393 protein-coding genes, 2 tRNA genes and 11 pseudogenes (2 of these 406 running past the window's edge) are annotated in these 461,373 nt (G+C 44.0%); 185 read left to right on the plus strand and 221 right to left on the minus strand.

From position 1 onward, the window contains the following. The 3 genes from AC51G0_RS08665 to AC51G0_RS08675 form a co-directional block, all read right to left on the minus strand. Positions 1–872, minus strand: the beginning of a protein-coding gene (locus AC51G0_RS08665) for an efflux RND transporter permease subunit (RefSeq protein WP_496301647.1). The gene continues 2,194 nt to the left of window position 1, outside the view; only the first 872 of its 3,066 coding nucleotides appear in the window; its start codon is at positions 870–872; the stop codon falls past the left edge of the window. After that, on the minus strand, positions 869–1,984 hold the full coding sequence (locus AC51G0_RS08670) for an efflux RND transporter periplasmic adaptor subunit (protein ID WP_496301648.1): 1,116 nt from the start codon (positions 1,982–1,984) through the stop codon (positions 869–871). The genes AC51G0_RS08665 and AC51G0_RS08670 overlap by 4 nt, the downstream gene beginning before the upstream one ends. Positions 1,985–2,450: 466 nt before the next feature. Further along, positions 2,451–3,533 carry a ketoacyl-ACP synthase III gene (locus AC51G0_RS08675; protein ID WP_496301649.1) on the minus strand — a complete coding sequence of 361 codons (1,083 nt, stop codon included), beginning with the start codon at positions 3,531–3,533 and terminating at the stop codon, positions 2,451–2,453. A gap of 268 nt (positions 3,534–3,801) precedes the next feature. Between AC51G0_RS08675 and AC51G0_RS08680 the strand changes: the two genes are divergently transcribed. Continuing rightward, positions 3,802–4,791 carry a Gfo/Idh/MocA family protein gene (locus AC51G0_RS08680; protein WP_496301650.1) on the plus strand — a complete coding sequence of 330 codons (990 nt, stop codon included), beginning with the start codon at positions 3,802–3,804 and terminating at the stop codon, positions 4,789–4,791. Positions 4,792–5,045: 254 nt separating this feature from the next. Here AC51G0_RS08680 and AC51G0_RS08685 read toward each other — a convergent pair whose 3' ends face one another. Further along, positions 5,046–6,416 (minus strand): SLC13 family permease, encoded by a 1,371-nt coding sequence (locus AC51G0_RS08685; protein ID WP_496301651.1) that lies wholly within the window; start codon positions 6,414–6,416, stop codon positions 5,046–5,048. Between the two features lie 830 nt (positions 6,417–7,246). After that, on the minus strand, positions 7,247–7,921 hold the full coding sequence (locus tag AC51G0_RS08690; protein WP_496301652.1) for a SanA/YdcF family protein: 675 nt from the start codon (positions 7,919–7,921) through the stop codon (positions 7,247–7,249). A 361-nt stretch (positions 7,922–8,282) separates the two neighbouring features. Between AC51G0_RS08690 and AC51G0_RS08695 the strand changes: the two genes are divergently transcribed. Then, on the plus strand, positions 8,283–13,166 hold the full coding sequence (locus AC51G0_RS08695; RefSeq protein WP_496301653.1) for an RCC1 domain-containing protein: 4,884 nt from the start codon (positions 8,283–8,285) through the stop codon (positions 13,164–13,166). A gap of 107 nt (positions 13,167–13,273) precedes the next feature. Here the strand turns inward: AC51G0_RS08695 and AC51G0_RS08700 are convergent, their stop codons facing one another. The 3 genes from AC51G0_RS08700 to AC51G0_RS08710 form a co-directional block, all read right to left on the minus strand. After that, the gene (locus AC51G0_RS08700; RefSeq protein ID WP_496301654.1) at positions 13,274–14,074 is read right to left on the minus strand and encodes a DUF2145 domain-containing protein; all 801 of its coding nucleotides are present in this window, start codon (positions 14,072–14,074) and stop codon (positions 13,274–13,276) included. A 10-nt stretch (positions 14,075–14,084) separates the two neighbouring features. Next, positions 14,085–14,447: a hypothetical protein gene (locus AC51G0_RS08705; protein ID WP_496301655.1), complete on the minus strand. Its 363-nt coding sequence runs from the start codon at positions 14,445–14,447 to the stop codon at positions 14,085–14,087. Between the two features lie 448 nt (positions 14,448–14,895). Further along, positions 14,896–16,584: an NAD-dependent malic enzyme gene (locus AC51G0_RS08710; protein ID WP_496301656.1), complete on the minus strand. Its 1,689-nt coding sequence runs from the start codon at positions 16,582–16,584 to the stop codon at positions 14,896–14,898. Positions 16,585–17,172: 588 nt separating this feature from the next. Between AC51G0_RS08710 and AC51G0_RS08715 the strand changes: the two genes are divergently transcribed. The 5 genes from AC51G0_RS08715 (at position 17,173) to AC51G0_RS08735 (ending at position 24,781) form a co-directional block, all read left to right on the plus strand. Next, complete coding sequence (locus AC51G0_RS08715) at positions 17,173–18,147, plus strand: phosphate/phosphite/phosphonate ABC transporter substrate-binding protein (RefSeq protein WP_496301657.1); 975 nt, start codon at positions 17,173–17,175, stop codon at positions 18,145–18,147. A 9-nt stretch (positions 18,148–18,156) separates the two neighbouring features. Then, positions 18,157–20,331 carry a bifunctional diguanylate cyclase/phosphodiesterase gene (locus tag AC51G0_RS08720; RefSeq protein WP_496301658.1) on the plus strand — a complete coding sequence of 725 codons (2,175 nt, stop codon included), beginning with the start codon at positions 18,157–18,159 and terminating at the stop codon, positions 20,329–20,331. Positions 20,332–20,402: 71 nt separating this feature from the next. Continuing rightward, entirely contained in the window at positions 20,403–21,761 is a 1,359-nt protein-coding gene (locus tag AC51G0_RS08725; RefSeq protein ID WP_496301659.1) for an MBL fold metallo-hydrolase, read from the plus strand. A 12-nt stretch (positions 21,762–21,773) separates the two neighbouring features. Continuing rightward, on the plus strand, positions 21,774–22,232 hold the full coding sequence (locus AC51G0_RS08730; RefSeq protein ID WP_496301660.1) for an ATPase: 459 nt from the start codon (positions 21,774–21,776) through the stop codon (positions 22,230–22,232). Between the two features lie 170 nt (positions 22,233–22,402). Further along, positions 22,403–24,781: a helicase-related protein gene (locus AC51G0_RS08735; protein WP_496301661.1), complete on the plus strand. Its 2,379-nt coding sequence runs from the start codon at positions 22,403–22,405 to the stop codon at positions 24,779–24,781. Positions 24,782–24,850: 69 nt separating this feature from the next. Here the strand turns inward: AC51G0_RS08735 and AC51G0_RS08740 are convergent, their stop codons facing one another. From AC51G0_RS08740 to AC51G0_RS08750, 3 genes are all read right to left on the minus strand, one after another. Then, positions 24,851–25,282 (minus strand): hypothetical protein, encoded by a 432-nt coding sequence (locus tag AC51G0_RS08740; RefSeq protein ID WP_496301662.1) that lies wholly within the window; start codon positions 25,280–25,282, stop codon positions 24,851–24,853. 16 nt (positions 25,283–25,298) lie between these two features. Continuing rightward, positions 25,299–27,467, minus strand: a complete 2,169-nt coding sequence (locus AC51G0_RS08745) for an LruC domain-containing protein (protein ID WP_496301663.1) — start codon at positions 27,465–27,467, stop codon at positions 25,299–25,301. 324 nt (positions 27,468–27,791) lie between these two features. Next, positions 27,792–28,241: a tellurite resistance TerB family protein gene (locus AC51G0_RS08750; RefSeq protein ID WP_496301664.1), complete on the minus strand. Its 450-nt coding sequence runs from the start codon at positions 28,239–28,241 to the stop codon at positions 27,792–27,794. A gap of 364 nt (positions 28,242–28,605) precedes the next feature. Here AC51G0_RS08750 and hrpA point away from each other — a divergent pair, with 364 nt between their 5' ends. The 4 genes from hrpA (at position 28,606) to moeB (AC51G0_RS08770) (ending at position 35,454) form a co-directional block, all read left to right on the plus strand. Further along, positions 28,606–32,445, plus strand: coding sequence for an ATP-dependent RNA helicase HrpA (gene hrpA, locus AC51G0_RS08755; protein WP_496301908.1), 3,840 nt, complete (start codon positions 28,606–28,608; stop codon positions 32,443–32,445). Between the two features lie 226 nt (positions 32,446–32,671). Then, positions 32,672–33,577, plus strand: coding sequence for a PLP-dependent cysteine synthase family protein (locus AC51G0_RS08760; RefSeq protein ID WP_496301665.1), 906 nt, complete (start codon positions 32,672–32,674; stop codon positions 33,575–33,577). Continuing rightward, on the plus strand, positions 33,561–34,007 hold the full coding sequence (locus tag AC51G0_RS08765) for a M67 family metallopeptidase (RefSeq protein ID WP_496301666.1): 447 nt from the start codon (positions 33,561–33,563) through the stop codon (positions 34,005–34,007). The genes AC51G0_RS08760 and AC51G0_RS08765 overlap by 17 nt, the downstream gene beginning before the upstream one ends. 25 nt (positions 34,008–34,032) lie before the next feature. Further along, positions 34,033–35,454: a molybdopterin-synthase adenylyltransferase MoeB gene (gene moeB / locus AC51G0_RS08770; protein ID WP_496301667.1), complete on the plus strand. Its 1,422-nt coding sequence runs from the start codon at positions 34,033–34,035 to the stop codon at positions 35,452–35,454. Between the two features lie 63 nt (positions 35,455–35,517). Here moeB (AC51G0_RS08770) and AC51G0_RS08775 read toward each other — a convergent pair whose 3' ends face one another. Beyond that, positions 35,518–36,822, minus strand: coding sequence for an inosine/guanosine kinase (locus AC51G0_RS08775; RefSeq protein WP_496301668.1), 1,305 nt, complete (start codon positions 36,820–36,822; stop codon positions 35,518–35,520). 244 nt (positions 36,823–37,066) lie between these two features. Beyond that, positions 37,067–37,762 (minus strand): DUF2786 domain-containing protein, encoded by a 696-nt coding sequence (locus tag AC51G0_RS08780; RefSeq protein WP_496301669.1) that lies wholly within the window; start codon positions 37,760–37,762, stop codon positions 37,067–37,069. Between the two features lie 236 nt (positions 37,763–37,998). Here AC51G0_RS08780 and AC51G0_RS08785 point away from each other — a divergent pair, with 236 nt between their 5' ends. Then, positions 37,999–38,856, plus strand: a complete 858-nt coding sequence (locus tag AC51G0_RS08785; RefSeq protein ID WP_496301670.1) for a PA4780 family RIO1-like protein kinase — start codon at positions 37,999–38,001, stop codon at positions 38,854–38,856. A gap of 148 nt (positions 38,857–39,004) precedes the next feature. On the opposite strand, the gene AC51G0_RS08790 is transcribed toward AC51G0_RS08785, so the two are convergent. After that, positions 39,005–39,571 carry a hypothetical protein gene (locus AC51G0_RS08790; protein ID WP_496301671.1) on the minus strand — a complete coding sequence of 189 codons (567 nt, stop codon included), beginning with the start codon at positions 39,569–39,571 and terminating at the stop codon, positions 39,005–39,007. A 356-nt stretch (positions 39,572–39,927) separates the two neighbouring features. Between AC51G0_RS08790 and AC51G0_RS08795 the strand changes: the two genes are divergently transcribed. Continuing rightward, the gene (locus tag AC51G0_RS08795) at positions 39,928–40,914 is read left to right on the plus strand and encodes a hypothetical protein (protein ID WP_496301672.1); all 987 of its coding nucleotides are present in this window, start codon (positions 39,928–39,930) and stop codon (positions 40,912–40,914) included. 103 nt (positions 40,915–41,017) lie between these two features. Here the strand turns inward: AC51G0_RS08795 and AC51G0_RS08800 are convergent, their stop codons facing one another. Then, positions 41,018–41,461: a DUF411 domain-containing protein gene (locus AC51G0_RS08800; protein ID WP_496301673.1), complete on the minus strand. Its 444-nt coding sequence runs from the start codon at positions 41,459–41,461 to the stop codon at positions 41,018–41,020. Between the two features lie 100 nt (positions 41,462–41,561). Next, positions 41,562–41,951, minus strand: a complete 390-nt coding sequence (locus AC51G0_RS08805) for a hypothetical protein (RefSeq protein WP_496301674.1) — start codon at positions 41,949–41,951, stop codon at positions 41,562–41,564. Positions 41,952–42,239: 288 nt separating this feature from the next. Here AC51G0_RS08805 and AC51G0_RS08810 point away from each other — a divergent pair, with 288 nt between their 5' ends. The 11 genes from AC51G0_RS08810 to AC51G0_RS08860 all read left to right on the plus strand — a co-directional run bounded on the left by AC51G0_RS08810 (position 42,240) and on the right by AC51G0_RS08860 (position 51,543). After that, positions 42,240–42,596 carry a helix-turn-helix domain-containing protein gene (locus AC51G0_RS08810; protein WP_496301675.1) on the plus strand — a complete coding sequence of 119 codons (357 nt, stop codon included), beginning with the start codon at positions 42,240–42,242 and terminating at the stop codon, positions 42,594–42,596. 369 nt (positions 42,597–42,965) lie between these two features. Further along, on the plus strand, positions 42,966–43,628 hold the full coding sequence (locus tag AC51G0_RS08815) for a LuxR C-terminal-related transcriptional regulator (RefSeq protein WP_496301676.1): 663 nt from the start codon (positions 42,966–42,968) through the stop codon (positions 43,626–43,628). Continuing rightward, complete coding sequence (locus tag AC51G0_RS08820; RefSeq protein WP_496301677.1) at positions 43,625–44,077, plus strand: curli production assembly/transport protein CsgE; 453 nt, start codon at positions 43,625–43,627, stop codon at positions 44,075–44,077. The genes AC51G0_RS08815 and AC51G0_RS08820 overlap by 4 nt, the downstream gene beginning before the upstream one ends. A gap of 11 nt (positions 44,078–44,088) precedes the next feature. Next, a complete protein-coding gene (locus AC51G0_RS08825; protein WP_496301678.1) occupies positions 44,089–44,493 on the plus strand; it encodes a curli assembly protein CsgF in 405 nt (134 codons plus the stop codon). 11 nt (positions 44,494–44,504) lie between these two features. Next, positions 44,505–45,341, plus strand: a complete 837-nt coding sequence (locus tag AC51G0_RS08830; protein WP_496301680.1) for a CsgG/HfaB family protein — start codon at positions 44,505–44,507, stop codon at positions 45,339–45,341. A gap of 518 nt (positions 45,342–45,859) precedes the next feature. Further along, positions 45,860–46,423: a hypothetical protein gene (locus AC51G0_RS08835; protein WP_496301681.1), complete on the plus strand. Its 564-nt coding sequence runs from the start codon at positions 45,860–45,862 to the stop codon at positions 46,421–46,423. A 20-nt stretch (positions 46,424–46,443) separates the two neighbouring features. Continuing rightward, positions 46,444–47,157 (plus strand): hypothetical protein, encoded by a 714-nt coding sequence (locus tag AC51G0_RS08840; RefSeq protein ID WP_496301682.1) that lies wholly within the window; start codon positions 46,444–46,446, stop codon positions 47,155–47,157. Positions 47,158–47,805: 648 nt separating this feature from the next. Further along, the gene (locus AC51G0_RS08845) at positions 47,806–48,591 is read left to right on the plus strand and encodes a hypothetical protein (RefSeq protein WP_496301683.1); all 786 of its coding nucleotides are present in this window, start codon (positions 47,806–47,808) and stop codon (positions 48,589–48,591) included. Between the two features lie 734 nt (positions 48,592–49,325). Further along, a complete protein-coding gene (locus AC51G0_RS08850; RefSeq protein WP_496301684.1) occupies positions 49,326–49,964 on the plus strand; it encodes a hypothetical protein in 639 nt (212 codons plus the stop codon). A gap of 453 nt (positions 49,965–50,417) precedes the next feature. Then, positions 50,418–51,224 carry a hypothetical protein gene (locus AC51G0_RS08855; protein ID WP_496301685.1) on the plus strand — a complete coding sequence of 269 codons (807 nt, stop codon included), beginning with the start codon at positions 50,418–50,420 and terminating at the stop codon, positions 51,222–51,224. A 4-nt stretch (positions 51,225–51,228) separates the two neighbouring features. Beyond that, entirely contained in the window at positions 51,229–51,543 is a 315-nt protein-coding gene (locus AC51G0_RS08860; RefSeq protein ID WP_496301686.1) for a hypothetical protein, read from the plus strand. 31 nt (positions 51,544–51,574) lie between these two features. Here the strand turns inward: AC51G0_RS08860 and AC51G0_RS08865 are convergent, their stop codons facing one another. Next, on the minus strand, positions 51,575–52,288 hold the full coding sequence (locus AC51G0_RS08865) for a phosphatase PAP2 family protein (RefSeq protein WP_496301687.1): 714 nt from the start codon (positions 52,286–52,288) through the stop codon (positions 51,575–51,577). A 414-nt stretch (positions 52,289–52,702) separates the two neighbouring features. Between AC51G0_RS08865 and AC51G0_RS08870 the strand changes: the two genes are divergently transcribed. Beyond that, entirely contained in the window at positions 52,703–54,265 is a 1,563-nt protein-coding gene (locus AC51G0_RS08870; RefSeq protein WP_496301688.1) for a BCCT family transporter, read from the plus strand. A 108-nt stretch (positions 54,266–54,373) separates the two neighbouring features. Here AC51G0_RS08870 and rsgA read toward each other — a convergent pair whose 3' ends face one another. From rsgA to AC51G0_RS08895, 5 genes are all read right to left on the minus strand, one after another. Continuing rightward, on the minus strand, positions 54,374–55,414 hold the full coding sequence (rsgA, locus tag AC51G0_RS08875; RefSeq protein ID WP_496301689.1) for a ribosome small subunit-dependent GTPase A: 1,041 nt from the start codon (positions 55,412–55,414) through the stop codon (positions 54,374–54,376). Between the two features lie 345 nt (positions 55,415–55,759). Continuing rightward, positions 55,760–56,719 carry an N-acetyl-D-Glu racemase DgcA gene (gene dgcA, locus AC51G0_RS08880; protein ID WP_496301690.1) on the minus strand — a complete coding sequence of 320 codons (960 nt, stop codon included), beginning with the start codon at positions 56,717–56,719 and terminating at the stop codon, positions 55,760–55,762. Positions 56,720–56,733: 14 nt separating this feature from the next. Next, a complete protein-coding gene (gene dgcN, locus AC51G0_RS08885; RefSeq protein WP_496301691.1) occupies positions 56,734–57,738 on the minus strand; it encodes an N-acetyltransferase DgcN in 1,005 nt (334 codons plus the stop codon). Between the two features lie 331 nt (positions 57,739–58,069). Continuing rightward, the gene (locus tag AC51G0_RS08890) at positions 58,070–58,948 is read right to left on the minus strand and encodes a LysR family transcriptional regulator (protein ID WP_496301692.1); all 879 of its coding nucleotides are present in this window, start codon (positions 58,946–58,948) and stop codon (positions 58,070–58,072) included. 314 nt (positions 58,949–59,262) lie between these two features. Beyond that, entirely contained in the window at positions 59,263–59,814 is a 552-nt protein-coding gene (locus tag AC51G0_RS08895; protein ID WP_496301693.1) for a hypothetical protein, read from the minus strand. A 226-nt stretch (positions 59,815–60,040) separates the two neighbouring features. On the opposite strand from AC51G0_RS08895, the gene AC51G0_RS08900 reads away from it, so the two are divergent. Next, entirely contained in the window at positions 60,041–61,051 is a 1,011-nt protein-coding gene (locus AC51G0_RS08900) for an alpha/beta hydrolase (RefSeq protein WP_496301694.1), read from the plus strand. Between the two features lie 360 nt (positions 61,052–61,411). Here AC51G0_RS08900 and AC51G0_RS08905 read toward each other — a convergent pair whose 3' ends face one another. The 7 genes from AC51G0_RS08905 to AC51G0_RS08935 all read right to left on the minus strand — a co-directional run bounded on the left by AC51G0_RS08905 (position 61,412) and on the right by AC51G0_RS08935 (position 67,748). Further along, the gene (locus AC51G0_RS08905; RefSeq protein WP_496301695.1) at positions 61,412–62,131 is read right to left on the minus strand and encodes a DUF3581 domain-containing protein; all 720 of its coding nucleotides are present in this window, start codon (positions 62,129–62,131) and stop codon (positions 61,412–61,414) included. A 236-nt stretch (positions 62,132–62,367) separates the two neighbouring features. Next, complete coding sequence (locus AC51G0_RS08910) at positions 62,368–62,814, minus strand: NUDIX domain-containing protein (protein ID WP_496301696.1); 447 nt, start codon at positions 62,812–62,814, stop codon at positions 62,368–62,370. 353 nt (positions 62,815–63,167) lie between these two features. Continuing rightward, on the minus strand, positions 63,168–64,946 hold the full coding sequence (locus tag AC51G0_RS08915) for a bifunctional molybdopterin-guanine dinucleotide biosynthesis adaptor protein MobB/molybdopterin molybdotransferase MoeA (RefSeq protein WP_496301697.1): 1,779 nt from the start codon (positions 64,944–64,946) through the stop codon (positions 63,168–63,170). Further along, positions 64,943–65,527, minus strand: coding sequence for a molybdenum cofactor guanylyltransferase MobA (mobA, locus tag AC51G0_RS08920; protein ID WP_496301909.1), 585 nt, complete (start codon positions 65,525–65,527; stop codon positions 64,943–64,945). Before mobA ends, AC51G0_RS08915 begins: the two co-directional genes overlap by 4 nt. Next, positions 65,514–66,218 carry an ABC transporter ATP-binding protein gene (locus AC51G0_RS08925; RefSeq protein WP_496301698.1) on the minus strand — a complete coding sequence of 235 codons (705 nt, stop codon included), beginning with the start codon at positions 66,216–66,218 and terminating at the stop codon, positions 65,514–65,516. The genes mobA and AC51G0_RS08925 overlap by 14 nt, the downstream gene beginning before the upstream one ends. A gap of 15 nt (positions 66,219–66,233) precedes the next feature. After that, entirely contained in the window at positions 66,234–66,935 is a 702-nt protein-coding gene (locus tag AC51G0_RS08930; protein WP_496301699.1) for an ABC transporter permease, read from the minus strand. Next, entirely contained in the window at positions 66,936–67,748 is an 813-nt protein-coding gene (locus AC51G0_RS08935; protein ID WP_496301700.1) for an ABC transporter substrate-binding protein, read from the minus strand. A gap of 270 nt (positions 67,749–68,018) precedes the next feature. On the opposite strand from AC51G0_RS08935, the gene AC51G0_RS08940 reads away from it, so the two are divergent. From AC51G0_RS08940 to AC51G0_RS08950, 3 genes are all read left to right on the plus strand, one after another. Then, on the plus strand, positions 68,019–69,497 hold the full coding sequence (locus tag AC51G0_RS08940) for a sigma-54-dependent transcriptional regulator (protein ID WP_496301701.1): 1,479 nt from the start codon (positions 68,019–68,021) through the stop codon (positions 69,495–69,497). A 17-nt stretch (positions 69,498–69,514) separates the two neighbouring features. Beyond that, entirely contained in the window at positions 69,515–71,551 is a 2,037-nt protein-coding gene (locus AC51G0_RS08945; RefSeq protein WP_496301702.1) for a sensor histidine kinase, read from the plus strand. 455 nt (positions 71,552–72,006) lie between these two features. After that, on the plus strand, positions 72,007–72,393 hold the full coding sequence (locus AC51G0_RS08950; RefSeq protein WP_496301703.1) for a hypothetical protein: 387 nt from the start codon (positions 72,007–72,009) through the stop codon (positions 72,391–72,393). Here the strand turns inward: AC51G0_RS08950 and AC51G0_RS08955 are convergent. After that, positions 72,377–73,579 carry a transglycosylase SLT domain-containing protein gene (locus AC51G0_RS08955; RefSeq protein ID WP_496301704.1) on the minus strand — a complete coding sequence of 401 codons (1,203 nt, stop codon included), beginning with the start codon at positions 73,577–73,579 and terminating at the stop codon, positions 72,377–72,379. The two genes, AC51G0_RS08950 and AC51G0_RS08955, sit on opposite strands and share 17 nt — an antisense overlap. Before the next feature lie 267 nt (positions 73,580–73,846). Between AC51G0_RS08955 and AC51G0_RS08960 the strand changes: the two genes are divergently transcribed. The 5 genes from AC51G0_RS08960 to AC51G0_RS08980 all read left to right on the plus strand — a co-directional run bounded on the left by AC51G0_RS08960 (position 73,847) and on the right by AC51G0_RS08980 (position 77,248). Further along, complete coding sequence (locus AC51G0_RS08960) at positions 73,847–74,368, plus strand: lecithin retinol acyltransferase family protein (RefSeq protein WP_496301705.1); 522 nt, start codon at positions 73,847–73,849, stop codon at positions 74,366–74,368. Between the two features lie 108 nt (positions 74,369–74,476). After that, positions 74,477–74,755, plus strand: coding sequence for a polyhydroxyalkanoic acid system family protein (locus AC51G0_RS08965; RefSeq protein ID WP_496301706.1), 279 nt, complete (start codon positions 74,477–74,479; stop codon positions 74,753–74,755). Between the two features lie 210 nt (positions 74,756–74,965). Beyond that, positions 74,966–75,574, plus strand: coding sequence for a phasin-related domain-containing protein (locus tag AC51G0_RS08970; RefSeq protein ID WP_496301707.1), 609 nt, complete (start codon positions 74,966–74,968; stop codon positions 75,572–75,574). Between the two features lie 86 nt (positions 75,575–75,660). Beyond that, positions 75,661–76,020, plus strand: coding sequence for a phasin-related domain-containing protein (locus AC51G0_RS08975; protein WP_160655553.1), 360 nt, complete (start codon positions 75,661–75,663; stop codon positions 76,018–76,020). A 292-nt stretch (positions 76,021–76,312) separates the two neighbouring features. After that, a complete protein-coding gene (locus AC51G0_RS08980) occupies positions 76,313–77,248 on the plus strand; it encodes an alpha/beta hydrolase (RefSeq protein WP_496301709.1) in 936 nt (311 codons plus the stop codon). Positions 77,249–77,536: 288 nt separating this feature from the next. Here AC51G0_RS08980 and pbpG read toward each other — a convergent pair whose 3' ends face one another. Continuing rightward, entirely contained in the window at positions 77,537–78,433 is an 897-nt protein-coding gene (gene pbpG, locus AC51G0_RS08985; protein WP_496301710.1) for a D-alanyl-D-alanine endopeptidase, read from the minus strand. 576 nt (positions 78,434–79,009) lie between these two features. Between pbpG and AC51G0_RS08990 the strand changes: the two genes are divergently transcribed. The 3 genes from AC51G0_RS08990 (at position 79,010) to AC51G0_RS09000 (ending at position 81,664) form a co-directional block, all read left to right on the plus strand. Continuing rightward, the gene (locus AC51G0_RS08990) at positions 79,010–80,080 is read left to right on the plus strand and encodes a hypothetical protein (protein ID WP_496301711.1); all 1,071 of its coding nucleotides are present in this window, start codon (positions 79,010–79,012) and stop codon (positions 80,078–80,080) included. Between the two features lie 411 nt (positions 80,081–80,491). Further along, the gene (locus AC51G0_RS08995; protein WP_496301712.1) at positions 80,492–80,848 is read left to right on the plus strand and encodes an MmcQ/YjbR family DNA-binding protein; all 357 of its coding nucleotides are present in this window, start codon (positions 80,492–80,494) and stop codon (positions 80,846–80,848) included. A 438-nt stretch (positions 80,849–81,286) separates the two neighbouring features. Then, entirely contained in the window at positions 81,287–81,664 is a 378-nt protein-coding gene (locus AC51G0_RS09000) for a response regulator (RefSeq protein WP_496301713.1), read from the plus strand. A 131-nt stretch (positions 81,665–81,795) separates the two neighbouring features. Here AC51G0_RS09000 and AC51G0_RS09005 read toward each other — a convergent pair whose 3' ends face one another. From AC51G0_RS09005 to fdhD, 8 genes are all read right to left on the minus strand, one after another. Then, positions 81,796–82,755 carry a hypothetical protein gene (locus AC51G0_RS09005; protein WP_496301714.1) on the minus strand — a complete coding sequence of 320 codons (960 nt, stop codon included), beginning with the start codon at positions 82,753–82,755 and terminating at the stop codon, positions 81,796–81,798. 398 nt (positions 82,756–83,153) lie between these two features. After that, complete coding sequence (locus tag AC51G0_RS09010) at positions 83,154–83,786, minus strand: TetR/AcrR family transcriptional regulator (protein WP_496301715.1); 633 nt, start codon at positions 83,784–83,786, stop codon at positions 83,154–83,156. A 96-nt stretch (positions 83,787–83,882) separates the two neighbouring features. After that, positions 83,883–84,398, minus strand: coding sequence for a DUF2505 domain-containing protein (locus AC51G0_RS09015; RefSeq protein ID WP_496301716.1), 516 nt, complete (start codon positions 84,396–84,398; stop codon positions 83,883–83,885). 9 nt (positions 84,399–84,407) lie between these two features. After that, on the minus strand, positions 84,408–86,399 hold the full coding sequence (locus AC51G0_RS09020; protein WP_496301717.1) for an SDR family oxidoreductase: 1,992 nt from the start codon (positions 86,397–86,399) through the stop codon (positions 84,408–84,410). Between the two features lie 493 nt (positions 86,400–86,892). Next, positions 86,893–87,174: a hypothetical protein gene (locus tag AC51G0_RS09025; RefSeq protein ID WP_496301718.1), complete on the minus strand. Its 282-nt coding sequence runs from the start codon at positions 87,172–87,174 to the stop codon at positions 86,893–86,895. A gap of 99 nt (positions 87,175–87,273) precedes the next feature. Next, positions 87,274–87,789: an AAA family ATPase gene (locus AC51G0_RS09030; protein ID WP_496301719.1), complete on the minus strand. Its 516-nt coding sequence runs from the start codon at positions 87,787–87,789 to the stop codon at positions 87,274–87,276. Positions 87,790–88,269: 480 nt separating this feature from the next. Continuing rightward, complete coding sequence (locus AC51G0_RS09035; protein ID WP_496301720.1) at positions 88,270–89,184, minus strand: substrate-binding domain-containing protein; 915 nt, start codon at positions 89,182–89,184, stop codon at positions 88,270–88,272. Continuing rightward, complete coding sequence (fdhD, locus tag AC51G0_RS09040) at positions 89,185–90,105, minus strand: formate dehydrogenase accessory sulfurtransferase FdhD (RefSeq protein WP_496301721.1); 921 nt, start codon at positions 90,103–90,105, stop codon at positions 89,185–89,187. It abuts the gene before it with no gap. A 221-nt stretch (positions 90,106–90,326) separates the two neighbouring features. On the opposite strand from fdhD, the gene AC51G0_RS09045 reads away from it, so the two are divergent. The 9 genes from AC51G0_RS09045 to cobB all read left to right on the plus strand — a co-directional run bounded on the left by AC51G0_RS09045 (position 90,327) and on the right by cobB (position 100,197). After that, positions 90,327–90,803, plus strand: a complete 477-nt coding sequence (locus tag AC51G0_RS09045) for a DUF3305 domain-containing protein (RefSeq protein WP_496301722.1) — start codon at positions 90,327–90,329, stop codon at positions 90,801–90,803. Next, positions 90,793–91,515 (plus strand): DUF3306 domain-containing protein, encoded by a 723-nt coding sequence (locus AC51G0_RS09050; protein WP_496301723.1) that lies wholly within the window; start codon positions 90,793–90,795, stop codon positions 91,513–91,515. Before AC51G0_RS09045 ends, AC51G0_RS09050 begins: the two co-directional genes overlap by 11 nt. A 330-nt stretch (positions 91,516–91,845) precedes the next feature. Beyond that, on the plus strand, positions 91,846–93,516 hold the full coding sequence (locus tag AC51G0_RS09055) for a 4Fe-4S binding protein (RefSeq protein WP_496301724.1): 1,671 nt from the start codon (positions 91,846–91,848) through the stop codon (positions 93,514–93,516). 10 nt (positions 93,517–93,526) lie between these two features. Then, on the plus strand, positions 93,527–94,132 hold the full coding sequence (locus AC51G0_RS09060; RefSeq protein WP_496301725.1) for a TorD/DmsD family molecular chaperone: 606 nt from the start codon (positions 93,527–93,529) through the stop codon (positions 94,130–94,132). A gap of 103 nt (positions 94,133–94,235) precedes the next feature. Further along, positions 94,236–94,436, plus strand: coding sequence for a twin-arginine translocation signal domain-containing protein (locus AC51G0_RS09065; protein WP_496301726.1), 201 nt, complete (start codon positions 94,236–94,238; stop codon positions 94,434–94,436). Positions 94,437–94,449: 13 nt separating this feature from the next. Continuing rightward, positions 94,450–97,305, plus strand: coding sequence for a formate dehydrogenase subunit alpha (locus AC51G0_RS09070; RefSeq protein WP_496301727.1), 2,856 nt, complete (start codon positions 94,450–94,452; stop codon positions 97,303–97,305). Positions 97,306–97,317: 12 nt separating this feature from the next. Continuing rightward, a complete protein-coding gene (gene fdh3B, locus AC51G0_RS09075) occupies positions 97,318–97,935 on the plus strand; it encodes a formate dehydrogenase FDH3 subunit beta (RefSeq protein ID WP_496301728.1) in 618 nt (205 codons plus the stop codon). A gap of 178 nt (positions 97,936–98,113) precedes the next feature. Then, positions 98,114–99,190, plus strand: a complete 1,077-nt coding sequence (locus AC51G0_RS09080) for a formate dehydrogenase subunit gamma (RefSeq protein ID WP_496301729.1) — start codon at positions 98,114–98,116, stop codon at positions 99,188–99,190. Between the two features lie 293 nt (positions 99,191–99,483). Next, complete coding sequence (gene cobB, locus AC51G0_RS09085; protein ID WP_496301730.1) at positions 99,484–100,197, plus strand: Sir2 family NAD+-dependent deacetylase; 714 nt, start codon at positions 99,484–99,486, stop codon at positions 100,195–100,197. An 80-nt stretch (positions 100,198–100,277) separates the two neighbouring features. Here cobB and AC51G0_RS09090 read toward each other — a convergent pair whose 3' ends face one another. From AC51G0_RS09090 to potA, 4 genes are all read right to left on the minus strand, one after another. Then, a complete protein-coding gene (locus AC51G0_RS09090; protein ID WP_496301731.1) occupies positions 100,278–101,321 on the minus strand; it encodes an extracellular solute-binding protein in 1,044 nt (347 codons plus the stop codon). A 310-nt stretch (positions 101,322–101,631) separates the two neighbouring features. Beyond that, on the minus strand, positions 101,632–102,402 hold the full coding sequence (gene potC, locus AC51G0_RS09095) for a spermidine/putrescine ABC transporter permease PotC (RefSeq protein WP_496301732.1): 771 nt from the start codon (positions 102,400–102,402) through the stop codon (positions 101,632–101,634). Then, the gene (gene potB, locus AC51G0_RS09100; RefSeq protein ID WP_496301733.1) at positions 102,402–103,259 is read right to left on the minus strand and encodes a spermidine/putrescine ABC transporter permease PotB; all 858 of its coding nucleotides are present in this window, start codon (positions 103,257–103,259) and stop codon (positions 102,402–102,404) included. The genes potC and potB overlap by 1 nt, the downstream gene beginning before the upstream one ends. Beyond that, positions 103,243–104,361 carry a spermidine/putrescine ABC transporter ATP-binding protein PotA gene (potA, locus tag AC51G0_RS09105; protein ID WP_496301910.1) on the minus strand — a complete coding sequence of 373 codons (1,119 nt, stop codon included), beginning with the start codon at positions 104,359–104,361 and terminating at the stop codon, positions 103,243–103,245. The genes potB and potA overlap by 17 nt, the downstream gene beginning before the upstream one ends. 390 nt (positions 104,362–104,751) lie before the next feature. On the opposite strand from potA, the gene AC51G0_RS09110 reads away from it, so the two are divergent. The 3 genes from AC51G0_RS09110 to AC51G0_RS09120 are packed head-to-tail and all read left to right on the plus strand — an operon-like array spanning position 104,752 to position 107,006. Continuing rightward, a complete protein-coding gene (locus tag AC51G0_RS09110) occupies positions 104,752–105,549 on the plus strand; it encodes a DUF2189 domain-containing protein (RefSeq protein ID WP_496301734.1) in 798 nt (265 codons plus the stop codon). A 2-nt stretch (positions 105,550–105,551) separates the two neighbouring features. Continuing rightward, the gene (locus AC51G0_RS09115) at positions 105,552–106,340 is read left to right on the plus strand and encodes a glucosaminidase domain-containing protein (protein WP_496301911.1); all 789 of its coding nucleotides are present in this window, start codon (positions 105,552–105,554) and stop codon (positions 106,338–106,340) included. Between the two features lie 3 nt (positions 106,341–106,343). Further along, positions 106,344–107,006 (plus strand): DUF2987 domain-containing protein, encoded by a 663-nt coding sequence (locus AC51G0_RS09120; protein ID WP_496301735.1) that lies wholly within the window; start codon positions 106,344–106,346, stop codon positions 107,004–107,006. A 60-nt stretch (positions 107,007–107,066) separates the two neighbouring features. Here the strand turns inward: AC51G0_RS09120 and ptsG are convergent, their stop codons facing one another. Continuing rightward, the gene (gene ptsG / locus AC51G0_RS09125) at positions 107,067–108,509 is read right to left on the minus strand and encodes a glucose-specific PTS transporter subunit IIBC (protein WP_496301736.1); all 1,443 of its coding nucleotides are present in this window, start codon (positions 108,507–108,509) and stop codon (positions 107,067–107,069) included. Between the two features lie 216 nt (positions 108,510–108,725). Between ptsG and AC51G0_RS09130 the strand changes: the two genes are divergently transcribed. The 12 genes from AC51G0_RS09130 (at position 108,726) to AC51G0_RS09185 (ending at position 124,942) form a co-directional block, all read left to right on the plus strand. Continuing rightward, complete coding sequence (locus AC51G0_RS09130) at positions 108,726–109,430, plus strand: response regulator (protein ID WP_496301737.1); 705 nt, start codon at positions 108,726–108,728, stop codon at positions 109,428–109,430. A gap of 22 nt (positions 109,431–109,452) precedes the next feature. Next, positions 109,453–110,886, plus strand: a complete 1,434-nt coding sequence (locus AC51G0_RS09135; RefSeq protein WP_496301738.1) for an ATP-binding protein — start codon at positions 109,453–109,455, stop codon at positions 110,884–110,886. Then, the gene (locus AC51G0_RS09140; protein ID WP_496301739.1) at positions 110,883–112,127 is read left to right on the plus strand and encodes an ABC transporter substrate-binding protein; all 1,245 of its coding nucleotides are present in this window, start codon (positions 110,883–110,885) and stop codon (positions 112,125–112,127) included. Before AC51G0_RS09135 ends, AC51G0_RS09140 begins: the two co-directional genes overlap by 4 nt. Before the next feature lie 218 nt (positions 112,128–112,345). Further along, entirely contained in the window at positions 112,346–113,575 is a 1,230-nt protein-coding gene (gene pepT, locus AC51G0_RS09145; protein ID WP_496301740.1) for a peptidase T, read from the plus strand. Between the two features lie 191 nt (positions 113,576–113,766). Beyond that, a complete protein-coding gene (locus AC51G0_RS09150; protein WP_496301741.1) occupies positions 113,767–114,171 on the plus strand; it encodes an MbcA/ParS/Xre antitoxin family protein in 405 nt (134 codons plus the stop codon). Further along, positions 114,172–114,852 carry an RES family NAD+ phosphorylase gene (locus AC51G0_RS09155; protein WP_496301742.1) on the plus strand — a complete coding sequence of 227 codons (681 nt, stop codon included), beginning with the start codon at positions 114,172–114,174 and terminating at the stop codon, positions 114,850–114,852. Between the two features lie 141 nt (positions 114,853–114,993). Further along, a complete protein-coding gene (locus AC51G0_RS09160; RefSeq protein WP_496301743.1) occupies positions 114,994–116,721 on the plus strand; it encodes a sensor histidine kinase in 1,728 nt (575 codons plus the stop codon). Beyond that, positions 116,690–118,093: a sigma-54-dependent transcriptional regulator gene (locus AC51G0_RS09165; RefSeq protein WP_496301744.1), complete on the plus strand. Its 1,404-nt coding sequence runs from the start codon at positions 116,690–116,692 to the stop codon at positions 118,091–118,093. Before AC51G0_RS09160 ends, AC51G0_RS09165 begins: the two co-directional genes overlap by 32 nt. Next, positions 118,090–119,376: an ABC transporter substrate-binding protein gene (locus AC51G0_RS09170; protein ID WP_496301745.1), complete on the plus strand. Its 1,287-nt coding sequence runs from the start codon at positions 118,090–118,092 to the stop codon at positions 119,374–119,376. The genes AC51G0_RS09165 and AC51G0_RS09170 overlap by 4 nt, the downstream gene beginning before the upstream one ends. A gap of 298 nt (positions 119,377–119,674) precedes the next feature. Further along, positions 119,675–121,054 (plus strand): solute carrier family 23 protein, encoded by a 1,380-nt coding sequence (locus AC51G0_RS09175; protein WP_496301746.1) that lies wholly within the window; start codon positions 119,675–119,677, stop codon positions 121,052–121,054. Positions 121,055–121,125: 71 nt separating this feature from the next. Beyond that, a complete protein-coding gene (locus AC51G0_RS09180; RefSeq protein ID WP_496301747.1) occupies positions 121,126–122,748 on the plus strand; it encodes an acyl-CoA synthetase in 1,623 nt (540 codons plus the stop codon). Between the two features lie 460 nt (positions 122,749–123,208). Beyond that, positions 123,209–124,942 (plus strand): monovalent cation:proton antiporter-2 (CPA2) family protein, encoded by a 1,734-nt coding sequence (locus AC51G0_RS09185; protein WP_496301748.1) that lies wholly within the window; start codon positions 123,209–123,211, stop codon positions 124,940–124,942. On the opposite strand, the pseudogene AC51G0_RS09190 reads toward AC51G0_RS09185, so the two are convergent. Then, positions 124,940–125,564: pseudogene (locus AC51G0_RS09190) on the minus strand (winged helix-turn-helix domain-containing protein); the annotation flags it as partial. The gene AC51G0_RS09185 and the pseudogene AC51G0_RS09190 sit on opposite strands and share 3 nt — an antisense overlap. Before the next feature lie 325 nt (positions 125,565–125,889). On the opposite strand from AC51G0_RS09190, the pseudogene AC51G0_RS09195 reads away from it, so the two are divergent. The 4 genes and pseudogenes from AC51G0_RS09195 to AC51G0_RS09210 form a co-directional block, all read left to right on the plus strand. Continuing rightward, positions 125,890–126,000 (plus strand): annotated as a pseudogene (locus AC51G0_RS09195) (chemotaxis protein CheX); the annotation flags it as partial. A 156-nt stretch (positions 126,001–126,156) separates the two neighbouring features. Then, entirely contained in the window at positions 126,157–127,380 is a 1,224-nt protein-coding gene (locus AC51G0_RS09200; protein ID WP_496301749.1) for an HDOD domain-containing protein, read from the plus strand. Between the two features lie 317 nt (positions 127,381–127,697). Then, positions 127,698–129,587 (plus strand): methyl-accepting chemotaxis protein, encoded by a 1,890-nt coding sequence (locus tag AC51G0_RS09205; protein ID WP_496301750.1) that lies wholly within the window; start codon positions 127,698–127,700, stop codon positions 129,585–129,587. A gap of 582 nt (positions 129,588–130,169) precedes the next feature. After that, a complete protein-coding gene (locus tag AC51G0_RS09210) occupies positions 130,170–131,711 on the plus strand; it encodes a methyl-accepting chemotaxis protein (protein ID WP_496301751.1) in 1,542 nt (513 codons plus the stop codon). 203 nt (positions 131,712–131,914) lie between these two features. On the opposite strand, the pseudogene AC51G0_RS09215 reads toward AC51G0_RS09210, so the two are convergent. Together AC51G0_RS09215 and AC51G0_RS09220 are read right to left on the minus strand one after the other, a co-directional pair. Further along, positions 131,915–132,886 (minus strand): annotated as a pseudogene (locus tag AC51G0_RS09215) (IS3 family transposase); the annotation flags it as partial. Positions 132,887–133,052: 166 nt separating this feature from the next. After that, entirely contained in the window at positions 133,053–134,507 is a 1,455-nt protein-coding gene (locus AC51G0_RS09220) for an aminotransferase-like domain-containing protein (protein ID WP_496301752.1), read from the minus strand. 616 nt (positions 134,508–135,123) lie between these two features. Between AC51G0_RS09220 and AC51G0_RS09225 the strand changes: the two are divergent. The 4 genes and pseudogenes from AC51G0_RS09225 to AC51G0_RS09240 all read left to right on the plus strand — a co-directional run bounded on the left by AC51G0_RS09225 (position 135,124) and on the right by AC51G0_RS09240 (position 139,397). Continuing rightward, positions 135,124–135,714 (plus strand): annotated as a pseudogene (locus AC51G0_RS09225) (methyl-accepting chemotaxis protein). Between the two features lie 140 nt (positions 135,715–135,854). Beyond that, positions 135,855–136,739: a ribose ABC transporter substrate-binding protein RbsB gene (rbsB, locus tag AC51G0_RS09230; RefSeq protein WP_496301753.1), complete on the plus strand. Its 885-nt coding sequence runs from the start codon at positions 135,855–135,857 to the stop codon at positions 136,737–136,739. A 127-nt stretch (positions 136,740–136,866) separates the two neighbouring features. Next, complete coding sequence (locus AC51G0_RS09235) at positions 136,867–137,664, plus strand: EAL domain-containing protein (RefSeq protein WP_496301754.1); 798 nt, start codon at positions 136,867–136,869, stop codon at positions 137,662–137,664. 119 nt (positions 137,665–137,783) lie between these two features. Further along, positions 137,784–139,397 (plus strand): methyl-accepting chemotaxis protein, encoded by a 1,614-nt coding sequence (locus AC51G0_RS09240; RefSeq protein ID WP_496301755.1) that lies wholly within the window; start codon positions 137,784–137,786, stop codon positions 139,395–139,397. Positions 139,398–140,701: 1,304 nt separating this feature from the next. Here AC51G0_RS09240 and AC51G0_RS09245 read toward each other — a convergent pair. From AC51G0_RS09245 to AC51G0_RS09265, 5 genes are all read right to left on the minus strand, one after another. Continuing rightward, complete coding sequence (locus AC51G0_RS09245) at positions 140,702–140,830, minus strand: TIGR02808 family protein (protein ID WP_496301756.1); 129 nt, start codon at positions 140,828–140,830, stop codon at positions 140,702–140,704. A gap of 11 nt (positions 140,831–140,841) precedes the next feature. Further along, on the minus strand, positions 140,842–141,417 hold the full coding sequence (locus AC51G0_RS09250; RefSeq protein ID WP_496301757.1) for a NapC/NirT family cytochrome c: 576 nt from the start codon (positions 141,415–141,417) through the stop codon (positions 140,842–140,844). A gap of 19 nt (positions 141,418–141,436) precedes the next feature. Next, entirely contained in the window at positions 141,437–141,895 is a 459-nt protein-coding gene (locus AC51G0_RS09255; protein WP_496301758.1) for a nitrate reductase cytochrome c-type subunit, read from the minus strand. Between the two features lie 72 nt (positions 141,896–141,967). Next, positions 141,968–144,457: a periplasmic nitrate reductase subunit alpha gene (gene napA, locus AC51G0_RS09260; protein WP_496301759.1), complete on the minus strand. Its 2,490-nt coding sequence runs from the start codon at positions 144,455–144,457 to the stop codon at positions 141,968–141,970. Further along, a complete protein-coding gene (locus AC51G0_RS09265; RefSeq protein ID WP_496301760.1) occupies positions 144,454–144,768 on the minus strand; it encodes a chaperone NapD in 315 nt (104 codons plus the stop codon). The genes napA (AC51G0_RS09260) and AC51G0_RS09265 overlap by 4 nt, the downstream gene beginning before the upstream one ends. A 1,470-nt stretch (positions 144,769–146,238) precedes the next feature. On the opposite strand from AC51G0_RS09265, the gene AC51G0_RS09270 reads away from it, so the two are divergent. Continuing rightward, the gene (locus AC51G0_RS09270; RefSeq protein WP_496301761.1) at positions 146,239–146,790 is read left to right on the plus strand and encodes a DUF3319 domain-containing protein; all 552 of its coding nucleotides are present in this window, start codon (positions 146,239–146,241) and stop codon (positions 146,788–146,790) included. Positions 146,791–146,958: 168 nt separating this feature from the next. Here AC51G0_RS09270 and AC51G0_RS09275 read toward each other — a convergent pair whose 3' ends face one another. After that, positions 146,959–147,900, minus strand: a complete 942-nt coding sequence (locus AC51G0_RS09275; RefSeq protein WP_496301762.1) for a cupin domain-containing protein — start codon at positions 147,898–147,900, stop codon at positions 146,959–146,961. Positions 147,901–148,022: 122 nt separating this feature from the next. Here AC51G0_RS09275 and AC51G0_RS09280 point away from each other — a divergent pair, with 122 nt between their 5' ends. Both AC51G0_RS09280 and AC51G0_RS09285 read left to right on the plus strand, forming a co-directional pair. Beyond that, on the plus strand, positions 148,023–148,763 hold the full coding sequence (locus AC51G0_RS09280; protein WP_496301763.1) for a cysteine hydrolase family protein: 741 nt from the start codon (positions 148,023–148,025) through the stop codon (positions 148,761–148,763). 207 nt (positions 148,764–148,970) lie between these two features. Further along, the gene (locus AC51G0_RS09285) at positions 148,971–149,474 is read left to right on the plus strand and encodes a hypothetical protein (protein ID WP_496301764.1); all 504 of its coding nucleotides are present in this window, start codon (positions 148,971–148,973) and stop codon (positions 149,472–149,474) included. A 463-nt stretch (positions 149,475–149,937) separates the two neighbouring features. Here the strand turns inward: AC51G0_RS09285 and AC51G0_RS09290 are convergent, their stop codons facing one another. The 8 genes from AC51G0_RS09290 to AC51G0_RS09325 all read right to left on the minus strand — a co-directional run bounded on the left by AC51G0_RS09290 (position 149,938) and on the right by AC51G0_RS09325 (position 154,958). Further along, on the minus strand, positions 149,938–150,186 hold the full coding sequence (locus AC51G0_RS09290) for a glutathione binding-like protein (RefSeq protein ID WP_496301912.1): 249 nt from the start codon (positions 150,184–150,186) through the stop codon (positions 149,938–149,940). Then, on the minus strand, positions 150,114–150,491 hold the full coding sequence (locus AC51G0_RS09295; protein WP_496301765.1) for a glutathione S-transferase: 378 nt from the start codon (positions 150,489–150,491) through the stop codon (positions 150,114–150,116). Before AC51G0_RS09295 ends, AC51G0_RS09290 begins: the two co-directional genes overlap by 73 nt. Before the next feature lie 35 nt (positions 150,492–150,526). Then, positions 150,527–151,204 carry a glutathione S-transferase family protein gene (locus AC51G0_RS09300; RefSeq protein WP_496301766.1) on the minus strand — a complete coding sequence of 226 codons (678 nt, stop codon included), beginning with the start codon at positions 151,202–151,204 and terminating at the stop codon, positions 150,527–150,529. Between the two features lie 11 nt (positions 151,205–151,215). Then, positions 151,216–151,677: a thioredoxin family protein gene (locus AC51G0_RS09305; protein WP_496301767.1), complete on the minus strand. Its 462-nt coding sequence runs from the start codon at positions 151,675–151,677 to the stop codon at positions 151,216–151,218. 390 nt (positions 151,678–152,067) lie between these two features. Then, the gene (locus AC51G0_RS09310; protein ID WP_496301768.1) at positions 152,068–152,634 is read right to left on the minus strand and encodes a carboxymuconolactone decarboxylase family protein; all 567 of its coding nucleotides are present in this window, start codon (positions 152,632–152,634) and stop codon (positions 152,068–152,070) included. 842 nt (positions 152,635–153,476) lie between these two features. Then, a complete protein-coding gene (locus AC51G0_RS09315; protein WP_496301769.1) occupies positions 153,477–154,391 on the minus strand; it encodes a methyl-accepting chemotaxis protein in 915 nt (304 codons plus the stop codon). Continuing rightward, positions 154,391–154,642 (minus strand): nitrate/nitrite transporter NrtS, encoded by a 252-nt coding sequence (gene nrtS / locus AC51G0_RS09320; protein ID WP_496301770.1) that lies wholly within the window; start codon positions 154,640–154,642, stop codon positions 154,391–154,393. Before nrtS ends, AC51G0_RS09315 begins: the two co-directional genes overlap by 1 nt. Positions 154,643–154,679: 37 nt before the next feature. After that, positions 154,680–154,958, minus strand: coding sequence for a hypothetical protein (locus AC51G0_RS09325; protein WP_496301771.1), 279 nt, complete (start codon positions 154,956–154,958; stop codon positions 154,680–154,682). Positions 154,959–155,239: 281 nt separating this feature from the next. On the opposite strand from AC51G0_RS09325, the gene AC51G0_RS09330 reads away from it, so the two are divergent. From AC51G0_RS09330 to AC51G0_RS09350, 5 genes and pseudogenes are all read left to right on the plus strand, one after another. Then, positions 155,240–155,827, plus strand: coding sequence for a TetR/AcrR family transcriptional regulator (locus AC51G0_RS09330; RefSeq protein ID WP_496301772.1), 588 nt, complete (start codon positions 155,240–155,242; stop codon positions 155,825–155,827). Positions 155,828–156,022: 195 nt separating this feature from the next. Further along, positions 156,023–156,168, plus strand: a pseudogene (locus AC51G0_RS09335) (ISAs1 family transposase); the annotation flags it as partial. A gap of 970 nt (positions 156,169–157,138) precedes the next feature. Then, the gene (locus tag AC51G0_RS09340; RefSeq protein WP_496301773.1) at positions 157,139–157,336 is read left to right on the plus strand and encodes a hypothetical protein; all 198 of its coding nucleotides are present in this window, start codon (positions 157,139–157,141) and stop codon (positions 157,334–157,336) included. 100 nt (positions 157,337–157,436) lie between these two features. After that, positions 157,437–157,535, plus strand: a complete 99-nt coding sequence (locus tag AC51G0_RS09345; protein WP_496301913.1) for a hypothetical protein — start codon at positions 157,437–157,439, stop codon at positions 157,533–157,535. Between the two features lie 391 nt (positions 157,536–157,926). Then, positions 157,927–159,807, plus strand: coding sequence for a methyl-accepting chemotaxis protein (locus AC51G0_RS09350; protein ID WP_496301774.1), 1,881 nt, complete (start codon positions 157,927–157,929; stop codon positions 159,805–159,807). 259 nt (positions 159,808–160,066) lie between these two features. On the opposite strand, the gene AC51G0_RS09355 is transcribed toward AC51G0_RS09350, so the two are convergent. Next, positions 160,067–161,545, minus strand: a complete 1,479-nt coding sequence (locus AC51G0_RS09355; protein ID WP_496301775.1) for a carboxypeptidase M32 — start codon at positions 161,543–161,545, stop codon at positions 160,067–160,069. 527 nt (positions 161,546–162,072) lie between these two features. On the opposite strand from AC51G0_RS09355, the gene AC51G0_RS09360 reads away from it, so the two are divergent. After that, positions 162,073–163,242: a serine hydrolase gene (locus AC51G0_RS09360; RefSeq protein WP_496301776.1), complete on the plus strand. Its 1,170-nt coding sequence runs from the start codon at positions 162,073–162,075 to the stop codon at positions 163,240–163,242. Positions 163,243–163,299: 57 nt separating this feature from the next. Here the strand turns inward: AC51G0_RS09360 and ttcA are convergent, their stop codons facing one another. The 6 genes from ttcA to AC51G0_RS09390 all read right to left on the minus strand — a co-directional run bounded on the left by ttcA (position 163,300) and on the right by AC51G0_RS09390 (position 167,088). After that, the gene (gene ttcA, locus AC51G0_RS09365; protein ID WP_496301777.1) at positions 163,300–164,229 is read right to left on the minus strand and encodes a tRNA 2-thiocytidine(32) synthetase TtcA; all 930 of its coding nucleotides are present in this window, start codon (positions 164,227–164,229) and stop codon (positions 163,300–163,302) included. Between the two features lie 281 nt (positions 164,230–164,510). Next, complete coding sequence (locus AC51G0_RS09370; protein ID WP_496301778.1) at positions 164,511–164,729, minus strand: DUF6500 family protein; 219 nt, start codon at positions 164,727–164,729, stop codon at positions 164,511–164,513. Between the two features lie 115 nt (positions 164,730–164,844). After that, complete coding sequence (locus AC51G0_RS09375) at positions 164,845–165,183, minus strand: zinc ribbon domain-containing protein YjdM (RefSeq protein ID WP_496301779.1); 339 nt, start codon at positions 165,181–165,183, stop codon at positions 164,845–164,847. 327 nt (positions 165,184–165,510) lie between these two features. Beyond that, positions 165,511–165,774, minus strand: coding sequence for a hypothetical protein (locus AC51G0_RS09380; RefSeq protein ID WP_496301780.1), 264 nt, complete (start codon positions 165,772–165,774; stop codon positions 165,511–165,513). Positions 165,775–165,853: 79 nt separating this feature from the next. Beyond that, positions 165,854–166,333: a GNAT family N-acetyltransferase gene (locus tag AC51G0_RS09385; protein ID WP_496301781.1), complete on the minus strand. Its 480-nt coding sequence runs from the start codon at positions 166,331–166,333 to the stop codon at positions 165,854–165,856. Between the two features lie 227 nt (positions 166,334–166,560). Then, positions 166,561–167,088 (minus strand): GNAT family N-acetyltransferase, encoded by a 528-nt coding sequence (locus AC51G0_RS09390; protein ID WP_496301782.1) that lies wholly within the window; start codon positions 167,086–167,088, stop codon positions 166,561–166,563. A 269-nt stretch (positions 167,089–167,357) separates the two neighbouring features. On the opposite strand from AC51G0_RS09390, the gene AC51G0_RS09395 reads away from it, so the two are divergent. After that, the gene (locus AC51G0_RS09395; protein ID WP_496301783.1) at positions 167,358–167,723 is read left to right on the plus strand and encodes an MmcQ/YjbR family DNA-binding protein; all 366 of its coding nucleotides are present in this window, start codon (positions 167,358–167,360) and stop codon (positions 167,721–167,723) included. A 108-nt stretch (positions 167,724–167,831) separates the two neighbouring features. After that, positions 167,832–168,272, plus strand: coding sequence for a PaaI family thioesterase (locus AC51G0_RS09400; RefSeq protein ID WP_496301784.1), 441 nt, complete (start codon positions 167,832–167,834; stop codon positions 168,270–168,272). Positions 168,273–168,448: 176 nt separating this feature from the next. Here AC51G0_RS09400 and AC51G0_RS09405 read toward each other — a convergent pair whose 3' ends face one another. Continuing rightward, the gene (locus AC51G0_RS09405) at positions 168,449–168,880 is read right to left on the minus strand and encodes a bifunctional diaminohydroxyphosphoribosylaminopyrimidine deaminase/5-amino-6-(5-phosphoribosylamino)uracil reductase RibD (protein ID WP_496301785.1); all 432 of its coding nucleotides are present in this window, start codon (positions 168,878–168,880) and stop codon (positions 168,449–168,451) included. Between the two features lie 197 nt (positions 168,881–169,077). On the opposite strand from AC51G0_RS09405, the gene AC51G0_RS09410 reads away from it, so the two are divergent. Next, entirely contained in the window at positions 169,078–169,569 is a 492-nt protein-coding gene (locus tag AC51G0_RS09410; RefSeq protein WP_496301786.1) for a peptidylprolyl isomerase, read from the plus strand. 108 nt (positions 169,570–169,677) lie between these two features. On the opposite strand, the gene AC51G0_RS09415 is transcribed toward AC51G0_RS09410, so the two are convergent. Continuing rightward, complete coding sequence (locus AC51G0_RS09415) at positions 169,678–170,070, minus strand: YybH family protein (RefSeq protein WP_496301787.1); 393 nt, start codon at positions 170,068–170,070, stop codon at positions 169,678–169,680. Between the two features lie 702 nt (positions 170,071–170,772). Between AC51G0_RS09415 and AC51G0_RS09420 the strand changes: the two genes are divergently transcribed. After that, on the plus strand, positions 170,773–171,105 hold the full coding sequence (locus tag AC51G0_RS09420) for a hypothetical protein (RefSeq protein WP_496301788.1): 333 nt from the start codon (positions 170,773–170,775) through the stop codon (positions 171,103–171,105). After that, the gene (locus tag AC51G0_RS09425) at positions 171,105–171,452 is read left to right on the plus strand and encodes a CAP domain-containing protein (protein ID WP_496301789.1); all 348 of its coding nucleotides are present in this window, start codon (positions 171,105–171,107) and stop codon (positions 171,450–171,452) included. The genes AC51G0_RS09420 and AC51G0_RS09425 overlap by 1 nt, the downstream gene beginning before the upstream one ends. A 179-nt stretch (positions 171,453–171,631) precedes the next feature. Here AC51G0_RS09425 and AC51G0_RS09430 read toward each other — a convergent pair whose 3' ends face one another. Continuing rightward, positions 171,632–171,790, minus strand: a complete 159-nt coding sequence (locus AC51G0_RS09430) for a hypothetical protein (RefSeq protein WP_496301790.1) — start codon at positions 171,788–171,790, stop codon at positions 171,632–171,634. Between the two features lie 901 nt (positions 171,791–172,691). Here AC51G0_RS09430 and AC51G0_RS09435 point away from each other — a divergent pair. Continuing rightward, positions 172,692–174,521 carry a methyl-accepting chemotaxis protein gene (locus AC51G0_RS09435; RefSeq protein ID WP_496301791.1) on the plus strand — a complete coding sequence of 610 codons (1,830 nt, stop codon included), beginning with the start codon at positions 172,692–172,694 and terminating at the stop codon, positions 174,519–174,521. Positions 174,522–174,855: 334 nt separating this feature from the next. Here AC51G0_RS09435 and AC51G0_RS09440 read toward each other — a convergent pair whose 3' ends face one another. The 12 genes from AC51G0_RS09440 to ccoN form a co-directional block, all read right to left on the minus strand. Then, positions 174,856–175,785: a sensor domain-containing diguanylate cyclase gene (locus AC51G0_RS09440; RefSeq protein ID WP_496301792.1), complete on the minus strand. Its 930-nt coding sequence runs from the start codon at positions 175,783–175,785 to the stop codon at positions 174,856–174,858. Between the two features lie 200 nt (positions 175,786–175,985). Continuing rightward, positions 175,986–176,411, minus strand: coding sequence for a hypothetical protein (locus AC51G0_RS09445; RefSeq protein ID WP_496301793.1), 426 nt, complete (start codon positions 176,409–176,411; stop codon positions 175,986–175,988). A gap of 293 nt (positions 176,412–176,704) precedes the next feature. Further along, positions 176,705–177,646, minus strand: coding sequence for a universal stress protein UspE (uspE, locus tag AC51G0_RS09450; protein ID WP_496301794.1), 942 nt, complete (start codon positions 177,644–177,646; stop codon positions 176,705–176,707). A gap of 229 nt (positions 177,647–177,875) precedes the next feature. Next, positions 177,876–178,631 carry a fumarate/nitrate reduction transcriptional regulator Fnr gene (fnr, locus tag AC51G0_RS09455; protein ID WP_496301795.1) on the minus strand — a complete coding sequence of 252 codons (756 nt, stop codon included), beginning with the start codon at positions 178,629–178,631 and terminating at the stop codon, positions 177,876–177,878. A 74-nt stretch (positions 178,632–178,705) separates the two neighbouring features. Beyond that, complete coding sequence (locus AC51G0_RS09460; RefSeq protein ID WP_496301796.1) at positions 178,706–179,383, minus strand: sulfite exporter TauE/SafE family protein; 678 nt, start codon at positions 179,381–179,383, stop codon at positions 178,706–178,708. Next, complete coding sequence (ccoS, locus tag AC51G0_RS09465) at positions 179,380–179,577, minus strand: cbb3-type cytochrome oxidase assembly protein CcoS (RefSeq protein ID WP_496301797.1); 198 nt, start codon at positions 179,575–179,577, stop codon at positions 179,380–179,382. The genes AC51G0_RS09460 and ccoS overlap by 4 nt, the downstream gene beginning before the upstream one ends. After that, complete coding sequence (locus AC51G0_RS09470) at positions 179,570–181,963, minus strand: heavy metal translocating P-type ATPase (RefSeq protein WP_496301798.1); 2,394 nt, start codon at positions 181,961–181,963, stop codon at positions 179,570–179,572. Before AC51G0_RS09470 ends, ccoS begins: the two co-directional genes overlap by 8 nt. Continuing rightward, the gene (locus AC51G0_RS09475; RefSeq protein ID WP_496301799.1) at positions 181,960–182,451 is read right to left on the minus strand and encodes a FixH family protein; all 492 of its coding nucleotides are present in this window, start codon (positions 182,449–182,451) and stop codon (positions 181,960–181,962) included. The genes AC51G0_RS09470 and AC51G0_RS09475 overlap by 4 nt, the downstream gene beginning before the upstream one ends. Before the next feature lie 120 nt (positions 182,452–182,571). Continuing rightward, positions 182,572–183,552 carry a cytochrome-c oxidase, cbb3-type subunit III gene (gene ccoP, locus AC51G0_RS09480; RefSeq protein WP_496301800.1) on the minus strand — a complete coding sequence of 327 codons (981 nt, stop codon included), beginning with the start codon at positions 183,550–183,552 and terminating at the stop codon, positions 182,572–182,574. A gap of 5 nt (positions 183,553–183,557) precedes the next feature. Continuing rightward, complete coding sequence (locus AC51G0_RS09485) at positions 183,558–183,731, minus strand: cbb3-type cytochrome oxidase subunit 3 (RefSeq protein WP_496301801.1); 174 nt, start codon at positions 183,729–183,731, stop codon at positions 183,558–183,560. A 9-nt stretch (positions 183,732–183,740) separates the two neighbouring features. Beyond that, positions 183,741–184,352, minus strand: a complete 612-nt coding sequence (gene ccoO / locus AC51G0_RS09490) for a cytochrome-c oxidase, cbb3-type subunit II (protein ID WP_496301802.1) — start codon at positions 184,350–184,352, stop codon at positions 183,741–183,743. 12 nt (positions 184,353–184,364) lie between these two features. Continuing rightward, positions 184,365–185,792, minus strand: a complete 1,428-nt coding sequence (gene ccoN / locus AC51G0_RS09495; RefSeq protein WP_496301803.1) for a cytochrome-c oxidase, cbb3-type subunit I — start codon at positions 185,790–185,792, stop codon at positions 184,365–184,367. A 276-nt stretch (positions 185,793–186,068) separates the two neighbouring features. Between ccoN and AC51G0_RS09500 the strand changes: the two genes are divergently transcribed. After that, entirely contained in the window at positions 186,069–186,512 is a 444-nt protein-coding gene (locus AC51G0_RS09500; protein ID WP_496301804.1) for a hypothetical protein, read from the plus strand. 74 nt (positions 186,513–186,586) lie between these two features. On the opposite strand, the gene AC51G0_RS09505 is transcribed toward AC51G0_RS09500, so the two are convergent. Beyond that, positions 186,587–187,312 (minus strand): SDR family oxidoreductase, encoded by a 726-nt coding sequence (locus AC51G0_RS09505; RefSeq protein WP_496301805.1) that lies wholly within the window; start codon positions 187,310–187,312, stop codon positions 186,587–186,589. 158 nt (positions 187,313–187,470) lie between these two features. On the opposite strand from AC51G0_RS09505, the gene AC51G0_RS09510 reads away from it, so the two are divergent. From AC51G0_RS09510 to AC51G0_RS09530, 5 genes and pseudogenes are all read left to right on the plus strand, one after another. Further along, positions 187,471–188,649 carry an FIST signal transduction protein gene (locus tag AC51G0_RS09510; protein ID WP_496301914.1) on the plus strand — a complete coding sequence of 393 codons (1,179 nt, stop codon included), beginning with the start codon at positions 187,471–187,473 and terminating at the stop codon, positions 188,647–188,649. 3 nt (positions 188,650–188,652) lie between these two features. Beyond that, positions 188,653–190,743, plus strand: a complete 2,091-nt coding sequence (locus AC51G0_RS09515) for a response regulator (protein WP_496301806.1) — start codon at positions 188,653–188,655, stop codon at positions 190,741–190,743. Positions 190,744–191,194: 451 nt separating this feature from the next. Then, positions 191,195–192,542, plus strand: a pseudogene (locus AC51G0_RS09520) (ISNCY family transposase). A gap of 174 nt (positions 192,543–192,716) precedes the next feature. Beyond that, the gene (locus AC51G0_RS09525) at positions 192,717–193,376 is read left to right on the plus strand and encodes a hypothetical protein (RefSeq protein ID WP_496301807.1); all 660 of its coding nucleotides are present in this window, start codon (positions 192,717–192,719) and stop codon (positions 193,374–193,376) included. A 285-nt stretch (positions 193,377–193,661) separates the two neighbouring features. After that, positions 193,662–194,153, plus strand: a complete 492-nt coding sequence (locus AC51G0_RS09530; protein WP_496301808.1) for a hypothetical protein — start codon at positions 193,662–193,664, stop codon at positions 194,151–194,153. 79 nt (positions 194,154–194,232) lie between these two features. On the opposite strand, the gene AC51G0_RS09535 is transcribed toward AC51G0_RS09530, so the two are convergent. Beyond that, entirely contained in the window at positions 194,233–194,619 is a 387-nt protein-coding gene (locus AC51G0_RS09535; protein ID WP_496301809.1) for a DUF3653 domain-containing protein, read from the minus strand. Between the two features lie 133 nt (positions 194,620–194,752). Here AC51G0_RS09535 and AC51G0_RS09540 point away from each other — a divergent pair. The 3 genes and pseudogenes from AC51G0_RS09540 to AC51G0_RS09550 form a co-directional block, all read left to right on the plus strand. Continuing rightward, positions 194,753–194,964 (plus strand): annotated as a pseudogene (locus tag AC51G0_RS09540) (ISNCY family transposase); the annotation flags it as partial. A 304-nt stretch (positions 194,965–195,268) separates the two neighbouring features. After that, on the plus strand, positions 195,269–196,561 hold the full coding sequence (locus AC51G0_RS09545; protein WP_496301810.1) for an HD-GYP domain-containing protein: 1,293 nt from the start codon (positions 195,269–195,271) through the stop codon (positions 196,559–196,561). 232 nt (positions 196,562–196,793) lie between these two features. Beyond that, positions 196,794–197,063, plus strand: a complete 270-nt coding sequence (locus AC51G0_RS09550; protein ID WP_496301811.1) for a hypothetical protein — start codon at positions 196,794–196,796, stop codon at positions 197,061–197,063. 111 nt (positions 197,064–197,174) lie between these two features. On the opposite strand, the gene AC51G0_RS09555 is transcribed toward AC51G0_RS09550, so the two are convergent. After that, positions 197,175–197,375 (minus strand): YodC family protein, encoded by a 201-nt coding sequence (locus tag AC51G0_RS09555; protein ID WP_496301812.1) that lies wholly within the window; start codon positions 197,373–197,375, stop codon positions 197,175–197,177. Between the two features lie 373 nt (positions 197,376–197,748). Between AC51G0_RS09555 and AC51G0_RS09560 the strand changes: the two genes are divergently transcribed. The 5 genes from AC51G0_RS09560 (at position 197,749) to AC51G0_RS09580 (ending at position 201,348) form a co-directional block, all read left to right on the plus strand. Beyond that, positions 197,749–198,135: a response regulator gene (locus AC51G0_RS09560; RefSeq protein ID WP_496301813.1), complete on the plus strand. Its 387-nt coding sequence runs from the start codon at positions 197,749–197,751 to the stop codon at positions 198,133–198,135. A 233-nt stretch (positions 198,136–198,368) separates the two neighbouring features. Beyond that, positions 198,369–199,064 carry an outer membrane beta-barrel protein gene (locus tag AC51G0_RS09565; RefSeq protein ID WP_496301814.1) on the plus strand — a complete coding sequence of 232 codons (696 nt, stop codon included), beginning with the start codon at positions 198,369–198,371 and terminating at the stop codon, positions 199,062–199,064. A 283-nt stretch (positions 199,065–199,347) separates the two neighbouring features. Continuing rightward, positions 199,348–200,034 (plus strand): winged helix-turn-helix domain-containing protein, encoded by a 687-nt coding sequence (locus AC51G0_RS09570; RefSeq protein ID WP_496301815.1) that lies wholly within the window; start codon positions 199,348–199,350, stop codon positions 200,032–200,034. After that, positions 200,015–200,464, plus strand: coding sequence for a hypothetical protein (locus AC51G0_RS09575; protein WP_496301816.1), 450 nt, complete (start codon positions 200,015–200,017; stop codon positions 200,462–200,464). Before AC51G0_RS09570 ends, AC51G0_RS09575 begins: the two co-directional genes overlap by 20 nt. A 197-nt stretch (positions 200,465–200,661) precedes the next feature. Further along, entirely contained in the window at positions 200,662–201,348 is a 687-nt protein-coding gene (locus AC51G0_RS09580; RefSeq protein WP_496301817.1) for a peptidoglycan DD-metalloendopeptidase family protein, read from the plus strand. Between the two features lie 27 nt (positions 201,349–201,375). Here AC51G0_RS09580 and AC51G0_RS09585 read toward each other — a convergent pair whose 3' ends face one another. Next, complete coding sequence (locus AC51G0_RS09585; protein ID WP_496301818.1) at positions 201,376–202,089, minus strand: flagellar brake protein; 714 nt, start codon at positions 202,087–202,089, stop codon at positions 201,376–201,378. A 382-nt stretch (positions 202,090–202,471) separates the two neighbouring features. Here AC51G0_RS09585 and AC51G0_RS09590 point away from each other — a divergent pair, with 382 nt between their 5' ends. Then, on the plus strand, positions 202,472–202,678 hold the full coding sequence (locus tag AC51G0_RS09590; RefSeq protein WP_496301819.1) for a hypothetical protein: 207 nt from the start codon (positions 202,472–202,474) through the stop codon (positions 202,676–202,678). A gap of 61 nt (positions 202,679–202,739) precedes the next feature. Here the strand turns inward: AC51G0_RS09590 and AC51G0_RS09595 are convergent, their stop codons facing one another. The 4 genes from AC51G0_RS09595 to matP form a co-directional block, all read right to left on the minus strand. Further along, the gene (locus AC51G0_RS09595; protein ID WP_496301820.1) at positions 202,740–203,225 is read right to left on the minus strand and encodes a PaaI family thioesterase; all 486 of its coding nucleotides are present in this window, start codon (positions 203,223–203,225) and stop codon (positions 202,740–202,742) included. Positions 203,226–203,282: 57 nt separating this feature from the next. Continuing rightward, complete coding sequence (locus AC51G0_RS09600; RefSeq protein WP_496301821.1) at positions 203,283–203,696, minus strand: PPC domain-containing DNA-binding protein; 414 nt, start codon at positions 203,694–203,696, stop codon at positions 203,283–203,285. An 80-nt stretch (positions 203,697–203,776) separates the two neighbouring features. Beyond that, a complete protein-coding gene (locus AC51G0_RS09605) occupies positions 203,777–204,082 on the minus strand; it encodes a DUF3634 family protein (protein ID WP_496301822.1) in 306 nt (101 codons plus the stop codon). Positions 204,083–204,173: 91 nt separating this feature from the next. After that, positions 204,174–204,626 carry a macrodomain Ter protein MatP gene (gene matP, locus AC51G0_RS09610; RefSeq protein WP_496301823.1) on the minus strand — a complete coding sequence of 151 codons (453 nt, stop codon included), beginning with the start codon at positions 204,624–204,626 and terminating at the stop codon, positions 204,174–204,176. A gap of 318 nt (positions 204,627–204,944) precedes the next feature. Between matP and AC51G0_RS09615 the strand changes: the two genes are divergently transcribed. Beyond that, complete coding sequence (locus tag AC51G0_RS09615) at positions 204,945–206,660, plus strand: AAA family ATPase (protein ID WP_496301824.1); 1,716 nt, start codon at positions 204,945–204,947, stop codon at positions 206,658–206,660. A gap of 69 nt (positions 206,661–206,729) precedes the next feature. Next, the gene (gene fabA, locus AC51G0_RS09620; RefSeq protein ID WP_496301825.1) at positions 206,730–207,245 is read left to right on the plus strand and encodes a bifunctional 3-hydroxydecanoyl-ACP dehydratase/trans-2-decenoyl-ACP isomerase; all 516 of its coding nucleotides are present in this window, start codon (positions 206,730–206,732) and stop codon (positions 207,243–207,245) included. Here the strand turns inward: fabA and AC51G0_RS09625 are convergent. After that, positions 207,235–207,450, minus strand: a complete 216-nt coding sequence (locus AC51G0_RS09625) for a hypothetical protein (RefSeq protein ID WP_496298074.1) — start codon at positions 207,448–207,450, stop codon at positions 207,235–207,237. The genes fabA and AC51G0_RS09625 overlap by 11 nt on opposite strands. Positions 207,451–207,540: 90 nt before the next feature. Between AC51G0_RS09625 and AC51G0_RS09630 the strand changes: the two genes are divergently transcribed. Then, positions 207,541–208,329, plus strand: a complete 789-nt coding sequence (locus AC51G0_RS09630) for a hypothetical protein (RefSeq protein ID WP_496298075.1) — start codon at positions 207,541–207,543, stop codon at positions 208,327–208,329. A 233-nt stretch (positions 208,330–208,562) separates the two neighbouring features. Here the strand turns inward: AC51G0_RS09630 and rmf are convergent, their stop codons facing one another. From rmf to pepN, 10 genes are all read right to left on the minus strand, one after another. After that, a complete protein-coding gene (rmf, locus tag AC51G0_RS09635) occupies positions 208,563–208,736 on the minus strand; it encodes a ribosome modulation factor (RefSeq protein ID WP_496298076.1) in 174 nt (57 codons plus the stop codon). Positions 208,737–208,907: 171 nt separating this feature from the next. Then, complete coding sequence (locus tag AC51G0_RS09640; RefSeq protein ID WP_496298078.1) at positions 208,908–210,983, minus strand: DUF3466 family protein; 2,076 nt, start codon at positions 210,981–210,983, stop codon at positions 208,908–208,910. Next, positions 210,983–212,908 carry an ATP-binding cassette ATPase Uup gene (uup, locus tag AC51G0_RS09645; protein ID WP_496298079.1) on the minus strand — a complete coding sequence of 642 codons (1,926 nt, stop codon included), beginning with the start codon at positions 212,906–212,908 and terminating at the stop codon, positions 210,983–210,985. Before uup ends, AC51G0_RS09640 begins: the two co-directional genes overlap by 1 nt. Next, entirely contained in the window at positions 212,895–213,143 is a 249-nt protein-coding gene (locus AC51G0_RS09650) for a glutaredoxin family protein (protein WP_496298080.1), read from the minus strand. Before AC51G0_RS09650 ends, uup begins: the two co-directional genes overlap by 14 nt. After that, positions 213,144–215,282, minus strand: coding sequence for a bifunctional 23S rRNA (guanine(2069)-N(7))-methyltransferase RlmK/23S rRNA (guanine(2445)-N(2))-methyltransferase RlmL (gene rlmKL / locus AC51G0_RS09655; RefSeq protein WP_496298081.1), 2,139 nt, complete (start codon positions 215,280–215,282; stop codon positions 213,144–213,146). It lies immediately after the preceding gene. A gap of 1,150 nt (positions 215,283–216,432) precedes the next feature. Further along, the gene (locus AC51G0_RS09660) at positions 216,433–216,972 is read right to left on the minus strand and encodes a cell division protein ZapC (protein ID WP_496298082.1); all 540 of its coding nucleotides are present in this window, start codon (positions 216,970–216,972) and stop codon (positions 216,433–216,435) included. 247 nt (positions 216,973–217,219) lie between these two features. Next, positions 217,220–218,230, minus strand: a complete 1,011-nt coding sequence (gene pyrD, locus AC51G0_RS09665; protein WP_496298083.1) for a quinone-dependent dihydroorotate dehydrogenase — start codon at positions 218,228–218,230, stop codon at positions 217,220–217,222. A gap of 337 nt (positions 218,231–218,567) precedes the next feature. Then, positions 218,568–223,397: an NAD-glutamate dehydrogenase gene (locus tag AC51G0_RS09670; protein ID WP_496298085.1), complete on the minus strand. Its 4,830-nt coding sequence runs from the start codon at positions 223,395–223,397 to the stop codon at positions 218,568–218,570. 419 nt (positions 223,398–223,816) lie between these two features. Beyond that, positions 223,817–224,038: a DUF2835 domain-containing protein gene (locus AC51G0_RS09675; protein ID WP_496298086.1), complete on the minus strand. Its 222-nt coding sequence runs from the start codon at positions 224,036–224,038 to the stop codon at positions 223,817–223,819. Positions 224,039–224,140: 102 nt separating this feature from the next. Continuing rightward, complete coding sequence (gene pepN, locus AC51G0_RS09680) at positions 224,141–226,765, minus strand: aminopeptidase N (protein WP_496298087.1); 2,625 nt, start codon at positions 226,763–226,765, stop codon at positions 224,141–224,143. Between the two features lie 496 nt (positions 226,766–227,261). Between pepN and pncB the strand changes: the two genes are divergently transcribed. Then, positions 227,262–228,458, plus strand: a complete 1,197-nt coding sequence (gene pncB, locus AC51G0_RS09685; protein WP_496298089.1) for a nicotinate phosphoribosyltransferase — start codon at positions 227,262–227,264, stop codon at positions 228,456–228,458. A 127-nt stretch (positions 228,459–228,585) separates the two neighbouring features. Here the strand turns inward: pncB and AC51G0_RS09690 are convergent, their stop codons facing one another. The 4 genes from AC51G0_RS09690 to AC51G0_RS09705 all read right to left on the minus strand — a co-directional run bounded on the left by AC51G0_RS09690 (position 228,586) and on the right by AC51G0_RS09705 (position 232,765). Beyond that, positions 228,586–229,248, minus strand: a complete 663-nt coding sequence (locus AC51G0_RS09690; RefSeq protein ID WP_496298091.1) for a lipocalin family protein — start codon at positions 229,246–229,248, stop codon at positions 228,586–228,588. Between the two features lie 283 nt (positions 229,249–229,531). After that, positions 229,532–231,535 (minus strand): carboxy terminal-processing peptidase, encoded by a 2,004-nt coding sequence (gene prc / locus AC51G0_RS09695; RefSeq protein WP_496298092.1) that lies wholly within the window; start codon positions 231,533–231,535, stop codon positions 229,532–229,534. A gap of 17 nt (positions 231,536–231,552) precedes the next feature. Then, positions 231,553–232,197, minus strand: a complete 645-nt coding sequence (gene proQ, locus AC51G0_RS09700) for an RNA chaperone ProQ (RefSeq protein WP_496298094.1) — start codon at positions 232,195–232,197, stop codon at positions 231,553–231,555. Positions 232,198–232,306: 109 nt separating this feature from the next. Beyond that, complete coding sequence (locus tag AC51G0_RS09705) at positions 232,307–232,765, minus strand: GAF domain-containing protein (RefSeq protein WP_496298095.1); 459 nt, start codon at positions 232,763–232,765, stop codon at positions 232,307–232,309. 84 nt (positions 232,766–232,849) lie between these two features. Between AC51G0_RS09705 and AC51G0_RS09710 the strand changes: the two genes are divergently transcribed. The 5 genes from AC51G0_RS09710 to AC51G0_RS09730 all read left to right on the plus strand — a co-directional run bounded on the left by AC51G0_RS09710 (position 232,850) and on the right by AC51G0_RS09730 (position 241,288). Continuing rightward, positions 232,850–234,682 (plus strand): ABC transporter ATP-binding protein, encoded by a 1,833-nt coding sequence (locus tag AC51G0_RS09710; RefSeq protein WP_496298096.1) that lies wholly within the window; start codon positions 232,850–232,852, stop codon positions 234,680–234,682. 72 nt (positions 234,683–234,754) lie between these two features. Beyond that, entirely contained in the window at positions 234,755–235,951 is a 1,197-nt protein-coding gene (locus AC51G0_RS09715; RefSeq protein ID WP_496298097.1) for a PqiA/YebS family transporter subunit, read from the plus strand. Further along, the gene (locus tag AC51G0_RS09720) at positions 235,932–238,559 is read left to right on the plus strand and encodes an MlaD family protein (protein WP_496298098.1); all 2,628 of its coding nucleotides are present in this window, start codon (positions 235,932–235,934) and stop codon (positions 238,557–238,559) included. The genes AC51G0_RS09715 and AC51G0_RS09720 overlap by 20 nt, the downstream gene beginning before the upstream one ends. 176 nt (positions 238,560–238,735) lie before the next feature. Continuing rightward, the gene (gene rsmF, locus AC51G0_RS09725) at positions 238,736–240,166 is read left to right on the plus strand and encodes a 16S rRNA (cytosine(1407)-C(5))-methyltransferase RsmF (protein ID WP_496298100.1); all 1,431 of its coding nucleotides are present in this window, start codon (positions 238,736–238,738) and stop codon (positions 240,164–240,166) included. Between the two features lie 528 nt (positions 240,167–240,694). After that, positions 240,695–241,288: an FMN-dependent NADH-azoreductase gene (locus AC51G0_RS09730; RefSeq protein ID WP_496298102.1), complete on the plus strand. Its 594-nt coding sequence runs from the start codon at positions 240,695–240,697 to the stop codon at positions 241,286–241,288. Between the two features lie 115 nt (positions 241,289–241,403). On the opposite strand, the gene AC51G0_RS09735 is transcribed toward AC51G0_RS09730, so the two are convergent. The 28 genes from AC51G0_RS09735 to tagH form a co-directional block, all read right to left on the minus strand. Then, positions 241,404–242,663 (minus strand): MipA/OmpV family protein, encoded by a 1,260-nt coding sequence (locus AC51G0_RS09735; protein ID WP_496301915.1) that lies wholly within the window; start codon positions 242,661–242,663, stop codon positions 241,404–241,406. Between the two features lie 472 nt (positions 242,664–243,135). Then, positions 243,136–243,792 (minus strand): hypothetical protein, encoded by a 657-nt coding sequence (locus AC51G0_RS09740; RefSeq protein ID WP_496298104.1) that lies wholly within the window; start codon positions 243,790–243,792, stop codon positions 243,136–243,138. Positions 243,793–244,266: 474 nt separating this feature from the next. Beyond that, a complete protein-coding gene (locus AC51G0_RS09745; RefSeq protein ID WP_496298105.1) occupies positions 244,267–244,611 on the minus strand; it encodes a carboxymuconolactone decarboxylase family protein in 345 nt (114 codons plus the stop codon). 274 nt (positions 244,612–244,885) lie between these two features. Then, complete coding sequence (locus tag AC51G0_RS09750; protein ID WP_496298107.1) at positions 244,886–245,677, minus strand: PoNe immunity protein domain-containing protein; 792 nt, start codon at positions 245,675–245,677, stop codon at positions 244,886–244,888. After that, a complete protein-coding gene (locus tag AC51G0_RS09755) occupies positions 245,677–246,426 on the minus strand; it encodes a PoNe immunity protein domain-containing protein (RefSeq protein ID WP_496298108.1) in 750 nt (249 codons plus the stop codon). The genes AC51G0_RS09750 and AC51G0_RS09755 overlap by 1 nt, the downstream gene beginning before the upstream one ends. 12 nt (positions 246,427–246,438) lie before the next feature. After that, entirely contained in the window at positions 246,439–248,418 is a 1,980-nt protein-coding gene (locus AC51G0_RS09760; RefSeq protein WP_496298110.1) for an RHS repeat-associated core domain-containing protein, read from the minus strand. Between the two features lie 79 nt (positions 248,419–248,497). After that, positions 248,498–248,845, minus strand: coding sequence for a DUF7957 family protein (locus tag AC51G0_RS09765; protein WP_496298112.1), 348 nt, complete (start codon positions 248,843–248,845; stop codon positions 248,498–248,500). Next, entirely contained in the window at positions 248,842–253,209 is a 4,368-nt protein-coding gene (locus AC51G0_RS09770; RefSeq protein WP_496298114.1) for an RHS repeat-associated core domain-containing protein, read from the minus strand. The genes AC51G0_RS09765 and AC51G0_RS09770 overlap by 4 nt, the downstream gene beginning before the upstream one ends. A gap of 19 nt (positions 253,210–253,228) precedes the next feature. Next, positions 253,229–254,089, minus strand: a complete 861-nt coding sequence (locus AC51G0_RS09775; protein ID WP_496298115.1) for a hypothetical protein — start codon at positions 254,087–254,089, stop codon at positions 253,229–253,231. A 94-nt stretch (positions 254,090–254,183) separates the two neighbouring features. Continuing rightward, complete coding sequence (locus AC51G0_RS09780) at positions 254,184–254,471, minus strand: PAAR domain-containing protein (RefSeq protein ID WP_496298117.1); 288 nt, start codon at positions 254,469–254,471, stop codon at positions 254,184–254,186. A gap of 89 nt (positions 254,472–254,560) precedes the next feature. Beyond that, entirely contained in the window at positions 254,561–256,567 is a 2,007-nt protein-coding gene (gene tssI, locus AC51G0_RS09785; protein WP_496298118.1) for a type VI secretion system tip protein TssI/VgrG, read from the minus strand. A 74-nt stretch (positions 256,568–256,641) separates the two neighbouring features. Continuing rightward, positions 256,642–257,121 carry an Hcp family type VI secretion system effector gene (locus tag AC51G0_RS09790; RefSeq protein ID WP_496298120.1) on the minus strand — a complete coding sequence of 160 codons (480 nt, stop codon included), beginning with the start codon at positions 257,119–257,121 and terminating at the stop codon, positions 256,642–256,644. 254 nt (positions 257,122–257,375) lie between these two features. Continuing rightward, positions 257,376–259,994 carry a type VI secretion system ATPase TssH gene (gene tssH / locus AC51G0_RS09795; RefSeq protein WP_496298122.1) on the minus strand — a complete coding sequence of 873 codons (2,619 nt, stop codon included), beginning with the start codon at positions 259,992–259,994 and terminating at the stop codon, positions 257,376–257,378. 65 nt (positions 259,995–260,059) lie between these two features. Then, positions 260,060–261,046 (minus strand): type VI secretion system baseplate subunit TssG, encoded by a 987-nt coding sequence (gene tssG / locus AC51G0_RS09800; protein ID WP_496298123.1) that lies wholly within the window; start codon positions 261,044–261,046, stop codon positions 260,060–260,062. Further along, a complete protein-coding gene (gene tssF / locus AC51G0_RS09805; protein ID WP_496298124.1) occupies positions 261,043–262,872 on the minus strand; it encodes a type VI secretion system baseplate subunit TssF in 1,830 nt (609 codons plus the stop codon). Before tssF ends, tssG begins: the two co-directional genes overlap by 4 nt. A gap of 2 nt (positions 262,873–262,874) precedes the next feature. Beyond that, positions 262,875–263,348 carry a type VI secretion system baseplate subunit TssE gene (tssE, locus tag AC51G0_RS09810; protein ID WP_496298126.1) on the minus strand — a complete coding sequence of 158 codons (474 nt, stop codon included), beginning with the start codon at positions 263,346–263,348 and terminating at the stop codon, positions 262,875–262,877. 13 nt (positions 263,349–263,361) lie between these two features. Beyond that, entirely contained in the window at positions 263,362–264,162 is an 801-nt protein-coding gene (locus AC51G0_RS09815) for a type VI secretion system accessory protein TagJ (protein ID WP_496298128.1), read from the minus strand. A 7-nt stretch (positions 264,163–264,169) separates the two neighbouring features. Next, the gene (gene tssC / locus AC51G0_RS09820) at positions 264,170–265,708 is read right to left on the minus strand and encodes a type VI secretion system contractile sheath large subunit (protein ID WP_496298129.1); all 1,539 of its coding nucleotides are present in this window, start codon (positions 265,706–265,708) and stop codon (positions 264,170–264,172) included. A 59-nt stretch (positions 265,709–265,767) separates the two neighbouring features. Continuing rightward, entirely contained in the window at positions 265,768–267,261 is a 1,494-nt protein-coding gene (gene tssC / locus AC51G0_RS09825; RefSeq protein WP_496298130.1) for a type VI secretion system contractile sheath large subunit, read from the minus strand. Further along, positions 267,258–267,770 (minus strand): type VI secretion system contractile sheath small subunit, encoded by a 513-nt coding sequence (gene tssB, locus AC51G0_RS09830; protein WP_496298132.1) that lies wholly within the window; start codon positions 267,768–267,770, stop codon positions 267,258–267,260. The genes tssC (AC51G0_RS09825) and tssB overlap by 4 nt, the downstream gene beginning before the upstream one ends. 63 nt (positions 267,771–267,833) lie before the next feature. Next, entirely contained in the window at positions 267,834–268,928 is a 1,095-nt protein-coding gene (gene tssA / locus AC51G0_RS09835) for a type VI secretion system protein TssA (protein ID WP_496298133.1), read from the minus strand. Between the two features lie 58 nt (positions 268,929–268,986). Further along, positions 268,987–269,802, minus strand: a complete 816-nt coding sequence (locus AC51G0_RS09840; RefSeq protein ID WP_496301916.1) for a PP2C family protein-serine/threonine phosphatase — start codon at positions 269,800–269,802, stop codon at positions 268,987–268,989. Beyond that, a complete protein-coding gene (gene tagF, locus AC51G0_RS09845) occupies positions 269,796–270,488 on the minus strand; it encodes a type VI secretion system-associated protein TagF (protein WP_496298135.1) in 693 nt (230 codons plus the stop codon). Before tagF ends, AC51G0_RS09840 begins: the two co-directional genes overlap by 7 nt. Beyond that, the gene (gene tssM, locus AC51G0_RS09850) at positions 270,470–273,946 is read right to left on the minus strand and encodes a type VI secretion system membrane subunit TssM (protein ID WP_496298137.1); all 3,477 of its coding nucleotides are present in this window, start codon (positions 273,944–273,946) and stop codon (positions 270,470–270,472) included. The genes tagF and tssM overlap by 19 nt, the downstream gene beginning before the upstream one ends. A gap of 92 nt (positions 273,947–274,038) precedes the next feature. Further along, complete coding sequence (gene tssL / locus AC51G0_RS09855) at positions 274,039–275,349, minus strand: type VI secretion system protein TssL, long form (protein WP_496298138.1); 1,311 nt, start codon at positions 275,347–275,349, stop codon at positions 274,039–274,041. Between the two features lie 31 nt (positions 275,350–275,380). Beyond that, a complete protein-coding gene (tssK, locus tag AC51G0_RS09860) occupies positions 275,381–276,706 on the minus strand; it encodes a type VI secretion system baseplate subunit TssK (RefSeq protein ID WP_496298139.1) in 1,326 nt (441 codons plus the stop codon). Between the two features lie 31 nt (positions 276,707–276,737). Beyond that, positions 276,738–277,214 carry a type VI secretion system lipoprotein TssJ gene (tssJ, locus tag AC51G0_RS09865; protein WP_496298141.1) on the minus strand — a complete coding sequence of 159 codons (477 nt, stop codon included), beginning with the start codon at positions 277,212–277,214 and terminating at the stop codon, positions 276,738–276,740. Next, a complete protein-coding gene (gene tagH, locus AC51G0_RS09870; RefSeq protein ID WP_496298142.1) occupies positions 277,214–278,605 on the minus strand; it encodes a type VI secretion system-associated FHA domain protein TagH in 1,392 nt (463 codons plus the stop codon). The genes tssJ and tagH overlap by 1 nt, the downstream gene beginning before the upstream one ends. A 320-nt stretch (positions 278,606–278,925) precedes the next feature. Between tagH and AC51G0_RS09875 the strand changes: the two genes are divergently transcribed. The 7 genes from AC51G0_RS09875 (at position 278,926) to AC51G0_RS09905 (ending at position 286,464) form a co-directional block, all read left to right on the plus strand. Further along, positions 278,926–280,914 (plus strand): serine/threonine-protein kinase, encoded by a 1,989-nt coding sequence (locus AC51G0_RS09875; protein ID WP_496298143.1) that lies wholly within the window; start codon positions 278,926–278,928, stop codon positions 280,912–280,914. A 74-nt stretch (positions 280,915–280,988) separates the two neighbouring features. After that, positions 280,989–283,025, plus strand: coding sequence for a hypothetical protein (locus tag AC51G0_RS09880; protein WP_496298144.1), 2,037 nt, complete (start codon positions 280,989–280,991; stop codon positions 283,023–283,025). Next, the gene (locus AC51G0_RS09885) at positions 283,012–283,674 is read left to right on the plus strand and encodes a hypothetical protein (RefSeq protein ID WP_496298146.1); all 663 of its coding nucleotides are present in this window, start codon (positions 283,012–283,014) and stop codon (positions 283,672–283,674) included. The genes AC51G0_RS09880 and AC51G0_RS09885 overlap by 14 nt, the downstream gene beginning before the upstream one ends. A 99-nt stretch (positions 283,675–283,773) precedes the next feature. Then, positions 283,774–285,240: a hypothetical protein gene (locus tag AC51G0_RS09890; RefSeq protein ID WP_496298147.1), complete on the plus strand. Its 1,467-nt coding sequence runs from the start codon at positions 283,774–283,776 to the stop codon at positions 285,238–285,240. Continuing rightward, on the plus strand, positions 285,227–285,808 hold the full coding sequence (locus AC51G0_RS09895) for a hypothetical protein (protein ID WP_496298148.1): 582 nt from the start codon (positions 285,227–285,229) through the stop codon (positions 285,806–285,808). The genes AC51G0_RS09890 and AC51G0_RS09895 overlap by 14 nt, the downstream gene beginning before the upstream one ends. A gap of 224 nt (positions 285,809–286,032) precedes the next feature. Next, positions 286,033–286,284, plus strand: coding sequence for a hypothetical protein (locus AC51G0_RS09900; RefSeq protein ID WP_496298149.1), 252 nt, complete (start codon positions 286,033–286,035; stop codon positions 286,282–286,284). A gap of 51 nt (positions 286,285–286,335) precedes the next feature. Beyond that, the gene (locus tag AC51G0_RS09905) at positions 286,336–286,464 is read left to right on the plus strand and encodes a hypothetical protein (RefSeq protein ID WP_496298150.1); all 129 of its coding nucleotides are present in this window, start codon (positions 286,336–286,338) and stop codon (positions 286,462–286,464) included. A 91-nt stretch (positions 286,465–286,555) separates the two neighbouring features. Here the strand turns inward: AC51G0_RS09905 and AC51G0_RS09910 are convergent, their stop codons facing one another. Beyond that, positions 286,556–286,861 (minus strand): DUF496 family protein, encoded by a 306-nt coding sequence (locus tag AC51G0_RS09910; protein ID WP_128782529.1) that lies wholly within the window; start codon positions 286,859–286,861, stop codon positions 286,556–286,558. A 481-nt stretch (positions 286,862–287,342) separates the two neighbouring features. Here AC51G0_RS09910 and cspE (AC51G0_RS09915) point away from each other — a divergent pair, with 481 nt between their 5' ends. The 4 genes from cspE (AC51G0_RS09915) to AC51G0_RS09930 all read left to right on the plus strand — a co-directional run bounded on the left by cspE (AC51G0_RS09915) (position 287,343) and on the right by AC51G0_RS09930 (position 289,809). Beyond that, on the plus strand, positions 287,343–287,552 hold the full coding sequence (gene cspE / locus AC51G0_RS09915) for a transcription antiterminator/RNA stability regulator CspE (protein ID WP_036824165.1): 210 nt from the start codon (positions 287,343–287,345) through the stop codon (positions 287,550–287,552). Between the two features lie 412 nt (positions 287,553–287,964). After that, the gene (cspE, locus tag AC51G0_RS09920; protein ID WP_107347944.1) at positions 287,965–288,174 is read left to right on the plus strand and encodes a transcription antiterminator/RNA stability regulator CspE; all 210 of its coding nucleotides are present in this window, start codon (positions 287,965–287,967) and stop codon (positions 288,172–288,174) included. 329 nt (positions 288,175–288,503) lie between these two features. After that, positions 288,504–289,238, plus strand: coding sequence for a DNA/RNA non-specific endonuclease (locus AC51G0_RS09925; protein WP_496298151.1), 735 nt, complete (start codon positions 288,504–288,506; stop codon positions 289,236–289,238). Between the two features lie 376 nt (positions 289,239–289,614). Continuing rightward, a complete protein-coding gene (locus AC51G0_RS09930; protein WP_496298152.1) occupies positions 289,615–289,809 on the plus strand; it encodes a hypothetical protein in 195 nt (64 codons plus the stop codon). A 159-nt stretch (positions 289,810–289,968) separates the two neighbouring features. Here AC51G0_RS09930 and AC51G0_RS09935 read toward each other — a convergent pair whose 3' ends face one another. Further along, positions 289,969–290,202, minus strand: a complete 234-nt coding sequence (locus tag AC51G0_RS09935) for a hypothetical protein (protein ID WP_496298153.1) — start codon at positions 290,200–290,202, stop codon at positions 289,969–289,971. Between the two features lie 541 nt (positions 290,203–290,743). Continuing rightward, the gene (locus tag AC51G0_RS09940) at positions 290,744–291,070 is read right to left on the minus strand and encodes a hypothetical protein (RefSeq protein WP_496298155.1); all 327 of its coding nucleotides are present in this window, start codon (positions 291,068–291,070) and stop codon (positions 290,744–290,746) included. Positions 291,071–291,284: 214 nt separating this feature from the next. Between AC51G0_RS09940 and AC51G0_RS09945 the strand changes: the two genes are divergently transcribed. After that, complete coding sequence (locus tag AC51G0_RS09945) at positions 291,285–292,109, plus strand: CheR family methyltransferase (RefSeq protein ID WP_496298156.1); 825 nt, start codon at positions 291,285–291,287, stop codon at positions 292,107–292,109. 56 nt (positions 292,110–292,165) lie between these two features. Here the strand turns inward: AC51G0_RS09945 and AC51G0_RS09950 are convergent, their stop codons facing one another. Together AC51G0_RS09950 and AC51G0_RS09955 are read right to left on the minus strand one after the other, a co-directional pair. Further along, positions 292,166–292,828: a hypothetical protein gene (locus tag AC51G0_RS09950; protein WP_496298157.1), complete on the minus strand. Its 663-nt coding sequence runs from the start codon at positions 292,826–292,828 to the stop codon at positions 292,166–292,168. 822 nt (positions 292,829–293,650) lie between these two features. Beyond that, entirely contained in the window at positions 293,651–293,941 is a 291-nt protein-coding gene (locus AC51G0_RS09955) for a hypothetical protein (protein ID WP_496298159.1), read from the minus strand. A gap of 433 nt (positions 293,942–294,374) precedes the next feature. Here AC51G0_RS09955 and AC51G0_RS09960 point away from each other — a divergent pair, with 433 nt between their 5' ends. Continuing rightward, entirely contained in the window at positions 294,375–294,845 is a 471-nt protein-coding gene (locus tag AC51G0_RS09960; RefSeq protein WP_496298160.1) for an aminoacyl-tRNA deacylase, read from the plus strand. Between the two features lie 418 nt (positions 294,846–295,263). On the opposite strand, the gene AC51G0_RS09965 is transcribed toward AC51G0_RS09960, so the two are convergent. Together AC51G0_RS09965 and AC51G0_RS09970 are read right to left on the minus strand one after the other, a co-directional pair. Further along, positions 295,264–296,103 (minus strand): SWIM zinc finger family protein, encoded by an 840-nt coding sequence (locus AC51G0_RS09965; RefSeq protein ID WP_496298161.1) that lies wholly within the window; start codon positions 296,101–296,103, stop codon positions 295,264–295,266. A gap of 4 nt (positions 296,104–296,107) precedes the next feature. After that, positions 296,108–299,035: a DEAD/DEAH box helicase gene (locus AC51G0_RS09970; RefSeq protein WP_496298162.1), complete on the minus strand. Its 2,928-nt coding sequence runs from the start codon at positions 299,033–299,035 to the stop codon at positions 296,108–296,110. A gap of 48 nt (positions 299,036–299,083) precedes the next feature. On the opposite strand from AC51G0_RS09970, the gene AC51G0_RS09975 reads away from it, so the two are divergent. From AC51G0_RS09975 to AC51G0_RS09985, 3 genes are all read left to right on the plus strand, one after another. After that, positions 299,084–299,623 (plus strand): hypothetical protein, encoded by a 540-nt coding sequence (locus tag AC51G0_RS09975; RefSeq protein ID WP_496298163.1) that lies wholly within the window; start codon positions 299,084–299,086, stop codon positions 299,621–299,623. A 306-nt stretch (positions 299,624–299,929) separates the two neighbouring features. After that, on the plus strand, positions 299,930–300,109 hold the full coding sequence (locus AC51G0_RS09980; protein ID WP_496298164.1) for a hypothetical protein: 180 nt from the start codon (positions 299,930–299,932) through the stop codon (positions 300,107–300,109). A gap of 481 nt (positions 300,110–300,590) precedes the next feature. Next, positions 300,591–302,000 carry a DUF726 domain-containing protein gene (locus AC51G0_RS09985; protein WP_496298165.1) on the plus strand — a complete coding sequence of 470 codons (1,410 nt, stop codon included), beginning with the start codon at positions 300,591–300,593 and terminating at the stop codon, positions 301,998–302,000. A gap of 437 nt (positions 302,001–302,437) precedes the next feature. Here the strand turns inward: AC51G0_RS09985 and AC51G0_RS09990 are convergent, their stop codons facing one another. Beyond that, entirely contained in the window at positions 302,438–302,866 is a 429-nt protein-coding gene (locus AC51G0_RS09990) for a hypothetical protein (protein WP_496298167.1), read from the minus strand. On the opposite strand from AC51G0_RS09990, the pseudogene AC51G0_RS09995 reads away from it, so the two are divergent. After that, a pseudogene (locus AC51G0_RS09995) lies at positions 302,831–303,169 on the plus strand (transposase); the annotation flags it as partial. The gene AC51G0_RS09990 and the pseudogene AC51G0_RS09995 sit on opposite strands and share 36 nt — an antisense overlap. Positions 303,170–303,194: 25 nt before the next feature. On the opposite strand, the gene AC51G0_RS10000 reads toward AC51G0_RS09995, so the two are convergent. Further along, positions 303,195–303,698: an IS66 family transposase gene (locus AC51G0_RS10000; RefSeq protein WP_496301917.1), complete on the minus strand. Its 504-nt coding sequence runs from the start codon at positions 303,696–303,698 to the stop codon at positions 303,195–303,197. A 126-nt stretch (positions 303,699–303,824) separates the two neighbouring features. Here AC51G0_RS10000 and AC51G0_RS10005 point away from each other — a divergent pair, with 126 nt between their 5' ends. The 3 genes from AC51G0_RS10005 (at position 303,825) to AC51G0_RS10015 (ending at position 305,467) form a co-directional block, all read left to right on the plus strand. Beyond that, positions 303,825–304,790 (plus strand): transposase, encoded by a 966-nt coding sequence (locus AC51G0_RS10005; RefSeq protein WP_496298169.1) that lies wholly within the window; start codon positions 303,825–303,827, stop codon positions 304,788–304,790. Between the two features lie 255 nt (positions 304,791–305,045). Then, positions 305,046–305,366: a helix-turn-helix transcriptional regulator gene (locus AC51G0_RS10010; protein WP_496298170.1), complete on the plus strand. Its 321-nt coding sequence runs from the start codon at positions 305,046–305,048 to the stop codon at positions 305,364–305,366. Beyond that, positions 305,333–305,467 carry a hypothetical protein gene (locus AC51G0_RS10015; protein ID WP_496298171.1) on the plus strand — a complete coding sequence of 45 codons (135 nt, stop codon included), beginning with the start codon at positions 305,333–305,335 and terminating at the stop codon, positions 305,465–305,467. The genes AC51G0_RS10010 and AC51G0_RS10015 overlap by 34 nt, the downstream gene beginning before the upstream one ends. Positions 305,468–305,471: 4 nt before the next feature. On the opposite strand, the gene AC51G0_RS10020 is transcribed toward AC51G0_RS10015, so the two are convergent. The 9 genes from AC51G0_RS10020 to AC51G0_RS10060 form a co-directional block, all read right to left on the minus strand. Then, a complete protein-coding gene (locus AC51G0_RS10020; protein ID WP_496298172.1) occupies positions 305,472–306,170 on the minus strand; it encodes a hypothetical protein in 699 nt (232 codons plus the stop codon). Positions 306,171–306,334: 164 nt separating this feature from the next. Continuing rightward, positions 306,335–306,748 carry a hypothetical protein gene (locus AC51G0_RS10025; RefSeq protein WP_496298173.1) on the minus strand — a complete coding sequence of 138 codons (414 nt, stop codon included), beginning with the start codon at positions 306,746–306,748 and terminating at the stop codon, positions 306,335–306,337. A gap of 183 nt (positions 306,749–306,931) precedes the next feature. Further along, complete coding sequence (locus AC51G0_RS10030) at positions 306,932–307,576, minus strand: hypothetical protein (protein ID WP_496298174.1); 645 nt, start codon at positions 307,574–307,576, stop codon at positions 306,932–306,934. Between the two features lie 374 nt (positions 307,577–307,950). Beyond that, entirely contained in the window at positions 307,951–308,850 is a 900-nt protein-coding gene (locus AC51G0_RS10035) for a DUF5677 domain-containing protein (protein WP_496298176.1), read from the minus strand. 136 nt (positions 308,851–308,986) lie between these two features. Continuing rightward, positions 308,987–309,904, minus strand: coding sequence for a phage exclusion protein Lit family protein (locus tag AC51G0_RS10040; protein WP_496298178.1), 918 nt, complete (start codon positions 309,902–309,904; stop codon positions 308,987–308,989). A gap of 132 nt (positions 309,905–310,036) precedes the next feature. Next, positions 310,037–310,651 carry a hypothetical protein gene (locus tag AC51G0_RS10045; RefSeq protein WP_496298179.1) on the minus strand — a complete coding sequence of 205 codons (615 nt, stop codon included), beginning with the start codon at positions 310,649–310,651 and terminating at the stop codon, positions 310,037–310,039. A gap of 148 nt (positions 310,652–310,799) precedes the next feature. Continuing rightward, positions 310,800–311,927 carry a DUF3800 domain-containing protein gene (locus AC51G0_RS10050; RefSeq protein ID WP_496298180.1) on the minus strand — a complete coding sequence of 376 codons (1,128 nt, stop codon included), beginning with the start codon at positions 311,925–311,927 and terminating at the stop codon, positions 310,800–310,802. Between the two features lie 202 nt (positions 311,928–312,129). Further along, on the minus strand, positions 312,130–312,819 hold the full coding sequence (locus AC51G0_RS10055) for a tyrosine-type recombinase/integrase (protein ID WP_496301918.1): 690 nt from the start codon (positions 312,817–312,819) through the stop codon (positions 312,130–312,132). A 230-nt stretch (positions 312,820–313,049) separates the two neighbouring features. After that, positions 313,050–313,580: an Arm DNA-binding domain-containing protein gene (locus tag AC51G0_RS10060; protein ID WP_496298182.1), complete on the minus strand. Its 531-nt coding sequence runs from the start codon at positions 313,578–313,580 to the stop codon at positions 313,050–313,052. A 202-nt stretch (positions 313,581–313,782) separates the two neighbouring features. Between AC51G0_RS10060 and sbcB the strand changes: the two genes are divergently transcribed. From sbcB to AC51G0_RS10095, 7 genes are all read left to right on the plus strand, one after another. Then, positions 313,783–315,204, plus strand: a complete 1,422-nt coding sequence (gene sbcB, locus AC51G0_RS10065; RefSeq protein ID WP_496298183.1) for an exodeoxyribonuclease I — start codon at positions 313,783–313,785, stop codon at positions 315,202–315,204. Between the two features lie 380 nt (positions 315,205–315,584). Continuing rightward, complete coding sequence (locus AC51G0_RS10070; RefSeq protein ID WP_496298185.1) at positions 315,585–316,109, plus strand: winged helix-turn-helix domain-containing protein; 525 nt, start codon at positions 315,585–315,587, stop codon at positions 316,107–316,109. Positions 316,110–316,198: 89 nt separating this feature from the next. Further along, the gene (locus AC51G0_RS10075; RefSeq protein WP_496298186.1) at positions 316,199–316,537 is read left to right on the plus strand and encodes a CidA/LrgA family protein; all 339 of its coding nucleotides are present in this window, start codon (positions 316,199–316,201) and stop codon (positions 316,535–316,537) included. Positions 316,538–316,539: 2 nt separating this feature from the next. Next, a complete protein-coding gene (locus tag AC51G0_RS10080) occupies positions 316,540–317,217 on the plus strand; it encodes a CidB/LrgB family autolysis modulator (RefSeq protein WP_496301919.1) in 678 nt (225 codons plus the stop codon). Between the two features lie 207 nt (positions 317,218–317,424). Further along, positions 317,425–318,312: a cytidine deaminase gene (gene cdd, locus AC51G0_RS10085; protein WP_496298187.1), complete on the plus strand. Its 888-nt coding sequence runs from the start codon at positions 317,425–317,427 to the stop codon at positions 318,310–318,312. Positions 318,313–318,443: 131 nt separating this feature from the next. Then, positions 318,444–319,340: a DMT family transporter gene (locus tag AC51G0_RS10090; RefSeq protein WP_496298189.1), complete on the plus strand. Its 897-nt coding sequence runs from the start codon at positions 318,444–318,446 to the stop codon at positions 319,338–319,340. Positions 319,341–319,531: 191 nt separating this feature from the next. Then, positions 319,532–320,500 carry a TAXI family TRAP transporter solute-binding subunit gene (locus AC51G0_RS10095; protein WP_496298190.1) on the plus strand — a complete coding sequence of 323 codons (969 nt, stop codon included), beginning with the start codon at positions 319,532–319,534 and terminating at the stop codon, positions 320,498–320,500. Positions 320,501–320,553: 53 nt separating this feature from the next. On the opposite strand, the gene AC51G0_RS10100 is transcribed toward AC51G0_RS10095, so the two are convergent. Then, positions 320,554–320,958: a hypothetical protein gene (locus AC51G0_RS10100; protein ID WP_496298192.1), complete on the minus strand. Its 405-nt coding sequence runs from the start codon at positions 320,956–320,958 to the stop codon at positions 320,554–320,556. Between the two features lie 285 nt (positions 320,959–321,243). On the opposite strand from AC51G0_RS10100, the gene purT reads away from it, so the two are divergent. Then, on the plus strand, positions 321,244–322,419 hold the full coding sequence (gene purT / locus AC51G0_RS10105; RefSeq protein WP_496298193.1) for a formate-dependent phosphoribosylglycinamide formyltransferase: 1,176 nt from the start codon (positions 321,244–321,246) through the stop codon (positions 322,417–322,419). A gap of 81 nt (positions 322,420–322,500) precedes the next feature. Here purT and AC51G0_RS10110 read toward each other — a convergent pair whose 3' ends face one another. The 3 genes from AC51G0_RS10110 to AC51G0_RS10120 form a co-directional block, all read right to left on the minus strand. Next, entirely contained in the window at positions 322,501–323,142 is a 642-nt protein-coding gene (locus AC51G0_RS10110; RefSeq protein ID WP_496298194.1) for a thiopurine S-methyltransferase, read from the minus strand. Positions 323,143–323,538: 396 nt separating this feature from the next. Then, positions 323,539–323,832, minus strand: coding sequence for a hypothetical protein (locus tag AC51G0_RS10115; protein ID WP_036826689.1), 294 nt, complete (start codon positions 323,830–323,832; stop codon positions 323,539–323,541). A gap of 31 nt (positions 323,833–323,863) precedes the next feature. Continuing rightward, the gene (locus tag AC51G0_RS10120; protein WP_496298196.1) at positions 323,864–324,064 is read right to left on the minus strand and encodes a hypothetical protein; all 201 of its coding nucleotides are present in this window, start codon (positions 324,062–324,064) and stop codon (positions 323,864–323,866) included. A 1-nt stretch (position 324,065) separates the two neighbouring features. On the opposite strand from AC51G0_RS10120, the gene AC51G0_RS10125 reads away from it, so the two are divergent. After that, entirely contained in the window at positions 324,066–324,458 is a 393-nt protein-coding gene (locus AC51G0_RS10125; protein ID WP_496298198.1) for a nitrous oxide-stimulated promoter family protein, read from the plus strand. A 78-nt stretch (positions 324,459–324,536) separates the two neighbouring features. On the opposite strand, the gene AC51G0_RS10130 is transcribed toward AC51G0_RS10125, so the two are convergent. Beyond that, a complete protein-coding gene (locus AC51G0_RS10130) occupies positions 324,537–324,911 on the minus strand; it encodes a spore gernimation protein (RefSeq protein ID WP_496298200.1) in 375 nt (124 codons plus the stop codon). A gap of 265 nt (positions 324,912–325,176) precedes the next feature. Between AC51G0_RS10130 and AC51G0_RS10135 the strand changes: the two genes are divergently transcribed. Continuing rightward, the gene (locus tag AC51G0_RS10135) at positions 325,177–326,676 is read left to right on the plus strand and encodes a multiheme c-type cytochrome (protein ID WP_496298202.1); all 1,500 of its coding nucleotides are present in this window, start codon (positions 325,177–325,179) and stop codon (positions 326,674–326,676) included. Positions 326,677–326,743: 67 nt separating this feature from the next. Here AC51G0_RS10135 and AC51G0_RS10140 read toward each other — a convergent pair whose 3' ends face one another. After that, a complete protein-coding gene (locus tag AC51G0_RS10140) occupies positions 326,744–328,252 on the minus strand; it encodes a peptide MFS transporter (protein ID WP_496298204.1) in 1,509 nt (502 codons plus the stop codon). A gap of 254 nt (positions 328,253–328,506) precedes the next feature. Beyond that, positions 328,507–329,259 carry an MBL fold metallo-hydrolase gene (locus AC51G0_RS10145; protein ID WP_496298206.1) on the minus strand — a complete coding sequence of 251 codons (753 nt, stop codon included), beginning with the start codon at positions 329,257–329,259 and terminating at the stop codon, positions 328,507–328,509. 411 nt (positions 329,260–329,670) lie between these two features. Here AC51G0_RS10145 and AC51G0_RS10150 point away from each other — a divergent pair, with 411 nt between their 5' ends. Next, a complete protein-coding gene (locus AC51G0_RS10150; RefSeq protein WP_496298208.1) occupies positions 329,671–330,321 on the plus strand; it encodes a glutathione S-transferase in 651 nt (216 codons plus the stop codon). Here AC51G0_RS10150 and AC51G0_RS10155 read toward each other — a convergent pair. The 3 genes from AC51G0_RS10155 to AC51G0_RS10165 form a co-directional block, all read right to left on the minus strand. Next, positions 330,230–331,141 (minus strand): class I SAM-dependent methyltransferase, encoded by a 912-nt coding sequence (locus AC51G0_RS10155; protein WP_496298209.1) that lies wholly within the window; start codon positions 331,139–331,141, stop codon positions 330,230–330,232. The two genes, AC51G0_RS10150 and AC51G0_RS10155, sit on opposite strands and share 92 nt — an antisense overlap. A gap of 45 nt (positions 331,142–331,186) precedes the next feature. Beyond that, positions 331,187–332,227 (minus strand): tryptophan--tRNA ligase, encoded by a 1,041-nt coding sequence (gene trpS / locus AC51G0_RS10160; RefSeq protein ID WP_496298210.1) that lies wholly within the window; start codon positions 332,225–332,227, stop codon positions 331,187–331,189. A 235-nt stretch (positions 332,228–332,462) separates the two neighbouring features. Beyond that, positions 332,463–332,993 carry a GNAT family N-acetyltransferase gene (locus AC51G0_RS10165; RefSeq protein WP_496298211.1) on the minus strand — a complete coding sequence of 177 codons (531 nt, stop codon included), beginning with the start codon at positions 332,991–332,993 and terminating at the stop codon, positions 332,463–332,465. Positions 332,994–333,448: 455 nt separating this feature from the next. On the opposite strand from AC51G0_RS10165, the gene AC51G0_RS10170 reads away from it, so the two are divergent. Together AC51G0_RS10170 and AC51G0_RS10175 are read left to right on the plus strand one after the other, a co-directional pair. Then, positions 333,449–334,690, plus strand: coding sequence for a leucine-rich repeat-containing protein kinase family protein (locus tag AC51G0_RS10170; protein ID WP_496301920.1), 1,242 nt, complete (start codon positions 333,449–333,451; stop codon positions 334,688–334,690). Positions 334,691–335,299: 609 nt separating this feature from the next. After that, positions 335,300–336,739 (plus strand): annotated as a pseudogene (locus AC51G0_RS10175) (chitinase); the annotation flags it as partial. A gap of 172 nt (positions 336,740–336,911) precedes the next feature. On the opposite strand, the gene AC51G0_RS10180 reads toward AC51G0_RS10175, so the two are convergent. From AC51G0_RS10180 to AC51G0_RS10205, 6 genes are all read right to left on the minus strand, one after another. Continuing rightward, positions 336,912–337,994, minus strand: a complete 1,083-nt coding sequence (locus tag AC51G0_RS10180) for an acyltransferase family protein (RefSeq protein WP_496298213.1) — start codon at positions 337,992–337,994, stop codon at positions 336,912–336,914. Positions 337,995–338,423: 429 nt separating this feature from the next. Continuing rightward, positions 338,424–338,504, minus strand: a tRNA-OTHER gene (locus AC51G0_RS10185). A 66-nt stretch (positions 338,505–338,570) separates the two neighbouring features. Next, entirely contained in the window at positions 338,571–338,753 is a 183-nt protein-coding gene (locus AC51G0_RS10190; protein ID WP_496298214.1) for a hypothetical protein, read from the minus strand. A gap of 315 nt (positions 338,754–339,068) precedes the next feature. Next, positions 339,069–339,914, minus strand: a complete 846-nt coding sequence (locus AC51G0_RS10195; RefSeq protein ID WP_496298216.1) for an enoyl-CoA hydratase/isomerase family protein — start codon at positions 339,912–339,914, stop codon at positions 339,069–339,071. A gap of 366 nt (positions 339,915–340,280) precedes the next feature. Then, positions 340,281–341,159, minus strand: a complete 879-nt coding sequence (locus AC51G0_RS10200) for a glutathione S-transferase C-terminal domain-containing protein (protein ID WP_496298218.1) — start codon at positions 341,157–341,159, stop codon at positions 340,281–340,283. Positions 341,160–341,168: 9 nt separating this feature from the next. Next, positions 341,169–341,708, minus strand: a complete 540-nt coding sequence (locus tag AC51G0_RS10205; protein WP_496298220.1) for an NADPH-dependent FMN reductase — start codon at positions 341,706–341,708, stop codon at positions 341,169–341,171. A gap of 146 nt (positions 341,709–341,854) precedes the next feature. On the opposite strand from AC51G0_RS10205, the gene AC51G0_RS10210 reads away from it, so the two are divergent. The 3 genes from AC51G0_RS10210 (at position 341,855) to AC51G0_RS10220 (ending at position 345,314) form a co-directional block, all read left to right on the plus strand. Next, complete coding sequence (locus AC51G0_RS10210; RefSeq protein WP_496298221.1) at positions 341,855–342,754, plus strand: LysR family transcriptional regulator; 900 nt, start codon at positions 341,855–341,857, stop codon at positions 342,752–342,754. A gap of 479 nt (positions 342,755–343,233) precedes the next feature. Then, positions 343,234–343,707 (plus strand): cell division inhibitor SulA, encoded by a 474-nt coding sequence (locus AC51G0_RS10215; RefSeq protein ID WP_496298223.1) that lies wholly within the window; start codon positions 343,234–343,236, stop codon positions 343,705–343,707. Between the two features lie 200 nt (positions 343,708–343,907). Beyond that, positions 343,908–345,314, plus strand: coding sequence for a basic amino acid/polyamine antiporter (locus AC51G0_RS10220; protein WP_496298225.1), 1,407 nt, complete (start codon positions 343,908–343,910; stop codon positions 345,312–345,314). Positions 345,315–345,384: 70 nt separating this feature from the next. Here the strand turns inward: AC51G0_RS10220 and AC51G0_RS10225 are convergent, their stop codons facing one another. The 3 genes from AC51G0_RS10225 to AC51G0_RS10235 all read right to left on the minus strand — a co-directional run bounded on the left by AC51G0_RS10225 (position 345,385) and on the right by AC51G0_RS10235 (position 347,967). Further along, positions 345,385–345,789, minus strand: coding sequence for a hypothetical protein (locus AC51G0_RS10225; protein WP_496298227.1), 405 nt, complete (start codon positions 345,787–345,789; stop codon positions 345,385–345,387). A 418-nt stretch (positions 345,790–346,207) separates the two neighbouring features. After that, complete coding sequence (gene glgC, locus AC51G0_RS10230) at positions 346,208–347,428, minus strand: glucose-1-phosphate adenylyltransferase (RefSeq protein ID WP_496298229.1); 1,221 nt, start codon at positions 347,426–347,428, stop codon at positions 346,208–346,210. Positions 347,429–347,808: 380 nt separating this feature from the next. Then, positions 347,809–347,967 (minus strand): hypothetical protein, encoded by a 159-nt coding sequence (locus AC51G0_RS10235; protein ID WP_496298231.1) that lies wholly within the window; start codon positions 347,965–347,967, stop codon positions 347,809–347,811. A 193-nt stretch (positions 347,968–348,160) separates the two neighbouring features. Here AC51G0_RS10235 and AC51G0_RS10240 point away from each other — a divergent pair. From AC51G0_RS10240 to AC51G0_RS10250, 3 genes and pseudogenes are all read left to right on the plus strand, one after another. After that, positions 348,161–348,229, plus strand: a pseudogene (locus tag AC51G0_RS10240) (ABC transporter permease); the annotation flags it as partial. Beyond that, a pseudogene (locus tag AC51G0_RS10245) lies at positions 348,217–348,312 on the plus strand (phosphonate utilization transcriptional regulator PhnR); the annotation flags it as partial. The pseudogenes AC51G0_RS10240 and AC51G0_RS10245, both read left to right, overlap by 13 nt. 588 nt (positions 348,313–348,900) lie before the next feature. Next, positions 348,901–349,848: a TerC family protein gene (locus tag AC51G0_RS10250; protein ID WP_496298233.1), complete on the plus strand. Its 948-nt coding sequence runs from the start codon at positions 348,901–348,903 to the stop codon at positions 349,846–349,848. A 74-nt stretch (positions 349,849–349,922) separates the two neighbouring features. Here the strand turns inward: AC51G0_RS10250 and AC51G0_RS10255 are convergent, their stop codons facing one another. Continuing rightward, the gene (locus AC51G0_RS10255) at positions 349,923–351,590 is read right to left on the minus strand and encodes a L,D-transpeptidase family protein (protein WP_496298235.1); all 1,668 of its coding nucleotides are present in this window, start codon (positions 351,588–351,590) and stop codon (positions 349,923–349,925) included. Between the two features lie 528 nt (positions 351,591–352,118). On the opposite strand from AC51G0_RS10255, the gene AC51G0_RS10260 reads away from it, so the two are divergent. Beyond that, the gene (locus tag AC51G0_RS10260) at positions 352,119–353,654 is read left to right on the plus strand and encodes a YjjI family glycine radical enzyme (RefSeq protein ID WP_496298237.1); all 1,536 of its coding nucleotides are present in this window, start codon (positions 352,119–352,121) and stop codon (positions 353,652–353,654) included. Further along, the gene (locus AC51G0_RS10265) at positions 353,620–354,513 is read left to right on the plus strand and encodes a YjjW family glycine radical enzyme activase (RefSeq protein WP_496298238.1); all 894 of its coding nucleotides are present in this window, start codon (positions 353,620–353,622) and stop codon (positions 354,511–354,513) included. The genes AC51G0_RS10260 and AC51G0_RS10265 overlap by 35 nt, the downstream gene beginning before the upstream one ends. 79 nt (positions 354,514–354,592) lie before the next feature. Here AC51G0_RS10265 and AC51G0_RS10270 read toward each other — a convergent pair whose 3' ends face one another. After that, positions 354,593–355,528, minus strand: a complete 936-nt coding sequence (locus tag AC51G0_RS10270; RefSeq protein WP_496298240.1) for a LysR family transcriptional regulator — start codon at positions 355,526–355,528, stop codon at positions 354,593–354,595. Between the two features lie 93 nt (positions 355,529–355,621). Beyond that, on the minus strand, positions 355,622–356,275 hold the full coding sequence (gene folE, locus AC51G0_RS10275; RefSeq protein WP_496298242.1) for a GTP cyclohydrolase I FolE: 654 nt from the start codon (positions 356,273–356,275) through the stop codon (positions 355,622–355,624). Positions 356,276–356,478: 203 nt separating this feature from the next. On the opposite strand from folE, the gene moeA reads away from it, so the two are divergent. Together moeA and moeB (AC51G0_RS10285) are read left to right on the plus strand one after the other, a co-directional pair. Then, positions 356,479–357,711: a molybdopterin molybdotransferase MoeA gene (gene moeA / locus AC51G0_RS10280; protein WP_496298244.1), complete on the plus strand. Its 1,233-nt coding sequence runs from the start codon at positions 356,479–356,481 to the stop codon at positions 357,709–357,711. A 133-nt stretch (positions 357,712–357,844) separates the two neighbouring features. Next, a complete protein-coding gene (gene moeB, locus AC51G0_RS10285; protein ID WP_496298245.1) occupies positions 357,845–358,591 on the plus strand; it encodes a molybdopterin-synthase adenylyltransferase MoeB in 747 nt (248 codons plus the stop codon). Between the two features lie 80 nt (positions 358,592–358,671). Here moeB (AC51G0_RS10285) and AC51G0_RS10290 read toward each other — a convergent pair whose 3' ends face one another. Both AC51G0_RS10290 and AC51G0_RS10295 read right to left on the minus strand, forming a co-directional pair. Further along, positions 358,672–359,202, minus strand: a complete 531-nt coding sequence (locus AC51G0_RS10290; RefSeq protein WP_496298246.1) for an OmpA family protein — start codon at positions 359,200–359,202, stop codon at positions 358,672–358,674. A gap of 218 nt (positions 359,203–359,420) precedes the next feature. Further along, positions 359,421–360,260: a CvfB family protein gene (locus AC51G0_RS10295; protein WP_496298248.1), complete on the minus strand. Its 840-nt coding sequence runs from the start codon at positions 360,258–360,260 to the stop codon at positions 359,421–359,423. Positions 360,261–360,587: 327 nt separating this feature from the next. Here AC51G0_RS10295 and AC51G0_RS10300 point away from each other — a divergent pair, with 327 nt between their 5' ends. Together AC51G0_RS10300 and AC51G0_RS10305 are read left to right on the plus strand one after the other, a co-directional pair. After that, positions 360,588–361,931 (plus strand): hypothetical protein, encoded by a 1,344-nt coding sequence (locus AC51G0_RS10300; RefSeq protein WP_496298250.1) that lies wholly within the window; start codon positions 360,588–360,590, stop codon positions 361,929–361,931. A 170-nt stretch (positions 361,932–362,101) separates the two neighbouring features. Next, positions 362,102–363,586, plus strand: a complete 1,485-nt coding sequence (locus tag AC51G0_RS10305; protein ID WP_496298252.1) for a protein adenylyltransferase SelO — start codon at positions 362,102–362,104, stop codon at positions 363,584–363,586. Between the two features lie 52 nt (positions 363,587–363,638). Here AC51G0_RS10305 and AC51G0_RS10310 read toward each other — a convergent pair whose 3' ends face one another. Next, positions 363,639–364,529: a putative PEP-binding protein gene (locus AC51G0_RS10310; protein WP_496298254.1), complete on the minus strand. Its 891-nt coding sequence runs from the start codon at positions 364,527–364,529 to the stop codon at positions 363,639–363,641. Between the two features lie 506 nt (positions 364,530–365,035). Here AC51G0_RS10310 and AC51G0_RS10315 point away from each other — a divergent pair. The 3 genes from AC51G0_RS10315 to AC51G0_RS10325 all read left to right on the plus strand — a co-directional run bounded on the left by AC51G0_RS10315 (position 365,036) and on the right by AC51G0_RS10325 (position 368,162). Next, entirely contained in the window at positions 365,036–366,091 is a 1,056-nt protein-coding gene (locus tag AC51G0_RS10315; RefSeq protein ID WP_496298256.1) for a 3-deoxy-7-phosphoheptulonate synthase, read from the plus strand. Between the two features lie 117 nt (positions 366,092–366,208). Then, positions 366,209–366,691 carry a YajQ family cyclic di-GMP-binding protein gene (locus AC51G0_RS10320; RefSeq protein WP_496298258.1) on the plus strand — a complete coding sequence of 161 codons (483 nt, stop codon included), beginning with the start codon at positions 366,209–366,211 and terminating at the stop codon, positions 366,689–366,691. A gap of 235 nt (positions 366,692–366,926) precedes the next feature. Further along, a complete protein-coding gene (locus AC51G0_RS10325; protein ID WP_496298260.1) occupies positions 366,927–368,162 on the plus strand; it encodes an HDOD domain-containing protein in 1,236 nt (411 codons plus the stop codon). Positions 368,163–368,229: 67 nt separating this feature from the next. Here AC51G0_RS10325 and AC51G0_RS10330 read toward each other — a convergent pair whose 3' ends face one another. Next, a complete protein-coding gene (locus AC51G0_RS10330) occupies positions 368,230–370,587 on the minus strand; it encodes an alpha-amylase family glycosyl hydrolase (RefSeq protein ID WP_496298262.1) in 2,358 nt (785 codons plus the stop codon). Positions 370,588–371,748: 1,161 nt separating this feature from the next. Between AC51G0_RS10330 and AC51G0_RS10335 the strand changes: the two genes are divergently transcribed. After that, positions 371,749–373,041, plus strand: coding sequence for an HAAAP family serine/threonine permease (locus tag AC51G0_RS10335; RefSeq protein ID WP_496298264.1), 1,293 nt, complete (start codon positions 371,749–371,751; stop codon positions 373,039–373,041). Positions 373,042–373,071: 30 nt separating this feature from the next. Here the strand turns inward: AC51G0_RS10335 and AC51G0_RS10340 are convergent, their stop codons facing one another. Then, on the minus strand, positions 373,072–373,263 hold the full coding sequence (locus AC51G0_RS10340; RefSeq protein WP_496298266.1) for a hypothetical protein: 192 nt from the start codon (positions 373,261–373,263) through the stop codon (positions 373,072–373,074). A 90-nt stretch (positions 373,264–373,353) separates the two neighbouring features. Here AC51G0_RS10340 and AC51G0_RS10345 point away from each other — a divergent pair, with 90 nt between their 5' ends. Together AC51G0_RS10345 and AC51G0_RS10350 are read left to right on the plus strand one after the other, a co-directional pair. After that, complete coding sequence (locus AC51G0_RS10345) at positions 373,354–373,956, plus strand: DNA-J related domain-containing protein (RefSeq protein WP_496298268.1); 603 nt, start codon at positions 373,354–373,356, stop codon at positions 373,954–373,956. A 119-nt stretch (positions 373,957–374,075) separates the two neighbouring features. Continuing rightward, the gene (locus tag AC51G0_RS10350; RefSeq protein ID WP_496298269.1) at positions 374,076–374,915 is read left to right on the plus strand and encodes a pirin family protein; all 840 of its coding nucleotides are present in this window, start codon (positions 374,076–374,078) and stop codon (positions 374,913–374,915) included. A gap of 333 nt (positions 374,916–375,248) precedes the next feature. On the opposite strand, the gene AC51G0_RS10355 is transcribed toward AC51G0_RS10350, so the two are convergent. Both AC51G0_RS10355 and AC51G0_RS10360 read right to left on the minus strand, forming a co-directional pair. Beyond that, positions 375,249–376,829 carry a BCCT family transporter gene (locus AC51G0_RS10355; protein ID WP_496298271.1) on the minus strand — a complete coding sequence of 527 codons (1,581 nt, stop codon included), beginning with the start codon at positions 376,827–376,829 and terminating at the stop codon, positions 375,249–375,251. Positions 376,830–377,241: 412 nt separating this feature from the next. Beyond that, a complete protein-coding gene (locus AC51G0_RS10360; protein WP_496298273.1) occupies positions 377,242–377,451 on the minus strand; it encodes a hypothetical protein in 210 nt (69 codons plus the stop codon). Between the two features lie 474 nt (positions 377,452–377,925). On the opposite strand from AC51G0_RS10360, the gene rbsD reads away from it, so the two are divergent. The 5 genes from rbsD (at position 377,926) to rbsK (ending at position 382,923) form a co-directional block, all read left to right on the plus strand. Continuing rightward, positions 377,926–378,345 (plus strand): D-ribose pyranase, encoded by a 420-nt coding sequence (rbsD, locus tag AC51G0_RS10365; protein ID WP_496298275.1) that lies wholly within the window; start codon positions 377,926–377,928, stop codon positions 378,343–378,345. 42 nt (positions 378,346–378,387) lie between these two features. Continuing rightward, positions 378,388–379,902 carry a ribose ABC transporter ATP-binding protein RbsA gene (gene rbsA / locus AC51G0_RS10370; protein WP_496298277.1) on the plus strand — a complete coding sequence of 505 codons (1,515 nt, stop codon included), beginning with the start codon at positions 378,388–378,390 and terminating at the stop codon, positions 379,900–379,902. Further along, entirely contained in the window at positions 379,899–380,873 is a 975-nt protein-coding gene (rbsC, locus tag AC51G0_RS10375; RefSeq protein WP_496298280.1) for a ribose ABC transporter permease, read from the plus strand. Before rbsA ends, rbsC begins: the two co-directional genes overlap by 4 nt. 34 nt (positions 380,874–380,907) lie before the next feature. Further along, entirely contained in the window at positions 380,908–381,786 is an 879-nt protein-coding gene (rbsB, locus tag AC51G0_RS10380; protein WP_496298282.1) for a ribose ABC transporter substrate-binding protein RbsB, read from the plus strand. A 216-nt stretch (positions 381,787–382,002) separates the two neighbouring features. After that, complete coding sequence (rbsK, locus tag AC51G0_RS10385; protein ID WP_496298284.1) at positions 382,003–382,923, plus strand: ribokinase; 921 nt, start codon at positions 382,003–382,005, stop codon at positions 382,921–382,923. A gap of 41 nt (positions 382,924–382,964) precedes the next feature. Here rbsK and AC51G0_RS10390 read toward each other — a convergent pair whose 3' ends face one another. Continuing rightward, the gene (locus AC51G0_RS10390; RefSeq protein ID WP_496298285.1) at positions 382,965–383,888 is read right to left on the minus strand and encodes a LysR substrate-binding domain-containing protein; all 924 of its coding nucleotides are present in this window, start codon (positions 383,886–383,888) and stop codon (positions 382,965–382,967) included. 164 nt (positions 383,889–384,052) lie between these two features. Here AC51G0_RS10390 and iadA point away from each other — a divergent pair, with 164 nt between their 5' ends. Then, positions 384,053–385,237, plus strand: a complete 1,185-nt coding sequence (gene iadA / locus AC51G0_RS10395; protein WP_496298286.1) for a beta-aspartyl-peptidase — start codon at positions 384,053–384,055, stop codon at positions 385,235–385,237. Between the two features lie 7 nt (positions 385,238–385,244). Next, positions 385,245–386,711: a C4-dicarboxylate transporter DcuC gene (gene dcuC, locus AC51G0_RS10400; protein ID WP_496298287.1), complete on the plus strand. Its 1,467-nt coding sequence runs from the start codon at positions 385,245–385,247 to the stop codon at positions 386,709–386,711. Positions 386,712–386,832: 121 nt separating this feature from the next. On the opposite strand, the gene AC51G0_RS10405 is transcribed toward dcuC, so the two are convergent. The 8 genes from AC51G0_RS10405 to AC51G0_RS10440 all read right to left on the minus strand — a co-directional run bounded on the left by AC51G0_RS10405 (position 386,833) and on the right by AC51G0_RS10440 (position 395,073). Further along, entirely contained in the window at positions 386,833–387,543 is a 711-nt protein-coding gene (locus AC51G0_RS10405) for an HAD family hydrolase (protein WP_496298288.1), read from the minus strand. 262 nt (positions 387,544–387,805) lie between these two features. Beyond that, positions 387,806–388,732, minus strand: a complete 927-nt coding sequence (lpxL, locus tag AC51G0_RS10410) for an LpxL/LpxP family Kdo(2)-lipid IV(A) lauroyl/palmitoleoyl acyltransferase (RefSeq protein ID WP_496298290.1) — start codon at positions 388,730–388,732, stop codon at positions 387,806–387,808. Between the two features lie 473 nt (positions 388,733–389,205). Then, complete coding sequence (gene lpxL, locus AC51G0_RS10415) at positions 389,206–390,168, minus strand: LpxL/LpxP family Kdo(2)-lipid IV(A) lauroyl/palmitoleoyl acyltransferase (RefSeq protein ID WP_496298291.1); 963 nt, start codon at positions 390,166–390,168, stop codon at positions 389,206–389,208. A gap of 331 nt (positions 390,169–390,499) precedes the next feature. After that, the gene (locus tag AC51G0_RS10420; protein WP_496298292.1) at positions 390,500–391,081 is read right to left on the minus strand and encodes a NapC/NirT family cytochrome c; all 582 of its coding nucleotides are present in this window, start codon (positions 391,079–391,081) and stop codon (positions 390,500–390,502) included. A 14-nt stretch (positions 391,082–391,095) separates the two neighbouring features. Then, entirely contained in the window at positions 391,096–391,566 is a 471-nt protein-coding gene (locus AC51G0_RS10425) for a nitrate reductase cytochrome c-type subunit (RefSeq protein ID WP_496298293.1), read from the minus strand. Between the two features lie 11 nt (positions 391,567–391,577). Further along, on the minus strand, positions 391,578–394,070 hold the full coding sequence (napA, locus tag AC51G0_RS10430) for a nitrate reductase catalytic subunit NapA (RefSeq protein ID WP_496298295.1): 2,493 nt from the start codon (positions 394,068–394,070) through the stop codon (positions 391,578–391,580). A gap of 63 nt (positions 394,071–394,133) precedes the next feature. Beyond that, a complete protein-coding gene (locus AC51G0_RS10435) occupies positions 394,134–394,271 on the minus strand; it encodes a periplasmic nitrate reductase, NapE protein (RefSeq protein ID WP_496298296.1) in 138 nt (45 codons plus the stop codon). Positions 394,272–394,518: 247 nt separating this feature from the next. Further along, on the minus strand, positions 394,519–395,073 hold the full coding sequence (locus AC51G0_RS10440; RefSeq protein ID WP_496298298.1) for a hypothetical protein: 555 nt from the start codon (positions 395,071–395,073) through the stop codon (positions 394,519–394,521). A gap of 147 nt (positions 395,074–395,220) precedes the next feature. Here AC51G0_RS10440 and AC51G0_RS10445 point away from each other — a divergent pair, with 147 nt between their 5' ends. Then, positions 395,221–395,514 (plus strand): winged helix-turn-helix domain-containing protein, encoded by a 294-nt coding sequence (locus AC51G0_RS10445; protein WP_496298299.1) that lies wholly within the window; start codon positions 395,221–395,223, stop codon positions 395,512–395,514. Between the two features lie 147 nt (positions 395,515–395,661). Continuing rightward, complete coding sequence (locus tag AC51G0_RS10450; RefSeq protein WP_496298301.1) at positions 395,662–396,744, plus strand: site-2 protease family protein; 1,083 nt, start codon at positions 395,662–395,664, stop codon at positions 396,742–396,744. Between the two features lie 176 nt (positions 396,745–396,920). Here AC51G0_RS10450 and AC51G0_RS10455 read toward each other — a convergent pair whose 3' ends face one another. Next, complete coding sequence (locus AC51G0_RS10455; RefSeq protein ID WP_496298302.1) at positions 396,921–397,274, minus strand: YajD family HNH nuclease; 354 nt, start codon at positions 397,272–397,274, stop codon at positions 396,921–396,923. Between the two features lie 516 nt (positions 397,275–397,790). Here AC51G0_RS10455 and AC51G0_RS10460 point away from each other — a divergent pair. The 4 genes from AC51G0_RS10460 (at position 397,791) to AC51G0_RS10475 (ending at position 403,449) form a co-directional block, all read left to right on the plus strand. Then, positions 397,791–398,417, plus strand: coding sequence for a DUF2760 domain-containing protein (locus AC51G0_RS10460; RefSeq protein ID WP_496301921.1), 627 nt, complete (start codon positions 397,791–397,793; stop codon positions 398,415–398,417). After that, a complete protein-coding gene (locus AC51G0_RS10465; protein WP_496298304.1) occupies positions 398,417–400,252 on the plus strand; it encodes an Hsp70 family protein in 1,836 nt (611 codons plus the stop codon). The genes AC51G0_RS10460 and AC51G0_RS10465 overlap by 1 nt, the downstream gene beginning before the upstream one ends. A 55-nt stretch (positions 400,253–400,307) precedes the next feature. Further along, a complete protein-coding gene (locus AC51G0_RS10470) occupies positions 400,308–403,142 on the plus strand; it encodes an Hsp70 family protein (protein ID WP_496298305.1) in 2,835 nt (944 codons plus the stop codon). A 103-nt stretch (positions 403,143–403,245) separates the two neighbouring features. Beyond that, on the plus strand, positions 403,246–403,449 hold the full coding sequence (locus AC51G0_RS10475; RefSeq protein WP_496298307.1) for a helix-turn-helix domain-containing protein: 204 nt from the start codon (positions 403,246–403,248) through the stop codon (positions 403,447–403,449). A 77-nt stretch (positions 403,450–403,526) separates the two neighbouring features. Here the strand turns inward: AC51G0_RS10475 and AC51G0_RS10480 are convergent, their stop codons facing one another. From AC51G0_RS10480 to AC51G0_RS10490, 3 genes are read right to left on the minus strand one after another with little or no spacing between them, the layout of a single operon-like run. Continuing rightward, complete coding sequence (locus AC51G0_RS10480) at positions 403,527–405,563, minus strand: MtrB/PioB family decaheme-associated outer membrane protein (RefSeq protein ID WP_496298308.1); 2,037 nt, start codon at positions 405,561–405,563, stop codon at positions 403,527–403,529. Between the two features lie 15 nt (positions 405,564–405,578). Beyond that, positions 405,579–406,574, minus strand: a complete 996-nt coding sequence (locus AC51G0_RS10485; protein WP_496298309.1) for a DmsE family decaheme c-type cytochrome — start codon at positions 406,572–406,574, stop codon at positions 405,579–405,581. A 55-nt stretch (positions 406,575–406,629) separates the two neighbouring features. Continuing rightward, entirely contained in the window at positions 406,630–408,876 is a 2,247-nt protein-coding gene (locus AC51G0_RS10490; protein ID WP_496298310.1) for an OmcA/MtrC family decaheme c-type cytochrome, read from the minus strand. A gap of 467 nt (positions 408,877–409,343) precedes the next feature. Between AC51G0_RS10490 and AC51G0_RS10495 the strand changes: the two genes are divergently transcribed. Both AC51G0_RS10495 and AC51G0_RS10500 read left to right on the plus strand, forming a co-directional pair. Further along, positions 409,344–409,946 (plus strand): c-type cytochrome, encoded by a 603-nt coding sequence (locus AC51G0_RS10495; RefSeq protein WP_496298311.1) that lies wholly within the window; start codon positions 409,344–409,346, stop codon positions 409,944–409,946. A 14-nt stretch (positions 409,947–409,960) separates the two neighbouring features. Continuing rightward, the gene (locus tag AC51G0_RS10500; RefSeq protein ID WP_496298312.1) at positions 409,961–410,512 is read left to right on the plus strand and encodes a NapC/NirT family cytochrome c; all 552 of its coding nucleotides are present in this window, start codon (positions 409,961–409,963) and stop codon (positions 410,510–410,512) included. A gap of 46 nt (positions 410,513–410,558) precedes the next feature. On the opposite strand, the gene AC51G0_RS10505 is transcribed toward AC51G0_RS10500, so the two are convergent. From AC51G0_RS10505 to AC51G0_RS10515, 3 genes are all read right to left on the minus strand, one after another. Beyond that, positions 410,559–411,404 (minus strand): ABC transporter, encoded by an 846-nt coding sequence (locus tag AC51G0_RS10505; protein ID WP_496298313.1) that lies wholly within the window; start codon positions 411,402–411,404, stop codon positions 410,559–410,561. Further along, on the minus strand, positions 411,401–412,258 hold the full coding sequence (locus AC51G0_RS10510; protein ID WP_496298315.1) for an ABC transporter ATP-binding protein: 858 nt from the start codon (positions 412,256–412,258) through the stop codon (positions 411,401–411,403). The genes AC51G0_RS10505 and AC51G0_RS10510 overlap by 4 nt, the downstream gene beginning before the upstream one ends. Positions 412,259–412,713: 455 nt before the next feature. Then, on the minus strand, positions 412,714–413,016 hold the full coding sequence (locus AC51G0_RS10515) for a hypothetical protein (RefSeq protein ID WP_496298317.1): 303 nt from the start codon (positions 413,014–413,016) through the stop codon (positions 412,714–412,716). An 837-nt stretch (positions 413,017–413,853) separates the two neighbouring features. Between AC51G0_RS10515 and AC51G0_RS10520 the strand changes: the two genes are divergently transcribed. The 3 genes from AC51G0_RS10520 (at position 413,854) to AC51G0_RS10530 (ending at position 416,764) form a co-directional block, all read left to right on the plus strand. Beyond that, positions 413,854–413,930 (plus strand) — tRNA-Pro (locus AC51G0_RS10520). 483 nt (positions 413,931–414,413) lie between these two features. After that, positions 414,414–414,599 carry a hypothetical protein gene (locus tag AC51G0_RS10525; RefSeq protein WP_496298318.1) on the plus strand — a complete coding sequence of 62 codons (186 nt, stop codon included), beginning with the start codon at positions 414,414–414,416 and terminating at the stop codon, positions 414,597–414,599. A gap of 674 nt (positions 414,600–415,273) precedes the next feature. Then, positions 415,274–416,764: an alanine/glycine:cation symporter family protein gene (locus AC51G0_RS10530; RefSeq protein WP_496298320.1), complete on the plus strand. Its 1,491-nt coding sequence runs from the start codon at positions 415,274–415,276 to the stop codon at positions 416,762–416,764. 101 nt (positions 416,765–416,865) lie between these two features. On the opposite strand, the gene AC51G0_RS10535 is transcribed toward AC51G0_RS10530, so the two are convergent. Beyond that, the gene (locus AC51G0_RS10535) at positions 416,866–419,514 is read right to left on the minus strand and encodes a TIM-barrel domain-containing protein (protein ID WP_496298321.1); all 2,649 of its coding nucleotides are present in this window, start codon (positions 419,512–419,514) and stop codon (positions 416,866–416,868) included. A gap of 307 nt (positions 419,515–419,821) precedes the next feature. Continuing rightward, entirely contained in the window at positions 419,822–421,942 is a 2,121-nt protein-coding gene (locus tag AC51G0_RS10540; RefSeq protein ID WP_496298323.1) for a plasmid pRiA4b ORF-3 family protein, read from the minus strand. 401 nt (positions 421,943–422,343) lie between these two features. Here AC51G0_RS10540 and AC51G0_RS10545 point away from each other — a divergent pair, with 401 nt between their 5' ends. Beyond that, the gene (locus AC51G0_RS10545) at positions 422,344–424,329 is read left to right on the plus strand and encodes a bifunctional metallophosphatase/5'-nucleotidase (protein WP_496298324.1); all 1,986 of its coding nucleotides are present in this window, start codon (positions 422,344–422,346) and stop codon (positions 424,327–424,329) included. Positions 424,330–424,433: 104 nt separating this feature from the next. Here AC51G0_RS10545 and AC51G0_RS10550 read toward each other — a convergent pair whose 3' ends face one another. Then, on the minus strand, positions 424,434–424,715 hold the full coding sequence (locus AC51G0_RS10550) for a hypothetical protein (protein WP_496298326.1): 282 nt from the start codon (positions 424,713–424,715) through the stop codon (positions 424,434–424,436). A 113-nt stretch (positions 424,716–424,828) separates the two neighbouring features. Further along, complete coding sequence (locus AC51G0_RS10555) at positions 424,829–425,449, minus strand: hypothetical protein (protein WP_496298327.1); 621 nt, start codon at positions 425,447–425,449, stop codon at positions 424,829–424,831. A 317-nt stretch (positions 425,450–425,766) separates the two neighbouring features. Between AC51G0_RS10555 and AC51G0_RS10560 the strand changes: the two genes are divergently transcribed. Continuing rightward, positions 425,767–426,132 (plus strand): hypothetical protein, encoded by a 366-nt coding sequence (locus AC51G0_RS10560; protein WP_496298329.1) that lies wholly within the window; start codon positions 425,767–425,769, stop codon positions 426,130–426,132. Positions 426,133–426,231: 99 nt separating this feature from the next. Here AC51G0_RS10560 and AC51G0_RS10565 read toward each other — a convergent pair whose 3' ends face one another. After that, positions 426,232–427,545 (minus strand): ferredoxin reductase family protein, encoded by a 1,314-nt coding sequence (locus tag AC51G0_RS10565; RefSeq protein WP_496298331.1) that lies wholly within the window; start codon positions 427,543–427,545, stop codon positions 426,232–426,234. Positions 427,546–427,884: 339 nt separating this feature from the next. On the opposite strand from AC51G0_RS10565, the gene AC51G0_RS10570 reads away from it, so the two are divergent. The 3 genes from AC51G0_RS10570 to AC51G0_RS10580 all read left to right on the plus strand — a co-directional run bounded on the left by AC51G0_RS10570 (position 427,885) and on the right by AC51G0_RS10580 (position 429,670). Next, positions 427,885–428,280 carry a VF530 family DNA-binding protein gene (locus AC51G0_RS10570; RefSeq protein ID WP_496298333.1) on the plus strand — a complete coding sequence of 132 codons (396 nt, stop codon included), beginning with the start codon at positions 427,885–427,887 and terminating at the stop codon, positions 428,278–428,280. A gap of 326 nt (positions 428,281–428,606) precedes the next feature. After that, on the plus strand, positions 428,607–429,128 hold the full coding sequence (locus AC51G0_RS10575) for a Spy/CpxP family protein refolding chaperone (RefSeq protein ID WP_496298335.1): 522 nt from the start codon (positions 428,607–428,609) through the stop codon (positions 429,126–429,128). A 350-nt stretch (positions 429,129–429,478) separates the two neighbouring features. After that, a complete protein-coding gene (locus AC51G0_RS10580) occupies positions 429,479–429,670 on the plus strand; it encodes a hypothetical protein (protein WP_496298336.1) in 192 nt (63 codons plus the stop codon). A 212-nt stretch (positions 429,671–429,882) separates the two neighbouring features. Here the strand turns inward: AC51G0_RS10580 and AC51G0_RS10585 are convergent, their stop codons facing one another. The 12 genes from AC51G0_RS10585 to AC51G0_RS10640 all read right to left on the minus strand — a co-directional run bounded on the left by AC51G0_RS10585 (position 429,883) and on the right by AC51G0_RS10640 (position 449,916). Next, positions 429,883–430,632 (minus strand): hypothetical protein, encoded by a 750-nt coding sequence (locus AC51G0_RS10585; RefSeq protein WP_496298338.1) that lies wholly within the window; start codon positions 430,630–430,632, stop codon positions 429,883–429,885. Positions 430,633–430,634: 2 nt separating this feature from the next. Next, a complete protein-coding gene (locus AC51G0_RS10590) occupies positions 430,635–431,690 on the minus strand; it encodes an AAA family ATPase (RefSeq protein ID WP_496298340.1) in 1,056 nt (351 codons plus the stop codon). Then, a complete protein-coding gene (locus AC51G0_RS10595) occupies positions 431,680–432,813 on the minus strand; it encodes a GmrSD restriction endonuclease domain-containing protein (RefSeq protein ID WP_496298342.1) in 1,134 nt (377 codons plus the stop codon). The genes AC51G0_RS10590 and AC51G0_RS10595 overlap by 11 nt, the downstream gene beginning before the upstream one ends. Positions 432,814–433,058: 245 nt before the next feature. Then, entirely contained in the window at positions 433,059–433,409 is a 351-nt protein-coding gene (locus AC51G0_RS10600) for a hypothetical protein (protein WP_496298344.1), read from the minus strand. A gap of 196 nt (positions 433,410–433,605) precedes the next feature. Further along, a complete protein-coding gene (gene brxL / locus AC51G0_RS10605) occupies positions 433,606–435,696 on the minus strand; it encodes a protease Lon-related BREX system protein BrxL (RefSeq protein ID WP_496298346.1) in 2,091 nt (696 codons plus the stop codon). 36 nt (positions 435,697–435,732) lie between these two features. Beyond that, complete coding sequence (gene pglZ / locus AC51G0_RS10610) at positions 435,733–438,372, minus strand: BREX-1 system phosphatase PglZ type A (protein ID WP_496298347.1); 2,640 nt, start codon at positions 438,370–438,372, stop codon at positions 435,733–435,735. A gap of 170 nt (positions 438,373–438,542) precedes the next feature. After that, entirely contained in the window at positions 438,543–442,115 is a 3,573-nt protein-coding gene (gene pglX / locus AC51G0_RS10615) for a BREX-1 system adenine-specific DNA-methyltransferase PglX (protein WP_496298348.1), read from the minus strand. Positions 442,116–442,256: 141 nt separating this feature from the next. Beyond that, entirely contained in the window at positions 442,257–445,958 is a 3,702-nt protein-coding gene (gene brxC, locus AC51G0_RS10620) for a BREX system P-loop protein BrxC (protein ID WP_496298349.1), read from the minus strand. A gap of 64 nt (positions 445,959–446,022) precedes the next feature. Next, a complete protein-coding gene (locus tag AC51G0_RS10625; protein WP_496298350.1) occupies positions 446,023–446,592 on the minus strand; it encodes a DUF1788 domain-containing protein in 570 nt (189 codons plus the stop codon). A 45-nt stretch (positions 446,593–446,637) separates the two neighbouring features. Further along, complete coding sequence (locus tag AC51G0_RS10630; RefSeq protein WP_496298351.1) at positions 446,638–447,240, minus strand: DUF1819 family protein; 603 nt, start codon at positions 447,238–447,240, stop codon at positions 446,638–446,640. 282 nt (positions 447,241–447,522) lie between these two features. Then, the gene (locus AC51G0_RS10635) at positions 447,523–449,247 is read right to left on the minus strand and encodes a class I SAM-dependent methyltransferase (protein ID WP_496298353.1); all 1,725 of its coding nucleotides are present in this window, start codon (positions 449,245–449,247) and stop codon (positions 447,523–447,525) included. Positions 449,248–449,403: 156 nt separating this feature from the next. Further along, positions 449,404–449,916, minus strand: a complete 513-nt coding sequence (locus AC51G0_RS10640; protein WP_496298354.1) for a hypothetical protein — start codon at positions 449,914–449,916, stop codon at positions 449,404–449,406. 519 nt (positions 449,917–450,435) lie between these two features. Between AC51G0_RS10640 and AC51G0_RS10645 the strand changes: the two genes are divergently transcribed. After that, positions 450,436–451,350, plus strand: coding sequence for a WYL domain-containing protein (locus AC51G0_RS10645; RefSeq protein ID WP_496298355.1), 915 nt, complete (start codon positions 450,436–450,438; stop codon positions 451,348–451,350). Between the two features lie 63 nt (positions 451,351–451,413). Here the strand turns inward: AC51G0_RS10645 and AC51G0_RS10650 are convergent, their stop codons facing one another. The 5 genes from AC51G0_RS10650 to AC51G0_RS10670 all read right to left on the minus strand — a co-directional run bounded on the left by AC51G0_RS10650 (position 451,414) and on the right by AC51G0_RS10670 (position 455,392). Then, positions 451,414–451,743, minus strand: a complete 330-nt coding sequence (locus AC51G0_RS10650) for a hypothetical protein (protein WP_496298356.1) — start codon at positions 451,741–451,743, stop codon at positions 451,414–451,416. Positions 451,744–451,848: 105 nt separating this feature from the next. Further along, positions 451,849–452,343, minus strand: coding sequence for a hypothetical protein (locus AC51G0_RS10655; RefSeq protein WP_496298357.1), 495 nt, complete (start codon positions 452,341–452,343; stop codon positions 451,849–451,851). A gap of 70 nt (positions 452,344–452,413) precedes the next feature. Beyond that, a complete protein-coding gene (locus AC51G0_RS10660; protein ID WP_496298359.1) occupies positions 452,414–453,016 on the minus strand; it encodes a beta-phosphoglucomutase family hydrolase in 603 nt (200 codons plus the stop codon). Between the two features lie 420 nt (positions 453,017–453,436). Beyond that, positions 453,437–454,240 (minus strand): transporter substrate-binding domain-containing protein, encoded by an 804-nt coding sequence (locus AC51G0_RS10665; protein ID WP_496298360.1) that lies wholly within the window; start codon positions 454,238–454,240, stop codon positions 453,437–453,439. A gap of 522 nt (positions 454,241–454,762) precedes the next feature. Then, complete coding sequence (locus tag AC51G0_RS10670) at positions 454,763–455,392, minus strand: TetR/AcrR family transcriptional regulator (protein WP_496298361.1); 630 nt, start codon at positions 455,390–455,392, stop codon at positions 454,763–454,765. A gap of 109 nt (positions 455,393–455,501) precedes the next feature. Between AC51G0_RS10670 and AC51G0_RS10675 the strand changes: the two genes are divergently transcribed. Together AC51G0_RS10675 and AC51G0_RS10680 are read left to right on the plus strand one after the other, a co-directional pair. Then, positions 455,502–456,635 carry an efflux RND transporter periplasmic adaptor subunit gene (locus tag AC51G0_RS10675; RefSeq protein WP_496298362.1) on the plus strand — a complete coding sequence of 378 codons (1,134 nt, stop codon included), beginning with the start codon at positions 455,502–455,504 and terminating at the stop codon, positions 456,633–456,635. Between the two features lie 8 nt (positions 456,636–456,643). Next, positions 456,644–459,727 carry an efflux RND transporter permease subunit gene (locus AC51G0_RS10680; RefSeq protein WP_496301922.1) on the plus strand — a complete coding sequence of 1,028 codons (3,084 nt, stop codon included), beginning with the start codon at positions 456,644–456,646 and terminating at the stop codon, positions 459,725–459,727. A gap of 71 nt (positions 459,728–459,798) precedes the next feature. Here AC51G0_RS10680 and AC51G0_RS10685 read toward each other — a convergent pair whose 3' ends face one another. Together AC51G0_RS10685 and AC51G0_RS10690 are read right to left on the minus strand one after the other, a co-directional pair. Continuing rightward, the gene (locus AC51G0_RS10685; RefSeq protein ID WP_496298363.1) at positions 459,799–460,071 is read right to left on the minus strand and encodes a hypothetical protein; all 273 of its coding nucleotides are present in this window, start codon (positions 460,069–460,071) and stop codon (positions 459,799–459,801) included. A gap of 214 nt (positions 460,072–460,285) precedes the next feature. After that, a protein-coding gene (locus AC51G0_RS10690) for a molecular chaperone DnaJ (protein ID WP_496298364.1) crosses the window boundary here: on the minus strand, positions 460,286–461,373 show its 3' portion. It continues 37 nt past the right edge of the window; 1,088 of the gene's 1,125 nt are visible here — the last part of the coding sequence; the start codon falls outside the window, past its right edge; it ends in the stop codon at positions 460,286–460,288.

Raw genomic sequence — 461,373 nt, forward strand, 5'->3', positions numbered from 1 at the left:
CCCCCTTCAATCATGGCAATAGCCAGGGTCAAGCTTGGTGAACCGTTAGTGTGGACAAGAGATGTCGGTGGGTCGACATACCCACGGTAAATGCTGGCAATATTACCAAGGGGCAAGACTTCGTTACTGCCGGGAAGTGGAATATAGGTTTGTTTTAGCGCAGCAACAGATTCGAGATTACCGCTGGGCTCAATACTGACAAGCTCATCTCTGGTTTGCCACTCTCCGCCGGATAAAATGACATTTTTATTTGAGAGGAACTGCGCAAGATAACTGGGGGATAAACCGAGCTCTTTAAGATGGCTATTATTGTATTCAATGTAGATCCGCTCTTCTTGTGCGCCATAAATATCGACTTTGCTGACAAGTGGAAGGCGGAGAAATTCATCGCGAACCTGATCGGCCACCTGTTTGGTTTCGCTATAGCTAAAATCATCGGCGACGATAGAAACGATAATCCCAAATACATCGCCAAATTCATCATTAACAATGGATGCCTGAGCTGTTTCTGGGAGGTCATTTTGGACACTATCAACTTTACGTCTTAAGCTATCCCATACAGGACGTAGTTCTTTGTAGCTATCTTTTATATCAACGGTAATGATGGAAACGCCAGCTTTGGATAAACTATTTACCCCATCTAATTCAGGCATTTCCTGAATTGCTTTTTCCAGTCTATCGGTTACGAGCTCTTCAACGCGTTGTGGAGAAGCGCCGGGGAAATGGGTGATCACTTGGGCGGTGCGGATTGGGAACCCGGGATCTTGCGCCTGTGGTATGGATAAAAAAGCAAAAATACCCGATAGAAGCGCGGCGGCAATGATGACAAGTGTAAATTGCTTCTTGTTGAGTGCTAGAGCCGTAATATTCATTGCTGCCTACCTGATTGTTTTTGCAGTTTAACGGGGAGGCCGTTGTAGATTTGGGACAGTCCTGCCGTGATCACCAATTGTCCTTCTTCCAGCCCGTCGGTGATTTCGAGCGATCCCATTGCAAACCTATCTGTTTTTACAGTGACTTTTTTTACGACCCCTTTAAATTCATCACTGGGTTCATAGACCATGACAAATTTCTGGTGATTTTCCTCACCGACGGCAACCATAGGTACCCATAAGTGCTCTTCGGTGACGGTAAATTGCCGGGCAACCACAAGCTCAGCGGCCATTCCCGGGCGTATATCTGGGTGTTCGCCATTTATTCGGGCAGTCACAAAGTACACGCCATTTGTCGTAGAGCTCATACCAATTTCAGTGATCCTTGCCTTAAATGGCATGTCTTTTTTTGCGTTGAGCAAGACTTCAACGGATTGACCAATACTGACGCTATTAACAACGGCTTCTGAGACCATGGAAATAACTTCCATCTCGGCTCCACAGCTCAAGACTGCAACGGTTTGTCCAGAGGCGACATTTTCATTTTGGGTTGCTGTTGCCTCAGTGATCGTACACCCATCAGATGGTGCATGTAGCTCTGCATAGGAAAGCTGCTCTTGGCTAAGGGCGACACTACGCTGGGCCTGATTAACCTGAGCCTTGCCCGATTCGAATTCAGCCAGTGCAGTTTCGTAATCCATCTCAGAGATTACCTGCTTTTCATGCAACGCCTTTACCTTGAGGTATCTCGATTCTGCTTTTTCGGCAGTGACGGTCACCAATCTTAAAGCGGCCTGATCTTGCTCAAGCTTAAGTTGTAGATCATTGCTGTCGAGTCGAGCAATCAGTTCACCTTTTTGCAAGGGAATACCAACTGTTGCAGGAAATTCAGCAATGATCCCCGAAACACGAAAGCTAATATTTGAAGTTGATGCCGAGTTTATTGTGCCGGCAAATCGCCGTTGGATATCAGTTGGTGTTTTACTAGCAGGCACGGCGCGTACTGGCCGAACTTTTTCATCAATAATGGGAGCTTCCTGCTCTGAGCAACCCGTGAGGAATATAATTCCACCCAGACTAATTGGAATAAGCCAGCATGTTAGATTTTTCATAATATAACTCATTAAACTGTTAGTAAGAGGGGGCGGTTATTTTACAACCATAACATCTATCAAACTCTTAATATCAGCTTTACGTCAACAAATAACAATAAGTTAGGCTGTGTGATATCAATCGCAATAATCACTGTGTAACTGTCAAATATCATTTCATACGTTACTGATGGCGTTTTTTATTTTGTGTATTTCTCAAGGTAAGGAAGGATGAGTTATATTGATGTGACTTATTTATGAATGAAAAGCAATTCGAGAATCGGTCTTGTGCTGGGCTGAGAAAAGTGAATTTTAGGCTGTGATTACTTTTGTATTTTACTAATTAATCAAGGTTTGGGGTTTTCTCATTGTGAACTTGAAAGATTATTTGGAAATTTCAGCTTCATACCTCGAAGCTGAAATTTTATGCTGGTATTTATCAATTATTAATAAATACCAGTGTTCATTGCTTAATAAAATCGATTTGCTAGTTAGGCTTTTTATTCACGCAGTGTTCGACAGCATTGGCCAGTAACTCAGTTGCGGTCTGCGGGCAATCTGAAATATTGGCATTAGACTTGTCAAGCGGTGTTACTCGCTGCCCCCATTTGATCACACTGGCACCCCAAGTCAGGCCAGCACCAAAGGCAGCTGAAAGAATCGTATTACCTGGCTTAATGTATCCTTGTTCAACGGCTTCACATAGTGCGATAGGCACCGTGGCGGCTGAGGTATTGCCGTATTTGTTGATATTAATGAAGGCTTTCTCAATTGGAATACCAGCGTGATCACACAGGGCTTCAATAATACGCTTGTTGGCTTGATGGGGGATCACGATATCGATATCTTCACTGGTTAGCTCGGAGCGTTCAAGTACCAGTTTTGCAGCAGCGCCCATCCCCCGAACAGCACGGCGGAATATCTCTCGTCCAACAAAGTCAAAAGAAAAGTAGCCTGCATCCGGGCTGAACCTGTCCATCCCAGTACCAAAGTCAGGAATAGCCAGTACGTCACGTCCTTCGGGATCACAGCCCAGCTGCGCATCAATCAGGCCGCACTGTTGTTCTGTTCGGCTAAGCACTACCGCACCAGCACCGTCACCGAATAGGACAGCGGTATCCCGTTGGGTCCAGTCTAAATACCAAGATAAGCGTTCGGCACCAATGATAAGGGCATGCTTATAATTACCGGCCTGGATCATTCTTGTTGCGGTTTCAAGGCCGTAGAGGAAACCGGTACAAGCGGCATTCATGTCAAATGCAGCAGCTTTGCTGGCACCGAGATCTGATTGTACTTTTGACGCAATATTCGGGACAAGGGTATCCGGTGAACAGGTAGCAATGATAATTAAATCCAGCTCATTGGCGTCAAGGCCTGCGGCGGCCAGTGCCTGCGCGCCTGCGACCCTTGCTAATTCTGACGTATTTACATGGCTGATATGGCGTGACTCGATACCTGTACGGGTGCGAATCCATTCGTCAGAAGTATCAACAAATTTGCTTAATTCATCGTTGGTTAAGACCGCCGGAGGTAAGCATTTTCCCCAGCCGGTGATTTCTGCGTAGTGCATGGGTTATCTCTTCGTTATTTTAATGGTGGCGAAGCGACCAATGGTATGGATTGGCGTTTAACCTGACTGTAACAAAGTCATGCAGGCTTCGGTAGGAGATATCCTGAGTTTTTCGAGGTCTATCATTTACTTATCTTTAGCGCTAATGTCTGTTGGCTAGCTCGATTACAGACAATGACCTTTGACATTGCCAGGTTTTACTTTTGTTCAATCTGGTATGATGCAATAAATACATTCACTGAATAACAATAAGGTAGTGGTGACGATTATGATCCGTTTAGGTGTGATTGGTACGAATTGGATTACGGATAGTTTTATCGAAGCCGCGATAAAAACAGGAAAGTATCAGCTAACGGCCGTGTACTCCCGGCAATTAGAGAAGGCGCAAGAGTTTGCGGCAAAATACGGTGTTAGTTTGTGTTTCGATAACCTCGATGAAATGTCGGCCAGCAGTGAGTTAGACGCTGTTTACATTGCAAGCCCCAACTCGCTTCATGGGCCACAGGCCAAACAGTTTATTGAGCAGGGTAAACATGTGATCGGCGAGAAGCCTCTTGCTTCGAATTATGCAGAGGTTGATGCATTGGTCGCAGCAGCGAATGAAAAGGGGGTTGTATTGTTTGAAGCATTGAAAACAACCTATACACCTAACTTTCAGCGTATTCGAGAATCATTACCTAAATTAGGCAAGTTGCGAAAAATATATTTTTCATACTGCCAGTTATCCTCTCGTTACGGTAAATACCTTAACGGCGAAAACCCCAACACTTTTAATCCGGCCTTTTCAAATGGCTCTTTAATGGATATTGGCATTTATCCGTTGAGCGCGGCCATTGGGCTCTTCGGTGAGCCGAACAGCTTTACCGCACAGGGGGTGTTGCTTGATTCCGGGGTCGATGCCCATGGTACCTTGGTGCTTCATTATAATCAGTTTGACGTTGTTATCAGTTATTCAAAAGTTAGTGATGGCTTGATCCCAAGTGAGTTGCAGGGTGAGCAGGCCACCATGCTGGTGGATGGCATTTCCGAATGTAAATCAGTGACGTTGCATCGCTCCGGTGAACCTGCCGTTGACTTAACAGATGCGCAAGAAGAAAACGTCATGTACTACGAGGCTGCTGAATTTGCACGTTTAGTTGAACAAGGCCAGGTATCGCATTCAGGATTGGATAGAAGCCGTATTGTCAGTGCTATTATTACCCAGGCCCGCGATATTATCGGTGTCCGTTTTCCGGCAGATGAATCCTCTTTAGTCTAATACCAATCGGGATAAGTAAATGTTCAGATAGTGCGCAGGAAAAGTCGCCTAAGACAAGGAAGAATTTGCAGTAACTAGTGGCTCTAATTACAAAAATTCTAACGCAGTAATAGGTGGCTTTAACCAGCAATAATGATCAAATACTTATGCTGATTGGTATAAGTGAGATTTTAGGCGGAATAAAAAAAGGTGGCCATCATGGCCACCTAAGAGGGAACATATTGCTTGTTGTTAGAATAGTGTAGGGCGAATTATTACCAGAACATCCAGGCGAATGCAGAAAGCGCGGCGATACATGCAATATTCAGGTAGATACCGACTTTCATCATCTCTGATTGCTTGATATGGCCAGAGCCGAATACGATTGCATTTGGTGGTGTTGCGACAGGTAGCATGAAGGCACATGATGCCGCTACTGCGATTAGTGCCGACAAGATGACAGGTGAGACACCTAGCGCTTCAGCCACGGTTGCAAATACCGGGACTAGAAGGGCTGCACTTGCTGTGTTACTGGCGAACTCTGTCAAGAAAACAACGAATGCGGCAATCACAAGAATGGTGAAGAACAGGCCAGCTTGCTCAAGGAAACCACTTAGGCTGTGAGCAAGGAAAACGCTGGTACCGGTTGCTTTCAAGACATTACTTAGGCAGATACCACCCCCAAACAGTAGCAATACACCCCAGTCAGTGGATTTTTCAATATCTTTCCATTCAACTACTCGAGATACACCAAGCATAACGATGGCAGATAGGGCAACTAGCGTATCAAATTTGCTGAAGCCGCCAAGGAAGGCGTTGACAGGCTTGCTGAAAACCCATAACAGAACTGTTACTGCGAAGATTGCTAAAGTAATAAGCTTGCCGTTGCTCCATTGTACGGGTTCATGATCAAGCTCGAAGGTGTGCTTCAAGTTAGGTTTAAGCATGAAATACAACATTGCAACAGTAATCGGAAGCAAGATTATTGATACAGGCAAGCCAAAGGCCATCCACTCAGTAAAGCTCAAACCAACTTCAGCGGCTGCAATGGCATTCGGTGGGCTACCAACAATCGTAGCGATACCACCAATACTTGCACAGTAAGCAATACCTAGCAGAACGAAAACATAAGTGCCGCGCTCACTTTTCGCATTTACTTTATTTAGTACACCTAGCACTAACGGTAGCATCATGGCTGTTGTTGCTGTGTTGCTGATCCACATTGACAGGGCAGCGGTAACACCAAACAACATAAATACAGCTACTGACATTCGCCCCTTGGCAATCAGGAGGACCTTGTCAGCAATAGCTTTGTCGAGCTCTTGTTTATGCAGTGCTGCAGCAAGGGCGAAACCACCCAGGAACAAGAAAATAATAGGGTTGGCAAAATTGCTAAGTGCCTGTGGTGTTTTGAATATACCGAACGCAACGGCCATGATCGGAACGAGTATTGCCGTAATGCTGACGTGAACCGCTTCGGTAAGCCATAGTATGGCGACAAAGGCCAGAATGCTCAGACCGACAACAACATCTTTTTCAAAAGGTAGGGTATTTAATAAAAGGGTAAATAAGGCGATGTCTGCCAGTAGAATGATACTATTCCGGTCAAATAGCCACTTTTTCAGTGTCAGGGTTAAGGCCGTCATATGCTTTCCTTTCGCTGGTTTATAATAATCAATGCAACTCTATGCACAACTTGTTACCTGAGTTAAATGTTACAGGTTCTTTGGTGATTGTTAACTACTGGGGGGTTAATTGTTGTGCTTTTGGCGTGGCAATTATCTTTTTTGTGAGGTTATTATCTGCGAATGTGTAGAAATATACCCATTAGATAACTGGCTAGATAAACATGCTAAATCTAATTGTGAAAGAACAGTTTGATGGATGAATTTGCTGTAATGGAAATTGCATCTATGTAACATCATCATCTTGTAAATAAGTGAGTAACTTGGCGCTTGTGCTTGGATGAAAGTGTTGGCGTTATGTTGCAGCAGGGGGGCGGTATAGTTATGGTAAGGTTTTGGTGTGGTTGCTTTAATGCCAATTGCGCAATGACCCTAATTGCTCACCGCTTATATATTGGCCCAGTGTATTATATGTTTATTTCAAATATGCGTATTGGCTCACAGAAGCAGCAAGGCCGAGATAAAAATTTTAGCTGCAAATTTATGCCTTATGTATCATAAGTGAAAAGGGAATTAAAATTAATAAAACTAAATAATATTATAAGGCTAGGTCATTATGAGTTCAAAAGCGCAGGGGTTGCGTAAGCGTGTTCATAGCGAGGCGCAAGCGCACTTGAAAGGTGTGCGGACGAAATTTTTAAAATCTTTTATCGTTAAGGAAGAAAAACAAAAAGTAAGTTAGAAATTCATTACCCCCCTTTAATCTTCACCATCTTCTATGAATTTATGAAAGCCACGGGATAGCTCCTGTGGCTTAATAATATATACCTGTATAACAGCGAAGTTGGTGATTAGTTCAGCATTGGCCCTTCAAGAATGGGGGGTTGGGTTGCGATAGGCTCTTTAGGGCCGACAAATCGAGGCTGGATGTCTAACAGGTAGAGATCAATCATAGCCTTTATCCTTGCTAGGATCTCGCGCACTCGTATCTTTAACCCCGCCATACCTCCCGGATCAGGCACGGCGAGGCAAATCGCATCTATACTGTTGCTTTGGGCGATGAACAAAGCACGCTCACAGTGGAACTTCTGAGTAATAATGACGAAGTGATCGGCCTCAAACACGCTTTTAGCTCTAACAACTGAATCCAGGGTGCGAAAGCCTGCATAATCAAGAACAATGTCTTTGTCTGGTATTCCCGCTTTCAATAAATCACGTTTCATGGTCCAGGGTTCATTATATGAGCGGTGGGCATTGTCGCCACTCAGTAATAAAATATTAACCTTGCCAAGCTGATATAGCTTGAGCGCTGCTGACATTCGGTATTCATAGTAGGGGTTAAGGGTCTTTGCGATGTATTTGCTAGTACCTAACACTAAACCGATTGAACGAGAGGGGATGTCAGAGGGCTCGGTAAATATCCGATCTGCGGTCGTTGCAGAAATCCAACGATCAACAAGCAAACTCGTTCCGAGTAAAACAATACAGACAACTGCAGAGATACGAACAAATGAAAGCAGTTTCATATAAATCCAAGTGTAACCTTTAAATGCTATCGCTGATAATACCCTAATCTATTAATAATGTACTATATGCTACAACCCTTTGAATTGTCAGTTTATTGTTAGTATTACTACTTACTTTGGGACATACATGGAGCCATGCTGGCTATTTCAGTTTACCGAGATGACATAGTGCATCGTGTTGACTATGTCGTTGTCATGTTCTAGTCTAGTTTTTGTAACATTAAATCAACAGCTTTATTCGCGAATGTAAGCTAATGAATTGACTTGTATTTATCATAAATATCTACAGTCGAATTAACACTGCTTTTCAAGCTAACCACTTGAAGGTCATGTTCATTATTTCCATTTGTGAAGGCTGATTATGAATATAAAATCCTTGGTGCTTTATGTGTCACTGGCTTTAGGGGTATCTGCTTGTGATAGTGGTGACGACACGGCTGTTGGAACCGAACAAGGTTCAAGTCCGCAGTCATTAACGGTGACTGTCATTGATGGTTATCTTAAATACGCTACGGTTTGGCTAGATATTAATGGTAATTACCAGCTAGACAATGGTGAACCAAGTACGACTACTGGAGATGGAGGGTATGCTCAACTAGATGTTTCAGGAATTTCTAATCCTGAAAGTTACCCTATTGTTGTGCAGGCGATAGCAGGCGAAACCATTGATGAAGACAACCCCGGCGTAACAATTTCAAAATCATTCGTCTTGTCCACTCCCGCAGGCTTTGACGTTGTGAGCCCGCTCACGACTCTTGTTGAGATGAAGGTCAGAGCTAACAACGCCAGCGTTGAAGGTGCCCAAAACGATATTGCACTAGCGCTAGGTGTTGGCATCGAAATCCTAATGGAAGACTATGGCGATTCAAGCGTTAACACAGGTGGCACCTCGCAACAAATTGCTCAACAAACAGCAAAGTCACTTGTCTCTTCATCGACTATGCCCGAATTCGGTGAACAAATTGATGATGCCATTATCACAAGTACTCTTGCCGGTGGTGAGAAACTTGGTCAGACGCTTCAGCAACATCGCCAATTAAATCCAGACGACTTTAAATCTATTGTTGATACATCAGGCATTGTTTCGGCTGATGAAGACAGTGACGGTGTAGCAGCAACCGAAGATTGGAATGACAATAATCCCACAGAATGGCTAGATACCGATAATGATGGTAAAGGTAACAATGCTGATAGTGATGATGACGGTGATAGCGTCAATGACGCTGATGATGCTTTTCCTCTAGACAGTTCCGAAAGCTCAGATTTTGATAATGATGGAATAGGGGATGTTGCTGATTTAGATGATGATAATGACGGTGTAGCGGATAAATCGGATGCCTTCCCTTATGACCCAAACAAGACGCTTGATAGCGATGGCATTGGTGATAATGCAGGTTCTCCCCCTGATTTGACTGTTGACCTAACCATTCCCGCTACAGCAGCTCCCGGCGATACGTTATCGAGCATTTCCGTTATTGCCAATAATATAGGCACAGCGACGGCCCCCGGTAAATTGGCACCTGGTTCGGCTGCTACAGGGTTTGGCACGGATATTTATATCGCGACGTCAACGACACCACCGTCATCTCAGCCCGTTTATAGCGAAAGCTACTCGGAATACGTTCTCTTGCAAGGCGGGCGAGCCAATAACACAACAGACTTGGCCGCCGGTGCCAGCAAAGATTACAGCTCGCAATTGAGTGTCTCTACAATCCCTGCGGATACCCCGGCCGGAGAGTATTATATTTGTGCCTATATTGACGCAGGAACCTTGGTTACCGAAGCGAATGAAAACAACAATGTCACGTGTCAGGCAATAACTTTGAGCAGTTCGGAAAGTACAGGTGAAGTCCCTGATTTGACCGTTGGCCTAACCATTCCCGCTACAGCAGCTCCCGGCGATACGTTATCGAGCATTTCCGTTATTGCCAACAATATAGGTGCAGCGACGGCCCCAGGGAAACTGGCACCTGGCTCGGCTGCGACAGGATTTGGCACGGATATTTATATCGCGACGTCAACGACACCACCGTCATCTCAGCCCGTTTATAGCGAAAGCTACTCGGAATACGTTCTCTTGCAAGGCGGACGAGCCAATAACACAACAGACTTGGCCGCCGGTGCCAGCAAAGATTACAGCTCGCAATTGAGTGTATCGACAATCCCTGCCGATACCCCGGCCGGAGAGTATTACATTTGTGCCTATATTGACGCAGGAACCCTGGTTGCCGAAGCTGATGAAAACAACAATGTCACTTGCCAGGCAATAACTTTGAGCAGCTCGGAAAGTACAGGTGAAGTCCCTGATTTGACCGTTGGCCTAACCATTCCCGCTACAGCAGCTCCCGGCGATACGTTATCGAGCATTTCCGTTATTGCCAATAATATAGGCACAGCGACGGCCCCCGGTAAATTGGCACCTGGCTCGGCTGCGACAGGGTTTGGCACGGATATTTATATCGCGACGTCAACGACACCACCGTCATCTCAGCCTGTTTATAGCGAAAGCTACTCGGAATACGTTCTCTTGCAAGGCGGGCGAGCCAATAACACAACAGACTTGGCCGCCGGTGCCAGCAAAGATTACAGCTCGCAATTGAGTGTATCGACAATCCCTGCCGATACCCCGGCCGGAGAATATTACATTTGTGCCTATATTGACGCAGGAACCTTGGTTACCGAAGCGAATGAAAACAACAATGTCACGTGTCAGGCAATAACTTTGAGCAGCTCGGAAAGTACAGGTGAAGTCCCTGATTTGACCGTTGGCCTAACCATTCCCGCTACAGCAGCTCCCGGCGATACGTTATCGAGCATTTCCGTTATTGCCAATAATATAGGCACAGCGACGGCCCCCGGTAAATTGGCACCTGGCTCGGCTGCGACAGGGTTTGGCACGGATATTTATATCGCGACGTCAACGACACCACCGTCATCTCAGCCTGTTTATAGCGAAAGCTACTCGGAATACGTTCTCTTGCAAGGCGGGCGAGCCAATAACACAACAGACTTGGCCGCCGGTGCCAGCAAAGATTACAGCTCGCAATTGAGTGTATCGACAATCCCTGCCGATACCCCGGCCGGAGAATATTACATTTGTGCCTATATTGACGCAGGAACCTTGGTTACCGAAGCGAATGAAAACAACAATGTCACGTGTCAGGCAATAACTTTGAGCAGTTCGGAAAGTACAGGTGAAGTCCCTGATTTGACCGTTGGCCTAACCATTCCCGCTACAGCAGCTCCCGGCGATACGTTATCGAGCATTTCCGTTATTGCCAACAATATAGGTGCAGCGACGGCCCCAGGGAAACTGGCACCTGGCTCGGCTGCGACAGGATTTGGCACGGATATTTATATCGCGACGTCAACGACACCACCGTCATCTCAGCCTGTTTATAGCGAAAGCTACTCGGAATACGTTCTCTTGCAAGGCGGGCGAGCCAATAACACAACAGACTTGGCCGCCGGTGCCAGCAAAGATTACAGCTCGCAATTGAGTGTATCGACAATCCCTGCCGATACCCCGGCCGGAGAATATTACATTTGTGCCTATATTGACGCAGGAACCTTGGTTACCGAAGCGAATGAAAACAACAATGTCACGTGTCAGGCAATAACCCTGAATAGTCCGGAAGACAGTGATTTTGCTATTGTTGCCGCTTCACAATGTGCTGTGATCAGTCCAAGCTATGATGGCTTTAGCCAATCGGTGGTGATCTCGCTTACCCGTTCGGGAGGTCATAACGATACGGTGAATTTCTCACTTAATACCGCTGAGTCTGGTATATCAGGTAGCTTTGCTCCGTCGACGCTGTCTGGCTCATCAGATGCCACCACACTCTTGACGTTAACAGTGGATTCTTCTTTGGCAACGGGGGATTACTCAGTATCTGTTGAAGCCACTGATAGCACCAATACCTATAGCCAAAACTTGACGCTCACGGTGTTATCTTCAACTGCAGGCTCAGGTTTAAGCTTCTCGGTACATACCGCATCAGGTGGAGGAACAGACAACTTCGGCCATGCACTAGCAGTGAAATCAGACGGCAGTGTGTTGGCTTGGGGATCAAACCACTTTGGTGAGTTGGGCAATAATGACTTTTCAAATTCCAGTAATACGCCAGTCCAAGTTGTTGGCCCTGATGGTTCCAGTTACTTACAGGATATTGTATCGGTTGCAGCCGGAAGAACCCACTCGATAGCATTACGCGAGGATGGTACGGTATGGACATGGGGCTATGCCAGCCACGGACAGCTGGGCACCGATAATTATGGTTTAGTTTCTGGACTTGATCCCGATGAAAACCCCATTGGTTATACCCCTTTTGCTGTTCCCGTTTGTGGATTGGTAGATATTGTTTCCATTGCCGCTGGTGACTCTCACTCCTTAGCCTTGGACAATAACGGCCAAGCATTCGCCTTTGGTAGCAACACCTGGGGGATGTTGGGAGACGGTACCACAAACCATGCCACAACCCCCGTTGAAGTGAAAACCGATGCAAGTAACTCGTTCAGTAATATTGCTGTTATTGGCGCAGGCCATTTTCATTCGTTAGCTGTAGATACGTCGGGTAATGTTTTTGCCTGGGGGCGTAATGAATATGGCGCTCTAGGTGATGGTAACCAAGGCACTGACAGTTACTACCCTGTAGCAGTTATTGATACCAATGGTAACCAGCTTAGTGGCATTACTGATATTGACGGCGGTTACCAACACTCGGTGGCTTTGGGCAATTTTGGCGTAGTTTACGCTTGGGGAGATAATTATTGGGGGCAGCTGGCGGATAGCACCATGGATACAACGGCGCCCCATAGTGTACAGGTAAATGATGTTAGTTCCAGCGTATCGGCACTCAGCAGCCTGACCGTCATTGATGTTGATGCGGGGGCTGATAACACTCTGATATTGACAGATTCGGGTTCCGTATACGGCTTTGGGTGGGGGACATTAGGACAAAATGGTGACGGCTCCGCTACCGAGCGTGACTTCGTTCCCGTGGCTACTAACTTTGATTCTGCAACGGTGGATGTCAAAGCGGTTTCAGCCTTGGGCAGTTCTACTTTAGTTATCAGCGAAAATACCTCAGGTATGGATGCGACTGTCTATACCTATGGCGACGATCGTTATGGCCAGCTCGGCATAGGAGGTAGCACAACAAGTTGTACCTTGGGAATATCGACAGTGGCTTGCGGAACACAACCCGCAGAGGTAGCAGGGGCAACGGATATTCGCCTGCCATAAGCGCTATCTTTCAACAACGAACTCCTTAATTGATAAAGACTCTGTAATTGGTTGTACAGGGTCTTTTTCAGGAGTTGTAAAAAGCCCGCAAGTGCGGGCTTATCATTTTATATGTCAGATGTGATAGTCAATACTTCAGAAGCTGCATTGTAGTTGGTTAAAAAATCTCTAATAGTTGTGAATGTCGCTGTTTCAGGAGAACCTGGGTGATCGGATGTTGCTACATCTACGACAAACATTGAACCAAGCAAGAGCTTAACAGGGCTTACACGGACTGGCTGAGGTCTAAAGTAAGCTCTTTCATTTGCCTTAATCGTTTTTATATCATTTGTCTCATAGATTGCTGACGTAATAAGATCAAGCGTAAACTCTGTACAGTTTTGAAAGTCCAATGTAAATGGGTTTGCAATAAGTGAGTAATTTGAATTATGCAATTCTTTGTAAACTGGTGATGATATTAGGGTTAACAACCTTTTTTGTAATTCGGGTGTTGGTATGATGATGCCTGCCTCTAGCTCCTCAACGCCAGCAAAAAAATCGACTGGAAAATCTTGTACTAAATGACTTATATTGGGTGAATTTTCACTCTGATACAGATTATATATTGCATAGCCTGGAACGAGTCTGTTATCGGCCGTAGTTATTTGAGAATATACAGCAAGAGCAGTATGGGTGAAGCTGATCCCTTCCGGTAAATTACTACGCGAGTTACCGACCCTTGCAATAATTGCAACTCTGGCTCCTTTCTTGGCCAGAACCTTCTCAACCTTTTTTGAAAACTTCATGATCTCTTCAGGTATGAAATGTAACTCATCACCAGCTTGACTCATACCAGCAAGCACCGAGGAACTAGGTAAAATAAAGAGAATGATGGAAAATGAAAGGATAAAGGCTTTCACTATTTTCATCTTATTATTCCTATATTTTTTGATTATTTAGGCTTGGTACTAATGCTTCGCTTGGCGGGGGACCTACTGTAATAGACTCTTCTGTAATTTCTAACGGTGTTCCAATAGGGGCTGTCGCGGCTTCCATCAGCTCATTAGACACTTTGGTACTTACCGCACCAGCAGAGCCAACAATTGCAAACGGCATGGCAGAGGCGGCAGAAGTAACTTGACCTGAACCAGCAATGGCATGCCCTACACTTGCGCTCGCATGAGAGCCAGATTTGCCTGTTTCTCTTATCGCTTGGCCACTATGATTCTCACTGGCAAAAGAGTTGGCACTCCACATCATTGTGACTGCTGATGCGATGGCTAATATCTTTAATAGTTTCATGTTTATTTCCTTATAATTATACGAGTAATTTTTCTCTTTGCTAACATTCCATTTTTAAGATGTTAAAATAGCCGTTTGTCTCTTAGGTTAGAAATTTAAACGCAACTAGAAATGATGCGAAAAAATAAGTCTCCATTATTTTGATTTATTTAAATGCTATTGTTGTATGTTTTTTAAATTAAATTTATCTGGTTTTTTTATTCTCGATTAGCTGTATTGAACTCTATTTAATATATACGCATTTATTTGTAAAACAATAATCGAACACTGTTTCTTTGGCTCTTGTCACACTCTTCATGTATGAATGTAATATAACGTTTGGAAAAAACAGCCCGCTAGTAGTAGCCATGCTGAGGTATTAATAAAGAGGGAGCTAAGAAATGTTGGGTGAGGCTGGGGTAAATGGTTAATAAAAGCCCGCATGTGCGGGCTTAACATTAAGCATGGTTTAGAAAGAAGTACGCTTGTAGCGGCGGTATTCAGACTTCCAAAAGTTTGCGTCGATCTTCTCTTTGATACGCTCGTCAGTGTTCTTCGGTGCTTTATGTTGCTCAACGGCTTTCTTAGCCACAGCAAAAGCAATTTGGCGAGAAACAGAATGGATTTCTTCTAACGGTGGCAGTAGGGCACCTTGACCGTTAATAGCCAACGGTGAGCACTCTGCAAGTGCGCGGCTACTTTCCATTAACATTTCATCGGTAACACGATGCGCACCAACAGCAAGCACACCCAGGCCAATACCTGGGAAGATATAACTGTTGTTACACTGTGCAATTGGGTATGTCTTACCGTTATGTACCACTGGCTCAAACGGAGAACCGGTCGCCACAAGCGCGTTACCGTCGGTCCAGCGAATGATATCGGCTGGTGTTGCCTCGACACGGCTTGTTGGGTTAGACAGTGGGAAGATAATAGGGCGCTCGCAATGCTGGTGCATCTCACGAATTACATCTTCACTGAATAGCCCAGGGACACCTGATACACCGATCAGGATTGTTGGCTTGGCGTTACGCATTACATCAAGAAGTGAGATGTTATTGTCCTGGGTTTCCCACTTATTAATCTCATCGCGAGGCTGAACAAGCTTTTTCTGGAAGTTGATCAGGTTTGGCATGTCGTCAACCAATAGACCCCAGCGGTCGACCATGAACACTTGGCTGCGGGCTTGTTGATCAGAGATACCTTCCGATACCATTTGCGCGATAATTGCTTCAGCAATACCACAACCAGCAGAACCGGCACCTAAGAAGGTAACACGTTGCTCTGATAATTTGCTGCCTGCTGCTTTACAAGCTGCCAATAATGAACCAACAGTAACGGCAGCGGTACCCTGAATGTCATCATTGAAACAACAGACATTGTCTTTGTAGCGTTCCAGTAGTGGCATCGCATTCTTCTGCGCAAAATCTTCAAACTGAATAAGTGCTTCAGGCCAGCGCTGCTTAACTGCTTGGATAAACTCGTCAACAAAGTTGTCATACTCTTGGCCAGAGATACGAGGATGGCGCCAACCCATGTACATAGGATCTGATAAGCGCTGTGGGTTATTGGTACCCACATCGAGAACAACAGGAAGAGTATAAGCAGGGCTGATACCGCCACACGCGGTATACAGGGCAAGCTTACCGATTGGAATGCCCATACCACCGATACCCTGATCACCCAGGCCAAGAATACGCTCACCATCAGTCACAACGATCACTTTCACGTTATGGCGAGATGCGTTGTTCAGCACATCTTCCATGCGGTCGCGGTTCGGGTATGAGATAAACAGGCCACGGCCACGACGATAGATATTGGAGAAGTCTTCACATGCTGCGCCCACCGTCGGGGTGTAGATGATCGGCATCATTTCAGTAATATGGTTTTCAACCAAACGATAGAACAGCGTCTCGTTGGTATCTTGAATATTGCGCAGGTAGATGTGCTTATCCATATCTTTATCAAACTTTTGGTATTGTTGATAAGCACGTTCAGTTTGTTCTTCGATTGTTTCAATCGCTTCCGGAAGTAGACCTTCCAGGTTGAAGAACATACGTTCTTCGACAGAGAATGCACTACCTTTGTTTAGCAGAGGTGTTTCGAGTAACGCAGGGCCTGCGTAAGGAATATATAAGGGTCTTTTATCGTTTTTCATGCAATAGACTCTGTTTTTGGGATTTTGGTAGTTATCAATGAAAATTGTATACAACATTTTCATCTAGGGGCTAATCGTATGCCTATAAGCGAGTTATTTCAAAGGCTCAAAGGATTATTTTCGCGAAAGGGATCATGTTTCTCTATTTTTGGGGGGATTTCCCCCATCTCTTGTGCCTTATGGGTTAAAGGCAATATGCTGTATTGGTTAATAAGTTAGATGGTGATGCTGGTTATGTAATGAAATGTAGTATTTATTAATGTGATGTGCAGTGTTTGTATGATAATCCGACTGTCAATTTAGAAAGGCATCTTTGATATTTTTGTGGCCTATCTATGATAGAGGAGCATTGCATAGCTTTAATGCTCAATGCCAACTAAATAAACCATCTTAACTAATAAGATCACTCGAATGAGTGGTCTTTTTTGTATGGTGCGCCGGGCATGGCGTTATTGAGGAGGTAACTATTTGGGAAAATACCGCATGGCCCGACTCATTGCACAATGCTAAAAATGAGAACTAAGTAACATTTTTTTAACCATGGTCTATTATGAAATCTGTTTATGAGCAATTCCACGAAGGTAGTCGATGAAGGACGTTCAACTATTTCAAATCTTGTTCCTTAAGGTTCTTTGTTTGGTGTTATTGCTGGTTGGTACAGGATCAAATGCGGCGAGTATCAGCCAATCGGATCCGCGTATGTCTACTGTGATCACTCTTGGTGTCATTAGTACCAACCCAAAGAAACAGTACAAACTCATAAAGCCACTAGCCGATTATCTTGCAGCAAACTTGCAGTCATTTGGTATAGAGAAAAGCGATGTTATCGTAGCAAAAGATGCCGATCAGATGATGAAATTGCTAGAACAAGGGAAGGTTGATGTCCTTTCGGAAACCGTCTTTACCGCCAGTAAGCTAGCACAGGAAGCGAATGCAGAGCTTTTGTTGCTTAGGTGGAAAAAAGGAGTGGAAAAGTACTCAACAGTGTTTTTTGTCCGAAAAGACAGCGGTATCAAGTCATTGAGTGACTTACAAGGAAAAACTATCGCTTTTGAAGACAGAGACTCTACTAGTGCTTTCTACATACCAGCCTCAATTTTACTTCAGCAAGGATTTGAACTTCAGGAGCTAAAGTCACCAAGGGAAAAGCCTGAAGCAGGACGGATTGGGTATTTATTTTCAGATGAGATGACAGTAACCCATAATGAGGTAAATATCTCATCATGGGTCTGTAATGGTGTCATTATGGCTGGCGCTTTCAGTGATTTAAATTGGAACGATGATGAAGACATGCCACTACAGATGCGAGATGAGCTCAATATTATCTACCAGTCTAAACCATTCCCTAGAAGTATTGTTTTGATACGATCTGAAATAGACAGCGGGTTCAGAGAAGAGATACAGCGTCTGCTGCTTGTTGCCAACAAGCGTGAAGATGGAATAAATGCACTGCGCATGTATCAGAAAACGGCGAAATTTACCCATCTAAATGCTAAAGATCACGACGGAATAGCGTATGCCGAACAACTGAGAGAAATCGTTGAACGACATATACTTCCTTAGGGGGTTGTAATGAATTTGCTCACCCGCTTTTCGTTATGGAATACCTTACTTGTCGTTGGCGGAATATTGCTGATTTCAACGATACAGATTGCTATCGTACAAGATAATTCAAGAGAGGTGCTTGAAGATACGACGACGCTGGCATCTGAAACCTTGATGCAGCAACTGCATGAGCGGGCAGGCCAGTCCCTAGACTATTTCTCAGAGTCATTGGTTAATTCCTTGTATATGTATGATATGGAGTCAACATATAGGTTGTTGCACCCGGCATTAAGCTCTCAGCAAGTCGACTCCATTGTCGTTTTTGATGACAAAGGAAAAATATTTCATGAAGCTGAGAGGCTGATAGTAAATTATGGAGCGCTCTTTGACCGAGCTGATGTGTTAAGTACGGTCTTGCAGGGACAACAAGACTTTTCGAATGAAACAGAGCAGCACCTTGAGCTTGCAACGCCTATTTATTTTGGTGATAAATTGCTGGGTGGCATATATCTGCAGTTTTCCCTTACATCGATTCATGCCGATATCGCGGAGGCAAGACAACTAATATCTGAAGTTACGCAATTGAAGCTAATGCAAATTAAAGTGATTACGGCTATTTCAGTGATGATTGTGTGTTTGATGAGCTTAACTTTGTCGGGTTTTTTGACCCGAACGGTAACACGATCAATTTCTGATTTAGTTGAACATGTTAAGCGTATCTCAAAAGGGGATTTTTCTCGATTAAACAAAGTTAGCCTGAACGATGAAGTGGGGATGTTAGCAAACTCGTTTAATGATCTCAGTGTGAGATTACAACAGCGCACCAGCGAACTGGAGTTCTTAGCATATCATGATCCCTTGACGAAGCTGCCCAATCGAGAATATTTCCTCAAGCTGCTAAACAAGTTGGTCCAAGAGCGAGTAAAGTGCTCAGGTTCATTGTTTGTAATGTTTATTGATCTTGATGAGTTTAAAAACACCAACGATACATTTGGGCACCCTGTCGGTGATGCCCTGTTGTGTCACGTTTCTAAGCGAATACTAAAAAACTTACGACAATCAGACTTTAATTCAGATACAAGATCTTGCTGTGATAAGCATGCAATCCTTGCAAGGGTTGGTGGGGATGAGTTCCTGTTATGTCTGCCTCAGTTAACAGAAGACAATGAGGCGTCCAGTGTTGCAAAAAGACTCATTACACTGATCAAGCAGCCAATTAATATTGAAGGCAAAGAGTTATACATCAATGCCAGCATCGGAATCTCAAATCTCTCCCAATCAGCAGAAACGGGTGATGATTTGATTAAGAATGCTGATATTGCAATGTATGAAGCTAAGTCAAAAGGAAAAGGAACATTTTGTCATTTCAATGCTGAAATGAATGATCGCCTTAAGCAACGCCGCTTGATAGAAACAGAATTAAGAAAGGCGCAAGATACGTTTGAGCAGTTTGAAGTCTGGCTTCAACCTCAAATTGAGTTGAAAAGCGGTATGTTGGTAGGTGCCGAGGCGCTTCTTCGCTGGCGTCATCCCAAGCTTGGCTTGGTTCAACCGAAAGACTTTATTTATATTGCCGAATCAACAGGGCTTATTTTACCTATTGGTGATTGGATAATAGATACTATATGCCAGCAGCTGGTGGCCTGGGAGGCATTGCTACCCCCTAAATTCCATATCGCAATTAACATTTCTGCTAAACAGCTATATAGCCAGGATACCTGCAAAAAGATTGTAGAAACTCTGAGCAAGCATAGACTTTACCCGCAGAGACTGCATGTTGAGGTAACTGAAAGCTTGTTAATGAAAGATGAGAGAAGTGCGAAACAGTATCTCAACTATTTATCTGATGCTGGAATACAGATCTGGCTTGATGATTTTGGGACTGGTTATTCTTCGTTGAAATACCTGCGTCAATTTAACTTTGATGGCGTGAAAATTGACAGAGATTTTATTCGGGATATTGATACGGATGCCTATGATCAGGCCTTGTCTGGCGCCATCATTTCGATGGCAAATGACTTAGATATGTCTGTTGTTGCTGAAGGAATAGAGACGGTAACACAGGAAACTTTCCTCAAAAGTAAGTCATGTAGCCTTGGGCAGGGGTATTACTATTCCAAGCCATTGTCCCCGGATGCTTTCAAGAAAAAATACCTCACAGAGAGTGTTAAAGCTCACAGGCTAAAGCTAGTGAAGACATAGCGCTTTTTCTCTCAGCCACTCCACTATTATATATGAATGAATTCCCGGCATTCGACACAGAGAATAACGGCATGAAACTCGTCTATCTAGGTGGTTGTGAAACGGTAACAGGGTCTAAATTTCTGATTGAAACTAAAACAACGCGTGTGCTTGTCGATTGTGGGTTGTATCAGGGATATAAATGGCTGAGAAGACGAAATTGGCAGCCTTTGCTGTTAGTTGACGTCCAAAAACTAGATGCGATTTTACTCACCCACGCCCATATTGATCATTCTGGCTATATTCCCGTTTTATACAAACAGGGTTATCGCGGGCCAGTGATTACCCATAATGCGACGAAAGAACTGTGTTCAATCTTATTGGCAGATAGCGGTCACCTTCAGGAAGAAGATGCGCGATTTTACAGTAAACATAGGCTGAGTAGGCATGAATTTCCTGAACCTCTTTATGATCGCTTCACTGCAGAACAATCCATGGAGTTATTCGAATCAGTAGAGTACGAAGAGCGCTTTACTGTCGGTGATATAAACGTGTATCTGCAAAACGCCGGTCATATTCTTGGTGCTGCCAGTATCATTATTGAAGCAGAAGGCAAAACGGTCGGTTTTTCTGGTGATGTAGGGCGGCCTGACGATGTGATCATGAGGCCGCCCCAGCCCTTACCGGAGTTGGATCTACTGTTACTCGAGTCTACCTACGGTAATCGCCGTCATGATAAAACCGATCCCTTCCAGCAGCTGTGCAATGTTGTTAATGAAACCGCCAAAGCTGGTGGAACATTGTTGATCCCTTGTTTTGCTGTCGGGCGTGCGCAAACCCTGCAGTATATGCTGGCCTCGCTGGTTGAGGCTGGGCGTATACCAAGGTTGCCTATTTATTTGGATAGTCCAATGGCAATTGATGTTTCCGATATCTATCGCCGTTATTCTAATGAACACCGGTTAACGGATGCTCAGTGCTATTCTATGTGTAATGCCGTAATTTTTACACGGAGCGTTGAAGAGTCCAAAGCGTTAGCTGAAGTAAGGTTTCCCCATATTATTATTGCCGGCAGCGGTATGGTCACAGGAGGTAGGATATTGCATCACTTGAAACAGCGTTTGCCTGATCATCGAACCACTGTACTACTGACGGGTTATCAGGCTGGAGGGACTCGGGGTGCAAAAATGCTAGAAGGGGCGGATGTAGTAAGAATACACGGGGAGTGGGTAACTAACCGTGCTCAGATAAAGGTGATGCATGGGCTTTCGGGGCATGGGGATTTTATTGACCTGGAGCGATGGCTCGAACAGTCCACTCTGCGTAAACAGATGCCAATAAAGCTGGTTCATGGTGATCCTGATGCTTTGGAAGGCATGCGGGATCACTTACGATGTACGACGAGTTTTGATGTGGAAATAGCGGCTTACCAAAACATCCTGACACTATAGAAGGAAACGCGTATGCAAGTCGAAACGTTAAGAGATGTCCTACATTGGACTCGAGAGTTTCATCAGTGCCTGGCCAACTGCCTACAAAAGAGTCTTGAAAAAACGGATAGTGAACGGGTAACCATGCTACTTAAGTACCTAGGTGATCATGAAGCAAAATTGGTAGATGTTCTGGATGGTTTTGAGAAAATGACGAGTGAAAACATTCTAAATACATGGTGTTATGAGTATTTCGATAAGCACCCTATTATACGTCACCAGAAATTTGATAATGCATTTACCGAGTTAGAGCCCACAGCCATCATTACTGAAATTACTAATCTTCATCAGCAGGTTATTGAGCTTTATCGCTATTTACAAGATAGGGCAGAGCCAGAATCCTGTAAGGAAGTGCTATCCCAGCTAACAGATCTTGAACAGCATGAGGCAATGCGTATGGTACATAGCGCCAGTCGGTTAGAGGATTTGTAATTTTCAGGTGTTGTTATTGAGTAAGTGTTGCTAAGTGGGGGCTAAATGGCTTGGTCTTTGCTTGGAGAGTGAACGCGGTCTCTGTCGATCAGAACGAGACGGGATAAATGACAATCAGGTAGTTTGCTGACAAAATACCAAAGAATTGGATTTTACAGCAGAAACCGTACATGCCGCAGACGTTACCCATTGATTCTCTCAAAGAAACATTTCTTTCCCACCTTTCGAAACAACACCTGGTTGTTGAAGCCGAAACCGGTTCTGGTAAGTCGACTCGTTTGCCGCTATGGGCTGCAGAAAAGGGCAGAGTTCTGGTTATCGAACCAAGACGAGTGGCATGTACATCCTTGGCCGAATACGTTGCTGAGCAGACGGGTGAGCAGTTAGGGGGAAACGTTGGTTATGCCATTCGGTTTGATAATCGATTTAATGATCAAAGCCGTATTATCTTTGTTACTCCCGGTGTTGCTCTGCGTTGGCTGAGTGAAGATCAGTTAGCAACGTTTGATACTGTGATTATTGATGAGTTTCATGAAAGGCGTTGGGATACGGATCTATTGCTGGCACTGCTAATGAAACTGAACAAGCACCGGTTGGTGGCAACCTCTGCGACGATGGACGGCCAGCGATTATCAGACTACCTAGGAGCCCATCGACTACAAGCCAAGGGCAGAACCTATTCGGTTGAGCTAACCCATTTAGCCAGTGATAGTCGAAATATGCCGGATATCAGAGGCATTGAAAATAAAGTCTCTGAGGCGATAGTAACTACCTACCAACATCACCAAGACATATTGGTTTTTTTACCTGGAAGGAAAGAGATTTCACAGTGTGAAGCTCAGCTCAAACGAGCATTCAATGAGCAGGTTGCATTGGGGCTCATCGATGTCATACCGCTTCATGCATCCGTTACGGATGAAGAAAGGCACCGGGCTTTAACCGAAAGTGATAAGCAACGCATTATTCTGGCGACCAATGTTGCTGAAACGTCGCTGACCATTCCAGGGGTTACCCTGATTGTTGATACTGGCCTTGAACGTCGTACCCATCAACGTAATGGCCGAACCGTGTTAGGGCTTCATGCCATTTCCCGAGCCAGTGCCGAACAACGAAAAGGACGGGCAGGGCGAGTTAGCGAAGGCAGTTGTATACGTTTGTACGGCAAGGCTGCCCCTCTGGAGGTACTTACCCCGCCAGAATTGCACCGAGAAGAGCTGGTCGAGCCGATGCTGGCTGCGGCCTGTTGTGGCTATACTTTCGAAGAATTGGCATTTATCGATAGCTTACCGCAGCAGACTGTTGAGCAGGCCAAAGAAAAACTCAGGCAAATGCGAGCGATTGATGAGCTGGGTGTCGTTACCGATCATGGTCGGCGCTTGTATCCGTTGCCGATTGATACTTTGTTCGCCCACCTGATCACGGTCATGCCGGACAAGGCCTGCCAGGAGGCGATGGTTGACCTGTCCGCTGCGCTAAGCGTACCTCAACGGCTGTGGCAACTGTCAAACAGTGAAGAAAAGCGAGAACTGTTGGCGAAATGGCAACCTTTAGCGTGTGATGCTATGACTCTGGTTAAGCTGCTACGGGAGCCGACGCCGGATTTTCTCAACGTAGGCATGAGTGTATTAAAAGAGGCTCGTCAGCTTTCGGAGCAGATCCGTGAGGCACTGGAGCTGCCGCAACTTGAAGTGGCGACCTCAGTACGGCGCGACAGCTGGATGCTGGCGGTCATCAAGGCCGCTCCTGAGTTAGTTTTCGTGAGGCGGGAAAAACGCAGGCAGGCGTTGGGGAACGGGTTCAGCGAAGTCAGTATTGGCCGTGATAGTCGTTTTGCCGATGATGCTGAGGCCGCCATTGTCTTCGACCAGTTCTCGTTGCCTGGAAAAGGGGTGAAGCAGACTCTGTCTTTAGCAACCTGTATGTCCCCGTTGCCCCTTGAGCAGCTTAATTTACTGGAGTTTGGTGAAGATCGGCTGGGTAATAGCCAGATAAGTGAGGAACATTGCCAGGTCGAAGTGCAGCGCGTTTATGCGGGACGTGTGATCCATACTCGTTGGCAACAGCCAGAAGGGCAATCGGCAAGGCAGGCTTTGGTTGCTATGACGATGACCGGTTCGGTATTGGAAGGGCTTGCCGAGAAGGTGTCAGCCGATATCCATCAGTGGAACCTTTACTTGGCGCTAGGGCGTTACCAGCCAGCTATGTGTACACGCCCTGACACCTCGGTTGATGTGACTGACTGGGTCAGTGAGCAACTGGAAGAGCTGGGGGTGGAAACTGTTGACGATCTTGCATTGTTTAGCGTTGATGACTTTGTGTTTGATGGGATTCCCGATTGGGAGCGAGAAGAGTTTGATCTAGAGTTTCCTTATCAGGTTGTTCTGACCGATCTAACCATGCAGATCGAATACCATATCGCAAGGAAACTGGTTATTGCCGTACATGCCAGCGGGAAGCGCAAGACAGATCCAAAGCGTTGGGAGCTACCGCGCTGGCAAGGGTGGCGAATTCAATATCGTAAGGCCAGCCGAACAATAGACATCAAATAATCGGTGTGAAGTCAGTAAAACGACCTGGTAAGCAAATACCAGGTCGCTATGAGTGCTATCTATAGACTGCTAGTTGTTAATTATGATGCTTTCTTGCGGTAATTGAACAACCTGCCGGAACGGAAGCCGTGTGCCATCAAGGAACCATGCTTCTACCAATACACTGTTCAATCCAGAGGTTGCGGTAAATTTTCCTTTGAACTGGCCGTCTCTGATTTCCCCAGCAATAATGCGGCTGCTTGTATCGGCGACGACATCTCCATTTCTCGCCTGTGTGTGCCTACCATAAACATTCAGATACATAACCTCATTGGTGTTTAGCGCAATATCAAGCATAACTGGGTAGGAGCTTTTCAGGTTGAACCCATCAGGGATAATTAATTGATCGAAGGTAACGACACTTTTGCTGCTACCTCCGCCAGTACTAACACTTGCGTTGTCGCCATCACAGCCAGAAAGTGTAAATATGATGCTAAGTAATAACAGTATTGTTTTCATCATCCATTCCTTTTACCGTTTATTCGAATAGTTTATTGATGATGGCGTTAGCGCGCTGATGCCAGTTGCTGTTGCTTGCTCCACCTGTACTGGCAAAGTCAGCAAGATTAGGATAGGCCTGAAGTACATCGACTCTCTCAGCCGGGTGACTCCAGTTTGAATCAATGAGTAATCCCCACGGAGTGCCATTTTCACCATGGTAACTGTCACAGTCGGGACCGGGGCAATTGCTTGGGTTGTACACGGAGGTGTCACTTTGTGTTGAGAAGAACGTTTCTGAAGCGAGAGAAGTCAAACTGTCTCCCTTTAAATGGATCTCAAGATCGCGACCTGGAAATTCCATACTAAATGAGCCGCCATGGAAACGTCCATCCGGTGAGAAAAGGAAGGGGTTGAGCGGCATGTCAGGCCCGGTCGATATTGCCGTGTTAAATGGAACACTGGCAACAAAGCTAAACTGGTCGGCCGCATCTTTGCTGCACCCTTGCCACACACGGTAGAACTTACCGGCACTGCCCGAGCATTCAGGAGGAGTAAACTCATCTTTTAAGTCACGTGAGATGAGGATAACCGCAAAATCTTGCCCTTCCTCAATAACAGCCGTACTGTGAAGTGTTTTGTCGTTGACGACAATTTTAGACAGGTTAGCGTTGACCTGGGAACGAGGGATATTGTCTAACTGTACAGCAAACCCGTTAGGGTATGATGCACCATAGGCTTGTAGTTTGCCGTAGATATCATAACGAACAATATTGCCGTCCTGGTTAGAGACAGTATCGACGCGGTAGTACATGACGACATCATTGAAGTCATAATCACCTTTCTCCGGCCAGTTGTCTTCATAGGCAAGCGTTACCCATGTGCCTTCGCCGGGGTAGTAGTTGTGCGTTAATGTTTGTTCCTCGATAGTGATGGCGTAGTCTTCCACTTCGCCGTAGGTTACCCCGCCAAAATATGTCAGTCCGGTTTCTTGGCCAATTCTAAAGCGGGCCCAGGTGTTGCCAACCTGCGCAGTTTCAGGGACGCGTACTTTAAGAGTGTGGGAACCTGGAGTGAGGTACTCGTCAATAATTGCCTGCTCGTTGTCTTCATCAAATGTGCCATCACCATTCCAATCAAACCAGCCGCTTACGTAACTGACAGCCTCGCCACCAACCACGACATTAATTAATACATCGGAGCCCTGCTTGAAGTCGGTTCCAAATGAAACGCCGTCTTCATCGTCTGGAGAGCCGTTATTATCATCAGAGCTTGGCGCGAATACCGCGACACCTTCAGCATCAATTTCAGTACCAAAGAAAAAGTTAGGACCAATAAAATGTCGGGGGCCATTATTTTCCAGGGACGTTTTGTAGCTATCTGGCGCATCACCAAAGTCAGTATTGTTAGCCGTGACAGGAGCACTGGCACAGCGGGCACCATCGTTCTGGCCTGATGATGGCCCATCAGCAAAAAACTCAGCAGTAGCACTGAAGGCGTTTAAATCTCGTAAATCTAACCGGTAGATCGTACCGCCATGATTGTTGCTGATGTACATAAATCCTGACTTATCAAAATACTGCGCACCGAAAGTGGTGGTGCCTGAAACCCCTGTAGCTCCTCTACGAACAAAGCTGGCATTACCTGATGAGTCGAAAGAGAACTGGTATAAGTCATTGTTGGAATTTTCGACTGCAAATAATTCACCCGTTTCCGGATAAAAGGCAAAATCGGTGAGAGTGAGAGTTGCATCGGCTGCAGACATGATACGGGTTGCAACAAGGTTGTTATCGCCTTGACTCAGGTCGATTTTGAACATGCCCGAATTTTTCAAGTAAAGGTAATACGTATTATCGAAGACATCGCCTACAAAGAAGCTTTTACTCGCAGGAAGGCCTTCCTGAACAGTTAAGTCTTCAACACGGTAGGCCTGATTGATGCGGGTGATAGTGCCCGCACTCTTGTTCCAGCCGTAAATATAGCGGTCGGTTTCATTAAACCCTACGGCATTGATAACGCCCGCAGCGCCGGTATCAGTGCCGACCTCTCGGTATTGACCCGTTGCTAGATCAACGGCGTAGACGGTTGATGGATTTCCCTGAAAAAGAAAGGCTTCTGTTGGGCAGTCGTTAAATGGTGAGACAGCAAAAGCTGGAAATGGGGAGAAAAGTAACCCTAAAGCAATAAACGAGCGTTTTTGTTTTTTCATTAGGCAACCTTGTTCTTATGGATAATGCTGTAATGCACTAATCAAAAACAAGGCCATGTTTTTTGTTTATTTATCTAACTTGAATTTATGTGAATGAATTCAGTCGGATAGGTGGTGGTTATGATAAGGCTTCAGTATGTTGGCTTCGTAATACGGATTTGCAAATTGAGAATGAAAGCGAAAAGTGTGATTAGGCACCTCAATAATGTTAGCTATACAAGGTAAGCAGACATTGTGTGCCAGAATAGCCAATTGTTCGCTATTCTGGCCGTTCAAAGTTATGTCTGCTCGAGAGTAGGGAAATGTTAATAATGAGGGAGGTGGCTATTTACCTTGTGCAGAGAGTTTAGCTCGAATGAACTCCGAATGATCAACATAGATTAGTTCAGCGACTTGGCGAATAACGGCTTCCTCTAATGGGTCAAGCTGTTCATCTGCATAGGCAACATGCCACATTGCTTCGATTAGTTGGTAGCGTTGTTCAGGCATTAGAGCCCGTAGCTTGGTGGTGAACTCGTACAATGAAACAGATTGGCTACTGTGTTGCCTCGCCTTATCGAGCAGTGATTTTGCGCTGCTATCATCAATGTCCAGCAGGTTAACAAGCAGGTGGACTTTGGCGGATTCTTCACGGGGATCGACTTCATGATCAGCATTCGCTACTTCACAAAGTAATGAGGCCATGGCGAGATTTATTGCAGGCGTATCGACGGCTCCTCCATCAGTACCTTCATGCATAACCTGGCGAAATAATGTGCGTAATTGTGTGAACATGCAGTGCCTCATTGTAAAACAGCATTATTAAATATATCTGTGGCTAGCTAGTCGAAAAATCAAGGTGAGATTTATAGCTTTCATTAATGTGACAGCCATAGGCTTGAGTTGTTCCTCATAATTATCTGCTGTGTGGGGAAATTCGATCGGTTTCCGGATAAACTGTTGGCAGAGCTATTGCATGCTTGTACGGATGATAACTTATGGATAAGCCGCTGCAGCCAGTATGAAATGTGATAGAATCCTGCCAGTTTTATTGAAATCTCAAACTGAAATATCAGGAATTCCTTTGACTCAGTCGAATACCTCTCAGTCAGACGTTTTGAATAATGACAAAACGTTAAAAGCCGCGATTAAAGATTGCATGATCCGCGATCGTTTTCGTTTGCACAAGCGTGTGCAAGGTGCGGCAAGAATTAAAAACGAACAAGCTAAGCATGCTGTTTTCGATGAAATTGCATTAGACATCGCCAAGTCAATGCAAACCGTTGAGCTGCGCACTACCCAGCGCCCAACGATTACTTACCCGGAACAGCTTCCGGTCAGTCAGAAAAAAGACGATATCGCCGAGGCCATCAAGAATAACCAGGTTGTAATTGTCGCAGGTGAAACCGGCTCGGGTAAAACGACTCAGCTACCTAAGATCTGTATGGAACTGGGGCTGGGTACGAAAGGGATGATTGGCCATACTCAGCCGCGTCGTCTTGCTGCCCGCTCTGTCGCTAACCGAATAGCCGAAGAGCTTCAGTGTGAGCTCGGCTCGTATGTTGGTTATAAAGTCCGATTTAACGACAAAGTATCGGATCGCAGCCAGGTTAAGCTGATGACCGATGGTATTTTGCTGGCGGAAATTCAGAATGACCGTTATTTGAACCAGTACGATACCATTATCATCGATGAAGCCCACGAACGAAGCCTCAATATTGACTTCATTATGGGCTACTTGCGTGAGTTATTACCTAAACGCCCAGATCTGAAAGTGATCATTACCTCGGCGACTATTGATCCTGAGCGTTTTTCTAAGCATTTTAGAAATGCGCCAATTATTGAAGTGTCGGGACGTACCTATCCGGTTGAAGTTCGTTATCGTCCAGTCTCAGAAGAGGGTGATGATAACGATCGTGATCAGCTGCAGGCTATTTTCGATGCCGTTGACGAGCTGTGTGATGAAGGGCTAGGTGACATCCTTATCTTCATGAACGGTGAGCGTGAGATCCGTGATACAGCGGATGCTTTGCAAAAGCGCAATCTGCGTGATACTGAAGTGTTGCCATTGTATGCTCGCCTGTCGGCAGGTGAACAGAACCGGATCTTCCAGTCGCACAGTGGGCGTCGTATTGTATTGTCTACCAATGTAGCAGAAACATCTCTGACCGTGCCGGGGATCAAGTATGTGATCGATCCGGGTACTGCCCGTATCAGCCGCTACAGCTACCGAACCAAAGTACAGCGCCTGCCGATTGAAGCAGTATCACAAGCCAGTGCGAATCAGCGTAAGGGGCGTTGTGGCCGTGTTCAGGAAGGTATCTGTATTCGCCTTTACTCGGAAGAAGACTTCCTTTCACGTCCTGAGTTTACCGATCCAGAGATCCTGCGTACCAACCTAGCGTCGGTTATTCTGCAGATGACGGCGATTGGCCTGGGTGATATCCAAGCCTTCCCATTTGTAGAGGCGCCGGATAACCGCAATATCCAAGATGGTATCCGCCTGCTTGAAGAACTGGGTGCGATAAACCCGAAAGCCAAAGATCCCCGCAAGCGCTTGTCAGCTGTCGGTCGTCAGCTAGCCCGTTTGCCACTTGATCCGCGTTTGGCTCGTATGGTACTTGAAGCGCCAAAGCAGGGTGCACTGCGCGAAGTGATGATCATCGCTTGTGCGTTGTCGATTCAGGATCCGCGTGAGCGTCCGACGGAGAAGAAGCAGGCTTCAGATGAAAAACACCGTCGCTTCTACGACAAAGATTCTGACTTCATGACCTTCGTTAATCTATGGGACTACGTACAGGAGCAGCAAAAAGCGTTGTCCGGTAACCAGTTCCGCAGGCAGTGCAAGAAAGATTACCTGAACTACCTACGTATTCGCGAATGGCAAGATATCTACTACCAGGTCAGCCAGGTTGTCAGAGAACTTGATTTGCGCATCAACGATCAGGAAGCCAGCTATGAAGGTGTTCACATGGCATTGCTTTCTGGCATGCTCTCTCATATTGGTTTGAAAGATCAGGAAAAAAATGAATACCAGGGTGCACGTAACGCCCGGTTCAATATTTTCCCTGGTTCTGGTATTTTCAAGAAGCAGCCCAAATGGGTGATGGTTGCGGAACTGGTTGAAACCTCGAAGCTGTGGGGGCGTATTGCCGCCAAAATTCAGCCTGAGTGGGTTGAGCCACTGGCCGAACATCTGATGAAGCGCAGTTACAGTGAACCTCACTGGGAGAAGAAGCCAGCGGCAGTGTCTGCGTTTGAAAAAGTGACCCTGTATGGCATTCCAGTTGTTGCCAAACGAAAAGTGAATTACGGCACAATTGACGCACAGATCTCTCGTGAGATCTTTATCCGCTCAGCGCTTGTCGAAGGTGACTGGGAAACCAAGCATAAGTTCTATCATCAAAACCGTAAGTTATTGCGTGAGGTGGAAGAGCTTGAGCATAAATCACGTCGCCGTGACATTCTGATCGACGATGATGCACTGTTTGAATTTTATGATCAGCGCATCGAACACACCGTTGTTTCGGGGCGTCATTTTGATAGCTGGTGGAAAAAAGCGTGTCGCGAGAACAAAGATCTCCTGAACTTTGAACGCGAAATGCTATTTAGAGGTGATGCCAGCCATGTGACTGATTTGGATTATCCGAATTTCTGGCACCAGGACAGCCTTAAGCTTAAGCTAAGCTACCAGTTTGAACCGGGCGATGATAGTGACGGTGTAACTGTTCATGTGCCGCTACCCATTCTGAACCAGGTAGAGCCTGATGGCTTCGACTGGCAGATCCCAGGCCTGCGTCACGAGCTGATTGTGGCGTTGATCAAATCATTGCCAAAACCGGTACGCCGTAATTTTGTGCCGGCACCAAACTATGCCGATGCTTTCTTGGCGCGTGCCGAAGCGATGGCGATGCCATTGCTCGACTCGCTGGAAAAAGAGCTGAAGCGTATTTCCGGAGTAACCGTACTTCGTGAAGACTGGAATCTCGATCAAATCCCTGATCATTTGAAAATCACGTATCGTGTGGTTGATCACCGCAACCGCAAGCTGAAAGAAAGCAAAGATCTGTACAGCCTCAAAGACGGCCTCAAAGAAAAGGTACAGGAGACGCTGTCCCAGGTTGCTGACGATGATATAGAGCAGGAAGGTTTGAAAACCTGGAGCTTTGGCAAGCTGCCTGAGCGCTATCAGCAAAAGCGTGGTGGTTTTGAAGTAAAAGCCTATCCGGCGATTGTCGATAATAAAGACTCTGTTGGTATTAAGCTGTTTGAAACAGAAGAAGAGCAGCAGACGGCGATGCAGCAAGGCCAGCGCCGCTTGGTGCTATTGAATGTTCCGTCGCCAATTAAGTATCTGCATGCGAACTTACCCAATAAGTCTAAGCTAGGCCTATATTTCAACCCATATGGCCGGGTGATGGATCTGATTGATGACTGCATTGCCTGCGGCATTGACAAATTGATCGAAGAGAAGGGCGGCCTGGTGTGGGAGCCAGAAGCGTTTGAAGCACTGAAAGAGCATATTCGGGCTGAGTTGGGTGATACGGTCGTTGAGATTGCCAAACAAGTGGAAGCTATCCTGACGACTGCCTTTAGTATTAGTAAGCGCTTGAAAGGCCGCGTTGATTTAACAATGGCTTTCGCTTTATCAGATATTAAAGCGCAAATTGAAGGGTTGATTTTCAAAGGCTTCGCAACCGAGTGTGGCTGGAAACGTCTGCCAGATATTTTGCGTTACATGAAGGCGATTGAACGCCGGATGGAAAAACTGCCCATCGATCCGAATAAAGATCGGGTGCACATCCTGAAGATCGAGTCTGTGGTTTCAGACTACAAAGAACTGCTGAATAAGATCCCGAAAGGCCAACCGGTTCCGCAGAAAGTAAAAGATATCCGCTGGATGATCGAAGAGTTGCGTGTGAGTTACTTTGCTCAGCAGCTAGGTACGCCTTATCCGGTTTCAGATAAGCGGGTGAGAAACGCGATTAACGAATGTTAGTAGCCTGATAACAACCAATAAAAGCGGAGCCGAATAAGGCTCCGCTTTTTTTTTGATATGACCTTAATAGCTAGGGACACACCCTGGCCTTTGTATGGCTTGGTCATATCAAGGCAAAACCCTTGAGCACCGTGTTTTCCTTGGGTTCTGGCTTGGTATCAACTATCTTAAATGAGTACCAGTCTCATTTAATAATTGCATGTTTGGCCCATCAAGGAGTGAGGTCATGAACCTGTTGGATCTGATCGGCAACACCCCATTGATTGATCTGAGCTTTCTATATCCCAAACACCCAGACCTTCAACTGTTTGCCAAAGCGGAGTGGATGAACCCCGGCGGATCGCTAAAAGATCGTCCTGTCAAACAGATGCTGTGTCGGGCTGTTGAACAAGGTCGATTAATACCGGGCAAGATCATATTGGATTCAAGTAGCGGCAATGCAGGTATCTCATATGCGATGATCGGTGCCGCGATGGGATATGACGTTACCATTGTTATTCCGGGTAATGCCAGCCAAGAGCGGAAGCAACGCCTCATTGCCCATGGTGCGACACTGGTCGAAACTGACGCCCTGGAAGGTTACGACGAAGCACTACGCCATGTTCATGCAATGTATGAAGCATCACCGGAGAAGTATTTCTTTTGTGATCAGTACACCAATGAAGAAAATGTGAATGCACATTACTTTGGCACTGCTGCAGAACTTATTAAGCAGGTTCCTTCTCCCATCACCCATTTTGTTGCTGGTGTGGGAACTGGGGGATCGTTGACAGGTATAGCTCGCCGTTTAACCGAACATTATCCTGGCGTTAAAATTATCGCTGTCCGACCCGAGCGTTGGCCGGGGGTTGAAGGCTTGAAACCCTTGGGTGAGCCGGAAGATATCGTGCCAGACATTTTTGAAAGTGAGCATGTCGATCAATGGATTGATGTGTCAGCCGATGAAGCTAAACACGGCTGCATGACATTAGCTCACCATGGCTACTTTGTCGGTCAGTCTTCAGGAGCCTATCTTGCTGCTTGCAATAAAGTGATGTCAACATTGACTGAAGGGACGGTTACCACATTGCTTTGTGATCTTGGTGAACGGTATTTCAGTGCGGGGCTATGGGCGCATGACCATTCACGTTAACAATGAAATAATCACACAAATTGTAGATCAGGCTGAACAAAGCTACCCGCATGAGTGTTGTGGTTTTATTATTGGCTCAATGCTTAACAGCCTAGGCACAGAGCTTCAAACTAAGGCTAGCTACTACCTGCCATGTTTGAATGAAAAGGCAGAAAACCGAGAGCGGCGCTTCCTCATTGATCCTATTGCGTACCAGGATGCGGAAGACAAAGCTGACAGCGAAGGCTTATCGATAATCAGCATTGTGCATTCACACCCTGATCACCCAGATATCCCATCCGAGTTTGACCGCGTTCATGCTTGGCCAGGACTCAGTTATATCATTGTATCGGTTCAAAACTCTCAGGCATCTAGTTACCGCTCATGGTTGTTGACTGATGATCGCCAGCGTTTTGAGCAAGAAATGCTTTGTATAGAAAACAGCGTATAGAGGCTACGGATATGAAGGCATTGTTATGAAAACCTTGATTAAGATCCCATCACCTTTGCGACGGTTTACCCATCAGGCAAGCCAGGTTGAAGTTGAGGCTGAAACCGTCTTTGAAGCGATGACTCACCTCTGTGAACAACACCCAGATCTCAGGGTTCAGTTGTTCGATGAACAGGGCCAGCTTCGAAACTTTGTTAATATTTTTCTCGATCGGGTAGATATCAAGCAACAAAATGGCATGGAATCAGCACTAAGTGATGGCTGTGAACTTCGAATTGTCCCAGCAATTGCTGGAGGGGCTGGCCCATTGCCGTCGCTCTCACCACAAGAGATCAGCCGTTATAGCCGTCATATCATGCTGCCTGAGCTAGGAATGGAAGGGCAGCAAAAGTTAAAAGCCGCAAAAATTCTTATTGTCGGCGCTGGTGGCCTTGGCTCACCACTGTGTTTGTATCTTGTGGCAGCAGGCGTTGGCACTATTGGTTTAATCGATCATGACACCGTAGATGAAACCAACTTGCAGAGGCAAATATTGTTTACTCTCAGCGATGTCGGAAAACCTAAAGTTGTAAGTGCCAAAGAGCGCTTACTTGCTCTGAATACCGACCTGGATATCAGGTGTTACCAAGAGCTCCTATCCTCAGCCAATGCTTTGAACATTATCAAAGACTATGATCTAGTGATTGATGGTACCGATAATTTTCCGACCCGTTATCTGGTCAATGATGCATGTGTCTTGCTCAACAAACCCAATATTTATGGCAGTATTTTTCGTTTTGATGGTCAGGCTACAGTCTTTAACTATCAAGGTGGCCCTTGTTACCGCTGCTTATATCCTGAGCCGCCGCCACCAGGATTGGTTCCGTCTTGTGCTGAAGGGGGAGTGTTGGGGGTGCTGCCAGCACTTGTTGCCAGCATTCAGGCTACGGAAGCCATAAAAATGATCACAGGTGCCGGCACAACCCTTAGTGGAAGATTGTTGACCTATGATGCGTTGGAGCTAAGTTTTGAAGAGCTTAGCATTCAAAAAAATCCACAATGTTGCCTGTGTGGGAGCTCACCAACTATTACTCAATTAATTGATTATCAACAATTTTGTGGTATTTCTAGCGCGCCAACTGAGATGCCATTTCAAGAAATTACCGCGAGAGAGTTACAACAACAGCTCGTGAGTAATGCCCCACCGTTGCTGATAGATGTCCGGGAAGCTTATGAACGTGAAATTTGCACGATTGCAGGAAGCCGCCACATTCCAATGAATTCGATAGCTGAGCATTTCAACGAATTTAACCAGGATCAAGCACTGGTCTTTCATTGCAAGATGGGGGGACGTTCGGCGAAAGTATGCCAGCAGTTTATGGATAATGGCTTTACCCATGTAGTGAACTTGAAAGGCGGGATATTAGCCTGGATTGATGATGTTGACCCTACAATGATGAAGTATTAACGCTGCTATAAGCAAAAGAAAACGGAGCCAATTGGCTCCGTTAGCACTGTTATTATGGTGAGCTTAACGCTCCCAGTAGGCTTCTTCCAGGCAATCTTCTCGCTCTGGAAGTCCGCGGGATAGCCGCGGTGCATGCTGGGTCAGCACTTCATAACTCACACGGTTAGAGTACTGACAAATCTGCGAGAATGATGAATACGTCAAAAACTGACCAGTATGCTTGCCTGAGTTTGGTACATTCTCTTTGTGGTAACGGTTAGCAGACATATCATGCAAAAGCGCAGATAGCGCTGCATCACCGGCGCCATTGGTGTTTTTAATCTCAACCGGCCCGCCGAGGTAGGGGGCAATGTGAGAGTAAACACGAATTGGGTTTTCACAGGCAGATTTAACCATTGGGCGGCTAAACTCATACTGGTTAAAGTCAGCGATACGGCCTGGCAATAGTGGCAGTGTAGATTCACGTTTTAGTGATTCGTCAGTATAACCTGCCATGTATAATCCAACAGGGCCTGCCGTACAAAGAACCATATCGACCCACTCGAGTGCTTTGTCTGCAGCTAGGAGCGGATCTTTTTCACCTGTCAGAGCTTCTGCTTCTTCTTCGTTCATCGCAACACAGGTGACGTGGTCTTTAAGGAACTCGATCCACCAGTCCTGCAACCCTTCGATAACGTATTTAGTACCCAGAGTAAGAACGACTGGTACGTTATGTTTCTTGGCGTGCTCAATAGCCTTGAGCGCAGCTTCTTTCATCGGTGCGCCAGGCTTGCCGCGAACAAGGTAGGAAGACAGAACCAATGCAGAGGCATTTTCAAACGCACACTCTGGCACATTGTCAGGATTAAGCTGATTCATATCACCTTCATTGATCGCAAACGTACGTTCGCCATCTTCAGTGATCAGGGTATAGCAGCGACCGATAGGGCCATCAACAGGTTGCAGGTGGTCAAGATCCATGCGGCTTGATGTATTGCATAGGTAGCGGTAAGCGTAAGAACCGATCTTTAGATCCTTGCTCATCACACCCAGCAGAATCGATTTATCATCAGCCAATACAGAGTAGTTATGCAGTGTATTACCAATGGTATCGCCTGGGTACTCGTGGCTGATCAGGTTGCGTTCTTTTAGTTCTTGGTAAAGCAGTTCTGCCTTATCTTCGTCAAGAACTAAAGAGTGACCTTTACTTAGCGAGTGGCGTTGAAGAAAGTCATCATCAATACGCGCTTCAATATCAACAATGGTTTGACCAACACCAACTAAGTGGGTTCGAGATAGCGGATTTTCTTGCTGGATTTGAGCAACTAATGGATCGCGGGCATTAACTGGGAAGTAATGCTTTGATTTACGCTGACCAGGGAATTTCATGTGTGAAGGCTATCGGTTTTATGGGATTTTGTTTCATTCTATCACAGAAATGCGATTTACATCCCACTTCATTGCAAGATGATGACGAATTTTGTTCTTTTGCTTCTTTTTTGAGCGCCAGTAGGAAGCGGATAATCGTTAATGTGCATAAGTTATTGTTCTTATTTGGATTAATTATAGCCAGAAACAAATACAGCTGCGTTTTATTGCAGCTGTATTTGTTTGTTTTCGGTTGGAATTTCAATTATCCAAGCAGTTTAGGGTCGTGAGCCCTAGAGCCACCAACTGGGCGGTTTACCGAAATTGAACGGCCCTTTTTCATGCCTTTTTCGTAATCATCGGTGAGTGCCTTCATTGCTTCCTGAAGTTGTTTCTTGAATGTTTCCCGGTCGATATTCTCAAACTCTTTGTCAATATAATTGCTCATGCGCTTGTCATGATCATCATCGGTATTGAGCTCGGGTAATTTCTCCAGTGCACCTTCAATCCAACCTGCCAGGAAAGAGCCAACCCGGCGAGTGACTTCAGCTGAACTGGTGCCGGTTCCGGCAAAACTATTACGGAACTGGCCAGTCTGTTGGTTCATTTCACGGTAAACCACATCAAAGGCAAAAGCGGCAAAGATCGCACGTTCGGCAACACCGATAAACTCTGCTTGCTTTAGTCCCTTGTAATTGGTTAAAACACATTCGACACCAAAACGGCGGTTAATCCCTCGGATAATTTTGAGGATCTGCTGGCTTATATCAGTTGGCAGAAGCGTCGAAGACTTTGTTTTACCCATCTGAATGAATTCAATATCGTCTTGCTCAAGGCCGTATTTCAGCATCAGACGGTGTGCCATCTTGATCGCTTGTGCGGCTTCGTTGATGTTCGCAGAGTTACCCAGCTCTAGGCATTTAGCAATTTTCTTCAGCGCCTTTCGCTTCTGTTCAGACATTCAATCACACTCATTCATAAATGGGGCACGTATTTTAACGCTTTATACGAGTCAGTACAATTCTCCGGGCGGCAAAAATCGGTATTCAGGCTAGAATGGAATAAGCTAAGTCTTTATTAAACAGGGAGAATAATCTCGCTAGTAACTATTATAGAGTTTATCAATGGCGCACCTGAATCGCTTAACTTAGCCTGTCTAATATTCCATCTTGTACCCAAGTCATGTATAAAGGCGCTATGAAAATACCTAAACGAATCCAACCTCTGGTTGATGATGGATTGGTGGACGAAGTTCTACGCCAATTGATGAGCGGAAAAGAGGCATCAGTGTACGTTGTGCGCTGCGGTGAAGAGATCCGGTGTGCCAAAGTTTACAAAGAGGCAGACCAGCGCAGCTTTAAACAAGCGGTGCAATATCGCGAAGGCCGAAAAGTGCGCAATAGCCGCCGTGCCCGAGCAATGGAAAAAGGGTCTAAATTTGGCCGTGATGAACAAGAAAAAATTTGGCAAAGTGCCGAGGTTGATGCGCTGTATACCCTAGCTAATGCCGGGGTTCGTGTGCCGCAACCGTATGGTTGTTTTGATGGCGTCCTGCTGATGGAACTGGTGACAGACGATGAAGGCTTGGTTGCTCCGCGCCTTAATGATGTCAATCTAACGGCTGAGCAAGCTTTGAAAGACCATGCACTCATTATCAAATTTGTTACTCGAATGCTTTGCGCTGGTTTGGTTCATGGTGATTTATCTGAGTTCAATGTGCTGGTTGATCAAACGGGTCCCGTCATTATCGATTTGCCTCAAGCGGTAGATGCGGCAGCGAATAATAATGCGAAGTGGATGCTAGAGCGCGATGTGAACAACATGACGACATACTACGGTCAATATGCCCCAAGCCTGTTAGGCACTCAGTATGCAAAAGAGATGTGGGCACTGTATGAAGCCGGTGAACTCACACCTGACGCTGAACTTACCGGTCAATTTGCCGAGAGTACAGAAGCAGCAGACGTTGATGGCTTGATGGAAGAGATCAATGCGGTGATGGAAGCTGAGAAACTTCGCAAGGAACGTTTACTTGAAGCAGAAGCGCTAGGCTGATCATAGCGACACGAATCATGACGATCCCTCCCAAGCATCTTCAATCAATTAAGTCACAGTATCATCCTGTGACCTAATTGCATCGGTTATCAGCTATGCCTGAGTTCGCACCATGAACAGAATTGATTATGGTGCGAAGATTATAGAATTAGTTGAGCTTCAATTCCGTATCTAGGTCAGTTAAGACCATTTTTTGAATATTAAAACCCATAAACATCAGGATAAGGCACCAATTCAGAAAAGGGAGATTGCCTTTGTCTAAGTTGTCTTGAAACTGACCTGGTTTCCAATTGAAAATAGCGGCTAAGTCAGTGACGGATACTTTTGTAAATGTCTCTTCACCAATGATTCGGCGGAGTTGCACAGAGGTTGGCTTAACAAATTTATTGGCGGGTAGAAAAGCGTTAGGTTTGAATGCACGCATGACTTTACGAGCGTCAACAGAGAGAGGTAAGCCATTATTTTGAATATTTGGATGGCCAACTAGGGCGAGAAGAAAACACCAACATGGGTAGGGTATTGTTGATACTTCATCAGGTTCTTTTTTGTATCGAGCAGTCCAATCGCAAAGCTTTCCTTCTGATAAACCGGTTAATTTCACTAACGTTGCCGATTCGTAACCATATTCACGTAACAAGTTTAATACTTCAGCGACCTCTGAAACGAAGGGTTTTGTCCAATTGTTAGCAGTAGTTAAGGTATTTTCTCTAATCATAATTCAAGCTCTTTTATTTTGAGCCGATGATAGCTCATTTTTATGAGTGTCTAAAATTTCTTGTTTAAGCATCAATTTCACAAGTGAAGATGATTGAACTGACGACTAAACCCCTGTATTGACGTCGGATGATACTGGTTAGTTTCAAGATGTCTATTAACGATAGTAAATATGCAAAATGGTAGGTTGAACAATCACCATTTATTATGCCGAATGTGCGTATTGATACTGATTATCTCCTTATGAATGTCAAAACCATTCCCCACATCGACGCTTAATGTGTTGTAATTAGAAGTAATAGTTTTCTATAGCTCGTGAATACTGTGGGCAGTTTTTAATATTTAAGTTATTGAAAAATGAATGATAAAAATAGTGGCCAGTTATCTGGTTATCAATCAATTGATGTTCCTTTTGAGTATCGACATACATGCTGGTTTTGTGGTGAACCTTACTTTGAGTCTTACTCATTTATGGCATCACCAAATTATGATCAGCAACAGTTTCCAACCATGGTGCCTTGTTGCCAGGAGTGTTTCTCCTTCTGCGGGTCGATAAAAGTCAGTGGATTGGATTTACTGCGAGATAAAGTGAAAGAAAAGCTGCATCGCAAGTATGAAAAACACTTACAGATTGGCGCGAACTGGACACAAGAAGAGCTTGTGGAGTCGGAGTTTGAGGGTAAGGCATTGGAAGGCTTCCGAGAAAGTGCCTGGAAAATGTTCGAGATTGCCAGAGAGCGGGTTAATTATGCTGGTTGGCCGTTGACTATTGATGGGTTGCCTGTAGTGGGGATCACTAGCAGCTTCCAGGTTGAATTTAATGGCATTACGTACACCAGTTTGGCACAGGCTGTTGAGCTGCTGGCTAAGGCCTACAATATCCCTCAGCCTTATCTTGAGGATGTGGTGGAATTGGTCGGCCGTAATCGCTTAAGCTATGCAATAAGATTTGCCAAGACAACCTATGGGTATTCTGCGCAAGACAGGGAGGCGAGTATTGCTAGCCTGAAAGCGATGCTGGCAGAAGAGAGTGCGTTGTCTCAGCAAGAGGCGAAGACTGAGAAAGGTATTGATATTGCGCTCGCTGACATCAAAGAGTTGATCCTCTGTCGTACTATGATTTCGCCTTATGCAATCCAGTGGGCTTTAAAGCATGGGGTTTCGACCTTGAGCCATCTTGCTGATCATGAAGAGGCGTTTTTTGAGCATTTTATGAATGACTCAGAGCTAGTGGCTTTTACCTATTTTAATGGTCTACAAGTTTACTTAGAAAAGCGGGAATCTGATTGGGAGTGGGCAATGAATGAAGACCCTAACCGAGCATTGTTCGCTAGGCTAGATTAGTAAATACCGCTCAAAATATTCAGGTTGTTGTAGCGCAGTAGTAAAAACGGGCAGGTCAAGATGATTTGTCTGCCCGTAATAAATACATGGTTTATTTTATGTTTTACTGGTTATGGCGAGCCCATACCATGGTTTTACCATTTTTATCAAAGGCGAGTACTTCAAACGGATCTTTTTGATCGTCGTACTCCATGCCAGGCGAACCCATTGGCATGCCGGGAACAGCAAGACCAATCATTCGTGTCGGTTTTGATTCGATAAAACGTTGGATGTCTTCGGCCGGAACGTGCCCTTCAAATGTATAGCCTTGGATTTCTGCCGTATGGCATGATGCGTATTCAGGGCGAATACCCAAGTCAATTTTCTTCGGTGTCAGATCTTGTTCGTATACCACTTCCATTTCAAAGCCGTTGTCTTCCAAGTGTTTTACCCACTCTTTGCAACAACCGCAGTAAGGGGATTGGTAGTTAGTGCCCTTGATCGTTTCAGCCACGGTGAAAAAGCTTGTTGCCAGTAGAGAAAGCGCCATTATGTGATTAAGTTTCATAGTTAAATCCTGTTTATTAAAAGATAAGTAATTTAATTGCCTTGGATGTTGCTCTTAGGAGGAGCCAGACAAGCTGCATAAAATGCGGCAGGTAAGTGGCTTAGGCAAAAACAGGTGGACGCAAAATCACATCATAAAAGTACTGGCGTTTGCCTACAGGCTCGGTAAACACCTGAGTGGCAGATGGCACAGAAATTGGGGGGATATTAGACAGAATCGCAAACTGTACATTGTTGGCATGACAGTCGTTATCAATACAGCAGCTGGAGCTTGATGTATGGCTATCCATCGCATCAGAACCACACATATTCGAATGTTCTTGTGAAAATAGGGTTGTGTTATCACAGCATTTCATTGTTGCGGTAACACGGCAGTCGGTATCAGCAGGAGATGTTATCCAGTGGATCGTGCCTGCGTTCACAGTTGATGAAATCACTGTGAACAGCATTGCGAGCATGACAAATTTTGAAATTATTTGCTGCAGTCGCATGTACTACCTATAAAATCAACCCGAGAAAACGACTTCTTGATTATATCTGCGTTTATCTCCCAGCAACAAGGCTTGCCGGAAAAAAAATGTCTTCTGGTTAAGAAAACGTCGATATAGCTTAAGGTATTGATGGGTAGAGATTTTGTTATGTCAGTAAGTGTTATGCTGAGGATGGCAGTGACAGTAAGGGATGCAGATAGCTTAACCCTAACTTTGCTCTGACATTTGTCCTTATGATTTAGGCTTTAATCAGGGGATAAATATAAAATGACGCTAAGGTTGATGGGTATGCAGTATACAGAAAAAGACCGTCAAGTTTTACACGACACATGGATGAGTTACAAAGCGAAGATGCGGATCACCCAAATCGAGATGGCCAAAAGGCTTGGGCTGAGCCAGTTAGTATTTTCTGATATTTTACGGGGTCAAGTGCCGCTTGAGCACAGTTTTGTTAACCAGTTTTGCCACTATATCGGTGTTGATCCAGTCATGACACTTCCTTCTTTGAGAGAGCAGGTTGGAGGATCGTTGCCAAACTCTGTGACGTTAACCAACACTTATATCGTAGATGGAAACATCAAAAATGTTAGGTACAGTGGTAATCAAATCATCGTAGAGTATGAGCATAGTGTCCAAACGCACTAAAGGTAAAGGCTGTAGTATAGGCTTGTACTAAAATATCTAATAAAATAAAAGCCTTGCAGTAACTAATGCAAGGCTTACCATAATACTTCACCAACTATCCGCAATAGAAATAATATTAGTAGCGCCGAATACCAAAATTCTGTACATTTACTAATTATCTCTTCAAAGATGATATCTATTTGCATTCTGCAATAAAATAGATTCACAAGTGCACATATCTCAAATTTGAGACAAATAATTATTCCCTTTTAAATCATAATCTTGGTGCCAAGACTGTGAATAATAGCTTTTGTCGTCTTGATGTTTTAACACTATGTTCTAGATTTAAAAAGTCTTAGTAATAAGATATTTATAGTAAGGGAATATAAGATGTCTTGCGTTAAATATAATAATTTAATTTTCATCTGTGACTCCAGCTTACAATCCTCCTTATTTAGGGATTATCTAGAGAAATCGCTAGGGATCCCTATTCAATTAACAACAATAGAAGGTTTGTCTGGGTTGGATATCCCAGCGAAGAGCTCTGTGTTAGTTATCGTCGATAATACTCAAATTGATGATGACTCCTTAGATTTGTATATTAAATATCTCATTGAAAAATCTATTAATGCATGTGAAGTGCTGATTAACTCTCCGAATGATGTCGCAGTCAATGCGATAGCGAAATGGCCGAATATGGTAGGCGTCTTCTTTGCTGGAGATGACGTAAATGTTGTCGCCAAGGGGATGAAGAAAGTGATGGAAGGTGAGCTTTGGTTAAGTAGAAAGCTAACCAATGAGCTTATTGCTTCATATCGAAATAAAGATGCAATAGTCGCTAAATCTACAGCAAACTTGACAACACGAGAGAAAGAAATAATGCAGCTTTTAGTGTTGGGAGCGTCGAACATACAAATTGCAGAAACATTATTTGTTAGTGAAAATACAGTAAAAACACACTTGTACAACGTATTTAAAAAGATCAATGTAAAGAATAGAATGCAAGCTTTTATGTGGGCTAAAAGTAATCATTACAATGACTTGCCATTATGAAAATAGTTATCTTCACACTGCTTCCTGTGTTATTGCTTCACCCAATACCTACGGAGGCAGGTGAAGCCAAACCGCTTGAAAATGGGCCACCACTTGAAGCTAATGGCAATCTCGATGATTTGAGAGAAATCAGCGGTGTGGTTATTGACCGAACCATGACCCGACTTGGAGAGGATTTTTACTCACTCTTTTCTCAGAAGCTGAATGATGAATTCGAAGACTTAGATGAGAACTTGACTGTCAAGGAACGCGCGACAGCCTTATCAGGAAGTATTATTACTGTATTTCACCGCCAAACGATTATCTACCGTACAGCAGTGTCTCCAGGCAGACAACAGGTAGAGGCTAAAGTTGACGATGCAATAAAAGCGGTTAGCTCTTATGTCGTGAGATGGCGTATTGAGCGATATTTAAAAGATACCTTTGATGTTGATTATGACGAAATATAAGAGGACTAATCATGAAAGGGAACAAATTAGCCTTAGCCTGTTTAATAGTAATGTCCGCTAAGGTAATGGCATCAGAGCTGGTGTATACGCCGATTAATCCCAGCTTTGGTGGTAATCCATTAAATAGTGCCCATTTATTGGGTGTGGCCAATGCGATAAATGATCATAAAGCGCCGCAAGAAGACCCGTTAATTGAAGAGCAAACGGATCTTGAGCGGTTGGCTGCGAGTCTAGAGTCACGCCTAATTAGTCAATTATTATCAGATGTGGGAAATGGAAATACTGGGCAGCTAGCTACAGAGGATTTCCTACTCAACATTGTTGATGATAACGGTAATCTGCTCATTCAAATAACAGACAAAGAAACTGGTGAATCGTCAACGATTCAGGTGAGTGGCTTGGTACCAGATTTATAGGGAGAGGGTGGATGAAAGCTATAATTTGGGGGAGTTTGTTTCTTTTATTATCCGGATGTTCGATGTCTCTTGAGACACCGAACATAAGCAAGGAAGCAACATTAATGGCAAGAGGGGCAACATACCAAGACCTTGTATCGTTACCTTTACCCAAAGGGAAAGTTTATGTGTCTGTTTATGACTTCAGAGATCAGACTGGCCAATATAAACCACAACCGAACAGTAACTTTTCAACGGCAGTCCCACAAGGCGGGGCTGCATTGCTGACAACAGCACTACTGGATTCAAAATGGTTTATTCCACTCGAACGTGAAGGATTACAAAATCTTCTGACTGAAAGAAAAATAATTCGTGCGGCGCAGAAGAAGGATGAGATCCCGACAAACCATGGTGTTCACCTGCCATCACTGGCCTCTGCCAATATAATGGTTGAAGGTGGGATTGTGGCCTATGATAGCAATGTTCGAACTGGAGGTGCAGGTGCTCGTTATCTAGGCGTTGGTGCATCGGGGCAATATCGAGCAGATCAGGTTACCGTTAATGTTCGTGCTGTCGATGTACGAAGTGGACGCATATTGCTTAGTGTAACGACCAGTAAAACGATCTTGTCGAAAGAGATACAAACAGGTGTTTTTAAGTTTATTGACTATAAAGATTTACTCGAGGCCGAGTTAGGTTATACAACGAATGAGCCCGTCAATCTTGCTGTCATGTCTGCGATTGATGCAGCTGTTGTCCATGTCATTGTTGATGGTATCCAAGCTGGTTTGTGGCAACCGCTACGAGAAGCAGACCTACAGCACCCTATCATCCAGGAGTATATGTTGCGCTCAAGACCAATCATATAGCTTGCCAACGTATGTTTTTCCATAGCCCTCGCATTGAGGGCTTTTTTGTAATTAGTGGCCTGTAAAACTTTAAGACGAAAATCTTACTACTCAACATGGTGCGTAATGAGGATAAGTCAATTCACTCAAGTATAAAAATTTATTTTGGTCAAGGGCGAAAAATAATATTTAAGACCGAGTACAAGATCTGATACGATAGTATCAGTAGCTTAATTTATATATGATTAACAGATGATAAGATTCTGTAACCATTTTCATAACTTCTTCTTATTTCTAAATATACGTTACTTCCTTGCACCTACAAATAAGAGTTTGATTTCCTTAAATTACCTCTATTTGACATCAACTTTTTTACTAGAAGTTTGTTAGCCGCATCATTTATTTTAATTAGGACAGAATGAGTATTTCTCAATAAAAGTATTAATTGTAAGAGTTGAGTTTCATGATTAGGTTGATGGAACAATGCCTAGGAAATCCGATACTGAAACTACAAATCAAATGCGTTGGCCCTGTTAAGAATGAAAAGTTATCGAAAAATAATTACTCCTTTGTACTTATCAGGTTTTGCTTGTTTTAGCTTGAATGTTTATTCTAGTGACCTTGCGCTAAATGAGTTGAGTAATCTTTCTGAATTACAAATTGGCCATGAAAATATGTCTAGTGTTGAGTTGGATGGTGCATATAATAGTAGAGTGACCATCAAACAAAAAAGGAGACACAATGGTCTAGGTAATGCGGCTAAGGTTAAGCAAAGTGGTAATCATAATCATGCTCTAATTGTTCAAGATGGTAATGAGAATAAGGCGTATGTTAACCAAGAAGGAGATCATAATTTTGCGGCTATCCTAGAAGGAGGTTATGGAAATTACGGCGTGATTCATCAATACGGAAATAATAATGAAGCTGCAATTTTACAACAAGGAAATAATAATCAAGGAGAGATAACGCAATACGGCGATGATAATAAAGCGTTAATCGTTCATAAAAGTAATGTCCAATATTTTAAATCCGATATTAGCCAAACTGGTGGTCAAACCCATGTGATCATCAATGGTATGAATAAAAGCATAAAAATTCAATAACACAATCTAAGGAAAGCATCATGAGAAATCTTGCTCTATTAATTTCAGCTGCTCTTGCGTCTACAGCCGCAGTAGCATCGCCTACAGATAATGACTCAATTGTTGTCATTGATAATTATAGTGATTATAACTATGTGAACATTTATCAGAGTTCTCCGTCAGACTATAATGGTAATGATTCCGCAGTATATATCAATTATGATTCTGACTATAACAGTGTTGAAGTAGATCAGTATGGGTATGACAATTCCTCTTATGTCTCAATCACGCATAATTCTGACTACAATGATGTTTCTGTTTACCAGGATGGCTACAATAATTACTCAAATGTTTATATCAGTTATGGTTCTGATTACAATGATGTTTCGGTAAGTCAGTATGGATACTATAATAGCTCATGGGTTGGAATTAGTTATGAGTCAGATTATAACATGGTAGACGTTTATCAAAATGGCTACTGGAATGACTCTGATGTTGATATTACAGGTAATTCTGATTATAACACTGTTTATGTAAGCCAGGATGGAAACTACAACTATTCTGATGTGGATATTTCTTACGGTGATTATAACATTGTTTCTGTTGATCAGTATGGTGATTATGCAAACTCTATTGTGTATATTGACTACTCTAACTTTAATAATGTCCATGTAAGCCAAGGCTCTTACGATAACTCGTACGTTGGTATTACTAATTACTCAAATCATAACGATGTTTATGTAACTCAATATTAATTCAAAAAAAACAGTAACATCACTACTTATCCATTCGCTGCATTCTGCTAGAGTGCAGCGAGCTTTTTTAGCCATAATTCACCAATAGCATCTCTAGTTTCTTCTCTTTCATCATTCTAGTTCCATACACTTACTAAACATTTTCCTAATTGAGTACAGTTGATTCTCAGACGCCTTGTAGTGTTTCTGTAAAGACGTCTTACATAAGAAATTACTTATTAAGAAAGGTAAACTATTTTATGAGAGATGTAGTGATTAACTCATTAACTTTCTTTAGATATAACATGTCTCGTTATTAACGAAAAGGCTACTTATAAGAATTGAGTTTCATGAATAGGTTGATGGAACAATATCAAGAATATACGATAATAATAGAGTTAATAAACAAGTTGTACCGACAAATAAGTAACAGTTAGGTGACAACAATATTATAATTTATGATGTATATAATAAATAAGCTAACATAAAGGTTGAATTATTATTCAAATAATAGTTAGAGAAATATGTTGAATACATGAAAATGTAATAATTTAAATAGTAATGTTTATGTCTTAACCTGAAATAAATCTTAAAGACGGTCAACCCCATATGGCCAACAATGGTAAGAACAATTTTCACTATTTAATAACACAATCTAAGGAAAGTATAATGAAAAATCTAGCTCTATTAATTTCAGCAGCTCTTACGTCTACAGCCGCTTTAGCCACTACTGATAATGACTCAACTGTTGAAATTGACAATTACAGTGATTATAACTATGTGTCAATTTATCAGAGTTCTCCTTCAGATTATAATGGTAATGATTCCGAAGTTTATATCAATTATGATTCTGATTATAACACTGTTGATGTAGATCAATATGGCTACGATAACTCATCTTATGTCTCAATCAGTAATTACTCTGACTACAATGATGTTTCTGTATACCAAGATGGCTACAACAATTATTCAAATGTTTATATTAGTAATTATTCTAACTATAATGATGTATATGTAGACCAGTATGGATACTATAATAGCTCATCGGTAGGCATCAATTATGGTTCTGATTATAATGATGTTTATGTAGGCCAGAGTGGATCCTATAATAGTTCATGGGTTGGTATTTATAATTATTCTGATTATAATAGTGTTTATGTAGATCAGTATGGCTACTATAATACCTCATCGGTTGATATTAACTATGGATCAGATTATAACAATGTAGGTGTCTATCAAGATGGTTATGGAAATTACTCTGATGTTAATATTACCAATTATTCCGATTATAACGATGTTTATGTAAACCAGTATGGTGATTATGCAAGTTCTACAGTGAATATCGACTACTCTAATTATAATGATGTCTATGTAAATCAGGGTAATTATGATAACTCGTATGTTGGTATTACTAATCACTCAAATTACAACCAAGTTTATGTCAACCAATACTAATTAAATAGAAGTAACGTACATTACTATTTTACTCGCCGTATTCCAACTGAATACGGCGATTTTTTTAGAAGTTTTCAATATCAATAATCTCATTCCATTATTGTGATTATGACCATGATTAACAACTTGCCTGAATTTTGTAATCCTCTTCTTTCGCGGTTCTTCAGAGGTTTTCGTTTTATTATGATAACCTAACTCACAAGAGTTATAATCCTTATTACATTTGTCTATTAGCGTTTGTTTTACTGATGTAAATAAACTATTTTACTAAGTGACTTACCCCTAACTTATGATTATTTATTAGGTTTATGTATTCTATTTTCGATGAAAGTATTAAATGTAACAGGTGAATTTAATGATTAGGTTGATGGAATAAAAATCAGAATATACGATAATTGATGAATGAATAAAATGCACTGGTTGTTGGGATTAAGTTGGATTAGCCTAACTACTTGTTTACAAATGTCCAGATTATCTCTATTGGACTTATTCATTTGGGTGAGCTTTAGCAAAGTGGGGTGATTTAGTTCTATCAAATTTGTGTCTTGCTTATAATTTTTGGATTGATAAAGTTGGTATGAATTAAATCACATTAAGCAGAATATAATGTATAAAACAAATGGTACTGTTAAATGTCTATAAACTTAAATATAAACAAGGAATGAGATCGAACTTATGTGATAAAAACCGTTTAAAAATAATCACCGTTCGATAATTACACTTAAGGGAAAACAATGAAAAATATTGCGCTATTAATTTCAGTTGCTCTCATGTCTACAACGGCATTAGCTACTACTGATAACGATTCAGATGTTAGTATTGACAATGGAAGTGATTACAACTCCGTCTCCGTTTATCAGGAGTCGCCTTCGGACTATAATGGGAATTCATCCAAAGTTTATATCGATTATGACTCTAACTATAATGATATTGATGTAGAGCAGTATGGGTATGGTAATTACTCAAGAGTGACAGTTGATAACTACTCTGATTATAACTATGCATCTGTGCATCAAGATGGATATTATAACTATTCAAATGTTAATATCAGTTACGATTCAGACCGAAACTATGTAAACGTATATCAAAGTGGGTATTATAATGAATCTGATGTTAATATCAAAGATGGTTCTGACTATAACTACGTTAATGTTAGTCAGTATGGAGATTATAACTATGCGGATGTAGATATAATAAATGGAGATTATAATTCAATAAATATTAATCAGTACGGTGATAATGCATACGCTAAAGTTGAAATCGATAATTATGATTGGTATAGCGTTAATTTGAATCAAGGATCATACGATAACTCGGTTATTATTATCAACAATTACTCAAATAACAATAATGTTTATGTGGCTCAGTATTAGTACAATAAAAGCAATATGTATGTAATGTTATTTTTCGCTGTATCATTGTTGATGCAGCGTTTTTGTTTTGAAATATTGACTTTTGTACTAGAGATTGATAGTTCAACTAATTAATTTGTATTACTGCTCCATGCCTTTTTCTAAAGAATAGTATTAATAATGAGACTTTTGTTTCATGATTTGGTTTATTGAATGATTCGTTAGGATTCTTATAATTCTAATTAGAGGTTAATATGATATTGTGTGGTGATGATGAATTTTGATGTAAATTAAGGTTTTGTGATTTAATAGTGATTAACAAGGAGAGTTTAATTGTAAGTATATGAAATTTAACTATTTGAAATGCAACGTTAGTTTCTTTACTAAAAGCCACCAGTTGCTATAAATGTATAACCGTAGTGCTGGTAGGAGTGAAATATTTACTATTCGATAGCATCGAACTAAGGAACTATCATGAAAAAGCTAGCTCTATTAATTTCAGTCGCGCTTATGTCTTCAACTGTTGCTGCAACTGGCTCAAATGATAATGAGTCAACGGTTAAGATCAATAAATACAGTGATTATAACCATATAACTGTATATCAAGAGTCTCCATCACATTATTACGGTAACAAGTCAAATGTATACATTATACGTGGATCTGACTATAACGATGTAGATGTCAACCAGTATGGTAAACGCAACCACTCAAATGCAATAATCAAATATAACTCGGATTACAATCATGTTGATGTCAATCAGTATGGGCACCGTAATCGTTCAGGGGTACGTATTAACCATGGCTCAGATTGGAACTATGTGACAGTCAATCAATATGGCACTAAAAATAAGTCAGGAGTTAGTGTTAATTATGACTCAGACTACAATTCAGTCTATGTCGATCAATCAGGGTATTCTAATCGGTCTTATGTTGGCCTTCATTATTCATCTGATTACAATGATGTAGCTGTCTACCAAAATGGTAACCGAAACTACTCCGATATATATATTAATGGTGGTGACTATAATTCGGTACATGTAGATCAGTATGGTAACTACAACGACTCTGATGTTGATATTTTGGGCGATAACTCAGATTGGAATTATGTATCAGTTTCTCAATACGGAGATTATAACGATTCTGATGTAACAATTGATGATTACTACAATGGCTCAACGAGTTATAACACTGTATATGTTAGCCAATCAAATTATGATAAGTCTCTTGTTGAAATCACTGGGGGCTCATCTTACAACAATGTTTACGTAACTCAGTACTAGTCAAATGAAAACGTTATCTATAATTACTCTATTATTAGCTGCATTCTCTGTTAATGCAGCCAATCCACCTCTTCTTGGGATTACCTGTGAGATAGGTGCTAACAATATTAAGTTGGTTATAAGAAATGAGACCAATGACTATGTCAGGCTCAAAGTTGTGTCAAACAACAATAATATTATGGTCACTGGAGGGGGGGGAAATAGCACAAGTTCTCTCACTTTGGGTGAATCACAATTCCCGGTGACGATCGAGAGTGAGCAATCCGATAAGCTTGTTGTCCAAAAGAACTGTGATATTGAAACAAAAAACGCTTCCTAAGAAGCGTTTTCTCTTGGTTAATAGACGAAGCCTAATTTTCATCTTTCCATTCAGGCACAAAACAGTAAAGCACTCCAGCGCAGGCAATAGACGCCAGTAAGTCGGTCGGCCAATGCATTCCTAGCCAAATACGGCTGATACCTACGCCTGAGGCCCAAAGGATCAAGAAGCTTGCAGGAACAAACATCCTTCTTCGCAGAAAGAAACCACCCCAAAAGACAACGCAAACAGCTGCAAAAATGGTATGGCCTGAAGGTAAAGAGTAGTTTGTTTCACCTTTCCAATGCGATGTACGCCAATTGCTGACACTCGCGCTGGCTTGTTCAACGGCTTCTTCCTTTTCCTTGCCACTTAGCTGATAGAACTCGCTAGCCGAATGAACAATCCCTAGGCTCTGTAGTTGATAGGTGTAAGGTCTTGGTACTTCCGTAACATGCTTTAATGCTGTTTTGGCAGCGAAACTCAGTATCAACAAGATGGCAAACTGTATACCGAGCCGAAAGATTGTTTGTTTTGGCAGCTTCAACAGTAGCGGGATCAATGATAGTAAACCAACGGAGATTAGAAAGCCTGGGCTACCAGCAGACTCGGTTAACAAAGTAAACAGTAAGCCAGTGATGTCAGCGACTTTGCCAGTGAGATCAGCTGTCGAGAAAAACATTAGTACGCCAGACATCAAGGTGGCGAAAAGGAGTAGGGCAATAAACCCTGGGATTTTTTTATTTATAAATGAGTTGGTTAGCATTTGTATCAGCATCAAAAAATATAGATTGGCAGTGTATCAAAGGTTACAGCATGCAAGGTGAAATAAATGTCATTTTAGTCTGGTGGTATTCAGCTAAGGTTTAGCCTAATTGATGTTTAAGCAACGATGAGCACATCGGCTAGTGTGAATCGCATTAATCCATATGGTATCGCGCTTGCTTAGTCATGGTGGTGCTTTTTTAAGCGCCAAACATTTTGAACTCTAATAAAAATCCAGTACGGTAACTTGTTAAGAACGACGAGTTTACGCATATTTTCTTCTAAAATATTCCTGCAAATTTTCTACTATTTGTGGCGCTTCACTGTTTTTTTAGCAAAGAAAAGACATTTTTTTCTGGAGATATAAGCCATAAGCTGATAATGTGCCGCCCCTCACAGTAACCGTGAGAATATTATGCACTGCAATACACATAAAGTTGGCGATAAACTAGTTCCAACTCTAACGATTGGCTTCATCAGTTTTTTCCTTCTTTCCTCTCTCATCGACCTGTCACTCGTTACCAGTGTGATTCAGTCAATGTTTTCTTCAGTGACTTCACAATTTGGGTACTTCTGGCAATGGTTGATGGTTATCAATTTTGCTGTGGCAGTGCTTATTGCTGTAACCCGCTACGGAAAAATCCGTATGGGTAAGCAAGCGAAACCAACCATTGGCACTTTCCGTTGGTTGGCGATGATCATGTGTACTTTACTCGCTGGCGGCGGTGTCTTTTGGTCTGCCGCTGAGCCAATTTATCATTTCATGACACCTCCACCTAGCTTCCCTCATGTAGCGGGATCCTCTGTTGAGGCTGTTACGCCGGCGTTGAGTCAGAGCTTTTTGCACTGGGGCTTTTTGGCTTGGGCTGCACTGGGCACATTAGCAACTATCGTTCTTATGTATGCACACCATCAAGGTGGCGTTAAATTGCGCCCAAGGGCGTTGTTGTATCCGCTGCTAGGTGACCGACTAGAAAACCATTGGTTTGGTTCTGTTATTGATGCCTGTTCAATCATTGCGGTTGCAGCAGGAACAATTGGGCCTATTGGTTTCTTAGCTTCACAGTTAGGGTATAGCCTTGAGTCTGTGATGGGTATCGAGAATTCGGTAACCAGCCAGTTGGGTATTTTGGCTGTGGTTGTTGCTGTTTACTCTGTTTCTGCGTTTACCGGGATGGATAAGGGCCTACAGTGGCTAAGCCGTTTGAATGTGGTAGGTGCTTTTGCTCTGCTACTGGTGATGCTGGTATTTGGGCCAACTCAATTTATCTTCGAACATTTTGGTTCTGCGTTTGCAATGTATTTGCAGCAGCTACCTGAAATGAGCTTGAATGCTGATGCTCCGGAGTGGAATTCATGGTGGACATGGTTTTTCTGGGGCTGGTTTATCGGCTTTGCTCCTATGATGGCTATTTTCATTGCGCGTATTTCTGAAGGCCGTAGTATTCGTGAACTGATCCTGACGGTTGCGATTGGTGCCCCTATCGTGACAAACTTTTGGTTTACGGTACTGGGCGGTACAGGTATTTTCTTTGAGCTCCAGTCGCCAGGAAGTATCTCCGGGCCGCTTAATTCGGCTGGCCTTCCGGCGGTGCTGCTCGCTTCGCTGTCTCAATTGCCATTTAGCGGTCTTTTGGTTCCGGCGTTCTTGGTATTAACGACGACGTTTGTTGTGACTACCGGTGACTCGATGGCTTATTCAATCTCTATGGTCGTGTCAGGAGATAACGAGCCGAAGAAATCGCAGCGCCTATTCTGGGCAATCGTGATGGGATGTGTGGCCGCAGTATTGCTTGTGGCTGGTGATGGTGGATTGAATGCCTTGCAGTCATTCATTGTGATCACTGCCGTTCCTGTATCCTTGCTGGTTGCAGTAACGTTGGTTACAGGCCCGATTGCGGTGATGCATATGAAGAAGGTGCACGAAAAGGAAAATGCCCAAGTGTGGCAGCCTGAATGTGCGAGTTCGACTATCTAAGTCGGCGCATGCTAAAGGTGAAAAAAAACACTCCTTCGGGAGTGTTTTTTTATGCCATTTTTCCATCTCTATAAGGCTTTAACCTGATATCAAATTCTTATATTGATGCTAGCCTTTCTTCCGCCTCCGGCTTTCTGTTTGAACAGAACGGTAGTACTTATTGAGAGCACGGTCATTGGCTCGCTTTTCGGCCAGTGTCGCACCATTCCGTGCCTGTTCTCTATTCAGCTTGTGGAAGTTTTGCAAGCGTCGTTCTTCCAGCTCACCGGATTCGACAGCTTCACGTACAGCACAGCCGGGCTCCTGACCGTGCTGACAGTCCGAAAATCGGCATTGCTGTGCGAGTTGGCCAATATCAGCAAAAGTAGCCTCCAGCCCTTGACCACAATCGACAAGCTGTAGCTCTCGCATTCCCGGCGTATCGAGGAGTAAGCCCCCGGTTGGCATTAGATGCAGAGATCGGGATGTTGTGGTGTGTCGTCCTTTACTGTCATCTTCACGGATTGTTCCGGTCTGCTGGATTTCAATGCCTTGTAACGCATTGATCAGGGTAGACTTGCCTGCACCAGATGAGCCTAGAAAAGCGACCGTTTTTCCTACCTGGCACCATGATCCAAGTACTGCTGTACTGGTACTATCAAGCCCATTGACTGCTTCGACAATCAGCATGGGATCAATGGCTGATACCAGCTGAACATAGTGCTGTGGTTTGTCACAGCAGTCTGCTTTTGTCAGAACAATGACAGGCTCGACGCCGGCCTCGTTCGCTAAGGTTAAGTAGCGCTCAATCCGGTTCAAGTTAAAGTCGTTGTTTAGCGAGCTGACAATAAATACCGTATCAATGTTTGCGGCAATCAACTGGGATTGGACTTTACTACCTGCGGCTTTTCGGCTGAATTCAGAGCTGCGTTCAAGTACGCGAACTAGCTGATTGTCTTTAGACAGAAGTATCCAGTCACCGACAGTCATTGTCGGCATATTGGCAGTAAGCATCAGATCATACTCGCCACGCTCTGTCATGAGCGTCAGTTGGCTGCGATGCTGTGCCATCACTCTGGCTGGATGGGTGGTTTCCCATTCATCAAGTGAGATTTGTTGTTGAAAAAAAGGTTTCCAGCCTAGTTGAGGCAAAGAAGTAGCGTTATTCATTATAGGTAGACCCCTGACGCATAATGCATCATTCTGAAATAAGATTTTCAGGGGCAATGTCGGCCCCGGTAAAAGACCGGGCAGGAGGGAGAGGGATTAAACTATTTGTCTCGCTGCGCCCGGTTAGTTTTTAATACAATCATTAAACGTTCCTCCGTTAGTTAATTAACTATTGAAATCTATCAGAGTTAATCGCTTGGTTCTACAACTTTGTGCCACAATAACCTTGTCATAAAGCTAGCTTCAATTGAAGAAATAAAAAGTGAAAGCATCGAAGAGAGGCTGTTATTGATTCAATGCTTTCACTAATTGGAGCGGAAAATAGTGTTTTAGGTGCATGGTTTTTTAGGCGCTGAGATGCATCAGTCCAGCTTGATAGAGAAGGCCATTTTCCCTGTCTTGCTTGAGCAGAACTGGGCCATCGAGATCGACGATTTCTGCATGGGTTGCAATAGGCAAAGCCGCTTCCATAGCCAGAGAGCTGCCTACCATACAGCCAGCCATGATTTTGAAACCCAAGTTACGCGCTTTGGCTTCCAGAGCGAGGGCTTCAGTTAGGCCGCCAGTTTTGTCTAGTTTGATATTAATCATTTCATAACAGCCAATCAGGCCATTAAGATCGTCACGGGTGTGGCAGCTTTCATCTGCACATAAGGTGATAGGGTGCTCGATACCTAACAGTTTTTTATCCTCGCCTTTGGGTACGGGTTGCTCAATCATACTTATTTTAAATTGTGCCAGCTGCTTGAACAGTCCCTCAAGTTCCAGCTCTCCCCATGCTTCATTGGCATCTAGGATTATGTCGACATTGGGTGTACTCTCGCGCACCGCTTGAACCCGGTCGATGATAAGCTCGTGGTTTAACTTTACCTTGAGTAGCTTAGCACCCAGAGCGCATAACTCCGTTGCTTGTTTGGCCATTGCCTCTGGGGTATCAATAGACACCGTCATTGCGGTAATGATTTGTGGTTTGATATCAAAGGTTTCAAAGGGAAACGTATCTTGATATTCAAGCCGCCACAGGGCGCAATCCACCGCATTTCTTGCTGCACCCGCTGGAAGATATTGATGCAGGTTGGCTCTGGATAAAACCTGCTCTGATAGCTGTTGATTAAGCGTTTCGATTTGTTCAATGACAGATTCGACGCTTTCGCCGTAACGTGGGTAGGGTGTACATTCAGCCTTCGCTGAGATCCCGTTTTGCTCAATAGTGATGGTGACAACATCCTGGTGAGTTCGGGTTCCGCGAGAAATCGTAAATGGGCGTGCCAGAGGAAACCGCTCGTGCTGTGCGTTAATTATCATTGTTTACCCTTTTTTTAGATGGCGTGCAGCCTGTCTACGATAGCTGAGACACCAAAACGAACAGGATCGGTAACTGGTAGGCTGTACTGCTGTTCCCATTGTTGGCACAAGGCGAGAGCATCAGTTTCATCTATGGCAGAGGTATTGAGGCAGATGCCGACGACAGTTGTATTCGGATTGGTAAGCCTGGCGGCCGCATGGTTGGCGTCGATAGTTGCTTTAATTGAAGGGGCAGCCATATGCGGTAAGTGGCGAATATGGGCCCGGCCGATCTCATGGCATAGCACTAGTGCATCAGGCTGGGAGCCATGCAACAACCCAAGGCTTACTCCGGCAAAAGAAGGATTGAGCAGGGAGCCTTGGCCTTCGATAACATCCCAGTCATGATCGCTAAATTCTGGGCTAATCGCTTCAGCGGCCCCAGAGATAAAATCAGCAACCACGGCATCAACCGAAATTCCCTTGCCCGAAACTAAAATACCTGTTTGCCCGGTTGCACAGAATTGGGTATTGAGCCCTTGTCGGTTCATTTCTTTTTCAAGCGCGAGTGAGGTATACATTTTTCCCACAGAACAGTCGGTTCCTACGGTGAGTAGGCGCTTTCCTTTTCGTGGCTTACCGTTACCGACGTTTAGTGGCTGATCATAATGGCGAACATCAAACAGCTGACAACCGTGAAGGTTTGCTGAATTGCTAAGTGCTGGAAAGTCAATAAGGCGCTGGTGCATGCCTGAGGCAATATTGAAGCCAAGTTCAATCGCTTCTTGCAGGGTTGCCAACCATGGCTGAGGAATGAACCCACCGGCATTGGCGGTACCAATGACCAATGTTTTGGCACCTCGTTCTTTAGCTTCACGCAAAGAAAGGTCAGGAATGCCTAGAGATACAGTATCTTCGTTTAGCCTTAGCTGGCCGGAACATAGCTGAGGTCGCCACTGTAAGATCCCTTTTGCCGTTTTTGCAGAAAGGGGATCGGTGACATCACCGAGGAACAGTAAATAAGGTTGTGGGATTTGCATAGTGCTTCCTTGTACAGGCTCAAATGATGAAGTTACTTTAAGGAGAGCGTGGCCTAATGCCGAATACTTATTTATTAGTAGGGTATAAATCAAGGTTATACCCTGCGTATACAAGAACTGGCCAGGCGCTTTGTAGCCGGTAATGATTCGTCTGGTTACTTGCGCTTGGAGCTACTTGGCTTCCTAGGGGGGCGAGGCTTGAGCAGTTTCCAGATGAGAAAGGCATAAGCAATCATAGAGACAATAGGGAAGAAGTAGTCAGCCATTACAGATTCCTCAGCAAGATTTGTATGATGGTTGTTGGCATTTTCAATTAATAGTATAGAGGGGGTTAGCGAGTAAGCATCGACACGAATTTCTCGCCAGTCAGTGAAAGCGGGCTATGGTCGGCATAGAGTAACGAGACGGTAAATTGCAGGGAGGGTTCGAGCTGCTTCTGGTGAAGTCGGTTCGAGAATTGTGAGGCTGTCCAAGGATCGACAACAGCGATACCGGCCCCATGCTCGGCTAATTGTGCAGCGGCACTGTAGGATCTGACTGTGATTTGATGATGGTAATCTGGCGCATGTTGCAAAATTGCCTGGCTGAGTATGCTACCAAGCGGATCGCGGGTATCAAGCCCGATAATGTCAGGTGACGTTGTCACTATATTCTGAAAGCTTAATACTGGAGTAGTATCCATATTAGGCAGGCTAGGATGTTCAGGTGAGTGTAGGAGAACCATTTCATCCGTGAAGAGTGGGCGACCAGAGATCGCAGGTGGCACTTCATCACCAAAACAGACAACTAAATCTAGCTGATTTTGTATAAGGGCGGTACACAATGCGGCTCGGTTATCCGTGCTCAGTTCAACTGAGAGGTTACTGTCTTTACACAATTCAGTGATAACTGGAGTTAGCAATGATGTTGCTAGAATAGGCGGTGCTCCAACTCTCAGGTGCTGGTTACCTTTTTTGATTTTATTGGTGAGAGAGTGGAAACTCCCGAGCTTCTGATAAATTTCCTCGGCTTCGGGAAGCAGTCTAATTGCTTCATCAGTCGCTACCAATCGTCCTTTTACACGCTGAAATAACGCAAATCCCAACTGATGCTCAGTGTGAGACAGTACCCGGGTGACATTGGGCTGAGAAACATGCAGCAGCCTGGCCGCACCTGAAACCGTTCCAGATTTCATGACGGCGTAAAACACTTCGATTTGCCTGAGGTTCAAAATAGCTCCCTGCTAATAAAATTACCCCCTAAAATATATCGGCTCTCTATGTAAGATGGAACCCAATATTGCGAGTGGGCTCCTGAAAGATTAACAATAATTAATTTAACCAAAAGATGGGCTTAAACAAGGGCTCGTTATTATAGCTTCATGATTTTCTCACGGGGATAATGCGTTTATATAGTATTTATGCCTATGCCGACGATAGAAGTTCTGTATGAAGGAATAAGTATTGATTAATTAACCTGCCATCGAGACAGGTTAATCTTTAAGCTCAATACTGTTTTTAGCTATGTCCTAACTTAGTTTAAGGGTTATTTTAAAGGCTTTTTGGAAATGGGAACCATAATATGGCGATAGGGAGTATCTTTCCACATGATATAAGGGCCGCCAGCGCTTGGATCATCACTTAATCCAGTAAGCAGCTCTTCCGGCACGATGATCATCAAGTGTGCGCCCATTTCGACATAATCATCGGCCTTTTTGGGATCTGAGTGGTAAGGGTCAGAGTTACTGACACCTGCACCGAGGTCACCCTGTAACATGTATGAGATGCCGATACGATCTGCCTTAAAGTCTTTCTTGTTGACCATTGCATCCAACATCTTCATCCATAGTGGGTCATTACACATTGGCATACCATCATCAGGGAACGTATTTGGCAAACAGATCCAGCCATTGGTACCCTTGACAACTACTTTGCCATTGATAACAACGGTAGCATTGTCACTGATTTCTGCAGGCGCTGCTGATTTTGCTCTTGCGATAAGTGCATCGACATCATCTTCTGCTGTTGCACTGTTCATTATTCCGCTAGAGCAGACTATTGCAGCAAAACATAACTTGGTGATTAATTGTTTAACCATTGTTATTTCTCCACTACTTCTGCGTTTGACACGGTTGTGTCTATGCAAAGCTTCTAGAAGGCCACATAAAGTATAGGAGGTGATGGGAAATTATAGCGAAAGAGGGATAGTCGAGCGGATGTATGAGACACTCGTTAGACAATGAAGTGCCTGTATGGCCAACTTTGATGATTGAAATTGATTGATCAAGTCATCGGGTCGCAAGAAAAGAACCATTGAGGGAATAATGATGAAGTTAAAACCTGCGCTGATAAGTATTGCGATGCTATTACCATTTTCAATATTAGGTGCACATTCATACGCAGCGCCGTCAGATCAAACTCCGGATACGTTCTTTTCTCTTTCTGAGATAAAAGAAGCAGGTAAACAAGAGTTGGCGCCAGTAACGTTTATCAAGGCGAGTGACGATACAAGCCTGGCTTACCGGGCATACCTTCCGCAGCAAGCTAAAGCGGTAGTGGTTTTCTATCATGGAGCTGGTGCTCATAGTGGCCTGTCGTACAACCACCTTGGTGTCGGATTACGTGATGAGTTTGATATTGCCGTCTACATGCCAGATCTTAGGGGGCATGGCAGCTCAGGAGGAGAGCGGGGAGATGCTCCAAGCGAAGAGCAAGTTTGGGCAGACATAAATACCGTGGTGAAGCAGGCTCGTCGCCATTATCCCCATTTGCCTATTTTTGTAGGCGGGCATTCCGGAGGTGCAGGCCTGGCACTGAACTACTCGAGCTGGGATCAAAGATCTGCTGTTGATGGTTATGTGTTTCTCGCGCCGTACTTTGGCTTTAGATCTGAAACCAACTATGACGATAATAAAAAGGACAGGTTTGAATTTTCTACCGTCAACAAATCAGACTTTATTCTGAATGCAATGAGTGGAGGGCTGTTCTTTGGGCACTCGAAAGCGATTACCTTCCATTTCCCCCAGAGTGTCTTAGAGCAGAATCCTGAAATTGTAACGTTCAATACTGTCAATATGTCTAATTCAGTAACACCGCACTCACCGGATACCCAATTGTCAGAATTACAGCAGTTTGGTCTGTGGATAGGAGAGCAGGATGAAGCTTTTGACCCGCAAAAGGTCATTAAATTTGCTGAGAAAAACAGCAGTGAAAGTGCTAGCAAAGAGATCGCAATGATCGATGGTGAGAATCATTTTTCGATTATATTGAGAGGTGCGCAGTCTATAGGGGCTTGGGTAACTCGACGTGTCGAGCAAAGCGGAAAAGATCATTAATACCAGTCGACTTATCCAGATTGGTATATACCCAAACTACCTCAAGATGCTCGTTTCAGCGAGAATGACTGGGTTGGTAGGCAAGGCGCTGATTTGAAGACATAGTGGTTTTACGTTAAAAAGCAGCAACACAGCATACCAGCCCAGTCAACTCGCCCTTCGGGAGTGATTCAGCAAGCCCATTTCAGTGTCAAATGACGTAAAAATGGGCCCACCATTCCTGCCGTCATTTTCCTTGAACTGGACATGCTGATATCACTCTGAATCCTGCATCTTGAAGTAGCTTGGGTATAATTGCCATGCCTAATAAAATGCCGACACAGAGGTCGGCATTTTCGGATTCTTGCTTTGTCAGCCAGGTTAAGCGGCTAATAGTGCAGTAAAGTCATCTTTACGTTGGTTAAAGCGGCTAACCAGATCATCAATATCGTTTTGGCAGTAAGGCTTGAGGCCGCTCATCACCATGCGTTTACGACCAGTGCCAACAACTTCGCCATTCTCTTTAAAGCAGAATTTCAGGGTGACGCTGCCGCGCTTGCCGTCTACATCAATCTCAGAGCCAGTTAGTTCAACGGTTGGCGCTGTAATGTCAAGGCGCTCAAAATCCAGCTCCATGCTTTCATAGATAACCAGAGGACGTGCCGGGTTAATCATAATCTGCTTGGATTCCATCAGTGGAACCATGATGTGAGGAAAGTTCATGCCTGAGAACTGAACATAGCTTTTGGTTACTTGCTCAATCAATTCCTGGTTGGTGGTGGTGTCACCATCACGGATGATATGTAGGTATTCTTTCCCGTTGCCGTCAATCATAGAAAGGTCGGTATCCGATTTCTGATCAACACTAATAGCTACGCCATCATTGATCATACCAGCAAATTCGAAACGCATTTTCTGGCTCAAGCCTGCTTTGGAGAGAATAACAGAAAACAGCAGGTCACCCGGAACACAGAAACGTTTGTTATCTTCATCATGAATAGGATTGAAGTCCCCAGCGATTTTTTTCGCAAAATGGCTGGCTTGTTCACGTGTGAATGAAAATTCACCGTTCTGTTCAGAGTAATACGATTCTAAAAACATGCTTAACTTATGAATACCTTAGTTAATCAAACTGTCAGCTATTCTACATGAGAAGTTCATAATAGATGGTCTAGCCAGTGAAAGCACAGTAGTGCTTGACTGTTCGATGGAAAAAATATAGGCCTAACTGTATGAATAACAATACACTTTAAGCTCTATTGGCTAATTAAGTGTTCATTATAGCCTGTATTTTTGGGTATTCATGCATTTTGCATATATTCATTAAGCTAATGGGGTTACAGCTTGTGGCCTTGATAGACCATGGAAAAGTTCTTGTTCTTAAATACAGAGACTAACTCAGTTGGAAAAAACAAAATGTTATCAAGCTCATTGAGTGGTACCCACTCGTAACCTATTTGATCCGGGTCGAGTTTACTTGCCTCACAGATAAAGTCAGGAGACTTGCCCTCGACAAAAATTTCCAGCTGGTGGAAGTGCTTGGGAAGATATGGGGTAGGATGGCGATCGGAAATCAGATCCCTGATGCATAACACATCACCCATTTGTGCCTGTATACCGACTTCTTCCATCAGCTCACGATGAAAGGCATCTTCCAGTGTTTCACCATGCTCTACACCACCGCCTGGAGTGATATACCAGAACCCTCTGTCATCTTGATGTTTGCACAGCAGAATGTGATCTTGGCGATAAAACACTGCACGAACGGATAAGCGAGGTCCCATAAGATGTCCTTTTTTGGTGTCTGATCATTGATTTGACAAATGTGTGATAAAAAATATGACATTTTTGATGAAACGGGAAGCATAATTATGTAAGATTCCTCCCGCAAAAAATAATAGCGAAGCAAAGTAATCGTTTGTTTTGACTAATAAAAAAGAATTATCTGGCTAGGGTTACTTTATCTGAGCGTTAAATATAAGTACAAAATATGTACGAATAATCATCTTCTAGACGTGTAGAAGCTCAGGAAAATAAAGTAGCACGGAAGCTGCAAAAAAAAGCACTCAGTAAACGGTGGGTTTCTACCGTTTTCTGAGTGCTAATTAATGCAGCGATTAAGTAAAGAGTTTCAGGATCAGATGCGGCCCTGAAGCGGAATCACTCTCACCGTCTCTCCAATTTCAACATTTGGCTGTTCAGGAACAATTTCAATCAGACAGTTGGCTTCGCTCATCGAGCGAAGGATCCCAGAACCTTGTTTCCCCGTAGATTTTACCGATAATCGGCCGTTGGCATCTAAGCTATAGGTACCTCGGCTGTATTCTGTGCGTCCTGGGCGAGAGCGCAGTTTTTCTGTTGCTACTGCGTTGAATACTAAAGGCTGCCAGTTATCCATTCCCTGAAGTTTGCGAATAGCGGGCTCAACGAACTGCAGGAAAGTCACCATGACAGCGACCGGGTTGCCAGGCAGACCGAAGAAAGGAGTCTGTTGGATTTGGCCAAAAGCCAGCGGGCGCCCCGGGCGCATGTTAATCCGCCAGAAGTTAATCTTGCCAAGCTTGTCTAACACGGTTTTGATGTAGTCGGCATCACCAACGGAAACACCACCGGAAGAAAGGATAAGATCGGCTTGCTGACTGGCTTGTTGCAGAGTCGCTTCCAGCGCTGCTTCACTGTCTTCAATAATTCCGAGATCAATGACTTCACAGCCGATTTGGGTCAGCATTGAGAGTAGGGTGTAACGGTTAGAGTCGTAGATACAATTTGGTTTTTGCGCTTCACCCGGGTGCTGCACTTCATCACCGGTTGAAAAAATCGCAACCTTCACTGCTTGGTTAATGGTAATTGTATCAACACCCAGCGAGGCAACCATACCCAGTTCTGGGGCTGTGATTTGTGTCCCTGCGGCAACTGCTGTTTGGCCAATGGCTAAGTCTTCACCGGCCTGGCGGACATTTTGTCCAGGCTTGATGCCAGCACTATTGGTATCAAAAGTGACGATGTCACCTTCTTGGCGTGCTTGCTCCCGCATGATAACGGTATCGGCATTGGCGGGCACCGGGGCTCCAGTCATGATGCGAACAGCCTGTCCAGGCTCAAGAGGTTGGTCATAACAATGGCCTGCTAGCACTTCCGCCACAACCTGGTAGCCGTCGCGGTTAAGGTCATCACCCCGGATAGCATAACCATCCATAGCCGAGTTGGTGTGCTGCGGCACATTTACAGGAGACAAAATGCCATCTGAGACAATTTGTCCCAATGCCTGTTTTAGCGGGACATTTACTTTATTGGCTGGTGGGACGATTTGTTCCAGTATGAGTGTACGGCCTTCATCAACTGACATCATCTCCGATGAGTTAATGTCGCTGCAGCTTAGGCTTTCTGGTTTGCCGCTAGTGTTCTCTTTTGCAAACTGGACAACAAAATCAGTAAGCTGATCAAGATTGTTGATATCAAGCTGAGGTAAGTCAGTATCAGCCTTAATGTTTGCTGCAACTGCGATGATATTCTTGTCTTCAGGGTGGAGCCACGGTTTGCCGATTTCTTCCCGGTGAAGTTCAATTTTTGGAAAATCGAGTTTTTTAAATCCTTCGACCAGGATCAAATCGAGCTGTGTCTGATCCAGTTGAGCAATGAGCTGGGGCAGGCTAGCCTCTTCCTCTGGTGTTTCAGTAACAAGTGCTCGGCGATAGCGAGATGAGATAAGCATTTGGCCAGCACCTGCTTTACGTAAGCGATAGCTGTCTTTGCCTTCTTTGTCTATATCGAAATTATGGTGGGCATGCTTGATCACGGCAACACGGATCCCTCGCTCGACCAGCTTGGGTAACATTGCTTCAAGCAGTGTCGTTTTACCGGTACCGCTCCAGGCTGCAAAGCCTAACAGGGGCAGGGAGGCATAAATTTGATTCATAGTTCCTGTCCAAATTGTTGTAGTTCTTCTGGGGTATTCAGATTAACGAAGGCATTGGGCTGATCACTAAAGTCAACGGTGATCATATTGCACTGTTTATAAAGCAGAATAATCTTGCGATCGCCGTTTTCAAGAAAGCGTTCAAGTTTAGGTAGAATACGTCTGTTGAGTAAAGTCACGACTGGCTGAATATGCTCGCCATCATGAGCAACGGCAATATCGGTATCTTCATGGCAAGCGGCGGCCATGCGAGAAACGAGATCCTTAGGCAGCTGCGGGCAGTCACAAGGCACAAAGCCAATCCACTCATCGTTTAAGTAGTGCAAGGCCGCGTGCATGCCGCCAAGCGGGCCGGGGTAGTCTTGGATATTATCGCCAAATACGGTGCCATAGGTTTGGTAGCGGGCTTGATTGCGGTTGGCATTGATTGTTATTGCCGATGTTTGTGGTTTGAGGGTATCAATGACATGTTCGATCATTGCCCGGCCAGCTAATTCCACCAGTCCTTTGTCGTTTCCCCCCATACGGCTGGCTTGTCCACCAGCCAGGATCACCCAGCTTGTATTTTCAGGCATAGGCATATTCATTCTTGTCCTCGTCGACGAGCTGTAGGTCTGCCCGTTCTACTAATTGTGTGTTGGTAATGGTCCACTGACGGCGACATAAGGCCGTCAGGGCATTTTTCTGATGGCTGGTGATCACCAGGCTGGTACCTCGGTCGAGCAAATCTTCAGCCAGCACAACCTGTCTTTCGATAGACTCTTGATCAAGGCTGGCACTGGATTCGTCCATGAGTAAAACGCCCGGCTTTAATACCCAGGCCCGTGCCATTGCCACCCGTTGGCGCTCGCCACCAGAAAGAACCGAGATATGTTCATCGGCTAAGGTTTCCAACCCTACCATACGCAGGGCATTGATGGCTTCTGTTCGTCGCACCTGGCGGTTACTAATGGTGAATTTCAGGCCATAACACACATTATCGAAAACAGTGCCATCAAACATATACGGAGTTTGGTGCATATAAATCACACCGCCGTGGGTTTGTCCGCGGAACAGCTTCGACAGCCAGGACTTTTGTTGCAAATTTACTTTGCCCGTCGTTGGTTTTTGCAGGCCGGACAGGACCTTGAGCAGGGTGGTTTTGCCTACACCGTTGTCGCCGCTAAGATAAATGGCTTCTTTGGGGCCAATGCTGAGCTGAGGAATATGAAAAAGCAGTCGATCCCTGAAACGGATCGAGAGGTCATGAGCCTGAATTGAGATCTGTGACATCACCAGTTCCTCAGCTTAATTGGTACGCAAGTGGGCTTTGCCACGCGCAATAGATAGAAAAAAGTTCAATCCAAGTGCCAGTAGCAGTAGCACCATACCTAAGGCTACACCTTGTGCAAATGCCCCTTTTGAACTCTCCAGAGCGATTGCGGTTGGAATATTACGGGTTGAGTTTAAAATGTTACCACCAACCATCATAGAGCAACCTACCTCAGTGATAATCCGGCTAAAGGCGGCAATAACAGCAGCCAACAGTGGAAAACGGCTTTCCCACATTAGGCTGGCAAAGGCTCTTGGTAAGCTAGCACCTAACGTCAGTGACGTTTCCCACGCCCGGCGATCACTGTTCTGAAATGCGGCATGCATCATTGATACAAGGATCGGAAAACAGACTAAGATCTGGCCGAGTATCATTGCCTGTTGGGTAAACAGCATTTTCCAATCGCCCAGCGGGCCGGAGCGAGAGAGTAGCATATATAGCAACAAACCGATCACGACGGTTGGAATTGACTGGAATGTATTAAACAGAGACAGGATCAGCCAACGCCCTGGAAATTTACCATAGGCGAGGGCAAAACCAATCAGCAGTGCTGGCAATAGCACAATGCTTATTGCCAGCAGAGAGACTGAAAATGAAACACCAACAATACCCCATAGGGCAGAGTCACCGCTCAGCAATAGCTGAACGGCTTGTTGTGTGGTTTGCCAAATATCCATTTATTGAGCGATAGCATCCGCGACAAATAGCTGCTCGCCATGTCGCTGGTAGTTATTGATCATTGTCTGCGCTTTTGGGTTTACCAGCCAGTCGCTGAATGATTTCGCACCCTGGTAGTTGATGTCAGGGTAGCGGCTAGGGTTAACCAGGATAACCTGGTATGGGTTGAATAGACGCTTATCGCCTTCTACTACGATTTTTAGCTCTAGGTTGTTTTGATACGCAAGCCAAGTACCGCGGTCTGTCATGGTATAGCCCTGAAGCTCAGAAGCCATATTCAATGTTGGGCCCATACCCTGACCAACAGCTTTATAGCCGCCGAAGTTTGGTTCAATCTTAGTTTGTGCCCATAGGTTAAGCTCTTTCTTATGGGTACCCGAGTCGTCGCCGCGAGAAACAAAAGTGGCATTGTCAGAAGCAATTTGTGTCAGCGCATCCGTAACGTCTTTTTTGCCCTCAATTTTAGCAGGATCGGATTCCGGGCCAACAACAACAAAATCATTGTACATGAGTTTGCGAGGTAGCACGCCGTAGCCTTTTTCGACAAAGTTGGCTTCGGCTTTAGGTGCATGGGTCATCACCAAGTCAACATCGCCATTTTGTCCCATGCGCAACGATTTACCAGTGCCTGCTGCTAGTACTTCTACGTTGTAGCCGGTGTCTTTCTTAAATTCAGGCAGTAGGTAATCAAGCAGGCCAGAGTGATAGGTGCTGGTAGTCGTTGCTAGGCGAATGGTCATATTTTCCGCGGCCTGAACCGCGCTTGCAGAGGCCAAGCTGAGAATAACAAGAGTCGTTTTCAATAATTTCATAGGTCTTCCTGACTTAATGTCAATTAAGTTAATACGCATGTTGCAGATGCCGATTGAGGCAAACAATTCTGCTGAGTCTAAAGCAAATCAGGTGCCAAGTTTTTACACTAGGTGAGATTATCGCGTATTGACGCTGCAAATGAATGATTTAAAACAATTTTTGTGATCACAAGTGCAATCGAATTCATTTTTTCCATAAACAGTTTTGACATTGATGTTCAGGGTGGGACAAAATGTCTCATCCGTTAACCATAGTTAAAATAAACATTTATGTCTGAATCCGCTGCTTCTTCCTGGTCAGCTGTATCGGTGCTCGTTGTTGATGACGAGCCGGGTATGCGCGCGATCCTCAAAAAAGCCCTGAGTAAGAAATTTGCCCAGGTTGATACCGCTGGCAGTATTGAGGAGGCGGAAGAACTTCGCAAGCGTTGCCACTTTGATCTGCTCATTGTTGATATTAACTTACCTGGCCGTTCAGGGATCGAATGGCATGAAGCTTTTGACCCATCAACCCGCCGTAGCGATGTGATTTTTATGACGGGCTATGCGGATTTGGATACTGCGATACAGGCACTGCGTGCCGGTGCGTCAGATTTCATCTTGAAGCCATTTAACCTTGACCAAATGATGCAATCGGTGAACCGCTGTATCGAGCGGCGTTTAGTCGAAAGGCAGAATTTTGCCCTGCAGCGTGATGTAGAGCGAACCTATCCCGTCGACATTATCGGTGATGCGCAGCGAACATTGATGATGAAAAAAATGATTGCTCAGGTGGCCCCCTCACTGGCAGCTGTGTTGGTAGAAGGTGAATCCGGTACAGGCAAAGAGCTGGTTGCGCGAGCGCTTCACCAGCTGAGTAAACGTAGCGGACCTTTTGTGCCTTTGAACTGTGGGGCGATCGCACCTGATCTCCTAGAAAGTGAACTGTTTGGCCATGTGTCAGGGGCATTTACCGGAGCCAAAAAAGGACGGGAAGGCCTGTTTCGTGTCGCCAATAACGGTACCTTGTTTTTAGATGAAATTGGGGAAATGCCGCTTTCGATGCAGTCATCGTTATTGCGCGCCCTTGAACAGAAAGCAATCCGCCCTGTCGGTGCCGAACGTGAAGTGCAGGTCGACGTACGCATTGTGGCTGCAACCAACCGCAACCTGAAGCTGGAAGTCGAAGAAGGGCGCTTTCGCCGGGATTTGTACTATCGGTTGAACGTTCTGACCATCGAACTGCCTGCACTGCGAGACAGACTCGAAGATATTCCCGCATTGTCTCACCACTTTACCCAGCAACTGGCAAAAGACTTAGGTGTTAAGCCTGTTAACTGGACCCATGAAGATATTCAGTCCATGCAGGCCTATGATTGGCCGGGTAATATCCGTGAACTTCGTAACATGATGGAGCGGTGCCTGCTGCTAGGTAAGCCTCCGGCAGAGTATTGGCGAGAGTTGACGGGTGATCTGCCAATACAAGTGGGGGCGACAACCCCCGCGGATGCGCTGGCTGGTGCCGAAACACCTAGTGTCGCAGAACCACTGCTTTCTGCCCCAGATGGGCCTTGTAGGTGCAGTGAGGCTCAAAGTGAGGATACATTCTGTTACCCAACAAACTGGACGCTGAAAGAAGTAGAAAAAGCCCACATCATGCAGGTTGTTGACTCCCATGAGGGTAATAAGTCAGCAGCATCCAGGCAGCTTGGTGTCGCACGAAAAACACTTGAAAGAAAGTACAAAGACTGGGCTGACGAAAACGCCTAACAAGGAATACGCATAAGATGAAAAAGTTTTTGGCGATGTGGATCCGGCGTTTTCGTACCATGGCGCGCTATCGCTTGCTGATCCTGACCTCAGTACCGATCATTATTACCCTGCTGGCACTGATTGCGCTGACCATGTACTGGACCGTGATGTATACCTGGCAGAGCGCATTAAAAAACGTTAGGGCAGATCTTGCTGTTGCCCACCATAGTATGGAGTTGCTGCAGAAAGAGCAGAGAATGCGCTTGATGGCGTTGACGGAGTCTTACGACTTTCAGTATTTGCTCAGGAACGATGAGGGTAAGCTCAGTGACTGGGTTCGGCAGCAGGCAAACCGCTATGATCTGGACTTTGTTGTTCTTCATCCTGCATCTGCGCTAGGTGAGTTTTCCAAGGTAAACCGCCGTTTGTTAATGCGTGGCGAGGAGCAGACGTTTTTCCAGCAGCTTAACGAACAGGAACTGGATAATTTGCACTTTAATCTGCCGGCCAGAGCCCAGATCCCATTGCTTAGCGAAGGCGAGATTGAGTCAAAAGGGTTGGTTAGCAGGAGCTTGATCCCTATTTTTAACCAACAGAACAACCTGCAGTGGATTGTTGATGGGGGGATGCTGCTCAATAACAGTACGTCATTGGTCGATAGGATCCGAGACTTGGTTTATGCCGCAGATACCCTGCCGGAAGGCAGTATTGGTACTGTTACCTTATTTATGGATGATATTCGTGTTAGTACCAATGTCCCGTTAGACAGCGAGCAGCTCAACGGGCGGGCGATTGGCACCCGGGTATCGGATGAAGTTAAGCAGGCTGTATTACGGAAAGGGCAAACATGGGTAGATAGGGCCTATGTATACGATGACTGGTACGTTTCAGCCTATGAACCTCTGTACGATCATGATGGCCATATTATCGGAATGCTCTATACCGGTTATCTTGAATGGCCGCTGATCCGAATTTACCTGACAAATATCATTGAATTAGGGCTAGGTATTATCGGTGTGTTACTGATTTCCGGTGTTTTTGTGTATCGTGGGGCACGTGATTTATTCCGCCCGATAGAAAAGATCCACCAGGTTGTTAAAGCCGTACAGATTGGCCTGGACCGTCGAATTGGCTCATTGGAGCTGACACCCGATCATGAACTAGAAATACTGGGCAGACAGTTTGATAGTATGCTGGATCAGCTTCATCAGCGAAATGAAGTGATTAAACTCGCTTCAGTTGAATTGGAAGATAAAGTCAGGGCGCGAACCCAAAGTTTACGTGAAAAAACCGAGGAGCTTGAACAGCACATTAAGTTGCTCAATCAGGCGCGTAGCAAGCTGGTTACCAGTGAAAAACTGGCGGCATTGGGTGAGCTAACGGCAGGTATTGCCCATGAAATCAATAACCCAACTGCCGTCATACTGGGAAATGTAGAGTTACTGCAGTTTGAGTTGGGAGAGGATACCGAGCGCGTTAGCGAGGAGTTGGGAGCGATTCATGAACAAATAGATCGGATCCGAAATATCACTCGAAGCCTACTGCAATACAGTCGACAAGGTGGCGTGCAGGACGAGGTGACCTGGCAGCATTTAAACCCTATCGTTGAAGAAAGTTTGACCTTGGTTCGTTCGGGAACAAAGAAACACGCTATCCAGATTGAGGTGTGTTTAGAAGCAAAATGCTGTGTCGAGGTTAACCGTCATCAGTTATTGCAGGTACTCGTGAATCTGCAGATGAATGGTGTCCATGCAATGGATGAGGCTGGCTTGTTAGAAGTAACAACCGAAGACTGGATAAATGAGCAAAGTGAACCTATTGGCGCTGTGGTGCATATTAAAGATCATGGCAGTGGGATCAGCAAAGAGAATCTGGAACGTATCTTCAACCCGTTTTTTACCACGCGACGTAGTGGAACTGGTTTGGGGCTTTCAGTCAGCCAAGGCATCATTAGTGAAATAGGTGGTGAGATCTGTGTTCAGTCATCTCCTGGGAAAGGGGCGACATTCTCTGTCTATTTGCCGGAAAAAGCGACAAGTAGTAATGAACTTGAACTCGCCCTAGACGAGTAATACCCACTGAGATAATTAATAAGATATACTCAGTAAGAAATAAGAAAGGCATGACTGAGTTATGCCTTTCTTATTTATATGAAAATGAAATGTAAGATGTGTCATCTGTACAGCACCCCTATGTATTAACACCATGCTGCGTTGCATGATATTACATCATGCATAACCCAACTATCATGAAAGCGGCTGCAATTAGAGCTGTACGACTAATAATCCCCATTTGGGTTGGAACAATCATCTCAGTATGCTGCATATAAATTCCTTTTTATGGCAAAATAACAACGATAATAACTATCTTGTAAAATCAAGTGTAGCTTATATTTCTCATTGTTGATAAAAGAAAAATATGACAGTAAACCGCTCTTTAGAACGGGTCAAAAACAAAATGCATATTTTAACCTGAACTTTTTTGTTACACCTATAATTGGATTAAAAGTAAAAAAGTGGTGTTGGGTATGAAAATCGCATTTCTGTCTGTTGGTGTACTTCTTCAAGGTATTGCCTTATATATTGCCTTTTATAGTGAGATCTTGGGGAGTATTTATCTGGCAACGTTGGTTTCAGTATTATCAATATGCTGCTTAATGGCAATACGAAGCCTGATTGCGCCTGTTTGCCTGTTTGCAGGGGTGTTGGTTGGTTTGTCGATTTCACATAATGAATTAGATTTGCAGATGTTGACGCAGATAGAGCAGCGGTTGCAGACTATGGTACAGGCAAAATATAAACCAACTCAACAGGCATGGAACTCTGGTAAACCGTTGGAATACTTTACTGCCGCAGAAGATGAAGCGGCAGAAGATGAACTAGCGATAAATGAACCGATTAGTGCTGTGGAATAAGTAATTGTTGGCCCGCAAAAATTGTTGAACCTGACATGTCATTGGCATTTTTTATCCGTGCAACGGTAGTGTTATTTAGCAGGGCAAGTTCACTGAGGGACTCTCCTGGCTGTATATGGTGAATAGCAAATTTACCTTTCACATAGTCATAGCTCTTCCTGTTGTTATAAAATGTCTCTTTAGTTGTACTGGGAATGAGTATTTTATTATCTCTACCAGGAGGTGTATAACCATTGGTATAGCCGGGGTTTAACGCATAGAGAGCCTGCCTCGTGAGTCCAGCATGGCTGGCGATGAGCTCTAATTTGACACTGTTGCTTATCACCACTTCGGTGAGTACCTGCTCTGGCTTGATAGAAGCAAGTTTTAAATCATGATCGTATCGATGTTTGACTAAGTCAGCCATGGCCAACAGCTTCGGTACGTACAATTGTGTTTCCCTAGGTAGCTTTAATGACCAGAAGTCTATAGGCTTTCCCTCTGACTTATTGGCTTTAATTGCCCTTCTTACTCGTCCCTCTCCGGTGTTATAAGCGGCGATTGCATGTAACCAGTTACCGCTGAATTTCTTGTTGAGGTATTCGAGCAAGTCTAGGGCTGCTACAGTAGAAGCTGTTATATCACGACGCCCGTCATAGCCTTTTAAGTACTCCAGGCCGAATGTTCTTCCTGTCGGTACTGTGATTTGCCATAGGCCAGATGCCCCCCGGTGTGAATAGGCAAATTGATCGAAAGAGCTTTCTACAAATGGTAGAAGCACAAGTTCGATTGGCATACCGCGTTGCTCAATTTGCTCATAAAAATAAAAGAGGAAAGGTTTAGCCCGTTTAGTAACGACATCTATATGGTGTGGGTTATTTAAATACCAGTGCTTGTAGTGTTCAACGCGCTTGTCTTCAGGAACCGGTATATTGAAGGATTGGCCTAGGATATCCCAGAGATCAGATAGATTGCTTTCAGGCGTGTGAGTGATCATTTCGCCAGTGTGGGCTTCCGGTAAACTGGCTGCGGTGTAACTGTCTTCGAGTGGCTTGAAGTTAATTACGCAGTAGTTATTAAATGAGTCAGGAATTTTATCGAAGCTAACTAATGGCTCTGGTTCGGGGGCAGGCGATTGTTCAATCTGCTGAAGCCCTTGGCAACCAGTAATAAAAATAGCTATAAGAAAAATAATATTGTACTTCATAATAATATCTTTCACGGCAATAACCCAATTACAGTAAGGTAAGAATGTAACTTTTTTGACGTAAAATTAAGCATAGCACCTTATATTTATAGCAGCATAAAAGTGATACATCCTAGTGATGTGATGATTTATCAATGTTATCTAATGATTGAGACACTAGCGGCTCTGATGTAGGCCGCTGACTTCTCGGGATTTGTATTAAACTAATCTTTGATGAGAAAAGTATTCCGCAATGAAATGGCGATAAGGGCGAATAGGAGGAGTAAGATGTTGGAATTCTATTACCCTAAGGGTACAGTTTTAAAAATTCGATGTAGTACTTACTGGCATTATGGTATTTCTGATGGTGAAGGAAAAGTGGTCCATAATTCGAAAAAAAGACGGCGTGTCCAGTTAGATACGCTGGATGAATTCTCAGAGGGTAGAGAGGTTGTGATCAGTACGATTACCAGCGCTGAGCCGGAGGGTGCTTACCGTTATGCCACTCAACAACTAGGCAGGCCCTATAATTTATTTTGCCAGAACTGTGAGCAGTTTGTTCGAGAGGCGCATGGCTTGCCTGCGGAATGTACCCAATTTCAGCAGTGCTTAGTTGCTTTCGCGGGGAGTTATATCGTGTTAAAAGCAGAAGCGCCAGCACTAAAGATGGCGGGAATAGGATTGTTGGTTGGGGCGTTGCTCTCACCATCGGAGCGTCGGCCTTATGGCCGGGCTGTCAGAGGAGCAAGGGTTGCGGTTGGTAGTACAATGTGGGTGACCCATTTACTTAAGAAGTTGGCCATTTTATGAATGGGGTTGATTACTAACTATTGGATCTTCACCACAGAAAAAAAAATCTCGCACGGGTATGTTAATAAGAAGTAATTGAGTAAATACACTAAATCGAGCGAGCTTTTTGTGACTATTTTTATTGAACGTAACCATGATTTTCCTTTAGATGATATCACTGTGCTATCGGAACAAATCGCCGGAGAGCTTGAGCAGGAATATGGACTTACGTGGGCCTGGCAAGAAAACAAACTTCTTATTAATCACGCTTCTGCAAGAGGTTTCCTACACTCGGAAGAGGGTAAGATAACCATAGAACTGAGGCTTGGCTTCGCTGCAAGCTTGTTCTCTTCCAGTATCGAAAGTCATATATCAGAACGCCTCGATCAGCTTCTATTGCCGAATTAATTAGCACAGCATGTGAAAAAGGGCCTCATCATGAGGCTTTTTTTGTATCTGTCGCCACTCAATTAGCCCATTTCCTAAAATTTTGATCTAGCCCACGATAAATAGTTGTTTTAGTAAGAACATTCTAAATGAAATTCTTATTCTGTAGTTAAGCAGTCAGGCAATACCCACTGGCTGACAAGTTGTCACAGAGATAAGGAGGGCACACTCATGGGCATCTTTAAACAGACTGCGGAAGAATCTAAAAAAGAGCAGATTCGTGACGCTATGGTCTACAACATCTGGTTAGCTGGTTTGGGCGCTTATGCAAAAAGTGCAGACGAAGTGAATCAACTCTCGGATAAAGGAAAGAGTTTATTCGATGAGCTGATTGAACGCGGTCGTGCTGTTGAATCTAAAACCAAAGAGCGCGTGCACACTGCCCGTAGCCACACTTCGGTTGCGATTGAAGAGCGTGTACACACAATGGTTCAGAAGTTTATCGGTATCGATAACGAGCGTCTGGACCGTGTAGATGACAAGATCGACCAATTAACATCAAGCATTGAAGCATTACTGGATCGCCAGCAAGAGGCGGCAAAGCCTGCAGTTAAAAAAGCAGTCGCTAAATCGGCTGATAAGCCTGCAACAACGCGTTCAAGAAAACCAAGCGTTGCGCGTCGCAAGCCTGTCAAGGCGGCAACACCAGTAGAGAAAAAAGAACTAGTGGCTGAGAAGAAACCTGCTTCTGAGCCGGTAAAGCCACAAACTGAAGTCGCTAAGCCTGCCGTTGATGCGGTGGAAGCTAAAAAGCCAGAAGCTGAAGCGAAAACGGTTTAAGGAACACGCACTGGTAGCAAATTGGCAACCTGTGCATGCATATACACTATTAACAATCCAGCGTGAATACGCAGGGGGATATGATTATGAGCGATAACACAGTAGTAAAAGCGGCAAAAAATGTCGTAGAAAGCGGTGAAGGCGTTGCACGCAACATCTGGCTAGCGGGTCTTGGCCTATACAGCCGCAGCCTAGAAGAAGCGCAGCAAATTAACGAAAAAACAAACCAGGTATTCGACGAATTAGTTGAGCGTGGTAAAGAAGTCGAAATTGAAGCTAAAGAATGCATTGGTAAAAATGCAGAAAAAGCCACTGATGAAGTTGAAGCCGGTATGAATGACCTGTTCTACCGCCTCAGTGGTGTAGACCGTGAAAAGCTTGAGCGTATGGATGAGAAAATCGACAAGCTAACTGTAGCGGTTGAGAAATTGGCAGAAGCAGAGTAACTGCCAATGCAGGGTTATGATCAATAAGCCAGCCAGACGATAATGTAACCCTGTTAGGCATAACTGCCTTTCCCAGTCTGTAGGTGGTTTGCCTTTTAGGTTGCGCGTGGGCCATGCACGCGCACCTTTTTTATTGTATGGCACAGCCAGATTTAAACAGCGATGTTTACTCTTTTGGACAGTAGTTAATGTAGTTGTTTGGGATATTGAGCGATGTTTTTCAGCCATATGTTGACCAATCGGGATATTTAATCCTAAGTTTGTTACTGAAATGTAATAAAAGGTGGCGTTTATGGATAGTTGGCGAAATAGGGCTTTCAACAAAGTTTTATTTCGAATCATGCGACAGCGACTTGCGAGTTGCAATTCAACAGAAGAAATGCGTGATTTGATCTTAAGTATTGATAATTATGGTGCATTCATCTCTGCCCCTAAGGGGATGGAGGTCATTCCCACCAAGTTTGCCCATATATCTTGCGATTGGGTCAATATGCCCCAAAGCAGCGGCAATAAAATCATTCTGTATTTTCATGGCGGCGGTTTTTGCTTCCATAGCCCCAAAATTCATAGTGCCTTTCTTGGTCGGCTTGCCAACGCAACAAAATCTCGTGGCTTGATGGTGAATTACAGCCTAGCCCCCGAGAACCCTTACCCAGCGGCCCCTGACGAGTGTTTTGCGGTTTATCGCGCTTTGCTGATCCAAGGGTACCAGCCACATCAAATTGTATTGGCAGGAGATTCTGCAGGCGGCAATTTAGCGATAACAACGCTGCTCCGGCTAAGAGATGCTAATCTTCCTATGCCTGCTGGGGCAATATTGATGTCACCGGTATCAGATATGGCTGTAACCGGAGAGTCTGCATTCAAAAAGTGTAAAGACGATCCATTTTTTGACCTAAGCACACTATTGCTAATGCGAAATAATTATATTGGCAATCATAATCCCTGTAATCCTGACATTTCGCCATATTATGCCAGTCATCATGACTTACCCCCAATTTTCATCACAGCGGGTACCGAAGAGCTGTTGATGGATGATTCGGTCCGTCTAGCTGAGAGAATCGGTGAATCGGGTGGGGATGTTACGATTAACGTGGTGAAGGGGGTACCTCATGTCTACCCGTTGTTTTACCAGCTGAGCGAAGCCAGAGAGGCCCTCAAATTAATGGCTGGATTTATCCACGATAAATACAAAGAAGCGAAGTTGGAACAAAAAAAAGCTAGCTAGAGGTTAGGTACGAGTGCGTTGATGCCTTCGTAGCTACCTCTACTGGAGTGATCCCAAAGTTCTCCGCTGTTGACTCAATCATATCGCCAGCCTGCTGGATACGCGTTCTTTGCCAGTATTTTGTAGGTTTCAGTCCTATATACAGAACAAAGCGTCGCAGGAACGCCTGTTCTGTAAGTCCCCCCCAGATAATCACAAAATGGAAATCGGTTTGAGGCGCATGATAGCAGGGCGTGAAAATTGTGCGGTTCATTGGTTCATTGGTTCATTGGTTCATTGGTTCACTGGTTACTTAGTCAGCTCTGCCAGTTTGGTTCGTTGATAATGTTGGGCCGTTTCAGATATTTTCCCGCTGTTGCCTGTTTGAATCCACTTTTTTATCCGACCCGCATCGCCTACAGGGGTTCGCTTGCCATAGGCATCAAGCATTACCATTAATAGTTTTTTGCCATCAATGTTAGCGACCATAGCAAGGCAGTAACCGGCAATATCCAGATAGCCGGTCTTGCTCATCTCTACCTTCCATCTATTGCCACGGGCTAGGGCATTGGTATTGGTATATCCAAGCTTGTACCTGGGTTTCTTGAAGTACGCAGTATGAACCGGTGTGGTACTGTATTTGCGAATTTCTGGATACTGGTAAGCGGCTTTGGCCATTTTGGTAATGTCTGCGGCAGTCGATACGTTTTTGGGGCTCAGTCCGGAGCTGTCAACGAAGTGTGTATTGTCCATGCCCAATGACTTCGCTTTCTCATTCATCGCTTTGACAAAGGCAATATAGCCGCCGGGATAATTATCAGCCAGAGCCGCAGAGGCCAGGTTTTCTGATGACATCAGGGCGATATGAATCGCTTCACCACGGCTTAATTGAGATTCCATCCGTATGCGGGAGTAACCGTTGTATATCCGTTCCTTATCGGTTTTGTCGAAGGTGATCTTCTCTTTGAGGGGCAACTTTGCATCAAGCACCACCATCGCCGTCATTAGCTTAGTGATCGATGCGATAGGCATAACAACATTCGAGTTTTTTTGAAACAGTGTTTTTCCTGATTGAAGGTCGGTGACAAAGGTGCTTACAGAAGCGGTCTCAATCTTTTTTGGGTCTAATTTAGCAGTACCGGTAGAGGCAGCAGCAAAGTTGCTGAGGCCCATTAAGGTCAAGACAAATAGAAAAACTCTGCCCACAATAGCTCCTTGGCGTGGATTACAAACATAGGTATTAATAACCGAAGGGTAATACTTCACTTTATTGAGTGATGGTGCAAGTCATGATTGTGTAAAACAAGCTTAGCCCACACAAATAGGGCCTTCAGTTTCTAGAGGTAGGCCAGATCTCATCACTGTGATCACAGCTCTGTTTGATTTACTCAAAGTAACTGTCATCCGAGCATCTGCAATTGGTGCCTTGATAACCGCCGTATCATCCTTACTACCATTGGGGTGAAGACAGATGTGATAGGTCGGGGAGATGGGGTAGGCTGCTGAACGGAATCAGCTCCTCCTGTTAACCTTCTTCATCATAAACCTCGTAAGATTTAATCATCTTCCAAATACTATTTTTATATCTATATATCAGTTAGATAGTTTGGTATTTTATCAGTGATAATTAAGGTGGTGTTAGTCACCTAAACTCTGGAGATTACTGTGATAGCCGATGCTATAACCTCGATAAGGTCTTATCTATATGAAAGGACTGTAAGCCCATTGCTAGGCAGTGTCGTTGTATCGTGGGTATTCTGGAACTACAAAGTTGTGTTCTTGATGTTATCTGAGATTAAGTATCCAGATAAGCTCAGGATGCTTAATGTCCTATATAGTTCTGATTGGGAGTTATGGGGTGTTGGTGTAGCAATGCCTTTGCTTACAGCGGTCTTCTATCTGTTTATCTTCCCTTGGCCTGCTCAGTGGGTATATCAGTTCACACTGAAAAGGCAGAAAGAGATGAACTCTATCAAGCAGCAAATTGAAGACCAGAAGTTGTTGACTCAAGAGCAATCAATGAAGATTCGTTCTGAGATTGATGCACTGGAAGATAAGTTAACAGCACAGCTAGAAAAGCATGACAGGGTTGTAAGTAGAAAAGATGAAGAGATAGAGATACTTCAGAAAGATCTTGAAGACTTACATGCTGGTGTAGAAGCTCAGAATAGAGATATGGATAGATTACAAAAGGAACTGGAAGAGACTACTAAGTACCAAGAAGATAAGTTCTTTGATGATTCTGAAGAGCCAAAGACTCCTGAAGAGCACATAAGCAAGCTGAGAGAGACCTTTGGAAATAAAGGGGGTGGGGTTGTTAAATCTAGTTCTGTGCAGCAAGCTCCTCCTAGTGCTCATGGGCAGGGTGATGTAGTTAACAAGCCTGAGAAGGTTTATCAACGTGTGGATTATAAGCACCTTGAAGGGCTTGAAGGGCTTGAAGGGCTTGAAGGGCTTGAAGATGATGAAGACCAAAAGAATACAGAGTTAAGTCAAACGAGGCAGGGCTTATCTAATGCTTACGAACTTAACAGCGGTGCAATGGAGGTTACATATCCAAAAAAAGAGGATCGCTATTCTCTTCCTGAGCCTGAATCTATTGATGCTGATGAATTCAGAATGGGTATTCTGAAGGTTATGTTTGAGCTTGGTGATAATGAAGTATTAAAAGAAACTGTCATCAGTGAATTTACACCTGAAAGACTAGCTAGTTTCTACTTTGACTCATTGGTAAAGGATGGGTTGATTAAGGTGTCGACTGCAATGAGTGCTAAGGCTAAGTACATATTGACTCATGAAGGTAAAGCAGCAGTCATAAAGACATTAGAAAAGCCTACAGAAATTCCTTTCTAAGAACTGAACTTCATTACGCTTTTACGCATTAGTATTAATCCTATCTGATTGAAATGGTGCTTTAGGGCACCATTTTCTCATCTACATCCCATGTATTAATTACGCAATATTTCATAGAGCGTAATGCTTTACGTATCTCTTCACTTTCAAATGTGTTTTCGGGGTGTTTGGCATATTGGCTTATGTCACTTGCCCCAAAAGGGGGAAGTCCATTTTATATAGTTCGTAAACCTTGGTTAAATGAACTAGCCCACACAAATAGGGCCTTCAGTTTCTAGAGGTAGGCCAGATCTCATCATGATATTGCTATGTATGGTGATGAAATCTGCAGACATCAATGCTGTCTAATGGCTTGGTTATTCGATATTTGCTAACGTATTGAGCGATAAGAAACAGACTGAGGGAACGATTGTGCAACAGCAGAAGCTAGAAGACTACCTGGCAGGACTTAAGGGCTCTGAAGGGAGTTATCCTTTTGGCCCTGAGGCATTAGTTTATAAGGTGATGGGTAAAATGTTCGCGCTGGTGGCGGTACACCAGGGGGTACCGCAAGTTACCTACAAATGCCTACCGGCAGATGGTGAGCTGCTGGTGAGCCAGTTTGAAGGCATTATTCCGGGTTACCACATGAACAAGCGCCATTGGATCACTGTGTCGCTAAGCAGCGATGTAAATGAAGCCATGCTGAGTGATTTAGCCGATAAATCCTACCAGTTGGTGGTTAGTAAGTTAAGAAAGGTTGATCGTGAGGCGTTGGCTAAGCGGTAGGGAACAACACAAGGATATGCTGAGGTTACTCCTTACTCTGAAGTAGATAATGAATTGCGACTACATCACCTGCCACGCCAGCAAGTGTGAGCTAACTCTGATTATTTTATAAATCTCACCAATGCGTGGGTGGCATTACCTCACGTAAAACATATATTTATTGTGTTTTCGCAGAGCATGTCTTCTACACTATAGAAAGAGCTGATAAACAATATGATAGCAATAATCGTCATGCTGGAATTATGACGTTTCAGGTGAAAAAGGATTCGAAAATGAAAAGGATTTCGTTAGTATTATTACCGCATCGATAGCCTTTTGAGCGCATACAGTGCTGTTTAAAAAGCAGGAGCCAAGTTCATGCTCCTGCGCTGGAAAAAGGGAATAGCAGAGTCATCAAATAAATATAGATGAAGTTGTAAGCTAATAAGGAGGGACTCGGTGAAAGTATTACTGATTGATGATGATATTGATTTTAGCGATGCGATTTATCAACACCTTTGTCGAAAAGGGTTTGAAGTTCATACCGCTTATGATGGGATACAAGGCTTACTAAAGTATAAGTCATTAAAGCCAGAACTCGTCATCACTGATATTGTTATGCCAGATCAAGATGGACTCGGTTTTCTAATCTCTATTCGAAACAGTACTAACACTTTCCCATGTAAAGTTATTGCTATTTCAGGTGGCGGCCGCATTGCAGGGAAAACGTATTTGGATATAGCAAAGTCATTTGGTGTGGATGCTACCTTAAACAAGCCTTTTTCATTTAAAGAGTTATACGATGTTTTAAGCCAACTGGATCTTGTTAGCCATTAAATAGGTTGAACAACATACCCATCAAGATTTGCTGTGATTTTTGAGGGAATGAATCGGATGGTTTACTCTGGTAAGAGCCTGTTTTCAACTAGCTCTTACCAGGAAGGCGATTTTAAGCTGGGTTAAGGCCTTTAAAAGTTGTATGTCAGGTTAACTGGCGTCGTGATATCTTGAATCGTTGACTCTTGTTGGCCATCAAATTTTGCCAGAACAGCATATTTCCCCTTCGACACTTTAACGCTGACCTCACTGCCTTTGCCAACGGGTAGTCCATCAAGGTAGAAACTCGCTGGTTTATTGCTAATTAACGTTATATTGAAGGACTCAACGCCGACTTCTTTGACAACTTGGGCATCGATATTCTCGTTGTACTGTACAAACAGGTTGAAGCTGGCTTCGTAATCGACATTGCCATCATAGTCCATGAGAGCTGAGTCTACTTTGAACTTGTTGGTTGTGCTGGTGATACTGATTTGGCCGAATCGTGTATCAACAGCATCGTTGATTAGCTTAGAGGTGGTTTGCTGGCTTTCAAAACAGGCGCGGATCGACTGGTAGGGTGAACACAGCAATTTGCCCGATACTGACATTGGGATCGGATTGGCAAACTCTTTTTTTAGCCTTGCAACCACACTATCTTTGATGCCGGTTAGTTTGTCGTTATAGATTTTTTTCGATTCTCTGAGTGAGCTATTTAGCAGTGCGATTTTGTCGTTGTGTTTTTTGATTAGTGAAGTACTTTGCGTAATCTGCTTATGGTTTTTCTTTATGGCCGTTGAGGTCTTTTTCATCGCCTCAAAGTAGAAATTGGTTTTTTCATCAGTGCCAGATAGCATCTCTTCACTGAGTTTTTGCTGGTAGTCTTGATATAGCTGTTTATCTCTAATAATCGCCGACTCTAACTCTTCAATACGAGATGATAGCGTAAAAATGCTGCTACTGACTTTGGTCATCTCTTTTAGTTCAGCGGTATTGCTATATTGAGCTTTTATTTGCTTTACCTGCTCTGTTTCACTTTCGGTAAGCAGAGAAGTGGCATGGCTGCTAAATGATGTGCAGATGGCCGCAAGAAGAATAGCGTTCTTGAACATAAGATGATTAACCTTTGATAAATGATGACTATCAAACTCAGACATGCCAAGTCATTGTTGTTTATTAGCGACATATCTACAAGAAGTGTGTCATTAAATAACGATTTGGGACAGATGTCATGCATTTTAGGTAAAAATCATACAAAACTTATATGTTAATTCCAATTTTATTTCAGAGTAATCACCGGGGCTAAACATGATGCATATGATTTTGATTTGTAAGGGAATTATGATGTCAATAGTGTGCCAATTAACTGGCGGTATGTGTCAAATAATAGTGAGGTGGGAGAGGGCTTTAACACTATAAAATTAACAATAACACCATAATGGAATATGGCGTTATTGCTATTTATTATAGTATCCCTGGCAATTGGGATAGTGCGTAGAAGCGAACAAGGCTAGCTAACAAGTTCGTCTAGCAGATCTTGATGAGTATAAAATGGCGAATCAGCAGTTTCAGTCAAATAGGGTTCGACCATTGAAATCAGGCGTAGTACACCAGCTCGGATCAACTCTGTTTCGCTGTATTTATCATCTAGCAATGTTTGATAGTTTAGCCAGTTTAAGCTAACCAATAATAAGTTGTCTGCCAGTAACGGCAGGCTATTCTCATCGCACTTGAGCTTGCCAAGGCTGATCAGGTGAGCCAACATATCACCGCTCAGGTGCCGCAGCTTTAAGATCAACGTCCGTATCTTACGTTTAATCTGCGGGCTTTGGCTGTTGAGGCTATCTAGGTTTCTAAACAGGAAGCGATAGTGAGTAAACAGCGCCATAATGGTGTGCATAAATGGCCAGTAGTCATCAAAGTCTTTTACCTGTTTCGGGTATTCATTGCTAATCGTAATGAGTGAGTTTTGAAGCTCAGCCACTAGCGTCGCAATAATTTCATCCTTGCCCCTGAAGTGATAATACAGGTTACCCGGGCTGATCCCCATTTCAGTAGCAATAATCAGCGTGCTCACCTGCGAAATACCATCACGGTTAAACAGGTCAAGGCTAACTAATAAAATCCTGTCGCGGGTTTTCATTGTATCTTCCTTGTCTTGCTGAGGTAGCTGTACAGCTTGGGTGAGTTGCTTACACCGTCAATACTGGACAGCTACGCTTATCTCAGTGGCTTGTTGTTAGTCCTGTGCAACAAGCTGTGGCAGTGTTTCGCACAGAAACTCATACTCACTTTGCATCTGCTGTTTAATATCATCACAGATGAAAGCGACCAATGTGCTGCCAATTAAGGGAACCGACGACTTAACGGTAACAGACACATTATTTTGAGTAACGATACCAGCACGATCCGAAGGCTCGCTGAACATCATCTGTCCTGAAATCGTCGCAGGAACACCGAGAATCTCAACATTCATATGACATAGCAGCTGATCGTTCTCTTGCCAGTGCCAGCTTTCTTTTTGCTTGATGGTATTAAAGCTGCCCAGAATACTCTTTAGAACACCGGGTACATTGGCTGGAACCTCACGCTGGGTTTCAACGATAAAGCCGTCATCCGTTTCTGTGATCTTGTTAACTCGCACATTTCTGGCGCCCAACTTTTGGTACTTTTCAATGATCAGTTCATCTTCACTGAAGTAACGCAGCAGGGTATCAAGATCTTCCTTGTAATCATGAATCGCAGTAATTTGCATAGTGTTTCCTTACATGTGAATTTCGCGGATGATGCTTGAAAGTGCCATGGCCTCGGGGCTCTTTTCTTTCGGCTCGCTTGAGTGCTCTTGGCCGCCACCATCTTCTGGTGACATGTTGTAGCCAGCATTCATAATTAGCTCGCCCAGCTTCGGATACGCACCATGGATCAGGGCTGCAAATAGGCCCATTTTGTTTGCAATACGCTTTGGTTTCTCAATAATGGCCTTGATGATCAGGTCAGCGGCTTCTTCTGAAGTTAATAGCGGAATACCACCTTCAGCTTTGCGGTAGTGATCGGCGATCATTGGTGTTTCGACCAAAGGCATATTGATAGTAGTAAAGTTGATTCCTTTGCTACAAAGCTCGGTTCCGGCGGTACGGGTAAATGAATCCAGTGCGGATTTCGATGCCGCGTAGGCAGAGAAACGAGGCTGGTTGGTCAGAACGGCAACAGAAGACACATTGATGATATGGCCAGACTGCTGCTCGACCATTTCCGGCAGAAGACCAAGGATCATCCTTAGCGAACCAAAATAGTTGATCTGCATGGTACGCTCATAATCGTGCAAACGATCCGTTGAGTTGATAACAGAGCGGCGAATAGAGCGGCCAGCGTTGTTGATAAGAATATCGACCTTACCGTGCTGGCGCTTGATTTCTTCCAACACTTCTTGGCTGGCTTCATCTTTGCTTAGATCGCACTGGTAGATAAACGCACGGCCACCGAGACGCTCTACTTCGTTGCGTGTTTGCTGTAGGCGCTCCAAGTCACGGGCAATAAGTACTAGCGTCGCATTGGTTTCTGCAAGTTTTAATGCTGTGGTATAGCCGATACCGGAAGAAGCACCTGTCACTGCGATGACTTTGTTGTTGACACACCCTTTTAGTGTTCTATCAACATGTAGTGACGGATCAAGGTTGCGTTCCCAGTAGTCCCAAATATTATTGGCGTAATCGGGGAGGCGAGGACAGCTGATGTTGCTGTCAGACAGCGCATTTAGCGTATTGGAGCAATCGAACTGCGTTGGGTAGTTAAACATTCCCACAGCATCTTTAGGAACTTGTATTTCTTGGCTTAGTGCATCGATGAAGTTGCGCAAGACAGGTAGGTGTCCCAGCTGCTGCCAGAAGTTGTTCGGCACCATACGGAACAAGCGCATATCAATACGCATTGCCATCTTAGGGGCATGGCCTGCTTCGGCAAACATATTGATGACTTCACCAGCACGGTATGGGTCTGGATCGACAAGGTGGAAGCACTGTCCTTCAACGTTGTCTTTGTGAGAGATATGGTCGATACAATCAGCAACGTAATCGACAGGTACCAAGTTCAGACGGCCGCCTTCAAGGCCCAATAGTGGCATCCACTCTGGTAGTGAACGACGAAGACGTTGAATAATCTTGAAGAAATAGTAAGGTCCATCAACACGATCGGCTTCGCCTGTAACAGAATCACCAATCACGATACCCGGGCGATAAGCGCGCCATGGAATAGTCGCTGATTCCCGAACCAGCTTTTCTGCATCATGCTTAGTGGCAAAGTAGGGATGATCAAGGCCAGTTGCTTCATCCAGCATATCTTCTCTGAACCAGCCACGGAATTGCCCCGCAACTGCAATCGAGCTTACGTAGTGGAAACAACCTGCATTAATACGCTCTGCCAGTCTCAGAGTGTTTTCTGTGCCACCAATATTGGCACGCATCATTGCGTCAGCATCGGCTTCTAGATCGTAGATCGCAGCGAGATGGTAGAAGTTGGTAACCTTACCCGTCAATGATTTAATGTTGTCAGCGGATAGCCCCAAGTTCGGTTCCGTGATCGAGCCACGGTAACTATGGAACTTATTTTTGGGTAGTTGATATTGTTCAATCAGAGACTGCAGTTTTTCTTCGCATGCTTCACTAAATGACAGTACGTAGATATCTCCAGGTCTCTTAGCCAGACGTCTTAAAAGTTGTGAACCGATAAATCCAGTTGCGCCGGTAATGAAAGAATTCATGACCACTCCTTACGCGAATTATTTATTTTGTAAACACAGAGTAATTTATACTGGTCGGATGACCAATCTCTAGTGTGCATCTGGTGGCACAAAACCTCAAAGTGAAACAGGCAGAAATTGGGGATAGATCAATATTCCGCAAAGGAATTTTTCAAATTAGAGCAATTGCTCACATATTAAGTGATGTGCCTTGCAAAATGTACGCTTTTTACGCATTTGTTATGCGAGTTGTTGCTACTGGGTATATTTGGTTTGCTTATGATTCTTGGTGGGTAACTGTCGCCGATTGAGTGAAATTCAAGTTGCATCAGTTCTATGGTGAGGAATGATGTTCTGATCAGAAAGGGACTGCATCAGTTGTTGTTGCAGCGCCCGGAAATAAATGTTCTTGGGAATGACTAGCTCGAAGGCGTCCCGCTACCGTAAACACTAAAACCAACCCATGCCAAAACCGCTCAACGTTGGCAGTCCCTCTTAAACGCTTTGTTAGCAATTATTTCAAAAGAGGTGATACACATTCTATAAAAGGCATTACCTTTTTTTGAAGTTCTGGGTTTTCAATAGTTGTTCCATCAGACAACCCTAAATTACCATTGAACTCTCTAGGACTTAATTTGGTGTTAATTTCACCTTCTATATTGAGTGTGAATTCATGTCCTTCGGGTAACAGACTAGCACAAGACTCAATTGTACTTGCTGGCTGTACCGCTAGGGACGTTGCAATACCTGAAGTAATCACTACCGCACTTAGCACTAAGACATAACTACCTTTCATCTCTATATTCCTTCATTTAACATGTGAAAATGATTGAGACTGATTGCATATGTAATGGTTCAATTTTTGTGCACCTCACACTGATTGCTTTATATGCGTCTATTTTACATGCTGATGAACAAAGTCGTTCAGTTCTGAAACCGTTCGAATTACATATACTGCTTTGCTGTTCGATTTTTCTCTTAACCTATGTATAAAGTCTTCGTTCCAAAATTTTGGGCATAGCCTTAATACTTTGTAGCTTTCCAAAGTACCTTTCAGTACTGAGCTGCCACCAGGCCAACCTTCAGGTCTTACGACGAGCCCTTTTAGAAGTCGCTTGGTCACAAACCAGTAACTAGTTAGGTATGGCAGATCAATGTAAACCAACGTATCAGCAGCTTCCAAACGCTGATTAAATGAAGCAATAGGACCAAACCCATCAATTATCCAACTATCAGCCAACAAGATGTTTTCATGTGCTTCATCGAATGTCTTGCGCTCTACTCGTTCACCGTTTTTCTTATACACTATCGAATCTAGTTGGTATAACTGTATCCCAGTCGCTGATGCGAGCGCTTTACTCATGGTGGATTTTCCGCTGCCCGGCTTCCCGAAAACTGCAATTTTCTTCATGTTAGCTCCTTCAAATGAAATTATTCCCATGAGGCAGAAACAGAAAACCCACCTCTTCTTGGGAGGGCGACAAATTAAAAGTACATCACTAGCGGTAGTAAAGATAATGTCGGCGGTTGAGTAAAATTCAAGTCGTTCAGTTCTATGGTGAGGAATGATGTTCTGATCAGTTTGCCTATGATGAAGTTGTGCCCATTACATATCCTTATCGCGAGGATGAAACCTTTATGTGCGAAGCTTCAATTTATATTAAAGCTGGTGGTATATAAAGAAAGGTTGCTTTTGATTGCATTTCCTATCAGTGGTCGCGCTGATTCTGGTATTGATGGCTTTTCTCCAAGGGGGTCATCAAGCGAAAATGGTATTTTGCATGCATTAGTGTTCTCAGAATCAAAAAGCGAGAAAGCATTTGCCTCCTCGCTGAACAATGACTCGCTATTTAATCTGTAGTTGCATCTAACCCGCTATATTTGCCTGCTATTAACTAGCACTCCAAACCTGCTTACCTGTTCGCTGGAAGTTATACCCTCCTAGCTGGTCGCCTTTAGCCTGTACTTCGGGATCAGAGAGGGACTGCATCAGTTGTTGTTGCAGCGCCCGGAAATAAATGTTCTTGGGAATGACTAGCTCGAAGGCTTCCCGGCAAAGCGGGATAAAGCCTAGACCAAACTCACCAGCGGTACTCTGGCTGGCACAGCCCACATCAGCTTGGCCACGTGCAATCGCTGAGGCAAGCTCGCGTTCGCTATTACAGACATCAGCCTTGGTTAACATCTCGATGTTGTAGGCATGGCCATGTAACCATTCCCCAAGGGCCCGCATACTACCGGCTCCTTCCTGGCGAAGCGCCCAACGCCAACGAGAAGCAAGCAGCTCTTGTGGGTTCAGTGATCGGGCATTAACACAATCAGCAATTTCATGGCTGACAACCAAACCTTGCTGTCGTTCAAAGGCATGGATGAGTACCCAGTTTTTATGTCCTGGGTATTGCTGTAATAATGCAGGGTGACGTAGCAGGGCTTCATCGGCATGGCCCCAGTGTATAGCGCACATATCCACATGCCCTTTACTGAGCATCGACAAACCCTGACGGGTGCCTGTTGAGGTATATCCCACAAGCGCAGTACTACCGAGTTGATTGGCCATATTGCCGACAACCATCTGAAGTAGGGGATCATCAGAGCCTGCGATCAGAAGGCGATCATTGAGTACACCATTATGGCAAGACTCCAATAACCACTTATCGAGCATTGGTTTGGGAAACAGCCATTTCCCGGTCACCTTGGTTGCAGGCAACAAGCCATCATTGGCTAGGGCGTAAACCTTCTTTTCATTGAGATCGAGATATTCCGCGACCAGTTTGGCATTCATAAACTCAGGAAAGCTGGTGGACATTTATACATTGCCTCCGGCTTGCTTTATATCCGCAGAACTTTGATCGTTTTCGCCTTTGTGCTCGGGCTTATGTTGATCATCTACCTGATGCTCTGCTTGCTCACCTTTTATATCTAGGATCAGGTTTTCCTGGCCGTTGTAGACCTGGAAGCGATGTCCTTTTGCACGGGCTATCATGGTAATACCGAGTTTTTGGGCCAGTTCGTAACCCATTTGCGTGGCGCCCGAGCGAGACAGGAGAACAGGGATCCCCATTTGCGCGACTTTAATGACCATCTCCGAAGTCAGGCGGCCAGTGGTATAGAAGATCTTGTCTTCACCTGTTTCACCTTTTAGCCACATTTCGCCAGCGAGGGTATCAACGGCGTTGTGCCTACCTACATCTTCCACAAATGACAAAATTTCCGTGTCTTTACATACGGCGCAACCATGAACCGCACCTGCAGCCTTGTAGGTTTCGTTGTGATGAGTGAGCGATTCCAGCAAGCCGTATAGTTTAGATTGAGGAACTGTCGGCTGAGGAAGCGTCACACCTTCCAGTTTTTTCATTACGTTGCCGAACATGGTGCCCTGACCACACCCCGAGGTAACCGTCTTCTTGCCAAGCTTCTTTTCAAGGCCGTCGGTATTTTCTTTGGTGATCACCGCGGCCGAGTTGGTTTCCCAGTCGATGATCAAAGATTCGATCGCCTCGATGTCTTCGATAAATCCCTGGTTCTTCAAATAGCCAAGCACGAGAGCAGAAGGGCGTTCACCAAGTGTCATCAGGGTAACGACTTCAATCCAGTTAAGGTAAACCGTCAAGGGGTGCTCGCAGGCGATTTCTTTTTCCATCATGTCGCCGTATTCATCCATTACCTGAACGGTCATGGTTTGATTAACGGAAGAGTTGGTTTTAATGATTTTTGGCAGTTGGCCCATCAAAGATTCCTGCTGATTTGAAAACGGTTTAATCATGGTTGAATTCTAGCAAACTTCATTCCAACTCTATGACTCAAGACGATTGAATTGGGATGTTCGGCAGTATATACGATCGATACTTGAAGGTGAGGACATACAAAATCCGCCATTCGTTTAAGTTGGTCTGATACTTGCTAAGTAAGCCCTATTAAAAGGTAACGAGCAATGATTAAGGAGCGAATGTGTCAGATTTACGTAAAGATGAATCCATATGGCCAATAGCATTTCGTCTGGTCTCTGAGGAAAAGCAAATTGGTCGCTGGTCGACCTTATCTTGGTCAATTGAAGATGTGTGTCTCTATGATCAAGACAAAAAAGATCAAGTCACACAATCTGACGGTGGGCACATTCTGCCATTAGAGCTTTATCGCGATGAGCGCAGTGAATACCGATTTAATCTAAGTTCCCAAGATCCGCACTTATTCATTGTGTGCGAAGAAGAGAATGAACAGCTTTCTCCTTTATTAATGACGGCGGCGCAAAACGTTGCGGGAAGCTATATGGATGGGGACTATCAAGTACTGCATATCCAAATTCCGCTTCAGGTTCAGGCTTGGATGGAAGCTTTCATTGGCCGTCATGGCGAATTAATCGAATTCAGGCGCAAGCGTTGTAAAAACAAGAGCAAAGACAAAAAAGGACGCTCCAGTGGCCACTAATTTTTTCCAACGTTGGTCAAGCCGAAAACTAGCGGCGAGGGAAGAACCTGCTGACACCGAAACGGAGGCGCTGCAGGCTTTCGATGAAAGCTCATGCCATGCGCAAAATTCTGATATTAAAGAACAAACATCAGAAGGTGATGTTGAGGCTCCTGCTTGCAACCTTGAGACAGAAACGGGCTCGGACTCTGTCGTTGGATCTGATGTTGCAGACGAGGAAACAACCCTCACATTGAAAGATGTTACCAATGTGACATTTGAGAGTGGGGTGACTTCGTTTATGAAAACAGGCGTAGAGAAGTCCGTTAAGAAAGCCGCACTGCGCAAGTTGTTCCATTCTGACGAGTTTAATTATGTCAGTGATATGGATGATCACACGGAAGATTTTTCCAATGTCCCTACCTTGGATTCCAGTGTGACCAAACAGCTTCGTAATTGGGTGAACCAAGCTTCTGAAAAGCTTGAGGACGTATCGGAAAAACTTGCTCACACCGCTTCTGAGGAGTCGGTCGAAATGGATTTGGCAGAAGCTGAGACATTGGCATCGCCAACCGAGCAAGCAGAGTTAACCGATCGGCAGGCATCTATCCCTACCTCTACAAACGATCTAGAAATGGAAGCTGTTCAGGAACCTGTCCAGGATCCTGTTCAGAAATCTGGACCAATAGGTCCGTCGTTTGTCGAGTTAGATCCGCCATCTGAAGCAAGCTAATTATTAGTTATCAATCATAAATAAAAGCTAGCTGTTTATAAAAATAAGGCAGTAGAAGCTAAGTTGGGACAAAAAGGGAAATATACCCTTAAAAATAATCGGGACATTTTGGCGCAATATGAATCTAGGTGTGGGACAAATTGTCTCGCAGTAGGTTGTCCAAACTGTCTCCTCCTGACTTTAGTTCCCTATAGGTCATTTTATTCCGTAAAAAGTTGGTTCGGTTATTGCTCTTATAAAGGGCGTGAAGGGTCTTGTTTTGAAAACTCTTTATAAAACAAGGCACTTTAATCGGCACTGACTGACGGTGACGAGTAGACAGGAATAAGAATGTTAAAAAGTACACTAGAAGCATTTTCTGATCCAAACGGGCTGGCTCGACAAGCTGCGATTGCAGGTACGGTTGAGCTGTCTAACCTGATCCCGCCAACGGTTTCTTATGAAAGCCGCGGCAATGTGTTGGTCATTGGTGCACAGGAAACGATTGCTCCGTTGGCATCACAATTTTCATCATTGAACTCTGTAACGCTCTTGGTCCCAGAACTGGCAACAGAAAAAGTGGATACGGCGTCGAAGAGCGAAAACGTGTACTTCAGTAATGAGGTTGCGGTTAAAGGCTACCTTGGTGCGTTTGAAGTGACATGTCGAGTAGAAGGGACAGTCACTGAAACTTCCGCGAATTTGGCAAAGGTTGCCATTGGTCGTGACTGTTTTGACCTGATTGTTGATATGACAGCAGAGGGGATTGCTAAAACGGAAATTATGGCTCCGGGCTATTATGCTGTTGGTGCTGGAAAAGCAAACTTGGCGAATGTGATTGAAGATCTTCCCGATATGCTGGGAACCTTTGATAAGCCAAAGTATTTTCGTTTGAACCCTGATATTTGTGCCCATTCATCTCGTGGTGTGAGCGGTTGTGATCGTTGTGTTGACGCTTGTCCGGCTGGCGCATTGTCCAGCAATGGTCATGCAATCGAAATCAATCCGTACCTTTGTCAGGGTGTTGGTACATGTGCAACAGCTTGCCCTACAGAAGCCATTAGCTATGCATTACCAGATCCTGGCAATACTCAGCATTTTGTTTATCGCTTATTAAACCGATACCAGCAAGAAGATGGAAAAACGCCAACCCTTCTTCTTTACGGAAACCGTGATGAACAATCTGTTGTGAATGCGCTAGCCAAACTTCCTTCAACGGTTATTCCTGTTGCACTGGAAGAATTGGCAACCGTGGGTATTGATACTTGGTTTAGTGCTTTGGCATATGGTGCACATCAAGTGCTTCTGGCAACCAATACTGCCTATATTCCTGCCACGATTGATCGTGTTCTATCTGATGAACTTGCGATTGCTCAGACTTTCTTAACAGAGCTTGGTTACGAGGCGGAGCGAATTGCGCTATTTGATCTAGCAAATTCTGAATCATTTACGGGATTCGATACGGCTTTACTTCCAGCTGCTGAGCCTATTGAAGGCACTAAGCGTGAAAAACTGTTTGCTGTTCTGGAGCTGCTTTATACCGCAGCAGAGAAAAAGCCTGAACGTTCAGATGTACCTACCAATGCACCTTATGGCTCGGTGGAATGCCAATCTGATGATTGCACGTTATGTATGGGATGTGTGGCTGTTTGTCCGACACGTGCTCTGCATGCGATTGGTGATCGTCCGGGATTGTTATTCATCGAAGAAGATTGTGTGCAATGCGGTATGTGTGAAAAGGCTTGTCCTGAAAAAGTGATCGCTCTAAAACCAGGTCTTAACTGGAATAAAGCAGCACGTCAGGAAGCTCGCGTTGTGTATGAAGAAGAAGCGGCATGTTGTACCAGCTGTGGAAAACCATTTGCACCTGCATCCATGGTGAAAATGCTGATTGAAAAGTTACAAAGCCACTCTCAATTCCAGGGAGAGGCAATTCGTCGATTGTCTATGTGTGAAGACTGTCGTGTACGCGATGTGTTTTCGAAGATTGAAGACGATCCTGAAAGTCAGCTAAGGGTGTAAGGAGTAAATTATGGAACAACCACTGGTGAATAAGCCGCAACACGAAGAGTCGTCACTTCGCATCGAGATCTATGCCATGCTAGCGCATTTGATGCGTAAAGCACCGGACGAGAATGTGCTTAACTGGCTTTCTAATCTTGATGTCGAAACGTCAACCTATCAAACCACAGAGATGGCTGCAGCCTGGCCACTACTTAAATTGGCTGCGCAGAAGGCAAACCTTATTGCTGTCGAGGAAGAATATCAGGATCTGTTTATCGGAATTGGTCGCGGTGAGATTGTGCCGTTTGGTTCCTGGTATTTGACCGGATCTTTGATGGAAATGCCTCTGGCTCATTTGCGGCGTGATTTAGCTCAGCTGGGTTTTCAGCGCGACGAGTCGGTGAAAGAGCCGGAAGACCATATTGCAGCATTGCTTGAAGTGATGGCCATGCTGGTGGAGGAGGGGGACGAACATCGTCAGAAAATCTTCTTTAACCGCCATATCGCAACCTGGTTTGAACAATTTTGTGCCGATGCTAAAGCCGCTGGCAGTGCAGTGTTTTACTGCGCGGTAGCTGAATTGGCATTGCAATTTTTGACCGTAGAAAAAACGCGTTTTATTGAAGCGAACTAATTTTTGTTTCAATTCGTTTTTGTTACGACGTAATTATATAAAAATCAAATAATCGATTCCTTCAGCTAGCTGAACAGGAACAACGATAAAGGAGCAAGCTTTCATGAGTGAGCAAAATAAACCCAATCAAAGCCGTCGCCAACTGTTGAAAAACATTGGTTTGACCGTGGCTGCTGGTGCTGTTGCTGCCGGTACAACAACGGCCGCCCAGGCAGCCGTTGAAAAGCCGGAAGAGAAGAATGAAAACAATACAACAGGCTATCGCGAAACTCAGCATGTTCGTGATTACTACGAAACCTTGTAAGACGGAGCACTAAATGAAACTGACTAAACGTTCCGACAAAGTGAGCAAGGACGAAAACCAGCTAGGTATTTCTCGTCGTTCCTTTATCCGTAATTCATCTCTGGCAGCTGCTGGTGGTGTTGCCGGTGCCAGCATGTTTGCACCGGGTATGATGAAAAAAGCAGAAGCAAAATCCGTTGATGCAAACGCACCGGTTGAAGTGAAGCGTACTATTTGTTCTCACTGCTCTGTTGGTTGTGGTATTTACGCCGAAGTACAAGATGGTGTCTGGACTGGCCAAGAACCCGCTTTTGACCACCCTTTCAATGCTGGTGGACACTGTGCTAAGGGTGCTGCGCTGCGTGAACACGGCCATGGTGAGCGTCGTGTTAAGTATCCAATGAAGCTGGTTAACGGCAAGTGGAAGAAACTGAGCTGGGAGCAGGCGCTGGATGAAGTCAGCCAGCAAGTGCTGAAGATCCGCGAAGAATCAGGCCCGGATTCGGTGTACTGGCTGGGCTCGGCAAAACATAACAACGAGCAGGCATACCTGTTCCGTAAAATGGTCTCAATGTGGGGCACCAACAACGTTGACCACCAGGCACGTATCTGTCACTCAACGACAGTGGCCGGTGTAGCCAACACCTGGGGCTACGGTGCGATGACCAACTCGCTGAACGACATGCATAACTGTAAGTCGATTCTGTTTATTGGTTCGAATGCCGCTGAAGCTCACCCGGTAGCGATGCAGCATATCCTGATCGCCAAAGAGCGCAATAGCTGCAAAATTGTCGTTGCCGATCCGCGTCGTACCCGTACTGCAGCCAAAGCGGATCACTATGTCTCGCTACGCCCGGGCTCGGATGTTGCGTTCATCTGGGGCATACTTTACCACGTGTTCAAAAACGGTTGGGAAGATAAAGAGTTTATCCGCCAGCGTGTTTGGGGCATGGATGACGTTCGTGCAGAAGTCGCGAAATGGACACCGGAAGAAGTTGAACGTGTCAGTGGCGTGCCTGAAGCCGAAGTTTACAAAACAGCGAAAATGCTGTCTGAAAACCGCCCGGGCTGTGTTGTTTGGTGTATGGGTGGTACCCAGCACACCACGGGTAACAACAATACCCGTGCTTACTGCATCCTTGAACTAGCACTCGGCAACATGGGTAAAGCCGGTGGTGGTGCCAACATTTTCCGTGGTCACGATAACGTACAGGGTGCCACTGACTTTGGCGTACTGTCTGATAACCTACCGGGCTACTATGGCCTGTCTGCAGGTGCCTGGAAGCACTGGTCACGGGTGTGGGATGTTGATTACGAATGGCTGAAAGGCCGTTTTGATCAGGCAGACTACCGCGGCAAGAAACCAATGAACAATGCGGGTATTCCGGTATCGCGTTGGATTGATGGTGTCCTCGAAGACAAAGAAAACATTGAGCAGAACGATAATATCCGCGCCATGTTCTATTGGGGACACGCGGTGAACTCGCAGACCCGTGGCCCTGAAATGCGTACAGCCATGGGCAAGCTGGACATGATGGTTATCGTTGACCCGTATCCGGGTGTGGCTGCGGTCATGAACGGTCGTACTGATAATGTTTACCTGCTTCCTGCAACTACGCAGTTTGAAACCACAGGCTCTGTGACGGCGACTAACCGTTCTATCCAGTGGCGTGACCAGGTTATCGAGCCGCTGTTCGAATCTAAGCCTGACCACGAGATCATGTACCTGCTGGCGAAGAAACTAGGCCTTGCTGATCAGCTGTTCAAGCACATCAAGGTTGAAAACAACCAGCCAGTGATTGAAGACATTACCCGTGAATTCAACAAGGGGATGTGGACGATTGGTTATACCGGCCAGAGCCCTGAGCGCCTGAAAGCGCACCAGAAAAACTGGCATACCTTCCATAAGACAAGCTTGGAAGCGGAAGGTGGCGTGGCTGACGGTGAAACGTACGGCCTGCCTTGGCCTTGCTGGGGCACTGCCGAAATGAAGCACCCTGGTACCCACATTCTTTATGATACGTCTAAGACGGTTGCCCAGGGCGGCGGTAACTTCCGTGCCCGCTTCGGTGTTGAGCGTAACGGTGAAAGCCTGTTGGCTGATGACAGTTATTCGCTTGGCTGTGAGCTGGAAGATGGTTACCCGGAATTTAGCGACAAGATGCTCAAGCAGCTTGGTTGGTGGGACGATCTCACTGCTGAAGAGAAAGCCGCAGCAGAAGGCAAAAACTGGAAAACTGACCTGTCTGGCGGTATCCAGCGAGTTGCCATCAAACATGGCTGTATTCCTTTCGGTAACGCCAAAGCACGTGCGGTAGTCTGGACCTTCCCGGATGCCGTGCCGCTACACCGTGAGCCACTGTATACCCCGCGCCGTGATCTGGTTGCTGATTATCCAACCTGGAATGACAGTGAAGCGATGTTCCGCCTGCCAACACTCTACAAGTCTATCCAGGACAAAGACGTGTCTGGCGAATATCCAATCATTCTTACCTCTGGCCGTCTGGTTGAGTACGAGGGCGGCGGTGATGAAACCCGTTCAAACCCTTGGCTGGCCGAGTTGCAGCAAGAGATGTTTGTTGAGGTGAACCCGAAAGATGCCAACGATCTTGGCTTCCGTGACGGTGACATGGTTTGGGTTGAAGGTGCCGAGAAGGGCCGCATCCATGTTAAGGCAATGGTGACTCGCCGCGTGAAACCGGGCTTGGTATTTATTCCGTTCCACTTCGGCGGTAAGTTCCAGGGCGAAGACTTACGCGGTAATTACCCAGAAGGTTCTGCACCGTTCGTCTCTGGCGAATCAGCAAACATTGCAACCACATACGGCTACGATCCTGTTACCCAGATGCAGGAAACAAAAGTAACCCTATGTAAGATCTCTAAAGCGTAAGGAGTCATTCTGATGGCACGTATGAAATTTCTTTGTGACTCTAAACGTTGTATCGAGTGCAACGGTTGTGTTACCGCCTGTAAAAACGAAAACGATGATGCGCTAGAGTGGGGCATCCAGCGTCGCCGCGTTGTTACTCTCAACGATGGTGAGCCAGGTGAAACCTCAATCTCTGTGGCTTGTATGCATTGTAGTGATGCGCCTTGTATGGCGGTTTGTCCGGCAGATTGTTTCGAGCAGACTGAAGACGGCATTGTGCGCCATAACAAAGATCTTTGTATCGGTTGTGGCTACTGCCTGTTTGCCTGCCCGTTTGGTGCGCCTCAGTTCCCTAAACAGGGTGCGTTTGCCGAGCGTGGCAAAATGGACAAGTGTACGTTCTGTGCAGGTGGCCCGGGTGTAGAGCCTGGTTCACATGAAGAAAAGCAGAAGTACGGTGCTAACCGTATTGCAGAAGGCAAGCTGCCAATGTGTGCATCACTTTGTTCTACCAAGGCACTGCTTGCGGGTGATGCGGCGAAAGTTTCTGACATCTATCGTGAGCGTGTTGTGGCTCGTGGTGCCAAAGAAGCTGGCTGGGCAAATGTAGACGACCTTGCCTATGATGCAGGCAAAGAGCGTAAAGCCTAATCACCATTATAAATCCAGTGTGTTAATACACTGAACGGTTTCAGCCTGTTTACAGGCTGAAACCATTGTTAAGCAATACCTGTCGACGCAAATACCTGGTCATTTTTCATGGTTTAAATCACCAGTTACTTATTCAGATTGGTATAAAAACTGTTTGTTAAAACAGTCGGGAGTTTTAATGACTAAGCGAATTCAACGCTGGTTTACATTACTGGTTACTGCATTCGCGCTGACATTTTCGCTGTCAGTGTTAGCCAGCAGTGAAACGAGCCAACACACTGATAATAAGCGCTTGGGTGAATCTGTGGTTCAGAAAGAAATCGTAGGTTTTGCAGGTGCTGACTATTGGCGCATGGTCAAGGATGGTCAGGAAGGGTATACCACATCACAGTCACCGGAGCATGGAGTGTTGATCTCCGTACCGGGGCAGACATGGTTTATTCTCAAAGAAAAGTGGATGTCACCATTGGGGGCGTTGGCTATTTTTGGCAGCCTGGCTTTGGTTGCTTTGGCTTATGTTACCGTTGGCCCGCTAAAATTGAGCAAGCCCAAAACGGGGCGTAAGATCAAACGCTGGAGCCGCATGGATCGAGCGCTGCACTGGAGCATGGCGTTTACGTTTCTGACACTGGCTTTTAGTGGGCTGACCTTAGTTTATGGCAAACACTTTATTAAGCCCGTTGTTCCTACCGAGCTTTGGGGTTGGGTTATCTACATTGCCAAGCAATACCACAACTATATTGGCCCTATTTTTGCGATTCTGCTGTTTACTGTTTTGGTTAAATGGTGGCGCAAGAGTATCTTCAATATGGTGGATGTTAAGTGGTTCATGAAGATGGGCGGCATGGTAGGCAAGCACAAAGGGACACACCCATCTGCTGGGTTTTCGAACGGTGGTGAGAAGGCTATCTTCTGGTTGCTGATCTTCTTCGGTATTTTTATTACCGTAAGTGGCTTTGTTCTGGATTTCCCAATCTTTGATCAAACTCGCCGTGATATGGAGCTGTCGAACCTGGTTCACATGTTCTCCGCTTTAATACTAATCTGTGGTTTTGTATTCCATATCTATATTGGCCTGTTTGGGATGGAAGCTGCACTGGATGGCATGATCACCGGGGAAGTTGACGAGACCTGGGCCAAAGAACACCATGACCTATGGTATGAAGAAGTAAAAGACTTACCTGAAAACCAGCCTGGCTATGATGAGAAAATCGAGACAGAGAAGATGGGTAAACCAACTCAGGATAATGTTTAGTCACGTGATCAAATAAGATTATCTCCATAGTTGGTGAGAGAACGAAAGCCGGTGAGGGTAACTTCATCGGCTTTTTTATTGATAAAATTTAAGAAGTTAGAGAGCTTTAAGCTTGAACGCTAAAGTATAAGTGAAGGGATTATTTATCTGAAGAGGTATAGACATCAAACCTAACGCACTATAACTTTATATCTTGAACTTACTAACATTAGACTAATGTCGTACACTTTTAACTTATAACCATATGAAAACAATGATATAACTAGCTTATACAAGCTGAAAAGGACGTATCTATGCTTTTCCCGTATCGTAACATCGTTATTCTGACCGGTGCTGGCATTTCAGCTGAATCGGGCATTCGTACCTTCCGTGATCAAGATGGATTGTGGGAAAATCATCATATTGAAGATGTGGCTACGCCTGAAGGGTATCATCGAAACCCATCTCTTGTTCAAGACTTCTATAACCAACGACGTCAGCAGTTGGAGAGTGGCACTGTTGCACCGAATGCGGCACATCTTGCTCTGGCAAAGCTGGAACGAGAGCTTAATGGAAAAGTAACAGTTGTTACGCAAAACATTGATAACCTGCATGAAGCCGCAGGGACTGCCAATATTATTCATATGCACGGGGAGTTGCTTAAGGCGCAGTGTAGCCAGACAGGGCAGAGTGTCGCTTGGAGTGGAAATATTTCTCTTGATGATCACTGTCACTGTTGTCAGATGCCAGCTCCAATGCGTCCTAATGTGGTGTGGTTTGGTGAAATGCCAATCGGTATGGACCGCATCCATGATGCTCTTATGGAAGCTGACTTATTTATCTCAATTGGTACGTCTGGCGCAGTATATCCAGCGGCAGGTTTTGTTCATGAAGCAGCAATGCATGGGGCACATACCGTTGAGCTAAACCTCGAACCAAGCGAAGTAGAAAGTGAATTTGCTGAAAAACGCTACGGTCCGGCATCAGTGCTTGTTCCAGAGTTTGTGAAAGAAATTTTGGGTTCGTAACAGAACTGAGCTTAGAGTGGGAACGTTAATCAAAAAAGCCTCGCTAACTAGCGAGGCTTTTGCTTTTGAGCCATTGGCAATTACTGACCAGCTTTTAGCTTCTGGTAGTATTCTTCGTAGAGAGTATTGGCCGTACCTACGCTGTTTTGCCATTCACCTGCATCCAACACTTCTTGTGGTGGGTAGATGTTTGTGTCATTAACAAATTCAGCAGGTAGCAGCTTCTTCGCTGTTCCTACTGGGGTTGGGTAACCAATTTCCTGGGCTACTTTAGCTGCATTTTCCGGCCGGAGCAGGAAGTCGATCATTTTGTGTGCCGCATCTACATTTTTCGCGCCAGCTGGAATAGACAGGCTATCCATCCAGAAGATAGCACCTTCTTTTGGCCATACGATTTCAATTGCAGCACCTTCCAGACGAGCCATATAGGCTGAACCGTTCCACAGCATACCCAAAGTGGTTTCTCCTGCCATGTATGGGTTAGCAGGGTAGTCTGAGTTAAATACCAGTACGTTTGGCATCAGCTTTTTCAGCTCTTCGTAAGCGGCTTTGATCTCTTCAGGATTTTGCGTATTGGCCGAGTAACCTAGTTTGCGTAGTGCAATGTGGAAGAATTCGCGGGCATCATCCATCATCATTAGCTGGCCTTCCCACTTAGGATCCCAGAAATCACTCCAAGAACTGATTTCTGATTTATCCATCATTTCTGTGTTCACACCGATGCCGGTCGCACCCCAGATGTATGGGATAGAGTAGTCATTTTCCGGATCAAATGGCTTTTGCAGGAAGTTCGGATCTAGCTCATCAAAGTTTGATAGCTTGGAGCGATCAATTTTCTTAAGCATACCCTCATCACGCATCTTAGAGACGTAATAAGTTGAAGGAACGACTAGGTCATAGCCTTCACCGTGGGTTTTTAGCTTGGCATACATGGTTTCGTTTGACTCATAAGTCGAATAAATAACCTTGATGCCAGTCTCTTTCGTGAACTGTTCCAATACTTCGCTAGGAATGTATTCAGACCAGTTGTAGAAATACAGCTCTTCATCTGCAGCAGTTGCAACATTTGAGAACATTGCCATTGCGCAAACACCACCGGCCACTAAAGAAGACCATTTTTTCATTTTATTGTGCTCCTAACTATCAGGATGTATTGAGAGTTATCTCTAGCGAATGAACTAAACAAATGGATATACCCCTATTGTTAACTAAAGGCATATAAAAAGTTCAGTACTTACCGCTTCTCCTACATGTAAAAAAGACATAAGCGTACTCCAAAGAGCTAACCTTCATCTTTTATATATGGTTCTAAACAGGGGAATTTAAAGGAGATTATAGCAGAAGGGATAACAAGTAAGGCAACCAAATATTGCTTGGTTGCCTTGAATGTGGAATTACTGACCAGCTTTAAGCCCTAGAAAATAATCTAGTTGCTTACTTTATCTTTTCCCTTGCTAGTAGTTGCGAGCAAATGACCAGGAACAGAGAAACGATGAGCATGATTGTAGCTAGAGCATTGACTTCTGGTGAGATACCAACTTTAACCATTGAGTAAATCTTCAGCGGCAGGATTTCATAAGCGGGGCCGGTTACAAATGAACTCACAATGACGTCATCCAGAGACAGGGTGAAGCTGAGTAGCCAACCGGCTGCGACTGCTGGTTTAGCTAATGGCAGAATGATTTGCTTCAGGATCACCCATTCGCTGGCACCCAAATCTCGTGCCGCTTCTAGCATCTTCACATCAAAGCCTTTCAAGCGGCTATAGACAGTCACGACCACGAAGGGTAAGCAGAACGTGATGTGAGATAGTAGCAGTGTTAGAAATCCCAGCTCTGCGCCAACCAAAATGAACAACGCCAGTAGTGAGATTGCCATAACAATATCCGGCGACATCATCACGACAAACAGCATGCCGTTGACAAAGCGCTTGCCGCGAAATTGATAGCGGAACAAGGCAACGGCTGTCAGGCTACCGATAATGGCAGCTGCAGTTGCAGAAAAAACCGCAATATTGAGTGAGTGCCATGCCGCTTGCATCAGGCTGTCATTATTGACCAGATGTTCATACCACTTAGTCGTAAAGCCGCCCCATTTCATACCAAACTTGCTGGCATTAAATGAGTTCACGATCAGAATAATAATCGGTGTATACAAGAAGGCATACACCACAGCCATCAGACTGAATTTAAAAGCGCGTCCCATTATTCCAGTTCCACTTTACGGTTAAGTAACTTACCTGCTCGGTAGTAGGCGTATAACATGATGGCCATCGCCATGGTCAGGGCAATGCTTGTTGCTGCGCCAAACGGCCAGTCACGGGCATTGAGTACCTGGCTTTTAATGACATTACCTATCAATAGGTTCTTCGCGCCACCCAGTAAGTCTGAGACGTAGAACATGCCCAGTGCAGGCAGTAATACCAGCAGGCAGCCTGCGATAATACCTGGCATTGTTAGCGGAATAATCACTTTTACAAAGGTCTGGAGCTTGTTGGCACCTAGATCACGGGCTGCTTCGATATAGGTATGGTCAAGCTTTTCGATTGCTGAGTAGAGTGGCAACACCATAAATGGCAGCAGGATATAAACCAGGCCGACCATCACCGCGTACTCGGTGTACATAATGCGTATCGGTTTGTCGATAATATCCAGGTAGAGTAGGGCATTGTTGAAAACCCCGCGGGTACCCAGCATGATCTTTAGGCCATAGGTTCGGATCAGGGAGTTAGTCCAAAATGGAACAATCACCAGAAACAACATGAATGGCCGCCATTTCTCTGGCATTTTGGCAATCGCGTAAGCAAATGGGTAACCAATCGCCAAGCAAAGCAATGTGGCCACCAGCGCCATATAGAACGAATGCAGCATGACTTTGGCGTACAGCGGATCGAATAACCGAATATAGTTATCAAGCGTCAACGTCATTTCGATCAGGTTTGCATCATCACGGGTCAGAAAACTGGTTCCGATGATCATCAAGTTTGGCATGAATACAAACAGTACCAGCCAGCTGACGATAACGGTGATGATGATATTCTGAAGATTAAGCGTCTTTTTCATCTGCGAGCACCACTTCCCAACTTTCTACCCAGGTAACAGCCACTTTTTGATCAAGCGAGTGGTCGACATCAGGATCATCTTCATTGAAGAACTCACTTACCATTACTGAGGTACCTGACTCCAGTTCAACCACCGAGTCCAGAGTCATACCTTTGTAGGTACGCTCTCGTACGTAACCGATGATGCCATTCGCGCTATCGTCATTGTTGATTTCTTCCAGGCGAATATCTTCAGGACGGAGCAGTACTTTGACTTGATCGCCACTGTTAACAGGTATTTTGCAATGGATCAGAGACGAGCGGCCTTCAACATTAGCCAGAATACGGCTTTCATCCAGACGTTCTTTAACCGTGGCATCAAAAACGTTGATCTCACCAATAAATCGCGCAACAAATAGGTTCTTAGGCTCTTCGTAGATCTCACGGGGTGAGCCGTCTTGCTCGATGTTACCGTCACGCATAACGATGATGCGATCAGACATTGACAGGGCTTCTTCCTGATCGTGAGTAACGAAAATAAAGGTGATACCCAGTTTGCGCTGTAGCTGCTTGAGCTCAATCTGCATCTGCTTACGCAATTTGTAATCCAGTGCTGATAGTGATTCATCTAGCAGTAATACTTTCGGCTTGTTGACAACAGCACGGGCAATCGCAACACGCTGTTGCTGACCACCGGAAAGCTGATGGGGTTTACGAGAAGCGAATGTTTCAAGCTGCACCATACACAGCGCTTCCATGACGCGAGGTTCAATTTCGCTCTCTGCAACTTTCTGCATGCGCAAACCAAACGCGACATTGTCGAACACGGTCATATGTGGGAAAAGCGCATAGCTTTGAAATACGGTATTGACGTGGCGGTGTTCGGCAGGGATCTTCGTGACGTCTTTATCGGCAATGACTACCTGACCTGCATCAGCGTTTTCAAAACCAGCAATGAGGCGCAATACGGTCGTTTTACCACAGCCCGACGGGCCAAGGATAGTTAGGAACTCACCGTTATTAACGTTTAGATCAAGACCAGTGATGATTTGCTTTCCATCAAAACTCTTGCTCAGCCCTTTCAGCTGAATCACTGGCGTTTTAGTTGTTTGTGCAGCGTTCAATTCTACGTCATCTCCACCTTGGGGGTTCACTTTGTCATCCCCAAAACTAAGGCTAATTTTAGGAGGCGCATAATAGACCTCTAACTTCGTAAATTAAAGCGTTTTTTCATGGTTTTTTTAGTACAAATTTGGCCTTATATTATTGCGTGCATAACAATTGAATTGATCATTGTTATGAGCGATGTTTTTTTCTATAAAAACAAGAGCAAACCTATTAGCACAGCCAATCGCCGTGGCTATAAGCATAGATTAAAAATTTCATGCAATTGCATAGGCTAGTAAGCCCTTTTCATAAGCGTTAAACATTTAATCTTTACTTCGATTTTTATATACAGGCCAGCTAGCGTACAATCACGGCACTATGATTACTGATTCGTTGATGAAAATAGAATGAACAACAAAACTTTCCATGTCGGTGGCTCGATTGATAAAGCCATGAAGGGTGACACTGAACTTCAGGCTTTTGCAGTACTTCAGGAAGCCTGGAAGGTAACGGCCAAAAATTTCATATCCTTTTTCCCGGCAATCATCGGCCTTTTTCTGGCTCAGGTTGCCCTTTTACTGCTTGGCTTGCAGGTGCAGCTCGGTGATGCGTCTCTTTTCTTTGATGCAATTATCACAGGTGGTGAAATTTCCGCAGATATTGTTCAGGCCGGGTATATGGCTAACTTCTGGTCAGATGTACTGAGTGCGCCCTTGTATGTGGGTGTTAGCCTAATGGCATTGAACCATGCTGTTGGCCTGCCGACAAAACCAAGCCATCTTGTAAAAGGTTTTCCATTCACTTTGGTTTCCGTCATCACTATGCTGTTGACTTCTTCGCTACAAGGCATTGGCAATGCCGTCTTCCCGCTGATTGGCTTGTTCTTGTCGATGGGCTTTAGCATGGCGATTATTCTAGTGTGTGAAAAGCGCATAACACCGCTTAAAGCCATACAGTATTCACTGGTTGCGACCGTGAGAAAATTGATGCCGATGACGGCCATCTATCTTGCTGTACTGATCTTGTTCTTCATATCGTTTGCAACTGCCGGTATTGGTTTAATTTGGACCATCCCGTTCTTCTTCAATGTAAAAGGCATTATCTATCGTAATTTGTTTGGTATTACGCTTCAGGTAACCACAATGAAGAAAGGCAGTGATGACAGCAATTCAACAAAGGATGATTCTAAGGTCTTTGACGCGTGATAATAAAAACAAGAAAACTGGCGCTATTGGCGCTGATCACTGGCCTAGCCGCTTGTGGTGAAACGCCGACTAAAAATGGTTTAACACAAGGCATCGACGACACAGAGATCAAGGCTTTATTTTCTTCAAAACCTGATTTCCGTGCATTTACGGATGTTAATCAGAAGAAAGCCGCTTTCTTTGATTTTCTACGGCCTGCTGTTGAACATGAAAACAAGCGCATTGACAGAGAACGCCAGTTTTTGCTGAGCATTCAATCAACACTAGAATCCGGCAAAACCATCGATAGCGAAGAGCGTGAGTATGCCATCAAGCTCGGCAGGATGTATCAAGTCTCCCTTGACGGTGACGCTGTCACAGATGCGTGGCTTGATAAAATGTTAAACCGTGTCGATGTCTTGCCTGAAGCCCTCGTTTTGAGCCAGGCGGCAAATGAATCGGGGTGGGGAACATCACGCTTTGCTGTTGAAGGTAATAACTATTTTGGTCAATGGTGTTATCGTGCAGGTTGTGGTTTAGTTCCGGCATCACGAACCGAAGGCGCGACCCATGAAGTGGCCGTTTTTGATTCAGCCTATTTGTCGGTACAAGCTTACTTCATGAACGTGAATCGAAATCGTGCTTATGCTGACTTACGTGATATTCGGGCAGCTCAACGCAGTGCCGGTGAGTTGATCGAAGGTACAAAGCTTGCTGAAGGACTGAGCCGTTATTCAGAACGTGGTCATGCGTATGTAGATGAAATACAATCCATGATCAAACATAACAATAAATATTGGCGCCAAGGATAAAGGATGAAGTTAACCCATTGGCTTTTAGCTGGCATGTTCGCCACAGCGTCTGTCTATGCTCAAGACGCTTCTGCTCAAAACATTGAAATGCGTTATAGCTCGCTCTACGGCAAGTTAAAACAAAATGTCAAAGAAGGCCATGATGATGTACGTATTGCCTTTTTCTTGTTAAATCAGGAAAACGGTGATGTTTGCACAGTACACAAAGGTTCGATGCGAAAAGAAGAGCATTATGAAGAACTGGTGATCCCTGAGAATAATGAGCTGGTTGTTCCTATCGATACCAATCTTCGTCAGGCGAATCCCGATGTGACGTTTGTCATTGATGATGGCATCACCTGTGATCTCTCTATGCAGGTTATTGCGAACAAAGATTATGGTCACAGCATCAATCAAGCTGAAATCGCCGCACTGGCTCCGCAGATGGACAACTTGCTGTCAGGTTTAGGCGGGATGTTCTCTAGTTGGTTTATGCCGGAAGTCGGTGGCGTTGTGGTTCACTTTGCAAGTGATGTTAACGAGCCGATTCGTCTGTCAGACGGCGATAGCATCACGGTTAAAGACAATAAGGCAGTCATTAAACTGGCTGAGCTCACCGAAGGTGAAGAGGTTCGACTTCCTCAGCGAGCAGTGAAGGTAACGCCGTGGATTCCAAAAGAAAGCTAATCATTAAGTAGAAAAAACCGGCCTAATTATTATTTAGGCCGATTTTTTTAGGGGGAATGGTTAGTTACTTCCAACTAATACCTGATTAATTTCAGTTTTAATGTTGTCAGACTGCGTACCAAAGATGGCTTGCAAGCTGTCACCAATGACCAATACCTCTCTTGCACCTAACTTTTTAATGCCATCAATATCAGCCTGCTTAATATCGTGTAATGTCACACGAAGGCGGGTAATACAGGCATCGACATTTTTTATATTTACTTTGCCACCAAGGCTATCGACCAGTTTCTCGGCAAGCTCAGTACCAATCTCTGCTATCTGGCTGATATCTTCTTCATCGGCTTCGCGTCCTGGTGTCATCAGGTTTAGCTTGGCAATTAAAATGCGGAATACAGTGTAGTACATCAGCGCCCATAGAGGACCAATGATGATAAATAGCCAAGCGTTTTGTGACAGTGGATAGTAGATTAAGAAATCGATAGCACCGTGAGCAAACGTGACGCTGTGGTGGATATCCAGTGCACTGACAAGCGCAAAACCAATTCCGGTAAAGATGCAGTGAATAACATAAAGGACTGGCGCAACGAATAGGAACGAGAATTCCATTGGTTCCGTAATACCTGTCAACCAGGAAGTTAACGCAGCAGAGGCCATGATACCGCCTACAAGTGCGCGTTTTTCAGGACGGGCAGAACGGTAAATCGCCAAGCCAATAGCAGGCAATGCCCACATGGAATACATGTAACCACCAGCAAGGTTACCAGCGGTTGGGTCACCTGCGAGATAACGTTGGATTTCACCTTTTATCACGGCGCCTGTCTCAGGATTAATGTATTCACCCACTTCGAAGAAGAAAGGGACATTCCAGATATGGTGGAGCCCAAATGGGATCAGCGAACGCTCGACGAAACCATAGATACCAAATGCTAGAGTCGGGCTTTGGTATGCCGCCCAATGGGAAAACGTGTTAATCATGTTACCGATTGGCGGCCAGATATAACTCATGATTACACCCAGTGCAATGGCACTGATCCCTGTAACAATAGGGACAAAACGTTTCCCAGCGAAGAAGCCTAAATACTCAGGTAAGCGAATATTATAGAAACGGTTATACATCACTGAGGCAATCGCACCAATAATGATCCCGCCAAATACGCCGGTATTAATGGTTGGGATGCCGATTACAGTGGCCGTTTCGATGCCATGAAGCTTTGCCATTACACCCATTGTCGCGGTCAAAATGGCAAAACCGACTGTTGCCGCCAGGCCTGCGACACCATCGTTATCACTTAAGCCAAGTGCCACACCAATCGCAAAGATGAGTGCGAGGTTGCTGAATACGGCATCGCCTGACATTGCCATAATGTCCGAAACGATAGTTGGCAACCATGAAAAATTAGCGGAGCCGATACCAAGCAATAAGCCTGCTATAGGCAATACCGCGACAGGCAGCATAAGCGACCGCCCGATTCGTTGTAGTAGACCAAAGGTGGAGCTGATCATAATAATAGTCCTTATTTATATGTACTAACTTTCAGGAACTACATTAATAAAATAAGGATGGCTTAAGGTAACTTATGGTTATGCGTTTGTAAGAGAATGCTTACAAACCAATTTAAAAATAAAGTTATTGTTGAGTTGGCTTACTGATAAAATACCCTGCGTCAAATATATTCGGCACGTATAAAACGTGAAATTTTAGCTTGTTGAGATAACGCTTTGGAAACGAAAACGATATTGGTTGTTGATGACAATGAAGAAATTCGTGATGCCCTGAGCGAATATTTGGGGCGTTCAGGCTTTAATGTACTTACGGCTGCTGATGGTGATGAAATGTGGCAGCATTTTAATAAGCAAGAACCTAATCTAACTGTGCTGGATATCATGTTGCCAGGTGATGATGGTTTGACTCTTTGCAGTAAAATACGCCTAAAGTCACATGTTCCTATTATTATGCTGACAGCCGTGTGTGATGAAGTTGATCGTGTAGCAGGACTTGAAATTGGCGCGGATGATTACATAACTAAAACGTTCAGTCCCAGAGAGCTCCTAGCTAGAATTAAGGCGTTGCTTCGCCGAAGCCAATTCAGTTCAAATGCACCGCTTAACCGTAAAATCGGTTTCCTGGATTGGACTTTTGATACGGTAAAACGACAGTTAGTACATACCAATGGTGAGGTTGTGCAGCTTTCCGGTGCTGACTTTTCTTTGCTGAGTTTATTACTGCAGCACCCGAACAAGTTATTTAGCCGGGATGAAATCGCGCAGTGTGTCTGGGGGCGTGATGTAGAGCCGATGGAAAGGGGCATAGATGTGCAAATGAGCCGGCTGCGCAAGCATCTACATGATGATGACCGCTCAATCATTATTACCGTCAGAAATAAGGGCTATATGCTTGCCGTTGATTCATTGCATGACGTGTAAGAGTTAAGCCGGGGATAGTTAAGTGAGATTAGGGTACTTTAAATCTATTACGTTTCGAGTTGGTATCACGCTATTGGTCACGATTGTTATTGCGGAATTGCTTGCGGGTGTAATTTGGTATCAAACGAATGCGGCTACAAAGGAAGAAAATGCAAAAAATACCATGCTGAATATCTCGAATGCAGCAGCCGATACATATAACTACTTTCAATCTCTTCCTATCAATTATCGGCACCTTATATTAAACCAACTAAGGGAAGCCGGTGGGACTCGATTTTTTATCTCTATAAATAATAAAAAAATTGATATTGATGACATTCCAGATCTTACTTTTACGCAGTGGCTTTCTGAATTTACCGCGAATGTTTTATTTGAAAGGCTATCATTAGCCAAAAATGTACACGTGACTATTACGCGAAGAGATGACATACGCGTATTTAATTCTGGAATAAAGTTAGCCGAATTGCCGGAAATATGGACGAAATATAGCCTGGTGCTTGGTGAGTTAGATTTACCTATCGTTGTCATGCAAATTGAAATGTCAGATCAAGAGTGGTTCTATATTGCATCAGTATTACCCGTACCATTTTCATCATTAACAAGCCAATTTATCGATAAACGTCAGATATTGTTCCTTGCAGTAACATCTATATTGCTCATGTTATGTACTGCATTGATCTTACAAAGAGAAATCAGGCCGATAAAGTCACTAGCAAAGGCGGCTACGTTGATGGGAGCGCAGTTTACAACCACTGAAATAAAAGAAGAGGGCAGTAAAGAAACCCGCAGTGCAGTCCATGCATTTAACAAGATGAATCGCAGGGTAAGAGCCTATATTCGGGATCGGGAAATGTTGTTTAGCTCGATCTCGCATGATCTCAAGACCCCCTTGGCCTGCTTAAAATTACGTACCGAAATGCTGGATGATGAAAAAACAAAGCTGCGGTTTGAGAAATTACTCAATGAAGTTGATCTAATGCTGAAAGGGGCTCTTCAGTGTATTCGAGATACTGATATACACGAGGAGCCAGAATGGATTGATATTCAGCAGTTGCTGAATAACTGCGCAGACTACTATAACCGTGATACTCATTGTGTCGAACTGATTGACCTACAGCATGTGAAGTACCTGGGCAAGCCGATTGCTATCAAACGGTGTATTTATAATGTGATAGACAATGCTGTGCTGTATGGCACTAAGGTCGATATCCATATCAAGGACTCATCTGATTACCTGAAATTAATTATCCGTGATTATGGACCAGGTATCGACAATAAGTTACTTGAGAAAGTGTTCGAACCTTATTACCGAGCCAACCGGGATGATGATAAAGGATCGGGCCTGGGGTTAACGATTTCGAGAAGTATTGCCAGATCCCATGGTGGTGATCTTAAGCTTAGGAACCATCAGGAACAGGGACTTGAAGTCCAGTTATTGTTTGCGAGAGATGTATGAGATTGATAATTTTAGCGTTACTTGTTGGGAGTGTATTCTCTGCGCAAGCAAGGCAAGAGGTCCACTTTCTTCATTGGTGGACTTCGCAAGGGGAAGCAAAGTCTGCAGGGGTTGTGAAGCACGCTTTACAAGAAGCGGGCTTTGACGTGATGAATGTACCTATTCAGGGAGGTGGAGGAAATACGGCCAAATCGATACTTCAAGCACGGGCTATCGCTGGTAACCCACCTGATATGGCCCAGTTAGAAGGGCCTGCAATTAAATCATGGGCAGCATTAGGCTTTTTACACTCACTTGATACTGTAGCCAGCAATAGTCAATGGGATAAAAACTTATTACCATTTATCCGTAACATCCACCAGTTCCAAGACGAATATGTCGCCGTGCCTATAACGATTCACCGCCTGAACTGGATATGGGTTAACCATGATGTCCTGAATAGGTTTCAACTCAAGGTCCCACAAACGTGGGATCAAATGATTGAGGTTTTTACCCAGCTGAAGCAACGCGGTGTCGCTCCTTTGGCATTGGGTAATGAACCTTGGCAAGTTGTTCAATTGTTTGAAAATATTGCGTTTGGTTTGGGTGGTCCTGATTATTATCGCAAAGCGTTTATTGAGCTTGAACCTGACGTGTTGGATAGCCCGTTGACCCTTGAGGCACTGGATAAATTTCGACAGATCAGCTCACTTGTGCTGCAGGATCTGACTAGCCAGCGCTGGGAAGAGGCGACACAGGATTTGCTATCAGGAAAGCGGGCATTTCAAATTACAGGTGATTGGGTTGCGGGCGAGCTGATGGCCATTGAAGGACAATTCCCTGATTTTATCTCTTGTTATCCAACGCCGTCGAACCAGCCTGGTTTCATCTACAATATGGATAGTTTTGCGCTATTTAAGAGCCCTCTGTTAAGTAGTGAGCGAGCAAACCAGATTGCCGAGGTTGTTTCCAGCCCTGAGTTTCTGCGCGAGTTTAACTTAGTTAAGGGAGCCATACCGGCACGTACGGATGTGTCGTTGGCTGGTTTTAATGCTTGCTCGCAGCAAGCCATGCGTGATTTTAATACCGCAGAGCAGTTAGGTACGCTAGTTCCGAGTATGATTGATTCCATGGCCGTCAGCCCTATCATCCAAAAGGCGGCTTCGAGCGAATTGTTCCGCTTCTTCAATGACCCTTCAATGAAAGCGGAAGATGTGATTTTGCATATGCAAAGTATGAGAGCTAGCGGCATTAGCTTGTAGCCATGGTGATTTCGGTACGTTGTGTTTGGCCGTTTAGCTATATGAGTCTCAATTATTGGAATAAATTTATACATTCCACTAAAAAACTGATTCATCGCAATTCATTTTGCTGCCGCCTCCATGATACTTGTCAGGAATTTTCTGGGGCGAGCCTTATTTGTATTTCGCCTTGTACAAGAATCAGCACTTCAGGCTGACCAAACAATAATGAGTGGGACATGGATAAATTAATTGAGAGATTTCTGCGTTATGTGAGCTTTGAGACTCAATCTAACTCATCAGCCGCCCACTGCCCAAGTACCGAAGGGCAGCGAGTACTAGCAGAACAGCTAAAAAATGAACTGATCGAACTCGACCTATGCGATGTCGAGCTGGATGAGAATGGCTACCTGATGGCTCGCCTACCATCAAATGTTGATCATGATGTGCCAGCCATTGGCTTTATCGCACATATGGATACAGCGCCAGATGCTTCGGGTAAAGATGTTAAGCCGCAGATTGTCGAAAACTATCAAGGTGGTGATATTGCTTTGGGTATTGGTGATGAAGTGTTATCGCCAATACAATATCCAGATCTGAAAAAGCTGCTTGGCCACAACATTATTACGACTGACGGTACAACACTGTTGGGCGCAGATAACAAAGCGGGCATCGCGGAAATTATTACTGCCATTGCTTACCTGAAAGCCAACCCTGAAATTAAGCATGGTGAGATCTGCATTGGATTCACACCGGATGAAGAGATCGGCCGTGGTGCGAACCTTTTCAATGTTGAGAAGTTTGGTGCAAAGTGGGCATATACCATTGATGGTGGTCCTGTCGGTGAGCTGGAATATGAAAACTTCAATGCTACTTCTGCTGATGTGATCTGTCATGGTGTGAATGTTCACCCAGGTACTGCGAAGAACAAAATGATCAATGCAATGAACATTGCGGCGAAGTTCCAGCTGATGATGCCTGCAGAAGAAACCCCTGAATGTACAGAAGGCTATGAAGGCTTCTATCATTTAGTGTCAATGGACCCAGCCGTTGCCAAAACAACCTTAGGTTACATCATCCGAGACTTTGACCGCGAAGGCTTAGAGCAACGTAAAGCCTTTATGCAGGAGAAAGTCGATGAGCTGAACAGCCAGCTAACCAAAGGCCGTATTGAGCTGGAGTTAACCGACAGCTATTTCAACATGCGCGAGATGGTTGAACCGTATCCGCATATCATTGAGTTGGCGAAAGAGGCGATGATTGCCTGTGATGTGAAGCCAGATATCAAACCTATTCGTGGTGGAACTGATGGAGCACGCTTATCGTTCATGGGGCTGCCATGTCCGAATATCTTTACGGGCGGCTACAACTTCCATGGTATTCATGAGTTTATTACCGTTGAAGGTATGGAGCAGGCTGTAAGCGTGATTGTGAAAGTGGCAGAGAAGACTGCAGAACGCTATAAGTAACCTGAACGACTTAGTTGTTAAATTTTAAAGCCAGTCCATATATGGACTGGCTTTTTTCTATCTACTCATCAGTATTAATACTATTTCTTACGATAAGTTATAGGCCTGCACGATGTTCTAGTGTGTCCATTTTTGATCTTTGGTGCTATATTTGTACATAAATCAACATAAGCACATTGTGAGAGGTGTATATGAACGCATCCCATGCAGCGCAAAAGCAAGAACAGCCTGATGCTGGTAACGTGGTATTGCCTGTCGTGTTTAATATTCTCGATAAGTGGTCGTGCACACAAGCGCAGCAAATGGCCATTCTCGGCCTAACCAGCCGTTCAACGTTAAACAAGTACCGTAGCCACCCTGAATCAGCCAAAGTCTCAAAGGATTTGCTGGAGCGGATGAGCTATATCCTGAATATTCATAAATGTCTGCGGATCATGTTTACGGCTGAAGACAGTGTTTATCAATGGGTACAGAAGCCGAATTCCCACCCGTTCTTTGCCGGACGCTCGGCAATGGATATTATGAATCAGGGAAAGGTGGTTGATTTGTATCAGGTTGCTTCTCGCCTTAATGCGTGGCGAGGTGGGAAATCATAAATGGACTACCCAATGAAGCAGTTTTGCGATCAGCATTGCTATCGCCTGATCCCATCAAAATATCCGCCAATCAACTTGTACGAAGATGTTGCTGAGCCTGGGCAGCTTGAAGCAATATTTGCGGTAGAAGCTATTACAAATCCGCGCCTTTCCGAAGAGGTTGGCAATTTTAGTCTGGTTCCGCCGGAAGAACGCTTGGTGGGGATCCCGCATTGTAGTTATGTCATGGCGGCTTTTACCCATGTCAGCCCCGATGGAGCCCGGTTCAATACCGCTGACTATGGTGCTTATTATGCTGCGCCGGATGTTAATACTGCGATAAAAGAAACGGTTCACCATATGGAACGGGTAATGGGTTATACCCAGGAACCAGCGCAAGATATTCAAATGCGCTGTATCGATGCATGGTTTAGTGCTGATCTGACCAATATAACCGAGCAGCAGTACCTCGACTCCGATATTTACCATCCGACAAACTATTCTCATTCACAATCAGTTGCTGATGAAATCAAGGCAGAGAAGGGTGATGGAATTGTGTATCAGTCAGTTCGCCATCAGGGATATGACTGCTACGCACTTTTTAAGCCGAACTTGGTAACGAAAGTTTGCCAGTCGAAACACTATACCTATAAGTGGAATGGCGTATCGGTTAATTCTATTCTGGAGATTAACTTGGTGTGAGCTATACCAGCAGAGATGACTAAGTGTTCAGTTAACTTCTCAAATTAGACCTATCGCTAATAACAATTCTCTATACAAATTGGTAACATGGGGTGAAGGAAGGGAGAGCCTAGCCCGTCAGCTTTGTATGAGGTCAGTGGTATGATACGCCAGCAAGCTAAAATAGGATTTTGGAAAAATAGCTTGGTCAGGCGTTATTTGGCCTTTTCGCTGCTGATAGCCATCCTGCCGTTAAGTATCACGGCTGTTTTATATGATTCGCTGACAGCCAACCTGCTTAAAGATATGGATGCGCAGCAGGATACGCAGCAACTCCGGCAGAGCCAAAGCAGCATGGAATACATGATGCGTCAGCATCGTAACGCACTGCGGGCAATCAGCGAGTTGCCCGGTATCAATCAATTGTTGCAACCTGTACCTGCGCTAACTCTGCCTCGTCAGATATTAAACCTCATCTATTTTGATATTGACCGACCAGAAATCTACGGTGCCATATTGTTTGACCGTGACTGGCAGTTAAAGCGTGCTTTCCCTGGCCAGAGCGCCAGTGGTTATCCCTATTGGGGTGAAGGCAATCTCAACTTGGCGGCATTACCCCGGTTCTCATACGGGGAGGCGTTGTTGCTTGGCCCTCAAAAACCGCTCACGGCACAATCAGGCTGGTACCTTATGGCCTTTCCCCTCAGTGCCGATTTGCCGGATGAACCATCACCGGGGTTTATTGCTTTTCAGATCCGGCTAGCCAGTTTCACACAGCACCTACCGCCGATCTTGTCCGAGGGGGGGGCTCAGTCATGCCTCCGAGTTGAGGCGTTGGGCTGTTTTGATTCATTGGGACGTTGGAGCGACAGTCTGCCAGAAGATGTTATATCGTTGCCACTGTGGGACGGTTGGACGCTGGCGATGAGCCCGCGAGTTTTACCTTCGCTGGGAACCAATCAGCAGCGCTTATTACTTGCCTTGATGGCGATGCTTTCGGTGATTGGTGTCTGTGTGTTCTTTTATCTGGTGGTGCTCCGGATCAGAGGACGAGTCGTGCCGTTGATCCATGCTGCGGATGCCATCTCCCATGGGCAATGGGACACGCGTATTACCCCAAAGGGCAATGATGAGATTGCCTTGCTGGCAACGGCTTTTAACCAGATGACCTCCCGACTGAATGCGCTGCTTATTGCGCAAAGTGACATGGAGCGTAAAGCCGTTTGGGGGGAGTTTGCTACCGGGATAGCCCACGAAATCCGCAATCCGCTGGCAACGATCAAGGTGTGTGTTCAAGCGCTACCGGAGCAGGATGATGAAAGCCGGGAGCTTCGCGGCTTGATGGTAACTGAAATTGACCGGATCAATCACCTGATCAGTAACTTACTGGATTATGCCTTACCGCCGCAGCCCAATGGTGAACCGGTGTTGCTGTCGGGGTTATTGCACCGGCTCCATGTCCTAGTTTCCCCGCTTGCCAAAGATAAAGGGGTGTTGCTGAGTACGGACGAATGCTGCCCCTATGCAGTGATGGCTGATGCAGGGCAGCTTCAGCAGATATTAATGAACTTGCTAATCAATGCGGTTGATGCCACTGCACCAGGAGGTGAGGTGCAGATGTCATTTATTGAGGATGCAAAAGGCTCTTGCGTCATGGTGAAAGATACCGGCGAAGGCATGACGGAAAAGCAGATAGCCATGGTGACAGAGCCGTTTTATACCACCAAGACAACAGGAACAGGCTTGGGGCTTGCTGTGTCCTTGTGCCTAGCGAAGCAAAATCATGCCGAGCTTGGTTTTGACAGCATGCCCGGACATGGAACAACGGTTACCCTGAGGTTTGAGAAGGACTGTATTTGTGAGCCAGAAACCAACACTGTTAATTATTGATGATGAAGTAAATTTAACGCGTTCACTGAAAATTGCGCTGAAAAGTCAGGATTATGATATCGCGCTAGCCCATGATGCGGCAGCTGGGCTAGCAGCCGCTCATGCCCTGCGCCCGTTTATGGTATTGCTGGATTTGCGGTTGCCTGATAGTGACGACCTCCAGCCGCTGAGCCGACTGTGTACTTTGTTGGCTGACAGCAAAATTGTGATGATGTCAGCACATGGCGATATCAGTACTGCGGTCGAGGCGGTGAAAATGGGTGCCTCTGATTTTGTGACCAAGCCCTTCGATGTTGACCAGCTCAGACAGAGTGTAGCCCGATGCTTGGCAGATGCGCAGGCAGGGAGTCAGTGTAGTGGGCTAATAGGGCAAAGTCCGGTGATGGAAAAGCTGGCGCGAGAGCTGACTTTGATCGCCAAAAGCCATACCAAGACCATTCTATTGCTGGGTGAATCGGGCACCGGTAAAACGGCGGCTGCCTCACAGCTTCACCGGCAGAGCCATCTTGGCGAGAAGCCGTTTATTGAGGTTAATTGTGCGGCATTGCCAGAAGCCTTGTTGGAAGCTGAATTGTTTGGTGCTGAGAAAGGGGCGTATACCGGCGCACATCGCAGTCGGGGCGGTTTGATTGAAGCGGCAGATGGCGGGACCTTGTTTCTTGATGAGGTGGGTGAACTGACGCTGCCGACTCAAGCTAAGTTGCTGTCTTTTTTGGAAAATCAGCGCTATCGCCCGGTTGGTTCCGCTGCCGAAAAACAGGCTGATGTGAGGATTGTTGCGGCGACCAACATGCATCTTCGTAATGCTATGGAAGTGGGACAATTTCGATCTGATCTCTTTTACCGACTCAATGTCATGCCGGTACATATCCCCTCATTGGCTGAGCGGCGGGAAGATATTCCCCTGTTAATGGCCTATTTCGCAAATTGTTTGCGTTTTGACGGTAAAGCATTGTCTTTTTCCGAGGCTGTTACCGAAGCCTTCTGTCAGTACCCGTGGCCGGGCAATATCCGTGAGCTGAAAAATTTCATTGAACGTTTGTCGGTGCTCTATCCCGGACTGCTGGTCACCACCGCAATGCTGCCACCTGACTGGCAGACCGTCACGGAGGCAGCGAGTAGCCTGCCAGAAACCAGCACTCAGCCACAAACCGCTGTCGTATCCAGCGAGCAACTGGCTCCTGAAATATTGGTACCCGATGCGATGACGATCGGCAACCCAGTCGTCAGCCATCTCGCTAATGAGGAAAAGAAAATGATCCTCCATGCACTGCGTGAGACCGGTGGACATAAAGGCAATGCCGCCAAGCTGTTGCAGATCTCCCGTCATGCCCTCAAGCGACGCCTGCAGAAGCTGGGGATCCAGCTATGAATCGGGCGTCGTGGTTACTGATCGGCTGGCTATGGAGTACAGTGGCTGCTGCTGAAGTGGTGCTTGGCGGCGACAAGGGGAGTGTAGATCTGGATATTGGCTGCTTGTATCCCCTTACCGGACCGTCAGCACTTTGGGGCAGGGATGCGGTTGTGGCGATTGAAATGGCACTCGACAAGATCAACGCTGATCCATCTGCGCCAAATATGCGAGTCACTGTAGCCGATACCATGGGGAAGCAATACCGCTCACGAGAAATTGCCCTGCAGTTCATCGAACGTGAACAGGTGGATGTGCTCTGTGGTGTGGTGAACTCCAACATCGCGCTGGAGACGTCCAAGCTCGCATTTGAAAGCCGGACGTTATTCCTCGGCGCGGGGCACAGCTCGCCCCGCTTAACCGAAGATGCGCTTCACCCGTGGTATTTCCATTTAAACAATGATGCAAGCCAATCGAGCGGGGCCGGAGCCAGGTACCTTCAGGACGTTAAAGATAAATGGAGATGGAAGACTCTTTCTTACATCGGCCCTGACTATGAATATGGGCATCAGATTTGGCGAAAAATGGTGTCAGCGCTTGATGCACTGGGTGTGGATTATCAGGTGAAAGATGAGTTCTACAGTTTGCATGGCGAAAAAGAATACAGCCGACATATTGACGCGTTGCTGGCTGATCCCCCGGATATTGTTGTCAGCGGCCACTGGACCCGTGACTTGGTCAGCTTCATTGAGCAGGCTCAGCTGGCAGGACTGTTTGCCCGCACCCGCTTCGTCAATTTTGATACTGGTGGGGGCTATTTTGTCCTGTCACGACTGGGTGACGCCGTTCCTGAAGGGTTGGTGCTTTCTGCGCGTTCACATGTTAACTGGCCTGCCACCGAGGCTAACCGGGATTATGTTGATGAGTTTTACCGACGGGCTGGGCGTTACCCGACCTTCATTGCACAAGATGCTTACGCTGTGATAGTTGCACTCGCAGCAGCGTGGAAACAGGCCCCGGAGAAAACTGTTGAAGGTGTTCGGTTGTCGCTCAGCGGGCTCTCGGTTTCTCTACCGGAAGATCCTGATGGCTTTCAGTCAGTCATCGATCCTCGTACCCATCGTATACTCCAGGTCCAGGCGATTGGAGAGACCGTTGCAGACGAGCGTTATGCTCCTGCCACCCGGACATTGGGCAAATGGAAATACTATTTCCCCAATGACTTACCCAATGCTATTGAAAGCGTTACTGAAACCAGTGTCATTGATAGTAGCGCTCAGGTGAGCGCTCAAAATGGCGGTTAGGAGCGGAAAGCGCTCATCCCGGGCGTCAGGCGCTCATTGTAGCTCGCCCTAAATGGCTGAGTCACCCTATTGTTTTTACTTGTTGGTAACAAATTTATTTTGATTTCCAGCTATCAAGGTTAAACGAGCTTATGGTTTATTTTGGTTTAATATCAGTGATTTAAACTTGATGCTTAAACGTGATGAATATGTATGGTTAAAGCTGATGAATATGATGCTGTTACATTTTATTCACATTGGCATCATCATTGCTCTTGTTGTGAGGTGAATAATAGAAGCCAATACAACAGGAGAGACTATGTCGGTGATTAAACGCTCACATGGAAAAGAACAACCTTACTGGCCGGCTGGGCCTTTTAAAATACGCCTCCCTTTCATCCATTATCGCTGGGAGCTCGCGGAAACTATCCAAGGCATGATCATGTTTGTCGTCAGTATGGCGATGATCCCGCTTCTGGAGAAATACCTTGGTCTGCCCTATGACGTTGCGCTTGCCTATGTAGTTGTGTGCGGAATTGGATTTATGCTACCCAACCTGCTGGGTGTCCCAATGGTTCCTGGCTGGATCACCCCAGCCATTCCGGTGGTATTGTTATTTTTGGGGAATTTCGAGCCGGGGCCAGAATCGATCCGTGCACTGATGGGGCTGCAACTGCTCGTCACTGCCATTTTCTTTATTCTCGGGATCACCCGATTGGGTAGCAAACTGGTCGACTTGTTCCCTGACTCAATCAAGGCCGGGATCTTGATTGGTGCCGGGATCGCAGCCATTACAGGCGAGATCAGTGAAGGAGGGCGGCTGGCCAATACTCCCGTCTCATTAATCATCGGGTTTATTGTTACGGCATACGTCCTGTTTTCGCTTAATTTCCGTGATTATGTCAACCAACACAAATGGGCGAAGGTAATTGCAGGCTATGGCATGGTCCCAGGCACACTGGTCGCAATGGCTGTCGGCTGGATCGTCAGCGAATATCCACTACCAGCGGTTGAGTTCGGTTTTTCCGCCCCGGCCTTTGGTGACATGGTCAATTATCTGCCATTTACGGTGGGGCTGCCATCACTAGAAATGCTTTGGTTAGCCGTACCAACGGCTTTAATTGCCTACGTGATAGCGTTCGGTGACATCATTGTCGGGAAAAGCCTGCTAGATCGTGTCGATCACCTGCGACCTGATGAGCATATCGAGGTTAATGTCGACAGGGTTCACCTGGTAACGGCACTCAGGAACCTGATCCATGCCTTTTTTGCCCCGTATCCGGGATTGGCCGGGCCACTGTTTACCGGTGCGATGGCGACCATTGCGGAGCGCTACCGACATGGTCGAAAGGCGATGGATAGCATATACAGCGGGGCCGGGATATTTTGGATTGTCGGGTTTATGGCCTTGTTTGCGTTGCCATTGATCACCTTGTTCAAGCCAGTATTACCGATCGCACTGTCTATTACCTTACTGATCACTGGATACCTTTGTATTTCGGTGGGTGTCGAGCAAGTGCGTAATGCAACCCAGATGGGCGTGGCCGGGACTATGGGAGTGGTATTGGCGGTATACGGCGCAGGTTTCGGGTTACTTGCCGGTATTGTTCTTTATCTTCTTATTGAATGGCGTAGCAAGCGTCACAGTGCCGATGACGCGATTGAAGAAGAAGAGCCTATTGAGATAGTTGAAAACTAATCTTTCACCACTTTTTATCAGTTTGAGTTCCGGCTCTTGGTTAGGGAGCCGGCTATCAGGGAAGAATACATATGTCTAAACACAATATTTATGAAATTGGCCTCGATAAAACGCCTGCAAATTTCGAAAGCCTTAGTCCGCTAAGTTTCTTAGAGCGTGCCGCCAGTGTGTATCCGGATTACACCGCTATTGTGCATGGTCCTATCGTACGGAGCTGGAAGGAGACCGAATCACGCTGCCGTCAGTTGGCTTCAGCCCTTAACAAGCAGGGGGTGCGCGAAGGTGATACTGTCTCAGTGGTGGCACCTAATATTCCGGAGGTGTTTGAAGCTCATTTTGGTGTGCCAATGTCGGGTGCCGTGCTAAATGCCATCAATACCCGGCTTGATGCCGATGCTATGGCGTTTATCTTTCAGCATGCGGAAAGCAAAGTGGTCATCGTTGACCGTGAGTTCACTGATGTCGTGAGCAAAGCACTGAAAATGATCGCCCATAAACCATTGGTGATAGCCATTGATGATCCGCTGTACCAGCAAGGATCACTGATCTGTCCACTGACCTATGAAGAATTTCTTTGTGGCGGTGATGAGAACTATCTGTATGGGCCGCCAGCTGATGAGTGGCAGGCCATTTCACTGAACTACACATCCGGAACAACCGGTAACCCTAAAGGTGTTGTCTACCATCACCGTGGCGCTCACTTGAACGCCGTAAGCAATATCCTCTCATGGGGGATGGGGCAGTTTCCAGTTTACCTGTGGACCTTACCCATGTTTCATTGCAATGGCTGGTGCTTTCCATGGACAGTTGCTGCCACGGTAGGGGTCAGTGTCAGTCTGCGCCATGTCAGGGCTGATGATATTTTTGCAGCCATCCATGAACACAAGGTAACCCATTTCTGCGGTGCACCGATTGTGCTCAATATGATGAATAACGCTGATGATGGCATGAAACAGGGAATAACCCACCAGGTTCATGCGATGACAGCGGGGTCGGCGCCGCCAGCCTCAGTGATTGAAGGCATGGAGGCAATGGGGATAGAGGTGACACATGTTTATGGCCTGACAGAAACCTATGGCCCCTGCGTGGTGTGTGATTGGCAAAGGGACTGGGACAACCTCAGTGGCCAGGAAAAAGCCCGTATGAAAGCCCGTCAGGGAGTGCGATCGCCCATGCAGGGCGAGTTGATGGTCGCTAATCCTGTGACGTTGCAACCGGTAGCAAAAAACGGTGCTGAAATGGGGGAGATTTTCTTACGGGGTAACATTGTAATGAAAGGCTACCTTAAAAATCCGACAACCACTAATGAGGCGTTGACTGAGGGGTGGTTCAGGACCGGGGATCTGGCAGTATGGCACTCGGATAATTACATCGAAATTAAAGATCGTTCCAAAGATATTATCATCTCGGGTGGCGAGAATATCTCCAGTATTGAGGTAGAAGATGTGCTTTACCGCCACCCGGATATTGAGGAAGTTGCGGTGATTGCCATGCCTGATGAAACGTGGGGAGAAGTGCCATGTGCCTTTGTCAAAACGCGTGAAGAGCGTGTACTGAGTCAGGAAGAAGTCATTGATTTTTGTCGCTCACAGATGGCGCATTTCAAGGCTCCAAAGAAAGTGATTTTTACACAGCTTCCCAAAACCTCGACAGGTAAAGTACAAAAATATGTGCTGAGAAATCAGGTACGTTAATTTATACCAATCAACATAAGTATTTGAACAAAAAATCACCTATTGCTGTGTTAGACTTCTTTAAAAAAAAGCGTAATTAGAACCATTAGTTACGGTAAATTCTTTCTTGTTTTAGGTGATTTTTCCTACCCAACTTTCTAAACACTTAGCTATCCCAATTGACATTAAAGCAGTGTTCAAGGTGCTGTTGGTTGGGGTTATCTGGTCATGAAAACTACAGTGGCAGAACCGTTGAAGCAAACAAAAATGGGGCTTTCAAGCACTGCACTCTCAGTGTTACGACAGCAATACCTTCACTAATTGATACGTGGGTAGGATAAGAAATGACATCAGGATGTATAATACATCTGTAGGATGTTTGTGGTGGAGCTTAAGGTGCGAGAAATCACACTCTAAGCTTGGATAGCTTTCACATCTTTTCAGGCATTAAATACTGTTAGTAATAGATGAGAGCTTGCCTGTGAATATAGAATATTTGACTGATATTATCATTCTGTTATCTGCGGCAGTCATTACTGTCCCTGTATTTAAATTCTTAGGTTTTGGTACTATTCCGGGGTTTTTGGTTGCGGGGGCAATCGTAGGGCCGTCAGGGCTAAGCTATATTCAGGATTACGATGTTATTGCCCAACTCGCTGAGTTTGGTGTGATCCTCCTCTTGTTTCTTATCGGGATAGAAATTAAACCATCTAGTCTTTGGAATATAAGGAGGTTGGTATTAGGGCTTGGTACTCTTCAGGTTCTAATAACAGGTGGTTTAATAACTGTAATAACACATGAAACCTTTAATTTTCCATGGGAAACTTCACTTTTGATAGGGTTGGCGTTAGCCCTTTCCTCAACGGCTTTTGTACTTCAACTGTTAACAGAAAGGAAGATGATCTCATCAGAATACGGAAGGCCCTCTGTCGCTGTATTACTGTTACAAGATCTGGCGGTTGTCCCTCTTTTGGCTTTTGTTTCATTTATGGCCGAACCGGAGCTAACAATATTAGAAGATATTTCTCTAGCATTGGCTGAGGCATTCATCATTCTTTTGTTCATTATTGCTATAGCCAGATATATTTTGACGCCATTGCTTAACATGCTTTCCCGGTTTGGTTCCCCCGAGATATTTACTGCATCTGCTTTACTTTTGGTATTGGGCTCGGCATATGCGATGGAGAGTATTGGGTTGTCAATGGCCATGGGAGCATTTATTGCTGGCCTCTTGATTGCTGACTCATCTTATCGCCATCAAATTATCGCAGAGATCCAGCCATTTCGAGGCTTGCTTCTAGGGCTGTTTTTTATGTCAATGGGTATGTCCTTAGATATAGAGCGCTTTTTAGAGCATCCTTTTGTTCTTTTCGGTGTGGTTATTGCGCTAATGACGCTCAAGTTTTTCATTCTCTGGCCTTTGTCATATTTATTCGGAATTAAGAAAAAACCATCGATTTCGGTAGCGTTACTATTAGCGCAAAGTGGTGAGTTTGCACTGGTGTTGTTTGCATTATCGAAAAGTATGGGAGTTTTGGAAGAGACTTTATTCCAACACCTTCTTATTATTGTCCTGCTGAGCATGCTCTTAACACCAGTGCTAGATAAATTAGCTTATCGGATATTTTTGGCCTCGCGTAAAAGTACTACAACAATGCAGCATGTTGATATTGGTCTAGGCGAGCAACATGTCAAGCCTGTCATTATTGCGGGGTTTGGAAGAATGGGTCATCGAGTCGGTTATATTATGGAGTTGATGAAAGTACCTTATCTAGCAATCGATAACGATGAGTCTCTCGTGGAACGTGAACGTTCAGAAGGCAGGCCTGTGTATTTCGGAGATGTTCAGAGCCTCCAAGTACTAAGAGCGGCCGGGGCGACTGATGCTCCCTTTGTGATCATTTCAATTAATGACCCGGGCGTGGCAGAGAAAGTTGTTTCTTCTCTTCATTCTGCCGTTCCAGACATTCCTATTTTTGCTCGGGGACATGACCTTGTAAAGTGCCGCGAACTTAGAGCGGTTGGTGCGCACTATACAGTTTCGGAGACTCTCGAGGCCAGCGCAGAACTTGCCCGTTCTGCATTACTTCATATGGGTGTTGAAGGTTCGGAAATAGCAATTGCGCTAGAACAGTTTCGGAAAGACTATTATACACAGCTTAATAACGGTGAAAATAAAAGGCAAACTAACACATATTCAACCAAAGGGAAATAAATTCAGCGCACCGATAATATTCAATCGACTGCGACTTCCTGTTGTTTTAAAAAGTTTATCTTGTCCTTTACGTATCCAACCATGGGTTATTTAAGTGGCTTGAGTTGAGTGAACAGTATCGATGAAAAAAATCGATTCATCCTAGCCACAAGCCGCTTTGAGAGACTTACAAGTCTCGATAAAGATCTGCTGTTTTGCTTCATCAAATTTATGTAGGACACCTTTCGGTATCTTGTAGCTATAGCCATTGTGATAAAGCTATTTGTTCATCACCGGGACACTATATTGAACGCCAAAATGTTCCATTACATAGGCTATGATTTGGTGAGTATGATGGTAGGTATGCTCATCCAGATGCTCAATAAGAGCCATCGTTTGAGTTACAGATAAGTATCCCGATGAACCACCATTTCTAGGTTTCAGCTTTTCAGATCGTTCATAGTCACTGAGATGATGATGAACGGTCGTTTCATGGATATGAAGAGCTTGTGTAATCATGGATGTACTCCAACCTTCAGATGTAGGAAGTCCGTTTTATACGGTCATGCACTCGACCATCACGAGTCTTATCATGCTGGCTTTCGAGTTCTTGTTTTTGCTTTTTGGTTAGAGTCATTTTCATAGTGTGTAGCATGGTTCTCATTATTGATCACGGGTATAATGCGGTTGCCATCTCTATTTCCTATTTCAAGTTATGCGTGTTTTGGTGAAAGCGCTTTCATGTTGTATGGTTTTCTGTAAAATACTCCTGTTTTTTTGAAGGTAGCCAACGATAACAATGGGTCAAGAGAGTAGTTGTCGTTAAAAAGAGTTTCTGAAGGAAAATGTAATCAACTAGATTCAGCAGAGCTTGGTTTGTGTTCTATTAACAAGTAGAACGATCAATGAGATATAAAACATGGTGAATAAGTTGAGAGGAAAGTTACCAATAATCGAGGTTAAAAACTATGCGTACGAAATTTGTGAACCCTTTCTTATCTTCCTTCCTGAATGTATTGAAGACAATGGCATCAATAGAGTTAAGGACTCAAAAACTGCGCATCAAAGCTGATGAAGTTACCAATATGGTAAAGCATTTATCGAAATCTGCTTCGATTAATAGTATCGGATAATTAGAGATAGAAGCATATGTACCCATATTGATCCAAGATAGATCATATGTATCACACACAGCTATCAGTTTTAACTTTATATAGAGTGAAGGTTTGTTCATTGTGAGTTCTATTTTCTCAGATAAACGTTATACAAATGAAGCAATGAAAACGGCGGCTAAGGTAAGTAAGCAAGTTGAATCTCGGCATGCAAAGTGGATGGTGAGCTTACGATACCTTGTTGATCAAAGCAGTGTTGACCATGTCTTCAGTCGTCAGACAGAATTCTGCGATACTATTATTCTTAATGAGAAGGAACGGGTGACAGGTAATCAACGCTTATTGCTTGATTGCGAGCGGAAGCGCGTGTTGGATAAACGCGTAGAAAGTCTCGTCAAGCAACAGCAGTATAAGCAAAATGTAGTTTTGATAACTGATACCGCCAGGCAAGTGATGGAAGAACGCTTTAAAAAAATGCCTATTGAACGCTTGTCAGGAATTCATGATGGCTTCGCTCACTTTGCGTCATTTGCCTATTCCCCTACCATGAGCTTCCAAAAACTAGGGTCTATGACGGTCATGCATCATTCTTTATCGAAAGAGATTCTAGATTTGGTAAATAATCAGAAGTTTTGTGAGCAAATGGGAAGAGGAAGAAGGAATATTTCTGATGCTAAAACTGCCCTTGGCTTTATTGGTATTGAAAATTGTCGAATGCTGTTTCCGGTACTGATGATGAAACCCTTGTTGAAGTGGGCGGATAGCAGCACAAAGTTAATAACGCCCAAAGCCTGGCAACATGCTGTTATGACGGCTAATGTGGCACGTATCCGTCTAAAGGCCTCTGGTTACAAAGAGCCGGATGAAGGTGTGTTTATGGGCGTATTGCGTAGTCTCGCGTTATTTGCTGTTTGCAATCATTTCTCAGATTGCTTTGATGAAGCTAAGGAGAGGGTTATGCAAGATTTTCGTCAACGTGAATTGCGGGACGAATATTTTTCTTGCGTAGATATTACTCCAAAAATGGGTTTTTTACCTGATATTATTCAAAATTGGGAAAAGACAATTACTCACAAAATTGTTGATTATATTGACTGGGGGCCCCGCAATCTTCATTTGAAGAATGCCTTGTTGGAAGATCTTGAAGATGTACCTGTGCTAGAACGAAGTGTACATGGTACGGCTTTGGGCCAGGCTAGAGCATTTTCCATTTATGACATGATGGAATCCACTCAAGGATTTGAGCCTGAGCATACACCTTTTTGGTTGGCGAATATGCAACTTGATGGGAAGATTATTGCTGATATTCGGAAACAAAATCCTGGTAAGTTTGTTTTCCATAACTAAGTCACATTCAATGTTGTTTAATTCCCCGGTAATGACTCAAGCTAGTAAGATGTATAAATTCGAAGAAGGAAGTATACACAACGAAACTTTAAGAGACGGTGGTTTTGTGAGGATCCTCCTAATATCATTAATGATATAATTGTTGATATTGACATCCTTTGTGTTAATGATATTTTCATTAGAAAGCGCTTTCTCGGTGGGTGAAACTTTTTGAGCATAGTTGTATATGTAACGGTTTGGTTAGGTATATGACATATTTTTACAATGCTAATTGAGGCACCAATCAAGCGGTACAGTTACCATGGATGGATATCTTTATGAGTGTAAAAGCAAAAGTTTTGATTTTATTTGGGGTGCTACTCTCAGCTGTGATATCTGTGATAACAGCGGTAGGGTACAGTAATTTTGAAGCAGCCTCTATTGACAACTACACTAGTGCTCTTGAACGACAGGCGCATCTGATGGCAAGCTCAATTGAGCAAAAAATGAAGCGCAATTTTGATGTTCTACACGTGGCTTCTGAGAATCTATCTATTGATAATGAAGGGAGCGTTGATGTTGGTGATGTTCTTAAAGTTCTTCAGTCAATATCCGCTAACATGGATGTCATTAATGCTTATACGGCAATTAAAACCGGTGAAACGTATTCTACTTCGACAAAAGGCTTAGTCCCGAACTTTAACGCTAAGAAAAAACGAAGAGAGTGGTTTGTCAGGGTGTTTAATGGTGAAGATAATGTAATCACAACTCCCTATACTAGTGCAGAGGGGGATGCTGTAATGGCCATTGCTGTACCTGTCAAAAGGGGAGGCAACATTGTCGCTGCTCTAGTAACAAATATAAAAGTAAATAAAATCACCTCCTTCATCAATGATCTGAGTAATAATAATCAGCTTTTTGTAAGTCGACAAGATGGCTATCTATTAGCTGCAAAGTACCCTGACTATATAGGCAAAAACCTTTTTGAAATGAGACCCAGCTATAAGCAGTTTAAGGATACAGAGGTCAGCCAGCATTCTTATGTTTTTAAGGGGCGTGACTATTTTGTACTATCATCACAACTCCCGACTTTAGGTTGGACTGTTTGGGCATGGGATTCATGGGAAAATATTGATGATGCGTCAAACTCAAATCTAATAGTGAGTGCGATTGTTGCGCTTGTGTTTATTTTGGTTTCACTGGTTATCATCTATGTGGTAACAATTCGAGTTATTTATGACCCTATTGGTGGGGAGCCTGGAGAAATCGAAAACATTGTTGCAAGTGTGGCTTCAGGTGATTTGGTTTCAGCTGGTGTATCTAAAGGAAACGAAACCGGGATTTATGCTGCAATAATACAGATGGCAGAAAGCTTGAGAGGTACAGTATTAAGTATTAATGAAATCAAGGTATTGCTTAGTCGTTCCTCATCACATATATCAAGCTCAGCTGTGGCTGTAAATCAGAGTTCCGAAGCTCAAATGAGACAATTAGAGCAGACATCTACTGCTATGAATGAAATGACTGTTACAGTCGAAGAAGTGGCAAGAAATGCACAACAAGCATCATCTTCGGCGATGGAGGCCCATGAGTTCTCAGAGAATGGTATCAAAGTTGTTCAAGATGTGAATGCAAGCATCATTGATTTGGCTAAAGGGATGGAATGTGTTCAGAATGTTGTTAACAAACTTGATACTGAAACCAAAAGTGTTGGACAAATTCTCGATGTCATTAAAGGTATTGCTGAACAAACAAACTTACTTGCATTGAATGCTGCAATTGAAGCGGCGCGAGCAGGAGAGCAAGGTAGAGGTTTCGCTGTGGTTGCGGATGAAGTGAGAAATCTAGCTAACCGAACTCAAGATAGTACGAATGAAATACAGGAATTGATATCTACCTTGCAGACGGAGGCACGTAATTCCGTTGAGCTGATGAACATAAATGTTAATGACACCCAAAACACACTTGAAAAGTCGGAGCAGGCAAATAGGGCACTGGAATCAATTCAAAAGTCAGTATCTATGATTCAAGATGTTAATAATCAAATTGCGACTGCTGCAGAGGAGCAGACACTAGTAGCGGGAGAGATAAATGCCAGCATCGCAGACATTAATATGCTAGCAAGAAGTACTTTTGATAGTTCGGAGAGTAATGCCTCATTAGCAAACGAGCTGACTAGCGCTGCTACTTCTCTCGATAAAGCTGTGTCTGAATTCAAAATAATGTGACTTTGATATTATTTTCTGTTAGATAAGAAATGATCGTACCAACAGTAAAACTGATTCATATATTAAATGAGGTGATACATATGAAATGGGAATGGCTGTTAAAAAAAGTGCAAAATACTGGTGGTGTCATGATTAAAGGTACTTTGCATATAATATTAGTGTCATAAGGTTTTAGAATGAAATAAACGCAATACCATCGTCGATCAATACTAACTTCCATCGTGGTAGTTTTCAATAAACCGCATTCTGAATACGGTTTTTATTCAACGGCTTTAGATGGGTAACAATCGACACAAAACATATAAAATTTGGAAGAAAGGATAGCAGTAAAACGTATAGCTGACATATCCATTTATGACGAAAAAAACATATAATTTTGTTGTATATGTGTTACGTTATAAGACGTGAAAGCGCTTTCCTCAAGGCTGAATTACTTGCTCATCAAACTTCAATGTAAAAACTCACATTTTCCTGTTTGATTGGTACCAAAAAATGTAAGCGGGAAGTTATTGAGTGATGTGGAGTTGCATTACATGTAACTCCACATTCTAAAGGACCTAAGTGTAGTTAGGAAGTACTGGGATGATTGACGAAAGAGTACGTTACTCCAATGAAGATAGTTTGATATCTACGACCACATCGAACAGCCACATCACGTATTGTAATGAGGATTTTAGTCGTGTTTCTGGATACGATGAGCAGGAACTACATAACAAGCCCCATAATGTAATCCGGCATAGTGATATGCCAAAAGTGGCGTTTGCTCAGATGTGGGATTATATCCAGTCTGGTCGTAGTTGGATGGGGTTGGTAAAAAACCGATGTAAGAATGAGGGGCATTATTGGGTCTCTGCATTTGTAACACCGATATGTGATACCGGAGGGAAAGTCTTTGAGTACCAGTCTGTCAGAACTCAGCCGGGCGATGAGCAGATAGAGAGAGCAAAGAAGCTCTATGGACGGTTGAAGGAAGGAAAAGCATCCATACGTCGTCGTCAATGGCTAGATTGGAGTTTAGGGGCTGGGATACTGCAAATGCTTCTAATCATCTCATGTCTCTTTGTGTCAGCGCCTTCGTTTTGGCTAGTGCTGGCTATAGCCTGCATCAGTGTTACTCAATGGGCTATGTTGTGGAGGTTAAGGTATCGTCATAGGAAGGTCAATTCACTGGCTAAAACGCATTATAGTAATCCGCTTATGGAGTTTCCCTATACTGGCCATTGTGATGATGTCTCTTCAATAGAGATAGCTATGTTAATGAAAAAAGCTGAGCTAAGAGCAGTAACAGCGAGGGCTTTTGATACCACTCGCCACCTATTGTTATCAGCAGAATATGAACTGGGAAATAGCCAATCTATTTATCAGCATCTTGCTGACCAAAATGTATCAAGTGATGCGATGGCTGTAGCTTCTGAAGAGATGTTGAGTGCTATTGACGATGTAGCTTCTCATGCTAAACAAAGTTTAGATTTTACAACCGAAGCACAGGAAACAGCACGTGTGGGAGTTGAAACTGTTCATGGAGCCGTTGAGACAGTTGAGGCATTGAGCCATCGGCTTGGTGAGTCTCGAACTGCGTTAGACAAGTTGTATACTGATGTTGACGCCATTGAGACTATCTTGGAAATGATTCAAGGAATAGCAGAGCAAACTAATCTACTTGCTTTAAATGCCGCCATTGAGGCAGCAAGGGCAGGAGAGGCGGGGCGTGGATTTGCGGTGGTGGCGGATGAGGTGAGAGCCTTATCAGAGAAAACCCGTCTATCTGTCGATGATATTCGTCAGAAGATCGAGGTTTTACAAGACACAGTTAAAGAAACTGGGGCACTAATGGAAGTAGGGCAGCGGGATTCTCAGTCTAGTGTATTGAAGTCACAACAAAGCCGGGAAGCGTTTGAGTCAATTGTTGCTAATCTTTCCTCAATCGGTGAGCAAAGTGAACATACCTCAGCAGCGATCGTGCAGCAAGCACAGGTTACTCAAGAAATGGTTAAGCACGTTCATCGAATGAAGGAAGCAACTGAGGGGACAAGGTTGCTGTCGGAATCCTCTGTCCAGAGAACAGGTCAGCTAGTTGAACGTCTTGAAAGTTTGGAACGGCTAATCGGCCAGTTTCGAAATTGAAGAACATCCTATTGAGGATACCTCTAGGCTGGGTAACATTTTTACCAGTCTAGAAAGCAAATTGTTACATTGAATCGGGGGTATTTTGATTGATACAAGCAACCATAGCTAACCAACCTTAACTTCCTGCTTGGTAGTTTTTCAATCAGCCGCATATCAAATGCGGTTTTTTTATTGTATTTGATCGTATCAAAGTACAAATTGATCGGCTCATATTGGATAGCTTCAACTTTCATTGAATGGAAGAAGCTTTCAACACAAGTGTTGTCCCAGCAGTTTTCTTTCCGACTCATACTTTGCTGTAACTTATAGGCTGTTATGAGTTTTCGGTAATCCTTTGAGCAATATTGGCTACCTCGGCCACTGTGAATAATGACATCCTCTGGGAACCCGCGACGGAATAAGGCCATCGACAGAGCATCACAGACCAGAGTCGCTGTCATCCGCTCTCCCATCGACCAGCCAACCACTTGTCGCGATGTAGGTGATATCACCCGCCCACTTCTGGTTGGGAGCGCTAGCAGTAAAGTCCTGAGCCAGCAAATTAGGGGCAACAGACATTTTATGGTTGCTGTCTGTTGTGCACTTAAATTTACGGGAAGCTTTTGCTACCAAGCTCTGCCGCTTCATACTATTGGCTATGGTCTTGACGTTATGATTATCGCCATTATCAGCCAGTTCGATCTGAATACGCCTAGAGCCATCACGACCTTTGCTCTTATCAAAAGCTTCTTTGACCTTAGCATCCAGCGAGTTACGCACTTCCATACGCTGGCAACTCTTATGACGATGCTTAACCCAGTAATAAAACCCACTTCGAGAGACTGCAAACACCTTAGCCATACAGAAAACGGTGAAATACAGCATGCTCGAGCATAAATTCGTAGCAATCTACTTTAGATTTTTCGCGAAGTAGGTGGCGGCCTTTTTTACAATTTCTAGCTCTTCGGCTTGCTCCGCGAGTTGCCGCTTCAGTTTGGCGACTTCAGCCGCTAACTCTTTTTCTCGCTGACTTGTACCAGTGTCATTATTGCAGCCTTACGCCAGCTATAGATTTGAGACTCATGCAGAGACAGTTGTCTTGCAGCGGCAGCAACACCAACTTTCTCGGCCAACTTCAGGGTTTCCGCTTTAAATTCTGGGGAATGGATGATACGTTTTTTCTTGTTTGTCATGGTTCACCTCGCTAGTGATTTTACTCACTTAACTCAGTGTCTAAAACTGCTGGTGCGGATCAGTCTTTATAATTAGAAAAGATGATTCATTGACTCTCGAGAGAAAGTGCTGATTTTTTGTTTATTAATAACGTATTTCTATTAAGATGCCGACTCTTAGTCAGCTTTAATTATTTCTAGTAATTAGCATATTTACTTTGTTAGATAGTATTTTTAAGGCATTTATGCTTTTATCGTCCCATGCGTATGAATAGTTTAAACGTAAACAATGTTTAAATTTGTTATCGCGTGAAAAAATTGTGCCCGGTGCGATACTTATATGGTGTTGATCGAATAGAGTTTTGAACAGTTCAGAAGTATCAATATGGATAGGGAACTCTAACCACAAAAAATATCCACCTGAAGGTAGTGTTAAGATTGTATCAATGTGAAAGTATTTGACTATTAATTCAACCGCTTGCTTTTGTCTTTTCTCTAAAACGCGTCTTAATCGACGTAAGTGTGCATCATAACTACCAAATTGAAGGTAAGTAGCAAGTGCTGCTTGGTTAGGTAATCCAGCTGAGATAGAAGACATAATCTGGTTTTGCATTAATATATTTATATAATCTCCAGCAATTACCCATCCTACCTTAAAACCTGGAGCTAATGATTTTGAAAATGAAGAGCAGTGTAAAACAATGCCATTAGTATCAAAGGCTTTGATCGGTAGCGGCTTGTTTTCAGTAAAATAAAGCTCAGAATATACATCATCCTCAATGATTGGAATGTTTCTCGCTGCAAGCAAATCATAGATTTTCCTCTTTTTTTCTGTGCTCATAGTATATCCTGTGGGGCTCTGGAAGTTACTCATGAATACAAAAGCTGATATGTTGTTATTTTCAATCGTTCTTTTCAATTCATCAGCATTTACTCCACATCCCTTCTCTGCTGGAATTTCGATTAGTTTTAAACCAAACTGCTCTAAAGTATGCAGGCTACCGTAGAAGGAAAGGGATTCGATTGCAACAATATCTCCGGGTTTAGTTACTGAAGTGATGCTTAAACGTAACGCATCCATTGCACCTGAAGTAATGATGATATCATCTGCTGATATATTGATACCGTTACGTATATAACGGTGAGCAATTAATCGCCGAAGATCGCTATTGCCCGGAGGAAGGTCACTGACCCTTTCTTCTGTTGATTGTGTTCTTGCCGATTGACCCATCATTGAACCAAGCTTTTTTATAGGAAACAGTTCAGGATCAGGGAATGCTGAGCCAAAGTGAGTGAAGCTTCGTTCCTTGCTAGCATTTAACAGTTCGAGTGCAATTAAATTTGGCTTAACTGTATTTATAGATTGTGAGATTTCCAAAGTAGAATCACTTTCAATATTTGATATTTGATTGAGGTGGGCAGAAACATAATAGCCAGCTCTAGGCTTTGCGTGCACCCAGCCTTCTGACTCGAGAAGCTCGTAAGCCTTTAAAACTGTCATGGGGCTTATACCTTGCGCCTTGCTCATCACTCGAATCGAGGATATACGGTCACCAGGTAACCAAGTTTTACTTTTAATATGTTGTTTGACAACATCAACAATTGTTTTGTAACTGTTGAGAGAACATTTTTTCCAAGTCAACTTTGCTAACCTTTTCTAAAATAATAAATGTATTTAAATTTTTCTTAAATATAAGTTAATAATTATCGGTTTGATTGAAACTGATTTTCATGAAAATAAGTTGTCACTTTATAAAGCAGGATATCTTTAGGCTATAATGTGTACGGGTTTAATTTAAGTTTTTCTACGCAAAATTTCATATGATACATATTTTTACATTCCATGTTTAAAACATCCAATTGCTAATAAAGAAACTAAAAGCAAAGTATCTTAAGACATCATACCAGCTATTAAAGTATTACCCTATAACAGATTTGGTGATAAGCACCTAGTACAGATTGGGCTATTTTATGGGTTTAACTAGTTTCATATCAATCGCGATGAGCTTTTGGCTGTTATATTGATAATAGTAATAATTGTTATACCGGTTTAAGACTGGATTGTGTTAAAAATATAAAGCTAAAGGTGGGAAAATATAGTTACATAGAGGTAATCCATAATTCTAATCAACAAATAATTAATTTACTAACTAGGTTGGCAATGAGAATCGTAAGAATTTTTATAGCAAGGCTAATTACAGTGATGGTTTTTTTTTCATTATTTTGAATTGGATCAGTTTGCAACTACGATGAATGAAATGGCTGTCATATCATCGAGAGTGGCTGATAATGCTAATAGCGACGCATTTGCTGTTGTTGAAGTTGATGCTGCTGTTGCTGAGGGCGTGCAGGTTGTATCGTCAACTTCTGATGCAATACAGCAGCTGTCCAGGCAAGTGGAGGAGGCCGTCACTGTAGTTATTGACGTCGAATCTTCCACAAAGAGTATTGAGAAAATCATGGGAGTAATCAATGACATTGCTGAGCAGACTATTTTGCTAGCATTAAATGCTGCTATAGAAGCCGCTTGAGCTGGAGACTCTGGACGAGGTTTTGCTGTCGTTGCAGATAAAGTAAGAACACTTGCGCAACGAACTCAAGGTTCAACAATGGAAATTTTCTTGGTTATAAAGCAACTACAGGAAGGCGTATTAGCTGCGATTCAAGCAATGGAAACAAGCAAGAAAACGGCGGAAGAAACTGTTGAACAAGGAAAACGGGCAGATTTAGCGCTGAAAGAACTAGATGCATCAATCAGAAAAATATCAGATTTGAATATGTTGATAGCTTCTGCCACCGAAGAACAGAACCTTGTATCCGAGGAAATAAGTAAAAACACCCCAAAATAAAAGATCTTACACTAGAGGTATCTCGATCAGCAGAGAAAGCAAATAAAATGATGGATGGCCAACTTAATCTGGTTAAACAGCAAAATGATTTGCTTGTACGATTCATTGTGTAGGCATCAATTAAAGGTAAGGAAACAAAAATGAAAAAAATATCAACACTTATTTCCGCCGCAATATTATCGGCTGCATTTACAATGAAAGTAAATGCTCAAGAAACACTGGCTCTTGTCATTTCGACGCTAAATAATCCATTTTTTGTCAGCATGAAGCAAGGTGCAGAGCGTCGTGCCCATGAATTAGGTTACCGTCTTATTGTCCTCGATTCTCAAAATGACCCATCGAAAGAGCTGGCAAATGTTGAAGATTTAGTAATTCGAGGTGTTGATGCATTGCTGATAAATCCTACAGACTCAGAAGCAGTATCTTCAGCAATAAGCATTGCAAATGTAGCGGGGGTACCTGTTTTGACTCTAGATCGAGGTGCAGAACATGGCAAGGTTGATAGTCACATTGCATCTGATAATGTTGCTGGAGGTAAACTCGCGGGAGACTATATTGCGGAGGTTGCGGGAACAGGAGCTAGCGTTGCTCAACTTGAAGGAATAGCCGGTACATCTGCAGCCCGTGACCGTGGTGAGGGTTTTTTACAGTCCGTTAAGTCGAATGGTATTAAGCTGATTTCAAGTCAACCGGCTGACTTTGACCGATCGAAAGGCTTAAATGTTATGGAAAATATTCTTGTTGCAAACCCTGGAGTTCAGGCCGTTTTTGCACAGAATGATGAAATGGCTTTAGGTGCACTGAGAGCTATCCAAGCATCGGGTAAGAAAGTATATCTTGTTGGTTTTGACGGGACAGAAGATGGAATTGAATCCGTCAATCGTGGAAAGCTTGATGCTACCATTGCTCAGCAACCGGATGTGATTGGTAAAGTCGGTGTTGAAACTGCTGCAAAAATTATGAAAGGAGAAACCGTAGCTGAATTTATTCCGGTTGTTCTAAGGTTAATCAAAAAGAACAGCTAGCGACTAAAATATACAGTTCCCTCCTTATCTTTGTCGATAAACAAAAGAGGAGGGTAAGTCAACTTTTATTTAATGAAAGTTGTATAGTCAAATACGATTATTCAAATAATAAAAACGGATACAAGACATGGGAAACTGTTGTAATAATGCTATTTGTGCCGATGCTATAACTATAAAAGAGGTGTTGGAAAACACGAAAGATATGTCGTCTATCTTTGCTGTATACCAGCCTATAATAGATTACAATGAAAAAACAATAGTTGGGTTCGAAGCTTTAGCTAGATTAAAACATAGACGGCTCGGTACAGTTTATCCATCAAAATTTATACCTATAGTTTCTCAAATGGGAAGGCTCAATATTTTAAGTTATCGGGTTATATCTGAAGCGATTCAGTTTATTGTTGAATATAACAACAAAAATAAGGCTGATGCGTTTGTTTCTCTTAACATTTCCCCTAAACAAATAAGTGATAAGGACTTCATAACAGATATTACAAGAATTGTACACGATGAACCTTTGATTAATAATAGAATAATAATAGAAATTACTGAGGAATTTGATAACTTTATGAATGTCTCTTTTGCTCAAAATATTAGAGAGCTCAGGCGGAGCGGTATAAAAATTGCCCTTGATGATTTTGGGAGTGGTTTTTTTTCGTTGGTTTCAATTGTTGAACTAACCTATGATTATTTAAAAATAGACAAAAAAACTGTAGCTCGAGTATCAAGGAATCAAGACCTAAAAAATATTCTCTTGTCGTTTATCGCTTATTGCAACAAAAACAGCATAAAAGTAATATCTGAAGGTATAGAGAAGAAAGAACAAATTGAAACTTTGACAAAATTAAATGTTAATGTTTTCCAAGGTTACTATTTCTCCCAACCAATAAGTTATGTAAAAGCACTAAATTACACGTGTTGTTAAACAACATCATCGAATCGATACTCCTGGATAGTTAATGGATTTATTTTGAGAGTAAAACTCAACAATGATAGTAATTGAATTGTTGTTACTCAAGAGAATGTTATAGGTATACTAATGTTATGAATATTAAAAATAGATTAGTAATGAACGTTGGTGTGGTTTTATTATCAATGATTATTTTGTCTGGTTATTTTCTTTCACGTATAGACCTTATAGGTAACCTGACAGTTAAAATGTACGAACACCCTCTAACTGTAACACGAGCTGCAACTTACGCAGATGCAGATATTGTTAGAATGCATCGAGGTATGAAAGATGTTGTGTTAGCAAAAAATGTAATAACTCGTGATGCTGCTATTGCTGATGTATCGAGGCTTGAAGAAAATGTCTTTAAGAATCTAGCAATAGTTGAAGAAAGGATTTTGGGTGTAGAGGGTGCGAAACTTATTGAGGAAACAATAGATGTTTTCAGGCAATGGAGGCCCATCAGAGAAGAAGTTATTAAGTTTGTTTCAAGTAATGAAATAATAAAAGCAGCTGAAATAACGAAAGGGAAGGGAGCTAAGCATGTTAAATTACTTAGTGTTCAGATAAAAAAACTTGAAGACTATGCAGCAGAAAAAGCATTAGGATTCTTGAATACATCAACCACTACCATTGAAGAGGTGAAATTTTTTACAGCTAGTATACTATTCCTTGTCTTTTTACTGATTGCGATCTCATCTTTTCTTATTATTAAGTCTATAACCAGGCCACTGAAACTTTTGCAGGAAACTATTAACGCTATTGAGGCTACTTCTAATTTGAAGATGAGAGTGAATATCAATACTAAAGATGAACTGGGTGATATATCTCAGAGTTTCAATAAAATGCAAAACAAATTTCAGTCTATTGTCCAACATATTTCTTTAGCAGTAAAAGAACAGTCTATTGCAACAGAGCAAGTGGCTAGTGCTTCTGAGCGTACACGTCAAGGTATAGCTCAGCAGTCACAAGAAATTGATCAGGTAGCTTCGGCAACAGATGAAATGTCAGCATCTGTTAAAGAGGTTGCATCCAATGCATTAAGAGCGGCAGAGGCGGCTCAGCATGCCGAAACTGAAGCTGGTAATAGTAATAATGAAGTTAAAGCTGCCATTGATTCACTTACGTCGCTATCTGAAGGTGTTGAGGAGCTTGAGTTACATATCAGTAAAGTACAAGCAGACAGTAAAGAGATAAGCTCGGTCTTGAGTATTATTGAAGAAATAGCAGATCAGACAAATCTATTGGCATTAAATGCAGCTATCGAGGCTGCCAGGGCTGGTACATATGGAAAGGGTTTTGCGGTGGTTGCTGATGAAGTACGTTTGTTAGCACAGCGTACACAAAAATCTACAGCAGAAATAAACAAAACTATTTACATTTTGCAAGCTGGAACTCAAAAAGCTGTAGAAGCAATTGGGAACAATACACAGCTTGCTCAAACGGGTGTCAAGCAGGCAGATAAAGCAATTAAGTCCCTAGGTGCTATAACAGAATCTATTACAACTATCTCAAGAATGAATGAACAAATTGCAAGTGCCACAGAGCAACAAAAGTTGGTTGCAGTAGAAATTAGTGAGAATATTGTATCGATAAGTGACATCTCAAATAACAATATTAATTATGCAGTCCAGTCTGCACAAGCAAGTAATAAAGTTAAAGACGAGCTAAAAGATATGAAACAAATAGTAGACACATTCAACATTTAAGATAAAAGTTAATTATGAAAATATCACAATACTTCATTTGTATATTGTTTTCCCCTGTGTTGACCGCAAGTGTTGATTCTGTTGACTTGTATGTAGATGCCAGACCTGAATGTACAGTTTATGAATCAATGAACAAACGAACATCGCAGGCTGTGAATTCGACAGTAAGTTCGTCATCAGATCATTCCTGTACAGTTACTATTTGGAAGGATAGTTTTAGCTTTCCAGTACGGAATTGTATTTTCTCAGATTTTATATCTACATCTGATAACATTCCTGTTGCTTGTACTGTAAATGTTAATTCAGAGAATATCTCTTTGTACTCTGCAACTGATGTTTCTAAGCTAAGTGAGTTTAGTGCGGAAAGTGAGCAGTTAACTTGTATATTTTCATGTTACTCGGATCATTATATGTACTAATTGTCTGTAACTAACCTAAAATGATCTGGCAGTAACCCGTTAGGACATCGGTAGCTGCCAGATGTTCTTGTTTAAATATTCTTATCTACTTAGATGAATTTTCCATTCAGAAGAGCTCCTTTGTTTTCCTTCATAGTTCATCATGTCTTGATTAGTTCGATACTAATCGTAGTGATCACACCACTTTTACAGTTCTTAATGCTTTTTATTATGATTATTAAAGTGACAAAGGTTCTTAAAGTAAAGTATCGATAAATCTCTCTACAAATACTTATGTGTAAAGGTTGATGTAAGTTGGCTTTAGTTAGTTCTGAAACTTTTACAAAGGTAGTATTCTTTAAAGGCAACATTTTATAAAAAAAATGGCACTAAGGTGAGATTAGTGCCAAAGATGATTTATTTACAATCAAAATGTGCAATTTGAGTAAACTACTATTGAAATCTCGATTTCATATAGTAGGTATTTAATATAACAGTAAAATTCAGATGTAGGTATAACAATAATTGAAAAAAAACAATGTAACAGCGATAAATATGACATTACTATATTAGTTGTTTTGTACTGTGTTGATTGCTATTTTAGGTGGTTTTAATATCTATGTTGTCACGATTTAATCGTTGAGGGCTGTTATAATTTTAGATGAATTGTATTACTTCAGTATATATAGCCAAGCTCTTTGATAATGTAATATGCATATTTTTGTTTTTTGGAAATGATGAAGGTAAGTGGAAAGCTGGGAGGATAAATATAGGTAGTTTGAAGCTGTATAGTTGTGCTAAAAGAAGTTTTTGATAAGATTATTTAGGCCTGTAACAAATTGTCTGTTGAGCAATAAGGAATAAAGCCTCTTAAAATTTATCTTAAGAGGCTACTTATTAGTAGAACTACGTATCCTTACCTAAGGATAGGATGAAGACTGATACTGCTGCGACTACAGCGAAACCAAATAAAATGATAATTGGCATGGCACTGTACCCAAGGACGTGCCAGAAAACGGATTCAAAAGTGCTCATATGTATTTCTCTTATTGCCAGCCTTCGACACCGTGCATATCAGGAAGTTTGTGAGCAATGCCTTTATGGCAGTCCACACATGTTTTATCACCGGAGGCTAGGGCTGTTGAATGTTGCTTCGCGCTACGAGAACTTTGCTCAGAAAAGTCCATAAAATCAAATTCGTGACAGTTGCGACACTCTAAAGAATCATTATTCTTCAAACGCGACCATTCACGCTCTGCTAGGTGGGCTCGTCGAGCCTCAAATTTTTCAGGTGTATCGATTGTTCCTATAAAGTGAGCAATTAGCTCTTTTGATGCTTGAACTTTACGAATAATCTTATCTGTCCACTTGTGAGGAACATGACAATCTGCACAAATTGCACGTACACCGGAACGGTTAGAATAATGGATTGTTTCTTGGATTTCGTTAACAATAGGGGCGTGACATCCAGAACAAAATTCTTCGCTGTTTGTGGCTTCCATCCCGGTGTTAAATGCGCCCCAAAATAAAAGGCCACCTGCAAAACCCATGAATAAAACTATACCTAAAGCAGCTTTACTCGGGTTCGTTAGTCTTTTCCAAAATGCATTAAGTAATTTCATATAAAGCCTATATACTCAGTTAATGTTTAAGTGAATCAACAGTTTCAAAAACATTCTTGATTACTGGCTTAGCGTTTGCCTGAGGCACATGGCATTGAAGACAGAAGTAACGTCGAGGAGACATATCTGCTAATACTGCATCTTCACGATTAACGTAGTGAGTCACACTTACCTTAGTTGCTCCCATTGCTTTAGCATTTTTCCAACTATGGCAAGAAAGGCACTTATTTGCATTCAGCGATACTTCGTACCCGCGGGTATTATGTGGAATAAGGGGGGGTTGATAAACGTAATTGCTATCTAGTACCTGTTCACGAGGAAATTTTTTGAATTCATCCGCAGAAGGTGTTTTCTCTAGGTTAATTGCTCCACGAAGAGATTGTACATCCTCACTATACATTGAATTGTCTAACTCAGCAGATGCGCTCCAAGTGATAACCGCACAAACTGAAAGAAGTGCAACGAGTAATTGTTTCATCTTACATTCTCCGCCTTATGGCTGTTTACTGGTTCTTGACTGCCGAAAAATCGGCAGTCAGTGTTTTGTGGATTAAGCGATCTTGGTTATCTTAATTGGACATTTTTTAAAATCTGTCTGCTTAGAAAGAGGATCTGTAGCATCTAGAATCAGCTTGTTAATTAGGATACGTGCATCAAAAAACGGTACGAATACTAAACCTTCGGGTGGGCGATTACGGCCACGAGTCTCAACCCGAATACGAACTTCACCGCGCTTGTTCGAGATAAGCACCTCATCACCTCTTCGGACATTACGTTTTGCAGCATCTGTCGGATGCATGTAACAAACCGCTTGTGGAGCTGCTTTATATAATTCAGGGACTCGACCAGTCATAGAAGCCGTATGCCAATGCTCCAATACTCGACCTGTGCATAACCAAAGGTCAAATTCAGAGTCTGGAACCTCAGGTGGTGCTTCATATGGTGCAGAGATAATTAACGCCTTGCCATCGGGTTTGCCGTAGAATTCCCAATCAGCTCCTTTTTTGACATAAGGATCTGAGCCTTCCTTATAGCGCCATCGTGTTTCTTTACCTTCAATAACAGGCCAACGTAAGCCTCGTACTTTGTGGTATTCATCATAAGGAGCCAAGTCGTGTCCATGCCCGCGACCAAAGGCTGCGTACTCTTCAAATAAGCCTTTTTGAACATAGAAGCCGAAATAGTGAGCCTCATTGTTTAACAGTTTTGCTTCTGATTCTGGGAATTTATCCACTTGACCATTTTTATAAAGCACTTCATACATGGTTTTGTTGCGATAATTCGGGGCCTTATCTAAAAGCTCATCTGGCCAAACTTCTTCCATCTTGAAGCGCTTGGAAAACTCCATCATTTGCCAGATATCTGATTTAGCGTCAGCTGGCCAAGGTATTTGTTGATACCAAGCTTGAGTTCTACGTTCAGCATTTCCATAAGCCCCTTCTTTTTCTATCCACATAACGGTAGGGAGAATAAGATCAGCTGCTAGCGCAGTTACTGTTGGGTATGGGTCTGAAACAACGATAAAATTTTCTGGGTTTCTAAAACCAGGCAGCCGTTCTGTATTAATGTTAGGTCCGGCTTGCATGTTATTACTGCACTGTAACCAGTAACAATTCAAAACACCATCACGTAACATACGATCTTGCATTACCGCATGAAAACCTGGTTTTGGTGGGATCGTCCCTTCAGGAAGTTTCCAGATATCTTCAGTAATTTTACGGTGTTTAGGATTGGTAACTACCATGTCAGCTGGTAGGCGGTGTGAAAACGTTCCAACTTCACGAGCAGTACCGCAAGCGGATGGCTGACCTGTCAATGAGAACGGACTATTACCGGGTGTAGAAATTTTACCTGTTAACAAGTGAATATTGTAAACCAGGCTGTTCATCCATACGCCACGAGTATGTTGGTTCATACCCATTGTCCATAAGGACATAACTTTTATATTCGGATCTGCGTATTGCTTAGCTAACTCAATCAGCTTCTCTTCAGACACGCCTGACAATTCAGATGCTTTTTTGGCTGTATAAGGAGCGACGGATTTTTTGTATTCATCAAAAGAGATAGAATGCATCTTACCGGAGTTAGGGTTAGCAGCTGCTTTTTGTAGAGGATCATCCTCACGAAGACCGTAACCGATGTCTGTTGTTGCTTGCTTAAAGTTCGTGTGCTTGTTTACAAAATCCCAGTTAACCGCATCGTTTTCAATGATGTAGTTAGCTATGAAGTTCGCGATTGCCAGGTCAGTTTGTGGTTCGAAAATGTAACCGTGGTCTGCTAGTTCGAACGAACGGTGATAGTAGGTTGAAAGAACGTTTACTTTAACATGCGGATGACTAAGTCGACGGTCTGTAACACGAGTCCATAATACAGGGTGCATTTCCGCCATGTTAGACCCCCAAAGCACAAACGCGTCCGCATTCTCAAAATCATCGTAACAACCCATAGGTTCATCGATGCCAAAGGTACGCATGAATGCGCCTACAGCGGAAGCCATGCAGTGGCGAGCGTTGGGATCAATATTGTTTGAGCGGAAACCAGCTTTCATTAATTTTGAAGCCGTATAACCTTCCATTACTGTCCACTGTCCGGACCCAAACATACCTATACTAGAAGGTCCTTTTTTAGTTAGGGCTGCTTTCCACTTTTCAGCCATGGTATCAAATGCCATGTCCCAAGACACAGGGGCGAATTCACCATTTTTATCATATTTGCCATTCTTCATTCGAAGAAGTGGCTGAGTGAGGCGGTCTCGTCCGTACATGATCTTAGAAAGGAAGTAGCCCTTAATACAATTCAGACCTTTGTTTACCGGTGATTCGGGATCACCTTGAGTCGCCACAACTTTGCCGTTTTGCGTGCCGATAAGAACAGAACAACCAGTACCACAAAAACGACACGGTGCTTTGTCCCATGTAATTTTTGTTTGATCTGAGCTCGCGATTAAGTTAGTAGCTGAAGCTGGCAGAGTAATACCTGCAACCGCTGCTGCTGATGCTGCTGCGTTTGCTTTAACAAACGCTCGTCTTGTCATCTTCATACTTCACCCTCGGTTTGAGAATATTGTGTTCTAGTGTTTTTCATTTCTGTTTTTTTTTCATCAAGGCTGGTTTCAATTTGGTGATAAACCAGCACAGTGCTCAAAACATTAGGGAGGTTGTTAATCGCTTCAATGGTATCTGTGATAAAACCTTGATTCTCGGTTTCCAGAACAACAACGATTTTACCTTCAAGGCTATCGCCATAAATTTCAGCGTCATTAAATGCTTCAATCTGCGATTTGATTTTGGTTAGATGCTCAGGAGAGCAGTGCACGACCAGGCTGGAAATGTGTACTTCATTAAATGACATAAATTTTTTCCGTAATATATATGCTGCTTACCTGATTTAGGGCTTCAGATAAGTTTATAAACAGCAGTTACAACATGCACACTCATCAAGTCATAACTTTATTATTAAAACTCAGCCTGCCACCAAATTAACTTACATATTCACAAGTGGATAAATATAAGTGCTGTTTTATATTTCATCCGTAATACAACTTACAACCCTTATTTGAAAAAGCTGCAGGATATTTATATTGAGGAATAAATCTTGTAGTTCTAAATTCCCCAGACAAAATTTCATATCGGTATGATGAATAGTGAAAGCGTTGACGCATCTATTTCATACAGTAGATGTAATATAGCAATTAAAATCAAGCTTATGTATAACAACAGGGATGAAAAATAGGTATAACAGAAAATAACTTTAGATTTACCCTAATAGTACAATATACCACTTTGGTAGTAAATGGATTGTACTTTGTTTTAAATCAATATATCGTACATTGCGTCATGCTAATTCTTTAGAACTTGTGAAAACTGTTAACCAACAAGTTGAATTTATGAAGTGAGCGGCAATAATTATGCTGGTATTCAATCATTGCGATATACTGAGCTTTTCCAAGCATAAGATGTAAAGACCGTTAGCCACGTCAAATATCAGAATTGGCATAGTACTAAAGTGGTGTGTTTGGTGGATCAACAAAAAACATTCTGATAAATTAGTGATAGGTTCGCAAACATAATTTAGATGAGTCTTTTCGAATCGATTCGTAAGAATTACTTCTCTGTTACCGGATTTATCTATTATGATGAAAATGGCTGTATTTTTAATGCATATCTTTGTGATTAATTAGTGCTCTTTCAGAGCATTATCGGGGAGATGCACTTTCCGGTGATGTGCAACCTGGTGTTTATAGAAGGGTTGTGTAGGTGGGTGTTATGCACGGCTTTTCAGACTAATATTTGAGAGTGATACATGAACTTAATAACTAACTTAATCTTCAGGCAGAAATTGCTTTTGCTGGTTACTTCTTCCACTCTCGGTTCGTTGTTTTTTGCCACTGTAAATTTGAGCAATAAATTAAATATAAATTATCTCTTGAAGAAGCTCGTCGCTTGGTCGAACTTTTCTATAAAGAGCAGTCTTATTGCTTATAACCACGAAAAGAACATGGTACAGCTGCTTGTTAAAGGAAAAACATTCCAAGAAACACTCGGAAGCCTACTACAAATGAAATGGTTTTTAATATCAAGCTAATTAACGTTCTGGCTGGAGTGAGTTCTAATTGGGAGGGGGATATTTCCAAAGCCGCTCAGGAACAAATTGATCTAGCCTCCCGACAGCATGATTTAGTTACACAGTTTAAGCTTTAACAAAACCTTAATGTGCGAAGAGGGTGCTTCATAGATGCACAATGATATCTTTATTAGTTAGAATTATTTATGGTGCAATAAACAGCCAGCTGGGAACGAATACTATGGTTTGATCGGGTACATGAAAGTGGTTGATTTTGAAAGCGATTTTCACAAGTTTGTGTTCGATTTGAATTTTATTGAATACTTACAAATATTAAAAATGGACTCTATTCGAGTATTGTGTATGTCTATGATAAATGGTTTTTTCAGATTGTTGGGTATTAATAACAACCAGGTAGCATCAAAGGCTGTAAACTCAAAACATCAACACCAACAGCCAGTAATAAAAAGAATGCACTACCGTGGCTATCTCATGGAAAGCTCGGCAGAAGACTTTAACGCCTGGAAAGCTAGGATTAACGGTAAGGTTGTCATTGGTGAGCAAGCCTTTATCAAAGACAGTATTAACTGGTGGTGCGACAATAAAACGGAACTGTTACCCGAAAAATACGATAATAATGAATCAAAGCGTCAAGTCGAGGTTTACCAAAGTTTTAAGTTGATAAATGACAGTGGTCAGCCTGATGAATGGTATATGCTACATAACGGGAAGTTATATAAAGGAACTCGAAAAGCTATTGAGCTTAAAATAGATATTGCCCTTGAAAGGTTACGAAGGAAACAAGAATAATTAGCTTTATACTTTGTCTAGTACATTTCTATCGCTATTATCTCAAAGTAAAGGTCGTGCCTAATAAATAAACACAACATTTACCTAGAGTTTACTTGATGTGCTCAAATAAGATCTTAGCCAAAATAACATTCAGTTTTTTTATCAATCTCATTATACAGTAATATCTTACTTGCAACTTGCGATAATATCCTGATCAAATATTTTAGTTTTACGTATTGATGCTGGTGTCTTCTGAAAGAAACGCTTGAAGGCTTTTTTAAACGCGCTTTCGGATTTATATCCTACTTGATCTGCAATAGCGGCTATTGAAGCGGGAGTTTGTTCTATCTTACTTTTTGCCAACTGCATTCGCAAAGTAAATAAATAGGTCATTGGTGGCTGTCCTACTAGATCATGGAAGTGACTGGCAAAAGCTGAGCGTGACATTCCTATTTCTTGAGCTAGTTGTTTGATGGTCCAATTGTTTTCCGGAGATGAGTGCAGCAACGATAGTGCTTTGGCTACCGATTTATCAGACAAAGCAGTAAGATAATTATTAGTATTCTGCATTAGCTTCATATGGGCCTTGAGCACCTGGATAAAAAGTACCTCAGTAAAGCGATCAATTAAAATTTCTGCCCCGGGCTGTTGGGTTTGGGCTTCGTCGATTATCTGATGTAGAGCATGATCAAGCCAACTAAATTGCTCTCGCTCTTTTTGATGTAAATGAATGAAGTTCGGCAGTGTGGTAATTAATGGGTGTGGCCAAGTTTGGTCAAATTCAAAATAACCGCAAACAATATCAAAGCTCTCTTCAACTCCATCAAATAGAGACTCTCCGCTTCTATATGCGGTAATTACCTGCTCTCCTGGAAAGCAATGGCTATCCGGCGCATCAAATAGTTGATGTGGACTGCCATGGGGTAAAATGACAATATCACCACTAGACAGTAACAATGGATCTTTTATCCCTTCAATTTGCAACATACAGTGGCCACGAACCACAATATGAAATGATGCTCGTGGACTTTGATTGATTGCAATACCCCAGGGGGAACTAAAACAAGAACGAAAATATACACTTCCTTGTAAGCGCATCAATCGTAAAATATTACTTAACACATCCATATCATGCTTCCCATATTTCAAGTAAAGACGATTAGACACTAAAAAAAGACTTTTAACCATTAAAAGGTTGAGCATTTTGCTAAATAATTCCTCTTGCTAATTAATACATTCAAGGGGACATTATGTTTAAAGTAACTAAAAAAGCCATTCTAGTAACTGCAATTTGTAGCTTATTTTCCAGTGTAAGTTATGCGGATTTGCCCGATCCCGGAGTACAGCTTGATACTGGAAATACTGCTTTGGTTATTACCGACCCACAGGTTGACTTTCTCAGTCCAAAAGGTGTTACCTGGGGAGTTGTTGGGAAAAGCGTTGAGGCCAATAATACTGTAGAAAATATCGAAAAGTTGCTAAAAACCGCTAAATCAAAGTCGGTACCAGTTTTTATTTCTCCTCATTATTACTATCCACACGACCATGAATGGGAGCATGAAGGTGCGTTGGAAACTCTGATGCACAATATTGGTATGTTTGATCGTAAAGGAGCCTTGCATACAGATGGTTTTGAAGGATCTGGCGCTGATTGGCTAGAGCGTTATAAACCTTATATTAACGATGGAGAAACTGTCGTCACCAGCCCTCACAAAGTGTTTGGACCAGAGACTAATGACTTAATTCTTCAGCTACGCAAACGTGGTATTGATAAAATCGTCCTAGCTGGTATGTCTGCAAATTTATGTACAGAGTCCCACATGCGTGAGCTATTAGAACAGGGTTTTGAAGTACAGGTTGTATCAGACGCAACCGCTGCGGCCCAGTTACCTGGTCTCGATGGTTATCAGGCTGCAATGACCAACTTCCGCATGGTTGCGAATGCGGTTCGTACTACTGAACAAACGGTAAAACAGTTCAACAAGCTTTAATATATAATTAATTGAATATAACCTAGATCAGGCAGTGCCTTAGCCACTGCCTGAAAAGGTATGGGGTTTGTTTGGATTATTTGATAAATTTCTCGCCTAACATCTTATAGCAAACATTTCTATAAGAACTAGAAAATAAATAACCGAGTATTATAATCAAATAATGGATCTTTAATGTTTACATTAATAACAATATGTGATTAAGGTATGTTGATATCTAACTTATCAAAAAAGAAAGATGAACGATATGAGTTTTTAGTTAAAACTTGGTATCGTGATTTGTACATAATAGCTTACTGGTTGTGTAAGGAAAGGTTATTATCTGAAGAGCTTGTAGAGGAGACATTTATCGATTCTTTGGAGTTACTACCATATTTAGATGGTGGTAGATCAACCAAATTTCACCTCATTAACATTTTACATCAATGTCATGTTCGTAAATCTGTGAATACAACGAAGCATACATCAAACGTTTGTAACTTGGAGCATAGTGAATACTCTGTCAATAAAAATTCTAAAGAATCAAGGTTACAAGAAGTAATGTGGATGCTTGATAATAAATATCGAGCTCCACTCGTGATGCAAGTTATATCCGGCTTTGATATCGAAGAAATTGCTCAAATATTAGGAGTGAATAGTTGTATTGTGAAAGAGCGGATAGCTTACGCACGATTATACTTTAATAACTTGCAAACCATCGAGGTTATATGATTTTAACTAAGAAGTTCTTTAACGGATATGTCCTTCTTTGAAAAGTAATATTTTTTCCTGCAAGTTTGCGATGTAAGAGTTTGAAACGTTTTGACATCTAACGATGGTTGGAACCTGGTGTTTGATTCTCAAATCATATGGATTTACCTGTTCTTCAATAGTAGGAAATAATAGGTTACATCGACAACCGAGAAAAGTGGTTAGCGAAGGTTGTATGTAATCGAAAGCGGGTCTTTCGTGATATTTGATATCATTTCCGCTTTCTCTTTATCGGTATATAGATAAATGCTGCTAGTGTTGCTCTCGGAAGGTGGTGCAACTTCCCATGACAGATAACTGTTCTTAGCTAATTTACTTGCGTTACTTCCAACATAACTCTCTGCAACATAGAAGTTTCCAAAGGATTAATCAGCGTGACATACATCAAGAGCGAATGCCTTTGCATGGGAATTACTTTTAAAAGTTACGCTGATGCACTCGGACGTGCAGACACGCGTGTACGCCATTCGTTTAGATTACTCAGTTCACCAGGAACCTTAACACCAACATACTCGGTAAAGTCAATGGCACACATTGCAGTGATGTCTGCCGCAGTAAAGCAATTGTGCGCGATGTAGGCCGACTTTTTAAGGTGTTTGTCTAGGCGAGCGTAAAAACCTGTATTCTTTGTATACCGCGCTCCGCCAAAGCAGGTAGTTGTGGGGTGTCGGATGTACCTGGAACTGAGCGGTTCTCGAAATCCGGGTTAGTGTTTCGCAAGACGTCCGCTGCAGGAATGAGGGCATCTGCTTCTGTCTGGCGAATCCAAGATTCCACAGCCGCTTCATCAATGATCGCGCCATTGTTGAGCACCAGTGTGGGTAGTACGCCACGCGGGTTCACCGCCAGGTAGTCATCCTGGAGATTTTCGCCGCCCATGATGTCGATCTGGATTGTATCGACTTTAATCCCTTTTTCTGCACCCAACACGCGCACTCTGCGTGGGTTGGGTGCGTCTGCCATATCGTAAAGTTTCATAAGTCTACTTTTTGCTTAGTTTGTCGAGGCCTGTATTACTTCGAAATCATGTTTTTTGTTTTTTCAATCACACTAGTTTCTTTCTCAGGCTCATTAAAATTGGTTTCATGGGGTATAGCGGCACCGCGAGCTAAAGCCGGACGTGCTTCCAACTGGTCGTGCCAACGCTTCAGCCCTTCAAATTCGTCAAGGCTTACGCCAGCGAAGTTATGTACGCGTACCCAACTCCAGTTGGCAATATCTGCAATTGAGTAGTCACCTGCCAGAAATTCATGCTTGGAAAGTTGAGAGTCTAGGACGCCATAAAGCCGACGAGTTTCGTTCTGATAGCGCTCTATGGCTGAGGGGATCTTCTCCGGGAAATAACGGTAAAAAACATTGGCTTGACCCTGCATAGGGCCGACACCACCCATCTGGAACATTAGCCACTGGAGCACGTCATAGCGTCCCTTAAGGTCATTGGGGATGAGCTTGCCTGTTTTTTCAGCTAGGTAGAGCATAATTGCGCCTGACTCAAAAATTGTCAGTCCGCAAGCATCATGGTCAACAATGGCAGGGATTCGTCCGTTAGGATTAATTGCGACGAACTCTGACTCTTTCTGAATTCCCGTGGTGATGTCAATGGGCGTGACGTTATAAGGAAGGCCAAGTTCTTCGAGAGTTGCTGACACTTTCCAGCCGTTGGGGGTTGCCCATGTGTATAAATCAATCATAGTTTTATTCCTTAGTTCCATTTAATTGAGCAGCCCATACTTGGATGCTGTATCTCTGGACCTTTACCTGTATTTGCTATAAGACGCATCGCGTTAACGAGTTCACGGGAACGATTCTGGGGGTTGCCCATACGAGCATCGTCAAGGCGGCCTCGGTATTGGAGTTCACCATGTTTGTTAAAGCCGAAGAAGTCGGGAGTACAGACTGCCCCATACGCTTTTCCTACGGTTTGGTCTTCATCGACTAAGTAGGGGAAGGAGAAGCCATGCTGTTTGGCAAATTGCTTCATAAACGGCGGGCTGTCAATTTCAACATAACTGTAATCATTGGACATAACCGCCAAAACATTGATGCCTTCAGCCTGTAGTGCACGGAAATCCTCCGCAAGACGATCAGCGATTGCTTGGACATATGGGCAGTGATTGCAAATAAAGGCAATCAGTAAACCTCGTTCTCCCAGATGCTTGGACATGGTGAAGGTGTTTCCGTCAGGATCAGCAAGCGTGAACTCTGGGGCCTTCCATCCGGTTTGGACTTTTGGTGTATCTAGTAACATGATGATGTCTCTCAAAGGTGGGGTAGCCTGTATGGGTTACCTAATTTTTTATTTGCTGTTCAGTCAGCGATAGCACATCCAATGACAAAGGGTGAGCCTCATGCACGTAGAACAGGTCGCATCATATGTAAACCTTTCACGGTTCTTCACATGTACTTCCCAGTAAACAGCCGTTTAGTTCTTTCTTGTGTCAATGGCAGTCAATAGCTGGGTGAAACTGACAATGAGTTAGAAAATACTGGTTTTTATAGTGAGTAAGTTAGTGACAGTACGAATAGACGAGAGTCGAACTGCCACCGGATTAAATTATGCTTCCCTGCTACTATCAGCTACCCAAGCATTGGCCTGAAACGCCGCGTCGACAGGGGTTTTGGCGATGTGGTTGGTGTAGTTAGACATGACTTTAAGGCTCGTACCCAATATCACTTCGAGTACGGTTTGATTGGTATAGCCAGCAGCAAGAAAGGCATCTAAATCCCTCTGTTCTACCCAGCCACGACTTTCATTCACTGCAATTGAGAATTGGCGTAGCGCTTCCAACTTGGGATCAGAGATAGCAGTGTCGTTACGTAGTGCGTCGATGACATCCGTTGCCACCTTAGCACTCTGTGAGATCGTCGTATGTGCTGCCATGCAATAGGTGCAACCGTTCAAGCGGTTGTTTGTCATCAAGATTATCTGACGTTCTGTTTCGCTGAGGTCAGCTTTGTCTAATATACCGGCCAGTGTCATATAACCTTCTAGCAGTGCTGGGGCCTCTGCCATTCCGGCAAGAAGGTTGGGTAAAAAGCTGTAGGCTGACGTTGCAGCGGAAACAAGAGGCTTGCTCGCATCTGGGGCAGTCTCAGCGGTGTGGATAGTAAAGTCAGTCATTTCAATATCTCCAGATAAATTGGTATGTAGTACCTAGTAAGCTTTGTCTGTACCAGTTGGTATAAACTATAATTCATTAAACCAATTGGTCAAGATAAAACTAAAGTTAAATTTTCACATACGATGATAAAATCTCTTTGTTAGTAGATATCTTATTGTTTTTAATCAGTAAAATGCAATTGTATCAAGCTAGCTTTTGTCCGGACAATAACGCCTGTTTGTATCGATCGGTATAATTGTTTGGTATTTTAATGATTAGGAGCAGATAAGAGAGTGAATATATTTTGAGAAAAACATTTATCGAAGACGCGTGTTTGATCAAGTCGTGTCTATGTTTCTGGACAAAGGGTTTGACCCCGGTGGAAAAGGGTATCTTTATGAGGTGAACAGAGAACATATTTTTGAGAGTGCAATATTAGTTTCTATTCGTAATGTGCTTTATGCGTGGCCAGAAGTTTTTTAACTTAACAAAACTGGTCAACTCAATGACATTATTCGGCATAGAGAAGAAGGTATTCCGTTACATAACTATTTGGTGTGTGGGGCAAAAATTGTTAGGTATCTTGTCAATGGTGGCTGGGGCATTTATTTTTGTTGTGTTTGCTGGTAAAAGGCAGGCCTGAAGTAAACGAACAAGGATATTGAACAGTCCCCCTTTTAATACTCAGAAAAGGACAGATCGAGAGCTATCACAGCGATTTATTTCTGGTACTACTGAGTAACACCCCCGAAGAAATGCGGAATCTTTCAAATATGTAGATATCCCTGGAGCGCGACAATCCCTTCGCACTCCTAGAACTTAATGAATACGTGGTACGGTATAAAAGAGTTTGGCCTAAAATCTAGTGATGAGTTGCCTTCGCTTCAATAATCTCTAACGAAGAGACAATTTGTTGTGCTAGTTTATGGTTGTTCCCCGACAGTTCAATAGAAGTTCTGGTATCTTCGACGAGTTTTTCCATGTGTGCTTTAACTTCATTCGATTCTTCCAATTGAGCGTTAATGCGCTCGATAACTCTTTCAACTGATTTTTTACTATCAAAGGACATATTCATTAATGATTCCATGTCTACCATAGTTTCGCTTGTCACTAATGAGCTATTTATAATTACATCCTCTACTTCTTTTTGCTTATTAAATATATCTTCCGAGACTTTTGTTATTGATTGCATTTCGATATTGATGCTTTCGGCAGATTGGCTTGCAGTATTTGCAAGTAACCGTACTTCGTCTGCGACAACGGCAAATCCTTTTCCATGTTCACCAGCGCGTGCAGCCTCTATCGCAGCGTTTAGTGCAAGAAGATTAGTTTGACCTGCTATACCTTTAATAGAGTCAACTAACTTGCCAACGTTTTTATTAATTTCCTCTAGTGAAACTAATAGATCACTGAACTGACATATTTTTTCTTTGGAATCTTGTATTTGCACTTCCAGCTGGTTAAGTTTCTTTATGGTGTTTGAAGCCGTATCAGCGGTTTTACTAGAGAATCGGTGAGATTCACATGATAGGTTTTCAATCTCTTCTGACTGACTGATGAAGCTATTAATTAACTCATAACTTTGCTGTATTGATTCAAATCGACTCTTTGAAGCTTTGTGTACATTTCCAGCATTTACAAAAATTTGTTGGGCATACTCTGTCGGGTTGTTGTAACGAATATTGTTGTATTGATTTTCTATGTTTATTAATGCTTCATGACGTGCGTTGTCAATAGTAACTGTATCTGGTGTGTGCTGTCTCTTAAATAACTTCATTATTTCTGAATCTCTTTTTTACGGGCTTGCAGAGTTGCAAATACACTGGCTTGGGTAGAAACACAAAAGGGCACACAATAGGTCAATGCAATTTTAAGAAAGCGTGTGCTATCAAGATAACCACTAAACAGCATGTCACCATGGTTAATAAACATCAGAATGGTACCAACGAAAAGGGCAACTTTTATAGAGCGTTTTAGTATTACTGGCTCACATGCTGTGTTGAGAAAAATCTGAATTGAATGAGTCATTTTGTACCCTCATCTAATAAATGGTTGTTGGCTACATCTAGTCACTCAATGCTGTTGTTTTGGGAATACGTTGTCTTGAAGAAATTTGCTCTGCCAAACAGATGTTTGTTATCAAGATTTTCTGACGCTCATTGTCGCTGAGGTTGGTTTTGTCGAATATCCCGACTAGTGTGATGTAGCCTTCAAACAGTGCTGGAATCTCAGTCAACCCTGTAAGAAGGTTGGGAGAATAACCGAAGTCTGGCGTTGCTGCAGAAATAAGAGGTTTACTCGCATCGGGGGCTGCCTCGACGGTATGGAAAATAAAATCACTCATTTCAATATCTCCAGATAAATTGGTATGTAGTACCTGGCAAGGCTTGTATGTACCGGTCGGTGTAAACTATAAGTTATAAACCAATTGGTCAAGACAAAATTGAGGGTTTTTAATTCGTAATAAGTGATAATTATACATTTCATTGCGTATGCTATTGTTTATAAAGAATAAAAAAGCCAGGCTGGTAATCTGGCTTTTGTTCAGGTAGCAACTATTGTTTGTATTGAACGGTATAATCGTGCTACATTTTAACTGTATAAAAGAAGAAGGAGATATCAAAAATGCCCTGGGAGAAATCATTTGATGAAGACGCGGCGGTTGATAAAGCTATGCATATATTTTGGGAGAAAGGCTTTGAACCTACTTCTTTAGCCAATCTCATTGAAGGTACCGGTATTAATCGAGGGAGCCTATACAATGCCTTCGGAGGTAAGCATCAACTGTTCGTACGATCTCTCTTGAAGTATGATCAAGAGAACCGGAAGGCCATATTAGGAGAGCTGGAGGCGCTTGATAACCCCAAAGAAGCGATCTTGGGACTTTTCGATGCCATAATTGAAGAAATGTGTGTGGACACTCAACGTAAAGGGTGCTTTTTAATCAATACAGCCCTTGAGGTGATGCGGCATCAAGATGAGGTTGCTGAGATAGTTACCAAAGGATTGCGTGAAACCGAAGCGTTCTTTCGGCGCAGTATAGAAGTTGGTCAGGCAAGGAGTGAAATCCCTAAAGAGATTGACCCGGAAGCAACAGCAAAAAACCTGATGGCATTGCTGGTCGCAATACGAGTATTAGGCAGAGGGGTTTTTTCAAAGGTTGAGCTTGATGTTATCGCTAAACAGGCCTCGTGGTTAATTGCGCAGCCTTAAATTATCATGTAACTATACCTCCCGATTATCTACGTTAACCGCAGTGATATGTTAGCCTAGCAAGAGGTCTGCGTTCATCACTCCATTCTCTTCCGATGGTTTATTAAGTCCTGCAGCCTGGCTATTTATGAATGTTCATGTCGGTTCAGATACATGTGGAGCGGTCGTGAAGAAAACGGGATACCATGGCCGCTCTGTTATGTACTCCGTGGCGATTCGCTTGAAGGAGACTTTTCACGCTGGAAAGGGCTTAAAACCCTCGGAATGGTTGAGAGCTTCCGACCGCTGTTCGAGAGCACTGGGCGATTGAATCAATGCATTGGGTGCTGGATATCAGGATGAAAATAGAACACCTTGAGAAGGTGTTGATGGCCGAATTATCATCGACGGCTAACAATTATCATTCATACGGTCGCCCTGACAGTACTATACTTTGACGTGTTTTTTGCGTTACTCCAAAAGTCAGCAGTATTAGTGAGTGTCTGTAGCAACCGTCTCCAGGCTAGGTTATACGGTTGCTATGCTTGATGTTAGTCTTATTTTATTCAAAGTGATTTTCTTATGTGGTAATTCATAAATAAATTTATTTATTGAGCTAGTACTATATTTATTGCCCTATCACTAGCTATAGTATAACAATAGTAATGATTTATATGTATAACAGCACAAATATTGTTGCATTACACTTACTAATTTATTATGTTATTAATTAATCCTTGTTCAGTTAATCAGGTAGCTTTGTTGTTTAATTTTGAACGTTAAGAAACTGTAACGGATAATTTTACGTTTCTTGATGAGGAAAGCGCTTTCATTTTATGTGTTGGTAGTCTAATATAAGAATTAGTATGTTTATTAGTGACAGCTATATGATAAGTATTAAAACTAGTAATAATGGGTACCACTTCATGAATACAAAGTGAATTTTGTTTTATCAAATTCATATGGAATAAATGTTAACGATAGGTAATGTTATACATATAAAGGTGAGGAGGATGGTGCTTATACGACATGTTTTTGACAAATAATAAGTAAGTCGGTTATAAACTTACAACTGATTTAATAACTCTGGCTGTTGTTAGTGTTTTCTTTTCTATTAATACGTTCTATTACTCGACCGAACAACCTGGCAGTGAAGGTAGCAAATTAGTTGCTGGACGGCGATCTTATCATTGAAGTTAATAATAGAAGTAGTGATGAAACGGACTGTTGTTGTAATCCTTTCAAAGTACAGATTACAAACCTAAAAAACATTGTAACCACAGTATCAGAAACTAGCACTAAAATTTGTATTGCTTCTAAAAGCTGGCGGAAGTGGCAGAGTTGTCCGCTAACGGAGTAGAACGCCAGCAGATAGAGGTGGATTTAGTTGTAGCGGCGATAAATGAAATGATAACTACAGTTAATAATGTCGCAAACAATGATGCTAAAGCAACTATTGGCTTGCAGGTGGTTGAGCAGACAATTACAGCGATTAATATACTCGCCAATAAGGTAAATGAGTTTAAGTGAAAATGGGTGAGGTTAATTAGGAAACGATTTACATTGGCAAAATTCTGGATGTAATCCGAGAAATTGCAATCAGACAAACCTTCTGGCACTAAATACTGCAATTGAAGCTGCTTGGGCAGGTAATCAAGGTCGTGTTGCTGTTGTGGTCGATAAATTTCGTTCACTTGCTCGTCATACCCAAGTATTCAAAATACTATAGAACAACTTCTAGTAGGTACACAAAGCATGGTCACGATAATGAATCAAGGTAAAGATCAAGCGGTACAAGGTGCGGGGTAGGCTAATGATGTAGGCAATTACGAATGCAATCAGTGTAATGAATGATATGAGTATTCAATCTTCCAGTGCACCCGAAAGGCAATGTACGGTAGCTGAGAGTATTAATAAAATACAGTTGCCGTGAACCGGACTGGAGCTTCAACTAATATCATCGCTAGTTTATCTGGGGAACTAAAGGATTTGGTTGCGAAATACAATATTTTAAAAAAATAGAGTAATCTAAAACGCTTTATTTACAATGATTACACCTTGAAACTTCGAGGTTTTGAATATCAATCCAACTTCATTTGAAATAACTTCAGCTATTGGTTATGAATAAATTTAAATTACAAGTAATATTGCCATTTATTACAATAATTATTTTGATAGTTATGGCTATTGTTTTATTAAACTTCTTAGCATTTAAATCTGAAAGTGTAAAATTAAATAAACAAATCCTACGCGAGCAGAACTTAGTTGTTGAAACAGTGATATTAGAAAAGCTCAATAGCTATTTTACTATGCTTTCATCAATTGATGCATCAACTGCTGATATTACTAGCAATGGTTTGTCAGTGCATGTTACTCAGCAATTAGCACCGCTATCTAGAGCTTATAAGGATGAAAGTGAGGGTGTTTATATTATTGATGATGAGGGAGGCATTTATAATGTCCTGGGTGAAAAACTTAACTTCAATGTTAAGGGTTTAAACCGCTCTTATTATGATGCCATTTTCAATAAAGGAAAAAGTTCATTTGCATCCAATACGTTTAAGTCTGCTGTTTCTGGTAAAGAAATCTCAGTTCTGGCGTCTAAGATTGATGACTCAACTGCAGTAATTATATCTGTATATTCAAAACAGTTACTGGCGGAGGCAGCTAGAAAAAATAATATTTTTATGTTTAGTCAAGATGGAAAAATTCTCATATCTCCATATCCAGCACTTGTAGGAAAAAATATTTATCAAGAGCGCCCTTTGTATAAACAGTTTAGTCACAGTAACCCCGAGTTATCATATAGTGCTAAGGTTGACGGTAAAGACATTGACTTTACCGCTTTTTGGGGGAAGTTAGATGTAAATGGTTGGGGTTACGTTTCTTTTGTTAGGGATAGCGTAATTGAAGAGAGTGCAGATGAACAACTAGTATCATCTTTATTTATCGCTGGTATTAGTCTTGTTGTTGCTACTATTATCTTACTTGTCATCGTTGATAAACTGATACTTAAACCTGTAGGTGGTGCGCCAGAAGAGATTGCGTTGTTAATGAAAAAAATGGCTGGAGGTAATTTAACACTTGATCTTGTTCAAAGAGGAAATGAAACTGGCGTATACCATTCTTTGGGCATACTATCCAGTCAACTTTCTGGACTTATTAAAAAGTCTCATAACATATCTGAAGATGTAGCATCTGCATCTCAAGAATTAAATACTGTTATGAATGACACATTAAGTAACGCTCAACAAGAGTTAATTCAAGTTGAGGAAATATCAACTGCAATAAGTGAGCTTTCAACAACTTCAATGGAAGTTAGCAATAAAGCTGTTTTAGCTGAAGAAGAAACCAGAAATGCTCAGAGTAATATTACCAATGGTAAATCTACATTAGAGAAGAATATTGTTCTAACTAATGATATTAATTCCTCTGTTGCTGAAACAGCGTTATTGTTACAGGAATTGAGAGAATTCGCTGTGGAAATTGGTTCTGTGATCGAAGTGATTAATACTATTTCTGATCAAACCAATTTATTATCCTTGAATGCAGCGATTGAGGCTGCACGAGCAGGTGAAAATGGTCGTGGTTTTGCTGTTGTTGCCGATGAAGTTCGAAATTTAGCATTAAAAACTCAAGAGTCGACAATAAGTATCCAAGAAATAATTGAAAAACTTCAGCTGCAATCTGAAAAAGCTAACCATAATATGAAGCAAAATGTCGAACTAATTGCAGAGTCGGTACAACTTGCAGATCATATTAAATTAGCTTTTGAAGATATCTCGTTGGCGGTAGAGTCTATTTCGGACATTAATGCTCTTGTCGCAACATCCTCACAACAGCAACATGTTGTAACAGAAGATATATCCCGAAACACGGCTCAGACTTTTGAGTTGGTTCAACAGAACGTATCGGCAGTTAACCATACACTGGAGGCTTCAGCAGAACTGAAAAAACTGTCTGAAACTCAAAAAAATGAACTTGCTTTCTTTGAGGTATGACTTCTTTATACTACTTAGATTAACCGTATGCGCCCGTGAGATCATGGGGCGTATACGAGCCAAAAGCAAAGTGAGCTATTTGAAGTGGTCAAGCATTTTCGGACAATAAATTTGTTTTTTTAACTTTTGCCGGTGGAACACCCTTGTTATGTGTATAAAGACCATAATTGGTTCTGAGAAACGTCACACTCTAAAAACTTCATGCGACGTTTTCTTTTGAAAGGTTAAAGGGTGGTTAATGGCTTGTTAGGGTGTATAGCTAGCCAAAGTAACGATCTATCAAATGCTGCTTAAAGTACTTAGCATTCAATCTTTCACCTGTTGCTTCAATCAGTAATTGGTCGGTCGATACCGTTGATGCTTTTTTCCACACATGTTTATCCAGCCAGTTGAAGATCGGCTGTAGGTTACGCTCGCGGATCAGGTTCTCGACATTCATCTCTTTACGCATGGCAGCCATGAACTGAGCGGCATACATAGCGCCTAAAGTATATGATGGGAAGTAGCCAAAACTACCGTCAGTCCAGTGAATATCCTGCATACAACCGTCAATGTAGTTACCTTTAGTTGATAGTCCCAGATACTCTGTCATTTTTTTATCCCAAAGTTCTGGAATATCAGCAACCTCGATATTGCCTTCAATCAAGTCGCGCTCGATCTCGTATCGCAGGATGACGTGGGCAGGGTAGGTGACTTCATCAGCATCCACTCGAATATAACCAGGCTTAACGCGAGTGTTAAACAGTGCCAGGTTTTTGGTTTTTAGTGCGTCTTGGGGCCCGAATGTTTCAGAAGCCATCGGAGAGAGGAGCTCGATGAATGGCTCGCTGCGTGAAAGCTGCATCTCAAAAAATAGGCTTTGTGACTCATGAATACCCATCGAGCGGGCTTCACCAACAGGTAGGCCATGCCATTGAGTGGGTAATCCTTGCTCGTAGCGAGCATGGCCCGTTTCGTGGATCACTCCCATTAGTGCCGAAGTGAAATCGTCTTCATCGTAGCGGGTTGTAATACGGACATCGGTAGGGACGCCGCCACAAAAAGGGTGCACACTGGCATCCAATCGTCCGTGATTAAAATCAAAGCCAAGCTTTGTCATCACTTCAAGACTTAGCGTCTTTTGCTGTTCAATCGGGAAAGGGCCGACTGGCGTGATCACTTTTTCAGTGTTTTGTTTTTCACGCACTTGCTGAATTAAGCTTGGTAACCAGCTTTTTACTTCACTAAATAGCTGATCAAGTTCGGTGGTTGTCATTCCTGGCTCGTAGATGTCCAGTAATGCATCATAGCGGCTTAAGCCTGTCGCCTCTGATCGAATTTGTGCTTCCTGGCGAGATAGTTCAACCACGACTTCCAAATTTTTGCTGAACTCATGCCAGTTATTTTCAGCTCTTTGTGAGCGCCAAGCGTGTTCGCATTTAGATCCAGCAAGAGATTTCTGTTCAACCAACTCGGCAGGTAACAAGTTGTTCATCTGCCATGAGCGCTTCATTTCTTTTAGGCTAATGGCCTGCTCTTTGGTTAATGACTCTGCTTCAGCTTGTTCAAACCATTCTGCTAGATGAGGCGCAGTTGCCAGCTCATGATGCATAACCGCAAGTTCGGCCATTGCTTCAGAGCGCGCTTCATTGCCACCTTCGGGCATCATTGCAGCCTGATCCCAGCCACAGATAGCGCTTAGATGAGCGAGCTTGGAAAGCTTCTGGTGATGTTGTTCTAATTTTTTGTAGAAAGTCATTACCTATCCTTATGTTGACTGCCACCTTACAGATAAATCTCCTTAAAGGTGTAACTAGCTAGCATAAAAGTTTTTGTCTGAATTAAAAATGGTACAGGAAGAAAAAAAGCGATTTCGCTAAACAAAGCCTATTACATAGCATGAATGCCATGTCATGAAAGGCTGGCGAGGTTGCTATTTGGTTAATTATGTTAACGCCTTTTCTTGTTGTTTTGAGTGGAAAGCATCGGGTTGAGTTAAAAAAGCGCAACTTTCAACTTCTAGCACTCAAATGGGGGGGTATGGATTGAAGGTATCGACTTGTATGTTCGCGTAGTGTGTTACGGAAACAGACTTTTGTTTATAAGCGTTCAAAATTCATTCGAAATTGCTGAAAACAGTAAACAGGTATGATATTGATAAGTGTCAATGGCGAGCGATATGTGTAACTGAATTTACAATATCGTAAGACTTCGTAAAGGTCGCAAGCTTTGAAATGGCTGCTGGTTATACTGCTTGCATCACCAAAGAGGGCTAGTTACATCATCATGCATAAGAATTCCAAATTTAACGCTTTACTCGCAAGTACGGTTTTGTTTTCTGCTACGACTTTTGCGGCTCCTACCGTCATTCCTGACGCGCCTTCACTCGGTGCGAAAGGGTATGTCTTGATGGACTATCATACCGGGCAGGTGCTTGTTAAAAAAAATGCCCATGAACAGCTCAATCCGGCCAGCTTAACAAAACTGATGACAAGCTATGTTGCCGGACAAGAGATGAAAAGCGGCAATATCAATAAAGATGACCTTGTTGTGATCAGCCGTAATGCCTGGGCTAGGAACTTCCCAGATTCCTCAAAGATGTTCATTGAAGTTAATACCGAAGTGAACATGATGGATTTATATCGTGGCTTGATTATTCAATCAGGCAACGATGCCAGTGTCGCGATTGCTGAGCATGTTGCTGGTTCAGAAGGGGCATTCGTTAGCTTGATGAACTCATGGGCAAAAAAGTTGAATATGAACAATAGCTCTTTTGCTAACCCGCATGGTTTGGATAACAATTCTCTTTACTCTACACCTTATGATATTGCTCTATTAGGTCGAGCGTTAATTACTGACTTACCTGATATTTACTCACTGTATAGCGAACGATCATTTACCTATAACAAAATCACTCAACGAAACCGTAATGGCTTATTGGCAGACAAAAGCATGAATGTCGATGGGATGAAAACGGGCTATACCAGTGGTGCAGGCTATAGCTTGGCCAGTTCTGCAACCCAGGGTGATATGCGTTTGGTCTCGGTGGTGATGGGGTCGAAGAGTGCGAAAAGCCGAGAAGCTGAAAGTAAACAGCTCCTAAATTATGGTTTCCGTTTTTTTGAGACAGTTTCACCACATAAACAGGGTGATGAAGTACTGAATGAGCGAGTGTGGATGGGAACGGCTGATTCCATCTCTCTCGGTACAGAGGCTGATTCTTATGTGACATTGTCACGGAATAATGCCAAGAAGCTAACAGCCAATGTCGAGTTAAATGATGATTTGGTTGCACCAATTAGCAAAGGTGACATTGTTGGCAAGATTTTCTATCAGGTTGATGGCGAAGATATCTCTGAAGTGCCTCTGATAGCCTTAGAAACTGTAGAACAGGGCGGTTTTATCAGTAGGTTGTTTGACTACATCAAGCTGTTTTTCATGGGCTTGTTTAAGTAAGCCTTTAGTTTTTTTGAAGATTAAAAAAGAGCCGCTTTTGCGGCTCTTTTCATAAGATTAGTTTACTTGGACAACATTAAGCTGCTCACCAGGATCAAACTCTGATACCGCTTCAGCTGAAATTGGCGCCACAGGGATTTCTTGCTTATCAAACGCAATATCACCGCCGTCGATAGCGCCTGAATCACGGTTGATAGTCTTGAAATCGAACAGGTCGAAATCCGCCAGGTGAGATGGCACGACGTTTTGCATCGCAGTAAACATCGTTTCGATACGGCCAGGGTGAGATTTATCCCAACCACGTAGCATCTCTTTGATGATCTGGCGCTGCATGTTTGGCTGAGAGCCGCATAGGTTACATGGAATGATAGGGAAGTCTTTCATTTCGCTGTAACGTTCAATGTCTTTTTCGCGGCAATAAGCCAGCGGACGGATAACAACATGTTCGCCATTATCAGAGACAAGCTTTGGTGGCATGCCTTTCATTTTTCCGCCGTAGAACATGTTTAGGAACAAAGTTTCCAGCATGTCATCGCGGTGGTGGCCCAGGGCGATTTTCGTTGCGCCAAGCTCTTTTGCTGTACGGTAAAGGATACCGCGGCGAAGTCGTGAACATAGTGAGCAGGTAGTTTTGCCCTCTGGTACTTTTTCTTTAACGATAGAGTAAGTATCTTCGTTAACGATTTTGTACTCGACGCCAAGGCTATCAAGGTATTCAGGCAAAATGTGCTCAGGGAAACCTGGTTGTTTCTGATCAAGGTTGACGGCAACTAGATCAAAGTGAATAGGCGCACTTTTCTTCAGGCTGCTCAGCATCTCCAGCATGGTGTAGCTGTCTTTACCACCAGATAGACAAACCATAATACGGTCACCGTCTTCAATCATGTTGAAATCGGCAATAGCCTGGCCGGTATTACGACGGATTTTCTTTTGTAGTTTGTTAAAGTTGTATTGCTGGGCTTTAGTCAGTTCTTGAGTTTCACTCATTCTCGGTCTCTCTTTGAAAAATGGGGCATTTCAGTAAGCCCTTAGAAACCTAATCGGGTAGGTGTACTTCGGTACTGAACTGGTCAACGACCACACGGCTGTCTCATTTTTCCAACTATAATTGGTGCTTTAACTATCGGGTTGACCGACAGAAAGGTTGTGGCGTGTATGATACGGATTCCTGCGCCTGATGCCAGTAAGTTTTACGTAACTATTCCACAATTGTCCTAATCTGGAGGGACAATTGTGGCTGTTATTCGTGTTATTACTGTGTCCACTCGCTACTTACCTGCCTCTATCATGGCTATGATTTTCTTCGCTTTCTCAAAATGGTCTAGCTCATGTTTTTGTATCCACCAGGTTGCAGCTTCCATCAGCAACTCTGGGGCGTCATTTTTATTAGCGAAGAAGGCATAAAAAGAAACACCTACGTTGTCGCCCTTTTGCTCAATTTTCTTAGTACATACGTTGACGACTTTTTCTCGTAATGAATTGCGCATTTCATACCTTTGTCTGGATTGCGAATTGGGTAAAGATTACATAGGGCTGCTGGCCGCTTTACTGTTATGACATTTGTAATATCAGCAATGCTCTTATTGCTTTCCCTAAGTTCACTCAGGCTCTCTTCACAAACTTCGCTGTCACCATCATTTCGCCTGCGCCGTCCACTTTGCAGTCTAGTTGGTGATCCTTTCCTTCGACTATTCGCCTAATAACTGCTTTAGTACCAATCTTAAGCACCTGAGAACTGCTTTTTACTTTAAGATCTTTAACTAGTGTGACCTTGTCACCTTCTTCTAACAGCGTTCCGTTGGCATCTTTTATGGTCAACGAGCCTTCTTCGATAGGGGCTTCCGACGGGTTCCATTCATGTGCACATTCGGGGCAGATCAAATGGTTTTGATCTTGGTAAACGAATTCAGATTTGCATTTTGGGCAGGGAGGAAAGGACATACATTATTACTTCTTTAAATTAGTCTGGCATATATGGTAATGGGTCTCTTATTCCTTAGCGAGTACATTCCATCGAATTTTTGGGATTTTTCTCTTGTACTGAATCGAAAGAACTGCCCATCAAAACTGTCAGGACGTGCACCGAGAACTGCTTTATAGATAGATATTAGACGAGCCTAAATCACTGGGTTCGAATCTTTCAGTTTCGATCTCATCATGTGGCGTAACCTACTCGCATTTTGAAAAATACAGGCGGTATTGGTACTTCTGCATGGTGTTTTCCTTTTAATTTGCGGTAGTTCGACCATTCTTGCAGTGAATGCAAAATTATTTCATTCGTGAACCATCAATTTCTGAGTTACCAATTATCCGAGCATGAAAATTTAAGAGTCCAACAGTTCTCCGTGTTTCTTCAGCCCATATTATTCCTGCAACCAATCCCACCCCGATAAAACTAGCTATGACACTGATATTAATCTCGTCACGAACAATACAGTATAATGCGGCTAAAAAGAGACCAACCAACATAGGAGAAACAGCTATTGTTAACCACAACAGGATATGCACACCTTTAGCGATATATTTAAGCATTATGACAACTCTCCATATGAGCCCCAACCAAATCCGTCAAGTGTGATGCGTCAACTAACGTTGAAGTGGCGTAGTGGTATCATTGGCTATCAGGTTTAGTTAGACGGAATCTGATAAAAAGCTCTCCATCAATAGTCAACTGGCCGTCCTTAATAAATCCTAGGCGAGTTATAGCTTTTGAATTCAATCTGCTTGGAGGGAACAGTATCGTTATGGAATTAACGTCCAATTGATTAAATGCCTTATCTTTTATGATATTAAATATTTTACGCCCCCATCCCCAGAATTTAGGATGTAGAACAAGAGCAAAATCGGCCTCTCCATGCTCTGGTTGTAGGCCTCCCCAGCCGGCAAACTCACCGTTGATCAAGAAAGCCCAAGGACCAAACCCATGCTCGTCCCAAAGCTGCTGTTTTGCTGACAAAAAATTACGACAGTCTTCGCTTGAAAAGCGTTGAGTAAGTAAGGATAGATGCTTACCTACCATCTCATCATTCATTAGATCGATAATTTGCTCTTCTTTAACGTCATAAAGATGAACAAGTTTAATCTCATCCATTAATCAATCCTTTTATAAAAAGGGCTAAAAAGTACTGTAAGCCTTAATTGACAACCTTGTATCTTGTACTGATGACATTTTTCGTAGCGAAATAGCTCAAGATTACCTCTAATGGATTTACCTGCACTCACAATTCTCAAAGCAATCAAGACAGGAGAAATCGCCACTTTTAGCCACAGCAAGACATAGGCTACCTCAGTTTTGCTGTGTTGCTCTGTTATACCATCTTACCGGGCTAAGCTGGCATGATCTGACTTTAACATGGAAAAGAAATACTCATCCCACCAGACACCGTTATCCCTAGGAATACACTGTCGGAAATGGCCTTCTCTCACCATGCCTAACTTCCTCATTAAGCGGTACGACGGTAGATTCTCAGGCTGGCAAGTTGCGACGACTCGGTGAAGATTTAATTGAGTAAATCCATAATTGAGCACTGCCTTAGCGGCTTCGTAACCATAGCTTTGGCCTTGGAACCTTGGGTTGATGATCCAGCCAATTTCATAGGTATGATTATCAAACCAAGGGTAAAACTCAATGTGGCCAATTAATGCTAGACAGGATTTGTCTATCACAGGGAATGCTTTAGCTTTATCTCCTGAATTGTTCGCTATGAAGTCAATGACTTGGTCGGCTGAGAGTTGGCCTTCACCTAAGTAATAGGTTGCAACACCATCTGTCATATACTCAAGAACGTGTTCATAATCAGATGATTCAAACTTCCGAATTTGAAGGCGAGACGTTTCTAGCATCATTTAATAATTCCCTTTAATCAAACATCAGAGCCAAACGTTTCATATTAATATCAAACCACTGAGATTAGCATGTAATCATGATGCTAGTTTAGACCGGAGTAGGAAGCCTGATGAGAGATTAGATGTGATCGAAGCCCCAAAGATGGAGATAATTGTGTGAGTTTTATAATGAAGCGACAGTGTTTGTCCCCAAAGCGGGGTTAAGTTAGATTATGTGATTGCCTTTTGGGCTATTGAATAGGGCGCTATGAGGTAAGAGGAGCGTTAGCATGACTTATGATGAGTATAATGAATTCTGTAATTCATTACCGGCTACTACTTATGTAGTTCAATGGAACAATTCTCATGTATGGAAAGTGGGCGGTAAAGTTTTCGCTATTGGTGGTTTGGGGCAAAATAACAGTCCGGCTTTCATCTTTAAGACATCAGATCTTAATTTTGCTTTTTTAAGTGAGCATACCGGTTATAAACCAGCACCATATTTTGCCTCTCGAGGAATGAAGTGGATACAACAATACGAGAGTTTAAAAGAAAGAGATGAAGAATTAATGTATTACCTCAAAGAGTCACATCGGATTGTGTCGTTGGGCCTTACAAAAAGAAAGCAAAAAGAGCTTGGTTTAAATCAGGGATAGCGGTGGAAATACTTGCTGCTTACTGGTCTAATGAGTAAGTAAAAACACATAACTCCAAGCTATACATTTGTCATCCAGTCTTAATAAGAAATTAAAAGGAATTAATTCATGTCGATATCAACAATGTCAGGTCTTGAAGTAATGCAAGCTATAGCTAAAGGCCAAGTTCCTCCTCCTTCTATTGCTGATACTATCCCAATGGAGGTGGTATCTGTAGAACATGGAAAAGTGGTGTTTCAGGCATCTGCAGATGAGCGCCACTTAAATCCACTGGGAGGTGTCCATGGTGGGTTTTCGGCAACGGTAATGGATTCGGTAACAGGGTGTGCTGTTCATACGGTTCTTGAGCCTGGAGTAGGGTACGGGACTGTTGATCTAAATATAAAAATGCTAAAAGCAATCCCCAAAAACAAGACCCTTGTTGCAGAAGGGAAAGTGATAAATGTTTCCAATTCTCTCGGTATCTCTGAGGGTATTCTAAAAGACACTGAGGGAAATATTTACGCTCATGCGACAGCTACTTGCATGATCTTGAGAAAAAAAACGTAGACCAGTGATCTTGGTTATTCGGCCAGCTATGAAACTGTAGCTGGCTCAAAACTGAGGCAATGTTGATGTAGCTTTTCGATATGTCCAGCAAATGGTTTGGCTATTGTTGTACAAAATTGGAATACTCAACAATAACTCCCTATCTGAACCCAATGCCAGCAGTAAGGTTATTAACTTTATGATATCACCAAGTATTGTGAGATGAATTCAGATACTTCTTTTTGACAAATACCCACATCTACCTGCACATTGGCACGACGTAATAGCTCTAAACCATTACCACTATTTCGAGGGTCGGGGTCGATAATGGCAACCACAACACGATTGAGACCTAACTGAGCTAATGTGTTTGCACAAGACGGAGTGCGACCGACAAATGAACATGGCTCAAGAGTTACATAGGCCGTAATACCACTGAAATCCCCAGAGTATTTTGAGATTGCATGCGCTTCAGCATGATGCTTACCTGGTTCTTGAGTAAAACCTTCACTAACAATGTGGCCATTTTTGACTAATACGCAGCCAACCGGAGGATTAGGTCTACATAAGGGTAAAGCTTGCTTCGATAACTCTAGTGCTCTAAGCATGAATTTTTTATCATTTGTCATCTAAAGTACTCACATTTGGGCCTTATTACGCCGCCATAAGGTAAAACTGTCGGATGAAACGCGTCACTCTTGATGCCTTTGTATAAGAACACTCACAACTATTGACTATGCCGTAAGCCAGAATTTGGCACTACAGTTTAAATCCCCGATTACGTATACTGCACCGTTCAATTAATACCATAACGGTTACTGCTAGTATGATAATTTTTACCACTAACTTAGGCGATATCACGATTGAACTGAATATGGACAAAGCGCCTGTCAGCTCAAAAAACTTTTTAAAATATTGCCAAGATGGTTTCTACGATGGTACGGTTTTTCACCGTGTAATCAAAGGTTTCATGATACAAGGTGGTGGCTATACACAAAGCATGCAAGAAAAGCCGACACGTGACGCTATTGCTAACGAAGCTAATCGTGGACTTAAAAATGTTATTGGTACTATCGCTATGGCACGTACCGATGCGCCACACTCTGCTACGGCCCAGTTTTTTATTAACTTAGATGATAATGATTTTCTTGACCACACAGCTACAACTAACTTAGGTTGGGGTTATGCAGTCTTTGGCAAGGTTACTGCTGGTATGGATGTTGTCAATGAAATTGCTAAAGTGAAGACAACCTCACAATTCGGCCATGACGATGTGCCATGTGAAGCAATCGTTGTGGAAAAAGTAACCATCAAATAATGAAATGATTGAGTGCCACTATTTATGGTGGCACTTTTGCTTATGACGCCGGGCATAAGTGTATCAAATACCCAAACCGGCAAGTGTAACCGTCACTTTATTGTACGATTATTCAGGTGCTGGCAAACTAGAATTAATGATGTCGCGATGAAGCTTCCATTGGCCAGCCTTACGTTTCCAAATGACGATGAACTTACCCTTATCCAAGACTTGTCCGCCATCTCCTTCAAGAATGTACCTACCAACTTCCGAGGCTGTATCGCCATACCCCTCAACTTCCAAGGCCTCCAACTTGACCGCTTTGACGCCTGAATCCATAAGAGCTTGAAATGTAGACTGGATAGCTTGCCTACCTTTCACAAAGTCATTATTAGGAAGTAAAAACTGCCCATCTTCCGTATAGAGATCTGCAATACCAGCAGCATCCCCCAAGCTGAAAATACGCGTAAATTCTGCGTCTGCAGCCACGATAGCATCGTAGACTTCACTAGAATTGGTCATTTCTATCTCCTAGTTGGTTCAACTTCAACACTAATGATTAATACGAATTGTAGCTCACAGACAATAATAGGGGGCACCTCGATACATACTTCTATGCTCTTAATTAATGAAGAAATAATAATAGAAGTTGGTTCACCAATTAATAGAAGGGTATTACTTGCCCCCTTATCTATTGAAGATTATAGAAACGTTGCCTGGCCACTTAGATTGAAAATGACCTTATAATATCGATGAATATGTGTTTATTGTTATATGAAACATCAGCTTATCACTATCAAAGTTAATAAATTCAGTAAGATACATTCTTTGTTGACCGAAGTTGTTTCTGGATGTGTCAAACCTTTGTCAAATTGTCCTTTTTTTGAACAGCGGCCATTGATGCATGAAATCATTATCGAGTACATTAACCGTGCTTTTATATTAGCGGCTAAAAATTCCACTAAGGAGTTTTCTTGGATCATGAAATATTTTTGAATAGTATTTAACTACTCAAATTATCGATTGATATTAAATGGATAAATACGATTAAATTGGAAGTACCCATGCGATTATTCTCATTATTATTTGTTTCTATGTTCTTGATTTCAGGATGTGGTTCTGGTGGTGACTCAGATAGTGGACAGGAGAGCGCCCCTAACACAGGAAGCGATACTTCAAATTCCGGTGATTTTATTGGAACACCATCAAATCCTAATGAGGATAGTGGCACTGAACAGGGCTCTGTTGACTCTGGTAATGGGGGCTCAGATTCAGCACCAGCTCCGTCGCCAGATCCAGCACCAACTCCGTCGCCAGATCCAGCACCAACTCCGTCGCCAGATCCAGCACCAACTCCGTCGCCAGATCCAGCACCAACTCCGTCGCCAGCTCCGTCGCCAGATCCAGCACCAGTTCCGTCGCCAGATCCAGCACCAGTTCCGTCGCCAGATCCAGCACCAGCTCCATCGCCAGATCCAGCAACAGGTCTTGAGCAGGAAATGTTGGAAGCCGTTAATGCAGCACGGGCAACTGGATATAACTGTGGAGGAACATTGATGCCAGCGGTAGCTCCACTGACTTGGGATAGCGATCTTGAGCAAGCTGCGTTTGTGCATTCTAGTAATATGGCTAACTACAACTTCTTTAGTCATACAGGCCAAGATGGATCAAGTGTAGGTGACCGAGTAACAAGCCAGGGTTATAGCTGGCGTGCAGTAGGAGAAAATATTGCAGCGGGTCAGAATGATGTGAATGCGGTAATGACAAGTTGGTTAAATAGCCCTGGCCACTGTAAAAATATTATGAGTGCCAATTTTACTCAGATGGGAGCATCATTTGTGACTAACTCAAGCGCACAGTATGGTATTTACTGGACTCAAGTATTTGCCGCTCAAAGAAATTAATCTTATTGAACGCTGCTTGTTAATCACTATTAGAATGTCTTATCAACATCACTTTCCATCACTGATTGTGGTTGTAACACATGGCTCATCGATGTAGCCCGCCCGATTCTAGGCGGGCGTTTATCACGTCGCATGAAGGGCAGGATTTTTAAAACAAAGACGGCTGAGTGTCGTCGCTATCAACGAACTAAAATGACTGATTCAGCAATGCGTTCAATGGGTTTTAACGAATCATTTATAGCTTGGTTAGCTCCAGTTGATATCAAACGAATATAATTGCCATTCTTTTCTAATACCACATATTTAATGGTCGTTTTGATTTTTAATGTAACTTTCATTTTGTAGCCATCTAATCACGAATAACTTTCAGGTCAGGAATGAATTATTTCATAATTTTGGAAACCAACTACAGAGCGTAAAAGCTGCTCTGAAAACATTTCAATATCATTAATAGATAACTTTGATAAATAATTCCCAATTAGAATGCTTGAATTTGATGCATAATCATCAGAGCCTGAAAATCTTTGTGACAAAGTAAATCCTTCCGGTTGGCTCATTGAGATAGATGTGTCAAGAATGTTCAGTAGTACAGTGTCTTCCCATGATACGGTAGGTACGAACAAGGCTATTGTCTCAAGTGCTTTTACGATTTAACTATATTATCTTTCATAAGTTATCTTGAAATCAGACTCAGCACTGCCTTAATGCGTTATTTTGTAGATGTTGGCGGATTTATACATCAGAAAAATAACACTAATACTCATAGATATCGCTATTAACGCGTTTTTTTGTGAGTGTACCTGATTGTTTTATGAGTAGCGTATTATTTCTTAATCTTTGATTGTTAAGGTTAATTTACACATTTAAAACATTGGGCGGGGTAAATTAACATGCCATATTTTTATATACAACGGAACTGTAAGTATTATTAACTATCTGGATAAAAATGTCTGTTTTATTTGTGCCTATAATTTAGACAAGGTTGATTGGCTGCACAATTACTGGTCTAACCATATGAAAAACGCTTAAAGTAATCGTTTATATGTTGGTTTTTGGATTATAAATATTGTTATTAGTTATATTGCTGGTAAATTACAATGGTGAGACTTATTGTTATTAACAGCAATGAAGAGTTGTTAATGTATTGATGCATTTTAGTGCATACTTCGTTTCCACTAACCAATGAAGTTTACTCGCTTTCATATTTGCCATTATTGAGTAGTTAAGAGTGTTTACAGGATGAAAATAAAGAACAAATTGCTTTGCCTGACGGGATTGTCGGTGCTTGCTTTGTTGTTGGTTTTAGCGGCTACAAGTCTTGCAAATCAACGTATTATGAAGATTGATAAAACAGTTTCAGATGTTCAATCATTAGAGGTTTTACTGCTTAACCTACGTCGAAATGAAAAAGATTTCTTGGCACGTTTAGACTTAAAATATCAAAAGAAATTTTTGGATAACTACTCTGCATTTGAGAATGAAGTGAAGGTTCTAAATGCTGAGCTGGATGATTTGGCTGTAAATGTACCGCAACTGAAAGACCTAATGCCCAAGATGCAAATTTATAAAACAAGCTATCTTGAGTTGATACGAGATTACCAAACTCTTGGTTTGAAGCATTCTGAGGGGCTGTATAAAACCCTGTTTGAACAAACTGATAGCTTGATTGAACGTGCCCATTATAATGATCTAAATAAAGAAAATATTTATACGCTTGCTCTCAAAGCCGAGCTTTTTGTGTTTTCAAATGACCTACAATATTTTGATGAATATCAGGGTTTGTACAATAGGCTTAGTCGTATTCGAAACTCTGGCTTTGAATCTGAACTTACTAATTTTAATCATACGCTTAATCAGATTTTTGAACAAAAAACACTCATTGGCTTCGCTCATGATAAAGGTTTGCGAGGCCAGATCCGTGCAGCATCTCATGACGTTGAGAAAATGTTTACCGAGCTAGAAATTCAGCTAGGGGGTGAACATGAAGAGGCTAAAAACCGTGTAATGACCATAATTACTGTCTCTGTTGTGATAGTGGTTATCATGTTAACTGCGCTGTCATTGCTTATCAGTAACGGTATTCAACGTAGCATCAATAACCTAAGTAACTTGATGTCAGGGATCTCTCGCAGCCATGACTTAACTCGTGTTGCCGATGATAGCGGTAAAGACGAGTTGGCTGAGATGGCATCTAATTTCAATGATTTATTGTCTAGCCTGCGCCAGCTTATCGGTAATGTTCAATCGTCGGTCACTGAATTGGGTGCTGCCTCAGAGCAATTACAACAAAGCAGCCAGGTGACAGAGGCAGCATTGACTCAACAGCAGTTAGAGACAGACTCGGTGGCAACAGCAATCACTGAGATGGGCGAGACTATCAGAGATATTGCGACCCGAACCGAAGGTGCTGCTGCTAACGCAGAGAGAAGCCATCAAGGTGCAGAAGCCGGTTTGACTGAAATAACCTCAACGAAAGAGTCTATTAGTGCTTTATCTGGTGAATTAACCAGAGCAGGTAAGGAAGTGACGAGTTTGTCAGGTTTATCAGATAACATTGGTACTGTCTTGGATGTGATCCGTGGAATTGCAGAACAAACGAACTTGCTGGCATTGAATGCGGCCATTGAAGCGGCTCGAGCGGGCGAGCAGGGCCGGGGGTTTGCGGTTGTGGCTGATGAAGTTCGAACGCTTGCTGGTCGTACTCAACAATCAACCGAAGAGATTTCATCCATCATTGCCTCGGTTCAAAAACAGACGGAGTTAGTCGTTGAACAAATTGGTCATTGCCGTCAGCAAGGAGAGCAAAGTGTTGAACAGGTCGACAATACCGCACTGAAAATTGAGCAAATTATGGGCGATGTGCAGTTGATACTGGATGATAGCACTCAGATTGCTGCAGCTGTTGAGCAACAAAGTATTGCATCAGCGGAGATTAGCCGTAACGTAACGTCAATTCGCGATATTACTGTCGATAACTCGAATGCAGTACATGAGAATTCACAGGCGGCCAGTGCTGTTGCTGGCCAAGCAAAAAACCTGGATGAAGCAATTGCCAGTTTTAGTGTTTAAAGTAATGGATTAGCGAAGCGTATCATCCTGATGATGGTATTTTCATGTAACTCGCCAAAACCTCGCCTGAAAGGCGAGGTTTTTTTATGCATGAAATTCCTTCCTTACTCTTTGTCAAGAGAAAACCAATGAGTAAAGACCTAACGATACACAATGAAGTGTCAAGCATTCGTTGGGTTGACACCATTTCAAAGTTGAATACCTATATCTATGACAGCAAGAGTGCAATGAACGCGGGCGCGTTATAAATCGGGGGGATGATCAGTGACAGGGAGCAGCTACGGCTGAGCAAAAGTCCGTGATCGAGCTGTCTAATGGGCGGACTATCGCGTCATCATTGGTCGACTTGATTAAAATGAATCTGATTCCTACCGCTTTCTTTAGCAGAGTAAAGCAGTAAGTCTGCTGCTTTTATTAGATTTTCTTCACCAGTTTCATTATTAGGGTACATTGTTGCCAGACCGATACTTGCAGTAACTATTGGCATGGTGGGTGATTTTTCATTGGGAATTTCTAATCCCCGAATCGCATCGTTTAGCTTATTGATAAGATCTAATGAGCTTTCAAGAGTGGTATTGCCGAACACTATCGAAAACTCTTCTCCACCGTATCTGGCGCATATATCGCTTGGTCGCTTAGTAAACCTCTCAAGAACAGAGCTGATGACTCTTAGGCACTCATCGCCCACCTGATGCCCATAGGTATCATTTAATAACTTGAAATGGTCTATATCAATAATAGCAAGCGTTATCGGCATTTTTTGACGCGTACAACGCTTCCATTCAGTATGTAGAAATTCATCAAAATACCTACGATTGGGTATGCTAGTAAGACCATCAAAGCGAGATAGGTTTAATACCTTCTCTTCAGTAAGTCTCCGCTCAGTAATATTTTGATGTGATATGACGTAATAGTGATCATTCTCACTCTCTGATATAAAAGATGTGACTCTCATAATGAACCATCTTTTTTCTTCAAGACTATGACACGGGTACTCAAAGAAAAATAACTCTTGTTCAGCGTTTATTACTTTTCTTATGCCTTCTGCTACTTTTAGACCAAATTCATCACCACTCACCGCGCTTTCATCACATACTTTCAGATAATTGATGCCTTCCCAACGATTAATTAAGCAGTTGTTGCTCTTACCAAATTCAATCCAACGGCTATTGACAAATTGTATGTTTCCCTCCTTATCTATTACGGCTATATGTTCCGTAACTGTATTAAGAACTGATGCCAAAAAGTCATGCGAACCAATCATTAAAAAAGCCCTCCTGGCACATTATGATGCAAAATGACAATCACCATCTTGAATGTTAGATAATGATATTGTTATATGCAATGAAATGTAACTGGTGTTATCAATCTAGAAGGAGAGGTGTTTCTGTACCGCCTGGTCAATAATGAATGCTTTGGTGGATGATAGACAAAGGCTCGCCAATTAATGACGAGCCTTACTGTTTAAAGTCGGCCCTCAAGCTCTAATTGCAAAGTCTTAAGAATGTAAAACTCTTCTTCTGTACAGCAACGAACTATTGGTACCCATTGGTCTCCTGACTCATCTGTTGCCCGGAACTCAGCTCGAAACTCATACCTTCTATACGTTAAAAGTACAAAAGGCAGGCTGATGAAAAAAACCAAAAAACCGGCCGGGGGGACAAAAGCCCAGGTAGCTGCCGAAAGCACCAAAGCTAGCGATAAGCTCCTTACCAGGTTGTCCTTGAGGCTCAGCTGTCTTAACTCTATCTGCTTGATTTTTCGTAAGCTATAACTATCTTTCCTGACTTTCAGCTTAGATGACGTTATCTCAAAATCTTCAGCCACATACGGCTTACGAAACCGGATAATATTCATCAGTGTTCGTCTGTTTAGGTCGCTTCTTTTCACTATACTCTCTCCATCTAGTTAAAGGCGTTTAAAAACTAATCTAATCATGGAGTTATGGACGAACACTAGAATATATAATACTTGTGAATTTGAAAGTCTATAGTGATAGCTCATGCTTATAAGCTTACAAGGCCAATTTGACGACAAAAATAAGATTGCAATAATGAACCTATCAGGTTGCCAAATTCATTTTGCCATCACTTAAAGAGAACCACGAAACTTATTTAGCATTGAAATAGATAGAAAGTAAAAAGCCTCCGTCACGGAGGCTTCTTGCTATTTATCAGGCTAACTTACTCAAGCCGTGGGCTCAGTGGGCTGACGTAACCTTCAGGTTTCAAGGCCAGTAAATCACAGTTCAAACTGTCGATGGTATGCTCTGCCGTATTGCCAATGAAGACAGCAGAAAGACCAGTGCGGCCTGTTGTGCCTAAAATGACGAGTTCTGCATCTAGCTCTTCGGCTATTTGCGGTATGACATCTTCTGGCAAGCCTTCGATGACATGGGTTTGCTCTTCAGGCAGGCCATGCTTATGGCGCAACGCCTTCATTGAGGTAAGGTGGTGTCCTCTAACGGCATCTGAGTATGAGGCAGGGTCAAATTCAGGAAGCTCGATAGTAATATTGACGGGTGTAGCAGGGTAGGCGTTGACAAGGTTAACTTCTGCACCGAGTATTTCTGCCACAGTTAACGCTTCAGACACAATGGCATCATTGAGTTGGTCATGGGTTTCGCTATCTGCTGCCAGGTTAACGCTGGCGATAATCTTCCCGTTCTCCGGCCAGCTGTGTTCTTTTACCATCAAGACCGGACAAGGGCACTTCCGCAGTAGGTGCCAATCGGTAGGCGTGAAAATCACTGAACCAATTTTATCGTGGTCATGAGTTGCTTTGATCAGCAGATCATGATGATTGCTGAACACATCCGCAATAATGGCCTCATAAGGTCGATTATGCCAGACTACAGTGATCTCAATGTGAAAACCGTCATCGACATATGGGCGGATAATATCTTTTAACCATTCTTCTCTCTGCGCTACAACACCTTTACGCATGGCTTGCCGCTCATCGGCCGATAGCATGGATGTCATTTCGTAAGAGAAATCATAAATGGCGAGAAATAGGGTGATTTTAATATCTTGCGACCTTTTGGCGAGATCGACAGCGCGAGACAATGCTGGCTGGTGATCCTGAGCCGGATCGGCAACAACGAGAATATTATTGTACTTGGTCATAATTGCCCCCTTACACAAACCGTGTTGGCATCAAAACCAGTCTCAGATCCCTGAACAAAGGAATACTGTCTATTGCCCTGAATACCATTTAAAGCAAATAGATAAATCAGATTGGCCTAATTAACTGTAACGTATAGGAAGAATTATGGGGAGCTCAGAAAGGGGATAAATATAAAAAAAGTGATATGGCTCATAGCTCATATCACTTTCTTTGCAATAAATAAAACACTTAGGCAGCGTTGTTTTTGCTTACGCCGGCAAGACGGGCTAACTCATCATGGTCAAGAATGGTGATGTACTTACCTTTTACACTAAGCATTTCCGATTTTTGAAAACGTCCTAGCAGGCGACTAATCGTCTCTACGGTCAGACCTAGGTAGTTACCAATATCACCACGAGTCATTGTTAGACGGAATTCACGAGGTGAGAAGCCACGCTGAGAGAAACGAAGTGATAAGTTATAAAGGAAGGCCGCCAGGCGCTCTTCTGCATTCTTTTTCGAAAGCAGTAGGATCATTTCCTGATCACCTTTAATTTCATTACTCATCAGACGCATGATTTGCTGACGAAGTTTTGGCATTTTCCCTGACAAGTCATCAAGAATCTCAAATGGAATTTCGCATACCATTGAAGTTTCAAGCGACTGAGCAAAGCTAGGGTGCATCATCTCGTTGATGGCATCAAAACCAACCAAATCACCCGCTAAGTGGAAAGCTGTGATCTGCTCATCACCTTGTTCTGTGATGGTGTAGCTCTTGATGGTGCCAGAACGAATTGCATAGAGTGATTTCAGCTCATCACCCGCCTTAAAAAGCTCTTGTCCTTTTTGGATTGGCTTTTTGCGCTCAATAATTTGATCTAGCTGATCGAGCTCAGACTCATTCAATGTAAATGGAATACACAACTGACTAATACTGCAATCCTGGCAGTGGATTGCACATCCACCTGACTGGATACGTTTGGTTGTAAGTTTGTCTGAAATCATAAGCCTGTCTAACCAATTTGATGTAGGTCAATATTTTAACATATTATGAAGCAATATGACGAGTATTAAAAAGCCTACAATATTTGTTTGATTGCGATATAACCAGTATGAACCCCGTAACCCAATAGCAGCAAGGCACTGGCACGTTTGAAATAGAGATTTCTCAGTAAATTTTGCAGCTGTTGGGCCACTGAACCAACAGCGATCATCGCCGGAAGGGTTCCTAAACCGAAGGCTAGCATAACCACAGCTCCAGAAAACGCGCTACCAGATACGGCTGCCCAGCTAAGGGTCGAGTATACGAGGCCGCACGGCAACCAGCCCCATAGTAAACCGAAGGGCAAAGCGGCAACGGGCGATTTCAAAGGAAGCAAAGATTTGGCCGTCGGCGAGACGAAACGCCAGAGAAACTGGCCTACACGTTCAATTTTAGTTATACCTTGCCACCATTGGCCAATGTAAAGTGCCAGTAAAATCATCATGATAGCAGCAAATAGCCGCAGCGATACCAATCCGGTCGAATACCCACCTAATGAAGCAATTCCTGCAAAGGCACCACCGATAATTGCACCTGCAATCGCATAAGAGATGAGGCGCCCGGTATTATAGCTGAGCAGGTAAGGCCACCGTTTCGCTTGTTGTTGGCCGGGCATACCCAAAGTCAGAGCAGCTGCAACACCACCACACATCCCGAGACAATGGCCTGCGCCCATCAGGCCAATGACAAAAGCAGCGTAAAAATCAATGTTCACGACGCTTTTCCACCTTCTTGCGTGTTGGGCTGGGCATTGCTTTTCTGCACAGGCTCATCTTCGTCAAACAGAATGTCATGGCCCTGACGCTCAAGATCTTCGAACTGTTCAGTTCTGACGGCCCAAAGAAAAATGCCGACAGCGATACAGACAAAAACGATCGCAATTGGTATTAACAAGTAAAGACTAGCCATTTTCTTTTAATAACCTTAAAGAATTTGAAACAACAATGATCGAGCTGGCCGACATACCTACAACTGCAATATAGGGAGCGACAAAACCAGCCACTGCGAGCGGCAAGATTACGAGGTTGTAGCCTAGCGCCCATGCTAGGTTTTCTCGAATGATTTTTCTGGTTGTTAACGCAAGCTCACGAGCACGTAAAATTCGTGACAGTTGATCACCTAGCAATACCATATCTGCCGATGACTTCGCAACATCTGTGCCGCCACCCATGGCGACCGAAAGGTGAGCACCTGCCAGAACGGGAGCATCATTGACACCATCACCTATCATCAGGGCAACATTTTCCTTGCCGAGGCTACGAAGGTATTCAAGCTTGCCTTCAGGTGTTGCACCAGCAACCAGGTTATCGATATCCAGCTTATCAGCGACAATCTGAGCATTGGCTGAATGGTCACCAGTTAGCATGGTGACTTTAATACCAGAAGCCTGGAACTGCTCAACAAGCTCTTTACTGTCTTCACGGATAGGATCATCAAGTTTAAAGCCAGCTACAATCTGACCATTGCAAGATAGCCACACCTGAAACCGGTTATCGCACTGCTTAAGCTGCGCCTCTGTATCAGGATGAGCTTCAAGGACAAATGCAGCTTGGCCAATCCGCCACTCGTCATTATTTAGCTTACCTTTCAGGCCACATCCAATAACATTTTCAACTTCGTCAAAAGCCATACGATTATCTCGATAAGCACTAAATGCTCTTGCTATCGGATGGTTAGCGAAGCGTTCCATTTCGGCCGCATACGTTAAAGCATCTGATTCAGAGACATCACCAAGAAGCTTTGTTTCTACTAGTCGAATGTTACCCTCGGTGAGCGTACCTGTTTTATCGATAACTAACTGGTTCACTTTGCATAATGTCTCGAGAACATGTCCTCGCCGTAACAAAATGCCTAAACGGCCAAGGCTCGATGTTGAGCAGGTTAGGGCTGTCGGCGTAGCAAGGGACAGTGCACAAGGGCATGTTGCAACCAGCACCGCCAAGGTGATCCAGAGGGCATCTTCCGGTTTCTGCTGATGCCAGAAAAGCCAGGTGAAGGCGGAAATAATCAAAATGCCTGCAACAAAATAACGGGCAACAATATCAGCAACTTCAGCCACTTTAGGTTTCGATGACTGCGCTTCATCTTGCAGGCGAACAATATTAGAGATCAGCGAGTTCTGGCGATCTTTGGTTACACGCAATGCGATGTTCCCATCACCGTTAATCGTGCCGGCATAGACCAAGTCGCCCTGTGAACGAGGTACTGGCATAGGCTCACCAGTCAGCATTGACTCATCGATTGCCGTCTCGCCTTGAACAACTTCCCCGTCGGCCGGCAGGCTTTCGCCGGGCAAAACAGTAATGATGTCGTCGATCTTCAAGGTTTTGGCTGCAACCTGAGAGCCATCATCAAGAGTCGCCATTGTTGGTACTAGCTTCAATAGGTTAGCACTGGCAGCTGCAGCTTGTCGTCGCGCTCGCATTTCGAGGAAGCGACCCAATAGGAGGAAGAAGGTGAACATTGAGATGGACTCAAAGAACACTTCTCCTTTTTCCATCACCGTCGCGTACAGGCTAGCCCCATAGGCAAAGAGTAGGGCAATCGAAACCGGAACATCCATTCCCAATGTTCGGGCCCGAAGGTTTCGCCAGGCGTTGAGATAGAAAGGCAGGGCAGAATAGAGTAAAACAGGGGTGGAAAAAATTAGGCTGACCCAGCGTAAATAACTTTTAAACTCAGCATCGAGATCGCCAAAGATCTCAAAGTACAAAGCCACTGCCAGCATCATCACCTGCATAGTGGCAATTCCAGCAATACCTAACCGATACAGGTAGCTTTTCATCGTTCTGTGGTATTGCTGCTCTTGAGCGTCGGCCTCAAAAGGCGCGGCTTTATAACCGAGCTGATGGATCACAGAAAGCAGGTGACTTAATTTTGTTTTGGTTGGATCCCAGGTTAACAAGGCACGGTGAGTGGTTGTATTCACTCGGATGGAAATAACCCCGGATTCACGCTTTAGTTGTTTCTCAATCAGCCAGGCACAGGCAGCACAGGAAACACCATCGAGTGATAGCGAGACTTCTTTGCTGTCGTCGAATTCACGAACAAACTCCTGTTGAATTTCCTCGTGATCATAGAGTAAGAGAGATTGGAGTTGTTGAGGAACTAAATCGGCTTTCTCGGCAGGTGCCGTACGATATTCATAATAAGAGGTTAGGCCGCTTTCAACGATAGTTTGTGCAACCGCTTCACATCCTGGGCAACACATGTCACGTATTTTGCCCAGTATTTCTACTTTATGTTGGCAATCCTGTGGAACAGGATCGCCACAATGGTAACAGTCTTTTGTCATTCCTTAATCTGCCCGTACAACGAAATCGGGTCGGATGTTGGTAGGTTAACGCGCCCTTGTAACATCCAGTCGCCATCAAATGGTTCAAGCTCGACGAACCAAGGCCCATCAAGCTGCTCTGGAGAGCTAAAACGATAAGAGCCGCTCAAATCAGCACTGACCATTTGAGTAAAATCTTTATTGGCTAGAGTACGGTGTGTAAAAGTGACACGCAAGTTAGGATGGCTTTTGAGATCACCTTTATCAAAATTAACCATGATACTGGTATCAGTTACGCTAACAGATGCTTTCAAATTAAGCGCATCTGCAACTCGTAGGCGAGAAAGGTCTAAGTTAATGGCTTTACCTTTCTTGTAATAATCTTCTGCAACAAGGTCGACTTGGTTCTGAGAAAAGATGTAAACGGCAGTCAAACTGTACACAATCGAAATGGCAGGGATGGCGAAAACGAACCAAGGCCAAAACTGCTTATACCATGGTTTACGCATAATGATTACCTTTGAAGCTTTGATGAAAAGAGCCCCTGAAATTAACAGGGGCTAAGTCTTATGTCTCAGTTTTTATTACTAATTTTTCAATCAATATGTAACCGAGTATTAATCATATTATTACTTGTCGGTATTGTTACCCAAACCCCAGACATAGGCAGAAATCAGCTGAACTTTCTCTTCACCTAGAATATCTTTCCATGCTGGCATCACGCCCTGACGACCATGAGTAATCGTGTCTTCAACCGCGCGGCGAGAACCACCGTATAGCCACGTATTATCAGTTAGGTCAGGAGCACCAAATGCTGGGTTACCTTTACCATCTGTGCCGTGACAAGCTGCACACATAACGAAACGTTGCTTACCAGCAGCGGCTTCTTTAGCGTTCACCTTACGTCCAGATAGGCCAAGTACATAGGTCGAAACCTCTTTGACACCATCTTTACCCAGTGAGTCAACCCAAGCCGGCATTACGCCATGGCGACCTTGCATGATAGTTGTCTTGATAGTTTCAGCTTCACCGCCGTACAGCCAAGCATCATCAGTTAGGTTAGGGTAACCTAGCTGACCACGTGCATCTGAACCATGGCACTGGGCACAGTTCTGTAGGAACAGACGCTGACCGACTTTAATCGCTTCTGGTTCAGCAGCAATTTCAGTGATCGGGCGTAGTGAATTTCCTGATGCATCATAAGCTAGGCGCTTGAATGTCTCTCCGAACATAGCGTTCGCATAATCAAGCTCTCGAGCGTACTGGTCCGAACGTTTTTCTTGATGAGCTTTTGCAATTGATGCATTTGACTCTTCAATAGAACGTACTTCTTGATCAGAGCTCGTCCAACCTAAAACGCCCTGAAAATTACCTAAGCCTGGGTACAAAACCAAGTACACGGCACCAAATACCAGGGTGCCCCAGAACATGTAGGACCACCACTTAGGTAAAGGGTTGTTAATTTCACGAATACCATCGTATTCGTGTCCCATATCCTCACCTTCTTCGACACCCATTTTGTCTTTGCTACACCAGACAAGCAGGGCAGCCATACCAACAAAGGTGGCGATAGTGATGATACTAATCCATAGACTCCAAAACGTAGTCATGCTTCCTAGCTCCTGTCATTCTCTCGCGTTGCCATATCTTTCTCTTCGTCAGCAAACACTAGGTTTGCGGCTTCATCGAAGCGTGACTTTTGGCGTTTGCTATATGCCCAAAGGACGATACCAATAAAGCTGGAGAACAGTACAACAGTCCAAATACTATGAACGGTTCCAATATCCATGGTGTCTCCTTACTTCATTGCGTGACCGAGAGACTGAAGGTAAGCAATAACCGCATCCATTTCAGTCTTACCTTTCACTTCCGCACCGGCATTGGCAACCTGCTCTTCGGTATAAGGAACACCAAACATGTCACGGAAAACCGCGAGTTTTTGAGATGTTAACTTACCGTCTAGCACGTTTTCTTCCAGCCATGGGAAACCAGGCATGTTTGACTCAGGAACTACTGCACGAGGGTCACGAAGGTGAACACGGTGCCAGTCATCAGAGTAACGATCACCAACACGTGCCAGATCCGGACCTGTACGTTTTGAGCCCCATAGGAATGGGTGTTCCCAAACACTTTCACCCGCGACAGAGTAGTGACCATAGCGTTCAGTTTCAGAACGGAATGGACGAATCATCTGGCTATGACATACGTTACAGCCCTCGCGGATATAAATATCACGACCTTCCATCTCTAGCGCCGTATAAGGGCGAAGATTCTCAACTGGCTCAGTTGTTTGGTCTTGATAAAGAAGCGGCGTAATTTCAACCAGCGCACCAAAGCTAATAGCAATGACGATTAGAATCGCTAGGAGGCCGACATTTTTTTCTACAATTTCATGACGATTATTAGCCATTGTCGGAATTCCTTATGCTGGTTGCTCTATTGCTTTTAGGCTTTCTTTCGGTGCGGTAACTGTTCTATATGCGTTATACGCAAGTAGAAGCATACCAGACAGGAAGATTAGGCCGCCAATAAAGCGTACAAAGTAGAATGGGTAAGAGGCTTGTAGCGATTCAACAAAGCTATAAGTCAATGTACCGTCAGTGTTTACTGCACGCCACATTAGGCCTTGCATTACACCAGAGATCCACATTGCTACGATATAAAGAACCGTACCAATTGTTGCTAACCAGAAGTGTACGTTAATCAATTTAATTGAGTACATACGCTCTTGGCCGAACAGCTTAGGAATAAGGTGATAGATTGCACCGATTGATACCATTGCAACCCAACCTAACGCACCAGAGTGTACGTGACCGATAGTCCAGTCCGTATAGTGGGAAAGTGCGTTTACTGTCTTAATTGCCATCATTGGGCCTTCGAAGGTAGACATACCATAGAAAGACAATGAAACAACTAAGAATCGTAGGATAGGGTCATAACGTAGTTTGTGCCATGCACCTGACAGCGTCATGATACCGTTGATCATACCGCCCCAAGAAGGTGCGAATAGAATCAGTGACATCACCATGCCCAGAGACTGAGTCCAGTCTGGTAGCGCTGTATAATGAAGGTGGTGAGGACCCGCCCAAATATACAGTGAAACCAGTGCCCAGAAGTGCACAATAGATAAACGGTAAGAAAAGACAGGTCGGCCTGCTTGCTTAGGTACGAAATAGTACATCATACCCAGGAAGCCCGCTGTCAGTAGGAAACCTACAGCGTTGTGACCGTACCACCACTGAACCATCGCATCCACCGCTCCAGAATAAATCGAGTACGATTTACCCATAGAAACTGGGATAGCTAGGCTGTTCACGATGTGAAGGACTGCTACCGTTAAGATGAAGGCACCGAAGAACCAGTTCGCAACATAAATGTGCGACGTGTTTCTTTTAATCATGGTACCGAAAAAGACAATGGCATAGGATACCCAGACAACAGCAATGGCGATATCAATCGGCCATTCCAGCTCTGCGTATTCTTTACCGGAAGTCCAACCCATAGGCAATGAAATTGCTGCGGATAGGATAATGGCTTGCCAGCCCCAAAAGGTGAACGATGCTAACTTCCCACCAAAAAGCCTTGTTTGACAAGTACGCTGTACTACGTAGTAAGACGTAGCAAATAACGCACTAGTACCGAATGCGAAAATCACTGCATTGGTATGCAGTGGACGCAGACGGCTGTATGTCAACCAAGGGGTATCGAAGTTGAGCGCCGGCCACACCAGTTGAGCGGCAATCAATACACCAACGCCCATTCCGACAATTCCCCATAATATAGTTGTTAGGGTGAATTGACGAACGACCGTATAGTTGTAGTTTTGTTCAAGCTGCTTTACTTGGCTCATGTTGCATGCTTCCAATTTGAATTGTTCAACTACACTCTCTTTCCTTGTGCGAACAACAAGTTGTCGCAATGCCACCCAAAGCTTACTTAATTGCCATGTTGTTTTTTTGAACAACTCAGCATTTAAATTGCTATTTTGTTGTAAAAGTGGCATTTTCAGTGCACATAATACTTTAGTTAACAAGTGATTGACAGAGTCAAGTCCACACTATGTTTACGGTTAAGCAACATTTATGTGAAAACTTTGAACTCTGTAACACGGGAAGCACGGTAAATCATGGCTGCAGAGAAATTAACAAAGGCAAGATTATTGCAAATATTAATCTTGATGGCGGTATTAATAACGGCATTTGTATGGAGAACAGTCACCTATGATGACAGTACGCCCATAGATGAAAGTGCTATTCAGTGCGATATTTCAGAAGAATCTTGCGTTGTTGTGGGTGAAGAGCAAGTATTAGGGTTGTCGCTAACACCGTTCCCTGTTGTCGCAAATTCTGAGGTTGTTCTACGAATTAGTAACACAAATGTAAAGCCGATTGCCAACGTCGAAGGCGTGGATATGTATATGGGGACAATCCCCGTTATATTTGAGCAACAAGCGGATGATTGGGTAGGAAAATTCACTGTGCCTGAGTGTATTCACGATAAAATGGCATGGGCGATTAAGGTCCAGCAAGGTAGTGACACTGTAATTGCAAAGTTCACTGTAACAAAGTGATTGTTAAATAAACACTTTGCAGGTAGAAGTTAGCCTTTCATAGGCTTGGTAACCCAGGCCTATGAAATAGACGTTTATTCAGCATAAATCATTTTTTTTGTGATCCCGCCATCGACTGTAAAGTTCTGTCCGCTAATAAAGCTCGCATCATTACTTAACAGGTACCTTACCATCGAGGCTACGTCTTCTACCTTGCCAACGTGTCCTGTAAGGTGCTGGCTATGATCGATAGGGCGCAGGTCGGCGTGGTTGGTATCAATCCAGCCCGGAGAGACACAGTTAACTCTTACAGAAGGCCCGAGGCTGACTGCCAGCGCATGTGTGAGACTTATCAGCCCACCTTTTGAAGCACTGTAAGCTTCCGTGTTGGGTTCAGATTGTGCAGCACGAGTAGAGCTAATATTTACAACGGAACCATTACATGCTTTAAGCATCGGTATGCACAGTTTTGTTACCATTAACGGCGCAGTAAGGTTGACCGCAATGACTCTATTCCAGTCGTGTATTTCCAATGTCTCAATTGGATCATTATAGGGCGTTGCAATGGCGGCATTGTTCACTAAGCCATCGAGCCTTCCAAACTGTGCCTGAACTTCAGTTATTACCGCAGATATCTCAGGCTCATTGGTGACATCAGCTCGACGGAAACGGATCCTGGGGTTATTCGCAACCAATTCAAATCCTGCATCTTCATCAATATCAACGGCGACGACTATCACGTCATCATTAGCCAACCGCTCACAAATGCCTTTGCCAATACCCTTGGCCCCACCTGTTACTAATATGACTTTACTGGTCATGCTTCCTTTCACTTGCACCAAAAATAAACGATTTGATAAGTTAGCGGTAAAACGGTGTCTGACTTTAGTCATTATTTGATAAAAATTGTATCAGTTTGCTGATTGCAAAGGCAAAAATGACTATGATGAGATCTACGCATAACAATAAATATGAAAATATGGATATAGCCACAAGTTTTTCTGCTTTTCATTCATCGGAACATGCTGTTTCGGATGCAATTCGCAAACTAAAAAGTAAAATCGCGAATCCTAAACTCATTCTTGTGTACTTTTCTGAAAATTTCGACGAACAGCAGATTCAGCAAACACTAGTGGCAGAATTTCCAAATTCTCAGATACTAGGTTGCTCCTCATGTCAGGGAGTCATGACTGACGAAGGGTATAATCGCGGTGAAGGCATTGCCCTATGGGCGATGTGTGACTATAACGGCGCGTTCGGTAGTGCTATCGTTTCAACCAACCAGAGCCCGTATGATATGGCTCGGCAGGCATTGTTACGTGCGATAGAAAACAGTGGTCGCCCAGGCGAGCTTCCGGCATTAATCTTGCTTCATGCTAGTCCAGGGCGAGAAGAAGAGGTGATTAAAGGAATAGAAGATGAACTAGGTATTTCTGTTCCTATTATTGGAGGCAGTGCTGCTGACGACCATGTTCAGGGGAACTGGAAGCTATTCACTCATGAACAGCGGTGTCGAGAGGGAGTTGGACTTTGTGTCTTTTATCCATCTTGCAATGTCAGTTACTCATTCCACTCAGGCTATGCGAGCTCTGGATTAAGTGCAATAGCCACTCAGACTGAAGGGCGAGAGTTAGTTCAGCTTAATCATAAGCCAGCCATAGAGACATACCAGGAGTGGATGGGCCAGAAGCTTTCCGATGAAAATAGCATAATTTCAAACAGTAGCTTAAATCCATTGGGACGTATTGCCGGCAAAGTTCATGATTTGCCGTATTTCAAGCTTTCTCATCCGTTAAAAGTGACACCAAGGGGCGGGATAGAGTTATTCGCGACTGTTGAAGAAGGTGAAGAACTGTTCTTCATGGAAGGAACAGAGGAACGGCTGATAACTCGGGCGGGTAGGGTAATCGATTCTGCCTTTGATATTGGTAGCGCAAGCCGTGAACTAGACCCAATTGGTGGAATTACCATTTACTGTGCAGGGTGTATGCTTCGTGTACAGGATCGAATGGAAGAAGTCGCACATTATGTTAATAAGGCCATGCACCATGCACCTTTTGTCTGTCCTTTTACTTTTGGTGAGCAAGGGCAGTTTGTCGGTGGGGAAAACGCACATGGGAACCTTATGATTTCAGCTGTTTTATTCCATAGGGACTAGTCAATGGCAAGTTTTGAATCAGAAAAACTTCAAGAGACATTACTTGATCTCCTGAGAAGCCAGGAACGAGAAAAGCAGCTTCGTGATGAAAATGCCGCTATTCTTGCAGGAATGTCAGCAATGGCTGGCGCCAATAATAAGCGCCAAGTCTTTAACAGCCTATTATCAGTTCTTCGAAAATATATTGGCTTTGAGCACGCACTTGTATTAACCCGAGAAGATGAAACAGCTCCGCTACAAGAACTTGTGACAACGTGCCGTTTCTTTGAGTCGAGTATTTGGCCAGTAAGTAATACCTTTATTCGCTGTATGAATGGCGAAAGCATCGCGTTATTTGACCCTAGGCAGGTTGCCGAATTCAAAGGACTGCCTCATGAGATGCTTTATTACTGTCATTCAGTATTACTGACAGGGGTTAAAGTGAGTTCTGGCGATGCTCTTCTTTTATTTCTGCATTCAGATCGTGGACAATTTACTCCCCAGTGCCGTCGTGTACTTGAGCGCTTTAGACCATTACTTGAACGCGCCATTATCGACATTGATTATCGAGAGCGATTGCAATCGCTGGTAACCGCACGTACCCAGGAGTTAACCCATAGCCAGCAGCGATTCAAGGATTTTGCTAAAACTGTCGGTGACTGGTTTTGGGAAGTCGATACCGATTTCCAGTTTACTTATATTTCATCACCAAACCTTGCAAACCATGTCGTTGATAACGATAGCATCCTAGAAATATTTGAAGAGCAAGTGGCGCTTAAGAAAAAGCTCAAAGTAAAATTTGAGATGAAAGAAACCTTCGAAGATCTTGAATGGCAGCTGCCTAAGAGTGAAGGGGGGTTATGGATAAGCTTCAGTGGCACACCATATTTTACCAAACAAGGTAAGCTTGTGGGTTATCGTGGCACAGCCAAAGACATTACAAATCGTAAGAAGCGACTCTTCGAGCTGCAACAAGCCCGAAAACAAGCAGAATCGGCAAATAGAGCAAAATCGCAGTTTTTGGCAATGATGAGCCATGAAATTAGAACACCGCTAAATGCGGTACTAGGTTTTATGGATACCTTGGCGGACTCCGGTCTTAATAAAGATCAGATTCACTGGGTCAGCCAAATGGATCAATCTGCTCAGTTACTATTGACGATCATTAACGATATCCTTGATTTGTCGCGCATTGAATCAGGTAACTTCGAGTTGTTTAATGCTGAAATGTATTTGGAAGACAGTATTAATCTGGTTGTTAATCAGCTAAATGAACAGGCGATTAAAAAAAATATCACGTTGGATGCCAACATATCACCTATGGTTCCAAGGACCATGTTTGGAGATAAGAACCGAATATCTCAGGTCATGTTTAATCTGATTGGTAATGCAATTAAATTTACCAATGAAGGTTTTGTTTCAGTGGATGTCACCAGCAATGACAAGTATATTGCGATTGCAGTGACAGATTCAGGGATAGGCATTTCAGCCGATGCTCAAAAAAACTTGTTTAATCCTTTTATGCAAGCGGATGGCAGCATTACAAGACGTTATGGCGGTACAGGTTTAGGTTTGGCGATCAGCCAACACTTGATCGATAAAATGAACGGGAAGATAACGCTTAAAAGCACCTTAAATGAAGGCAGCTGTTTTACCGTTTATATTCCAATCTTACAGCTAACCGATAACTCAATACCAGAAGAGCCTGTTACAGAATCAACTCTCGAGCGACCGTTAAATATCTTGTTAGCTGAAGACAGTAATACCAACCAGTTGGTAGCAAAGCTAATGCTAGAAAAACGCGGCCACCAAGTTGCAATAGCTCATAATGGTAAAGAAGCAGTTTCAATGTTAGAGGAAAACCAGCATCAATTTGACATTGTCCTGATGGATATCTCGATGCCAGTGTTAGATGGTTTGCAGGCCACAAAACAGTTGAGGCAAAAGAATATTGATATTCCAATAATCGCATTAACGGCCAATGCTATGCATTCAGATCAAATTGAATATGAGAAAGCTGGTATGAATGGTTTCTTGGCAAAACCAATTCGAACAGAAGAGCTAAATGCAATGCTCAATAAGTACCAAGCATTGGCTTTAACCGGAGCCGGATAAGTTTATAGTCTATAACGCCAGACATTTATGATGTCTGGCGTTTTTGCTTCTGCATTTAATGAGTCATATATTGCAACTAGCTTGGTTTGTTAAACCAAGCTGTAATTAACAGCTTATTTTGAAGTACCAGGCAAACTGACCATTTGCAGCAGGACTTAAAAATAGGTGTTAATTACCTATTTTATGGTAAATAGCTAATACTGTTAAATTGTACAGTACTAAGGAAAGAGAATACGTTGCTGGGAAGCAAAGGGGAGAATCTTGTTAAGGTTGAACGTCTTTCTATTATCATTCGCATACCTTATTTAACATAATATACATAATGCGCACTTAGATTGTAAGAACCATTTAGAAGTGTCAGGTTTGAGCCAGTTAGAAATGTCATGTTGAACTAACTTCAGAGCACCATTTACCTAGTGTGTTACCTGGAGCCAATGAGATGTTGCTGACCATGACTGATGATGAATTACTGCGGATTAAACTCGTCCAAGACATTTGTGACAAACGCTTAACTGGTGTTGAAGCTGCCCGTATTCTCAGTTTGAGTACCCGGCAAGTTTATCGCCTGGTAAAGCGTTTTCTTGAATTTGGTTCTAGCGGTTTACTCTCATTAAAGCGTGGCCAGCCCGGCAATCACCGGCATGATGATAAATTGAAATTACGCACATTAGCCTTAGTCCACGAATACTACGCTGACTTTGGGCCAACTCTGGCGCATGAGAAGCTCACAGAACTTCACGGACTCCATGTCGCCGTTGAAACCTTGTCAATGGATGATCGCTGACGGCTTGTGGGTTCCCCATGCCAAACGTAAGCCTCGTGTTTATCAGCCTCGCCATCGCCGTGACTGTTTAGGTGAACTGATCCAAATCGACGGCTCCCACCATGACTGGTTTGAAGAACGCAGCCCCAAATGCTGCCTGCTGGTTTACATTGATGATGCCACTGGTCGCTTGATGAACCTGCGTTTCAGTGAAACCGAATCAGCCTTTGACTACATGGTTGCTACTCGCGAATACATTGAGCAACATGGTAAACCAACGGCCTTTTACAGCGATCGCCATGCTGTTTTTCATGTCAGCAAGCGCGATGCTCAGACTGAGCGACTGACTCAGTTTGGCCGTGTGCTCAATGATCTCAATATCGAGCTCATCTGCGCCAACAGTTCACAGGCCAAAGGCCGTGTTGAACGCGCGAACAAAACGTTACAGGATCGCTTAGTAAAAGAAATGCGTCTACAAGGCATTAATACCATCGAACAAGCCAATGCCTGGCTCCCCGACTTCATCGCTGATTTTAACCGTCGATTTGCCAAGCCTGCCCGTTACCCCAAAGACATGCATCGCATCGTCAGAGAAACACCGGAAGATTTAGACGATATCTTTGCCTGGCACGAAGTACGTAAGCTATCGAAATCACTGACTTTTCAGTACGACAAGGTTCTCTACCTGGTTGATCCTACAGAAGAAAATAGCCGACTGGCACAAGAGGCGGTAAAAGTTTTGGATTATCCCGATGGTACGATTGCCATCCAGTACGGCCATCGAAAACTCAGTTTTAAAGTCTTTGATAAATTGGCGAAGATTGACCAAGGCAGTATTGTTGATAACAAACGTCTCGGTGCAGTATTGAAATTTGTCCAGGCCAAGCAAGATGAACTTGAGCAGCAAGGTAAACGCGAGCGCAATAAAAGAATGCCAAAGCGCACGGCACAACAGCGGGCTCAACAGCAACTCCGCGCCATTAACCCGGTACTGATACACCCTGAAGACTTCAAACCAAGCACCAAGAAAGGCTGAGTTCCCTACTCTACAACCAGTTTCTGAGCAGGATGAACTACCTTGAAAAGAGACATTTTAATCTGGTTTTAAAGCAGGACACTTTAAATTGGGATAAACACAGATAGATTGTGAAGAAATGAATAAATATTTCACTCGAACAATTATATATGGATTGCTTATGCAGTATTTATTTTGTTTGGAATTGGATATGCTGTTGGTTCTTTAAATTCATCTAAGCAAGATATTTCAGTATGGATTTCATCAACAACTTTATTAGTTACGGGAGTAACATCACTTATAACGTTGGGAGCAATAATTGTTGCAATAGGTGTTAGTAAAGAATGGATGAATCAAAAGGTACATGAAAGTAGAGGTTCGATATTAAAAGATTTAATTGAGTTTGATAATGAATTCAGAAAGATAATGTTTAATTTTTGTGTTGCGCTTTCTACCAAAGAGATTAATGAGGCGCAGGATATTATTAACATTGCAACTGTGGCAAAGGATAAATTACTTAAAATAGAACCATTAAAAAAAAGAATGCTATCTGAAGCTTTATATTTGAGCTCATGTGATAGTTACAAGGAAATTTATATTAAGTTATGTGATCTAGAAGGTTCGTATGTGAATGCTGCTGCCAGTACAAATAAAGGTAATTTAATTAAGGATAAAATCGATGAAGAGATTGAAACTCAAATAGAAAAGATGAAAGCTATGTTTTATGCATTACAACCTAATATAAAGAATGATGTTAAAGACGTAATTCTATATCTTGGTTTTGATGATATAAAACATACTGATAGATTACTTACTTTTGATTTCTTTGATGCCCCGTCTAGTAATACGGGGTGAAAGTTTTTTGTACGGTGGCCTATAAGCCCGTTCTTGGCCTTGGCCACTCTCACCTTACCTCAAGTTACTTGGTTGTTCAGCTCGCCCCTCTTTAGAGTTATGCCCAGCAGGAAATCAAAGTTCAATCTTAATAATTTTCTTGAATCTCATTATTAAGAATCCACATCCAAGCACAATTCCCTACACTTTTTATGGCTTTGTATGCAGGGCATGAATGTAAGCTTTGCAGCATTGTGTCTATGTTTTAATCACTTAAGGTATTTAAGTAGTAACTGGAGACATCAAATGAAGATAGTAGGATCGATTCTTTCTTTGTGCATATTGTCCTCATTACCAATAGGTTCAGTCATAGCAAAGACAGACTTCAATGAACGATTTCTTGTCGAAGAAACTATTTATAACCCTTGCACTATGGAGGATATCGAGGCCATATTTATTGTCCACTTCCGAGGAGGGTTCCATGTGGATGGTTCTGGTGGTGAGCATGTTTCTTATCATGAACATAGTACAACATTTCACGGCATAGGTAGTGATAGTGGAGACAGGTACCAGCTTCAATTTTTTGAAATTGGGTCATCTACCGATCCATTACACCGTAATGGGAATAACTTTGGAGGGGTTGCCCGTATAAATGAAAAAGTAATTGTTATTCATACTGGTCCAAGTAGTGTAGAAAATGACGATTGGGTTGCACGATATACGGAACATCAGACACGCAACGCCGATGGGGTGCCTACCTCATTTCGGGTCAGCTTTGATCATGAGTTTTGCCACTAAGTGCAACTTTTAGGCATAAAACTAATATCTTTTGGAATCAAGTATGTTTGAATGCGCTGGTATTCCAGCGCACTTATAATTATTGGCTTTTGGAACAAGGTAGTTTGTTCAATAGCCGTGCAGTTTTAATGATGGTTGCTTTGGTCTGTCGGTCATTATCTGCATTTATTTGAAGCAATGCATTACCTGTAATGATTCTGTTTGGAGTCAATGACCACCGATTAGGTGTAATTAGTAATCCTTTTCTGATGCTCCACCCCCTCCACTCATCGGCTAATGGGTCGAGTTCGAGGCCAGAATACATCCGCATTAACCGTTTACACTCTGGCGGTATTGGTTTCCCCTTATCCCATGACGTGACGGTTCTCACACTCTTAAAACAAAGTTTAGCGGTATCTTCTATGCTTAATCCGCATCTAAAAAAACGGAAAATATAGTTTTCTGTGAGTTCATTTGAATTTCGCATCAAATCCTTCTTATCGCAAAGAAATGATTCTAATTGATTGTTTTATAATTAGTTTTGAGCTTTAACATAAGACGGCATAAAACGTATTATTTTTGTAAGAACCATTTAGAAGTGTCATGTTGAACTAGAATGCCTGACTCAGTTTGACCGTGTTCTGCAGGAGCTCAATATCGAGCTCATCTGCGCCAACAGTTCGCAAGCCAAAGGCCGCGTTGAACGTGCAAACAAAACGTTACAGGATCGCTTAGCCTCCAGGATGTTGATACGATTGAGCAAGCAAATACCTGGCTGCCCGATTTCATTACAGACTATTTAAGCCGAACATCAAGAAAGGCCAACGTCCCTACTCTACAGCTGGCTTCAGAGCGGGATTAACCACCTTGAACGAGACATTTTAAGCTTGGATATACAGAAACAGAAATAAACATACCGAATGGAAGTCTATGAGTTGAATAACCTGAACTATTTCAAACAAACACCACATTCACCTTGCTATCATTGTACTTACTTAATTGAGCTTTACGCTCAAAAAGCGGAATCGATAATAAGTGATGTGTATTGAACTAAATAATTTAGTTATTCATAGGATGGTATTAGAACCTCTGTGGTGCTTTAAGATAAAGAGTGTGACGAAGTAGTAGGAGACATAATGGCTACATTTTCAAAATTACATGTTGATCTGCGACAAATGATAATGGCCATTGAGTCAGCTGTATCACTGGTAGGAATGAATGATACAAACCATGGTAAACGTGTTGGTTATATTGCCAGCCAGATTGGGAAACAGCTAGGCTTTACAGACGGAGCCATTCACTTTGCCTTTGAACTTGGATTATTACATGATTGTGGCGTCTCTACAGAGCAGATGCACTCTAACCTTGTTAATCATTTCGACGGGAAAGATACCAAACAACATTGCGAAGTTGGCTACCGCTTGATGGAGCAATTTGAGCCACTATCAAGTTTTGCAATACCTATTCTTCATCACCATACCCCATGGCAGGAGCTGAAGGAATTAAATATCAGTATGAAAGATAGCTTAATGGCCAATCTTATCTTCCTGTCTGATCGTATTGATATCTTGGCTGCTCCTTATTATAAGAAAGGGGTATTACTGGCTAGAAAAGAAATTATTCATACGATTGAGAGCTATGAAGACACCTATTTTGACCCTCTAATCGTTAGCGCTTTTAAGCAGGCAGAAAAGTCAGATGCATTCTGGGTTTCATTGGAGGAGCGCCACGTTATCCGTTATACCTGGGATATGGCTAAGTTCAAACATAATAGACCACCATTAACTTTTCCCCAGCTAAAGCAACTTTCAATGATTATGGCCTATATCGTTGATCAGAAAAGTCCATACACAGCCCAACATTCGATAAGGGTTGCCAACCTAGCTCGATACCTGGCATCTACTTTTGGGTTGCTCCCAGAACAGTGCGATAAAATTGAAATTGCCGGACTATTGCATGATCTCGGTAAACTACATATCCCAGCAAGTATCCTTGAGAAGCCAACTCGTTTTGATGATATTGAACGCTCTATTTTTAAACAACATAGCTTCGAGACATATGAAATTTTAAGGCATATCAAAGGTTTTGACGAAATTGCTAGCTGGGCTGCCTATCATCTTGAGGGGCTGAACGGTATAGGCTATCCTTTTCATCCTTGCAAAAAAGATATGAGTATCGAAGCTCGAATTATTGCTGTCGCGGATGTCTTTCAGGTCCTTGTGCAGGGTTCGCCAAATCAAAATAGCATGCCGTTAGACAAGGCCATTGCAACTCTTGATGATTTAACCCGACAGGGTAAGCTAGAGCCAGATATTATCAATTTACTCAAAAAAAACAAAAATGAGTGCTTTGCAATAGCTCTGGGAAACAACAATGATATCGAAAATCAAACCACAGGTATTTTGAAAAGTGTCGCGTTTGCTCAATAGTCGTCACTTTTCTTCGCAGGATGAGCATGTAACGTGTTGCTCCAACGTGATTACGTTGTTGTCGTTTCGTGACGGCTCAAGGAGCTCATAGGTGACAACGTGACAAAACAGAAAAAGCAGGCCTACCGCAAGTCGCAATAATCATCAGGCAACATTGGATATGACTCTTTACTGCCATATTAGATATTGGTATCTATACTCATTTAATCCCATCATAAGCAAAGGTGATTAAATGACTCCGACAGAGATTCAACAGTACTTAGCCGAGGGTTGCTTATACATCGTTATACATGGTCGAGGGGCAGTTATTGTTGCTCTTGAAAAAAATGAGCTTAAAGATGTTGCTAATGATAATCATAGCGACTTACTTGAAGTTGATGACATCTATGTTTCAAACGACTATTTAACCGTAAAATACGTCGTTAAAGATAATGTCAGTGTCACTCGAGAGATACCAAAATGGCAAGTAACATTTGAAACCTATAGCCAAGCTAGTACGTGATGATAAGTTTGTTAACTATGGCATTTCACTTGGTAAAGGCTGCTTAGAGTTAGTACCCTTCTATAATAAAACCGCCTTGAATGGCGGTTCGACTAAGAAATTAGATAATTCTTAAACCAAGGCCTGCTCTTGTTCTTCTGTCGAAGGCTCAACATACAAGTTCAAGGCTTGTGACGGAAACTCGCATTGTTCCGGGTTCATGTTGTTCACGAACCACTTGCAGCCGATCCGGCTTGAACCAGAAATGCTGACTATTGTCATTAAGGGACTTCCACTTTTTAAACGAACAACATCACCAACTTTAAAGGACATAATCACCTCACTGTTATATTTTGATATTTTCTATCATAGCAGTTTGCTGATATCGGTCTCTAATGCCTTCATCACAGAAAAACATTTGATAAATCTGATGTTTAGGATATGAGTCTTGTGCTTTACTTCTCTATATGTATCAACTTAGCAATTAGCACCCTGTTACGGTGTCACCCTTCGGCCTCATTTTAAGCTTTGGACCGAAAGAACCCTTAACGCTTATGAATCAGAAAATTGCTCATGAAAAGAGTGTTTTGTTAGTGATGCATGAAACCTTGATAAAGGTGCTTGTTAAGCTGGGCAGTGTGTTCTATCTTTATATGCATGCAAATCAATATGATGTCGATAGAGTTGGACTAGCATGAAGAGATTCTTGATTATTGAAGATAATAAGTTGATGGCTGAAGTTTTGGCTCAAATCATTCGCAAATGTACGTCTCCGAAGGAAATCATCAAGGTTAGCAGCATGTCAGCAGCTCAAAAGATTCTGATTGATTCGAACAATAAAGTTGATGCTATTTTCCTCGATCTAAATATTGAAAAACCACTCGATGGTTTAGAGCTGCTGAGTTTTATAAAACTTTCTTTACCAAATATGCCAGTATCAATCATTACATCTGAAACTGAAACTGAAGTTGTTAAAAAGGTTCTGTCCCACCAACCTCAGGATTACCTGATCAAACCGCTGTCTGTACAAAAAGTGCAGCGTAGTTTGGCAAAGTTTAAACACAATACGAGCAGTAAAATTTCGAATACATGAGGTCTTAAACAGTTACTGTGCCTATGCGTGACAATTTCTATACGCCTCCTGCCCTTACCTTTTAATCAGATGTTTGTAGTTCATCTAAAAAATCATCAATAGAATATAAAATCTTTTACTTCAATGCTTTAATAATTGTTACTGGATTAATTCATATGAATTAATCCGTTAGCTACTGTTGTGATGAAGGCAATTAATCTATTGTTCGGCTCCTAAAAATTAGGAGTCTAATTATGAAAACAGCTTTGCTTGCATCCATAATCTCTATTGCTTCACTAACTTCACTTTCAACGCATGCGAACCCTGATTACAACTATATTTCTGGTGGTTATCAGCTATCAGTATTCGATGAATATTATTTTGACAACCATGACTACATGACTGGTTATTACGCCCGTGGAAGCTGGAATTTTGCCGACAATCTATTTGTTGAAGTCCGTCGTGATAGTACCTCTCGAGATAGGTTTACTCTTAACCAGAGCTTGCTAGGCCTTGGGTATTTCTACCCTATTACGGATAAGGTATCAGTCTACGGCCTTATCGGTGTTGATGCACTGGAAGCGAAATATGACATTAATGGTCCTTTGCTAAAGGCTGATACCCACCTTGGCATCGAAGATAGTGCCTTTACTGGGGAGATAGGTGCTAAAATCGATCTGTTTGATGTTTGGCAAATTGAGCCTGCGATACGTGTAGCAACGTTTAATGAAAACTTATATGAATTGCGCTTAGGCAATACGTTCAGTGTAACGGATAACTTAAAGCTGGAACTTAACTTCACACACCGAGCAATCGAGCTATCGGATACTCGTCGTATCGTTCTGCCAGATCTTGAGTATGATGGTGTGGAGCTTCATGATATTGAAAGTATGGAGCTGCCAGTGATTCGCGAGATGAACTATCAAGTTGGTCTACGCTATGCTTTCTAAGTAATTATAGGCAGCCTTTGCTGCCTTATCCTTTTTCTATCCTGTCATATAACAAGTTGAAACCTAAATATTTAATTTGTCACAGTGTCACACCTGGTGTCAAAGTTAGATAAATTCAAGTGTGTTTGCTGCTCTCCTGCTTTACTTTCCAGTTAGTGTCATATCATCATTTTTAATACAGCTCTGCCTAGCGTTGACAACACCAATAGTGATTGAATATTGCTTTTTAGTACGGTGTTCAATTAGAATTATCATGAAGACACACGTTGTATGAGAGGAATGCATGAGGCAGTTTGCCACGTCCACCACTGTTGGTGGGTATGAGATTAACCCGGTTGAGCAGACAGTATTGCGTTTATCCGATCAACGAGTTATTCGCCTTTCAAAATCGGAATGCCTTATAGTCAGAGTGTTAGCTGAAGAACCCAATGTGACGGTTAGTCGTGAACTGCTATTGGAGGTATGTTGGGCCGGAAAAGTCGTGACACACAGCTCACTGACAGTCGCGATTAAACATATACGCACTGCTTTTGCTGAAATCGGTGAAACAAACATCATTGTCACAGAACCCAAAAAAGGCTATTTGCTACGGATCAACTTAGAGGTTCAACCATCAGTTGCAAAGGCGGTACAGCCTCAGCCAGCAAAAAGTAACTTAATCTATTATGCTCGGCAGTATGGTATTCAAGTGCTGTTTTTTATATCAACGTTATTTGTGATGTCGCAATATGCATTCTTTGTTGAGACAACAACGATTGACGGTACATCTGTGTATTACGACGGCTCATTACTTCCGCAATCAGTTAAGAACTCCGTCAGTGAAATCAACCAGGACAGTATTGAGTTAGCCGCTTACCCTCTGGGAGGTTTATGTCCTTTCTATCAGATCATTGGCGTAACAGAAGATGCCATTGTCGATTTTACTCACCTCATTGAGCAAAGTGATTGTGATGATTCAGACCTTTTTTAGGAAAGCCTTAACTGGCGTTATGCTCGGTGTGTTGTTTGCTTTGGTGTTTGGGACAGTATCGGCATTACTCACTAATGACAAGTACCTATTTTCTAGTGAATACTCCCAGGTTGGTAAGGAAAAATTACTGGCGTCTTATAAGCACGGTCGAACAAAATTACAGTTTTTTGCTTATGATACGAAGCAAAAGTTAGTGATTTCAAAACAGTTCTTTGGTTACTTCCTTCGTTTTGGATCACATTATTTGTTAGTTGCAACCGAGCAAGATACTGCAGATAAACGGCAACTGTTTACTGTAAGGAGTTTTTTCATCAGGGGACATGGTGATAATGCTTTTATGATCTCAGATAATCGGGGCGTTTTTGTGACCAAATACGGAAAAATATTGCACCTCAATAGCATTATGACGGGTAAGCATCACTCAGAGTAACCCTTAAAAATTCGGTGCTAATACGCTACTTCCAGACATGATCAACTGATGCTTATTAAGCATGGTCAATTTTAGATTGGTTAGTTATTGTTATTACGTATAGTTAGCTTTATTATATTTAAAGTTATAGTGCATTAGGCGGTTATTAAACCATCCTAGAATTACTTTGCTGACCAATAAAGGGAGCTGTCTCGCCAATGGTTACACCGTCACCTTACAAGCTAGCCCGTGTACTAATGAACAGACATTTCTCCCCTGTTCTAGAAGGCAATTGGCAATACCAGGAAGCCTTGGTTATTGACCTCACAGCAGAAAGCCAACTCTGGCAAGAGGTTCAAAGCGGGATGAACTTTGAAGACCTCATCGCAGTCAAAGTAAAGAGGCTCAACGCCAGGCTAACGATTGGCCGATATAACGAAGAAAGAGCTATCTATCAGGATCGTGACCATTTTTCCAATTCAACCAGCCGAACATTACACATTGGTATCGATCTCGGAGCTCCGGCAGGGTTAAAGATCCAAGCTCCCCTAGACGGCATTGTTCATAGTTTTGCAGACAATCATCAGGATGGTGACTATGGCCCAACAATTATTCTGCAGCATGTGCTTGACGGAATGACCTTCCATACCCTATACGGCCACCTCTCTCGACAATCACTAGAACAGAAATCTCCTGGAATGAAAATATCCTCTGGCGAAGTTTTCGCGACTATTGGTGAATTTAGTGAAAATGGTGGTTGGGCTCCTTATCTACACTTTCAATTAATTGAAAACATGCAAGGATATCGTGGCGACTACCCTGGTGTGGTCGATCCAAAACAAGCAGAATTCTACCTTGCTAACTGCCCGGATCCTAATTTGATCCTCAAGCGTTCTGATTTATAAATCCACCAGCCGTTAATAGCGATTCTGCTAATGCTTGAATGAGAGCTTTGAACCATCAAAGATCAACTGAGCCAGCAGTAGCTTCGCCTGTTTTTGGCCATTAATGTCAAACATCATACCGTAGTTATTCTTTGCGCCTGTTTTATGAATGCTTTTAACTAAACCCGTTAACTGGAACGCTTTCCCAGTTGTTGGGTTATGGATGCTAATAGTGACATGAGTATCCTCATCAAATTTAGGACCATTCAGATCTTGCAGGAAACAACAGCCATTCTTTGAAAGATCTTTAAAGTCCACCAGCAACTCTCGCTTCGCTAAGGCTATTAAGCCTTGTAACTTGACTTCATAGCGAGCTTCGCTACGCAACTGAAATAGACTCATAGATTGTGGAACAGCTAAAATCAGTAAGCGGACAGGTTTATGAACAATCTGAGTGATCTGAGTTTTGAAGTTGACAATCGCTCCCTCGCCTTTTTCCGAAATGGCTTTAACGGTTAGCCAGAAACCATCATTAAAGTAATCATCAAAATCAGCTTTATTGATAGTGGGCAGCTCTAAAAAAATTTCATCGCTTCCATTACTACCGATAAAAATCGTGTCGACTCTATATAGGCGTCCTAACGGCGTTTTAACACTAATTGTGACCTCACTGCCATGGCTTACCATCGCAATGCCTTGTAGGCCTGGGATCGTTTTTTCTCTACTTTTGGTAGACAAAAGGTGCTTCTTTAGCTGATTCAATCTTTATCCTGCGGGTGTCGTTATTATTATTACCATGTGTAAATGGATTTTAATACCAAAGTACAATATTACAAGTTTCCCCTTTCCGGCTGATTGTAAAAAATGGGTAAGTTGTTAACTTTATACTCCTTATTGAGTGCTGGTTATTTTATGATAATAAAAAGTTATAGTGCATTAGCTTTGACGATTTTACTATTGCTGTGTAAAACTTGCGAAGACGAAATGCTATCAAAATAAAAAGTCCTCTTTAATCTCCCTTCGGAGAGAAGCCATCTAACCTCTTGATTGTTTTGTCTATAACGTTAAAATGCTATCTAATTTTGAATTTACTCCCCTCCCTAATATGGCAATAACAATAAGAGACATCGATAAGCACTACTTCATGATCGAAGACTTGAAGACCCTTACTAACAGCAATGTTACGACAAAGGCTCTTATTAAAGGTGGTTATATGGCCGTTGAGTTAGGCAAGCAATACGACGAAGAGAAAGAACGTCGTTTAAAAGCTGAAGTCGAATTAGAGGCCTTGAAAGAAACCGTCAATCAATATCTAAGTAGTCAACAGGCCCTGATCAAGGCCATCAAGTAGTTACCTATCCAAAGCTGTTTATCTCAAGGCCACGATGATAAACAGCCTTCTCTCGAATAGATCACAGCTTCGCTTTCATCCACTCTTCACTCACGAAGACGGCTTCAAGCGTCGCTTCCACACAAACGGTACCATTGGCCTTTAGTACACAACTAACCGTCGCTTTTTTTTCATTAAATGCCGTCACTGATGCTTCCAGAGTAACCGTTCCATCAATGCCCACAGGCCGTTTATAACGAAGGGACAGCTCTCCAGTCGCATACCATAATGCAGGCCCCTTACCGATTTCACGTCCTTGTAATTGATAGGCATAGGCAATTGCAGTACATATGCTGTGACAATCGATAATGGTTGCAATCACCCCGCCATTGAGAAAATGTGTAGGTGCTGCAGTATGAAAGGGTTGAGGCGAAAAATGACAAACCGCTAGATTGTCTGCAGCCCAATAACTCTTAATCTGCAGGCCTTGGGGGTTTTCTACTCCACAACCAAAACAATGATTGCCAGATAGCTTATCCTGGAAGTACTCATTTTGAGATGCCGCCATATTTTCCCCTACAACAAATTGATATCAGTTCAGTATATACCATAGGGAATCAATAGCTTATTCGCTCGATGCAATCGCTTTTGCTACAACAAGTTCATCAAAGCCCGTCTCCGGATCCCGTTCGCGCTTAAATATTAGATTCTCATAACTGGCTAAACAGACTTCAGTAGTATAGGAAACTAATGATCCTTCCATCAAATGACCACCATATACATCACCATTCTTATCTGCAACCGAGATATGCAGGTGTACATGCGTTGGTGTTAAGGTGCCGGCTAAGGTCAGGATCTCTAACGGGCCAGCCAAAGACAGAGACTGACTCTCATCAGCCAGGCGAATATTCGCCGAATTTAAGCAACCGACACAACTAAGCAGTGATCCCGCCTGAATTGAATTAGCTTGAACATAATCAAGGATAGCCAGTTTTAAGTCCGCGCCTTTTGTTAGACGAAATGCATGAGGAGTTAACATAAAATAACCGAGTAGAATTTAAACACCAGAAAGAAAAAAGGCTTCCTCAGAAGCCATTTTGTAATTACCAATAACAGGAGTTAGGCGCGTCGACCACGTTTTTTGGCTGCGCCAGTATGAGGAAAGACATTATGAATACGTTGCTTCACTTTGCTCGGCACCGTTTTAGAGAATACTAGTTTTGTCGCAAAGCGATTCTTATACACTTTAATTTTTCCGGAGAACGGTTGCTTATGCGCAATGTCTTTACAGCCGATCAGGAAGCCGTTTGGAATGTTGCCCTTTGAGTGCGTTAATTCACCATCTTCAAACTTCAACACCATTACTGGGCGGTCTTTGAACACGAGGAAGATCACAATAATGGCCAGTACAATGACATATTCCATTCACTCACTCCTTTAAGCTATTTCTATAAGCGTATATTAAAAACTGACATTAAGCCGTCAGGCGTTGTCCCAGATAAGCAACAAAGCGGTATCAATCGATATCCAGCAGCTCATGCAAGTCATTCTTGAGATCGAGTACCTTCTTACTGGCTTCTTCGGTCTTGTTGCTTTCACTTAGCAGGTATTCGATAGTGTCGGATAGCGTACAATCAAGCTCTTTTGACTTTTCAGCCAGCTTTTCCCATACCCGAAAATCGAGATCGATAGACTTTTTGCGGGTATGAACCTGCTCGGCATTAAAGTGGCGCTTTCGCTTGGCCCGGATCGCCTGCTTCAGTTTCTTATCAAGATCCGGTGACATGTGCTTACTGATCCACTTGATAACCTTTGTTGGTTCATGTTCAATAGCAAGCAAGTCTTGTACAGCCGCTTCGGCCTCACTGGTATCGATGTAGCAAGTGATTGCATCACCTTCTTTCCATTTTTTTACCAGGTACTTCCATTTCCAACCGGCTTCGAGGTTTTCAAGCTGCTGATATTTCATATTCGTCGGAGATTCTCAAAAAGTCTACACTTAAACTGTGACAGTGTAACTGTAGATGTGTAAAAGCTCAATTCCCTATTTGATATTTTACTGATTGTTTTCAGAGTGTTCCGAGCCATCACCAATTTATCGTGCAAAAAAATGAGACTAACAGGCTTTGATATACACTCGAATACCTAACGAAGGCGGCTCAAAGTAAGTCTTTAACGTTACTGATGAACAGCAACAAGTAAATATCATCAATATCTGCCTATTATGCGGCCATTGATTCCTTTATACTGCTGACCTTTTCACAGTAACGACATAAAGCCAAAGCCCATGCATGAAGAATCCTGGCGTACGATGACTCCAGACTACTCAAAGTTTCAAACTATCCTAGAGAAGTATGACGATCTGACACCGGCTCCAACCGGTACATTACAAGATCGCCTTACGGATGCCGTACGCCGGTTCACCTGTGTTGAATTGCAGCCCCGTGTTCTTCGTATTACAGCACCAGACAATAAAGTCTACCGCGATTACGTGATTGAACTACTTGCCCAATCTGACGCCAATAGCCGTCAGAGTAAATCGACAAATCAAGATTCTGATGCCTGTCCGATTATTATTGGCGAAAACGTCACTGAGCAAATTCTGTTTGGTGCGGTTTACCCGCCTCTCGATGATGGCAAAATTACCAGGCAGCAAGTCAAGCATGGTCTAGTGCATCAAGCAAACAACGGCTACCTAGTATTATCTGTTACCAGCATCCTAAGTAACCCTAGCTTATGGCCTCGCCTGAAAAGCGTATTGATGAATGGCATCCTGGAATGGCAAGCTGCATCAAACAAAACGCTGTACCCGCTTCCACCCGCTGAGCAATTAAATGTGAAACTGGTATTGATCGGCGATCGCTACCTAATGGCAGAGCTGGAAAATGCAGAACCGGATCTCTCATCGGGTTTTTCAATGTATGGTGAGTTTGAGCAAGATTTGGTGCTTAGTAACGATAGCCTGCCTCTTTACCTCTCTTACCTCAAGGCAATTACCCGTAAAGCTCAACTGCCGGATTTAGCCGATCATGAAGCGCTAAAGATCCTGCTAAAAACAGGGGCTCGACACGCTGAAGACCAAACCCGAGTTCCGCTTTGCCCTATTTGGCACCAAAGCCTGATGTGTGAAGCAGCGATAGAATCACAAGGGCAGAAAATCACGGCTCAGCACCTTAAGGATTCCCTGAAAGCCCGCGACTACCGTGAGTCATACCTGCCTGAACGTGCCATTGAAGACATTCATCATGGTCAGGTTGTGATTAATTGTACTGGCGAAGAGATTGGCCAGGTCAATGGCCTGACTGTCGTCGAGGTTCCTGGGCACCCAAGCGCTTATGGTGAACCAGCTCGTATCTCTTGTGTGGTGCATTTCGGTGATGGCGACATTTCGGATGTCGAGCGTAAAGCCGAATTGGGTGGTAACCTCCACGCCAAAGGCATGATGATCATGCAGGCATTTTTGAGTACTGCACTAGATTTAGACCAAACACTGCCGTACTCAGCATCAATTGTATTCGAACAGTCATACTGTGAAGTGGACGGCGACAGTGCCTCTCTGGCTGAGCTATGCTCTTTAGTGTCTGCCTTGGCAATACAACCCATCAATCAGCAAATTGCTGTAACCGGCGCTGTAGACCAATTTGGTCGTGTACAAGCCGTTGGTGGTATCAATGAGAAGGTTGAAGGTTTCTACAAGGTCTGTGCCTTCCGAGGCCTGACAGGTAATCAGGGGGTGATTCTACCGAAAACAAACCTGGGTAACCTATGCCTCAATGATGAGGTCTTAGAAGCGATTCAGAGCGGTAAATTTCACATCTGGGCCGTTGAGAATGTTGATGAGGCTTTGCCTCTGTTAACTGGTAAGGCTTTCCGTGGTGAAGATGATGATGCAGAGACGTTACTGGCGAAAATTTCAGAGCGTATCGATCACTTCCATCACGGCGATCTTTCCTCTCAGATTAGTTGGTTAACACGCATTCGTCACTGGTTGGTCCAGAACTGATCCGAGTTGTTTAGCGTACAAGTGTAAGCTAAATTGCCTCCATACTTTTCAAGGAGCTTAATAAGTCTGATGAAACGCCAGCAATCTTATAATTACGAAGAACTCGTTGCATGTGGTAAAGGCGAACTACACGGTCCTGCTTTCCCATCCTTACCATCTGACAACATGTTGATGATTGACCGTATCATTGAAATCAGCGACGAAGGCGGTGACCACGGTAAAGGCTTCATCCACGCAGAGTTGGATATTAACCCGGACCTTTGGTTCTTTGACTGTCATTTTAAAGGTGACCCTGTAATGCCAGGTTGCCTTGGTCTTGATGCAATGTGGCAGCTAGTTGGATTCTTCTTGGGCTGGGCCGGTGGCGAAGGTAAAGGTCGCGCACTGGGTGTAGGCGAAGTGAAGTTCACAGGCCAAATTCTTCCAGAAGCGAAGAAAGTGACTTATGACATTCAATTGAAGCGTGTGATCAACCGTAAACTTATCATGGGCGTTGCTGATGGCCGCGTTCTGGTTGACGGTAAAGAAATCTACGTAGCAAAAGATCTGAAAGTGGGTCTGTTCAAAGATACGTCTACTTTCTAAATTCAGTTTGCTTAATAAAAAAGGTCGCTTTAGCGGCCTTTTTTGTTATGTAACGATCGCTAAAAGCTACAGTGTAACCAACCTCTTCATTTCTGCTAACCATTTTATTGATTAAACATTGTCCAGCCTTGATAGATCTCCAATTAATACCGGAACTAACACAACTTTCTCGTTCACCAGCATCAAAATCGATAGTAAGTCTCACGATTAACTCATTGTTATAAAAAACTATTCTTAATGTGATAGTTTTAATATGAAATACATTTCAAATGGTGTTAATAACAGGTTTAAGAAAATGAAAAAAACAACGTTGGCTCTGGTTTTTGGTCTTATTCTTTCAGGTTGTAATAGTGATTCTTCTCAAATAAGCGAGAAAAATAACACAGGAACTGATGCTGATGTCGGCTCTACCCCGACAACTGCTCTACCTTCATATTTCACAGGTTTAGTCCGTCTTTTAATCAATGGTAATTCAGTTAACGGATTAATTACACCTGACGGGTATTTTGTAGGAAATACATCTTCAGAAAGCGTTTATACCGGGCAGATAACCATCGATGGGAAAGAGATGGTTGCATCGATTGATAGTTATATTGCTGGAAGCCGAGGACAATATGATGAGTCTTATGTCAATCTCAAAGGTCAAGCTGCCCCAGATAATACATTTGTTTTAACGAATGAAAATGGTGATACATTGTCATTAGCGACTCATTACACGACGCAATACCCTCAATTCTTGGCTGATATGTCAGAGACTCTTGATGCGATGACCGAAAGTGATGAACTATCAATTAGTACATATGCACCTAAGATAAAAATGCGAAAGGATATGACTGTATATGTTACTCGAGAAAGTAATATTTATTGGCCTAACTGTGAAGCTACTGGTGCCTACGAGCCTTTAGCAATCGAAAATCAAGATTATATGCAGGGCTCGATTACATTTACAGGCTGTACCGGTACTAATAAAGATGAGAAGAATGGTATACACAAACTATTTACGTTCACAGATCGTGATGATTATGGCGTAATATATGTTAATCACTTTATGATCAAGGACAAAGTGGTTGCTGAGCTATTTTAAATAACACAATGCCAATAGGCCACTGAGCATAGATAGCCTTGTCTCAAAAAAATTGCAAGCCACTGAAGAACAAATCTAACACACAAACAAGGTATATTAAGCTAACATCACCATCCGTGACACTGTGACGATTTATATATTCCTCATTGATATCATGGCTTTTTGTACTCGGTAAAAAAGTAAAAAGCCCCTTCTCCTGTAAGGGGCTCAATAAGGGTGATATGAAGGGAGTATTATTTATAAAGGCCAGTTTGCCGCTCTTCTCTTGCTTCTCGCCAGCCACCTAGCCAATTAGTACGGGCATCCGGAGCTTGGTACGGACATTCTTCACTGGAACGACCATTAATGCCGGCTTTATAGCCTTGAGCTTGTGCGCGTTCCAAACGATCCCGCTTTTGTCTCTTCATAGTTCGATCCTCATCCTTATCAGAGTTTCTTTCATTACAGTTTCATAATGATGGAGTTTGTGTGACTCCACTTATAAGAATTAGCCAAATAGAACGTTTGATCAACCCCAGATACAACTCAGGCTCACAAATTGTGAGCCTGAGTGAAAAATGAGCAATTTTGACAAAAAATTACTTACGACGTCTGAAACCAATCAAACCTAACAATGTCAAAGCAAACATGCCCAGTGAAGCACCTTCTCGCTTAATTGACGAGTCAACATCCGGACGCTGTTCAATCTCGCCACCCACAACTGGGATCAGCTTAACAGCAACAACCTTCTCATCTGTTCCACACTGTGATTCTTTCGTAAAGTCCTTATAGCCACCGCTACATTTGAATGCAGTCGCAGAGATCACACCAGCATCATTGATTCCTGTTGCGTTCGCAATACGAAATGCGTTGTTCTCTGAACTGAAGCTACCACCATTAGTCAAATCATCAAGCATCCACGCTTTATTAGATTGTAATGGAGATGATGGAACATCTGCACCCGCCATATAGGTAAAAGCACGCTGGCGGCGCTGACGACCATCGACCTGGTTGACAGTTTCTGAGTCCACCCAACCAACAAGCTGATTGTGATTGTTAATGGCGGCCGCAAAACCGTTAGAGCCTTTGAAGAAGATAGTCGAATCGATAGTCGTATCAAGGTTCGTCAACGTGTTGGCGGTATTGTCATACACAAACATCGTTTCAGAATAAGAACGACTTTCTACGTTATCACTTTTGGCTACACCGATAACTTTATTGTTGGTATTAATGTCCGTTGCAATAGAATAACGTATCTTACGATCATTACTCTGCTCGATATCGAGGCCTGGAATGATCTTTCTCTCCCACTGCTGCTCTGTACTGGTTAAGTCGAAGCCTGCTTTAGGTGTGAAAATTGAAGCACGAATAGCGTAGTAATCGCCGTTGGCAATATCAGCAGAATTATTATCAATAGAGTCAGTCGAGAAACCAGCAATAACAGGCTGCCCACCAACCAATGTCACTGCACGAGCTGATGCCTGGAAAGAGCGCTCTTGGGAGCCATCAGGATCTTGCGCCGCATACGCCGTACCATTTTTATCTACCCGCTCAGCCAAGAGTTTGGCATTGGGTGTTGCAGCTCCCGCATTATCAACTGTCCAGAAAACAGCATCATTGGCAAAAACAGAGAATTGACACTCTTTTTTGGAATAGAGGGTGCCCAGATCACTTGTAGTCAGGCAACTTTCAAATTCGCTCTGACTAAAAGAAAGGCGATCTTTGGATTCACTGTCTGATGGCAACTTGTTGCTATCTGAAAACTTACTCGGGCTGAATGAGGCACTACCGACAACTAGCAACTCACCATTATACTCAACCGCATCCCATGCCAGAGTCTGGCCCATAGTGGTGACCAGCGTATCCGTCGAATCTACAGGATTTAATACTGATTTTACTGCGGTTGCACCAGCGTTGACAAAACCACGCTTATTAAACTGTCGGGCATAACGGTTGTTGCTTTCAAAAAACGCCGAGCTGGTGATGCCTAACTGGTAACTACTACCTGAAAACTGGCCAATGCTGTTAACCACACCATTGGTTGTTTCATGTGTTGATACTTTGGTACCCAAAGCTGTCACAGCATCCGAATCATAAGCGGATGCATCTTCAGCAAATGTCGTTACTCGAGATAACGAACCCGCACTTGCTTCTGTTAACGGGAATGCATTGGAGAAATAGTTTTCTCCCCATGCGACCTGCTCGCGATGCAAACCACCAAAGCCAGTGCCATCCTGACGGTCACGATCGTTATAGCCTAAACCATAGTAGTTGGTATACGCCCAATCTTCACAGGTATTGAAACCTATATTACTGGTACAGTAAGAACGAAGGCTAAAATAGTCATTAATTTCCTGGCGGTTATCACTGATGAAAGGCACTTCATCACGATAATTAATCCCATCGGTACCCAACCGACTCTCACCGAAAATGGCATAGCTAGCAGCACTACAACTTTGGGCGAAGCAATTTTCAGAACCTGAGCTCGCTACACCCTGAGCATAAAACTCGACACGCTCCTGAACATCAGACGTGTTTTTACTGTAATACTGAAGCGTGCCCACACCACTGCTGGCACCATCAACTTCTACAACCTGGTAAACCGCTGCATTTGCCTGGGTTGCACTGGCGATAAGCACCGCCAGTGTAGATAACTTTAACGTCTTATGTTGCATTAGGATTCCTTCTGCATTGCCTCAAGTTCTTCCCAACGCTCAAATGCCTGCTCAAACTCTTCTTCCGCTTTTGCCAAGCGGTTTAAAGTCGCTTCAGTATCATTTTTCACGTCCTGGAAGAATGCAGGATCATTAATTGATTCCTGTAATTGAGCAATTTCGTTTTCCAGTTCTTCAATTTGTTTCGGCAGGTCTTCTAGCTCTTTCTGAAGCTTGTATGATAGCTTCTTAACAGAGCGAGAACGCGTATCCTGACGTTGTTTATTCTCATCTTTCTTCTTGGCCGCTTCAATTTGAGCCGCCTGCTCTTTCGCCCTTTGAGTCAGCGAATTCGCACGTTGTTCCTGGGCATCATGGTAACCACCGACGTATTCATCGATGACACCGTTGCCTTCGAATAACCAGCTCGTTGTTGCTGTATTATCAACAAATTGACGATCGTGGCTTACTAAAAGCAAGGTACCCTGATAGTTGGCAAGTATTTCTTCCAAAAGTTCCAACGTTTCGATATCTAAATCGTTTGTTGGTTCATCGAGTACCAATAAATTATTAGGTTTAAGGAATAGTTTTGCCAATAACAGACGGTTTTTCTCGCCACCAGACAACGCTTTTACCGGTGTACGGGCACGACGAGGGTGGAATAGGAAGTCTTGCAGGTACCCCAGCGCATGGCGAGTACGGCCATTTACCGTCACTTCCTGCTTACCATCGGCAAGGTTGTCCATTACCGTTTTTTCAGGGTCAAGCACTTCACGGTACTGGTCAAAATATGCCACTTCGAGCTTAGTACCACAGTGGAAGTTACCCTGTGACGCTTCAAGCTGCCCTAGCATCACTTTCAGTAAGGTACTCTTACCACAACCATTAGGGCCAATCAGTGCAATACGGTCACCACGCATGACATTAAAGCTAAAGTCATTAAAGATTGGCTTATCGCCATAGCTGTATGACAGGTGCTCGGCTTCAAAGACAATCTTACCGGAACGATTCGCATCCTGAAGTTGCATGTCGGCCTTACCAACCACCTCACGGCGCTCACTGCGCTCACGACGAAGCTGTTTCAGTGCACGTACTCGTCCTTCATTACGGGTTCGACGGGCTTTAATACCCTGACGGATCCACACTTCTTCCTGAGCCAGCTTTTTATCAAACTCGGCATTCTGCTCAGCTTCAACACGCAGCATTTCTTCTTTCGCTTCTAGGTAATTGTCATAATCACCAGGGAAAGATGCCAGTTTACCGCGATCCAAATCAACAATACGGGTCGACATAGAACGAATAAATGCACGGTCGTGAGAGATAAAGATGATAGAACCGCGGAACTCTTTCAAGAAACCTTCAAGCCACTCAATGGTGGATACATCAAGGTGGTTAGTTGGCTCATCAAGTAGCAGAATATCGGGATCGCATACCAACGCACGGGCTAATGCTGCTTTACGCTGCCAACCACCAGAAAGGTCTTTAAGTAGCGTATGGGCCTCTAGCTGAAGGTGCTCTAATACAGAGGCAATTTTGTTGTCAAACTGCCAAGCGTTGGCATGATCAATTTTACTCTGGGCACGTGCGAGCTTATTAATGTTCGATTCAGAAGGATCGACAGCAATAAGATCCAACAGGTGATGGTACTCTTTTAGTACCTGACCAATCTCAGCCAAACCTTCGGCAACATAATCAAACACCGTCCCCTCTGCATTACGGGGTGGATCCTGTTCGAGTCGTGAAACTCTAAGCTCTGACTGTCGCTGGATAGTACCATCATCAAGCAATACGTCACCGGAGATGACTTTCATCAACGTCGACTTGCCCGCACCGTTGCGGCCTACCAGACAAACACGCTCATTGGGTTGAAGAATAAATTCTGCACGATCGAGTAATGCATGATCGCCGTACGCTAATTGCGCGTTACCAATTTTAATTAATGCCATTGTTATTTAACCATGCTGCAAGCTCGGCGGCGTCAAACGGCCAGCCAAGTTCAGAAGTTGAGTCGGGATGTTGAATAGAAAGCACGGGGATAGTGACGCCGTAACGTGAAAAGAGCGCATCATCAAAGGCGATATCTACCACTTGAACGCGCTCTTTTACACCCGCTGCGATGAGCAGGCTATAAGCCTGCTCACAGAGATGACATCCTTCCGTGCTATATAGCGTGATTAGCACTTAGTCTTCCTTGTGTGTGATTATCCAGCAGTTATGGATCTGCTTGTTACGGGCAAAGTCCATCGGAAGTGTTTTGTCTGAGATATTCTTAGCCTGTAGGCCTAGCTCAGCCAGCTTGTCGAAATCCATCTTGAAGTGGCGCTTGTTATTCGAGAAAACAATCTGCCCTTCAGGACGTAGCATACGCTTTAAGTTTTCCATCAGCATGATATGGTCACGCTGTACATCAAAACTCTGATTCATACGCTTTGAGTTTGAGAACGTTGGCGGATCAATAAAGATCAAATCAAAAGTATCGTCAACCTCTTGCAGCCACTGCAAGCAATCTGCCTGAATGAATTCATGCTGTTTACCAACCAGATCATTCAGTTCCATGTTCTCCTGAGCCCAACGCAGGTAAGTGTTAGACATATCAACCGTCGTTGTTGATTTTGCCCCACCACATGCGGCATGAACAGTTGCAGAACCTGTATATGCAAACAAGTTTAGGAAATCTTTGCCTTGCGCCATTTCACCCAGCTTACGTCGAGTAACACGGTGATCAAGGAACAGACCTGTATCTAGATAGTCGTACAGGTTAACTTTTAGTTTTACCCCATACTCATTGACTGTCATGTGGCGTTCGGCACTTGATAGCTTCTGGTATTGACTCTTACCCTTCTGGCGCTCACGCACCTTGAGGATAACTTTGTTGTTATCGACACCTGTTACCTGAATTGTTGCGCGTAGAATATCCATAATTCGACGACGTGCAGTCTCTTCCGGAACAGTCTTAGGTGCAGCATATTCCTGGATGATTAGGTAATCATCGTACCGATCAATCGCAGCATTGTAGTTCGGCAAGTCGGCGTCATAAATGCGGTAACACTGTACGCCTTCTTTCTTCGCCCACTTACCTAGCTTGGTAATGTTCTTCTTCAGGCGGTTAGCGAAATCTGGGGCAACTTGCGTTTCTTCAAGCTGACCTTCTTTCTCGCCTTCAACCTTCTTCACTGCGCCGCCAGTGATCAAATAGCTCTTAAGCACACAATCTAATGCACCATTACGCAATTTAAATTGCTTGTCAGCACGCATACGCAGGCAGCTTAGCAGCTCATTTGATGCGGAGTAGATTGCAGCCGTCGAACCGGCAAAAGCTAACTTCAGGCGAGTACCGAAATCACTGTACAGAGAAATTAGTTCAGGTGTTGTACCTAAGCGCTCACCATACGGCGGGTTACAGATGATAACGCCGTTTTCAAAACCTTCAGGGCAAGTCAGCTGCGTCACATCGCCATATTCGAAATCAATCAAGCCTTTCACACCAGCACGACCAGCGTTATCACGAGCAATGCTCAAAACACGGTGATCCATTTCACGGCCGAAAAACTTAGTCTCAACTTTCGCAGGGCCACGACGCGCTTTCACTGTGGCTTCCGCATGGATTTCAAGCCAAGTTTCTTTATCGAAGTCTTTGATAGATTCAAAGCCCCAACGCTTCCGCTTAATACCTGGTGCAATATCTGCAGCCATCAAGGCCGCTTCGATCAGCAAGGTACCGGAACCGCACATTGGATCGAGTAGTGGCTTGTCTTTAGTCCAGCCACTCTTAATAACCAGTGCCGCTGCATGGGTCTCACGCAGTGGAGCTTTACCTGCTTCGGTTCGGTAGCCACGCTGATGCAGGCCACTGCCGGCCATGTCCAGGCCAAGTACCCCTTTCTCACCAGAAAGGCGCATGTGGATCCGTAGTTCTGGACGTTCACGATCAATGCTAGGACGACGTAGGTCCGCTTTAGTAAAGCGGTCAACGATCGCATCTTTTACTTTCATCGCGCCATATTGGCTGTTGCGGATTTCTCGGTTGGTACCATTAAAGTCAACGATAATACGCGTATCGCTACTAAAGTAGTTTGGCCAGTTGATTGCCGCCGCACCCAGGTACAAGTCCATGTCATCACGGACATTAAATTCGCTCAGTACTTGGATGATCCGCGACGAGATACGTGTCCACAAACAACAACGGTAAGCCGTTGATTGTTCAGCTCGAAAACGTACGCCGGCATGGACAACCTGGATCTGTTGCGCACCAAGTTGTTCTAATTCTTCTGCAAGGAGGTTCTCAAGACCTCGGGAGGTAATAGCTAGATATTGATTCATGGAATTCTTTTCGCACTTATGTTGCTGAGAATTATAACCGAAAACAGCATAAATACCTCGCTCTAAAGGCTGTCATTACGGTTATTTAGCCAAAAAAGCACCAAAAATAGTCAGTCATTTGATAAGCCGTTTTTTATCCCTGTCCTGGAAAGAAAAAAAAGGTTACTTATTGTCCAATTTCTGTCCTTCATCAATTGCCTTTCTTAACCAGCAAGCGATTCGTCAAAGATAAAGAGCTGGCTTCACCACTTTGCTATTGATAACTGAATACGAAACTTTGTTGGTATTGGTGATTGAAGGAAACCATATAGAAAACCTTTCCGACTGATTGTTTCAATACGTAAACAATAGAAACAGCCCCATATTAAGCCCACCTATAAAAACCATCACCAAAGCAGAAACAATCATAAATAAAATTGTTTCCACAAGGAAACATACAGATAAGCCACTAATTTTATTAACCTTTCTAAATTACACCCATAGAAACAATCGTATGCTTTGCTCTTATTGGAGACGCTAAATGATGGTCTTTCTGATATGAGTAGAATGCTCACTCCTGATACTTTCCTAGTGGGAAACTATTTCCTGATAGGAAAAAATAGCCATGTTACTTATTTTCAAACAAAGGGGAAAAGAGGAAGATCCTTGAGAAATGCGTGAGATTCTTGCTTAAATATATAGTACTTTTTTGCTATTTAATGGCAAAAAGAGGCAAAAAATAATTGCTATTTTTTTAAGATTTTTCGATTAAAATCACTTATTTCGCTCAAGAATTATCCTTTTTAGCCCTAAAAATTAAATGCGCTTATCTTGAGCAGCGTTAACCACTAGGGGTTATTTCTCTTACAAGGCCTAATCTTGGCCTTCAAACCAATGCTCTAGATGCACCTCGCCTATTCAGGCTCTCTAATGGCCCGCTAAACGATTTGTTTAGTACTTGCTATAGCTACGCGCTAAACAAGGCTGAAGCTCATACGAATAGTTACGAGTAGTTAAGGGAATTGTGGGTAAATGAAGAAATCTACGCCTAGCGAAACGCAAGCGACAAGCTGAAGGAAAGAAAAGTATAGGAAGTAAAAAAGACTTTGGGACATTAGCAAGGCAGCCTAGAGAAGCTCACAGAGAGAGGTTGTGAGATCTTAACCAGTCGCTACCCTACTAAAGCAAAATTCAGTGGCAGTTCTTTTGTGAAGGCTTGCATACGGTCGTTCATGACCTTGATGGTATCGCAGAAAGCCATCTCTTTTGTTGATGTCAGGGCAAGAGGCTCCACGTCAGCCAGCATACACAGGCTGGCACAGCCGCTGTTCTCAATCACCAGGTATTTTGCCGGGCCTGATTCAGCATGTAATGTGATAATGTCACCATTCTCCGGCTCACAATCACCCTGCTGAGTTTCAAAGAACCAGCTTTTAGGCATCATAGGTTTGTGAAAACGGCTAGCCGCAACAGCATTCAACGCCAATTCGGCTTTTCTTGGCTCTGAAAGCTCAAGCTGAGCGATGCTTTCTCTGTAGGATTGGAAGATGCTTGCATCGTCTACCGTAAAAACCGTTCGTTCATAGGCGGAAGTAACAAGATGCTTGGTTGGAATAGATACACGGAAAACCATTTCGTCCCCCAAATCTAGCATCAGGGAATCAACCTTATGGTCGTAATACCACATCCATGAATTATTAGGCTTCAGCACGTAATTGCTCCAAAATCAGTTCTTTATACTGCTTATCCAACGATATAGAAAAAACTTTAGGAGAATTTTACTGCTCCGATGACAAAATAAAAGGGGAAATAAAATACTGATCTTAATGCAGTTATACTGAAAGTTTGACAAAAAGCGGGGATTATCAATAGTGAAATATAAAGCTTCAACAAAAAAGTACCTGCCAGGTATCACCCAGACAGGTACTTTGCAGTTATCACTGATCTTTAATATCTGCTTAGATATTGGTTACGATATCTTTAACCAATTTAGGCCCATGGTAGATGAAGCCAGAATAGATCTGTACCAGTTGCGCACCAGCCATCATCTTTTCACGTGCAGCAACAGCAGAGTCGATACCACCTACCCCAATGATCGGCAACGCACCATCAAGTTCTTCTGCCAAGCGGCGGATCACTTCGGTACTGCGGTTCTGTAGAGGGCGGCCGCTCAAACCACCTGCTTCATCACAGTGCGGCATATCTTTAACCAATGAACGATCCAGCGTAGTGTTGGTTCCGATCACACCATCAATATCATTGCGGATCAACGATTCAGCGATCTGAACAATTTCCTGATCTTCTAGATCTGGCGCGATCTTCAATGCCAGCGGTACATATTTACCATGCTTCTCGGTCAGTTCTTTCTGTTTCTGTTTGAGTTGAGACAGCAGATCGTCTAATGCATCGCCATACTGGAGTGAGCGTAGCCCTGGCGTGTTAGGAGAGGAAATATTGACGGCAATGTAACCGGCGTATGGGTACACCTTCTCCATACAGATCAAGTAATCTTCCGCGCCCTTCTCTACCGGTGTATCTTTATTTTTACCGATATTGATACCGATAACACCATCATATTTGGCTTTTTTAACGTTCTCTACCAGGTTATCAACACCGAGGTTGTTAAAACCAAAACGGTTGATAATACCTTCTGCTGGAATAACACGGAACAAGCGTGGTTTGTCATTGCCCGGCTGCGGACGAGGTGTCACAGTGCCCACTTCTACAAAACCAAAGCCCATCGCACCAAATGCATCAATGCACTCGCCGTTTTTATCTAGGCCTGCGGCCAAACCGACTGGGTTTTTAAATTTGATGCCCATTACTTCAACGGGACGATCAGGAACATGTTGACGATAGAAGAGATCGAGAGGAGTGCCAGTAAAGCGAGAAAAGTTCTGAATAGCTAGATCATGTGCTTTTTCAGCGTCAAGCTTGAAAATTGCAGATCGAGCGAGGCGGTAAATCATTGTACCTCCTTAAAAAAGCCCCGTATAAACGGGAGAACATTATTCACAGTTTAGTCTCTTAGTTCAAATAGTATTTTGCAAAATTTCATCAGAAAAACAGTCACTTCCTTGGTTTACAAGGGATTAGGCCACAAAATAATATTTATACCCTCCCTATTGATGCAAACGATTTCGTTGCTTAGTTTAAAAAACGACCAAGGATAAAACAAAATCGAATTCTCATTCAAACTGTAGCAATTGCTCCCCTGTCTCAGCACAAACGTAAAAAAGGCCATTACGTCTTATGACATAATGACCTTTGATATATTGTGTGAAGAATCACAGCCTAATTGTTAGCTTACATTGATGAACGACAGTTCAAGTTCAGCAACATCAGCTCACGCAGTGCAACTGAGAACTTGGCAAACTCATGGGTTGTACCCACCTTGAATTCTGCAAGTACAGTATCCCAACGATGGATAGCAGCTTTATGCTGATCCATCCAGTTCTCAATCAGCTCTTCAGCTTGTTCACCCTCTGGGCAGGTGGTGATCACCGCTGACGTCAGCTGGCGCTGCTGCCAATCAAGATCTTCTCGGAATGATGCACGGGCCAATGCCTGCCAATGGTTTTCAACCGGCTGGTTATGAACCTGTTTCAGGAACCAGTGTAGTGATAGGTCAGCACCGACAACAAAGTACACACGTGAGATAAAGTCGATATCTTTATCCAGCTCTTTCGCAATCTGGGCAATATCCATTGAAGAATACAAGCTGCTCAAGCGTGCAATGTTGTGTGCCAGATCCTCAGGAACACCCTCTTTGATCATGCTGTTAGCTTGATCGTTATGCTCTTGGACCTCTTCCGTTACGAGGTAACTTTCAAGGTTATCCCGCAGCTTCTGTACAATCGGCTGATAGAAAGTGATCTGTTGTTCGATGCCCAGCTTGCGATCACGGTTGCGTAAGATCCAACGCGTAACACGACGCAGCATACGACGACAGCGGTACAGCATTTCATACTGTACTTCTGCCGAGATAACGTTATCTAGCTCTCGGATCTGAGTGAAGAACTGGTCAAAGTTAAATATTTCACGGCCTACCGCATAAGCAGATGATATCTCAACGACTGTCGATCCCGTTTCCTCCTGCAAGCGAGTAACGAAGTTACAGCCCATCTCGTTAGACATCTGGTTTGCCAATGAGGTCGCGATCAGCTGTTGTTTCAGCGGGTGATGCTCCATCTGCGAACGGTATTTATTCTGCAACTCTTTCGGGAAATAGGCCGGTAACAAACGTGCATGGTACGGATCATTGGCGATCTCATCAGTTACCATATCTTCTTTCAATACCATCTTGCCGTAAGCAACCAGTACTGCTAATTCTGGACGGGTTAGCCCCAGACCTGACTTCTCACGCTCTGCCAGCGTATCATCATCAGGTAGGTATTCCAGTGCACGATCCAGTTTGCCTTCTTTCTCTAGGTAGTGAATGAAGCGGACCTGCTCTTTCAGCAGTTGTACTTGCTGTTGCTGAGTCACAGAAATTGACTCACTCTGGCAATAAGCATTGTCCAGGACAATGTCACCCACTTCATCTTCCATACGTTCTAGCAGCTCGTTACGCTGCTTGTATGTCAGATCGCCACCAGCAACCAGGCTGTTTAGAAGGATCTTGATGTTGACTTCATTATCCGAGCAGTCAACGCCACCAACGTTATCGATAAAGTCGGTATTCACCAAACCGCCTTTCGCTGCAAACTCGACGCGGCCCAGCTGAGTCATACCCAGGTTACCACCTTCACCAACAACTTTGGCCCGTAGATCGCTACCATTGATACGTAGCACGTCATTGGCGCGGTCACCTACATCAGTGTGGGTCTCACTCTGTGATTTCACATAGGTACCGATACCACCATTCCACAACAGATCCACTTCCATTTGCAGGATCATGCGAATGAGTTCATTTGGCGGCATGCTTTGCTTACGGGTACCCAGCAATTTCTGGATTTGAGGTGTTAGCTTGATCGACTTGCTACGACGCGAGAAGATCCCGCCCCCTTCTGAGATCAAGCTTTGATCATAATCTTCCCAACTTGATCGTGGTAGATTGAACAAGCGATTACGCTCTTCCCAACCTGACGCCGAGTCCGGATTTGGATCTAAGAAGATGTGCATATGGTTAAATGCAGCAACCAAACGGATATGCTTGGATAGCAGCATACCGTTACCAAACACGTCACCCGCCATGTCACCAACACCAGCACAAGTAAAGTCTGTTGTCTGACAGTTTATACCGAGTTCACGGAAGTGGCGTTTCACTGATTCCCAGCCACCTCTTGCAGTAATGCCCATCTGCTTATGGTCATAGCCATTCGAACCACCAGAAGCAAATGCATCACCTAACCAGAAGTTATAGTCATCTGATACCGAGTTGGCCAGATCAGAGAATGTCGCTGTTCCCTTATCGGCAGCAACAACCAAATACGGGTCATTTTCATCATGACGGACAACATTTGCTGGTGGAAGCAGCTCGCCATCAACAATATTATCGGTAACATCAAGCAAGGCACGAATGAAACGTTTATAACAACGCTGACCTTCTGCCCAGATTTCTTCTCGTGTTGACATTTGTGGCTGACGTTTACAAACAAAGCCACCCTTCGCACCTACCGGTACAATCACGGTGTTCTTAACTTGCTGTGCTTTAACCAGACCAAGAATTTCAGTACGGAAATCTTCTTGGCGATCCGACCAACGCAGGCCACCACGGGCTACTTTGCCGCCTCGCAGATGAACACCTTCGATATCAGGCGCATAAACAAAGATCTCGAAAAACGGAACAGGTGCTGGAATTTCAGGGATTTCAGACGGGCGCAACTTCAGAGAAAGCCAAGGCTTCGAATTGCCCTGCTCATCTTTCTGATAATAGTTGGTACGTTGCGTCGCCATAATCATATCCATATAACGACGAATGATCCTGTCGTCATCAAGGCTTTCTACATGATCCAGTTTCTTGTTCAGTTTCTTAATCAGATCTTGCTCAGCTTTTTCCGAGTGCTTCTTCGCTGGATCAAAACGCAAGGTGAACAGCGCGACAAGATCACGAGCCAAATCGCTGTGACTTGATAGTGTTTCTTCAATATAGTGCTGGCTGAACGGGAAACCAACCTGTCGCATATAACGTGCAAAACTACGTAGAATTGTAATTTCGCGGCCAGTCAGACCAGCGCAGAGTACTAAACGGTTAAAGCCATCACTTTCGAGTTCACTATGCCAAATCGCAGAGAATGCTTCCTGGAAACGATCGCGAGCCTCACTAAGGTCAATACCCGTGCAAGCATTGTGAAGCATTGCAAAATCAAGGATCCAGTAAACCGTTCCATTCGCAGTAACCACTTGGTACGGCGACTCACCTATCACGCGCAAGCCAAGATTTTCAAGCATTGGCATAACATCAGAAAGGTGGATCGGCTGCTCTCGGTGGAAGAGTTTCAACTTCACAAAGTGAGAATCAACAGCCTCTTCTTGTGGGCGGTAGAACAGCATTCCCAGCTTATGGCCTTCACTTAAGCGTTCAAGCTGTTCAATATCTGCAACCGCAGAGCCCGGCAGCATCTGCTCTTTATAAGAGCGAGGGAATGCACGGGAATAATTTTTCGCCAACACCGTACCTTGGCTTTCACCAAAGTTAGCAACCAATGAAGCACTCAGACGATCTTCCCACGCTGATGCGGCTTCGACTAAGTTATGCTCGATGGCTTTCACATCAACATCAAAGTTATTATTAGCAACTCGCACAATATAATGAGTTCTCGCTAGCGGGCTTTCAGAGAAGAAAGTGGTGAATTCGACGTTTTGGTCTGAACCAAAATAATCTTTAAGAACTTCCTGAGTTTTTCTCCGCAGCTCTGTGTTGTAACGCTCTTTGGTTACATACACCATGCAGGAGAAGAAACGACCAAAAGGATCACGGCGAACAAATAAGCGGAGTAGATCACGGTCCTGCATCTGCACCACGCCACAACCTACATCCAGCATTTCTTTTTCATTAGCCTGGATGAGTTCATCTCGTGGATAAGTTTCGAGCAAGTTATTCAGTGCTTTCCATGAATGAGAGCCTGCCGGATAACTACTCGCTTCAAGGATCCGTGACATTTTATTACTGATCAGCGGAATATTCATTGCCGTCTGATGATAAGCTGTCGACGCATAGAGGCCAGTGAAACGGTGCTCACCAACGACATTACCATCTTTATCAAATTGCCTTATACCAATGTAATCGGAGTAAGCCGGACGGTGAATTTTCGATTTACCATTACTCTTGGTCAGAATAAGCAGCTCAGGTTTACGCGCTTCAAAACGAGCAGATTCCGGTAACTCAGAAAGGCGCAATGTTCTTGCTTTTTTGGGTTTACTTGACAGACCGAGCCCTTTTTCATCACATGGGATCAGCTCGTAGTCTCCTTCTATAGGTACCAAGTTATATTTGTGGTACCCCATAAAGGTGAAGTTATGACGGTTTACCCAGTCTAGGAAGGCAATGGCTTCTTCACGTTGAGCGTCATCAACAGGCAATTCGGCCGTTTTCAGCTCTTTGACAATGTCCTGCATTTTACTCTGCATTTGTTGCCAATCGTTTACCACGAGATCCACATCTTGCAGCACTTGTTCTAGTTCTTCTTTTAGTGCTTTCATCTCTGTTTTTTCGTTAAGACGATCGACTTCGATGTGGAAAAGAGTCTGAAGATCACCATCTTTGCCGCATGCTTCACTAATCGCTCCACTTTCATTTCGTTTGAAATAATAAGGGCCATTCAGCATAAGGTGACTGGTGATGCCAAGGCGGGTTAAGGTCATGCGGACAGAGTCCACAAGGAAAGGACGGTCAGGTGTTACAATTTCAACTACGGTATGGGTAGACTGCCAACCATAGCGGCTTAGCGTCGGATTATATACACGTACTGAAATTTGATCTGGTTTGTTTTGCACAAGGTGATGCCATAAGCTCAGTACAGCACCATATAAGTCAGATTCATTCCGTTGAAGCAGATCATCATCTGCCAGTTGACCTAACAATCTTTGAGCAAAAACTTCTACGAGTGACTGCTGAGGTGTCTCAATCTTATCCTGGATTAAGCCATACACTTTCTCAAGCAATACCGGCACGATAGCGTCTGGTGCGGTCATAGCAAATGCTCCATCGTTATATCTTTTATCAATGAGTATAGGTTTTTATCGCAATTTCATGCGCTAGTTGGGGATTCTAGCGATTGAAATCGGAATTCATTCCGTGAGTGCTATTGTAGGGGGTTTTGTTGCGAAATGGTTACGTTAATAACACTGAAAAGGAAAGAAAAAATCGAATATGTGACTAAGGTAAAGGTTTTGACTGGCCGGAACATCTGACATTGGTGAAAACAGCAGCTATCAATAAACATTGCTGTGTGAATTGGTCTAACCAATTATTTATACTATTAATTTCACTTATTTAGATTAAGTATTTTATGTGAATAATTACGCAATAACTTAGCAATTAATAAAGTTACTGTAATGATTCTAACCCAATCATAATTGTTAATTAATTGTAATCACCAACAAGGCATCTATCAGCCAATCAGCTCGAGAGCATCCAATCGGTTTTGGGCATTAACAGTGATCCGAAACCGCCCTTTTACACCAAGCTGACTTAAGAATGGTCTAAACCGTGATGCGGGTAACTGTAACTTCAAACCATTGTCGGTCACGACCAACACCGTACTGGCAGCGCCAGAGTAATGATTAAGGTATGACTGATAAGAGATAGAGACGGAGAAGGTATATGATTTCATTGAAAAGCGGGTCCTAGATCCTGGATCCTTGTTCCTTAAGACCAAGGAGCAAAAAGAAAAGCCTCCTATATAAGGAGGCTCATATCATATGGTCAAACAGACTTACTGTTCTAGTGCTTTCTGTACTTTCTCGAACAGATCTTTGGCTAGATTATCTAGCTGAGACAGTTTCTCTAGTTCCGCTCGCATAAGAGCCTGACGTTGCTCATCATACTGGCGGTACTTCAGGAATGGTTCAATCAGACGAGAAGCAACCTGAGGGTTACTCGTATTAAGCGCCGTCAGGATCTCAGTCAGGTATTGATAACCTGATCCGTCTTTCGCATGAAAACGTACCGGGTTATTAGCGCAGAAACTCGCCACCAAACTACGGGTACGGTTCGGGTTCTTCAGATCAAAAGCGGCATGCGACATGGTATTACGTACATTTTCCAAGGCATTTTCTGCTGAGTTTTTGCCCTGCAGAATAAACCATTTATCCATTACCAGACCATCATGCGTCCACTTGTCGCTAAAGTCAGCCATTTGAGCCTCACGACAATCTAGTTGTGCATCATTTGCGGCTGACATCGCTGCCATGGTATCGGTCATATTATCTGACTGCTGGTACTGCGCTGAAACCAGCTTGTCACCATTTTCAGTATTTGCCAGATAGGCCAGGCAAGTATTGCGTAATGCACGCTGTGCCATTGCCTCATGCGAGATGCTATATTCTGCCTGTGCAAGACAATGGTAAATAGCTGACAGCTCATCTTCCATTTCGCTCGCCAGTACATTTTCTAGCTGGCTCACCACCTCATGGATTGCATCTACATCAACGGTGTTGTACCAGCCTGCAATTTCATTCTCGCTCGGTAATGTCAGCATTTCAGCGATAAACGCCGGATCCAGATCCTCATCAAGCAAAACACCACGGAAAGCATCTACAACAGAAGCTGGTAATTCAAATGTTTCACCCTGCTGTACTCGCTGAACATTTTCACGGATATATTTTGCCAGCAAGATTTGACCTGCATCCCAGCGGGCAAATTCATTACGGGCATGAACCATCAAGAAGGCTAGCTCATCGTCTGAATAGTCGTACTCAAGAACAACAGGAGCAGAAAATTCACGCAGCATTGAAATCACAGGCTGCTCATTGATGTTATCAAATTCAAACACCTGCTCAGTTTCAGTTACATCAAGGACATGGTGAACCTTCTCGCCGTTACGCTGTAACTCAATGACATCACCGAGACGGTTATACAGTTCTATATCAAATGGAATATGCAGAGGAAGTTTCTCTTCCTGCCCTGGTGTTGCAGCTGTGTGTTGCTTAACAGTGACGCGGTAACACTTCTGTTTTGCATCATAAGCCGTTGTAACATTTACAACTGGTGTACCTGCCTGGCTATACCAACGGCGGAAATGCACAAGGTCGACACCTGAAGCATCTTCCATCGCCTGAACAAAATCATCGCATGTTGCTGCCGTGCCATCATGTCGTTCAAAGTACAACTTCATACCAGCCTGGAATTTATCTTCTCCCAGCAGAGTATGCATCATACGGATCACTTCACTGCCCTTCTCATACACAGTCAGCGTATAGAAATTATTCATCTCAATCACTTTTTCAGGGCGAATTGGATGAGACATCGGGCCACGGTCTTCTGCAAACTGTGGACCACGCATGATACGCACGTTATTGATACGGTTAACTGGGCGTGAACCAAGATCAGAAGAAAACTCCTGATCACGGAATACCGTCAAACCTTCTTTAAGGCTAAGCTGGAACCAGTCTCGGCATGTGACGCGGTTACCTGTCCAGTTGTGGAAATACTCATGACCGATAACCGCTTCAATGCCCTGGTAATCTGTATCTGTAGCCGTCTTCGCATTAGCTAGAACATACTTGGAGTTGAAGACGTTCAAGCCTTTGTTCTCCATTGCGCCCATGTTGAAGAAATCTACCGCCACAATCATGTAGATGTCCAAGTCATATTCAAGACCGAAGCGCTCTTCATCCCACTTCATCGAATTGACCAGTGAGGTCATCGCATAGTCAGCACGATCTAGGTTGCCTTTATCGACAAAGATTTCCAACTCAACGTTGCGGCCACTCATTGTGGTATACGTATCACGAAGCACGTCGAAATCACCGGCGACAAGCGCAAACAAATAACTTGGTTTCGGGAACGGGTCTTGCCACTGTACCCAGTGTCGACCGTTGTCCAAATCGCCGGAATCGATACGGTTACCATTACTTAGCAGATATGGGAACTCAGCCTTGTCTGCAATCACTTTTGTTGTGAAGCGGGCCAGGACATCCGGGCGGTCCAGATAAAAAGTAATACGGCGGAAACCTTCGGCTTCACACTGAGTACAGAAACCACCACCAGATTTATACAAGCCTTCCAGTAACGTATTGGCTTCTGGATTGACTTCTGTCTCGATGATTAGTTCGAATTCAGCAGGGACACCATTAATCGTCAGATTGGTTTCTGTCTCAACATAATCGGTCCAAGATTCGCCATTAACTTCAATACGAACAAGTTTCAGGCCATCACCATCGAGTACCAAAGGTGCTTGCTGCTCAGCAAGTCGCTTCACTTGGCTGATAGCAACAATACTCGCTGCTGTATTATGGAGGTCAAACTCAAGGGCGATATCGGTAATCGTGTATTCAGGAGCCTGATAATCAGCACGATATTTTGCTGTCGGCTGTGTTGTCGTCGGTTGTTCGGCCATATTGGTTTCCTTAATTATCCGCATTGGGCATTTATGCCATTGATAAGCGGCTGACACTTGTCATTATTCTGTCTTTAAGGCTCTCAAACAAGAGTAACCTCATGGATATATGAGATGCTCATAACAAAGACAAATCAGCTGGTGAAGAACCAAACAATTTGATGAATTATAGTGCCTAACCATGCTTCGCAAATCGTTTGGTTGTGACAACTGATATCATATATCCCATTCAGAATGTGGCTATGTGTTTTGACTATACTTAACAAAGCAATCCAAAATCGCGCATGCTATTGATTTTGCAGTATCACTAACCTGTTTAACCCGGTGATTTATAGAGGATTGCTCTTTATTGAAATAATATGGTGAGTAGACTTGTTGTTTTCAAGGTTAGCGTAAGGTACTGCCCAATTTTTTTAGTCTAATTGGGATAATTTAGGCCAAATTAGGCTCAAAATAATGTAAAATTCTTGGATTGCGATAGACAACTACATTAGCTATGACTCATACAGGACACACTGGGGTTATCGACTCCCTGCTTGACACCGATGCATATAAGCTTCATATGCAGCAAGCGATTTTTCATCAATACCCTAATATTGAAGCGGCCGCAGAATTTCACTGCCGAAGCCAAGAAGACCTCCGTCCTTACTGTAACGATATCCAGGCCCAGGTAAACAAACTGGCTGATCTTTCTTTTACAGAGGAAGAGCTGGCTTATCTTGCAACGCTGCCTTTCTTCAAAGCTGACTACTTAGACTATTTAAAAAGCTTCAAGCTTGATAGCAGCCAAGTTGCTATTGATGCCTCCGGCGAGCAGCTCGCGATTAAAATTACCGGTAAGTGGATTGATGTCATTCTTTGGGAAGTACCTCTGCTAGCAATAATCAGTGAAGTACGATCGTCAAAGTGCTATCCAGAATCATCTGCAGAAGATGCGATTAAGCAACTAGAACGTAAGCTTGCCGATTTCTATAGCAAGGCTGAAGATACCGACCTAAGCCAATTTGCATTGGTGGATTTTGGTACCCGCCGCCGTTTCTCTAAAGATGTTCACCATCAGGTTGTTGATTTCTTAAAAAGCAACATGCCTGAGTTTAAAGGTACATCGAACTATCATCTAGCCCGTACTCGCAACCTGACACCGGTTGGTACCCAGGCACATGAATGGTTCCAAGCTCACCAACAACTGGCTGGCGAACTGGCTGACTCACAACAACTAGCCCTAAACCGCTGGTTACAGGAATACCCGGACTCGCTAGGTATCGCCCTAACTGATTGCATCAATATGGATGCTTTCTTACGTGATTTTGACTCTCGCCTGTCACAGCGCTTTTCTGGCCTTCGCCATGATAGTGCTGACCCAATAGCCTGGGGTGAAAAAGCCATTAAGCACTATGAGTCGTTAGGTATCGATCCAAAAACGAAGACTTTGGTATTTTCAGATAGCCTGACACTCGATAAGGCACTGTCTATCTACAAGCACTTCGTACACCGTGTCAATATTAGCTTCGGTATTGGCACCCAGCTAACTTGCGATCTTCCCGATGTAAAAACCTTGAATATCGTTATTAAGCTAACTGAGTGCGAAGGTCGTCCGGTTGCAAAAATTTCAGACGAACCTGGCAAAAGTATTTGCCGAGATGAAGACTACCTATCGCAGCTACGCCAAGCGTTCAAGATAGTAAATAGCTAGTTTCTAGTTTCTAGTTTCTAGTTTCTAGTTTCTAGTTTCTAGTTTCTAGTCAAGGCTAAAAAGGCTTGCGAAATCGCAAGCCTTTTTATTTGTGCACATTAGCTTATAAACAAACGAAATAACCGTCCTACTCTCTTTGCATAATAGCTTCCATTCCGAACTGTTTATTTGTCAGCGTTAAGGTATCCGAGCCGAGTAAAAACTGGCTATCATGCTGGCCGTCTTCATAAATTAAAACAATGCGGTCATCTTCTATAAAGTAGATCCCCTGATGTTCTTTTTTCTTACCATCAGAGCCTGACACTTCGGCAGAAAATAAAAAGTCAGGACGTAAAGAGATGGATAATTCAGACACCGCATCTCCAACATCATTTCCAGAAATACGGGATGAGCGCCAAGTTCCAGGTAAGTTTTCTGGTGCCAGCTTCGTAAACCTTGCCCCATCTAACAGAAACTGGTTGTAACTCAACATATAGCTGTGTTGCTGTTCTGGTTGACCTTTTGATAAAAAAGTCACTGTAGTTTCATCGATATCATATTTACCATCCCACTCTTCAACTGTGCCATCAATTTGAAGTAATCGTATTACAAACCGATAAGAGGATTTAAACTTAATATTCATTGCCCGATAGCTTGTACCTTCGCTATCGACTCCTTCTTCAGAGCTACTGAACCAATACCAATCACCTAATAATAGAGGGTAATCAAACTCAGTTAAATCATCGGCATACAAATGAGAACTAAATGAACTAAAGAATAATACAATCGCAACCAAAAATGATTTAAACATAGCACTACCCCAACTACGAATTAAAGCTCTCCTTAAACCCTAGTCTGCAATGCTATTTTGCGCCTTAAAATATGATGGATGTCACATAATATGAATCGACAGTCTCATAATTGAGACAAACATTCACTTAAGTAAATTCATGTTTGCATAAGAAAAAAAGGTTATAAGTATTCCAACTGACACCAAGCTGGTTAATTTATGGTAGTAACATAAATAGATAACATGAGGTTTTGGCAAATAAAAAAACGGCACCTAAAAAAGGTGCCGTTTTATAAAAGATAATTTAGCTTGATACTTTCACTAAATCAGCCGTAATTGCTACTGCTTCATTCAGATAAGCATCAGGTGCTTCATAGTCTTTTGGAATATCATCCAAAGAGGCAAAAGTCTTCTTACCTAATGCTTTCTGGCGTTTATTCAGACGAGCTAAACGATCAACTTCATCTTTCTCTTGCTCAGCAATACGTTTTTTCTCATTTAGCGAGACACTATTGATATCTTTATCTTCTTTATACCGAAGAATATCTTCTTGTATAAATCCGAACTCCATATCTTTTCGGATACGCGACTCATGCTTTGATTTCAGTGATGGCAACATCGCAGAGAAGTTATAGATTTTCTGATAACTTGCTGGTTTGATGCTATCCCATGGTAACGCATTATCCTCAACACTTTCACCGGTTTCCGCCGGATCGATGGCCGTTGGGAACGAAACATCTGGCACGACGCCCAAGTTTTGAGTGCTTCCACCATTGATACGATAGAATTTCTGAATCGTATACTGAACATGGCCAAGAGGCTTATCAAACAAATCATAAATATGATTTAAAGAACGATGCTGTTGTACCGTCCCTTTACCAAATGATTGCTCGCCAAGCACAACGGCACGACCATAATCTTGCATCGCAGCGGCAAAGATCTCTGACGCAGAAGCGCTGTAACGGTTAACCAATACCGTTAAAGGACTATCAAAGTAAACGCGATCATCAGAATCTCCATTCACTTTTACCCGCCCATAACTATCGCGAACCTGCACAACAGGGCCGCTATTGATAAACAGTCCAGTCAGTGCGGTGGCTTCTGTTAACGCACCACCACCATTGTTGCGTAAGTCGATAACAATACCATCAACCTGCTGGTCATTCAGCTTACCAATTTCTTTCTTGGTATCTTCAGACAAGCCAACATAAAAGCTAGGAATTTCAATCACTCCTACCTTTCTGCCTTGTGAGAATTTAACTGATGACTTCACTGCACGATCTTCAAGACGGATCTTGTCTCGAGTAATTGTTACATCGTAACTTTTCGAGTTCTTGCCTTCAGGCAAGATTTCCAGCTTAACCTTGCTCCCCTTAGGGCCTTTAATTAACTGGACAACATCGTCAAGACGCCAGCCTATAACATCGACCATATCTTTGCCGTCTTGGGCAACACCGACAATTCGATCGCCTGCAGCAAGCTTCTTGGAAGCGGATGCAGGACCACCAGCAACCAGCGATCGAATAACCGTGTAGTCATCGACAACTTGCAATACCGCCCCGATACCTTCAAGCGAAAGGTTCATTTCGGCCTGAAATTGTTCAGCGTTACGAGGTGACAAATAGCTGGTATGCGGATCGACCTCACGAGCAAATGCATTCATGTAGATCTGAAATACATCTTCATTGTGAGTTTGGGTTAATCGTTTTAACGCATTGTTATAACGTTTAGCCAAGGTGTCTTTGATTTCCTTCCACTCATCTTTACCCGCGAGTTTCAGATTTAGCGCATCGTATTTAACCCGCTTACGCCACAACTCGTTTAACTCATTACGATCTTTCGCCCAGTTGAGCTCAGATCGGTCGATAGTGAAATCTTCATCGGTATCGAAGGTGATTTCTCTGTCTAGTAGAGTTAATGCATACTGATAGCGGTCATAACGACGTTCAAGCAACTTATTGAATATATCAAACGCAGCTGTTGATTCACCTCTTTTGAGCTGATCATCTAACTTGTGTTCCCATTTTTCAAATTGCCTGATATCAGAAGCAGTAAGGAAGCTTTTGTTGAAGTCCAACATTTCGATATAGCGATCGAAAACGCTGGCTGAGAATTGGTCATCAAGAGAGAATTGCTTGTAATGCGATCGGGTAAATCGCGAAGCGACCCTTTTACTTGCTGTAGCATGCTGCTTTTCAGGCGCAAGCTGTGGCAAATCACTTAACGAATACTTAGCCTCTAGGGCTTGCGCTGAAGCTGCTAGCATCATGCCAGCAGCGATCAGTGAGAAACGGAATCGACATTTCATACGTCGAGCATTCTCCTTTACGAACGAAGGTGCTCCGCTTTAACTACCATGGTTAAACCATTGGTCAAACGAACACGCACATCGCCCTTATTAATTTCAACGATAGTCGCCGGCATGTTTCCGTTGCCCATATTTACACTAACGTTCTTGCCAACTTTAACTTCATCAGCAGTCAGTGCACGGGTCGTTTCAGCAGGCTTTTTATTTAGCTTAGTCGTTTTTTGCTTAGTGCTCGTTGGTTTAGGCGATTTTGCACGAATTTTTTTCGCTTTCGCTTCACCATCTTTGCTAGCAGCTGCTTTCGCTTCTGCCTGCTCTTTACGACGAGCACGTACTTTAGCCTTGCTCTCATCAAGTGCTTTCTTCGCGTGTTCTACGTGTTCTTCTTCCAACACGCCACACTCGTTACCATCAAGGTCAACACGACTTGCACCAGCTTTAACACCGTGAAGGTAACGCCAGGAAGAAGTATATTGACGCAGAGCTGTACGCAACTGAGTTTTACTTACTTTTGGGTCTTCATTCAGACGCTCAGCGAGCTCTTGGAAGATACCAATTTTTAGAGGCTTTGCTTCACCTTCAACAGTAAAACATTTTGGGAAACGCTCAGCAATGTATGCAATCACTTCTTTACTGTTCGTTAGCTTTTCAGAGTTTTCCATGGACTTTCCTGACAAATGCGAGTGAGACTCGCCGTTAGTACTTTGATCAAAAAGAAATAGTCCCGCTATTATAGTTACCTAACGCTGAAAAACCACCGAAAGCATGCAATTAGAGCCTTTTTTGTAGTTCCTCGACCAAAGTAACTAGTCCATCTTCATCAGATTGGTCAAATCTTGATAGATTTGGGCTATCAATGTCCAATACACCAAACAACTCCCCTTGTACGGTAAACGGGATCACGATTTCAGAATTACTGGCAGCATCACAGGCGATGTGCCCTTCAAACTGATGTACATCTGCAATACGCTGCACTTTATTCTCGCTAATAGCCGTACCACAAACGCCCCGTCCTACCGGAATTCGAACGCAGGCAGGATTTCCCTGAAATGGCCCAAGTACCAACTGGTCGTCTTTCAAAAAATAGAAACCGGCCCAGTTAATATCTTCTAACTCCATGTAGAGTAACGCACTAATATTAGAAATATTAGCAATGAGATCTGGCTCGCCTTCAATCAGTGAAATCGCTTGTTTCGTGAGTCGTTTGTAAAATGCTGCTTTATTATCCATGGCTTACTCCTTCTATAGCCGATAGAATGGCAATCCTTACTAGTAATAGGAATCATTATCACTGTGAAAGGCAATTCGAACCAAATGATTAACTGGTCTTGGCTGATAAAGCAAGCAAAACATCATCGTCCAAGATTGGTTGCAGCAAATATCATCGCCCTGGTCGCTACGCTGATCAGCGTGCCTATTCCTCTGCTGATGCCGTTAATGGTTGATGAGATTTTACTGGACAAGCCCGCAGGTGGTATCCAATTTCTCAACGTTTTCCTGCCGGAGTCGCTTCATCAGCCTGCGGCCTATATCTTCATGGTTCTCTTTCTTGTTGTACTGATGCGGGTTGGCAGTCAGGCACTCAATATCCTACAAAGCCGACAGTTCACACTCATTGCCAAAGATATTACCTACAACATGCGCCAGCACCTCATCGACAAGCTTGGCCGTATCAGCATGCGTCAATACGAAGAGCGTGGTAGTGGCGGGATCACCTCACACCTGATCACTGATGTCGAAACCATCGATAAATTTGTGGGCGATACCTTAAGCCGCTTTCTTATCGGCTTGCTTACCGTTGTGGGTACTGCGGCGATCCTGCTTTGGCTTAACTGGCAGCTAGGGTTGTTCATCCTTTTGGTCAACCCTGTCGTGGTTTACGCCTCCCGCATGATGGGCAACCGTGTTAAAACCCTTAAAAAGAAAGAAAACCAAGCTTTTGAAAAATTCCAGCAAAGGCTGGTTGAAACCCTAGATGGGATCTATCAGCTACGTGCTGCCAACCGTGAGCGTGAGTTTCTCACCCAGCTAAAGTCTAGCGCCAATGATATTCGCCATGACGCTGACAAATACGCCTGGCAATCTGAAGCTGCTGGAAGGCTATCTTTCCTTCTGTTCTTGGTCGGCTTCGAGCTGTTCCGGGCGATGGCTATGATCATGGTGCTGTTTAGTGATTTAACCATTGGTCAAATGTTTGCTGTTTTTGGTTACTTGTGGTTCATGCTGGGCCCGGTTCAGGAGCTATTGGGTATCCAGTTTGCGTGGTATAGCGCATCGGCAGCCATGCAACGCCTGAACGGATTAATTTCACTTGAAGAAGAAGTGCGTCCAACGCCGAAAGTCGATCCCTTTACCGATGGTGAAACCCTACAGATTGATGTCAGAGATCTTCACTTTGCCTATGATGAAGATAAAGAAGTTCTCCGTGGGCTGAACCTGTCGATTCCGTCTGGCAAACGTGTTGCGCTGGTTGGATCCTCAGGAGGCGGTAAATCAACGCTCATCCAGTTGCTATTAGGTATTTACCAAAAAGATAAAGGTGACATCTTTATTAATGGCTACCCTATCGAAGATGTTGGCTATGAGGCTCTGCGAAACAAAATGGCTGTTGTTTTACAACACCCAGTTCTGTTTAATGATACGCTAAGGCATAATTTATGCCTGGGAGCTCAATTTAGCGAACAGGAGCTATGGCAAGCATTGGAAATAGCCCAGATGGCCGATGTTACCGAGCGTTTAACCAAAGGCCTGGATACGGAAATTGGTCGACAGGGCATTCGTTTATCCGGTGGTCAACGCCAACGCTTGGCCATTGCCCGTATGATCCTCGCCAATCCTGAGTTTGTGATCTTGGATGAAGCGACTTCGGCACTGGATACTGCCACTGAAGCGGCCTTGCACACCGCCCTGAATCAGTTTTTAGCCAACCGAACCACATTAATTGTGGCCCACCGTTTATCTGCGGTTAAGCAAGCTGATTTAATCTATGTGCTCGAAGATGGACAGGTTAGCCAAACAGGGACCCATTCAGAGCTGGTGAATGAAGAAGGTTTATATCAGACATTATATGGCTCTGTACAATCATCTGAACCTTCAACTTCAACACCTGCAGACCAACTATCGGTAGCCAGAGTGAATCTAAAATAATATAGTGTTCATTTTTTACGGCCCAGGTTAAAAGCTGCTTAGTTTTTGATCTATATAAAGGATTAAACAATCATGTCAACGGCAAGACTCTGCCCCGGATGCGACTTACCTGTCATGCCTCAGGTCGCCCTTCGGGGACAAAGTGCCTATTGCCCACGATGCAATACTCGCCTCTACCGCGGTGGACATACTCACTTCAGTGGTGAATTTGCCATCGCATTGACGTGTTTAATCCTTTTCATCCCAGCGCATTTTTTCCCGCTAATCACTATTCGCCTCTTTGGGGTTATGATCCCTGCGACCCTACCATCAGGCACACTGACATTAGCCTCAGATTTTCCGGCTGTGGCCGTGCTGATCCTATTTTGCAGTACCATCGCTCCGCTCTTGGTCAGCTTATCGGTACTCGGTGCACAAGCCGGATTAAAATTCAGGCGGTTGCAGCTTTTTAGAACGTCCCTTTGGATTATTCAACACCTGAAATACTGGGCAATGTTTGATGTCTTTCTGGTTAGTCTTGCCATCTCCTGTTTCAAAGTTCAGGACTATGCTGACATTTACGTCGGTCCCGGCTTGTTTTCGCTGATATTACTGCAAATCCTAATGTCCCTGCTGATCACACGCATTAGTGTCAATCGTTATTGGGAGGCCTGGCAGCCTGAAATTGATCACAAAAAAAATGAATTAGAGGCCCATTGCCATACTTGCCATCTAACCCAGGCCCATACCGACACCTGTGTTCGATGTGCATCGCCGCTATACCTGCGGATGCCACACTCGATTCAAAAAACCTGGGCATTACTTATTGCAGCAACTGTGTTTATTTTTCCTGCCAACCTCTACCCAATCTCTATTTTCCTCAATAACGGAAAACGGGTTGAAGATACTATTTTCTCTGGTGTTGCCTCGCTGGTGAAAAGTGATATGACGGGCATTGCCATTATCATCTTTATCGCCAGTATTGTTGTACCGGTCGCTAAAATTCTCGGCTTAGCGTTTCTATTGCTGACCATTCAGTTCAAGCGCAAAGTCAATCACCTTCAACGTATGAAACTCTACCGTGTCATACAGTGGATTGGAAAATGGTCAATGATGGATCTTTTCGTTATCTCCATCATGGTAGCCTTAATCGACCGCGACCAACTCCTTGATTTTACACCCGGCCCGGGGGCAATTGCCTTCGGGGTTGTGGTGGTTCTTACTATGCTCGCAGCTGAAAGCTTAGATTCTCGTCTGATATGGGACAACTATGAACAACGGACTAAATAACCAACAACCAGAACCGGTCAACATAAAACGCGATCGCGGAATATCCCCTCTATGGATCCTCCCGCTAATTGCGCTCGTTCTTGCAGGCTGGCTCGTGTTTAAAGCCGTCAATGAAGCAGGACAAAGAGTAAAAATCCACTTCAATGATGCGGCAGGCCTAACGGCAGGTAGAACAACCATCCGTTATCAGGGTTTGGAAGTTGGTATAGTACGTGATGTCAGCTTATCTGAAGATCTGCAGAGCATTTATGCCGAAGCCGATATTTATCCTGAAGCCGTTCAGACGCTCAAGGAAGGGACTCGTTTTTGGCTCGTAAAGCCAAAGGCTTCTATTACTGGTATCTCTGGTCTGGATGCGTTGGTGTCGGGTAACTACATTGCCCTGCAGCCTGGTGAAGGTAAAGCTGCCTATGAATTTTCTGCCCTCGATACCCAACCTTCAGATACACCGTTAGGCCAAGGGCTAAAAATACAATTGCGTTCACCAAACCTGGGTTCTGTCAGTATCGGCTCTCAGGTTCTATACAAGAAAATACCTGTTGGTGAAGTCTATAACTACACCCTTAGCAATAATAGAAAGCGCGTACTGATAGATATTCTGATCAAGCCACAATTTGCCGAACTGGTAACGAACAAAAGCCGTTTCTGGAATGTCAGCGGCATGAGCGCCAATGTCGGCTTCAATGGGATCGATGTACAGTTTGAAAGCTTGTCTGCAATGATTGGTGGTGCGATTGCCTTTGACTCACCAGATGAAGGCCTGGCTATTGAGCCCAATCACCTATTTCGCCTCTATCCTGATCTGAATACCGCTGGCCGTGGTATCGCAATCACGATTGATCTACCAGATGGTAATAATATCAGTACCAGTGGTGCCCCAATCATTTATCGCGGCCTGGAAATTGGCCAGATATCGGATCTGCGTTTAGACGAGGAGCGACAAAAAATCGTTGCCCACGCTGCAATCGAACCAAGTATGAGCGATCTGCTCACAACGGGTTCACGTGTGCTGCTTGAGGAAGCCGAAGTTTCGCTAACCGGTATGAAGAACATCGGCAACCTGATCCGTGGTAACTTCCTCACCCTGATCCCAGGTGAAGGCGAGACAACACGCCAGTTCAAGGCAATCACCCAAGACGAGTTGCAGGAGCAGCAGCCAGGTGTCGCGACCTTCTCCCTATACGCTGATAACAGCCACGGTATCAAACGCGGTACCAGGCTAAAGCATCGCGGACTGGAGGTAGGCCGGGTTAAGAAAGTCCTTCTTGATGGGAAGCGCGTTCGCTTTGATGTCATCGTGAAACCTGAGCACACCTCATTGGTTCGGTCTGCCAGCCGCTTCTACCTCGACGGCGGGATCCAAGCCAATATCAGTACAAAAGGCATTGATGTCAATGTTCCGCCAGCCGATCAGCTGGTAAGCCAAAGCATTAGCTTTACCAGCTCTGGCAGTTCGACAATCCTAAAAAGCTACCCGCTTTACAAAAACCAGCAGTTAGCGGAACTGGCTGCTGATAGTCAGAGAGGGGTTGCCACACTGATATTGTTTGCCGATGAGCTACCGCCGGTTTCTGAAGGTAGCCCTATCCTTTACCGTAACCTCCAAGTTGGTGAAGTAAAAAACTATGCCCTAACCCGTGACGGCGTCACTATTTCAATTATTATTGATAATAAATACCGCCACCTGATCAAAAAAGACACGGTCTTCTGGAACCGCTCCGGCGTTGAGGTCGAAGCAGGATTAGACGGTGTAAACATCAAAGCCGACCCTATCACTACACTTATCAAAGGCGGTATTGCGTTTGATGAATTAAGCGGTGTTTCCAACAAGGCTGGCAGCCGCTATAAGCTCTACCCTAGCCTAAAAGAAGCCAAAGGCTTTGGCCTACTGATCACACTGACTGCCGATAATGTCAAAGCGATTTCAGTCAATTCAGATATTCGCTACCAAGGCGTCAATGTGGGTAAAGTTGTTGAAACGACACCTGACTTTAATGTGGGTAATGTCAAAATAAAGGCCCGTCTATTCCCTAAGTATGCGCAGTTACTCGCAAAGTCCAATAGCTACTTCTGGGTTGTAACACCACAAATCAGCCTGACTGGCGCCAAGAACCTGGACACATTACTGAGCAGCTATATCGCTGTTGCACCAGGTGATGGCCATTACTCCCAGTCCTTCGAGCTTGGCAGCGCAGAGCTCGTCAAATCAGGCCTGACTGTTATCTTGGAAAGCGAAGAGCGCGGCTCAATCAATGAAGGGACACCACTGCTTTACCGTGATATTCAAGTTGGCCAGGTTGTGAAGGTCTCGCTAGGAGAGCTAGCCGACCGCGTTATTCTTGAAGCACAAGTTGAGCAAGAGTACAGCCACCTAGTCCGTACCGACACCGTATTCTGGAATGTATCAGGTATCGATGTCACCATCGGCTTAACAGGTGCTTCGGTTCAAAGTGGCACAGTAGATAGCCTGATACGTGGCGGGATTGCGTTTGCCACCCCTGAAGAACAACCACTGTCTTCAAAAGCAAAGCAGGAAACCCACTACCTGCTACACAAACAAGCCAAACCACAGTGGAAAACCTGGCGCACTGCCATACCTCGCCACTAACAGCCTAAATCATCTCTATCAAGCTATTGTTACCAAAGGAGCGCTATGCGCTCCTTTTCTTATCTACAGAGCTAGTTAAACGCTATTCAAACAATGAACTACACCATGCAGACATCGATTCTTAGCCCAGTTTGTTATAGACTCACGCCCCATTGCTAGTTAAACGAGATAGTCCCTTGCACCCTAATATCCACATCCCAGAAGCCTTCATCGAGCAAATCCGTCAGACCATGCCAGAGCACCTGAGCATGAATGAGTTTATTGCCTGTTGTAAGACGCCTTTACGCCGCAGTATCCGGGTTAACACATTAAAAATCAGTGTGGAAGACTTCCTGGCCCGTGTCGCCGATAAAGACTGGACGTTAACACCCGTTCCGTGGTGCGAGACCGGTTTCTGGATTGAGCGTGAAGATGAAGAGACTGTCTCGCTCGGTAATACCGCCGAGCACATGGCTGGCCTGTTCTATATCCAGGAAGCCAGCTCGATGATGCCGGTAACTGCCTTATTAAAGGACAACGACGCACTTGATTGTGTATTAGATATGGCTTCGGCTCCCGGTTCGAAAACGACTCAGATAGCCTGTGCGATGGAAAACCGTGGCGCATTGGTGGCTAACGAACTGGCAGCAAGCCGGATCAAAGTTCTCCACTCCAACCTGCAGCGCTGTGGTGTGTATAACGCATCGCTGACCCACTTTGACGGCTGTGTTTTTGGTGGCTGGGCACCAGAATCTTTTGATTCAATTTTGCTGGATGCACCATGCTCAGGTGAAGGTGCGATCCGAAAAGATGACGATGCGATGGAAAACTGGAGCCTAGCGTCGGTTAAAGAAATTGCAGCTGTCCAGCGCAACCTTATTGTCAGCGCATTCCAGGCGTTGAAACCTGGTGGCGTGATGGTGTATTCAACCTGCACCCTAAACCTCAGTGAAAACCAGCAAGTTTGTCACTACCTCAAAGAAACCTTCGGTGATGCGGTTGAGTTTGAGCCATTAAATACCCTATTTGATGGCGCCGACCAGGCACTAACTGAAGAAGGCTTTCTTCACGTTTATCCACAAATCTTCGACAGCGAAGGCTTCTTTGTTGCCCGTATCCGCAAGCATCACTCGGTTGAATCACCAAAGGTAAAAAAACGACTAGGTAAGTTTCCTTTCAGTTTGGCAAATACCAAAGATCAGCAGCTGATCACAGACAGCATTAAAGCTGATCTCGATATTTCCCTGCCAGAAGATAGTGAGGTTTGGATTCGGGATAAGGAAGTCTGGTTATTCCCTTCCCACCTTCGAGCTTTGCTGAGCGAGATCCGTTTCCAGCGCATTGGTATCAAACTGGCTGAGCAGCATAAGAAAGGTTACCGCTGGCAGCACGAAGCGATTATGACACTTGCCAAAGGCAATGAGAAGGTGGCGATTGCCCTAACGTCCGAACAAGCTAAAGAGTGGTTCATGGGGCGTGATATCCGACCAGAGAACCTATCTGGCAAAGGCGAAGTCATTGTGACTTACCGCGACTATCCAATTGGCATTGGTAAATGGGTTGGCAACCGCATCAAAAACGGTCTGCCTCGTGAGCTAGTGCGAGATAATAATTTATTTGATATCTAACTGGCCTTTCAGCACAAAATAAATGGCATCAATGATATATAGCAACAGTATCAGAGTCGAATGACATTCTCAGCGCTAAAACTGGCAAATTGTACTGCTTGAACTACCATTGATAGTGTAATTGATCTCCATTTACTAACCAGTTAGCGCAAGGCTCTCACGAGCCATTCCCCTAAGCCCGAGACAGGAGTCGTTTCGGGCTATTTTTTGTCTTCTTATCCACAATTACCAGCCTAGTTGCAAGCATCAAACTACCTTGACACAAATGCAAAGCAAAATAGTCTTACACGATTCTATGTTGCCCAGTTTTTTCTAATAACTGGTTAATAATTAGCCATTCACTAAGCTAAAAATAAATGTAACCCATCACAAAAATATTTTTAAGCTGCTGATATAAAAAAATTAAAAATGGGAATCTCGACTAATTCAATTTTTTCGAACAACACGCGCGACTTTTTCCGCTATCTTCATTCACCCTTGTTCAATATATTTATTCCCAAGCCAACTCACAGCGCAAAGGAATTTATTATGTCAAACGTACTAGTTTTGAAATCAAGCATTCTTGGTGGTTATTCTCAATCAAACGCTTTAATTGATCACTTAATCGCATCTTGGGAAGGAAAAACCAGCGCTGTGATTGAACGCGATCTTGCGGCAAACCCACTACCGGTTCTTGATGGTGAAATCGCTGGCGGTCTTCGTGGCGGAGATAACCTAACTGCCCGCCAACAAGAAACGCTAGCATTATCCGATCAACTGATTGAAGAAGTTAAGACCAGTGATACGTTGGTAATTGCAGCACCTATGTATAACTTCTCTATTCCAACTCAGTTAAAGAACTGGTTTGACTTGATTGCCCGTGCCGGTGTGACATTCAGCTATACAGAAACGGGGCCTGTTGGCCTGCTAACCGGCAAGAAAGTCGTTGTAGTGACGACTCGTGGCGGCATGCACAAAGACGGTGCAACTGATCTGATGGTTCCATACCTCAAAACCATTCTTGGCTTTGTCGGCTTAACCGATGTTGAGTTCGTTTATGGCGAGGCCCTTGCTATGGGTGATGATTTTGCAGCCAAAGCCATTGCGGGCGCAAAATCTGAACTTGAAAAACTAACTGCTTAGTATCTTCCACTGGCGCTTATTGCCACATTGCTATTTTCATTTTGCTATTTGCCAATTTCCTTACCTGTTACGGCTAACAGGTAAGGTTTTTTTTCATTCCAATATTAAGGTAGGTTCAGAGGTCAAACTGCAGATAGACCGTATTGTAATTACTGCCCCCTTTGATACGCCCAAACTGCGAAGCACTCTCAAAAATGGCTGAACGATGATGCAGGCTGTAACCCAGCCATACCCCATCCATCGGCTTGTGGTTGAATAAATCCCCCAAATTGACATCAAATGAGAAATCCAGGTAGTTCAGCAAATTACTTGGCTCATACCCCTTGCGGTCCATTTCACTTTGTTCGATATAGGTAATACTATCGATATACGACAAGCCTTCTGCAACACCAAAGCGCCATTGCACTGGCCAATTAACCGTATAATAGGCTTTAACCGCCACAACGTACTCTTGGGTTGTACTTTGTACATCTGAGCTCCAGTGCCACACAAAGCCCGGTGTCAGGTAAATATCAAGCGGGAGCCCAAACAGCTCATCTGTCAACGGATGACCATAGAACAGAGATGTCAGCTGGTTATTGAACTCATCTTTTACCCTGTTGCCAGAGAAGATCTCACCAATATTCGACGGTGTTGCCCAACCATGAGCAAGACGTAAATAAGGTTGGTTGGTCAGTGAAGGCTTCCTGGGCTTTTTAGCATCGTTGAAGAATCCGAAGCCAAGGTAAACTTCGCCCTGCCAGTCTTCATTCACAATGTCAGAGTCACGAATATTGCTGTCAAAGCGCGTTGCGTAGGCACCACCAAGCAGATAGAGATTAGAGGTTACATGGTAACTTGCAGAGCCACCGAGTTTGAAGTCCACACCCGCATTGATTGTTTCGAGAGTTAAGCCATAGTAATAGCTATTGTAGGCTGACTCTTTCCAATGCAGCGATGCTTCTGGCCTAAAACCCCAGTTTCCAGTATTGTACACGCCACCTAAGGTAGCCAGATAGCTCAACCTGCCGTCTGGATCCGATAATGCTTCTAGTTCGCTATATAAGTTATCATCTAACTGGTACTTAAACTGAATACCGATATCACCGGTATCGCCACCTATTTGATTCTGAAATGAGGATGGAATATCGATAAAGTGCATCCGCACCAGTGCATTCAGTTCCCACTCGTCCTGGCGATAAATGTTCACACCGCCTTCCGTACCGTTGAGAAAGAATCGATCCCCCTGATAAAACATCATCGGGACAAAGGTCGATACTGTAGAATCTTCAACGACCTCATCTGTCGCATACGGAATTGTTGCGTTTCGGACAACTGCGGCCAAGCCCCATCTTTGCTCTCCGTCCCGTTTTACCCTCAGATCATCTACAGAGATAAAGCCATCAGGTTTAGCGGCATAACCTTGCTCAAGCGACTCCCCATAACTTGAAAAAGCAGCAACAGACAAACAAAAGACAACATACCCCCAAGGTCTCAACACTTTCTCTACCTCATTTTTATTATTAGTTTTAATAAGTTAGCCAGCAATAACTGTTATTATAATCACCGTCTTCAATAATGGCTTTATCAAACCACGTTAACGAATAGACCTGATCATATGAACCACTCACACCTAGAGCAAACATATGTATAAGATTTAACAGTATTTTTATAAAGAATAGATAAAAAAAGAGTAAAAAGACTTTTCAAAATCGAAAAGGAGGAGATTAACCTATCCTATCGAGTTCGCCCCTTCGCTGATGGTTAGCTTGTAAAGCAGCAAACGCGGTAATCACTACCGCGCATCACAATGCTGTGGGAAATTGGGTGAGTTAAAAACTATTGCTTATTCAGTAACAACACAAATACTACGCTAATACACTTTTTTGATGTTGGTGTTTCTCAACCTGCTGTTTAAACATAGCAAGTGAGCCTTCAAACTCAGGCTGAATTGTAAACTCTCCCGTACTGGAGTGATAACGGCCGATCTGTCGCTGCTCAGGACGAAAAGTAAAGATAAAATCGTCTTGCTCTTGGCTAGTATAAAACTCATCAACACGATACTGCTTCTGCTCACCGCTAAAACAACGCTCAAAGAACTGCAGTAACTCGTGCGCTTGAGGCGATTTAAAGGTCTGCTCACCGATCGTCGCACCCGTTTGATCCGAGACAAACACAAGGTAGCTATGTTCACTGTACTTCATGATCTCGAATAATTTACGTCGTTGTAACTGGGTCGGTTTTACCGCGACATGTACTCGCCCCCTTGCTTCATAGCGAATAATGCCTGTCGCTGTCATAAGATTAACAATGGTAATCTCATCGCATCCACCCTGCATCTCCTCAGGTAACAGCGCCGCTACTGCTCGGTGATATTGTTTATTATCCATATCCGAACGTTGCAGGTTGAGTAAACTACCATCCGGTAGTATATATCCTCCATCCTTGTTAGAACGCGTGACACCAAAATGGGCCACCAGCTTATCCAATAACTCTTCACTGAATTTTTGTTCTTTTTGAATCATATTTCTCATCTATTTGAATAACTGCATAAAGCGGCAGATGTCTTTATCATTCATCAAGGAAATTCAAAAATCAGTGCGTAACCTCTCATTATGCAACTAATGAGCATTTTACTAATTGTTTCTAAGAAGCTTTCGAGCACAAGGTTGCAATATAATATCAGAAGTATTTACCATTATACGGAGTATTATTTTACGTTGATGGCTGGACGCTTTCTGAAGCTGAACTATAATAATTATTGAAAAGCGTATCTTTCTGCCAATAGGTCGTTTGAGATGAGGGGAAAGAGTAGCAACCATGCCAGTTTCTGGGCTTGCAGCATGGTCAACGAGAGAGAAGCAGAACCCTGTAATAGCTAACTCTCGACGCGCTTTTCATACTCCTATCATGTTTAGACGAAAACAAAGAACCCGCCTGTTACGCGGGTTTTTCATTTTCTACCTACTCTAACTGTCCTGCGTTCAAGCCATATAAGGCTACACTTCCCAATCACCTTCAGTTGGCTTGCTAGCTTCTAGCTTCTCATCGGCCCAGCTAAGCGCCGCCATCACACAAGGAAAGCCCAGGGTACTGGTTAGCAGAATAAGTACATGGCGAATTTCATCTGCACTGGCACCAGCTTCAAGTGCTCTTTTGGTATGGCTGTGGACAGCACCTTCCGATCGTATTGCAGCGGCCGCTGCCAATTGAATGAGCTGTGCTGTTTTCTCATCGACGGGCCCTTCTTGCTTGGCCGCCTTGCCGAGGGTTTCAACAGCGTTTAATAGATCCGGGTGTCGTTTCTTAACCTTTAGGTATTGATTGGATGGATTGGCAGCCATGAGTCTCTCCTTGCAATATGAAGTTAATCATTAGTATAGACAGCTATTGCTGAGAGGGATTTTCGATATACCAACAAGTTGATCGGCTTGGTTATATTGATATTCCCGTTGCTGCTCGGTGTTAGTATGCTTCCAACACTGTTGCTCTAAACAACCTTGAATATCAACGATTGTGAAAACGTTACACCGTTGCTTTGTGAATGGTTGATTTCCCCCATTGGACAATACAGTGGGCTGCAGGCAGCCGTTGGATCGATATTAAACTATTGGAGATCTACCTCACTAAATCAGCGGGATAATATAAGTTAGCTCTAAGTGTCTTATCATCAAGCCTTAATAGGTTAACGACGAGCACAGCTTCAAAGCTCCAGTACCCGGTGTAATAATCCGTATATTCAAACTCACAGTCACATAAGTGATTGTCATACCAGTCAGCATCCTGATTATTTGCATACCATGACTCGAGGAATGAGCTAACTAATGCAGAGCACCCTTCCGAGTTGGAATTCAATGCCTCATAGAGTAATTGATAGCGTTCCGGGTATAACAACTCTGCCGCTTGCTCTCGGTCATTATCTCCCAGAGCAACGGCTATATTATCCAACAACGCATCCCTTCCTTGATTACCAATAAGGTTAATTGCCTCTTGAATATGGGTTTGTTCAACGGCACACGCCACAAGTAGCGACAGCCACCATAGCGTATAGATATAGCGGTTGATATTCTCTGAGCCAGACGCTTTACCCTGGCCTCCGAAGACTTCAAAGGGTTTGCGATACACTTGGTGCTCAGGCGGCAACATATCAGCTTTATCTTTCAGCTGGCGGCGAAGCGGCAAGATAGCTTCCGCTTTTGATTTCAGCCCCCCAATATCAGTACCTGCAGAATAATGAGCTACCGCACGCATTATGGCTAGCTGGTACAGTTGTTGTGCTGCATCCACTTGTTCGGCGGGCAAGGGAAATTCGCCGTCATCCAGTGCCTCTTGGGTCTCGGCAATCGCTTCGTCCAAATCGGACAGTAACTCGGAAAAATAATCCTGTGAACGTCTTGTGTCACGCAACATTACATCTCCTTGTAATGCACCAAATCGACTGGGTAATAAGGGTGGTCACTAAAAATACTGTCATCAATGTCATAGAGTTTTACGACAAGCGCCGCTTCCCAGCACCAATAGCCATCATAAGCATCTGTATCCATCAAGTGATAGTCAGGGCGGCCAATCAAATCATACCAAGCCTCAAGGTATGCCTTCATCAAGGCTGGGCGCTGCGCTGGTTCAGCTTCAATTACTTGATACAGTTTCTTGAACCGTTTGGGGTACAGCAGTTTATTACCAACAGGCCTTTCTATATCACCGAGCTTAACCGCGATGTTGTCAAAGAGTGCATCCAGCCCTTTATTTCCGGTTAGCTCCAACATTTTCTGGTAATAGCTATCACCCATTCCCACGCAGTAGGCAAAGGCAAACCACTTTAAAAACATCTCGGTATAGTCTTCACGCAACTGCTCCCAGCCAATTCGATCTGATTGCTCTTTTTCAGGCAGGCTATCAGCATAGTTTTTCTGCCACTCACGGTATTCCAATGTCAGTATTAAATCATCGTGCATGGCTTCTATGTCATCGCCACGGGAGTAGCGCACATGCATTAATTCAAGCGTGTTATCAACAACCCTAAATGAAAATCGCATTTTTTGATAATCACTAAATTTGCTACCCAATTGTAAATCTTCTCGGTATTCATCGATACATTCCAATCGAAAATCAAAACTCTCATTAAAGTATGCTTTGTCTTTTAACGTATCTCTCATCATTGGATTACCCTATTAATTAAAACCGAAAACATTCCCGACTACGTGAGCATTATTATCAAGATGCTTAACAAGCAATGAGCCATCTGCCTTATTTCGAATCAAGTACTTTCCTACACTACCATCAGCTTTATCCAGTCCCCTTAAAATTTTCTGTCTTTCTTTCCTACTCATTCCCGCTTGTTTTAACCTTTTTTCAGTAACCCAATCATCACTCATCTGCTTGCCGTCTTTAGTCTTACCCAAGCGCGCCTTGTTATACTTCGCTTCGGTAATCACAAAATCCGGTGGCGGATTGGGGTGACGGTAAATCCCGTCTATGCCATTGGCACCAGGATGGTATACGCCGTCTGTATTTCCAAGGGCTGTAAAGCCTTTCTCTTCCATCAAGGCATGGGCATTGAATTCCCCTGCCGCCGATTTTCGATGATTTAAGCCTTTATAATCAAAATCATCCGGTGTTTTCCGGCTATTGAAATCAAGCTTCTTGCCAAGATCGGCTATTTCGGGCTTCAAATCAAGGTTTGAAAACACCTTTTTACTCGGATTAATGGCAGTGGCATAACCGCCAATAATATTACCAGCCAGCACAAAGTCACCACTATCCCAATGTTGCTGGAACTGGCTGTAGTCGTTCATAGCTTGATGTGCCGACTGATTGAGGCGGTAATCCGTCCTTGCTCTAGACCCGGTACTGAACGAAGTGCCTAGCCAATGGTCAGCAGGCTCAAGTAAACCATAATCGATAGGATAATACACCGCATCCACGACGGCATAGAGGCCATCATAAATCCCACTAAAAACCGCATCAATGGCTTGGCCAGGATTTGAAATTGCGTATTCAGTCGCATGGGTTATTGGATCAATTGCGCCCTGTATTGTGCCGCCCACTAACTCGGCTGCATTTTTAAGTGTCATCCCCTCATTACAACTCAACCCCAGCGGAACCACCCATTGCACGGGATTGGGCGCATATTGGTAAGGGTTAATACCGCCGAGTAGGCCTATCGGGTCTTGGTGGATGAACCGTCCCGCTTTCGGGTCGTAGTAACGGAAGCGGTTGTAATGCAGGCCGGATTCTTGGTCATAATACTGGCCTTGAAAGCGCAATGGATTACGTATAGCTTCAACGCATAGTGTGACATATCCATAAGGCTGATACTGGGCATGCCAGACAACGGTTCCGTTCTGGTCGGTAAGTTGTATCGGGGTGCCGAGATGATCAAGATGGTAATAGTAAACTTGCCCCAGCTTGATCAGGGCAACGGGCCTGAAGCTGTTCGGCTCATAGATATACCAGGTATATTGGCCGTTACTGTGCTCGCAGATAAGCTGGTCGCCATCCCACAGGAAATCAGTACGCTGACTTTCAGTGATTTTGGCACTTCTGCGGCCAAGGGCGTCGTAATGGTACTGGGTGTATTTGCCTGCTTTTTTCAGGCTGGTGAGTTGGTTTAGGCCATTGAAGCGGCGCTGTTCATTACCTTGCGGGGCATGGCTTTTTATTTGATTGCCAAAGCGGTCATAACTGTAGTGGCTGCCTTGCCATTGCAATAGCCTATCCTGGCTGACGTGACGCTCTTTGTCGCCCTGTTGGCTCCTGTCACCTTGATTAATCTGCGGGTTGCCAAAGCTATCGAAGGCAAATAGTTGTTCAGGGTGATGTGGTAACTGACTGTGGGTTAGCTGATCAAGTTGGTCAAACTGGTAGTTACTCTCGCCCTGCTCGCTATCTTGTATACCAATAAGCTGATCGGCTTGATTATATTGGTATCTACGTTGCTGCTTGGTATTGGCATGTTTCCAGCTTTGCTGCTCTAGACGACCTTGAATATCAAATGATCGTGAAAACGTTACACCGTTACTTTGTGAGCGGCTGATTTCCCTGCCGCTGGTATCAAACTCGCGTTCAATTAACGGCAGTTGATCCCAGTCAATGCCCGCCAGGAACCCCCTATCGTTATAACGGTAAGAAATGTGATGATTATCTGGCAACAGGGTGCGAATGCGTCGCCCGGCGGTATCGTATTCATGTTGTAGCTGCCAGTTATCTTGCCAGATTTCACTTGGTTGTCTATTTATTAAACGCTACAGTTGTAATCCCACCTGTACATAAGTCAACTATATAATCTACTCCACTCCAGCTACCAGCAATCAATTTGTTATCTTCTGAAAGAAAAATTGAAGTATATGGCTTATCTGCCTCTGTTCCATGAGGGCTCTCTTCAATTTGCCACTTACAGTTACCTTCAGCGGTAAAACCATAAATATTTGTGTTAAATATCTCGCCGCAAACAGGTTCAACTCTAACAATTACCATATCATCACAGATTAAGACTTGAGCAACAGTATAAGGCATATTTATTGCCTTACCATTGATAGTAATTACGCTTTCATCAAGTTTATATTTCACTTCACTCATAGATCTAACCTCTCTGTATTTTTAAATGCAGACTCTGGTAAACGTTGTAATAATTCATATTGCGTCGCATTGCCAATACCGTTGAATGCAGGCAATGGATTCACTGTACCAGTACGGATCCTAGTACCAGCTGGAACATAGACCTCCGACATATATATTGGTAATTCTGGAAGAGCATACTTAGACTTAATTTGCTCTGGAGTAAGACCTTCCAGTGCCTCTCTTTTCATCATCCATGACCGAGCTTTATTATATTCACCATGAACACGTACGTATACATCATCTACAGTCGTCTCAAACTCAGTGACTCTAGTTCTTGGAGTATAGGGTGGTTGCCAATCAGCTGGAAACTTTGCATTAACATCATCAGCAGACTGGTAAGATATATTGATTCTCTTCGCATACTTACCAGTTAACGTTTGAGTAGCTAAATCATCAACACTATCATCTAATTCTCGCATAACTTTTGGAGAATTGGCTAGCTTTACGCCTTCTGGAACCACGTTTTTTGCGAACCCAGTAGCTAATTTACCTGTGACCGAGCCCAAGCCTGCAGTAATTGTCTCAAATACCGCCGACTGTTCATCAAGTGGAGTTAACTGGTTACCAGTAAAAGGATTTATCTTCAGCCCATCACCACGTAATCCACTACCATAGTAGCCAATTTGGTTACCGATACCTTCTACAATTCCTCCCACTAATGGGACATTTTCAACTATCGAGTTAGCCGAATTTAGCAAAAAACCTCTATCAACAGGCTGCGAGGTCACGATATTTTCTACCGGATATATCACCTTTCCACTTGGTAATGTAATTACATTACTAGCCTCTCCCTCCTTACAACTCAACCCCTGCGGATCCACCCATTGCACGGGATTGGGCGCATATTGGTAAGGGTTAATACCGCCGAGTAGGCCTATCGGGTCTTGGTGGATGAACCGTCCCGCTTTCGGGTCGTAGTAACGGAATCGGTTGTAGTGCAGGCCGGATTCTTGGTCATAATACTGGCCTTGAAAGCGCAATGGATTACGTATAGCTTCAACGCATAGTGTGACATATCCATAAGGCTGATACTGGGCGTGCCAAACGACAGCTCCATCCTGGTCGGTGAGTTTAATCGGGGTGCCGAGATGATCAAGCTGGTAATAGTAAACTTGCCCCAGCTTGATCAGGGCAACGGGCCTGAAGCTGTTCGGCTCATAGATATACCAGGTATATTGGCCGTTACTGTGCTCGCAGATAAGCTGATCGCCATCCCACAGGTAGTCTATACACTGGCTTTCGGTGATTTTGGCACTTCTGCGGCCAAGGGAGTCGTAATGGTACTGGGTGTATTTGCCTGCTTTTTTCAGGCTGGTGAGTTGGTTTAGGCCATTGAAGCGGCGCTGTTCATTACCTTGCGGGGCATGGCTTTTTATTTGATTGCCAAAGCGGTCATAACTGTAGTGGCTGCCTTGCCATTGCAATAGCCTATCCTGGCTGACGTGACGCTCTTTGTCGCCCTGTTGGCTCCTGTCACCTTGATTAATCTGCGGGTTGCCAAAGCTATCGAAGGCAAATAGTTGTTCAGGGTGATGTGGTAACTGACTGTGGGTTAGCTGATCAAGTTGGTCAAACTGGTAGTTACTCTCGCCCTGCTCGCTATCTTGTATACCAATAAGCTGATCGGCTTGATTATATTGGTATCTACGTTGCTGCTTGGTATTGGCATGTTTCCAGCTTTGCTGCTCTAGACGACCTTGAATATCAAATGATCGTGAAAACGTTACACCGTTACTTTGTGAGCGGCTGATTTCCCTGCCGCTGGTATCAAACTCGCGTTCAATTAACGGCAGTTGATCCCAGTCAATGCCCGCCAGGAACCCCCTATCGTTATAACGGTAAGAAATGTGATGATTATCTGGCAACAGGGTGCGAATGCGTCGCCCGGCGATATCGTATTCATGCTGTAGCTGCCAGTTGTCTTGCCAAATTTCAGACGGCTGGCCATTAAGGTGGTAATCGATGCTGAGTTTGCGCTGGGCATTATTGGCATGGCGCAGGCGGCCGAGTTTGTCATATTGGAAATGATTCGACAAGGAGATACCGGCGGCACTGCTGCGCTGCTCAATAACCCGGCCACAGTTATCGCGCCGAAGCTGAACAAAGCGCTCGCCCTGCTCGGCGAGGCTAATCAGCCTTCCCTGCCCGTCATATTGATACTGCTGGGTGCGGCCATCAAATCCGATGGTCTGGCTAACCCGCTCTTCGCTGTCGTAGTCAAGCTGATAGCTCGCGCCGTCACTGCGTTCAATGGCGGTGAGGTTACGCTCTTGGTCGTATTGGAATTTTAGCCAGCTACCATCAGGGCGGATGTGTTGTACCGGCTGCGCTAGCCCTTGATAAACGAAGGTATTCGTTCGCCCAATCGCGTCGGTAAAGACCGTTGGCCGACCTGCCCAATCATAGTCGATACGCTGGCTGTGTTGCTGGTCAGGGTTGGAATTAGGATACTCGGTGATCTCGACGATCTGGCCTGATCGCTCCCGTTTGTATTGCGTTACCCAGCCATCGGCATTGATGATACCGTTAACTTCACCAAGCGTGTCATAGCTATAGCGGGTTATCGCTTCGCCATCCTGAATAGCTGCCAACAAGCCGCGCTCATTCCACCAATAACGCAGACTGTGACCGTCTGATTGCTCAATATGGATAACCCGCCCATGGCGATCATAATGGTACTGCTTTAATGCGCCTCCTGGGCTTTGCTGGCTCAGTAGGCGGCCAAAACTGTTGTAGTCATTGAGCCATTCACGGTTTTCACCGTCAACGATACGAATAACCTGTCCCAGCCGGTTATAGCTATAACGTGTCAGGCTATTATCCGGGGCCTGCACTTCGCAAAGCTGCCCGAAACCATTGTAGCGATAATAGGTTGTCGCACCGCCTGGGGCTAGTTCTGCTATTTTTCGGGAACGGGAGTCATAGCGGTAGCACCAGGTATGCCCTTGTGGAGATACCTTGCGAACCAGTCGCCCCTGGGCATTATGCTCGTAGCGCCATTGATTACCTAGGCTGTCGGTACTAACGGCAGTATGTTTGTCGATGTCATAGTCAAATTGGTAGTGATAGTTCCCATCATCCCCCCATTGGGCTATACAGCGCGCTGATTCGCCTTCACCTTGCCATTCAAAATAGTGACTAAAACCGGAGGAACGTGTTCTCTGGGTGAGTAGATGTCCGGTGTAGCGATAGCATTCGACTTGTTGCTGACGGTTGCTCGCCTCGCACAAATCACTTTCGGCATTGTAATGATAATGGGCGAGCACGGTTGGGGAATTCAGGTTAGCTTTTGTTCCCTTTTGTATCACCTCTTCTGTACTTGCCGGAACTTGCACTTCAATGAGGTTACCGCCAGCATCATAATGCAGCTCAAGCTGCTGGCAGCCATTAGCGCTAATACGAGTCAATCGCCCGGCGCTAGAATAGCTTAAGCGGTATTGCTGCGTTTCATTTTCTCGAAGCCTATCTAGAACCCAGCGCTGGTTTTGGTTAATGAAACGAAGCTGCCGGCCGTCATTGAGTGTAATTTGGTAGTAGCCATGGGGATCATGGTATAAAGAAGCACCTGCCGCCAGTTGGTAACTGACGGCATCGGCTGCAACATCATCAAATACCAAAACAGAACCTTGGTTATCAACAAATTGCCATTGATAATCATCTGTCTCAGCAAGCTGTATTTGGGTAAGTTCAAAATGGAAGTTGCTTCGCCAGCCATAACCTAAGCCGATATTCTGCTGGCAAAGGCTTGAACGGTATAAGCGTTCCCACCGAATAGGCACACTACCCGACAAGGTGATATCCGTTAGCTGTAAGATCTCTTCACCCGTTGCCATGGATACCGGATCGCCGCAGTATTCCATTTCATCAGGTGTGACGGAGGTGGGCGTATTCTTGACACTATCTTCTCCTAGGGGTGTATTTTCTGCCTTGCCCCCCTGAGACATAACCTGTTTAGTACTTTGTACTACCTGCTCAGCAAATGATGGCTGATGTACGACAACAGGATCGACGGCAGGGACTTCATACACCCGCAACTTTCCGTCAAAGAGTGCTTTTGCCAACGTTTCCCGAGCTTGAATGAAGGAATTCCGGCCTCCTGTTCGGGCTTGTACCTCAGCAGGGAAATCCAGCATCCCCAATACCGCCAGAAGATCTGCTCCTTGGCTAGGCCTTAGACGAGCAAATTTATCAATAAGCAGACGAGCCAGTTGCAGGGTTTCAAAACGGGCAGGTGCCTGTTTGGCATCATTTTTATTTGCTGTGGTAAATTGATACGCCTTGCCATCGTTTGCTTTAAGCTGCAGTTGCTTGAGTCCGTCCATGTTACTCCACAATCATCCACTATTGACGCCAGGCATATGATGCTGCACCTCGGTACAGCTTTTCTGATATCTCTAACTGCATCGTGTTATGCAGGTAATCCCCTCTCTGATAACGCGTATACAGGTGTAGAAGGTTATAAAGTCCGCTACTGGCACCTAATTCACCGGTAGCCGCTCCTGTCATCACAACCTGTGTGCATGTTCCTACGAAAGGGAAAAGCCGGTGATAGGCACTCGCCCACTCCTCCACCAATTCATCGTTACCATTGTATGGTGCATAAAGCTGGTGAATGGGCGTTGCCTGCTCTTGGTGATAGCGTCGGAAGATTGCCTCTATTGCAACGTTTTGGACGTCATCTTTCTTCCGTGTTTCATAGGAAAACCAATGACGGACCAGCCCTGCTTCTGAAGCGCTGATTTTGACGAAAATGACGCTTTCCGCGGCTATGCCATTCGATCTTTGCGCATTGTTTTTTTGTTCAATGCCAGGCGCTGGCATACTCAAACGCGGATCACTATCCACAGCCAACACCCAAACATAGGGTTCTTGTTGTTCATACAGCAAAGATTCAATATGGCGCCATGCCAATAACATGGCACTGCGTCCATAGGGAAACAAATAACAACCGGGGTGAAACGTTAGCGCAGGAATAGCCTTGCACAAATTGGAAAAAAACAGCTGATGCCGTTCGTCATCCAAACTGTCCTGTTCAGGTAACAGCAATAGCACCGGAGCTCGTTGCCAATCCACCTCTTGCTCAATAAGCGCTGCTTTCAATATTGTAATCAGCCGTTGGGCATAATCTTCACCACTAGTTATCGGCACAATCGGTAACGCAAGAAAGCCCTCGTTATCCAGCTGCGTTAACTGCGGCTGCATCCGCTCTATAGGATTAAGCCCCAATACCAAGTTATGATCATTGCTATCGCCTATCCGTATGCACTGTGGCTCGATCACTAAGGGCATGGGCCATTTACCCAATCTTTACTGTGGGATTGCCCACAACGATCTTTCCATGATGGCTGGTTGAATCCCCCATCCGAGCCGCTGGTTTGCCATTGATTGAAACAGATGATGATCCGCCTTTGATACTATCTGGAGGGCCAATGCACAAAAGCCTGTCCCCTTTACGCGCAGCCGGAAGCCCGCCGATCAGCACATTGCCTGAACCAGCCACAACAGGTCCTCCGACATGGGGGATTTTTCCTGTTTTTTTGGGGCAGGTATGAAAACAACCCATGGTTGCTGCTGGTTTTCCCATATTCGCTTTGCCGCCAGTTCATTATCAAACCTGGCCTGCACTCCCTATTATTTGAACCCACAAATAGTTAAAACAGTTCTTTGTCAGAACTAATTCAATGCAATCGAGCCGGCCTTCAATGCGATGGTGCTTCCATTCACCTTGATGCTGGTTCCCTTTATATTGACCGAACCATCACTGGACAGTGTTATTGAGGCCCCACCAGCCTTTAGAACAATCTCTTTCCCGGCATTAATCACTAATTCCTTCGCGATCTTTGCTTTGAGGTTATTGTCGACCTTCAGGGTGTAATCATTGGCAACAGTTTGCTTGCAGTTATTTTCAACTTTGAGCTGGTAGTCGTTTCTGATGGTTTGACGACTGTCATTCTCAACCACTAATTGATGATCGTTGTTAATAGTCTGCCGATAGTCATTTTCAACCAGCATTTGTTTATCGTTGTTAATCGTTTGCTGGTAATCATTTTCAATCAGTAGCTGGCAATCATTGTTAATCGTTTTCCGGCAATCATTTTCGATCAAAAGCTGGTAATCGTTTTCGACCATCAAATGATGATCCTTCTCGGCATGAACATAGAGCAGCTCATTACCCTTATCATCATCGAAACGAATTTCATTAAAATTGTCTTCAGCGGCTTCCTTAGTCGAACGGGTTTTTATGCCACTCTGTGTTTTTTGACCAGGTAGATCATAAGGTGGCATTTGATCGCCGTTATATAACGCACCACTGATGATCGGCTGATCCGGATCACCATCGAGAAATTCAACCAAGACTTCCTGGCCGACACGGGGGAAGAAAAATGCGCCCCATCGGTTACCCGCCCAGTTTTGGGCAACCCGGATCCAACAGGAACTGGTGCTGTCTGATGCTCCCTCGCGATCCCAATGAAATAACACCTTTACCCGGCCATATCTATCTATGCAAATTTCATCACCGTCATTCCCAGTAACACATGCGGTCTGGGCTCCATAAATGCGTGGTTTGGGTGTTAACTGTTGAGGTCGATAAAGGGTTTCCTTAGGTACGCATGAAAACTGGTTTTGAATGGTTTGATAAGCACTTTTGCTCGCCCCCGTCTGGCTTGTGATCGCCACTTCCATGTTCATTTGAGTGATCAGAAAGCTCTTGCCTTCAATCCGGCTATCTTCGTGGGTTTTAAAGGTAAAGAATTGCCCTGCAGTAAAGCTTCGACAATTACTTCCCCCGGAAGATTGTTCGGTATCCCGCTGAAGGGACTCAAGGGTAACATTGGCGACATTCTGGGCTCGGGGATTAAATTCGGAGCCTGCCTGATATTCGAATACTTCCGTCGCAGATTGTTGGGGGACTAATCCGGCGTCTGCATGCTCACCGACTGGTTTATTTGTTGGTGTGATAAAGTCATAGCCCTGCTTAACACTACTACCCGGAGTCACCGCGAGCCCATTAGACCAAGTATGAATATGTGCCTCAGATAAGCTGCCTGTTGTAAAAGCTACCTGCGCTTCTGCGCACTCCTTATACGCGGTGATGTCATCAGCCAGAATGAGATAGTGGTTAGTCTTATCATGTTTAAAGAAGTAAAAGATCCCTTCTTGTTCAAGTAAACGGTTTACAAATGCCAAGTCAGATTCATGGTACTGGACTTTATAATCATACACTGGGTAGGTTTGCTTTAGCTCACTTTGTATTTTTACATTATGCTCAGAAAGTATCTTTTTAATGATATCTTCAACGTTGATCTTTTGGAATATCCGGCAGTTACTACGCTGAGAAAGAAAAGAAAAGCTCGGAGCGATATCTAAAATATAATCTTGATATTTGTCACCTTCTGCCATCGCTGATACACGACTACCAGCAGAGCGTATTGCCGTAACATATCCATTGAAATATCGCTCAGATACAACCGTCCCTATATTGTAAAGTAATGTAATAGTGACCGATTTACCAATAAGACTATTAGCATCAATTAATTGGCCATTTGTATAAACATAAGCTTGAATAGAAAAAAGCGTTGAGATCCCTTCCTGAACTTCTGCTTTTGTAATGTATAAAACATCCTTCCCCAATGGAGTATCAATACGAATGATGTTTTTATCTTGTGTTGCTTTTTCCATTAGTATTCTATCCAAGCCCCTTCACGAAAATAAAATACGGGATAGATTTCCTACCCCGTAACAAGTTAACTTGCTTACATTTGTTGGCCTTTAACACCACTGTAACCATAAACAAGTGGCGCTTGAACATTGTTTTGGTCATCAGTTGGTGTCACAGTCATCATCATTTCTGTATATGAAATATTGATAGTTTCAACAGGACGATCATCTTGAATTGAAACGCTGTAATTAGAAATCATCGCATCGGTCAACTCGATTTTCATGATTTCTTCAACCTTTTCACCCTGCTTGGTAATATGGAAAACCGCTGGTTTACCTTTACCAATTGTTGCTTCTTTAAACAAATCAGGTGACGCTTTGTCCTGTAGCTTAGTAATAGTCATATCATAAAGACGAGTTGAACTCGCTTCACGATCCTGAGCTGTACCTGTATATGACGTAATTTCTCGACCAACACTCCAATCAACAGATAACAAAGTAATTAAATCCTTGTACTGTTCAGCGGTAGCTTCGCCTTTAATATCGGCATATTTAAGGTAGGTATTCGCTTGCATGCTAATCTCCTATAGCATTACGGGTTTAACCCAATAAATGGGTACAAGTTATTGAAATTATCAAAACAATTATTGATAACTTTCTAATTAACAACATCGATTCTTGAATAAGTTGTCAGAACAAACTTATTTTAAATTGCATTAATCTTTACTAAGAGCTTTAACAAACTTTAGATTTAACAAATTATCTCATATGAACTCTAGTGAAATAAGTCAAAATAAATTGGATTATGAGTCACGTCGCATTTAATTCCTCACCATACGCAACCTAACTCAAAAATGATCTTATAAGTGCCATTTTCTACATCAACAAAAACACTATTAAAACTATCTTTTGCAGAGATTCGCTCTAAAATTCTTGTTGATAACAATGGTAATAATACATTTTGCAGATTGTTTTGAATTGCTCTCGCACCAGAACTCTCATCATAACAATGCTTATTTAAATAAGTTACAAGTTGGTCAGTATAATTAAACATTGCCTCATAATGTGCTTCAAGGCGGTTAGCTATACGATTTAACTGCAAATGAATAATGCGCTCTAGAATTTCAGAACCGAGGGGTATATAAGGGATAACATTAAGCCGACCTAAGAATGCGGGTTTAAAGACTTTAAGCATGTCATCTTGTAAAGCTTGCTTTAATCCCTCAATCGATGGCATCGTTTCTTCATCTTCATGGAGCTCCATCGTCGTTTCAGTCCCGGCATTGGATGTCATGATGATGATTGTATTTTTAAAGTCGATATCACGGCCTTCACCGTCTTTCAGCGTTCCTTTATCAAAAACCTGGTAGAAGATATCCTGGACCCCAGGGTGCGCTTTTTCCATTTCATCGAGCAATACTACACTATAAGGTTTTCGCCTTACCGCCTCTGTCAATATCCCGCCTTCACCAAAGCCCACATAACCAGGAGGAGAACCGAGCAGTAGTGACACCTTATGCTCTTCTTTAAATTCAGACATGTTGATAACAGTGACATTATCTTCACTACCGTAGACTTGTTCAGCAAGAGCGAGGGCTGACTCTGTTTTACCGACACCACTCGGGCCTGTTAATAAAAATACGCCATCAGGCTTACGTTCATCACTTAGCTGTGCTCGCGCGGTCTGGACAACCTTACCAATCAAATCCAGAGCATGATCCTGGCCGATGACGCGTTCTTTCATCCGCTCACTTAAGGTCAGAATGGTGTCGATCTCATCGCTCTGCATTCTGCCTAAAGGTATACCCGTCCAGTCAGAAATTACTTCGGCAACCAATACTTCATCAACTTGAAGAAATACCATTGGATCACTATTCTCACTCAATGAGCGCTTAATTGCTTTTAGCTGTTGCTTTTCTTCATCTGCCGCTTCTCCATCTGAGATCAATTTCTGAGACAAATCTTTTGCTTGATAAACCAATGAAACTTCATCTCTCCACTGATTTTCAACCAGACTAAGATCCATCTCAGTTTGATGCTGCTTTTCCTTCAATATTTTTAGTTTTTCGCTATGGTCGCTACCGGTAATTTCTTCTTTTTCCAGCACAGCTACTTCATCGGTGAGCTGTTGCTGATAACGAACCAAATCTTCCATTTTTCCTGGTGTACTGGCTTGGCTCATCGCAACACGAGCACAAGCGGTATCTAACAAAGCAACGGCTTTGTCCGGTAGCTGACGTCCATTAATGTAGCGACTCGATAATTTGACTGCCGCCTGTAGTGCCTTATCGGTAATAGCGACGTTGTGGTGAGCTTCCATAATCGGCAATAAACCTCGTAACATCACAACAGCAGTAGCGTCATCAGGCTCTTCCACTTTGACCACCTGGAAGCGACGGGTCAGCGCGGCATCTTTTTCAAAATACTTTTTGTACTCGCCCCATGTGGTAGCGGCAATCGTCCGCAGCTCTCCTCTTGCTAACGCGGGTTTCAGCAAGTTTGCGGCATCATTCTGGCCTACCTGCCCACCGCTACCGATTAAGGTATGCGCCTCATCGATAAATAGAATGATTGGTGACGGTGAAGACTTAACCTCTTTGATTATTGTCTTCAAGCGGTTTTCAAACTCTCCCTTCATCCCGGCACCGGCTTGTAGCAAAGCTAAATCCAATACCCGAATCGACACCTCTTTAAGTGCTTCTGGTACATCACCTTGAATAATTTTTTGGGCTAAGCCCTCTACCACCGCCGTTTTACCAACGCCTGCCTCTCCGGTCAGAATCGGGTTATTTTGTCGACGCCGCGTTAGGATATCGATCATCTGGCGAATTTCATTATCCCGGCCAAGTATCGGGTCGATTTCGCCAGCTCTGGCCTGCCCTGTGAGGTCAATCGTGTACTGCGTCAAAGCCTGTGGCTGATTACTTTCAGGCTTTTCATCACTTGCAGTTTTTGTTGCCAACGTAGTAGTTTCACTTGAATTTTGTACAATAGACGGCCAAACAAAGAGCAATTGTGCAGGGTCTATTTTTTCCAGCTGGCGGGCATCGCGGATCACAAGTGAACCGAGACTTTCATCCATAAGCAACGCATAGATTAAATGAACAGTACGAATTTGCTGGTCATTAAAATCAATGGTCGCAGCCAGCCAGGCAGAACGTAATAATGTCACTATATTGGGTGAAAGGCCTGGTGTATTACTATTGCCTGTTTTTAACTTTTCCAGCCCGTTTTGTAGCTCATTTTGCAAATCCGGCAAGCTGATATCAAAACTATCCGCGATCACAAATAAGTCGCCACTTTGTTCTTCTGCCATCACTGATAGCCAGTGCTGAATTTCAACACTAAAATGGCTACGGCTATTACACAAAGCAGCTCCCGCCTCTAGTAATATTTTACAATTTGGCGAAAGTTTATCGACTAGCGACTTCAACGTCATTGTTGACATATAACGATCCCTTTATCTGTATTAATATACCTAAGTAACCTCAATATGTAGGCTTCGGAGTAAACTTAGCCCACCGGTATACTCAGCGTGTTATCCATTAACTGACGACTCGTCATCAGTGCTCCTCCCCGACCTAACCCCGGCGCTTTATCGCTAAGGCTCGCGATAGGGAGATTTCGATATGACGTTGTCAAACGCCACCCAACCTGAATAGAAGCAGGAACATAATGAGCGGCGACTTGTTTTAAAACTTGCAGCAATCTACCTTGGCTCATCAATGCTGTAGCTTTTTCACTATCATCGACCTGAATATCAACCTCTATGGCAGAAGAAAGATCCCAAACTTTCTGACCGATGATACTGCTCACACCAAGTTGTGCATGCTGCCCCTCAGGTTGTAAGCGCGAGCCTAGTTGTGTCTGCTCTGACTCATCAAGCAGCATCCAGCGGCCAATAAACTCCCGGATCTCAATATCGCAGCCACTCAGTAATTCAAGCATCTGGCGTAAGCTTTGAGTATTTCGAATAGGCTTTGCAAATAGTCCTCCCAAGAAAACATCCAAGTCCTGACATGCCCCGGTCAATGCTTGAAGTACGCTATCAACCGATGTGGTCTCTCCTGTCAGATAACGTCCATGTTGGATAGGAAACTGGTATTTTTCCCAAGTACGATAGTGCAATGCGATTAAACGATGATTAAACAAATCGAAAAATTCACGTATAGCAACATCTTTCAATCGGGAACGTTGCATCACCAATTCGGTATAATGACGTGGCAAAACGCCACTCGGACCAGTTAATCCCATAAAATTGACATAGATTTCCAGTCGTTTAATGCCATCGTCACCGATAACCTCTTTGATTGACTCGATAGCTGAGCCCGGAAACCCCAAGTTTTGGGGCACCTTAAATCGAATACGTTCGTTTATTGGCAGGGTATCGGTCCCCAATTCGCTATCAACAGAGCGTCCTACCATTACACGCTGCAAAGAAAAAACAGCCCGGTAGAAATCATCTTTATCAATTGTCTTTATAAGCCGCTTAACATTCACAGTAATACTTTCCCCCCGGCACTTGCTGGCCAACGGTGTAACAGCTCAGATTGGCCACGGATACAAATGCTTAAACGAGTAAAACTGTTTATCGCCGTATATTGCGAAAAGAAATGAGATAAGACACAACCAAAGAAAAATAAGTTGGTTCCCGAGAGCTCATTGTTACTAAATTCGAGCTCAATATCAGAACCATGACAAAAACCCACCCGTCCATTTTGAACCACCCTGGCATTGGCAGGGGTGACCGTCATTGAGGTGATTGCATCAATAAGCACTTTGCTTTGCGGTGTCTGTTCAAAGTCATAGAGTTTGAGCGTTTCTTTTAGCGTCTCTAATCCAGTTTCACCAGAAAATTGATTAAGCGTTAGATGCTTGGCAAACTGCCAACGTGTACTTTCTAGCAATTTAGGACGGATTGGATTTGTCGGCGCAGATAGGCAGCGCACTTCTTTCAGTGAGTCGGTCCTCAAAACAACGCTCATCGCAGGTTGACCACCACCGTAGGGTAAACGAACCGGCAAATTACGGTTACTACAAAGGGCATTGACCGTCACAAGCCAATGCTCATACTCGTCAACCTCAATACCTTTTGCATCAGAACCGACTATCGTCATGTAACTTTCACAGCCCGGTTCATCATGACCACCCGCCCAATTCGATTGCTCACGGCGTAGAGCCCAAAACATGTCATTTTCTGTAAGGTAATTTGCTTGTCCGCTGCCATAAAAAGGAGCAACGTCAACACGGTTATCATGCTGATCAAAGGCCTTCACTTCCCTTATTTGGATCACTTCGCATATATCCGCCTCGTCATAACGCGGGATCAGCTGGTGTTCATTTTGCACTGGTTGCAAAGCAATGGGTTCAAGTTCTTGCTCAAACAAATTAATAATCGGCGTGCAGCCTAACAGCACATTTTCTGCCGTTAATTGCTTGGGTAAAAAGTCATCGGTCTCTTCAAAATAGATATATAAGTCGATTTCATGGCCTTCACCTAACCATTCTGGGTCTAGATCCTGCAGTTCAAAAAACAAAAACTTTTCTGGAAACAAAAAATGCTCGACCAATAGTCGATAACCACTGAAACTCTGCTTTTGATAAGGCACAACTTCATGTTCGTCATCAAATCCTACAGCTGCAATATGACGAGATTGCAAATAATGATTAGCTATTGACTCCCCTCTAGGCGCAATAGACATCCCAATCGCGGATCGAAATAGCAATTGGTAGACTTTGTAACTGAGTTGAGCCTGACCATTGAGATAAAATCGAAGTTTATTAATACCCAGCTCGCTCAATTGAGTATTGTCAAACTCGCAGCTTAAAGTCAGCTTCAATACTGACTGCGCACTGTTTTTAAAATTTGCCCTAGGTGCTTTAAACGGGGCATTTTCAAATACGGCATGCGTCACTTCTACTGGCCATAACTGCGTATCGTAGCAAGTGGTAAAGTGGCAAGTCTTATAGCCATCGACACGGCTTTCTACCGTACTGCCACTCGGAAGTTCAAAGCCATTATCATTAATATTTTGCGTAGTCATTTTGATGATCGCCATCGAGGGGATCGTCGCATGATAATCTGGGTACAACTGCCCTAACAAACCTTCAGTAAGTTCGGGAAAACTATCATCTAAACAACGACGTGTTTGTGCTGTTAGTAATGCAAAGCTTTCAATCAACCGAGAAACATGAGGGTCTTCAACATGATCATCACCCAGCCGAAGTCTTCCAGCTACCTTAGGATAACGTTTTGCAAAATCAGCTCCCATATGACGGATATAAGCTAGTTCACGATTGTAGTACTTTAGTATTTCATCACTCATGGTTACGACTCACTAATCCGAATGCCTAAACAAACCGGTTCAACCTCTGAATCAAAGGTAACTTCTTCTGGTTCGGGGGAAGCATGGAACAAAGCATGGATCCGTAATCGTAATATACGATCAACCGGTTGCTCTTCTCCGACGACTGTTACAGCTACATCCGCAAACCTAGGCTCAAACTTCCTGATTGTCTCTTCGATAATTCGACACAATGTCTGCCGACCATCTAAACTACTCAGCGGCATTGCTGAAAAGTCCGGCAATCCATAAGAAAAAAGGGAATGGTCAAGCTCTGGGTAATACTTCGACCAAATATGCCAATGCACTTTTGCATTTAATAAATTTTCTAGATCCTGCCGTACGCTCTGTCGCATATCCCGCCAGGTGAAAGGCTGAACAACATTCTCACCAAGCTCCGGAGAGTCATCGATTAGTCGATCAAGTAACGATGGCAATAGCTGTTGACTTGTTTTCATTACGTAAACAGCCTTACGCAACAGTTACTGCGCTATTTTGCAGATGTTTTACCTGAGAAAGCGCCAATGCCTCCTCACCGAACAAAAATATTTTCTGGCCAACACCCGCACAAACTTCAGTGTTGTTAACAGCAAACCAATCTGTTTCCTTACCTAGTTTCTGAGCATCGGTTTTACTACCAATATAGGTCATTGGAACAAATGCTTCACCGCTTAATCCGCCTTCGATATCAATTTCAACTTTGCGCCAAATCTGTTCGATCAATGAGGTAACTGGCTTAAAATCCAAGCGGATTAAAGCGTCAAACGGAACCAAGTAATACTGCCCATTGGTCCCAAAAACTTCGAGGTAACCAGCCAGTGTATCGTCTAAGTCACGCAACAGTTCATGTTCTATACCATCGATAATCATCGCAGTATCGGTACGGTTTTCTTCTAACTGACTTGCACTTTCAACCAACAGTCGCTCATCATTTTCATTGGCCGCCATCCTCAGCCGAACCAAAGCAGCAAAGGATTCATCGGTTTCCTTCACCAATGAAGCGGTAGCAGCCCCTTTATCAAAATCAACCCGCGCCTGAGCAGCCCTGATCAACTGCCTTAAATTGGTTGCACCAACAAGACACTCCGGTTGCTGCTTAATCAGCACATTTAGCTGTTTATCTGCTCTTTCTAGTTGCCCGTCAATGCACAGCAGTTCAATAAAGCTACTGCGAAGATCCACATCCTGTGGCTTATCTTTTAACAGGTTAGCTATGTACTCGATAGCATCAGTCAATTTGGCTTGTTGGATCAATGTATGTAGTTGTGTCATAAGTTATTCACCCAGCGTTACTCAGTCTTGGAGAAAGTTCGGTGATCAAACGAATACTTGAAATCATCTGATCGAGTTGAAAGTGTGGTCGAAGATGGATAATTGAATAGTAATGCCCAGGTTGTCCGGATTTTTCCTTTACTTGGATGCGAGCTTCATTCAACGGATAGCGCGAGCGCACTTCATCTGATGCTTCATCTGATGCGGTTGTGTAATTGAACAGCCAATGCTGGAATTCACGCTCAATACTTTCCGCTGTCGCATACATGCCCACTCTGTCGCGTCCCATCACCTTGATATAATGAGCAAACCTTGACGCACACAATATGTATTGGAGCATTGACGACAATCTTGCATTAACCTGTGCACCCAGAGATGCGTAGTGTTTAGGTAGATTCACCGAAGCGTTACTAAAAAAAACCAGATTTTCAGTATGAGGAACAGGAGAAACCGGAATAAACCCACTGTCAGAGAGCTGCTTTTCCAGTCGGTCACCGACTTGTAAATCAACAGATGGTTTACTCAAGCGAATACGCTTCGTGGTGTTAAAAGCACTAGATGGTAAATTGAAAACCAAGCCTCTTTTATATTGACCTGGCTGTAAACCGCGAATTTGGCTAAACCACCCCGATTCAGAAAACGCTTTTAAAGCAACGGTTGCAAACCCATAGGCAGCGTTACCCCACAAATGATCTTTATGAGGATCATTTATGAGCTCTTTAAAATAAAACCCTTCCTTACGCGAACCGTCTTGTTTGTAGGGTTCTCGCATCAAAATATGTGGGATCACTAACCCTATAAATCGAGCATCATCCATCTCTCTTAATCTACGCCAATTTTGATATTCAACTTGAGAAAACTGTGATTGAATATCTGTCACATTGGCCAATTCTGAATAGTGATCGACACCAAACAATGCAGGATCTGCCGCGGTAATAAAAGGGGCAAAAGCAGCAGCTGCCGTATGGCAAATCCCTCTTAACGTATCTATATCATTAGTTAAAACATCTGATTTTGGTTTATGCGATATCTGGTAGTCTCCTATCAACAAGCCAAATGGCTCACCACCAGGCATATTGAACTCGTTATTATAAACAAGCTTAAATAAATCACTTTGGTCAAACTCAATGGCACGATTGATATCTCTACTCAATTCTTCCCAGCTAAGGTTAAGTAATTTAATTTTGCATACCAGTTCATTATCGAACTCTGTCAGCTGATCAGTCAGATAAACTAACCCTCGCCAACTTGCCTCCATTTTTTGAAACACATCATGATGGATAATGGCATTTAGCTGTTCATTAATTTTTTCATCTAGCGCTTTAATGGAACGTAACAGTAAAAGACGAATCCCTTCGCGGGAACATGATGACCAACAAAAGTCACTGTCTTTTTCAAGCCAGATCCGTAATGCCCAATAATCGTCATCATTATTCAGAAATTGCTCGACCAAGTCCGTCTGGGCGTACCATGCACCTTCCCCAGCCTTTGTATTAAAGCCAGTTGTTAACTCTTCGGAATCAATAAAGCGAAGCGTTGATTGCATCAATTCAAAGTCCTGTGCAAAACAGAAAGCCGGCTGTCCACCAGCTTTCTGCTATCTGCTTATCCGCCAATTTCCGGGATTTTCGCAACCAAACGAAGAGAAGTCGTTAGTTCTTCCATCTGCAGCCACGGTCGTAGCCATGCTATAGCATTATAAGCGCCGGGTTGCCCAGGTATTTCTTTAACCTGAACTTTGGCATTAGCAAGAGGGTATTTAGCCCTGATTTCCTGCCCACCTCCCTCAGACGCATTGACATAAGACAGGATCCAGCGATTCAACCACGCTTCCACTTCATCGGCCTCCATATAGCTACCGATCTTGTCTCGAGCCATCACTTTTAGATAGTGCGCAAAACGTGATGTAGCCATCATGTAGGGCAACCGTGCTGAAATAGCCGCATTCGCCGTGGCTTCTGGACTATTGTGATCCTCTGGTTTTTGACAAGTTTGAGCACCAAAAAACACCGCATAATTAGTATTTTTATAGTGACATAACGGTAAGAAGCCTAATTTGCCCAACTCTGCTTCTCGGCGATCGGTAATACCTATTTCAGTCGGGCATTTCAAGTCAGGATCACCATCATCACTAATAAAGACATGCGATGCCAAGTTATCTACTCGGCCACCACCTTCAGCACCTCGAATCGCGGTACAAAAACCATATTTGGAAAAGGCGTCGGTTAATCTTGTGCCAAGTACATACGATGAATTCATCCAGCAATAGTCTTCATGCTCAACATTCACCGCCAACCCCGATGTAGAATCGACACTGAATTCTTCATAACAGAATGCTTCTGTTGGTGACGTGGCTTCCCCATATGGTAAGCGGGCCAATACTCGCGGCATTGTCAGGGTAACAAAGCGAGAATCTGCACTTTCCCTGAATGAACGCCACTTAGTGTATTCTAACGACTCAAATACCTTTTCTAAATCACGCGGTTTTGTCAGTTCAGCCCATTCATCAAAACCAAATAACGCCGGAGATGCTGCAGATAAGAATGGGGAAAAGCCGGCCGCTGCCACATTCGACATCAAGCTTAGGGTTTCGATATCTTCAGGGTGATTGGTAAATTCATAATCACCAATTAGCGCACCATACGGCTCTCCACCCGGTGTACCAAACTCAGCTTCATAAACTTTTTTAAACACCTGGCTTTGGTCGAATTCTACCGCTTTACTCAGATCTTTATGCAGTTCTTTTTTGCTCATATTAAGCATACGGATCTTAAGAGTCTGGCTGGTATTAGAATTCATCACTAGATGATTCATTCCACGCCAACTGCCCTCAAGTTTCTGGAATTGATCATGATGCATGATTTCTGCAAGTTGAATCGATATTGCGTTATCCAAGGCAGCAATAGCCTCTCTGAACGTCACTGTAAGGTTCTTATTCCAAGTAACCGTGCCTTTTAGTGCTTCTTGCGTTAATGTACGCAACAACTCTTCAGCTCGCGAACTCTCTGTTTGTTTTGTAGCAGAAATAGCCTGTTCCAATAGTGAGCCAGTATTTTCTTCAACAGCCGCATCAAGGGTCTCAGATGTTTGTGTATTCATTCTGTTGGCTCCTTTGTCCCTAAGCTTAACTCATCTGATAACTTCTGAAGATTGCTGGTATTATTCAAAACCGTCTCTAACAGATTCTCAAGGTCTTCCGACCGATCAACTTTGGTCATTAGATCTCGAAGCTTATTACGCGTCTCCATCAATTTGCGTAACGGTTCGACTTGATTGACAACAGCAGCTGGTTCAAAATCGGCCATTGATGCAAATGTAAGGGAAACATCCAGCTGGGTATTGTCATCAGCAAGTTTGTTATCAACTCGAAATTTAAGTTTCGGATTCATCCGCTTTAGAACGTCATCAAAATTATCTCTATCAATTTGAATAAAACGGCGGTCTTTTATCGGTTTTAACTCGTCACTATTTTGTCCTGCAAAATCCCCCATTACGCCGACAACAAAAGCAAGCTCTTTTTTTACACTCGTCCCTTCTGTTTCGACATCATAGGTAATATGTACCCTTGGTTTACGTACCCGTGATAATTTTCCGTGGATACTTCCCATACTGCTCTCCCTATTTATTACTTCAAACTTTGATAATTCATTCGCTAAGCTGCAAATGCAGTATTACTTACTCTTTTCTGGTGCTATACCAACAAGGCGGAAATATCCTTTTCTTGCATCACCATCTGAAATAAGCTCTTCCAACAAATCAGGTAATGCCATATCACTCCATCGTACGACTTGCTCTATCGCGTAGGCCATCGGTGAATGAGGCTCGGTTTTCTTAAAAAACTCGGCAATATGCTTTAAATTATGAATCGCTTCTTTACGCGTATTTAGCTGTACATTTAATGTCGATGGCTCTTCAACCTCTGGGGATTCCGTGTCGTCTAACAGCAAAGGCGCATCAGAAGGCGTTTCTTTTAATTTTTCTTCGGCTAAGTACGCAACAGCATCAAGGCAAGCTTTCAAACGCTTGGAAATTTGCGTTGTTGGTAAAGGAAAACCACACGCACTGTCCATTGCCTCCACCAACAAGTTATAGGCTTGAATGCAATTTTGAATATCATGATATAGCTGTCGATAAAATGCGGGTTCTGATGCATTAACGGCATCAAGCACCGCTTTAAGCTCAACCCCTCCCGCATTAAGACGCTGCTTTTTTTTATCTTCGTCAAGGCGATCTATTTCTAGTGCCTGCTCATACTCCCAAAGTGCGTAGGCTTGTTCGCCATGGAGCTCCGTGATCGGAATACAGGCGATGGGCATCAACAAGGTTCCCTCGCCCTCCACTCCATTAAGGCCAACAAGAGGTGCAATACGGGTTTCCAGGCCATCTTCGTCTGGCGACGGGTATAGCTGTTGCCAAAAGTCTTCAATTAAAATATTGGCCGTAGTAAAGCCACACGCTAATCCGCTAAAACCATGATTACGTGCCAATGCCTCAATAAACCATGCTGTAAATTCCAAATCTTTATATTGTGTTGTCAGCAATAAAGGAACCTGATCCAATATGTCACGCCATTGGTGAGCATAATTAAGCAGCGGTTCATTATCGACTAACGCACTCCGCTCGGCTGCCCGTGCCGTATTACGCACATCTTTCAATGAAAAATAAGCAGAATAAGGGGATGCATCGCTACGGGGATCTTCCCCAGTAGGTAGTTCTTCTGAAATTGGCGTCTTTAGCGCTTCAAAATCAATTAAATCGTCATCCATGTCTTAACCTGTTCCCTAATCTGAAATCGTTTTTCCAATCTTGTAAACAATTCAACGTCTACCGCTTGGCGCTATTGAAAAGAGGGACCGTGTCATCATTTTCCGGCCTATCATGGCTTTCCATCGCAGCTTTCGTCACCCGGATTAAGACACTGGTTACATTGTCTGAAGCCCCTCTCACAAGAGCAGAATGCATTAGGGCTAGCCCTGAGTCAGTCACACTATGTGCTTGCATACAATGGGCTATATGATTGTCTGGCAACTCTTTTGTTAGACCATCTGTACATAGCAGGAACTGATCACCCCACGCCAACTCACCAGAGACCTGATCTATCACAACCTCGGGGCTAACCCCGATTGCCCTTGTGATCACATTGGCCATTGGATGATTTTCCGCGTCATCGGCACTAATTAGCCCTTGATCGACCATATCCATTACTTGGCTGTGATCTCTGGTTTTTTGTATCAACTGATGTTGGCGTAATAAATACAGACGGCTATCACCCACCCAAAGGCAGTGGTATAGCCCCCCCTGAATAAACAGAATGACAGCCGTCGTGCCTATGGTTTCACCCTGTAAATACCGCTGCGAATACTCGAATATTCTGCTATTAGCTTCATCGAGTGCTTCACGCAGGTAATCAATGCAATGCGACTCTTTGGGCCCCCCTTTTACAAACTGCTGCACCGTATCAACCAGCATCCTACTGGCTACATCCCCGGCCTTATGCCCTCCCATACCATCAGCAACCATCCAGACGCCTTCGACAGAACACTCCAAATAGGCATCCTCATTATAGGGCCTGACTTTTCCGGCATGAGTTTGTGCAAATGACATATAGCGCCAATTAGACTCTTTCGCTTCCATTACCATCCCCATTGCTCCCAGTTGCCATCCAACATTGCCGAAAACTGGCTGACTAACGGCAGCCCTTTCGTCACCAACGTACATTCAGATACCCGCTCGGAACCGGATGTCCACCAGATACAATAACGATCAAACTGTTCCCGAAAAGCATGATGAAGTAAGTGGTCGGGATGCAATCCTTGCCCACCTTGCAATATCAGCTGTTCACTGTTACCTGTCTCTATCATCACTGTAGGTAACGTGCTCTTCTCTTCAGGGAGCCAATCAGACGTAGTTAAATCGCTGACCCAACAGCCCAGGTCGATAGAGTCGTCCAGTAGTTTTAGGACGTGCTCTTCGGAATTCTCGCTCCACTGCCGTCGCTGCCAATAGAAGACAGCGGGCCGTTTGATATCAGCGGCCAGGGTAAAATAAAAATGCCTGCCTACCTGATCAATACTGGGCATCAACGTCCCCACCATACCGCTGTCGCCACACACACCCGGCGACAATGCAAAATGCCATACCGGGCTGGTTAAATAACAATCGAGCCACTCATCTCCAAGTTGTTCCCGACTGACTGCAAGCGTTGCCTGAAGCCATTCACCCCAGCCCCCAACAAAGGCAGGCGATAGCTGATCTTGAATGAAGTCGCCACGTTCTGGCACCTTGCCAAAATAGCCGAAGCATGGCTTTAGAGAATCACCGGGCATGAAAACCTCTCTAAATCATTCATCCAGAATGGATGGACTACGCTACTTGGTAACAATTTAAGCTCAGCCCTATTGCCTTTGACTTCAATTTTCACAAGGTTATCTTTACGCGTTTTAGCCCTGTGCCTTGCCGCCTCATCAAGCATTCTGAAAAGCCCCCAGCTTCCGGCATAGGTTTTGGTAAATGAATGGCCAGATTGCGGTGGGGTAAAGACCAGGCGCACCTTCGATGCCCCGCCTTTACCCGGCCATGAAAATTGCATTGCCCGTGTCGGCCCATGACGGTACATCATAGATTGGCCTCCTAGTTCAAACTTAAAGTTACTAATATGCTGATCTAGGTAGACCGTCTTAATATCAAACTCCACATTAGGTACTTGGCTATCCGGCTCAAAAAAGACATCCCGGATCCGCCTCGCTGACTCGAAAGCACGCAATGAGGCCTTGCTAACACCAATATTTTTTGTGAAGCGCCAAGTTCGTTTCGAAGTATCAACGAAAGGCTCAAGGTAAGCTGCGAAAAAGGTGTCCATCGTCCCGCCATAACCAAAGAAACGGGCAAAGTCTTTCAGTCGGACTTCTTTTCTTGCTCGGCTGTTAAATGGATACTTCCCTTCGATCGCGACTTTATATTCGCTGACAACCGTGTCTTGCCAAATCGTATTGAGATGGACTTTCGAACCTTGCTTCGCCAACTTCTTGGTTTGACGTCCAAGCTGATTAACCCATTGATTGAATGGTGGTGGCATACGGCTTTGGGCTTGGCTTAAAGAGCTATTGACACTGCCTTGGGTATTCCCACCCAGTAGGCTTTTATAAGCAACACTGTCGTTATCACCCGTTGACCTCAGCTCTGCCAGATAGTTATGTAGTAATACGAACGATTCACTTAGCGCGCTGAGTTCGTTTTCCTTTATCGCCAGCAGTGAAGAGAACTTGTCTTCTATTGGCTTACCTGGCAAATCAATTTCAACCGTAGGCATTTCATTAGGTAGATAGCGCGCAATTCTCGACTTTTTACGTTCGAGCGCAACACTGGCAGCGTTGCCGGCTATTTCACCCGCAGCCTTAGCATTTTCAGTAATCGGCAAAGCGGTTAACCGGAGCTGCTTCTGTATCCCTATAATCAAGCTCTCTATTGGCTGCTCTGATCCTGCCAATACTTTTGCCTGTTCCAGGCCATCCTTAGCATTGGTATAAGGTTTGAGCCTGATATCACCAAGCAACTGGGTCCACTCATACACATAGTCCCGGTAGTACTTGTCATTAACTGACTGAGTCACCTGGTCACGGGTCGTTTCTTCAAGCAACAACTCATCGCCATAAACCCAACTGTCCTCCATAAGGCTTTTGACAATTCGCTTGTTCTCCAGCTGAAAAATCCCATGGAACCCGCTATAGGTATACAGACCGGAGATCCCCTCTGCGAGCGCCTTCCCACTACGTCGTTCGAAGATACGGTGACTTTCGGTACCCAGTACATCTGTCAGCCTGAAATTAGGTACATGGCTATCGAGGTATTCGATCCTCAAGCGCTGATAGGCTCGCTCAGCCAGAGGCATTTGAGTCAATATGCTTCTGGCTGTCTGAATCGCATCATCATCAGCCCCCACACCGGTAATGCCTAGCTTGAGAACATTTTCAGTATGTTCCATTAGCGATTGCCGTACTGGAACATTGACCTCCCCCGGAAAGGTTCGCTCAAAAAATACAGAGAACCAGCTAAGTACCTGAGCCTCTTCATAATGTGCGGCGTCAAACAGCATGAGGTACGTTTTCAAGGTCTCATAAAGGTATTCGAGGTAACCCTCGTTTACTTTCATTTCGTCTTGCAAAGATGCCGCTAGGTAAGGGGCAAAATACCCTTGTAATCCCCGTTCGTAAGCGGCATTGGCTGGCTGGCCGATCTTATCGCCCTGATATAAACCAAGGTACTTAAATTCATCGGAATCAAGCATCCTGCCACTGTAGCCCGCAGGAATATTTTTCAGTTTGTCGAGTGCCCGAGCCAAGGTCACAACATCTGTTTCCGGGGTGAGTTCAGGCGATACTATTTGTTGATATTCTTCAACCGCTGCGCTTGCCTGGGTGATCAACGTTTTATTCCAATGATAACTATTGGACCATAACGTCCCCACGGCAGCCATAGAGATAAATCCGCTGGCGAGGACCCCGCGTCTCAGCCACAGATTTTGTTTTTGATGATTGCGATTGACGGTACCAAGGTATTTTTCGGGAAAGATCACTTCTTCAAATAATCGTTTGATGAAATAACCTTTTGTTTCATCTCCTGGCTGTTGGAGTGGCACTTGACCTAAACCAAGTCCCCCCGAGGTTTCAGCCATCACCCGATCGATCGGAATACCTTCCTGGGTAGCACTCGCAATATATACGCCACGCAACATTGGTGCTTCTTCAAAAGAGTTGGGGGTGAAAACCTCTTTTAGAAAATCGTCGGCAGCTGACTGAAGGGAGCGTAATTGTTTAGGAAATTCATAAACCAGCGTCCGCTTGTCAATATCTCGCACATTTTGCATACGGGTATTCATTCGACCCACCAGGCTCCGGAGCATAGTGTGGAATTCACGGTTGAACATACCCACAACACCACGCTCCGGATCTTCGGCATGCTCAGGAAATGTCATTCCCCAAACTTGTTCACGCTGCTCTTGGTTTAAATCGGCAAAATACTCGCTAAACCCGGCAACCAAATCAGCTTTAGTCAAGATCACATAAACCGGAAAGTGCATTCCAAGCTGATTTTGCAGCTCCTGAATTCTATGCTTGATTGCACGTGCGTGAAGGTTTCGCTCGGTCCGAGTCTGGGTTAGCAAACTCGCAAGGCTTACCGTCACTATCGCCCCATTAATTGGCCGGCGCGTACGATACTTTTTAAGCAGGCCAAGAAAGCCCAGCCACGCCCTTGAGTCCTGATCACTGTTACTATCCTGGGTGGTGTAACGGCCCGCGGTGTCAATCAGCACCGCTTTATTTGTAAACCACCAATCACAATGCCGAGTACCACCGATCCCCGCTAACGGATCATTGCCCAGCTTATCTTTCAGTGGGAATTCCAAACCAGAGTTATGCAGCGCAGTAGTTTTGCCGGTACCAGGAGGGCCAATAAGAATATACCACGGTAACTGGTAAACACTTTTTCCTCGTATAAGCGAAGAACTATTCAAGACCTCAAGCGCTTGTACTATTCGAGAACGAAGTGTTTCGATTTCTTGTTTAGAGAAATCATCAGCATTATCATCCTCGTTGCCATCAAGTAATGTTTTAACGGCTTTTTCATTCTGCTTTTTATTTCTTGTTTGAGAGCCAATATTAATAGCGCCCCACAGTAGCGCCAGAAACAACAGTACAGACAGCCTTGATACAGGACTAGATAATGGCTCAGATCCTGCGACAGCAATTAATGGGCCGCCAAACCAAATCAATAGCGAAACGGCCATGAACCCTAGTAAGGTAACCGCCCATTTAGAACACAAAATCTGCCCAACGCGCTTAAAAAATCCATTTTTGAACATTACTTCAGTCCAATCCCTTATTGTAAGTAAAGTAAATCAATCTCGACACGACGATTGCTTGCCCGGTTAGCGGTACTGTCGTTAGGGTTTCTTGGTTTTGAGTCTCCTAACCCTTCCGGCCATAAACGGCCATGCAGATCCGTGCCTAACGCCATTGAATGAGCGACAGCAGTGGCCCTAGCTAAAGACAAGTGCCAGTTCGACGGATATTTACTCGTAAAAATAGGCTGGTCATCAGTATGTCCGGTGATCAATATACGGCCACGGGTTGATTCCAACGCCCTTGCAACTTTGGAAAGTAACGGTATTAATGCTTCCTGTACTTCAGCACTTCCCGATAAGAACAACTCGCTCGATTTGATAATGATGCGTACACGGTCGGGCAGTTCAACAAGCTCAATGGCCCCTCTTTCGACTTCGCTTTGCAGTAACTGCTGCAAGTACAAAGAATCTGGGGCTTGCGAAGGTTGCGATATAGATTCTTTAGGCTCCCATCTCGCCAAGCTGTTTATCTGTGCGAAAACCTGATTGGAATAAGCGTTAATGTTATAGCTAAAGGTCATATAAACAGCCAGGGTCAAAGCGGCAAGCACAGATATAATGACCCATAGAGGCATTCCATTCTTTGGTTCTGAACCATGTAATACTGAGTCTTTCCATGCCGAAGACAATTCTGTTTCTGGCTCCCCCTGCTGACTGAGTAAAGCCTGGTATATCTTTTCCCGGTAACCCTCCAGTCTTTCCATACCTCGCTCTTCAACTCGCATCTTGCCAACAAAACCTAATGACAAGCATAAATACTGTAACTCGAGTAGCTGCCAATTCACTTGCGGCTCGGTCAATGCACTATCCAGAAGTGTATAGAAATACTCACCGCCGAATGTCTCGGCATGGAATGTAGAAAGCAGACTATCAGTCGACCAATTAGACTGGCCTCCCCACACCGTATTTAGGACAGTCTCATCGATAAATGAACAAAGGCAGTACCTTGCGGCTTCAGTCTTTTCACTGTTTATCGATAAACGACGAAGGCGTGTTTCATACTCACGTACCAGGTCAATACAGTTTTGCTGGAAAAAAGTGACATCACTATGTGCCGCCGTACTGCGTATTTGTCCAATAATGGATAATAGTCTCCCCGCCTCTTCTATCAGCGGGTTGTCACCTATTGGCAGCAGTCCACTGTATTGATTGCCGCCCTTTATTTTGGTTAATACCACGGTCTGATCAGCAGCTTGGGCACTCCCCAGCTTGGCGTCATTATTGGCGTCATTCGCCTTGCCTCGAATACCAGGCCGAGGTTTAATAAACGTTGCCTCTGACATCATCCTATATCCTTAAACCGAACAATGTATTTTCCTAATTGATTGCCCATAACTGCATATCCAAACCCGGATATTTCCCCGAGAGATGAAGGGCAATGCCCCCACTGGCACTTAAGCGTTGCCAATAGTCATTGCTTTTATCTAATTGAAAATAGTGATAGCCCGAATGATAGGGGATCTGACGAGGAGCAACTGGCAATGCCGTAGTTGCAATACCTGGCAGTTGGTTGTTGACCAAATCTCGAATATGCTCAACAGGGCCAATTTTAACCTGGGCCGGAAATCGTCGGCGTAGCTCTTCGGCAGGGATATCTGCTTTGACCGCAATAACAAACGTCGCCCGTTCCAACAGCGCCTTATCCGGTATGGCCGCCACTCTAATACCAAACTTTGTCGCCTCGATGGGTAACTGTACTGCCGTCTGCTCCAGGACGGAGCTCATGTACTGGTTAAGCACAATCATGATATTACCCAGCACCATAGTCAGGTCATCATGTAAATACACGGGCAGCTCAGGAGGTCGTTTGTTATCGCCAGAAAACGTGGCCAGTTCTCCAGCCATTGATAATAAATAACGGCAAAATGCCTCCGGGTGTAAACCATCGGTGACTTCGATATGGCTCAACAAAGGCTCATACCGATTCAGCAATTGAAGCATAAGAAAATCAGCGATAGAGCTCGCCGTCCCCTGCCCTTGGCTTAAACGGCTGGCAACACTGTCTGCACGTAATTTCACCATCCCACGCAACTCAGTAATAAATCGCTTTATTACCTGGTTACGCTGAATATTCAGGCAAGGAGGAATATACTTGTCATCAAGGATCACCCTCCCTTCTTCGTTAATTTCGATAACTCGCGCAATGGGTAGAGCGACATAGCCAGATAAGCTATCACTCGACAGCTTCAATTCCAGCGACAATTTAGCAAGCTGTAATACATCGGTAGCATCACAACCAACCGCATAATCCGCAACCTCATGATCATCATAACGATACCGAGTTACTTGTGAACTATCATGCGCTGCGATATTTACCGCCCCAACCTGCTCTATGGGAATAGCCAGGTAGATAATTTGCTCCCTGACACTTCTATCTAGTTGAATAGGGAAAGGCAAGACATCCCGCTTGGGGCTAACGACGGCACTTCCATCCGGCATCCGGGCATAAATGCTCTCGATCCCCAGTTTGCCATGACTCAGCAAAGCATCATCTAGGGCCAGTTCAAACACGCCCCACGAGTAACAATAGGCCTGAGTAACAAGCTCATTCAGCTCATTCAAAATAAAGCGTTCTTGCTGCTGGAAATGCTGAGGACGCAAAAACATCCCCTCACTCCAGGCAACACGACTAAAATCGCTCATATCCGTTTTTCCTTACACCATGAACTTGTCGTTAGGGGTTATCAATAAACACGGCCAGCTCGCCAACATTGATACGGTATGTTCGGTATTCGGTGGGATCTATTTCGACAACTTCACGCCAGCGTGCATTGTCAATATCACGATAGGCCACTAAAATTCCTGCGTAACGGCTCCCAGGCGCCAAGCTCAGATCGTAAAAATGCTGAGAACCAGGCGCAAACTCGAACTCATTTTTTAAAATCAAGTCAGGACCAAGATACTTCTCCGGTTCATCATAAAGAGAGAAGAAGTCCTGGCTTTCAAATATCGTTTTTGATGACAACTCAAACACTTTAACGACAACAGGTGATGCCCTTCCTTTCAGGTCGGGATTAACATGACGAGAAACGTCAAACTTTAAAGTGGTATAAGATGGGAGAACATAGTTGGCAACAGTACAGGCACTAATAAATAATGAAGCAACAATTACAAAAGCTAATTTAAAATGTATTCTCATTCTTACACCCATTATTTAATCCCTTTAGAGCTTGCTTCATATGCTTTAACAAAATCATCCCAATAAAAGACGCTATTCGAGTCCTCAAGATCCTGTTCTAATCGACGATACATTGCTTCATAGGCTGCCCAATTTTTGATATTTGAACTACCCGGAGATAACCGTTGCCAGAATTGTCGTTCTGATGTTTTCTCGGCAATTGATTCAGGAGAAAGTGTGTTCATGATCCCGCCTACCGCCCCAACCACGCCGGCCAATAGTGCTTTTTCATGTTTTTCTATATCTGCAAATGCTTCGGTTATTGCCTGGTCTGCAGGTAAAAAACTGGCACTATTTCGACTGAATAAGTTATGAATTGCATCTTCTAATGTGGCCGAAAACTTCAGGGGGTTATTTTCCTGGCGCTTGAAGAGCGTCTGATTCAAGCGGCTACTCTGCTTAAAGGCAGAGCGTTGATGTAACGACTCCATTAACCCTGTCATCAGGTGCTGCATCGAGACACCTAGTTCGTACCACCATTGCTCATCCGTTTCTGCGGGAACCATATTTCGGCTAATACCGAGGCCGCGAACAAACGCATCCAACCCCGTTGCTGATTCCCCCGTTACAAACGAGGCTGACTGCAAAACGGGCGCGCTTGTTTTCTGACAAACAACATCGCTTTCATCTTGAAAGCAATTTTCTTCAACGTTTTGCTCTAGCTCAAACTCTTCCGTTAAGTATTTTGAGTCTATGCCATCAGGGGTTTCAGCACTAAACATCGCACTCCAATCTTCAGGGATTGGAAGATCATGCATTCGTTCCGGGATAGAGTCTTCACGACTCGGAGCGACAAAACTATCTTCAACATTACCCATGAAAACGGGTAACGGCATTTCAGCATCTGGCTTTTGGGCGAAATTATTATTCTCAACTGAACTTACTTTATTTAGTCGGCTAGTCGGAATACCAAAGTTCCAGTCATCATGAGACGCTTTATCCTCTTCAGCCAGCAATTCTTGTTGCGACTTTACTCTTACGGCATCACGTTGTTTATCCGTTGGCGTTAGCCCCATGCCATTCAAAGAGACCTCAATTTCATAGTCTCCAAATACAATAAAATCACCATCGCTAAGGATATGGTTATTCTCTTTTCCTAATGGCTCCACCGAACGATTGATAAATACCCCATTTGTGGACACATCAATAATCGCGATCTCATTACCACGCTTTTTAACAAGAGCATGCCTACCTGAGATAACCCGATCAGGATCAGGAAGACACCAGTCACATTGTTCGGAACGACCAACGACATACACTTGCGATTTACCATTGAAAACCAACGTCTTTTGGGCTTCTAAATCAGACGTAAAGCGATGATAGCTCACAACTGAAAGCGTTAACTCCATAACAATATCTTCCATCACAAAACATAAAATCGAGACAAATCACCAAAATGGATAAATTTACAAAATTATCAATTGCAACTAATCAATTTTCCGTCGATTCGAACAAGTTGGGGCGATAGTAAAAACATCATTTTGAAATAGCAACGAAGCTTCTTTGATCCTTTTTAATTATTCCACTCACTTCATAAAAAACAGATGCAAGTAGTTTCATATAACTATTGTTACTTAGTCCCTCACCGCATTCTTTTTAAAAGCGCCTAGGTTCAATCTTAAAATACTGATATTCAAGAAGCTCTAAGACTGCAGTGGCTAGATTGTGTGGAGAAGTAACCGTTATGGAACACCCTGAAAAAAAAAACACTGGTATTTCTAATAGCCAAGAAACAGATATTCCAAATGCTCAAGCAACAAAGAACAATACACATGAAGGCAAAGTTGTTAAGGGACGGTATAGAATTGAAACACTCACCGCCCACGGTGGGATGTGTGATGTTTATCAGGCAACAGACTTATTACTGGAAGCGTCAGGTAGCAGTTCTCCGCATGTCGCGCTAAAAGTGTTACAGAGGGAATACATCAATCAACCGGGTGCTGCCAAAATCCTGATTCGAGAGGCACAAAAAACCCAACAGCTAAGCCATCCCAATATTATCCGTGTTTATGATTTTGGTGGAGAAAAGCAAGCGCATTACCTAGTCATGGAATGGCTTGATGGCGAAACACTTGAAGAAGTAATTCTTCGTTCCCGCCCGAATGGGCTTAGTTATAAAAGTGCAATCAAGCTTCTGGATCAAATAATTTCTGCGCTTAAGTATGCTCATAGTCAAGGTGTCGTACACGCAGATTTGAAACCAAGTAACATAATGCTTACCCGAGACGGTACCATTAAAATTTTCGACTTTGGCGTTTCAAGAGCATTCAATATAAATGCCGATTCTTATTCAGCAGACATTCAGAATGAAACCAACGCCCTCAGCGGCTATACCCCAACCTATGCTTCACCGGGCCTATTACAAGGCAAGGAGCCTGAAGTAAAGGATGACATTTTTGCCTTCAGCTGTATCGCTTATGAGTTATTAACCAGCCAGCACCCATTCAAACGCAAACCTGCTGACATTGCACAAAAAGCCCAAATGAAGGCAGAAAAACCCCGAAATATCAGCCCCCATAAATGGCGCATTCTTCGCCAAGGGCTTCAATTTCAGGCACATCACCGCCTGGCTAGTTTCTCTGAGTTCGACAAACGCCTTAACCAGCATTACGGGCCTATCGTCGGCTCTCTGGCCGCTGCATGCTGCCTTGCTGGTGCTATCGGTTATGGATACCAACAAAAAGAAACGGAAATCAAACAACTCTCCGATAGCCTACAACAACTTCAGCAGACCGTAGCAGACGAGCATCAGCTCACTAAACTCTCCGCATCTGAGCTCATTAATATTATCCCTACCTTACCTGCCCAGAAGTCACTAGTAAAAGATGGCCTGCTTCGTCAGAAACAACAACTGGTGAAGGCTATTTATGAACAGCGCATCAATACCATCTTAAATAACCGAGAAGATCGTTACCCTGATTATTACGCCGTCGAAGAAGAAATCCTGGCCGCAAAAAAACTTTATCCCGATTCGCAAACTCTCAACGCTATCGCTGAGGACATAAGTAACAGCTGGCAATCCACCATCGAAATGCTGGTACAGCGGATCAACTCGTTGCTGGAGAAAGGTCAATACCAACAACAAGATAACGGTGATGATATTTTTCTACTCTTGGCTGACTTGAAACAAGTAAAGACCAATTACCACTTCAAACCAACAACAAAAGCAGAAGACATGTTTTCAGCCGCTTTTGACAAGGCAATCAAATCGCTTGATTTATCTGATCTCAAGCAACTAATTAGCGTTGGGGAATTGTATTTTTCTAATAGTTCGACTCAAAAAGAGTTATTGGCATTTGGCGGAAAGCTAAAAGGCTCTGTACAAGAAATGGTCGACTATCAATCACTACTAGCAGAGGGGCATACACCCGATTATCCTTACAAGGCAGCAACACTTTACTATGATAATAGCTTTACTGAACTTAACTCGAAACTCAGTAAAGTTAAAAACGTTACTCAGTTAGATTCTCTGAATAAAGACGTAGAGACACTCGCTAGCCAATTGCCAAATGACTTTTCTCCTCTCATTCATATTCGCCTTTCAATGGCTACACAATACCTGAATTTTTCAGAGCAACTCCTCAAAGCTCGTAAGGAAAGAACAGCGAGCATTGTTATGAAAAAAGCGAACAACCTATTTGCAGAAGTTGAAAAAGCAAGAGCGGCATATTAACGCTCAAACGTATTTTGACTTGTTACTACCAACTGATGACAAAGACTTTATGCAGGTTTTAAGGAGATACGGCTGTGCACTTTGAAACGACACTCGCCAATGCCAAATTCAATCAGACACTATTGGTTGACGCGGTAGGGCTATGTTATGTCATCGCACCTGCCCACAGAGCCATTGACGGTGATCCGAGCCTCGCCAAGGAGCAGTATAAAAACAAGTACTGGGCAGATCGTTTACTCCGAACCCACTGCAACATGTGGGGTTATCGTTTCGATTTATTGAAGCTATATCACCAGCTCTACCCTAACCCATTACAGCACCATAGATCTATTGACGAGATGATCGATGAGCTCAGCAATCGCATGGCTAACGGTGATTTATTGGTTTTTTGTGTTGATAACCTCATACCACCGCCACCGAACGCCACCAATGCTGATGTGCCAATGGCCAGTACCATCAAAATTGAAAAAAACAGGCCTGCGACTCATTCCCAGCCTCTCACCCAAGGCGGTAAGGAGGAAGTCAAACCGCAAAAACTCGAAGTGTTTGATCTTTCCTGCACCTTACCCGACGGCAAACCAGCAGCTAACATTCCGTACAAGGTCAAGCTGCTATCATCCGGCACGGTGCTTGAAGGCAAACTTGATAATACCGGTACCCAGCACTTTAATAACCTCAAGCCCGGCGATGTCGAAGTGATTTTTGGCAAGCCGATTTCTGAATCGGACATCGAAGCCACCCGAACTCAAATCAGCCAGGTACTCGATAGCATTATTGCCGGGCAACGAGCACAAGCGGCAGAGCTTGACGCCGAATACCAACAGATGAATATGCTGGGAAAAGGGGCGAAATTAGCCAGTGAAGTCGGAAAAGGGCTTTACGATGCTGGAGCTGGGCTGCTTGAATTTATCGATGATGTCCATGCTGCGACAAGTGCGACCAGATATCTTCAAAGAGCGGCTTCAGCCGCATGGGAAACAAACAATACCGTCACAGATGACTGGCTAACAACGTTCAATGACAATTTCAATAACAGCAACCATCAAGCTTTTGTTAAAGCACTGGGTTTCGACCCGGGTTCAATTAATAAAGAAACGATCACCGAAGCCTACGAGATCGCCAGCTTTGTTAAAAACGATCCGGCGACACAAAGCGCATTATTAAACTTTGCCAAAGAATTTGCCAAAGCCCAACATCAACAGGAATGGGCCTATATCGGCGGCGGCGCACTATTTGAAATTGCCCTTACCGCACTACTGGCAGCAGCCACTGGCGGCTTAGGCGCTGCAGGGAATGTCGCTAGCAAAGCAAGGCATACCGGGGAATTCGCCAAACTCGGTGGCTTGCTGAAAAAGCTAACAAAGCAGCTTAAGCAGAAAGCCCAGTACAAGGTTAAGCGCGGGCAAACCAATGGCGCGGTCGAGCATCAACTTGCAAGGCCTGAGGGTGCTGAGGTGCCGACGGGAATTAAACCGTTGAGACTCGATGAAGAATGGTTTGATAACAAGACCTTCAACCAATCGCCTCATGCAGGGCTTCATAACCATGATGATTTAAGACCCGATGTACAAAAAGACTCCTTTACAACGGCCAGGAAAATTGACTTTATTAATCTCTCACAGTCAGACAAAGCTGCTGTAAAAGCGTTAAGAGAACAAGGGTGGGACAATGAAATGATTTCTCAGGTGTTAAGCTCGGGCAATGATAGTTTTAAACTTAACGAGATAAAAGCCGGAGATAAACTTTATGGCTTTACAAGTAAAGGATGGGATAAACCCATTGATTCAGCATATTGGGCTGATGAAGCAAGCTTTTTAGATGTAAAAACAAAGTATTTCGAAAACGGCAAGTGGGATAAAGAAGGTGTTAAAAACTATCTTGCACTTCCTTGTTATAATAAAGCCGACAGTATCGATATTGCCAAAGTAACTCAGGATACTACTGTTGTTGAATCTCAAATCGGCAAAGCAACAGAACTACTCCAATATATTGGAGATAATGGCTATACCACAGGGCTTAAGCCCAAAAACATGTCTGGTGGCGGTAATCAAGTGACTGTGGATCCCAAGTATATTCAATCAGTACGGAATCAAACAGATGCCAAACACTAATGAACAACGTCTAGATATTATATCTAACTGTAATCTACTACTTACCAAGCTTCGTGGCTACAAACAGGCGGATAACCGACCTGAGGGCCGTATGATAGCACAGTTAACCTGGCTTAAAGAACACGCTATAAATAATCAACTTCCTCTCCCTGTCGACCCAGTTATGTTAAGTACTCTACGATATGTCTATCTTGATGCTGCAATAGATCATATCGCTAGCAACCCTAAAGATGGAGACTGTATTTATCAAGAAATAAGAATCCCCATGAGGAAGATACTATCCTTGGCATTTCATGCAAGGTTAATAGTTAAAGACGTCTATATGGGATTTATCCCATTATGTATTGATGCATTGCTTTACCAATTAAAAAAATCCCCAAGAAAATTATCACTTCATGAAACCCAATTACAAGATGATCTGATGAAGTTGCGAGATTTAATCTCGAACAGAATGATAACCATACCTCAAAAAACATGCATACCTGACTTCGAAAGTTTCATTGAATGTCAATTTTCCTTAGAGGATATTCCCAACATTATTAAGTTATTTAGAATCGTGGATAGTCTAATATACAACGGTGAAAGGCCTGATACCTGGCTGACTCCTGAAGATGCGGAAAGAGAAGTAAAGTCTTATTTCTCACTGTAACATACACAAATTAAATTCTTAATTATCAGTGTAAGTAACGCCAATAAATGACTTTTGAATTGCCCTACTACCCGCTTATAACAGGCGGTGCGGTAGCCGTTGCCAGACAGCATTGCACAACTTAGACGCCGGGACGTCAAGGTTACCTTCGGCAACCCCATCTCTGAATCGGACATTAATACCACCCGAACTCAAATCAGCCAGGTACTCGATAGTATTATTGCCGGGCAACGAGCACAAGCGACAGAGCTTGACGCCGAGTACAAGCAGATGAATATGCTGGAAAAAGGGGCAAAATTAGCCAGTGAAGTCGGAAAAGGGCTTTACGATGCTGGATCTGGGCTGCTTGAATTTATCGATGATGTGCATGCCGCGACAAGTGCGACCAGATATCTTCAAAGAGCGGCTTCAGCCGCATGGGAAACAAACAATACCGTCACAGATGACTGGCTAACAACGTTCAATGACAATTTCAATAACAGCAACCATCAAGCTTTTGTTAAAGCACTGGGTTTCGACCCGGGTTCAATTAATAAAGAAACGATCACCGAAGCCTACGAGATCGCCAGCTTTGTTAAAAACGATCCGGCGACACAAAGCGCATTATTCAACTTTGCCAAAGAATTTGCCAAAGCCCAACACGAGCAAGAGTGGGCCTATATCGGCGGCGGCGCGTTATTTGAAATTGCCCTTGCCGCCCTGCTGGCTGCCACAACCGGCGGCCTAGGCGCAGCAGGCGCCGTTGCCAGCAAAGCCCGCTATACCGGGAAACTTGCCGAACTTGGCCAGTTACTAAAAACCCTAACCAGGCAGCTTAAGCAAAAAGCCCTGTACAAGGTCAAGCGCGGGCAAACCAATGGTGCGGTCGAGCACCAGATTGCAAGGCAGGATGGGGCTGAAGTGCCGACCTCAATAAAACCACTTACGCTTAGTGAAGAGTGGTTTGATCACAAGACGTTCAACCAGTCGCCACATACAGGGCTCCATAACCATGATGGCCTAACGCCTAATTTTGACGAGGTAAGTAAATCGTTTAAAACTGTGCGTAAAGTTGACATGGACAACCTATCCCAAAATGACAGCAAAGCCAAAGAAGCATTGAGGGCACAAGGATGGGATAGTAGCAGGGTTGAAGAAATTCTCAGCTCAGGGGAAGACAGTTTTTCTGTTGAAACTATTCAGGCGGGTGAAAAACTGTACGGATTTACTACCAAAGGGTTTGACAAAAACATAGCGACTTCGGCCTACTGGGCTGATGAAGCCAGTTTTATTGATGTAAAAAATAAATTTTACCGCAATGGAAAATGGGACAAGGAAGGGGTTAAAAACTACCTTGCCCTACCGTGTTTTAATGCGGCCAATGCCATTGATGTGGCAGAGGTTACCGAAGATACCACTGCTGTAAAATCCACGATTGGGCAGGCCACAGAACTACTGCAATATGAAGGTAAAAATGGCTACACCACTGAACTTATCCCTAAGCTAATGAATGGCGGCGGGCAACAAGTGGCTGTCAAGCCCTCATATATCAAATCTGTAAGGAATCAGTCAGATGCCAAATACTAATGAACAACGCCTCGATATTATCGATAACTGCAACATACTCCTCAACAAATTGGCAGGATGTAACCCAACCGATAACACCCCAGAGGGGCGGATGATAGCCCAGCTAATCTGGCTGAAAGAGCGGGCAGAAAACCAAGACCTTCCCCTGCCCGTCCAACACGAGATGCTGGGAACCTTGAGGTATATTTACATGGACGGCACCATTAACTTTCATGCCAGTAACCCCAACGATAGAGAATGTATCTACTGGGAAATGGAAGTCCCTATGCGTAGATTGTTAAGTTTGACTAAACATGGCCGCCTACTTATAAGGAATGAATATTTAAAATTTATTCCCACTTGCATTGACGCCTTACTATTTCACCTAAGTCATTCGCATAGAAAACTAATAGCCAACGAACTGAAATTTTGTGACGACTTAAAGGTTTTAAAAGGGTTGATTTCAGAAAAAAAATCAGCTTTCCGCAAAGAACATGCATGCCACAGTTTGAAAGCTTTATTTACGCAGAAAATTCACTTGCTGATATCAAAGGAGCGCAAAACGTATATTACATTGTCGACGATTTAATTTATAGCGGTGTAAGACCTGATAGTTGGTTAACCCCGGAAGACGCGGAAAGGGAAGTAAAATCTTATTTTTCTCTGTAACAAACACATATTAAATCGTTAATTAACAGTCTAAGTAACAACAATAAATGACTTTTTGATTGCCCTACTACCGCCTACAACAGGCGGTGCGGTAGCCGTTGCCAGCAAAGCCCGCCATACCGGCAAATTTGCCGAACTCGCCAGTTGCTGAAAACCCTGACCAAACAGCTAAAACAGAAAGCCCAGTACAAGGTTAAGCGCGGGCAAACCAATGGCGCGGTCGAGCACCAACTTGCAAGGCCTGACGGGGCTGAGCTGCCGATGGTAATTAAATCCAAAACTATTGAGTCAATTCCACCAACATTGTTACAAGGTGCGAAAGAAAGACTGCTATCAATGGCAAAGTCATTGAAGACGAAGGATACCAGCCTAAATATACAGATGCCGAACTCTTAGCTATAGCCAAAGCCGGTACCGTTGGAAAAAGAACGTTTTCATGTACGATTTATGGAAAGAGTCTACATCAATGTCGGAGAAGGTTTACTTGGTGCTTCAACGGAAGGTGTATCAGGCAAAGGAGCAGCCATCAAGCTATTCTTAACACTGCGTTTTGGCCCCGACGCTTGTGCTTCATAATAGCCTTACAGCTTGCGATAACAGCAGTATCTTTTAGGGGGGTATAAAAAAGCCCGACCTAAGTCGAGCTTTTCAAATTCACCAGCAGAGATTAGTGCTTAGCAATCTCTGTTTTCTTCAGGTCTTTTACGTTCTTGCTTACTTCGCGACGCTCTTTAGAAAGCTCGGCACTGATGATGATGTGATCATCAACGCGATCTTCATAATCACCCTTCATGTTCTCGACGATTTCAACAATTTGGTCGTGAGTCATGTCTGCCTTGATGTAATCAAGCAAGTTTTCTAGCAGCTCTACACGCTTACGGTTATCTCGGACCTTACGATCGTTATCCAGGATTTCACGTTTCAGTTTGTTCTTACGGCGTGTCTGGCGAACAAGCTCTAGGATAGTGTTCATTGTTTGTCCTTTTATGAATCTACAAAACCTAACTGACTTTGTTATAACAGAAAATTATGTTGTTACTCAAGTCACATTCTCAACAGAAAACAATAATCAATGATTCTTTGATTTAATACAGCAAAGTGTTAGGTGTAAAAGTTCCATTACAATCGTATCACTGCACAACATGCGCTATGTCGCCATCATAGGAAAATGCTTTTAATTCATCTGTCTAGTGTTTGAGAAACCGACCACGGTTTAGCCAAAATCCTGTGAATCCCACCACAAATTTACCATTAAACTATTTGCAATTAGCATATCAGTGCCTACTCTTTCATTAGACCAGTAGTGTTTGGCAATGATGCAACAATGTGAACGAAAACTCTTCATGTATCGGCTCTTGTTTAAGAATGTTGTACTGAAGCTATCTGTTTCAATTGTCACCAAAGTTAAATAGTTATTGGCGCTTTTTGTTGATGTAGAAAATTCAGGAGACAACATGTCTAAAGCAACAGGTACCGTTAAGTGGTTCAATGAAGAAAAGGGTTTCGGTTTTATCACTCAAGATAACGGCGGTGCTGACGTATTCGTTCATTTCCGTGCTATCACTGGCGACGGGTTCAAAACACTAGCTGAAGGCCAAAAAGTGGCTTACGAAACAGAGCAAGGTCCAAAAGGCTTACAAGCTGCAAACGTAGAAAAGATCTAATCTATCTTCTACTTATGCAAATAAAAGGGCTATTTGGCCCTTTTTTAATCTATGTAATTTGTGTTTATAAAATTTTCTTTTTCCCCAGTAATAAAGCCGTTTGTCACTAACTCATTGTAAAAACCAAAGATTATCCTACGAAGGAATGATACCAATCTCACATTTTCTTCGATAAGCACTTAAATTTTATAGTAATTGCTTGCCCTGACCTATCCCTTGTGGCTTAATAGTCCCCGGCCTGTAATGCAGACCTATTTATGCAACAAATTGAAATAGAAAACTTCGTTCCACCGCTTTGCAAAAAGTGTAGTTGTCCTGAAGAGCTTCATTATTCTTTTGTCCATAAGTAATACATTATGTTGGCTTAAGTACGCATCAAGCGTGAATTTTATTTATTTTCAGGAGACATGTCATGTCTAAAGCAACTGGTATTGTTAAGTGGTTTAACGACGAGAAAGGTTTTGGTTTCATCACTCAGGATAACGGCGGCGCTGACGTATTCGTTCACTTCCGTGCTATCGCTGGTGACGGCTTCAAATCTCTAGCTGAAGGCCAGAAAGTATCTTTCGACATCGAACAAGGTCAGAAAGGTCCTCAAGCTGCTAACGTTGAGCGTATCTAATTTGATACCAAGCGTTTAAGCTTTGAAGAAAGGGTGTCTTAGGATGCCCTTTTTTGTGCCCGCAATTTACGAAATATACTCCCTCCTCTCCCCTTCTTAACTCATTTTCGAGAAGTTGATTTATCTTTTAATTTCAACATATCCCGACACATTCCCAGCAATTATCCCCCTAAGTAATTAATTTTGTTGATAAAGTGCATTAGCTCCCACTGTGTTAACGTAAAAAGTACATCAGTCACAATTTATCTATATATCAATACAATTACATTCGCCATACCAATAATATCTTTCGTCCTATAAACACAACAAACAATAAGGACGAAAGAACAATGAAAAATATCCTTTTCGCAATAATGAGTTTTGCCATCTCGGCAACGGCCACTGCTGCTACCTGTAACCAACACCTTGATGTAGGTACACCAAACCAAAGCGACCAGATCCTTTGCAGGGATGGGTATGCGACGGGTTATAATTACCAAAACAAAGTGTCGAACTGGGTGGCCTATCACATCACCGAAGCAAGCGTAAATGCCTTCTACGAGCGTTCCAACAGCTTCCGCACCGATACTGAAATTCCAGCCGATTTTCGTGCGACAAGCAGTGACTATAGTAAGACAGGTTATGACCGTGGCCACCTAGCCCCTTCTGGCACCATGGATTTCTCGCAAGAGTCCATGCAGCAAAGTTTCTTGATGTCTAACATGGCACCTCAGCTTCCTGGTTTCAATCGCGACGGCTGGAAAGCTCTTGAAGAGAAAGTTCGTGAATGGGCCAATACTTACGATGAGCTTTATGTCGTCTCTGGCCCGATCTGGGACGGGAATGAAACCTACATCGGCAATGGCGTCTATATTCCAAACAGCTTCTATAAAGTTATTCTGGACCCTGCCTATAACGATGCGATTGCTTTCATTATCCCACACCGAAAAGTGTCATCTTCTGAGCTTCCAGCCTTCATCACAACGATCGATGAAGTCGAGCAACTAACTCAGCTTGATTTCTTCAGCGAGCTGCCAGACAGCGTAGAGGATGAAATTGAAACGGTATTGTGGGAGATGTGGTAAACAACCAGCATGCAGCTTCCAATGCTAATACAGTCTAGTGGCCATACTAATATGGCCACTAGATTTATTCATTAGGTGCCTAACTGGCGTGAGTAACAGTAATAATATCAAGTACCATAGAGCTGACTCCATTCGACTATCGTTGAGTAAACACTCGGTTTAGGTGCTGGATACATCGGTAACTTTCGAAATTCACCCAAGGTCATCTTAATCGGTATACAGTTGATATATAAATGATTTATTTCCAAACACACTGTCAACATCAAACTACAATTGATTCAAAATGTTTTTCCACCAAACCTAGATGATCGCCATACCGTTTGCTTGTCAACAGCTATACTCTTCATACCCATCATCGGAGATAATGGAGGGTATTATGATTGCGCGTGACCCAAGAAACGAGATTTGTCGCCAACTTGAAAGAGCAAGAGATGACCTTGAGTTTTCTCTCTATCTTGCAACTGATTGCGCAAAAGAAGGCTGTGCTACTCTGAGCGATCGCCAATACGACGAAATCAAAGACAACTTTGATAGTGTTACGTCTGTATTAAATAGCCTGAAAGACAAATAAAGTTATCAGCCTCGAGGTTCCTCGAGGCTTGTTATGAACTTTCGGTGACACAAGAGGAAACATGTGTTGCTATCAACACTGGGTTCAAAAGCTCAGTTACTTGCATCACCTTCATCCTATTCGTTCAGATAAAACGACTATATTTCCTATACCCTGCCATTATAAGATGAGCTTATCTAGTTCAGACTTAATTGTTTTTATCGTTTTGTTAAGCTCGGATGACAAGTAATATCCAATAGCAAGTGAGACAGAGTATGTCATTACATAGATTGGGTTAACACCCTGATTTATCTCACTCAAAAACAACGACAATATAAAACCACAAACAACAGTTAATATCCAATAGTTGGCACGAGCATGTGTTAGACCATCCCTTAATTTGTCTGCAGTCATAGCGGTACTCCATGGTTTACGTTTTTAAATGAGGTTGTTAATAAGACCATTCAGTTATTACAATAAGACACTCTGTTTATTTGTATGTTATGGTTTAACTTGTTTTAACCAAGAACTGATAAACCATGTCAAAACAAATTACCTTTTGATATGAAAAACTTTATTGCTGAATTAAATTGAACCTAAACAGTTGTTTCTCATCTTTGGTGTGATAATTATGTTATTTTTATACCAATAGTTCTAATCGTTTTGACTTATCGCTTTGATAGATTAACTCTATTAACTCAGGGATAGCTTTTGTTGCAGTACTAAACTATGTCATCTTTGCACCAACCATCTAATGAAGTCGATAAACAGCCAAGCACCAACAGGTGATCTAATCCTTCTTCAACAATGACATACGTCGACATCAATCTTATTCATACAGGAATGGCAAACACTCCTCAAGAGTTTGCGTATACACCTGTTAAAGCAAAGCTCGACGCATTGAAAAGTTAACAACTGACCGCCATCACCTCCATTAAATTAAATATAAGTTCAGTTATCTCCCAAAGGTCATAACAATAACAGTGCCAGTAGAATCAAATATTGTTGTCTCAAGAATTGGAAAACCTTGCTTTGTAATAGTTGTCACTGCATCTGCACAATTAATTTCATTCTGATCAAATGGTATATTTGGAATCCCAGGGGTTCGAGAGAAATTTATTACTCTAATTGACCGTTGGCCTTGACCAACAGGGATGACACTTCGGCATTCCAATATAGCAAACTCCTGTAACTTATTCATTCTAGGTGTTGCTGCATTCGTATTGCCAATATTTCCAGTGGTGATTATCAATATTGCAGAGGCTATAAAGAAATTTTTCATTTTCTAAGTCCAATATAGTACATTTGGTTTGTCATGAAATTTTAGTCAATTATCATCGATTAAGCGAACTAGCTGGTAACGGCTAATTCAATTATCCTCTCATTACGTTGTACTTACCGAAGCAAAAGGCAGCCCACAACACGCTACAATGTCACCCGAAAAAACCTTTTCTCCACTCGCTGTTAGAATTAATACAGTTTCAAAAGGAGGCTCGATGAAAGATTACGATTGCGTGCATTTTCTAGAGTGGGCGCTTCCTAGGCTACAGATGCGCTGGCCCGGCTACCGTAAAGTTCGCAGAAGGGTTTGCAAACGTATCGATCGACGCATGCAAGACTTGATGATCGCGAATCTGTCAGACTACCGTACCCACCTGGAGACACATCCTTCAGAATGGCGGATGCTAGATACCTTGTGTCCGGTGACCATCTCACGTTTCTACCGGGACAAGGCAGTATTCACCGTTCTGGAGCGGCAGTTATTACCAAACCTAGTCCATCAGGCGATCGCCCGTGGACAAAGTACATTGAAGGTCTGGAGTGCTGGTTGCGCTAGCGGTGAAGAGGCCTACACGATCGTATTAATCTGGAAACTACAGCTACAGCCGAACTTCCCGGGCTTTAAACTTGAAACCCTCGCTACAGATATTGATCCAGTGATGAGCAAACGGATCACAGAAGCCTGCTACCCTTACAGCAGTATTAGACACCTTCCCGAGCATTGGCGACATCAGGCATTTATGAGGCAACAGAATCTTTATTGCCTAAAGCCAGAATATAGACACCCGATAACGTTCTGTTCGCAGGACATACGCTACAGCCTACCATCCGACCGATTCGATTTGGTGTTATGCCGGAACTTGGTATTCACGTATTTCAGTACTGAGCTACAGCTCCAGGTGACTGAGCAGATCAACAAGTTGATGCAACCAGGCGGTGCTCTGGTGATCGGTTGCCACGAGAATCTTCCGGAAAGAACAAAAGGCTTCGAGGTATGGTACGAGCCGTGTCGAATATTCCGGAAGGCTGCAGACTGGTAAACGCAAATACTGTTTGAAACGCGTAACTCTTGATGGTTATTTATAGTTGGCTAAAACTAGCTTTTCAAATTAATAATATCATTAAACAATTGGACTATGGTTTTCTTACCTAACCGTCCCTCACTAGGAACAATTTTTTTAGACTTTTGATACTTCACTAAAGCCTTACGCGCCACATTAGTATCTTTTATAGCTTCACCACGGTAATGACCTAGCTCACCCAACACTTCAAGAGTCCTGTACGCAATGATTTTTTTAGCTTCTGAATCTGCATTGTATCGAAAATTAATAGTCGACCCTACCTTTTTAACTTCTGCACTCAAAAACGCAATTTGGGTCATTAAGTTATTAGTTTTAGCTTCATAAGTAGACAGGTTTTGTTCGCACGTAGCTAACTCACCTTGTATAAGGTTGTAATCTGCCAGTTTTGTTACAGGCTGCACCACTTCATTCGGCTTACCGCCAGATAAACCATCCTGTAAGGTACTACTAAGTACATTTGTTTGCTTATTACAATCGGTACAAAATGTGGGTCTAAGAGTTAGTTCATCTATATAGTCAATAATTTCATCATTTGATAAACCTTGGGTTTCATCCGGGAGCTGAGCTACAAACTCTTTCAAAGGATCTGACATTAGATCTGAACTTTTACTTAAACCAATAATGACAACTGCCACCTCGAGTAATAAGACACTAAATAAGATCCACTTCATAATCATTGTAAGCTTCCATTTTAAATATTTAAACTAACTCGCTAACATCATAAATTATAGACTGATTTTAATGATTTAATCAGAAATCCACATCGATATGATAACCATCTGATTTAGATGGTATTTTTATGAGAAAATACAATTCACGCATATCTCTATCGGCTAGTCTTTTCTTCATTTAGTCGTTACAGAAAAATATTTTTTCCCGCAATCAGGATAGGCTTAATTTGAAAATCTGAAGCTAATCAGCTTCAGATAAACGCCAACCAGTTCCAAGCTTTTAAAGTGTAACCGACAACCCAAGCAACAATATAATATGACGAACCTATGAGATCTGGGAGGATACATGACTACAGCGCGTCGCCAGCAAGTGAATATCAATACAACACTATATTATCACTGTGTCTCTCGCTGTGTTAGACACACTTTCCTATGTGCTTTTGATGAGCTGACTCAAACCTCGTATGAACATCGGCATGGTTGGATTGAGCAACGAATAAAGCAATTCACAATAGGAACAGTCCAGTCTATTCAACTCGCAACTGTCCAGCTTAACCGCAGCAAGATGCATGGTTACAGGTTAGCAAGTTATCTAACATTTCTTTTATCCATCCAGCATTCACACAATGGCCCCTTGTCATAGCTTCAGAACTATTGCTATCAACTAAAGCTTGTTTGCCAAGTAGCGTTTAAAAAAGATTTCTCGCTTCATATGAGTTGCGTTCCGCTATGGATGTTGCTCTTCAGACTGTGCCTGTCCTTGTTTGTATTGTTTGTACAAACTCGAAATCTAACAATGGCTTTATGATTTATGAAAGACCAGATTAATTAAGAGTTTTTATCTGGCTGATTCATTCCGAGTGATTCACCGTGGACAATAACTTGGTAATCTTCCTCGTCAGAGTCACCTTCAGGTTTCAATTTTTGCTCAAATGTTGCCGCTTCTAGGTAATCTAACAGTACGTCGACTTGCCCACTTCTAACTATGTGTTCAGCGGTTTCCATGTTGAACGCCGACATTTGTTCATGCTCATACCAAGATTCGGCGCATTCTCTGCTGCACAGACCTTTGTTGACCATGAACGTTAATACCCTTTCGCGATTCTCAGCATATTCCATACACACCTCCTTTGATGAGGCCTATAAAATAATAATAGTTGCAATTAGAGGGGGGGATCAGCACGTTCATATATTAAACGTATAGACATAAAAAAACGAGTGGGTAAACAACTAATAACCCAAGACTTTTAGCGTATTTTGTGAACAAATAAACCACAAAACAATAAACCCCCTAACACCTGCAATTAGGTGAGCCCCGTTGAAATAACCAAGCACACCGAACCCCATGCCAAAACCGCTGAGCACTTCTAACTATGCCTGTCCTTGTTTGTATCTCCTTGTTTGTATCCCACCAGATTTTACTTTTTCCGATTCTAAACTAGCTTTATTAGGGAACTCATCAGCTCAGGCTCAGCGATTAGTGAGGCCAGACCTTTATAAATAGTAAGCTCTGTCCCCCTGTTTTTTAGCCATAAATGTCAAAGGTGGTTTCATGGCCATTGCACAAGCGGTTTCTAATTATTTAACCCAAAAAAATGTTTCATTTAACACGATTACTCATCCTAAAACACCGTCTAGCAGCGCGACAGCTCACGCTGCTCATATTCCCGAAGATCATCTTGCCAAGAGTATTGTTTTGAAAGATGAAAAGGGATATCTGTTAGCGGTGATCCCGGCCAGTGAGTGGATTAGTCTCCATCGGCTAAATGATGAACTCAATCGTGATCTCCAGCTAGTACCTGAAGATGAAATAAAACAAGTATTTTCAGATTGCCAACGCGGTGCGGTACCTCCCTTGGGAGAGGCCTACGGGCTTGATACCATTATGGACGAGGCATTCAATTCACTATCTAAGGTTTATTTTGAGGCAGGTGATCATGAACAGCTGATAGAGGTTAATGGCGAACAATTTCATACACTGATGAAAGGTGTCCGCCACGGTCATTATTGTAAGCCACACTAAGATTTTGGTTTTATTGCAAAAATCAGATAAGGCAGATCTACCCAGAGATCTGCCTTATGATTACTGGCAGCCCACTTCAACATTGAATAGGTTTCCTACTGAGCGAAGCTTATGCACTAATAAACACATTCATCAAGCCACCTCCAACTCCTCTTGTTCTTCCCACTCCACCCTGCAACGCCAATATTGCTGCTGTTCTTTGTCCCGTTAACCACTCTACCAACTTGGTTAACACTGGCTGATAACGCTTGAATCGCGAATAGGTGATCGCTAGTGTTTGGCAGAGCACGGCAAAGTGGATTTCCACTTCTAACTATGCCTGTCCTTATTTGTTTGCCCTTATTTGTTTTATTTGTTTTTAGCATTCTCCCGAGCCGGGATAGAGCAGAAATAAGCAAAAACGCTTGTTAGTGGTGAATCATAATAATTTTCGGCAGTTCTTTCGCAAACGCAAGTATAGTTCTTCCATCGATTCTATATACGAATTATCACGATCCCAGAACGAAGGATAATCACCGCCTTTTTTGATAATAAGTGCCGGTATGATGGCTTCACTGACAGGTTCGAGCTCTGACGGTACGGGTTCTTTTCCATGCCAGAAGGTTCTGACGTCTATTTTATCTGCTCTTTCGACCTTTTCAGGGCGCGTAAAATAACTGCTTCGTAGTGGTGCAGCTTGCTCTTTCGCGAGAACTGACTGTAGCAGTACCTTTCCCAATGGCGATATGGACAACGCTTGGTGCAACTTTTCACGTGACAGGCCGCGTAGTTCGAAAAGTAAAAACGGATCATTATCTAATTGCTCACCCAACCGATAACAGACCCCGGCGATATGTTTACAGGGAACGGCTTCATCGGGACAGGAGCATGACACTTTGAAGTCTTTATAGCTGACTGGTAGCAGATTCAGTTTCGCGGCCTTAAATAACAGTTCAATATCATCGGGCATCTCTTTCATCATCAGCTTACAAATAGAGGCGGCGTTATCACCAATCGACGCCATCACTCTATCCCACTCCTTTTGTGAAATAGGAGTCAGCGCTACATTCGTCGTGTAAGTGGGCGCGACATCGACACCAAAATAAGGATTTGCATTACCCAATATATTAGCGGTAACGTTGCTGCCGCTGATCTTCCATTGCTTAACTCGCTTATCAGTTCGATACGCCCGGCCTCGGGATAAACGGCCACTGTCGGTAAAGTCTTCCAACGCATCAATGAATTTCTGGCCCCACCAGGTTTTACTTTTTGTGCTCATTGCCCTACTCCATTATCGACTGTTTATTTAGCGCAATAAGCGACTTAAAAGCTTCATTGTCCAGTTTGGCTAACCAGCTTTCATCGTTGCCGACAATGCTATCTGCTATCTGTTTTTTATCTTCAATCATCTCATCGATACGCTCTTCAAGCGTGCCCATAGTGATGAACTTATGGACAAATACATTCTTTTTCTGACCAATACGGAAAGCTCGGTCGGTTGCCTGATCTTCGACAGCTGGATTCCACCAGCGATCAAAGTGGAAGACGTGATTGGCCCTGGTTAAGGTGATACCGACACCACCCGCTTTGAGTGACAGAACAAATACCGACGGTTCTGTTGCTGGATCTTGGAATTCACTGATCATGGCTTCACGCTTTTTACGTGAGACACCACCATGTAGGTAATAACAGTTAACACGCTTTTCTCGCTCAAGATAACGGATCAGCTGTTCACCAATCTCGGTAAACTGGGTAAATATAAGCACACTGTCGCCTTCCGATTGCGCCTCTTCAATCATCTCGCAAAGGCGTTCCAGTTTATGAGAGCGATCGAGCGAAAACTCACTGCCATCTTGTAAGAACTGCATCGGATGGTTACAGATTTGTTTGAGCTTCATGAGTGTAGATAGCATTAAGCCCTGCCGTTCAATGCCTTCTTTTTCTTCAAGCTGTTTCGTCACATCGTTTACGACCACCTCATAGAGCGCTGCCTGCTCTTTGCTGAGATTGCAGTATTGCTTGTTTTCTACTTTTTCAGGCAGATCTTTGATGATGTTTTTGTCGGTCTTCATCCGGCGTAAGATAAAAGGCTCGATCAACTTCTTCAGCAATACTGACTGGGTCGCACTGTTAGCCTGCTGAATGGGTAATTCATAGGCTTTGCGAAACTGTGCTTGAGTACCGAGATAACCAGGATTTAAGAAGTTAAATATCGACCAGAGATCCATCAGTCGGTTTTCAACCGGCGTACCGGTTAAAGCCAAACGAGAATTCGCGTTTAGCTTAAAGATCGCCTTGGTTTGTGCTGATTTCGGGTTCTTAATATTCTGAGCTTCATCCAACACGATACGGTGCCAGTCAACCATCTCTAGCAACTTGATATCTTTACGCACCAGGCTATATGAGGTGATAACCATATCTTGCTGGAAACAGAAATCTTCGAATTCATCGGCATCTTTGATCCGCTTGGTGCCATGGTGAATGGCTGTTTTTAGATGCGGGGCAAATTTTTCGACCTCTTTTTGCCAATTACCCATTACCGATGTCGGTGCAATCAGCAAGGTCGGGCCGATATTTTTGTTTTCAGCAAGAACAAGATTAGCGATCACCTGAATCGTTTTACCAAGGCCCATGTCATCCGCTAAGCAGCCGTTAAGCCCCAGTTGCTCAAGGTAACGCAACCATGAAACTCCGCGCTTCTGATAATCACGAAGTTCAGCATTGAGTCGTTCCGGGTTATCGATCGGTTCCAGTTCCGCATCGTTAACCAATTTATCCAGCATAGCAGCAAGGCTATCGCTTGGATCGAGCTCAAAGAGCTCATCTTCTTCCGCCAGCTTTTTCAGCAATTCAGGCATAGATACTTGTGAACTGTCACTGCCGTGCTGTTGCCAGAATTCCAGCATATATTGCATTTTCTCTGGCTCTAATTCCATCCATTGACCACGAAACTGAATTAACGGGGTTTGCGCAACCAATAGCTGATCCCACTCCTTTGGTGTCAACGGCTGATCGCCAATGGCGAGTTCATAACGGTAATCAACCAGATTATCTAACGACAACAGGCCTTTGCTACTCGTTGTAGAAGGTGAAGAGCTTTTTCCAGTACCTGTTCGAAGACGGATTTTCGCTCGCTGACGACCTTTCGGTGTCCACCAGGCCGGTACCATGACTTTAAAACCGGTATCTTCCAATATCCACGCGCTCTCTTTTAAGAACTCAAACGCTTCATCCAATGTCAGTTGCACGCCCTCAGGCTGGCGTGTAGCCATGCCCTGCCATAACTTCGGATAAATACGCGCAGCCGCTCCCAAACTTAATAGCAACTGATGTTCAAAATCATCTCCCATCACAGCAGCAAGATCGTGTTTCTCTTTCGCTGACAAAGCCCAATAAGCGGATAAATCCTGTTTGAAAGAGGGGTTTTGACGAGATGTTGCAATAAAATTAATCGACCAATTACCGGAGTCTTCAGAGCCCGGCTCATGGAGCCGAAAACAGAGCTGGATACTGTTATTTTCTGCCCGTTCACAGACCTCTTGCTGCCAGGCATGCCACTTTTCTAACTCAGCCTGCAAAGCGTTTCCGGAACCCAGTAAATGATTCGGCAAGAAGAAATCGTCTAGCAAGGTATTGGCAAACTTTTTCTGCGTGCTTTGCGGCGTTTTGGTGTTAGCCCGATCTAAAACCTCGTTGATTGTCACCTCGGAAAAGTGTCGCAGCAGGCTCTGTGGCTCGAACCCTTGCGAACAAACAAAGGGCATCTGTTGGATGGCATGTGATAACAAGGTTTCATAACCAGAAGAAACTATCTGCCACTTCCGATAAATCTTGCTGTTAGCCCCCTCCTGAACCTCACTCTGCAATAGACCTGGAATATATTGATCTTTATAGATCACTTGCTTGATGGACTGGCTAAAGTAGTACCAAAATAGGAAATCGCTGCCGAGACGCACTTCAGTTACTTGATAACGACTCAGAAAATGAATTTGATTAATTGCCTGCAATGGCAGATCAAGTGGTAAGCACTCAACCTGCCAGACTTTTAGTGAAAGCTCTTGAGGTCTGTCATTGTCAACCAGGCCACTTCTTAGTTCTGGCGATGCCAATGGTGTATCGTTACTTTTATTACTTGAGTCTGACGGTAGCAAAATACTTTGATGAATAAACGAATGAGATAACGATGATTTCGGGCCTTGAGTATATTTCAACTCAGTTTGCAGAAACTCATTTAACGCTGTTCCTTGTAAGTGCCGTGGATGGGTATCACCGTTGCTCTGACATGTCGTATGATCCGTCTCAAGCCAGATGCAGAATTGACCTGTCTGAATGAAATCCTCGCCCGCAGAGGGGCTCCAAAAGCCATGTATTATCTTCATTTTCTTATATTTATGATCAATCGCTTATTCTTGCGCTCATTATGCATCACTTTACTAACAATGTCGTCTTACAAAGAAATCAAACAAATTCAAACAAATTCAAACAAATTCAAACAGGACAGGCGAAAACGTCTCGCTGACCTCAGTTGGTTTATGCGTGAGTTGAATCTTGATATTACAACAAAGGCTAAGAAAGAAGATCAATGTACTGGCCACTTTGGGAAAAGTCGATATAAAAGCCAAGCACTATTAGATGAGCAGGCCCTTGCTGCCGCAATGGCATACCACTTCGTCTACATGACTATCTTGAGCTCGTTGAATGGACTGGTCGCCAAATACGCGAAGGCAAAACTGGCTACATTTCTGCCTCAACCCCGCCATTACTCGAACGCTTACACATCGAACAACATGAATGGTTGAAAGCCTGTACCCACTTTGAACGACAACGAGCCCTCATCATAGGAACAGCACAGTCTATTCAACTCGCAACAGCCCAACTTAATCGCAGCAAAAGACATGGTTACAGGTTAGCAAGTTAACTAACGTACCTTTTATCCATCCAGCATCCACTCACTGGAGCATTGTCATTGCTTCAAATCTATTGCTATCACATAAAGCTAGTTTGCCAAGGATAGCTGAATGACAAGTAGCGTTTGAGCAAAAGGTTTTGCGCTTCACATGAATTGCGTTCCGCTATGAATGTGGCACTTCTAACTATGCCTGTCCTTGTTAATATATAATGGCTGTGTCGGCCTGGTTGAGTATGAAGGTGAAACATTCTTAGCTGTTCTGCACTGGCATCGTGGGCGTTGGTACGCACAAACTGACGATCGGAAAGGTGCGGTTACCGAAGAGATGACGCTTATTGGCGTAGCCAGGGCTTTGATCAAGAACCAACTATGTTAACAATCTCGATGATAATGGTATCCCCTTGTACTTTCCCTCATACAAAGAAACACCACTTATCCAAAGACCAAACCTACCGTTTGAAGGTGAGCATCAACGGTCAGGTTGAAATTTGTACACTTATTTGTTCCCCCCGCCACTTTAGACTAAAAACAACCACCAGATTAATCCATTGCCTTTATTTATCTTTCTTATCAATAAAGATAAAAGTTTGATATGTAACAAACAGTTAATTCCGGATTTTAAGGCATAATAGCCCGCAAATTTCCGCCTTTTGAGCTGTAGCTAAAGGGCAATTGCATAGCTAAAACAAGAGCTATACATGAAAAAAATGCCTCTCCCCAATATGCTTGAGGATAGACTTTCATGTTCAAGGGAAAAGCTGGGAAAGTGCGATAACAGAACGAATACATTTCAATTCAGGGATGATATCCATTCGATAGTCGCTGAATAGAATGTTAAATATTCAAAGGATATAGAAATGTCTAATGTTTCAGCCTATTGTTCTTGGTGTTTTAATAAAACAATACATGAACTTGTAGAAAAAAACAGATTAACTAGAAATGTATATAAGTGTACTTGTTGTCAAAATCACACATTAATATGCCGCTATTGTTCAGAAATGGCAAAGGGTCAACCAAATCCAGACATTCTAAAAAAAATGGAGCTAAGCGGTATTAATAAAGCCGCTCAGCATTGGGACAACGAGCTATGCGCTGAACATGACGGTTCTATCGCCAGCTTCTCAAAGCTCGATATGAAAATTGATGACCTTTCTGAATATAAGAAGATATTTGAAAGAGATAAATATAATTTGGCAAGAGCTGGTAAATATGCAGGGTTAGGTGTCGCTGGAGTTGTTAGTGTTGCTGGTGTTGCTGTTTCAGCTGGTGCAGGCGCTGGCCCTATTGCCGCAGCGATGGGTCAGATGGGACTGCTAGGAACAGCTGCAACGGGAGCCACTATTTCATCATTATCTGGAGCCGCTCTTACTAGTGCATCTTTGGCTGCCGTCGGCGGCTCAGTTGCTGCTGGCACTGCTATTATTTCTGCTAGCGGACTAGCACTTGGTGGAGTAATGGGAGGAGTAATTGCTAACAAATACCATGGTGACGATAAGAGCTTTGCTATATCCAAATTAAGAGAAAGAGATCCTGAAATTAAAACTATTTTCATTAATGGTTTTACACAAGAAAACGAAACGGATTTTTATGATTGGCAATGCTCACAACTCGCATTCGATTCTAGACCCACTATGTATTCAGTCAACTGGGCCTCTAAGACCAATGCAAAGCTCGGAGCTGCATTTGCTAAAGGTGTTGGTACACAAGCAGCTAAGAATACCTTAATAGCTATTGCTAAAACTGGCGGTAAAGGTGCAGCAACAAAGCTTAACCCTCTAGGTTGGTTAGCATTAGTTGCCGATCTTGCTGGTAATCCATGGCACAATTCTATGATAAGAGCAGCCCAAACAGGTATTCAATTAGCAGAGGCGATATCTAGAACTGAAGGGCAAAAGTTCAACCTAGTTGGGCACTCTCTGGGTTGCCGAGTTATTTATTATGCATTAGAAGCATTGTCTACAAAGAAAGAAAAATATATCAATGATGTTATCTTACTAGGTGGTGCTGTAGGGCGACAAGATCAGGAAGGTTGGACAAAAGCTTTGAGTTCTGTGAAGGGCAATATATACAATTGTCACAGCAAGCAAGATAAAGTGCTTTCAGTTATTTACAAAACTGCAAACGCAGGGTTGAGTTCTCCTATTGGAATAAACCCAATTGAAATGGATCACCCTCAACTAACAAATGTGAATTGTGATGATCTGGTTGAATCTCATATGACATGGAAAAAGCACTACGAAGAGATTCTTCGAAGAATTTATCAGTAACGGATTATACAGATACAGTAATCAAGGTGATACTTGGACACTCCACATTTTTTAATGTTGAGCTAACGCTGCAGCAGTTCTCTGCCCTAAAAGCCAATCTACCAACTTGGTTAACACTGGCTAATAACGTTTGGATCGTGAGTAGGTGATCGGTAGTGTTTGGCAGAATAGCGCGAAGCAGGTTTCGGGTATCCAGAAGATACTGACAGTTGGACAAGCATAGTCTAAGGTACACATAACTATGCTTGTCCTTGCCACTACTATTTTCTCTATCCCTTGCCACATGGTGCGAACAATGGTTGAAGTGCAGTAAAAATTTGATATTAATCATGATTTTATGAGTTTTTATATCAAAGCCGTTTTCAAGTGCCTTTAGCAATTATATCCTGCAGTCAAACTCTCTAGATACGCAAAAATATTCTAATGCCTTACATTATCTACACTCTCGCTTTGGTTGGCTCTTTTATACTTCTGTGCGAAAATTTTCTTGATGGCATCAAAGCATTTTTTGGTGTTGCTATAATTCTGATTATCTCAATATATTTCTTTCCAGAGGCAGCTGATATATCTGCGTTTATCTTCGAGAACGCAATGTATATTTTCGCAGTACTTCTGTTCTTGAAACTTTCAGAAAAATCGGGTGCCGCAGCGGGCGTAATTGCCGCCGGGGCGGTTATTATCTTTGATATTGTGTTTATCTGACAGGTAGCTCTGGCGGAGCCGTTGCACTCGGGGTAGATTTGTCCTTTCTGCTGCATCGCTTCTGCCATTGCACTTAAGCACAATGCTTCTATTACTTTTGACTTAACTATGCCTGTCCTTGTTACTTTGATAAACAGGTCATTGAGCGTTGGGGTTCTCTCCATAAACAACCTGTTCTGATACAGCAGTACCAAACCAATAGCTTAACAAGCGAAGCTGCCACTATTACCTGTCAATCTATTATCGATGACTGGCGAAAACGTCTAGCTGACCTCAGTTGGTTTATGCGTGAGCTTAATCTTGATATTGCGACAAAAGCTAATAAAGAAGATCAATGTACCGGTCACTTTTGGAAAAGTCGATATAAATGCCAAGCTCTATTAGATGAACAAGCTCTTGCTGCCGCAATGGCATACGTCGACCTCAACCCTATTCGTGCAGGAATAGCTAACACCCCTGAACAATCGTAAGCGGGTATTCCTACCCACCTAGCTATTGAGAGTGCTTGAAGGTAAAAGGCAGCAGATCACCGACATCACAGCCTTCACCACGTTGAGATAATTCTGTCAGGACGTGACGCAGATAGGCGTAGGGTTCAACGCCATTTGCCCGGCAACTCAGCATAATACTGAACAGGGTCGCACTGGCATTCGCCCCACTTTGGGTATCCGCGAACAACCAGGCTTTCCGACCGGTCGCAACCGGACGGATATCTCGCTCGACACGGTTATTGTCTATCGGGTAATCGCCATCCGCGACGTACTTTTCAAGGTAGGTCCATTGCTTGAGCGTATAATTGACCGCCTTTCCCATCGGGCTTTCAGGAAGCAGTTGTGAAACGGCTTTTTCAAGCCAGGCTTTGAGTGCGTTGAGTATGGGGATGCTTTCTTTTTGACGTACCGTGTACCTTTCTGGCGCAGGCTTGTCTTTAAGCCTTTTTTCGATGGCATAAAGCTTTTGGATATAACTCAGCGCTTGTTTAATAAAACAGGACAGGCATGACTTGAAAACCTGAAACTAATCAGTTTCAGATAAACTCCAAACAGTTCCAAGCTTTTAAAGTTCGCCCGACACCCCGACCAACAATCCAATATAATGAATATATGGGATCAAGGAGGATACATGACAACAGCACGCCACCAGCAGATAAACGTCGATACAACACCGTATTATCACTGTGTCTCTCGCTGTGTTAGACGCACTTTCCTATGTGGTTTTGATGAGCTGACTAAAACCTCTTACGAACATCGGCGTGGTTGGATTGAACAACGAATAAAGCAGCTCTCAAGCATTTATTGCATTGATATATGCGCCTATGCAGTGATGAATAATCATTACCACCTGGTTGTACACATCGACAAAGAAAAAGCTGACAAACTCTCCAGTGAACAGATCATTGAGCGCTGGAGCTCTCTCCATAAACAGCCTGTTCTGATACAGCAATACCAAACCAACAGCTTAACAAGCGAAGCTGCCACAATTGCCTGCCAATCTATTATCGATGACTGGCGAAAACGTCTAGCTGACCTCAGTTGGTTTATGCGTGAGCTAAATCTTGATATTGCGACAAAAGCTAATAAAGAAGATCAATGTACCGGCCATTTTTGGGAAGGTCGATATAAATGCCAAGCACTATTAGATGAACAAGCTCTTGCTGCCGCAATGGCATACGTCGACCTCAACCCTATTCGCGCAGGAATAGCTAACACCCCTGAACAATCTGAGCATACATCTGTTAAAGCAAGGATCGAGGCATTGAAGAGCGAACAATTGACAGCGCCTTCCCTCCATCCATTCATTGGTAACCCAACCAATACGATTATGAAAGGCATACCACTTCGTCTACATGACTATCTTGAGCTCGTTGAATGGACTGGTCGCCAAATACGCGAAGGCAAAACCGGTTACATTTCTTCCTCAGTCCCACCGTTACTCGAACGCTTACACATCGAACAACGTGAATGGTTGAAAGCCTGTACCCGATTTGAGCGACAGCGAGCCCTGATTATAGGGACAGCCCAGTCAATTCAACTCGCAACAACACAACTTAACCGCAGTAAGACGCACGGTTACAGGTTAACGAGTTAACTAACGTTCCTTTGGCCTATCCTACATCTACACACTGGAGCCTTGTTATGGCTTCAATCTATTGCTATCAACTAAAGCTTGGTTTCCAAGTATTGCTGAATGACAAATAGCATTTGAGTAAAAGATTTTTGCTTCTCATGAGTTGCGTTCAGCTATGAATGTGGCACTTCTAACTATGCCTGTCCTTGTTATCCTCTAGTTTTATTGAAACAGACGGCGATATTGCTTGGTTTGAACTTGATGAAGGATCAAAAAATGTACGAATACACTAACTACCCTACTGTTGATGTCTCTTATAGTGTTAAAACAGACATTAACGTGACACCGTCACAGTTTAAAACTGAAGAAGTGGCAACACAATCAGAGCCAACTGTATCAACCTTAGATGAACAGTCATCACCGCAATTGATCAGCCATAAAGAAGTATTGGAGATGTTCCAAATTTCCAGCAAAGCCACCATTTACAAGTGGCGGAAGACTCGCGGCTTTCCCGATCCAGTTACGATGATGCCGCTGCGGTGGTTACGATCTGCGGTTGAAGAATGGAAAGTGAATGTTGGTGGTTGTGGGAAGTAGACGGTAAAGCGGTCATGGGAATGGCCGCTTTTGGTAAGGCCGAACGTAAATTACGCCAGTTCAAAGAATACCTGACTCCATACCAAAACCACCGAGTATAACGCGTCACCTTGGTGTCTTTATAGTTGGCTCAAGAATTTCGAAAAAGCCTTTAGTCTCTTCACCACCAAATAGAAGTACGGGTTCTGGGCCGCCTCCTGGATTGCGAATTGCACTTATTAGGAAGTGCTCTTTTTGAACTCTAAGAAAAGATCGGGCCGTTAGAGTTACTACGTGTACCCCATCTCCAGCCCAACTATTGTCAGGACTATCGCCCCAATAGGGATAGCCTACAGCCACTTCTTTAGAAACACGCTTTGGAAATGTAGCAAAGATATACTTTTTGTTGAGGTTTTTATCGGTGAGGTCAAGCTTATCTTGAAGCAGTATAAACTTACTCTTTGCGTGTTCCGTTGAAACATACTGAGTTACTTGAATAGTAATATGAACATTATTCATTCGAGATAGAAAATTTATTCCGCAAGTCGCTTTAAGATAAGGCTTCTCATCTTTAACAATCGATGCTAAGACAAAGTGATCAACTGAAAATATTCGCCTTTTTCCATCAATCCATTTTTTTAGTCTTGACTGTTCATTAAAGAGGTCAGAATAAACTACACCGATAACAAAAAATACAGACAGTAAAAAAAGCCAAAACCAAGGGAAATCAACCCTTTCAGTATTGACTAAATCCACTAACCATTGCTGCCATAACCAAGCGGAAAAAGTAACAAATAATGATATCCCTGGAATCTTATACTTCACTACATGCTCCTCTATTCTTCGAAGCTTCCTAACGATTCAAACGCCTTGCTAAGGGCTGGACAACACAATAACCAAGCCCCAGCAAAGCACCGTAAACACTAAACTAAAAGTAAACCAAAAATGCCACGCGTTGCGAGTCGCTCTTAAGCAACTTGTTAGGTTATTTACGCACCAAATGTTAAGAGACCAGAATTACTCACAGCTTCTAAGCTGATATCGGCACGCTCTATCTGCTCATCTGTCCACGCCCCACCTTCTCGCCAGAACTTTGATTTATAACTCAATTTTTTAGCTAGCCCTTTATTAAACTTGCGTAGTTTTACTGAAGCGAGTTCCCACAGGTGTGCTATCTCAGACTCTCTCGCGTAATCCTTGTTAGCTCCCGCATGTAGGGTTTTGTAATATCCTTCCGTACTGTGAAAAGCATTAGATAATGCTATCTCCGCTTCCTGCTTTTCAGTAGAGCTCGCTCGTTTATCATCACGAATAGACATAGCTGCACCTATTGCAAGTGCTGCAATTACAGGGATTGTATTTACAGGCAATCCAACTAGTTCAGATATTGCACTTGGTTCCATAGAACACTCCAATATTTTTAAGTTCTACACATGACCATGATTTTAATATGGAATTGATTCGAAATTGAAGACATATTCAATCTAACGCCTACAATAAGGTATACCACGATGAACTCACCAAGCACACCAGACTCCATAGCAAAACCGCAAGTATAACGCATCATCTTGATTGTTTTATAGTTGCTAATCACCAATTTCACATAAAACAATTTCTTCCCAATTCTTCATATAATCATTCACGTTATCAGTAATTGAAAATCTTGGTTTAACTACAAATTGACTTTTAAATTGATTATTAAGAAGGTCAATTTCATTTTTCAATGTGAGAAATTTATTGTACTTTTCTTTAAGTTGAGCTCCATCATCAATTCGCTTAACAAATTCAGAATAACAACCCTCATTTATAACAAAGTCACTAATTGGTTTGTTTCTATTATGATACGCATTTGACAATAACATCTTATCAATAAAATCAGCAAAATTTTCATTATGCGCTTCATTAGTAAATAAAGCTTTTATATTTCCCAAAACACTTTTTATAGTGTTTTTTTCAACCCACTCAAGAAACTCAATAATTTCATTTTTAAGATTATCTTTTTCAATGGACTTAACTTCTATACACTTAATTAACTCATACTCTCTTTTAACATTTTGAAAAGAGCCTCTTCGAATTTCATTTTTTAGCCTAATTGCAGCTAAAGCTAGCTGATCTGATAACAATGGTGATGTATCAATTACAATCTCACTTTGTTTTAACAACCTCTCACTTGCTAAATAAAAGTCAAGATTATTGATTAATTGAACAACTTCTTCTTTAACTTCTTTCATATTTTAACCTTAAAGTAGTTACTTTATATCCTAGTGCAGCTAACGCCGGGTACTGAGGAATCCCCACAAAATCCCTTTACTATTCAATAAGTAGACACGTTCTTTATCTTCAGATCTAATGGATTTATCACAAAAACAAAAGAATGAAATTAGGATGTGTGATACTCAGATACTTTACAAGTCACCGACAAATCAATACCTTGGTTCAAATTCACAAGGCTAGAAATCATACTAAAAGCAAATGTTTACAATATGATTTTGTGGGGATTCTCCAGCGCCGGTCATAAGATACGCCTTGATGAACTCACCAAGCGCACCGGACTCCATACCAAAAATGCCGAGTAAATCGCATCGCCTTGATTGTTATGGGAATACTAATCACTGTTGGATAGCTCATTTAAAAGGCTATCTTTATGTTGCTGACTTAATCCTATTAAATTCAATATCTCGTTATATTTAAGAGTAAGTTCTTTACATGATATATCGAACTTACTTAAGTACATGGCACTAGCCATAATATGATACTTAATTGATTGCAAAACCATATAAAGAGAAAAGAAGTATTGTTCAGCCCTTTTGGCGGTAGTAAATCCATCGTGCCCAATAGCCCGACAGAGAAAATGGTTCAACAAGTCCTCTGGATCATTATGAGACTGAGAGCAAAGTGCAACATATATCGTCCTGTAACCAATTTCATCGTCAATAAGTCGAAACCTATCATAAGCACTCGGCCATTTGGCTTCAAATTTATCAATGTCAACTTCATTTTCAAGCATCGATTTTTTTAGAACTGCCTCATACGAACTCAAGGCATCGTCTTTTCTAGATATCAACGACCTATGGTATTCTTTAATACTTTCTTCTACATTTGATGAGTCAACAGAAGCTTTCCAATTAACATTTTGTTTTCTCTCAACCTCAAAGTGATTCTTAAAATACGCAACAATCTTTCCAAGAGAATCGCCCAAACTAACAAAGTGAAGATTAACCGCCCCCTCAATAGCGGTTCTACAAGAAGCTTCACATGACTGGAGCTGCTCAACAATAAAAAGGCTTAGCGAGCCACACACATATTCATAACTTCTTTCATACATGTCATGCATTATGTGCCATTGAACCTGTTTAGTTAAACTTTCTTTATTTTCTTTTTCTGCGTTCCTTACAAATGCATCTGTACTTTCTAAGAAGTCTACTGCTTCAGTAACGTATTCATTTAACTCTATATCTTCTTGAATATACCTTTTATTTAGAAATTTTCTTGTGTGAGTACTCAAAATCTAATCCCTTTCTTATAGCGCCGCATTAAGGGGTGAAAAACGCTTACCCCATAACTTAAACTGACCACTGTAAACACGAAATTGGATTCAAACCACAAATGCCACGCGTTTTGAATCCCTCTTAAATGTACTGTTAGATGCTAGCATCCAAAGCTTCAATGATACTTAAGCAAAAGTCTTTTATATTACTGACGATCTTTGGTTCTATTTGCACACTATGAAAATGAGCTATACCCAAGGCTAAGCTACTAAAATACAACCAGAAATTATCGTTTTCACCTAATTCCAGATCCTCAACTAAGTTGTAAATTCGTTCACTAATTTTTGGATGGGTTTCTGTCTTACCCCAACGAGTTTTTGGTGTAACAGCGAATAATAAGAAAGAAGCTAAACCAATACTCATAGCTCTTTTGTTAGCGACTGTATTTTTATCGTACCCCGAAACTTCTGAGTACTTTGCGACATCATCTAAAAGCATTGATTGTGCAAATTTGTCACATGCATGTTCTTCTTGATATATGTCCAGTTCAGTACCATCAACACCAAATCGAACGTGTTGAAGCTCGTGTAAAAAGCAGTATGCTCCAGAGATACAATTTAAATCGAACACCATCGAACCATCAATATCTTCTGGTTTGCCTTGCTCTGGATGCGGTATAGCGCTAGGCCAAGTAAACTCTGAGATATCAGAGATTGACTTTATTTTAATAATGTCATCCATCAACGAAGAAAATTGATTTAGCTGCTCCTTTTGTAGAGCATCATCAGGAAGCGAATCACTCGATATCCGAATAGGAAACAGGTTTGACAATGTAATTAATGGTGAATAAGCATGAAACGCTTTTTGTGCAGCGAAGCCTAGTAACCACATTTGGCACATTGATTTATGATCAAATACAACAGAACCAAAAATCACACTCAGAGAAAAACCACTACAGTCTTCACGTAAACTAAAGCTTGGTTCATATTGCTCCCATAGATTTAGTATCTCGTCATACTTTTCGGGAGCTGATGCTAAGATCATTGCCTTTATAGCTTCATTTTCTGACACTAATGTCTCCTATTATCAATTGCATCTAACGCCGCAATAAGCGGACAAAAATTGTTGGTTATACTTGTTGAGGAACGAAACAAAGCCGACTGTTTTTGTTCCGTTTAATTGCCTTGTTAGGCTATGCCAACACTAACATCGTGCTCGTTCCCAGGGGTTTACTGCATCCCAAACAGTACCCAACCTAGGCGCTATTCGCGGCGGAACGATAGAAGCAGGAGACTCTTTTGACTGTGCCTCATAAAAGTATTTTTTGACTAAAACTGATGTGGCATGACACGCATATCCTAATCTAGCGACTTGAATCGTTGCGCCAGTCTCCGTGAAGTGCGCAATTGACTTACTCGCAGTATAAAGGGCTTCTACCCATAGGAGCTGTAATTCATTTGAAGGTATACTAGGATTAAGTACCTGAATTGCAGTAGAAACAGGAACTAGTGGCAAACCAAACTCAGATATGTTTAACCCGTAGTTTTGATTTATGATCCCGCCATTATCCAATTTAATTCCCATAAAATTTAGTAAAGTTCGATTAGCAACAAGGCCTGCGTCTAGTCCTAGGTTAACAAACAGACTCAAGTCTGGTTGACTTAAAGTAAATTCTCCTAACACCATTTCAAGTTTATTTTTCGAAACTTGCTGATTTAATATCGCGTGACATGCCAATATACATGCATCTAAAGACTGTAGTCTTTGAGGTAAATATTCCATTTCATAAATGGTCGGATCAAACTGCTGTATTCCCATTTTTATTCCTTTTTAGTTTAGGCTAAACAATTCAATATAAAGTAGCCTAACGCCTGCAATAAGGTGCCCCACACTGAACTCACCAAAAACACCGAACTTCAGACCAAAACCGCCGAGTGTAACGGGTCACCTTGATTGCTTTGTATATTTACTTAGCCATCTTAGCTGATTGATTTTCTAAAATTTTCTTATTTAATCTTTTGCCAGCTTCTAGCTGTTCAGGAGTAAGCTCCTGCTGCATAATTTGGAACTGTCGAGCTTTTATTATTGCTAATGACATTCCACGAGAAATCCTAAAGTCATCAGAGTTCTCCAATATACGGCTTTTTGTTAACAGGAGGTTTTGATCTTGAATATCCCGTTGAATAAGCCACAGAAATAAATCTACCACTTGTAAGCCATGTGACTTTTTAGAAGACTCTAACTTAAACTCACCTAAGTTATATTCGACTTGTTCAAAGCGAGGTATACCACCAAACTTATCTTCCTCATAATCAACACCAAAGAACATCTTATGATATTCACGCATAGTCCCCTTAAACTCATCACTTTGATCATGAATAAGCTCTGCAACACCTAATCCACGAGGCTTGCAGAATCTATGCGTTGCGGTCAGTAAGCTTGAAAATGCGATTATATTAGGGGTTTGCTTTTTATATGCACTTTTCCCTTTAGCTGATATAAGTGTGAATATATCCTGATTATCAATAGCATATGAAAGACCATCCATCACCACTTCACAAGCCCGTGGGTCATAAATATACGGAGCTCTTTCCAACAAGACTTTTGCTACCTCAATTAAACCATCCAAGTCATCAGCTAAGTAGTAATCCCAAAACTGTTTATCTAAACCGCCTTCCATCATGTCATCTACGAGAACACACAAAGTATGCCTAAATAGATCCGTCAAATACCATAATGGATGAACTGCTGGATTATCGTAAGAATCAAAGACAGTATCTACAAACTTTGTTGGAGCAATGTAGCGTTTTTCGATTACCGTATAATGGAACTGCCAATCAGTATCTTTTAAAGCATCCAACAGAGCCAAGCAAAGTTCATTTACTTTTTGCTCGCCAAGCTCAAAGCCGTGTAAGCGCTCTAGGCTATTCTCATCGCAATATTTTTCAACAATAGGAGAGACAATTGGTTCAATATCGTTAACGGATATTAGTGCACCTTGATAATATAATGGAGATTTTTCATTGAAAATGTCTTTGCCAGAGTGACCTGATTCGTCAGCGTATACAAAAACACCTGTTTCTTTTTCAGTCATTTTCCACCTAACTAAATTGTAAATATAACATTATATTCAAGGAACAGTGTTTGTATATCTTCCTCATATCTGCAAATATACGAAGAAGATTAACAAATAGAATTCGCTTATCTTGCTACCAATTACCCGGCCCTTTCATACACCACACACCAACAACGCAGCGTTTTGTATGTAACCATATGGAATTGATAGAGTAAATAGTTTACCCGTCATTTATGTCTAAAAAGCCTGTCAACTTATCAGCATACAACTCATATGCCTCAAGCTGATCATCCAACCAATCATGCTTGTTATACACGGCCAGTACGCCGCCTAATTCGTGGCCTAGCATCTTCTCTACTACGTGGGGCATTACGCCAAGTTCAGAGGCGCCTGTAGACAGCGAGCGCCTGAAATCGTGCGTCCGCCAGTGTTCTAGTGGCAGGCTCTCGCGTATGCGGCGTATATAGCGGTTTGCTGCTGCAATGCTGATTGGGGTATTGAGGTCCTGCCCTGGGAATAACACGTCGTCGTATGTCGCCATAACGCGTTCTAAGATTGATCGGACTTTGGTGGGAATTGGTCTTCGAATTGGCTTATTGGTTTTGCTGAGTTCTTTAGGTACGGTCCAAATGCCGGCTTTCATATCAAAGTGAGAACGGCGGGCAAGGCGCAGCTCTGATAGCCGGTTGCCCCATAACATAGTGAGTTGGTGAAGGGTTTTGTTAGAAGTGCTGGCTCGGCTGCGTTCAATGGCTAACCAGATTTGCGCTAATTCAGACCAGGTAGGAACGCGGCTACCGTTTTCGGCTTTTACGCCGACGTTCTGTTTTTTGATGCGGTCTAGATCGGTTCTTTCAATAATGAATTTGCTTTTGCAGAAATTGAGGCTGGCTCGTAGGGTGGTAAAGATGGAGTTGGCGGTTTTGGGCTTTTCGGCGCTATATACCCAAGCTACCTCAAGATGCTCGTTTCAGCGAGAATTACTTGGCTCCTAGGCTAGGCACCGATTTGAAAATCTAGTGGTTCTAAATTAATAATCGGTAACAACGCATAGCAGCCAAGTAAACTCGCCCTTTGGGAGTGAGCCAGCGAACCCATTTCTGTGTCAAATAACGTTGAAAGGGATTGCCATTCCTACCGTTATTTTCCTTGAACTGAGCACGCTGGTCTCACTCTGAATCCTGCATCTTGAGGTAGCTTGGGTATAACATCCAACCACTGCATCCATTCTCGGGCGGGTATGGTTTCAACGTTTCTATCGGGGAAAGCTCCAAGGAAGTAGTTCTTGGCGAAGGATCGGTAAAGTGCTTGTGTCCCCTTCTTTAAGGTGGGGACAAAGTGTTTCAGCCAGTAGTTAATGCAGTCGTCTAAAGTGACGAAATCTTGCTCACCACTACCACCAACCCCATTCGCAATCTCGGGATTTCGGCCAGATTCCCTCAATTCCATCATGATTTTATGTTTCCGCCTTGCCTCTTTCAGGGAAGTTGCGGGATACTTACCAATCTTGACTCTAAGGTTTGTACCGTTGAATCGGCAGCGATACTGAAAGGTGATAACCGCAGAGGATGTGATGCGAGCTATGAGCCCTTCACCATCGTTTAGCTCTGTTGGACCATCATAGGTTTCTTGCTTGGAAATCAGTTTAAGTTGTCGATCGAGTATGCTCATACTAATACCTTGTTTTCGTTCCCTGAATGGACACTAGTTTTGGACGCAAGGCGCAACATTTTGGACGCAGATTTGGACGCAAATGCAAATCCCAAACGTTATTGCGCAGGAATTTACTACTGTATATTTGTACAGTATAGCATTGAAAAGCCATTGTTAGAACAAACACTTAATACGAATTCGGTGGCTTCTGGAAAATACTATGAATAATACAAATGAGCCGACACTGTTTTGGCTGGACTACGAAACCTTCGGCGCTACACCCTCTACGGATCGCCCGTGTCAGTTTGCGGGTGTGCGTACCGATATGGATCTCAATGTCATCGGGGAGCCCCTGGTCATCTACTGCAAACCGCCAGTGGACTACCTGCCTTCGCCTGAAGCATGCCTGATCACGGGGATCACACCTCAGGAAGCCCATGAAAAGGGGCTGTCTGAACCGGAATTTATTGCCCGCATCCACGCTGAGCTATCTAAGCCAAATACCTGTGTGATCGGCTATAACAATGTTCGCTTCGATGACGAGGTTACCCGTTACACTCTATATCGTAACTTCTACGATCCGTACGCCTGGAGCTGGCAGAACGGCAACTCACGGTGGGATCTGCTCGATATTATGCGTACCTGTTATGCCCTTCGCCCGGAAGGCATCAACTGGCCGACCAATGAAGACGGTTTCCCAAGCTTTAAGCTGGAGAAACTATCAGTAGAGAACGGCATTGAGCACGCTAATGCCCACGATGCGATGGCCGATGTCTACGCGACCATTGAGCTGGCGAAAATCATCAAGCAGAACCAGCCTAAGCTATTCAATTACTTCTTTACCCTACGCAACAAGCGTAAGCTGCAAGAGTTGATTGATATTGTTGAGATGACTCCGCTAATGCATGTCTCTGGCATGTTCGGGGTCGAATGCGGCAATACCAGTTGGATTGTGCCTATGGCGTGGCATCCGGATAACAAGAACGCGGTGATCACCGTGAACCTGTCAATGGACCCTACCCCGCTGCTGGAACTGTCTGCCGACGAGCTGCGCGAGCGTCTGTATACTAAGCGTGCCGACTTAGGGGCGGATGAGCTGCCGGTACCGCTTAAGTTGGTTCACCTGAACAAATGCCCGGTATTAGCACCAGCCAAAACGCTACGTGCTGAGGATGCCGCCCGCATAGGGATTGACCGTGAAGCGTGCCTGAAGCATCTGCAGATATTGAAGTCACACCCAGAGGTACGAGAGAAGCTGCTGGCTATCTATAGCGTCGAACGTGAATTCAGCGCCAACACCAATGTCGATGCCATGCTGTATGACGGTTTCTTCTCAAATGCCGATCGCTCAACTATCGACATTATTCGCCAGGCAGCACCTGAAGAGCTGGCAACGATGGAGCTAAACGTTAGCGACAAGCGTATCAAGCCATTGCTGTTTCGTTACCGCGCCCGAAATTTCCCTATGACGCTAGATTACAAAGAGCAGCAACAGTGGAAACACCACTGCCAGGATTACTTTGAGTCAAATCTACCTGCCTACATGGAAAATCTCGAGTCTACAGCCATGATCCATCAAGCTGACGAGAAAAAAATGGAGATCCTCAAAGCTGTATATGAGTATGTAGACAGCATGGTATAGAAATTCGGCAGATGTATTCATCACCGAACTCTGGCTCATTGTCGACTAACTAACCGTAAAACCTGATATTTTTATCTGAGCCCTCTCGCTTCTATAGCTGGAGGGCTTTTTATTGAGACATTATCCTGATTTCGACGTTTGAACTTAATGCAATTGCCAACAACACTTATAACGAAGGTATTTACGAACGTATCTACGAACGTATCTACGAATGTATTTACGAATGTATCTGAACGAAAGTCAGATTTTACTCATTCAGCCCAGCAGTCTGAGTCCAAATATTATTGATCTTCTAATGCTCTCATCATGCTCATTCTCATCAATGACATAGGGATACATTGGGAGCATATACAATGCCTGTTGGAATTTAAGTGGTTGATATGACGACAAAAGCATTAACACGTTGCTATCGCTTTGAAAACGTGGACTTCGAACCTGATCTACGTTTATTGGTATGGCAAGATAACACCGAAACCGAGCTGACCGTTCACGAGTCTCGCTTACTTGAAACACTGTGCTATTTTGCCGGCGAGGTGATCAGTGCCCAGTCGCTCTTTGATAAAACTTTCATCCAGCTAGATCCCTACGAAGACGACAACAGCAACCACTTCGACCTCAATACCCTGCTTATATCGCTGACTAAAAAACTAGATATCAACGGTGTCATGTCGATCCCCATCGAGGTCATCCCCCACTTTGGTTTTCGTGTGCCTATCCCTGATAAAACATGCCGACTCGTTCATACCTTTGATAAGCAACCTCGGTTACCCGCTGAAGCGACACCGGAGGAGCCTAGGCTAGAATCAGCAACGGAGCATATTGTGAAATACAGCCTGTTACACAAAATTTCGGTGTTGTTACTCGCAGCGGCAGGTGTTGCTATTGTTGTCGTGTCTTACCTCTAACTACAGGTAAATCGACACACAATATTTTTGTGGCTTAGATCACATTTGTTTTGTATGATAAATGAGTCTCTTCACTAGGAATAAGGCTCATGGCATATCTACGTTCCTTTTCAATTATTCTTATTTGCCTGTTTATAGGTAAAGGAATCCAGCATCTCAGCCATCTGGCTATTCCTGGCAGTATTATCGGCATGTTGCTTTTGTTTGTTGTGCTTTCTATGGGGCTCATCCCCTCACATTGGGCGAAAGAGGGCTGTCACTTATTGATCCGCCACATGGCACTGTTGTTCGTCCCAGTTGGTGTTGGCCTGGTCAACTACCTAGATTTACTCTCCGCAAATACCCTACCTATTTTACTTAGCACCATTGGCAGCAGCCTGATTGTCTTTCTGGTTATTGGCGTGGCAACTCACTACAAGGAAAAATAATGATCTGGTTGGCTACAACACTAATTGTTTTTTATCTGTCCCGGTTTATTTCCAAACACATTCAGCACCCTATCGTTAATCCGTTATTAATTTGCCTGCTTATTATCATTCCTTTACTGGTGTGGTTGGGTGTACCTTATGACACTTATTTTGAGCAAAACAAGTGGTTGAACTACCTGCTCGAACCTGCGGTTGTTGCCCTTGCATTCCCGCTCTATGAGCAACTGTCACAGATTAGGCAAAAATGGAAAGTCATTTTCACTGCGTGCCTGACAGGAAGTGTCTTATCCATGGTAACCGGCGCTGGCATTGCGCTTTCACTCGGTGCCGATCCGCAGCTAACAGCCAGTATTTTGCCTAAATCTGTCACTACTCCGATTGCTATGGCCGTTTCAGAACAAATCGGCGGTGTACCTGCCATTGCCGCAATCATGGTTATTATCGCGGGTTTATTTGGTGCGGTATTGGGTTATCCCTTGTTTCGATTGTTTGGTATTGAAGCCTCTATCGCAAAAGGCCTGACAATGGGGACGGTGTCACACGCGCTTGGTACAGCAAAAGCTGCTGAAGAAAACTATCAAGAGGGAGCTTTCAGCTCGCTAGCCCTTGTTATTTGTGGCGTAATGACTTCAATCCTGGCACCGGTGCTTTTTCCTGTTATTTTGAAAGTATTCAGTTAACAGCAAAAATATGCAGTTTATATGCAGGTAATCGAATACATCGTTAACTTATTGATAAATAAAGACACAAAATTCAAAAGCTGTGTGACACCACTCTCATTTATGTAATCAATGCAACAGTGATTGCTTATATGTGACAAAGATCACACATAGAATTAATCCCTGCGCCTACAATGTTTCTCCATACACAATACGGAGTGACAACTCATGCATACTAAAGTAATGGATGCTTTAGGCGCTTTACCCTCTGATCTGGCTACTGCACTTAAGCCTGTTTTAGAAGATGCAAACTTTGATGCAACTTTGAGCCCTGAAGTATTCGACCAATTGCTCGCTAAAACACAGATGACAGACAGTGAGTTGCGTGTTGCCCTTCTCCCTGTTGCTGCTGCTTATTCCGTTGCTCCGATTTCAAACTTCTTTGTAGGTGCTATTGTTCGCGGTGAGTCTGGTCGCCTTTACTTTGGTGCCAACATGGAATTTATCGGTGCATCACTTGGCCAAACTATCCATGCCGAGCAATCTGCTATTAGCCACGCTTGGGTAAAAGGTGAAACGGGTATTTCAGATATCACAATCAACTACAGCCCTTGCGGCCACTGCCGCCAGTTCATGAATGAACTAACGACGGCAAATAAGTTAGTTGTCCAGCTTCCTGCACGTGCAGCAAAAACACTTCAAGAGTACTTACCTGAATCATTTGGCCCCGCCGATTTGAACATTACAGATGCGCTAATGGCTAAGATTGATCATGGACTGAAAACTGAAGCGACTGAAGCTCTGGTTAAGCAGGCTTGCCAGGCTGCGAATATCTCTCACGCACCGTATACCAAAAACTTCAGCGGTGTTGCCCTGAAAGCAAAAGACGGCAATACCTTTGTTGGTATGTATGCTGAAAATGCCGCTTTCAACCCTAGCTTACCGCCCCTTCAAGTTGCACTTGTTAACATGAACATGGCTGGCTACCCGCTATCTGAGATTGAAGAAGCAGCGCTGGTTGAAAAATCTGACAGCACAATTAGCCACCTAGCGGATACCCAGAATACACTTGAGGCATTAAACCCGGATGTCCCTCTAACCTATGTGGCTGCATAGCAACCTTATAGAACAATCCGCTTCTTGAGAAACCGCCTGATGGCGGTTTTTCTTTATAAATCAGTTTCATCCTCATTATGGCCAGAGTATGATACCTAAAGTTTTTCTTATAGTAGCCATCTCACTTACCCATGTCTCATCATCATAATCCGATCCAAGGCGCCAGCTGGATGCTTACTGCAGGACTTGCCTTCGCTATTGTTAATAGCTTGGCCCAGTACTTGAGTGTCATGCTTCACCTGCCGTCGACAACTGTTGCGTTTATCCAATATTTCATTGCCCTTATCGCTATTTTTCCATGGTTAAAAAGCCTTGGGTTGCGGCGTGCCTTGCAGACCAATCACTTTGGCCTGCATTGCTTACGCGTCTTTCTTTCCGTCATCGGTATTCAGCTCTGGCTATGGGCACTCGCCTACCCTGTGCCAATCTGGCAAGGTATCGCACTACTAATGACTTCTCCGCTGTTTGCGACTATCGGTTCTGGGTTGTTCCTGAAGGAAAAAGTCGGAACAGCACGCTGGTTGGCCACATTGGCCGGTTTCGTGGGTGCAATGATCATTCTGGAACCTTGGGCAGATGTCTTTAACTGGGCGTCATTATTGCCTGTCGGCGCAGCTTTTTTCTGGGCAAGTTATTCGCTGATGGTGAAGAAGATGTCTGTCTATGACTCACCGACAACCATGGTCGTTTACCTACTGCTCCTTATCACACCTTTTAATCTCTTCCTGGCGGCACCTGAGTTTGCCATGCCAACACAAGGGCTGACCTGGCTACTGCTTATCGGTGCAGGTTTGCTGACGGCACTGGCTCAATGGGCGATTGCTAAAGCCTATGCCGTGGCTGATGCTTCTTTTGTTCAGCCCTTCGATCATGCCAAGCTTCCTTTGAATGTTTTGGCAGGTTGGCTCGTTTTTGGTTGGGTTCCACCTGGGCGTCTGTGGCTTGGAGCGGCAATTATCGTCGTTTCTGTTGCCTTTATTACTCACTGGGAAAATAAAAAGGCAATAGTCGAAAGCGAACCAGCTTAATATTTGAAAGAATCCCCGCAAGTCGGGGATTTTTTTCCACCGAGTTACGCAATAAATATACCTCCAACACTCTTGTTCCATCGAGTTATTTGATCAATAGCTTATTTTTGCGATACCGGAGAGAGAGTTACAGCATCCCTTCTATACTTTTTAATCGTACACAGAAGTATGTTCACTCAGAGGATCCTTATATGAAGCACCTTGGTTTTACGTCTATTCTAATCGGCATTATTTCTTTATTCTTTTCAATTTCGACCCACGCCGATTCTTTCATCACCATAGGTACCGGAGGAGTTACCGGTGTGTATTACCCTACGGGGGGCGCCATTTGCCGGCTGGTCAATAAAGACCGAAAAGAGCATGGCGTGCGCTGCTCGGTAGAGAGTACCGGTGGCTCTATCTATAACATTAATACCATCCGCGCTGGCGAACTTGATTTAGGTATCGCCCAGTCAGACTGGCAATACCATGCCTATAACGGCACCAGTAAATTTGCAGGCAATGGCCCTTTCAAATCTCTACGAGCCGTCTTTTCTATCCACCCCGAACCGTTTACTGTTGTCGCTAGAGCTGACTCCGGAATAAAAACATTCGCAGATTTAAAAGGCAAACGCGTTAACATTGGTAATCCAGGCTCCGGCCAACGAGGTACCATGGAAGTATTAATGAAAGCCCTCGGTTGGACCAACAAAGACTTTGCCCTGGTGTCGGAGCTAAAAGCATCAGAGCAGTCAAAAGCCCTGTGTGATAACAAAATCGACGCGATGATCTATACCGTTGGCCATCCAAGCGGCGCAATCAAAGAAGCGACGACATCATGTGACAGCGTGATCGTGGAAGTGTCTGGGCCTGTGGTCGACAAATTAGTTGAAGAGAATGACTTTTACCGCGTTGCAACAGTACCAGGGGGAATGTACAAGGGGTCAGCTCAAGATGTGAAGACCTTCGGTGTAGGGGCTACATTCGTATCGTCAGCACAAATTGATAAAGAGTTGATTTACCAGGTCGTGAAATCGGTATTCAATAACTTTGACACCTTTCGCAAACTGCATCCAGCTTTCGCTAATCTGAAAAAAGAAGAAATGGTGAAAGACGGTCTTTCAGCACCACTGCACGATGGTGCCAAACAGTATTACCAGGAAGCTAAGTTAATCAAATGACAGTACTGAAAAAGGCTGGGATTTTCCCAGCCTTTTTCAATCAGCCTACTGACTTAAAATCGGTAGCGAACGCCAAGCGCCCCTTCTAACTCAAGGTCGACATCTTCAACAACGTAAAGCGTCGGGCCGACTTCGCCGTACAATTCAAACTGGCTGACCGGCACCTGAAACCCGACACCAGAACGTACACCGAGTTTATCATGCTTATTATCAACATATTGCGCACCGACAAAAGTGTACAGGCTATTAAGCTCAGGGTTGTTCGTAACCGAACCTAAGTTAAATGTCTTATCTACCGCAACACCAAAATCATCTAGGCCAAGCGAGAAACGTAAGTCATTCTGCTTGTACTGGATCCCACTCATTGGGCTACCGAAAAATACACCAACGCTTTGTGAAGCGTATGCTGAAAATGGAACTGAAAGGGTAAGAGCCAAACCTAGTAATATTTTTTTCATCGTAATGATACTGCCGATAACGAATAATGGACATAAGTTAACCAAAAAGTGCCTGAAACTCGATAGCGGCGCTTTAATCATGACATAACTTTTACAAAGCAAATGCCTTGCTATGTCTGCTATCTAGCGGTGAACCACCCGGCTGCAGTGTCGAAATTGCGACCAACCAGTGCATTCACGCAGCAACGTAAAATACACTTAAAAACAACACGCGCAAACGTTTGCGCAACATCAAAAATCCTGTATGATCGACATCAGTATCAATACTTATCGTAAGGAAATTCGATGTTAGGTTCAGCTACTTGCTCAGATGCAACCCGTGTTCTGTTACTAGGTTCTGGTGAACTAGGGAAAGAAGTCGCGATTGAATGTCAACGTTTAGGTCTTGAAGTCATTGCAGTTGATCGATATCCCAACGCACCTGCAATGCAAGTTGCCCACCGTAGCCATGTTATCAATATGCTTGATGGCGAAGCGCTCAAAGAACTCATTAACTATGAGCAGCCTCATTATGTTGTCCCAGAGATCGAAGCTATTGCCACTGAGACTCTGGTAGAGCTTGAAGCAAATGGACTGAATATTGTCCCTACCGCAAATGCCACTAAGCTAACGATGAACCGCGAAGGTATCCGCCGCCTCGCAGCAGAGACATTGTCTATACCGACCTCCCCTTATGAGTTTTCTGACCAATATGATGACTTTGCAGCATCAGTCAAACGCATTGGTACACCTTGTGTCGTAAAACCCATTATGAGCTCATCAGGTAAGGGGCAAAGCGTGATAAAAACCCCTGCTGACATCGAATCTGCATGGCAATACGCACAAGAAGGTGGCCGAGCTGGTGCTGGCCGCGTCATTGTAGAGGGCTTTGTTGAATTTGATTATGAGATCACCCTACTGACTGTTCGGGCAGTAGATGGCGTTCACTTCTGTGCCCCAATCGGCCATCGCCAGGAAGACGGCGACTATCGTGAATCATGGCAGCCACAGCAGATGTCTGATGCTGCACTGGCAGCTGCCCAGCAGGTTGCTGAAAAGGTCGTTAATGCATTAGGTGGCTATGGCTTGTTTGGTGTTGAGCTGTTTATCAAGGGTGATGAAGTCCTGTTTAGTGAAGTCTCCCCTCGCCCGCATGATACCGGCCTGGTCACGCTAATCTCTCAAGAGCAATCTGAGTTCGCCTTGCATGTCCGCGCTTTCCTTGGCCTGCCAATCCATTCAATCAACCAATACGGCCCATCGGCCTCAGCGGTTATCTTGTCTGAAGGGGTTTCTGCCAATATTCGTTTCGACAACCTGGCAACGGCATTGGCCCGCCCGCAAACGCAAGTACGCCTCTTTGCCAAGCCAGAGATTAACGGCCGTCGTCGCTTGGGTGTTGCCTTAGCTCGCCGTGACAATACCGAGCAGGCAATTAATGATGCGGTTGAAGCCGCAGCGGATGTCAAAGTCGTACTCTAATTTACGTTACGCTGCCATGCTATATAGCTAAATAGCAAAAGGAGCCCAGCAATTGGCTCCTTTTGTTTGTTCATTAATAGATTAAACCTCGATTAACCACGTTTCTTCAGCAAAACGTGATAAGCCACGTTGACGCCTAGGGTGAGATTCATCGGCTTCACCACGGCCAAGGTGTGTGATCTTACAACCTTTAAACAGCTGCTCGACTTCCTCTTTAGCAACACTAAACGGAGGGCCATCCATTTCAGCTTGCGGATAATCCAATGTTATCAAAAGAATGCGGCCACCAGCTTTCACCATTGAGAGCAACTTATCTGCATACATCTGACGCATTTCCTGTGGCATAGCAATCAGAGCCGCACGATCATAGACGACGTCTACGGGCTCAATTCGTGTTGCAAAAAAATCGCCGCAATGAATGGTAATTTCATCAAGCTCGTACATCGACTGGCCATTGCCGAGCGATGTCACTGTTGGAATATAGAATTGCTCCGAGAAAAAAGCCCTAACCGCAATATCGCTCAGTTCAATCCCGATGACGTTATCATGCCTTTCTGCCAACCAAGTCAGATCTACCGACTTACCGCACATTGGCACCAGCACCGAGTCGGAGCGGGTCGTATTAAGTACTGGCCAATACTTTCTTAGTACGGGGTTGATGTCATTCAAATGAAAACCAATACGGTTCTCTGCCCAGCGGCTATGCCAAAATTCTGCATCCATTATATTCGAATCTCTTTACTGACTTTACTATTTATTTCTAATTATCTGACCACAGTTCTTGCTTCTGATCCAGCCTAGTCAAACAACCAGCCTGCTCTCACCGTTAACAACATCCTATAAGCCTCTCAGACGGATTTTAAGGAGCGCTATCAACCTCAAGCAACCACGAGCGCAAAATACAAACAAATCGCCGCAGAATCAACCACAGGAGTATTCAGCCTTACGATAAAGATACAGCTGAAGCAAACTGGGAAGTACCGCCTTTCAGATGCAAAAAAGGATGCCTAAGCATCCTTTTCTACTAATCCCGCTTCACCGAAGCAAAGCTAGATTAAAAATATGTTCTTCAATTTTTCTTTTATGAGAGTAATTGAACAAACGATACAAACTGGCCAGTTATGAAATTCTGAACAGCTTAATCGAATCACGGCGTACAGTTACACCGCGGAAAGTTACAGGCTCAAGCAACGTCATCAGCTGCTTAGAGACAAAAAACTTACCACCGTAGCTACGATCACCACCACGATTGACCCAATCTGCAAATTCATCTGCCAAGTTGAACATAGAGTTTCCGACAAGCAGAACCAGGACTTTAGCGACTTCACTGTCATTCTGTTTATTAAACTCCGCGTCACGAACTTTCTTACGGTATTCGTCGACAATTCTTTCAAGGCACTCAAATCTGCTCATATACACCACCACAAAAAAAGAGGAGCGGATACTACTGCTCAAACCCAATGAAATCAACCCATCTAAGGTCAATTCTTGCTATAAAAGTCATATTTTTTTCATGTTCATAACAAGTTTCTGCATTTTTGTCATATAAATCACGATTTAGATCATTTTTTGAGTCAGTTTTTGTAGGTATATTCAGCATGTATGTTTGATATGTTTCAGCAAATTTTTGCTGCCGAGAAACCATTATGATCCCATCAGGCAAGGCAATTATTCTATTTGGTAGCCTACAAACCGAATTTAAAACTATCGAAGCGATGGTGAGGATCTACTGTAAAGATCACCATAAAACCGCCACGGTTTGTGAGCAGTGCGAGGACTTTCTCCAATATGCCTTCACGCGGCTGGACAGATGCCCTTACGGTGAAAAGAAACCAACCTGTCGGCTTTGCCCTATTCATTGCTATAAGGCAGATTACAAATCATTGTCTCAGCAAATTATGCGCTATGCCGGGCCGAAAATGTTACTCAAACACCCCGTGTTAGCCATTCGCCACCTCATTGCAGAAAAGCGTCCCGTTCCTGAAAAACCAGGCGCTGGCGCTTCAAACCGACATAAACGAAAGTCATTAGATCAATAGCCGAAACTAAAACGGCCAAGGCCAACAACTGTGGTGCCTTGGCTACTTGTTGTTTGATGTCATTATGAAGTCATTCACTCAGTTGCGATAATAATCAACCACCAGCACTTTCGATGGTTCATTCTCTCCTGAAATATCGAGCGTAAACGAATTTTCATCTGCCATCTGTACCGATGAGCCCAATTTGCCTGTAACACTGACGCCTTCGATTTTTTCAAAGCTACGGGAATCGTCATAGTGCATGTTCACAGTAACATTTGTCTCTTGATTAGCGACTAAATTAAACTGACAAATTCCCGTCTGACAATACACATCAATATTGTTTAATTCAGTTACATGTATTTTATCGACATTCTTTATTGGCGTTGCCGTAAGCTGTAATTCCTCTCCACAGCCTGACATCATCAATACAGACACAGTGATACCGACTAAAAAGGCTCGTTTCACTTTCATTTCCTAATTCTTATTCATAATACACAAAGGCTTAAACAAACATTTATCATGATACATACAAACATTGGCAATTAGCCTATGTTTTTCATTCTAAGGGATTATCGTCTGACTTACCCTCTCTGAGTCTAATTTTTGTTCGTTATTTCCCCCTATCCCAATATAGGTGTATTGCAAATTCGTGACATCTTCTTCTTTTTACCCTACCTACACTCAGTCTAGCTAACTAGGCATCCACATAAACACAGCAAGTTCAACGGATAAGCTTATGGATAATAACCAAACAACATCGAGTTGGCGCTCAGAACAATACAATCGCAAACCACACTATCAGCCTATATCACAGCTCTCTCACAGAATGAGCCAAGCTGTGCTTGTCGGTATTTTCATAATAACTTCCTTCGCCACTGAGGCCGAAGAAAGTATGCAAAAATGGCTGAAGCCACACAAACCAGCCAACCAAGAACAAATAGAACAGCAAATGCCGTTCTATCCATCGCGGGCAACGACTAATGGCCGGCAACTAAAACCGGAAATGTTCGAAAACCCTGAAATATGTAAAGGCTGCCACAGTGAAATTTACCAACAGTGGGAACGCTCTGTGATGGCAAATTCATGGGAAGACCCTATTTACCGGGCCCTATTCAAACGTGCAAGTAAAGCGACAAATGCCAAAGTTGATAATTTTTGTATTGCTTGCCACAGCCCAATCGGTATGACAAGTATGAATGCAACAGCAGCCACGCTTGATGAGGCCAACGATAACTTACCCGGCGTGAACTGCGAGGTTTGCCATAACATAACGGGGATCAGCGGCAGTGATAATGGTGCCTATATCTTGTCACCCAACAAAGTAAAAAACGTGAAATTAGGCCCTCGTACTGATGCCAACTCTCCCTACCACAAAACCGAGTATTCCGATATTCACACTAAATCAGAGTTCTGCTCTGTTTGTCATAATGTCACCCATCCGTTCAACAGTACGCCTATCGAGCGTACCTATGATGAATGGCAAGAAAGTGCGTATAACGAGCAAGGCGTTGAGTGCCAAGATTGCCATATGACACCAGGCCCTGGTCAAAACAGCAACCCTGGTAAATCAGCCATCATGGGTAAAGAACGTAAGCACATTTATTCCCATGAATTTACAGGGGGTAACTCTACCCTCCACCAATACTTTGAAGATCCTGAAAGTGCCGAGCTCGCACGCGCGATGCTGCGCTCTGCAGCAACGATAGAGTTTGTGGAACTGCCCAAAACGCTAACAGCTGGCCAGCTCGCTACAATCAAGATTAAAGTTGCCAATGTCGGCGCTGGTCATAAGCTGCCAACTGGATTCCCAGAAGGGCGAGAAGTATGGATTGACTTTAATGTGAAAACCGCGGCTCAAGAGCAAATCTACCGTTCCGGTGCCGTTGTTGATGGTCAGACAGAAGCTGGCACCCGCAGTTTTAAAGTCACCTTAGGAGATATCAATGGCAATGTCGTTGATCTCAACGTTTGGGAGGTAGACAGAATACTCTCGGATACCCGTATCCTGCCAAATGGCTATTCTATCGTCGACTACACCTTCATTGTTCCGGAAGATGTATCTGGTGAAATTACCTTGGATGCCAATTTGAACTACTGGCCGTTCTCACAGCACCTTGTCGATGAATTGCTTGGAAAAGATCAATTAGAAGTCGATATCGTCAACATGACATCAGTTAGCGCAAGCATGAATGTATCAGAGGGAGAACCAAAAAAAGCGATTGCAATGAAACATTAGAAAGTGATGGTATTCATTGTGCAAATCAGCGCCAGCCTATTGGCTGGCGCCTGGTGTATTGAAGACCTTAATGATCGGTAGCCATATCTTGCCCAGATTCTTGTTGTTCAAGCTCTTCACCTTTACGGATCAGCTTCGTAATTACCTTAGACAACAACAACGTAACAAATGCCATAACAACAGCTAAGCCTGCAAGATTATAGAAATAGCTCGCGTAAACACCATCGATAATTTCAGGGGTTAATACCTGATCTTTAGGCAACGCAATCTTGGTAGAAATCACCGCTGCCAGGATACCACTGAGCGACAGTGCAACAGAGCGCAAACCAATCGCAAATGCCGACAGGTAACGTGGCACCATTTCAAAAATAAAGCCAGCACCTAGCGCGCCTACAATCAGCTCAGCCAGTGACTGGAAGAAATGCACCCACAAAATCCAATCAGCAGAAATCTTGCCATTTTCCCCGACAAAACCGGTTGAGAGCCCTAAGAGTCCAAATGCAATCGCACTAAACACAAAAGCGGCAGCGAACTTAGTTGGAATTGATGGTGAAAATCCTTTTCTCTCCAACCAAGCATAGATATAGATAACAGGGGCGCCAAGAATGAAGCACCATAGTGGATTAAAGGCCGCATTTGATTCAGGACGGATGGGAATAAAGCCCATGATCTGATCGCCCATCAAATTAATGGCATAAATGTTCATCGATGTGAGCATCTGACCATAATAGAAGTAGAAGACAATCATGATAAAGATGATGATCAGAACACCGCACATCTTGTACTTAAAAGCAGGTGTTGCGCGGGTAATTTCATAGATGAAATACATAATCGCACAGGCACCCAACGCATATAGCAGGTATTTACCAGCATCCAGGTTCGAGAACACCCAGAAAACTAACCCCAGCATGGCAGCCGAGCCGACAACAAAGCAAACCCATGTCTTGAGGCTCACTGAGCGGCGGTCGATGTCATTACCCACAGCGGTAAATTGCTTACGGAAGACAACAAACAGTACCAAGGTAATCGACATTAAGCCTGAAGCAATATAGAAATTACCCTGATAGGCTAAAAAGGCCACAAGAAACGGGAATAGGTATTTGGAAGCGAATGAACCGAGGTTGTTAATAGAATAGTTAACCGTCAAGCCCTGCTGGAAAGATTCTCGGTTTGTTTCCGAGTAAGAATTTCCTAGCAGTACTGTCGGACTGGTTGCCGAAAGCCCCCGAGCGTAGCCAATCAAGGCAATGGAGAAAATACTCAGTGGTACATTCAGATCGCTGGCCCCTAACCCCAGGAGGAAAAAACCTATGGTGTAAGTGGTATAACCAATGTATACCGCCCGGAACGAACCAATATATCTATCAGCAACAAAACCACCAACAGCTGAGAATACAGGGCCCACAGCCCCAAAAGCCCCCATCATCATGATGGTTTCAGCTTCACTGTAGTTTAACTCTTGTAGGAAGAACTTCGTTAATAATACATAGGTCCCATAAAAAGCCGCTCCCCACAGGAACTGCCTTAGGACTAATACTCTAGCTATGAACGGAAATCTAGCGTTTGCATCTTGCATATTATACTCCTTCAATATTATGCACTGCGGAAATTAGCATGACGCAAGATATAATTTCATGATCGAATCTAGGTTATTAGACAAATAGCATATGCAGTATGCACTTTTTTGCAGATATGAGATCTTGATATGAAAGATGTAATTGGGAGTATTGATGGAATTGATGATATTTTAAACAGCTTTTAAAACAGTAAGATAGCTCGGCCATTCCAGCTTCTAGCCAGCCACTATTCGTAGCAGCCAAAGAAACCAGATCATGCCGCTCTTCTAAATGCCTTTCTGAATTTTGACTTTACTGATCGCCAATGGGTCATTGGAACTGTTGGAGCTTGCTCTAACAAGTATTTAAATTCCTGCTCCGAGGGGTAAACCTCACCACCATGGGCAAGAATGATTGATGTAGGCTCTAATGCTATTACTTTTTTTATAGAGCTACGATATCGATTAGGATAAAAAACAGGAAAGGGAGGAATGTAGCGCCCTTTTACTTTAACCATTAAGTCTGCCACATAGATACAATTGCTCGGCAAATGATGCAGTGACAGATCTCTGTCAGTATGACCTTGGGTCTCAAGAGCAACCCATTCAGGGAAACCTGGTAACATATCACCATCGTCAAGCTTGTAATCTGCCTCAAGCTTGCTCGAATACCATATATTACGGCGAGGCTTTTTCATCCGCTTGGCTACCCATTTTGCCAGTAGCAGATCAGTAAGATGCATCAGTTTTCCGTCAATCCCTGCATACCATTGCCCCGAAACATTTGCTGCTGCAATTTTACATCCGGTTAGGCAACGCAGCTTATTGGCAGCCCCAGCATGATCAGGATGCATATGAGTCACAACAACCAATCTCAAATCGCTAAAAGGTCGGTGTAACGTTCCCACAATAAAATGCTTGAGCATAGGGATATCTGCACGGCTACAGCCATCAAGCAATAGCAGCCTATCATGATATTCCGCTAAATAAATTGATTGAATGTAGCCTTCCAATTTATGTAATTTCATATGCCCTTTGATATTTCATCCTTGAGAATTCATCGCATCCTTGAGATTTGATTATGATTCAACTCATCAGACCATTCAAGCTGCTTGGATTTCATCGCTGATAGAAAATATCGCCGCAATACACCGATTACTTAGATCAACAAACCAAATATACAGTCATGGGCGATAGTTAATTTCACTACAATCAGTTGATCGCACATATCTGACCACGGCAGAAATATCACCCCTAAACTGAATCAATGAGAGCTGGCTAATGTTCTACCCATTCACATCATCGTTTGCTAACCCTTACTTATGTGCAAAACCGATTAAGCAATGGAACGACAATGCTCCCTTATCGCCCTCGTTTGAATCAAAAACGCAAAGTCACACTGCTATAGTTTTAGGTAACTACAGTACTAGGTAGCACAAATGTCCTTACCAATACTTTACTCTTTACGACGTTGCCCTTATGCCATGCGAGCAAGATTAGGACTATTGCTTGCTAAACAACCAGTCATGTTACGTGACGTTGTAATGAAGAATATCCCTGCTGAGCTGTTGGCCGTTTCACCTAAAGGAACTGTACCGGTATTATTACTCAATGATTCATCGGTAATCGAGGAAAGTATCGACATTATGCTTTGGGCATTAAAACAAAGTGATCCAAAGAACTTACTTTATAGTGACCAACCTGGTGCCTTTCCGGACATGCTAACCTTGATTGACCGTAATGATAATGAGTTTGTCACGTCACTGGAGAATTATAAAACCGCAGCTCGGTATCATGACAGTAGTGAAGCCCATCATCGTCAACAATGTGAGCAATTTATTGGCGCCTTAGAGCAACGTTTAATTGAGCGAAATTTCCTGATGGGAGCGAGAGCGAGTTTAGCAGACTACGCCCTCTTACCTTTTATTCGCCAGTTTTCCCGTGTTGACCGACGCTGGTTCTTAAACGCGCCCTATCCGAACCTTCAGCACTGGCTTACTACTCATTATAAAAATCCTCTCTATTCAAAAGCCATGACTCAATACCCCCAGTGGGTAGATAACCATGAAGAATTTTTATTTGGCGGCTAATAAGGGAACATAAAATGGCGTTAACGACATTTTTTGCGATGACTAAGCCATGGTTGCTCGAACCTAATAACGACGGCTCACCACATACTGACAAATGATAAGTCAACCAAGACTGATATTGTTCCTCTGTCAGTCCATTAATTTCTTGCCCTATATAACGGCCGAAGCCATCTGTAGCAATATGCTTTAGCACACTAAAGCCACGACTTTCAGCCAAAGACTCTATTTCTGCCGGTGTTGCAAAATAGCCCGTTCTGAAAAAAGCATCAACCTCAGGATTAGTTACAAGCCCCGTTTCACTCAATGTCATGAGAACATCAGGTGTGACAAATGACGATGACATCTTAGCAAGCAGGCCAGCTACGAAGAAACGACTGATATAAGCCACTGCCAATACCCCATTTGGCTTGAGTATCCTATTGGCTTCACTCAATACTGCCTCTCGTTCTTCTTGTTTTTGTAGATGGTATAGAGGGCCAAGAATAAGTACGACATCCTGCGAGCTGCTCAGGATGAAAGGTACGGCCGTTGCGTTCGCCTCGTGTATTTGGATATTTGCAGCTTGTTGCATCGCTTTACTATTGAGTTGTTCCACCAACTCAGGAACAAGCTCTACAGCGGTAACATCTACACCCTGCCTAGCGTAATAAAGTGAATAACGCCCCGTCGCGGCACCTAATTCTGTAAGCTTTTTTGCTGACCGAGTAAATTCTGATAACTGGTTTACTGTGGTATCGAATTCGATTCGAGTTATATTTTGACAAGTGAGACGCTGCTCCTCATCGAAATTTGCATAGTAGTTCAAATATTCGTCTTGCACTGATATTTCCTTTAAATTTTAGAACCCGCTACCCGGAGAATTGTTCTACTGAAAGAGGTTAAGGCCAAATGCTTTTTTTACGTTATTTAACACCTGGTCTGACTCATCTTTTGATTTCTCACTGCCCTTTCTAAGAATGTCGATTAACTGTGCTTTGTCAGAAATAAATACTTCCCTACGTTCTCTAATCGGCCTCAGGATTTCCTGTAAACACTCTTCGAGTATCTTTTTAGTTGTTCCATCACCTAAACCACCTGCCTGGTACCTCACTTTTAGTTCATCAATATATGCTGAGTCAGGATGAAAAGCATCCAAGTAAGTGAAAACAACATTACCCTCAACGCAACCAGGATCATCAATTCTCAAGTGATTAGGATCGGTATACATTGATTTCACCGCCTGCGATATCTCCTTTTCACTGGAACTCAACAAAATACAGTTGCCCATTGACTTAGACATCTTACTTTTGCCATCCGTACTGGGTAAGCGAGGGACTCTGCTTAATAGCGGCCGACATTCAACTAAAATATCATCCTGGGCTATATGGTTTAGTTTTCTAACAATTTCATTGGTTTGCTCAATCATCGGTAGTTGGTCGTCCCCCACAGGGATTAACGTTGCCTTAAATGCTGTAATATCTGCCGCTTGGCTAATTGGGTACGTTAAGAAACCTGCTGGAATAGAACCGCCAAATGATTTGCTGGCAATTTCATTCTTCACCGTTGGGTTTCTCTGTAATCGGGCAACAGAAACCAAATTAGCATAATACATGGTCAATTCTGCCAAAGCCGGGATGGCAGACTGTAAGCAAATAGTTGTTTTTAAGGGATCAATACCAACAGCTAAGTAATCAGCCACCACATTTAATATATTGGACGAGACCTTATGCGGGTTATGCCCGTTATCCGTTAGCCCTTGTAAATCGGCAACCAAAATGGTTTGTTCGTATTGATGCTGTAACTCTACACGTTGCTGGAGTGAACCGACAAAATGTCCAAGGTGCAGCTGTCCTGTCGCTCTATCACCAGTCAGTATTTTTTCTAGTTGAACATCTGAATGTGAGTTGCAATCTAATTGGTTGTGCACAATATGGCTCCTAAATTGACCATCGGAGACATCATTGCGTTATTCATAGGCAGTCGTCCGACGGCTATGAATAAATGTGATCCAGCGCCGCTCTAATAAATAGAGCGCCACCAAGAAATTGAGGTAAGCTGAAGCGTATGGTTCATGTTCATGAAATGAATCTATCAAGCAACAAATAATGATTCAAGATAATTTTTTATAGAAATAAAAATGAGGTTCACCACAATGAGCATTCTCATAAGCCAAGCTTGCTATATATCACCGTATTAGATAATTCTCCTGATGGTAACCTACGTTCATTAACCAAAGTGGCTTCTAGCTGGTAACCACAGCTTTCAGCAACAGCTCGGCTTTTAGCATTGACTTCAGCCGTCCGTATTTCAACACGCAGGGCGTTGAGTTGCCCAAAAGCGTAGTTTTCCAAAATCGATACAGCCTCGGATATGTAGCCATTGCCCGTTTCAGCCGAATGAAGCCAATAACCAATTTCAAAGTAAGGGACAGATTTATCTCGGATAATTAAGCCTATCGCACCAAGAAACGTTGAGTCACTGTTACGCAGAATAGAGAACCGGAGCTCGCCTTCAAAGCGCTCATAATTGTCGATAGCCTCCTGCATGTTTTGAATAGACTCAGATTCAGTTAGCGCATGCGGCACCCAAGGAAGGTACTGGCTTAGTTCATTTTGGCTTTCACGTATGGCTTCAAGCATAGGTTGAGCCAATTCCATCGATGGAGGAGCTAATTGTATTCTTTCACTTTGCACTTACATTTCCTTCCTAGTTTATATACCCAAGCTACCTCAAGATGCAGGATTCAGAGTGAGACCAGCGTGCTCAGTTCAAGGAAAATAACGGTAGGAATGGCAATCCCTTTCAACGTTATTTGACACAGAAATGGGTTCGCTGGCTCACTCCCAAAGGGCGAGTTTACTTGGCTCCTATTCGTTGTTACCGATTATTAATTTAGAGCCACTAGATTTTCAAATCGGTGCCTAGCCTGCGCGGCCCGACCTAGTAGCTAAGTAATTCTCGCTGAAACGAGCATCTTGAGGTAACTTGGGTATAATATCTAGAACTTAAGGATGCCCTCAAAATTCCCTTACTGTTCAATATGCAAATACGCGTATCAACCGCTAATCTAATAAATTCCCTCCTTTTTGCCCTCCTTTCTTGTAGACTACCTGCTGTTTTGTACCACGCATTTTATGGGTTCATCATTTTGCATACACTTTCTCAGCTAAAATCGGGCGAATTAGCCGGCACTCAGCACTTAAAATTATCAGAAAACTTAACCTCATTCCCAGTAGAAATTTTATCACTGGCTGATAGCTTAGAAATTCTTGATTTATCCAATAACCAATTAGCATCATTACCAGAAGAATTAGTGCAGCTTCAAAAGCTTAAAATTATTTTTGCCTCGAACAACCTCTTTGAAACACTACCTGAAGTGCTTGGCCGATGCCCGAACTTAGAGATGATTGGTTTCAAAGCCAACAAGATTGATCATGTCCCGGCAAACTCATTACCACCCAAACTACGCTGGCTCATCTTAACGGATAACCATATTGAAACCTTGCCGGACTCTTTGGGCGAACGACCTCGACTACAAAAGCTAGCATTAGCAGGTAATCGCTTGACGCACCTACCGCAAACCTTAGCTCAGTCTACCAATCTTGAGTTAGTGCGTATTTCAGCCAACCAGCTGGCTGAGTGCCCCGATCAATTACTGGACCTACCTAAGCTTGCCTGGTTTGCATTTTCAGGTAACCCATTTAGCCAGTCAGAGATCAGTATTCAATCTGTCCCGGCTGTGGCACCATCTAGCTTCACGTTACAAGAAGTGCTTGGGCAAGGCGCATCAGGCGTTATTTCAAAGGCCGTCTGGAATCAACATCAAACCACCTTTCCTGATGATATTGCGGTTAAAGTTTTTAAAGGTGAAGTCACTAGTGATGGTTATCCAGAAGACGAGTTACAGGCTTGTTTGAAAGTAGGTAATCATCCGAACCTAGTACAGTCTTTGGCGCAAGTGAATGAAAATGGGTATTTGGCATTAATCATGAATTTGATCCCTCGCCACTATAGTAACTTAGGGCTACCGCCATGCTTTAATAGCTGCACCCGTGATACCTTTCCACCAGGCTTTACGCTATCAATTGAACAAATTGATAAAATTGTTGTTCAAATGGAAGATGTTTTTGCCCATTTGCATTCAAACCAAGTATGTCATGGCGACTTATATGCGCATAACACCCTGTTTGATGAACAAGCCAATATCATTTTCGGAGACTTCGGAGCAGCAACGATGTATCACATGCTAAATGGTGAGCAACAAAATCAAATCAAACAGATTGAACATCGAGCATTTCATCACTTCATTGATGACTTATTAAGTATTTGTGCCAAAGAAGATCAACACAGCGAGAAATATAGCCATCTCAAAAAGCAGATCGCTAATTAAAGCATCGTAGTACACTGGCACTGTTAGCGTTCTTCAAACAGTGCCTGTTTTTGTTCAAGCTCTCTTAGTCGCCCGCTCATTAGTCACCTGAAAATCAACGCAGTAACACAGCCCCAATGTATCGAAATACAATATGCTTTTCGCATGTTGGATCTCCGCCGCATATATCCAAACAAGTGCACTTTAAGTCCATTAGAGCTTATAACGGAAATTACGTGCATTACAAAAAATTACGTTACCAAGCACAACAAAACGCCCCCCCAATAGAACTAAAAACCAGAAAAATGGAAAACGCAGATAATTCATCAAAAAAATAAAGTTTGAGTCCATTCCTCCATAAATTTTATAGTGATGTCACGTTGTAAGGCAGTATCTTGATAATGACACCCCTTTCAGCTGAAAAGGTTGTCTTTCATCCTTTTTACCAAGGGATATAGTGAAGTAAAAGGAAGCACCGCAATAATATTTCTCGGTGTACCACAAACTCACCCTACCCTTTGGGTATAGATACTCCCTTAAAGCGTATTACTGACTGGCTTCTGACAGCGATGCGTACAGGAGGCAGTAATAACAAAATAATAATCTGTACCCTAACAAGGAATATCTCACATGCTTAAACTAAAGCTTATTTCAACGCTGATCGGCTGCAGCATTGCAGCGAGCAGCTTTGCAATGAATCCCCAGCCTGATCCATTAAACCCGACGGGTTATATTGTTTCAGTGGCTGACGTTAATGCTGCTGAAAAAGCCAAAACCGCCGATCCCATGTACGCTGTCTGGGCAAAAGCACTCGCAACACGTTCAAATGCAATTGTTGAAGCCATTGAGCCCGGTGTAGCAAGCAACCCAGAAAACGTTAAACGTGTAGAACGCGTATTCCCAAGAGCAGAGTGGGACTTCCTGACTCAAATGGCTGCCCCTGAATACACGTATACCCGCTTCTTGCGTGCCATTGGTAAATTTCCGGCATTCTGTGGTGAGTATACTGATGGCCGCGACTCTGATGCGATCTGTAAAAAATCGATCATCACAGCGTTTGCCCACTTTGCCCAAGAGACTGGCGGTCATATCTCCATAGATAATACTTGGGACAATCCACTAGCGCTTGAAGAGTGGCAGCAAGCCTTAGTACACGTACGTGAAATGGGCTGGTCTGAAGGCCAGCCAGGTTATACCACAGGCTGTGGCCAGAATGATTGGCAGAATAAGCGTTGGCCATGTGCTGCAGGTCAGGGCTACTTTGGTCGTGGTGCCAAGCAGCTATCTTATCACTTTAACTATGGTGCCTTCTCCGAAGTAATGTTCGACGGTGACGCCACAGTGCTGTTGAATAATCCGGCTTTGGTCGCTGATTCCTGGCTGAACCTTGCTTCGGCTATCTGGTTCTTCCTAACACCACAGGCACCTAAGCCTGCAATGTTACACGTGATTGATCGCACCTGGACTCCATCACAGCGTGAAGTTGATGCTGGCATCGGTTACGGGTTTGGTACCACAATTAACGTGATCAATGGCGGTATCGAGTGTGGTGAGCAAAACAAGAACAAAGGTCAACCCGTAAACCGTATTCGTTATTGGGAAGGCTTGTCTGCCCACTACACTATCCCTATTAAGCCAGATGAGAAAAATACCTGTTGGCAGCAAACACCATACGGCAGCCTAAACCTAAATGGCGCAACTGACGTGCTGTACACTAACTGGGATGGCAACTGGAAGTATTACCCAGATCGCCCAGAAGGTGCATCTTTTGAATGTGAGCTGGTTGGCTTCCAGACGGCCTACTCCGCTCTGGTTCCGGGTGACTACGGAAAATGTGTCACAAACTTCTATGGCTCTCATGCCAACTGGCCCGAAGTCCGCATTGTCGACAAAATCGACCCGACAGATCCCGGAACAGGACCAGGTACCGACCCAAATGCCTGGGATGCAAACACCGTCTATAACAAAGGTGATCGCGTTGTCGTAAATGGTGTTACCTATGAAGCGAAGTGGTGGACACAAGGTGACAACCCTGAAAAAACTGGCCCATCGGGTGTTTGGAAAAAAGTATAATTAAAATAGCTCAATAGTCGGCCGCCTTCTTTGAAGGCGGCTTTAATATCACCGATATAATGTACCAGAAGCAACCAACGCCAGTTTAACAACCGATGAAAAACGGGTAATGAGGTGCTGCATACACATCAGATATATTTTGCAATTATGCAATTATGCAATTATGCAATTATGCAATTTTAGGCGTGTTTTCCACTTCGCCAGAATGAGGCAAACGTAATATTTTCATCATGGAACGCTTAAACACTGGCGCCAGTTTCAACTCCACTTGAGTATGGATAACATAGGCTAATACAAGCATTACGACTATCATTAATGGAACAAGGAAATATGGTTCAATTATATCGCCGAGGTTATTAAATACAATGTAGCCAATATTTTGATGCAATAGATATAATGGATAGGTTAACACTCCAAAGTAATAGCACCACTTTTGTCGTAGAATATTACCTTCGCAAAAAGCTGTTACACAAAACAATGCGAAAAACACAGCGTTAATAATTGCAATAATCGTCGTATCAAACGTAATAGCAAACCAGCCAGACATTAACTCGCCAAATAGCATTGATTGCTTCAACATATATACCAAAGAGAGTAATAACAGCGCTAACTTATATGGGCTCGCTCCATTACGACGGATCAGGTAAAATACGCCACCAGCAGCAAAGTAACCGCTCCAGTGAGGAAAGATAGAGATCCACATATTAACTTCTATAGCCCATGGGTGGAACAGTGCTAACGTTGATGCAACTAACGTTATGGCTATAGCATGTAGAGCATGTTTCATTAGCCCAAAAACTAACAGAACAAATACGAACAAATAAAACTTAACCTCAAGAAATAAAGTCCAATAAGCACCATCAACTGCGCTAAAGCCAAACCACTCATTGACCATGGTTATATTTGCAATAAACTGTGCCCATCCAACACTGAATTTTTCACCACCAAAAAATACCGCCACTATACTAGTCAGGCATAATGCAACCCAGTAAGCAGGAAATAAACGTGAAAAACGTGAAGCAACAAATTTCCGTGCTCCACCGCCTTCAACACTCATGAATATTACAAATCCGCTAATAACAAAAAAGAAATTAATACCCATATAAGCATAACGACTCCAATCACGTACATTTTCGAAGTCAACAATGGGAGCATGCCCTGCCATATATGCTGAATATGTATAATGGAATACTACTATAAATATTGCTGATAAAAATCTCAGCAGATCAATCTCATAAAAACGTGTTTTCATTTAAACACCTCCATTAGCCTTATCAAAACAAGGTTTATTAAAATCCATTTTGACAAACAACACTAACATTAATGATTAAAAGAATGATGCATCCTCCATTTAATTATTTAACTCTTTATCTTTACATCTAATTCTTTCACTCTACTGAAAGTAGATTTCAATATAAATATTTAACCGTGACTTTTCACCTGCGCATGGTTATTGCCTATAAAGAATATATAAGGAAAGCTGACGATAACCCTTATAAACAACAGCAATTGCTTCACCAGGTACTCGTAGACCAAAAGACGCGCCCAAAGGTGCACTTAGTAAAGCATGGAATTGCATTTTTGGTTGTCATCGGTTGGTATAGAAGTATTTCAGATATGTGATGTTAACCATACATGAGATAGACAATTTGTGTAAGGTCGCTCGAGCGACCTTTAAATCTGGGCCTCCCTGCTGGACTCGAACCAGCGACATACGAATTACCTTGATAACCCGCCGTTCTACCAACTGAACTAAGGGGGGAGTTGTATCACGCTCGCAACAACATCAGTAACCAGGTCGCGTCGCTATCATAAGCTCTGACACTAGCTATTTTTGTTCATCAATAGGCTGGGGATTCAATGACTCGGACTTAAACTCCATAAGCTCTAGTGGCTCTGCTTTCGAATCCATCATTGCCAGTTCTTTTTCCATCTCAAGAAGCTCTTTTTTCATATAAGAGATATTTCTTATCAACATTTTTCTTTTCATTACTGCATCATCCATACGCATTAATTATGATCCATACATTACCAAAACTACCAATAACCCCAAAGAGGTGTATTGGCTAATGTTTGGTACAAAAAAAGATTTATGATCATGGTAACAATATTAGTTGTTAGCCATTTTTTGTTCACGCTACCTGAGGTTGTAAATCGCATAATACCGGACAGCTTGCAGGATGATGGCTGGAGGGGAATGTCTACCGGAGAAACTGAGTGTCATAATGAGCGGGATGATAATAAGGGAAGGCATTACCCATAGTCATGATTCAGTTTACGGCAGATCCAAAAATGGGCCTCTTCAGAGGCCCATTTATTAGGATACTTAAATTAAGCGTGACCAAAGTGGCCTTAACATCCATAACGAAAAAAACATGACCGACGGTGTATATTTCTTTTTGCTCCATAAAAACCGCGATTGCTCTTTTAAAAAACCCGCACCTAAAAATGAATCAGCGAGTTGTTCTGATTCCCTGGCATTAGCCGCTTTTAGTTCTGCTAATTGACTACCAGCTAGAAACTTGCGTTGTTCCTCGTTGGCAACCCAATCTTGAGCAATACGTTCTGCTTCAGCTATTAATTGATCATGTGGCACTACCCTTTGAATCAATCCTGCATCTAGTGCTTCTTTAGCATTCGGTTTCCACCCTTCACTGCCTAACATACGCTGAGCATTTTTTTCACCCATTAAGCGAGGAAAATGCAAGCTAGAGCATCCTTCCGGAGTTATAGCTAAGGCTGCGAAAGGTGTTGAAAAGGTCGCGTTCTCTGATGCGATTATGCTATTAGCTAATGTGGCGGATGTTACGCTGGCTCCTAATGCCGGGCCATTCACCGCAATTAGCAGGGGTTTATTGCAGTTTAGGAATGTATCGAATAGTGCCTGATTATTTTCTATAATTAATTTCCGTAGCTTTTTAGGAGGCATTAATTTGAGTGATCCACCTAAATTTACTCCCGCAGAGTAATATTTACCTGATCCGGTAAAAATTACGGCCCTGACTGCATCGTCGCTATTCGCTTTTGAAAACACTTCACTTAATGCTTCCATCATTTCCATAGTCCAACCGTTTAATTTCTCAGGACGGTTCATGGTAATGATGAGCACACCGTCTTTGAGGCTGGTTAATAGATGACGAGAAGCAATACTTGTTAAATTCAGGTCATTCACATTTTTTTCCTGTTATAACAATGTTGTTCTAATAAGACTACTACACCCGTCATCTTTAAACCAGATCATGTAACGTGATGAGAGAAACGGTTATCACCTAAAAAATGAAAGTGTGATCGAAGTGAGATCGCACTTTGTTTGAGATCTCTTGTTGAAAATGGGTACTCAAACATCTGCTGACGCACCCCTCCGACGTTCACGCGCTTTTTATTGTCGGCGCGCGCACATTGTTCCCAGTGTCCCAAAATGATCTGTTTTGCTTGTTTCATAGAGCCAAACTTACTCATCTTCTCGCACGTGAGGTGGACAAAGTAAACGCATTTACTCATTACGAATTCTCTCCAATTATTAAACACGGGTGAATTACTAACTGATAGCAGGCCCTGCTGGAACAATTCCATGTGGATTAATGTGCTTGTGCGAAAAGTAGTAATGCAGCTTCATGTACTCGATATCGATCGTTTTTCTGATGTTCTCATTGCTAACTAAATCCAGCATATACCGGTAAAGATTATCGAAGGCTTTTAGTGGCTTTTTATTGGCCTTAAAATGAACGTCATAAACCGCTTCAAACCTGACAAATGTTGGTAACAAAAACAGATCCGATAGGGTGATATTCGAACCATGCAAATAAAGAGAGTCGCTTAACCTAGCATCCAGTTGTTCGAGAGCCTCAAACAAGCTATCACTGGCTAGATCATATTCTACCTGATCTGCGGCAAACCCAACGTGGTAGACCTTTCGATTCACATTTAGGTGCAACCATTCGTTGAGCTTTCCTATTTCTTCTCGCAGACGACCTGGAACCAATACAACTTTGTTCTTCGCTAAAGATAACCAATTGGTCGCGAGCTCCATCGCTATCGCAGAGGAATCATTACCGACAATGGTATGTTCTTGTTTATCCCAAAGTACCGGAACCGTCACTCTTCCCGTATAATTTGGATTTGCTCGTTGATAAAGCTCTACCAGATTTTGAGAACCGTACAAAAGATCCGGGTTAGCATCGTCAAATAACCATCCGTCGGAATATCGCTTTGCTGCAACAGAAGAGACAGTAATTGCATCATCCAATCCCAGGTAATTGATCACTAGATAAGGTCGATGGGCAAAAGGGCAAGCAAACGACATATATAAATGATAGCGCCTGTGTTCAGCGACTTTTGGCAGTTCAAAGCTGTCCTCATTAGATAAATCGTTTAATTCTTTGTTTGGATCCCAAACCCCTTGTTCTAAAACAGCCATGAGATGCTCCTATAATGCGTTTTCAAAGGACGACATTAGCGTTTCCAGTTCAATTTGAGTCACTACGTCAAACTCCCCATCGTGATATTTCTCCTGATAACTCCCCAAACTGAAAGTGGCTTTAACGTCGCCACCCCACCATGGCATTAGCTCCGCCATCGTTTTTAGATTGGTCGCACCGCCATTTGGTCCAGGAGAAGTACTGACTAAAAGAACGGGTTTCTTATCGTCACCAAAGAAGGATTTACCTGGTTCTGCAACACGTGATAGCCAGTCAATGACATTCTTTAAAAATGCAGGCATGGAACCATTGTGCTCAGGCGAGGCAATAATAAGCGCATCGTGCTCATTCATCATCTGTCTCAATGCGATGGCGTCGGCTGGTATACCGACTAACTCTGCATCAATGCCATACATCGGCAAATCGAAATCTTTCAAGTCGATAATTGTCACTTCAGTTTGGGTAGCTTTTTCAGTCAGGGAACGAATCAGAGTGTTGTGGATTGACAGACTGTGATTACTTCCCGAGAACGCGAGTATTTTTTTCATAAGTTAGTCCTGTTGGTAGTTAAGGCAAACACCGCAGTGTTGATGATTGCAATAAATACTAATTGACGAAATTTGGTGAATAAACTATATGTTAGTGACTATATAGTTCACCATTAGTAAACAATGAGCATGAATATGAGGTTGAAGTGGATAAAATAAGGGCGCTAACCGTTTTCAGAAGGGTTGTGGAACTAGGAAGCTTTAAAGCGGCAGCAGAAGATTTAAGCCTCTCAAAAGCGGCAGTCAGTAAGAATATTAATGAGCTGGAAGACTACCTTAAAAGCCCTTTGATCAACCGTACTACGCGCAACATGCACATTACGGATAACGGACAACGTTATTACAACCAGGTTTGCAACATATTGGATGATTTGAAACATGCTGATTTGTCAGTTATCGAGTCCTCGCATACTTTAAAAGGGTCGCTGAAAGTCAGCGTTCCTATGTCATTAGGTATTATTGAAATTAACCCTATTGTTTGCGAATTCATGCATCAGCACCCCGAGTTGTCTATTGAGGTTGTCATGAGTGATCAATATGTCGATCTAATCGAGCAAGGAATTGATATTACGATCCGGGGTGGAGGCGTATTAAGTAACTCCAGCCTGAGATCACGAAAGCTTATCGACATGAGACGAGTGCTTTGTGCTTCTCCGGAGTATCTTTCGAAATCCAGTGAGATCCTTAAGCCAGAAGATCTCGCTCACCATAAGTGCCTCATATACAGTTTCTCTTCGTCTGCAAGACGCTGGCTATTAAGAAATCAGGATGAAGTCAAAGAGGTCGAGCTTCCACCAAGCTCTTACGTGGTAAATAACGGATTAGCACTCAAGCAAACAGCGTGCTCAGGCCATGGTATTTTATTACTGCCGGATTTATTCGTTAATGATGAGTTAGAATCTGGCGAATTAGTTGAGGTTTTACCCATGTGGCAAGCGGATAGGCATTCACTGTATGTTGTTTATCCTTTCCATAAAGAACAATCTCAAAAAGTCAGGGCTTTTATTGATTTTGTCGTCAAACACTTCGAAAATAAGCAGCTCTAGTCTTCACCTCTCCTGTTCAATTTCTTCGCTGAATATACCCCAGACTAATGAAAAACTGACTCGGTTTGCTGGGTCTACTTTCCCGTGATTTCTGCGTTAAAGCGGAAAATTCTACCTAAGTTATTAATTTTAGATTCAGCCAGTCCCGAGAGAAACCGGAAAGGACAGAAGAGAGGCAACCTCCTGTATAGACCACTGTATAAACCACTGTGTAAACCACTATCTTCAGTGTGACGCGGCTCGAAGTTATCACAACAACCTCCTTTCCTAACCTTTTAGCAAGCATCTCATACTCAATTTGAGTACCTTAGAATTGATAATTAAAACAAACTGTTAGATATAAATACGATAAGTTCACAAGCATTAGGGAGCATTTTAACCTGTCTATATCAGCAAAAAATGCTTGCAACCCTGCCTGAATAAAACTACTGTATAGACATACAGCATGTATAAATAACCACTGGTAAGGATGACGAACAATGACAGCACTATTTGACAACCTACAATCGGTTTCTGCATCACAGGCCTATAAATCAGCTTTTGCCGCTCATACCAGTTCGCCATCATTTATTCAGCCAGTTAAATGCCCAATTGAAGTCTGTTTCTCTGATGAAAAACAAACTCAGCTGGCCTACTTCCTTCGTATTCTCAAGCAAGCCAGCCAGCAAAGCCGCTGGATCATGTTCATCGGTGACGAAGCAATGATCGACAAGAACCTTCTTCAGAGTGCTGGCATCGATTTAAACAAAGTGTTGCTGTTGAAAAACAAAAAAGGACTTACAGAGCAAAAATTAATGGAAAAAGCGCTCAGCACGGGAAATTGCAGTGCTGTCATTGCAACAGGTGATGTCGAGCATTTCGAAACAGAAGAAATCCGCCAGGCTGCTGAGAACGGTTCTTCATATGCATTTGTCATCAACCGTCATAGCAAAAGCAGAATGACTTTCCATTAATAAGCCTCTGTAAACCACTAAACATATAAATAATGCCACCGAATGCATATTTTGGTGGCTTTTTTGATCCAGTACAACAAATAGCGTTTTTAACTACTTTTTAAGCAAAATGCGTCGCATTTTTTATGCAACAATGACTGAAACCATAATAAAATACCTAATAACCATAAAGTATTAGTCATTTGGACTGGATCTAAACAATGGAAAAAAAACTAGGATTGGGTGCATTAACGGCACTTGTTATCGGTTCAATGATAGGAGCAGGAGTCTTTAGCCTTCCTCAAAATATGGCTGCTGTTGCCAGCCCTGCTGCCGTGATGATTGGATGGACTATCACGGGTATTGGTATGATCTTTCTTGCTCTAGCCTTTCAGCATCTATCTCGATTAAAACCAGAGATTGAAAGCGGTGTATTTGGCTATGCCCAAGCTGGGTTTGGTGACTTCATCGGCTTTTGCTCTGCATGGGGGTACTGGTTAAGCGCCATGCTTGCCAATGTCTCCTACCTTGTTATTGTCTTTAGCACACTGGGAATGTTTTTCGATCAACCTGATCTCGTATTGTTTGGTGAAGGCAATACCTGGTTTGCTGTGGCCGGGTCATCTGTACTACTGTGGCTTGTACATGCTCTCGTACTACGGGGCGTACAGACAGCGGCAGTGATCAATATGGTCACCACCATTGCTAAACTGATCCCTCTGTTCCTTTTTATCTTATGTGCATTGATTGCCTTTCAGTGGGATACCTTTGTTTTCGACTTTAGCGGGCTTCACTTTGGCGAGCAGCATAATTTGCTGTCTCAGGTAAAAAGCACCATGCTGATCACTGTATGGGTGTTTATTGGTATAGAAGGCGCAGTTGTTGTCTCCAGCCGGGCAGAAAACCGTAAAGATATTGGCCGTGCCACCATTTTAGGTTTACTGACAGCATTATCCATATATGTGTTGGTCACACTGCTTTCTATGGGAGTGATCAGTACTGAAGAGTTGGCTACCTATCAAAACCCTTCTATGGCGCGAGTTCTGACTGAAATTTTGGGGTCATGGGGATCAATCATAATTGGTTGCGGCTTATTGATCTCGGTATGCGGCGCTTTTCTTAGCTGGACAGTACTGGCTTCTGAAGCGCCCTACCTGGGCGCTAAAGATAATATGTTTCCGAAACGTTTTGCCAAGCAGAATCAAGCTGGAAGCCCGGTAAAAGCCCTGCTGCTGACAAACGGCTGCGTTCAGGTTTCCTTAATATTCGTTGTCTTTGCTGGCAGCACCTACGATATGTTACTGGCCATTGCATCAGAAATGATCTTGGTTCCCTATTTCTTAGTGGGGGCATATACCCTAAAACTGGCGATCCAGCGCCAGGATCGGGGCTCCCTGTTTTGGGTGGGCCTTGGTGCCAGCCTTTATGGCATATGGCTACTTTATGCTTCAGGACTAAACTACTTACTGCTATCGGCCCTACTCTACTTACCGGGACTGTATTTCTATACCCAGGCAAAACGGGAACAAAATACCAAAATCTTTATAGGAACCGAGAAGGCTGCTGCCAGCGTATTAACTGTCGCAGCATGTCTTGCGGCAGGTATGTTATGGCAAGGAATGATTTAATACTTGCATAGCCCAAGAAAAAAGCCAGCTTGCTAGCTGGCTTTTTATTTTCATTCGAGCAAATTACCAGTTAAGACTCAACCATATGAACTCTTAACTCTTCACCATTATCAGCAGCCATTGTGATCCGACATCCAGCTCTACTTTCAATCTGATCAAGCTGCTCATTTTCCAAGGCATACGGTAAAGTAATCAATAATTCATTAATTTGCTCGGTTCGAGCTAAACGCAGCAAACGGATCAAGTTATTTGAATCACTGATGCTGGTTGACAACACTTTTAGTGCTTGCATCTGTAACTTCTCTGACTCAGTTAATTCATTTGACAGCGAAGATGTCCATGAGATCTCAAATGCCGGAATTAACGCTTTTAATGCATCAATAAAAGTCAGCCTGTGTTTACAAGATGCAGATAAGAACGATGTGTAATCAAACACGACGTTACTATTTTTTGAGATTTCAACTGATGTTTCCATAATCATCCTTAAAAGAAACATAACCACTGTTGTTTAGAACTCAGTGTAACGATTGCTATCTACTTGTAACCGTATTCAACTATACGACTAACTTGTTACTGAGGAATTATTAATTTTGGAAAATTTGCGTTCGATCTTACTTTTTAGGACTAAAAACCAAATATAAAATACCCAACAAACAATTGATTAACATCAATAAAACTTTAAAGGTACATGCTTTACTTTGATGAAATATTGACCCACTTTACAACCTCAACCACAAGCGGCAACACCAAGAACCCCAAACAGAAACCAAATAGAAACCAAAATCAAACACAATGCCAACAATGGCGTTTGGTTTACGACTATTTATTTAATACAAGATACACGTAATTATTAGCGCATACCTATTTGGAATTCTCTTGGTTAATGGCAGGTGCTAGTTAAATTGATGAGATATTGAAATAACAACAACCCCATTTTCAGAAATGTGGAACCGCTCTGTATCATGTTTTTTATTAACACCAATAACTGTGCCAGCAGGAATATTTACACCTTTATCGATAATACAGTTTTCCAAGTGTGCGTCGGCTCCTACTGTTACTCCCTCAAATAAAATACTATTAATCACCACTGCAGCATTATCAATGGAGACTTTCGGAAATAAGATGGAGTTTTGCGCCGAGCCCCCTGCAATCACTACCCCATTAGAGATAATTGAGTTAATGAAGATCCCCTCATTGCCAGCAGCCGATGATACTGTCCGCGCCGGAGGCAACTGAGGCTCATAAGTACGGATCGGCCAGTCTTGCTGATAAAGATCCAACGGCGGCTCTACATTAAGCAGATCCATATTCGACTGGTAATAGGCATCAATGGTACCGACATCCCGCCAATAAGCATCCTGACTAACTCGCCCCTCTTCCCCACCAAATTGATAAGCATATACGCCTTGGCCGTCAATAAGCCCTGGAATGATATCTTTACCAAAGTCGTGGCTGGACTGCGGATTATTGGTATCTCGCTGCAGGGCATTGGCCAAAGCATCAATCGAAAAAATATAGATTCCCATTGAAGCCAAACTGGAATCAGGTTTGTTTGGTATGGTGGCAGGCGTAGTTGGCTTTTCTGTAAATGTTATCACCTGATGCTGTTGATTAATCTCCATCACGCCGAAAGAGGTTGCTTCTTCCCGAGAAACTTCCATGCAGGCAACGGTTAGCTCGGCACCTGTTTCTTTGTGGTGTTTCAGCATCGGGGCATAATCCATACGGTAAATATGATCGCCAGAGAGAACAACAACATACTTCGCCGCACTGCGTGAAAGCAGATAGAGGTTCTGATAGATAGCGTCAGCAGTTCCCTGATACCAGCTGTCCCCGGTACGCATTTGCGGCGGTACTGCCGTTATATATTCCCCGAGCTCTGGATTGAAGATAGACCAGCCATCGCGCAGGTGTTTCTGAAGGGAGTGAGACTTATACTGGGTCAGGACAAGAATTTGTCTTAGCCCGGAGTGCAAACAGTTAGCCAGCGTAAAGTCAATAATCCGATACTTGCCCCCAAAGGGGACTGCTGGCTTAGCACGGTTGTCCGTTAACGGAGACAAGCGCTTTCCTTCACCGCCAGCCAGAATTACAGTTATGGTTTCATCTTTCATCGGACATCCCCTGTTTGATATTGAGTTTGACAGCTCTAAACACCATACTCAGCAATTATCAAGCCAGCATTTTCTTCGCGCCTGCTTTTATCAAAGCCTTATACTGACCCGCCTATCATTCAGCTTTTGCACTACCGATGACACGACAATAAAACCGCTCTGCCCCAAGATGGGGAAAGCCGTTGTTGTATTGCACTTCTTTGTTGCAAATTATTGTATAAGTACAAAAAAAGCCTTTGCATCACTATGATCCAAAGGCTTAAAAGAGTTTTAGCGGATTAGGTTTAACTAGGGACGTTCGCCAGGTTCACTGAATTAACGCCCCAAAGCGACAAGGAGTGATGACAAACACCTTCACCCCTTACTTTTAAAACAATAACTTAACACCCATCACCCGACATCGCTTCATCTTCGATGTTTCGGTAGTCACCTTTCTCCTGCTGCTCCCATCTCGCATCAAGAGTCGCCAATTCCCTTTTCATTTCAGATAGCTCACGCTCCATGTAAGAAATATTTCGTATCAGCATTTTTCTTTCCATAATCTATTCCCTATGAAATTAAGCTCATTATGACAATATCAAAATTGAATGGATTAAAACGCGGCTATCTATTCAAGAATCTTTTTTTGCACTGATTAAAAAACCAGCATTCAGTAACGGTTAAGTATCGTATGTGTTTGAAAATTTGCCAAATAAAAAATGTTCTTTTTGTCAACCTTCTGCCATTGAAGTGGTTCTGAATATGGACGATGCCGGACAAACAGGTCCTGCTGCGGCAATGGCGGTGATGATTATGATCAGCACGATAACCTGATCGACTATGATCTTGAGTACTGGCGGCATAATGCCATCTGTATCGAATCGATGGCGACCCTATCGGAATAAGTATTTTGAGTATCGCCTACTTCTGTCCCATCACAAGCTACAACATAACCAACAAATAAATAGTGATAGCGCCCGGTACAAATTCCTCATAGAATGCTCCTGTTTGGGGAGTAGTCACCAATTGTTCGCCTGTCGTCATCACGAAGGTATACCAAACAGAACAATTATCTAATCCCATCAGAGCGATGCTGGCTGTTTGAGAGCAAACCAAATTGATAAAGATATAGTGGTTCTACATCGAAGCAATTTGGAGCTGCTATCGAATAGCCGACACGCTCCCGAAGGGCGAGTTGCTAAGGCTCAGCTACTGTGTTGCTTGATTTTGATGGATATAAATACACCTACAATCAAGCGCCTTGTTTCTGAGCCTTTTCAAGCTCGCTGATGGGTCAGATAATTATTCTGTTTGGTATTATGCTTCCGGCAGCCGAGAATGGATTTGCTAGTATTTCAATACATTAATTAGCACCATTCTGACGAGACCAACGCCATTATTTATGCACATTTGTGTCGTTTTGTAATGCGCGGAAGGTCATGGCTATTCTCATCCTACCTGTCCCTTCCGTGCGCATTTGGAAGGAGTAAACCATGAGCCTTTTTAGCTATGAGGGGTTCGCTGTTCTGACAGTCATCATGCTGGCGTTGGACTTGTACCAAACCCGTGGCGGCAACGTCACCATCAAAAAAGCCGCTGTCTGGAGTGTGTTCTGGGTTGCACTCGCTTTGGCATTTAACTTTGTGATCTACTTGTACTGGCCTGAAATGGCGCCGGATAGCAGTTATACCAACAGTGAAGCTGCAACGGCCTTTCTGACTGGCTACCTGCTTGAAAAGTCACTCAGTGTCGACAACCTGTTTGTCTTTGCCCTGATTTTCGGACAGTTTGCTGTACCTGAAGCCATACGCCCCCGGGTATTGATGCTGGGTGTTGTTGGTGCATTGATCCTCCGCGGGATCATGATTACAGTCGGTGCCGAGCTACTTACCCAGTTTCATTGGGTGTTGTATATCTTCGCAGCCTTTCTGCTATACACTGGCTACAAACTGTGGAGTGAAGATGAAGCCGAACAGGATGACTATAAGGATTCCCTACCAGTTAAGGTGGTCAAAAAGTGCTTCCGCGTCAGTGATTCGTATCAAGGCAACAAGCTGCTGGTTAAAGATCACAAAGGTTGGATAGCTACACCGCTAATGATCGTTATTGCGGTTATTGCCCTGACCGATGTGATGTTCGCTCTGGATTCGATCCCGGCGATCTTTGCGGTAACCAAAGAGCCCTTCCTCGTATTCAGCGCTAATGTCTTTGCCTTGCTCGGGTTGCGTTCATTGTACTTCGTACTGGAAGGCATGCTGGCACGGTTCTGTTATCTACGCCCGGCCCTGGCATTTATCCTCAGCTTCATCGGTATCAAGATGCTGCTGATGGAAACCAGCTGGGCTATCCCGACACCCATTTCCCTGTGTGTCATCATTCTCACAATATCAACTGCTATTGTGGGCTCGTTATGGAAAACTCGAACCGCACCGGCCTCCTAAGAGGCTGACAACGCCATATACCCCAAAGCCTGAGATCCCTTCGGTCTCAGGCTTTTCATCTTCATTGCTGCGGCTTAATAGCTGAAATCCTTCAGCGTAATATATTGCGGCTCTACGCGTTTCTTACCGGGTCTGTCATAGCCGTAGATATCTTCACGCAGCTGCAACTGCTGATTCTCATCAACCCAGGCAGTCAGATACATAAAGTCAACATCCACTCTTCTTGCCAGGCTAACAGTATCTTGGCCAACGTCTTTAACCATCTGCTCATAGGACGCAATGCCAGAACGGCTTTGGTGCTCAAGAATAAACTCTGCCAGCTCATCAGCTTTTTCTACCCTTACACAACCCGAGCTGAAATTACGCTTTTTCTTATTAAACAAGCCTCGTGATGGCGTATCGTGCAAATATACCGAGTAGTCATTTGGCATCAAAAACTTGACCTTTCCCAATGCATTGCTCGGGCCAGGCCCTTGTTGAAATTCATAAGGGAAGGTTTCTGGATTTACGCTGCTCCACTCAATTTGCTCAGGCATAATGACGCTGCGATCACTCCAGCTTTTTACAATCTTCAGATTTTTTTTATCCAAGTAGTTGAGTGACTCTTTCACTCTGGGGATCACATCTTCCTGTTTTATCGTATTTGGAACATTCCAATACGGATTGACTACCATGGTGTTGAGAGAGGATGAAAATAGGTAAGTCGGACGGCTGGTTCTGCCAACAATTACCTTAGACTCGAAAAGCAATTCATCTTGCTTTGTCACCCTCAGCATATAATCAGGAATATTAACTTGTATCAACGGCCGATCAGTCTCCCTTGAACCAAAACGGCTGCGTTGAAGGTTAAGCGCAATAACACGGGCCACTTCAGAATAAGGTAAAGTCAATTGGTTAGCTGTCGCCGGACCAATGACTCCGTCATCATCAAGCCCGTTCCTCCGCTGAAAGGCTTTGATGGCATAGTTGACCTCGCCCGAGTTTACTATCACTTCCTGATCCGATAGTGCTTCGTAGTCAATCTGGCTGATATCACCATAGCTATACAGCACATCAAGAAGTATATGGCCATTGGTAATCGGCTGGTTCTTTCGGATAAATCGGTTATGACCAGATAACTCAAGCTGATGCGGTGGTTGCTGACGAAGCCTTTCGGCCACCGCAACTGAACGATCAAAGCGTTTGATTTGTGGGCGAAGCTTTTGAAGTTCTTCCATCAATGACAGCGTCGATAATGGGCTATTCAGTTCAACAGATGGTAACTGAGAGATATCAAGCGTTTGGTGCTTAAATAGCCAGCTAGGATGTGCCTGAAGCTGAGTGACAATCGACTTATATACGAACAATGTGTCCGTTGCCAGAATATCATAGCCCCGCAAATCTTCTTTTTTAGAGAGCAACTCAAGCTCTGCAAGTCGTTGTTCCAAACCAGGGACAAGTTCTGCAAAGGCTAATGACTTCAGCTGTGCAACTAATTCATTACGCAAAGATTTATCTGTCCAGAGCGGGTAAAAATCATTAGCCGCATAAATACTTTCCAGCTTGCCTGGAAAGCAAACTTGATAAGTATGATGGGTAGATTGGATAAACTCCGGACATATTAGCTTCTGGCTACTTAACGCATATTTGTGTAAGAACTGCCATCCAAGCTGATTTTGTGCCACCGCAATCATTGGAGAAAATAACATTGCGAAAAAAAACAAACGTAAACTAAGGTTAATATTTCGAATAATTTTGAACATTATAAAACAATCCTTAATAAAGGAAGAATACTCTTAATGCTCTCAATCCATGATTGCTTTAATTATCAATATTAAGCAGCCTAATTACTACATCCTCAATAAGTTAGACTGCCCTTTAATATTTAGACAATAAAGTAACATTCTGACAAATTAATAATGAAAATAAATGAACAAAACTTACTTAGTTTATGTTTTTTAGATAGTTACATAAAAAGGCAATATCGGACTATTTTTATATTAACTAGCACTTTTTTATTAAAAATACATTCAGGTGATAATATTACAACTTATGCAGATATGCGCATAAGCACATATCGAGATAATCTCTAATAATTGCACTACAACAAAAATGAATGAAACAATGTTGTACTTTTGAAATGGGAACAACAGTGGGAATGACGATGCTATCACTGTGATCTTTAGTGACGGATTTCCATTTGGGGAAATAAACCTTGTGAGAATTTCACTTCAGGAAACCTTTAAGTCACGATATGGTGATAACCATAAAAAATAAGTGGGTATCAAATTATGACCTTACAGGCCAAGTTTCATCAAATCATCACTGACCCTACGCTTTCTCCAAAGCAAAAATCCAATTACCTGGCTCTGGAAGCTGATGCCAGTCTACCTTATGTCACTATTTCTGAGCCAGTTCAAGCTGCAATGAATGCAGGCATTTTCTGTGACATGTTTGAAGGCCATGCCCCATTCAAGCCACGCTATGTACTACCCGATTATGTTAAATTCATTCAGCAGGGCTCTCAATATTTAGAGTTATCGCCACCTGAAAGCCTTGATGAAGCAATTAATGCCTTAACAATCCTTTACCATCATGTTCCTTCTGTCACCAACATCCCTGTCTACCTAGGCCAGCTTGACGAGGTATTGCTGCCATTTACTGATGGCTTAGATGAAGACACTATCTACCGTAAGCTAAAGCTATTTTGGATCATGCTAGACCGAACGCTGCCCGATGCGTTTATGCATGTTAACATCGGCCCGTCAGACAACATTATTTGCCGGACAATCTTACGTATCGATGCCGAACTGAAACAGGTCGCACCGAATTTGACCTTCATGTACGATCCTGAAATTACTCCGGATGAATTACTGCGTGTCGCAACACTAAATATCTGCGAATGCAGCAAACCTCATATTGCAAACTTCCCGATTCATGCCAATGCCTATGATGAGAAAGGATTTGGGATTGTAAGTTGCTACAACTCACTACCACTGGCAGGCGGTGCTAATACCCTGGTTCGGATGAACCTGAAACAGGCTGCGCTAAACGCTGAAAGTCGTGAGAATTTCCTAATCGAAGTTCTGCCCCATTACTGCGCGCTCATGTATGAGTTGATCGAAGCCCGCTCGGCCTTCTTGCACCAAGAGTCGAATTTCTTTGACAGCTTCCTGGTCAAAGAGCAGCTAATCGATGAATCCCGATTTGCGCCGATGTTTGGCATTTATGGTATGGCCGAAGCCGTTGCCATTTTGCTCGAGAAAGATCAAGTTGCTGCAAGCTATGGCCATGACGACATCGCCAATCAGCTTGGCCATCAAATTTCAGCAACACTGGATAAGATTGTAAAGGCAACACCTGTTACTTATGGTTACAACGGACGCGCCCTGTTACACGCTCAGGGAGGGATCAGTTTGGATCTCGATGCAACTCCGGGAGTCAGAATTCCTTACGGTACAGAACCCGATCCTGTCAGTCATATCCAGGCATTGGCCGAGCATCATCAATATTACACTTCTGGCATCAGCGACATCATCACCATCGATGAAACTGTCAAATCTAACCCTGAAGCCATGTATCAGCTCTGTAAAGGTGCATTGAGCCTGGGAATGCGCGAATTTACTGCCAATGTTGACTCTAACGACTTGGTGCGCGTTACCGGGTATATGATCAAGCTGTCTGATATCGCCAAATTCAAGGAGCAAGGCTCACGTACCAATACAACAGGATTGGGTGCCGAAGCGGCCAGCAATACCGGAATTCTAAATCGCAAACCAAGAGTTGTCAGCCATGAGCAGTCGCCTTGCTATCGCAACGGTCAGTAAGATCCTTAACTTCTCTTGCGTCGACGGGCCTGGCAACAGGCTCGTTATCTTCCTGCAGGGCTGTAACTACCAATGCAAGAATTGCCACAACCCGCATACGATTGGGATATGCGACCATTGTGGCGACTGCATTGAACACTGCCCTACAGGTGCCCTTCGTATGACTAAAACGCCTGATGGGAAAACGCAAATCAGCTGGAGTGCCGAAACCTGCACCCATTGCGATACCTGTCTCGCTGTCTGCCCTCGCCAGTCGAACCCGAAAACCCAGCAATATACCGTGGAAGAAATGCTCACGGTGATCAGGAAAAACAGCCTGTTTATTTCTGGTGTAACCGTGACAGGCGGTGAGGCGACATTGCAGCTTAACTTTATTATTCAGCTATTCACTGCAATCAAAACCACTAATGATCTTCAGCACCTAAGCTGCATGATCGACAGCAATGGTAGTTTGAGCGAAACCGGATGGCAGAAAGTCTTACCTGTACTTGACGGGGCCATGATCGATTTAAAAGCCTGGCAACAAGAAACGCATCTCTGGCTAACAGGCCGTGAGCACCATAGGGTATTTCAATCACTCCAGCTGCTTAGCCAACACAATAAGCTGCACGAGGTTCGTCTGTTATACATTCCGACGATTACGGATTTCGAAGCTGAAATCGATGATTTAGCCATGTACTTAACACAGATGCCGCCGGAGACGCGGATCAGACTCAATGCTTTTCAGCATCACGGTGTAGCGGGAGAAGCGCTTGATTGGCCAACGTGCGGGAAAGATGAAATCACGGCATTTGCGGAACAGTTAGAGCAGCGAGGCGTTGGGAATGTTGTGCTGCCGGCGGCGGTAGTGGGAAACTAGTTGCTTGATCCTGGTTCATGGAAAAAGCGGAAAGAATGGTCCTATGGTCAACAGATCCGCTCTTTCTAGACACTAGGATCTAGGAACTTGCTCCGGTTTCCCTACAACACTCCGCAATCTGCTCATACAACCACCGATGAGCGGGATCATTCATACTAGGTTGATGCCACACCAGGCTATAGGAGACCTCACCATAATTGAACGGAAGCGGTTTAGTGATCAGCCCCTTGGCCTGCATCGCGGTACTCGCCCACTGCTTGGAACAAGTGAACAACAGATCACTGTGATGACACATCAAAGCGGCCCCACCAAAGTCAGCCACTGCGATGGCGATTCGGCGCTTGCGATGCTGTTGTGCAAGCTGCATTTCAAAAAAAGGAACGCTCAAGTCCTGATCCATGATACCGATATGTCCAAAACTCAGATAATCATCTATCGTCAAAGCCTGGTTTGCCAATGGGTGGTCAGGATTCATCAAGCACACCATCTCATCGTCGATCAGGGTTTCCCAAACAAGGTTGTTGTGTGAGCTAGGTGGCTGGCTACGATCATGAGGCAACATAATGAAATCCAATTTGCCTTTCACCAACCCGTCAAACCCCATGCTGTCCTTCGACCAGATCTCCAATCGAAGATTAGGTGCTTGCGCCAGTACTCTAGCGCTCAACTTTGCAGCAAGCAGTTCAAAGGTACTCTCGCGCATCGCAAGGGAAAAGCGGCCTTCGTAACGAGACGGATCAAAGGCTTCCTGAGTCAGCATTTGATTCATTTCATTGATCATCTGGTGAACCGTTGGTCCGAGGCGTCGTGCTAGCGGGGTAGCAACAAGCTGGTTGCCATGGCGATAGAACAGTTCATCGTTGAGGCTCTCCCGAAGCTGAGTCAGCGTTTTGCTCACTGACGACGGGCTCAGGCACAAGCGCTCTGCACTGACAGTGACGCTCAAGGTATCCAGCATCACATGGAGCGTGACCAGGTGCTTCATACTGATTCGGGAAAGTTTAATCAGATCCATAGGTAAACAGGGCTCAGAGACAAAAAAGCCAGCCGGATAAACCAACTGGCATTTGATAACAATTCAACTTATCGGTTGCTCACAGGCAATCGCTTAGCGCAGGCCATGAAGGAATTCGGCACGGGTCGCAGGGTTACGCTTGAAAATTCCACCTAACGCTGTGGTGGTAGTTTCACTGGTTGCATCCATCACACCGCGCGCTTTCACGCAGTAGTGGGTGGCATCCATCGTCACCGCAACATCATCGCTCTCTAGCAATGTCTGTAGGGCAACCAGGATCTGCTGTGTCATGCGCTCTTGAACCTGCGGTCGCTGGGCAAAGAAACGGACGATGCGGTTGATCTTCGATAGCCCGATAATCTTGCCGCGAGGAATATAGGCAACAGTTGCCTTACCATCGATGGTCACCAGGTGATGTTCGCAGGTGCTGGTGAGCGTAATGTCTTTTACTCGAACCATCTCATCACACTTCATCTTATTCTCGATGACGGTGATCTTGGGGAAATTGGCATAATCAAGGCCGGAGAAAACCTCATCCACATACATCTTAGCAATGCGGTGTGGGGTTTCCATCAGGCTATCATCTGATAAATCCAACGAAAGAAGCTCCAAGATCTCACGCATGTGATACTCAATTTGCTCTTTTTTCTCTTCGCGGCTTACCACCTTGTCAGTCATAGGTGTTTCAAGTCCACGCTCTTCCAGTGCCTGGCGCACCTTCAATGCAGATTCGCTTAATGCTGTCATTTTTTTCCTCCAACCGGCCTGGGCGTAATGCTATTTAAGTGCCCTATACAAACTGCCAGCGATAATTCAGCCCGAAGGATACCTGTAAATGACAAAAAATACACTACGTATTTACTAAGGTATTAGTGATGAACCGTTTTTTTTGTCATAATAATTCCCTATGCAAATCATAATAAGCTAATGACTTACAACGGATACTACTTATGGGATGTTGTGACGCGCCAGGCCTAATGCCTGTAGAAACGGCTCTGACCAAGATTTTGGCAGAAGTTAAGCCCCTTGAAACAGTACATGCTGTTTCTTTGTCTGAAGCGATGGGACAGGTGATCGCTGAAGATATTCTCTCTCCAATTAACGTACCGCCTTTTGCTAACTCGGCAATGGACGGCTATGCCCTACGCAGTGCAGATCTGGATAAGACTGACACTCTGATCCTGGCTGGTAAATCATTTGCCGGGATCCCGTTCGAGGGTGAGTGCACCGAAGGCCAGTGTATCCGTATCATGACGGGTGCCCAGATGCCTGAAGGCGCCGATACCGTCATCATGCAGGAAGAAACCGAAGTCGATGGTGACAACATTCGCTTCATGGTCAAGCCACCAGCCAACGATAACGTGCGCCCTATCGGTGATGATGTTTGTTTGGGCGATGTCGTTGTTGCTAAAGGCAATCGTATTACGGCTCGCGAGATGCCATTGCTGGCTTCGTTAGGGATTGCCACAGTTAATGTCTTCCGCCGCCCTAGCGTTGCATTCTTTTCAACCGGCGACGAACTACGCTCTGTTGGCGAACCGCTGGAGGCTGCTCAGATCTATGACAGCAACCGCTATGGTATCCGCGCCCTGTTGGAAAAGTTTGGCTGCGATGTGATTGATCTGGGGATCATTCCAGACAACCCAGAAAAATTACGCGAAGCATTTGACGAGGCAACCAAGGCCGATGTTCTGGTAACCTCTGGTGGTGTGAGCGTTGGTGAAGCTGACTACACTAAAGATATTCTCGATGAGCAGGGTGAGATCGGTTTCTGGAAAATTGCCATGAAGCCAGGGAAACCTTTCGCATTCGGCACCATTAAAGACACCTGGTTCTGTGGCCTGCCGGGTAACCCTGTTTCGGCAATGCTGACTCTGTATCAACTGGTACAGCCGATGATTGCCAAGCTTTCAGGTCATACCCAGTATCAACCACCTCAGCGCCTGAAGGCAAAAGCTACCACGGTATTCAAGAAGCGCCCAGGTCGTACTGACTTCCAACGTGGTATCTACCAAATCAATGCTGAAGGTCAGATTGAAGTGGCAACAACGGGTAACCAAGGATCTGGTGCCTTTAGCTCAATGCACCAGGCTAATTGCTTTGTTGTACTTGAACAAGATCGCGGCCGTGTGATGCCTGGCGAAGACGTAACGATCGAGCTATTCAACCACACGATGTATTAATCGCGGAAGCGAGAAGCGAGAAGGACTATCTTCCGTCCACTTAATTGCAAGCAACTCCTCGCTTCTTCTCTAGGAACTAGGAACTAGGAACTAGGAACCAGAGTCTAGGATCTAAACCAAATAGGAACACACAGTGGTAGAACTAACCGATACAGAAATGCTGCGTTACAACCGCCAAATCATTCTCAAGCAGTTTGATTTTGATGGTCAGGAAGCATTAAAAGCCTCCTCGATGCTAATCCTTGGTGCGGGTGGTTTGGGTTGTGCGTCTACCCAGTATCTGGCTGCTGCCGGTGTGGGAAAGCTTACCTTAATCGATGATGACAAGGTCGAGGTGTCTAACCTACAGCGCCAAGTACTGCATAACGACAGCACGGTAGGTTTCTTAAAGGTTGATTCAGCCAAACAAGCTCTTGTCACTATCAACCCGAATACCCAAGTTGACACCGTTGCGAAGCGCCTCAATGATGATGAGCTGCTATCACTCATAGAGCAACATTCAATTGTGCTCGATTGCAGCGATAATGTTGAAACCCGCAACCAGCTAAATCGTCTGTGCCACCAGACAAAAACGCCGCTGATATCAGGTGCCGCCATTCGCATGGAAGGTCAAATCAGCGTCTATACCTACCAGGATAACGAACCATGTTACCAATGCCTAAGCGCCCTATTCGGCCAGCAAGCACTGAGCTGTGTGGAAGCCGGTATCATGTCGCCAGTTGTTGGTATTGTCGGCGCGGTTCAGGCGATGGAAGCGATTAAGGTTGTTGCCAACATGGGACAGCCGTTAAACGGTAAGATATTGATGCTCGATGCCATGAGCATGAGCTGGCGGGAAATGAAGCTTAGCAAGCAGCCGTCATGCTCTGTTTGCAGTTAGTCGACATAGCGAGCTAAACGAAAGAAGGAAGCCGATGGCTTCCTTTTTATTATCCCTATCTCTGCAGCCCGCATCCCCAATTAATCGAATTTCGGAGTGATACGAACTTCAATACGTCTATTCTCTTGCCGGCCAGATGCCGTCTCATTGCTTGCAATTGGACTCCACGGCCCAACCCCATAGCTATTAACCCTGTCAGCTTCTATGCCTTGAGAAATGAAAAAATCAGTCACGGCTAAAGCACGCAAATTTGACAACTTCTGGTTATACTCTGCCGAACCGGTACTATCGGTATGACCAACAACAAAAATATTAGATTTTGAATTATCCGCCAGAAAGTCCGTTAGTTTTTCAAGTACGTCGTGTCCTTTCGTTCTAATCTCTGCACTTCCAAGACGAAAGCTCTTATCACCACTAAGGATCACAATCACCTGCTGCTCTTCTCGGTTCACCACACCTTCATCGGTAGCAATAACCTCTTCAAGCTGCTCGTGAGTATCATCCAAAAAGGCATCGACTTTCCATTGGGGCACCCCGTTCTCCCTGTTCGATGCGCAACCAAACAGAAGAACCGACATCAAAAATAAAACGGCAATTTTTGCTTTATGCATGAACCTAACCCTATCTAACTCATTCACTGGCAACTCTATCAAATCACGCAGATCCATTGTGGCCAGAAATTACTATCGTGGAGATGGTTCACAACATATATCAGTTTTATCTCATTGATTTCATTAGTTAGGTAATATGCTTCAGGCACAAAAAAGCCGGTGAATATCACCGGCTTTTAAATATACCCAAGCACCTTGAGGCAGCTTGGATATAACCATTAGTTGTCGTTCAGTCTGATACCATCTCGCTCAATAACAATCAGCCCTTTCTTGTACAGGCCACCAATTGTTTTCTTGAAGGTTGCCTTGCTGGTACGAAACTCTTTAAAAATATCTTCAGGCGAGGACTTATCGCTCAGCGGGACAAAGCCCCCCTTGCGCTCCAGCGTCGTCAAAATTTTATCGGCCAGATCATCAACTTTGCCACGTCCTGCCTTCTGCAAAGACAGATTGATCTTGCCATCCGGACGGATCTCTTTGATGTAAGCCTTCAGCTTTTTGCCCGGGAATAGTTTACCGAATGATTCTGTCTTGAAGATCAAACCCCAGTGCGCTTCTTCAATAACGGCTTTGTAGCCTAGATCTGTCACTTCTGCGATCATCACCTGCACTTCTTGGCCAACTTTGTAGTTAGCTGGTGTTTGGTCCAAGAAGCGGTTGAATTTAGTTGAACCCACAATACGACCAGACGCTTTGTCTGTGTAAACACGTACCATGATGTCCTGGCCTTCTTCCAGGCGACGACGTTGCTCACTAAATGGTACTAGCAAGTCTTTACTTAGGCCCCAGTCGACAAATGCGCCAATGCCACAAATACCCACAACACGTAGCAAAGCAAAGTCACCGACTTGTGCCAGTGGTTGCTCGGTCGTTGCAATCACGTCATCTTCAGAATCGAAGTAGATAAAGACTTTGATTTCATCTCCCAGCTCAGTGCCTGCCGGAACAGAGGATTTTGGCAACAAGATATTGCCAAAGTCTTCACCACCATCAAGGAAAACGCCAAAATCTACCAGCTTGACGACCTCTAACGTGTTGTATTGTCCTATTTTAATCATTTATTCGACACTCTCTGGGTAAATAAAAACGACCATCTTATCCATGTATCCAACGAATTTTCCTGCAGAAACACGGTAATCGCTATCATCATATACTTTAGGCCGCGCATTATACGTGATGTTGGTTCATCACGCCTGACCTATCTTCACTTATTTGGTTAGTTTTCAGCCTATCGAAGCGGTATACCTCGATTTGAACTGCTAATAAATTGTTAATTCATCTAAAATTAGTCCTAGCACTGACATTTTTATCGGATGTAAGTGATAATCAGCTACAAACAACCCAACACTCGAAACATCATTTTTTCCACGAGGTATAAAAACATAGTGATCACTGTTGAAAAAAAAGACGGACATAAAGTTAAAATTTCCCATGTCATTCAAGAAACGACCAATCGACAACTTGATCTCTATATTTTTGTGCCCGGAGAACTAGGGCTAAACTCCAACATCATTTCCGAAGATGAGTTCTACCATAATGCCATCCTGGGGAAACGCACCTATTACAGTGATGTTAACCACCTTCCCCTGGTACATAGCCGCCTGGCCAGCCGGGGCAAGCTTTCAACAGAGCAATACCGCCTTAGTCTAAGTTTATATGCTTATCAGTATGCGCTGGCCTTGGAACAAACGGCTCACCAGCTACTGGAAGATAAACAAGAGCGCACGCTTGAAGAAGTTGAGGACGTCGCTGAGCTGGCAGTACGCATTTTGAAAAGGTTACGCCGTAGCGTACCGAGCGACAAGAAGCTACTCAAATACTACGAAAATATTGACAACTACCTGTCGTGGTTTACCGAGCAACGCTGCCTTTCCTTAGTCTCTCACCTGCCTCGTGGTAATGACTATTCTGACATCAAGGCGCTGCTGATCAATATTTGTGAAAATGAAACCCAGCACCGTATTGGCAATAATTACAACTCCAGTAAGGCAACCCAGGATCAAACCCGGATGTCCAATAAAATGCGCCTGTTGCGCCGTTTGATTGAATATCCGGTAACAATGAAAGAAAAAACCATTGAGCTTGGCAAGAATACCAAGAAAGTCGTTACTGGGTTTGCTGCCGGTTTTGTGATGATTTTCGTCACCTTAATGTTAATACAGGCACGAGGTGTACTAGGCGATATTACCGCATCCTTTATTCTGGTGCTGGCGTTCGTCTATGCGGCCCGTGAAGTATTCAAAGACGATCTCAAAGTCATACTGTGGCGCTGGGTACGCAAAGGCAAACCTAAATGGCGCAAGCAGTTCTTTGATGCCAATTCAAACCACTTGATTGGCCGCCAGCTAGAGTGGCTAGAATATGTCGCTTACAGCAAGCTCGACGATGAGATCAAAAAGATCAGAAAACACAAAGTCTCTCAACGGGAAGAAACGATCCTGCATTACAAAAGCACTACTCGTATGTCCACCACTAAGTTTCTAACGGGTTATGAGCAAAGTCGAGAATCCATTATGCTTGACCTAAGAATGGTAACCAAGCTCATGGAAAAAGGTTCGCAAAAAATCTATCAGTTAAAAGACGGCCAGGTATCGAAAGAGTCAGTAGAAAAACGCCACCTGATCAATTTGATCACCCGAGAAACCGATGAAGATATGACCGTCCGTATCCAGCGCTGGAAAATCATCATGAACCGTTCGAAAATCGTTGATATTGAGCCAATCACCTAACTCTTCATCGTTCTCGCCGTCAGGGCTACCCTTAAATTAATATCGGCTCTGGGTTATATCAGCTCTGGGCAATAACCAGAGCCTCTCGAATAGCCCTACTTTTTGTATCTTGTTACTGGCGGATAAGTTGTTACCCTGACAGTAATATAAGATATTCACAGGCTGGCTCAATGCGCACTCTCACGGAACTGACGTTCAACAACACCTACAGTGAACTGCCTGCGGTATTCGGCACCCGGATCAAACCGCAACCACTGACCGACCCATTTCTGGTCAGCGTCAACCCGGTGATCTGTGAACTGCTTGAACTTGATCTGGCCGAAGCAAGTACCGACTTTTTCATTGATCTGTTTACCGGCAATGATGAGCTGCCTGGCTTCTACCCTATCGCAATGAAATACACAGGTCATCAATTTGGCCAATACAATCCGGACCTTGGTGACGGTCGTGGGTTGCTAATGGGCGAAGTGCTTACCAGCCAGGGTAAAAAATGGGATATCCACCTCAAGGGTTCAGGTCTCACCCCCTATTCTCGACAAGGAGATGGTCGTGCCGTTTTGCGCTCAAGCATCCGCGAATACCTTGCCAGTGCAGCAATGCATGGGCTTGGGATCAAGACAACCCATGCACTTGCCGTACTCAGTAGCACCACCCCGGTCTACCGTGAGCAAATCGAGCGAGGAGCAACCCTGATCCGAGTTGCAGAAAGCCACCTGAGATTTGGTCATTTTGAATACTTGTTTTATACCAACCAGCACGCTGAGCTAAAGCTGCTAGCCGACTATCTGATTAAGCATCACTTTCCCGATCTGCTTGAGCAAAACGCAGACAGCATGCCAAATCGCTATGCTGCAATGTTTCACCGAATTGTCAGCCTAACGGCCGAAATGATTGCTGGCTGGCAATCCGTCGGGTTTGCACACGGCGTAATGAATACCGATAATATGTCTGTACTCGGCCTCACATTTGATTACGGCCCGTACGGCTTTCTGGATGATTATAACCCCGGCTATATTTGTAACCATTCGGATTATTCAGGTCGCTATGCCTTCAACCAGCAGCCTTCAATTGCCCTTTGGAACTTATCTGCATTAGGTTACGCCTTATCACCACTTATTGATAAAACAATGACTGATGAGGCTCTAAATACCTATCAGCCACAGCTACAACAACACTACAGCATTAAAATGCGCAATAAGCTGGGGTTAACCCAAAAACTTGAACAAGACTCCCAGCTATACAGTGAAATGTTTGAGTTATTGGCAAACCAAGGTGTCGACTACACCCTGTTCTTCAGAACGCTCTCGACAATCCCCAGAGAACAGCTAGCCAATAGCGCTTCCCAGTTTGAAAGCTTATTCAATTGCCTAAATACGGTTTCCCACTGGTTACAACAGTACTCTGATCGCCTGGATGCAGAACAACGTGATGATCAGGAAAGACTAGAGCTGATGAAACAATCCAATCCTAAATACATATTGAGGAATTACCTCGCTCAGCAGGCAATCGAGCTCGCCGATCAAGGCGATTTCAGCATGGTTGATCAGCTCCTATCGGTATTGGCAACCCCTTACGCCGAGCATCCAGACTATGAGGGCTACGCCGCATTGCCACCGCAGTGGGGGAAAGAGCTTGAAATTAGCTGTTCGTCATAATGAAAAAAACCGGCAAAGTAATTGCCGGTTATAATAACTGACCCACTTAGCCTCACTGGCTAATTACTGACGTCACATCATGCTCCAGTAACCACTTCTGCAACTTTGGTGCCTGATGAATATAGTGGCTGACGATATCACACACTTTGCCGGTACTTTCCGCCGCTTTAAGCGCGTGCCTTACCAGCTGCAACACAGCTTCATTCTGATCATCATGTAAATAGTTTAATGACTGATGCTCCTGATCCAAACCTAGTGCAAATTGGCCTAGCTGATCAATATCCACAACCAAACCATCAAAATAAGGCAGGAATTTTTCAGTCAATAAAGCGTTGGCCGGTAATTCACACATCAAGTGAACCTTCAAGCCCTGCGCTCCTCGGCACAGGCCTTGTTCAGCCAGCAGATCAATCACGGTTGCGGCTTCACTGCACGTTCTCACAAAAGGAATAACCAGTTCAATATTGGTCATCCCTTGTGAATTACGGGCGCGCTTTATCACCTCGCACTCCAGTTCAAAGCTTTTCCGGTGTGTTTTGTCTGCAAAACGAGAAACACCACGAAGTCCGATCAACGGATTCACTTCTTTTGTTTCCAGTTCACTCCCTAATAATGCTTGTCGGCAATGTGAATCAGCACCAGATAACCTTACGCGCAACGGTTTTCCTTCAGCATTTTGTGCTGCACTGACCAAAATGTCCGTCAATGTCGTCACATACCACTCTGCCGGGGTATCAAACTCACTGGCACGTTCCAACACCGCCTGTTGTTGCTGCTCTGCAAGCTTGGCGGTCTCTGCGATTGCATAAGGATGAATACCAATAGCATTGCCAATTAGGTCATCCATTGAAACCAAGCCAATAGCGAGATCTGGTTTCTCAAGCTGGGAGGGATTTTTTAATAATTCTGTAAAATGAAAACTGGACTGATCTTTGTTTGTCATAAGGCACCACTACAACTAAATTACGCCAAAATCAGGAAGAGTGATTCAGCAATGGCAAGTCGCCGACTTGGACACGACATTTTGAATGAAAATACAAAACCACCATCTATCGCATCTAGACAGCCCAATAAAAACCAAGCTGAACAATTACCATTAAGTGCTTGTTAACCATCTTCCTTGTGTTATCCATGACATTACTGATTCATCCTCATCATGGCAAGCACAAAACACCAGAAGTGAAATTATATCTAGATTATATGCATAGAAAAAATATCGTGCGTGATTTTGAGTCTTTCATACCCGTTCAAGTGCTATGACACAATTTTGCGATTTATTCATCTCGCCTTGATAACGATTATTCATCATTGCACTGCCTATGCTTAACAAAGCACAGGGAATCGAAAGAAAAACCTAAGTCATATCACAAGTTTGGTTTATTCCTGCTGTCTTTTGGGCTATCTTTACGCGTCGTTATTTTTTGATATACCGAGATAGGCAAACGTATTATGCCAATGAAAACAGATGAACTCCGTACCGTTAGCCTAGGGTTAATGCCAACACCGGCAGACGTTGAAACCGCTTACCCGATTACAGAAGAAATCGCTGAGCATGTCGCAAACTCCCGCCGTCAGGTTGAAGCGATTTTAACCGGACAAGATTCTAGGCTTCTTGTCATCGTTGGTCCTTGCTCGGTACACGATCCTGAAGCTGCCCTCGACTATGCACAGCGCCTTATGAGCATTCAGGACAATTACAAAGACGAACTTTGTATTGTGATGCGTACCTACTTTGAAAAACCTCGCACGGTCGTAGGCTGGAAAGGACTTGTCTCTGATCCACACCTTGATGGCAGCCTAGATCTGGTTGCAGGTTTACATACAGCCCGTAAGCTACTGGTTGATATTAATAAGCTTGGCTTGCCAACGGCCACCGAGTTTCTTGATATGATCACCGGCCAATACCTGGCTGATCTGATTTCTTGGGGTGCTATCGGTGCCCGGACCACCGAATCCCAGATCCACCGTGAGATGGCATCTGCCCTTTCCTGCCCGGTTGGTTTTAAAAATGGTACCGACGGTAATATCAAAATTGCTGTCGATGCGATCCGCGCAACCCGTGAATCCCATGTTTTCTGCTCTCCGGCAAAAAACGGCGAGATGACCATCTACCGCACTTCCGGCAACCCATACGGCCATGTCATCTTACGTGGCGGAAAGATGCCAAATTACCACCAGGAAGATATTGCGGCATCATGTGAAACATTAGCCTCTTTCGACCTGCCTACACGCCTTGTTGTCGACTTCAGCCACGGTAACTGCCAGAAGCAACACAAGCGTCAGCTGGATGTTGCAGCAGATATCTGTGAGCAGATTAAAAATGGCAGTCACTTTATTGCTGGCATCATGGCCGAAAGCTTTATTGAAGAAGGTACACAGAGCGTCGATAGTAGTAAGCTCGATCAGCTTACATACGGCCAGTCGATCACTGATCCATGCATTAACTGGGCAGACACTGTGATCATGCTCGACATGCTGGCAGATGCGATAAAAACACGCAAATAAGCTATAACTAGAAGCAACATAGGCAATGACGGGATATCTCGGTGAATCCGTCATTGCCAGCAAAGTTTTGTTATACTCGCCGAATAAATATGAAAATTACGGATTAGGATTGAGCAAATGCCATCTTTTGATATTATCTCTGAAGTCGATTTAGTTGAAGTAAGAAATGCAGTAGACAACTCGTCACGTGAACTTGAAACACGTTTCGATTTCCGCGGTGTTGACGCCAGCTTCAAGCTAGAGAAAGAAGTTGTAAAAATTACAACTGAATCTGATTTTCAGCTTTCTCAGCTTGTCGCAATCCTCCGTGCTAACCTTGCCAAGCGCTTTGTTGATGCACAATCGATGGAACAAAAAGATGTTGTCCGTACTGGTAAATCATTTGCCTGCAATGTCGAATTCAAACAAGGCATTGAAACAACAACGGCCAAGAAACTCGTAAAAGCTATTAAAGACTCAAAGATCAAAGTTCAAGCTGCAATCCAAGGTGATAAAGTTCGTGTCACCGGTAAGAAGCGTGATGACCTTCAAGCAGCGATGGCGCTTGTGCGCGAAGCTGATCTAGGCCAGCCTTTCCAGTTTGATAACTTCCGTGACTAACCTGCCCTGCTACAGAGATAGTTACTCTGAGAACGTAAAGGAAGGCTACACGCCTTCCTTTTTTATATCTCGCTCAATACTCAATAACATTCTTAACCAGTTTGCTGATATTTCAAACAACAGCAACATGCTAATATTCCATCTTTAAGGTCTATGACATATAGTAGCCTTATGCCTGTGAGAAATATTTATAGGCGTCATCATTGTTTGATTTACCATCACTTAGGGAGGATATGTGGCAGAGTCGGTTTTTTCTGATAAGCGCTACACCAAAGAGGCGCAAGCTGCAGCATCGGAAATTAGTCAGCAGGTACAAAGCCGACACGCTAAGTGGATGGTGAGCTTAAAATATTTAGTCAACCAAGATGATGTTGATCATATTTTAAGCCGCGAAACTGAGTTTTGTGACACTATCATTTTATATGAAAAAGAGCGTATAACACATAATCAGCGCCTCTTGTTAAACTGTGAGACAGATAAGGTTTTAGAGCGAAGAGCTGAAGGTATTATCAAGCAACAACGTCACCAGAGAATTGCCGAAGTTGTTCAAAAAACAGCGCAAAATATCATGGAATCTCGCTTTGAGAGAATGGATATTACACGCTTGTTGAATATTCATGCTGGTTTCGGTGATTTTGCCTCATTTGCTTATTCGCCAACCCTTAACTTTCAAAAACTGGGTTCATTAGCCATTCTTTATCATTCGCTAGGTTCAAATATTCTCGAACTGGTGAATAACTCTCAATTTTGTAAGCAAGTGGGTAAAGCCCCCAGAAAAATTTCTGACCCTAAAACGGCTATTGGTTTTATCGGCATCAATAATTGCCGAATGCTTTACCCTGTCCTGATGGCCAAGCCATTGCTCAAGTGGGCAGATAGCAATACAAAGCTCATCGCCCCCAAGATGTGGCAACATGCAATCACGATGGCAAATGTCACCCGTATGCGGTTAGAGGATGCTAACTACAAAGAACCCGACGAAGGGGTTTTGTTAGGTATACTCCGCGGCATTAGTCAGTTTGTCATATGTAACCATTTTACCAATTGCTTTGATGAAGCATTAGATCGGGTAATGACGACCTTTCGTGAAAAAGAGCAGCGAGAGGACTACTTTGCCTGTGCTGACATTACCTATTCAATGGAGTTTTTACCCACAATTTTAGAAAAATGGGAAAAGAAACTGACGCTGCGTATTGTCGAGTATATCGATTGGGGGCCACGAACACTGCATTTAAAAAATGCATTATTGGAAGATATTAATGATGTGCCAGTCTATGATCGCAGTTTACATGGTGCAGCCCTGGGTCAGGCCAGAGTCTTCACCATATATGACATGATGAAAAAGAGTAATGCTTTTCTCAATGACCAAGCCCCCTACTGGTTTGCGCATATGCAAATGGACGGGAAAATCCTCAAGAGCATCAGTGCCCGTGATCCCGGAAAATTTATACTTTCCGTCCACGACGAATAGCATAATTAATGCGATTACCAATAAAAAGGGCGCGAATATCGCGCCCTTGGTCTAAAAAAATGGATGATTATTCAACCAGAAGGAAACGCCCCGTCAAGGCTGGTACCGCAATGTTTAGCGTACCACCACCATTCGCGATTACATCTCCAGTCATCAAATCAACCAGTTGATGATCAGACTTCAACTGTGATGCATCCAGAGCGTAAGACGTATCTTGTTCAGAAACGTTCAGCAGGTAAATAATTTGCTCATCCGCGGTCTGTTTCAAATCGACATACAAATCAGGTGTGATTGCCAAGTTAAGACGCTCGCCACTATAAAGTGCCGCATGTGTCTTCCGGACCTCAAACAACTTAGTTACCCACTCTTTTAGATCAGCCTGTTCATTCGTCAATGAATCAACACTCACCCCTAACACCTTGGCGCTTGAGCGAGCGACGTGATCTTCACAAAAGCCCTGATCAACACAGTTGTCTTCATAGCTCACCTTCGCGGCAAAACCTTCGACTTGATCGCCGATTTCATCACCGTAATACAAAGTAATAGGGCCAGACCAAGCGCCCAAGAAGCTAATAGCAGCTTTATGGCGTTTCCAGTAATTACCTTTGTTACCACGTTGAATCAAGTCACCGAAACGAACCAAATCATGGTTGCCTAGCATCAAGTTTGGCATAGCATGATACGGATAGTTAGAGAGGCTGTTCCAGAAATAGTCAAGCTGGGTAGCATCAGCCGAGTAGCCGCTCTCTTCTACCGCCAGCGCCTGTACAATACCGTAGCGACGATTGAAGTCGAATGCCGACAAAAGTGCTGGGTTATCATCAGTACCGTAAGCGTACTTAGCGATATCTTCAGCGCTTTTCCACACTTCGCCAACCATATAGCCCAGCGTACCCCACTCTTCGCCATTGGCCTTACGCGTAGCTGACTCACTCTCTACAGCGCTACGTAGTTCGCGCCATTCATCAAGTGGAACCTGATATGCCTGATCAAGACGCCAGCCATCGATCCCATACTCACGCACCCAGTAAGTTGCGACCTCTTTGAAGAACGCCAAACTATTAGCATCTGGGTATACCACCAGCTGGCCAGGATAGTTAGCATCGCCTGCTTTCAACGTTGGTAATTTACCGGTTGGTGATGCCTTCACGCCGGTTTTGTTAACATGACCAAATACACCATCCAAGAAGACATACAGCCCCTTGCTATGAGCAGTATCAATTAGCTCCTTCAGCTTTTCGTTGCTACCGAAGTTAGGATCAACATTAAAGAAGTCACAAGCAAAGTAGCCGGTCGCATCCAGTCTTGCATCACCAGATGCACCAACACAGGAGTCAAACACCGGCGTTAACCACAATGCATTGACATTCAACCCTTTGATGTAGTCCAGACTATCAATAACACCCTGCAGATCACCATTGTGATGAGAAGAGCCGTAGCCGACCCCATAGTTTCTGCTACTATCACCATCAACGAAAGACTCTACCATGACCTGGTATGTACGCAGATCGCATGCAGCACTGTCACTGTTGTAGCAAGCATAGAGTGACTGTGGCTTAGGTTCGGAGATCACCAGTGTTGGGTTGCTGATATCAGTGGCATCGACAACGAATGTCCATTCACCCAACTCTGTCACGGTGAGTCGAAGCTTGTTATCTTCCCCCGCATCTTGCCATTGGACTGAGTCGCCACCAGCAACTAAATCACTGAAGCCAAGGTTAACTGTATTCCAATCTTCACTGGCCACCTTCAAGTTATACTCACCCGGCAGAAGGTAAATACTTGCCTGATACAGGCCATCATCCAGATAGGTGAAAGACGTACTGTTGTTCCAACCGTTAAAATCGCCACGCAGTAAAAGTTCAGTATCGCCGTATGGTGCCGGTACCGAATCACATTTTTCGAACAACAAAGATGCCTGATCGTAGTCATTACCATCCAATGTCAGCTTCACACTGTAGGTTGCTGCGCTAAGATCGATGCTGTTGTTTGATGATCCGGCGTCATGGTTGACTGTGTTGTAGCCCACACCTTCAAGTAAATTAATGTAACTACCATCCTGGTTTACCGAGTACTGCACACCCCAATTATCCGTATCATCGGCAATCTTGAACTGAGTCTGAGTGGCGCTATCCAGGGTAAAGTACGCCTGGTAGATATTATTCCCCTTATAGGTCAGTTGATAGAGCGGATCAGCCGCCCAGTTGGAATGCGCACCACGCACAAACAGCTTGGTATCAACTAGCGGTGCAACATCGTTGCTGTCAGCCAATTGACTACAGCTGTTAGCCTCTATGGTCTGAACATTCTGGCTCGTCGGCTTGGATGTCTGTATCTGTTCCGGATCTGAGCTGCCGCCATTACACCCATACAACAGGGATAATGACATTGTTGCCAACGCCAGTTTGGTAAGTTTGATCTTCATTCTCGTTCCTGTCTTTTGTCAATCACCTGCTTACCTGCAGGTTTAGTTGTATGTCATCACAGAAAACTGAGTCTTTTCCGTGCTAACTAACTTGTGGCACTAGAGGAATGAGTGCATTTGTAGAAGAGAAGTCGCCCATATATATTGGCCGCCGATATCATTTGGCAGCTTGGATAGCATCATTCCGGTAGAGCCTTTTAAGCGACTTTTTTGAACGTTATGATTATATTTTGATGAGAGATTGTGAAATCAGCCCCATAAGCGATATAAGGGGGAGGAGCAAAAAGGAGGAGAAATGTACATAATTGAAGTTGATCACGATACTTAGGCTGAGTATTGAAAGTTAGCTACAACTATTTATTACCGAACAATACTGGCATCACTTATTGTGTATAGAAAAGTAAAAAAATGAAATAAAGCGACGCGCTAACTATAAGATCGTCAATATAATAAGCACCCTAAAAATTCATGCAGTCTATGAGGTAGAATTGAAAGAGGCTAAAAATAATATAATCATATCGATAATTAACAAAATACCTAACATCCATTGACGTCACCCTCCCTCTTCTAGACGTTATCTGAGGATATTTATACTCAAACCATGAGAGCAACCATTGCTCAAACAGCCAAATTGGAAAGAAAACATAACCAAAACCAATTACTTGGAAGGATGATTAACAACCTTTCACCTTTGCACACAATTACTCATAACCATCAATCTGAGATATTTATACATGTGCATGCTATTTGTGCAAACGAACACTCTATGGTCCGAAATCAATAGTTGTACTACAAAGAATCCCCTATACTTTCCGCCGTCGTCTAGGGTTCCATTAGTATTTATAAGGTTTTATTTAATTTAGCGATATACAGCAGACATTGACACCAGTAGCTTAATGCCCGCATGGATAAGCGTATGAGACCGAGGAACCGTCACTTGAATATCGAGAGCTAAAGACCGCTCTGTCCCGATATTCAACCTACCATTCAGCTTCTTTTCTTTGTTCACCTGAACACAAGTACATAACTCAATTGATAACTCGACTGAGAAACAGTACTGAGATCTGCTTATATTCCTTCGTCTACTGGCGAAGCATGGAAGATATGCGACTAGAACCCCTTGAAGGCTATAACAATATACCTATAAAGGAGATGTCCATAATGGGCACTGTGAAAAACAATACTGTTAATTCTTCAGCAAAAAGCGCAACCAAACTCGGTTGGAGCAAAAACGATACCGTATGGGCTCTTGGCCTCTATGGTACTGCAGTAGGAGCTGGTACCTTATTCCTACCAATTAATGCCGGTGTAGGTGGCCTTATTCCCCTATTGGTAATGGCACTTCTTGCCCTGCCAATGACATTCTTCGCTCACCGAGGTATGACTCGCTTTGTGCTATCCAGCTCTAATCCTGGTGCTGATATCACCGAAGTCGTAGAAGAGCATTTTGGCGCAGGTATGGGTAAAGTAATCACCCTACTGTACTTCTTTGCGATCTACCCTATTTTGCTGGTTTACAGTGTTGCATTAACCAATACAGTAGAAAGCTTCATGCAGTACCAGCTAGGTATTGAGCCACCAGCGCGTGCTATTCTGGCATTAGTACTCATTATCGGTCTAATGGCTATCGTCCGCCTGGGCGAGCAACTCATCATCAAAGCCATGAGTGTATTGGTATTCCCATTCGTCGCTGTACTGCTGATGCTAGCAATGTACCTTGTCCCTCACTGGAACGGTGCGATTTTCGATCAGGTAATGCCTGCTGAAGGCGGTGTAAATGCTATTTTTATGGCCGTGTGGCTGATCCTTCCGGTTATGGTTTTCTCATTTAACCACTCCCCGGTTATTTCATCTTTTGCAGTCGCTAAACAAAAAGAATATGGCGCGCATGCTGAGAAGCAATGTTCCCGTATTCTGGCTCGTAGCCATATTATGATGGTTGCCACCGTAATGTTCTTCGTATTCAGCTGTGTCCTCAGCCTGTCTCCGGCCAACCTTGCTGAAGCCAAAACCCAGAATGTCTCTATTTTGACTTACTTAGCAAACCACTTTGACACACCAACCATTGCTTACGCGGCACCAGTTGTTGCTATTATCGCGATCACCAAATCTTTCCTTGGCCACTACCTGGGTGCAAGCGAAGGCTTGAATGGTCTGGTTGTTAAGGTTGCTCGTAGCCGTGGCAAAGAAGTGGGCCCTAAAGCATTAAATACCTTCACGGCTCTATTCATGCTGGTTACAACTTGGGCTGTTGCAACTATCAACCCAAGCATTCTGGGTATGATTGAAAGCCTAGGCGGCCCTATCATCGCGATGCTTTTGTTCATCATGCCAATGTACGCGATCAAGAAAGTGCCTTCGATGCGCCAGTATTCAGGCGCACTAAGCAATGTCTTTGTGACCGTTATTGGCCTGATTTCAATTTCTGCGATCTTCTATTCGCTGGCTCAGTAATCCTGACGTCAACACCTAGCACTAAGGCCATCATTTGATGGCCTTTTTATAATCTTTATGGAACAAGTAAATAGCAGCCACACAGAGTACTGATGCTAGCAGCGACACTTGATAACTCCCATCCACAAACAGTGCGACGGCCATCATTCCTACGGCCAGTATTGTAATGATCCGACCTAGCGCCAAATCCAATATTGCCTTCATTTTTACATTGGTATTCATAATCTTCTATTACAACTTTTTCTTAATAAACAACACCTGTGGTGACTTTTCTGCTAGGCTCTCAGCATACTTTTGAGAAAGCGGCAGCCAATGGAACTCGATACATACACTGAATACGATAACCCTCTTATTTGGCCGATAATCACCCTACTCAACGGCAAGCCATCAGGTTGGATGATCCACACCCTCGCAGACACTCTCCGGCAGCAGGGCATTTTGACAACGCTTGATGATGATCCCGATAAAGATCTCTTTAAGCGAAATTTCCTGCTGATGAATGCCCTGTACCAACTTCAGGAGATGTTGCTACCAGAGCAATGGCTACAGGCCCAGGCAATGGATATTCGCCTGTCTTGCAACCCGGGATCGGTGCAAAATCAAATTGATACAAGTGACCCACTACGCAGCTATTACCTTGACTGGCGTAACTACCACACCGATGCCAAAGCGGTAAAAGCCCTACTCACCTCATTCTGGCGGCGCTACCAAAACCATATTGGCTCATCCAAAGCACCGATATCCCATTCACGTTCTCAAGATCTTGGCACACTGAAATTACCAGCTGAAGCAACACCCCGTCAAATTCGCCACCAGTGGCGCAAACTTGCCCTGCGCTGGCACCCTGATCGCCCAAATGGCGATGCCGAGCAGTTCCGCAAGGTTTGTGAAGCGTGGCAAAGACTGCAAGAGTGAGAACTATCGTTCAACTTTTTCAAACAAGCTGTTCACCTTTATCATCTGTTAACCTCTAAGCCACCCTCCTACACTAACAACATTCCCCGTCAGTACGGGCTAAGTATTCGGAGGGTCATATGGCTATCAGGCGTATAAAACAAATCATCCAGTCTCACGCATCATCCGATGGTGATGGTGTTAAAATCCAACGTGCACATGGCTTTGAGAACGCACAGTTCTCACCGTTCCTCATGATTGATGAATTAAAATCGGAAAATCTCGATGATTATATTGGTGGCTTTCCACCTCATCCGCACCGTGGGATCGAAACACTCACCTATATGCTACAGGGTCATTTCCAACATAAAGACCACATGGGTAATACCGGTGAACTACGGGATGGCGGTGCGCAATGGATGTCTGCCGGGCGTGGTGTCATTCACAGTGAGATGCCCATGATGACAGACGGTAACCTGCATGGTTTCCAGATTTGGATAAACCTGCCTGCCACCAAGAAAATGCTGCCCGCTCAATACCATGACTTCCAGCCAGAAGTCATTGCAGAAAAGGCGCTCTCGGAACAAAGCCTGATCCGTGTGATTGCCGGGGATTTAACCATCAAGGGAGAGACCCTCACCGGGCCGCTCCAGAAAACCGGGGTACCAACAACCATTGCCGATTGGCAAGCAGCCAAAGGGGAGCATTTTAACAGCTGCTTAAACCCAGATTTTCAAGCCATGCTCTATGTCTACAAAGGTGCTATCGAAATTACCGGGACCACAGCGACAGCAGGCCAGCTGGCTATTCTTGAAAGTGGTGAAGGCTTGTCGATCCAGGCCACTGAAGATACCGGGGTATTGTTGCTATCCGGCCTCCCTATCGATGAGCCAGTGGTGCATTATGGCCCGTTTGTGATGAACAGCATGGATGAAATTGAACAGGCAATATCAGATTATCAGCAAGGAAGGTTGGTCTGAGATGGTTGTAGGTGATGCTGTAATCTCTGGTCAGGTACCAAGAAACATCGCTTTATCTTTCTTGAAGGATGATATCTATCAAATAGTTATGAAGAGTACTGATAATTCAGTGCACACTCATACGCGATCTAACACTTTGCCAAGCAAGTTACGATGTAACCTAACAGTCAGGGAAGCAATTGATGGCTGTCGCCAACAAAGAGTGGGACAAGAACGTTTATACAAAATAACTAATCAGTCTCAACCATTGGATTGAGACTGATTAGGAAACACCCCATACTCATTCAAGTCAGCTTAAACCGCTAACATAACGAGAGGATTTACGGTTAATCATTATCGGTATAAAGAACGCTCTGTTCTTAATCCCTTGATCAGGCTGACGCACATCAACAGTAGAACAAAGGTAAATGGCAGGGCCGTCGCCACAACGCCAGACTGCAATGCCTGAAGCGCTTCTTTACCACCAATCCACAGCATGACTGCCGCGATGGCACCCTCGACTGATGCCCAGAAGATCCGTTGCGGAACCGGAGCTTCGACTTTACCACCAGCAGTAATACTGTCGATAACCAGTGAGCCCGAATCCGACGAGGTAACAAAGAAGATCAGTATCAACACAATCGAAATAATGGAAATAGCAGAGCCAAATGGCAGCGCATCGTAGACATGAAACAGGGTGAGCGAAATATCCGTTAAGCCTTCTGCGCCTAGCACTCCAACCTTATTGATCACCTGATCGAGCGCAATTCCACCGAATATAGACATCCAAATGATGGTCATAAGAGTCGGAATAAACACAACGGAGAACAGGAATTCGCGTACGGTACGACCTTTAGATACACGGGCAATAAACATACCAACAAATGGTGACCATGAAATCCACCACGCCCAGTAGAATACCGTCCAACCGTGCATCCATGTCGTATCTTCACGGCCATGAGGGTTGCTCAGACCAATGATATTTTCCGCATAAGCCATGAATGTTTCAGGCAGTGAAAGCTTCGCAATATCAAAGCTGACATAAGTTACAAACAGCAACAAGGCGAAGGCAAACAGCATATTGATGTTACTCAGTAACTTCACACCGCCGTTGATACCGCGCACCACCGAAACAATGGCAATCAAAGTCACGAAGACAATAACAACAAGCTGCATACCAATGCCGCCATCAGTACCGAACACATGGTTAATACCGCTAGTCGCCTGCTGCGCCCCCAAACCAAGGGAGGTTGCCAAACCAAACAAGGTGGCCAGTACAGCCATAATATCAATCACATGACCAAGCCAGCCCCATGCACGATCACCAAAAACCGGGTAGAACACTGAACGAATTGAGAGCGGCAGACCCTTGTTATAGGCAAAAAATGCCAACGCGAGCGCAACAATCGCATAGATAGACCAACCATGGATCCCCCAGTGGAAGATGGTCGCTCCCATGGCGAGTGATTTTGCTTCTGCTGTGTACGGTTCTACGTTATACGGCGTGCCCCACCAGTCAGTAAAGTAAGCCGTAGGTTCGGCCACTCCCCAGAACAGAAGGCCGATCCCCATGCCGGCAGCAAACAACATTGCCATCCATGAAACCGTAGAGTGCTCTGGCTCAGCCTCTTTGCCACCAATACGGATTTTACCAAAGGGTGACAGCATCAAGGCCAGAGTGAAAAAAAGGAAAAAGTTGGTTGCCCACATGAAGAAGACGTCAAAATCTTCAATGATACCGTTCTTTAGGCTATTCAGTGCCTCTTTGGCAGTGCTAGGTTCGACGACGAGCAGTGCCGAAAGGAATAAAAAGATAAGACCTGCGCTAATGCCGAATACAGGGTTATGAATATCAAAACCCCACTTTTGAATGTTGTCCTGACCAACCTGATAATCAGTTGTCTCAATGCTGTATTTTTTTAAAATGCTATCCATAAATGATACTCAAACGTTCAATCCTTAATGCTTTTTTTCACCAAAAAGTAAAAGCGAAATGGCCCAAAGGAATAAAGATAATTAGACCACTAAATAAAAAGTCAGGCAGAATGTTAACAGCAACGGTATCATTATTCAAATTTTGCGAGTTCTGTAGCATTTTCATACTGTGCTGACGGCAGTTTCACGCAACCACATGTTACGTGCTCTAAACGTTTCAAATAGGGTTATAGGGTTAGTTAGGCCTGAGATACTGGCGACGGATCAGGCTGACAACAAACATGAAAAAGCCCTGGCATTTTTGCAAGGGCTTTCTATTTTGAAACGCTTGGGATTTAAATTTCTTGTGTCTGGCAATTCCCTTCTCAAGGCATGCTATTAGATTGCTATAATTTGCCCAAATTCAGCCCAGCTATTCTCTTACTTTAAATTGCTGCATCAGTTCTCTTAACTCTTCAGCCAACTCTTCCTTGATATTTTCCTGTTTCGAATTTTCATAATAATACGATATAGAACGGGTAATAGTATCGACCTGCCCGTTTAGATTATCATTCAATAAGCTTGTAACTTTATGGTGAACATTGTTTCTTTCCGCCTCGACCACAGATGTTTCCGTGTTCATAAGACTTACAATGAAAAAACCACTCATGATAAGCATTGGTACGCATATTGCAGCGGTTAGCTTATTTTTAATTGTAAGTTTAATTTTCTTAACCCCCTGATAACAAAAGATATTAATTCTGTATTATGTGACGATTATGCACCACCATTCATTTGCGCACATAATACATTCCCCTCTGTAATAATTTGAAACAATTTATCGATTTTTGAAGCAAAAGTATGTAATTCAATGATCTGGATTAGCCTTGAGCATACTGGCACGCAATTTTGGATTGATATAATTTGGCCTGATTTCAGTCCTGTTAACACACAATAATTAATGAGGTCATATTGCTGCAGATAGTTTTTAACAGAACCAAATTTATTGCCGAAGCATTTGTGCAGTCGTTCCTCGCCCCAAAGATAGCCAATTCGGATTGTTTGCTAAGCTTAGGAAAATCCATCTTCGCGATGCCCAATGGTTAAGGTTGAAACCATGAAGAAGAGTACGCTTATCAACGCAGAACTGTCTTACCTTGTTGCTACCATGGGGCACACTGATGAAATCACCGTTTGCGATGCCGGTTTGCCCATTCCCGACCCTGACCAACGTCTTGATCTGGCACTGGTTCCCGGGATCCCGACCTTCCTCGACACAGTAAAAGCCCTATTGGCAGAAATGCAAATCGAAGGGATTGTTTTAGCCGAAGAGTTCGAGCAGGTCAGTCCTGACTTACACCAGTCACTGATTGAGGTCATTCACGAAGAAGAAGCGAAAACAGGCCGCAAGATTTCTGTTAGCCACATCAGCCATGAAGCGTTCAAGGCTCACACCGAAAACAGTAAGGCCATCATCCGTACCGGTGAATGCACTCCGTACGCGAATGTCATTTTCCAGGCTGGCGTTGTTTTTTAACCAGGCACATGTTTAACCAATAATACGTTGATAGGAGCTGACATGAGCCACCCCCATCCTATATTACAACTTAGCGGTATTGATAAAGCCTTCCCAGGTGTCAAGGCACTGGACAATGCTTGCCTGAAAGTTTATCCGGGTCGTGTCATGGCACTGGTCGGAGAAAACGGTGCCGGTAAGTCTACCCTGATGAAGGTGTTAACGGGTATCTATGATAAAGATGCAGGCTACATCCACTACGAGGGCCAGCCTGTAAGCTTTGACGGTCCAAGGCACTCTCAGGAAGCCGGGATCAGTATTATCCACCAGGAATTATACCTGGTCCCTGAGCTGACGATTGCTGAAAATATCTTCCTTGGCCGCGAAAAAACCAATGTTTTTGGTGGCATCAAATGGGGTGAGATGTACCGCGATGCCGATGCCCTGCTGATACGGCTTCAAGTCAGTCACGAATCGAGAATGCTGGTCGGTGAGCTGAGTATCGGCGAGCAACAAATGGTCGAAATAGCCAAGGCACTCTCTTTCAAATCCAAAGTCATCATTATGGATGAACCGACAGATGCGCTGACCGACACCGAAACCGAGTCGTTGTTTAAAGTGATCAACGAGTTGCGCGATGAAGGTTGCGGTATTGTGTATATCTCCCACCGCCTCAAAGAGATTTTTGAGATCTGTGATGACGTAACCGTATTGCGTGACGGCAAGTTTATCGGCGAACGCCCTGTTGCAGAGCTCGATGAGGACACACTGATCGAAATGATGGTCGGCCGCCGCCTTGATGAACAATATCCACGGATCGATATCCAGCATGGTGATACCTGCCTGGATGTGAAAAATCTGACTGGCTCGGGTATTCACGATGTCAGCTTTAGCCTGACCCGGGGTGAGATCTTAGGTATCTCCGGCCTGATGGGCGCAGGGCGTACCGAGCTGATGAAAGTCATTTACGGTGCCCTGCCGCGCACATCCGGCAACGTGACCCTCAATGGCAAGACCGTTAATGCCGTGTCACCGCAAGATGCCCTGGCCCACGGCATTGCCTACATATCAGAAGACCGCAAAGGTGACGGCCTGGTGCTGGGCTTGTCGGTGAAAGAGAACATGACCCTGTGCGCCCTCAACCACTTTACCAAGTACGGTGTTCAGCTCAGCCACAATGACGAAGTCACCGCCGTTGAGGACTTCATTCGCCTGTTTAACATCAAAACGCCGACTCGCGAGCAAATTATCGGCAACCTGTCCGGTGGCAACCAGCAAAAAGTCGCCATCGCCAAGGGCTTAATGACCAAACCCAAGGTCTTGATCCTTGATGAACCGACCCGAGGTGTCGACGTCGGTGCAAAAAAAGAAATCTACGAGCTGATTAACCAGTTTAAGGCTGAAGGAATGAGCATCATTCTGGTTTCATCGGAAATGCCGGAAGTGCTGGGAATGAGTGACCGAATTTTAGTCATGCATGAGGGTCATATCAGTGGCGAATTCATGGCAGAAGATGCCACTCAAGAAAAACTAATGGCCTGCGCCGTTGGCAAAAAAATTTCTGAGGTCGCACCATGAGCAACGAAACTACAACTAAATCCCACCGTCCTAAAGTATTTAGCAAGGCCTGGCTGATTGAAGAGAAATCGTTAATCGCCCTGGCTCTGCTGATTATTGTTGTGTCATTCCTGAACCCGAATTTTTTTACCGTCGACAACATCCTCAACATCATGCGCCAGACGTCCGTTAACGCCATTATTGCGGTCGGCATGACCCTGGTGATCCTGACGGCGGGGATTGACCTTAGTGTCGGTTCGGTACTTGCCTTATGCGGTGCCCTTGCTGCCTCCATGATCGCCATGGAAATACCTGTCACCATCGCCGTACCTGGCGCGCTGCTAGCAGGTACAGCCCTGGGGGCCATCAGCGGCATCATCATTGCCAAAGGTAAGGTACAGGCCTTTATTGCCACCCTCGTTACTATGACACTGCTGCGTGGCGTAACCATGGTTTACACCGATGGCCGCCCTATTTCTACCGGCTTTACCGATGTTTCTGACAGCTTTGCCTGGTTTGGTACCGGTTATCTGCTGGGCGTACCAGTGCCAATCTGGCTAATGGTTATCGTCTTTGCCGCCGCCTGGTACCTGCTTAACCACACCCGTTTCGGCCGTTACGTTTACGCACTTGGCGGCAACGAGGCGGCAACTCGCTTGTCAGGCATCAACGTGGATAGTATTAAGATTGGCGTCTATGCGATTTGCGGCCTGCTGTCAGCCCTTGCCGGCATCATTGTGACTTCCCGTTTGTCCTCGGCTCAACCTACTGCAGGTATGGGCTACGAGCTCGATGCAATTGCCGCCGTGGTTCTTGGTGGCACCAGCCTTGCAGGCGGTAAAGGTCGGGTCATGGGCACCCTGATTGGAGCACTGATCATCGGCTTCCTCAACAACGCACTAAACCTGTTAGATGTATCATCCTACTTCCAGATGATCGCTAAGGCAGTGGTAATTCTGCTTGCGGTGCTGGTTGATACCAAAAACAAATAACTGTTCCCTTTACCCTACTTGAAGGAATACACCAATGAATAAGTTCGCAACACTTCTCTCTGCCGCACTCCTTTCAGCTTTCTTCAGCGCAAGCGCTGCTGCACAGGACACAATGGCTATGGTGGTTTCAACCCTGAACAATCCGTTCTTTGTCACCATGAAAGAAGGGGCGGAGAAAAAAGCAAAAGAGCTGGGCTACAACCTGATTGTGCTTGATTCACAAAATGACCCAAGTAAGGAACTTTCAAACGTTGAAGATCTAACAGTGCGCGGCGTTAAAGTCATTCTTATCAACCCGACAGATTCTGACGCGGTATCTAATGCTATCCGTATGGCGAACAGCGCTAAAATCCCGGTGCTGACCCTTGACCGCGGTGCAAGCCGTGGCGAAGTGGTGAGCCATATCGCTTCTGATAACGTAGCTGGCGGTAAAATGGCCGGTGACTTTATCGCAGACAAAGTCGGCGATAAGGCAAAAGTCATTCAGCTAGAAGGTATTGCCGGTACATCTGCCGCTCGTGAGCGCGGAGAAGGCTTTAAGCAGGCAGTTGAAGCAAACAGCCTCGACCTGCTGGCCAGCCAACCGGCTGACTTCGACCGGACTAAGGGTCTGAACGTCATGGAAAACATGCTGGCTGCCAACCCGGATGTTCAGGCAGTATTTGCCCAAAATGATGAAATGGCACTGGGTGCAATACGCGCCGTACAGGCTTCAGGTAAAGATGTGCTCATCGTCGGCTTCGACGGTACTGACGACGGTATCGCGGCCGTCAACCGCGGCCTGCTAAGTGCAACCGTGGCCCAACAGCCGGAACTGATTGGTTCACTTGCCGTTGAAACTGCGGCTAAAGTGCTTAACGGCAAAACAGTCGACGCTTACATTCCAGTGCAGCTGAAACTCATTAAGAAGTAAGAATAAACTGCGAGGAGCAGGAACCTGGTTCCTAGATCCTGGTTCCTGGTTCCTGGTTCCTAGATCCTGGTTCCTAGATCCTGGTTCCTGGTTCCTGGTTTCTGGTTTCTGGTTCCTGGTTCCTGGTTCCTGGTTCCTGGTTCCTGGAGTTAGGGTTCTAGGTTCTAGGTTCTAAACAACCTTGTTCCGAATATCCCGAATGAAAAAGGTCTCCCTATGAGTAAATTGGTTGTTCTTGGTAGCGTAAACGCTGATCATGTTCTGCAAGTTGAATCTTTTCCTCGTCCAGGAGAAACCCTGCACGGCCACTCTTATGCCGTGATCCCCGGTGGCAAAGGCGCCAACCAGGCTGTTGCAGCAGCACGTCTGGGGGCTGATGTCGCCTTTATCGCCTGTGTCGGCGATGATGACTTCGGTCATAAAATACGCCAGCAATTTGTTGAAGAAGGCATAAACGCCGAAGCGGTTATGAGTGAAAGCAACACCCCGACCGGCATTGCCATGATCCAGGTAGCCGCCACCGGTGAAAACAGCATTTGTATCTCAGCTGAAGCGAATGCCCGCCTGACCCCGGAACGAATTAAACCTCATCATCATTTAATCGCCTCGGCCAAAACATTGTTAATGCAGTTAGAAACACCAATTGACACGATTGAAGCCGCTGCCCGCGTGGCTAAACAAGCAGGCACCAAAGTTGTACTTAATCCCGCCCCGGCGCAGGCTTTAAGTGACAACTTATTGCAACTTATTGATATAATTACACCAAATGAGACTGAAGCCGAGTTGCTGACAGGCGTTGCCGTCACCGATATGGCATCCGCTCAAAAAGCTGCCAATGTATTACATGCCAAAGGGATTGCTTCTGTAATGATCACTTTGGGAAGTCAGGGCGTCTGGGTCAGCGAAGACGGCACAGGCAAGCAGGTTTGTGGCTTTAAGGTTGAAGCGATTGATACCACGGCTGCTGGTGACACCTTCAATGGCGCAGTATTAACGGCCCTTCAGGAAGGCTGCAAGCTGGATGAAGCCATTCGCTTCGCCCATGCCGCCGCCGCAATTTCAGTGACACGTACAGGTGCTCAAACATCTATACCGCAATTACAAGAAGTGGAACGTTTTCTTGTTGAGCATAGCTAATACTAAACGGAATAATTGACGTAGTAGGTTTGGAAATCATTTTAAGTGGTACTGTGAATTAAGCCTTCTTGCTCAACAACCTGACCAATCCCTTCCCAGAACTGCTCGACGGCAGGGCGAGTTGATCCTTTTGAACGATAGCAGACAATATCCAGCGGGATAGCAAGCTCGGGCTGATCAGCAAAAGCCTGGACAAGCGTGCCTTGCTCCAGTTCATTCTCAATGGCATGCAAAGGCGCCCATGCGACCCCCATACCACTGACAGCCATTTTAATTAACGATTCACTCAGGGTAGTTTCAAATACCTGCTCAAGCGGAAGCTGCATTTGCTCCGTTAATGGCGCGACAACATTAAACAAAAAGGTATGCTCGGAGTACGCCAGATAAGGGTATTTTGTTCCTTCCGGATGTTTTTCCAACAGCTCGGGAGAGATCACCGGAATGATTTTTTCCTTAAATACCAAACGCCGCTCTACTTTGTCTTCGAGCAGAAACGAAGGACGCATTCCCTTGGTGTTATAGGCAAATAAAATGTCATTGGAGTTATCCAGCAGCGCCTGAAAGTGGTTGTCGATCCCCTGTACCGACGGGTTGAGCGCCAGATTGAGCCCTTCCAATAACGGCCCGGCTTGGCGAAACAAGCGCGGCATCAAGTTCACCGCGAAGGAATGCAAGCAGACAATGCGAACCGCGTTGTCTGTTTTAAGTGATGCCAGAGAAAAATCCTCCTTGGTCACTTTGATCATTTCGAGCAAGTTTTCCACGTAGGGAACAAACTTCTTGCCATGTTCGGTTAACGTTATTGGGTAAGAGGTGCGATCGAATAACGGTACTCCAACCCACAGCTCCAGAGCCTGGATCCGACGGCTAAACGCCGACTGGGTGACATGTCTGGCTTTCGCTGCTGCAGAGAAGTTACCTAACTCCATTAGACTCATAAAGTCATCTAACCACTTGAATTCCATATAAATACCTTCAAACACCAACACCTATGATCTGAGCGAATACTATCATTCAAAATCAGCAATGGAAAACAAAATACTTATAACAAAAGTAGGGTTATGCTCATTCCGTTGATTGGAAGCCTTATTTAATAGTGCTTTTTTTCACCGTATTACGATGTGTTTCAATGCGTGCTACAAGCAACGATTATCCAAAACAATACCAAGAGGAAATCATGTTTACCCTACTTAAAAATACCAACCTCTATAGCCCGGAGCATATTGGCAAGGCCGATATTTTGCTCAGCCAAGGCAAAGTCCTGGCGATAGAGCCTGAGCTGAATATCAGCGGATTGAGTGAAGTAACAACCATCGATTGTCGGGGAAAGACCGTCACCCCGGGACTGATAGACCAACATCTCCATCTTACTGGCGGCGGTGGTGAAGCTGGCTTTGCCAGCCGGACACCTCAGGTTACACTAACGAAGTTAATCCAAGCCGGAACCACTACCGCGGTCGGCGTGCTAGGTACAGACGGGATCTCCCGTTCACCACGGGATCTGTACGCCAAAGCGGCGGCACTGTCCGAGGAAGGTATCAACGCCTTTATGCATACCGGATCTTATGAAGTCCCGACCAAAACGATCACAGGTTCGATCCGTGATGATCTCGCTTTCATTCCTGCTGTACTCGGGGTAAAAGTCGCCCTGGCAGATCACCGCTGCTCCTTCCCTACTACCCAGGAACTGGCGCGGATTGCCTCTGATATTCGAATTGCCAGTCTGCTGTCAGGAAAGCGTGGCTTACTGCATGTCCACATGGGCGGCCTTTCTCAGCCGTTTGCCCAGATCAACGAGCTGCTCGATATGGGGCTACCAATCCATCACTTCTCCCCTACCCATGTAGCCCGTACCGAAAGCCTATTTGATGAGGCAATAGGATTTGCCCTGCGTGGTGGCTGTATCGACATCACCTCGGGCGGCAGCCGATTTACCCAGCCTGAACAGGCCGTCAAACTGGCGCTCGAATCAGGTGTCGCAGCCAACCTGATCACCGTCAGTTCCGACGGCAATGGCAGCTTGCCACAATTTAACTCACAAGGAGAGCTTACAGGCCTAACCGCTGCCAGCGTCGACAGTAACCTGTTATTGCTGCCAAAACTGATCGATCAGGGAATCGCTCCGCAGCAGGCTATTGCCTTAATGACAGCCAACGTTGCCGACTCGCTCGGAATCAGCAAAGGCCGCATTCAACCAGGCCGAGATGCCGATATCTGTATCTTCAACGATGACTTCAGCCTATATGGCGTGATTGCCAAAGGTAAAACCTTACTGCTGGACAACGAACTTCTGGTAACCGGTAACTTCGAATAAAGGACTAATGATGAGTTTACTTATTGCTTTGATCGGACTGGTATTTGCCGGTCGACTGATACTAAAAAACTATAATCCCCAGGCCGTACTGTTTCTTACCGGTATTGCCATGATGACCATCGCCATTTTTACCAACAACGCCGTGTTTGTCGATAAATCAACTGGCTGGATCGGCTTTGATATTTTCGAGTACATTCGGAATACCTTCAGTAACCGAGCCGGTGGGCTTGGCCTTAAGATCATGCTGATCGGTGGTTTTGCCATGTTCATGTCTGCCATCGGTGCCAGCCAGGTCATGGTCAAGGTCGCAGCCAAGCCGTTAATGAAACTTAACTCGCCGTATCTGATGCTTGCCATGGCCTTCATCTTAGGGCAGTCACTGTCACTGTTCATTTCCAGTGCGACAGGGTTAGGTCTGCTGCTGATGGCCACACTCTATCCTGTATTGATCCGTCTCGGCTGCAGTAAAGCCGCCGTTGCCGCTGTACTCGCCAGCACATGTGCCATTGAGTTCGGGCCGGGATCTGGTAACTCTATTCTTGCCGCGCAAACTGCCGGGGTAGACATTACCGAGTTCTTTATTAACGAACAGTTACCGGTGATCAGTATCCTGATTGTTGCGGTTGCCGCTATTCACGCTCTGGTACAACGGTATTTTGACAGCAAGCTGGATCAAGCAGAACAATCAGCCCAATTACAGGACAAGGAGCAGGATACCGAAGCGGATGCGCCACTTTACTACCTGCTGCTGCCTATGCTGCCGCTCTTTTTTATGCTGACATTCAGCAAAATGGGGATAGGTACAATAAAAGTGGGCATGGCCACTGCGATTCTACTGAGCATTTTTATCGGCCTAGCCTGTGAATACATCCGCCTAAAGCAAGCCAAGCCGGTATTCGAAAAGCTACAGGGGATCTTCAATGATATGGGCAAGGTTTTTGCTACAGTAGTCACCCTGATCATCGCTGGTCAAACCTTCGCTATGGGACTGAAATCCATTGGGGCCATCGACGAGCTGCTGAACATGGCCAGCAGTGCAGGCTTCTCCGCCAGCGTTATAGTGCTCTTTATGGCAACCTTAACCTTTTCCATTTCAGCCCTGATGGGTTCAGGCAATGCAGCGTTCTTCTCCTTTGCCCCCATGGTGCCGCAAATTGCTGAAAAAATCGGCACCAATGTCGCCGATATGATCCTCCCTATTCAATTGTCAGCAGGCTTTGGCCGCACTATTTCACCGATTGCTGGAGTGATCATCGCCGTATCCGGTATTTCTGGTCTGTCGCCTTTTGATATCGTCCGCCGTACCCTCATTCCAATGCTGAGCGGCTGGCTCATCATGCTAGCAATTACCTTTACCCGCAGCGGTCAGATAATCCAGTTACTACCATTCCTGGCAGGTATTATCGCGCTGCTGGTCATAATCACACTAATAATTAAAAAAAGATCAAGCCAGCAAATTGCCAGCGAGGCATAACAAGATTAAAGGAGCAAAATAAGATAAACGGAATCTATCCGCCCATTAGGTAAATCAGTAAGCCAATCAACACGATTGGCTTACTACCATCAGCCTCTTATTGCAACTTACCAGTATTTGGCTATAGATATTGTTCGCAGATGGTAGTCAGTTCACATGGGGACTGAATGATAAAGTCAGGTTGAGCGACCCAATTTTCAGGCGTAGCACCACTGTAAGCAGCTGCTACAGAAATTACTGTGGATTTTGGCCCTAATGCAATTTCCAGGTTTCGGGCAAACTGCACATCAGCTTCATGATCACCAATATACATAATTGCCTTATTTTCATGGTTATCAAACAATTGCTTCAGGCAAATTAAACCACCCTCAGGGGAGGGTTTCTGGCCATTGCGCGATACATCGTCATAACCGACTACTGCTTTGAAATAGGGATCAACCTGAGCCTCAGATAAAACATTTAATATGTTTTTTGATGCGTTTTGAGAGCAGATACCATGAGGCAAAGAGGATAAATTGCGTACCGTATCATCCACCCCAGTAAACAGTTTGACGGGAGTGGTATTGCTCAACTGATGTTCTGCCCATAGTGAACCTGCTGCCAACATTTCAGGCTCTGTCATGCCATAGTAATTGATATAGAGATCTTGCCAGTTTTCAGCAGCATGATTTGCTTCATGATACGCAACCTCACTTTGTAGATACTGAGGAAGGTTATCTCCTGTTAAGTGAGGTGCGACAATGGATAAAATACTCTTTGTAATATCTATGTTCTTTGGAACTGAATTAACAATGGTTCCATCATAGTCCCACAGGATAGCATCTAACTTCATTGTTCCTCTCATACTTGTATATGTTGGTAGCATCTAAAATATATAGGATTATTTAAGTTGAATCACACCAAACTTGTACATACAGGGAAACAATGCGTTGATAGTTAAATTAAAAATATGACGATGATTAACCCATCTGTTTGATGCGGGAAGATTTTCTGACCGTGGGGGGAGCTATTGCAATCTGTTTTTCATATCGGCGTAAGAAGTATAGGGCAGGAGAAAAGCCCTTACGCTTCTCGCCTCCCCTACGCTTCCATTATTAATACAACGACTCTTCACCCTCTGGACGGGTCTTAAAGCGTCGGTGCAACCACATATACTGATCCGGCGCTTCCATAATCGAACGCTCAACCGCTTTGTTCATATAAGCGGCAGCAGCATCAGGATCCTTGTGAGGAAATGCATCCAGCGGTGGAAACATCTTCAACGTATAGCGACCAGAATCTGTATTACGGACCATTGCAAATGGTACAATCGCACAACCAGATGCATCCACCAGCATACTGGTTCCAGTCGTTGTACAAGCCTTTTCAACAGCAAACAAAGGAGCGAAAGTCGAACGGCGACGACCATAATCATGATCCGGTGCATACCATACACACTCGCCTTGACGTAGTGCACGCAACATCCCTTTGACATCTTTACGATCGATCATGTACTTGTTCGAACGCACACGGCCTGCAAATTGGAAATAATCAAAGCATGGATTCTTATTAGGACGGTATACGCCAACACCAGGAGCCTTCAGTCCAAAGGCGCGAGCACCTAATTCAAGATTCAGGGAATGAACCGCAACCAGCAATATGCCTTTACCTTGCTCTTGAAGCTTGTAAATATGCTCCATACCTTCATATTGAACATGACGCTCAACACGCAAATCAGGCCAGAACCAAGCCATGCCGGTTTCAAACATTGCTAATCCCGTATTATCAATGTTCTTTTGTATTAATGCTTCACGCTCATCTTCAGGCATATAGGGAAAGCAAAGCTCAAGGTTACGTGCAATTGTCTTGCGGCGTTTTTTAATCACACGCATAACCAGGCGGCCCAGCCCCTGCCCTAAACGAAACTGGATAAAATAAGGCAGCCAGCTGATCAAATACATCACACCAATCAAGATCAACGTTAGCCAATAACGAGGGTGGAGAAACGCTCTTTTAAACGTTGGCGCTGTGAATTTACTCATAACAGAGAACTATTCCCATTGTTTTATTCTTGTCACTTATGGGCATCACTATAATACCCTAAGCGTATTATCTTTATATTGAACACTGAATTCTATTCCCAGGTACTCACCTATGCAAGAGTAAGGGCATGTGGTCTTACCTATATACAGCTTAGGTTAAGCTACTCAAACAATATCAATATCGTTATAAATGCAATGTTAATTAATCAGTTACACGCATCAAGAATATACAACATACTGAATACCAAAAAGGCATACTGGGATTTGATGTACCTGGCGCATATTGAAATACGAAGGCATGATGATAGAAATTCAATACCAAACCGAACGTTTGGTGGGGTAATGGGGACGGAGTATCGTTAGATGATACCCAAGTGACTTCAAGCTACAGGATTCGGAATGAAGTTACTTGGGTAATATTGAAGGCAAGAAACAGGCCGCGACTGAATTGACACAATGTTCTCAATCAGGCTTTATGCAGTCTGACTATCCATGGCTAGTGGCGTATCTTCATACAATGAGTTTTCACCTTCTGGGCGAGTTTTGAAGCGTCGGTGCAACCACATATATTGCTCCGGTGCTTCCATAATTGAACGCTCTACCACTTTATTAATAAACGCCGCCGCAGCATCTGGGTCATTGCGAGGAAACCCTTCTAATGGCGCTTGAATTTTAACGGTGTACTGGCCGGAGTTTGTATGGCGCACCATAGTAAAAGGAACAACCTCACAGTTAGACGCATCAACTAACAAACTTGTACCGGTTGTTGTGCATGCTTTGTTAACCGCAAACAACGGTGCAAACGTCGAACGACGGCGGCCATAATCATGATCCGGTGCATACCAGACCCGTCCACCGGTTCGTAAAGCACGAAGCATACCTTTCACATCCTTGCGATCGATCAACGTCCGGTTAGAACGCGCTCGGCCCTTATACTGGAAATAATCAAAACAAGGGTTGTTATTCGGGCGGTATACGCCCATCCCTGATTTTCTAACGCCGAATGCTCTTGCGCCAAGCTCCAAGTTAAGAGAATGCACCGCAACAAAAAGGGCTCCTTTCCCTTCTTGTTCTAATTTTTCAATGTGTTCCATGCCCTCAAAACTAACATGGTGTTTCACTCGTACGTCTGGCCAGAACCAAGCCATACCGGTCTCAAACAACGCCAGGCCTGAGTTATCGATATTTTGTTTAATAATTTTGTCTTTCTCCTCCACTGTCATTTCTGGGAAGCACAGTTCCAAGTTACGTTGGATCGTGTGGCGACGCTTTTTCATCAAACGAAGTGCCAGTCGGCCAATCCCCTGGCCAAGACGGAACTGAATAAAATAGGGGAGCCAACTAAGGAGGTACATAACCGCAACCAACACCAATGTTGGCCAATATCGAGGATGTAAAAACTGAATAGAGAAGGACGGAGCTACAGATTTGCTCATAGAGTCATATTCGCAATGCAGGTAAATCGTGATGTATCCACTGCAATTACAATGAACACCCATACTAAATAAAGCGTGTCATTTTAGTATGTATTTCATGATAAAAGTAGAGTTTATACTCACTTAGTAACATTTTTTTGCGAGGTATTTGATTTTATTTAAAAGACAATCTGCATCCGCTTAAAAACAAAGCATTTTTAATTTCAATCATTGAACTTAAACCAGGTAGCAAAACGTCCCAATTGATACAAAAAACCGAGTAAAAAGTCTCCTTTTAACTCGGTTATTTTATTGTACCCTGTTCATTTAAGGTTTAATGGCCAAAGACCGCTTAAAAACCCTCAACCCCATGCATATCTGGTAATTTATGAGCAATACCCTTATGGCAATCAATGCACGTCTTAGAGCCATCTGCCAAAGCCGTAGAATGCTGGTTAGATGCACGTTGTGACTGGCGGGTAAAATCCATATACACAAACTCATGGCAATTCCGGCATTCCAGCGAGTCGTTTTTCTTCATCCTTGCCCACTCCCGATCAGCCATATGCCGTCGTCTGGCATTAAATTTATCCAAGGTCGAAATCGCCCCAGTGATCCAGGCATACACTTCTTTTGATGCTTGCATCTTACGCGCCATTTTATCTGTCCAATCGTGCGGAACATGGCAATCAGAGCAAATGGCCCTGACGCCCGTTCGATTGGTAAAGTGTATAGTGTCCTGAATTTCCTGATAAACATTCTCTCTGTGACAGCTCACACAAAATGGTTCGCTATTGGTAAACTCCATGCCTGTGTTAAACGCCCCCCAAAAGATGATCCCAGCAATGAATCCTCCTAAGGTTAGAAACCCCAGACTGAAGTGCTTTGGTGGAGAACTAACCAGCTGCCACCATTTCTTAATCCAGTTCCACATACTGGCTACCCCCCTCACTGCTCTTGATCAATTAATGTGTCAAGGTCTGTGAAATCAGTACCGACCAGTTGCTTCGCATCAGTTTGTACCACATGGCACTGCTGACAGAAATAACGCCGTGGCGACAACTCAGCCAAAAAATTACCGTCACGATCCATATAGTGGGTAACACTGATCATTCTGGCTTGTGTTTCCTCTACCCGGCTTCTCGCATGGCAGGACATACATTTATTCACATTCAGATCCACTTGATAGTTATCTATCTTGTGTGGAATGAGTGGTGGCTGCATGGGGTAACTACGCTGAGGAATAATATCTGTATTTAGCGTCTTGCTCATTACCGGTGGCTCTGGCTGGGTATTCAATGGAGACAGTCGCAAGGTTGCCAACTCATCATCAACAACAGCGGTTGCGGCGATCACCACCGCAGCCGAAAGGGATAATGTTGCTGACAACAATAGAAGTACCGAAATTAAGCCCTTCATCACAGTAACTCCTATGCTTTCATTATTTTAATTGCACATTTTTTGAAATCAGTCTGCTTAGACAGTGGATCGGTTGCATCCAAAGTGACTTTGTTGATTAGCTGACTGGCATCAAACCAAGGAACAAACACCAAACCAATCGGCGGCTTGTTTCGTCCTCGTGTTTCAACCCGAGTTACAATCTCGCCCCGTCGTGATATTACTCTGACGGCATCACCACGCCTAAATCCGCGTGCTATCGCATCCTCAGGGTGCATAAATACCTGCGCATTCGGGTAGGACTTAAACAACTCGGGAACGCGTTGTGTCATAGAGCCTGAATGCCAATGTTCCAATACCCGGCCAGTCACAAGCCACATATCATATTCTTTGTCCGGGCTTTCCGCCGGTGGCTCGTATGGCAGAGCAAAGATAATAGCTTTACCATCAGGCTTCCCATAAAATTCAAACCCCGTCCCTTCCTTCACATATGGATCAGAACCTTCACGGTATCGCCACAAGGTCTCTTTGCCGTCGACGACTGGCCAACGTAGTCCTCGGGTTTGGTGATACATTTCAAACGGGGCTAAATCATGGCCATGCCCTCGACCGAACTCGGCGTATTCTTCAAACAAGCCTTTCTGTACGTAAAAACCGTACTCGGTAGCTTCATCGTTAATCTGCCCTTCTGGCAGATCCGATAGCGGGAATTTATTGACATTGCCATTGACAAACAGCACATCAAACAAAGTTTTTCCCTTGTAACTTGGGTTCGCATCCAGCAGTTCTTTCGGCCACACTTCCTCGGTTTTGAAACGCTTAGAAAATTCCATCAGCTGCCATAAATCAGATTTAGATTCACCGGGCGCTTTGACCATCTGATACCAAAGTTGAGTGCGACGCTCTGCGTTACCATAGGCCCCCTCTTTCTCAACCCACATTGCAGCAGGTAATATTAAATCTGCCGCTTGCGCCGTCACTGTTGGGTATGAGTCGGAAACAACAATGAAATTATCCGGGTTGCGATAGCCCGGTAGGGTTTCTTCGTTAATATTTGCTCCAGCCTGAAGATTGTTGTTTACCTGAATCCAATAGACATTGATCTTACTGTCACGTAACAAACGACTTTGCAATACGGCATGCGCGCCGACTTTGCCCGGAATGGTACCATCCGGCAACTTCCAAATTTTCTCAGCCGTTTTGCGGTGCTCAGGGTTTGCAACCACTAAATCTGCTGGCAAGCGGTGGGCAAAAGTCCCAACCTCACGCGCAGTACCACAGGCAGAAGGCTGGCCTGTCAGTGAGAATGGGCTATTACCGGGAGTAGAAATTTTACCGGTCAGCAAGTGAATGTTATAAACCAAGTTATTACACCACACACCGCGAGTATGCTGGTTAAAGCCCATAGTCCAGAATGATACCACCTTGGTTTCCGGATCGGCGTAAAGCTCAGCCAGCTCGATTAACCGCTCAGGTTTAACCCCGGACAGTTCACTGGCCTTTTCAACCGTATACTCCGACACAAACTCTTTGAATTCCTCGAATGTCATCGGGTCTGATGCGCCGCTATCCGGGTTCTTGGCTTGTTTCTGCAACGGATGTTCAGGCCGCAGGCCGTAACCAATATCCGTTGCACCACGGCGGAAATTGACATGTTTGCCAACAAAGTCTTGGTTTACCTTGTTATTAGTAATGATGTAATTGGCAATAAAGTTAAGTATGGCGAGATCAGACTGGGGGGTAAATACGATAGGAATATCTGCCAATTCAAAACTACGGTGCTCAAAGGTTGATAATACCGAGACTTTGACATGTGGTTTCGACAAGCGACGGTCAGTCACCCGAGTCCATAAAATAGGGTGCATCTCTGCCATGTTAGAGCCCCAAAGCACAAACGCATCAGCAGCCTCAATATCGTCATAGCATCCCATCGGCTCATCAATACCGAAGGTTCTGATAAAGCCAACAACCGCAGATGCCATACAGTGGCGGGCATTCGGTTCGATATTGTTAGACCGAAATCCCCCTTTCATCAATTTCGACGCGGCATAACCTTCATAGACCGTCCATTGGCCCGAGCCGAACATACCGATTGCTTCCGGCCCTTTCGCTTTCAACGTCGCCTTCCACTTCTCTGCCATGATGTCGAAGGCCTGCTCCCAAGTCACAGGGGTAAATTCACCATTCTTGTCATACTTGCCGCCTTTCATTCGCAGCATAGGCTGAGTTAAGCGGTCATCACCGTACATGATCTTAGAGAGGAAATAACCTTTTACGCAGTTCAGACCACGGTTAACCGGTGATTTGATATCACCATGGGTCGCGACAACCTTGTCGTCTTTAACCCCAACATTAACCGAACACCCCGTCCCACAGAAACGGCATGGCGCCTTTTGCCATTTCAACTGTGTTTGAGATGCATCAGTCACAACGTTACTGGCCTTCACCGGAATCGTCATGCCAATCGCAGCCGCCGCAGAAGCCGCTGCCTGCGCCTTAATAAACTTACGTCGTGAACATTTCATTACGACCTCTCTACCTACTTCACTATACGGTCATTTCTTCATGCGACCGGTGGTATCTGATTTCTAGCCTGTAAGCACCTGTAAAAACCACACCAAAAAGCCATAGCCACCAACGACGGCTACAGCAAGGATCGGAAACATAATTACAGTAATAAACAGGAAAGCTTTGAGCTCATCTTGACGTTGGTTCTCGTCACCCATCCGCCTACTCCAAGACTATTGAGTTAATGTTAACTCTAGTCAGCTTCTGAGAATTTGATAACTCAATAAGACTTGAAATTTGACGCCATTTCTGCGGAAAACACGATTATAGCAGTAGTAAAATTCTGCCTTGAGGAATTGTAGTTGTCTTTGAGTAAGCGACGGCAAGCTTTAGTCGACATAAAATGAACGGTTTACAGATACTAGTAAGCACCTTGCTACAGTGAAAATAAGTAACCTTGGTTTCTCAAACTCCTTTCTCCATCCTCACTTGATTCAATGCGTCCTGAACAATGTCCAGCTCTTCACCCGTTAGCTCACTGAATGCCGCTAAATATGCCATTCTAGTTATCTCAGCCTTTCGACCATCAATGGCTTCTGGTCTTGCCCGATAAGCCCTGTTCTGTGAGAAGTGTTGAGCAAATCTCTCGATATCATCGATAACTAGCTTTGAATCTGGCCTTATGTAGTCGAGCATCGTATCTACAAAATTATCAGGCAGGTGTAAGTTGTATAGAGGATCTAGCGCATAGATGAAGTAAAACATCTTTGCCTGTAGCTCATCTTCTCTACAGCGCCATAACTGTGCCGTACACCCAAGAGTGACCTGGACATCACCAATCTTGTGAATTGACTGAAGCGCTTTCCCCACATTGGTAGAGCTACCTACCAACAAGCATTCAAACCCCTTTGATATAGCATACACCCCACAATCATTTGGAATGTTTGCTCTATCCTCCAATGAGCATTGATGGCTAGGCATTGGAATTCTCGGCTTGTATGCCTTTCTTAACGCATTCATACTCATACCTAGTAATAACTATTTGAGTAAGTATCTACATATGGAGGGTGAAAACAAGCGTAAGTCCGCATGTTTTATATCTTTTTGCTGGATTAGTGTTACCCTCAAAGCTTCAGGGAGTATTACAAAGGATTAGAACCCACCTTTATGCCTATCAGTAAAACGAAAAGCAGCTTTTATCGCCGTCTCTATATTGCCCACCTCATCGATAGCGGTATTTCGACAGTACCCGGCATTCTTGAATATACCGGCATGCCAAGACGAACGGCACAAGACACTATTAAAAGCCTTACGGATTTAGATATCACCTGCACATTTGTCCAAACCAAAGGTGAACGAAACCGCAGTGGCCACTATCAAATCAGTGATTGGGGGCCCATAAACAAACAGTGGATTACCGATAACCTAACGGAAATAAAGTCAGTTCTCGATTACCCGTAAGAGCGATGAAAGAGGCGTGAAGCGTAAGGGAAGCGCGAAGCGGGAAATAACATTTACGCTTCACGAAATGCAATGTCCCTTTACGATTGCTTTAATCGAAAGCATAATCGCCTTTTCATTGTTACCCCTGCACTAACGGAATTCTCCTTGGAACTATTATCAATTGACTTTCTTGGCCAACCTTTGCGATTGGAAGGGTCGATGGCTGGCTGGCAGCAGCTATTTTGGAATAACACCCTGGTGTCGCAGATCAGTGCCAATGCCGATCACAACGATCAGCATGTCCATGAGTTTGAACTAAGCAATGGCGAAGAAATCATAAATTGCCGAGTTGATGTATCACTGAGCTGGCAGCCATTTTTGATTGAATACCGCCTGAGTGCTAATGAGCAGCTCATTGCAGATGGCTCAAGAAACACCAAAGATATTGAACAGCAAACTCCGGCAGTTGCCCCGAAGCCCGAGCGCAAATTCAGCCTGATTGGTTTGGCCTCACTGGGAATGAAACTGCTCAAAAGTGCCAAAGTCATTAAAGGGGTATTAGCCGTAGCCAGCTTAGCGGCCTATTCCTGGCTGTTTTCGGTTCAATTTGCCTTAGCTCTGGTGGCTTGCTTAGTGTTTCACGAATATGGCCATATCAGAGCAATGAAATACTTTGGAATGAAAACCAAGGGGATCTATCTGGTACCGTTTCTGGGTGGGCTTGCTCTGAGTGACGAGAAGATTAACACCCGCTGGCAGGATGTGGTGATTTCCATCATGGGTCCATTTTTTGGTCTGATCATGTCGCTGCTCTGCACCCTTGCTTATTGGGTCACCGGTGAAATGTTCTTTGCCGGGCTCGCCGTATTCAACGCCCTGCTCAACCTGTTCAACCTGCTCCCGATCCTACCACTTGATGGTGGCCATATTCTCAAGAGCATCAGTTTCTCGATGAACAGCAAAATTGGGATCACCCTATGCGCATTGGCCGCTGTCGGTGGCGTGATGTTGAGCTATTCACTGGGGCTGGCACTGTTTGGCTTCTTACTGATCATGGGATCAATCGAGATCTTGCTGGAATGGAAATATCGCCATAACAGCCACCTATTACCGCTTGACCGTTACGGCCAAATCGTATCATTCGTGTGGTATGTCGGGCTGGTCAGTGCACTGGTAGGGATTATCTGGTATTTCGCAGGGACTGGAGATGCAATGCTGGGGCTGCCGTTGCAGGTTTTAGGTTCATAGAGTTAGGTTCATAGAGATAGGAACCTAGAAACTAGTTTCTGGTTCCTGGAAAAAGATAAAAACAAAAACGAGGCCCTTGAGCCTCGTTTTTATTAATTCATCTGAACGTATTTCTCGATACTAGTAACTCGCTCTTTCTAGAAACAAGGAACCAGGATCTAGTACCCGCTCTTCCGCTACTTCTTTTTCTCCATCATCGCCTTCAAATCAGCGAATGGATTAAATGTCGCGGCTTCATGATCATCTTCACCCGCTTTGATCACACTACCAGTTTGCTGATCATGCTCGGTGTATTTCTCATGCTCATGATCATGACAGAATAGGCATAGCAACTCCCAGTTACTTCCATCTGCCGGGTTATTGGTATGGTCATGATCGACATGGTGAACCGTCAGTTCACGAAGGTTGGAATAGACAAACTCTCTCGAACAACGGCCACATACCCATGGGTAAAGCTTCAGCGCTTTCTCACGGTAACCTTGTTCTTGACGAGCATACGCGGCACTCGTGCCGTAATAATCTGATGACATAGTTCAACCTGATGGTTTGTTAAAGCAATTACCTAAATCTACCGCAAGTCTACCCAAAAAACACCGCAATAACCGGACAAATCACACATTGTTATCATTTTGCTCTGCCATACCCAGGAAACTGTCCCAGAACTGTCCTCTTCATCTGCGCATAAATACGCAAAATGACACCTTTTGAGTGCCAAGCCCCATCAATTTCCCCAATAGAATGACGGAATACTGACAAAGTCGTGAAAAATAGACTAAAAATGAAAGGAAGCAATCAAAGATTTCAGGAATTGTTTTATGGGCGCAGTAGAATAACATTCTGGCTAGTCTAAAATGACAGAGTTATGTCAAGCCTTTGATTGGTTGCAAATTAATCTAAGGCATCGATTCTTGCATGATTTGAAGCAAAAATATGTCTGGCCTAGATGTAATGCAGGATGAGTATGATAGTATTCAGCCCAAATTGTTCATAGTGAATCGATTTTTCACTGTAAAGAGAAGACGGATATGGCTTTTGATTTTTCTAAAATGACTGTGGATTTATCGGCAATGCCGACAACAATTGATATGGGGCACGCTTGGTTAGGCGGTCTGGTATTAGTGCTACTGGTTTTATACATTGCAAAAAAAGGCAAATCAGTTGAAGTCGAAAAGGTTGTCGAGAAAGAAGTCGAAGTAGAGAAAATCGTTGAGGTTGAAAAACCTGTCGAGAAGATCGTAGAAGTTGAAAAGATCGTCGAGAAAATTGTTGAAGTTGAACCAAAACTGAAAACAGCGACCCCTGATGCTGCACTTCAGCTACTGTCTCTGCTTCAGCAGGAAGCCCGTTTTATTGATTTCATGCAAGAGGACCTAAGAGGCTTCGCTGATGCTGAAATCGGTGCTGCTGCGCGTGTTATTCACGAAGGCGGCCAGAAAGTCCTAAACGAATACTTCAGCTTTGCCCCTGTTCGTTCTGAAGACGAAGAAACGCGCATTACCCTGCCACAAGGCTTCAATGCCTCTGAAGTGCGCCTAACGGGTAATGTCGTTGGCGAAGCGCCTTTCACTGGAACCCTTATCCATCGCGGCTGGAAAGTGACCGACGTAAAACTGCCTAAACTGGCAGAAGGTCACGACGCAAACATTGTTGCCGCCGCTGAGGTAGAACTGTAATGCAAGAAACACAAGAACATCGTTTTAGCGTTGGTATCGACTTAGGTACCACTCACTGCGTACTGTCTTATGTCGATCTGCAAGATGAAGAAGCACAAGTCAACGTCATGCCGATCGCCCAACTTACCACACCGGGTAATGTTGAAGATAAAGACCAGCTGCCATCTTTCATGTATCAGGCTCACGAGTCTGAGCTTGCCGAGGGCGATACCGCCCTGCCATGGAATGCGCAGCCGAATGCCATCGTTGGTGCAATGGCTCGTACGCTTGGTAGCAAAACACCAATCCGCTTGATCGCCAGTGCGAAAAGCTGGTTATGCCACGGTGGTGTTAACCGCCGTGATGCCTTCCTGCCGCTTAACAGCCCGGAAGAAGTGGCCAAAGTATCTCCGGTTGATGCAACCCGTAACTATCTTGAGCACCTTGCGGAAGCATGGAACAACCAGCACCCGGAAACACCGCTGTTTGATCAGGATGTTACCATTACTGTACCGGCTTCATTTGACCCAGCAGCACGTGATCTGACTGCAGAAGCAGCACGTAGCGTGGGCTTCAAGCACATGACGCTACTTGAAGAGCCACAGGCGGCTGTTTATAGCTGGTTAAAGAACAACGATGATACCTGGCGTGATCAAGTCTCTGTCGGTGACGTGATCCTGGTGGTTGATATCGGTGGTGGTACGACTGACCTTTCATTGGTTGCAGTAACCGAGGAAGAAGGAAACCTGACACTGAACCGCGTTGCGGTGGGTGATCACATCCTACTTGGTGGTGACAACATGGACTTGGCGCTGGCTTATCGCCTGAAGATGAAGCTCGCCCAGGAAGGCAAACAGCTTCAGCCTTGGCAGATCCAAGCCATTACTCACGCTTGTCGTGATGCCAAAGAAGCCCTGCTAAGTGATGAAGAACTCCAGGCTGTGCCTATTGTGGTACCAAGCCGTGGCTCCAAGCTTCTTGGTGGCACACTGCAAACCGAACTGACACAAGAAGAAGTTCAGCAAACGCTGGTTGAAGGCTTCTTCCCGCGCAACAACATCGAAGAGCATCCGGTTGAAATGCAGCGCGGCGCCCTGACTCAAATGGGTCTGCCATATGCACAAGACGCTGCGGTATCTCGCCACGTTGCCGGCTTCCTAAGCCGCCAGTCTTCTGCTGTTGATGAGCTGTTCGAAAAATACGACCAGCTCCATGAAGGCTTTATTCGCCCAACGGCGATTCTGTTCAACGGCGGTGTCCTGAAGTCTCAGCTTCTGTCTGATCGCCTGCTATCGATTATCAACAGCTGGTTAACCGCTGGTGGTAGCGAAGAAGCAAAACTACTTGAAGGCCTGGATCTTGATCTGGCTGTTGCAAGTGGCGCCTCTTACTACGGCTCTGTACGTAAAGGTAAAGGTGTACGTATCCGCGGTGGTATCGCAAGCAGCTACTACGTGGGTATCGAAAGTTCAATGCCGGCCATCCCGGGAATGGAACCACCTCTGGAAGCGCTGTGTGTGGCACCATTTGGTATGGAAGAAGGCACTCACGCTGACGTACCAAGCCGCGAGTTTGGCCTGGTAATTGGCCAACCAGTACAGTTTAAATTCTTCGGCTCAACGGTTCGCCGCGAAGACCCAGCAGGCACCCACCTTGACTGGTGGCAGCCGGAAGAACTGGAAGAGTTACCTGCAATTCAGGTTACGCTACCGGTTTCCGACGGTCGTACTTCAGGTGAGGTCGTTCCTGTACGTCTTTCTTCCCGAGTCACCGAGCTAGGCACACTTTGCCTTGAAGCCATCCCAACAGATGGCGGCCAGAAATGGCAAGTCGAATTCGACGTTCGCGAAAAGTAATCCCTACCCTATTACGGCGCATCCACGATGCGCCGTAATTTTAACGGAGTAATCAATGTCTGCCCCTCGTTATCTAGTCGGTATCGATTTAGGTACTACTCACACTGTTGTTGCTTATACGCCTATCACCGACGAGCTTGAATCCAGCCCAGTCAACATCTTTGAAATTGACCAGCTTATTGCACCGGGTGAAGTTGCCCGTAAACCCCTCCTGCCTTCGTTTCGCTATCACCCAGCAGAAGATGAAATAAGCCCATCTGAACTGGTATTGCCTTGGGATATCCAACCGGTTAAAGGTGACATCAACAATGCCATTATTGGTGAGTTTGCACGTGAACTGGGTGCAAAAGTTGAGGGGCGCCAAGTTGTCAGTGCCAAGAGCTGGCTCTCTCACACAGGTGTTGACCGCAGCGAAGCCATTCTTCCCTGGTCTTCTAACCGCGGTGTTAAGAAAGTCTCTCCCGTTGTGGCAAGTGCCAGCTACCTAAACCATGTCCGTCAGGCATGGGACTATCACCACCAAGATGCCAAACTAGCCGAACAAGAAGTGGTAGTTACCGTCCCGGCATCGTTTGACGAAGCCGCACGAGCGCTCACGCTTGAAGCCGCGGCCATGGCAGGGTTGCCAAAGATCTTGCTGCTGGAAGAGCCTCAGGCGGTGTGCTACGACTGGTATGCCAAAAACAAAGCAGATGCCGAAGAGCAACTAAAAGATATTCCATTGCTGATGGTATGCGATGTCGGCGGTGGTACTACGGATCTCAGCCTGATCAAGGTCAGCACGGATAAAGACAAGCTAACACTGGATCGTATCGGTGTCGGCGATCACCTGATGCTAGGTGGCGACAACCTGGATCTCGCTTTGGCTCACAAAGCAGAACAACGCCTGCACGGAAGTAGCAAAAAGCTCAGCGCAGCCGGTCTGTCAAAACTGATCCAGCAAACCCGCAAGGTTAAAGAACAGCTGCTTTCAGGCAATGCGCCGGAGTCAGCTAAAGTGACGTTGCTGGGTAGCGGTTCGCGCTTGATTGGCGGCGCTAAGAGTATTGAACTGACTCGCGAGGAAGTCCACAGCATTGCTCTGGATGGTTTCTTCCCACAAACAGAATACAAGGATCAGCCAAGCCAGCGTCAGGCTGCAGTTGTAGAATTCGGCCTTCCCTACGCCGCCGATCCGGCTATCAGTAAGCACCTGGCCCAGTTTATCGACTTGCATGATACCGTTTGCCGTGAAGCGCTGCAGGACAGCGGCACGGAAATTGATGAAAGCTTGCCGGCTATCCCTGCCGCTGTACTTTTAAATGGCGGGGTATTTAATAGCCCACTGCTCTCTGACCGTGTACTAACGACGTTCTCACACTGGAAAGGTGACGCTGTCACTGAACTTAAGAACCCTCACCCGGATCTTGCCGTTGCCTATGGTGCCGTCGCTTATGCCAAAGCACGCCACGGTGCACAGCTAAAAATTGGTGGTGGTTCGGCGCGTTCGTTCTTTCTTGCCCTAGAAGACAAGAAAAAAGGCAAGCAAGGGATCTGCATCCTACCCAAAGGGATTGATGAAGGCGAAGAAGTTCGTCTTAAGCAACGCAAGTTTGCCCTGACGCTTGGCGAACCCGTTCGTTTTAACCTAGTTTCTTCTACCGATGACAATCACACCGAGGCTGGTGAGCTATTTGCCATCGATAGCGACAGCTTTGTTACCCTGCCCCCTTTCATTGCAACGCTAGACAGTGATCGCGACCGTGCCGAGCTTGCGGCAAACCAGAAAGATCGCGAAGAAGTCACATTAGCCTGTCAGCTTACTGAAGTCGGCACATTGCAAATTGAATGTGTCAGCGTGACCGATGACAGCAAGCGTTGGAAGGTGGAGTTCGCTATCCGGAAAGATTTGGCCAAGCTTAACCGAGGCAGCGATGATTCAACCATGGCGGAATCCATTCTTCCGGCCCGCATGGACGATGCAATCAGTGCGATTAAGCAAGTCTATGGCGGCAGCACCAAAAATGCTGACAGCAAAGCAATCAAAACACTGCGCAACAATCTTGAGAAAATGCTGGGTAAACGTGGCAACTGGGAAACACCTTGCCTACGCGAATTGGCCAATGCCCTGCTTGAGAGTAAAAAACGTCGCCGCCGCTCAGACATTCATGAACGAAACTGGCTAAAACTCACCGGTTTTGCCATGCGTCCGGGGTTCGGCTACCCTTCAGATGACTGGCGGATGGAGCAAGTCTGGGCGCTGTACCAGCAAGGGATCCAGTTTGATTCCAACACCCAAACCTGGAGTGATTGGTGGACCTTCTGGCGCCGGATCGCCGGAGGACTGACACAAGAACAACAGCTGGTGATTTTCAAAGACATCGCGAAATACATCAGCCCAAGTGCAACTCGAGACAGCAAGCTGAGCAAAGAATTACAGGAACGAAGCTATGAAGACATGGTTCGTCTTGCCGCCTCGTTAGAGCACCTGCCGTTTGATAAAAAACTGCAATTAATCGAATGGATATTTGGTCGCCTGCAAAAGACCCAGTATTCACAGGCACACTGGTGGGCCATTGGTCGCATTGCAACCCGTAGCCCGTTTTATGGCAGCGCGCATAACTTACTGACACCACAGCATATTGCCTACTGCTTACCAGAGCTGATTGAATTCGACTGGCGCAAAGATCCAAATATCGCTTTTGCCGCGGTGATGATGTGTCGGATGACGGGTGACCGTGCCCTTGATATCGATGCCCAGAACCGATCTGAGGTCGTTGCCAAGCTAAGAGCGAGCAAAGCACCTGAAAGTTGGGTTCAGATGGTGTCTGAAGTGAAAGTATTAACAGAGGCTGAAACCAAGCGTGTATTTGGTGATGCACTGCCTACAGGCCTACGTCTGATCGATTAAGCTTCTGTTAGGGTTCGAATGGTAATCTCGGTGTATAAAAATATTCTACATTCTCTGCTGGGGTATTTTCGCAGAGAACGCAACATACCTAGTGAGTATTACCATGAACCGTACCCAGTATAAGATAATTGCTCAGCGGATTTTCAAATCAGACAATCAACGTATCGCTGTTGAGGCCGTGATCTTTGATGGCTTGTCCAGCTATGAGGCTGAAAAGCGTTTTGATGTGCCTAAGGGAACACTTTCTCGTAATGTAAGAAAGTATAAGAACGAAGTCGATTATCTAAACCATGTAGTTGCCGCATAATTGTTACCACAATTATCCAATTAAGAACGGAGAGCATTGCTCTCCGTTCTTATTCTATTCCCGGGTGAATAATAAAATCAGAACCTATATCGATACATGGCACCTAGAAATACATTACTATAATCCTGAGATAAATCTCCCATGGTTAATACACCACTCATGCTATCCGGTTCCAAATTACTGTAATAATAATCGTTGTCACTGTATCGCTCATAGATCAGATCCAACCGAACATCACTTTGTTCAGTCAGCAGATAATTAGCAAACACATTTACGTTATGTGAATAGTTTTTATTATCCGGATAACCATCCGTTGTTACTCGCTGATCGACAGACTCAGTAACTTTACCTTTGGTGTAGGTGTAATCGAGACCGATAGATAATTTTTTCTCCAGCAAGTCAGTAACTTCAGCACCAATACCATAGGTATTCGTCGCATCACGCAGTGTGGTCCACCAATTCGCATCACGGCCATTATCGCTACCCGCTTGCTCATAGGTGATTAACTGCCGCCCCATAAAGCCATATATATCAATATTATCAGCAGCCCGATAGTTAACCGATAAATCGTAACCTACCTCTTCGCCATCACTCAGTCCAACAGTTGTATCGGTATAATTGTCCTCGCTCGCATAGGCGATAACCGTCGCACTCAACGCCTCTGTTACTGAAACACCCAGATTGGCTTTCAGCTCACTACGCTCTCTGTCAGCAAGATTGAATCTTCGCAAGTTTTCATTCTGTGCCGAAGAGGCAAAGGTACTCGACTGATAATCGGAGCCGCCACGATCACTGAAGCTATATTTCAGCCCCCACGATACACTCTGGCTATAGCGGCTAGACATTTTCGCCCAAACGGTATTCTCATCCGTCTTTTCACGTTCCCATTCCGGACGGTCTTTCTGCTCGTAGTCGTAACCCACGTCTAATTTTGCAGGTTTCCAACCACGATACTGCCCTTTCACACCTGCTTTATAGGTTGTGGAATCATAAGTACGATTAGTACGGCCATCCCATTCAAATTGATCCGTTTTATTATCACGATCTTTATAGTCAAAATCAGCAGTCAATCGTATCTTCTGCGTCAAGCGGTGGTTCACCCGCAAGTTCGCATTCGCCGTATTTACCTTCGCATTGAGGGAATTAGCCGGAAGGCTCGCCCCCGTCTCGATAAACGTCTCATCCTGAGTCATTTGCCCAAGCGATGCTCGCCCTGCAAACTGGGTTTTACTCAGACGATAGCGGCCTGACAATATCAACTGATGAAATTGGTTGTCCGGTTCATAGCTTATCTGATCTGTATTGCCGGTGAACGGGCTCTCCCAACTGAGGCTATCGTGTTCATTCACAAATAATGAACCATGATAGGCTACATCAGCCAGCCAATTATCACCCTTATACGCAAGGCCAACATCAAACAAATTCGTCGTATGCTCTACCACCTTAGGCAGGAAAGTAGAAGACGTTCCGGCTACCCCTGTCGCTATTTGCAGCCCCTCTTTTTTCTCCTGCTGGAAAGAGGCTCTCGGCCGCCATGGTGATGGAACATGGTAATCTAACTCTAGCCTAACTTTCTCCCTGGTCAGCTTTAGCTCTATTGGCCTCAGTGATGAATCCAACTCAGTCATATTCGACGTTGACCCGCCAAAGACCCAGTTCGACGGTAGTTGCAAGTCTGTACTACCAGGGTTTATATAAGGGCTCATAGCCTGGTTGTTGTAATATGTTGTCCGTTCGCTATAGGTGAGCTTTGCCCTCAGGCCGGAATAATAGCCCAGCTCAGCCCCCACATCGAAACGGGTAAAACCAATATCCCGAAACCAGAGGTTGGCATACTTTTCTTCTGCTCTATAATTGACAGCCAGATCACCTTTAACTGTGATACCTTGCTCGGCGTCTGTACCAATTCGATTGCCAAAACGGTATGCATCATCACCGATATACCCAAGGCCGATAGCTATTTCACTGCTCGTCTCTGGCTGGAAACAACTTTTACATTCCCAGCGTTTTGTTTTCACTTCATCGATGTCAATACCGTCAATACCATAACCTGATGCGGCGGCATGAGTGGCAAAGAAAATCGACGCGCTAAGTAAAGATAATTCTCCCTTCATTGATCGACTCCTTGTCTACTTCCGAAACAAATCACCAGCAGGGTGATTTGAACCATGTATCTGTGTATGACAATTCAAACAACTTTTTCCCAATACCTTATTACCTACCGCATCAGGATAAGCATTACCGGTATGGCCAACTGCTGTGTGGCATTCCTGGCATAACTGAGGCATCCGACGCTTTAGCAACGCATCATTGTTTGAACCGTGGGGGCTGTGACAGCTTGTACAGTCATCCGTTACCGGCTCATGCTCCCATAAGAACGGACCACGTTTTTCCGCGTGACAATCAAAACAGGTTTCATTCGCTGTCGCCCGGATCAAAGAAGCATCATTCATTGAGTCATGCGGGTTATGGCAATCGGTACACGTTTGATCATCGAACTTCAGAGGGTGCGACGAACGTTTATGGATCTCGATTTTTTGCTGTACGTGGCAATCAGTACAGACGTCGTTCTGGGTTTCCGGTTGCAGGATGGGATCTTTCTCTACATGCAATGTGTGGCAACTTGTACAAGCCACTTCATCCGACTCATGAGCACTGCCCTGCCAGCCTATACGGTCATGATCATTATGGCATGACAAACAAACGGTGTTTTGTTTGTCAGCTGGCAACTGCGAGTCGGGACCAAAGGTGATCATAGGCTCACGTTCTTTACCACGGCGTGGACGTTTATCATGGCGGCCAAGGGGGCCATGGCAAGACTCACACTGAAGCTTCGCCATAGGGCCATTGGGATCATTAACGATCCCATGACGACCTACAAAGATCTTTGTGGCGTCATGATCCGATTCCTCATCATGGCACTTCAAGCAGGTATCAGCCCCTTTTGAAGAATACTTGCCCTTAGCAAATTTTTTGTCCATGACCTGCACCATTTTTTCCTGCCAGGTGTAAGCGGACTCCTCTACCTCTTTGTCTTTTGCTTTTTCAGCCGCATATACCATAGATACACTGGCGAATAAAAGCGCCGCAACTAAGGCTATTAGCGGACGTGTAAACTTATTCATCACTTTTCCTTAATAACGGAAAAAGGGGCTCAAGGGAGCCCCAAACTGTTGCTATTTATTCTGTTAATCCGTGGACCTTATCAACACCAAATTCGCTGCCTTTGGCATGACAGGTTGCGCACGCTTCTGTACCTGTTGCTTCTGCTGCCGTACCAGCACCAAATACCGCGCCATTACCTATAAAGTGATTGGCTGTCGAGATTTGTTCAGTATTTAGGCCTGATCCAGCAAGATCGCTTGGGTCAATAGCGCCTACAGGTACGCCAATATGGCAACTTGTACAAACCACTGCCGTCGGGCTGGTATAAGCTTGCGGACTGCCAAAAGGTGCGCCGCTCCATGCCACTGAAGGACGTGTATTTTTGCTGTTCGGTAAATCATACTGGCTGCTGGTGTGGCAAGATTCACAGTTATTGAGCTTACCCGGATACTCATCAAAGCCGTGGCCATCAGTGTATTGAGTAAACTTTTGACCGTGGGCAGCATGAACATGGAACTTCAGATCAGCTGGACGGCCATTGTAGAAAGCCCCGCGTGTTGCATTGTGGCAGCTGGTACATTGGGCCAAATCTTTAGCGGCATGATCATAGGCACCACCTGCGGCTTGGCTATGGTGGCCGGTGAGGTCATTGTGGCATGAATTACAGCTCGCCACGTCCGCCCCGATTTTTTCAACATACGTGGTCGCCTTTGAACCATCCGGGTTGAAAAAAGCTTTAGGTGGATTAAGCGCCATTTGAGTGCCAGAAGCACAATCGGTCACACCACTGTTGCCGACGCAAACAATACCATCAGTGATAGTGACTGCAACCGTTGGGTTGAGGCCAGCCAGAATAGAGGCCTGAATTGCAGCATCATCAAATATTGTACTCTTCGAACATGTAAATGCACCGTTGGTGACAGGATCGGGACAGTTGGTCGCATTAACAGCTATCTCATTCGCAGAATAACTAATTTCATAACCGCTACCCTGATCCCAATTTGCCAGCAGCTGCATCTCTTTAGATAAGTTATCGGTAAGATCAGTTAATGCCGTAATTGGAGTCCCTCCAATCGAAACACCCACAGTCACATCCAGGTTACCTGCAGCATAAGTAATTGCCTTGATATCAAGAACCACACTATCACGCATCGCATCTAACACAGACAAGACTTGAGTGTGGTTACCTGCTACTGAACCATATTGGTTGCTCGGCGCATGGCAGGCGCTACAATCTTCATTTTCGACCGGGAACTTGCCATAAGACGGAACCCCTTCAGGATCTTCAGGCTTTGCTGAGTGCTTGTGCATCCAAGAGGAATTAGCGTCCCACTGCGCTTGGGTAAACGCGACATCATCATGGCACGAGCTACAGGTTTCCATATTCTGGACATTTTTCCAGTTGTCACCATCTAATGTCGCCACTGCCGCAATTGTAGGATCGACAAGCTTATCGTCTTCACCCACATGGCAATTGGTACAGTTTCGGATGTCTTGTGGAAAAGGTACGCCACTCACCGTTCCGCCAATATTCTCGGAATAGGTATGCTCAGTGCCTTTATAGCCAACTATCGAGTATTTAGCTCCATCACCTTCAGCAGCGATACCCGGTAACTCTTTACCCATATGGATCTTATGAACCATCACTTTAAAGTCCACAGTATTACCGGACTCCGGATCAGTGGTACTCGGGTTATGGCAGGTAACACAATAACCAGTCTCGAGCCTCGAGCCTCCATGCATTGCTATTTTGGTATGGCAATTATTACAGCTTTCCGTTGCAACAATATCACGGGTGTGAATTAAACTTTCGCCGGAAGGTACCCAGTCATACACACCGTTTGCAGCAGGATGCTTACCTGAACTTTCGCTCACCTGCATAGCAACACGGTGAGTTGTCCGTTCATCCCATGGAACACCAGCAACATTTAAAACATCATTGCTGAATGTGTAGCTGTAAGTGCCATTGTTATTGTCTACAAACTCCCCATCTTTATCATAAGTTGCCTGTTCAACATCGTTATATATAAAGCTTTTCCATTCACTGGAATTTCCATTTTTAGCCGGGATCAGCTTAGCCACGGTCATTCTTGGCTGGTTCAATCCGACAAAACGAACACCTTCTGATGACGTTGCTTCAAAGTTAACTTTAATATGCCCTGTGTTAGATTCCACTGACAATACTGAAAGGATAAGTGAAGTTGTTTCAGTAATAACCGGAACTACCTCTCCAGATTTCCCATCTTCACCATCACTTCCCCCACAGCTAGCTAATAAGCCCATCATCAGAACACTGACTAATAGACGTCTCAAGCGGTCCATTGCTTCCACCTCGTAATTATAAGGTTTGTAATCAAGTAAAATATTAAAAGCGACATTAATGTTCAAACCTTGGTCAATATAACTACCAAAGTGAATTCATATAAGAATTCATCTGGCATATCATTTCGAGCAATTTCTTGCATTCAGTTGCACATGGTTATTAAAATATGGATGTAGAGCAACATTCAAGCAATATTCTTAACTTACTAAAACTATTGAAGTTTTTTATTATTATACTCCAAAATAAGTAACCTAACTGATGGCCTGTATCAACTTTTAAATTTATTGTTAATCATAGCGGATTTATTATCTGAAAATATGAACTACTCCTAAATTGGTATACATTGATATTTTTAATAGCCTGGATTTTGTTATTGTTAGCCATCAGATCAATACCCTATTAGAAATCCAATTGGTCCATAGAAATTCTATTAATAAATGCAACAGATATTTTTTAGGAGCAAGCCATGTTCATTAAATCTGTTTTTTGTGCCTTCTCCGGCGCATTGTTATTATTCTCTGCTGGCGGAATGGCTGCGGTTGAAACTCAAGAATGTAATGATTGTCACGGTAAGGATGGTATTAGCTCAGAACCAACAATTCCATCTATAGCTGGGATTTCTGAAATATCACTTCAAGACCAATTATTTGCTTACTTAGATGGCCGTCATTCAAACAAAGTAAATTATATTTCTGGTGATACCAGTCGCCCGGCCACCGACATGAGCTCCGTTGTTGCTGATATGAGCGATGAACAGGTTGAGGAGCTGGCTGCGCACTATTCCTCCTTCGCTTTTGTCCCAGCTAAACAACCCTTTGATGCGAACCAAGCCGCTTTGGGTGAAAAGCTCCACCTCAAGAGCTGTGAAAAATGCCACAGCGAAGGGGGCTCCCTTCTTGATGATGATGCTTCCATTCTCGCGGGCCAATGGAGACCTTATCTCCGTGGTGCAATGGATGAGTATATTGATGGTAAACGGGAAGGTGAAAGTGGAATGGTTAAGGTATTGAAAGTGCTAAAGCCAGAACAGCTTGATGCGCTTTCACATTATTACGCGAGCCAGCAATAAACGGAGAGCAAACAATGGGCTTATGGACTAGACCCAAATCAAAATGGTTATTAGGCATTCCCCTTGGGGGCTTACTCGCTATCCTGATTGGTGTTATTGGCTGGAATATTTTCATGGGTGTGATGCACACGACCAGCACGACTGAGTTTTGTGCATCCTGCCATACACAAATCGACACGGTAGTGGAAGAATATGAAGCCTCTATCCACTTTAAGAACCAATTTGGTGTACGCGCAGAGTGCCAGGATTGCCACCTAGCCGATGATTTCATTCCTTATATATTCCGCAAAATCGAAGCGGTAAAAGAAGTTGTCGCCTTCATGCGTGGCGATATTACGAAAGATAATTTTGAAGAGCATCGTGGCCGAATGGCAGAAAAAGTCTGGGCTGAAATGACTGAAAACGACTCAAGGGAGTGCCGTAGCTGCCATAAAGCCGACAGCATGGACTTTGCCGTTCAGAAGCGTTCAGTTGCCAGACGTCACAAAACGATGGAAGATAAAGGAAAGACCTGTGTCGACTGCCACCAAGGTGTTGCGCATACTTTACCTGCCATAGATATTTAGAAATCCAATCAAAAACGGAGAGCATTGCTCTCCGTTTTTTCATCTGTCATTCCCAGAACAGCCGTTCGTCTGTCGATCTCTGTTTGCTACACAGCAAAAACAGTCCAGCGCTTATGAGTAAAAGTACCAGGTGCGTCACCATACCTAAACTTAAATACGCCTCAACCGGATGCTCATTGGTCAATATGGTCAGTGGTAGGGAGTAAACATCACTAATAAAATCTCCAATCGCACTGGTTCCAAATAACAGGTAAGCCATCAGCTTCGTTGCGACAACCGTCATCACAATAGCCACCATAGGATGATTAGTCAGCTGTGAAACAACCAGCAATACACAAGCAAGTGGTAATAGTGACAGGCTAATCATCACAGCTCGGCCAACAAAACTCAACCAATGCCAAAGCATGGCCGGCAGTGATATTGAGAAGGATGCCATAATATCTTCCGCCATCCACCATTTTGCGAGCAGCCAAACAATCCCATCAGAAAACAGCAATAACATTGATGCGATTAGGGGAATAATGACAAGGGCAAACAACAACTTCACCGCAATGGCCAAATGGTCAGAAACAGGGACCGAGCGCCAGAACATCAAGCTGCCTTCATTGCGTTCCTTACGAAGCGTTTTAGGCACATAAGCCAAAAACAGCAGTAAAAAAGCCAAGCCAGCTACAAGTTCATTGAGTTTGCCGACAAAGCTGGCAAAACCACTTGCTCCTGAACTGAAGACCCACTCTCCTACTCCCGATGTCTGTATCGACAAACTGACATTATCGCCACTCATTACCAATGCAAAATTCAGCACGGCAAACAGTGCAATAAATAGCGGTAGCTTTACGACGATACGGTACTCAATCAACTCTTTTTCAAGCAGACAAATAATGGTCTTCACGATTGCATCTCCTGCTGTTTAGCGACAAATATATTGGCAAGATTTGCGTTTGAAACCTGTCCCAGAGGCTGAAGCAGCTCCCTGTCTGTATTTTCAAATAGCACAATATGATCTTTGCTGCCTTGTTTATGATAGAGGGGGGAAAGTGCCAGTGCATCATTCAGATTATCTGAACCGACGTTAAGGAGAGAAAAGCGTGATTCAAGTTCATCAATACTTGCTTGGAGCACTGTCTGGCCTTTTCTTAATACCATAATATCAGTCAGGAAGTGTTCAATCTCCGCCACTTCATGACTGGCTATGATCAGCGCCCGATCGGCTTCCCTGAACCAAGACATCAAACTGCTGTAAAACTTCTCGCGGTACATCAAATCCAAACCAAGCGTAGGTTCGTCAAGAATAAGTACCCTGACATTGGTGGCCATAACCAAGGCCAAATGTAATTGAACTTTCATCCCTTTAGACAACTTGCTGATCTTACTTGATGGCTTTATGTCGGTTTCTTGTAAATAGTGATTGGCTTTAGTTAAGTCAAATGAAGGGTGAACGCCAGCCATATATTTTACAATCTGACTCACTTTCATCCAGCCGGGCAATACCGCGACATCAGAAATATATGCAAGATCTTTTACCACACTCACCCGACTTTTTTGCGGATGAAGGCCAAATACTGATAACTCACCATCAAAAGCCTGTGCGCCAAGGATCGACTTTATTAATGTCGATTTACCCGCCCCGTTATGCCCCAACAGGCCAAGGATCTGCCCGGCTCGTAGCTCAAAGCTAATATCACAGAGCGCCTGATGTTGCCGGTACGACTTACCTAGTCGAGTGGCTTCAATCAATATTTCCACGTAAATTTACCTATTGCGATGAGAATGTATATATTGCGGGAATAATACCAAATGATAGACAGAATTAATAAGCGCCAACTGAGTTGCTGACGCTTGAATCTAAGGGCATTTCGCAAAAAGGACTGGATGCGTAGAGTTCACTGCACGGGAGTCAACTACAGGCCTATCAGATTAAACGGCCTTACTTACCTAACTCACCCAAAGCGATACCGATACCGATACCGAATAATAGCTTAACGTTGCTTCCTCATTAGAGCTGAAGTTTCAGAAAACAAAACGAAAAAGTAGCTAGCAATTCAAATAGTAAAAAAGTCCTATTACTGAAGTGATGATAAACAAGATAATCACTTAAGGTAAAGTCTAAAAACTCTTTTTGGGTGCTGAACAAAACCCTCACCCTATAGCAAGGATGATTATGTGCATAGTTTGATAATAGCTTAACGGTTAGTTATAAATTACTCTTCTTTCTCAAGTAGGTCTTCAGGATGAACACCATCTTTTTCCATCAAAGCTAGGATTTCTGTCATCCGTACCTGACGAGCTTCTTCCTTAAATTCATGCAAAACAGCCATCAAATTATTAATTTTCTGTAGCGGAATACGTTTAATTACGGCTTTCTGACGCCCTGGTACTTCATCAGCAAAATCGATTAGCATCTGACGGTAGTCAGCACGCTCTTCTTTAATCGTACCAGTACTTGAATCTACATTCTTTAACATTGCGGTCAGTGCTTTTTCAGCAGCTGCAAAACTATCCATGAAATATACCTCTTAAATCATATACCAGCATGTTATTACTCAGACCCGAGCATAGATACCAATAGTAATTCTAATAAGCCTATTGGCAATCGCCGGGCAATTGAAACTTTCAGCTCAACAAATGAAAGACAACCTCAAAGAAGTGGAGAGGTTGGCGGTAGTCTGTCAATTAACATCAGTAACGATTGTGATATCTATTCACACTCTAATTATAATGGAAATTTATGGCAGCGTAGCCAGCAAGACATTCTAACAGGCAGATAATACCTCTTGATGCCTATCATGTGAACTCAAATTTAAACAATTTCATCAATTACACGAGTGAAAAATGCCATCGGAAAGATGCTGTTCAGGTTCACTCTAGTATTCTGGTTCAAAAGCAACAATTTAGCAACAAGAGTTATCTACAAAGATCACACTTCGACACTTGTTGTCCTTATATACTCTCTACCGACATCCACAATATAATAACCATATAAACAATTAGCCTTCTGTGAACCTGAGCTCATCATGCAGACACATCATCGTACTTATCCTCTTCTTTGCTACTGCCTCCACCAAGGTTGAAGGCCAGAAAAGATGATAACTATTTCAACACTGGTGCTTCACTTGCTCAACAGATCGAGACTTCGGTAATGGACCGCTATATTAAACAAAATATTTCAGCTGCATCAGAACTGACGACTTTCGTGCACACTAATCCGATCTATGGAAAAGAGGCCGCCCTGCTCATTTCCCATTTCTGTTATACCGATCAACCTTTTGATTTTGCGTTAGAAGAGCTTTGTTGTTAACCTTAGTGGAGACAATAAGCATATGAATATAATGGCCTTTTGGCGGACATTAGCGCAGTTTGGTAGCGCACTACTCTGGGGGAGTAGGGGTCGCTGGTTCGAATCCAGTATGTCCGACCAAAGGGCCATTTTTATCTAGGCTCCGTTTCCTTCTTTATTTTCAGTTGCTAGCCAGATTGGTCAACTTCTCTTTTCTATATAGCACCAACATATCTCATGATCTTTCAATTAGAGGTTATACCAAACTGAATAATTATCTGATCCAATCAGAGCGATGCCAGCCGATTGAGAGCAATCCAAATTGATGAAGATATAGTGGTTCTACATCAAAGCGATTTGGGGCAGATATCGAGCGGCTGGCATGCTCCCGAAGGGCAAGTTGCAAAGGCTCAGCTACTTTGTTGCTCGATTTTGGTGGATATGAATACACCTACAATCAAGCGCCTTGTATCTGAACCTTTTCAAGCTTGCTGATAGACCAGATAATTGTTCAGCTTGGTATTATGTGCGAGCTGTCAAAACTTGCGATGAATCCAAGTTTCCCTTTTACATTATATGAAACTGATCTATATCAAAGTACTATACCTTTAAAAGGAGGCACGAATGAAGCTCAATCCAACTTGTAATAAATGTGGGCAATCTGATGAGTTCTTTGTATCAGAAGACAATGTCTATATCTGTATTTGCGGGCACGAGTGCACAGAAATTAATGAAATTGATGATAATGAAGTGCTTCAGCCTGCCAGCATCCATTACCACAACCTGCAAAAGCCAACTTACATCCATTAATAAGGCAATATGCGGGTCGTATGGTTAATAGCCCCCCAATAAGAATCATCATTTGTTCGACATGATGTAAAAGCAAGCTTAACTCCTCCCAAAAAAACAGGAAACTCATTATTGGGCCTCCCTTTATTTCTTTTGAATAGCCGCAGAAATATTATTCACTCAATAAGCTCACCTAATTGCCTCCGACGTGACTCAAACCTGTTTAAATAACAAACAGTTGTTAATTTTCCTTGAAAGACACCACCACCAAAACAGTTAAAATTCCTGCAATTTTCGTTAAATTTAGGTTAATTTACTGTTTTTCATTAATTGTACGGCGTACATAAATGAAAATTATTCTTAGCACTCATACAAATTCAAAGCATTGATTTAAATGGAAATATTTTACAGCACTAAATACCATATGAATATATTGCACAGATCTCATTTGAAAAACGTGATCTAGGTCGCACTGTATTGGAAGAATTTCATGCTAACTTGCAGCGCCTTCTTTAGGCGAAACATCCGATTCTATGTTTCACAATTGTGAATGCAACAAGTTACTGATACTGATGCATTAATGAACAATAAAAAATATAAATCCAGAATCGCATTCAAGAACTGTCACATAAATGGACGTTCCGGTTCGCTCAGTCGGTTTTTAATGGGCTGAGCCTGATATACAGGAAAATTTTATGAGTGTTACAAACGAAACTTGGCTAACATCGCTAAACGATAGCCTGATGACGGTTATCGGCGCTGTTAATGGTGTTCTATGGGGCTGGCTACTTATTTACCTGCTGGTTGCAGTAGGTGTGTACTTCACTTTACGTCTCGGCTTCATTCAGATCCGCCAGTTCAAACATGCTGTCGCTGTACTTAAAAGCGGCAAAGATGTCGATAACGGCATCAGTTCATACCAGGTATTTTGTACTTCAATGGCAGCCCGTGTAGGTACGGGTAATATGGCAGGTGTTGCCGTGGCTCTGACTGTAGGTGGCCCTGGCGCTATCTTCTGGATGTGGGTTATTGCCCTGTTCGGTATGTCAACCGCTTTCATTGAGTCAACCCTGGCACAGATCTACAAAACCAAAGACATTGATGGCCAATACCGCGGTGGCCCAGCCTACTACATGGAAAAAGGCCTGGGCATGCGCTGGATGGGTTCACTGTTCTCAGTATGCCTGATCATTGCATTCGGTCTTGTGTTTAACGCTGTTCAGGCAAACACCATCACTGATGCCCTGAACCACTCTTTCGGTATCGATGAAACCGTTATGGGTGTGTTCATTGTTGCCGCTTCTGCGTTCTTCATTATGGGTGGCCTGCGTAAAGTTGCTTCTGCTTCTGCGCGTATTGTTCCGGTAATGGCAATTGGTTACCTGGCAATCGCACTGGTTATTGTTGTAATGAACATTACAGAGCTACCAGCGGCGCTATCTTTGATTGTTAAGAGTGCATTCGGCTGGCAGGAAGCTGCTGCTGGTGGTGTTGCATACACTATCGCACAGGCAATGCAGAGTGGTATCGCACGTGGTCTGTTCTCGAACGAAGCGGGTATGGGCTCTGCAGCTAATGTAGCGGCAAGTGCAACACCAAACCCTAACCACCCTGCTTCTCAGGGCTTTGTTCAGATGCTAGGTGTGTTTGCAGATACATTGGTGATCTGTACCGCTTCTGCAGCAATGATCATGCTGTCAGGCGTAATGGATCAGCCAGATGCTGCTTCAGGTATCGGCCTGCTGCAACAAGCGCTAACCAATGAGCTAGGTGGCTGGACAACCTACTTCATGGCTGCGGCGATTCTACTGTTCTGCTTCTCGTCTATCATTGCAAACTACACGTATGCAGAAACCAACATCATGTTCCTTAACGGCAACACGAATAAAGGTCTGTTTGCATTCCGTCTAGTTGTTCTAGCCATGGTAATGTTCGGCTCTGTGGCTTCTCTACCAGTGGTATGGAACCTGGCTGATGCCTCTATGGGTATGATGGCACTCGTCAACATCGTGGCTCTGCTACTGCTTTCTAAGCTTGCGATTAAAGTCATTAAAGACTACGAAATGCAGCTTAAAGCCGGTAAAACACCTGAGTTTGACCGCTCTAAGTTCCCAGAGCTAGACGAGCTGGATGGCGCATGGCACCCAGAGGGTACTGAGCCAGTTGCTGCGACAGTGACAAAATAATCAAACTTGATGAGATAACTTTCTCTCAACTCAAGTAAGTAAAACAAAAAAGCCAGCAGATGCTGGCTTTTTCTTTTCATCTAAACAGTTACCGATCTTGATTACTCAAACAACACGGAGAAAACCATTTGTTGATCCACGGGTAATGCCGAGCTTTCCATTGCCAGCTTATTACCCTGCTGTTTCCAGCCAGAGATAGCCTTCCCGTTTAACTCTACTGTTTTGATTTTGCCTTCTAACCCAAACCACTCTACCTTCACTGGTCGTGACTGTGGTGCATTAACATAATCACCCCGGGTGTTAATCGACAACTGCACACCATTGGCCATCTCTTGTGCCACAAGGGAAGTTTGACGAACTTCACCTTTGAGATAGGCATTGGTCGCACCATCATCTTCATACAAAGTGAATTCGCCATGGTCACCATAAATCCGAGCCGCTAGAGTTAGCGGGACATCACTTGTTAACGGCATCTCCTGCTGAGGATTGACTGGAATAATCGCGCCATCGCGAGCAAATAACGGCAGGGTAAGTATCTCGTTCTCAACAACGGCTAGCTGCTGTAGCCATTGCCCCTTGCTGATAGTGACCTTACCAGTACGATAGTCGAACCACTTCCCGCTTGGTAAATAAACATCAACTGTCGTTTGCCCTCTTTTCGCAATAGCGGCCCCCATAAGATCTTTACCCATCATTTTTTGCGATGGGAGATTTCGTGCCATCGGATCATGGCCAAAATAGTAATCCATTGGCGGATAAACCGGCTCAGCAGCAAGATTCGCGCGATAAGCTAGTGAATAAAGATATGGAATTAATTGGTAACGCAGTTTGATACTGGCCTTATTACTCGCAAGGTCCCCTACTCGATCTGGTGCCGTTTCTTTACAGTTGCACAAGTTTTCTGTGTGTGGACGTACTGGCACTTCAAATAGCGAACTGTAGGCAAACCACTGCGTATAGGTTTCATTTAAAGCCTCTTCACGTTCTTCAGATACAACACTCAGTGCGCGGCGATGGAACCCACCAATATCCGAACTGTAGTAATCAATACCAGATAGCATCATATTCGGCTGCATGCTGAACTGAGTAGCCAGGCTCTCGAGGTTAGTACCGATATCCGCTGACCACATTGTAGCCCCAAAGCGCTGGATACCTGGCGCTCCCGACCGGGACATCATAAATGGGCGTACAGCCGTTTCATTACGTTGGTAACCCTCGTAGATACTTTCTAACCATTTGTAATTATATATATTATGAACATCATTTTGAGACTTGCCGCCCGCATACACACCCTGTGGGTTATACATTTCAGGCTCACCCAGATCGGTCCAGTGGCCAATCACGCCCATCTCGATGAGCGGCTTTCGCTTCCAGTCATGCCATTTATTACCGGCTTCCGTATTTGTCCAGTCGAGCATGCCTCCTTTGCCCCACCAATAACCGTAACCATTGGGATCTGAATCGATTGGCTTCCCTGTGTGAGAATCCTTAACCAAATACCCGCCCTCAGCAAGTGGGCCAAATTCCTCCAGCCCATCACTGACATACGACTCCTCAATCAACATCATTCCAACGCCCTGCTCTTTCAGCGCTTGGATTTTCTGTTCCGGTTGCGGAAAGTTATCAGTATCCCAGCTCAGCGTCCCCATTTGGCTTGTTGAACTAAAGGCTTCAACATTACCAAACCACTGCAGATCCATCACAACACCATCAATTGGAAAGTCTTGCTGTTTCAGTGTGCTGAGTTTATCGTCAAGCTCTTGCCAGTTATCAAAACCGTATTCCGATAGCCACATACCAAACAGCTTACGCGGCGGAACCAGAGGGTTCCCCACAAGTGCCATGTACTGTTTTCTCAATTCAGGTAAATCACCACCAGCCATAAACAAGAAGCTAGGCTCACCGTCTAATTGAGAAATTTTCCAGGGCGCTTTGGTGAAATCCCAGCTAGCGGAATACACCGTATCTAGATAGAGCGCGTAATTTTGCTGCTGTGAATTCAGCGCATACAAAATAGGAAACTGGGTATTGCCTGTACCGCCCCCTTGGTAGCCTTCCATCTTATTGCCGCCCTGGCGTTTTAAGCCAAGCCAGTTGGTATCGAGCTTACCCGGATCATGAAACTCCTGCCCTAAGCCATTTAACTGATAATCCCCTTCTGATCGAAGGGTAAAGCTATTGTTTTTTTCCGGACAAATGTCGCTAAGTTTGCCTTTCTCCTTTGACACTATGGTCATGCACAGACTTTGAGGATTAATCGTGATCTTAAGATTCGCGGTAGCTAAACCATCATGGGTTTTAACAAGCTTTGATGGCCCGGTGAGTCTCTCTATATTAATAAGCTCTGTGGTCGGTAGTGCCTGATCCTTTGGCTGTGCCTTATACGCTACCTGCACGATGTCATCGCTAAGTACATCAATGGCCAAATCACTCACAGGAAGACGTGCTTTATCGGAAAAAGTGGCCTGATGCTGGGTTACAATTTCATCACCAAGCTGATGTGTTAGCGACGAAAGGAAGGCTTGCTGGCTATAAAAGGTTTTTCCGACAATAGGCTTAAGGGCTTTGCGTAAATTCACTTCCGGAATCGTTTTGCGCATACGAAAGATCTGGGCAGGCTCTAACCGGTAGCTTTCTGTATTTTGATAGCGAAAATGCGCCACCTCTGCATAGGCCGAACAGCTTACTGCCAGTAGACTAGGCACAGCAAGTCCCAACATCAAGTGCTGTAGTGGTTTCTTTCTCATCATGATTTTCCCTTCAAATGGAACCAATCGGCATCAATTGAATCGATAGCCTTTATGATTGGTATTTCTCAATATAATTGTTCAGGAATATACGCCGCAAAAAAATGACTTAAAAGTAATTATTATCAATAGTTTATTTGTATTGCGCTCGTCACTAAATGTGCAACGACAAGTAAACCCAAATCACAGAATGTGACAACGGTTTTGATTTACAATCAGTGGATGATTCTATATTCAACTCAACGAACAAAAAAGCCAGCATCACGCTGGCTTTATTCAATCTATTTTAGGACTAGGCACTCAATCAACATTATTCATAATCATCGAACTCTCGCAACTGGTCATTAACTGACTCTTTGTTCCATGTTTTGGGATCAAAACCTTCTTCATCCCAGCCACTCCACTCAAGTAGCTCTAAATCATCATCGTTGCGTCTTTTCAATGCCTTTAGCAACGCTTCATAACCCGGGATCCCACCACAATCTTCAGGCGGGCAGCTTCTGCTCCCCGCTGTCACTTTCGGTGTTAAGCATCTTTTTTTCTGTACCTTCTCCAGGGTAATGGTATGCGTCCAATAATCGCCGAAATCATAGATATACTGCAGATGATCACCAGACTTTTTGAGCAACATGCCGACCATAATATCCTCAAGCTGATCATAACTATTTTCGTCATCACCTGTAGGATAAGACTGACGCCCATGAGCAAACTGGAAAAGGTGGCAGTCTTCCCAGCCCATCGCAATCTGAATCATAATATGCAAATCAATTAACGAAGTCTTACTGCTTATATTTAACCGTCGCCACACCATTGGGCGGCTATGATCCAGTTCGATTTTTAGCACATAACCCACATCAGGCTCAGACATAAGTTCAATCGCAGACAACATATTCTGTTCATGTTTTACTGCCTCCAACGATCGCTCGGCCAACACCTGCAACAATGGCAGCTTCTTGCGGGAAAAGCTGTTGTTCAATAGGTCGTAGGCATTCAATAAAAATAATTCCTCATGGCTACTGAGGCCTTCTTTTTTTGCCGCAAAATGGCAGAGCAAGCCGCTAAGCACCATCCGCTTAGCCAAAACAGTTCGATCAGCGAGAAACACCTTGTTTATAACATCTCGCGGCGTTTTGCAGCCCGGCGGCAATGACGTTTCAAACCATGTGTTAACGGCCGGGTGAAGCAAGAGCGACTCACTGCGAAAACGTGCATTTTCTACCGTTGAAGTATCAGGGCTACCCAATCGGCTGCCAATAATGTCGTCCAAGCTAGAAGACTGAGGTTTAGCCCATTCGGTGGGTAACATGGTTAAAAAGAGCAGTGCAGACATATCTAGAGGCGTTTTTGACTCCTGGTTTATAGCCAGCATCCACGGGATCACATTCTTGATAAATACCGGTTCAACGACATAAGCATCTGCATCATCGGTTAGTTTCTGTTTAAGCGACATCCATTCAGCGTTATTATCCAGAGGTCGATAAAAGCTTTCTGCTATCCCCATATCCAGGCGTATCACTGCATTCCACATCGCATAGCCAGCGTTATCCTTAACTAAGGCCGTGAGTATGAGCCCCCCGAGTCCATCAGGCATGGTTGCCAGTACTTCAACAACAGATACTTTATGTACTTTCGGTTTATGGTGGCGCAAGACTTGACGCTGCCAATGATCAATTTGTTTTTTTAACTCGTCAGATACAAAGTGGCGTAAGACAGTAAGATAACCACTGTTAGTCAACTTACCCCATTCCTTGTCTGGCACACTGGCTAAAAATGATTGTGCCTGTTGCGCTAAAGCAGAGTCATGATGGGATAACAACATGACCGCAGCGTCAAGGTACCAGTCAAAAGCAGTAAGCGCCCCAAGCATGCTTTCGAGCCCAGGAGGCGGGAGCATCGCAAGCTCGGCTTCCATCATAAAAACAAAATCTGCAGCGCTATGAATACCCGATGAGCGAATGCCTTGTATCATCGAGCTTGTTAACTCTTCGACACTGATACTCTCATCGAGAACCGGCTCATAATGCACATGAAGCCATTTCATTACCTGATCGGAAACTGGGATTTGCTGGCCTTTCAATGTTCTAACAACCGCATATAATTGTTCAGGTTCAATATCCTCGTCTTCTAAGATGAGAATGAGGCCGTCAGAAATTTGTTCTGCAAACTCATTGTAAATCCCGGGATTGATTCGCTTCAAAGAGCTGAAGTTAATCGCCGATAACTCTAACCAACGTAATAACTCCTGAAATTCTTCTGATTCAACCTCATAAGGGCACGATATCGCTAAGCTTACCAAGGCATCTAACGCCAGAGGGCTATTTATTAAATCAACAATTTCATCCGGCAACACTTCTGGTAACCGTCCGTGCTCACCGTCTAAATGCTCTTCCAGGTAACTCTCAAACACATCGATTAAAGTTGATAATTCCACGCAAACAATCCCTTATATAACATCTTATTAGGATACTAATGTACTCATTACTAAACGCAACCAAGCACGTTAATTTGTAGACTGTCTCACATTATTATCGACTTAGCAGCGACATTCCCTGCCATGAACAATTTCTGTACACCTTCTTGTTTAAATCACAACCACCAGCGGTACCGGGACAATCTATTACACAATGAAGCAAGCGACATCAAGGTTTCAGTAATAATAGGAATATTTTAATTATCAACTATCTACACGCCTCCTAGGATAACGTTTGCGTCAATAATCATGCCGCTGTATATATTTCGCAATTGCTCGGGCATTTATTCTTGGCTATAGTGCGCCCGCCTTGCTATTGCGAGGCATTTCTTTAACAGAGTTTTTATTTTTCAGGTAGTTAAATGACCTTTTCAAAGCCTCTAGTCGCATTATCTGTCACGCTAGCCCTTGCTGGCTGTGCCCAAATGTCTTCGCAACCGGAACAAGCCTTCACCCTAACCGTTGCCCACATCAACGATACGCATTCCAATTTTGATCCGGTAAAATCCAGCTTCAAAGCCGACGATACACTGGTCTATAACGAATTTGGCGGCTTCCCTCGCCTGCAAACGATGGCTGAAGAATACAAACAAGCCGCTCAAGAGCAGAACAACAGCTTCTTGTTCCTGCACGGCGGTGATGCATGGCAAGGCAGTGCCTACTTCAAACTCAATGAAGGCGCGATGAATGCCGAACTACTGAGCAAAATGGATTTAGATGCGATGGCGCTGGGCAACCATGAGTTCGACCTGAACAATGCCAAGCTAAACCAGTTCATCAGCAACATTAATTTCCCGCTCGTTGCCGCTAATATCGACACGAGTGAAGATGCTGATCTTAAAGATCAAACCAACCTAAAACCGTTTGTGGTCTTTGCTTTTGACGGTAACCAAAAAACGGTAGTTGATGATCTAGACAACCTTCCTCAGGACAAAGATTTAGTTGCCGTATTTGGTATCGTACTAGACGACATGCCTAACCTGGCACCAAATACCGGCGACGTTAAGTTCTTCGACATGGTGGAATCAGCCCAGGCCACCGTTGATATGTTGCAGTCTAAAGGGATCAACAATATTGTTGCCCTAACCCACATTGGCAATGCTGTCGATGTTGACGTTGCATCTAAAGTTAACGGCATCGACCTGATTGTCGGCGGCCACTCGCATACATTACTGGGTGACTTCACCAACCTTGGCCATAACGACAACGGTATTTATGCCCAAATGGTGCAAAACCCTGATCAACAAAGCCAAACTTGTGTCGTGCAGGCAGGTCAATATGCACAGGCCATCGGCCAGCTAGAAGTGAGCTTCGATGCCAATGGCAAAGTCAGCGCTTGTAACGGCCTGAACATCCTCCTGAGCAACGACGAGTACTACCACTCGCCGACACGAGAGTCAGAGAGCAAGTTCAGCACCACTGATACAGCCAAAGTCGTTGACTTTATTGATGGCGAAGACAACATCACCATCACCGAAGAAGAAGCCGCAATGCGTGGCCTGATCGACAGCAAGTACAAGCCAGCTGTCGACAAAGCCTACGGCAAAGTGATCGCGCAGGTTTCAGAAGAGATTAACCACGAGCGCCGCCCGGGTGACCGTGGTACAGACAAACATGGCTCTGACGTGGCTGCTATTATTGCTGCAGGCCAGTACTACTGGGCAAACACTGCTGAAGTTCAGCAAATAACCGGCATGAAAGTCGATTTCTCTTTGATTGGCGCCGGTGGTATCCGCACCAACATTGAAGCGGGTGAATACCGTGAAGGCAATGTGTCTCTCGAGATGCTGCCGTTCTCTAACTTCATGTCTGTATTACCCGTTAAAGGTAGTGACGTCAAAGCCCTGATCGAAGGCACAATCACTGCAACGTTGCCTGAAGGTGCACACGCCGGTAAATTCCCATACGGCGGCCATATCCGTTACCAGTACACTGAAACCGTTGCCAACCAGAGCGGCAAGCTTGATTATGTTGAAGTGATGACAGGTACAGCTGAAAACCCGGTGTGGACAGCACTTGAAGACAGCAAAACATATAACATTGCGCTCAATAACTACAACGCGACAGGCAACGATGGCTGGACACCGTTGTTCAAGGCTCAGCAAAACAGTTCTGACCGTATTGACCTGGCGTATGTTGACGGCAAGCTAACTGGCTTTGAAGTAAAGAACATCGAGGAAATTGGTGGCAAGTACAAAGTACGCTATGAAACACAAACGCCGAACTGTAAAGCAGAAAACACCCGCTGCAATACCGACGCTCAAGCCGTTATAGACTACATTGCCAACGAGCAACCAGCCTTAGCACCACTAGATTACCAAGTGGTCACCTTCGAACGCGCGAAATAAGCACTGCGTTTCGTTAAAGGTTAAGCAATACCCAAGGGCTTTCTATTGAAAGCCCTTTTTCAATCACAGCCTGTGCCTACACTGGCGCGGTAAACAATAAGCCACTAGTAGTAGCCATGATCCCTTTTCCAGTTATCACTCATTTTTTCTAATATACAAGCAGGCAGAGGACGATGCGCCTTCGCAGGCTTGGTCGCAATGGTGCGATAACCAGCCGCTTTTAACCGTAAATCGAACGCCCTGTCGATTGGCATGCCTGCTCGGCTTAAATCCCAGCGAAACACCCTAAGCGCCATATACTCATGCTGTTCAAGCTCACCGCCATGAGGATATTTCAACACTTTGGCATAGGCCTTTTTTGCCAGCTCGAAGTTAACTTCAATCATAAGCACCCCCAAACACACTGGTTATAATAACAGTAGTCCGTTACAGGGTAGCTTACAAAAAAGATTTCAAGAAACTCTATACAGATCAAAGAAAAACAACTATCTACGATAGATTATGATTTCGGGGTAGCAAATACTCGTCTGTTTTCCTGCAAAATCGGCGCATAAACACGGGAGATCTCATCATCGATCACTGTGATTTGCTCTTCAAGGTGGGTAAGCCTTCCGTCTACATAGGAGCTGATAACAATCCTGCCATCACTTCTTTTGGTCGTTAAGAAAAAGTCTGAATATTCATATTCAGTAAAAAGATTCTCGCCCTCAATCTCATAGCCCAACCCTTTGCAACTTAACTGTATGGTACTGGTAGAAGCCAAAGAGATTTTGCGGCTCTGGCAATTTATATTACTCAGCGAAGAATCAACAATATCCCGGCCAAGGGTATAGTAATGATCCCTCTCGCAGGTACCGTGGATTTTTTTAATATGGCGAATTTTAGAGAGTGTGTTGTTTACCTTGGCTATCTGGCCATTAGTCAAAAATGCCAACTTATTGCTTTTGATCGCTTCAAGCCTCCCTTCATAGGCAAGTACTTGGGTAAGCTGGACGGCAAATGATTCACCAATTCCTTCATAGTCATACATATTTCCAATCAGCGGATTGGCAGCTACTGAAGCTGAGCACACGATGATACCAACTAACAGTCCTTTGATAGATCGAACAACCCTATTCATACTTACCTACCTTCCAGATCAGTAGCTTAAAAAACAAACGCTAAATATCATACCTAGAAAGCATATCGGCAACCTATGCAATAGGTTTAGTACATTTTTGTGTGATGATTACTTTATTGATCTGAAACAAAACCAGGCAAGATTATTAAGCTTAATGAGGCCATTTGATTTAACCGCGACAGCGAATGGTTACGGTTATCAGTCTGTAACTGACTATTTTTTATTCAGCCAAAGAGCTGGGAGAGGGTTAATACTTTAAACAGCGTCGTAGCTACTTTACTATGCTCCTTCAACACGACCCCAAGGACAAACACGCAATGCAACAAGTTAACATCGCCCCAAACCCACAAATCGCCGTTATCTTCAAAGGCTGGGCTGCTGACTGGGCAAAAGAAAGCCAAGCTGACAAAAAAGACATGGCAACGAAATTTCATACTGTTTATAGCATTGCGGCTAAGGTGTTTTCTGAGGGCGGTGACGTAGAGATGCAGTTCCTTTCTGCCCTGTTTCATGACTGCAAGCAGAAATTAGAAATGGCCGAAGCCATGAATGAAAAAGTAAAGGCCAGCCTGCAAGGTGATGACGAGCGCGCCCAGGCGATCATTGCCAAAGTGAACAGTGCCGCACAAGATGCCGCGCATGTTGTTCGCTACCTGGGACAACTATTAATGCCATCGGCGTAAGGCCATTTCCGAAAGAATCAAAGCACAGACATTCAAGATTGTGAATGCCTGTGCTTCAGTATTGCCCTGCAAGTCAACGTCTACAGAATAGATGCCACATTATCGCATTTTGAAGTTTTCTGTATGAAAGCGTTCATTCCCTATCCCTGCTGCGGCCAAATCCGTACTCAAGATCTCACCAAATGCTACAGGCCCACAAAAGCTGACATCAAATTCTTTACTGTTGGTTGTGCTTAGTATCTGTTCTGCACTTAGGAACTCCCCGTTGGCAGCATCGAGCACTTCAAGCTCTATGCAATCTAGGCGCCCTAAAATAGCTAGAATTTCCTTTTCGAAGAACGCTTCTTTTCTCGAGTTGACACAGTAGAAGAGGTGGATCTTTTTAAACTCGAGGTTTTCCTTACGGGCTTTTCGCTCTAACCAATACAGCCGGGAAATGAATGGGACAATACCTATCCCTGCCCCAACCCAGACTTGCATTGCTTGCTGTGGTATCTGGAAGTAGCCATATCCACCTTCAACAGTTACACTTTTACCCAGTGATAATTGGTTGACCATTTTATGGGTATAATCGCCTAAATCTTTGATACCAAACTCGATGAGCTTCGTCTCTTCATCATAATTAAGGATTGAGAAAGGATGTGGGGCTTCACCATCATGGAAATTCAAATAGGCAAACTGACCTTCTTTATATTGAATCGCTGAATCTAGTTTAATACCCACCCGAATTGCCATATTGCTTTCTGTACCGGCTTTAAATCGCTCAACCGACACCACCTCACCCGTTGATTGATTGCTCACGCCGATCTTGCCAGTTAACGACAAATAACTACACCAAATACCAACAACAGAAATACCAGCAATGGCGATATTCATCAGTATGGATTGGCTATTCCAGTCAAGCAGTAATACAGCATGTATAATACCGGCAATAACCAGCAAGCCACCTATTTTATGAGTGAACTTAAACTTCTTATAGCTAATGGCTTGTACCAAGCTAATGATGCTAAAGAGAAGGAATATATAAAAAGTTATTTCACCTATTTCATTGGCAATATGGTGCCAGTTAATTCCTTCAATAACAGGCCTGCTTCTATCGGGCCTCGCGAGTAACCCAGACTGCACAAGCCACTTGGCACTTTCGATACATAACCAGTGCAGAACTAAAGCCACCGTCGCACCTATACCCAGTTTTTTGTGCAACGCATAACCTTTGTCTAGCCCATTCAACTTGGTTTCAACCCAGCTAAACCTGGCCGCAATCAGTACGGCAAAGCTCATATACCCAAGCCCAATCACGCCAGACAGCATGGTTAGCTGATGGCGCCAGAAAAAGAAGTCTCCCATTTCTTCATAGCCCATCAACAGGGCTGGAGACCATAGCAGTACGAGTATCAGTGTAAATTTCAACATAGCGGTAGCTTCTAGTAGGAAGGTGAAAATCAGTTATCATTAATATCTATGAGAGATATGATATTCACTCCTCAGCGTTATAGAAGCGACTTTACTTAGCTTCAAACAAGTTTACGCTCGTTTACATAACCACAGCTCCTCAATATCAAGGTATCAAGCATCTCCAAGTTTGATTCATCAAATGCTATATCCCTGCTAAGCAATTAGTTGCCAGAGCAATCAGTTAACTACTGATGCTTAGAGCCTCAAGTATGGGTGGATTAATTTGTATCCATCGCGTGTGAGTAAGCAGTATAATGGGCGCAGATCCCGCCATATACACCCGTTTTAGGAATAGCAATGCTAGAAGAACAACAAAATAACCCGTTACACGGCCTTAAATTAGAAACTCTACTCACAGAGCTTGTTGATTTTTATGGCTGGGAGATCCTCGACACGGCGATGCGTTTCAACTGTTTTCATACCAACCCCACCATCGCAGGAAGCCTTAAGTTTCTTCGAAAAACAGAGTGGGCACGAGAAAAGTTAGAAGCTTTTTACTTGTCCCGTTTCAAGCGTATGCCAAGACCAACTGAAGAAGAGCTTGAATTACCGCCACGTAAGCGTACTTTTCCGGTCGGAGTCGTGCCACGGGAACCGATGGTGCTGACCGTGGAATCAATTCTGCTTTCTCAGGCAAAAGCGGCATCGGCCTATAAAGCAAAATCATCACGCAAACACCCTCGACGTCGATAAACGCTTCACTCTGCGTATGCAAAGCCGTTTGAGCGCCATTACCGTCATTGCGTAGTGAAAACCTCAACCGCCACCTGTAGCGATACCGGAACCGATATCTAAGGCAGCAGACACGGATTGTCTGTTGGCCCCCTCAGGAAGCCTGATCATATGGCTTTCTGCTCTGTGAATAAAAATCAGCAACCCTTTCCTGCATCTGATTGGTTAGACCGCTCAAAAAACATTGAAAATAAATGTATCAGATCATTATAACCATCAGATGTACTACATTAGTATTGTCTAAAATAGTTTTCTTCTTGCAGTATGAAGTGTTAAGGAGTAACGCAATGAAATATAAACAGACACTCTATGTTGGCATTGCCTCTGCCGTATGCTTAGCAGCAACGATAGTCATAGCCGCCCCGAAATGGCAAAGCGGTATGACTGGCATAATGGGAGGCCCGGGTATGATGAGCGGTTCTTGCATGATGAGGGGCGGACAAGGAATGATGAAAGGCTCCGGCTCTCAAGGGCAAGGCATGGGGATCGGTATGATGCAAACGCAGCTTGATGAACTGGAAAGCCAGCTCAAGCTAAGCAAAGAACAACAGCAAAAATGGGATGAATTCAAACAGGTTGTGAAACGACAAGCCGACTCAATGCTAGCGCACCGGCAAGAAATGCAGGGGCTAATGCAGAGCGGTCAAACACTCACCCTACCAGAGCGTCTTGCCTTTCACTCCGATATGATGGGTAAACGATTTGCCAGTATGACCTCCTATTCAGCAGCTCTAACCGATGTTTATCAGAGCCTGAACCCTCAGCAACAAAAGATCTTAGATCAAAATAGCTTTATGGGGTGCTATTAATAATCGTCAATAACAGTCAGGTGTGATCTGGCAATCTTGATTGTAGGCAGTTAATCACACCTGATGGATAGCAACAACAGCCATTCAACTCAGCACTTGAACATCCCACAGTTCAAAAGTATTTGTCACCTCATAGTCTCTCGATGGCATCAATCACAGCAATATCTCCTAGAACAATCATTGCCTCGCCCTAATAAATACTTTTTTATGCTATTTAAAAAATCCACTTTTACACTGAAATCGGTCAGTTTTGACATTTCCCTGAAATTCCCTGCCTTAAAAAATGATTAACTAGCTTTATAGACAGCTATCACTATTCATCTTTATCAACGTTAAGCAGCGAGGTAACTATGGCTCAAGTACTAGTAGATCAAGCAAGCGGGCTAAGAAGCGTATTTGCGCGCCAGCAATGTATCAGTCGGGTTAGAAACTACCAGACCAGAATCCGCAAGGCCATTACCAGCAACAGAACTGATGATGCCTTGTTATTGCTGACACAACTGGAAGCAGCACAGCAGCAGCTCGAAGCGACGTATAACTAATATGATAAATCTTGTGGCAACAGCGGATTGAATGGCCCTATTACAGGCCATTCGAGCTGATTAGTGCAGCTCAATCGAGACTAAATCACCATGCATCGGGTAAGTAGCGGTTTGAGCCTTAAAAAGTGCAACACCTCAGGAATAGGTTTCCGGCGATGTACGATCCTGTACTTCGTCTAGATTGAACATTTCGTTTTCCTCGTGGTGTGTTTTTAAATCTCGCGAAATACGCAGGTGATCTCTTTGGGGCTTGCTTTCCAGATATGCTCAAAACCACTTGATAGCATCACTTCAATGTTTCCCTGCGGTGACTCTATGCGCAAATATCTATCATGGCTCCCCTGATACAAGGTACTTTGCGTCACTTGCCACCCATGATAAATAGACTGAACATATTGATTCGTTATTTCCACACTATTAAGCGTGACGCCTAAATTCTGCGGCGTTTCAACGTACTCAATCGTTAGGTCATGCCTTGGCAGAACAGAGCTGAACAAACACTGGGTATTAAACCAATTCTTAGCAAAATAATTATCACAGATTGTAACCTTGGTGGCCTTAGCACATATCATCTGCAGATACTTAACCAGCTCATCCCTGGATTCTGTGGCTGATAAACTTATTGTCAGCTCTTTTGAGGTCAGGTTTGATTTGATATTCAAATAAGGCAACTGGACGTTATCATCAGTGGTCAAAATCAACTTAAAGCTAGTCGTCTCAGCCAGCGTGGGCAGGTCATCATTCTTTGTCACGCTTTGCGCATGTAGCGGCAATAGCCTGTCATAGCAGGCATCATTAAGCCCCAGCGCTTTTGCTCGAACTAACTGGTCCTTGTTTGTTTCATACGGCAACTTTAACTTTGCCATCAATTGATTATATTTTTTCTTGTATCGGCGAGGATCTGATGAATAATTTTCATATACCACAAGCAGCTCATCACTGAGCACCATTTTTCCGGCCATTGCTACCTCATACCCATCAAATCAGCTAAAGAGGCATCAAAGAAACCTTTCGGAAAACTGATCACCTCGCCCTGGGTATTATTAAACTCACCATTTTCATCAATAGTTAAAGTTTCAAAAGGTGTCTTAACATCAGGTTTATAATGGATGATAACGTCACCTTCAGATATTTTTTCATCATATACCTGATAGCAGATTTTATTAATCAAGTGTTCACAATGTGCTTCCAGTACAAGCTGGATACCCTTGCTGGCAATAAATGAAAAGAACACCCCCAGCATTGATTGAGCTTTAGGGTGAAGGTGGATCTCCGGGTTTTCGATAATAACCAAATCGCCTTTCTTAGCCATCAGACACAGAATTAACACCTTGGACAAGTAGCTCATCCCCGCCCCGAGGTTATACGGAGAGATATTTTTCAGCCCTTCGCTATCAAAACTCACTTTGACTTCAGTAGTGTTCAGCTTATCGGTTTTGATTTCAGACTCAGTCTCCGAAACCAAGCTCAGCCACTTAGCAACCTGGTAGGCCAAGGTTGCTGATTCTTCAAATTTCACCATCTCCGGAGCCAGAGGCTGATCTTTGCTTTTTTCAAAGTGGCTAAAAATAGACTCACCTTGCAACCCTACTTTTCGATTCGAAAAGGACACCACATCCTGCGGCCCAATGCGGTTAGCAGCCAGGTAGAATAACTCCGGATGTTTACCCGGTCGCATTGGCTCATATTGGTAGATATGTTTAACATCCTCGCAAGTGACCTGATCTTCATCACCGGTTAAGACAACACGCGAGCAAAATGAAAACGCCTCGACATCAATAGCCACCTGGCGGGCATTCACAAACTTGTTTCGGATATCAGAAAAGGCAGAGAACGGCCGGGTAAGCTCTTCCATAGCAATGAAGTTAGCAGGATCACTTTCTTTCAGAAAAAGCTGGATGGCCTGAATGACCGATGACTTGCCCGATGAGTTTGTTCCGGTCAGTATTGTTAGAGGCTTAAAGTCCAAGGTTTCACTTTGAATACTCTTGAAACCTTCAATTTTTACTTTAGTGATCATTACGTAAACCTACTATTAATTCTTCAGCCAACTGGATACGCCATTCATAGTTATCTTGACTATCTGCCGATGACAATAATCTTTCTTCAACACCTGATCTTTCTTTAACTTGAGTGATCAGACCCATCGATTCAAAAGAAATATTTTCGAGTTCATCAGTAGCTAAAACAAACGATAGCATCTCGAACAACGCGACATTGACTGGACGCCGATTGCCACCTTGTTTAGCCGGTAATCGAAACACATCCTCTTTCCGTCCCAATGCCGACGCTCGAGTCATTGCTTTTTCAAAATGACAAGAAATATCATCAATTAAGCTGTCGGAGGCTTTGGTATTGATAAAGCGCATCACCAATGACAGGAACTCATCCATATCGGCGTGATATGTATACCCCTTAAGGAACCCTTTGGAATAAAGATAAAAACCAATAAAGCGCAATATCAAAAATTGGTCTTTCTTCCTATCGGGCTTAACCGAGTTGTCTGTGGCCTCGATGAAGCTCGGCAGGCCTGCCATTTCTTCCAACAGCGTTGTCACCTTCCCCAGATAGAGCGCATACCGCATTTCCTGCTTATTGATGGTGACACCACCACGATTGACCCGTTCAAAGATAAGGAACTTCATATATTCAGGTGTCGGAGGCTGAACAATATGGGTATCAAGCATCACTTCTTCCAGCTTGGCCTGCAGGAACGGCTCCAGATCGGAAAAAAGCTTGCCGTTAAACTGAGGCAACAAGCTAAGCTGCTGCAAGGCAAAGTCATTATGCAGAAAACGCCTGAATGTATTAATCCTGTGCATTCCGTCGATAACCTGCCTGACCCCCAGCTCGTTCTCAAACAGGTAAATCAAGGGCAGCGGAACGTCTAGCAGTGCCGATTCAATCAGCTCTGAGCGCTGCTTATCGTTCCAGGCATCATTGCGCTGAAAATCAGGCATCAAATCAATCCGCCCTCTATCCACCATACGCAGCAAGTCATATACCGCAAACGTCGCCCGGCTAAAACGGACTGGCGTACCCAGTTCAAAAGAATGTTCAGTCGCCGACAGTTCAAGCCAGTTCTGGCCTTCTAACTCATTTTCATGGTTATCTATCATCGCATCAGGTTTAATCGGGCGCATAGTGTCTGGTTGTTCCGGAAGTCTTAAGTATTATTTTACCACTTATCAGCCCCCAAACCATTAACACTTTAGGCAATGAGTTGAAATTTCATTGTTTTTCGTTGAATAACGATAATAAAAAACCAGTGGCTATGATGCCACTGGTTTATTCTGAAATAGAAAGGTATTCATCAAGTTTGACCTTGAGCACATCAAACACCATCATGCAAAACTTATAGTCTGCTGAAAGATGGAGATACATAGCGTTACTTTCTTACATACTCATAAACTAGGCCGCTGATACTGCCAGCACGAACTTTAGCAACCAAGCCCTCATCAGGAACACTTTCAGGAATAAGTGCAATATCCGAGGCCTTAATATAAGGCTTTCCGAATGGCTTGCCATCTTTGGTCTTCTGGCAAACCTTTACCGTCGCCATAAACCTTGTACCTATAGGAAATTGCTCTCTCAGCTTACGAGGAAACTCAACCCGCATATCATTATCGAATGTATCCACAGGTCGAACTCTCGGCCGGGATATGCCTTTTTTCTCATCACGGCAAGTTTCTAATGTCACCCCGTGAAAGAATGCACCAATTTGATTGTCAATATTCAAGCTACACCTCGACTTCACAATACAGTCTCATCAGTGAACACTTCAAACTCTTCGCCAGTCAGTTCATCGTATTCTTTACGTTCATTATAGTGCTTCACCACGCTAGATCATTCATATCACCGTGAAAACAAATAGAGACAATCATAAACCAGTAACTCAAAATAAAACGGCTCAATTATTTGAGCCGTCTAATTAATTACTGAACACCGAGCGCCTTAAATACAGCATCAATTGGATCGGTATAAAAACTCGTCTGAAACTTTGCGAAAAGCTCACCTGGAACAGTTGATAAATCACCCATTGAAGCCATAGGAATGAGTACTTTCGTTGCGCCACTGTCCATCGCCATTTGCAATGAACCAGCAAGATCATCAACAGGGCTCACCACCCCACCTAAAGACATATCCCCCAGAACAACCATTTGATCTTGAACTGGTTTTTTTAGCAAGATTGAGCAAAATGCAATCAATGACGTTAAACTTGATTTAGTGCTTGCACCGTTATTATGGTGTTCAACCACATGTAAATGGTATTCATGTTCTGCAAACTTAGCTGATGCACTAATACGTTTTAGATTACCTTTAAAGAAATCAAAACCAATACGTACCGCTTCTTTTGCAGCTGTATTTGAACCAAGACCAGAGGTATTGTGTTTACCATTACCTGCGGTCATTTGAGTTTCAAAACGGTATAAACCTAACTGACCCGTATTTCCAGCAGCAACAACATGCACGACTCCAGGTGATGTAGAACCTTCAGGAATCAGCTTACTGCCTCCCTGTTCAGGTACATTAACAAAGAATTCTTCAAGTGTTTCATTATCCAAATAGCTGAAATGCACATCAAAGAATTCCATGCCACCAAGTTTCTTCAGCTGTTCCTTAACACGGCGACGTGATTCAAGGGCATAGACTAAGATTTCACGAACTGCTTCTTTATCAAACACCCCATTCGGGTACATGAGTTTTAATAAACCAGAAGTTGTGCGACGGACAGCAATAACGTCACGCTGGTTTAGGTTATTACCTAACTTGAAGAACTTATCAATCGCATCAGCAAAGTTACGCTTTCGCATCTCGCGCATGTATTCAGCAAGATAATCAGAGATCAATCCATATCGATTGGTAAAGTACTCCGGACGCATCTTTGGAATTTCCCAGCCCGGAATATACGCATGAAAACGGTCAAAGAATGCTGTATCTATCATGGCATCAGGGAAAGGCGCTAACAGGTGACTGGTTTTCACCAATGTTTCAACGCTCTGATTGATATTACCAACAAACACCATCGAGGCTTTAGCTTCAATAGAATCACGGCCACGGGCAAATGAACCCGACGCCATGAAATCTTTCATGATCTGAACGCCATCTTTATCCTTGAAGGTTATCCCAGCGACCTCATCAAAGGCGACAACGTCCCATAAGCCTACTAAGCCTACTTGACGACGACTCAAGTTATAAAACAAGTTAGCAACCGTTGTTTGCCCACCAGAGACCAGCAAACTATTAGGCGAACACTCTTTATAGACGTGCGATTTACCCGTACCACGAGGTCCAAGCTCACACACGTTATAATTGTTTTCAACAAACGGAATAAGTCGTGCCGTCAGATGCCACTTCGCCCTATCATCAAGGTTGGCTGGCTCCATACCAACAGAGCGCAATAGAACATCCATCCACTGCTTAGAATCAAACGCTTTTCGTGCTTGAAACACCTCATTCATGTCCATCGAAGGCATCTGAATGGGTTTTAAATTCATGATCGAAAACGGAGAGGTCTTCTGCCCTTCTTCAAAGAAGTAATTGACGGTAATGATGCACCAGATACCACCGGTTAGCAGCTTCTCATTACTCGCAACAATCTTATTCGGTACGACCGCATCTTTGATCCCCAGATTAGACAAATCTGCTTCATAGATATCTTTACGCTGGTTTAGCTTAACCGTCACCTTATCGATGATTTTGTAACTGGTACGCTCACGGATCAGTGATTTGATTTTCTCAGCTTCATCAGGGCGAACATAATTATCGGCAAGAATGCGTTTCACATTCTCTAGCCCTTCGAGCACGATTTCTTCATCATCAGAGGCACAATACATGCCTAACAAGTACTCAAGAACATAAACAGGAACATTAGCACCCTCTTTAAGCTTCTTGGTCAGGTCTTTACGTACAACTCGCCCTCGGAATACATCATTTAGCATCCCGTCTAAATCTGGCGTCGTAGCTTGTTCAGCACCTTGTCCTAATGGCAAATCCATCATTGCGTCATCTCTATTATCTATCACTCTAAGCTTCCATCCATTGAAATGAAATTACGAGCATCAAAAACCGAAATCATCACGATCCAGAAGATCAATCATCACCGGACGAGGGAACTGTTCAACCACTGTATTGGTCGCTGAATCAATAACAAACAGCTGGTAATTTTCATTGCGATTGAAATCACTGCCAATCAATTTAAAGCGCGCTTCACGTGTACGTTCAGTCATATTGTCGGAAGTTGCATCAAACAACAGTGTCTCTTCACTTGATACCGGATTTCCCTGGCTGTCTTTGATCACTGCTGTCACCTTGCGCTCGATGTAGCTATCGCCAACCGCATTGGTCTGAATAAAGCGAATCTTTTCAATTTGGTTTACTAAACGGATCGTAGACTTTTCTGTGATAATACCTACTTTTTGTTTTTCGTTAGCAGCAGCTTTTTTGCCTCTCAGTGCCTGTACTTCAAGTAACGGAATACAGATTTCTTGCGGCATCGCACCACCATGAACAAATCGTGCACCACCAACAAAATGGAAGCGATTAGCGCCTTTTGGCAATAGAAAATCAACATCACTGCCACTGCCTTTCGTGGTTGTATTGGCAATACTACCGTGCCAGCACTGTTCATGATTCGGCATTGAGCGGCCTAAGATATAACGTTTCTTGGCCTCAAATGCCCCTGTCGGCTGGCCTCCAAGTCCGGTTTTCTCTGGTTGTGTCAGCCCTTTCTGCTGGAACAAAAAGCCGTGATCCGCAGTCACCAACACGCGATTGGCATTGAGGTTATTAATCGCCTTAGCGACTAAGTCTTTCAGCTCTTCGACTGCATCATGACACGCTTCAAAGGTCTTATGTTCTGTTCCGCCCTTATCACCAATGGCATCAATGGTGTCGTGGTAAATATAAACCACAGACTTATCTTGAATAACTTCGCGGCCTTGTTTTTGCGTCCAGCTCAATAAATCTTTTGAACTGATCGCGATACCGTTATGCTGCTGAAGAACATTATTACGGTTATCTAATCCGCTGGTACTCTTACCATCAACAAGTACTGTTGCACTGTTCGCATCATAATCAAGTTCGGAATGTGGTAGCAGTGATGCCATACCCAGTTGGGTATAGCTAGGTAACACACCTTGCATCGGTTTTAGTTCGGACTTAAAGCGCCTCTCACTGTTCAAGCGCATTTTGAGTTCATCTGCCACTTCGTAGCGCAGTGCATCACTAATAATGACAAACACACGCTTAATCGTCTTAGACGTATCTAACGTTTGTTTCACCTGGTGGGCATAAAAATTGTTCTGCAGGCGAGTTCCCAAGTTGTTCCAATTTTCCAGTCGGTCTTCACGATCTAATAGCACATCCCACGCTAATCCCAATTCATAGAGATACCAATCAACATACAAACTTTCGACTGCATCATCAATGCGACGAAGAATATCGCCACCTTTAGACTGAACACGATCGGTATATTGGTTGAATAAACGGTAGTGCTGATCAAACAGGAATAACTCTTCACTGTATGCGGTGAACATCGATTTGGCATCAGGATAGTTGAAGCCATCTGCATACTTACGACGTAATCGGAACAAGTTATCCGCAGACTTTAATGCTTGATAGATTGCCGCATACTCAGTACGTACTTCACTCCAATGGCCACTCAAACGTTTTGAAATTACATACTCAAAATCAGCAGGCGTCATTTTCAGTATTTGCTCTGCACTATCATCATGCAAGAGGTAACGCACAAGCCCCCGAATCACCGACTGCTCAACCGCTTCAAAGGTATAGCACTCTTGCAACACAAGTGGCGAATAGCCATTACAGCGACTTGGGATGTTTAGCTCACCACTGATCACTTTGGCGATAGCATCATGATCTTGGCTGAAGCGCTTACTATCACGCCATTCCAACATGAAAGCTGACGCTGCAGCACGACCTGAAGCAGAAGGAATCACATTGGCTGAAGCCCATGCTTTTTCACTTTCGGGGACATCAATGTGAATGCTAAGTTCGGTGCAAAACAGTTTATAAAGGAAATCTGATACTGACTTCTCTTCCGGGCTATAGCCAAACTGTTGTTCTACGGCTTTCCAAAACGACTCGAGCAAGCCATGTTTCGAAAGCTGTTCAAGTAGTATTAACTCACTGTCGTCATTATTTATACCATCAGTATCAAGGCTACCAGCATACTGATTGAACAACTCCATCAGAATATTGTTTAAAATCGGTTCGTTTGTTGCCAATACCGCAATCATTTTCAAATCTAATGATTGCTCAGTTTCATTTTCAGTAATACGGCGTTTTAACGATTCAGTGCGTTGCTTACTAAAGAAACTTGCCCGAGCCTTGATGTGCTCACGCAAAGACATAGTTTTAATACCCAATTCAGCAAGCAACATGGAAGCGTTATCTGCATAGAACTGACCAGAATAAAAGCTGACATCAAGCAGCCAATTATCTTCAATTCTTGGCTCAGCTGACGGAAAATACAGTAGGTAGGGTTGCTGCGGGTTGTCACGCAAAATCCACTTTTTTACTTCTAATGCCGACTCATGCGCCATGTTGACCACCAGCACATCAGGTAAGGAAAGCTGGTCAATAACATCCTGAAAGCTTTGTTCTGGATCATACCAAAAGACAATCTTGGTTTGAGAAAATTTCTTGGCGAGACCTTGCTCTAATTGATCAATTTGCATGGTTTTACGGCATCTTAGATAGTAATGACAAGATTATACCTTAAGTCATGAGCTGACTCATTAAAGACTAAGGAAATGTGGGGGTTTTGGCGTTGATAAAACATTGGTAACTGTATGCTTGTTAAGTAAAAAGCGGAGGCCTTGTTCACCTCCGCTTGTCAGCATGATGTTTACTTAACCGCTTTACCGTGGATCGCTTTTACATCAGCCAGCAAGTCACCGAATTTGCCGTAGTTCACTTTTACCCCGTCATCGAGATCAAGTGAGATACGCATATCGGCGAAGTGCTTCAGCTTGTCATCGAAGGTACGAAGCTCGGCTTGTTTCTTCTCAAGCGCGGTCATTTCTTTCTTCAGCTTGGTCTTTTCACTGGTTGAAGCAGAATCTAACTGCTGCTCCAACTGACCTAAGCGCGCTTCGTATTTACCCAGCAGTGGCGTGACATACTCGGTACGCATACGTGACAAGGTACTTTCGTTATAACGATGTAAGTACACCAGAGACTCAAACGCTTTCTGTTTACCTGAACTGAATAGCCAGTAAATCGGGCGCTTCTTGTAGGTTTTCAGGTGATCTTTATAGAACTGCGCCGACATATAACGACGGATAGTATCCAAGCTCGATTCACCACGTTTCGGCTTAATGGCATGCAAGCATAGGCTTTCAGCGACAAAATCCAGGTTCTCTTGCAGGCGTTCTTCACCCCAAACAGTACGGACAAAATCTCGGAAACGGTACGTTGCGTCATCAGGGAACCACTCCATGTCTGTTAGTGGAATGATGCCGTCGTCATCGGCTGCGAAGGTTTTGTATGCACCTTGGTTGACTAAATCAGTAAAGCCTTCGTTGCCCGCATGTGCGTAAATTAGTCCTTCACGATCGAGGGAGTAACGGCCCATCATGCAGCCGAGACTATAACTGGCCAACGAAACAATTAAACTGGAATTTAAGTTTTCAGTAAATGGGTTATATGTAGCGGAAATATCACAGTTAGAAACTTCTGTACTGACTACATCATCAAGTCCTAATGCTGAGGCTACCGCTATATTTATTGCTTCTTCGACTTTCTGAATATCTATTATGTTCCCTTTGCTCTCATCAATTGTTTTTTCTAATTCAGAAACAACACTAGGATTGCTATTCTTATTACAAAGTGGATGACATTTAAAATCCCATGATGTTTCAACTTGGTCATAGCACTGCTTTGTTATTGATGTAGCTTCATTAACCAAATTTTCGACCTCAATATCAATATATGGAATTTTAGAAACATCACCAACTTGATAATTTAATGTTGGGCTCAAAATTTTTAGTAAATATTGCGCCGAAGAGGAGTTTATAATTGCTAGGGCTCTTTTATTTTCTTTACCTAAAAATCCGGATGGCCCAGCATCGTCAGCTATAGAACCTTCTGGAATATAGCGAGCACTGAATTGATTTGAGGTAATTTTCCCCCAGCTAAAGCAATCCTTGAAATAATAACCTTTATTTCTAATGTTGCACTTCCCATATTTTTTTATGGCAACGCCATCATTTTCCCAATTGACAACCCATTCACGTAACCCATACCATTTACAAAAACCACCGCCTTTGTGGGTAGGAAACCATTTCCCTGCAATTAGCTCATTGGGTATTTGATTGCGATTTATATTATCTAGATTTACTTCAGCCCAATGTCTAATAAATCTCTCATTCTTCCCAGTATCAGAACCTTTACCCAGTTTACCTAAATTTGATAATTGCTTGTTGGTGAAAGCCAAGAATGCTTGGTGAGGAACCCAATAAGCTAAGGGACTACCTGGTATTTTTCTAAATTCAACTTGTTTAACAGAATCGAAGCGATGACTATTAGACAACAAGTTTTGTGCTTTCTCTTTCTCTCTGCCATCGACAAGACGGAAAAAAGTTGGTTGGTAACCCTCAATAGAAGACTTACCCAAAACCCACGCTGTAGTTTGAACAACTTCTCCAGAAATCTGACTAAACGCACGTGCTCCTAAGTGTGCCATTGTCACAAAAGTCTTGGTATCTAATAAAGACTCACGCATATTCCCGAAGCTCGACAAGAACATCCAAGATTGCATATTAATTTGAGCGTTATAGCCAGTTTCTTTTAGAAGTTCAAAAGCTCGCTCCATAAACATAGCAAACAAATCTGACTTACTATTTGGGTAATTCTTCTTGGCAAAATCTTTCAGTTCTTTGTTCATTCCTTTGCCCCCCATATACGGGGGATTGGCAACAACTGAATCATAACGTTGAGATAGCAACCAAGCTTGTTGCACAAATGGCAATAGTAATTCAGCGCCAGGCTTCTGCGCTGTATTTCCATTATCTTGAAGCTCAACAAGCTTATCTTTCAAGTCTAATAGTTGCTGTTGATACTCTGCGGGTACATCAGTCAAAGAGCCCAGAGTTTTCGCTTGTAGAAACCACCGTTTAATAAGCTGAAGAAGCTTGAATTGCTCATCTTCAACATCCAGTTCAGCGTCTTCTTCTGCAAACAGATCTTGGCTTTGGCCTACTTGTTGATCGCCGTTCAGATCCAAATCACGCCATAGTTGCGGGATATCTAAATGGGTACTTTCTTGCAGAGACAGAACATTGAGTTTTACGCCACGGGTGAAGATGCGGCGATCATCTTCACGTGCCATCATCATCAAGGCAAAGCCTGCTAGCTGGGCAGCACGATCGTCAATATCTAAACCAAACAAGTTGTTTTCTAGGATCAGCTGTGGGATTTCACGCGAACGGTAACCACGTTCATCGTAAATCGCTTTTAGGGTGTTATAGGCTTCTACCAATATATGGCCGGAACCACAAGCAGGATCAAGTACCTTAATCGCTTCTGGCTCTAATGAGTCCGGGGTAATTTCTGCCAGCTGTGCGTTCACTTCATCGGTCTGTTCGGCAGGTTCGATGTAGTATGGCATTTCCGCTTTTATGTTGGATTCTGGGTAAGATTGTAGCCACTGGCGGCCAACTGAGTTTTGCACCAAGTACTGTACAATCCAGTTCGGGGTAAATAACTGAGTAGCCGCAGGAATGTCTTCCGACTTCACTACCTTACCGATCACTTCATCTTTCTTTTCAGAAATATAGAACTGGTAAAGCCAACCGATAATTTCAACCTGATCCCAATCTTCTTCGGGTACGTCATCGACTAATGAGCGCAAAATAGAATCAGTACGGGTTAAGCCATCAGGTAGTAGCAGTTCACTAACGCTATCGACCTTGTCGAACAGGAAGTCCATCGCATCGTGCAATGCATGACATTGGCCTAGTAGCAACTGACGGTACAGCTCTTCTTCTTTATCACCCGCCAGTGACATCTCTAATACTTCAGAACGGTTTAAGCCTAGCTCTTCTGCGACATCGGCGGCGTGACCTAAGATCTCAAAACCATTCGCTTGGCTTGGATGGCTTAGAACGCGATAACCATGCTCAAGATACTCTTTTAGCTCCATAAAGCGGATCGCACACAAACGGTTAAACCAGGTACTTGCCGTGTGGTCAATTACCGCTTCAAAGCCTTGCTGTGCAACCAACGTTAGTAACGCATCACGCTGTGCTTTTTGACTAATCGGGAAGGTTTTATCCCCCACTTGCATCACATCACCAGTGATCGCCGCTTCATCAATACGGTCAGTATAAATACCAAGGTTGTTGGCACGTGCCGCAACAGCCTCAAAGAATTCAATGCGCGCTTTTGGGGCGTATTTTTTAATGTTGTTTGTATTCATGATTATCTCTATACGAGAAGAGAGCCGTCTTTTAGCTGCTGCTAATTTGACCACTCTCTTACTAGGAGTATGTTTTTGATTGAAACCGACGGACAACGATAAGCTACCGCATAATCACTTTGCCCGTCTTTATCCGGTTCTTTAATCCATCAGTTCCAAACGCACCTTGTTACCAGACTTAATCGCTTGTTCTAGCTCTTTACGTAGGCTGCCAAGGTACTTCTCGATATCATCCTGTGTTTCAATAAATCCTTGAGAAACGATTTCTGTTGGATCAATCGTTTTAACCGGTTTTGATACCGGTGCCTTATAAACAACCTTTGGCTCTTCAACTTTAGGCTTGGTTATAACTGGGTCCAGTAATCCAGATTGCTCCTGTGCCGCTTTTTGAGCTTCAAGGGCCTTTTTCGCCTCTTCTTCTTGGCGACGTTTTTGCGCTTCAAATAAGCGTTGCTGCTGGGCAATATGCTCGTTAATCAGGTTAATCGCATCGCTTTCATGTGATTTAGAGTCTGACTGGCGCGCCGTAATTTCAAATAAAGAATCTGAGTTTTGCACGGCTTTTCGGCAGTTCTGTAGCGGCAGCAATGCTTTATTACGTAAATCCGAGCTCGCATTAGACTCAACAAGCTGCTTCTCGATAAGATCGATTCGGTTAGCAATACGTTCTAACGCATGATCACGCTTTTCAGTCAAAATCGCTTGGTTGGCTTTTTCGACCTGCTCAATAAGACCTGCAACATTTTTAAGTTGTTTGTAAGGATTTTTACTGACATAAATATCGTTCAGCGCTGAGAGTGCTTTTGATGCTTCTTGCTGCTTCTCAAGTACCGAGATATTCGCTTTGAACTTGGTATTCAGAGCGTTAGCTAACTGCTTCCAGGTATCAAACTGCTGTCCGAAGAAGTCTTCCAGATCTTCGAAATCTTCAACAAACTCGTCAAGCTCATTAGCATCTTGCAAGATGCGCTCGATCATAGCGTAACTATTCGGTTGTTCTAGTACTCCGGCCACTAAACGCTGACCATCTTCAATCGTTGATTTACCCGGGCACTGGCTAACGCTACCCGCTTGGCGCTCAAACGTTTTTAAGTCTTGTTCCCATTGTTTAAAGTATTTAGAGAACTGATCAGCCAGCTCTTTTTCACTGCCGTTGAACGGTTTATGAAACAAGTCTTTGCCTAACTTTTTCGCTTTATTCAGCTGGGCATCATTGTGCTGACGAACACGGCGAATACGTAAATCACCGTGCTTACGCACAGATGTAAACGCATCAAAGCTACGCTTCAGTGCCAACTCTTCACCTGACAGTGTGAAGCTTACCTTGCCTGCCAGACCTAGTTTGGCGATAAGCAGCATGACCTCTTCTCGGCGCCAACCATATGGACGATGCGAAAAGTGAATCAATACATCTTTAAGGTACATGGCGCGATTAAGCTCGTCGTTACCTTGGATGTAACGCTCTACCTCAGCAATCGCTTCAGCATTTTGCTCAGGATCGTTAAGATCGATACTCAGCTGGCCAATATCATCCGCCATTAATACTGCTTTAAGCTCACGCAATGGATCATCGCAAGCTTTCAACATATCAAGGTGACGGAAGCTATTTTCGATAACGTATTTATACGAGGCGTCAATGATATTGCTAAAGCTATTGCCCTTAGAGTCAAGCTTATTACCAATCGCAAAAATACTCGCTTCTAGCGCCAACTCGGTAAACATACTTTTTAGTCGCTTACCACGGCTGTTATTATCTAGTGCCTTTTCATTCAACAGCTTCGCTTGCTCTGGTCGCGTAACATGGTTGTTATGCTGTAAGAACCGCTCGGTTTTCATGAATGTCGACAACTCATCCCAAACAAGCTTGTCTTCGCCCAGGCGAACTAACACACAGCCAGCCCCTTGGCTACTGTATGTCTGACAATGGCTATCTTGCTTGTAATCGCCATACCCCATCTGTAGCGGTGAAACGATTTTTAGGACTAAGTCGTTGTCGCTTTTGCTGTCTTTCGGGACACCGTCGCTGAATCGGCTGATTTCAAAATCTTGATTATTGACCGGATAACGGTATTTAGTTTGACCTTTAAGCACTTCTTTCAGCAAAAGGTCTGAGACTTTATCGCTTAACTTAGCTGCTTCAATATCAGTATGACGGATCTCGTTTTCGATCTCTTTCTCTTCGTTTGTCAAGAAGATGTACTCATCGCCGTTGCGAGCAATCAACATTTCGCGTTCTAAACGATTGAGGCTTTCTTCGATGTGTTTTTTTAGCGAAATCTTGTCGGCATCAATTTCTTCAATCGACAATGTGACCAAGTTATCAAGCGTAGATTTCACGACATCAACATAACGGATTAAGAACAACGTCTTAAGTACGTCACCATCAAAGTGAGTCAAAGTACGCTTCTCACAGGCCTGGTCGATGGTCATTTTAACTACGGTGTCCAAAAAGCTTTCGATCGCCGGATAAAAACGGTAGAACGGGATCAACGAGCCAACGCGCTCGGTTTTAATCTGCTGAGCAGCATTTTGAAACGCATCCAATAACGAGCGTTCACCACGGCTCAGGTGTTTACCCGTTGCACCTGCATTACGAATCGACTCAAATACCTTTTGCACCAAGGTGTACTGATAAGGCACAAATGGGTAGTTATCAATAAAATCAACATTGTCGCTGAAGTTAGCCAGCTCTGCGGTTGTTGTGCTATCGAATGCCAGCTGGTTCTTAAGGATGTCACCTTTTTGATTGAAGATAATACCAAGGTCATCTTTAGCTGAATCAGTCTTTAGCAATAAACGTTTCTGAATCACTTCATTGGTGTTAGATGAAGACAATGAAATTCGGGTTTTGAAACGCCCCTGGATTTTAGAAAAGTCTTTACCTTCTTTTGCTTTCAGGTCGCCAAGTACGGCATCGATATCTTCTTGTGACGTTACAATAACCCAAGCACGGCCACCACAGGTTGTCCCTAGGTTTTCGGTGATAGTTTGCAGCTTCAACATCATTTGAGTGTTGGTACCAATGAACTGGCCTACCTCATCGACAAGGAAAATGATGTTTTTGTCACCACTTTTATCAAGGTACAGCTTCACCCATTTACAGAAGTTGGCGATATCCAACGGGAAGTTAGTTTCCAGTGATTCAACCCACTGGCGTGTCGACTCTTCAGATTGGCCAGATGCCTTGCTCAATGCTTCAGACATCTGATCACGATAAAAGTCGTAAGCATCCCGCTCTTCTTCCCATGTAGACATGGTGAGTTCAGCAAACTCGTCTTTGAACGCTTGGTATTGACCACGGTTATCAAGCTCACGCTCCATGTGGGCAATATGCGGGTGATCACCACAGTAACCTAGGCGTTCATTGAACACTTTCAAGAAGACTTTCAGAATGGCATCTTCTTTGTCTTCTGTATTTGCGCGGCTATCGATGTTGAAAAGAATGACGTCGGTATCGCGGTTTACCGATGCATGGATATCACCAAACAGCATCGGATCGGCGATCTTATCTTTGAAAAACTCCGCCGCTTTCTTGGTTTCACCTAAATACGCCGCATCACGGTTTTCAAGCAGATACGATAAAATTTTAATAAAGTGAGATTTACCAGAGCCAAAGAAGCCCGACACCCAAACACCAATGTTCCCGGCAACCGATGGGTCATCCGGATTTTGAACGGCTGGCAGGTAGTTTTCAAAGAAACTACGAAGGTGACGATCGAGCTCGTTAGTAACAACATATTCATCAAGCTCAACCCATACGCTTTGCTCATCAAGCTGATCTGCTTTTACTACCCCGTTAATATTACGACTTAAGGGTTTACTAAAAATATGTTCAATACTCATGGATATTCACTTTGTTAAATATAAAATCTTTATCGCAAGCTGTTTACTTAGAAACGACTAACGATCAGTTTTGAATTGTCGACTTCTTGTGCGGCACAAGCTCAAATGCTCGGTAATAATTCGCTGAGTCAATCTTGCCAAAAGGGTGTAGCTCTAGTCCCGTGTAACTACCTGGATAAAAGAGTACTAATGGTGTTTCTCCCATATCGGCATGCAAGGCATTAAGCAGGCTATGCCCTCTAAGTAAAGGCCAGCATGAACCAAGGCCCGATAACAACACGAAATCTTGGTTATTAGGCTCCATTTTTTTAATCAAAAACTCAGCAACCCGCTTTTGATCTAAAGGACCTTTTAATGCCTTAAGCAAGGCTTCATCACCTTTTACTTTGTGGAGCTGAAACGCTTTATCAAGTAATTTTCGAGACTCAAGCATTTCTAGTAATACGTCAAATAGGTTCAGATGAACAAACTTGCGCCCACGCTTCTCCAAACGCTGGCAGATCATCTCTAATTGCTCATTGACTAGCTGTTCTGCTTCAGGTGCATAATCGAAGATATAAAAGCCGATTTCATTACCAAGGCCTTTATTACATAGAAATTCTTCACTTTGAAGCTTTGGCTGAATCGCATCCAACCTGTCTTGTAGCTCACTCATTTGTGCTTTGTTCATTGTCATTGACTATCGACCGCTTTGTAACGCTTCAACTAATTCTGGTTTTTCTAGCTTTTCAGCCCACGCTAGCGCCTCAGGTTGCACATAAACTGATTGCAACATTTTACTTCTACCTGACTCAAGATACTGTGTATCTGCCAGCACTTTAATCACGTTATTACCCATCTTCTTAATTGAGCTCTCAGAAAATGCAGCCAGCTCTGGGATCACTCGAGAACGTTGTTCATAAAATTCTAACCAGCAATCGCTGTCCAATTTTTCACGATAGACTCGATGTGCATCGGCTAACTCAGTCTTCATAAAGTCTGCGATCACCGGTGAGTTAAGCATGCTCGCAATTAATAGTAACTGGCTTGCGAGCATGTCATCCGCTTCAACGAGTTCCTCGAGGAACTCTTTACTCATGGGTTCAAGTCGTTTCTTGATAGTCGATGCAAAACGTTTCGCTGACTGAATAGATGTTTTTTGCAACAGGTTTTCATTTTCGATTTTTTGTGACCATGTTTCAGCATCAGGTTCAGTCAATAGTAGTTCGGCAATCAACCTACTCTCTCGTAGCATAATGCTGCCACCAATGATGTCGCCAAGATATTGTTTTGCAGGGTTCATGAGTCAGTCTCGTCAATCCGATGAAAATTTATAAGCCTTCGAGGCTAAGTACCTTGAACCTTGTTAATTTTTAGCCAAACTCAAAGCATATATTTCATATCGCTTTGCTATAAAGAGCTTTTTCGCTCAAATCAACAGCTAATGGCTTAAAGTTCAGGCGCTCAATAATAGGTTTTAGCCCGCTATTTTAACCTTTCAAAACAAGAACTGATACAGTGACTTCTGAACTTAACTTTTCTTGTGATGACTCAAAATACTCACTTAACCCCCTACTCACAATTATCACCACTCCCCCACCAGCAACCGACTCTTCACTCCTTTAACCTGCAACCCCATTGCTTCAAACACGTCTTCGAAGTTACGGCATTGTGACGGTAGGTTTGGTAGTGACAACACAGCCTCATCGAAGAATCGAGTTTGTTCCTGCTCGTTCTGCCAGGCAGTTTGCCACCACTCCAATATGCGATCTTTTGATTCATGAAGGCGCTTAGATTTCGGTAATCTGTCTTTCTTGTTCAGGTTTTCAGTTGTGGTGGTTGGCAACAGATTCCAACGATCATTATTCGGCCAATAGGCAAACGGTAGACAATGATCGACATGGTACTGATCACGCAATTTTGAACCACTCCAGACGCTCTGAATAACTGTGCCACACTGACGAAGTGCATCGACTTTCTTGCGAACAGCACGGGTATCGTGATCTTTATCGACCCAAATCAGGCAATCATAATAGGTTTGAAGGCCAATATTTCGTTCTTGGTTGCTGCGAAAGCGCTGCATTTCCAATACCCACTGATTAACCACCAGCGGCTCAATCCAACTACTGTATAAACGTAAACATTCCCACAGGCTTTCATCCAAAATGAAACTGCCATAGCTAGCCAGAAACTCACTATCGATAACCAAAGATGGCTGCGTGCGTTTGGTCTGGCGCTCCATTTGGAACAAGGTGTTGCTTCTATCTCCTTGGTAGATAAAGGTAACAGGCCCTTGCTTAATCGTGGCCAACGTATCTTTAATAGTGTTCTGCAGGGCTTTGCCATCTTCACCGATAAACATGGCACCAACGGCTAAATCATCTGCCGTTAAATGCTTGAGCTTGTTCCAGCCCTCTTCTTTAACGAAGCCCAACCCTTTGCTGGTATTACTATTTTGTTGAATGCCTTGGGTACCATCGATTTCTATATCGATTAAGCGCTTGAACTGGCGGATCCAGTACAGTGCCACCAAGCCCAAAGGCAGTGCGACTTTGCCATCAGTTCTATCCAATACAGCACCCGGATGGGCATCGGCAATGCGCAGTAAGGTTCGAAGCAGAGCTAATTTATAGGTCGCGGACTTACTGTCATTAACGATAATATGGCGAACTTTGGTTAAATCCCCCGTACCATCATCGGGCAGGTTGAATACCACCGTTTGCCATTGAACATCAGCTCGCCCCATCGCGTCTTCATAACGTTCTGTTTTATGGCAAACATGAAGCGCATGATCTTTAGCAAATTGTTCGAGTTCTTCTACAGAAACACCATGAGTGGTACGCCCGTCACTAAAGCTTCCATGGCGCAGCGTAATAACAAGTTTTCCATTGGGTGCCAGTAAATTTGCAAGCTTACGGAAAGCCCGCTTGCGTTCAGATTTAGCGATATGCATCCAAACAGCAGACACAAGGATCAAGTCAAAACGAATGCCTAAATCTATAACCTTCTTTAATTCAGGAAGCGCATCATCAAGCCAGGTCACTTCTAAGCCGTCTGTGTGCTCACGGCCTATAACACTCAGGGATTGAGCGGGTTCAATGGCAAACACTTCACAGCCGTGTTGAGCAAACCATTTGGCATCTCGGCCACTACCCGCCCCAACATCTAATACTCGAACGGGATGTTGCCGATCACCCGCTGCAGGCCAATATGGCTTCCAGCTTGCGTGGACATCCTCAAAAGAAAGCTGCAAATAGCTATCAGCGAGGCTTGAGGCATTTTGATGGTAGAAGTCTATATTCTGGTTCACAGCTAATACGTTTACTTTTATGCAATGGCGCTCATTCTAGTCCCAACAATTATTAATTGCATCAACAAGATAGAAAGAGCTTTAGCAAACGCACACTTTATCCTTGCTACTCTAGAGCCAAGGGCGAAAGCAGATATTAATTAAAAATTAAATGGCCTACGCCACTCCCAACAGCTCATCACAGCAGCAATCACAAACATCATCTTCGTCTAGGTATCCTGCAGGTCGTATGCTGTTACAGGCTTTGCACTGACTGAAATACTCCTCGTTACTGAGTATTTCCAGTAACGCATGGATAGCCTCAATAATATGATCACAGCGAAATGTACCCACCGTGTGCCAGCGATGAACGGGCGTGTGGCCATCTTCTCGAACTACCGTACATACCTTCAGGCTAATCGGTTTGAAGTTGGCATCGTTGCACGGTCGCTTTGAGCGCTGCTCATCAATATCGAAAAAATCGATGGCCATGTATGAAGCCATGCGCGCATAAGGATAATGGTTATGCAGATTGTCCAGTGTCAGGTATCTGTTACGAGGAACACCCTGCTCAACCAGCAAACTCTCGATATAAACCAATACACCCTGCCGCAGGTTGTCATCAAGGTGCACAACACCTTGAACCAGTACGTCATATGCCTGTGATAGCTGTTTTGTTGTGAACGTCACTTTCTGTCACTACCTAATCTACTGAACCAAAGTAGCCGTTCCTATGGCATGAAGGCAATTATCTGCATATCATGCTGCCTCACTATCTCTGCGCAGCAAAGAATCTTATGCGACAGCGTATTTTCCACATCAAAAGCAGTTTTTCACTACTAAAGAGATTTTATTTCTAACGACTACTGTAAACATCATTGTCATTTATTATCAGACTACAACCACCACCTGCCACGTATGCGGTAGAGTTCATAAAACACGCATTGCATCACCAAAACAAAATCAATATGTACTCAAAAGCAGTACATAAATGATATCTACTGCTTTTGATTATGTAAACCTGTTGATTTAATCAGTAGTTATAGTCTAGATAAGTTTGTCCATATCAAGTTCTTCACGAATCCGTATGGCATTGCTTGAAGGGTGCAAGCAATTACCTAAGAAAACTAATGGATAACGCTTTCAGGTCTTGCTTCTACTTATTTTCGGTATATATTAGTCTGCATAAGAAATACTGGATAAATAACCATGTCTTTACACAAACACGATCACAATATGGATATCACTAAAAAGCTGGATGCTATCGGATCGGCACAACGTGAGCGCCTGGCGTTCATTGATTTTGCGCTCTACTTTCTGGGTGAGGTTACCCGTAAGGATTTGATCGATCGTTTTGCTGTGGGACATGCCGCAACAACACGTGACTTTTCGGTATACAAAGAAATTGCACCAGATAACCTGAAGCTGGATATGCGCTCAAAGAAATACTACAAGCAGCCTGCGTTCAGCCCGCTGTTTAATCTGGATCTGAAAAAGACATTGGCAACGGTGTCTTTAGGCTATGGTGATGGGTTTTCGGGCTATCAGGAATTTCCGATCAGCTGTGAGTCGCCTGAGCCGCTGACGATTCCTAAAACCGCTATCATGGCCGCGCTGTGCGAAGGGATTTACCGCAATAAGGTTGTTGAGGTGGAATATATCTCAACGTCGAGTGGTAAAAGTACACGCCAAATCGCACCACACAGCTTGGTCGATTCAGGCAACCGCTGGCATGTCCGTTCTTTTGACCGCAAGAATGAACAGTTTATGGATGTCGTCTGTAACCGTGTGGTATCGGCACGTATCCTCGACGAGACACCCAATCACAATGAACAGGCCGCTGAAGATCGCCAGTGGCAGAAGTTTATTGAGCTTGAGCTGATCCCCCACCCTAAGCAAGGCAACCCTGAAGCCATTGAGCTTGATTATGAAATGCAAAACGGCAAGAAGATCATTGAAGCGCGTGCTGCCCTTGCTGGTTATCTATTGCGTAAGTGGGAAGTTGACTGCAGCCAAGATGGGTACCTTCACGAGTGTGTTGGCTATCAGTTGGCACTGGGTAACCCGCAGGCCTTATATCAGGTAAATAGCGCCAAACTAGCACCGGGCTACCGGAAAGATTAACAAGTCTCTTGAATAGGTTAATGTGCTATTAACCTATTCAACTGTTCTGTTTGGTATTAGCCGCTACTTCGGTATGTTGAAGCTCTTCTCATCCATGCAGGTAAATGTGTAATAGCTGCTGCGTTCATTAAAGACGGAAAAACCTTTGCCGTAGCAATATGCGCCGTTTAGCTCGTTCATATAGGCCAGTGTTGCTTTGTCTTTTACCAAAAAGTAGCTTTCATTTTCACACACTACCCTTATTTTTCCGTCATCTCCCTGTGAGTAAGCCTTCACTTTGGCACCGCATAAGGTGAAGCTCAAATCGACATACTCATCAGCCCGCTCATCGACAGATTGCGAACAGCCTGCAAGCAGCAATGGCAAAAGAATGATACTAAGGAATGGTTTCAAGGGCGGCTCCTTGCTAAATAATGGTTATACCAGACTAAATTGTTATCAGTGTCGTAGTTACATTATTATGCTTTGCGCAAAAATGTACCAATTCGGTTCACAAATTTACCCATTCATCAGTTTTTTCTTGCGTGGTTTCTCATCTATGCGACGTCGGTGCCAGATGGAGTAATGGCGCAGCCCGGCCGGGCCGTGAGCGATCAACACTGACATCAACAAGATGGTGATAAACAGCATAGGTTTGTGCTGGGGAATGATAAAAAATGAGCCCAACAACGCGAGCTTGACGAGTGTAAGCACACCTTTAAGCTGAATTAACCACAGTTTGGAGCGGCGGATCTCCAATGTCATCATCACCAGGCCCGTTACCATGGCCAGGATCCACCAGTTGAGCCAGAGTTCCCGCTCTACCCCGTATAAGATACCACCAGCAGAGCCTGCGATTCCCAAGATGTGCAATGCCCTAACACCTGTTTTACTCAGGCGCTGGATCCAGAAACGGGTTTCTGAGATGGGATATTGCTCTTTTGATCTTGAGCCTTGATCTGAAGCTAGGTGAGAGGAACGTGGAGGCATCGATTCAGCTGCTGTTTTCTTCATGGTGTCATCAGGGTATTCATTCAATGTGGAGAAGAATACCCTTTCTACCGGAAGGTGTAATCAGATTCTTTTAGCGATTGCTCGCTTTTGTTAAACTGCTGATCTCACCATCAACCACCAATACACAATCCATACCTGCTGCTAGGGCGGCTGTTTTTCCCAGCTCGGTATCTTCAAATACTAAGCAGTGCTCGGGATCTAGCCCGATGCGTGTGGCTGCCTGCAAGAAGGTGTCGGGATTGGGTTTGTGCTTTTCTACGTCATCGGCGGTTACCAGTGCATCTAGCAACGGCAAGATATTGGTCTCATCCAGTAGCGGCAATGCGTTCATCTGGCGGCATCCGGTACCAACTGCAATTTTCTTCGATGGCTTATTATCGAGAAGGATTTGATACGTTGACTCAATCACTTCACCTTTATAATCCAGCGCTTCAAAGAATTCGCATTTTGTATTGGCTAATCGCGTGGTATCGAAGTTTTGGTCGTATCGGCGATTAATGGCCTGCGCGGTTTTGATGGTTGGCATGCCACCTAAACTGTAAAACCACTGTTCATCAAACGGGATCTCGAACAGTTCACACGTTTGTTTCCACGCTAGTACATGGGCAGGCATTGAATCTATCAGAGTGCCGTCCATGTCGAAGATGAGTCCTTTATAGGCTGATAAGTCCATATTGCTCCTTTTGTTTGGTTTTCGGGTTCCTGGTTCCTGGTTCCTGGTTCCTGGTTCCTGGTTCCTGGTTCCTGGTTCCTGGTTCCTGGTTCCTGGTTCCTGGTTCCTGGTTCCTGGTTCCTGGTTCCTGGTTCCTGGTTCCTGGTTCCTGGTTCCTGGTTCCTGGTTCCTGGTTCCTGGTTCCTGGTTCCTGGTTCCTGGTTCCTGGTTCCTGGTTCCTGCAAGACGGGCTCTCCGAGCCTAAAGGTAAGTCAAGCTCTTGCTTTACCTCTAGGAACTAGTTTCTAGGAACTCGCCCCTGCTCCCCCTTGTTTACCTTGAAATCTACCAACCCACCATGTCACTTTTATTGCACTCGTTCAACCGTACAAGTACTCAAATAGTATTATTCAGATTAATACCATAGGGGTTTCGACCTTATCAGATATCTAGGCTTACCAACCCCCACTTTCGGGCAATACGATCAAAGAAACCTTGGGTCTTTTTAAGCTCGATCCAATGGTTGATGTAATTAATCCAGATCTGATCTTCTTTCGGCAGCAACATTGCTACAGGTGTGGGGCGACGCATGCCTTTCACTTTTGCGACCGTCAGTTGGGGAAAACGATTGGTGATAGTGGCAGCTTCAATATTCGATGTCACAATGACTGTCGACTTATTGGCGAGCAATTGCTGGTAGTCGCGAGCCGGGGCCTGGATGACATTATGCCTGGCCTTTGGGAACAACTCTTTGGCCAACGATTCTTGTACTGTCCCTTTGGTCGACGTGATGATAATGGAGTTAGTATTAAAGTCACTCCATTTACGATAGCGCTTGAAGTTTTGTTTTTGAATGACAGGGACAAAGGCAAGGACAAAATAAGGCTGACTGTAACCCGCCACTCTCGCACGCGTCATATTAAGGGCTGCGCTCCCTGTCATATCGTATTTATCGGTGACCACACCACTGACCAAGGTTCTCCAGTCAGTTGCCACATATTCCACCGTCACACCCAAGTCTTTCGCCAGCTCGGTCGTTATGTCGATATCAAAGCCTTTGTAAAAGTTCGTTGCCGGATCACGGATGGTCATGGGGTTCCAATCACCCGTGGTACCAACACGAAGCACACCGCGATCAATGACTTGCTGCAAGCGGCTGGGCGCCGCAAAGGAAGGATTTGAGAGCACCGACACTATAACGAGAACTACAAGGAAAACACTCTTCAGGGCGTGTAACGCTCTCATATAGACTTCTCCCCCAATATACCTGAATACACAAGCGCATACGTTTAAAGATAGCAGTATTTTAACTATGCAATTGGCAAAGAAGTGATGCGGTTAGCGATAGCGCTATCGATTGAATTAGGTATACCCAAACTATTACTTTTTTATCAAGCCGTATTGGACATTCAAATAGATCGAATACTTTTTATGATGAAAGGTTAACAAAATCAAAGTTAACAACGTCTTTCTCAGTAATGGCTTGAAGGGTTAATGTATAGCGACGCGAAAACTACAGCTAAAACGACACGTAATTATGACGTTGAATTTAAAGATAGTGACTGCTAAATAGTCACTTTTTGCTGATAAACATGAATAAACCAATAATGGCTACGTTACTACAAAAAATGCCTGATAGAACTTATCAGGCATTTGTTAAGTATTCAGGTATCGAATAATAATTAACTATCACGCTTATCCTGGGAACAAAGATCAGCCCTTCCTAGAACCAGCTCTTCCCAGGATCTAGCTCTTAGGAACCAGCGCCTAGGATCTATACCCCTTCAAAAACACATCAACACAACTTTCCAAATACACCTTGCGATCTTCATCCGTCTCACCGCTTTCTTGACCAAGGTAGCCCCAATATACCGCCCGGCCGTGGAACATCAGTAATAACTGCATCGCGGCATCTTGGGCATCAATATCAATGCTGAGTAAGCCGCTGTCCACATTATGCTGCAGATACTCCGCTAACATCTCGGTTGTCGCCTTCGGGCCCGCATTCAGGTAGACCTTGGCAAGTTCAGGATGGGTATCACTCTGGCTTACCGAGGTTTTATAGGTATGTTTGGCCTCATCTGACAACAGGGTATTTTGGAACCGCCAAGCGAAGTCACAAAGCACATCACGGATCGGACGGGTATCATTAATCAAATTACCATCTATCTGATTAGCGACACATTTAGCCCTGATACAAGTATCGAACAAATCATCTTTAGTCTTAAAGTGAGAGTAAACGGTTTGTTTAGATACCTGCGCCTTAACGGCAATGGCATCCATGCTGATGCCATACCCCTGCTCGCCAAACAGCTCGCTAGCCGCTTTCAATATCTGCTCTCTCTTTTGTGCACTTCTTGGACTCAATACCGGCTCACCCACAGTTAACATCTCCATATCACATTCAACACAACCAAACTGGACAGTCTAGTTTGTTTGGGTTACTTTTAACTCATGTGGACTAGACAGTCTAGTTCTAGAATAAACCCTGTCAGGATGAATTGCCATGCGACGGATAACAAAATTCTCAGCCAGTAGCCTACTGATAGCTTCCGCGCTATTAGCTGGCTGTAACTCGTCCAATACCGAAGTTGGCCTGAAACATGAAGCCCAGCAAATGTTGACAGTCAATACTGTTACGCTATCCCCTTCCGACCATTACCTGGTACAACGGGAGTATGTCGGTACGGTTCAAGCCGGGCAGCAAGCCAACCTTGGGTTGGAGCTAGGCGGTAAAGTGGCTCAGATATTGGTAGATGTTGGGGACTCTGTGAAAGCTGGCGATCCACTCATTATCCTAGACAAGCAGCTACTGCAAACTCAGGCCGATGAGCTTCGCGCCCAACAGGCACAAATCACGGCACAGCTCGAATTGATTGAAGCGAACCTAAAGCGCCAGAAAGCGCTTAAAAAGAAAGGCTTTAGTGCGGAATCTGAAATCGATAACCTCAATAGCCAGAGAAATGCCTTACGGGCTAACTTCCGTCAGCTTGCCGCTTCAGCGGCAGCCAATCAGTTGCAGCAGCAAAAGTCGACTGTCTTGGCCCCCTATGACGGTACCATCAGTGCCCGGTTTGTCTCTAAAGGCGATGTGGTCAATACCGGCGCACCTACCCTGACACTGCTGGCCAGTACCAATAAAGAAGCACATATCGGTATTCCAGCCAAACAACTTGCCAAGATGAGCGAAGAGGCGGAATGGACGCTGCGGGTAGGCAATCAGTCCTTCGAGGCAACTTTACTCAATCCCGGCGCGCGTGTTGACATGGGCTCTCGCACGGTAAAACTTCGCTTTAGCTTACCGCAAGCCGCTGAGGTCATCGATGGCGAACTCGCCTACCTGCAATTTGATGATGTTCATGAAAAGCCAGGTTACTGGATCCCGCTATCGGCAATGACTGATGGCCTACGTGGCGTTTGGAATGTGTTTGCCCTCAACAACAGCAATCAGGAGTTACGCGTTGAACGCCGCTCGATTCAGGTGCTATACGCGAACAACGATCATGCCTATGTGACCGGCGCTATCAGCAATGGCGAGCGCCTGGTTTCAGATGGGCTTCACCGATTGGTACCGGGACAGGCCGTTATGCTGGTAAAAAAGCTGCCGTTACCTCTGAATGAAGCGGATAACGAGGCATAACGATGAACATGACCCACATTATCAGTAACACCCGGCTACTGGTATTGGCTGTTGCGCTGCTCATTGTGAGCGGCCTGTCTGCTATCAATACCTTGCCGCGGGCTGAAGATCCGGTGATCCATAACCGCCATGCCAGCGTGGTTACATATTTACCTGGTGCTACCGCGGAGCGTGTTGAGGCACTGATCACCGAAAAAATTGAGACCAGCCTGCGTCAGCTTGACGAAGTTAAGCTACTATCCTCCGTCTCCCGCCCGGGGATCTCTGTGGTAAGGGTTGAACTGAAAGATGAAGTCAACAACTCGGAAACGGTGTGGTCACGGGCCAGGGACAAGTTAGCAGATGCTCAGCCTTTGCTACCGCAAGGGGCATCAGTCCCCGATCTCGATGACGATCACGGTTATGCATTTACGGTGATCACAGCCCTCACCTGGCAAGGCCCAACCGAGCCTGACTTACTCACCCTACGCCGTTATGCTATCGAACTAGGCAACCGCCTACGGGTACTTAGTGGTACCGAGTTTGTTGATCTCTACGGGCTTCCGGATGAAGAGATCCTGGTTACGATGGATCCAAGCGTAACCAGCGCCTTAGGTCGCTCAGCCATTTCATTATCCAATGCCATCAACAATGCAGATGCCAAGAATTCCGCAGGTGAATTGGTCAATGGGGCTAACCGCTTTACTCTGGAAGTGTCAGATTCTCTCGACTCGCTGGATCGCGTACGCCGAGTTCCTGTCTCAATGGATGAAAGCGGACATTTAATCCGCCTGGAAGATATCGCAGAGGTCGAGCGTACCCAAGCATCACCACCTAATGAGCTAGCTGTTGTTGCCGGAAAACCCGCTATTTTAGTCGCGGCCCGGATGCAGCCGACATTGCGTGTGGATCAGTGGTCTGAACGAGTCAAAACCTTGCTGGATAGCTACCAGCACGAGCTGCCGACCAATGTCAAAGTGAACCTGATCTTTGAACAGCAAAGCTATACCGAAACCCGCTTGTCAGAGCTCAACGAGAGCCTACTGCTTGGTTTTTCGATTATTCTGGTGGTGCTGTTATTAACTCTGGGTATGCGTTCAGCCATCATTGTTGCCCTGTCACTGCCGCTAACCAGCCTGGTCACCTTGACCATGATGAACTTTACCGGGCTACCTATTAACCAGATGTCGGTAACCGGGCTTATTGTGGCATTGGGGATCATGGTAGATAACGCTATCGTGATGGTCGATACCATTCAGCATTACCGCCAACAAGGCGTGGCCAAACTGAATGCAGCCATGAATGCCGTCCGCCACCTTTGGGTTCCCCTTCTGGGCTCTACCCTCACCACCGTTCTGGCTTTCGCACCAATCTTCCTAATGCCAGGGCCTGCCGGTGAGTTTGTCGGGGCCATTGCCATTACCGTATGTTTCTCTCTGGTGGGATCGTATCTAATATCACATACCATTGTAGCGGGGTTTGCCTGCCGTTGGCTCCCTGCGCAAAATAGCGATCAGCGCTGGTACCACACCGGCCTGTCATTCCCGGCTTTAAGCTCGCGATTCGAACAATCGGTGAAGCTGGGCATCAAGCATCCGGCGATCACCGCTTTGCTGGTTTGTGTCTTGCCTTTTACCGGCTTTTGGAGCGTATCGCAGCTGACTGAACAGTTCTTCCCGCCTTCAGATCGGGACATGTTTGAAATTCAGCTCTTTCTGCCCCCTCAAGCCAGTATTTATGCAACAGCCGAAGCCACAGAAATGGTTGATCAGATCATGGCTGAATATGAGCCTGTTGAGCAGATGAGCTGGTTAGTCGGCGGGAACTTCCCATCGTTCTATTACAACTTAGTCGGCGGCCAGCAAGGTGCACCCTACTTTGCTCAAGCAATGGTTAAGATGACAGACTTCAAAGCCGCCAATGCACTGATCCCAGAGATTCAAGCCAAACTTGATCATGCCTTGCCACAAGCGCAAATTTTGGTACGAAAACTCGAACAGGGCCCACCGTTCAATGCCCCGCTTGAAGTGCGTTTATACGGGCCAAATTTAGATCGGTTAAAGTCGATTGGTGAAGATATCCGCTTGATCATGGCTGAAACACCTGATGTCACCCATACCCGCGAAACATTGCAGCCCGGCACACCGAAAGTCTGGATCAATGTGAATGAAGAGGCTAGCCAGCTTAGCGGGCTCTCCCTTAGTGAGCTGGCTGATCTGCTGCAGGCATCGTTGACAGGTAGGGTAAGTGGCAGCGTTATTGAAGCGACGGAATCTATCCCTGTCCGTGTGCGGGTGAAGGATGAAAGCCGTGAAAATATGGCTAACCTCAGCAGCCTGCGCCTACCTGTGCGCTCAGATGACAACCTCACGGGCCTGCCTGTCTTTGCACTGGCCGATCTGGAACTCACACCGAGCCGGGGAGCCATTCCTCGCCGCAACGGCCAACGCGTCAATGTCATTGAAGGGTACATCCGTGCCGGTGTATTGCCGCAAACTGCACTCGATCATTTCCAAACGAACTTGGAAGCCTATGCCCAAACCATTCCATCTGGCTATTCTATTGAATTTGGTGGCGAGTCTGCAGAGCGTGACGAATCCGTCGGTAACCTGATGGCCAACCTAACGATGGTGATGACCTTGCTGGTCATGGTCGTGGTGATCTCTTTCAACTCATTCCGCCTCAGCCTGATCATTTTCTCTGTTGGTATGCTGGCAGCAGGACTGGGACTATTGTCTGTCTGGACTTTTGGCTACCCATTCGGCTTTACTGTCATTATCGGCCTACTGGGTTTAGTTGGTTTGGCAATCAATGCGGCTATCGTCATTTTGGCTGAACTCAAGGCCAGCCCAACAGCGCTGCATGGTGACACCGATGCGATTCTTGCTGCAGTAATGAGCTGTACCCGCCATATCACCTCAACCACCATTACTACCATCGGTGGCTTTATGCCATTGATCCTTGCCGGGGGAGGCTTTTGGCCACCGTTTGCGGTAACCATTGCAGGCGGTACGCTGCTGACCACAATTGTCTCGTTCTATTTTGTTCCGGCAGCATTTCGCCTTGCTGTGCTTAAACGGCCTCTTTGCGATGGGAAGCTTGCCGAGGCGTAATTGCTGAAACTCACCGTAGATCTGACAGGTATGATATTCGAGGCCTGTCAGATCTACATACACTTCGCGTATTAGAAACTACTATTTTGACAAACCCAGCCTGTTGGATCTGACAGGCATGGGTCCATCACACCAATCAGCTCACCAAGGCCTTCAAGCATATCTGCCTGAGCTTCAGTATGAGCTCGGGTGCACTCTATCGAGTTAGGATCTATCCCTCGCTTCATTAGCTCTTGCTTGGCTTCAAGCGAGCTATCACGGCATAGCTGGTAAGTATTTTGGTTTTCGATACTCGTGCATCCCATCAAAATCAGTGTTGTTGCTGCGATAACTAACTTCTTCATTGATACTCCGCTAACGACCAATTTATTGCTTTTATATCTTGATGAGCATTGTCATGCATACAACTTAATGCACATTGAACAATTAACGTTTGGTTACAATAACAATAAGTTATCCCCAATCAGCTAGGTTGTCCTGAAGGAGTCGTTAAATTAAATGGAATACGGAAAGAAAAGGAAAACAGCCACTCCTTAGAGGTGGTGGAGTGGCTGCTTATCAGTTACAAGCTTGCTGTAAGTGTTGGTACGCTTGCGTAAAGCCTTCGGTCGGGAAATACTCTTTGTTAATCAACAAGCTTTGGCTTTCCGACCAGTTAGCCGCAAATGAGCCATTGCCGTAAGGAATGTTGTAAATCAGGAAATGACGTTCCTGGCGCTCGAAGATCAGATTTGCCGCTAGTCGGCCTGCACGAAGGTTCGAGTTCCGGTAATACTGGAAATCACTGTCACAGCTTTTGATAACGTATGAGCCCTTCTCACTGCGGACACTGATGTAGGGACGATTGCTGTTTTCAAAATATCGCAGTTGCCACAAACCCGCCATGCTTTCTAGTTGGATGCGCGCCATAGGTTCAGGCTTTTCTGGTACGGCTTGTACAGGCTGCAGTGATGGCTGAGTCTGCTGCTGTATGCTATCAGCAGGATTGGTATTTAGAATGGTAACTTTGGCCTCTGGCTGCTTTTGTGGCTCTTCAAATAGCGCCAAGATAGCCAACCAGGGATCTTTTCCTAATGAAAACAGCAAGCCGGCAATAAGCAAAGGCATCATCAGCGTGAAACCGACTCGACGTAGGTTAAATCGACCTAGCGAGTTAATTTGGCTCAACACCTTAGGGGAGATCTCATTCTGAGGCGAAGATGCAGGCTCTTCAGGGGCCGCGGTTGTAACAGAACGAGTCGTTTCACTCAGCTTCCAGCGCGCCTCTTCAAGCTGCTTAGTCAATCGGCGATTCTCACGGCGCAACCATTTTAGTTCTTCTTCCGATGCATTGGCGTATCGCTCATTGTGTTCGGCAGATTGCCTGCTCTTTTGTTGCTCTTGCTTTAACTGCTGGTTGAGATCGTCATTAACACGTTTGAGTGCCTGAAAATCACGTTCAAGCTGCTGCAACTTAGCCTTATAACTTTCAGCTTTGGTGTCTTTGGCATAAATGGTATGAACGGCTTCTTCATGCCCCTTGCCCTGGCCTACCTTTTCATAAGCTTGGACGAGCAGTTGCATGATCGCTTTAGAACCGCCTTTATCGGGATGGAGCCGGCTGGAAAGCAACTTATAACGACGCTTTACATCAGCGCCTGAGGTGT

The sequence above is a fragment of the Photobacterium sp. HL06 genome (assembly GCF_059552575.1).

Coding starts and splice junctions, on each gene's coding strand:
- AC51G0_RS08670 (WP_496301648.1), bottom strand. CDS start 1,984: ATGAAAAATCTAACATGCTGGCTTATTCCAATTAGTCTGGGTGGAATT.
- AC51G0_RS08675 (WP_496301649.1), bottom strand. CDS start 3,533: ATGCACTACGCAGAAATCACCGGCTGGGGAAAATGCTTACCTCCGGCG.
- AC51G0_RS08680 (WP_496301650.1), top strand. CDS start 3,802: ATGATCCGTTTAGGTGTGATTGGTACGAATTGGATTACGGATAGTTTT.
- AC51G0_RS08685 (WP_496301651.1), bottom strand. CDS start 6,416: ATGACGGCCTTAACCCTGACACTGAAAAAGTGGCTATTTGACCGGAAT.
- AC51G0_RS08690 (WP_496301652.1), bottom strand. CDS start 7,921: ATGAAACTGCTTTCATTTGTTCGTATCTCTGCAGTTGTCTGTATTGTT.
- AC51G0_RS08695 (WP_496301653.1), top strand. CDS start 8,283: ATGAATATAAAATCCTTGGTGCTTTATGTGTCACTGGCTTTAGGGGTA.
- AC51G0_RS08700 (WP_496301654.1), bottom strand. CDS start 14,074: ATGAAAATAGTGAAAGCCTTTATCCTTTCATTTTCCATCATTCTCTTT.
- AC51G0_RS08705 (WP_496301655.1), bottom strand. CDS start 14,447: ATGAAACTATTAAAGATATTAGCCATCGCATCAGCAGTCACAATGATG.
- AC51G0_RS08710 (WP_496301656.1), bottom strand. CDS start 16,584: ATGAAAAACGATAAAAGACCCTTATATATTCCTTACGCAGGCCCTGCG.
- AC51G0_RS08715 (WP_496301657.1), top strand. CDS start 17,173: ATGAAGGACGTTCAACTATTTCAAATCTTGTTCCTTAAGGTTCTTTGT.
- AC51G0_RS08720 (WP_496301658.1), top strand. CDS start 18,157: ATGAATTTGCTCACCCGCTTTTCGTTATGGAATACCTTACTTGTCGTT.
- AC51G0_RS08725 (WP_496301659.1), top strand. CDS start 20,403: ATGAAACTCGTCTATCTAGGTGGTTGTGAAACGGTAACAGGGTCTAAA.
- AC51G0_RS08730 (WP_496301660.1), top strand. CDS start 21,774: ATGCAAGTCGAAACGTTAAGAGATGTCCTACATTGGACTCGAGAGTTT.
- AC51G0_RS08735 (WP_496301661.1), top strand. CDS start 22,403: ATGCCGCAGACGTTACCCATTGATTCTCTCAAAGAAACATTTCTTTCC.
- AC51G0_RS08740 (WP_496301662.1), bottom strand. CDS start 25,282: ATGATGAAAACAATACTGTTATTACTTAGCATCATATTTACACTTTCT.
- AC51G0_RS08745 (WP_496301663.1), bottom strand. CDS start 27,467: ATGAAAAAACAAAAACGCTCGTTTATTGCTTTAGGGTTACTTTTCTCC.
- AC51G0_RS08750 (WP_496301664.1), bottom strand. CDS start 28,241: ATGTTCACACAATTACGCACATTATTTCGCCAGGTTATGCATGAAGGT.
- hrpA (WP_496301908.1), top strand. CDS start 28,606: ATGATCCGCGATCGTTTTCGTTTGCACAAGCGTGTGCAAGGTGCGGCA.
- AC51G0_RS08760 (WP_496301665.1), top strand. CDS start 32,672: ATGAACCTGTTGGATCTGATCGGCAACACCCCATTGATTGATCTGAGC.
- AC51G0_RS08765 (WP_496301666.1), top strand. CDS start 33,561: ATGACCATTCACGTTAACAATGAAATAATCACACAAATTGTAGATCAG.
- moeB (WP_496301667.1), top strand. CDS start 34,033: ATGAAAACCTTGATTAAGATCCCATCACCTTTGCGACGGTTTACCCAT.
- AC51G0_RS08775 (WP_496301668.1), bottom strand. CDS start 36,822: ATGAAATTCCCTGGTCAGCGTAAATCAAAGCATTACTTCCCAGTTAAT.
- AC51G0_RS08780 (WP_496301669.1), bottom strand. CDS start 37,762: ATGTCTGAACAGAAGCGAAAGGCGCTGAAGAAAATTGCTAAATGCCTA.
- AC51G0_RS08785 (WP_496301670.1), top strand. CDS start 37,999: ATGAAAATACCTAAACGAATCCAACCTCTGGTTGATGATGGATTGGTG.
- AC51G0_RS08790 (WP_496301671.1), bottom strand. CDS start 39,571: ATGATTAGAGAAAATACCTTAACTACTGCTAACAATTGGACAAAACCC.
- AC51G0_RS08795 (WP_496301672.1), top strand. CDS start 39,928: ATGAATGATAAAAATAGTGGCCAGTTATCTGGTTATCAATCAATTGAT.
- AC51G0_RS08800 (WP_496301673.1), bottom strand. CDS start 41,461: ATGAAACTTAATCACATAATGGCGCTTTCTCTACTGGCAACAAGCTTT.
- AC51G0_RS08805 (WP_496301674.1), bottom strand. CDS start 41,951: ATGCGACTGCAGCAAATAATTTCAAAATTTGTCATGCTCGCAATGCTG.
- AC51G0_RS08810 (WP_496301675.1), top strand. CDS start 42,240: ATGCAGTATACAGAAAAAGACCGTCAAGTTTTACACGACACATGGATG.
- AC51G0_RS08815 (WP_496301676.1), top strand. CDS start 42,966: ATGTCTTGCGTTAAATATAATAATTTAATTTTCATCTGTGACTCCAGC.
- AC51G0_RS08820 (WP_496301677.1), top strand. CDS start 43,625: ATGAAAATAGTTATCTTCACACTGCTTCCTGTGTTATTGCTTCACCCA.
- AC51G0_RS08825 (WP_496301678.1), top strand. CDS start 44,089: ATGAAAGGGAACAAATTAGCCTTAGCCTGTTTAATAGTAATGTCCGCT.
- AC51G0_RS08830 (WP_496301680.1), top strand. CDS start 44,505: ATGAAAGCTATAATTTGGGGGAGTTTGTTTCTTTTATTATCCGGATGT.
- AC51G0_RS08835 (WP_496301681.1), top strand. CDS start 45,860: ATGAAAAGTTATCGAAAAATAATTACTCCTTTGTACTTATCAGGTTTT.
- AC51G0_RS08840 (WP_496301682.1), top strand. CDS start 46,444: ATGAGAAATCTTGCTCTATTAATTTCAGCTGCTCTTGCGTCTACAGCC.
- AC51G0_RS08845 (WP_496301683.1), top strand. CDS start 47,806: ATGAAAAATCTAGCTCTATTAATTTCAGCAGCTCTTACGTCTACAGCC.
- AC51G0_RS08850 (WP_496301684.1), top strand. CDS start 49,326: ATGAAAAATATTGCGCTATTAATTTCAGTTGCTCTCATGTCTACAACG.
- AC51G0_RS08855 (WP_496301685.1), top strand. CDS start 50,418: ATGAAAAAGCTAGCTCTATTAATTTCAGTCGCGCTTATGTCTTCAACT.
- AC51G0_RS08860 (WP_496301686.1), top strand. CDS start 51,229: ATGAAAACGTTATCTATAATTACTCTATTATTAGCTGCATTCTCTGTT.
- AC51G0_RS08865 (WP_496301687.1), bottom strand. CDS start 52,288: ATGCTAACCAACTCATTTATAAATAAAAAAATCCCAGGGTTTATTGCC.
- AC51G0_RS08870 (WP_496301688.1), top strand. CDS start 52,703: ATGCACTGCAATACACATAAAGTTGGCGATAAACTAGTTCCAACTCTA.
- rsgA (WP_496301689.1), bottom strand. CDS start 55,414: ATGAATAACGCTACTTCTTTGCCTCAACTAGGCTGGAAACCTTTTTTT.
- dgcA (WP_496301690.1), bottom strand. CDS start 56,719: ATGATAATTAACGCACAGCACGAGCGGTTTCCTCTGGCACGCCCATTT.
- dgcN (WP_496301691.1), bottom strand. CDS start 57,738: ATGCAAATCCCACAACCTTATTTACTGTTCCTCGGTGATGTCACCGAT.
- AC51G0_RS08895 (WP_496301693.1), bottom strand. CDS start 59,814: ATGGTTAAACAATTAATCACCAAGTTATGTTTTGCTGCAATAGTCTGC.
- AC51G0_RS08900 (WP_496301694.1), top strand. CDS start 60,041: ATGATGAAGTTAAAACCTGCGCTGATAAGTATTGCGATGCTATTACCA.
- AC51G0_RS08905 (WP_496301695.1), bottom strand. CDS start 62,131: ATGTTTTTAGAATCGTATTACTCTGAACAGAACGGTGAATTTTCATTC.
- AC51G0_RS08910 (WP_496301696.1), bottom strand. CDS start 62,814: ATGGGACCTCGCTTATCCGTTCGTGCAGTGTTTTATCGCCAAGATCAC.
- AC51G0_RS08915 (WP_496301697.1), bottom strand. CDS start 64,946: ATGAATCAAATTTATGCCTCCCTGCCCCTGTTAGGCTTTGCAGCCTGG.
- mobA (WP_496301909.1), bottom strand. CDS start 65,527: ATGCCTATGCCTGAAAATACAAGCTGGGTGATCCTGGCTGGTGGACAA.
- AC51G0_RS08925 (WP_496301698.1), bottom strand. CDS start 66,218: ATGTCACAGATCTCAATTCAGGCTCATGACCTCTCGATCCGTTTCAGG.
- AC51G0_RS08930 (WP_496301699.1), bottom strand. CDS start 66,935: ATGGATATTTGGCAAACCACACAACAAGCCGTTCAGCTATTGCTGAGC.
- AC51G0_RS08935 (WP_496301700.1), bottom strand. CDS start 67,748: ATGAAATTATTGAAAACGACTCTTGTTATTCTCAGCTTGGCCTCTGCA.
- AC51G0_RS08940 (WP_496301701.1), top strand. CDS start 68,019: ATGTCTGAATCCGCTGCTTCTTCCTGGTCAGCTGTATCGGTGCTCGTT.
- AC51G0_RS08945 (WP_496301702.1), top strand. CDS start 69,515: ATGAAAAAGTTTTTGGCGATGTGGATCCGGCGTTTTCGTACCATGGCG.
- AC51G0_RS08950 (WP_496301703.1), top strand. CDS start 72,007: ATGAAAATCGCATTTCTGTCTGTTGGTGTACTTCTTCAAGGTATTGCC.
- AC51G0_RS08955 (WP_496301704.1), bottom strand. CDS start 73,579: ATGAAGTACAATATTATTTTTCTTATAGCTATTTTTATTACTGGTTGC.
- AC51G0_RS08960 (WP_496301705.1), top strand. CDS start 73,847: ATGTTGGAATTCTATTACCCTAAGGGTACAGTTTTAAAAATTCGATGT.
- AC51G0_RS08970 (WP_496301707.1), top strand. CDS start 74,966: ATGGGCATCTTTAAACAGACTGCGGAAGAATCTAAAAAAGAGCAGATT.
- AC51G0_RS08975 (WP_160655553.1), top strand. CDS start 75,661: ATGAGCGATAACACAGTAGTAAAAGCGGCAAAAAATGTCGTAGAAAGC.
- AC51G0_RS08980 (WP_496301709.1), top strand. CDS start 76,313: ATGGATAGTTGGCGAAATAGGGCTTTCAACAAAGTTTTATTTCGAATC.
- AC51G0_RS08990 (WP_496301711.1), top strand. CDS start 79,010: ATGTTATCTGAGATTAAGTATCCAGATAAGCTCAGGATGCTTAATGTC.
- AC51G0_RS09005 (WP_496301714.1), bottom strand. CDS start 82,755: ATGTTCAAGAACGCTATTCTTCTTGCGGCCATCTGCACATCATTTAGC.
- AC51G0_RS09010 (WP_496301715.1), bottom strand. CDS start 83,786: ATGAAAACCCGCGACAGGATTTTATTAGTTAGCCTTGACCTGTTTAAC.
- AC51G0_RS09015 (WP_496301716.1), bottom strand. CDS start 84,398: ATGCAAATTACTGCGATTCATGATTACAAGGAAGATCTTGATACCCTG.
- AC51G0_RS09020 (WP_496301717.1), bottom strand. CDS start 86,399: ATGAATTCTTTCATTACCGGCGCAACTGGATTTATCGGTTCACAACTT.
- AC51G0_RS09025 (WP_496301718.1), bottom strand. CDS start 87,174: ATGAAAGGTAGTTATGTCTTAGTGCTAAGTGCGGTAGTGATTACTTCA.
- AC51G0_RS09030 (WP_496301719.1), bottom strand. CDS start 87,789: ATGAAGAAAATTGCAGTTTTCGGGAAGCCGGGCAGCGGAAAATCCACC.
- AC51G0_RS09035 (WP_496301720.1), bottom strand. CDS start 89,184: ATGTCCACCAGCTTTCCTGAGTTTATGAATGCCAAACTGGTCGCGGAA.
- fdhD (WP_496301721.1), bottom strand. CDS start 90,105: ATGGGCCAACTGCCAAAAATCATTAAAACCAACTCTTCCGTTAATCAA.
- AC51G0_RS09055 (WP_496301724.1), top strand. CDS start 91,846: ATGTTAAAAAGTACACTAGAAGCATTTTCTGATCCAAACGGGCTGGCT.
- AC51G0_RS09060 (WP_496301725.1), top strand. CDS start 93,527: ATGGAACAACCACTGGTGAATAAGCCGCAACACGAAGAGTCGTCACTT.
- AC51G0_RS09065 (WP_496301726.1), top strand. CDS start 94,236: ATGAGTGAGCAAAATAAACCCAATCAAAGCCGTCGCCAACTGTTGAAA.
- AC51G0_RS09070 (WP_496301727.1), top strand. CDS start 94,450: ATGAAACTGACTAAACGTTCCGACAAAGTGAGCAAGGACGAAAACCAG.
- fdh3B (WP_496301728.1), top strand. CDS start 97,318: ATGGCACGTATGAAATTTCTTTGTGACTCTAAACGTTGTATCGAGTGC.
- AC51G0_RS09080 (WP_496301729.1), top strand. CDS start 98,114: ATGACTAAGCGAATTCAACGCTGGTTTACATTACTGGTTACTGCATTC.
- cobB (WP_496301730.1), top strand. CDS start 99,484: ATGCTTTTCCCGTATCGTAACATCGTTATTCTGACCGGTGCTGGCATT.
- AC51G0_RS09090 (WP_496301731.1), bottom strand. CDS start 101,321: ATGAAAAAATGGTCTTCTTTAGTGGCCGGTGGTGTTTGCGCAATGGCA.
- potC (WP_496301732.1), bottom strand. CDS start 102,402: ATGGGACGCGCTTTTAAATTCAGTCTGATGGCTGTGGTGTATGCCTTC.
- potB (WP_496301733.1), bottom strand. CDS start 103,259: ATGAAAAAGACGCTTAATCTTCAGAATATCATCATCACCGTTATCGTC.
- AC51G0_RS09110 (WP_496301734.1), top strand. CDS start 104,752: ATGAACAACAAAACTTTCCATGTCGGTGGCTCGATTGATAAAGCCATG.
- AC51G0_RS09120 (WP_496301735.1), top strand. CDS start 106,344: ATGAAGTTAACCCATTGGCTTTTAGCTGGCATGTTCGCCACAGCGTCT.
- ptsG (WP_496301736.1), bottom strand. CDS start 108,509: ATGATCAGCTCCACCTTTGGTCTACTACAACGAATCGGGCGGTCGCTT.
- AC51G0_RS09140 (WP_496301739.1), top strand. CDS start 110,883: ATGAGATTGATAATTTTAGCGTTACTTGTTGGGAGTGTATTCTCTGCG.
- pepT (WP_496301740.1), top strand. CDS start 112,346: ATGGATAAATTAATTGAGAGATTTCTGCGTTATGTGAGCTTTGAGACT.
- AC51G0_RS09150 (WP_496301741.1), top strand. CDS start 113,767: ATGAACGCATCCCATGCAGCGCAAAAGCAAGAACAGCCTGATGCTGGT.
- AC51G0_RS09155 (WP_496301742.1), top strand. CDS start 114,172: ATGGACTACCCAATGAAGCAGTTTTGCGATCAGCATTGCTATCGCCTG.
- AC51G0_RS09160 (WP_496301743.1), top strand. CDS start 114,994: ATGATACGCCAGCAAGCTAAAATAGGATTTTGGAAAAATAGCTTGGTC.
- AC51G0_RS09170 (WP_496301745.1), top strand. CDS start 118,090: ATGAATCGGGCGTCGTGGTTACTGATCGGCTGGCTATGGAGTACAGTG.
- AC51G0_RS09175 (WP_496301746.1), top strand. CDS start 119,675: ATGTCGGTGATTAAACGCTCACATGGAAAAGAACAACCTTACTGGCCG.
- AC51G0_RS09180 (WP_496301747.1), top strand. CDS start 121,126: ATGTCTAAACACAATATTTATGAAATTGGCCTCGATAAAACGCCTGCA.
- AC51G0_RS09205 (WP_496301750.1), top strand. CDS start 127,698: ATGAGTGTAAAAGCAAAAGTTTTGATTTTATTTGGGGTGCTACTCTCA.
- AC51G0_RS09210 (WP_496301751.1), top strand. CDS start 130,170: ATGATTGACGAAAGAGTACGTTACTCCAATGAAGATAGTTTGATATCT.
- rbsB (WP_496301753.1), top strand. CDS start 135,855: ATGAAAAAAATATCAACACTTATTTCCGCCGCAATATTATCGGCTGCA.
- AC51G0_RS09235 (WP_496301754.1), top strand. CDS start 136,867: ATGGGAAACTGTTGTAATAATGCTATTTGTGCCGATGCTATAACTATA.
- AC51G0_RS09240 (WP_496301755.1), top strand. CDS start 137,784: ATGAATATTAAAAATAGATTAGTAATGAACGTTGGTGTGGTTTTATTA.
- AC51G0_RS09245 (WP_496301756.1), bottom strand. CDS start 140,830: ATGAGCACTTTTGAATCCGTTTTCTGGCACGTCCTTGGGTACAGTGCC.
- AC51G0_RS09250 (WP_496301757.1), bottom strand. CDS start 141,417: ATGAAATTACTTAATGCATTTTGGAAAAGACTAACGAACCCGAGTAAA.
- AC51G0_RS09255 (WP_496301758.1), bottom strand. CDS start 141,895: ATGAAACAATTACTCGTTGCACTTCTTTCAGTTTGTGCGGTTATCACT.
- napA (WP_496301759.1), bottom strand. CDS start 144,457: ATGAAGATGACAAGACGAGCGTTTGTTAAAGCAAACGCAGCAGCATCA.
- AC51G0_RS09265 (WP_496301760.1), bottom strand. CDS start 144,768: ATGTCATTTAATGAAGTACACATTTCCAGCCTGGTCGTGCACTGCTCT.
- AC51G0_RS09270 (WP_496301761.1), top strand. CDS start 146,239: ATGAAAGTGGTTGATTTTGAAAGCGATTTTCACAAGTTTGTGTTCGAT.
- AC51G0_RS09275 (WP_496301762.1), bottom strand. CDS start 147,900: ATGGATGTGTTAAGTAATATTTTACGATTGATGCGCTTACAAGGAAGT.
- AC51G0_RS09280 (WP_496301763.1), top strand. CDS start 148,023: ATGTTTAAAGTAACTAAAAAAGCCATTCTAGTAACTGCAATTTGTAGC.
- AC51G0_RS09285 (WP_496301764.1), top strand. CDS start 148,971: ATGTTGATATCTAACTTATCAAAAAAGAAAGATGAACGATATGAGTTT.
- AC51G0_RS09295 (WP_496301765.1), bottom strand. CDS start 150,491: ATGAAACTTTACGATATGGCAGACGCACCCAACCCACGCAGAGTGCGC.
- AC51G0_RS09300 (WP_496301766.1), bottom strand. CDS start 151,204: ATGATTGATTTATACACATGGGCAACCCCCAACGGCTGGAAAGTGTCA.
- AC51G0_RS09305 (WP_496301767.1), bottom strand. CDS start 151,677: ATGTCCAAGCATCTGGGAGAACGAGGTTTACTGATTGCCTTTATTTGC.
- AC51G0_RS09310 (WP_496301768.1), bottom strand. CDS start 152,634: ATGACTGACTTTACTATCCACACCGCTGAGACTGCCCCAGATGCGAGC.
- AC51G0_RS09315 (WP_496301769.1), bottom strand. CDS start 154,391: ATGAAGTTATTTAAGAGACAGCACACACCAGATACAGTTACTATTGAC.
- nrtS (WP_496301770.1), bottom strand. CDS start 154,642: ATGACTCATTCAATTCAGATTTTTCTCAACACAGCATGTGAGCCAGTA.
- AC51G0_RS09325 (WP_496301771.1), bottom strand. CDS start 154,958: ATGAGTGATTTTATTTTCCATACCGTCGAGGCAGCCCCCGATGCGAGT.
- AC51G0_RS09330 (WP_496301772.1), top strand. CDS start 155,240: ATGCCCTGGGAGAAATCATTTGATGAAGACGCGGCGGTTGATAAAGCT.
- AC51G0_RS09350 (WP_496301774.1), top strand. CDS start 157,927: ATGAATAAATTTAAATTACAAGTAATATTGCCATTTATTACAATAATT.
- AC51G0_RS09355 (WP_496301775.1), bottom strand. CDS start 161,545: ATGACTTTCTACAAAAAATTAGAACAACATCACCAGAAGCTTTCCAAG.
- AC51G0_RS09360 (WP_496301776.1), top strand. CDS start 162,073: ATGCATAAGAATTCCAAATTTAACGCTTTACTCGCAAGTACGGTTTTG.
- ttcA (WP_496301777.1), bottom strand. CDS start 164,229: ATGAGTGAAACTCAAGAACTGACTAAAGCCCAGCAATACAACTTTAAC.
- AC51G0_RS09370 (WP_496301778.1), bottom strand. CDS start 164,729: ATGCGCAATTCATTACGAGAAAAAGTCGTCAACGTATGTACTAAGAAA.
- AC51G0_RS09375 (WP_496301779.1), bottom strand. CDS start 165,183: ATGTCCTTTCCTCCCTGCCCAAAATGCAAATCTGAATTCGTTTACCAA.
- AC51G0_RS09380 (WP_496301780.1), bottom strand. CDS start 165,774: ATGCTTAAATATATCGCTAAAGGTGTGCATATCCTGTTGTGGTTAACA.
- AC51G0_RS09385 (WP_496301781.1), bottom strand. CDS start 166,333: ATGGATGAGATTAAACTTGTTCATCTTTATGACGTTAAAGAAGAGCAA.
- AC51G0_RS09390 (WP_496301782.1), bottom strand. CDS start 167,088: ATGATGCTAGAAACGTCTCGCCTTCAAATTCGGAAGTTTGAATCATCT.
- AC51G0_RS09395 (WP_496301783.1), top strand. CDS start 167,358: ATGACTTATGATGAGTATAATGAATTCTGTAATTCATTACCGGCTACT.
- AC51G0_RS09400 (WP_496301784.1), top strand. CDS start 167,832: ATGTCGATATCAACAATGTCAGGTCTTGAAGTAATGCAAGCTATAGCT.
- AC51G0_RS09405 (WP_496301785.1), bottom strand. CDS start 168,880: ATGACAAATGATAAAAAATTCATGCTTAGAGCACTAGAGTTATCGAAG.
- AC51G0_RS09410 (WP_496301786.1), top strand. CDS start 169,078: ATGATAATTTTTACCACTAACTTAGGCGATATCACGATTGAACTGAAT.
- AC51G0_RS09415 (WP_496301787.1), bottom strand. CDS start 170,070: ATGACCAATTCTAGTGAAGTCTACGATGCTATCGTGGCTGCAGACGCA.
- AC51G0_RS09425 (WP_496301789.1), top strand. CDS start 171,105: ATGCCAGCGGTAGCTCCACTGACTTGGGATAGCGATCTTGAGCAAGCT.
- AC51G0_RS09430 (WP_496301790.1), bottom strand. CDS start 171,790: ATGAAAGTTACATTAAAAATCAAAACGACCATTAAATATGTGGTATTA.
- AC51G0_RS09435 (WP_496301791.1), top strand. CDS start 172,692: ATGAAAATAAAGAACAAATTGCTTTGCCTGACGGGATTGTCGGTGCTT.
- AC51G0_RS09440 (WP_496301792.1), bottom strand. CDS start 175,785: ATGATTGGTTCGCATGACTTTTTGGCATCAGTTCTTAATACAGTTACG.
- uspE (WP_496301794.1), bottom strand. CDS start 177,646: ATGACCAAGTACAATAATATTCTCGTTGTTGCCGATCCGGCTCAGGAT.
- fnr (WP_496301795.1), bottom strand. CDS start 178,631: ATGATTTCAGACAAACTTACAACCAAACGTATCCAGTCAGGTGGATGT.
- ccoS (WP_496301797.1), bottom strand. CDS start 179,577: ATGGCTAGTCTTTACTTGTTAATACCAATTGCGATCGTTTTTGTCTGT.
- AC51G0_RS09470 (WP_496301798.1), bottom strand. CDS start 181,963: ATGACAAAAGACTGTTACCATTGTGGCGATCCTGTTCCACAGGATTGC.
- AC51G0_RS09475 (WP_496301799.1), bottom strand. CDS start 182,451: ATGCGTAAACCATGGTATAAGCAGTTTTGGCCTTGGTTCGTTTTCGCC.
- ccoP (WP_496301800.1), bottom strand. CDS start 183,552: ATGACTACGTTTTGGAGTCTATGGATTAGTATCATCACTATCGCCACC.
- AC51G0_RS09485 (WP_496301801.1), bottom strand. CDS start 183,731: ATGGATATTGGAACCGTTCATAGTATTTGGACTGTTGTACTGTTCTCC.
- ccoO (WP_496301802.1), bottom strand. CDS start 184,352: ATGGCTAATAATCGTCATGAAATTGTAGAAAAAAATGTCGGCCTCCTA.
- ccoN (WP_496301803.1), bottom strand. CDS start 185,792: ATGAGCCAAGTAAAGCAGCTTGAACAAAACTACAACTATACGGTCGTT.
- AC51G0_RS09500 (WP_496301804.1), top strand. CDS start 186,069: ATGGCTGCAGAGAAATTAACAAAGGCAAGATTATTGCAAATATTAATC.
- AC51G0_RS09505 (WP_496301805.1), bottom strand. CDS start 187,312: ATGACCAGTAAAGTCATATTAGTAACAGGTGGGGCCAAGGGTATTGGC.
- AC51G0_RS09510 (WP_496301914.1), top strand. CDS start 187,471: ATGGATATAGCCACAAGTTTTTCTGCTTTTCATTCATCGGAACATGCT.
- AC51G0_RS09515 (WP_496301806.1), top strand. CDS start 188,653: ATGGCAAGTTTTGAATCAGAAAAACTTCAAGAGACATTACTTGATCTC.
- AC51G0_RS09530 (WP_496301808.1), top strand. CDS start 193,662: ATGAAGATAGTAGGATCGATTCTTTCTTTGTGCATATTGTCCTCATTA.
- AC51G0_RS09535 (WP_496301809.1), bottom strand. CDS start 194,619: ATGCGAAATTCAAATGAACTCACAGAAAACTATATTTTCCGTTTTTTT.
- AC51G0_RS09545 (WP_496301810.1), top strand. CDS start 195,269: ATGGCTACATTTTCAAAATTACATGTTGATCTGCGACAAATGATAATG.
- AC51G0_RS09550 (WP_496301811.1), top strand. CDS start 196,794: ATGACTCCGACAGAGATTCAACAGTACTTAGCCGAGGGTTGCTTATAC.
- AC51G0_RS09555 (WP_496301812.1), bottom strand. CDS start 197,375: ATGTCCTTTAAAGTTGGTGATGTTGTTCGTTTAAAAAGTGGAAGTCCC.
- AC51G0_RS09565 (WP_496301814.1), top strand. CDS start 198,369: ATGAAAACAGCTTTGCTTGCATCCATAATCTCTATTGCTTCACTAACT.
- AC51G0_RS09570 (WP_496301815.1), top strand. CDS start 199,348: ATGAGGCAGTTTGCCACGTCCACCACTGTTGGTGGGTATGAGATTAAC.
- AC51G0_RS09575 (WP_496301816.1), top strand. CDS start 200,015: ATGATTCAGACCTTTTTTAGGAAAGCCTTAACTGGCGTTATGCTCGGT.
- AC51G0_RS09580 (WP_496301817.1), top strand. CDS start 200,662: ATGGTTACACCGTCACCTTACAAGCTAGCCCGTGTACTAATGAACAGA.
- AC51G0_RS09590 (WP_496301819.1), top strand. CDS start 202,472: ATGATCGAAGACTTGAAGACCCTTACTAACAGCAATGTTACGACAAAG.
- AC51G0_RS09595 (WP_496301820.1), bottom strand. CDS start 203,225: ATGGCGGCATCTCAAAATGAGTACTTCCAGGATAAGCTATCTGGCAAT.
- AC51G0_RS09600 (WP_496301821.1), bottom strand. CDS start 203,696: ATGTTAACTCCTCATGCATTTCGTCTAACAAAAGGCGCGGACTTAAAA.
- AC51G0_RS09605 (WP_496301822.1), bottom strand. CDS start 204,082: ATGGAATATGTCATTGTACTGGCCATTATTGTGATCTTCCTCGTGTTC.
- matP (WP_496301823.1), bottom strand. CDS start 204,626: ATGAAATATCAGCAGCTTGAAAACCTCGAAGCCGGTTGGAAATGGAAG.
- AC51G0_RS09615 (WP_496301824.1), top strand. CDS start 204,945: ATGCATGAAGAATCCTGGCGTACGATGACTCCAGACTACTCAAAGTTT.
- fabA (WP_496301825.1), top strand. CDS start 206,730: ATGAAACGCCAGCAATCTTATAATTACGAAGAACTCGTTGCATGTGGT.
- AC51G0_RS09630 (WP_496298075.1), top strand. CDS start 207,541: ATGAAAAAAACAACGTTGGCTCTGGTTTTTGGTCTTATTCTTTCAGGT.
- rmf (WP_496298076.1), bottom strand. CDS start 208,736: ATGAAGAGACAAAAGCGGGATCGTTTGGAACGCGCACAAGCTCAAGGC.
- AC51G0_RS09640 (WP_496298078.1), bottom strand. CDS start 210,983: ATGCAACATAAGACGTTAAAGTTATCTACACTGGCGGTGCTTATCGCC.
- uup (WP_496298079.1), bottom strand. CDS start 212,908: ATGGCATTAATTAAAATTGGTAACGCGCAATTAGCGTACGGCGATCAT.
- rlmKL (WP_496298081.1), bottom strand. CDS start 215,282: ATGAATCAATATCTAGCTATTACCTCCCGAGGTCTTGAGAACCTCCTT.
- pyrD (WP_496298083.1), bottom strand. CDS start 218,230: ATGATTTACCGCCTCGCTCGATCTGCAATTTTCAAGCTTGACGCTGAA.
- AC51G0_RS09670 (WP_496298085.1), bottom strand. CDS start 223,397: ATGACCGCACCAGACGCTATCGTGCCGGTATTGCTTGAGAAAGTGTAT.
- AC51G0_RS09675 (WP_496298086.1), bottom strand. CDS start 224,038: ATGAAATCATATACCTTCTCCGTCTCTATCTCTTATCAGTCATACCTT.
- pepN (WP_496298087.1), bottom strand. CDS start 226,765: ATGGCCGAACAACCGACGACAACACAGCCGACAGCAAAATATCGTGCT.
- pncB (WP_496298089.1), top strand. CDS start 227,262: ATGACTCATACAGGACACACTGGGGTTATCGACTCCCTGCTTGACACC.
- AC51G0_RS09690 (WP_496298091.1), bottom strand. CDS start 229,248: ATGTTTAAATCATTTTTGGTTGCGATTGTATTATTCTTTAGTTCATTT.
- prc (WP_496298092.1), bottom strand. CDS start 231,535: ATGAAATGTCGATTCCGTTTCTCACTGATCGCTGCTGGCATGATGCTA.
- proQ (WP_496298094.1), bottom strand. CDS start 232,197: ATGGAAAACTCTGAAAAGCTAACGAACAGTAAAGAAGTGATTGCATAC.
- AC51G0_RS09705 (WP_496298095.1), bottom strand. CDS start 232,765: ATGGATAATAAAGCAGCATTTTACAAACGACTCACGAAACAAGCGATT.
- AC51G0_RS09710 (WP_496298096.1), top strand. CDS start 232,850: ATGATTAACTGGTCTTGGCTGATAAAGCAAGCAAAACATCATCGTCCA.
- AC51G0_RS09715 (WP_496298097.1), top strand. CDS start 234,755: ATGTCAACGGCAAGACTCTGCCCCGGATGCGACTTACCTGTCATGCCT.
- AC51G0_RS09720 (WP_496298098.1), top strand. CDS start 235,932: ATGAACAACGGACTAAATAACCAACAACCAGAACCGGTCAACATAAAA.
- AC51G0_RS09730 (WP_496298102.1), top strand. CDS start 240,695: ATGTCAAACGTACTAGTTTTGAAATCAAGCATTCTTGGTGGTTATTCT.
- AC51G0_RS09740 (WP_496298104.1), bottom strand. CDS start 243,792: ATGATTCAAAAAGAACAAAAATTCAGTGAAGAGTTATTGGATAAGCTG.
- AC51G0_RS09745 (WP_496298105.1), bottom strand. CDS start 244,611: ATGGCTGCCAATCCATCCAATCAATACCTAAAGGTTAAGAAACGACAC.
- AC51G0_RS09750 (WP_496298107.1), bottom strand. CDS start 245,677: ATGTTGCGTGACACAAGACGTTCACAGGATTATTTTTCCGAGTTACTG.
- AC51G0_RS09755 (WP_496298108.1), bottom strand. CDS start 246,426: ATGATGAGAGATACGTTAAAAGACAAAGCATACTTTAATGAGAGTTTT.
- AC51G0_RS09765 (WP_496298112.1), bottom strand. CDS start 248,845: ATGAGTGAAGTGAAATATAAACTTGATGAAAGCGTAATTACTATCAAT.
- AC51G0_RS09770 (WP_496298114.1), bottom strand. CDS start 253,209: ATGGACGGACTCAAGCAACTGCAGCTTAAAGCAAACGATGGCAAGGCG.
- AC51G0_RS09775 (WP_496298115.1), bottom strand. CDS start 254,089: ATGCAGCCGCAGTTAACGCAGCTGGATAACGAGGGCTTTCTTGCGTTA.
- AC51G0_RS09780 (WP_496298117.1), bottom strand. CDS start 254,471: ATGGGAAAACCAGCAGCAACCATGGGTTGTTTTCATACCTGCCCCAAA.
- tssI (WP_496298118.1), bottom strand. CDS start 256,567: ATGGAAAAAGCAACACAAGATAAAAACATCATTCGTATTGATACTCCA.
- AC51G0_RS09790 (WP_496298120.1), bottom strand. CDS start 257,121: ATGCAAGCGAATACCTACCTTAAATATGCCGATATTAAAGGCGAAGCT.
- tssH (WP_496298122.1), bottom strand. CDS start 259,994: ATGTCAACAATGACGTTGAAGTCGCTAGTCGATAAACTTTCGCCAAAT.
- tssF (WP_496298124.1), bottom strand. CDS start 262,872: ATGAGTGATGAAATACTAAAGTACTACAATCGTGAACTAGCTTATATC.
- tssE (WP_496298126.1), bottom strand. CDS start 263,348: ATGAAAACAAGTCAACAGCTATTGCCATCGTTACTTGATCGACTAATC.
- AC51G0_RS09815 (WP_496298128.1), bottom strand. CDS start 264,162: ATGACACAACTACATACATTGATCCAACAAGCCAAATTGACTGATGCT.
- tssC (WP_496298129.1), bottom strand. CDS start 265,708: ATGCAATCAACGCTTCGCTTTATTGATTCCGAAGAGTTAACAACTGGC.
- tssC (WP_496298130.1), bottom strand. CDS start 267,261: ATGAATACACAAACATCTGAGACCCTTGATGCGGCTGTTGAAGAAAAT.
- tssB (WP_496298132.1), bottom strand. CDS start 267,770: ATGGGAAGTATCCACGGAAAATTATCACGGGTACGTAAACCAAGGGTA.
- tssA (WP_496298133.1), bottom strand. CDS start 268,928: ATGGATGACGATTTAATTGATTTTGAAGCGCTAAAGACGCCAATTTCA.
- AC51G0_RS09840 (WP_496301916.1), bottom strand. CDS start 269,802: ATGGTAATGGAAGCGAAAGAGTCTAATTGGCGCTATATGTCATTTGCA.
- tagF (WP_496298135.1), bottom strand. CDS start 270,488: ATGCCCGGTGATTCTCTAAAGCCATGCTTCGGCTATTTTGGCAAGGTG.
- tssM (WP_496298137.1), bottom strand. CDS start 273,946: ATGGCCGTTTCGCTATTGATTTGGTTTGGCGGCCCATTAATTGCTGTC.
- tssL (WP_496298138.1), bottom strand. CDS start 275,349: ATGATGTCAGAGGCAACGTTTATTAAACCTCGGCCTGGTATTCGAGGC.
- tssK (WP_496298139.1), bottom strand. CDS start 276,706: ATGAGCGATTTTAGTCGTGTTGCCTGGAGTGAGGGGATGTTTTTGCGT.
- tssJ (WP_496298141.1), bottom strand. CDS start 277,214: ATGGGTGTAAGAATGAGAATACATTTTAAATTAGCTTTTGTAATTGTT.
- tagH (WP_496298142.1), bottom strand. CDS start 278,605: ATGGAAGATATTGTTATGGAGTTAACGCTTTCAGTTGTGAGCTATCAT.
- AC51G0_RS09875 (WP_496298143.1), top strand. CDS start 278,926: ATGGAACACCCTGAAAAAAAAAACACTGGTATTTCTAATAGCCAAGAA.
- AC51G0_RS09885 (WP_496298146.1), top strand. CDS start 283,012: ATGCCAAACACTAATGAACAACGTCTAGATATTATATCTAACTGTAAT.
- AC51G0_RS09895 (WP_496298148.1), top strand. CDS start 285,227: ATGCCAAATACTAATGAACAACGCCTCGATATTATCGATAACTGCAAC.
- AC51G0_RS09905 (WP_496298150.1), top strand. CDS start 286,336: ATGGAAAGAGTCTACATCAATGTCGGAGAAGGTTTACTTGGTGCTTCA.
- AC51G0_RS09910 (WP_128782529.1), bottom strand. CDS start 286,861: ATGAACACTATCCTAGAGCTTGTTCGCCAGACACGCCGTAAGAACAAA.
- cspE (WP_036824165.1), top strand. CDS start 287,343: ATGTCTAAAGCAACAGGTACCGTTAAGTGGTTCAATGAAGAAAAGGGT.
- cspE (WP_107347944.1), top strand. CDS start 287,965: ATGTCTAAAGCAACTGGTATTGTTAAGTGGTTTAACGACGAGAAAGGT.
- AC51G0_RS09925 (WP_496298151.1), top strand. CDS start 288,504: ATGAAAAATATCCTTTTCGCAATAATGAGTTTTGCCATCTCGGCAACG.
- AC51G0_RS09930 (WP_496298152.1), top strand. CDS start 289,615: ATGATTGCGCGTGACCCAAGAAACGAGATTTGTCGCCAACTTGAAAGA.
- AC51G0_RS09935 (WP_496298153.1), bottom strand. CDS start 290,202: ATGACTGCAGACAAATTAAGGGATGGTCTAACACATGCTCGTGCCAAC.
- AC51G0_RS09940 (WP_496298155.1), bottom strand. CDS start 291,070: ATGAAAAATTTCTTTATAGCCTCTGCAATATTGATAATCACCACTGGA.
- AC51G0_RS09945 (WP_496298156.1), top strand. CDS start 291,285: ATGAAAGATTACGATTGCGTGCATTTTCTAGAGTGGGCGCTTCCTAGG.
- AC51G0_RS09950 (WP_496298157.1), bottom strand. CDS start 292,828: ATGATTATGAAGTGGATCTTATTTAGTGTCTTATTACTCGAGGTGGCA.
- AC51G0_RS09955 (WP_496298159.1), bottom strand. CDS start 293,941: ATGGAATATGCTGAGAATCGCGAAAGGGTATTAACGTTCATGGTCAAC.
- AC51G0_RS09960 (WP_496298160.1), top strand. CDS start 294,375: ATGGCCATTGCACAAGCGGTTTCTAATTATTTAACCCAAAAAAATGTT.
- AC51G0_RS09965 (WP_496298161.1), bottom strand. CDS start 296,103: ATGAGCACAAAAAGTAAAACCTGGTGGGGCCAGAAATTCATTGATGCG.
- AC51G0_RS09975 (WP_496298163.1), top strand. CDS start 299,084: ATGGGTATCACCGTTGCTCTGACATGTCGTATGATCCGTCTCAAGCCA.
- AC51G0_RS09985 (WP_496298165.1), top strand. CDS start 300,591: ATGTCTAATGTTTCAGCCTATTGTTCTTGGTGTTTTAATAAAACAATA.
- AC51G0_RS09990 (WP_496298167.1), bottom strand. CDS start 302,866: ATGGAGAGAACCCCAACGCTCAATGACCTGTTTATCAAAGTAACAAGG.
- AC51G0_RS10005 (WP_496298169.1), top strand. CDS start 303,825: ATGACAACAGCACGCCACCAGCAGATAAACGTCGATACAACACCGTAT.
- AC51G0_RS10010 (WP_496298170.1), top strand. CDS start 305,046: ATGTACGAATACACTAACTACCCTACTGTTGATGTCTCTTATAGTGTT.
- AC51G0_RS10015 (WP_496298171.1), top strand. CDS start 305,333: ATGGAAAGTGAATGTTGGTGGTTGTGGGAAGTAGACGGTAAAGCGGTC.
- AC51G0_RS10025 (WP_496298173.1), bottom strand. CDS start 306,748: ATGGAACCAAGTGCAATATCTGAACTAGTTGGATTGCCTGTAAATACA.
- AC51G0_RS10030 (WP_496298174.1), bottom strand. CDS start 307,576: ATGAAAGAAGTTAAAGAAGAAGTTGTTCAATTAATCAATAATCTTGAC.
- AC51G0_RS10045 (WP_496298179.1), bottom strand. CDS start 310,651: ATGGGAATACAGCAGTTTGATCCGACCATTTATGAAATGGAATATTTA.
- AC51G0_RS10050 (WP_496298180.1), bottom strand. CDS start 311,927: ATGACTGAAAAAGAAACAGGTGTTTTTGTATACGCTGACGAATCAGGT.
- AC51G0_RS10060 (WP_496298182.1), bottom strand. CDS start 313,580: ATGAGCATACTCGATCGACAACTTAAACTGATTTCCAAGCAAGAAACC.
- sbcB (WP_496298183.1), top strand. CDS start 313,783: ATGAATAATACAAATGAGCCGACACTGTTTTGGCTGGACTACGAAACC.
- AC51G0_RS10070 (WP_496298185.1), top strand. CDS start 315,585: ATGACGACAAAAGCATTAACACGTTGCTATCGCTTTGAAAACGTGGAC.
- AC51G0_RS10075 (WP_496298186.1), top strand. CDS start 316,199: ATGGCATATCTACGTTCCTTTTCAATTATTCTTATTTGCCTGTTTATA.
- cdd (WP_496298187.1), top strand. CDS start 317,425: ATGCATACTAAAGTAATGGATGCTTTAGGCGCTTTACCCTCTGATCTG.
- AC51G0_RS10090 (WP_496298189.1), top strand. CDS start 318,444: ATGTCTCATCATCATAATCCGATCCAAGGCGCCAGCTGGATGCTTACT.
- AC51G0_RS10095 (WP_496298190.1), top strand. CDS start 319,532: ATGAAGCACCTTGGTTTTACGTCTATTCTAATCGGCATTATTTCTTTA.
- AC51G0_RS10100 (WP_496298192.1), bottom strand. CDS start 320,958: ATGAAAAAAATATTACTAGGTTTGGCTCTTACCCTTTCAGTTCCATTT.
- purT (WP_496298193.1), top strand. CDS start 321,244: ATGTTAGGTTCAGCTACTTGCTCAGATGCAACCCGTGTTCTGTTACTA.
- AC51G0_RS10110 (WP_496298194.1), bottom strand. CDS start 323,142: ATGGATGCAGAATTTTGGCATAGCCGCTGGGCAGAGAACCGTATTGGT.
- AC51G0_RS10115 (WP_036826689.1), bottom strand. CDS start 323,832: ATGAGCAGATTTGAGTGCCTTGAAAGAATTGTCGACGAATACCGTAAG.
- AC51G0_RS10120 (WP_496298196.1), bottom strand. CDS start 324,064: ATGGTTTCTCGGCAGCAAAAATTTGCTGAAACATATCAAACATACATG.
- AC51G0_RS10125 (WP_496298198.1), top strand. CDS start 324,066: ATGATCCCATCAGGCAAGGCAATTATTCTATTTGGTAGCCTACAAACC.
- AC51G0_RS10130 (WP_496298200.1), bottom strand. CDS start 324,911: ATGAAAGTGAAACGAGCCTTTTTAGTCGGTATCACTGTGTCTGTATTG.
- AC51G0_RS10135 (WP_496298202.1), top strand. CDS start 325,177: ATGGATAATAACCAAACAACATCGAGTTGGCGCTCAGAACAATACAAT.
- AC51G0_RS10140 (WP_496298204.1), bottom strand. CDS start 328,252: ATGCAAGATGCAAACGCTAGATTTCCGTTCATAGCTAGAGTATTAGTC.
- AC51G0_RS10145 (WP_496298206.1), bottom strand. CDS start 329,259: ATGAAATTACATAAATTGGAAGGCTACATTCAATCAATTTATTTAGCG.
- AC51G0_RS10150 (WP_496298208.1), top strand. CDS start 329,671: ATGTCCTTACCAATACTTTACTCTTTACGACGTTGCCCTTATGCCATG.
- AC51G0_RS10180 (WP_496298213.1), bottom strand. CDS start 337,994: ATGAAAACACGTTTTTATGAGATTGATCTGCTGAGATTTTTATCAGCA.
- AC51G0_RS10190 (WP_496298214.1), bottom strand. CDS start 338,753: ATGCGTATGGATGATGCAGTAATGAAAAGAAAAATGTTGATAAGAAAT.
- AC51G0_RS10200 (WP_496298218.1), bottom strand. CDS start 341,159: ATGGCTGTTTTAGAACAAGGGGTTTGGGATCCAAACAAAGAATTAAAC.
- AC51G0_RS10205 (WP_496298220.1), bottom strand. CDS start 341,708: ATGAAAAAAATACTCGCGTTCTCGGGAAGTAATCACAGTCTGTCAATC.
- AC51G0_RS10215 (WP_496298223.1), top strand. CDS start 343,234: ATGACAGCACTATTTGACAACCTACAATCGGTTTCTGCATCACAGGCC.
- AC51G0_RS10220 (WP_496298225.1), top strand. CDS start 343,908: ATGGAAAAAAAACTAGGATTGGGTGCATTAACGGCACTTGTTATCGGT.
- AC51G0_RS10225 (WP_496298227.1), bottom strand. CDS start 345,789: ATGGAAACATCAGTTGAAATCTCAAAAAATAGTAACGTCGTGTTTGAT.
- glgC (WP_496298229.1), bottom strand. CDS start 347,428: ATGAAAGATGAAACCATAACTGTAATTCTGGCTGGCGGTGAAGGAAAG.
- AC51G0_RS10235 (WP_496298231.1), bottom strand. CDS start 347,967: ATGGAAAGAAAAATGCTGATACGAAATATTTCTTACATGGAGCGTGAG.
- AC51G0_RS10250 (WP_496298233.1), top strand. CDS start 348,901: ATGAGCCTTTTTAGCTATGAGGGGTTCGCTGTTCTGACAGTCATCATG.
- AC51G0_RS10255 (WP_496298235.1), bottom strand. CDS start 351,590: ATGTTCAAAATTATTCGAAATATTAACCTTAGTTTACGTTTGTTTTTT.
- AC51G0_RS10260 (WP_496298237.1), top strand. CDS start 352,119: ATGACCTTACAGGCCAAGTTTCATCAAATCATCACTGACCCTACGCTT.
- AC51G0_RS10265 (WP_496298238.1), top strand. CDS start 353,620: ATGAGCAGTCGCCTTGCTATCGCAACGGTCAGTAAGATCCTTAACTTC.
- AC51G0_RS10270 (WP_496298240.1), bottom strand. CDS start 355,528: ATGGATCTGATTAAACTTTCCCGAATCAGTATGAAGCACCTGGTCACG.
- folE (WP_496298242.1), bottom strand. CDS start 356,275: ATGACAGCATTAAGCGAATCTGCATTGAAGGTGCGCCAGGCACTGGAA.
- moeA (WP_496298244.1), top strand. CDS start 356,479: ATGGGATGTTGTGACGCGCCAGGCCTAATGCCTGTAGAAACGGCTCTG.
- AC51G0_RS10290 (WP_496298246.1), bottom strand. CDS start 359,202: ATGCATAAAGCAAAAATTGCCGTTTTATTTTTGATGTCGGTTCTTCTG.
- AC51G0_RS10295 (WP_496298248.1), bottom strand. CDS start 360,260: ATGATTAAAATAGGACAATACAACACGTTAGAGGTCGTCAAGCTGGTA.
- AC51G0_RS10305 (WP_496298252.1), top strand. CDS start 362,102: ATGCGCACTCTCACGGAACTGACGTTCAACAACACCTACAGTGAACTG.
- AC51G0_RS10310 (WP_496298254.1), bottom strand. CDS start 364,529: ATGACAAACAAAGATCAGTCCAGTTTTCATTTTACAGAATTATTAAAA.
- AC51G0_RS10315 (WP_496298256.1), top strand. CDS start 365,036: ATGCCAATGAAAACAGATGAACTCCGTACCGTTAGCCTAGGGTTAATG.
- AC51G0_RS10320 (WP_496298258.1), top strand. CDS start 366,209: ATGCCATCTTTTGATATTATCTCTGAAGTCGATTTAGTTGAAGTAAGA.
- AC51G0_RS10330 (WP_496298262.1), bottom strand. CDS start 370,587: ATGAAGATCAAACTTACCAAACTGGCGTTGGCAACAATGTCATTATCC.
- AC51G0_RS10335 (WP_496298264.1), top strand. CDS start 371,749: ATGGGCACTGTGAAAAACAATACTGTTAATTCTTCAGCAAAAAGCGCA.
- AC51G0_RS10340 (WP_496298266.1), bottom strand. CDS start 373,263: ATGAATACCAATGTAAAAATGAAGGCAATATTGGATTTGGCGCTAGGT.
- AC51G0_RS10345 (WP_496298268.1), top strand. CDS start 373,354: ATGGAACTCGATACATACACTGAATACGATAACCCTCTTATTTGGCCG.
- AC51G0_RS10350 (WP_496298269.1), top strand. CDS start 374,076: ATGGCTATCAGGCGTATAAAACAAATCATCCAGTCTCACGCATCATCC.
- AC51G0_RS10355 (WP_496298271.1), bottom strand. CDS start 376,829: ATGGATAGCATTTTAAAAAAATACAGCATTGAGACAACTGATTATCAG.
- AC51G0_RS10360 (WP_496298273.1), bottom strand. CDS start 377,451: ATGAACACGGAAACATCTGTGGTCGAGGCGGAAAGAAACAATGTTCAC.
- rbsD (WP_496298275.1), top strand. CDS start 377,926: ATGAAGAAGAGTACGCTTATCAACGCAGAACTGTCTTACCTTGTTGCT.
- rbsA (WP_496298277.1), top strand. CDS start 378,388: ATGAGCCACCCCCATCCTATATTACAACTTAGCGGTATTGATAAAGCC.
- rbsC (WP_496298280.1), top strand. CDS start 379,899: ATGAGCAACGAAACTACAACTAAATCCCACCGTCCTAAAGTATTTAGC.
- rbsB (WP_496298282.1), top strand. CDS start 380,908: ATGAATAAGTTCGCAACACTTCTCTCTGCCGCACTCCTTTCAGCTTTC.
- rbsK (WP_496298284.1), top strand. CDS start 382,003: ATGAGTAAATTGGTTGTTCTTGGTAGCGTAAACGCTGATCATGTTCTG.
- AC51G0_RS10390 (WP_496298285.1), bottom strand. CDS start 383,888: ATGGAATTCAAGTGGTTAGATGACTTTATGAGTCTAATGGAGTTAGGT.
- iadA (WP_496298286.1), top strand. CDS start 384,053: ATGCGTGCTACAAGCAACGATTATCCAAAACAATACCAAGAGGAAATC.
- dcuC (WP_496298287.1), top strand. CDS start 385,245: ATGATGAGTTTACTTATTGCTTTGATCGGACTGGTATTTGCCGGTCGA.
- AC51G0_RS10405 (WP_496298288.1), bottom strand. CDS start 387,543: ATGAAGTTAGATGCTATCCTGTGGGACTATGATGGAACCATTGTTAAT.
- lpxL (WP_496298290.1), bottom strand. CDS start 388,732: ATGAGTAAATTCACAGCGCCAACGTTTAAAAGAGCGTTTCTCCACCCT.
- lpxL (WP_496298291.1), bottom strand. CDS start 390,168: ATGAGCAAATCTGTAGCTCCGTCCTTCTCTATTCAGTTTTTACATCCT.
- AC51G0_RS10420 (WP_496298292.1), bottom strand. CDS start 391,081: ATGTGGAACTGGATTAAGAAATGGTGGCAGCTGGTTAGTTCTCCACCA.
- AC51G0_RS10425 (WP_496298293.1), bottom strand. CDS start 391,566: ATGAAGGGCTTAATTTCGGTACTTCTATTGTTGTCAGCAACATTATCC.
- napA (WP_496298295.1), bottom strand. CDS start 394,070: ATGAAATGTTCACGACGTAAGTTTATTAAGGCGCAGGCAGCGGCTTCT.
- AC51G0_RS10435 (WP_496298296.1), bottom strand. CDS start 394,271: ATGGGTGACGAGAACCAACGTCAAGATGAGCTCAAAGCTTTCCTGTTT.
- AC51G0_RS10440 (WP_496298298.1), bottom strand. CDS start 395,073: ATGAATGCGTTAAGAAAGGCATACAAGCCGAGAATTCCAATGCCTAGC.
- AC51G0_RS10445 (WP_496298299.1), top strand. CDS start 395,221: ATGCCTATCAGTAAAACGAAAAGCAGCTTTTATCGCCGTCTCTATATT.
- AC51G0_RS10455 (WP_496298302.1), bottom strand. CDS start 397,274: ATGTCATCAGATTATTACGGCACGAGTGCCGCGTATGCTCGTCAAGAA.
- AC51G0_RS10460 (WP_496301921.1), top strand. CDS start 397,791: ATGACTGTGGATTTATCGGCAATGCCGACAACAATTGATATGGGGCAC.
- AC51G0_RS10465 (WP_496298304.1), top strand. CDS start 398,417: ATGCAAGAAACACAAGAACATCGTTTTAGCGTTGGTATCGACTTAGGT.
- AC51G0_RS10470 (WP_496298305.1), top strand. CDS start 400,308: ATGTCTGCCCCTCGTTATCTAGTCGGTATCGATTTAGGTACTACTCAC.
- AC51G0_RS10475 (WP_496298307.1), top strand. CDS start 403,246: ATGAACCGTACCCAGTATAAGATAATTGCTCAGCGGATTTTCAAATCA.
- AC51G0_RS10480 (WP_496298308.1), bottom strand. CDS start 405,563: ATGAAGGGAGAATTATCTTTACTTAGCGCGTCGATTTTCTTTGCCACT.
- AC51G0_RS10485 (WP_496298309.1), bottom strand. CDS start 406,574: ATGAATAAGTTTACACGTCCGCTAATAGCCTTAGTTGCGGCGCTTTTA.
- AC51G0_RS10490 (WP_496298310.1), bottom strand. CDS start 408,876: ATGGACCGCTTGAGACGTCTATTAGTCAGTGTTCTGATGATGGGCTTA.
- AC51G0_RS10495 (WP_496298311.1), top strand. CDS start 409,344: ATGTTCATTAAATCTGTTTTTTGTGCCTTCTCCGGCGCATTGTTATTA.
- AC51G0_RS10500 (WP_496298312.1), top strand. CDS start 409,961: ATGGGCTTATGGACTAGACCCAAATCAAAATGGTTATTAGGCATTCCC.
- AC51G0_RS10515 (WP_496298317.1), bottom strand. CDS start 413,016: ATGGATAGTTTTGCAGCTGCTGAAAAAGCACTGACCGCAATGTTAAAG.
- AC51G0_RS10525 (WP_496298318.1), top strand. CDS start 414,414: ATGAAGCTCAATCCAACTTGTAATAAATGTGGGCAATCTGATGAGTTC.
- AC51G0_RS10530 (WP_496298320.1), top strand. CDS start 415,274: ATGAGTGTTACAAACGAAACTTGGCTAACATCGCTAAACGATAGCCTG.
- AC51G0_RS10535 (WP_496298321.1), bottom strand. CDS start 419,514: ATGATGAGAAAGAAACCACTACAGCACTTGATGTTGGGACTTGCTGTG.
- AC51G0_RS10545 (WP_496298324.1), top strand. CDS start 422,344: ATGACCTTTTCAAAGCCTCTAGTCGCATTATCTGTCACGCTAGCCCTT.
- AC51G0_RS10550 (WP_496298326.1), bottom strand. CDS start 424,715: ATGATTGAAGTTAACTTCGAGCTGGCAAAAAAGGCCTATGCCAAAGTG.
- AC51G0_RS10555 (WP_496298327.1), bottom strand. CDS start 425,449: ATGAATAGGGTTGTTCGATCTATCAAAGGACTGTTAGTTGGTATCATC.
- AC51G0_RS10560 (WP_496298329.1), top strand. CDS start 425,767: ATGCAACAAGTTAACATCGCCCCAAACCCACAAATCGCCGTTATCTTC.
- AC51G0_RS10565 (WP_496298331.1), bottom strand. CDS start 427,545: ATGTTGAAATTTACACTGATACTCGTACTGCTATGGTCTCCAGCCCTG.
- AC51G0_RS10570 (WP_496298333.1), top strand. CDS start 427,885: ATGCTAGAAGAACAACAAAATAACCCGTTACACGGCCTTAAATTAGAA.
- AC51G0_RS10575 (WP_496298335.1), top strand. CDS start 428,607: ATGAAATATAAACAGACACTCTATGTTGGCATTGCCTCTGCCGTATGC.
- AC51G0_RS10580 (WP_496298336.1), top strand. CDS start 429,479: ATGGCTCAAGTACTAGTAGATCAAGCAAGCGGGCTAAGAAGCGTATTT.
- AC51G0_RS10585 (WP_496298338.1), bottom strand. CDS start 430,632: ATGGCCGGAAAAATGGTGCTCAGTGATGAGCTGCTTGTGGTATATGAA.
- AC51G0_RS10590 (WP_496298340.1), bottom strand. CDS start 431,690: ATGATCACTAAAGTAAAAATTGAAGGTTTCAAGAGTATTCAAAGTGAA.
- AC51G0_RS10595 (WP_496298342.1), bottom strand. CDS start 432,813: ATGCGCCCGATTAAACCTGATGCGATGATAGATAACCATGAAAATGAG.
- pglZ (WP_496298347.1), bottom strand. CDS start 438,372: ATGCAAATTGATCAATTAGAGCAAGGTCTCGCCAAGAAATTTTCTCAA.
- pglX (WP_496298348.1), bottom strand. CDS start 442,115: ATGAATACAAACAACATTAAAAAATACGCCCCAAAAGCGCGCATTGAA.
- brxC (WP_496298349.1), bottom strand. CDS start 445,958: ATGAGTATTGAACATATTTTTAGTAAACCCTTAAGTCGTAATATTAAC.
- AC51G0_RS10630 (WP_496298351.1), bottom strand. CDS start 447,240: ATGAACCCTGCAAAACAATATCTTGGCGACATCATTGGTGGCAGCATT.
- AC51G0_RS10645 (WP_496298355.1), top strand. CDS start 450,436: ATGTCTTTACACAAACACGATCACAATATGGATATCACTAAAAAGCTG.
- AC51G0_RS10655 (WP_496298357.1), bottom strand. CDS start 452,343: ATGAAGAAAACAGCAGCTGAATCGATGCCTCCACGTTCCTCTCACCTA.
- AC51G0_RS10660 (WP_496298359.1), bottom strand. CDS start 453,016: ATGGACTTATCAGCCTATAAAGGACTCATCTTCGACATGGACGGCACT.
- AC51G0_RS10665 (WP_496298360.1), bottom strand. CDS start 454,240: ATGAGAGCGTTACACGCCCTGAAGAGTGTTTTCCTTGTAGTTCTCGTT.
- AC51G0_RS10670 (WP_496298361.1), bottom strand. CDS start 455,392: ATGGAGATGTTAACTGTGGGTGAGCCGGTATTGAGTCCAAGAAGTGCA.
- AC51G0_RS10675 (WP_496298362.1), top strand. CDS start 455,502: ATGCGACGGATAACAAAATTCTCAGCCAGTAGCCTACTGATAGCTTCC.
- AC51G0_RS10680 (WP_496301922.1), top strand. CDS start 456,644: ATGACCCACATTATCAGTAACACCCGGCTACTGGTATTGGCTGTTGCG.
- AC51G0_RS10685 (WP_496298363.1), bottom strand. CDS start 460,071: ATGAAGAAGTTAGTTATCGCAGCAACAACACTGATTTTGATGGGATGC.